The following is a 391449-nucleotide window of genomic DNA, read 5'->3' on the forward strand; positions in this document are numbered from 1 at the left end:
ACCTACGACCTCATCGTGAATGCATCGCCGGCGGGCATGCGTGCCGGCGATCCGCTGCCGATCGACGTCTCGCGCCTGCCCGCGACGACATTCGTCGGCGATGTGGTGACCAAGCCGCCGCTGACGCCGTTCATCGAAGCGGCCCGCGCGCGCGGCTGCACGACCGTCACCGGCACGCAAATGTTCGGCCGCGTGTGCGACGCGATTGTCGCGTATCTGCTGAAGGACTGACGGCGCAGGGCCTTTTGTCGCGGAATGAATCAGAGCAATCTGGTTCAAACCCGACGCGCGTTCATTCAAGATTCTGGCCGCGCATTTGCATCCCTCGTGAAGCGCGCCGGACCGCTGGCTTAAAACGCATCGCCGACAAACGCCGTCCTTTCCAGGGCGGCGTTTTTTTCGCGACGATGCCAGCCATGCCGGTGTGAGCGCGCGCTCGATCGATCGTCGCGCTCGCTTAGAGGGCCCATGAAACGCGTGCAGGCGCACGCAAGAGGCCTGGAATGAAATCGGATCGAAAAACAATTCAACGCGCGGCGCGAGCAAGCGTCGCGGCTATCGCACTGGCCATGCTCGCGGCATGCGCGACCGGACCGGGCGCATCGGCGCCATTGCCGGCGGACAGCACGCTCGCGACCGGGCGCATCGTCGGCAAGCAATATCTGACGACGGTGTCGACCCCGGCGGCGGCGTCGTCCGGACCGACCGTCGGCGTGGGCGGCGGCGGGATCGGCGGCAATGGCTGGAATGGCGGCGGCGCTGGCGTGGGCCTGGGTTTCGATCTGACGAGCCTGTTCCAGAAAAGCCCGGAGCAGATGACGAAGGTCTACCGCTACAGCGTGCTGATGAAAGACGGCTCGAAACGCGACGTCGACAGCCCGCTCGATCTCAGCGACGGCGCGTGCGTGACGACGATCGATTCGAGCCAGCCCGGCTATCCGAGACTGACGGGCGCCGACGCCTGCTGATGTTCCGGCGCGGCGCGTCCGATGAGCCATCCGGACAGCGCCGCGGCGACGCGGTCCACCACGGGCGTCCAGTCGCCCGGCGCGCGCTGGCGCACCAACCGCACCGAGTCGTACCACGGCTGCGTTTCATCTTCGCCCCAACACCAGTGCGACACGCGATCGATCATCGCGAGCACCGGCTTGCCGAGCGCGCCGCCCAGATGCAACGGCGAGCTGTCGACGGTCACCAGCACGTCGAGCGCACTCAGGAGCGCGGCCGAATCGTGGAAGTGTTCGCCGTATTCCGGAACACCGACGATGCGCGCGCCGGCCGAGCGCATTGCGGCGATATCGGCTTCGCGGCCCGGCGCAACCGGATAGAACGCGACGTTCGGCAAATGCCACAGCGGCGCGAGTGCATCGACGGGTATGCTGCGCTGTGAATCGCGACGATGCGTCGGGCTGCCCGCCCACACGAGGCCGACGCGCAGCGCATTTCCGCCGTCCGACGCGAGCATGCGCCGCCACATGTCGATACGTCCCGGCGCGGCGTCGAGGTATGCGCGACCCTCGACGTGATGCGGCAACAGCCCGATCCACAGCGGCATGCTCATCATGGCGACGGTGTAATCGACCATGCCGAAATCATGCCCCTCGATTGCGACACAATCCGGCACGAAACGCCGGATCAGCGGATACAGCTGCGGGCGCACCGCCAGCAGCGCTTCGCCTCCGCTGCTTCGCACGCCTTGCGCAAACTGCGGAAAATAGCGCACGAACTGGATATCGTCACCCATACCGAGTTCGCTGTAGACCACGACACGCTTGCCATCGAGCGGCTCACCGCGCCAGCGCGGCCCGATCCGCTCCATGCGCGCGACGACGCCTTTTTCGCCGTGCGCCGAGCCGCCCAGCCGGCGATCGAAACGTGTCCAGCCTGTGCGCCACATGCCCCGGCGCAGTTCGAGATCGGCGAGGTCGACGGCGAGCCATTTTTCATCGGGCGCCTGTGCGAGCGCCGCGCGATACATCGCGTCCGCTTCGTCGTAACGCGATTGCTCCAGCAGATACATCGCGATTGCGCCGGTCACGCGGCCATCGTCGGGATGATGCAGCGCGGCCTCGCGCATGACGGCTTCCGCCGCCACGCTGTCATGACGTCGCCAGAGGCAATGACTCAATTGCCAGCGAAGTTCGAAATCGCTCGGGAAGCGCGGCAAAGCCTCGCGACAGAAACGTTCGAGCGCGGACCAGTCGCTCGAGTGGCGAAGTTCGAGTGCGCTGGAGAGAGCCTGCTCCGCATCGGATGAAGACGTGTCCGCTTGCGCCGCCGGCCGCAATGCGGATGGTTCAAAAGGCGTGGATGATTCAAAAAACTCATATATGAAGTGCTCGCTGAGTTTATAGCAATCCAGCGCGTGCGAACGCTCAAAGTGCGCACGATAATTCCGAAAAAAGAATCGTGGCGCCAGATATGGCGCCGCCGGCGTCGTCAATCAATTATTTCGTATTCCATACTATTTGCGAGATGATCTGCTGAAACGCAGTAATTCGAATCCGCGATTGTGTCCGGCGCAGCGTCTTGCCATACTGATCTGGATTTCTCGTCTCCTCGAGCGTCCGCTCTCTTCATTGGAGAGCCCACAAGCGGATGCGCTCTCGCCGCCTTTTTCAGGCGGCTTTTTTTACGCGCGCGGCCTATTACCTCTGGCGTAATTGTCCCGCTCACGTCCTCCTGCGACGATGCAGTCACACTGTTCATCGACAAGGAGACGGACATGCCTGTAAATCGACATCGCGCCCACGCAGAGATCGCCCGGCCGGGTTTCATCGCGACCACCGACGGCGTCGAGCTGTTTTATCGCGACTGGCAACCCGAGCGCGCGGCAGGCAACGGCGGCACCATCGTGTTCGTCCCGAGCTATTCGCTGCCGGGCGACATGTGGGCGTATCAGATGTTGCCGCTCACGCACGCGGGCTTTCGTTGCGTCGCGTACGACCGGCGCGGCCACGGCCGGTCGAGCGATCCTGGCGGCGGCTACGACTACGACACCCTCGCCGACGATCTCGCCGCCCTCATCGACGCGCTCGATCTGTCGGACATTACGCTGGTCGGCTATTCGATGGGCGGCGCCGAAGCCGTGCGCTATCTGACGCGTCACGGCAGCACGCGCGTCGCGCGCCTCGTGCTGATCGCGTCGACCTTGCCGATGCTCGCGAAAACGCCTGACAATCCCGATGGCATCGACCGCGTGTATGCCGAAGCGTTCCAGCAGGATTTGCTGTCCGACTATCCGCAATGGCTCGCCGAAAATGCGCGGCCATTCGCCGGGCCGGGCGCGTCGCAGGCAATGATCGACTGGATCAGGGAAATGGCGTTGCGCACTTCGCATCAGGCGCTTTTCGCGTGCAACGAAACGGTGAATCATGGCGATTTCCGCAATGAACTACGCGATATCGAGGTGCCGACGCTCGTCGTGCAAGGCGACCGCGATGTGTCCAATCCGCTGGAGCTGACCTCGCGACGCACAGCGCGGCTGATTCCGAACGCGCGGCTTCTCGTCTACGAAGGCGCGCCGCACGGCATCTTTCTGAGCGATGCGGCGCGGCTGACGGCGGATATCGGCGCGTTCGCGTCGGATGTCTGTCGGATTAGCGCTGAGTCATGACGCGTTTGAAAACACTCATATCAATACACTCTGCAAGAATCCCGGCACACAAGCACTGCGAACCGACATCGACGCACCACCCTCCCACGCCCACCGGAGCATACAGCGATGATCTTCCACGCCTCCATCCCCGCCAACGATCCAAAGCACGTCGCGCATGTGCTGGCCGAACTGTGGGACGGCTTCGCCGCGCCCTTCTCGCCGTTCCCCGACGCGTGGATGGCGGTCGCGGGCGACGAGCGCGGCAGCATCATCGAGGTCTATCCGAGCGACCAGGTGATCACGCCGGGCGGCGGCCATGAAGACAGCGTGAGCTACGGCGCGGACACGTTCAAGCGCCCGCAGTACAGCGCGTTCCACATGGCCATCGCGACGAAGCTGAGCAGCGACGAAGTCATCGCGATCGGCGAACGCGAGGGCTGGCGCGCGGTGCGCTGCACACGCGGCGCAAACTTCTTTCACGTGATCGAGTTCTGGATCGAAAACTCGACCATGCTCGAATTCCTCACACCCGAAATGCAGGCCGAGTATCTCGCCTTCGCGACACCCGAAAACTTCAAGGCGATGGCGGCCGCCGCCGTGCCTCAGTGAGCGCTTTCGGTTGAGGACGGATCGCGTTTCAGCCCGAACATCAGCGCGGCGCCGCTCGCGAAGAGCAGCAACGCAAGCAGGTGCACGGCGAGATCCATGCTGCCGGTGGCTGTGCGAATCTGGCCGATCACCCACGGACTCACGATGCCGCTCGTGATCCCGATACTGCTGATGAACGCGATGCCCGCCGCCGCCGTGTTGCCCGGCAGGTGGCTCGCGGGCACGGCCCAGAAGATCGGCAGCGCGGCGAAAATCAGCGTTGCGGCAAGCGAGAGGATCGCGAGCATCATTGGGAAGCTGGGAAAATGCAGCGTAAGCGCCGCGAGCGCGATGCCGCCGCCGATCGTGCAGCACGCGAAGTGCTTGCGCCGCTCGGCGACGCGATCCGAGTGGCGCGCGATTACAATCAGCCCGACCGCGCCGATCGCGTTCGGCACGACGGTGTAGAGGCTGACGGACATCACGTCGGTGATGCCGAAGTCGCGGATCATCAGCGGCATCCAGAAGCTCAGCGTCAGCGATGCGCACGTCAGCGAAAAATAGATGAACGCGAAGAGATAGACGCGCGGGTTGCGCAGCGCGTCGAGCAGGCCGCGAGGATCGTGCGAAGCGGCGTTATCGCTCGTTTGCGCGCACAGCGCGACGAGCCGGTCCTGCTCGGCTTGCGTGAGCCAGCGGGCGTCGCGCGGCGCATCGACGAGCAGGCGCAACGCGATCAGGCCGAGCAGCACCGCCGGCGCGCCCTCGATCGCGAACATCCACTGCCAGCCGTAGAGGCCCATGACGCCCGCCATGTCGCGCATGATCCAGCCGGACACCAGTCCGCCGAACACGCCCGCCACGGCCACGCCCGCGAAGAACACCGACATCACCCCCGCGCGCCGCTGCGCCGGAAACCAGTAGGTCAGATACAGCACGATGCCGGGAAAGAAACCCGCCTCGAACACGCCGAGCAGAAAGCGCAGCAGATAGAAATGCCCCGGCGTCGATACGAACATCATGCCCACCGACGCCGCGCCCCACAGCAGCATGATGCGCGTGAAGGTGCGGCGCGCGCCGAACTTCGCCAGCAGCAGATTGCTCGGCACCTCGAACAGCACGTAACCGACATAGAACACAGCGGCGCCGAGACCGTACATGGCGTCGGAAAAGCCGAGATCGTGCTTCATCTGCAATTGCGCGAAGCCGATATTGATCCGGTCGAGAAACGACACCACGTAGCACAGAAACAGAAACGGAATAATGCGCCACGCGACTTTGCGCAGCAGCGCATCATCGGACAAGGCGTGCGCTTCCCCGGCGGCGCTCGGGCTGAGCGCCGCCGTGCTGATCGACTTCGACATGTCTCGCTCCAGATGGGCGTGAGAAGGCCGGCGTCTTGAGCGCGCCTTTTTGCCTGAAGAGATGAAGGAGCGGCGCGTTTCAGCACGCGCCGCGAGAGATGAGCGTCAGTCCTGCAATGCGGCCCACATGTCCTTGTCGCGCTCGGCCGTCCAGATGCGCGGATGGCTGATGCCGCTCGCTTCGTCGTAGGCGCGCGACACGTCGAACGGCAGGCAATGCTCGTAGATGAAGACGTGGCCGAACTTCGGGTCCATCGACTTGCGGGTGAGCGCCATCGAGCCCTTCAGATCGAGCTTTTCGGCGACGGCGTCCTTGCCGGCCTGAAGCAGCGTCGTGACGAAGTCCTTCGTGTAATCGAGACCCTTGTCCACTTCCTCAGGCGACAGCAGCGCCGGGCCGCGTCCCGGCACGAGCTTGTCGGCCTTCAGCGCGCGCAACGCTTCGAGCGTCGCGGGCCATTGCGCGAGTTGCGCATCGCCGCAGTAGCAGGCGGCGTCGTATTCGACGAGATCGCCCGAGAACAGCACCTTCTGCGACGGCAGCCACACGACCGTGTCGCCCTTCGTGTGACCCGCGCCGAGATGCGCGATCTTCACTTCGAGCTTGCCGAGAAAGAGCGTGATTTCCTTTTCGAAGACGAGCGTCGGCCACGTGAGGCCCGGCACCGTCTCGACGCCGGCGAACAGGCGCGGGAAGCGTTCGATCTCCGATTTCATGTCCTGCTCGCCGCGCTCGACGATCATTTCATACGTGCCGCGGCTCGCGATGACCTGCTGCGCGCCTTCCGCGAAATACGCCGACGCGCCGAGCACGCGCACCGCGTGGTAATGCGACAGCACGACGTATTTGATCGGCTTGTCGGTAACGCTGCGGATTTTCGCGATGAGATCCTGCGCCATCGCGGGCGTGGCGGTCGTATCGACGATCAGCACGCCGTCGTCGCCGATGATCACGCCGGAGTTCGGGTCGCCCTCCGCCGTGTACGCGTAGGCGTTTTCGGAGAGTTGCGTGAAAGTGATCTTCTTCTCTTCCAGATCGGCCTGCGATGCAAATGCCTTTGCCATGGTCGTGTCTCGCTTCCATTCTCGTGGGGATGGGTAGATGATCGGCGCGAGGCCGATTTTTGTCAACAGCAAGCGTGTTTGCTATTTACAAATTACGGGTAAATACTGAATCGCTACATCCGATGATTCCGGCTCGGCTAACATTTGCGCTTCGACCACATTCGCGGAGTCCTCTTGGCTCGTCCCGTCCCTGCCACGCCTGAAGAAAAAAAACAGCGCGGCATTCAGAGCGTCGAAGTCGGCGCGCGATTGCTCGATGCGCTCGCCGCACGCCGCGAGCCGCTCGCATTGAGCGCACTCGCCGATGCGGCCGGCTTGTCGAGCGCCCAGGCGCATACCTATCTCGTGAGCCTCACGCGTCTCGGGCTCGTCAAGCGCGACGCGCTCACCGGCAACTACGAGCCGGGTCCACTTTCGCTCAGGCTCGGTCTATTGAATCTAGAACATCAGCCCGCGTATCGTGCGGCCGCGCCGCGTGTTTCGGCGCTGGCGCTCGCGACGGGCATGAGCGTCGCGGTCAGCGTCGCCGGGCCGCAGGGGCCGACCATCGTGCGCTACGAGCGCGGCGGTCATCCGCTGCATGTGAATCTGCACGTCGGCACGGTGATGTCGCTCTCCGCGACATCGACGGGACGCGTGTTCCGCGCGTTCGACGACGCATCGCGCGTCGCCGCGATGCTCGCGCATCAGCAGGAAACTGATGCGCCCGGCATGGCCGCGCGCATCGACGAGATCCGTGCGCGCGGCATCGAACGCAGCGTCGATGCGCCGAGTCCCGGCGTCAGCAGCATGAGCGTGCCGGTGTTCGACGGCGCGCGGCGCATGCAGCTCGCGCTCACCGCCATCGGCCCGAGCGGCCTGTGCGCCGTGGACTGGGACGGGCCGCTCGCGCGCGCATTGCACGACGCCGCGCGCGACATCACCGGACTGCTTTCATGACGATGTTCGAGGAAGACGCCAAGCCGCAGCGCGGCATCAACGCGCTCGACGCGACCGGCGATCTGTTGCGCGCGCTCGTCGCGGCGGGCCGGCCGCTCACGCTGCGCGATCTCGCCGCCGCGGCCGGCATGCCGCCCGCGAAGGCGTTCGCGCATCTGGTGAGTCTCGTGAAGGTCGGGCTGCTCGCGCGCGACGACGCCGGACTGTTCCACGCGGGCACGCTCGCCCGCGAACTCGGGCTGATCGCCTTGCAGCGCCTTTCGCCGATCCGCGACGCCGAAGCGGAAATCGTCGCGCTGGCGGCGAGCACGTCGATGACGGTCGCCGCGGCCGCGCTCGGACCACTAGGCCCGACCGTGATCCGGCTGGAGGAATCGGCGCGGCCGCAGCACGTGAGCTTGCGCATCGGCACGGCGATGTCGCTCGTCAATACCGCCATCGGACGCGTGTACGCCGCGCATCTCCCCGCCGACATGCTGGCGAGCCTGATGGCGCAGGACGGCATCCGCCTCGCGGGCGCGCAGCCCGATGCGGCCGCCGACACCGCGTTTCGCGCCCGGCTCGATGAAATCAGGGCGCGCGGTCTCGATACGGCGCTCGACGCGCCAGTGCCCGGCATCCATACACTGGCCGCGCCAGTGTTCGATCACACCGGCAGCGTATGTCTCGTGATCGCGCTGATCGGCTCGGCGGGCGGCTTCGACAGCGCCGCCGATGGCCCGCTCGCCCGCGCACTGCTCGCGGCGACGCGGCGTCTATCCTGGCGTTTCGGGCTGATGGAAGCCGACGAGCGGACAGAAGCAGGCTAGCCGCCCCTGACGATCTCCGTGCCGGTGACGCGGATCGCGGGGAAACGATCGGTCGGCTTCGCGATTTCGTCCTGCGAAGCGACGATTTCCAGCTCGTAGCGCCCGGCGTCATAGGTCGCCTTGACGACGGCATTGACCGCCGCGAGCGTGTGTTCGAGCGCGTTGCGCATCGAGTCGCCCAGCAACGTGCGCGCGACGAACACGGCGCTCGTCAGGTCGCCGACGCCCACCGGCTGCCGCGCGAACGGATAGAGCGGACGTTGCGCGAACCATGCTTCATGGGGCGACACGGCGAGCATATTGAAGGTGTCGGCGCGGCTGTTGCGATCGAGCAGATGCTTCACGAGCACCATGCGCGGGCCGCGCCCGATCACTTCCCGGCACGCATCGACGGCTTCTTCCACCGTTTCGAGCGTGCGTCCGACGAGCTTTTCCAGTTCGACGTGATTGGGCATCAATGCGTCGGCGACTTCGGGCATGGTGGTGACGAGGAAATCCTCGATGCCGGGTGCGACCGTGCAGCCGCCCGTCTGACCCATGACCGGATCGCAGAAAAACAGCGCGCGCGGGTTCACGGCCTTCACCATCTTCACGATCTCGACCACCGCGCGGCCCTGCTCGGGCGCACCGAGATAACCCGAAAGCACCGCATTGCAGCGCCCGAGCACACCGATCGCGCCGATGCCCTCGATCACGTTCTGCAGCTCGTCGGCGTCGAACGCGCTGCCGGTCCAGCGGCCGTATTGCGTGTGATTGGAGAACTGCACCGTGTTGAGCGGCCAGACATTGACGCCGAGACGCCGCATCGGAAAGACCGCTGCGCTGTTGCCCGCATGGCCGAACACCACATGCGACTGAATGCTCAGGACGTTGTTCATGTTCTGATTCCCGATTGATCGTGTCCGGTCAGGTGAAACGTTTGTCGCGCGCTTGTCGTGCGAGACGGTCGTGCAGCGCAGCGCGACGGCCGCCCGGCGAAGAACGCCGGTGGACGCCGCCTGCGGGCGCGCGGGAGCCGCGCATGCCTCGTATTGTGCCGTGCCTCGACGCACTGCGGCATGGCCCGCCCGATATAAATTGCGCAGACGCGCTGAATCGCGGTGCGAGATCGACAGAAGTCCGAAAAGGTCGCGCGAGCGCAACACCCAAGATGCCATCGGGCTCACATGCAGCACGCTCGTGCGCGTTCGGCACGCGGCTTGCTCACGTTGTCATCCACAAAAAAACGGCCGACTTCAGCACACGGATTCGAATGCGCGCCGGATAATGCTCCAGTCACGCATACATGGAAGGCATACGAGGACGAATACACGGCAAGACACCAATAGTCGCAGGTCAAATCAGGAGGCTGACATGGAGACGCTTAAGAATCGCACCGATTTGCAGAAGTCGACCCTCGCAATCGTTCTTGCCGGCGGGCGCGGCACCCGTCTCGGCCCACTCACCGACAAGCGTGTGAAGCCGGCCGTCCACTTTGGCGGCAAGTACCGCATCATCGATTTCGCGCTGTCCAACTGCCTCAATTCCGGCATCCGCCGCATCGCCGTCGTCACGCAATACAAGGCGCATTCGCTCATCCGCCACCTGCAGCGCGGCTGGGGCTTCCTGCGCGGCGAGTTCAACGAGTTCATCGATATCTGGCCGGCGCAGCAGCGCGTGGATTCGAGCTGGTATCGCGGCACCGCCGACGCCGTGTATCAGAACCTCGACATCGTCCGCTCGATCGGCGCGGAGTTCGTCGTCGTGCTGGCGGGCGATCACATCTACAAGATGGACTACACGCGCATGGTGCTCGACCATGTCGAGAGCGGCGCGGACTGCACGGTCGGCTGCATCGAGGTGCCGCGCATGGACGCGGTCGCGTTCGGCGTCATGCACGTCGATGAAAACCGCCGCGTGACCGATTTCCTCGAAAAGCCCGCCGATCCTCCCGCGATGCCCGGCAAGCCGGACGTGGCGCTCGCAAGCATGGGCATCTACGTGTTCAGCGCGAAGTATCTCTACGAGATGCTGCAGGAGAACATCGAGACGTCGAACACGGACCATGACTTCGGCAAGGACATCATTCCGCGCGTCGTCACGACGGGCAAGGCCATCGCGCATCCGTTCGGCATGTCGTGCGTGACCTCGAGCAGCGATCCGGACGCGCCCGCGTACTGGCGCGATGTCGGCACCGTCGACGCGTACTGGTCCGCGAATCTCGATCTGGCATCGACGATTCCGGAACTCGATCTGTACGACCGCAAATGGCCGATCTGGACCAATCAGGAACAACTGCCGCCCGGCAAGTTCGTGCGCGACCTGAACGGCCAGCAAGGTGCGATCACCAATCTGCTGGTGTGCGGCGGCTGCGTGATTTCGGGATCGCAGGTGTCGAAGTCGGTGTTTTCTTCGGCGGTGCGGGTGCACTCGTTCTGTAACATCAATGAGGCAGTCTTGTTGCCTCAGGTGACCGTCGGGCCGAGTTGCCGTCTGCAGCGCGTCGTGATCGACCGGGGCTGCACGGTGCCCGAAGGACTCGTGGTGGGCGAGGACCCGGACGACGACGCCGCGCGCTTCTTCCGCACCGAGTCGGGCGTGACGCTCATCACGCGCGATGCCCTGGCGCGTCTGTCCCAGCGTTAGACGCGCCGCCGCACCGGACCCATAAACCAGTCGACAGGAACGCCGATGACCGTATGCGTGCTGCATGCCGCAGCAGAAATGTTTCCGCTGTTGAAAACCGGCGGCCTCGCCGATGTCGTCGGCGCGCTGCCGCTCGCGCAATCGCAACTGGGCACGGATGCGCGCGTCGTGCTGCCGGGCTTTCCCGCCGTGCTGGCGGGGCTCGCGGACCTCGAACCCGTCGCCGATCTGGGCGGCGCGTTCGGCGCGGGCAACGTGAGACTCGAACGCGGTGTGCTGCCGCCGCACGGCGTAGTGGTCTACGTGGTGCGCGCGGACGTGTTCTACGACCGTCCCGGCAATCCCTATCTCGATGCCGCGCATCGCCCTTATGCCGATAACGACCGTCGCTTCGCGCTGCTCGGCTGGGCAGCGGCGCGTATCGCCACGGGCGCCGATCCAACGTGGAAACCGCATATCGTGCACGCGCACGACTGGCACGCTGGACTCGCGCCGGCGTATCTGCGCGCGTTCGAACGCGGCGGCGCGCCACGCACCGCAAGCGTGATCACCGTGCACAACCTCGCGTATCAGGGCACGTTCGCAGCGTCGGAGTTCGGCGCGCTGCAATTGCCGGGCGACTTCTACGCGGTCGAAGGCGTGGAGTTCTATGGCCTCGTCTCGTTTCTCAAGGCGGGCCTTTATTACGCCGACCGCATCACGACCGTCAGTCCGACCTACGCGCGCGAAATCCAGACGCAGGCGCACGGCGCGGGGCTGCACGGCCTGCTGCAGACGCGCACGCACGACATCACCGGCATTCTGAACGGCGTCGATTATTCGATCTGGAGTCCGTCGGTCGATGACTCCATCGCGGCGAAATACACCGCGTCGAAAGTCGCGGGCAAGTCGAAGTGCAAGGCCGCGCTGCAGGAGCGCATGGGACTCGCGCGCGACGACGACGCCCTGCTCTTCGGCGTCGTCAGCCGGCTGACCGAGCAGAAGGGGCTCGATCTGCTGCTCTCGGCCGTGCCCGATATCGTGCAGCGCGGCGGACAGCTCGTCGTGCTCGGCACCGGCGACCCGGCGCTCGAAACCGGCATGAAGAACGCGGCGGCGGCGCATCCGGGGGCGGTCGCGGTCGAACTCGGTTTCGACGAGACGTTGTCTCATTTGATCATCGCCGGCAGCGATATCGTGATGGTGCCCTCGCGCTTCGAGCCGTGCGGGCTCACGCAGCTCTACGCGCTCGCGTACGGCGCGCCGCCGCTCGTGCATCGCGTGGGCGGGCTGGCCGATACCGTCGTCGACAGTTCACTCGAAAATCTCGCCGACGAACTCGCGACCGGCTTCGTGTTCGATACCTTCGACCGCGCGGGGATCGTCGGCGCGATCCGGCGGGCGTTCGCCCTGAAAGCGCGCCGCACCGACTGGAAGGCCGTCGTCAAGCGCGCGATGGGTCAGAGCTTCAGCTGGGAAGCGGCCGCGCTGAGGTACGCGGAGGTGTATCAAGGGCTGACGGGCCGCTGAGGCAACCGAATGAATGAACTCAGGGTGGATGTGGCCGTGATCGGCGCGGGCACGGCGGGCATGGCCGCGTTTCGCGCGGCGCGGCTCGCGGGCGCGAATGCGGTGCTGATCGAGAGCGGCGAACTGGGCACGACCTGCGCGCGCGTCGGCTGCATGCCGTCGAAGTTGCTGCTCGCGGCAGCCAATGGCTTGCACGACGCCGGTGCGCTCGCGCCGCGCGGCATCGAAGGCACGCACGCGCTGGAAGCGAATTACGCGCATGTGCTCGATTACGTGCGGCGCGAGCGCGATCACTTCGTCAGGGGCGTGCTCGAAGAAGTCGAAGCGCTGCCGGGCGGCCTGCTTGTGCGCGGACAGGCGCGCTTCGAGGCGCCGACGCGGCTCGTCGTCGGCGGCGACACGCGCATCGAAGTGAAGAGCGTCGTGATCGCGACGGGCGCCGCGCCGGCCGTGCCCGATCAACTAAGAGTGTTCGGCGACAGGCTCATCACGAGCGACGATCTGTTCGAGTTGCGCACGCTGCCGAGGCGCATCGCCGTGTTCGGCGCGGGACCGATCGCGCTGGAACTCGGGCAGGCGCTCGCGCGGCTCGATGTCGAAGTCTTCATGTTCGGCAAAGGCGGCCGCGTCGCGGGCCTCACCGACAAACCCGTGCGCGATGCGCTCGCCGCGGCGCTCGCCGACGAGTTCTATTTCGATCCCGACGCCAGGTTCGACGAACTGTCGCTCGAAGACGGCCAGCCGACGCTGCGCTTCACATCGCCGGATGGCATGAAGCATGTCGAACGCGTCGATCTCGTGCTCGCCGCGACGGGCCGCGCGCCGAATCTGAAGCCGCTCGCGCTCGACAAGGCCGGCATCGAACTGAACGAAAAAGGCGTGCCGCTCTTCGACGAAACCACGATGCAATGCGGCCAGAGCGCGGTTTTCATCGCCGGCGATTGCGACGGCACGCGTCCCTGGCTGCACGACGCAGCCGACGAAGGCAAGCTCGCCGGCGACAACGCCGCGCGCTTTCCGGACGTGCAGGCGGTCAGGCGCAAGGTACCCTTCGCGATCGTGTTCAGCGAACCGCAGGCGGTGATGGTGGGCGCCTCGTACGACGATCTCGACACGCAGATGACGGTGACCGGCGAGGCGTCATTCGAGAATCAGGGACGCAGCCGCGTGATGCGGCAGAATCGCGGCCTGCTGCATGTCTATGCCGATGCAAAAACCGGCAAGCTGCGCGGCGCGCAAGGCTGCGGCCCGGCAATGGAGCATATCGGCCATCTGCTCGCGTGGGCGGTGCAACTCGAACTCACGCTGGACGAAACGCTCAAGCTGCCTTTCTATCATCCGGTGGTGGAAGAAGGCTTGCGCAGCGCATTGAAGGATGCGGACAGAAAATGCTACGAAAAGCGCTCGGAGACGCCGCCCGCTCTGGCGAGCGCGGCAGGTTGCTAGAAGAAAAGAAAACGCCGGTTGAACAACCGGCGTTTCATCTTTCGAATCAGATAAGCAAACCGTTACTGATCAGCTTCCGCTCAGTCCATATTGCAGTGCGAGATCGAAACCCAGCACCACCATCGAACAGAACAGACCCAGCGACAGATTCGCCAGCCGGTGGCCGACGTCCTTGTGCTTCGTCAGTACAGCGCCCGCGAGGAATGCGATTTCCACGATGATCTGCATGCAGAAGACGGCGATCATCAACGCGAACTCATAACCCATCGCATTGAAGTTCATGAAGTTGAAGCCGTTCACCGCAACCCACGACCCCACTCGCCAGACTTCGTATGCCAATAGCAGCAACGGGAAGAAATAGCTGGCGATATAAGTCGGCACCGTGGCGTGCCGCAGTTCCATATTTAAGTGACGTGTTACTTGCATCGCGTACTCCTCATCTGATTGCCCGAAGACGACGGGCGTTCTACCAGCACGGTGGCGCAACCGGGAGCGTTCTTTTTTTGAACGGCAGACGGGCGTCGTGCTTTCAGAATAGGACAATTTTCGGGAAAGCGAATCATCGTATTCCCGATGATCACGCCCAATAAGGAGTTACGCGACGCGTTGTGCAGTGCAACTGAATAAAGCAGTTATTTCGACCCTCAATTCGGCACGCGCGTGCGTGCCGAGTGATTATGTTGTCTGACTCTTTATTGGCCGGTTTGTTGCTTGGCGTACAACTTGATAATGCCTGAAAAATCGAGTCCGCCGAGGCCTTGCTGGCTCATCGACTGATACAACTGCTGTGCCAGCGCGCCCATGAAAACCGGCTGTTTCGCGCCACGCGCGGCATCGACGGCGAGGCCCAGATCCTTCAGCATCAAGTCCGCGCCGAAGCCACCCGAATAACCCCGTGACGCAGGCGCGGTTTCGACAATACCCGGATAGGGATTACACGTATCCGAACTCCAGCAACGTCCGGTGGAGGTATTGACGATACTCGCGAGTTTCGTCGGATCGATGCCGAGCGTTTCGCCGAGTTTCATCGCTTCAGCGACGCCGATCATGGAAATCCCCAATAACAGGTTATTGCAGATCTTCGCGATTTGACCCGTGCCGGTTTCGCCGCATCGCACCATATTCTTGCCCATGCCGGAGAGCACCGGACGCAGTGTCTCGAATAACGTTTCGTCCGCGCCCACCATGAAGGTCAGCGTGCCTGCCTGCGCGCCGACGACGCCGCCCGAAACCGGCGCATCCGCGAACGGATTGCCCTGCTTTCCCGCCGTTTCGCCGATGAGCCTCGCCGTGGCGGGATCGATCGTGCTGCTGTCGACGAGCGGTACGCCCTTCGCGACGCCGGCGAGCACGCCGTCATCGTTCAGATAGACCGCCTTGACGTGTTGCGCCGCGGGCAGCATCGTGATGACGACTTCCGCGCCCTCCGCCGCCGCGCGCGGCGACGCGGCGAGCGTCGCGCCCGCCGCCTTCGCCGCGTCGAGCGCGGCGGGCACCAGATCGAACGCCGTGACCGCGTGCCCCGCCTTCAGCAGATTGGCGGCCATCGGACCGCCCATGTGACCCAGGCCGACAAAACCTATCTTCATCGCCGTCTCCTCGTTCTTATCTCAGCGAGATGGTCGTGTTCACGCCGTCGTTGACGGTGGCGTCGTCGAACCAGCGCGCGGTGACTGTTTTCGTCTGCGTGTAGAACTGTACGACCTGCTTGCCGTACGGCCCGAGATCGCCGAGCTTCGAGCCGCGCGACCCCGTGAAGCTGAACGCGGGCACCGGCACCGGAATCGGAATGTTGATGCCCACCTGACCGATATCGATCTCGCTCTGGAACTTGCGCGCCGCCGCGCCGCTTTGCGTGAAGAGGCCGACGCCGTTGCCCATCGGATTGCGGTTGACGAGCGCGATGGCGTCGTCGAGCGTGTCGACTTCGACCACGCACAGCACCGGGCCGAAGATTTCGGTCTTGTAGACCGACATGTCGGTATTCACATTCGTGAACACCGTCGGGCCGATGAAGTTGCCGCTCTCGTAGCCCTTCACGTCGATATCGCGGCCATCGAGCGCGAGCGTCGCGCCCTCTTCCACGCCGCGCCCGATCAGGCCGAGAATCCGCTCCTTCGCCGTCTTGGAGACGACCGGGCCGACATCCGTATTCGGTTCGACGCCCGCGTTGACCTTGAGCGTCTTCGCGCGTTCGACAAGCTCTGGCACCCAGTCCTTCGACGCGCCCACGAACACCGCCACCGAGGTCGCCATGCAGCGCTGTCCCGCCGCGCCGAAACCCGCGCCCGCGAGCGCGTTGAGCGTCTGCTCCTTGTTCGCGTCGGGCAGCACGACGGCGTGATTCTTCGCGCCCATCATCGACTGCACGCGCTTGCCGTGCTGGCTCGCGAGGTTGTAGACGTGCGTGCCGACCGCCGTCGAGCCGACGAACGAGATCGCCTTGATATCGGGATGCGTGCAGATCGCGTCGACGACTTCCTTGCCGCCGTGCACGACGTTCAGCACGCCCGGCGGCACGCCTGCTTCGATCGCGAGTTCGACGAGTTCCATCGTCGAAAGCGGGTCCTGTTCGGACGGCTTCAGCACGAAGGTGTTGCCGCAGACGATCGCCATCGGGAACATCCACAGCGGGATCATCGCGGGAAAGTTGAACGGCGTGATGCCCGCGCAGACGCCGATCGGCTGACGCAGCGTGTAGGTATCCACACCGCCCGCGACGTTCTCGGAGAATTCGCCTTGCTGCAAGGTGCTGATCGAGCACGCATGCTCGACGACTTCGAGGCCGCGAAAGATGTCGCCTTCGGCGTCGGCGAGGGTCTTGCCCTGCTCGGCCGTCAACGTCTGCGCGATGCGCTTCTGGTTCTGGCGCACCAGATCCTGGAATTTGAGCATCAGCCGCATGCGCGCGCCGAGCGGCGTCGTGCGCCAGGTCTGAAACGCCTTGTGCGCAGCGGCGACGGCGGCGTTCACTTCGTCGGTCGTCGCGAACGGCACACGGCCGACCACTTCCTGCGTCGCGGGATTGACGATGTCGCGCCATTCGGTCGTCTTCGAATCGACGAACTGGCCGTCGATGAGCAGTTTGGCCGTACGGACGGACGCACTCTGCGCCGGATGTTCAGCAGCGATATTCACGAGTCACTCCTTGTCTGAAAAATTGCAAACGCGAAGGTTGGGATGAGAGGCGAAGACGCGCGGACAGGACGCCGGTTCGGCGCCGTGGGGAAAGGGCATGTCGTCTCCGTTTATAAGAAATCGGCCTGCATTGCTGCACGCTCGTTTCCTTGAGTATAGTTATGCAAAAGTCCATCATGGCACTATAAAAACACCCGATCGATATGCAAAAAAACGCCATACCAACCGGAAAGTTCGATCTCGCCCGGCTCAACTGGGACGATTTGCGCTTCTTCCTCGAAGTCGCGCGCACACAGCGCGCGAGCGGCGCCGCCAAGCGCCTGGGCGTCGATTACACGACGGTCGCGCGGCGCGTGCGCGCGCTCGAGGACGCGCTCGGCACGCTTCTGTTCGACAAGTCGCGCAGCGGCGGATTCATTCTGACCGCCGAAGGCCAGCGCCTGCTCGGCTTCGTCGATTCGATCGAAACCACGGTGCAGTCCGCGACCGAACAGATCGCCAATACGGGACACGCGCTGTCGGGGCATGTTCGCGTTGGTTCGACGGAGGGTTTCGGCTGCTTCTTTCTCGCGCCACAGCTCGCGCGCTTTCAGGATGCGCACCCGAATATCTCCATCGACTTGTTGCCGGTGCCGCATTTCGTGAGCCTGTCGAAGCGTGAAGCGGATATCGCCGTGACGCTGGAGCGGCCCGAGCAAGGCCAGTATGTCTATACGAAGCTGTGCGAATACCGGCTCAAACTCTACGCGACCGCCGAATATCTCGACGCCCACGAACCGATCCGCACGAGCGACGATCTGCGGCATCATCGTTTCGCGAGCTATATCGACGATCTCGCGTTCAGCTACGAACTGCTGTATCTCGAACGCGCGGTGCCGGGCGCGGTGTCGCGCTGGCGCAGCACGAGCGCGATCGCGCAATACTTTGCGGCGCTGCAGGGCCGCGCGCTCGCGATCCTGCCGTGCTTCATGACGTCGCCCGATCCGCGCTTCGTGGCGGTGTTGCCGGATGAGATCGTCGTGACGCGCGCCTTTTATCTCTCCTGCCGCGAGGATCTGCGCAAGCTGAAGCGCATCACGGCGGTATGGGACTATCTGCGCGCGGCGGCCGAAGCGAACCGCGCCTTTCTGATGGGCGATGGCACGCAGATGGAATGGGTCCACGTCAAGCCATCCTGATTAATCAGCACCGATTTTGACAACACCGACAACGCAAACGTGTTAGGCGCGAATGCGTATCCACACAACACAAAATTTGACTCGAATAATTCGTGGAATTTTGCTTCGATGTCCTGCTGAAACGTCAACGGCGCGCCAAGCATCCGGCATAATCGCCGGCCAGTTTCATTGCTTTGCCGTGGAGAGCGCGGCGCACTCCATTCCCGTGATTTCTCTTATTATTTTTTCCGTCGGCCTGACAAGCCGCCGCGTGCGCTGATGGCTTTCGTCATCTGGTCACGGCGCACCATGTCGCGCCAGCGCATCCGTTTCGTCGAAGCGCGCACGGCGCGCGCGATCGCCATCATCTGCGCCATTACGTTGCTGGTGGCGGCGCTGGCGCTCGGCATCGCGATCGGCACGATGTTCGCCCGCAGTCATCTCGGCGAGGAACAGGCGCTGATGTCGCGCCGCTCGTACGAGATCGAGGAACTCGGGCGTCTGCGCGCCGCAGTGATCGAACTGACGCCGCGCGTCGAAGGGTTGTCCGCGCAGGTATACGAGCTGCACGATTTCGACGACCGTCTGAAGGCCGCGCGCGGCGTGGGCGGCAGCACCGGCGTGCACGACGTCCCGCCGCTGCCCGACACCGAGGAGCCAGCGGCGTCGCTCGACGGCGCGGGCGGCCCGGCGCTGCCGCCGCGGCTGTGCGACATCGAGCGCGCTGACCGCGGCACGCCCCGCCAGCGTCTGAAGGGCACGCAGCGCATCATCGACTGCCTGAACGACGAGGTGTCCCAGTTGCAGACGCAGACGCTCGCGCACTACGCCGCGTATATGGCGTTTCCCGGTCGCAATCCCGCGCCCGGTGCGCGTAGCGGCTCGCCCTATGGCAACCGTCTCGATCCGTTCACCGGGCATCTCAGCTTTCATCCCGGCCTCGATCTCGTCGCGCCGACCGGCACGCCGATTCTCGCCAGCGCGGGCGGACGCGTCATTCAGGCCGGCGAGCGCAACGGCTATGGCTTCGCGGTGGATGTCCGCCACAGCAACGGCATGGTGACGCGCTACGGACATGCATCGCGCATTCTCGTGAAGGCCGGCGACTACGTGATGCCCGGACAGGAGATCGCGGAAGTCGGCTCGACCGGGCGCTCCACGGGCCCGCATCTGCATTTCGAAGTGATCGTCGACGGCGCGCAGATCAATCCATCGTCCTATCTCGCGCTTTTCAAGCGCAAGCCCAATGCGCAAAGTTGACTCGAAGCGGCTGTCGCTGCAACTCACTCGCCAGTCCTATTCGCTCACGCCCAAACGCGGCGCGGGCATCTGGCTCGGCCTGATCGCGGCCGTATGCGCGATCGCCGCGCTCGGCGCCGCGGGCTTCGCGCTCAAGCGCTCGCATGAGGACGTGCGCAAGTTCGACGCGCTCTGCGCGCCGCCCGCCTCGGAACAGACGCTGCGCGACCAGCTCGCGCATGCGCAACTCGCACTCGAACAGGAAGCGGCAAGCCGCGCGTCGCTCGAACAGCGCGTGAAGGACAGCAGCGCCGAAATCCAGCGCCTGAAGACCGACCTCGCCTTTCTCACGAAACAGCACAAACCCGATTGAGCGCGCGCTCTTCGCGCAACCCTTTACCGCATCGCAAGGACTCGACATGTTTTCATCGAAGAAAGGAACATCCAACGGCGTCAAGATGGCGAAGCTCGCGACGCTCGTCGCGCATAACGTCCATATCTCGGGCGATCTCGAGTTCAGCGAGGGCTTGCGCATGGACGGACAGGTCACGGGCAACGTCACCGGCCGCCCCGGCGAAGAGACGCTGCTCGTCGTCAGCGATCAGGGCGCGATTCGCGGCAACGTGAACGCGTACAACGTCATCATCAACGGCTGCGTGACCGGGGATGTGACCGTCGCGCATTTCGTCGAACTTCAGTCCAACGCGCGCGTGCTCGGCAATATCTTTTATCAGCAGTTGCGCATGGATATCGGCGCGACGGTCGAAGGCAAGCTCACCCGGATCGATACGCAGTCCGCGCATATCCCGACGCTGCCCGCGCCGCCCGAATACAGCATCGATCTCGCCTCGAACTGACGGCGGTCAACGAGCGGCGCGTGATCGGCGCTCGTTGGCAACAGTGCGCCTATCCAGCTAAGATTCGATAGATGGAGGCCACGCGCTCGCGCCCCAAGCGAATCGCGACTTCGAGCGCCCATCGACGCGTGGCCGGTGACATCGAAAACATAACAAGGGCGCCCCCCATGCTGGTCAATTGCGCGGCTTATCAAAACGGCCGAAAGCTCGCGGACGTCGATATCGACGAGATCAACTCGTATCGCGACATGCCCGACTCTTTCATTTGGGTTGCACTGAAGGAGCCCGGTCCCGGCGAACTCGCGCACATGACGCAGCAGTTCGGTCTGCACGAGCTGGCCGTGGAGGATGCGCAGCACGGTCATCAGCGTCCGAAGATCGAGGAATACGGCGATTCGCTGTTCGCGGTCTTTCACACGGTAGAGTTCGATGAAGAGGGCGATGTGCTGGTCGGCGAGATGAACGTGTTCGTCGGCCGTAACTATGTGCTCTCGGTGCGCAACCGCACGACGCAAGGCTTTCAGGAAGTGCGCAAGCGCTGCGAACGCGAACCGCATCTGCTCAAGCACGGGCCGGCCTTCGTGATGTATGCGCTGCTCGATGCCGTCGTCGACCGATACTTCCCCGTGCTGGAGACGCTCGGCGCGGAAGTGGACGAAGTGGAAGAACGCATCTTCGAACAGAAGGGCTCGGTGGAGTCGCGCGAGATCATCGAGGATCTGTATTCGCTCAAGCGCCGCATGACGATCCTGCAGCACCACACGGCGCCGTTGCTCGAAGCTGTCAGCAAACTGTATGGCGGACGCTCGCCCGGCGTGTGCTCGGGCATGCAGGAATATTTCCGCGACGTGTATGACCATTTGCTGCGCATCGTGAAGACCATCGAGGGACGGCGCGAAATGATCGTCACGGCGATTCAGGTGAATCTCGGCCTGATCGCGCTCGCGGAAAGCGAAGTGACCAAGCGTCTCGGCTCGTTCGCCGCCCTCTTCGCCGTGCCGACGATGATCGCCGGCATCTACGGGATGAACTTCAAATCGATTCCGGAGCTCGACTGGGTCTACGGCTATCCGACCTGTCTCGCGGTGATGGTTGTCGTCGATCTGGTGCTTTACTGGCGTTTCAGGAAGGCGGGATGGCTGTAGTCCCGCCCGCTTTCGTGAAACTTAGGGCGAAATTAGTTGTCTAATCAATCGATTTGCGCGAGAATAGCGCTTTGGCCTTGCAAAATCGGCCATCGACCGCACATGACGTTAGCACGCCGAGTGCGCTCACTTCCGCAGTTTCAACGCAGAACACGTTTCAACCCGCACGTCGGCCTTGCTGCTCGCCGATGTCGCCGTCCCGGACATGCCGGCCACGGCGCGCCGCAACCGCGGTTCGCCCTGTCTTTCCGGCCTATGCCGTCAAGCTCACAGTGAGCCTGAAAGAGAGACGCGGCGCGCTCGCATCACGTTCAGTCGTGCAGGGCGCGTCAGGCCACGCAATACATCGCCTCTCGTGTAGCGCAGCGACGACGCCTTCGTGCAACGCTGCGCGGCCGCTCTCTGGCGCGAATGCGCGGCGGGACCCACTATCATTCATAACAGGAGCTCCATATGGCGAAAGAAGAACTGATCGAACTCGACGGTATCGTTGACGAAGTGCTTCCCGATAGCCGCTATCGCGTCACGCTGGACAACGGCGTCGTCGTGGGCGCGTACGCCTCGGGCCGCATGCGCAAGAACCACATCCGCATTCTCGCCGGCGATCGCGTCACGCTGGAACTGTCGGTGTATGACCTGACCAAAGGCCGTATCAATTTCCGTCACAAGGACGAGCGTGCAAGCGGCGGTGGCCCGCGCCCGCCGATGCGCCGCCGTTAAGCGCCGCGTAACACCCTGACGTCCTGACCGCAGCAACGAGCGTGAGCCCGATCCGCCGCACGCGCTTCTGAACCTCATCGCGGATCATCCTGCACTTCGACGCGACCGCCTGGCCATTCCGGCTGCGCCGCGCGTCGATGCCCCTCTCTCCTCAAGCCGCGCCGCGCGCCGCCAGCAGCGCATCGATACCGATCGCGAAACCGTCTTCGTCGTTGCTCTTCGAGACCAGGCTCGCGTGACGCTGCACGGTGTCAGACGCCTGTCCCATCGCGATCGACACGCCCGCGATCTCGAACATCGCCATGTCGTTGCCCATGTCGCCGAGCACGGCCACGCGTTCGAGCGGCACGCCCGCGAGCCGCGCGAGTTCGCGCACCGCCGTGCCCTTGTTGGCTTCGAGACTCGTGACATCGAGATAGTAAGTCTGCGAGCGCGCCGCGTGACCGCGCCCTTCCAGTTGCTTCTGCAAGCCGCTTTCGACCCGCGCGAGCAGCGCCGTATCGGCCGTCGAGCCGACGATCTTGTCGACCGCAGCGAGATCGATGTCGTCGAAGCGCGCGACGCGCACGCCTTCATAGCCGACGGTGCGCGTCTCCAGCGGCACGTAGGTCGCGTCGGGATTGGTCAGATACCAGTCATCGTCGATGAACACCCACGCGTCGACGCTCGCGGCGGCCAGCGCTTCGAGCGAGGTCTGCACGACCTCGCGCGGCAGCTTGTGCGACGACAGCACTTCCCACGTGCGCGGCCTGACCAGACTGCCGCCGTTGTACGACGCGTACGGCATATCGACCGAAAGCGCCTCGACGATGTGCCGCATGCCCTTGCCAGGCCGGCTGCTCGCCACCGTGAAGCGCACGCCCGCTTCCCGCAGCCGGCGCACGGCGTCCTTCGCGGGCTCGCCGAGCGCCTTGTCGGTATAGAGCAGCGTGCCGTCGCAATCGGTGACGACGAGTTCCACGTTGGCGAGCGCGTCGAAGGCCGCGGCGCCGTCGCCGGTCGCGCTGTGCAGGCCGTACTTGCCTTGCGCGTTCATCAGTTCGTCTCCTCACGGCGATTGAAGTGCGGCAACTGCCGCGTCTCGCGCACCGAGCGCGGATGCCACAGCCGCGCGCCGCCTTCGATGCCCGCCGCGTTCGACACGATCGCCACGTTGTCCGGCAGCTTGAACTTGATGTGCGCCGCGTTGCCGCCGCCGATCCACAGACGGTCATAGTTCACGAGCGTCGCCAGAATGCCGATGATCTTCTCCACGCGACGGCTCCAGCGCTTCTTGCCCGCCTTCTCGCGCGCCGCGTTGCCGATGTATTCGTCGTAGGTCTTGTCCTTCGCGACCGGATGATGCGCGAGTTCGAGATGCGGCATCAGTTCGCCATCGCGAAAGAGCGCCGTGCCCGCGCCAGTGCCGAGCGTCAACACCATCTCGATGCCGCGTCCTTCGATCGCCGCGAGCCCTTGCATTTCGGCATCGTTAATCATGCGCGCGGGCATGCCGCCCAGACGCGTGGAGATCAGTTGCGCGAGCGGCACGCCGCGCCAGGCCGGCGTGCCGAGATTCGGCGCGGTCAGCACGACGTTCTCGCGCACGACGCCCGGAAAGCCGATGGAAATATGCGTCGGCGGAACGGTGACGATCGGCGTCACCAGCTCGATCAGCGTCTCGACGACCACGTCGGGCTTCGCCGGATGCGGGGTCGCCACGCGCACACGGTCGCTCTTCATCTGGCCGTCCTCGGAAATGATCGCCGCTTTCAGCCCCGTCCCGCCGATATCGATCGCGAGAATGCGCTCGGCCTTGATGGCGAGTTTATCCGCCGTGACATGCGTCTTCTGCTTGGTTCTGGATTCTGTGCTCACGCTCGTTGTCCTGGTTGGATGAGTTCAGTCCTGCTTGCGCGCATCGGTCAGCGCGCGCCACGTGCGGCCGTCCTGCGCCAGCAGCGCATCGGCTTCGTCCGGTCCCGCGCTGCCCGCCGGATAGCCGTGGACGGCGAGCGGGCTGTCCGGATGCAGCACGCGATCCACCGCCGCCCATGCCGTCTCGATGCTGTCCGCGCGCTGAAACAGCGTGGCGTCGCCGAGCATGCAGTCGTACAGCAGCGTCTCATAGCCGACATTCGCGCGCTCCGCGAAGAAGTCGGCGTAGTTGAAGGCCGAGCGCACCTTGCCGATCTGCATCACCGGGCCGGGCACTTTCACGTTGAAATCGAAGGTGGTGCCGTGCGCGGGATCGATGCGCAGCGTGAACACGTTCGGCGTCAGCGCATCGACGGGCGTGTCGCGGAACATCAGGAACGGCACGGCCTTAAGTTGCACCGAAATTTCCGTGCGCCGTTCGGTCAGGCGCTTGCCGGTGCGCAGATAAAACGGCACGCCCGCCCAGCGCCAGTTCTCGACATACGCGCGCGCCGCCGCATACGTTTCGACGCGGCTGTCCTTCGCGACGCCCTCTTCTTCCCGGTAGCCCGGCCCCGCCGGTCCGGCTTCGTACTGGCCGAGCACGACATCGTTCGCCGTCAGCGGGCGGATCGCGTCGAAGACTTCGGCCTTGCGGTCGCGCACGGATTCGGCGTCGAACGAATTGGGCGGCTCCATCGCCACCATGCCGAGCAACTGGAAAAGATGGTTCGGCAGCATGTCGCGAAACGCGCCGGTCTGCTCGTAGAACTTGCCGCGCCCTTCCACGCCGATCGTCTCCGCCGCCGTGATCTGCACGTTGTCGATGTACTCGCGCCGCCAGACAGGTTCGAACATCGCGTTGGCGAAGCGCACGGCGAGAATGCTCTGCACCGTGTCCTTGCCGAGAAAATGGTCGATCCGATACACCTGCGACTCGTCCGCATACTTGAGGATGCAGCCGTTGAGTTCCCGCGCGGACGCGAGATCGGTTCCGAACGGCTTCTCGATGACGAGCCGCCTGAAGTTGCCGTCCTTCTCCTCCAGCATGCCCGCCGCGCCGAGATGCTCGATGATCGGCTGGAAAAAGCGCGCGCCCACCGCGAGGTAGAACATGACGTTGCCGGATTTCGCCTTCGCCAGCCGCGCCTTGAGCCGCGCGAAGGTTTCGTCTTCCTCGAACTCGCCCGGAAAGTATTCCAGCCTGCCGACGACCCAGTTCCACGCGTCTTCGTTCAGTTGCGACAAGTGGAACGTCGCGGCCTTGTCCGCGGCGAACTTGCGCAGCGACTGCGTGAGCTCGTCGCGCCATTCGGAGGTTTCGCGCTCGCCGTGATTGACGCCGATGATTTCCATGCCGTCGTCGAGCAGCTTGTCGGCGGACAGGTTGTAGAGCGACGGCATCAGCAGCCGCTTGGTGAGATCGCCGCCCGCGCCGAAGATCACGAGTGTGCACGGCGGCGCGGGATGCTTGCCGGCGCACGTCGCGCTCGCTGGCTTCGCTTCATTCGATTGGTTCGTTTCGTTCGCTTCGTTCGATTCTTTCGGCATGGCGTATCGCCCCTTGTCAGTTGCGCGTGAATCTGGAAAGACCTTCATCGATGCGGCACAGTTCATTCGGACGATGCTTCTCGGGCACCTGCATCGAAAAACGTATACGTTTTGTAATTTTTAACCTTTCGTGTCGTAAAATATGCGCGCTTGCGTCTGCGCTCGCGCACCCTGCGACATCGAACGAATCAAAGGCCGACACTCCGCATGAACGCACACGACACTTCCATCGACCTTACGGCGTACTTCGAACGCATCGGCTTCGGCGGACCCGCGCGGCCCGCGCCGACGCTCGACACCTTGCGGGCGCTGCATCTGCTGCATCCCCAGGCGATTCCCTTCGAAAACCTCGACGTGCTGCTCGGCCAGCCGGTCAGGCTCGATCTGGCGTCGGTCCAGCAGAAGCTCGTCGCGAGCCGGCGCGGCGGCTATTGCTACGAACACAACCTGCTGTTTCGCAGCGTACTGCAGACGCTGGGTTTTCGCGTGCGCAGCTTCGCGGGCCGCGTCCTGTGGGGCCGCGAAGCATCGGCGGACATGCCGCCGCGCACGCACATGCTGCTGCTCGCGGACCTCGACGAAGGCACCTTCCTCACCGATGTCGGCTTCGGCGGCATGACGCTCTCGGCGCCGCTGCCGCTTCAGACGGGCATCGAGCAGATCACGCCGCACGGCGCGTTCCGCCTGGACGATGCCGGCAGTGAGCCGCCCGCCTTCATCCTGCAGGCGCTCGTGAACGGCGCGTGGACGCCCGTCTATCGCTTCGACCTCGACGCGCAGTATGACGCCGACTACGAAATGGCGAACCATTTCGTGTCCACCTTCCCGCAGTCGGTTTTCGTGCACAACCTGCTTGCCGCGCGTCTTGCGCCGGGCAAACGTTTCGGCCTGTTCAACCGGCGCTTTTCCGCGCACGACGAACACGCCGGCAGCGAGCATCGCGAACTGGAGAGCGTGGCCGAGCTGCGCCGCGTGCTCGAAAGCGAAATCGGCATTCGTCTGCCCGCTAGCGACGGTCTCGACGCCGCGCTCGCACGGCTTCCCTGACCCACCAAGCTTAATCACAAGACCACGATGTTCAAGAAGAAGACGCGCGGCGGCAGCGATTTCCAGACGCATCACCGCAGCACGGTGCTCGTGAACCGGCTGCCCGCATGGCGCTCGCGCTTCGTGCTGATCGGCGTGACGGCGGCCTTTCTGACGCTCGCCGGACGCGCGCTGTGGGTGCAGGTGATCGATCACAAGTTCTACATCGGCGAAGGACAGAAGCGCTATCAGCGCACGCTGGCGCTTTCGGCGACGCGCGGGCGCATCGTCGATCGCAACGGCGCGATGCTCGCCGTGAGTCTCGCCACCTACGAAGTGTGGGCGACGCCGAAGCTCTTCGACGGCGACCACGGCAACGAGATCGCCCGCCTGCTCGACATGCCGCCGAAAGACCTGCAGCGGCGCATCGACGGGAGCCGCGCGTTCGTGTTGCTCAAGCGTCAGGTGGAAGCGGAAACGGCCGAACGCATCGCGCAGATCGGCCGCGCGGGCATCACGCTCGCGCCGGATACGAAGCGCTTTTATCCCGAAGGCGAATCGGCGGCGCACGTGGTCGGCTTCACCAACAACGAGGATCACGGGCAGGAAGGCGTTGAGCTCGCCGCCGATGCGCGCTTGACGGGCGAAGCCGGCCAGCGCGAAGTGATCCGCGACCGGCTCGGGCGCGTGATCTCGCAGATCGGCGAGCCGGCGTTGCCGCAGAACGGCGAGACCATTCAACTGACGATCGACCGGCGCATCCAGCAGCTCGCGCATACGCAGCTGAAGGCGGCGATCGTGAAGCACAAGGCGCGCGCGGGCAGCGTGGTCGTGCTCGATGCGAAGAACGGCGAAGTGCTCGCGCTCGCCAACTATCCGAGCTTCGACCCGAACGATCGCGCGCGGCTCACCGGCGAGCAGTTGCGCAACCGCGCGCTCACCGACACCTTCGAACCCGGCTCGACGATCAAGCCGCTCGTCGCCGCGCTGTCGATCGATCTCGGCAAGGTTCGCCCGGACACGCGCATCGATACAGGGCCGGGCACCTTCAAGCTCGGTCCGAACGTAATTCACGACACCTCGAATCACGGCGTCATCACCGTGGCCGAAGCGGTGCAGATGTCCAGCAACGTCGCGCTGACGAAGCTCGCGCTGCAGCTTCCCGCGCAGACGATCTGGGACAAGTACCGCGAATACGGCATCGGCCGCGCGCCCGAGCTGACCTTCCCGGGCGCCGCAACCGGCCGTCTGCGCTCGCCCGAGCGCTGGAAGCCGATCGAGCAGGCGACCATGGCCTACGGTTACGGCCTGTCGCTCTCGCTCGTGCAGATCGCGCAGATCTACACCGCCTACGCCGGCGACGGGCGCTTTCACCCGGCCACACTGATCCAAGGCGAAACGCGCCGCGACTCGCCGCAGGTGACCAAGCCCGCGACCGCGAAGGCCGTGCGCAGCATGCTCGAACTGGCGACGGGCGACCACGGCACAGGCCACGCGGCGGCGGTCGAAGGCTACCGCGTGGGCGGCAAGACCGGCACGGCGCGCAAGCAGGTCGGGCGCTCGTATGCGGCGAACAAATACCGCGCGTCCTTCGTCGGCATCGCGCCGATGAGCGATCCGCGCGTGATCGTCGCCGTCATGATCGACGAGCCGACGGGCGGCACCTACTACGGCGGCACGGTCGCCGGGCCGGTGTTCTCGGGCATCGTCGGCGCGGCGCTGCCGCTGCTCGGCGTGCCGCCCGACGCGTGATCGCGGGCAGACGGGCGCGGCCCTTGCTGCATCGAACCTGACCGGACCGTAAAGAGCCTGTGCTCTAATGTCGTGTTCGGCACCCAGCGATCAAACGGGATAGACCATGAATAAACTCGCCGCGGCGCTCGCGCTGCCAGTGCTCTTCGCCGCCTGCGCCCAGTTTCACAACGAAGATGCGGGACAGCCCGAAGTCGAAAAGTCGTCGACCGAGAACAAGGTGAACGGCATCGTGCAATGCATCGCCGGCGAAGCGAAGAAGCACGACGCCAAATATCAGCAGACCGCGATTCCGCAAGGCGTGATGCTCGAATTCGGCGATTCGAACGTGATCAAGGTCCGCTACGACAACGGCGAGACCACGTATCGCTTTTATCCGGGCCAGCGTCATCCTTCGAATCTGTGGATCGAGGGCGCGGGCAAGAAATGCGCGCCAGCCGATCCGACGAGCCAGGACGCCCCGCAGAAATAACCCACGCACATCGAAAGCAATCATGCGCTCGACCAAAGCGATCAGCGCCGTCGAACGGCTCAAGACGCGCACCGGCAACGCCAGCTACGCCGCCATCTCGATGCCCGGCGGCTACTTCTATCTCGTCGAACGCTCGGCCGAAGGCGCGAAGAAACTCTCCGAACCGATGCCGATGGACGATTTCGTCGCGTTCGTCAACGCGCGCGAGCCGGGCAAGCCGCGCAAGGTCAGCAAGCTCGATCTCGCGATGGAAGAGCAGATCGGCCGCAGCGGCAAACGCACGTCCGGCGCCGGCCAGTAATCCCTCTCTGCTCCGGCCGCGCCGCCCTTGGCGCGGCGCAATATCGGAAACCCCACAGTCCCCTCACATGAATGTGCGATGACAGACGGAGCCAGCAGGCTCGCGTTGCGTACATTTTTGTTAACGATCGAGTCCGCTGAGACGGGCAACGATCGGTCATCCGAAGAAAAGAGCAAAGGCCACCCGCAACGGTACAAAAAAATGCGCGGGTGAACGGGGTGCCTGAACGGCGCGCATATCCGATGTCGGGGATGGCGCGTCGCATGGCCGAGAGGAAGACCACAGATGAAAAAGAAGAATAGTGAGGCCAAGGGCAGCCTTTTGCCCTCGGCCATGGCTGATGTCGAGCTTCAGCATATCGAGCGCGCGCTCGCGCAGCTTCGCACGATGCACAAACAATCGTCGGGCACGCTCAACGTCGAATACTGGCGCGAGCGTCTCACCGCCGTGATGAAAGGCTATGCGCTCGTGCCCGCGCAGAAGCAGCGCATCGAAGCGCTGCGCATCGCACTCGATACGGTCGACAGCGGCCCCCGCGACGGCTCCGGCAGCCGCAGGAAGTCGACCAACAGGCTTTGGGCGAAAGCGGCCTGACGACCGCTTTCGCCACTCGCGCGTCAGCGCGATCCCTTCGTTCGCGCCCGCGTCTCGCATCGAGCCGGGCGCAACGCCAGTTGTACTTGCGAGTCATGCAGGCACCCTTCCTGCTCGAATGAAAGTCCTTCGATCATGCCGGGAGCCGCCATGTCCATTCATCGTCACGAGCACGCGCGCAGTCCGCGCCGGCCCTGGGGCGCGCTCGCGAATGCGCTCGTCGCCAGCCTCATCGCCACGTTCAGCACGTACGGCGTCGCGCAGATCACCAACGACGGCGGCTCCGGACGCAACGAAGGCCGCCAGTCCGATTCGACATCGCGCGCCGAGCCGTCCGGCGCCACGCTGCACGAATCGCACAAGCCGCAATCGAAGGATGCCGCGAAGGGCCGCGCCGCGACCGCCGGCAAGGGCCATAAGCCCGACGGCAGCGGAGGCTTCGGCGACGGCCTCTACGGCACGGGTGCGGGCAGCAACAAGTGAGGCCGCGCCCGCGGTTCAGTCGTCGCTTTTCTGCGGCAGGCTCATGATCTCCGGCGCGATCGCCGCATGATTGACGATTGCCACCAGCGACACGCCGCCGATCACGTTGCCGATGAAGGTCGGCACGAGGAACACGAGGAAGTAGTCGGAGAGGCTGGCGGCGTCGATCATCACCGCATACGCCGCCTCGACCGATCCTGCGACCACATGCGTGAGCTTGCTCACGGCGACGGTGTAAGTGACGATCAGGATCGTCAGCAGACGCCCCGAGCGCGCGCTCGGCAGCAGCCACACCATCAGCGCGATGAGCCAGCCGGAGAACACCCCGCGCACGACGGTCACGCCGAACTCGGCGGACAGCGGCGTCATCGCGAGTTTGGCGAGCGACTCGCTCACTTCCGGTGAGAACACGCCGCGAATCTGCAGAATGGCCGCGAAGATCGCCGTGCCGACCAGGTTGAAGAACAGCACGATCGCCCAGAGACGCAGCGCCTTCAACAAGGTCGCGACGTCGCGCCGCGTGAGTACGGGCAGCACCGCCGTCAACGTGCTTTCGGTGAAAAGCTGCTGGCGGGCAAGGATCGCGAACACGAAACCGACCGTGTAGCCGAGGCTCGATACCAGCCCGCGCCAGGGCGTTTCGGGCAACGAGCTTTCGAGGATCGACTGGACCAGAAAGGAGAAGCCCATCGAGAGGCCTGCCGCGAGCGCCGACCACATCAGCGCGGCGAAAGTGCGCGCCATGGCGACTTCGCCCTCCTCCCGCACGATTTCATGGATGACGAGCGGATGCGGCGCGGAATGTTCGGCGGCCTGTTCCTGTTCGGCGCTATCGAGGTGCGGAGAATCCGCTCCGGCGGAATTCCCCTTGTCGGGCGCCGCGGTGTGCGGCTCGTTCATGATCGTTCTCCCTGAACGCCGCTCGATTACGGAAGGTGGATGAGCGGCTGGCGCATCCACTAAGCAGGAAGAATGCCAGTGAAGCTACCGGGCGATGGTGCCGTCCAGCGCGTCGTAGCCGCGCCACTTGTAGATGAGCGCGGAAACGAGCCAGCAGGCAGCGAAAATCGCGACGATCCCATAGCCGAGCACGCCGAAATGCTCGGAAAGCGACGCGGCCCAATCCCACAGCCCGCCTTTCAGTTGCAGCCGGTCCGCGATCAGACCGAGCGCCTCGATGCCGCCGACCAGCACCGCGATCAGCACCGACACCAGCGTGATCGTGAGGTTGTAATACAGCTTGCGGATCGGCTTCATGAATGCCCAGCCGTAGGCGCCTGTCATCAGCATGCTGTCGGCGGTGTCGATGAGCGACATGCCCGCCGTGAACAGCACCGGGAACACGAGAATCGACCACACCGGCATGCCGCGCGCCGCTTCCGCCGCCGCGATACCCATCAGGCCGATTTCGGTGGCGGTGTCGAAGCCGAGGCCGAACAGGAAGCCGAGCGGATACATGTGCCAGCTCTTGCCGATCAGCCTGAACAGCGGCCGCGCGAGACGCGCGAGCGGACCGCCGCCGACCGCGAGCATGCCGACGTCCTCGTCGCGGCACGACTCGCCGCGCCGTACGCGCCGGAATGCGCGCCACACGCCGCGCAGCACGAACAGGTTCATCGCCGCGATGGCGAACAGAAAAAGTGCCGACACCGACGTGCCGATGATCCCGCCGATCTCGCGAAATTCGGCGAAACGGCCCTGCACGGCCATTGCCGTCGCGGCGATCAGCGCGGTGGCCGCGACGACGATCGTCGAATGCCCGAGCGAAAAGAAAAAGCCGGCGAAAATCGGCCGCTTGCCTTCCTGCATCAGCTTGCGCGTGACGTTGTCGATGGCGGCGATGTGATCGGCATCGACGGCATGGCGCAGCCCGAGCGAATACGCGAGCAGGGACGTGCCGAGCAGAAGCGGATAGTGCCGGAACGCGATCAGCGCCCACAGCCAGGAGAACACGTTGAAAGCGATCAGCCCGGCGATGAGATGCGCGGATTTGCGCGGCAGTGCGCGGCGCACCGGATTCGACGTGCAGGCGGGCTCGAGCGGTTCGGACATATGCGCGCAAGTGGGGTCGGAGGGAGCAAGGATACCGTGCCGGCCTCCGTAGCCAATATTCGCGCGCCTCGCAATGCTTATAGCGCCGGGCGCGAAATCGATAGCGGGATTCCTTGGTTGGGACGCGCGCACCGCGCCGCTAGGATGGCCCTTCGTCTTTTACGAAGTCCGCCATGCCCCGCTATCTCGACGACGCGCAACGCCAGGAACTCCAGAACGAACGCAACACATGGCGCTGGCGCTGCGAGTGGCCGACCTGGGCGGTCATCGTCGCGGTCTATGGCGGCTGGTTCGGCGTCGCGCTCAACGCGCGCACGCTCGGCCTCGCGCCGACCATCGCGCTGCTCGCGCTGCTGTCGTGCTGGTATATGTCGCTCCAGCACGAACTGATACACGGGCATCCGACGCGCTGGCCGCTCGTCAACATGCTCATCGGGCTCGCCCCGCTCGCCGTGTGGTTTCCGTACGCGGTGTATCGCGAGTCGCATCTGCGTCATCACGACGACGAACATCTGACCGAGCCCGGCCGCGATCCCGAAAGCTATTACGTGACGTCCGCACAGTGGGCGAGCGCGGGCCCCGTATTGCGCGCCGCGCTCGCCGCGCGCAATACGTTCGTCGGGCGCATGCTCATCGGTCCGTGGTTCTCGATCGCGGCGTCGTGGCGCGAGGCGGCGCAGGCTGTTGTCGAGCGGCGCTGGCGCATCGTCGCGAGCTGGGCGGTGCATCTCGCATCGCTCGTGCTGCTCGCAAACTGGCTCGAAGCGAAATGCGGCATTCCGTGGCGCGCGTTCGTGTTCGGCGTCGGTTACGCGTCGCTCGCGCTGGCTTCGGTGCGCTCGTTTCAGGAGCATCGCGCGGCGGGGCACGAGCGCGAACGCACGGTCGTCAACGAAGCCGGGTGGCCGTGGCGTCTGCTTTTTCTGAACAATAACTATCACGCGGTGCATCACGATCTGCCCGGCGTGCCGTGGTTCGCGCTCGGCCAGATCTATGCGCGCCGGCGCGACGCCTATCGCGCGAGCAACGGCGGCTTCGTCGTGCGCGGCTATGGCGAATGGGCGCGCCGCCATGCGTTCGCGCAGGCCGCGCAGCCCGTGCATCCGGCCGCCGCGGGCGAATCGTTCGCTCCGGCTGACCGCAGCCGGAACCCGCGCGGCGGCGATACCGCCAGTCTCGCGGGCTGACGCGGCGCGCTGTACGATTCGGCATCGTCCTTTTTGATCTCTCGCGATGCGCTGGCTCGCCGCCCTGCCGATGTACAACGTCACACCCGCGCTCGCCGCCGACTGGCGCACGCTGCTCGCGCACGTGAACGATCGTCTCGCGGACTGGGTGAACGCGCGCGGTGATACGCTCGAAATCGTCGATCCGGGTCCGGACCTCACCGCGTTCTGGCTGCGTGACGATGTCCTGCTCTCGCAGACCTGCGGCTATCCGCTCGTGCATGCGCTCTCGCAGCGCGTGCGATTGGTCGCCGCGCCCGATTTCGACGTGCCCGGCTGCGAAAGCGGCACGTATCGCAGCGTGATCGTCGCGCGAATGGACGTCGCGGCGCAGTCGATCGAAGGCTGCCGCAGCCTGCGCGCCGCCTATAACGACGACGACTCCAACAGCGGCATGAACCTCTTCCGGCACGCGGTGGCTCCGTTCGCGCAAAGCGGACGGTTTTTCGGCTCGGTGACGAAAACCGGCGCGCACCTCGCGTCGCTGCATGCGCTTGCCGAACAGCGCGCCGACGTCGCCGCGATCGATTGCGTCACGTTCTCGTTCGTGCAAACGCAGCTACCGGAACTCGCGGCGAGCGTACGCGTGATCGGCATGACCGCGAGCGCGGGCGCGCTGCCGTTCATCGCGTCGACACGCGTGCCGCAAGACGCGACCGATACAATTTTTCACGCACTCGCCGATGTACTTCATCACGACGACGCGCTCGCCCGGCGGCTCCGGCTCAAAGGCGTCGTGCGGCGCACCCCGGCGGACTACGCGCCGATCCTCGACTACGAACGCGACGCCATCGCGCGGGGTTATCCGCAGCTTGCCTGAGCGAAATCGAGCCAGCCCGATCCGGCAGATTTCCGGGAGTTTCGGCACAATCGGTTTTTTCAGCGCGTGAACCGCGACGCGCACGCAGCGCGAGCGGCCACGCTATCGGAACGCCGCAATGATCCCCTTCTCGCTACTCGACCTTTCCCCGGTTCCGCTCGGCTCGACGCCGGCCGCCGCCTTCGCCCATTCGCTCGATCTCGCCCGGCACGCCGAGCGCTGGGGTTATCAGCGCTACTGGCTCGCCGAGCATCACAACATGACGGGCATCGCCAGTGCGGCGACGGCCGTCGTGATCGGCCATATCGCGGCGGGCACCAGCACGATCCGCGTCGGCTCGGGCGGCATCATGCTGCCGAATCACGCGCCGCTCGTGATCGCGGAGCAGTTCGGCACGCTCGCCTCGCTGTTTCCGGGCCGGATCGATCTCGGCCTCGGACGCGCGCCCGGCACCGATCAGACCACGGCCCGCGCGCTGCGCCGGGACCTGCACGGCAGCGCCGAATCCTTTCCCGACGATGTCGTCGAGCTGCAGCGCTATTTCGCCGATCCCGTCGAAGGCCAGCGCGTGCGCGCGGTGCCCGGCGCGGGCCTCCATGTGCCGATCTGGCTGCTCGGCTCATCGCTCTTTTCCGCGCAGCTTGCGGCGGCGCTCGGGCTGCCGTTCGCGTTCGCGTCCCATTTCGCGCCGGATTATCTGCTGAGCGCGCTGGAGGTGTATCGCGCGCAGTTCCGTCCGTCGGCGACGCTGAAAAAACCCTACGCGATGGTCGGCGTCAATGTCTTCGCCGCCGATACCGCCGACGAAGCGCACTTTCTCTTCACGTCGCTGCAGCAGCAATTCATCAATCTGCGCCGCGGCACGCCCGGCCAGTTGCCGCCGCCGGTCGAATCGATCCCGTGGAACGACGCCGAACGCGCGGGCGTCGAGCACTCGCTCGCGTGCTCCGTCGTCGGCGCGCCCGCCGATGTCGAAGCCGGACTGCGCTCGGTGATCGCCCAGACCCAGGCCGATGAACTCATCGTCACGGCGCAGATCTTCGACCACCGGGCGCGCCTGCGTTCGTTCGAGATCGCGAGCCAGGCCCGCGACGCGATCGGCGGCGGTGTCTGAAAGGCCTTGCGCTGGACGCGCGCGCTTTTGACAGGCAATAATGAGATAACCGGAGGGCGGCGCAGGCCGCGGCGCCCTCCGCGTCCGCCTCATTCGCCAAACCTGACTCCCATGTAGCGCGCCCGAATTTCGTGCACGCGGGTGAACGGCGCGGCGAAACAACAACAATGACGTCGCAAGACGGGAGGAAGAATGTCGATGCCGAGAAGCGCCGCCACCGGCGCCATGACGCTCCTGACGGAATACGACGATGCCAGTGGACAGGAAGTCCGTTCGCTGCGCCTCGAACCCGCGGCGGATGGCAAAGCCGTACTGCTGATTGAAATCGACGAGCGCAAACCCGGCATTCACCGTGAAGTGCGTTATGAGATTACGCCCGCGGAACTGATTGCCGCCATTCGCGCGCACGGTGCGGAATTACCGGGAGAACAACATAGTCGTTAAAACGTTTTAACAGTTGCCATAAGCAGCATACAATAGAGACAGCGAGGTTCGGCCGCCATGCTGCATTGGCGGCCGTGGCCTGGTCCCGGTTCGCGGCTCCCCGACGTGACTCTCCGCGTGCATCCTTGGTGCGCGTCCGTCACTACGAGGACCGGCCGGGCGAACGTTCGCATTTGGGGCAAAGCAGGCATTAAAAGACGAAGGCGCTGGACAGTTAATAGTCGTGCGGTAAATACACTAATTGACGCGAGGCAAGCGCTGCGTCACGCTTCATAAAACACCTAAATTCAATTGATCGAACCGCTCCGGTCCGCGCGGGGTATCGGTTCGCCCTTTGAAAATCACAAAGCTGAATCAGGAAAGCCGTGGACGAAAGAAAGCGAGACAGCATCATTGCGTATTTGCGTAGCCGAATGGCTGAGTTCGGCATTACGGAGAGAGCGTTGGCCGAAGCATTGGCCGAAGCGCCGCCGGTGGTAGCACCACCGCCGTCCTTCACCAGGACCAACGGGGCTCATGGCGCGTCGAAGACCAAGCGGCCGATGCCGCAATTGCCGTTAGTGCCGCAATCGGCCGCCGGCGCAGCGCCGATATTCCGCAACGCCAGTGGCGACACGTGGGACGGCCTCGGCGACATGCCCGAGTGGCTCAAGCGCGCGGTGCACGCCGGACAGGACATCGAGTTCTATCGGGTCTGAGACGCCGTTGCCGGTGCGCCGGGCCAGCCGGCGGATCGCCATTGGCGCGCGAATACCTTGTCGTTCATGCTCGCGCGTCTGCGCGGGGGCGAGTCGCGCGCGTCGAAACGGACGCGTGCGGCATTGCGCGCCGCGTATCGCTTCGGGCCTCGCCATCCGCGCTTTCGCTGCTTTAAGGCAGCGTTCATAGGCAATTCACCGCGATTAATCAAGATCAAAAAATTTTCGCCGATGGTCGCCCATCGAGCCCGAAAACGTTTATTGATACTTCCCTGTAAGTCGGCTCGCACAGAAAGCCGCGCATCGACCAGACCTCAAGCCCGCCCGATCAAGTCCCGCCGTCTCCATTCGACAAGGGGGCATGCATGAACGCACACGGACGCCGCAACGTTGCACCCATCGCCCACGCACATCGACCGGCACACGGACGAGGACCGGACGCCGGTTCGGGTTCGCGAAGCCGCGCCTGACGCGCCGGGCGAATCGCACGCATTCCGAACGATCGAGCGGCGCACGCCATGCTTTCCCGCCCCGATACACTGCCGAGCGTCGTGCGACGCATGACGGCTGGCCGCATGCTGCTGGAGGGCGTGCCGGTCGAAACGGTCGCCGAGCAGTTGCATCTGTCCGTGCAGACCGTACGGCGCTACAAGGCGCTCGTCTCCGAAGGCGGTCTCGACGCCCTCGCGAAGATGGGTGTCGGCGGGCGCGCGTCGGTGCTCGATCGCGAGGCGCTCGACTGGATCGCCGCCGCGTTGCAGGGATCAGCGCGCGCGCACGGCTTCGAGAGCGACACGTGGACCAACGCGCGCCTGCGCGAGGTGATCGAGAGGCGCTACGGCGTGCGTTACTCGCGCGTCTATATCTGGCAGATCGCGACCAATCTCGGGCTCGGTCATCTGCTTTCGAAATCGCGTCGATGAGGACGCGGCCATCATCAATACAAAGGAGACAACCCATGATTTTTTCGACCAGCAAGCGGGTGCATCGCTCGATCAGCGTCGTGGCGACGTGCGCGGCGCTGTCAGTCGGTGCAATCGGCAGCGCGCGGGCTCAGGATGCCGCGTCGGCGCCGATGGCGCGCGGCGCGGCGGCCATCGCGGAAATCCAGGCGCGCGTGGTGGGCATCGATCCGGTGACCAACAGCGTGTCGCTGCAGGGGCCGCAGGGGCGTGTCGCCGAAGTGGCGGTCAATCCGGAAATCGGCGATGTCAAAAAGCTGCAGCTCGGCGATATCGTCAACATCCAGTATCGCGGCGCGCTGCTCCTGCGTGCGACGAAGGTCAAGTCGGACGGCATACGGCAGCGCATCGATACCGAAGTGGCGATCCCGGCGTCGGGCGGCGTGATGGCGCAGGCGCGCGTCGTCGAGGTGATCGCGACGATCGAGCGCGTCGATGCGAAGAACCGTCGCGTGACCTTGCGCGGGCCGAGCCGAACGGTGACGCTGGATGTCGCGCCGGATGTGCCGCTCGCGGGACTGAAGGCAGGCGATACAGTGCACGCGCAGTTCGAGTCGGCGACGGCGGTGCAGGTGTTGAGGGCGGGGCAGGCGGTGAAGTGACGGGGGTGGTGTCCACGGTTTTGTGGACACGCTTGCGAGGTCCGCCGACGCGAGGGCGTCGAAGCTTGTTTTTGCTCAGTGCCTCGATCCCTGTGATCGAGGTACGGTTCAAGCTCGTTTCACGAATCCATAGAAGGTTGTCAAATTTTGCACGTCATCTTCGAACATCAGCCATTTTTTGCGAAACTAATTTCGCATTTCTAACTAACTTTGCCGAAAAGCAGTTACGGGAAACGAAATGTCAAACATCTGGTTGAAGATGCCGGGCCTCACTGGCGATTCGATGGACCTCGGCCACGAAGGGGAAACCGACGTATTGAGTTATCGATGGGGCCTGTCAAAGAGCCAGCGAAACGCGACGTGTTATTCGTGGCGAAAGGTTTTTTTGGAAAGGATATGAAGCAGGTATGACTAAAAAAAGATTCGATCTCGCGTCCTTGGGGGCGGGCGTGTTTTTTCTCGTCGTTCAACTTCCCCTGCTTGTTCCCGAGGTGGCTTGGTATAGACATTCGACGCTTACAGCAGGCGTAGTGGTTGGACTGAACGCAGGAGGCAAACACCCTCAGATCGAGTTCACGGCGCGCAGTGGAGAACGTATCTCGGTTCCGGCAAGTAGCTTCTTTCACTTTACTCAAGTGGGAGAGCAGGTCCTCGTTCGCTACGACACGCGTTCGCCGGCTCAAGCTCGAATTAATGGTGTAGTCAACATATGGGGAGGCTTCATCGTTTTTACAGCGGTAGCTTTCGCATCCATTATCCGTGGACTCTTTCGAACATATCGAAACATTAAGACGAAGAATAAAGAATGAGCACATTGAATCGAAGCGAATGGTCCTACCAAAAATCATCAAGCGCAAACGTTAGCCTAGCCCGGTTGCTCGTGTCGGGAGGTATGTTTGTCCTCAAAGATCCTCAGAATAATCTGCACCGATTTTCGTATAAAGGATTTGGAGCCAGTCTTGGCGACACCAAGCTTTTGCCGAAAGGGTTTCGGCTCCCTGAAATTCCATTACCCAGGAGCGCCTTGAAGAATGGAAGCTTTTCTGCCGGAGGTGCGACACCGCGATTTGACGGCAGCGGCGCCATATTTTATTGAGGGAATAGCGAACCTAAGCCCGAAGATTTCGAGGGTTTCACGCTGTATGCCGAAGCAAGCATTGGCGTCCTTGTCGCAGGAGGTGCTTCACTGTTCATGACGGGCATGCGCGAAGAAATACTTGTTCCCTTTTTGTTTGCGCCTGCAATCTTCTCAAACTATCTTTTCACCAATTCGGCACCGATTGTACTTCTGTACGGCGTTAGCGAAGGTTTGATTGACAGTTTAGGTCGAGGGCTTATGTTCGGAAAAATATCGTACAACGGAGTCTATGACGGATAGCAAACTCCCTTGCCAGTCGTGAGCATCCGCGGTCCCAGGTAACGGACCTCAGACCACGGACCGCGCCATGAACACGAGAATAAGAGCGTCAACTTTCGCGCCGACGGAATTCCAAAGAACGAAACGCCCCTCAAGGCGTTTCGTTCTTCTCTCAGATTCTCACCGGACCCACCACCTCAAAAATTAAAGTTATCGATATTCGCCGAATCAAAAGTCGTCGGCGGCCCGAGAATGACTTCCCCGCTTTTCCCCACCGTCCGCTTGCCCAGTTTCCCCGCATCGAACGAATCGCCTTCCTTGCCCGTGATCGTGCCCGACGCGAGATTGGCCGCCGCGAACGCCGCGAGATAACCCAACTGACCCGGGTCCCACAACTGGAACGCCTTGACAGTACCGTTCTTCACGAACGCGCGCATCTGATTCGGCGTGCCGAGGCCCGTCACCACGACCTTGCCCTTCGCCGGCGAACTCGAGATATAGCGCGCCGCCGCCGCGATCCCGACCGATGTCGGCGCGACGATGCCCTTCAGGTTCGGATACGCCTGCAACAAGCCCTGCGTCTCGACGAACGACTTCTGATCATCGTCATTGCCGTAGGCGATCTTCACGAGCTTCATCTTCGAATACTCGGGCTTCTTCAGTTCCTCCAGCATCCATTTGATCCACGTGTTCTGATTGGTCGCGTTGGGCGTCGCCGAGAGAATCGCGAACTCGCCCTCGCCGCCGATCAGCTTCGACAACAACTGAATCTGCCCGCGCCCGATCGCCTCGGAATCGGCCTGATTCACGAAGATCTGCCGGCCATCCGGCGCCGTATCGGAGTCGAAGGTCACGACCTTGATGCCCTGCGACATCGCCTTCTTCAGATATGGCACGACCGCGTTCGCATCGTTGGCCGCGATCACGATCGCGTTCTGCCGCTGCGTGATGAGCGTGTTGATATAACTCACCTGCGACGACGCGCCCGCGTCCGACGGCCCCACGACCTTGCCGTCGCCCTTCATCTCCTTGATGGCGGCCATGCCGCCGTCGTCGGCGATCACCTCGTAGGGGTTGTTGATCTGCTTCGGCAGAAAGGCGATTTTCAGGCCGCTCTTGATGTCGGCGGCACTTGCGGAGAGCGCGACGGTGGCGGCGAGAAAGGCCGCCGCCAGCGCCGGGCCGCGCAGGAATCGAATGGGCTTGTTCATGTCGTAAAAGTCTCCTGTCATTGCGCATGAGTGCGCTGATTTGCAACGAATACCCGCAACGGACGCCAACTGGATCAAAGCGCCTGCGCCATCAGACGCTTTTCGCGCGCCGCCCGCCAGCGCGCGACGAGATTCGGAATCAACACCGACGAGAGCAGCAGCGCGCCCGTCACGATCGTGAGCGTTTCGCTCGATACGTCCGCGAGCGTCAGCGCATTGCGCAGCACGCCGATGATCACGAGCGACAGCAGCACGCCGATCATCGAGCCGCGCCCGCCGAAGATGCTCACGCCGCCGAACAGCACCGCCGCGATCACGGAAAGCTCGAAGCCCTCGCCGTTGTCGCCGCGCGCGCTCGTGAAGCGCAGCGTATAGACGATGCCCGCGAGCGCGGCCATCGCACCCGACATCATGAAGAGCTTCAGCTTCGTCTTCGCGACATCGATGCCCGAGAACTGCGCGGCGACCGGATTCGCGCCGATCGCAAAAAGGCTGCGCCCGAAAGGCGTCGCCTGCAACAGCACGGTGAAGATGATGGCGCCCGCAATCACCAGGACGAAGGGCATCGGCAGGAAGGTATTCGCGATCGTGTCGATGCCGAAGGCCGTGTACGACGCCGGAAAATCCGCGATCGCCTGATCGCCGAGCAGCACGTACGCGAGACCGCGAAAGAGCGCGAGCGTGCCGATCGTCACCGCGAGCGACGGCAGATTGAAGCGCACGATCACGAGGCCGTTGAGCAAGCCCGCGAGCGTGCCGAACAGAAGCACGAGGACGATCACGAGCGGCATCGGCAGGCCCATGTGCCACAGCACGCCCATCAGCGCGCTGGATGCCCCCAGCACCGACGCCACCGACAGATCGATCTCCGCCGCGACGATCACGAGCGTCATCGGCAGCGCGATCAGCGCGATCTCCGTGAAATCCGCGAGCATGTTCGACATATTCGCCGCCGACAAGAACAGCGGCGACAGCACGCGCCCCGCGACCAGCGAGACGACCAGCACGAGCGCGAGCATCGCTTCCCATTGCAGGTGGCGGCGTTTGGTGGTGGCGAGTGCGGAATCGGGTTTAGCCATGATCGCGTTTCCTCATCATGCGGCGCGCGACGGAACGCGCGAGCAACGTATCGAGCGCGATCGCCGCAACGATCAGCGCCCCTTGAATCGCCTGCTGCCAGAACGGCGACACGCGCAACACCACCAGGGCAATGTTGATGACGCCGAGCACGAGCGCGCCGAGCGTCGCACCCGCGATCGTGCCGACGCCGCCCGTGATCGCGACGCTGCCGACCACCGCCGCCGCGACCACCTGCAATTCGATGCCCTTCGCCGTGCTGGCGTCGACGGTGCCGAAGCGCGCGAGCCACAGCACGCCCGCGAGCCCCGCGATCGCGCCCGAGAGCAGAAAGCCGATCATCACGCGCCGGTCCACGCGGATGCCCGCGAGCCGCGCGGCCTCGGGATTCGAACCGATCGCATAATGCTCGCGCCCGCCGCGATACTGCTTCAGATACACCGACAACGCGATCAGCACCACCAGCGCGATCAACACGAGATTCGGCACGCCGAAGAGCGAGCCCGTCGCGATGGAGGCGAACGCATCGGGCAGACTCGTCGCGTTGATCTGGCCGCCGTGAACCCACGCGTAATCCGCGCCGCGCACGATATACAGCGTCGATAACGTGGCGACGAGCGAAGGCACGCGCCCGAACGTGACGAGCGCGCCGTTCACCGCGCCGATCGCGAGGCCAACGCCGATGCCCGCGAGCATCGCGACGAGCACCGGCATCTGCGGGAACATCACGAAGAGGCTGCCGACCGCATACGCCGACACGCCGACCACCGACGCGACGGACAGATCGATATGCCGCATCAGCATCACGATCGTCATGCCCGCCGTCAGCAGGCCGATGATCGACACGTTGAGCAGCACGTCGCGCAGGTTCTGCAGATTGAGGAAGTCCGGCTTGACCGCCGCCGTCGCGCCGATCAACACGAGCAGCACGATGAAGAGCGTCAGCTCGCGGCTCTTCGCGATCGAGACCGCGAGGCTTTCGCGTTTCGTTTCGGCAGGCGGCATCGCGGGTAGCGTGGGAGAGTGTCGTGTCATCATGCTGCGCGCCCTAGTGTTTGCGCAGACGCGCCCAGAGCTGCGCTCATCACACGTTCTTCGTTCGCATCGGCGCGGGCGATATCCGCGCTGAAGCGGCCTTCATGCATCACGAGCACGCGGTCCGCCATGCCGAGCACTTCGGGCAATTCGCTCGATATCATCAGCACCGCCATGCCCTCCTTCACGAGTTCCGCCAGCGTCCGATACACCTCCGCTTTCGCGCCCACGTCGATGCCGCGCGTCGGCTCGTCGATGATGAGCACCTTCGGATTCGTCGCGAGCCATTTGCCGAGCACGACCTTCTGCTGATTGCCGCCCGACAGCGTGCCGACGGGCGCGTCGAGATCGCCGGCCTTGAGGCGCAGACGCTTGCCCCAGTCGGCTGCGAGCGCCGATTCGCTCTTCGCCGTGATGAGTCCGTGCCGCATCAGCCGTCCGAGCACGGTCAGCGACGCATTGCGCGCGATACTCAGCTCCAGCGCGAGCCCTTGCGCGCGACGATCTTCCGGCACGAGCGCGAGGCCCGCGCGCACGGCGGCCGCCGGATGTCCCAGCGCGAGCTTTTTGCCCGCGATCTTCACTTCGCCGCCATCGACCGGATCGATACCGAAGATCGCGCGCGCGACCTCGCTTCTTCCCGCGCCGACCAGTCCGGCCAGCGCGACGATCTCGCCCGCCCGCACATCGAACGAGACGTTCCTGAACACGCCTTCGCGCGTGAGATTGCGCACCGAAAGACGCACGTCGCCGGGCGTCACGTCGGCTTTCGGATAGAACGTATCGAGATCGCGGCCGACCATCTTGCTCACGATCGCATCGATGTTCATGTCTTGCGTGAGCGCGTCGTAGACCTTCATGCCGTCGCGCATGATCGTCATGCGCTGGGTCAGCGCGAACACTTCATCGAGACGATGCGTGATGAAAAGAATCGCGACATCGCGCTCGCGCAAGGCGCGCACGATCGCGAAAAGCCGTTCCACTTCGGGCAGCGAGAGCGCTGCGGTCGGCTCGTCCATGATGAGCACGTTCGCATCGAGCGACAGCGCCTTGGCGATCTCGACAACCTGCTGATCCGCGATCGACAGTCCGCGCACGAGCCGTTGCGCGCGCAGATTCACGCCGAGCGACGACAGCAGCGCATCGACCTCGCGATGCATCTCGTCGTAGCGAATGCGGCCGAGGCGATCGCGCGGCTGCCGCCCCATATAGATGTTCTCCGCGATGGAAAGATCGGCGAAGAGCGTCGGCTCCTGATAGATCACGGCGATGCCCGCATCGCGCGCTTCGGCGGGATTCGCGAAGCGGCGCGCGACGCCATCGACGAGCAGCTCGCCCGCATCGGGCTGATAGACGCCCGCGAGCAGTTTCACGAGCGTCGACTTGCCCGCGCCGTTTTCGCCGAGCAACGCATGCACTTCGCCGGGAAAGAGTTGCAAACTGCCGTCGCCGAGCGCGCGCACGCGGCCGAACGATTTGCTTGCATGCCTGAGTTCGAGTCTTGGCGTCATGTTTCCCTCTAGATCCGATAGATACGTTCGGCGTTGCGCACGAACAGCGCGTCCTTCTCGCTCTCGCTCGCATCGCCGACGATCTGCGCGTAGGCGTTCCAGATCGCCGTGTACGAACCGAACAGGCGGTCCACCGGAAAGTTCGATGCGAACATCGCGCGGTCGCTGCCGAACGTATCGATGGTCTCGTGCACGTAAGGACGCAGGCTCTCGACGGTCCACGCGTGATCGAACATGGCGAAGCCGCTCAGCTTCACCGCGACGTTCGGGCAGGCGGCCAGCATCCGGATGCCGTTACGCCACGCGCGATAGCCCTGTGTCGAATTGCGGTCCACGAACATGCCCGCGTGATTGACGATGAATTGCGTATCCGCATGCTCGCGCGCGAGTTGCGCGGCCTCTTCCATCTGCGACGGATACAGTTGCAGATCGAACGACATGCCGAAGCGCCGCAGCAAGTCGAAATGCCTGCGCCATTGCGGCTCGCGCATGAAATGCCGTCCGACGTAGTCGTAGAGTTTGTTCTCATGCACGTTGAGAATCTGGCGGATGCCGCGCGTATTGGCGAACGCCGCGTGAGCTTCGAGCACTTGCTCTGCGTTATCCGCCGACAAGTCCGCGCCCGCGACGATACCGTTCGGCATGCCATCCGTATCCGCGATCGATTGCAGCCAGCGCGTCTCCTCGACAGGATCGGCGGGATCGTGGTTCGCATCGACATGCACGATCTTGAGTATTTCGATATCCTGTGCATCTCGCAGCAGATCCGCGAGCAGATAGTCGTGTTTCAAGTCACGCGCATCGCCGACGAACGACGTCTGCGGATTCGCGAGCCAGGGATAATGATGCGTGGACAACTCCCACAGATGAATATGCGGATCGACGACCTGCATGTTGCTTTCCTCGCGAGAGAGGCGAACGTTTCAGGGAAGATGAAACACCGGCACGAGCGGCACCGCGACAGGTGAATTGTCCGCGTGTGTCTCCATCAGCTCGGCCATGGTGTCCCACCACTTGCGCATGATGGGCAAGGTCGCCAGTGCATGCGTGGTATGCGTGTCGGTACGCTGCTGGATGGCGAACAGATGTCCGGTCGATTCGTCGAGAAAGATCCGGTAATCGCGGATGCCCGCGGCGCTCAACGCGTCGGCCAGTTCCGGCCAGATCTCGCGATGACGCTTCTCGTATTCCTCACGCATGCCCGGCTTCAGGGTCATGCGAAATGCCACTGTCTCCATGGCGGGCCGCCTTGTTTTGATTGGTGAATCCCTGTGTTCAGGACTCGTTGTGCTGCGACTATAATTCGCCGACCGATAACACGACAATCCGATTGCAGGATTGGCCGATCGCAAAAACGTATCGCTGCGCCGTATCATCGCGCGGTTCAAGGCGAGCTGTCGAATGAATCAGAACGTGTCCCAAAGTGTGTCGCCCGGCATTTCGACCAGTGCGCTGGTCAATCGGCTGAAGTTCAAGCATCTGGCGCTGCTCGTCGCGCTCGATGACGCGCGCAACCTCCATCAGGCCGCCGAGACGATCAACGTCGCGCAGCCGAGCGCGAGCCGCATGCTCGCGGATATCGAGGAGGCGTTCGGCTTTCTGCTGTTCGAGCGCAACGCGCGCGGCATGCAGCCGACGCCGCTCGGCACCGCCGCGCTGGCGTACGCGCGCCGCTCGCTCGCGGACCTGACGCGCTTCGCCGACGATCTCGACGCCAAGCGCCGTGGCGGGCACGGCCAGTTGACAGTGGGCGCGATCATGGGCGCGGCGCCCGACGTGCTCGCGATGGCCGTCACCGAACTGAAATCCGAGCGGCCGCTCCTGAACGTGCGCATCCTCGGCGAAACGAGTGATCAGGTCGTGCAGTTGCTGCATCGCCGCGAAGTCGATCTCGCGCTCGGGCGGCTGACCACGCCTTTGCAGCACAACGATTTCGACTTCGAGCCGCTCGCGCGCGAAGCGATGCGGCTCGTCGTGCGCGCGGGGCATCCGCTCGCCGGAAAGACCGAACTCGCGCTGGACACGCTGGTCGGCTGGCCGTGGATTCTGCAGCCGATCGCGAGCCCCGCGCGCGGCCTGTTCGAAGACGAACTCGCGCGCGCCGGACTGACGACGCCGGCGGATATCGTCGAATGTGCGTCGATCTTCGCGACGCTGCAATTGCTGCAGAACAGCGAAGCTGTCGCGATGCTGCCGGAGTCGGTGGTGCGCGACTATCTGCGGGCGCAGTTGCTGATCGAACTGCCGATCGAAATCGGCAAGAGCCTCTCAGGTTTCGGGCTGTTGCGTCGAAAGTTAGAAACCTTGAGCGAACCGGCCGAATACTTCATCGCGTTGCTGCGCAAGTACTCGGCCGTGTCACCTCACTAATTCACTGAAGATTGACGAACAGGCCGCCGTCCACAAGCAAAGAAGCGCCCGTCACATAGCGCGCGCGGTCCGAAGCGAGAAAGACGACGCATTGCGCGACGTCATCGGGTGCGCCGAGACGCCCGAGCGGAATGCGCTTTTCCATGTAGGCGCGCTTGTCCGTATCGGAAAGGTCATCGGCGTTGAGATCGGTCGCGATGGTGCCCGGCATCACCGAGTTGCAGCGGATGCCATATGGTCCGAGCGCGATCGCGCACGATTGCATCAGCGAATGGACGCCCGCCTTGGTCGGCGTGTAATGCGTCTGCATGCCGCCGCCGACGAGCGCGCTGATCGAACTCGTCGCGACGATCGCGCCGCCCGTGCCTTGCGCCTTCATCTGGTTCGCGGCGGCCTGCGTCACGTAGAACGCGCCATTCAGGTTCACCGCGACCGTGGTCTCGTAGACAGAAGCGGGCATGTCGAGGAACGCGTGAAACGGGCAGATGCCTGCGTTGCTCGACAGCACGTCGACGTGGCCGAACGCATCAACCGTGCGCGCGATGAGTTCGATGCCCGTGTCGCGCTCGGCCACGTTGCCTTCGACGGCGATCGCGCGCCGCCCGAGCGCTTCGATCTCGGCGACGATCGACTCCACCGCCGATGCCTTGCCGTACGACTTGTCGTTGTCGCCCCAGTAATTGATGGCGACATCCGCGCCTTCACGCGCGCTTGCCAGCGCGATCGCCCGGCCGATGCCACGCGATCCGCCCGTCACCACGACGACCTTGTTCTGCAAAAGCATGTGTGTCTCCCCTGTGTCGCATCGTTGAGGATGACGGCGCGTGCCGTCATCCACGTTACATCGCCTCTCGTCGACGGCTAACGGCGAAAGCCTCCGTGAAAGCCGCCGCCTCCGCGAAAACCGCCGCCCCACTGATTATCGAAGCGCTGCTGCCCGGTCTCGCGCGATTGCCGCATGGCGTCGAGGTTGTTGTTGACCGCGGCGTCGTTGTGCTGCACCGGCTGCCAGCCATCCGGCGTATGTTGCTGCCAGCCGCCGTCCTGCGTGTGCTGATAGACGTTGCCATCGTGCGCGGCGTAGACATCGCCGTTGTTCCACCCGACCGCGTTGCCGCGCGAGCGGTTCGTGACGACGCCCTTGTTCACGGCCTGCGCCGTGCCGTCCCGCACGTTGCCGGTCACGCCCCGCTCCGCAACGCCCGCGCGGCCGGTTTGCGCGTTGTATCCCGCAGCCTGACGCCCTGCCGCGTAGTTGCCGTTGTACCTGTTGCCGACGACACCGCCGCGCGCCGCGCCTTCGGTGCCGGTCGACGGGTTCTTGAACGCGCCCTGACGCCCCGCCGCGAAGTTGCCCGAATACGGATTGAACGCCGCGCCGCGGCTGCCTTGCCAGTGCGCGCCCGTCAATGAATTGAAGCCGGAGGCAGACGTGCCGCGCCATTCGTTGCCCGTCCACGCGTTGTAGCCGGCCGTATGCGTCACGGTGCCCTGGCCCCAGCGCCCATAGAAGTTCGCCTGGTTGATGTTGACGTTGGCCCAGCCGCCGCCCCAATACGGGCCCCAGTACGGCGAGCACGAACCCCAGATCGCGCCGACTGCAAAGCCGAACGCGAACCCTTCGGCGGCGGAGAGCGCGAAGCCCGCATCGTAGCCGTAGGTCGGCGGATAACCATAGTAGTAGGTCGCGCCGACATATGGCGCATACACGTAGCCCGTGCCGTAGACGACCGTGCCGTCGCTGCCGACGACCACGCCCATGTAACCCGGCGTATAGCCGACGACCACGGTTTCCGGCGTCACCGAATAGATGCGCACATAGGTCACGTAGTACAGCGGCGAGCTGGCGGGAATCGTGTAGATCGCAGCGGGCACTGCGGTCGCGACTTGCCACGGGCCGGTCGCGGCGGTCGCGCTGAACCACACGCCGTTTTCCACCGCGTAGAAGCGCGCGTCGGTCGCTTCGATCACGGGCGTCGCCGTGTTGACCGCGTATTGAAGCGACGTGCCGGAGATCGGCTCGAAACGGGGCGAGCCGTCGTAGGCGATCTTGATCGCAGCCTTGGTGCGCGAAACAGTCGCGGTTTGGGGAATGGCCGCCGCGATCGCCGCTTCCTTCGCCTGCGGCGTCCCGGGCACGGAAACGAGCACGTTGGCCTTCGGATCGTGCGGCGAGATCTTCGCGAACTCGGGCGGCAGATCCTTGCCCGCCACGTATTCCCACGGACCTTTCTCCGATGAGGCGCGGAACCATCGGCCGGATACGAGCACGTAAGTCTGGTTCGTTTGCGGCACGACGAACACCGCGTGATCAGTATTGGTCACCGTCAGCAAGTCGACGCCCGCGACCGGCTGGAGCTTGAGCGGGCCATCGGTGACGACGAGTTCGGTCGGCTTCGATGCGACCAGCAACGCTGGCGCGCGTGGCGCGGGCTTGCCGTTGTGCGGCAGCATCGGATCGGATTTCATCGCGGTGTCGGCTTGCTTTGCGGCCTGGACGAGCGTTTGCGGCGGCGCGGCCAGCACGCCCCACGGCCCACCGAGCGAAGCCGCCGCGTACCAGTACCCCGCCGCCCGCAGATACAGATGACCGCCGCCGTCCGCGAGCAGCATCGCGCGGCTGTTGAGCACGCGCCGATATGGCGCACCGCTCACGTCGCGCCATATGGGATCGCCGTCGACCGTTGCGAGAATCGTGGGCGTCGATACGAACACGATGTCCGGCACCGGGTTCTGCACCGCGACTTTCGCCGTATCGCCGATCTGCTTCGACACCGCGTAGCTCGTCTGCAATTCATCGAGCGAAACGGTCATGCCCTGCGCCGGCAGATGCGCAACGATCGCGCTCCTCACATCGCCCGCGATGCCGGGATGCGTCGGCACGCTCACATCGCCGATGCGGATATTCGTGAGCCGCGCGAGACCCGATGCCTTGTCGATGTCGGCATCGGCGCTGAACTGTGCCACGCCGTAGGTTGGCGCCGCATTGCCGCTCGCCGCGCCCACGGCGACCGCCGCGCGGCCCGCGATGCGGTTGCCATCCCATTGTTCGATCTGAGGTTGATACATTTCGATACGCTGCCTGGATGTATCGAGCTCACGCGGCCATTCGAGCTGCGCGGCGGCCGGCGCCGGCGGCGTCGCCGCTCGCGCCGACGGCAAACCGAACGCCAGACAGGAGGCCGTCAGAATAACGGTCCATTTTTCGCTGAACACAGACATACGAGCGCCTTCCTTTTATGACAGTTTTTTACTTAGCAAACCCAACTACTGCCGGTCAATCATAAATCCTGAGATTGCGGCATGGCTTGCGGTTTTCGTGTCAAACTGTCACGCGAAACGGATGTCGCTCGACGCGTATCAATGCGTGTAAGGCCGCGTCAGCGCGCACTCCGGATTCAGCCGCACGCCGAAGCCCGGCGTCTCCGGCACCTTCATGCGGCCGTTCACCGGCACGGGTTCGTCGAGCAACAAGGGCGTGAACATCGGCACGACCTGATCGGCCTTGGGCGCCATCATCAGGAATTCGGCGAACGGCGAGTTGTGGCGCGTCACCACGAAGTGATAGCTGTACACCGACGAGCCGTGCGGCACGACGAGCACGTTGTGCGCGTCCGCCAGCGCGGAAATCTTGATCAGTTCCGTGATGCCGCCGCACCAACCGACATCCGGCTGCACGAGATCCGCGCAGCCCATCTCGAACAGCATGCGAAAGCCCCAGCGCGTCGCTTCGTGCTCGCCGGTCGTGACCATCATTGCGTTCGGCACCGAGCGGCGCAGTTCGGCATAGCCCCAGTAGTCGTCGGGCGGCAGCGCTTCTTCGATCCACTTCAAACCGTACTCGCGCGCCGCGTTCGCGAGACGCTTCGCATAGTTGAGGTCGAGGCTCATCCAGCAGTCGAACATCAGCCAGAAATCGTCGCCCACTTTGGCGCGCATGTCCGCGAGCTTCGCAATGTTCTTCGCGAGCCCTTCCTCGCCTTCGGCCGGGCCGTGCTGCAAAGGCATCTTGCCGCCGATGAAGCCCATCTGCTTCGCGAGATCGGGGCGCGCGCCCGTCGCGTAGAACTGCAGTTCGTCGCGCACCGGACCGCCCAGAAGATGAAACACCGGCTCCTTGCGCACCTTCGCGAGCAGGTCCCACAGCGCGAGATCGACGCCCGAAATCGCGTTGAGCACGATGCCCTTGCGCCCGTAATAGAGCGTTGCGTTGTACATCTGATCCCACATCTTTTCGATGTCGGTGACGCGTTGTCCTTCGAGAAAGCGCGCGAGGTGCTTCTCGACGATGAACGCGCCGATCTCACCGCCCGTCGTCACCGCGAAGCCCACGGTGCCGTCGCTCGCCTCGATCTCCACGACGAGCGAGCCGAGCACGTTCAGCCCGAACGACTGGCGGCTCTTGCGGTATTCGGGATAGCGCGCCATCGGCGTGGCGATGTGATCGTCGATCCAGTGATCGGCGCCCTGGTCGTGATAATCGGCGCCGCCGCCGCGAACCGTGAAGGCGCGCACCTGGGCGATCGTGGGCATGGACATGATGTGGCTCCGTACGTGTGGTTTCGTTGTTCAGGACGCCTTGGCGGCGTCGGCAAGATGTCCGTGGTCGATGCGCCCCGGCACGCGCACCAGCACGACGATCACGAGCGCCGCGAGCACGCTCGCACCGGCGAGCACCATGAGCCCGGCGCTCGTGGAATCGAACGCGGCTTCGGCGGCGGTGCGGGCCATCGGCGCGAAGAAACCGCCGAGTCCGCCGAGCGAATTGACGAGCGCGATGCCGGCCGCGGCGGCGGCGCCGGTCAGATAGCGCGTCGGGAAGGTCCAGAAGAGCGGCTGCGCGGCGATGAAGCCGCTCGCCGCGCAGCACAGCGCGATCAGCGAGACGACGGGCGAACCCGCGACGCCCGATACCGCGATCGCAACGCCCGACATCACGAGCAGCGCCACCGCGCAGACGCGATGCCTGCCGGTTCGATCGGCATAGCGCGGCACGATCCACGTGACGATCACGGCGGCGATCCACGGCAGCGCCGTCACGAGCCCGACGCGCAGGCCCACCTTCGTCCCGAGCAGTGAAGACACCTGTTGCGGCAGATAGAAAACGACGCCGTACACCGCCGCCTGAATCAGGAAGTACACGCAGCAGAGCACCAGCACGCGCGGATCGACGAGCGCCGCGAGCACGCTGCGCGGACCGTGCGACGACGCGGCGCGCGCATCCTCGTCGAGGCGGGCGACCAGCAGCGCGCGTTGTTCCTGCGTGAGCCAGCGTGCCTTCGCGGGGTCGTCGTCGAGATACCAGAATGCCCACACGCCGACGATCGACGCGAGCAAGCCTTCCACGAGAAAGAGCCACTGCCAGCCCTTGAAGCCGAGCGCGCCGTGCAGGTCGAGGAGCAGGCCCGACAGCGGCGCGCCGAAGATGAACGCGAGCGGCGCGCCGAAATAGAACACGCCGAGCGCGCGCGCCCGCGACGATTGCGGAAACCAGCGCGTCAGGTAATAGACGATGCCCGGAAAGAAGCCCGCCTCCGCCACGCCGAGCAGAAAGCGCAGCACGTAGAACGTGGTCGCGTCATGCGCGAAGGCCATTCCTGCGGAGACGAGGCCCCACGTCACCATGATGCGGCACATCCACAGCTTCGCGCCGACGCGATGCAGCAGCAGATTGCTTGGCACTTCGAAGATTGCGTAGCCGACGAAGAACACGCCCGCGCCGAACGCGAACGCGGCGTTGGTCAGGCCGGTGTCCTGTTGCAACGCCTTCTGCGCGAAGCCGATGTTCGCGCGATCCAGAAACGCGAGCACATACATGAGCAGCAGAAACGGCAACAGGCGGCGCATCACGCGGGACGTGACGGCGCCTTCCGCTGAAGCGGAGTGATTCATCGCGATTCTCCCGAAAACGCAATCAGTACGTCGCGCGTCCGCCCGACAGATCGAACACCGCGCCGGTGCTGAACGCGCAGTCCTCGGACGAGAGCCACAGAATCAGCGACGCGGCTTCCTGCGGCATCAGGAAGCGGTTCATCGGAATCTTGGAGAGCATGTAGTCGATGTGCTGCTGCGACATCGAATCGAATATTTCGGTCTTGGCGGCGGCGGGCGTGACGGCGTTCACGAGGATGTTCTTGCCCGCGAGTTCCTTGCCGAGCGATTTCGTAAGCCCGATCAATCCGGCTTTGGATGCGCTGTAGTGCGATGCGTTGGGATTGCCTTCCTTGCCCGCGATCGACGCGACATTGACGATGCGCCCGTAGCCCGCCTTCAGCATGTGCGGCACGACGGCGCGGCAAGTCAGATACGGCCCGATGAGATTGACGTCGATCACGCGGCGCCACACGTCGGGCGCAAGTTCCCAGGTCGTGCCGTTGCCGCCGGTGATGCCCGCGTTGTTGACGAGCACGTCGATCCGGCCGTGCGCGGCGAAGGTTTTTTTCGCGGCGGCGTCGACGGAAGATTCATCGGTCAGTTCGACGACGGCTTCGCTGACCTTGCGGTCCTTGTGCTTTGCGGAGAGTTCGGCGCCGGTTCGTGCAAGGCGTTCGCCGTCGACGTCCCACAGCGAGACGTCGGCGCCCGATTCGAGCGCGCGCTCCGCCACCGCGAGGCCGATGCCGCGTGCGCCGCCGGTGACGATCACGACGCGGTTCGCCAGATCGATACGGTTCATGGGTTTGTCTCCTTTCGTTGTTCGTTGCTGTGGATTGGCATGCCGTGAGAGGCACTATAGTCCCGCGCCAATAGCGCAACAATTCGAAAGGGCGATCGTTCGATAGCAAAAGCGGATCGATGCAACTGGCCGCAAACCCAGTCGTCATAATTTCTCGAAGAACTTGTCAAAAACGCGCGTAAAGTTATGATTTCTCGATAAACGTTAAGAAATCTCGATGACGCCCATCGGTTATGCCCGCCTCATCGCCATAGGAGAACTGCGCGTGACGCCGCCGGCGCGGCTCGCCTACGCGAGTTCGTCGGTGAACCGGCGGATCGACAGTGAGAGCCAGATTCTGTTTCCCAACAGCGTCGCTTTCGACGATACGCCCGTCGGTCATCTGGAGTTCGCGCTCCGTCACGAAGGCGTCAATCTCGAAGTCATCGATGCCGCGTTCGAGCATATCGAGCCCGGCGAACTCATCGACCGGCTGCGCGCGACGCCGACCGGCGAGCAGATTCGCCGTGCGTGCTTTCTCTGGGAATGGCTGACCGGCAGGGAACTCGACGCCGGCGTGACCATCAAGGGCGGGTATGTCGACCTCTTTCCGGCTGAGCTCTATTACACAGCGCCGCAGCCGGTGCGCGCGCCGCGCTTTCGCGTGCGCAACAACGCGCTGGGCACGCCGTGGTTCTGTCCGATCGTCCATCGCGCTGCGATTCCCGATGATCCGCCCCTCTCCGACTTGCTTCTCGAAGCGCAAAGCGCGCTCGACGCAATGCAGGACCCGGATCTGTATAAACGCGCGCTGGCTTTTCTGTATTTGTCGGAGACGCGCGGCAGTTACGCGATCGAATCGGAAACGCCCAGTTCGGACAAGCAGGAACGCTTCGTTCAACTGCTGCGACGCGCGGGCGAACCGGTGAAAGTCGACGAAGCGTGGCTCGTGCAGCTGCAAAACGTGATCGTGCGCGATGTCTACAGCCAGGAAGCGTCATATCGGAACAAACAGAACTGGCTGGAAGATGCCGCCGGCCGCGTCGACTTCTTCCCCGTGCCGACCGGCGATCTGCGGCGCGTGATGGCCGACTGGGAGCGCTTCGTCAACGACCAGAAACATTGCCCCGACTTGCTGGTGAAGGCCGCGTGCGCCGCGTTCGGCTTCGTCTATCTGCACCCGTTTTTCGACGGCAACGGCCGTCTCCATCGCTTTCTGATTCAGCACGTGCTGGCGCGATCGGGATTGCTGGGCGCGGATACGGTGATCCCGGTCTCTGCGGTGATGGAGCGCAACATTCCGGCGTACCACGCCGTGCTGACGGCATTCTCCCGCCCGGTGACGAGACTATGGAATTACCGGCGCGTCGACACTGAGCCGCTCGTGCTGAGCGCGCCATCGAGCCGCGCCTATCGCTTCTTCAACGCCGACCGCGAAGTGGCGTTCCTCTACGCGATGATCAAGGAAGCGGTGCGAGAGGAGATTCCCCGCGAGATCGCATGGCTGCAAGGCTACGATCACGCGTTCGCGCTACTGAACGCCGAATTCGATTTGCCGCGTAAGGATCTTTCGGTGCTGATTCGCATGACGCAGTCGAACAAGGGCACGTTGTCCGCGCATCGCAGGAAGCAGTATCAGCATATTCCGCGAGCAGTGCTCGATCGCGTCGAGGAAGTCGTCCGCGACGCCTTTACCAACCACACAGGAGTTTCGAGAAATTAGGTTTTTTCGAGGTGAACGCGGAAATCACGTCGAAAATTAAAATTTCTCGATAAAAGTTAAAAAATTTCGAGCCGTTGGATGGCTCAGAAACGTAATTCGTCCGATGTGGCTTGGCGAGGGCGCACCATCGGCCGCCTGCTTTCAGGGAAATGCCCGTGGGCATCGACGGGTGAATCTTTGAAGTGTCTGTCGGCAACGAGCGCAAAGGCAAAAAGCGCGGCGACACCTATCGGGCAGATAAAGAGAACAGCGACCAGCACGGCGACCTCCGATCAATGATGCAACGCAGTGTATCCCGGTTAAAGGCGTCAATTGTCGTGAAAAAAGACAATACTCCGTTCAACAATCGCGAACTTTGATTTCGGAATACACTGATGCACAAGGTCGCCGATCGATTACGACCGTTCCAGAACCGGCTCCACCGCCGGCCGCAGCGCCAGCCAGTAGATCAGAAACCGTCCCGCGAAGATTCCCGCCACCGCGCCCGAAACGAGCCCGTTCAGCACGATGAAGGTCGAATCCACGCCGATATGCGGCGTCGTCGCCATCTCGAAGCCGATCCTGAACTTCATCGCGAAGGTCAGGAGAATCAGCACGAGCGGCACCGCCGAGCCGGGCAACGTGATCGTGCGCCGCACGCGGTCCACCGTCATGCCGCTGCGCTTCGCAAGCGCGACGCCGAGCCCCGCGCCCAGCACACCGCCCGCGACCCACATCAACGCCGTATCCCAGCCGGTCGCCGGGTCCGACAAAAGATGCAGCAAACCCCAGCCGACGAACAGCGCCGGCACGATGCCCAGCTTCGACAACGGCGCGGTGCCGCCCTTCATCGCCTTCATGCCGCGCGAGACCAACACGGCGAGCAGAACCCAAACCCAGGTGGGCGTACCCAGCAAAATATCTTGGAAGGACATGGTCGTTCTCCTGTGACTGTTGATCTTTACGATGGAAAGATTTTGACTTTCACGCCCGTTTGCGTCAACATAATTTTCCATTGTAAAGATTGATCGACCGACGAGTCTCCATTCCTATGCAGAACACCCCACCCATCAGAAAACGCGGTCGTCCGGCCAAAGCGCCCGAGGCCGCGCCGCATCCCTATCATCACGGCTCGCTGCCGGACGCCCTGCTGCATGCCGCCGAAACCGTGCTTCGCCGCGACGGGCTGCGCGGTCTGACACTGCGCGCGATCGCCCGCGAGGCAGGCGTGTCGCACACGGCGCCGCAACACCATTTCGGCGACACGGCGGGCGTGCTCGCCGAACTCGCGGCGAGCGGACATCGGCGGCTCGCGCAAGCGATGCAGAAGCGCGCCGCAGCCAGCGCCGGCGCGAATCGCGGCCGTGCGATCGCGCACGGTTACATCGACTTCGCGACCGCCAACCCCGACCTCTTCCGGCTGATGTCGCGCAACGAACTGCTCGACACCGAAAGGCCGTCGCTCGTAGAAGCGCGGCGCATGTCCGCCGCCGGCCTCGCCGACGTGTTCGATGCCGTGCCCGACATCGCGCCCGGCAGCACGAGCGCGTTCGGCGCAATGGGTTCGGAGCAGACCATCGCGATGGCATCGGCGTGGGCGCACGTGCACGGACTGGCGTCGCTGCTGATCGACAACCGGCTCAACGGGCTCGCCGCCGTGCCCGGCACGTTCCGCACGCCACGCGATCTGGTGGACGCCGTGATCGACAGCATGTGAAACCAGGTGCGGGCCAGCGAACGGCGACCTCGCCAGTTTTGCCCGTAGGATCAAGGCGTTGAGCGCGTTCCAGCGATCCATTTTGAGTACACCGACGCGCGCCCTTTACAATGTCGGATCGACTGCGCACGGCTTGCCCGGCCCACGCCGAACCACGCCTTCCGCAGTTCCACCCTTACGCATCCGACTGGCAGCATGGTCACTGAAACGTCTTCATCGGAATCGCTCGCCGTTGCGGAGCGCGTGCGCGAGCTGATGGGCCGTCACGGCATTGGCAAGCGGCAGCAGACCGCCGAGTTGTGCCGCATTCTCGACCTGAGTTTTTCGCAGGGCCATCGCAAGTTGCGCGGCAACAGTCCGTGGACCATCGCGCAGATCCGCCGCGTCGCCGATGCCTTCGACGAACCCGCGCTCAAGCTTTTCGATTCGATCAACACGCGCCCCGACGTAACCGAAGGCACCGCGCACGACGCCGTGCTCAAGCTCGGTTCGCTCGAGATTCCCTGCATGGCGTGGGTCGGCAATGCGCTCGAAGCCGGCAGCCGGCCGGATTTCATTGCGCAGAAGCTCAACAACCGCTGGATCGTCACGAAGCACGAAGGCGTGCTGCTGCAGGAAGCCTGCGACGTCCACAAGATCGAAATCCAGCCGCGCCGCCCCGATACCGACAAGCCGATCATCGCCGTGGTCGACGACGATCACGCGTCCGCCGACAATCTGCACGACTATCTCGAAGCCACCGGCTTCACCGCGATGGCCTTCTATGGTCTCGACGCGTTCCTCGAAGCGCTGCAGGCGCAGGTGTTCGACGCCGTCGTGATGGACTGGCTGTTCGGCGTGCATACGTCGGCGGATGCGATCCGCGCGGTGCGCGCGTCGGACAATCCGGACGCGCCGGTGTTCGTGCTCACCGGCGAACTGACTACAGGAAAGGCGAGCGAGTCGGAAATCAGCCAGGTCATCCGCGACTACAACGTGACGTGTTTCGAGAAGCCCGCGCGGCTGGGCATCCTCGTCGCGGATCTTTCCAAGCGGCTGATGCGAAGCTGAATCGCGAGATCTACGTGACTCGCCGGCGCACCGTCACCGCGCGGTGCACGGCGCCCTTCAGCACCTCGTAACGCACCGGCTTCAGCAGGTAATCGAAGAACAGCACGGCCGCGGCCGGGTCCACCAGTTCGGGCGCGTAAGCGCTCACCGCGATGATCGGCACGCTCGCGCCCGGCGCACTGCGCGCGCGGTATTCGTTCGCGAACGAGTAGCCGTCCTTGCCGGGCATGTGCAGGTCGGCGAGGATCACGTCGGCGTCGTTGGCGCGCAGCCACGCCAGCGCGCTGTCGACATCCGGCAGCGCCACGCCCGAATAGCCCAGATGCGTGAGCATCTCGGTCAGAGAATCGCGGATCGACTCGTGATCGTCGATCACGAGCACGCGCGATTTGCGCAGCTCGGGCGCATTGACTTCCTGCTCGCCGCGCTCAGGCATATGCTCGACCGACACCGCCGGCAGGCTCACGCGAAATGCGGCGCCCTGTCCCACTTCGCTCGATACTTCGATCTTCCCGTCGAGCAGATCGACGAGCCCGCGCACGACCGCGAGGCCCATTCCCGCGCCGTCGAAGCGCCGCGTGCTGGACGAGTCGAGCTGCGTGAATTCCTGAAAGATCAGCGGCAATTGCTCGCGAGGGATGCCCGGGCCCGTGTCGATCACCGAAATGTCGAGACGCTGCTCCGTGCGCGCGAAATGCACGTCGATGGAACCTGCGTCGGTGTACTTGATGGCATTGGTCACGAGATTCGTCACGATCTGCCGCACGCGATGCGGATCGGACTCGATCGGCCCGCGCTCGCCCGCGTAGTCGCCGCGCAAAGCCAGCCCCTTCGCGCTCGCGGCGGGCGTGTTTGCATCGACGATGGATTCGAGCAGGTCCGCCGGATCGAACACGGACATGCGCAGTTCCAGCTTGCCCGCGCCCAGACGCGCGTAGTCGGTCAGATCGCGCATCTGCGCTTCGAGATGGCGCGCGCCCGCTTCCAGCCGCTGCATGATCTTGCGGTCGGCATCGCCGCGCGCATTCAGCCCGAGCAATTCGACCGACGAGACGATCGCGTGCAGCGGCGTGCGCAATTCGTGGCTGATCATGCCGAGGAAGGTGTCTTTCGCGACGCCGGCCTCGCGCGCCGTGCGCGTCGCCTGATGCTCGGCCACGAGCGCCGCGCGCTGCTGCTCGATGAGACGCGTGCGCCGATAACCGTTCAGCAGCAGCAACGCCGTGGCGGCCGCGGACAGCAGCCCGAGCAGAATCCCGCCGTAGATCAGATAGCGGCGCTTCGCCTCGAAGTCGCGCACGATCGCCTCGCGCTCGGCGACGTCCATGAGGCGGCGCCCGCTCGCCAGTTCAGCCACGACCGGTGCGTTCTGACGCAGCACGCCGATCACGCGCAAGGTGTGCTGGCGCTCCGTCTCAATCCCTTCGACATTCGACTCGATGGAATCCAGCGCGGTCTGCAACTGCCGCAGAATTTCGCGTTGCCGGTTCAGCAGCGCTTCGTGACCGTCCGCCAGTCCCGTCGACTCCGACACCTGCGTGAGCCGCGCGCGCAGCAGGCGATAGCTCGCGCGCACGGCATCGGCGTCCTCGTCGATGCCGTTGCGGTACAGCAGCACGTGATTCTCGAAGCGCTCATAGGCGATCTGCAACTGGGCGGCGTCCCAGTAGACGTCGTAGGGCACGACGAGCCTGTGCGTCTCGCGCGCGAGCAGGCCCGAGTACAGCATGTAGCCGACCGCGCCGATCGGCGGAGCGACCGCGAGCGCGATCAGCGCCGCATACCAGAGCCGGCGAAACCAGGGGCGCGCGACGTGCGCGCGCAGGGAGGGCTCGGTGCTGATGACGGCCATCGGTCACTGCAGCGCTTCGATGGCCCGGGACGCGCGCGCCGACGCGACCACGATCAGCTTCATCGTCGCCCGCGTCGCGCCGACGAAGATCTTGCGCGCGGCCTGTTCGTCGAGCGCGTCGAAATCGACTTCCGTGAGAATCACGCACGGCGCGGATTGCCCCTTGAAGCGATAGATCGATTCGAGCAGCACATCGCCTTCGCGATACTCCGGGTTGCCGAACAGATCGTACGTGCCGGTGAAGGCGCGCAGCCGGTGCGGGCCGAGCTGATCGACCGCCGTGAGCGCCGAACCCTCGCGGCCCCGGAACGACAGCACCGCGATGTCCTGCTTGCGGAAACCCAGCGACAGCGCGTTCGTGATGGCGCGTTTGGTCGCCTCGATGATCTCTTCGGGATGACCGTCCTCGTAGGTCGAGATGCTGACATCCGAACCGTCGAACGGGCTGCCCGCGTCGAGCCGCACGTCGGGCCCGACGATCTTGCGGATGAAGCCGAGCAGATCGCGCGGGCTGCGATAGTTGGTGCTTTCGCGCAGGATGGTCCAGCCCGGCAGCGGCACGGGTTCGCGCAGATAGAGGTTCTGCATCGGATCTTCGAGCCACCACCACGCGCCGTCGGGGTTCAGCAGGCGTTCGAGCGCATCGACCCACGCAGCCTGAAAATCCTGACCTTCGTCGACGATCAGCACGTCGGTCTTCCAGTGCTCGGGCACGGGCACCGCGGCGAAGCGCTCTTCCAGCGTGGCGAACACATTGGGCTGACTGAAGTCGGGTGGGCTTCCCGCATCGCGCGCGACCGCCGCGCTCAGTTGATGATAGTTCGCGATCTTCGCCTCTTTCGGCGCGATCACGCGGATATGGTCGGCGAGCGGCCGGTTGAAGCACACGTAGAGCACGCTTTTGCCCTGCGCCAGCGCATCGCGCATCACGCGTACTGCGAGTTGCGTCTTGCCCGCGCCGGCGGTCGCGATCACGCGCAGCCGGAACGGCTCGAATTCCAGCCTGCGCGCCCAGGTCGCAAGTCCGCCCGACAGACGCGTGACCAGCGTGTTGGCCGCGCCGACGAGCGCGTTGGTATCGGGCGTAAGCGAGAGTTCGTCGGCGAGAAAGTGATGAATGCGCGCCGCCGCTTCGAAGCGCGGCTCGTCGGGCGGCAGGATGTCGAGCACGGCGCGCGCGAGTTGCGCCTTGCGGCTCGCATCGACGATACGCGCCGGCGCGACACCCGCGATGGCGGCATTCTTCACCGTGTAGTCGGGGCAATACAGCAGTTCCTCGATGCGGTACGTGCCCGCGCCGAACGCCGCTGTGAAGCGCCGATGCAGATTCTCCAGCGTGCGCGCGAGCTGAATCGCGACGTTGCGCTCCTTCTGCAGATAGACCTTCACGAGTCCCGTGTTCGTTTCGCGCAGGAAGCCCGCCTTCATCTCGATCATCAGCACGCGGCCCGACGGTGCGACCACCACGAAATCCGCTTCACCGAACACGGAGAAGCCTTCGTTGATGCGCGTCCAGTGCACGCCGTGATAGACCGTGTAGTCGTCAGGGAGCTTTTCGAGGAGCGCCAGCGTTTCGAGTTCGCGCGCCGCGGCGCCGGTCGCTTCGAGATTCTTCCAGTCGTCGGGAACGATTCGGGCCATGCGTCGCCTTTGGGCTGAGTGTTTGCGTGCGAGTCATTGTACGCAACACGCCGGACGTGCCGACAGCCGGCCGAATGGCTAGCTGGCGAAGTCGTAGCGCCCGCCGCGCTCCAGCGCGCGCTGATAGGCTGGCCTCGCATGGATGCGTTCAAGAAACGCCCGGATATGCGGCAGCGATTTCGCCCCCGCGCGCTGGCTGCCGGTTTCGAGCGGAAAGCTCATCTGCACATCGGCGGCGCTGAAGGTATCGCCCACGAACCAGGTCGATTTCGCAAGCTCGGCGTCGATATAACCGAGATGCAGCCGCAATTGCGGATCGATGAAACTGCTCTGCATCGTCTGCGCGATGCGCCGCGCGATCGGCCTGGCGAAGAACGGCATCTTCGCGCTCTCCAGCCGCCGCGCGACGAGCTTGAGCAGCAGCGGCGGCATCGCCGAACCTTCCGCGTAGTGCATCCAGTAGTTGTAGCGCACGCGTTCCGGCGACACACCGGGCGGCGGTGAAAAACGCCTTTCGCCGTAGCGATCCACGAGATATTCGATGACCGCGCCCGACTCCGCGAGCGTGAGATCGCCATCGGTGACGACTGGCGATTTGCCGAGCGGATGCACCGCGCGCAATTCGGGCGGCGCGAGCATCGTGCGCGGGTCGCGCTGATAGCGCTTGAGTTCGTATTCGACGCCGAGTTCTTCCAGCATCCAGAGCACGCGCTGCGAGCGGGAATTGTTGAGGTGGTGGACGGTCAGCATGGCTCAGCTCTTTTTTGTGTTCGACGATGCCGCCACGGTACACCGCTTGCATGAGGTGAACTTATCCGTGCGCGCGCGTCGAAAGGATAAGGCCCTTTCATGAAGGCCGCACAATGTTTACTCAACGAAATAAGGAGAATTCGATGACGCTGATCATCTACCTCGTCGGCTGGCTGATTCTGATCGGCGGCGTGTCGTGGGCGCTCGTTGCGATGCATGTCTCGCAGCACACGATCATGATCGTCGCCGTCATTATGCTGGGCGTCGCTGTCATCACGGGCGCCACGCGCGTGCGCAATCGCGACAGGTCGTAACGGTTTGGAGGCCGCCAATCATCGGCGGCCTCGAAACGCTTCATGTCAACTCACATCACCACGCGCGTCCCGACCGCATCCTGGATCAGCGTGACGAGTTCGTCGGGATGAACAGGCTTCACCATGAAATGCTGGAAACCCTCGCCGATACTGCGCAATCGATACTCTTCGCTGCCGTGCCCCGTCAGCGCGATTGCCACGGAAGGCGGCAGGTTGCCGCGAATTTCGTGATCCCGCAAACGTTGAATGAGATAGAAACCGTCCATCTCGGGTAAATCCAGATCGCAGATCACCGCGTCGGGAAGATGCTCGATCGCCGCCTGCGCGCCGTCTTCGGCGTCGGCCAGGGCGAACACTTCCGCACCCTCTTCTTCCAGCAACATCTGCAGCGATGCCCTGCTTTCCGGATCGTCTTCGATGAGCACGATCCGCATGTGCCCCAGTCTTGCTACTTCGTCCATGATGTTCTTTTCTGCTGCCAAAAACGGAATTCACGCGCGGGTTTCGATCTCTCGCCGCCGCGCGCACGGTTGCGCGCCTTGATTGACAGTAAAACGCGGCGGGAATTCCGAACGCACCGTTATTTACGCCGCGCGTGCGCCGGTGCGGAACGCCTCGCGGTTCTGGCGGCGCCGTCGTGCAGAGTTGCCCCGGGCGCAGCGAGCACTATCGAGCAAAAACCGGACCGAGACGCGTGCGCAGCCGCGAACGCCTTATTGTGCGGGCGTTTGCGCCGATCCGAGCCGCGCCGCTCCAATCCCCCGCGCACGACCGTGTAATTCCTGGATCAGCCGTACCCTGTTTTCCCGTCAGACGTTTGTATCGCGGGTGGAATCGGGGCGCGAGGCATTCGAGGTTCCCGCCTGCAGCAGCGCCCGGTATTCGCTCGGTGTGAGACCGACCGTCGCCTTGAACTGGCGCGTGAAGGCGCTGTGATCCGTATAGCCGCAGAGCGCGGCGACATCGGTGACCTTCTCGCGCGAGACGAGCAGCGCGGTGGCGGCGTCGAGCCGCGTCTTGAGCAGCACCTGACGCGGCGTCAGATGAAAGACCTTGTGAAAGTAGCGCTCCAGTTGCGCGATCGACATGTTCGCCATCTGCGCGAGCTGCCGCATGTTGAGCGGCTGCACGTAGTTTTCCTGGATGTGCTGCACCACAGCCGCAAGCCGGCTGTAGGCCGGATGCGTGCCTTCGGCCGCCTGCAGATCGCGCGAGATGCCCGCGAGCCCGACGATATGCCCCTGCGTGTCATGCAGCGGCTGCTTGCACGTCATGCACCAGCCGGGTTCGCGTCCCGGATAGAGATGCAGTTCGAGCTGATCGATGAGTTGATGCCCCTGCGCGATGATCGCCTGATCCTGCGCCGTGTAGATGCGCCCGAAGCGGCGCGGAAACACGTCCTCCGCCGTCTTGCCGATGAGCGCCGACTTGTCGTCCTTGTGGCCGCAGCGGCGCGCGAGCGTGCGATTGACCATCGCGTAGCGTGCGTCGCGGTCCTTGACGAAGAACACGATATCCGGCATTGCGTCGAACACGGGCGCGAGCAGCGCGAAATGCGCGAGCATGTCGGAAAGCGTCGACGCGGGAGGATGAACGATCGGCGTCGTGTTAGTCATGCGTGGAGATGTCGGTTGCGCTCGATTGAATCTGTCGCCCGATTATAGAAGCGTTGGCCTGGCTATGAACGGAACGTATCAGCGCGATCGCATGCACCGATCAGTGTGTCGATGCGCACCGGCGCGAACGGCGGACGCGCCGCCGCGCGCGGCCATCCGAAATACACCGACGCCGCCTCGCCGCACATACGCCCCTGACACGGTCCCATGCCGCAACGCGTCTGAAGCTTGGCGTCGCGCCAGTTCGCGTGCGCGGCGACGTCGCCGATCGACACGTCCTCGCAACGGCACAACAACGTATCGGGCGATGGCACCGCGCGCGCCTCGTCGCCGAGCGCGAACGCCTGCGCCACGCGCCCCGCGAAGGCGCGCCAGCGATCGCGTTCGCGCACGAGACGCGCATCGGCTGCGATGCCGAGCGCCGACTGCGCCGCAAGCGCGCCTTCGACGCTCGCCAGTTCCATCCCGCCGATGCCCGTGCATTCGCCCGCCGCAAAAACATCTTCCTGCGATGTGCGCTGCGCCTCGTCGACACGGATCGCGCCGTCGCTTTCGTCCACCGCGCAGCCGAGTGCGAGCGCCAGCGTCGCGTTGGGCACGAGGCCATAGCCGCACGCGATGCGATCCGCTTCGAACGTTTCGTCGCGGCCGCGCGTGCGAATCGTCACCGCCTCCACGCGCGTGCTCCCGTGCGCCTTCACGACGACACCGCCCGTGCGATAACGCGTCGTGCCGAGCGCGACGGCCTGCGCCAGCTTGCCCGGCGTCAACGCAAGCGACGCCACGAAGCGCGCGACCCGTGTGAGCGGCGCCTGTTCGACCACCGCGACGACGTGCGCGCCGCGACGCCGCGCGGTATCCGCGACGGCAAGCAACAACGGCCCGCTGCCCGCCACGACGATGCGTTCGCCGCGCACCGGCATTCCGCCCTTGATGAGCGCCTGCAAGCCGCCCGCGCCCGTCACGCCCGGCAGGGTCCAGCCGTCGAAGGGAAGAAGCCGCTCGCGCGCGCCGGTCGCGAGGATGAGCTTGGAATGTGCGAGCGCGAGCGGCGCGCCCTCGCGTTCGAGCAGAAGCAGTTTGTCGCCAGGCGCGGCAGCGACCTTCGTCGCGCTCATGACGACGAGATTCGGATGCGCGCACGTTTCATCGAGCCATTGGCGAAGCTGCGCGGCGGGCGGGAGCGTCGGACCTTGCCGCCAGATCTGGCCACCGGGGCGCGGATTGTCGTCGATGAGCGCGACGCGCGCGCCGGCCTGCGCCGCGATCCGCGCTGCCCTCAAACCCGCCGGCCCCGCGCCGACGATCGCGATATCGACCTGTTCGGCGTTCATCGCATCGTCTCGATCGAAAGGCCGTCGCGGCATAGCGTCTGACAGCCGAGGACATGCGCGCGGGCATCGACTGTCACGCGGCATTCCTGGCACACGCCCATGCCGCACCACGCGGCGCGCGGCTCGCCGGTGACGGAGCGCCGCGTGCCGCCGACGCCGCGCATCGCGATTGCGATCGCTGCCGCGACGGTCGTGAACGCGGGCACGGCGAGCGGCTCGCCATCGACGGTCACGGTGACGAGATCAGCCATCGGCGTGCTCCGTGGCGAATCGTTGCGGCGAAAAGGCGTGGCTGTCGGGCAGATCGAATGGAACCGGCTCGCCGAGCATCTGCGCGGCGATGAGCTTCGCGGTGCCGAGCGAGGTCGTCACGCCGAGTCCCTCGTGACCTGTCGCGAGCCACAGACGATTGCCCGCATGACGCGCCGGACCGATCAGCGGCAAGCCGTCGGGCGTGGCGGCGCGAAAGCCGGTCCACGCACGCACGGCGTTGAGCGCGCCGATTCCCGGCAGATAACGCGTCGCGCGCGCGAGCATCGCCGCGAGCACGTCGATTTCGACGGCCGGATCGGCGGTGCCGAACTGACGCGACGAACCGATCAGCACTTGCCCCGTCGGACGCGGCTGCGCGTTGAACGCCACCGACGTGCCGCGCGCGTGATGCGCGCTCTTGATGTAGCCGAGCTCCAGCACCTGATGATGCAGCGCGCCGGGATAGCGATCGGTGATCAGCAGGTGCCCTTTCTTCGCTTCGAGCCGCACGCCCGCGATCAGATCGGCCGCCGCCAGCCCGTTCGCGACGACGACATGCGCCGCCGCGCGCCGCTCGCCGTTCACGAGCGTGACGCTCGCGTGCGTGTCGTCGGCATCGACGGCGCGAACCGGGCAATCGGTCGATACGCGTATGCGTTCCGAGCACGTCAAAAGCCATTGCGCCGCGGCGGGCGCGTACACGATGGCGTCGTCGTCGATCAGCAGGCCGCCTTGCATCGCGTGGCTGACCGCCGGTTCCGCTTCGCGCAGCGCGGCGCGGTCGAGCAGTTGCGCGCGCACGCCTGCCGTCGCGAACGCGTCGCGCATCGTGCGGGCGGCGTCGAGTTCTGCGTCGTCTTCCGCGATCCAGAGCGTGCCGCAGCGCGAAAACGCATCGCGCTCGCGCAGTTGGGCGCCGAGCGCGAGCCACGCTTCGCGCGACGCCCGCGCCAGCGCGAATTCGGCCGGCGAATCGTTCATCACGACGATGTGGCCCATGCCCGCCGCCGTCGCGCCGCCGCCGATACCGCGCGCTTCCAGCACCTCGACGGTCAGGCCGCGCCGGGCGAGTTCCGCCGCGCACGCCGCGCCGACGATGCCCGCGCCGACGACGATCACATCCGCCGTCATGCGCGCGCGCCGGCTTCGATGCCTCGCATGAACGGATCGCGTTCGTCGAACACGAGCCGGCCTTCGCCCATGATGTGCGCGTAGCCCGTGATGGTCGGCACGAGCACGTCGCCGTCGAGCGCGTAGCTGCCCTCGAACACGCTGCCGATGATGCTTTCCTGACGCCATACCGCGCCCGCTTCGAGCGCGCCGTCCGCCGCGAGACACGCGAGCTTGGCGCTGGTGCCGGTGCCGCACGGCGAGCGATCGTAGGCGCTGCCCGGACACAGCACGAAATTGCGGCTGTCGACACCCGCGACGGGCGAATCCGCGAACAGCTCGATATGGTCGATATACGCGCCGTCCGCGCCGGTGATGCGCTGCGCGTGCAGGGCATCGCGGATTGCTTCGGTGAACGCCGTCAGTTCGCCGATGCGCGCGGGCGTCAGTTCGCGCCCGTGATCCGCGACGAGAAAGAACCAGTTGCCGCCCCACGCGACGTCGCCGGTGAGCGGGCCGTGACCGGGCACCTCGAGCGTCACCGCGCGCCGGTGCCGGTACGCCGGCACGTTGCGCACGCTGACGCTGCCGTTCGCGTTGAGCGTGGCATCGACGGGGCCGACCGGCGTATCGATGCGATGGCTTCCCGGCGCAATTCTGCCCGCATGCGCGAGCGACGCGACAAGCCCGATCGTGCCGTGCCCGCACATGCCCAGATAGCCGACGTTGTTGAAGAAGATGACGCCGGCCGCGGCGGCGGGATCGTCGGGCTCGCACAGCAGCGCGCCGACCATCACGTCCGAGCCGCGCGGCTCCGTGACGATCGCGCGGCGCCAGTCGTCGAAATGCGTCCGGAACGTGTCGAGACGTTGCGCGAGCGTGCCGTGGCCCAGATCGGGGCCGCCCGCGATCACGAGGCGCGTCGGTTCGCCGCCCGTATGCGAGTCGATGATGTCGATGGTTTTCATGCCGCCTATCCTAGAAATGCGCGCGGCGGGCGTCTTGAAGCGGCTGAATCGTTTTGATGACGATATCGGCACAATTCAGCATCGTCCCGGCGCGCCCGCGACGCGCCGCATTCGCGCCGAAACGGCTATGCCGAAATCGGCACGCGGCGCGCGCGAAATGCGCAAGACGCCCGATTTTTCGGTGCTTACACTGCCTACCGTTCAATCAATTTCGGAGCGCTGCCGTGACGCATATCTGGGAAGGCGTGATGCCCGCCGTGACCACCAAGTTCAACGCCGATTTCAGCATAGATCGTGCATGGACCGCGAAGAACGTCGACGCGCAGATCGAAGCCGGCGTCGATGGCATCATCGTGTGCGGATCGCTCGGCGAAGCCTCGACACTCTCGCTCGACGAAAAACTCGACGTGCTCGATATCGCCGTGGATGCCGCGCGCGGCCGCGTGCCGGTGCTGCTGACGATCGCGGAAAACAGCACGCTCGACGGCTGTCGCCAGGCCGAGCGCGCCGCGCGACACGGCGCGGCGGGCTACATGGTGCTGCCGGGCTTGCGCTATCTGTCGGACCGGCGCGAGACGCTGAATCACTTCCGCATGGTCGCCGATGCAAGCCCGCTGCCGCTGATGGTCTACAACAATCCGCTCGCGTATGGCGTCGATGTCACGCCGAAGATGTTCGCCGAACTCGCGGAAGATAAAAAATTCGCGGCGATCAAGGAATCGAGCGGCGACGTGCGCCGCATCACCGATCTCATCAACGAAACGGGCGACCGCTATGCGCTGTTCTGCGGCGTCGACAATCTGGCGATGGAAGCGATTCTGATGGGCGCGCACGGCTGGGTTGCGGGGCTCGTGTGCGCGTTTCCGCGTGAGACGGTGGCCATCTACAAGCTGATTCGCGCGGGCCGGGTCGAGGAAGCGCGCGCGATATACCGATGGTTCGCGCCACTGCTCGCGCTGGATGTGTCGCACAAGCTGGTGCAGAACATCAAGCTGGCCGAGACGATCGTGGGTCTGGGCACGGAACCGGTGCGCCCGCCGCGTCTGCCGCTCGCCGGCGACGAGCGCAACGAAGTGGAAACGTTGATTCGTCGCAGCATCGAGACGCGTCCGGCGCTGCCGACGGTTTAAGGACAAGCGAAAACAAAAATGCCGTCCTCGCGACGGCGTTTTCTTGTTTAGCGACTTCAGGCCGCGATCTGCGCAGGCGCAGGATCAGCGAGGCCGTCGCCGGTGTCTTCCGCGCCGTCATAGAGATGCAGCAGCCGGGAGCCGCTCTTGTACACCGGCTGCAAGCGGAAGTTGTTGACCGGCTCGATTTCGAGCGCGAGACGCAGACGCGAAACGTGGCTGTCGATGGTGCGCGTGGTTTCGCGGAATTCGCGGCCCCAGACCATCGCGAAAATGTGATCGCGCGACAGCACGCGACCGATATTCGAGAAGAACAGCTGCGCGAGACGGAATTGCGTGCCGCTCAGCTGCACCGGCTTGCCGCGCACGGTGACGGTCTGCTGGCGGGCGTCGAAGCGATACGGACCGACTTCGAGACACGCGCTGGACGTCGCCGGAAACGCGCGGCGCAAGAGCGCTTCGACGCGCGCGCCGAACTCGCCCGGGCGGATCGGATAAACGACGTAATCGTCCGCGCCGGCGGTGAGTGCGCAGACCACGTTATGCTCGGCGCCGTCCGGCGTCGCGAACATGACCGGCACGCGCTCGCCGAAGCTCGAACGCACGGATTTGAGCAGGTCGAGGCCGCACAGGCCCGAGGAATTCCAGTCGAGAATCAGCAGATCGACTGTCGAGCGGGACAGCGCTTTCGACAGCACGAGGCCATCGCCAAAGGTCACGCAGGTGTGGCCGAGCCGTTTGACGACATCGCTGATGAGATTTCGATAACTTGGGTCGGTTTGCAAAACGGCGACGCGCATAGTGTCTTACCTGATGAGTCCAAGGGACATGGGGCGGATGCCGTACTTCCGGCGCCCGCCGGGCGTCTCGTCGCGGGATGAGACGGGGATATTCAAGCTGCGCATTCTGGGCAGCCGGGCGACCCTTTCCCATCGGACTCATCCGAATTGTCAACGCATGTGACGACGCATCCCCCTCGCTTCGGTCCGTCTCATGCGCGCAAATCTCAAAAAAATAGAACGGCTTTTCTCTTTTGAGCCGGTTTTCATCCTGTAACATGCCGCGTCTGGCTCAAAAGTTCCCGCTTCCGCCGTTTTATCGAGACGTCGCGTAGCAAGCTGCGCCGCGACTGTCCGTCGCATCCCGCAGCGCGGACGACGGGCGGCGGCTCTCGAATCCGCGCCCGCCGCGACCGTCGATTCGCGTCCACCCGGCGCGTCTGTCGCTCCCGCAGGGCAAAGCCTCGTTCTACTGCGCGTCACGCGTGGTTCCTCCACTCACAGGTTCTCTTTTCGATGCAGGCAACACCTCTGTCCGACGCCCCGCGCGCGGCCAGCCGTGCGCTCACGCGCGGCGATTACAAGACGCTCACGCTCGCCGCGCTCGGCGGCGCGCTCGAGTTCTACGACTTCATCATTTTTGTATTCTTCGCGCCGGTCATCGGCCAATTGTTCTTTCCGCCGTCGATTCCTGACTGGCTGCGTCAATTGCAGACTTTCGGCATTTTTGCGGCGGGTTACCTCGCGCGTCCGCTCGGCGGGATCATCATGGCGCACTTCGGCGACCTGCTCGGCCGCAAGCGCATGTTCACGCTTTCCGTGCTGCTGATGTCCGTGCCGACGCTCCTGATGGGCCTCCTGCCCACCTACGCGTCGATCGGCCTGATGGCGCCCGTCTTGCTGCTGCTGTTCCGCGTGATGCAAGGCGCGGCGGTCGGCGGCGAAGTGCCGGGCGCGTGGGTGTTCGTGTCGGAACATGTGCCGGGCCGTCATGTCGGCTATGCGTGCGGCACGCTGACGGCCGGCCTGACGGCGGGCATTCTGCTCGGCTCGCTGATCGCGACCGCGATCAACAAGACCTTCGCGCCCGCCGAAGTCGCCGATTTCGCGTGGCGCCTGCCGTTCCTGCTCGGCGGTCTGTTCGGGCTGTGCTCGGTCTATCTGCGCCGCTGGCTGCACGAAACGCCGGTTTTCGCCGAACTGCAGAAGCGCAAATCGCTGGCGGCGGAACTTCCGCTCAAGGCGGTGCTGCGCGACCACGGCCGCGCCGTCGTCATTTCGATGCTGCTCACGTGGATGCTCTCGGCGGCGATCGTCGTCGTGATCCTGATGACGCCGACGCTCTTGCAGAAGCAGTTCCACATCGCGCCGGCGACAGTGCTGGTCGCGAACTGCGCGGCGACGCTGTGCCTCACGATCGGCTGCGTGCTGTCGGGCGCGATCGCGGGCCGGATCGGCGCGGGCAAGACCATCTTCATCGGCGGCGTGGCGCTCGGCGTGTCGTACTGGCTGATGTTCCGGCAAGTCTCGCTCGATGTCTCCGTGCTGCTGCCGTGGTATGCGCTGGCGGGCTTTTTCGTCGGCGTGATCGGCGCGATTCCGTTCGTGATGGTGAACGCCTTCCCGCCCGCCGTGCGCTTCTCGGGCATCTCGTTTTCGTACAACGTCGCGTATGCGGTGTTCGGCGGACTCACGCCGATCGTCGTCTCGCTGATGATGAAGTCGAGCCCGATGGCGCCCGCGCTCTACGTCGGCGCGCTGTGCGCGATCGGCGCGCTGACGACGCTGTTCATCAGGGAAAATCGCTGATTTCCTTGTTCCGACGACGGCGCGTCGCTTCATCGGCGCGCCGTTTTCATTCTGCTTTCACGTTTCAGTCCACGCCGAAACATCGAACGCGCGACGCGCCTACGATGAACGGCATGAACTCGAACCTTTCCTCATCCGAAACGCGTCTGTCCGCGCGGCAGATGCTCGTCGTGACGGCGACCAGCGTCGGTTTCGTCGTCTCTCAACTCGATGTCTCGATCGTCAATGTCGCGCTCGCGAGCATCGGTCACGATCTGCGCGCGAGCGTCGCGAGCCTGCAATGGACCATCGACAGTTACGCGCTCGCCTTCGCGGCGCTGATGCTGTCGGCGGGCTCGCTCGGCGACCGCTTCGGCGCGCGCCGCATGTTTCTCGGCGGCCTCGCGCTGTTCGCGCTAGCGTCGCTGGCCTGCGCCTTTTCGCGCGATGCGCCGCAACTGATCGCCGCGCGCGCCCTGCAAGGCGTCGGCGCCGCCGCGATGCTGCCGAACTCGCTCGCGCTCCTGAACGCCGCATGCGGCCACGACCGGCGCTTGCGCGCGCGTGCGGTCGGCTTGTGGACGGCGGCGGGCGCGGTGTCGATCGCGGCGGGGCCGATCGTCGGCGGCGTGCTGATCGCCGCGTTCGGCTGGCGCAGCATCTTCTGGGTGAACCTGCCGATCTGCGCGGCGGGCATCGTCGCGACGCTCGTGTGGGTCGGCAAGCCGTGCGCGAACGAAGCGCCGCCGTCCCACGGCATCGACCTGCCCGGCCAGGCGCTCGCGATCGTCGCGCTGGCGGCGCTGGTCGGTGCGGTGATCGAACTGCGTCCGCTCGGACCGGCGCATCCGCTCGTGGCCGGCGGCCTCGCTCTGGCGCTGGCGGCGGGCGGCGCGTTCATCGCGATCGAACGCAGAAGCCGCGCGCCGATGCTGCCGCTCACCCTTTTCTCCGAGCGCACCTTCAGCGCGGCGGTCGTCTTCGGTATCGGCGTGAATCTCACCTACTATGGAATGGTCTTCGTTCTGAGCCTGTATTTGCAGCGCGTGCTCGGGCATACGCCCCTGCAGACCGGCCTCGCGTTTCTGCCGCTCACGGGCGGCTTCCTGATCTCGAATCTGGCAAGCGGTCCCGTCGTCGCGCGCTTCGGCTCGCGTGGCCCGATGATTGTCGGCGCGCTGCTCGACGCCGCCGGTTTCGCCGCGCTCGCCTTCGTCGATGCGACCACGCCCACCGCCGCGTTGCTCGTGCCGTTCCTGCTGATTCCATCGGGCATGGGCCTCGCAGTCCCGGCGATGACAACCGCGTTGCTCGGCACCGTCGATCCGCAGCGGGCGGGCACGGCGTCGGCGGTGCTCAACACCGCGCGGCAGGCGGCGGGCGCGATCGGCGTCGCGGCGTTCGGCGCGCTCGCGGCTCACGGCGACGGTGCGGCGAGCGCGGAACATATCGTCGATGCGGTGCGCTGGTCGGCGGGCGTATCGGTCGCGCTGCTGCTGTGCGCGGCGCTGATCGCGCGCCAGGTGAGCAATCCGCCGGGCGCCAAGGCCGACGCGACGCGATGCCGGACAAAGCCGAATGAGGGATGACCGATAGCGGGAACGGCCGTTGCGAGCCTCAGGCGAAGCACCCTGACCATCGAACCGTTGAGGAGAACACCATGTCGACGATGCCCCGCTCCCCCGAGGAGCCGCTCGAACCGGACCCGGACAAGCTGCTCGACCCGGACGCCGCGCCCAACCCCGACGATCCGGACATGCCCGACGGCCCTGATTCCGCCACGCCGATGGTGCCCGCCGATCCGAAGAACGGCGAACCCCGCATGTAAGCCATCGAGCGACGCACAAAGCAATGCCCGCGCGGCCGTTCTGGCCGCGCGGGCATTTTTCGTGGTGAACCCTACAGGCTGGTCGTCTGAACCGTACCGGTTTCCAGCGCGCGCTCGATCAGCGCTTCCTGCTGCGCCTTGCGTACGGCATCGGCAACGAGCGTGCTGGGCGCTTCCACTTCCGCCTTGATCGCGCCGATGATGCCATCGGCCTCGACGATCACCAGCGACTCCGCCGAATCCGCGCGACTGATGATGACGCGCGCCGGACCGCCGCCTTCCGCGATACTCGCGCAGAACTGCATCTTTTGCCCGCCTATCACTTGCTCGAATGTTTGAATCATCGCTGTCTTCCGCGTTGGTTGGACAAAAGCTGACACAGGCCGATTCCGTTCGCGGCCTGCTGACTGATTGATTCACGCGCGTGCGCCAGGTTCAATTCTGTAAGCATGCGGGCAGCGACGCAAGCTCAATGTCTCGCATCGTCGAGCTGGCGAAGGATCGCGGCAGTGGCGTCGTCGGCGGGAAAAAATGCTTCGATCGCGAGTTCGGACAACGTGATATCGACGGGCGTGCCGAAAACCGTCGTCGTGCTGAAGAACGACAGCAGGCCGTGTTGCGTGCGCATGCGCAGAGGCACGACGACCGGATCGGTTTCCGCGCGCGACGCCTGCCCGGCGTGAGCAGGCGCGGGATACGCGTCGAGTTCCGCGAGCAGCGCGACGAGCGTCGCATCGCCCGAAACCTCGATCTGGCGACGCAGCCGCGCGAGCAGATGCGCGCGCCACTCGTGCCAGTTATCGATGGCGTTCGCGAGGCCCCGCGGATGCATCGACAGGCGCAGCACGTTCACCGGCGGCGCAAGCAGTTCCGCATCCGCCGATGCGACGAGCGGCGCGAAAGCCGCGTTGGCCGCGATCATCGTCCAGTGACGATCGACCGCGAGCGCGGGATACGGCTCGTGGCCCTTCAACACCAGGTCGACCGCACGCCGCGCCGCCGCGAGTTGTGGATCGGCAAGCCCACGCTCGCGATACAGCGGCGCATAACCCGCCGCGACGAGCAGCGTATTGCGCTCGCGCAGCGGCACGTCGAGTTGCTCGGCGAGGCGCATCAGCATCTCGCGGCTCGGCAGCGAGCGGCCCGATTCGACGAAGCTCAGATGGCGCGTGGAAACATCCGCGATGCCCGCGAGATCGAGCTGGCTCATGCGTCGGCGCTGGCGCCAATCGCGCAGAAGCGTGCCGACGGTGGATTGAGCGATGGTGTACGCAAGGGTCGAGTTCATGCCAGCGATGTTAGACGAAGCGCACGCGCGCAATCCATTACCTGCGACGTAACCGACTGGACCGACGAACGACCGTAAGATTTACTGCGCAAACATTTGCGCAGAAAAAGTTGCGCGCGTCACCCTAATGTCCGGGCATTAAAAGCCGATAAGCCACACAACAAGCGAACAATGCGTCGCGAGCCGTGCGCGACTCAATCCCGAGCACGCACGGCCCGCGACGCCCGGACCATTGGCGGAGAAATCATGTTTGTCATCATCGGATGGGTCTTGGTCATCGGCTCGGTGATCGGAAGCTTCATCGGCGTCGGCGGTCACCTTGCCGCCCTCGTGCAGCCGTTCGAGCTGCTGTGTATTTTCGGTGCGGCGATCGGCGCGTTCGTCGTGTCGAATCCGACCGCCACGCTGAAGAAAACCCTGCAATCCGTACCGAAGGCCTTCAAGGGCGGCGGCTATACGAAGGAAAAGTATGTCGCGCTGATCGCGCTGCTCTATGAGCTGCTGCAGAAGGCGCGCAAGGAAGGAATGATGGCGCTCGAAGCCGATGTCGACGCGCCCGAATCCAGCCCGCTCTTTCAGAAGTACGAGCACGTGATGGCCGATCATCATCTGCTCGATTTCATCGTCGATTATCTGCGCATGATGTCGGCGGGCAACGTCAACGCGCTCGAAATGCAGGATCTGATGGATGAAGAGCTGGAGACGCATCATGCCGAAAGCTCGGTGGCCGCGAACGCGATCCAGAAGATGGCCGATGGCCTGCCGGCGTTCGGTATCGTCGCGGCGGTGATGGGCGTGGTGCACACGATGGGCTCGGTCGGCGCCGCGCCCGCGGTGCTCGGCGAGATGATCGCGGGCGCGCTGGTCGGCACGTTCCTCGGCATTCTGCTGGCGTATGGCTTTATCGGCCCGCTCGCCGATCTGCTCAACGCCAAGGGTGTCGCTGAAGCGAAACCGTTCCAGTGCGTGAAGTCGGTGCTGCTCGCGTCGATGAACGGCTATGCGCCGACGGTGGCCGTCGAGTTCGGCCGCAAGGTGCTCTTCACGGCCGATCGTCCGAGCTTCAAGGAACTCGACGACGCGGTGCGCGCGACCAAGATGCCGAAGGCGGCTTCGTAACTTCACGACATAGACATCATGGCTGAGAAACCATCACGCGATCCGCTGCAGTCGGTGCTTGCGCCTACCGTCGTCGTGAAGCGCAAGAAGAAGGCGCACGGACACGGTCATCACGGCGGCGCATGGAAGATCGCGTACGCCGACTTCGTCACCGCGATGATGGCGTTCTTTCTGCTGATGTGGCTGCTCGGGTCGACGTCGAAGTACGACAAGGAAGGCATCGAGCAGTACTTCAACACGCCGCTCTCCGCGTTGTTCGGCAACGATGGCGGCGCGTCGGCGCATACCAGTGTCATCACGGGCGGCGGCAAGGATTTGTCGAGCACGCGTCCGGGGGAAGGCAACAAGAGTCAGACGCAGCCGGTACCGCAATCGATCGCGCGCGCGGCGGTGGCGATGGATGATCTGCAGAAGTTGCAGCAGCTCAAACAGAAGCTGATGGCGCTCATCGAGCAGATGCCTGCATTGCGCGCGTTCAAGGATCAGATTCGCATCGCGATCACCAGCGAGGGATTGCGCATCGAGATCGTCGATTCGCTCAAGCGGCCGATGTTCGCTTCGGGCAGCTCGAAGCTCGAAGGCTACGTGACGACGATTCTGACCAACATCGGCGCATCGCTGAATGATGTCGACAATCGCGTGTCCATTGCGGGGCATACGGATGCCGTGCCCTATTCCGGCAATCAGGCCGGATATTCGAACTGGGAACTGTCGAGTGAGCGCGCGAATGCGGCGCGGCGGGCGCTGGTTGCCGGCGGGATGAAGGAAAGCAAGGTGCTGCAGGTGCGGGGGCTTTCTGATGTGCTGCCGCTCAACAAGGATGTCGTCGACGAGCCGACCAATCGGCGTATCAGTATTCTCGTGCTCAATAAAGCCGCCGAGCAGGCGTTCTTTCGTGATGGCGGGCGTACTACGGTGGATCAGACGCAGCCTGTCGATAGTGCTATTCCTGCGGCCGTGGCGGCCAGGTCTAATGTGCCGGTTGCTGTCGTGAAGTAGGGGGTCTTGTTTGTCGCCGGATCCCAACAACGTGTCGGTCTATTTGCGTTGCCCCTGTGCGGGGCGGCACCTACTTTCTTTGCTGCTGCAAAGAAAGTAGGCAAAGAAAGTAGGCAAAGAAAGCAGCTTTCCCCATCCAAAGCACTTCATGCCGGCCGCGGCACAGGCGATCAGTCTTGGCACAACAGTAGCGAGTGCCCTCGTAGGCCACATCGGGCTTGGACCGCGCACGGTCTGCCGCTTCGCACCACACGCGTGGCTGGTTCAGCACCAAATAGATGCGGCCCGCTTCGCGGCCGATCGGTACATCGGGTCTGCGTGTGCATCTGCGCATCCTTTTTCTCGTCTGTTTCCCTTGCATACCCAACGGCAGCGCGCAGCGCTGTGCCGAAGCTATTTCGTGCTGAACCAGCACGCTTAAACAACTAGCTTGTCAGACCGTGCGCGGTCCACGCCCGAGATGGCCTATGAGGGCACTCGCTACTGAGCCCACGAACAACGAGAATAGTGGCCAAATTGCGTGTGACCGCGGGCGTTTCGAGCTGCTTTCTTTGGTTACTTTCTTTGCAGCAGCAAAGAAAGTGACTGCCGCCCCGCACAGGGGCAATGCCAATAGACCGACACGAATACGGGATCCAGCGACAACACCCGAGCGCCACGGCATTCACCCAAGCCATTCAGTAACCGTCTGCACCACCAGCCAGACATTCGCCGCACTGATCACCGCAAAGAGCGCCCAAACGACGATTCGCATAAACAGCGTGTTAGCAAACACCCCCATCAACCCACGATCATTCGTCATCCGAATCAGTGGATAGAGCGCGAACGGCAATTGCAGACTCAAAACCACCTGACTCGCAACCAGCAACTTGCCGACTGCCCCATTCCCCAACACATACACCCCGATCAACGCCGGCACGAGCGCGAGTCCTCGCGTAATGAACCGCCGCTGATAACACGGAATCTTCAACCGCAGAAAGCCTTCCATGATCACCTGCCCCGCGATGGTCCCGGTGAACGTCGAGCTTTGGCCTGACGCAAACAGCGTCACCGCGAAAAGGATCGCAGCCAATCCCGTCCCGACGATCGGCGCAAGCAGCTTATAGGCATCCTCGATCTCGGTGACTTGCGTATGCCCCGTCGCATGAAACGCGGACGCAGCAAGAATCAGAATCGCCGCATTGATCAACAGCGCCAGAACGAGCGAAACGATCGTATCGATCCGCGAAAGACTGATCGCCGACGCAAGGCTCTTCGCATCGCGATTCACGACCCGCGTCTGCACGATCGACGAATGCAGATACAGGTTATGCGGCATCACCGTCGCGCCGAGAATCCCGATCGCGAGATAAAGCGGTTCGCGATCGCTCAATGCATGAATCGACGGCACGAGTCCCGCCGCAACCGACGGCCAATGAGGCTTCACGAGCACGAGCTCGACGAAATACCCCACCCCGATCGTCGCGATGAGTCCAAGCATGATCGCTTCGAGATCGCGAAAATTCTTGCCTTTCAAGCCGAGCACGATCAGCGTATCGAACGCGGTGAGCACCACGCCCCAGATCAGCGACACGCCGAACAGCAAATGAAACGCAAGCGCGCCGCCCAATACTTCCGCAAGATCGCACGCGATGATCGATAACTCCGCGAGCATCCATTGCACATTCGCGACCGGCTTCGCATAACGCTCGCGCGATAGCTGCGCGAGATCCTTCCCCGTCACGATGCCGAGCCGCATCGACAGACATTGCAGCACCATCGCGGCAAGACTCGACAACACGACGACGAAGAGCAGGCCATAGCCATATCGCGATCCGGCTTCGATGTCCGTCGCCCAGTTGCCCGGGTCCATATAGCCGATGGAGATGAGCAAGCCAGGACCCGCAAACTGCAAAAGCTTCTTCCAGAACGGCGCGCCCGGCGCAACGGCGACGGAGCCCTTGACTTCGGATGGACAAAAAGGCGCGGTGGCGGTGGTCGGCAGTTTGAACGGCAATTTATCTGTTCCTGATTTTGAGTGGCTTACAAACCGTCTCACGCGGGCGAGTCTATCACCGGCTGTCCGCGATGACAGATGCCCGTCGACGAGCTTTCACGGCTCATTCAGCAGTTGCTCCAATCTGACCATAACGCCATCTCATCGCCAGCATCTCGTCACGGTCCGACGAATAGAATCCAGTGGTGGCTGTGGTAAGCGTGCCGACGCCTGCACATCGCGCAACCGCACGCCGCGTTCATCCTTCACTCGCTTGAGGAGTACGCCATGAAACTAGTCACACGCATTGCCGTCATCGCACTCGCCGCAGCCCCGCTGGCCGCCTTTGCACAATCCGAAGGCCTCACGCGCGCCCAGGTCAAAGCGGACCTCCAACGCGTCGAACAAGCCGGCTATAACCCGTCCGAGCGCGATGCGTTCTATCCGGACAACATCCAGGCTGCAGAAGCGAAGGTGCAATCATCGACCGCCTATGGCTCCTCGTCCGATGGCTCGTCCGCTTCCGGTCAACCGGCCACGCAGAACGCGCAATAACCGGTCTTTCGCTTCATCGAGATACGCGCGGCTACCGCCGACTGCAAACGATCCCGCGCCGTCTCGCTCACCCCTCTGCGCATGTCGCGTGATCATTTATAGATCGCGTCCCTTTTCAAGTACCCACCGCACAGAGTTACTTGCGCTGAAGCCGCGCTATTCCCGACTTCAATGACACAAGCGCGTAGTCCTGACCGCGTGCTTTCGCAAGCTTGCTTTCAAATCGCCTAATCTGACAGACACGCCATATTCAAGCCATATTGTCGTTGGTACCCGGCCACTACCATAGCGACACTGATGGCGAATTGCCCGCCTCGTTCCGTCATTGCGTCTCGCGCGCCGCACCCGCTTCTCTCGCAGCGCACTTCTCAAGCATCTTCCGAACGACTCAATGTGGATAGTCAACGTTGCGCTCAAGCGGCCTTATACGTTCATCGTGATGGCCATCATGATTCTGCTGGCGACGCCCTTCGTCCTCCTGACGACGCCAGTGGACGTGCTTCCCGAAATCGATATTCCGGTCGTCAGCATCATCTGGAATTACACCGGCCTTTCCGCTCAGGACATGGCCAATCGCATCACGTCGGTCAACGAGCGCAGCCTCACGACGACCGTGAACAACATCGCGCACATCGAGTCGCAGTCGCTGCCGGGCATCGCGATCATCAAGCTCTTCCTGCAACCGACGGCTAATATCCAGACCGCCATCGCGCAAACCGTCGCCGTCGAGCAGGCGCAGTTGAAGCAGATGCCGCCGGGCGCGACGCCGCCGCTCGTCATCAGCTATTCGGCGTCGAGCATTCCGGTGATCCAGCTCGGCCTGTCGAGCCCGAAGCAATCCGAACAGGATCTGAACGACACCGCGCTCAACTTCCTGCGTCCGCAACTCGTGACGATTCCCGGCGCGGCGGTACCCTACCCGTATGGCGGCAAGACGCGCCTCATCTCCGTCGATCTCGATACGCGCGCGCTGCTCGCCAAGGGCCTCACGCCGACCGATGTCGTGCAGGCCGTCAACGCGCAGAACCTGATCCTGCCGACCGGCACCGCGAAGATCGGCCCGAAGGAATACACGATCAACATGAACGGCTCGCCCGCGACGGTCGCGGGTCTGAACGACATCCCGGTACGCACGATCAACGGCGCGACCACTTACCTGCGCGAAGTGGCGCACGTGCGCGACGGCTTCTCGCCGCAGACCAACATCGTGCGACAGGACGGTCATCGCGGCGTGCTCATTTCCGTGCTGAAAAACGGCAACGCCTCGACGCTTTCCATCGTCAACACACTGCAGGACCTCTTGCCGCAGGCGCGCGCTTCGTTGCCGGCGGATCTGAAGATCAGCGCGCTGTTCGATCAGTCCGTGTTCGTGAAAGCCGCCGTGCAGGGCGTGGTGCGCGAAGCGCTGATTGCCGCCGCGCTCACCGCCGCGATGATCCTGCTCTTTCTCGGCAACTGGCGCAGCACCTGCATCATCGCGATATCGATTCCGCTCTCGATTCTGTCGTCATTGATCGTGCTGCATGCGCTCGGGCAGACCATCAACATCATGACGCTCGGCGGTCTCGCGCTGGCCGTCGGCATTCTCGTCGACGATGCGACGGTGACAATCGAGAACATCGAGCGTCATCTGCACATGGGCACGAATCTGCACGATGCGATTCTGGAAGGCGCGGGCGAAATCGCGGTGCCCGCGCTCGTCTCGACGCTGTGCATCTGTATCGTGTTCGTGCCGATGTTCTTTCTCACCGGCGTCGCCAAGTTCCTGTTCGTGCCGCTCGCGGAAGCCGTCGTGTTTGCGATGATCGCGTCGTACATTCTGTCGCGCACGCTCGTTCCGACGCTCGCGATGTTGTTGATGGGCCACGCGCACGCACCCAACGCGAAAACGAAGCCGAATCTTTTCATGCGGCTGCATCGCCGTTTCGATCGCGGTTTCGAGCGCATGCGCGGCGCGTATATCGTCATTCTTTCGACGCTGCTCGTGAGAAGACGTCTATTCGCGTCGCTCTTTCTCGGCTTCTGTGTGCTCTCGACCGCACTCGTGTTCGTGCTCGGCGAAGACTTCTTCCCGAGCGTCGATGCGGGCGATATCCGCATGCACATGCGTGCGCCGACCGGCACGCGCATCGAGGAAACCGCGCGCCTCGCGGATCAGGTCGAAAAGGTCGTGCGTCAGATCGTCCCGCAAGACGAACTCGCGACCATACTCGATAACCTCGGCCTTCCTTATAGCGGCATCAACCTGTCGTACAGCAACGCGGGCACCATCGGCACGCTCGACGGCGAAATACAGGTCGCGCTGAAACCCGATCACGCACCGACGCAGACCTATATCGATGAATTGCGCGCGCTGCTGCCGCACCGCTTTCCCGGCGTCGAGTTTTTCTTTCAGCCCGCGGACATCGTCACGCAGATTCTGAACTTCGGCCTGCCCGCCGCCATCGACGTGCAGATTCAAGGGCAGAACGCGCAGGCGAACTTCGAAGTCGCCAGCAAGCTGATGAAGCAGATTCGCATGATTCCCGGCAATGTCGATACGCACATCCAGCAAAAGCTCGATGAACCGGCCATCGACTTGCAGATGGACCGCACGCGCCTGCAGCAACTCAATCTTTCCGCGAGCAATGTCGCGCAGAACGTATTGGTTTCGCTATCCGGCAGCTCGCAAACCGCGCCGGGATTCTGGTTCAATCCGCGTAATGGCGTCGAATACAACCTCGCGGTGCAGACGCCGCAATACCAGGTCTCGTCGATCGACGAACTGCTGCGCACGCCAGTGTCCGCATCGCTCAACGGCCCCACGCAACTGCTCGGCAATCTCGTGCGCATCTCGCCGCAGACGCAGTTCGCGGTCGTCACGCACTACAACATCCGGCCGGTGATCGATCTCTTCGTGAGCGTCGAAGGACGCGATCTCGGCGGCGTCGCGCGGCAGGTGAATCATCTCGTCGATGACGCGCGCCGCGCGCTTCCGCGCGGCAGCCAGATCATCGTGCGCGGCCAGGTCGAAACGATGCGCACGTCGTTCGTCGGACTCGGCTTAGGCGTCGCGATGGCCATCGTGCTCGTGTATCTGCTGATCGTCGTGAACTTTCAGTCGTGGATCGATCCGCTCATCATCGTGAGCGCATTGCCCGCCGCGCTCGCGGGCATCGTCTGGATGCTCTTTCTCACCGGCACGCACCTGAGCGTGCCCGCGCTCACCGGCGCGATCATGACGATGGGCGTCGCGACCGCGAACAGCATCCTGATGGTCTCGTTCGCGCGGCAGCGCCTGAATGCCGGCATGCCGCCGCTCACCGCCGCGCTCGAAGCGGGCGCGAGCCGCATCAGGCCCGTGCTGATGACCGCGTTCGCGATGATCATCGGCATGATTCCGATGGCGCTCGGTCTCGGCGAAGGCGCGGAGCAGAACGCGCCGCTCGGCCGCGCGGTCATCGGCGGGTTGTTATTCGCCACGGTCTCCACGCTCTTTTTCGTGCCGCTCGTCTTTGCGGGCATTCATGCGCGTCTCGCGCGCCGCGCTGCCCACAAGGGTCGGGCGCAGCATGAAGACACCAGCGGCCAACACTGACATCACAGCACGTCCACGAACATGACCGAAAAGAACCACGCATCGCTTGCGATTCCCGCTCGCGACCCGAACGAAGGGCCCGCGCTGCCGCCGCGCAACGTCGAATGGAAGCGCGCGAAGATCGCGCTCGTCATCGTGCTCGCGCTGCTCGCGATCGGCGCGGCGCGCACTGTCGTCACCGACATGCTGCATAGCCGCTCGATTGCAACCCGCACGCAGCAGAACGCGCAGCAATACGTGAATGTCGTCACGCCGACGCACACCGACGGCGGCGGCGAAACGACCTTGCCGGGCACACTGCGCGGCTTCGTCGAATCGCCGATCTATGCGCGCGCGACGGGCTATCTGCTGCACTGGTATGTGGATATCGGCACGCGCGTGAAGCAGGGCCAGTTGCTCGCCGATCTCGACACGCCCGAGATCGATCAGGAACTCGCGCAAGCCGTCGCGCAGCGCGATCAGACCGCATCGAGTCTCGGTCTCGCGAAGAGTTCGCTCGAACGCTGGCAGCAATTGCGTCAACGCGATGCCGTGTCGCAACAGGAACTCGACGAACGTCAGAGCACCTTCAATCAGGATGTCGCGAATCTCGCCGCCGCCGATGCCAACGTGAAACGCCTGCGTCAACTCGAATCGTTCAAGCGCATCGTCGCGCCGTTCGCGGGCGTCGTCACGCAGCGCAATGTCGATGTCGGCGATCTCATCGATGCGGGCAGCGGCACGAGCCGCGCGCTGTTCGCGCTCGCGCAGTCCGATCCGTTGCGCGTGTTCGTGCAGCTGCCGCAGGCGTATGCGCAAAACGTGACGGTCGGACAGGATGTGACCGTCACGCAAGCGGAACTGCCGGGCCAGCAATTTCACGGCAAGATCACGCATGTCTCCGGCGCCATCGACGTGCCCACGCGCTCGCTGCAGGTCGAAGTGACGTTGCCGAATCCCGATGGACGTCTGCGTCCCGGCGCGTACGTGCAGGTCGCGCTGCCCGCGAACGCGCATGCGCGCATGCTGGTGCCCGGCAATACGCTGCTGTTTCGCGCCGAAGGCCCGCGTGTGGCTGTGGTCGATGCAAACGGCCACGTGCATCTGAACAAGATCGTGATCGCGCAGGATCTCGGGCAATCGCTCGAAATCGAGAGCGGCATCGAACCGAACGACAGGATCATCATCAACCCGAGCGATTCGGTCGCGGACGGCGATCATGTCGTGATCGCGCCGCAAGGGCCGCAACAGCCCGCGTCGGGCAGCCAGGCCGCATCATGAAAGCCGCGCTTTGCATCACGCTCGTGTCGATGCTCGCGGCATGCACCGTCGGGCCGGACTATCGACGGCCCGTCGCCGAAACGCCGCCGACATGGAAGACGGATTCGTACTGGCGCGTCGGCGAGCCGTCGCATGCGCCGCTCGCGCTCGACTGGTGGCAAGGCTTCGGCGACACAACGCTGAACGGCCTCGAAACCCAGGCGCTCGCGCAGAACCAGACGCTTGCCGCCGCGAGCGCGCATTACGCGCAGGCCCGCGCGACACTCGCGCAAACGTCCTCGCTCGCGCTGCCCGAAGTCGATCTCGGCGCGAATGCGTCACGCTCGCGCATCTCGCGCAATCGCCCCGTCACCAACTACGCGACGCCGAACAGCGCGACGGTGCAGAACGATCTGAAGCTCGCGCCGACCGTCAATTACGACGTCGATCTGTTCGGCCGCATTCGACGCGAAGTGGAAGGCGCGCGCGCATCAGCCGACGAATCGCGCGACGATCTCGCCAATGCGCGGCTCGTGCTCACGACTGATCTCGCGAGCGACTACTTCTCGATGCGCGAACTCGATGCGGAAATCGACGTGCTGAACCGCTCCGTCGTTCTGCAGAACAAAGCGCTCGATTACGTGAAAGCGCAACACGATCTGGGCGCGGTCTCCGGCCTCGACGTATTGCAGCAACAGGCGCTGCTCGATCAGACGCGCGTGCAGGCGCAGTTGCTGTTGAATCAGCGCGCGCAATTCGAACACGCGATCGCCGCGCTCGTCGGCACGCCTGCGCCGCAGTTCGCCATCGCGCCGGCGCTCGACGATCGCCCGCTGCCGCCGATCCCGCTCGGCATTCCGAGCGACGTGCTCCAGCGCAGGCCCGATGTTTCATCCGCCGAGCGCGCGATGGCCGCGGCCAATGCACAGATCGGCGTCGCGAAGGCGGCGTTCTTCCCGAGCCTCACGTTGAATGGCACTATCGGCTGGGAGAGCACGGCGCTCTCCAGCCTGATTTCCGCGCCGAGTCTGTTGTGGACCATCGGCACGATGGCGAGCCAGGTCGTGTTCGATGGAGGACGGCGCTCGGCCGCTGTCGATTTCGCGAACGAAGGTTATACCGCGGCCGTCGCGAACTATCGGCAGACGGTGCTCGGTGCGTTTCAGCAGGTTCAGGACGGCATCGTCGGATTGTCGGTGCTCGATGGCGCGGCGAAACAGTCGCACGCCGCCGTCGACGATGCGCAACGCCTGCTGTCGCTCGCGAACGATCGCTATTCGGGCGGCCTCGTCGCGTATCTGGACGTGATCACGGCGCAGCAGCAATTGCTGACGAGCCAACGTCAGGATGTACAGATTCGCGGCCAGCAGCGCAGCGTGTCGGTCGCGCTCGTGAAAGCATTGGGCGGCGGCTGGGATGCGAATGACGCGGCGCACGATGACGAAGCAGTTGCGAATGCAGCGCAGACAAAACATGAGCAGGATCACCGCGAGACTCGTATAGTGAGCGGTGAGACAATGCGTTAAACACACACTGAACGCGCACAGGTGCCAGGCATGAAAGTCCTGATAGTCGAAGACGAACACAAGGTGGTGGATTACCTGCGCTCGGGGTTGACCGAGCAAGGCTGGGTCGTCGATGTCGCGATGGACGGCGAGGAAGGCACGCATCTCGCCATCGAATACGACTACGATGTAATCGTGCTCGACGTGATGCTGCCGCGACGCGACGGCTTCGCCGTATTGAAGGCGCTGCGCATGCAGAAATCGACGCCCGTCATCATGCTCACCGCGCGCGATCACATCAACGATCGCGTGCGCGGTCTGCGCGAAGGCGCGGACGACTACCTGACGAAGCCTTTCTCCTTCCTCGAACTCGTCGAGCGTCTGCATGCGCTCGCGCGCCGCACGCGCGCGCAGGAATCGACGCTCATTTCCGTCGGCGATCTGTATGTCGATCTGATCGGCCGCCGCGCCACGCGCGACGGCGTGCGGCTCGACCTCACCGCGAAGGAGTTCCAGTTGCTCTCCGTGCTCGCGCGGCGTCACGGCGACATACTGTCGAAGACCGCGATCACCGAACTCGTCTGGGAAGTCGATTTCGAAAGTCACACGAATGTCGTCGAAACGGCCATCAAGCGCCTGCGCGCGAAACTCGACGGACCGTTCCGCACGAAACTGCTGCATACCGTGCGCGGCATGGGCTATGTGCTCGAGGTGCGCGAAGCCCGCGACATGCGCGAAACCAGGGAAGACGCGAGACCATCATGAACACGCCGTGGGCTGCATCGGCGCCGCACGAGTCATCCGAACCGCGCACGCAGCGCTCCATCTCGCGGCGTCTCGCCGTGATGTTCGCGCTCGTTGCGCTGTTCGTGTTTTCGCTCGTCGGCTCGGGACTGTTTCTCGTGTTGCGCGTGCAACTGGAGCAGCACTTGCGCGATTCGCTCGACAATCGCGCGGAGGTGGCGCGCCTCATCGTCACGCACGCGTCGAATCCGGACAAATGGAAGATCGCGAAAGAGAAGCTCGCGGATATCACGCCGCGCGACGGCTCCACGCGCTTCGCCGTATCCAGCAACGATCCGCGCTTCGAATACGGCTCGCCACCCCTGGGTAGCGTCACCAAGCGCCTGACGGGCGGTTACGCGCAGGTCCGCCCCGACGACCGCGCCTACGACATGCTGATGACCACGCTGACGATTCCGCCTAATGCGGACCGTCCGCCCTTGCAACTGTTCGTCGCGATCGACTGCTCGCCGAACGTCCACACGATGCGCGCGTTCGGTCTCGCGCTCGCGGCCTTCATGGCGCTCTCGACCATCGCGGTGCTGGTGCTGAGTTACTCGGTCGCGCGCCTCGGGCTCGCGCCGCTTGCGCGTCTCACGCGCGATGCATCGAAACTGAGTCCGACCAATCGCTCGCAACGCCTGAACACCCGCGCCTTGCCGATGGAACTCGACGAACTGGCGAAGTCCTTCAACGGCGCGCTCGAACGGCTCGATCACGCATACGGACGGCTCGAATCCTTCAACGCCGATGTCGCGCACGAATTGCGCACGCCGGTCACGATACTCATCGGTCAGACGGAAGTAGCCTTGACGCGCGATCGCTCGATCGACGAATTGCGTCACACACTGCAATCGAATCTCGAAGAGTTCGAGCGCGTGCGCGCGATCATCAACGACATGCTGTTTCTCGCGCGTGCGGATCAGGGCGAACGCGCGACGGGCCTCGTCGAAGTATCGCTCGCGGCCGAAGTCAATCGCACGCTCGAGTTTCTGGAGATTCCGCTGGAAGAAGCGCACGTCAGCGCAATGGCGAGCGGCGATGCGCGTGCTTACGTCAACACGTCGCTGTTCGGGCGCGCGATCTCCAATCTCGTGATGAACGCGATCCAGCACTGCACGCCCGGCGCGAAGATATCCGTGTCGATCACGCGCGAGCATGGGCGCGTGCGCATCGCGGTGGCGAACCCGGGCGAGCCGATACAGCCGCACGTGATGCAGCATCTGTTCGATCGCTTCTATCGCGCCGAAAGCTCACGCACCAATAGCCGCGAGAATCACGGCCTCGGGCTTGCCATCGTCAAGGCGGTGGCGGAGATGCATCGCGGCACGGTTTCCGCGACGAGTCACAACGGCATCAATACGTTCTCGTTCTCGGTCGCGCGTTTTGGCAGCGAGGGCCGGCCAGTCGAGGACGTCGCCTTGACCGTGCCGCCGGTCATCGAAAAAACCAGGTCTGCTGCGACCTGAAACACGCGCGTCACTGACAGAAGTATTCGTCCGATGCCGCCATCGGCGCGTCCGCCGTCGCCGGCTTGAAATGACTGTACTTGCGATACGTCTTGCCGTTCACCGTCACGGCCTCGGCGGCTTCGGTCTCGCCCGAACCCGATGCGATCGCGCTGCTGTGCGCTTCGACGCTGCCGTTGCTCCAGCTGCTCGCGCGCGCAAAGGTTCCACCCTTCGACGTGTCCGTCTTGCTTTGCTCCGAGATCGCGTTCGTCACGGGATTGCCGAAACCCTTCGTATCGATCGACGATTTCGGCGGCTCGTAGCCCCACTTCGACGTGAGCGTGCTCGCGTCGATTTCCTGTGGCTTCCAGCCGATGATCTTCGCGCCGATCGCAAGCGGCGTCAGTTCCACCGCGACGATCTGCGTGCCGCGCCGCGCCACGAGCAGACACTTGCCGCCCGAGCCTTGCAACGGTACATAGCCGCTCGAAGGCAACAGGGCGAGCGCTTGCGCATTGGGCATCGCCTGCACGCCGACCGGGTTCGCGGCCCAGATCACGCCGGCGCTCGCATCGGCCTGCGCACTCAGCGGCATCATCGCAACCATTGCACTCGCCGCGAGCGCGATGGCCGCCGTTTTCATCTGACTCTTCATCGCATGCCTCAGCGGGAAAACGAGGGTTGACTCTCCGGGACCAGTCTTTCCGAGCCAACCCTTGAAAGGGAGAGACGGCCCGATCGCTCAGGCGCGTCTCTGCTGCTCCATGGCGATACGCTGCCGCTGGATCTGCTGCCTCCTCACTTCACCAGCGAGACTTCGATCTTTTCGCCGATGGGCGTGCTCGCCACCTCGACGCCATGCGTGCTTTCGCTCTGATCGTACACGCGGGACGCGACCGGCGTCGGCTGCGCGACCTGCTTCGCGGGCGCCGGTTTCGCCTGTGCGGGCTCCGCGGCCTTCAGATTGACTTCCGGGTTGTTCGCCGCCGTCACCGGCAGGCCGAGACGCGCGCGCACCAGCGGATCGCGATACTTCTCGTCATCCGACAGCACCGCGTCCGCACCCGACTTCGCGAGCGGCGTGGTCGTGCCCGGGCACAGATGGCCCGTCGCTTCGACCGCGCGGCGATTCGCATCGCTCTGGCAGAGCAGCGCGAGCGCGACATCGGTCAGGCCCATTGCGCGGAATTCGCGTGCATCGAGACGGCGCACGCAAGCCTGGTCGACGAGCGTCGTGCCGCCGGTCGCGCCAAAGCCCGTGATCGACAGGCCGAAGCTCGCCGAGCCCATGCAGGTGTCGGAGAGCGTCGTCGTCAGCGCGGGCGCTGCGATCGACGGCGTCGTGCGCACCGAGTACGAGCTCTGGTTGTAGTCGACCGTCGTGCGCGTGTCGAAGGCGCTCGTGCCCGGGCCCGTCGATGCCTTGCCGGTTGCGTCGGTGCCGCTTGCGTCGTTGCCCGAGTTGGTGAGCGACGGCATCGACAGCGAGATGTTGACGTTCGACGAGCCGCCCTGCGCCGTCGACCGGCCGCCGCTGGCCGTCGCGACGCCGAGACCGCCCACCGACGAGGAATTGGAACTGGTGTTGGCCGTCGAGTTAGCCGACGTGCCGATGTTGTTCAGGCTCGAACCGCCGCCCTGACCGATGCCCGTGGACGTCGAACCCGAAACCGAGCCCGACGAGGAATTGGCGGTGGTGTCAGCATGGGCAAGTTGCGCGGCGCAAAACAGCACGGCGCATGCCAATTGCAAAGTGGTCTTGTTCATTATGGTTCTCCGGAATTAAAGGGGAACGCCACAGCGCATGACGGTCCCGGACGACCTGGATTCTTTTTATTTGGTTCGGCAAAGGCGGTGTCCCGCAAGCATACGGCTCGTCATGACGCCGCCTCTGCCTTGACTGACAGACTGGCTTAGCGCCAGCCGCCGCCCAGCTTGCTCCATGCGTTGGCCGCTGCGTCCGCGCCCGAGGTGCCGCCCGCTTGCGCGTTGCCGTGGCCGAAGCCGTTCACGTTCGACGTGTTGGTGTGGCTCGTCGTCGCGTTGGTGGCGTTGCCCGTCACGCCGAACAGGTTGCCCGCGACCGATTGCGCGTTGCCGTTCGCCGTGCCGTAGTTGGTGGCGCTGAAGTGGCCGAAGCCCGAGACGGAAGCCGACGTCGTGCCGCCCGAGGTCGAGGACGAGCTGGAGTTCGTGGTCGTGGCCATCGCGGCGACGGAGACGAACGAGAGCAGTGCGGCAGCGATCAGAGTGCGTTTCATGATTTGCATTCCTTATCGAAAAGGTAAGATTGGATTTCGTTTTTTGTTCTTCGAACTGCGGTCACATCGGTTGCGGGAAAGCGAACCCCGTTGCGGCGAAGTCCGCCGTCCGTCGCCGTGTGCTTAGCGCCAGCCGCCGCCGAGCTTGCTCCAGGCATTCGCGGCAGCGTCGGCGCCCGACACGCCCGTGGCCGTCGAACCGCCGAAGCCCTTGCCGCCGACCGACGACGTGTTGATGTGGCCGGTCGTCGCGTTGGTCGTGTTGCCCGTCGAACCGAAACCCTGACCTGCCGTCGACGAAGCGTGGCCATTGGAGATGCCGGCGTTGGTCGCCGTGAACGAGCCGAAGCCGTGCACGGCTGCAGCGGTGGTGCCGCCCGACGTCGAGCTCGAGCTGGAGTTCGTGCCCGTTGCAAAAGCAGCGGCGGAAACGAGCGAGAGAGCGGCGGCAGCTGCGATCAGTTTGCGTTGCATGGTGAAGTCTCCGAGAGTTGGCGCACATAAATTTCCAGCTACATCGACGCCGGTATGTAGCGTGGTACAACAGTTGATTCGTTAGTATTCCTGTTTTAAAGGCTTGCCCGAATTTTGTTTCGATGAACCGGCGAGCGTTTGAAACAGGAAGCGCGTGAGGCGCGGGTCTGTCAGATCAGCAAACGTGCGAGGCGCGAGCGTCGCGCACGTCGATCGGGCGAAGCCGTCGTTCGTGCATTGGTTCGATGCTGTCTTGTGACGGGTCAGAGGTTCCCGTCGAGCGGATCATGGCGCGCTGGCCCTCCACTCTGTCGATTTGTTTTATGTTCTTCTTCATCGCAATCCCCGTATGGCTTCTTGCTTTTTGCTTTCAGGCTGATTACTGCTTGCCTTGTTTTGATGTGACTTTACGGAAGAAGGATCGCGTCATTCGTGGGAGACCGAACACTACATTTCACGTGGTAATAATTCGTGAGAAAGTTTGGTTGGGAAGCGCTCATATGGTCGGGCAATAGACCGGAAACGCCCTGTTCATGCGGGTTTGCGGGGAATCGTGCTGGCGTCCCGGCGCGTCCGAAATGAAAAAAGCGGGCGACAAGCGCCCGCTTTCGTGCGTCAGACCACGCAGCGGTCAGACCGTGCTCAACCGCACCATTTCCGTCTCGACGATGAGCTTCTTCAACTCCGGCACACACGATCCGCAGTTGCCGCCCGCCTTCAGGCACGACGTGATTTCCGCCGCCGTTTTCAGCCCCTTGTCGCGGATCGCATCGCAGATCGTATTGCGTCCGACGCCGAAGCACGAGCACACGGTCGGCCCAGTGTCCTCGCCTTTGCCCATCGGCTGACCGAGCAGCAGACTCGCGCGGTCCTCGTCGTCGAGCCGGTCCTTTTCGAAGAGCGTCGCTAGCCACGCCCGCGCCGGCAGGTCGGGACGCTCGGAGATGAACACGCAACTCTCGATGCGATCGTCGACCACATGCGCCGCGCGATACACGCCCGCGCTCTTGTCCTCGTATTCGATCCAGTCCGCATGATGATCGTCGATGTGAAAGAGCGCGCGCGCCCAGTCGTGATGATCGCCATGCGCCGCATCGAAACGATTGCGGCCCGCCATCTCGTAGCGCACGAAACGCGCGCCATGCACGCGCGTCCAGTGCGTCACGCGCTCCAGATCGGGCACGCTGCGCGAGAGCGAAAAGCCATGCCACGTCACATGAAATTTCTCGATCGAAACGGGCGTGTGCTTGAATTCCGGCTCGCCCGACACCGGATCGACGACGGGATTCACCACCGCGCCCACGCGCGCATCGGAGGCCACCTGATCGTTCCAGTGAATCGGCACGAACACGCTGCCGCGCGGCATGCCCCCGCCGTGTTGCACGCGCGCGATCATCGAGCCCCAGCGGCTCGACACGCGCGCGAGCTCCCCTTCACGCACGCCGCATGCGAGCGCGTCCTGCGGATGCATGTCGATGAACGATTCGCTGATATGCCCCGCGAGTTTCGCCGAGCGGCCCGTGCGCGTCATCGTGTGCCATTGATCGCGTACGCGTCCCGTGTTGAGCACGAGCGGAAAGTCCTCGTCGGTTGCGTTGACCGGCGCGCGCGAGGCCGTCGCGACAAAGCGCGCGCGGCCATCCGCATGACTGAAGCGGCGCGCTTCGAACAGCCTCGCGACGCCGGTTTGCGCCGCCGCAGGCAAAGGCCATTGCACCGGTTTCAGCGCATCGTATTGCGCGCGGCTCATGCCGGACAGGCCGCCGATATCGAACGCGCGATACACGCCCGCCGATGCGTCGTTGCGATACGCAGAGAGTCGCGCGTGTTCGTCGAAGATCGCGTGCGGCCCCGCGAAATCGAAGCCATCGAAACCCATCCAGCGCGCGACATCGCAGATGATGCGCCAGTCCGCGCGCGCTTTGCCCGGCGCAGGAATGAACGCGCGCTGGCGCGAGATGCGCCGCTCCGAGTTCGTCACCGTGCCATCCTTCTCGCCCCAGCCGAGCGCGGGCAGCAGCACATCGGCGAAAGCGTTGGTATCGGTGCGCTCGATGATGTCGGAACTCACCACGAGTTCGCACTTGCCGAGCGCACGCTTCACGCGATCGCCATCGGGCATGCTCACGACCGGATTCGTGCCCATGATCCAGACGGCCTTCACGCGGCCGGCTTCGATCGCATCGAAGAGTTCGACGGCCTTCAGTCCGGCGCGTTCGGCGATCGCGGGCGAACGCCAGAACGTCTGCACGATCTCGCCATGCAACGGATCGCCGAACTCGAGATGCGCGGCCAGCGTATTCGCGAGACCGCCGACTTCGCGGCCGCCCATCGCGTTCGGCTGACCGGTGAACGAGAACGGCCCCATGCCCGGCTTGCCGATGCGCCCCGTCAGCAGATGGCAGTTGATGATGCTGTTGACCTTGTCCGTGCCCGCGCTCGACTGATTCACGCCTTGCGAATACACCGTCACCACGCGTTCGGTGCGCGCGAACAGGCGATAGAACGTCATCAGATCGTGCTGATCGAGCTTGCAGTCCTTCGCCGTCTGCGCGAGATCGGCGGGCCCCGCAGCGGCGAGCGCGGCATCGAAGCCGTTGGTGTGCGCATCGACGAACGGCGCGTCCGTTGCGCCGTGTTCGGCGAGAAACGCGAGCAGGCCGTTGAAGAGGCGCACGTCGCTGCCGGGCTTGAGCGGCAGATGCAGGTCCGCCATTTCGCACGTCGCGGTATGACGCGGATCGATCACGACGATCTTCGCCTCCGGCCGTGCCTCCTTCATCTTCACGATGCGCTGAAAGAGAATCGGATGACACCATGCCGTGTTCGAACCGACCAGCACGATGAGGTCTGCGAGTTCGAGGTCTTCGTAGTTCATCGGCACGAGATCTTCGCCGAATGCACGCTTGTGCCCCGCCACCGACGACGACATGCAAAGGCGCGAGTTCGTATCGATGTTCGCGCTGCCGATATAGCCCTTCATCAGCTTGTTCGCGACGTAGTAGTCCTCGGTGAGCAATTGGCCCGATACATAGAACGCGACCGCATCCGCTCCGTGCTGCGCGATGATGCGCGAGAAGCCGGTCGCGACCGTGCCGAGCGCGTCGTTCCATGACACGTCGGTCAGCGAGTTCGTCTGTCTGTCGCGCAGTTTCGGATTGAGCAGGCGGCCTTCGAGTCCCACCGTATCGCCGAGCGCCGAGCCTTTCACGCACAGTCGACCGAAGTTCGATGGATGCGCTTCATCGCCAGCGATCGTCACTTCGGTCGCGCTCTTCGGGCTCGCTTGCACCCCGCAGCCGACGCCGCAATACGGGCACGTCGTTTTGACGGAAGCGGTTTGAATCGGGATGATGGGCATGCTCACGTTCGGTTTCCTCGGCCTTGTCTCAGGCTTCACACAGCGTCTTGCCAAAAAGAAGCTTGCCGCGCAGATGCGCTACATCCGTGCGGCTCTGAATCAGATCGAAATACCAGCCGCCGTCTTTTACATCGCCATACAGCACCGCGCCGATCAGACGTCCCGCCTGCAACACGAGCCGCTTGTAGACACCCCGACGCGGATCGCGCAGCACGAGATCCTCGCTATCGCCACCGCCGATGAAATCACCCGCCGAATACAAATCGACGCCGGTCACCTTCAGCTTGGTCGCAGTCGCGCGCTGCACGTACCGCCGATGTCCCGCGCCCGCGAGATGCGCGCCCGCCACGCGCGCCTGATCCCAGATGGGCGCGACGAGGCCGAACGTCGCCGAGCGATGCTGCACGCATTCGCCGACCGCATAGACGCGGGGATCGAAGGTCTGCAGCGTGTCGTCCACCACGATGGCGCGCTCGCAATGCAGACCCGAACCCTGCGCCAGCGCGATGTTCGGCCGCACGCCAGCCGTCATCACGACGAGGTCCGCGTCGATCTGCGTGCCGTCCGCGAAACGCACGGCGCGCACGCGGTTCTCGCCGATGATCTCGGTAGTCTTCGCGGCCATCGCAAAACGCAGGCCCTTCGCTTCGAGTGAACGCTTGAGCAACGTCGATGCGCTTGCATCGAGCTGACGATCCATCAGGCTGTCGGTGGCATGCACGACCGTCACCGACATGCCTTGCCGCTGCAAGCCATTGGCCGCTTCGAGTCCGAGCAGGCCGCCGCCGATGATCACCGCATGGCGATGATCGCGCGACGCCTCCAGCATCGTTTCGACATCCTGAATGTCACGAAATGCGATCACGCCGGGCAGATCACAGCCGGGCACGGGAATGATGAAAGGCTTCGAGCCCGTCGCGATCAACAGGCGGTCGTAACGTGCTTCGACGCCCTTCTCCGAGCGCACGACGCGCCGCACGCGATCGATTTCGACGACCGCATCGCCCGCGTGCAGCGTGATGCCGTTCGCGTCATACCACTCGCGCGTATTGAGAATGATGTCATCGACGCTCTTCTCTCCCGCCAGCACCGGCGACAGCAGAATGCGGTTGTAGTTGCCGTAGGGTTCCGCGCCGAACACCGTGATGTCGTACAGTTCGGGCGCGATCTTCAGCAACTCCTCCACCGTGCGCATGCCCGCCATGCCGTTGCCGATCACGACGAGCCGCTGGCGCGGCGCGGCTGCCCTCAGCGATGCGATGCCCGCAACCGCATATTCGGTCTTCATGCAGCAACCCACACCTTGCCGCCCGCGACCTTCACGCGATACGCGCTCACCGAAAGCTCCGGCGTTTCGAGGCATTCGCCGGTGCGCAGATCGAAGTGCTGTTTATAGATCGGCGATGCGACGACAACGCGCTCTCCGAGACTCCCGACGATTCCGCGCGACAGCACCGCCGCCTGCGAATGCGGGTCGTAGTTGTCGATCGCATACACGGTCTCGTCTTCGCCCGCGAGATGAAACACCGCGACTTGCGTGCCCTTCACGAGCGCGCAGACGCCCGTATCCGGCACGATATCGTCGAGTTCACACACGGCGGTCCAGTCCTGTTCGATACGGTCGTTCATGATCTTTTCTCCAGGTTCAGACGGTTTCGACTACCACGGGAATGTCAGCGAGCTTCGACTTGCGTTCTTCGACCGTCGCGGGACGGATCTGGCCGCGCTCCTCGACGAAGGTCACGTTCGCATCGCCCACATCGCTGTTGACGAAGTGACGGAAGCGCTTGCGCGTGTGCGGATCGGTGACGGCCTTCTTCCATTCGTCTTCGTAGGTATCGACGACGAGTTGCATTTCCGCTTCGAGTTCGACGGCGATATCGAGCTTGTCGTTGATGACCACGTCGATCAGATAATCGAGGCCGCCTTCGAGGTTGTCGCGCCACACGCTCGTGCGTTGCAGGCGATCGGCCGTGCGCACGTAGAACATCAGAAAGCGGTCGATATAGCGCACCAGCGTGTCGTGATCGAGATCGGATGCGATCAGTTCGGCGTGGCGCGGCTTCATGCCGCCGTTGCCGCACACGTAGAGGTTCCAGCCCTTTTCCGTCGCGATCACGCCGACGTCCTTGCCTTGCGCTTCGGCGCATTCGCGCGTGCAGCCCGATACACCGAACTTGATCTTGTGCGGCGTGCGCAGGCCCTTGTAGCGGCTTTCCAGTTCGATCGCGAGACCGACCGAGTCGCCTACGCCATAGCGGCACCAAGTCGAGCCGACGCACGATTTGACCGTGCGGAGCGCCTTGCCATACGCATGACCCGATTCGAAGCCCGCCGCGATGAGCTCTTCCCAGATGAACGGCAATTGCTCGACGCGCGCGCCGAACATGTCGACACGCTGGCCGCCGGTGATCTTCGTATAGAGGCCGTACTTCTTCGCGACCTGGCCGACCGCGATCAGGCCATCGGGCGTGACTTCGCCGCCCGGCATGCGCGGCACGACGCTATACGTGCCGTCGCGCTGAATGTTCGCGAGGTAGTAATCGTTCGAGTCCTGCAGGCTCGCGTGCTCCTTTTTCAGCACGAACTCGTTCCAGCACGAAGCGAGAATGCTCGCGACCGCGGGCTTGCAGATATCGCAGCCGCGTCCCTTGCCGTGCTTCGCGAGCAGCGTGCCGAACGTGCGATGCCCTTCCACGCGCGCGATGTGATACAGCTCCTGACGCGAATACGGGAAGTGCTCGCACAGATGATTGTTCACCGCGAGACCTTGCCGCTTCATCTCCGACTTCATCACCTGCGTGACGAGCGGCACGCAGCCGCCGCACGACGCGCCCGCCTTGCACGACGACTTGATCGCGCCGATGCTCGTCGCGCCCGCGCACACGGCCGCGCAGATTTCCGCCTTGCTCACGTTGTTGCATGAGCAGATCTGCGCGCCATCGGGCAATGCCTCGACGCCGAGCGCGGGTTTGGCCTTGCCATCGCTCGAAGGCAGGATCAGAAACTCGGGCGCTTCCGGCAACTCGATCCTGTTGAGCATCATCTGCAGGAGCGTGCCGTATTCGGTCGCATCGCCGACCATCACGCTGCCCAGCAGAAACTTGCCGCAGTCGGACACGACGATCTTCTTGTAGACCTGCTTGCGCTCGTCGCTGTACTGATACGTGCGGCTGCCCGGCGTCTTGCCGTGCGCATCGCCGATACTCGCGACATCGACGCCCATCAGCTTGAGCTTCGTGCTCATGTCGGCGCCCGCGAAGGCGGCTTCCTCGCCGATGATCTGCTTCGCGACGATGCGCGCCATGTCGTAACCCGGCGCGACCAGACCGAACAACTGGCCCTTCCACAGCGCGCATTCGCCGATCGCGAAGATATCGGCATCGCTCGTGCGGCAGGTGTCGTCGATCACGATGCCGCCGCGCGCGCCGATCTCGAGTCCCGCGGCACGCGCGATGTCGTCGCGCGGACGGATGCCCGCGGAGAACACGATCATGTCGGTGTCGAGATGCGTGTCGTCGGCGAAATTCATGCGGTTGACCGCGCCTTCGCCGTCGACGATCGCAAGCGTGTTCTTGCCCGTATGCACCGTGACGCCGAGTTCCTCGATCTTGCCGCGCAGCACGCGCCCGCCGCCGTCATCGACCTGCACGGCCATCAGGCGCGGCGCGAACTCCACCACATGCGTTTCGAGGCCGAGATCGCGCAGCGCCTTCGCCGCTTCGAGACCGAGCAGACCGCCGCCGACCACCGTGCCCGTCTTCGCACGCGCACCGAACGACTGCATCGCTTCGAGGTCTTCGATCGTGCGATACACGAAGCAGCCGTCGCGATCCCGGCCCTCGACCGGCGGCACGAACGGATACGAACCTGTCGCGAGCACGAGCTTGTCGTACGCGAGCACATCGCCGTTCGATGCGCTCACCGTGCGCGCCGCGCGATCGATCGCCACCGCCCGCGCGTTCAGCTTCAGTGCATAGCCCGAACGTTCGAAAAAGCCCGTTTCGACGAGCGAAAGATCATCCGCGCTCTTGCCCGAGAAGAATTCGGTCAGATGCACGCGGTCGTATGCGGCGCGCGGTTCTTCGCACAGCACCGTCACTTCGAGCGTTGAATGGCCACGCTCGGCGAGACATTCGAGGAACTTGTGGCCGACCATGCCGTGGCCGATGACGACGATTTTCATGTCGGGGACCTTTTTAGTTTGCAACGACGTTGTTGGCTGCGAGCGCGCTTTCGCGCAGCGCGGCTTCGCGTGCCTTGTGTTCGGGCGAGAAGCGCACCGCGAGCGCGCACAGCGCCGTGCCCGCCACGACCACGCCGAGCATCGAGAGGGTTGCCTGCGCGTTGCCGAGACCTTTCATCAGGAAGCCCGCCGCGACCGCGCCGACGTTGCCGCCCGCACCGATCACACCGGCGACGCCGCCGAGCGCCTTGCGGTCGATGAACGGCACGAGCGCGTAGGTCGCGCCACACGCCATGTGCGTGAAGAGACCGAAGACGAGCATCGAAACGATCGCGAGCACGACGCTCGGCGCATGCGCGAACGCATAGAGGCCGATGCCTTCGCCCGCGATCAGCGCAAACAGCAGCGTCGCGCGGACATCGAGGCCTTTCTTCGCGGCGGCTTTGTCCGAGAGCCAGCCGCCGAGCGCGCGGGCGAACAGCGCGAGCAGGCCGAAGCTGCCCGCCGCCATGCCCGCCTGACCGAGCGTGAGACTGAAGTGATCGACGTAGTAGATCGCCGCCATGTTGTGGATGAACACCTCCACGCCGAAGCACGCGCCATACGTCACGAACAGCATCCACACGCGATAGTTCGAGCACGCGGTCACGAAGCTCTGCCAGCCGCCCTTCTTGCCGCCGTCGATCGCGATGCCCGCGCGGCGCAGCGTCGAGAAATCGCCTTGCGGGCAGTCCTGCGTGTAGCGCCAGTAGAAGAAGGCCATCACCGGCATCGCGAGGCCCGGCACGATCAGCGCGACGCGCCATGCCGATGCTTCGCCCGTGCCGAGCGCGATCGCCGCCGCGACCAGCAGCGGGATGATCGCCTGCGCCGCGCCCGCGCCCGCATTGCCCCAGCCGGCCGTCGTCGCATTCGCGGTGCCGACGACGTTCGGCGCGAACATCACCGAGGTGTGGTACTGCGTGATGACGAAACTCGCGCCGATCGCGCCGATCGCGAGACGGCACCACAGGAAGCTGTCGTAGCCCGTCGACAGCGCCGCGCCGAGGACCGGCACGGCGCCCGCGAGCAGCAGCGCGCTATACACCTTGCGCGGGCCGAAGCGATCGCACATCGGGCCGACGACGAGACGCACCAGAATCGTCACGGCCACGGCCGCGATGTTGATGTTGGCAACCTGATCCGCCGTGAGTCCGTATTCGCGCTTGATGAGCGGCATCAGCGGCGCGCAGGCGAACCACGCGAAGAAGCACACGAAGAACGCCATCCACGTGAGATGGAAGGCGCGCATCGGCGCGCTGCGCATGCTGAAGAGATCGATCCGGGTGGCTTTGTCCATCGTCTTTCCGCCAAAAAGAAAGGCGTCCCGCGCATTCGACCGGTTGGCCGAATGCGGGGGACGCCGTTGTCCGATGCCCGCATGGCTGCAACCTGCCGGGCGCTGTATTCAGGACGGATCGCCGTTGATCCGATGGCAAGTCATAAGGCAAGGGCTATGCCATGCGCGATGATTCAGCCGGAAAGGCTTGCTGGCAAAGGCTCGGCGGGATGCGTGCGGCGCGCGTGCACAGTCACGCGGCGGCGCGTTTCGATGCAGACGGGCACAGGGATGGTGCGACGCAGCACTGATGCCGTGCGAGCGCGCATCGACACTCAATGCGGGCAGGACGATTTTTGTACCATTCGGTTAGCCAGCAGGTTCACTCGAACGAAGCACATGCGCGCCGAAGCGGTGCCGCACGAGCGCCGCGCGCACAACGACAGTGCGATGAACGGCTGCACGGCCTCATTCCACGCAATGGCCCACTTATTGCATTGATGGAAGCGCTGCGGGCAACGGCGTTCGCGGCACATCGATACATAAGAGCAAGGACAAGGGCGTCCCCATCGTGCAACGACACGAGCGGACGCTATCGGCGTTTGCCGCGCCGATGCGCCTCACATACGCAAGTACGCACGGACTCAGGAAGCAACCATGAGCACCATCAAAGGCAAAGTCACTCTGTTGAGCGCAGGCCCCGGCGATCTGGATCTGCTGACCCTGCGCGCCGCGAAGGCGCTCGCCGCCGCGGACATCCTGCTCGTCGACGATCTCGCCAACGCCGATATCGTCACGCTTGCGCCGCATGCGCGCGTGATCCGCGTCGGCAAGCGCGGCGGCTGCAAGTCGACGCCGCAGGCGTTCATTCAGCGCCTCATGCAGCGTTACGCGAAGAAGGGGCTGCACGTCGTGCGCGTGAAGGGCGGCGATGCGCTGCTGTTCGGCCGCGCGGGCGAAGAGATCGCCGCATTGCGTGAAGCGCATATTACGGTCGACATCATCAATGGCGTGTCGTCGGGATTCGCGGCGGCGGCGGGACTCGGCATCTCGCTCACGCATCGCGATCATTGCCAGGGCGTGACCTTCGTCACCGCGCACATGCAGGATCACAGTCAGCCCGACTGGGCCGCGCTCGCCTCCACGGGCACCACGCTCGCGATCTATATGGGCATGAGCCGCATCGCGAGTCTCACGGCATCGTTGCTGGACGCGTTGCCCGCGAGCACGCCCGCGGCCGTCGTGCAGAACGCGGGTTCGGCGCAGGAAAAGCGGCTCGTCACGACGCTCGACAGGCTCGCCGGAGAAGCTATCGCAGCGGGCCTCGGCAGTCCCGCGGTGATTCTCATCGGCGGCGCGATCGGCGAAGCGGCAGAATTCACGGCGCACGCTGCACGCGCCGAAGGCCTGGCCCATGCAGCGTGAAGCAGGTTCTCAAACGGCAGGCGGCGCGCTAAAGTCGATAGAGTCGTATCAGCCGCTTGTGCCGTTCTTCGCATGACCTCTTCCGCTGCCCGCATGCTGCGCGTTCTCCTCGTTACCGACACCGACAAGCCCATCGGCGATTTGCGCGAGCAACTCGCGCGCATGGGCTATGAAATGCTCGCTGAAGTGGCCGCGCCTTCGGCGTTGCACGCAGCGGTCGAGAGCCAGAAACCCGATGTCGTCATCATCGATACCGAATCGCCCTCGCGCGATACGCTCGAACAACTCGCCGTGATGAACAAGGCCGCGCCGCGTCCCGTGCTGATGTTCAGCAACGACGCCGACCAGCAGTTCATCCGCGCGGCGGTCGGCGCGGGCGTGACCGCGTATTCCGTCGAAGGGCTCGCGCCGGCCCGTCTCGCGCCGATCATCGAAGTCGCGCTCGCGCGTTTCGCGCATGAAGCGCAGTTGCGTCAGCGTCTCGCGAAGGTCGAGGATGAACTGGAGCAGCGCAAGGTCATCGACCGCGCGAAACGCCTGTTGATGGACAAGCGCGGCATGTCCGAAAGCGATGCCTATGCGGCGCTTCGCAAACGCGCGATGGATCAGGGCGTGAAGGTCGCGGAGATCGCGCGTCAACTGCTCGCGCTGTCCGATCTGTTCTAGCGCCACGATACCCATGAACTCCCCAGACCCGACTCTTCCCGCACCCGAGCGCACGCATCTGCGGCTCGGCTTCGTCGCCCTGTCCGATGCCGCGCCGCTCGCCGTCGCCGCGCTGCGCGATCTCGGCGCACGGCACGGCATCACTATCGAACTGTGTCGACAGCCGTCGTGGGCGGCCGTGCGCGACAAGCTGCTGTCCGGCGAAATCGACGCCGCACACGCGCTCTATGGGCTCGTGTATGGCGTGCAACTGGGCATCGGCGGGCCGCAGGCGGACATGGGCGTGCTGATGGTGCTGAACCGCAACGGCCAGGCGATCACGCTGTCGTGTCCGCTCGCCGATGCGGTCGAACGCGGCGCGAGCGTGAAAGACGCGTTGCGTTCGCTCGGGCGGCCGCCGGTCATCGCGCAGACCTTTCCGACCGGCACGCACGCGATGTGGCTGTATTACTGGCTCGCGGCGCACGGCGTGCATCCATTGCGCGATGTGCAGAGCATCGTGATTCCGCCGCCGCGCATGGCCGATGCGCTCGTTGAAGGCGCGCTCGACGGCTTCTGCGCGGGTGAGCCGTGGCACGCGGTGGCTGAAGCGCGCGGCGCGGGCAGGACGGTCGCGTATACGAGCGAGATCTGGCCGGATCATCCCGAGAAGGTGCTCGCGTGCCGGCGCGAGTTCGCCGCGCTCTATCCGAACACGGCGCGCGCGCTCGTGCGCACGATGCTCGATGCATGCGCATGGCTCGATGCGAGCGCGCATCGTGCGGAAATCGCGGAGGCATTGGCTGCGCCGGAACTGCTCGGCGTGCCGCGCGGGCTGATCGAGCCGCGCCTTGCCGCGGCCAACGGCGGCGATGCGCGCGCGCTGCCGGTGCGTTTCTTCGATGGCGGCGCGGTCAACTATCCGCGCGTATCGGACGGGCTGTGGTTCATCACGCAGTATCGGCGCTGGGGCATGCTCGATGGTGATATCGATGACACGGCGATTGCGGCGAGCGTCAACCAGACCGCGCTTTATCGCGAAGCGGCGCAGGCGGCGGGCATCGCGCTGCCGGACGAACGGCAGGCCGCGACTTTCTGCGATGGCCACGTGTGGGATGGCGGCGATGCGGCGGGGTATCTCGCGGAGTTCGAAATACGCGCGTAGAAAAGCGCCTACCATGGAATCTCCAGGGCGCACCGGAGATCCACCATGGAACTGCTCGCCATCGCCATCGACAAGCCCGAGGACACCAACTTCATCCTCGGCCAGTCGCATTTCATCAAGACGGTCGAGGATCTGCACGAGGCGCTCGTCGGCGCGGTGCCGGGCATCCGCTTCGGGCTCGCGTTCTGCGAGGCGTCGGGCAAGCGGCTCGTGCGAACCTCGGGCACGGACGACGGGCTCGTCGAGCTGGCCGCGCGCAATGCGCAGAACATCGGCGCGGGGCACAGCTTCATCATCGTGCTCGGCGATGGCTTCTTTCCCGTGAACGTGCTCAATACCGTCAAGACCGTGCCGGAGGTCTGCCGCATCTTCTGCGCGACCGCCAATCCGACGCAGGTGCTCGTCGCGCAGACCGATCAGGGGCGCGGGATCGTCGGCGTGGTGGATGGCCTGCCGCCGCTCGGCATCGAAACGGCCGAGGACGTGCAATGGCGTCATGACCTGCTGCGCAAGATCGGCTACAAGGCCTGAATCGCGGAACGAAGCGCCGCCACGCCTTGACTTGCCGGCGCAAATCGCGAGAATGAGGCCCGCCCGACGCGCGCCCCGCCCGCGCTTTTTTCCGGCCGGGGCGCGACATCATGGAAAATATCGGGATGCGGTATAAAAGCCGCTAGCGTCTTTTTCGATCTTTCATGTCTTTCGGCGCGCCCGAGAGCCGCATGAACAGACGAATCCCGGCATCACACCCGCCGACACGGCACCGAACACCGGCCACCCGCGCCGCCCGAGGACAGGGTCGTCCTCGCGCGGCCAACAGGAGCATCACATGACCGACATGAATCCAGGCTTTTTCGGCAGGATAGGCATTGCCTTCGGCGCCTTTTTCGGCATTCTGGGCAATGCAGCGTTCGCGGGCCGCGTGCAGCGCCTGCGCGAAGCGCCCGAAGCGCCCGATTTCGCAACGGAAGCGCCCAGGCCCGCCGCCGCGCCCGTTCAACCTGCTCAGCCCGCGCCGTCCGTGCTGAAGGAAGCCAGTCCCATCGCGGCGCTGCAACTGCTCGGCCTTCTGCAGCGCGATGCGCGTTTCATCGATTTCGTCGAAGAGGACATCGCCAAATACAGCGATGCCGATATCGGTGCGGCCGCGCGTCTCGTGCACGACGGCTGCCGCGCCGTGCTGCGCGAGCATTTCTCGATCAAGCCGGTGCGCACCGAAGCCGAAGGCAGCCGCATCACGCTGCAGGAAGGCTTCGACGCCGCTGCGGTGCGCCTGACGGGCAATGTCGTCGGCAAGCCGCCTTTCAACGGCAGCATCAGCCATCGCGGCTGGAAGGTCGAGGACACGCGCCTGCCGAAGCTCGCGCCGTCCCATGATGCGAGCATCGTCGCACCGGCGGAGGTGGAACTGTGAGCGATCTCGACAACAACCAAAACCGCGCGCGCTATTCGATTGGCGTCGATCTCGGCACGACGCATTGCGCACTCTCCTACGTCGACATGAGCGCGAGCGACGGCGAAAAGACCGCGCAAGGCGTGCTGCCGGTCTCGCAACTGACCGCGCCCGGCGCCGCCGAAGAGCGCGAACTGCTGCCTTCGTTTCTCTATCTGCCGCACGAGAACGAACTCGCGCCCGGCGATCTCACGCTGCCGTGGACGCAGGAGCGCAAATTCATCGTCGGCGAACTGGCGAGAAGCCGCGGCGCGGGCACGCCCATTCGCCTCGTCTCCAGCGCGAAAAGCTGGCTGTGTCATCCGGGCGTCGATCGCCGCGCGGCGATCCTGCCGTCCGATGCGCCCGAGGAAGTCGAGCGCGTGTCGCCGCTGGAAAGCTCGGTGCGCTATCTGACGCACTTGCGCGAGGCGTGGAATCACGCGCATCCGGATGCGCCGTTCGATCAGCAGGACGTCACCGTGACGATTCCCGCTTCCTTCGATCCCGCCGCCCGCGAACTCACCGCCGAGGCGGCCGCGGCCGCCGGCTACACGCGCATGACGCTGCTCGAAGAGCCGCAAGCCGCGCTCTATAGCTGGATCCAGAAGTCGAGCGGCGGCTGGCGCAAGCAGGTCAAGGTGGGCGATGTGATTCTCGTCGTCGATGTCGGCGGCGGCACCACCGACCTGTCGCTGATCGCGGTCGTCGAACGCGAGGGGAATCTGGAATTGCATCGCGTGGCGGTCGGCGAGCATATCCTGCTCGGCGGCGACAACATGGACCTAGCGCTTGCGCATACCGTCGCGCGCAAGCTCGCTGCGGTTGGCACGCAGCCCGATCCGTGGCAGTTGCGCGCGCTCACCTACGCGTGCCGCGCGGCGAAGGAAACGCTGCTCTCCGATCCCTCGGTCGATGCCGTGCCGCTCGTCGTGCCGAGCCGCGGCTCGAAGCTGATCGGCGGGTCGCTGCGCACCGAACTCACGCGCGCCGAACTCACGCAGATCCTGCTCGAAGGCTTTTTCCCGCAAGTCGATGCAGCGGCGCGGCCGGTTTCGCGCGCGCGCGTCGGTCTTACGCAGCTCGGTCTGCCCTACGCGCAGGACGCCGCCGTCACGCGCCATCTCGCCGCGTTCCTCGGCCGTCAGGTCAATGCGCTCGCGGAAGTCGAAGGCCTTCAGCATCAGGCGCCGCAAGGCGCGACGCTGCTGCATCCGACCGTCGTGCTCTTCAACGGCGGCGTGTTCAAGTCGCCGTTGCTGGTCGAACGCGTGATGTCGACGCTGAACGCCTGGCTCGCCGCCGAGAGCGCGCCCGCCGCGCGCCTGCTCGAAGGCGCGGACCTCGATCTGGCGGTTGCGCGCGGCGCGGCCTATTACGGCTACGTGCGGCACGGCAAGGGCGTGCGCATCCGGGGCGGCACGGCGCGCGCGTACTACGTCGCGGTCGAATCGGCAATGCCCGCCGTGCCCGGACTGGAGCCGCCCGTGCAGGCGCTGTGCGTCGCGCCGTTCGGCATGGAGGAAGGCACCGACGCCGCATTGCCCGCGCAGGAATTCGGGCTCGTCGTCGGCGAGCCGGTGCATTTCCGCTTCTTTGGCTCGTCGGTGCGCCGTCAGGATCAGGTCGGCACGCTGCTCGATTACTGGCAGCCGGACGAATTGCAGGAGCTCGAAGAAATCGAGGCGTCGCTGCCGCCCGAAGGCCGCACGCCCGGCGAAGTCGTGCCCGTCAAGCTGCATGCGCGCGTGACCGAAGCGGGCACGCTCGAACTGGAGGCGATTCCGCGCGGCTCGTCCGAGCGCTGGAAAGTGGAGTTCGACGTGCGCGGCGGCGTCAGCGCGGATCAGGGCATGGGCCTGTAAGTGTCCACGCGCAAGCACAAGGCGGTGGACGCGCGGTACAGCGTCGGCATTGATCTGGGGACGAGCAATACCGTCGTCGCCTATGCGGAGGCCGGCTCGAACGATATCCGCGTGTTCGAGATCGAGCAGCTGGTCGGCGCGGGCGAAGTCGCAGCGCTCGCGCTCCTGCCGTCGCTGCGCTACCACTTCGCGCCGGGCGAACTCAAGTCCGACGATCTGCAACTGCCGTGGGGCGAGATGGAAGCGCCCGCCGTCATCGGTGCCTTCGCGCGCAAGCTCGGCGCGCAGGTGCCCGGACGGCTCGTGTCGAGCGCGAAAAGCTGGCTGTCGCATGCGGCGGTCGATCGTCTCGCGCCGATCCTCCCGTGGGGCGCGAGCGACGACGTCGAAAAAATCTCGCCCGTGATCGCCAGCGCGAGCTATCTGGCGCACGTGCACGCGGCGTGGAACGAGCGCTTTCCGGACGCGCCGCTCGACGCGCAGGACGTGGTGCTGACCGTGCCCGCCTCGTTCGATGAAGGCGCGCGCGCCCTCACGCTCGAAGCCGCGCGGATGGCGGGACTCGAAAAACTGCGGCTGCTGGAGGAACCGCAGGCCGCGTTCTACGACTGGCTGTTTCATCATCGCGAGACGCTCGCCGGCGAACTCGCGTCGACGCGGCTCGTGCTGATCGTCGACGTCGGCGGCGGCACCACCGACCTCACGCTCATCCAGGTCGCGATGGACAACGGCGAGCCGACGCTCACGCGTATCGGCGTCGGCAACCATCTGATGCTCGGCGGCGACAACATGGACCTCGCGCTCGCGCATCTCGTCGAGAGGCGCCTCGCAGGCGGCGATGCGCGGCTGTCGGCCGCGCGGCTCTCGCAACTCGTCGAGCGCTGCCGCGCCGCGAAGGAACGGCTGCTCGGCGAGAACGCGCCCGAGTCCACGTCGATCACGCTGCTCGGCGCGGGCGCGAAGCTCATCGGCGGCGCGCGCTCGACCGACGTCACGCGTGACGAGATCGGGCAGATCATCGTCGAAGGCTTTTTCCCGAAGGTGTCCGTGGGCGATCGGCCGGGTCGCTCGCGTGGCGGCATCGTCGAATTCGGGCTGCCGTATGCGAGCGATCCGGCCATCACGCGGCATATCGCGGCCTTTCTCGGCCAGCACGCGGGCGAGGCGCGCAAAGCGCTCGACGTGTCCGCCGACACGCTCGCCATTCCGGACACCTTGCTGCTGAATGGCGGCGTGTTCCGCGCCGATCCGCTCGCGCGACGCATCGCCGATACGCTTTCCGGCTGGCGCGGCGAAGCGCTCAACGTGCTCGCGAACGGCAATCCCGATGTCGCGGTCGCGCGCGGCGCGGTCGCCTATGCGCTCGCGCGCGCGGGCCATGCGCCGAAGATCGGCGGCGGCTCGGCGCGCAGCTTCTTCCTGCTGCTCGAAGACGAAGCCAGCGCGACGCGCGGCGTGTGCGTGCTGCCGCGCGGCACCGAGGAAGGTCAGGCGATCCATCTCGCCGAGCGCACCTTCGCGCTCACGCTCGGCGCGCCGGTGCGCTTTCATTTGGCGTCGTCGGTGGCGGAGACGGCGTACGAGCCGGGAGAACTCGCGGATCTCGCGGCTGGATCGGGCGATTTCGTGCGCCTGCCGCCGATCGCGACGGTCGTCGATCCACACGCCGCGAATCACGGCCGGGCGCGCGAAACGCCCGTGCATCTGACAACCTCGCTCACCGAAGTCGGCACGCTGGAGATGCACTGCATCGCCGTCGACGATCCCGCGAAACGCTGGCTGCTCGAATTCCAGCTTCGTCAGGAAGCGCCCCAAACCGACGATGCCGCGAGCGAATCTCATCCGGCGTTGCCGAAAGCCATCGAACTGATCGACCGTACCTTCGGCTCGCGCGCGCAGGATGTCGGCCCGAAGGAAATCAAACGCCTGCGCGCGCAACTCGAACAGACGCTCGGCGTGCGCGACACCTGGGATATCGCGCTGCTGCGTGAACTGTTCGGCGCGCTGTTCGAGCGCGCGAAGAAGCGCCGCCGCAGCGCCGATCACGAGCGCCTGTGGCTCAATCTCGCGGGCTACTGCATGCGGCCGGGCTTCGGCCATCCGCTCGACGAATGGCGCGCCGAGCAGTTGTGGACGCTGTTCGATCAGGGCATCCAGTACAGCAACGAAAGCCAGATCTGGTCGGAATGGTGGACGCTCTGGCGCCGCGCGGCGGGCGGGCTTCCCGAAGCAGCGCAGCTGCGGCTTCTCGATGACATGGCCTTCGTCCTCCAGCCGCCCGGCACGAGCCGCTATCGCCGCGCGGCGGGCGCGGCGCGCGCGGGCTACGAAGACATGGTGCGGCTCGCGGCATCGCTCGAGCATGTGCCTGTCGAACGCAAGATCGAGGTCGGCGAGTGGCTGCTCACGCGCCTGAAGAAGCCTTCGGAGAACGTGCAGAGCTGGTGGGCGCTGGGCCGTATCGGCGCGCGCGCACCGTTCTATGGCAGCGCGCACGGCGTCGTGCCGCCGGAGGTCGCGCTCGCGTGGCTCGATGCGATTCTCGCGCTCGACTGGAAGAAGATCGATCCGGCCGCGTTCGCCGCCGTGCAGATCGCGCGCATGACCGGCGACCGTTCCCGCGATCTGCCCGACGAGGCGCGCGCCGCCGTCGTGCAGCGCCTCGAAGCGATGAGCGCGGCGCACGCGTGGATCGCGATGGTCCGCGAGGCCGTCGAGCTGGATCGCGCGGACGTGGGCCGCGTGTTCGGCGAAACGCTGCCGGCCGGGCTGAAGCTGATCCGTTGATCGTCTGAAGCGCGTCGCGCATCGTGTCGAAATGCTTCGTCCTCAGAAGTTTTTTGGCCGATGCGTTGCGCGAGAAGCCCGCCGGCTCTTGAATACCGGCTGACCGCGTCCTATGGTTATCAGTGTGTCGATATGGACACACACTGAAGGAGGTCAGCATGCCATCCCCACGCAAGGCTCAGGCGAGCCAACCCGCTGAAACCGAAATGTCGAGCCGCAAGAAAACGGCCGGCAGCAAGGCGTCGCCCGCGAAGGCTGCCGGCGCGAAGGAAATGCAGGTCACGAAGCGCACCACGAAGGCCAAACCGAAAAGCTGAGCAACCCGAAGAACCGCCCTCGTCATCGTGCGGGGGGCATTCGATATGGCTGTCCTTCGAATCGGCGAGCGAAAAACCAGACGCTCGCCGTTCGGCTCCGTCCGATCTTCTCCCTCCCCCTCCGTCCGCTCCGCCTCCAGAACACGCCAAAAAAGCGCAATAATTTCCGGGTATAACGGCTGATTGCTAAAAAAAGGCGTATTTGTATGACCGCATTGGCCTAAAGTAGATAACCCCGATTCCGTTCCGTGAGCGAGCATGAAGATGGCCGTCCCCCAGCGCGCCGCCGGTGCGCGCAATCCAGGCATTCTCTTCGCGGCGGCCCGCGAAGCCGGCATGAGCCTGGTGCGCAATCTCTCGATTCCGGCGCCGTTCTCCGATCCCGCGCTCGAGGCGCAGTTTCTCGAAGACCACAGTCAGCGCTTCTGCGCGTTCCGGCGTGCGTCGACGCTGCTCGCGCTCGCCATCTGGACGTGCTTTCTCTGGTGGGATTTCAGCTTCGCGCGCGGCAATCAGGCGCTCGCCGCGCGCCTGCCGGACATCCTCGCGCTGCGCTTCGCGGGCATCGCGCTGCTGTTCTTCGTCGGCGTGCTGGTGCTGCGGCCGTCGTTCCGCTCGCACGCGACCGGCCAGCGCATCATTCTGACGGGGATCTACGGGCTGCTGTGCCTGATTCTCACGATGGTCGCGATCACGCCCGCGCCCTATAACTACACGCAGCATTTCATCGGCCTTTGTCTCGCGCTGTTCTTCCAGTTCAGCTTTTTCTATTTGCGCTCGCGCGTCGCGCTGACCGCCGGCATCATCACGATGGCGTCGATCGTCCTGCTGCAGATCACCCTGCATCTGCTCAACCCCGAGGACTTCTTCGCCGGGCTGTTCTATATGTTCAACGTCGTGGTCGTGGGGCACGGCGTCTGCACGCACGCCGAGCGCGTGTCGCGCGAGCGTTACAGCTCGGAGCGCGCGCTCGCGTCGCTCAACGACGAATTGCGCGCCGCGAACGTCTCGCTCGGCCGCAAGAATCGCGAACTCGAAGTCTCGAAGAAGGATCAGGAGAACAAGACTCACGCGCTGCTCGCGCTGCGCGAACAGCAGATGATCGCCGCGCAGACCGCGAGCCGCGATAAATCCAACTTCCTCGCCGCCGCGACGCACGACCTGCGCCAGCCGATGCACGCGCTCAACCTGTTCCTGCAGGCCGCCGCCGAGGCCATCCGCAACGGCGAGTTCGATCAGGCGGAGCGTCTCATCAACGAATGCGGGCGCTCGTCCGTGATCCTCGCGCGGCTTCTGAATGCGGTGCTCGATCTGTCGCGGCTGGAATCGGGGCGCGTCGTGCCGCGCTATCACGTGTTCGACGTGCGGCAGATCGTCGAGGAAGCCGCCGAGCAGTTGCGGCCCTTCGCGATGAGCCGCGGCGTCGAACTGCGCTTGAGGCTGCCGAAGGAAGATGTCGTCTGCGTGCGCAGCGATTCGCACTGGCTCGGGCGCGCGGTCGCCAATCTCGTGTCGAACGGCATCAAGTACGCGGACCAGAACAAATCGTCGAAGCCGACGGTGATCGTCGGCGTGGTGCGCTCCGCGACGCGCGCGCGCATCGACGTGCTGGATAACGGCATCGGCATTCCGGCCGATTATTTCGACGCGATTTTTCAGCCGTTCTTTCAGGTCGACAATCCCGAGCAGGATCGCGACAAAGGGCTGGGACTGGGGCTGTCGATCGTCAATGCCGTGATCTCGATGCTGGATCAGCATCGCATCGAGCTGAAATCGACCGAAGGCCGCGGCTCGCGTTTTTCGCTCGAAATGCCGTTGTGCGGGCCATCGGCCGACAAGCCTTCGGCGCGCGCGCCCGCTCGCTCGGAAGCGGCGGAAATGGCGCAGCTCAAGGGACGTTACGTGCTGCTCGTCGAGGACGATGGTCTCGTGCGCGCGTCGACCGAAGCGCTGCTTTCGCAATGGGGCGTGCTTTATGATTCGGCGGCGAGCTTCGAGGAGTTTCAGTCGATTCTCGGCGATATCGAGCGTTTTCCCGATTTGATCATCACGGACTTCCGGTTGCGCGACGCGAAGACCGCGCGTGAAGTCGCCATGCTCGGCGCGGCAAGGCTCGGACGGCCGTGCCCTTGTCTCGTCGTGACGGGGGAGCCGGCGGCGAGCATCGTGCCGCTCGCGTGTGAGCAGGATGTGCTTTCCAAGCCGGTCAGTCCAGCGGACTTGCGGCGAGGGATGCTGGCGCTGATTGATGGTTGCTCTTGCGAAACCGTTGGTGTTTGAAGAGCGTTCGCCAGATCCCGTCTGCGTGTCGGTTTGTTAGCGTTGCCCCTGTGCGGGGCGGCAGTCACTTTCTTTGCTGCTGCAAAGAAAGTAACCAAAGAAACAGCTTGTTCAATCCTGAACGCTTCACACCGGCCGCGGCACAGGCGAGCGGCTAGGGCACAGCAGTAGCGAGTGCCCTCGTAGGCCTAATCGGGCGTGGACCGCGCACGGTCTGACAAGCTATTAGTTTAAGCGCGCTGGTTCAGCACAAAATAGCTTCGGCACAGCGCTACGCGCTGCCGTTGGGTATGCAAGGGAAACCGACGAGAAAGTAGAAACGCAGAAGCCCACGCAAACCCGATTGACCCATCGGCCGCGAAGCGGGCCGGAGCCTTTTCGTGCTGAACCAGTTTGTTCTGTGGCGCGATGTGGCAGACCGTGCGCGGTCCACGCCCGATGGGGCCTATGGGGGCACTCGCTACTGCTGTGCCCTGGCCGTTCGCCTGTGCCGCGGCCGGCTTGAAGCGTTCCGGATGGAGAAAGCTGCTTTCTTTGGTTACTTTCTTTGCAGCAGCAAAGAAAGTGACTGCCGCCCCGCACAGGGGCAACGCCAATAAACCAACACGAACACGGGATCCGGCGAAAAGCCTAAGCAACCAACCGCGCACCAAGCCACCCCCGCAACGCCTCCACTTCTTCCATGCAGACCGAATGCGTCATCGGATACGCATGCCATTGCACCTCACACCCCTGCGCCCGCGCAAATTCACACGCCTGCTCACCAAGGCTCACATTGAGCACATCGTCGGAACTGCCGTGCGCGGCGAAGATCGAGATCGAGCGATTCGCGTCTGACAGCGATTCATCGATCAGCCCTTCCGACGGAATGTAGCCCGACAGCACGATCAACCCGGCGAGCTTCTCCGGATGCGTGAGGCCCGCGTGATACGTCATCGCCCCGCCCTGCGAAAATCCCGCGATGAAAATCCGCTCGCTCGGAATGCCCTTCGCGTTCTGCTCCGCGATCAGCGCGCGCACGCGTTCCACCGACTGCACGATGCCCGCCTCGTCCACGCGCCGGTTGATGCCCTCGAACGACAAAATGTCATACCACGCGCGCATCACATAGCCGCCATTGGCGGTAACGGCGATCTCGGGCGCGTTCGGAAACACGAAGCGGATGGCGGGCGCATCGGCGATGCGCAGTTCAGGCACGAGCGGCACGAAGTCGTTCGCATCGGCGCCGAGGCCGTGCATCAGGATCACGGCGAATTCGGGATTCGGCGCGGTGTCGATCTCGATGGTCGAAGCTTGATCGGTCATTGCCCTTCACTCCTCTCGTCAGATGATGGGAACGAGAATCTGCACGATGCCGACGACCGACATCAGCCACACCAGCGAGCGCACGAACGGCACGCCCGCCGCATAAAGCGGCACGTAGACGAGGCGCGCGACGAAATAGGTAAGCGCACCCGAATGCGTGAGCGCGTTCTCGCGCCCCGCCACATGCACGATCAGCACCGCGATGGCGAAGATCGGCAGCGTCTCGAACAGATTGGCCTGCGCGCGCATCAGGCGGCCGGACAGCTTGCCGGGCGGCGGCGTGGGGCCGTCACGCGGTCCGGCGTTGTACCTCAGGCCGACTTCCCGATTGCGCACCACTGCGGGGAGCAACACTTGCACCAGCGCCAGCACGAGCGTCCAGGCCAGCATCGTCAGTTCGAAACTCATGGCGTCTCCGGAAAGTGAACCCGCCGCGACGGGTCGCGCCAATCATGCCATCATGGCCTTCGGGCGTGTAGTCTTCCACTCATGCATACGATCACCCTGCGCCTCTCCCCCGGCGACGACCTGCGTGCCGCGCTCGACCACGCGTTTCACGCGCGCGGACTGTCGGCGGCGTTCGTGCTTCAGGGCATCGGCAGCCTGAGCGTCGCCCGATTGCGCTACGCGGGTCGTGACGACGCAGCCGAACTGCGCGGCGACCTCGAAATCCTGACGCTCGCCGGCACGCTATCGGCGCAAGGCCCGCACCTGCACATGAGCGTGTCCGATGCCGATGGCCGCGTCTTCGGCGGCCACGTCACGCCGGGCTGCATCGTGCGCACGACCGTCGAACTCGTCGTCGTGAATCTGCACGGCGAACGTTACACGCGTGAGCACGATGCCGCGACGGGCTTCGCGGAACTCGTCATCAGGAAAGCGTGACGGCGAGCGCGGGCTGCGCGCCGTCGAGCGCGAGTTCGTGGCGCGCGATCTGCTCGAATTCCTCGCTCGTTTCCGAGTAGTCCCAGCGCTCGACCGTCGTTTGCCGCGCGCCGCCGCCGCTGGCGTCGTGGCGAATCACGTTCACCGAATTGTCGATGGTGCCGCGCGTGCGCCACGACAGGGCCGTGCCCGCCTGCACCGCCCACATGCGGCGGCTCAGACCGGCGAAGGTATCGTGCAGCGGCAGCACGTACGGCAGATGGATATGCCCGCCGAGAATCAGGTCCGCGCCCGCGCGCGCCCAGCGCTGCACCGCGCGCTCACGTCCGTGCAGCAGGTTCTTTTCGTCCTGCGCGCGCGTGACGGCCACCGGCTGATGCGTCACCACGACGCGCAACTGCGCCGCGCTCGCCGCCTCCAGGCGCGCCGCGACGCGCCTGATCTGCTGCATCGACACCTCGCCGTCCTTGTGCCGGTATGCGCGCGTCGTGTTTACGCCGAGCACGAGCAATTCCGCCGACTCGAACGAAGGCTCCAGATCGGCGCCGAACGCGCGCTGATGATTCGCATACGGATAGCAGAGCCGCGCAAGCGGATTGAAGAGCGGAATATCGTGATTGCCGGGCACGACCAGCGTCGGCGTCGCGCCGAACGCATCGACGAACGCACGCGCTGCAGAGAACTGCCGCCTGCGGGCGCGCTGCGTGATGTCGCCCGACAGCACGACGAGATCGGGCGCGAGCGCCGCGACGAGACGCAACAGCGCCGCGACCACCTGCGGCCGCTCGGTGCCGAAATGCGTATCGGAAATCTGCAACAGCAAGGTCATGAGCGATTCGCTTCGGCCACCGTCGGTTCGGGCTTGAGCAGGAGAAGCGGCTGGTCGGAAACGCGGAATTCCAGCGGCATGCGCAGCTTCGCGATCTCACCATCGGTCGCGATCTTGACCGATTTGCGCTTCTTCGATGGATGCGTCACCGTGATGCGCTCGAACGTGAAACTCACGACGTGATCCGAATCCGACAGCCGTCCCGCCGCGCCATGCAGCGACAGCCACAGATGCATGAGCCGTCCCACCGGCCGCGGCGCTATCGCGACGAGCAAACCCTGTTCCAGCGCCTGCGCTTCGTCCGGCATGCCAATCTGCTCCATCTGCAGCCGGTTGTTGCCGACGAACAGCGTCGACGAGCGGATTTCCGTCGTGCTGCCATCGTGTTCGATATGCAATCGCAAATGGCGATGCGGCTTCAACATCGTCAAAAGCGCCGACCATAACGCGACGAGCCGGCTGCGGCCGAATTGCCGCTTGTAGATTTCGCGGTCTTCGAGCAGCCGGGGATAGAGCCCGAGGCTCGCGTTGACGAGAAACATCCGGCCGTTCACGAACCCCGCCTGCACCGGATAGGCGCGCGCGTCGAGCAACAGTCTGGTCGATTGTTCGAGGTCGGCGGGAATGCCGTGGTCGCGGCTGAAGTAGTTGAACGTGCCGCGCGGCAGCACCGCGAACGGGCAACCGGCATCGTACGCCGCGTGCGCGACGGTGCAGAGCGTGCCGTCGCCGCCCGCGCCGACGAGCACGCCGTCCTGCGCGCACGCGGCCGCGGCGGTTTCGCGCGCGACGCTCGCCAGGCGGCGCGGATCGTCGACGACGCGCAATTGGAAGCGCCGGCCCGCCGCGCCGAGTTCGCGTTCGAGTACCTCACGTGTCGCGTCGGCCTGCCGGCGGCCCGAGCCCGCGTTCATCACGATGAAGAACGGCGCGTCGGCGGCGAGCGCTTGTCCGGCAATTTCGGCGGATGCGGCGGATGGGACTGTCGGCGTCATCGGCGCTCCTTCTATTGCTCGCGAGCGGATGCACGTCGAGCGTGGCCCGCGCGCGTGCGCAGGCCTGCCGATTATAACGAAAGCCTTACAGCTCGGACCGCCGGTCCTTACGTGTGTTCGCCGCGAATGTAGTATTCGAGCTGCTGGATGGTGAACTGCTGCTCGGAGATGATGTTCTTCACCAGATCGCCGATGGAAATCATGCCGACCAGCTTGCCGTTGTCGATCACCGGCAAGTGGCGCATGCGCTTGTCGGTCATGAGCGCCATGCAGTCGTCGGTGCTTTGATCCGGGCGCACGTAGCGCACCTGCGAGGTCATGATGTCGCGCACGGGCGTCTGCTTCGACGCGCGATCCATCAGGACGACTTTGCGCGCGTAGTCGCGCTCGGTCATGATGCCCACGATTTCGTCGCCTTCGGTGACGATCACCGCGCCGATATGCTTGTCAGCCATCAGCTTGATTGCATCGAAGACCGACGTCGTTGCGGCAACCGTAAAGACCGTCTGGTCGGGTTTCGAATTCAGAACCTGTGCGACTGTTGCCATCGAGCGCCTCCGTTGTATGCGGGGAACGTTGTTGCGCCTGGGCGACGGGTTGAACTTGCGCCTGCTGCCAGCCTAAAGCCTTGCGCCCGATGCCTTCATAGGCATTAACCCGACCATTCGAAAAGTATAGGTGAACGGCGCTGCGCGCAAGTGCGGCACGCGGCGCATCTTGCACATCGTCAAACTCGCGCGTGCCTTCAGTTTCGTCGATTAATGCCGCTAATCAGGCATCCGGCGGAAAAGTCACCGCCATGGCTCAGAGGGGAGAACGAGGTGAGCAGTTCACAACAGGATATCGAGCAGCGCGTGCGGCTCGCCGGCAGCAACATGTTCGAGTTGCTTCTGTTCAGGCTCGGCGAGGCGCCGAACTCGGAACAGCGCGAGCTTTACGGCATCAACGTGTTCAAGGTGCGCGAAATTCTCGCGATGCCGACGATCACCGCGGTGGCCGGATCGAGCGAGGAGATTCTGGGCGTCGCGGATATTCGCGGACAGATCATTCCGGTGATCGATCTCGCGCGCATCACCGGCTGCCGGCCGAAGAACGGGCCGAAGATTCTGCTCGTCACGGAATTCGCACGCACGACGCAAGGCTTCGCGGTCGAGGAAGTCGACGACATCGTGCGGCTCGAATGGAATCAGGTGCTGTCTGCGGAATCGCATTCGGGCGGCACGACCGTGACGAGCTTCGCGCGCCTGGACGGCAACGTGGACGGCTCGCGGCTCGCGCAGGTGCTCGATGTCGAGCGCATCGTGCGCGACGTGCTGCCGTCGCGGGAAGCGGACATCACCGAGGCGAATACCGGGCGGCTCAATCTCAAGCCAGGCGCGCGCGTGCTCGCGGCGGACGATTCGGGTGTCGCGCGGGCGCTGATCGAACAGAGCCTCACGGCGATGGGCGTGCCCTTCGTGATGACCAAGACTGGTCAGGAAGCGTGGGACGTGCTGGAAGCAGCGCTGCACAAGGCGCAGAAGGACGGCACCGAGGTCGCGGATCATATCGCGCTCGTCCTGACCGATCTGGAAATGCCGGAAATGGATGGCTTCACGCTCACGCGCCGCATCAAGGCCGAAACCGGGCTGATGCATATTCCGGTGGTGATTCACTCGTCGCTGTCGGGGTCGGCAAACGAGCAGCACGTGCGCAAGGTCGGGGCGAATGCGTACGTATCGAAGTTCGAGGCGTCGGAACTCGCGAACGTGATGCGTGGCGCGCTTGCGCACGCGGCCTGAAAACGGTCGGCGCCCGGTCGACGCAGACCTTTTGAGTCTGTGTCGCCGGGCGCCTGAACGATGCTTCAGCCGGCGAACCCGGCGGATAAGCCGGGCCTGCCGGTTCGATCAGTGACCGAAGAAGACCGATTGCGGGTTGTTGCCCGATTGCGCCGCACGGTTGCCCGATTGAGCCAGCGTGTCACGCGAGCCGCCGAAAGCGGTCGAATTCACGCCGTTGGCGTTTTCCTGAGCGGCGATCGCTTGTGCGCTCGGGCCTTGTTGCGATGCCGGCGCGCCGACGGCCGGACGGTAGAACGGAGCCGGACCGTAGCCGCTTGCGAAAGCAGGCGCGGCGACGATGGCGGATGCGGCGATCAGGAGAGTAGCGAGAAGATTGCGTTTCATGGTGTGCTCCAAAGACGGTTGACGTTCATTCAGAAAGCGCCGCAGCGGTCTTGCGAGAAACTGTCTGCTACGTCGATGAAGCGCAGTGTATACCCCTACTATCGCTTTTTTATCTCCATAAATTTCAATTCACTTTTCGCTCAACGCCAACAATCGCGCGCTGCACGAGCGTGCAATTTTCTTGTGATGCCTTGGTGGATAAGCGATTGCGCGCACCGCGATGCGTGCGCGTCTATTCGTCCGTTTAGCAGGGGCGGAACAATTATTTAGCGAACGTGCGTTCGCATCAGTGAACCAGACGCTCGATCAGCCGCACGATCGCGCCGGGCGGATTGCCCTTCTGGCAATACCCGTCGAAACCGGAGTGGACGCCCTCGGAACGCACGGTTTCCTCGCCCAGCGCGGTAAACGCGATGATTACCGCGTCACGCGTGCGGGCGATGCGGCGCAGCACGCGCGCGGTGGCGTAGCCGTCGTGCTCCGGCATGGTGATATCGAGGATGACGACATGCGGCACCCAGCCATCGACCGCATGCAGCGCATCGACGCCAGACAACGCGAAGCGCGTCTCGAAGCCATCGGATGCGAGCGCGGCCGACAGGGCTTCGGCGCTGAAGACGTTGTCGTCGACAACGAGGATGCGCCAATGGTCGCGGTGCGCGTCGACGCTACGGTTGCTCCACAGCGCGCACTGAGGGGAACGATGCAAGGATAAGGACATGAGCATTGGCCGAAGACACACGCTTGCGTCGCAGCATGTTTCGCGCCCGGTGCTCGCTGTCGAATCAGGCGTCGCTGCCCTTTTCGCCGTCTTTCTTGCCCTTGCGACGCTTTCCCGCGCCGCCTTCGTTCTCGCGCAGGCGCGCATTCGCTTCGACGAGCGATGCCGCGTCGCGCTGGCGCAACGCGACATCGAGTTCGCCGAGCGCGCCGAACAGCGCGGTCTGCTCCGCCTCATCGAGCGGCACGGCGCCGCCCGTGGAGACGCGCCGCGCTTCCTTGTCGAGCCGTTTCGAGAGCTTCGCGGCGAAGCGCGTATCGATCGCGCCCTCGCGCGCGAGCCCCGCGATCAACGACGCGAGCCGCATGAGCCCGCTCGCCGTGCTTTGCGTCGCCCCGTCCAGATCATCATGGTCTTCCACTGCTGTTCCCCAGGTTGGCACGCGGCGCCGCCTTGGCTGCGGGCTCGATGCGGGCGCCGCGTGTGCGCCCGTCTTGCGTGGCGTGATGATACGCCGACAATATGACGGTCATATTCGCAGGCTCGCGAAACACGCGGGGCCATCGTTTCGTCCCCGTTGACGCGCTACCATCGCGATTCGGGGCGCGACCGATGGCACACTAGCGCGTGGCGGCGCGAACGCCCGAAGCGTCCTATCAGAATGCAACCGACTTTTCGCATGAATCCCGCTACCCTGCAAAGACCGCCCTACGGCTCCGATTTCTCCGGCCTCGTCTGCGGCTTCCGATTTCACGTCGATCACCCCGGCGAGCCGATCGATGCCGACGCCGCGAGTCAATGGCTCGCGCGCGACGACACCACGAAGGAATTCGTCTGGCTGCACTTCGATCTCGCCAACAGTGCGTGCGAACGCTGGATGCGCACGCGCCTCGGCTTGCCCGACGCATTCTTCGACACGCTCAACGAAGGCTCGCCGTCGACGCGCATCGAGCATCAGGAAGGCGCGCTCTTCGCCGTCATCAACGACGTGATGTTCAACTTCGAGCTGACGCCCTCCGAGATCGCGACGCTGTGGGTCTATACGCATCAGAAGCTGATCGTCACGGCGCGCCTGAAGCCCTTGCGTTCCGTCGATACGCTGCGCGAGTCGGTCAGGCGCGGCGAAATCTTCCGCTCGCCCGCCGAATTGCTTGCGCATCTGCTGCGCGATCAGGCAGATCTGCTCGTGCATATCGTGCGGCGCACGAGCGTCGAAGTCGACGGTATCGAGGATCGTTTTCTTTCGATGCGCGGCGCCGCGACCCGCACCGATCTCGGCGGCCTCAGGCGCGTGCTCGTGAGACTGCAGCGGCTGCTCGCGCCCGAGCCCGGCTCCGTGTTCCGCCTGCTCGCGCGGCCGCCGCGCTGGCTGCATTCGCAGGATGTGCAGGACCTGCGCGACGCGACCGAAGAGTTCTCGCTCGTGCTCAACGATCTCGCCGGCCTCGTCGAACGCATCAAGCTCTTGCAGGAAGAAGTCGCGACGCGCATGGACGAGCAAAGCAACCGCACGCTCTTCACGCTGACGCTCGTGACCGTGCTCGCGCTGCCGATCAATATCGTCGCGGGATTCTTCGGCATGAACGTGGGCGGCATTCCGCTCGCGGAAAACCACCACGGTTTCTGGCTGCTGGTGGCGATCGTCGCCACCTTCACCGCGCTCGCCGGATGGTGGGCGTTCCGGCGCCGCCGCGACATGTAGCGCAGCGCGCCTTCGCCGGCATTCAGAAGCCCAGGTCGCTCAGGCTCGGATGGTCATCGGGCCGGCGGCCGAGCGGCCAGTGATATTTGCGATCCGCTTCCTTGATCGGCAGATCGTTGATCGATGCATGGCGGTGCGTCATCAATCCTGCCTCGTTGAATTCCCAGTTCTCGTTGCCGAAGCTGCGATACCAGTTGTTGGCGTCGTCATGCCATTCGTAGGCAAAGCGCACGGCGATGCGATTTTCCTTGTAAGCCCACAGTTCCTTGATCAGCCGGTAGTCGAGTTCGCGCGCCCATTTGCGCCGCAGAAACGCAACCACTTCCTCGCGTCCGTTCGCAAACTCCGCGCGATTGCGCCAGCGCGTGTCGACGCTATAAGCAAGCGACACACGCTCGGGTTCGCGCGTATTCCACGCGTCTTCGGCGAGACGGACTTTCAGTTTGGCGGATTCTTCATCGAACGGCGGAAACGGCGGTTTGGATTCCATGGCGAGTCCTCTTTTTCAGCGATGAGATTGGTAGACAGGTCTGTCTACCCGATGCACTCTAGCGCAGGTAGACGAACCTGTCTACAATCGATTGCATGAATACCTCAGCTTTCACCACCGATGTCGCCGAGCTTGCGCCGGACGCGCGTATTCTGCTCACCGCGCACGATCTCTTCTATCGCGACGGCATTCGCGCAACGGGCATCGATCGCGTGATCGCCGAGTCGGGCGTCGCGAAGAAAACGTTCTATCGATACTTTCCGAGCAAGGACGATCTGATCGTCGCGTTTCTGGACTTTCGTCACGATAACTGGATGGCGTGGTTCCATGATGCGCTCGCGCGTCACGGCGGCACATTGAACGCGCTGGTGCCCGCGCTGGCGGAATGGTTCGGCAACGAAAGCTATCGCGGTTGCGCGTTCATCAATTCGGTCGTGGAAGTCGGCGCGACGCTGCCGCAGGCGGTCGATATCTCGCGGCGTCACAAGCGCGACATGACCGCGGCGATCCGCGCGCTCATGCCGGCATCGCGCACGGCCAAGGCCGACGCGCAGGCGCTCGCCCTGGCCGTGGATGGCGCGATCGTCGCCGCCCAGTTCGCGGACACGCCGGCGGATGCGTTGAAGGCGCTTGCACGCGTGGTGCGGGCGGTCAGGCGCGGCGCGGCCGAACATCGATAGACGCACACAAGAAAACACCGGCGCGAGGCCGGTGTGAAGGGTTGAGTCGGGGATTTGACACAACCCGAGAGAACTTCAAGAGTGCGATAGAAATGCCCGCAAGGGAAATCAAGTATTTCAATCAATGCGATTGATTTCAGAGGCAGGCTTCATGCGTGCGCGACCTGCAAGGGCATGAGCGCGCGCTCGATGACATCGGCGAGCTTCGCGAAATTGGGCGCGATATCGTCGTTCGGCACGCACGCGTAGCCGAGCATCAATCCACGCAGCGCGGTCTCGCGATCCATGAAGTAATTGACCAGCGGCCGCGTCACGACGCCCGCTGCAAGCGCGGCGGACGCGACCGCGCGATCATCGACGAAACGTGGCAATTCCAGTACGAAATGCAGCCCGGCTTCGTCGCCGCGCACCGCGAGCGTCTCGCCGAAGCGTGCCCGAATGGCGTTGATCAGCAATTCACGGCGTTCGCCGTAGAGTCCGCGCATGCGCCGCACGTGCGTCGTGAGATGCCCGTCGAGAATGAACTCGGTCAGCACGGCCTGCTGCATCAGTTGCCCTTCCCGATACAACTCCGCCACGCCCGTCCGGAATGTCTCCACGAGCGGCTCGGGCACGACCATGTAACCCATCCGCAAGCCCGGATACAGCATCTTGCCGAGACTGCCCACGTAGATCACCTGTCCGGCGTCGTCGAGCCCTTGCAGCGATGACAGCGGCCGGCTGCCGTAGCGGAATTCGCTGTCGTAATCGTCCTCGATGATCCACACCTTGTGCTGACGCGCGAACTCCAGCAGCGCGCGACGCCGCGCGAGGCTCATCACCATGCCGAGCGGATACTGATGCGATGGCGTCACGAGCGCGATGCGCGGCGGGTCGGCCATGTCGCGCGCGTTCGGATTGAGCCCTTCCTCGTCGACGGGAATCGGCACGAGCGTCAAACCGGAAGACTGCAGCACGCTGCGCACGCCCCAGTAGCACGGGTCCTCGACCCACGCGCGGTCGCCGAAATCGGTGAGCAGCCGCACGGCGAGATCGACCGACTGATGGATGCCCGTCGTGATGATGATCTGGTCCGGCTGACACTTCACCGAGCGCGCGACGCGCAGATAATCCGACAGCGCACGCCGCAGCGGCCGATAGCCGCCGCCAGGCGCATACGTGAGCAGATCGGGGCTCGCGCGCTTCCACAGACGCGCCTGCAGGCGGCTCCATGTCCGCGCCGGAAATTCGGCGACGTCCGGCACGCCGGGCATGAACGCGCCCCACTGTTTCGGCGACACGCCCGCCTGCGCGATCAGACGCTCGCCGCGCCGCGAAATCGCGCATTGCGGCTGCGTTTCCTCGACCTTCGCTTTCTTGACGCCGCCGCCAGCACGCGGCGCAGTATCGGCGACATAGGTGCCGCTGCCGGTCGTCGAAGTCACATAGCCTTCGGCCGTGAGCTGATCGTATACATGCAGCACGGTATTGCGCGCGATGCCGAGATCGGTCGCGAGCGTGCGCGAGCTCGGCAACTTTGTGCCGGGCGCGAGCTGGCTCGTCAGAATCGCCTCCTGCATGCCTTCCAGCATTTGCCGATACACCGGTTCGGCAGCCGTGCGATCGAGCCGCGCGCTCAGCCAGTCGGCGAGGATGATGGTATCCATGATGGTTTCCCGCGCACGGAGCCACTTCTCATTATCGCCGTAAGTGGTTCCATTTTGATTATTGAAATGGCTCCCCATTGTAGAACCGTAACGGGCTATAGTTATCCCAAGCAGTGGAAAAAATTTCCGGGCGCCGCCAAGGCGCGCGGCAAGTATCAGGAATTTCCGAAGGAGACACGGAAGATGAAATCCGATCAGGTGATCGTCAGCTTTCGCGGCGTTCGAAAGACGTATGACGGCGAGACGCTCGTCGTCAAATCGCTCGATCTCGATATTTACCAGGGCGAGTTCCTCACCCTGCTCGGGCCGTCCGGCTCCGGCAAGACGACTTGCCTGATGATGCTCGCCGGCTTCGAGTTCCCGACCGGCGGCGAAATCTGGCTCGACGGCAAGCTCCTCAACAAGGTGCCACCGCACAAGCGCGACATCGGCATGGTGTTTCAGAACTACGCGCTCTTTCCGCATCTGTCGGTACAGCAGAACGTCGAATATCCGCTGACGGTGCGCAAGATGTCCGCCGAAGAACGCGCGCATCGGGTGAACAACGCGCTCAAGATGGTGCGCATGGAAAGTTTCGCGAAGCGTTATCCGGCGCAGCTTTCCGGCGGCCAGCAACAACGTATCGCGCTGGCGCGCGCGCTCGTGTTCGAGCCCAAGCTCGTGCTGATGGACGAGCCCCTCGGCGCGCTCGACAAACAGTTGCGCGAGCACATGCAGATCGAGCTCAAGGCGCTGCACGAGAAGCTCGGCGTCACCTTCGTCTACGTCACGCACGATCAAGGCGAAGCGCTCACCATGTCCGATCGCGTCGCCGTGTTCGACAAGGGCATCGTGCAGCAGCTCGACACCGTCGATCATCTGTATGAAGCGCCGTGCAACGAGTTCGTCGCGAACTTCATCGGCGACAGCAACCGGCTGCGCGGCACCGTCGAGCAGATTCAGGGCGACTTCTGCGAGATCCGTCTCGCCGACGGCACACGCGTGTCCGGCCTCAATGTAGCGAAGGCGAAACCGGGCGCATCGGCGATCGCGTGCATCCGGCCCGAACGCATGAAACTCACGTCGGGCAACGGTCACACGAATGGCAACGGCATCAACGCGCTCGCGGGCGAAGCGAAGAGCCTGATCTATTTCGGCGATCACGTGCGGATGCGCTGCGGCGTGCGCGAGCAGGACGAATGCTTCGTCAAGGTGCCGCTCGGCACTGCGGCGCTCGACGGCTTTACGCCCGGCGCGCCCATCGCGCTCGAATTCGCCCCCGAGCATCTGCGCGTGTTCGCCTGAATCCCGACGAAGCGCCTCGCTTCCGACTCCCGTAGGTCCACTGATAAAACCAAGCAGACAGAGGAAACCATCATGAAGAAGTTCGCACTGTGTTCCATGGCGGCGGCGCTCGCTTGCGCGTCGGCGGTGTCAGGCGCGGCGGAAATCACCGTCGTCAATTTCGGCGGCGCGAACGGCGACGCGCAGAAGGTCGCGTTCAACCAACCGTTCGAGCAATCGACCAAGAACAAGGTCACCGCCGTCGAGTACAACGGCGAACAGGCCAAGGTCAAGGCGATGGTCGAAGCGAAGCACGTGAACTGGGACGTGGTCGAAGTCGAATCGGGCGATCTCGGCCGCGGCTGCGACGAAGGTCTGTACGAAAAGCTCGACTGGTCGAAGATCGGCAAGAAATCGGACCTCGTGCCCGAATCGCCGGCGACTTGCGGCGTCGGCTTCTTCGTGTGGTCGACGGCGCTCGCCTACAACGCCGACAAGCTCAAGACCGGCCCGGCAAGCTGGGCGGATTTCTGGGACACGAAGAAATTCCCCGGCAAGCGCGGCATGCGCAAGGGTGCGCGCTACAACCTCGAATTCGCGCTGATGGCCGATGGCGTCGCGCCGAAGGACGTCTACAAGGTGCTCGGCACGAAGGCCGGCGCGGACCGAGCGTTCAAGAAGCTCGACGAACTCAAGCCGTCGATTCAATGGTGGGAAGCCGGCGCGCAACCGCCGCAGTTCCTCGTCGCGGGCGATGTCGTGATGTCGACCGCGTATAACGGCCGGATCGACGCGGCGCGCAAGGAAGGCAAGAACCTGAAGGTCGTGTGGAACGGCAGCATCTACGACCTCGACTACTGGGCGATTCCGAAGGGCTCGCCGAACAAGGACGTCGCGCAACAGTTCATCGCGTATTCGGTGTCGCAGAAGCCGCAGGAAACCTACGCGAAGAACATCGCGTACGGCCCGGTGAACAAGGCCGCGATCTCCGCGCTCGACGCCAAGACCAAGGCCGACATGCCGAACTCGCCGGAAAACGCGAAGAACGCGGTGCTGCAGGACATGGCGTTCTGGACCGATCACGGCGACGAGCTGGAGCAGCGTTTCACCGCGTGGGCGTCCAAGTAACCGCGTCATAGGCAGCAAGACGGTCGCGCTTCCCGAAAGCGCGACCGCAAAGAAGGAGACACAAGCGTGAACACCATGACGATCCCCGCGGACGATTCGCGCGAATCGAGCGCGCGCCTGAAGCGCGAACTGAAGATCGCCGATGCGAAGAAGCGCGCCATGGCGCTCGCGCTCATCGCGCCGCTCGCCATTTTCCTGTTTCTGATTTTCGTGGTGCCGATCGGCGCGCTGCTCACGCGTGCGATCGAAAATCCCGAAGTGGCGAACGCGCTGCCGCACACCGGCGCCGCGCTCGCGAAATGGGACCGCAAGGCGCCGCCATCGGACGAAGCCTATGCCGCGCTCGCGCAGGATTTGACCACGATCTCGGAAGGCGAATCGATGGGCGCGCTCGCCCGCCGCCTGAATACCGAAATTCCGGGCTATCGCTCGCTGGTCGCGAAAACCGCCCGCGCGATGCCTTTGACCGGCGACGACGGCAAACCGCTGCCCGCCGCGCAAATCAAGTCGAAGTTTCTGGAAATCGACGAGCGCTGGAACGATCCCGCCTACTGGCAGGCGATCGCCAAGAACGCAGGCCGCTTTTCACCGTTCTACCTGCTCGCCTCGCTCGATCACAAGCAGGACGGTTTCGGCAACATCGTCCACGCCGATCCGGATCAGTCGATCTATCTGAACGTTTTCGGCCGCACGTTCGTGATCGGTGTCGGCGTGACGCTGTTCGCCCTGCTGCTCGGCTATCCCCTCGCCTACTGGATTTCGACGCTGCCCGAGCGCCGCGCCAATCTCGTGATGGTGCTCGTGCTGATTCCGTTCTGGACGTCGATTCTGGTGCGCGTCGCCGCGTGGATCGTGCTCTTGCAGAGCGAAGGGCTCGTGAATACTGCGCTGATCGGCAGCGGATTGATCGGCTCGCCGCTCGCGTTGCTGTTCAATCGCGTCGGCGTATATATCTCGATGACGCATATCCTGCTGCCTTTCATGATCCTGCCGCTATATAGCGTGATGAAATCCGTCCCGCCGACGTACCAGCGCGCGGCAGTGTCGCTCGGCAGCCATCCGTTCGCCGCGTTCTGGCGCGTGTACGTGCCGCAGACCTATCCGGGCATCGGCGCGGGCGTGCTGCTCGTGTTCATCCTCGCGATCGGCTACTACATCACGCCGGCGCTGCTCGGCGGGCCGAATGATCAGATGGTCAGCTATTACATCGCCTATTTCACCAACGTGACGATCAACTGGGGCATGGCGTGCGCGCTCGGCGCGCTGCTGCTCGCCGCGACGCTGCTGCTTTATGTCGTCTACGGACGCTTCACGCGCTCGAACGTGAGCCTGGGGTAAAGAAAGATGAAACTCGCCAAACCGATGTTCGCGCCGCATACGTCCGCCATCGAACGCATCTGGTATTTCGCGTTGCGGATCATTTGCGTGCTGACGCTGCTGTATCTGATTCTGCCGGTGCTCGCGATCGTGCCGCTGTCGTTCTCGTCGAGCACGTTCCTGGTCTACCCCATTCCCGGCTGGTCGATGCGCTGGTATCACAACCTCGTCATGTCGCAGGAATGGCGCATGGCTGCGAAAAACAGCTTCATCGTTGCGCCTTCCGCAACGGTCGTCGCGACGATTCTCGGGACGCTCGCGGCGGTCGGGCTGACCAAGGCGAACTTCCTCGGCAAAAGCGTGCTGATGGCCGTGCTCATCTCGCCGATGATCGTGCCGGTTATCGTCGTCGGCGTCGGGATGTATCTGTTTTTTGCGCCGCTTGGCATCGCGAATACGTATTTCGGGCTGATCCTGGCGCACGCGGCGCTTGGCGTGCCGTTCGTCGTGACGACTGTCGGCGCGACCTTGCAGAACTTCAATTACAACCTCGTGCGGGCGAGCCAGTCGCTCGGCGCGAGTCCGCTCAGGACGTTTTTCCGCGTGACGTTGCCGGTCATCGCGCCGGGTGTGATTTCGGGCGCGTTGTTCGCCTTCGCCACTTCGTTTGATGAAGTCGTGGTGACGCTCTTTCTCGCAGGCGCGGATCAGACGACGTTGCCGCGCCAGATGTTCACCGGCATCCGCGAGAACATCAGCCCGACGATCGCGGCACTGGCGACGATTCTCATCGTGTTCTCGACGAGTCTGTTGCTGGCGCTCGAGTGGCTGCGCGGGCGGGCGGCGGCGCGGGCGGTTGCGTAGTTCGGGTAGTCCTCGGTGGAGGCCGGGGACTGGTTCGAACGCTTGACCGCTAAGGCTCGGGGTGAGTCCTCGCAGTGCGCGTGTGGCCCGGATGCATATCGTGCAAGCGGCTCGCGCGACCGTTAGCGAAAGACGAACAATCGCCTGCATCGGCGCGTCGTCTATCGCGCTCGTCAATCGGTCTTTGGCGGAGACCAAGGACGGCCGGAAAGGCAGTACCGGCAAGGCTTCGATTGGGTCCACGCCTCGCGTGAAGCAGCCCTCGGCCGCCGTGGCCATACAAAAAGCGCGAATCCTGAATAAAACCCCTCTCAAATCCGGGCGATTGCGCCTGAAGGACCATCCGCACCGGTCCGAGCCTGACCTTACGAATCCCTTGAGCGCCCGTCAGTAAAGGCATGAGGCGGGACCTTGTCTTCGGCAGATCGATTATTCGTGACAACGGGATAGTGTATTCACTGATGCAGTATTTATCGGAATATGCTTAATGACGTACGTTCTAGGTCGAGTCAAAGCCTGGAACAATGCCATGACAGCTTTTTCGAAAAGAGCGGACCCGTGGTCACAGACGGTTCACCTGCTCGAGGCGATTCCGAAGGATATCGCCCGCACCGCCCCTTCTCAGAAAACCGCGCGCGCCGAGAGCGCGTTTCTGGAGCGCCTGACGCGCGACTGGAATCGCACGCATATGCATCATCCCGATGACCGCCTGCCGTTTCCGCAGGCGATCGTGCGCGTGATCGAGCGGCCGAGCAGCGCGACGGCGCTCGTGTACTGGTCGGACCCCGGCACGTGTCACTACGGCTATCAGGGCTGGCGCGCGACCACGGCGAACGCCGAGGGCGTGTGCTCGCTCTCGGGGATGCCGATTCATCGCGGAGATCAGGTCTATCGGCCGTCGCAGCGCGATCCGAAACCGCAGAACGCCGCCGCGATGATCCTCGCCGCCGCCATGCCGCAGAACAGCGAGGAAGTGGAAGTCGACTTCCACGGCTGACGACAGCGGCAAGAGAAAGCGGCAGGAGCGGCATCGCCGGACGATGCCGCTCCTGCCGTCGTGCGCCTTCAATATCCGACCGTGATGCGCTGCCTGATATGGGCGCCCTTCTGGAACTCGTCGAGGAAGGCGATCGCGTAATCGTCGAACGAAATCCAGCTTCGGCCGTTGTTGTCGACGAGCAGTTCGTCGACACCAAGCCGGAATTTCTGCGTGCGGGCGCCTGGTACGAACTCTGCCGAAGGCGAGATGAACGTCCATTCGACATCGCGTTCACGTCGCAACGCATCCAGGAAGGCCGCGCCCGCCGTGGCTTCCGGTTTGTACGCGGGCGGAAAACCCGGCAGATCCAGCACGCGCTGACCAGGCGCCGCGTACAGGCTCCCCGCGCCGCCCACCACCAGAAGGCGTCGCACGCTGGCGCGCTTTACCGGCTCCAGAATCGCGCTGGCGGATACGGTCGCGAAGCGCGTCGCGCCGAACACCGCGTCGTGTCCCGCGATGGCCGCCGCAAGTGCGTCCGCATCGAGCACATCGACGCTCTGCGCATCGACGCCGTCCCGCGTTTCGAGCCTGGACGTGTCGCGCGCGATGGCGGTGACCGTGTGTCCACGCCGCAACGCTTCCTCCAGCAGACGGCTGCCGACATTGCCCGTCGCGCCGATAATCGCGATTTTGCTCATTGCCGCTTTCTCCTTTCTTATTGGGGCGTCCGCACCGGCATCGTGCAACCGGTCGCTTCATGATAAGGGGAAACAAACGATGTCACAGTCGCCGCTTTCGATAGAATTTGTTTCCGTTCAGGACGGAATCGGAGAATCGATTGGCGCGACGTGGTCATTAAAAGCCTACGTAGCATGCTTATGGTCATGCAATTTCCGGGCCGATTCCAGCCCTCCGGCGCAATATCGACACGCCATCGTCATAATTGGATCGTGCATTCGGAACGGCACGCTGCCGTTACACTAGAAGCCCCGCACTCTCTCTAGATGCGCGACCGCGGCGATTACCGGCGCGCCGCGCGCAGCAGTTTCGGAGCGAGTTTTCAAATCGAAGTCGCCAAAATGTCATGACATTGGTTTATATTGCAGTTCCTCGCCGCTCCATTACCGGAAGGAGTTAATCGTGAAGAATCCGCAATTGCAGGGTGCCATCGAAGGACGCGACAATCCGGCAGGCGAAACCGCCTATGAAGCTATCCCGGTCCGTGCAGTCCCAAAGGAGTCCGCCGACGAACCCGGCTACTCCGATTCGCTGGACATCCCGCTCAATTACGGCATCGTGATGGACGCAGTTCGGGACGCGGTACGCGCGAATCCCTGAGCGTTCAGAATTTCATGCGAAGCGCCCCACTCGGGGCGCTTTTTTTCGTTAGGCCGGACGTTCTCGATGCGCGATTTACTTGCTTGTCGGCAATATTCTCTGCAACAGCTCAATCAGGCCACCCACTCCGCTGCCAACCCGCCGCTTAAGTTAGACAAATCATAGACTTAACGCAGCATCGGCACAGTTTTGCCATACAAGTCAATCCGGACGAATCAGAGCGCGCATCGATCGATCGACTGTATTAACGAGATGGTACACTTCCGCCTCCGCTTGGGGCGGCGGGTCGCGCGCAGCGATCGGACCACGCGCCTGAGTGTCGATATTTCGTCCATGCCGATGGCTCCCGAACGCCCGAATTGGACTGTCAGCCACCTCCTTTTCGCCCAATCCCATAAAACAATCCGCTGCTAGTCTTTCTACTGGCGAAAAAAATGACATTGAAGTAAGTTCAGACGTGTAATAGCGCCTGGACAGACGTCGGGATCAATGCTCGCGGGTTAAAGGGATTCCTGGCGAGGCCGTAAACAAGACCGATCAACCCCATGCTGTGGCTCGCGCCCTGCTGAACGAAAACATGGCCGCTATTTTCGATTACCTGTTGGACAGTCAGATTTCCAGGCAATGGCGTGGCCTTTTGGCCGCGCTTGCGGACGAATTCGAAGCGCAGATCGGGCGCAACGAACTGCGTCAGTTGATGCACCGCGTAGGCAGCCGTTTCGCCGACGCCCGGCCCTTGCCAGCCTGCGATTCCACCGCGGCGCTCGCCGACGCCCTCAATGCGCTCTGGCGCGACACCGACTGGGGCTTCGTCGAACTTTCCGATGAACGCGACTATTTGAGGATCGTGCATTTCTGCGCGCCGCTGCCCGCCTTCGGCGAACGCGCGCTCGCATGGACGCCCGCGTTTCTCGAAGGCGCGTATCAGCAGTGGCTCGCCGCGCTCGGCGCGCAGGGACTCGCGATCCGCCAGGCGAGCGAGTTCGGCGACGACGCCGGCATCGAATTCAGGCTTGCGCGCGTCGCGGGCTGAAGCTTGCAGCGTCATCCGACCGCCGCCCCGATGCGGCGGCATCGACCGCCCCGACGGGCGGCTCAAAACATGCAGCACCGGCCAGGCATCAAGAATAGGCACGACGAGGAAGCGGCATCATGAATACTTCGCGCGACATCGAGAAGCTGTTCGATCATTTCGGCGGCAATGCAGGCGAATACCAGGAAATCGGACGTGAGAACGAGGCCAAGACGGCCCGCACTCGCTGGCCGCTGCTTGCCACGCTCGACTTCGCACAGCCGGCGATTCCCGAGATCGCGCCACGCCGCGACGCGCAACTGAACACTGGGCGCACGCATCCGAACGAGCCGTCGATCGAACCGGCCGACAAGCCGACGCCGATCCATCGCGGCAAGCAGCAGCTTTTCACGCGGCCGCATCGCCGCACGATTCCGCCCGTCACGCCGCCCGCCGCAGAATCGCTGAGCGCCTTGCGCTTTTCGGTGCTGGGCGAATCGGCGTCGAAGGAAACAGGAACGATTCCGGATTCGGCCAGCGCCTCGGCGGTCGACGTGCCGCCGGTTCAGCCGTCCGCAGAGAAAGACGCCGGTACGGGCCACGCGGAAACGCCGCGCCCGGCCGCCACGTCCGGATCGGGCTTCCTCGCGCGCCGCGCGCCCGTACAGGTGCCGCCGGCAGCTCCCGCGCCGCGCGCGCCTGAACCTGCGCCCGCCGAGCCGCATTCGATCCTCGGCAAGCTCTTCAGGCCGCAGGCACAACACGCCCCGAGCGCGCCCGCGGATTCGCTCGGCGCCATGTTCGAGCGCCTGCGCCACGCCAACGAACCCACGAACACGCAAGCAAGCGCTGGCCTCGCCGCGCGCGCGAGCCGCCTCCCACGCTCATGAAAGTCATCACGGTAGTTTCAGCGAAGGGCGGCGTCGGCAAGACGACACTCGCCGCCAATCTCGCTTCGGTGCTCGCGGCGCGCAACCGTCGCGTGATCGTGCTCGATCTCGATCCGCAGAACGCGCTGCGCCTGCACTTCGGCATTCCGCTCGACAGCATCGACGGCATTTCGCGCGCGACGCTCGCGGGCGACCCGTGGCAGACCGTGATGTTCGACGGCGTCGACGGCGTCACCGTGCTGCCTTACGGCGCCGTGATCGAGGACGACCGCCGCCGCTTCGAGGCGCTCGTCGACAACGATCCCGCATGGCTCGCGCATGCGCTCGAATCGCTCGCGCTCGACGCCAACGACATCGTGATCGTCGATACGCCGCCCGGTTCCTCCGTCTACACGCGCACCGCGCTCACGGCGGCGAACTTCGCGTTGAATGTCGTGCTGGCGGACGCCGCGTCGTACGCCGCGATTCCCGGCATGGAGCGCATGATCGACGCCTACGCCGCGCCGCGCCAGAATTTCGCGGGCCAGGGCTACGTCGTGAATCAGGTCGATCAATCGCGTCAGTTGAGCAAGGACGTGCTGAAGGTGCTGCGCAACATGCTCGGCACGAAGCTCTTTCCGGGCGTGATCCATCAGGATGAAGGCGTCTCCGAATCGCTCGCGTGCGACACGACGCTCATCCACTACGACCCGCTTTCGCAAGCCGCCGCCGATCTGCGCGCGTGCGGCGAGTGGCTCCTTTCCGCGGTCGATGCGATGGCCGCCTCATCGAGGAAACTCGCATGAGCGCCGACAAGCCGTCGCCGGAAACGGAAGTGAGCGTCGCGACCTCGCGTCTCGAACGCTTCGTCGATGCGCGCCTCTGGGGCAGCCGGATCATGGTGATCCTGCTGACGATTTTCGCCGCCTTCGCGTTTTATTTCGTCGTGACCGTGCCGCTCGCGTTCGGCCAGCAGCTCGCGTTCGCGACCATCTGCTTCATCTGCGCGCTCGGCTTCCGGCGCCTGCAAGGCCAGTACGCGACGCTCGTGATGATCATGCTGTCGGTCGTCGCGTCGGGCCGCTACATGTTCTGGCGTCTCACTGAAACGACCTACTGGGAACGTCCGCTCGACGCCGCCTGGGGTCTTCTGCTCGTCGCCGCCGAAGTCTATGCGGCGCTGGTGCTGCTGCTCGGCTACTTCCAGACCGCGTGGCCGCTCAAGCGCAAGCCGCTGCCGCTGCCCGCCGACCGCAGCGACTGGCCGACCGTCGACGTCTTCATCCCGACCTACAACGAGCCGCTCTCGGTCGTGAAGCCGACGATCTACGCGGCGCTCGCGCTCGACTATCCCAGCGACAAGCTCGCGATCCACGTCCTCGACGACGGCCGCCGTCCCGAGTTCAAGACCTTCTGCGAGGAAGTCGGCGTCAACTGGACGATCCGCACGCACAACCGCCACGCGAAGGCGGGCAACATCAACGAGGCGCTGAAGATCACCAAGGGCGAATTTCTCGCGATCTTCGACTGCGACCACATTCCGACGCGCTCCTTCCTGCAGATCTGCCTCGGCTGGTTCCTGCGCGACAAGCTGCTGTCGATGCTGCAGACGCCGCACCATTTCTTCTCGCCCGATCCGTTCGAGCGCAATCTCGGCACCTTCCGCAAGGTGCCGAACGAGGGCGAACTGTTCTACGGTCTCGTGCAGGACGGCAACGATCTCTGGAACGCGACGTTCTTCTGCGGCTCGTGCGCGGTGCTGCGCCGCTCGATGGTCGAAGAAATCGGCGGCATCGCGGTCGAGACCGTGACGGAAGACGCGCATACGGCGCTCAAGCTGCATCGGCTCGGCTATACGACTGCGTATCTCGCGATTCCGCAGGCGGCGGGCCTCGCGACGGAGAGTCTCTCGGGGCATATCGGGCAGCGCATCCGCTGGGCGCGCGGCATGACGCAGATTTTCCGCATCGACAATCCGCTCACCGGCAAGGGCCTGAAGATCGGCCAGCGGCTGTGTTATCTCAACGGCATGCTGCACTTCTTCTATGGCGTGCCGCGTCTCGTGTTTCTCACCGCGCCGCTGTCGTACCTGTTCTTCGGCGCGCACGTGATCGAGGCGGCGGCGAGCACCATCGCGATCTTCGCGCTGCCGCACATGATGCACGCGAGCATCACCAATTCGCGCATGCAGCGCAGCTTCCGCCATTCGTTCTGGGCCGAAGTGTACGAGTCGGTGCTGGCGTCGTACATCACCGCGCCGACGCTGCTCGCGGTCATCAACCCGAAGCTCGGCAAGTTCAACGTGACGGCCAAGGGCGGCCAGATCGCGAAGGATTACTTCGACTGGTACATCTCGCGCCCGTATCTGTTCCTGCTGCTGCTGAACCTGCTCGGCTTCATCGCGGGCATCGTGCATATCGTCATGTACTGGCATGTCCGCAGCGAGGTGAACACGACCATCCTCAACCTCTGCTGGACCGTCTACAACATGCTGATTCTCGGCGCGTCGGTGGCGGCGGCGAGCGAGCGCAAGCAGGTGCGCGCGACGCATCGCGTGACCATGAAGATGCCCGTGATGCTCAAGTTCTCGACTGGCCGCACGCTCGCGTGCGAGACCATCGACTATTCGGAAGGCGGCGTCGGCGTCGCGCTGCCGAGCAAGATCGAAGTGCCGATGCACGAACGCGTGACCGTGTCGCTGTTTCGCGGCGACGAGGAATACGCGTTTCCGGCGACGGTCGGCTATACCGAGCCGGGGCGCGTCGGCCTGCGCTTCTCGCAGCTCACGCGCGAGCAGGAATACGACTTCGTGAAGACCACTTTCGCGCGCGCGGACGCCTGGACCGGCTGGTCGGAGGGACGCCGCCCGGATACGCCGCTGCGCGGCCTGTCGCACGTGCTGCTGGTGGGCACGCGCGGCATCGCAGGTTTGTTCGAGCATTTGTACAGCGACCTTCGTACCTGGATGAACAAGCGCCCAGTCGATGTGAAGAAGCTGAAAACCAAAGACCAATAATGGGCACGGGTATGTCGAAGTTGCGCGTTGAAAACGAAACGGGCGAGCGCGCGCCGCGTTTTTGCGAAAGACCCCTGGGCCGCGCGCTGGCCGCGTTGATGGCCTTGCAGACAGCATTGGCCGCGCCGGTCGCGTCGGCGGCGGCCGCAGTGAACGCAGCGAACGCCGCATCGGCGAGCGTCGCGGCGGCGCCGCAGCAGGCGACCGGCGTCGGCGCCGTGCCCGCGCCGAGTCCGGCGGCGGTCTTCAACCCCGCCACGCTCCCGCAACCCGCGCTCGCGATGCCCGTGCCCGCGTTCTCCGGCAAGCCGGACAAGCCGCTCACCTCGCGCATCCCGACTACCGCCGATCCCGGCACGCTGGTGCCCGGCGGACGCCGCCAGACGCTGACCTTCGCCGATTACGGCGCGCTCGATCCGCTGCAACTGCGCGGCACGGACGGTCAGAACGGCATCGCGTTCTCGGTGCGCGGCGACGAAGTCGTGACCGGCGCGATCCTGCATCTGATCTACAGCTATTCGCCGTCGCTGCTGCCGTCGATCTCGCAGCTCAAGGTGCTGATCAACGGCGAAGTGGCCGCGACGCTGCCGGTGCCGCGCGATCAGGCCGGCGTGCTGGTCGCGCGCGACGTCGCGATCGATCCGCGCTTCATCACCGAGTTCAATCACCTCAACGTTCAACTGATCGGCCATTACACGCAGCAGTGCGAGGACCCGTCGAACTCGACGCTGTGGGCGACCGTCAGCAACGCGAGCTCGCTCGATCTCACGTATGCGTCGATCGCGAACAAGCCCGATCTCGCCGCGCTGCCGCAGCCGTTCTTCGACCGCCGCGACGTGCGCCGCCTCGAACTGCCCTTCGTGTTCGCGGGCAAGCCGAGCCTCGGCGAACTGGAATCGGCCGGCATGGTGGCGTCGTACTTCGGCTCGCTCGCCGGCTATCGCGGCGCGATCTTCCCGGCGCAGACCGATAACGTGCCGCTGTCGGGCAATGCCGTGGTGTTCGCCGTCGGCGATGCGAAGATCGCGGGCGTCGACATTCCGCCGGTGTCCGGCCCGACCATCGCGCTCGTCGAACGCGACGCCAGCGCGCGCGGCCGCCTCCTGCTCGTGCTCGGCCGCGACGACGCCGAACTGAAGACCGCCGCGAAGGCGCTGGGCGTCGGCCAGAACACGCTGTCCGGCACCAGCGCGACGATCACGCAGTTCACCGACCTGCAACCGCGCCGCCCCTACGATGCGCCGAACTGGCTGCCGACGGATCGTCCGGTGCGTTTCGGCGAACTCGCGGAGGCACGCGACCTGACCGCCCACGGCTACGACGCCGACGCCGTGCGCGTGAACCTGCGCGTGCCGCCCGACCTCTTCATGTGGCAGACGAAGGGCGTGCCCGTCGACCTCGGCTATCGCTACACGGTGCGTCCCGCGCCGGACCGCTCGTCGCTCAATATCAGCGTGAACGACGGCTTCGTGCAATCGCTGCGCATTCCGGCCGTGTCGACCTCGACCTTCGATCTCGGCAGTTACTTCAGCCGCGTGCTGCCGGACAAGACCGTCGCCGCGCGCCGCGAAATCTATCTGCCGCCGCTGCTCATCACGCCGCGCGCGCAACTGCGCCTGCACTTCTACTACGACATCCCGAAGACCGGCGAATGCCAGGGCCGCGTGCTGGATAACGTCGTCGGCGCGGTGGATCCGAATTCGACCATCGATCTTTCCGGCTTCCCGCATTACATGGCGCTGCCCGATCTGGCCGCGTTCGCCAACGGCGGTTTTCCGTTCACGCGCATGGCCGATCTCTCGCAGACGGCGGTGGTGCTGCCGACCGAGCCGAATTCGGCGGACTACAGCCTGTATCTGCTGGAAATGGGCCGCATGGGCGCATCGACCGGCTATCCGGTGACGGGTGTCACGGTGACGAGCGCGAACGATGTCGACCGCTTCGCCGACAAAGACTTGCTGATTCTCGGCTCGCCGGGCCGCCAGCCGCTCCTGCAACGCTGGGCGAAGCAGATGCCCTTCTCCGGCGACGCCGACGCGCGCACCTTCCAGCTTTCCGATGTCGCGTTCAAGCTGGTCGACTGGTGGCATGGCGAGCAAGGCCCGGAACGCTCGCCGGCGCGCGCGGATCTCTCCCTCGTCAGCTCGAACGGCGACGCGCTCCTGACCGGCTTCGAATCGCCGCTGAAGAGCGGGCGCAGCGCGGTGGCGCTCATCAGCGCGGCGGGCCAGTCCGACGCCGATCTCTCCGCCGCCCTGCTCGACAACGACCTGCTGCCGTCCATCCAGGGCGCGATGGCCGTGATCCACGGCCGCACGGTGACGGTCACGTCGAACGGCGAGGCGTATTACGTCGGCCGTCTGTCGCCGATGCATTACATGCGCTGGGCGCTGTCGTCGCATCCGATTCTGCTGGTGCTCGGCGGCCTGTTCGCCGCGCTCATCATCGCCGCCCTGTTCTACCGTACGCTGCGCGCGATCGCCGCACGGCGCCTGAGGGATTGATATGCGGGTATCCACGCCCCACGTTTTTGCCGGTGCAATGATCGCCGTTTCGGCGGCAAGCGCCGCCGCCGCGCCGCAATGCGACTGGCCCGCTTACCGCATCTTCGTCGAACGCGCCGTGCAGGCCGATGGCCGCGTGATCGACCGTTCTACCGAGGCGCAGCAGACGACCTCCGAAGGCCAGTCCTACGGCATGTTCTTCGCGCTCGTCGCGAACGACCGCGTGACGTTCGACCGTCTGTTGCACTGGACGCGCGTGAATTTGTCGGCGAATCAGTTCGATGCGAACACGCTGCGCCTGCCCGCGTGGCAATGGGGCAAAAAGCCCGACGGCTCGTTCGGCGTGATGGACCCGAACCCGGCATCCGACGCCGATCTGTGGATCGCCTACGATCTGTTCCAGGCCGGCCGGCTGTGGAAGGAACCGATGTACACCAAGCTCGCCTATGCGCTCGCGACACAGATCGTGAAGCAGGAAATCGTCGATCTGCCTGGCCTCGGCGCGATGCTCCTGCCCGGCCCGCAAGGTTTTCGCAGCGGCGACGTGACGCGGCTGAACCCGAGCTATCTGCCGCTGCCGCTGTTGCGCGGCCTCGCGCACGAGATGCCCGACGGTCCGTGGACGTCGCTCGCGCAGAACGCCGCGAAGATGATCAAGGTCACGTCGCCGCGCGGCTATGCGCCGGACTGGGCCGCCTACCAGACAAACCCGAACGGCCAGTTCGTCGTCGATCCGAAGAACGGCGATGTCGGCAGCTACGATGCGATCCGCGTCTATCTGTGGGCCGGCATGGCGTCGAGCGCCGATCCGCTCGCGCGTCCGTGGCTCGATGCGCTCGGCGGCATGCGCCAGAGCGTCTCGCAGACGGGCTTTGCGCCGGAGAAGGTCTCGACCATCAGCGGCGCGACGAGCGGCGAAGGCCCGCTTTCCTACTGGGGCGCGCTCGCGCCCTACTTCAAGGCGCTGAACGACGAACGCGGACTGGGACTCGCGCGCACGCATCTCGAAGCGCTCGTCGCGCCGCCCGTCGCGGGACGCGAGCCGGTCTACTACGACCGCGTGCTCGGCCTGTTCGGCGGCGGTTTCGTCGACGGACGCTATCACTTCGACGAAAAAGGCCGGCTCGTGCCGAACTGGAGAAGCGCATGCTGATCCGGACCAGACAACGCGTGATCGCGGCGCTGATTTGCGCCACGCCCGTTCTGGCGTTCGCGCAGGCCGCCGCCGATCCGCTTTCGGTGCTCATCGATCAGGGCAAATACTGGCAGGCTCACCGGCGCGGCGACCTCGCGGAACAGGCGTGGCAGAAAGTGCTGCGCATCAATCCGAAGCAGCCCGACGCGCTGTTCGGCATGGGCATGGTGCTCGCCGACCGCAAGGACGGCAGCGGCGCGCAGCAGTATCTGGCGCAATTGCGTCAGGTCGCGCCGAGCTATCCGAACATCGACGAACTCGGCCGGCGTCTGGGCGAATCCAGTTCGCGCGACCAGACCGTGAACGACGCGCGTCGTCTCGCGCAAAGCGGCCAGAGCGCGTCGGCGGTGCAGGAATACCGTCGCGCGATCGAAGGCAAGCCCGCGACGCCGCAGCTTCAGCTCGAGTATTACCAGGCACTCGCGGCGACGCCGCAAGGCTGGGACGAAGCGCGCCGCGGACTCGACCAGCTCGCGCGCGAGAACCCCGACGAGCCGCGCTATCAGCTCGCCTACGCGCAGCATCTGACCTACCGCGATACGACGCGGCGCGACGGCATCGCGCGGCTCGCCAAGCTCGCGAACGACAGCGCCGTCGGCGCGGACGCGAAGAAGAGCTGGCGGCAGGCGTTGCTGTGGCTCGGCGCGCGCGCATCGGATGCGCCGCTTTATCAGGCGTATCTGCAGGTTTCGCCGGACGACGCCGCCGTGAAGGCGCGCTTCGATTCGATGGTGCAGCAGGACAAGAGCGCACGCGACCGCGCGCAGGCCGACGCCGTCGTCGATGCGCGCGGGCGCACCGTCGCGGAAGGCTTCACGGCGCTCGATCGCGGCGATCTCGCGACCGCGCGCGCACGCTTTTCTTCCGTGCTCGCGAGCAATCCGAACGACGCCGACGCGCTCGGCGGCATGGGCGTCGCGGCGCTGAAGCAGGAGCGTTTCTCGGAAGCGCGTAGCTACCTCGAACGCGCATCGCGGGCCGGCAATGCGGCGCGCTGGAAAGACGCGCTCACGAGCGCGACCTACTGGACCTATACGAGCGACGCCATCGGCGCGCGCAGCAACGGGCAGATCGCGCAGGCGAAGGCGCTGTTCGAACGCGCGATCGCCGTCGATCCGTCCGATGTCACCGCACAAGTGCTGCTCGGCGAAATGCTGCTCGCGAACGGCGATCCGCGCGGCGCGGAACAGGCGTATCGGATGGCGCTGCGTCGTCAGGCCGACAATCCCGATGCGATCCGCGGGCTGGTCGGCGCGCTGGCCGCGCAAGGCCGCGGCGACGAGGCGCTCGAATTCGCGAATCGCCTGAACACGGAGCAGCAAGCGAAGGCCGGCGGCATCAACAAGCTGCGCGGCGAGGCGCAGGCCGCGCAGGCGCGCGCCGCCGAAGCGCGCGGCGATCTGGGCGCGGCGCGCAGTCTCTTCGAAGACGCGCTGCTCAACAATCCCGACGATCCGTGGCTGCGGCTCGACCTTGCGCGCATCTACGTGCGTCAGGGCGCGGTCGGCAACGCGCGCAGCATGATGGACGGCCTGCTCGCCACGCATCCCGACATGACCGACGCGCTCTACGCGAGCGCGCTGCTCTCAGCGGAAACGCAGGACTGGTCGGCTGGCCTCGCGCAGCTCGACCGCATTCCCGCCGCCCAACGCACGCCTGCGATGACGGCCTTGCAGCATCGCCTGTGGGTGCAAGAGCAAGCCGAACTCGCGACGCGCACGGCCGCCTCGGGCCAGCGCCAGCAGGCTCTCGCGATTCTGCGCCGCGCCGAACCGGTCGCGGCGGGTAACGCGGAACTGACCGGCGCGGTGGCGTCGGCGTATGTCAAGGCGGGCGATCCCGCGCGGGCGCTGTCGCTCGTGCGCGGCGCGATCGCCAATGCGCCGAACGACACCGGCTTGTTGCTGCAATACGCGGGCATTCTGTCGGCGACGCAGCAGGACGCCGAACTCGGTTCCGTGATGCGCCGACTCCAGTCGATGCCGCTCACCACGCAACAGCGCACCGACTTCAACAATCTGAACGTTGGGATCGTGGTTGCGCGCGCGGATGTCGTGCGCAGGCAGGGCAATCTCGCGGGCGCCTACGACGTGATCGCGCCGTGGCTCGCCGCGATGCCCGACAACGCCGACCTGCAAGCGGCGCTCGGCCGCATGTACACGTCGGCGGGCGATGACCGCAACGCGCTCGTCAGCTATCAGAACGCGCTGTCGCGCCGTCCCGACGATATCGGCCTGCAGACGGCGGCGATGTCGGCGGCGAGCGGCGTACGCGATTTCAAGCTCGCCGAAACCTACGCGAATCAGGCCTACGAAGCCGCGCCGAACGATCCGGGCGTGCTCGCCGCGATCGGCCGGATGTATCGCGCGCAGGGCAAGCTCGATCTCGCCGCGCAGTTCCTGCAGCGCTCGCTCCTCGCGGCCAATACGCCGGCGCCGGTCGCGTCCGCGCAGGGGCGCGGCAATGTCCCGCCGGGCTGGGAAACCGCGATGAGCCGCATCGGCTCGAATCCGCTGCCCGGCACCAATCCGTTCGAAGGCAAGACGGCCGTCGATACGGCGTCGAATCCGGCGCTCGCATCCGGCGCATCTTATCGTCAGGTCCTTCCTCAGAGTTACTCGCAGCCCGTGCCGAACTATCTGCCGCCTCCCCAGCCCGCGCCCTATACGACGCCTTATGTGGCGCCGTCCGCGCCCGCGACGATGCCCAATCTCACGCCGCGTCCGGTTTCGAACGGCGGTTACGGACCCGACACCTACGGTTCCGGGCAATCGGGTGCGCCGTTGCAGGCTTATCCGGGACAGGATGCGGCTGCGTCGGGAGCGTATCCGCCGCCGCAGGCTTATCAACAGCAGCCCGTTTATCAGCCGTATCCGCAGCAGCAGCCGTATCCGCAGCAGGCTTACCAGCAGCAGGCGTATCCGCAACAGCCATATCCGCAGCAGCAGGACCCGTACGCCGCGCCCTGGCCGATGTCGCCCGGCGCGCGCGATGCGCAGTCGAACGCGTACACGCCGCCGCCGGCCGCCAGCACGCAGAAGAAGAAGCAGACGACATCGCGCAAGACCACGGCGACGCGGCCCGCCGATCCCTATGCGTATGGCGCGCCGCCGCAACAGCAGCAACAACAGTACGCACAGGCGCCGTATGGCCAGCAGCAGCCGTATTACGCGCCGCAGCCGCAGCAGTACGCGCCGCAGTACGCACAGCAGCCGTACATTCCGCAACCGCCCGCGGGTTATGCGCAGCCGTACTACCCGTCGCAGGCGCAACCGGCGCAGCGCGCCGCCACTGCCGCGACCATGAGCGCGGGCGGCGTGCCCGTCCCGGTGGCGAATTCGCAGACGGCAGGCGTCGCGGAAGAACTCGCGCAGATCAACCGCGAACAGTCGAGCACGGTCTCGGGCGGCCTCATCTTCCGCAGCCGCGACGGCGAGGACGGCCTGTCGAACCTGACCGATATCGAAGCACCCATCGAAGGCCGCATCAAGGCGGGCAACGGCCACGTGATCGTGCGCGCGACGCCCGTCACGCTCGATGCCGGCACGGCCGCCAGCACGCAGAACACGCTTGCGCGCTTCGGCTCGGGCCTCGGCGCGGTCGCCAATCCGCCGACCAACAACTACGGCTCGCAGACGGCGACGGGCGTCGGCCTGGCGATCGGCTACGAGAATCGCAACTTCAAGGGCGATATCGGCACGACGCCGCTCGGCTTCCGCGAGACCAACGTGGTCGGCGGCCTGCAGTATCAGAACGCGATCACCGACAAGGTTTCGTACTCGCTCGCCGTCGCGCGGCGCGCCGTGACCGACAGTCTGTTGTCCTATGCCGGCGCGCGCGATCAGGGCGCGGGCCTCGAATGGGGCGGCGTGACATCGACGGGCGCGCGCGCCGACTTCGGCTGGGACGACAGCACGAGCGGCGTCTACGTGAACGCGGCGTACCAGTTCCTCGACGGCAAGAATGTCGCGACCAACAACGCCGTGAAGGGCGGCGGCGGCATCTATACGCGCATCATCAAGGATGCGGACCAGACGCTGACGGTCGGCGCGAACACCACGCTGATGCACTACGACAAGAACCTGTCGTACTTCAACTTCGGGCAAGGCGGTTATTTCAGTCCGCAGCAGTACGTGATCCTCAACTTTCCGGTCGAATACGCGGGGCGTTCGGGACTCTTCACCTACGACCTGAAGGGGTCGATCGGCGTACAGCATTATCGTCAGGACGAGTCGAACTATTTCCCGACGAATGCGAGTTATCAGGCACGTGCCGCCAGTTCGGGCGCGACGCCGGATGCGGGCGCGGTCTATCCCGGCCAGAGCAAGACGGGCGTGTCGTACTCGCTCAGCGCGACGGGCGAATATCAACTCGCGCCGCAACTCGCTTTCGGCGCGACGGCATCGTTCGGCAACGCATATCAGTATCGCGAGTGGCTCGCTGCGGTGTATGTGCGTTACAGCTTCACGCGGCAGAGCGGCGCGCAGCCGGTGTTTCCGCCGCAGGCGTTCAGTTCGCCGTATCTGTCGTTGTCGAATTGATGAGCTTGCGTGTGCGCTTCGCTTGCGGCTAGGCTTGAGGCCACTTCAGCAAGCGGGCGCACCAGCAAGATCAGCCGCATGAAAACCCAAAGCGCACTCGTCGCGAACAACGACCAATTCCTCCGCGATCTGCAGTTGTTCTGCATCGTCGCGCGACGCTCGAGCTTCATCGCCGCCGCCACCGAAACCGGCATCTCCCCGGCGCACGTCAGCAAGCGCATCGCGATGCTGGAAACGAGCCTCGGCGTGAAGCTCTTCATGCGCACGACGCGCCGCGTCTCCATCACGAGCGACGGCGAAGCGGCGTACCAATGGGCGCAGAAAATTCTCGACGACGTGCAAGGCATGGCCGACGCCTTCGCTGCCCTCGACGATCCGCGCGGCGTGCTGCGCATCGGCACGAGTCTGCGGCTCGGGCGCGAGCATGTGTCGCCCGCGCTCGTGCTGTTGCGTCGCCGCCATCCGGGGCTCGACATCTGGCTCGAACTGCTCGATCGCCGCGTCGATCTCGTTGGTGAGAACTTCGATATCGACATTCGCGTCGGCGAAGTGCAGGAACCGCATCTGATCGCGCACAAGATCGTCGAAAGCTTTCGGGTGCTTGCCGCCGCGCCCGCGTATCTCGAACGGCGCGGCATGCCGAAAACGCTCGCCGAACTCGCGCAGCACGACTGCCTGCTGTTTCGCGGCCGCGATCAGCGCTTCGGCGTCTGGCGGCTCGCCGGTCCCAACGGCGAGGAAAGCGTGAAAGTGACCGGGCCGATCGCGTCGAACCACAGCGACATCGTGCGGCAATGGGCCGAGGCTGGCTTCGGCATCGTGATGGGCTCGATCTGGGACGTCGCGTCGAGTCTGCAAAATGGCACGCTCGTGCCGGTCCTGCCCGCGTATCGGCAACGCGCCGACGTATGGGCCGTGACATCGGCGCGTTCGTCGCATTCGGCGAAGATTCGGGTGTGCGTCGAGTTTCTCAGGCAGCAACTGACGATCGGTCCGTACGCCCTCGTGACCTCGGGTGTCGCCGGGTTCTAAAAGACGGGCGCGCGAAATTCTTACCGAACCATTACAGCGCAACGGCCCGAAAACAATCCGCCACTTTTTGTCCGCAATCCCTTCCGATTCTCTTCGCTAGCAGCTTCGCGCCGGCAGCAAAGTCTCGCCCCACGGGCCTGAGCGGCTGATCTCGCGCTGCGAAAATCTGCGTCCTTTACACATTTTTTCGTTGCGTCGGCGTCACGGAATTCGGAAAAAAGACCCGCACTCGACAGGACTTATTTCCAAATGTTTCTGAGACGTGTAATGATACTGATTCGCATTTAAGACGATTGCAGCGATAGCCGTGCTCAATCGCCCTCGCCGCGAACCTCCGGGCACTTTCAGGACGCCGCCGCCGGATTCCCGACGGCATTGCCCGCTCTTTTTTGATCGCAGGTCGATCGCGTCGGCAGACGAAAACCCGCTTCGCTGCCGATCTAACTAACAAGCATCGGGGAAACGACATGGTCAGAAAGAAGCCGCTTGCCGCGGCATTGGTTACTATTGCCGCGGTGCCTATGGCCGCGCCGCTTTACGCTCAAACCGCACCGCAGACCTCACCGCCCGCACAACAGGTCGCGCAGCAAGCGACTCCCGCCGACGGCGCACCCGCCGCCACCGCACCCGAAACCGCCGCCCTGCCCGCCGTCAACGTGACCGGCCAGGCCGACGCGCCCGACTTCCAGCCGGACGTATCGAGCGTGGGCGCGAAGGTGCCGACCGCACTGCGCGACATTCCGCAGGCCGTCGTCGTGGTGCCGAAGGCAGTGCTGAATTCGCAGGCGGTCAGCTCGTTCTCCGATGCGCTGCGTAACGTGCCCGGCGTCACGCTCGGCGCGGCAGAAGGCGGCCAGATCGGCAACAACATCAACCTGCGCGGCTTCTCGGCGCGCACCGACATCTACCTCGACGGTTTTCGCGATCGCGGCCAGTACTATCGCGACACGTTCAATCTGGAATCGATCGACGTGCTGTACGGCCCGTCGTCGCTGTATTTCGGACGCGGCTCGACGGGCGGCGTCATCAACCAGGTCAGCAAGCAGCCGAACATGAAACCGCGCGCCGATGTCTCGCTGCAGGCCGGCACGCACGACCGCTATCGCTCGACGGTCGACATCAATCAGCCGATGACGGATACCTCCGCGTTCCGCATCAACGCGTTCGGCCAGTCGCTCGGTTCGACGCGCGACGAGATGATCAACAAGGACTACGGCATCGCGCCTGAAGTGAAGTTCGGCATCGGCACGCCGACGCAGGTGACGCTGTCCGCGCTGATCCAGCACAACCGCGATCAGCCCGATTACGGCATTCCGCCGTTGAACGGCCATCCCGCGCCCGTCGATACGAAGACGTTCTACGGCTTCACCGACGACCGCACGATTCAGGATGTGCAGACCGTGAGCGCGCGCATCGAGCATCGCTTCGACGACATGTTCACGCTGCGCAACCAGACGCAGTTCAGCCACTACAGCACCGAAGCGCGCGCGACCAACGCGGCCGCCGTGCTGACGGGACCGCTCGGCACCTCGCCCGCGCTCTCGAACGGCAACTACACGACGCTGCCGCTGTCGTCGCTCTTCGTGCGTCTGCAGGGCAAGGACCGCAACATCAACGATCACTCGGTCTACAACACGACCGACGTGCAGGGCAAGTTCGCCACCGGCTTCCTGAAGCACGACATGCTCGCCGGCGTCGATCTGAGTCACGAAACGTACAGCAACCAGACCTTCACCGCGACCACGCCGGGCCTGCCGTCGAATACGCTCGCGATCGTGCCGCTGGTCGATCCGGCTTACGTGCCGCGTCCGGCGAACTATCGCGAAGTGGCGACCAATCTCGCGGAATCGAGCGCGAACGGCGTCGGTGTCTATTTGAACGACACGATCTCGATCGGCGAGCACTGGAAGTGGATCGGCGGCGTGCGCTGGGATCGCTATGAAGCGGCGATCAACAATTCGATCAACGCGCCGGGCTACGCGACGCAGACGAACTACTTCACGAGCGTGCGCACCGGCGTCGTGTGGCAGCCGGCGGACTGGCAGTCGTACTACGTGTCGTACGGCACGTCGTTCGATCCGTCGCTCGAAGCGCTCACGCTCACCAACGGCCAGCAGAACCTGCCGCCCGAGCACAACAAGTCGTATGAAATCGGCTCGAAGTGGGATCTGCTGAACGGTGGTTTGTCGATCACGCAGTCGCTCTTCAACATCGAGAAGACCAACGCGCGGACGCTGGCTTCGGACGGCAGCTACTCACTCGATGGCAACGTCCGCGTGCGCGGCTACCAGTTGGGCGTGGCGGGCCACATCACGAAGCAGTGGCAGATGTTCGGCGGCTACACCTACATGGACGGCACGATTCTGCAGGCCTTCGACGGCACGCAAGGCAACACGCCCGCCAACACGCCGAAACACATGCTCACGCTGTGGACGACCTACGACTTCACGCCGGTATGGCAGGTTGGCGGCGGGCCGTCGTATGTGTCGTCGCGCTATGCGGCGAACAACAATCTGGTCGAAGTGGGCGGTTACGTGCGCTGGGACGTGATGGCCGCGTATCATCAGAAGCGCTACGATATCCAGTTCAACGTGCAGAACCTGTTCGACAAGAAGTACTACGACGCCCTGATTCCGTCCGATGGCGGACGCGCGGTGCCGGGTCTTGGCCGCACGTTCATCGCGACGTTGAATTACCGCTTCCGTTGATGTAATGCGCGCGCGCCGTGTGATACGCGGCGCGCGTTCGAAGGCAATAACAATGATCCTCTCGATACCGAATGTGCTGAGCGTTGAAGACGCCGCCGCGATGCGCGCGCGACTCGACACCAGCGAATCATGGGTCGATGGCCGCGCGACCGCGGGCTATCAGGGCGCACCGGTCAAGCGCAACATGCAGATTGCGGAAGGCTCGCCGATCGCGCTCGAACTGGGCGATGCGATCGTCGGCGCGCTGGAGCGGCATCCGCTGTTCATCAGCGCGGTGCTGCCCAACCGCGTGTATCCGCCGCTGTTCAATCGCTATGAAGGCGGCATGCATTTCGGCAGTCATGTCGATGGCGCGATCCGCATCGTGCCCGGACATGGCGCGCGCGTGCGCACCGATGTATCGGTCACGCTCTTTCTCACGCCGCCCGAGGAGTATGACGGCGGCGAGCTGATCATCGAAGATACGTATGGCCTGCAGGAAGTGAAGCTGCCGGCGGGACATGCGATCGTCTATCCCGCGACCAGTCTGCATCAGGTGCGGCCCGTCACGCGTGGCGCGCGCGTATCGAGCTTCTTCTGGGCGCAAAGCCTCGTGCGCGACGATGCGCAACGCTCACTGCTGTTCGATCTCGACAACTCCATTCAACGCCTGAACGCGACCAACGGCGACGAAGCCGCGAAGCGCTCACTCGTCGGCTGCTATCACAACCTGTTGCGCATGTGGAGCGATACGTAAGTCAGGCCGCGCGCAGCACGTTCGCACGCGCCTGCCCGACTTCCGCGAGCAACGCTTCGTCGCGCGCGATGACATCGGGCAGATGCGCGCGCAGGAATTCCACCCACGTGCGCGTCTTCGCATCGACGAACTTGCGCGACGCATAGAGCGCATAGAGATTCGTGCGCTGCAACGTGTGATGCGGCAACACGCGCACGAGCGAGCCGTTGCGCAATCCTTCGATCGCCGCATAGAGCGGCAACATGCCGATGCCCATGCCTTCGCGAATCGCCACCGCGAGCGATTCCGCGATGTTCACCTGCACCGTGCCATTGATCTGCAAGGTCTCGCGGCCCTCGGGATTTTCGAGCGTCCATTCACGCGCGGAAAACGCGGGCGTCTGCAAGGTCAGGCAATCGTGCTGCGCGAGATCGGCGGGGGTTTCGGGCGCGGCGCGCGTGCGCAGATAATCAGGCGATGCGCACAGGATGCTGAAGGTCGCACCGAGCTTGTGCGAGATGATCTCCGAATCCGACAACGCGCCCGCCGACACCACGGCCACGTCGCTGCTGCCTTCGAAAAGATCGGGCATGCGCTGCGACAGCGTGAGCTCGACTTTCACATCGGGATAGAGCGCGCGATATCGGGCGATGGCCGGCAGGATGTAATGCTGTCCGACGCTCGCGAAGCTGAACATGCGCAAGGTGCCCGACGGATGTTCGTGCGCGCAGCTCGCTTCTTCTTCCGCGCCGTCGATGTCGGCGAGAATCTGCCGCACGCGCTTCAGATAGCGTTCGCCCGCCGATGTGAGCGCGAGACGCCGCGTGGAGCGGTTCATCAGGCGCGTGCGCAAATGGGCTTCGAGTTCGGAGACGGCGCGCGACATCGCGCCGGTGGTCGAGTTCATCGACTGAGCCGCAGCCGTGAAGCTGCCGGCTTCGATCACGCGGGTGAAGACCCGCATGTTCTGTAGGGTATCCATCAAACCGTCACAATCACTTCGGAAGCGCTATTGTCCGCTTTTCCGCGCGATCGATTGTTGTTGAATCCGGAAAGAATGTTCCCTGATTCCCACATTAATCCGCCAGGATGCTTTGCCTACAATCGGCGTCTTCATTCATGAGCATCGGTGTCCCGGCGGATAGCATGTCGTTTCTGGAAGCACGCTTGTCGACGCGCGACTGGCTCGCCACCGACGGCCACGTCTGGCTGCATCTCGCGAAGACGCTGCTTGCCGCGTTCCTCGCGATGGGCATCGCGATGCGTTTCGAACTGCCGCAGCCGCGCGTCGCGATGACGACCACCTTCGTGCTGATGCAGCCTTTCTCCGGCATGGTGCTCGCGAAAAGCGTCTATCGTTTCGCGGGCACCGCGCTCGGCATGCTGGCCGCGCTCGTGCTGGGCGCCGTGTTCGTGCAGCAGACTGAACTCTACGCGCTCGCGCTGACGATATGGGTCGCCGCATGCACCGCGCTTGCCGTGCGCTATCGCCAATTCCGCTGGTATGGGTTCGTGCTCGCGGGCTATACGGCTGCGCTGATCGGCATTCCCGCCGTCACCGATCCGAACAGCCTGCTGATCGCGACGCTCACGCGCGGTGCGGAAGTCATGCTCGGCATCGTGTGTTCGAGTATTGTCAGCGCCCTTGTTTTTCCGCGTCACGCGAGCGCAACGCTCATCTCTTCGCTCGATGCGCGTCAGACGCGTTTCGCCGCCTTCGCTGCCGACGTGTTGCGCGCCCGTCTTTCGCGCATCGCGCGTGAACGCCGGTTCGCCGATTTCGTCGATGAAATCGTCGGCTTCGAAGCGACACGCAGTTTCGCAGCGTATGAGTCGCCCGCGATGCGCGTCGGCAATGGCCAGCTCGCGCAACTCAACAGCGCGTTCATGGATGCGTGCGCACGCCTGCATGCGCTCGATCAGTCGATGAAACGTCTGCGTGCAAACGACAACACGCGATGCGCACACGACGCCCTCAAGCCGTTCCTCGAAGAAGTCGCGCGCATTTTCGAACACGCGTCGCTGAACGTGCATCTCGACCGCTACAAGGCGACACTGCCGAAACGCCTGCGCGACGCACAACGCAATCTCCCGAACAGCGATCACGGGACTCGACTCGACTTCACGACATCGGCTGAGCTTCTGCATCGCTTCATCGTCGATACGATTCGCTATGTGTCGATAGCGCATGGAGACGCTTCGAACGAACGCGCATCTACGCGATATGAAGCGAAAACTAATCGCTTCGTCGTCGCGGCGACCTTCATGCGCACGGGCATCGTCATTGCCGCGGCCGCGTGGTTCTGGATCGCCACGGCGTGGCCGAGCGGCGGCTACGCGGTGATCGGCGCGACACTCGCTTGCGGGTTGTCGTCGGCATCGGCACGGCCGTCGACGTTCATCGCGCAGATGGGCGCTGGCGCGGCGCTCGCCATCTTTACCGGCTATATGTTTCTGTGTCACGTCTACCCCGCGATCGATGGCTTCGCGCTCCTGTGCGCGATGCTCGCGGCGCCGCTCGCGGCAGGCGCATTCCTCGCGATGCGCCCCGCCAGCGCGGGATATGGCATCGGCTTTTGCGTGTTCTTCTGCCTGCTCGCCGCGCCGGATAACCGCATCGTCTACGATCCCGCGCTGCTGCTCAACAACGGGCTCGCCGTGCTCGTCGCGATGCTCGGCGCGGCCATCGCATGCGCTGTGGTCGTGCCGCCGCGCACGTCGTGGCTCGTCGGCAGGACGCTCGCGGAACTGCGTGCGCAGGCCGCGCTCGCGTGCGAAGGAAAACTCGCGGGACTCGGCGAGCGCTTTCATTCGGGCACGCACGATCTGATGTTCCAGTTGCGTGGATTGCTCGCGCGGCGTTCGCGCGAACATCGGCATGCGCTGTCATGGATGCTCGTCACGCTCGAAGTCGGACAGGCGATGATCGATCTTCGTCACGCAGCGCGCGTGTTGCCTGTGCAGCGTACGCCCGATGCATTGCGCATTGCATGGAACACGTCGCTCGCGCGCGTATTGCGCGATATCGCCGTGCTGTTTCGCACGCCAGACAGCACGACATTGCGCCGCGCGATCGGCTCGGTCGTCGCGTCGATCCTGATCGCGGAGAGCATGCTCGATCTCGCGCACGGCGATCGCGAAGCGCGCCACGACATGCAGCGCGTGCTCGCGTGTCTGCACTTCATCCGCACCGCGCTCGTCGATCCCGATGCGCCTTTCGTTCCTCCACATGGAAATGTGTCTTCCTGGCGCAGCGATTAATTCGCGGCATCGTGCGTCCTATAGTGAGGACGATTCATCGCCGGCGCGCTCATTTGTCGCAACTTCATGGCGGGTCCAAAGCATCGAATTGGACAAAGCTCAACGTCGCACCGCATTGAAACAATGTCTTTCAACGCTGCGACTTCGACAGCAGTGCGCGCTACCTATAATCGCCTTCGTTTTAACGAAGCCCTAGAAGATAGACGTCGATGCACGAAGACCGTATTCGCTGTGCCGCCTTGCGCGGAAAGATCACCTCGGCCGCCGACGCGGCGCAACTCGTTCGCGACGGCATGATCGTCGGCGCGAGCGGCTTCACGCGCGCAGGCGACGCGAAGGCCGTGCCACGAGAAATCGCACGGCGCGCTCGTGAGGAAAACGAACCATTGCGCATCACGCTCATGACGGGCGCGTCGCTCGGACATGACACAGATCGCATTCTGACCGAAGCAGGCGCCATCGCGCGCCGCCTGCCCTTTCAAGTCGATACGACCTTGCGCCGCGCGATCAATCGCGGCGACGTGATGTTCGTCGACCAGCACCTGTCCGAGACCGTGGAGTTGTTGCGCGCGAATCGTCTCGGCAAGCTCGATCTCGCGATCATCGAAGCGGCCGCGATCACCGAAACGGGCGGCATCGTGCCGACGACTTCGGTCGGCAACTCCGCGAGCTTCGCGATTCTCGCGGAACGCGTGATCGTCGAGATCAACCTGTCGCAGCCGGCCTCGCTCGAAGGCCTGCACGATATCTGGATTCCCGAGCGCCGCCCCGCGCGCGAGCCGCTGCCGATCATGCGTCCGCATGACAGGATCGGCGTCGCGGCCATCGATATTCCCATCGAGAAGATCGCCGCGATCGTCATCACGGATACGCCCGACAGCGCGTCCACCGTCCTGCCCGCCGACGAGGACACCGCACTGATCGCCGGCCATCTGATCGAGTTTTTTCAGCACGAAGTGTCGCGCGGACGCTTGCCAAAGAAATTGCCGCCGCTTCAGGCGGGCATCGGCACGATCGCCAATGCGGTGCTGTCGGGGTTCGCGTCATCGCCGTTCGAAGCGCTGACGATCTATTCCGAAGTGCTGCAGGACTCCACCTTCGATCTGCTCGATTCCGGCAAGGCCACGTTCGCTTCGGGCGCGTCGATCACGCTGTCGGCGCAGCGGCACGCGAAAGTGTTCAGCCAGATCGACCGCTATCGCGACCGGCTCGTGTTGCGTCCGCAGGAAGTGAGCAACCATCCTGAAGTGATCCGCCGTCTCGGGCTCATCGCGATCAACACGGCGCTCGAAGCCGACATCTACGGCAATGTGAATTCGACCCATGTCGGCGGCACGCACATGATGAACGGCATCGGCGGTTCCGGTGATTTCGCGCGCAATGCGGCCTATGCGATCTTCGCGACGAAATCCGTCGCGAAGGACGGACGCATTTCGAGCATCGTGCCGATGGTGCCCCATTGCGACCACAACGAGCACGATGTCGATATCGTCGTGACCGAGCGCGGGCTCGCCAACCTCACCGGCCTCGCGCCCCGCGAGCGCGCGATGAGCGTGATCCAGCACTGCGCGCACCCGCTTTACCGCGATCTGTTACGCGACTATTACCGCGATGCAGCAGCGCTCGGCGGACATACGCCACATCGTCTCGATCAGGTATTTTCGTTCCATACGCGCTTCGCGGCGAGCGGATCGATGTTGCCCTGAAGCGGCGTCGCGCGCATTATGCTGCGCCGCGAAAGCGAATGGCGCGCGACAACGAAGCCGTTACATGAAGATTAGGCGCACAATGGCGGGAGCCCGCTTGGGCTGGCGAACAGGAGGAGCACCATGAACGCCATCACCTGGGTTCTTGCCGCCGACGGCAGCCGCGCCCGCATCTTCGAGACGCAAGGATTGAAGGTGGAGTTGCGGCAGGTCGAGGACCTCAGGAATCCGGCGCCGCGCACGGCGGAAACAGCAGAGAAGGATCGCGAGAAGTTCGCGCGGACGGTGGCCGAATTTCTCGAAGAGTGTCGCCTGCATCAACGATTCGATCGCTTGCGTCTCGCGGTCGACCCAAAATTTCTCGGCCTGCTGCGCGATCATCTGAGCAGCGAAACGCGCAAGCTCGTCTATGAGGAAATCAGCAACGACGTGTCGAACATGGACACGCGAGATATCCGCCGTCATCTCGACCGGCCTTGATCATCGCTTGCGGCGCGCCGTTTCCCGTCACGCGAAACGGCGCGCCGCGCGTCACGCCGCGGGCGTGATGTTCTGATTGCTGCGGAACAGGTTGTCCGGATCGTAGCGCTGCTTCACTTTGGCGAGCCGCTCGTAGTTCGGTCCATATGCCGCCTTCACGCGATCGCCCTCTTCTCCCGTCATGAAGTTCACGTAGACGCTGCCGATCGCATGCGGCGTCATTGCGGCGAACATGTCGCGCGCCCACTTCGTGCACTTCTCGTCGTCGGCGGCATCGCTCCAGCGGCCGTGAATGTTGATCGTATAGATCGAATCGCGATTCGCGTAGGCCGTTGCATCCACGCTCACGCGGTTCGTCTGCCCGCCCATCGCGCCGATAAAGACCTCGCACTGATTCGACGGCAGCGTCCCCACGGCATTCGTCAGGATATCGAACGTTTCATCGTTGAGCTTCGAGAAGTTGTGCGATTTCCAGTAATTGCGCTCGCCGGGCGTGAGCAGCGGATCGAAGGCCTTTTGCCATGCGGCGAAAGGCATCGGACCAAGATGTTCGCCGTAGGGTGTGCCGAAGCTGCGTATCGGCGCGAGCGCACGTTCGCCGTTTTCAACCGGCCCGACATAACAGCTTGCAAGCACGACGACCGGTTTCCCATGCGCGTCTTCTGGCAGGAACGGCAGCGGCGGCGCGAGCCGCAACACGGCCCATACGGTCAGGTCGTCGGGACATTGCGCAACGAACTCGCGATACTTCGGCAGCACGTCATCCGCCTGTTCGAGCGGATAGACGACGAGACCGCCGTAGATCTCGGGACCGACCTCATGCAACTGATATTCGAATAGCGTGACGACGCCGAAATTGCCGCCGCCGCCGCGCAGCGCCCAGAAGAGTTCGGGCTCGCTTTCGGCGCTGACGCGTCGCCATTTGCCGTCGGCCGTGACGATTTCGGCTGCGACGAGATTGTCGACGGTCACGCCGAACTTGCGGCTGATCCAGCCGAAGCCGCCGCCGAGCGTGAGACCCGCGACGCCCGTCGTCGAGTTGATGCCGAGCGGTGTCGCGAGACCGAAGGCCTGCGCTTCGTGATCGAAGTCGGAGAGCAACGCACCGGGCTCGACATAGGCGCGCTTCGCCTGCGGATCGATCCGCACGGATTTCAGCGCGGAGAGATCGATCATCAATGCGTCGTCGCTGACTGCGCTGCCCGCGATGTTGTGCGATCCGCCGCGAATCGAGACCAGCACGCCATTGCTGCGCGCGAACGCGAGCGCGGCGATCACGTCCGCCGTGCCCGCGCAACGCACGATGAGCACGGGGCGCCGGTCGATGGTCGCGTTCCAGACCTTGCGTGCTTCGTCGTAGTCGGTATCCGACGGTGAGATGACCCTGCCTCTCACCGACGCCTTGAGGGTGTCGATCGCTTCGCCTGAGATGTTCGTCATTGTGAGACCTCGCTGCTATATGACGCGCTGCGACGTGCCCGACCCTGCCAGCTGGTACGGCGAAAGCGCAAGGAACCCGCTAAAGGATCACGCAGGGCATGTCGATCGGATGCACACCGGAGAGACCACGAAAGCGGGGAAGAATTGCGACGATCGGACGCTTCGGTCCGCTTGTTGATTTAATGCCGGGACCTACGCGATGTAAAGTGCCCGACCAGTTAAATCGTGCACGCGATCTAGCATGTATCGGACAAAGTTGCCGGTATGAGCGATTAGCGAATGCAGTGCTTCATGGGTTGCTGTGTATTCCTTATTTAATGATTTTTTTAAGGAAACCATGGTTTAACAGCATGAAAAAAGCGCGCCGATGAACTGGCGCGCTGCACCCGCTAGACATCGCCGAAAACGCGCGATGTCTGACTGAATCTTCTCCACTCAAGCCCGCTCCAGCACCGCCATCTCCCGCACCACCACCAGCAGCATCGAAAGACTCGCGCCGCCACTCGCGCGCAGCTCCGCCAGCAGCCGCGTATACCGCTCGAGCGCCGCTTCACGCTTCGCGCGCCAGCTTTCGACGATGACATCCGGCGTATCGATGCCGCGCGATTGCTCCAGCGCGCTCACCGTCAGCGCGCGCTTTAGCCGCGCGAGCTCTTCCATCGCCGCCGCGCGCGCGAGCAGATCCCAGTGCGTGGCGATCGGCAGCGCCATCGCCCGTTCGGCGATGCCGCGATAGTCGAGCAGCGTGCCGATGCCGAAGTACACGCTCGCGACGAGCTCCAGATTGCGCTCCGAGCACGCCGCCACTTCCGCGCTGTCGAGCACCGCCGTCGCAATCTCGCCGCTCGCGACGCGCGCCGCGAGCGTGCTTTCGACGCCCGCGTCTTCCAGATCACGCCGGCGCGCATACCACGCGTCGAGCTGCGTTGCAGGCAGCAGCGCGGGCAGTTGCGGCGCGAGCCGTTGCGCGGCCTCGCGGCAACGCGCGAGCACGCCCTTCGCCTCGTTCGCGCCCGCGCCGTTATGGTTCAGATGGCGCAGGAACCACAGCGACGTTTCATCGAGCAAACGCACGACATCGACGAACATGCGTGCCTGCACTTCATCCGCGACGATATTGTCCAGGCCGTCGATGCTGCGCCACAGATCGTCGAGATCGAAGACATCGCGCGCCATCAGCGCCGCGCGCACGATATCGCTCGGGCGCGCGTCGGTCTCTTCCATCAGCCGATGCACGAAAGTGCAGCCCACGCGATTCACGAGCGCATTGGTCAGATGCGTCGCGAGGATTTCGCGCTTCAGCGGATGGTGCTGCATCGTGGCGCTGTAGCGCTGTTGCAGAGGCTTCGGGAAATAGTCGGGCAGCATGTCGGCGACGAGCGCGTCTTCGGGCACGTCGGATTCGAGCAGTTCGTCGTAGAGCCACATCTTGCCGTACGCGAGCAGCACCGCGCGCTCAGGCGAAGTAAGCCCCGACTTCGCAGCCGCGCGCTCGGTGATTTCGTCATCGGACGGCAGAAATTCGATCCGGCGCTTCAGACGCCCCGCGCGCTCCAGAAAGCGCATCATGCGCGCTTCGGCATCGAGCGTCTCGGCTTCATGTCGCTTCGCGATCGACAGCGCCTGCGTCTGCGCGTAGTTGTCCTTCAGCACGAGCAGGCCGACTTCATCGGTCATCTCCGCGAGCAGCGCGTTACGTTGCTTCTCGGTCATCTCGCCATCGGCGACGACGAGGCCAAGCAGGATCTTTATATTAACTTCGTGATCCGAACAATCCACGCCTGCTGAATTATCAATCGCATCCGTATTCATGCGCCCGCCATGCTGCGCGAACTCGATACGCCCCAGTTGCGTGAAGCCCAGATTGCCGCCTTCCGCGACCACCTTCGCACGCAGTTCCGCGCCGTTCACGCGCACGGCGTCATTCGTGCGATCGCCGACCTGCAGATGCGTCTCCGCGCTCGACTTCACATACGTGCCCACGCCGCCGTTGTAGAGCAGATCCGCTTCGGCGAGCAGGATCGCGCGCATGAGTTCGTTCGGCGCGAGCACCGACGCGTTGATGCCGAGCGCCGTCTGCACTTGCGGCGAGATCGGAATCGACTTCGCCGTGCGCGGATAGACGCCGCCGCCCGTCGAGATCAGCGCGGTATCGTAATCGGCCCAACTGGAGCGCGGCAGCGCGAAAAGACGCGCGCGCTCCTCGAAGCTTTTTGCCGCATCGGGCGTCGGATCGAGAAATATGTGTCGATGATCGAACGCCGCGAGCAATCTGATATGGCGCGACAGCAGCATGCCGTTGCCGAACACGTCGCCGGACATGTCGCCGACGCCGACCACGGTGAAATCGGTCGTCTGCGTATCGAAGTTCATTTCGCGGAAATGGCGCTTCACCGATTCCCACGCGCCGCGAGCGGTGATGCCCATCTTCTTGTGGTCATAGCCGACCGAGCCGCCGGACGCGAATGCATCGTCGAGCCAGAAACCGTATTCATGCGCGATCGCGTTCGCGTAGTCCGAGAACGTGGCCGTGCCCTTGTCGGCGGCGACGACGAGATACGGATCATCCGGATCATGGCGCACGACATCGGGCGGCGGTACGATGCCATCGGGCGTTCGGTTGTCGGTCACATCGAGCAGGCCGCGCAGGAACATCTGATAGCACGCGACACCTTCGTTGAGAAACGCCTCGCGGTCCGTCACCGGCGGCGGATTCTTCACGACGAAGCCGCCCTTCGAACCCACCGGCACGATCACGGTGTTCTTCACCATCTGCGCCTTCATGAGGCCGAGCACTTCGGTGCGGAAATCCTCGCGCCTGTCCGACCAGCGCAGCCCGCCGCGCGCGACACGTCCGCCGCGCAAATGCACGCCTTCGACGCGCGGCGCATAGACCCAGATTTCGAACATCGGCTTGGGTTCGGGCAGGCCCGGCACTTTCGAAGGATCGAGCTTGAACGAGACATACGGACGCGGCTGGCCGCTTGCGTCGCGATGAAAATGGTTCGTGCGCACCGTCGCGGTGATAACGCCGAGGAACTGACGCAGGATGCGGTCTTCGTCGAGATTCGGCACTTTGTCGAGCGCCGCTTCGATATCGGCGAGCACGCGTTCCGCGGCCTTGTCGCGCTCGTCCATCGCGCCCCCGCGCGCGGGATCGAAACGCACCATGAAGAGTTGCAGCAGCTTCCGCGCGATCAGCGGATTGCCGATCAGCGCGCGCTCGATATATGCATCGCTGAAGGTCGAGCCGACCTGCCGCAGATACTTCGCATACGCGCGCATGATGGTCACGTCGCGCGCGCCGAATTCCGCGCGCAACACGAGGCGGTTGTAGTCGTCGTTCTCGATCTCGCCCGACCACACGCTCGCGAACGCGTTTTCGAAAAGCGGCTTCACGCGGTCGATATCGAATTCCACATCGTCTTGCAATTCGAGCCCGAAATCGTGGATCCACGCATTGGGCGCGCCGGTCGGCTCGATCAGATACGGACGTTCTTCATCGACGCGCACACCGAGATGTTCGAGCATCGGCAGGCTGTGCGACAGCGCGATCGGATCGCCGACGCGATACACCTTGAAGCGGAACGCGCGCTTGCCCGCTTCGATCGGCCGATACAGGCTCATCGAGAGACCGCCGGGGCGCGTGTGCGTCGCCTCGATCAGTTCGATGTCGCGCACCGCCGTGCGCGCCGGATAATCTTCGCGATAACCCGCCGGGAACGAATCGGCATAACGTTGCAGCAGCCGGTTGCCGGCTTCCTCGCCGTGGCTGTCGATGAGCGCATCGGCGAGATCGTCCTGCCAGCGGCGCGCGACCTGCACGATGCGCGCTTCGAGTTCGCGCGTATCGACTTCGGGCATCGCACCCCGGTCGGCACGCACGACAATGTGGATGCGCGCGAGCGGCGACTCCGACAGCAGCGGCGTGAACTCGATGCTCTTGCCGTTGAACGCCTCCATCAACACCTTGCTGATGCGGCGGCGCAAGTCGGTGTTGAACTTGTCGCGCGGCACGAACACAAGGCACGACACGAAGCGGTCGAAGCGGTCGCGCCGCACGAAAAGGCGCGTGCGCTGATGTTCCTGCAAGCGCAGCACGCCGAGCGCGATATCGAAGAGCACGTCTTCATCGGCCTGAAACAGCTCGTCGCGCGGATACTGCTCCAGCACTGAAATGAGCGACTTCGCCAGATGCCCTTTCTCCAGAAAGCCCGCGCGCCGCACGATGTTCGCGCACTTGCGCCGCACGATCGGGATTTCGGAAGTCGGCACGAGATACGCCGTGGACGTATAGAGGCCGAGAAAGCGCCGCTCGCCGGTCACCTTGCCATCGGGCGACGTGCGCTTCACGCCGACATAGTCGAGATAGCCCGGCCGATGCACCGTCGCGCGCGAATTGGCCTTCGTCAGAAAGATGGGCGCCGCGCCTTCGATGATCGCGGCCGCGCCCGGCGGCAGCGGCGTCACGTCGCCCGTCGACGAAGCACGCAAGGTCTCGCGCAGAATCCCCAGGCCCGATCCCGGCACGCCGCGCAACGCAAATCCGCCTTCGTGCCCGACGAGTTCGTAATCGCGGCAACCGAGGAAGGTGAAATGATCCGCGACCATCCATTCGAGGAACGCGCGGGACTCGATGCCATCGGGCGTGGTGTCGCGCGCCTTCAGTTCGCCGATCGCGACGCGCGCCGACTCGGTGACCTTCGGCCAGTCTTCGACCGCCGCGCGCACGTCGCCCAGCACGCGCGCGATGCTGTCGCGCACCTCCTCCAGACGCTCGCCGTCGCTGCAGCGGTCAACTTCGAAATGGATGAACGATTCGAGCTCGGAATGCGTGTCGCCCGCTTCGGCGTGGCCCTGCCCGATGCGCTCGATCTCGCCCGCATGCGCGCCCTTGCCGGCGCGCCACACGCGAAACACCGGGTGAATAGCCGAATGCAACGCGAGACCGAGCCGGTTGAGTTCCATCGTCACGGAATCGACGAGAAAGGGCATGTCGTCGTTGACGATTTCGACCACCGTGTGATCCGAATGCCAGCCGTGCTGCTCCAGATTCGGGTTGTACACGCGCAGCACCTCGCGCCCGCGCACGAACTTCTGCGCTGTCTGCCAGTGCGCCATCGCGGCGCCGTAGAGGTCGGCGACATCGCGGCTCGCGATGTCCTCGACGTCGACCTGCTCGTAGTAATAGCGAAGAAGCGGCTCGATGACCTTGAAGCTGGCTTCCGGCAATCGTGCTTTCGCAAACTCCAGAAGATCGTTGATGAGGTGTTCGACCCGCGCTTCGTTCTTGACCAGCATGGTGTCCTCCCGAGGCTTTCGGTTGCGATGCGGTTGCGGCACGCTCTTCGAATCAAGGAGATTATGCGCCGGCCCGAGGTTTTGTCCGCGAGTCGGCCATGTGCGGTTGCACAACGACGGTGCGCACCTTTACGTTACGTTAGCCGTGCAGCGTGACCTTTGCGCGACATCGGCTTTCGGCTATTGTCGAGAGCGACGCATCGAGCCGAGGGAGGCATTCCATGCAGAACAGCACGCAAGAGTCAGCGCAGCAAACGGTCGTCACGGTGCGGCCGCAGCAGGAAATCGCGACGGTTCAGCGCCTGCCGTATTTCATCGGGTTGTCGGCGGCGACGGCGGGCACGCGCGGCCTCGCGATGCACCTCGTCGTCGTGCCGCCGGGCGGGCATGGCGAGCCGCATGTCCATGTGGGCTACGAAACGGGCATCTACATACTGGAAGGGCGCATCGAGACGCGCTATGGGCCGGGACTGGCGGAATCGGTCATCAACGAGCCGGGCGACTTCGTGTTCATTCCCCCCGGCGTGCCGCATCAGCCGGTCAATCTGAGCGCAACCGAGCCGGCTCGCGCCGTGATCGCCCGCAACGACGCGAACGAAGCGGATCGCGTCGTGCCGTACGATCCGAAGGAAGTCCCGGCGCCTCAGTAGCCGGACGCGCCCATGCCCGGCAGATCGACATAGCCGGTGTCGGAGAAGCGCGCGCCGCCGAACGCGCCGCCCGCGAGCCTGCCGCGCACCGCATACGACACCTTGCTGACGGTGTCGCCGTTCGCGAAGCCGAATGCCTGGCGCGCGACCGAGAACGCCGACACTGTCACTGGCACCGACACGATCGTCTCGCCGAAACGCGGTACCGTGCCGCGCTGATCGCTCACGCCGCTCGCGAACGCGCGGCCGTTGAGGTCGAGATCGAGCGCGACGCCGTCGAAGTCGATCGGTGCGTCGTTCGGGTTCTGCACGCGCAGTTTCACCGCGAAGCGCATTTCGAGCCCCTGCCCTTCGAGCGGCTCGATGCCCGCGACGCTCACGCGCATCGCGTCGCGATTGAAGAAGCCTGCGCAGCCGTCGAGCGCGAGCATCGCGAGCAGCACGGCGAAGAAAAGGATGAAGCGATTGCGCGTGTGGTTCGTTTTCATGACGGCGGGTCTCCTCGCGTTATCGTTCAGAAATGCAGCGCGTTCAGCAGCATGCGCCCATACGCATGATGAAACCAGACATCGTCGATGACGAACAGCGCCGCGGCCCACGCAGCCATCACGATGATCAGATCGCAATGCCCGCTCGTCCACAGCCTGAGCGAATGACGTCCGACGATCCACGGCACGCCGAGCGGATTCGGCCAGTCCGCAAGCAGATGCATGATGCCGCCGCACGCGAAGCCGAACGCGACCGGCGCCGCCGGATGCCGCCCGAGAAAATGATACGAAAGCGCGAGCAGCGCCGCCCAGCCGATGCCCCAGTGCGTGAGCGTGCGATGCGTGATCCAGAGCCTGCGCGCACGCGTCCACCAGGCGACTTCGAGCCAGTCGGGCGCGGTTGCGCCCGCGACGCCGGCCAGCAGCGCAAGCACGCCGGACACCATGTCCGCGCTCGCTGCTGCCGGCGGATGCATCACGACCGCCGCCGCGATGATCCCAGCCGCCCATCCGGTCGCGTGATGCGCCTTGCTCGATGCCATGAATGACCTGCCCTTGTCGCCCTTGCCGAAAGAGCGCGCATGTTCGCACGGCGGACCCACCCGAAGCCGGGCTGAAACATAAACTTACGGAATTGCGCGCATCGAAACACGCTTGTGATCACAACGGCGGCGAGGCGGCGCGGCGTTGACTAGAATGGTTGCTAGATTGCTGCGCAATGCTCGCTGCGGACGCTGCCCGATGCGTCTCACGTCTGTCTGCGCAGCGCGCATTGAACGTATCCATTCGAATCCAGCCGTCATGCAACAACTGAAATACCTGAGCGCCTACCCGAACACGCTTCAGGACAAGGTGCGCCGACTGATCGCTCAGCAACAACTGGGCGCTTACCTCGAAGCACGCTATCCGAACAAGCACGCGGTCCAGTCCGACCGCGCGCTCTACGACTATTGCTCAGACCTGAAGCAGGAATTCCTGCGCGTCGCGCCCGCGATCGACAAGGTCTTCTACGACAGCAAGCTCGATGTGCTGCGTCACGCGCTCGGTCTGCATACCGCGATCTCGCGCGTGCAGGGCGCGAAGCTCAAGGCGAAGAAGGAAATACGCATCGCGTCGCTGTTCAAGGACACCGCGCCGGAGTTTCTTCGGATGATCGTCGTGCATGAGCTCGCGCATCTGAAGGAAAGCGATCACAACAAGGCGTTCTATCGGCTATGTGAGCTGATGCAACCGGGCTACCATCAGACCGAGTTCGATCTGCGGCTCTATCTCACGCATCGCGATCTCATCCGCACCAGGGCGGCGTGAAGTCTTGCTGCGCCGCATCAATATGACCACGCGAGCGCCGCGGCGTATCCTGAAGGCGCGTCGAGCGCGAGCGCGTCGAACGCGCTTGCTTCGCGCGTGAGCGCATAGCGAATGCCGGCGCGCGGCAGAACAGAAAAGCCGCTCATCGTGATGGCCCCGCCGCCGATGCCATCGCCGTGCGCCTTCAACACCGCTTCCTTCACTGTCCAGCAGTCGAAAAATGCGCGGCTTTGTGCGGCTTCGTCCGTCATTGCTTCGATTTCCTCGCGGTCGATGCCTGCGAGCACGGCGGGCGCCAGTTCGCGCCAATGGAACGTCGCGCGCGCTTCCTCGATATCGACGCCCACACGCCGCGCCAGCGATACCGCGATCAAGCCATGATCGCCCGAATGCGACACGTTGAAGTCCGGCGCGTTTGGATGCGCGAGGAACGGCCTGCCCCTTTCATCGGCGTCCAGCACGAGGCTCGCTGCATCGATGCCGGTCTCGGCCGCGAGCACGTAGCGCAGCGCGCAGCGCACGGAGCCGAAGCGGGCGGCGTCCGCGTGACGCAGAAAGCGCGCGGCGCGCGCGCGTTCGCTCGCGTTCATCACCGCATAAGCCGGGCTGTCGAGCGGCATGGCGAAATCGATATCGATCCGCCACACGCGCACGTCGCCGGGCGCATCGGCGGGAAGCGGGATTGGCCGGACGTCGAAGGGAATCGTCGCTTCGGTCATTTGGGTGCGTATTGCGCCTCGCCGTTGCCGAAGGACCAGTTCTCTTTCTTCACTTCGACGAGACTGATGAACACGTCCTCGCGCCGCAGCTTGAGGCGCTCGTGCAGACCATCGGCGATGGCCTTGTAGAACGCGCTCTTTTTGGCGAGATCGCGGCCTTCGTTGAGCGTGACCTGGATCACGACGCAATCGTCGGTGCGGCTAATGCCGAGATACGTGCGGTCGATGATGAAATCGGTCGCGCCATGTTCCGCGACGATCTGAAAGCGATCGTTCTCGGGCACGTCGAGCGTCGCGCGCATCGCCTGGTAGACCACGTCGCCGATGGTGGCGCGATACGCGCTGTCCTTGCCTTTCTGCAGATCGATTCGAACGAGCGGCATGAGCTTCTCCTCGTGGATGGTTTCAACGATATTCCGGATGCAGCAGCAATTGCGGCAAGCCCGCGCGATCGACGTACACGACGGCGTTCTGCCCGAATTCCTTCATCAGCGCATCGGCGCTCGCGTGCGTCGCGCCGGGCACGAACAGACTCGCTTCGGCGACCCAGATGTTCATCGGATCGATGCCCTCGCCGCGCAGCGCGCGCAGCCCCAATTGCCCGACGCGCTCGATCAGCTTGCGCTGCCGCGCCGCGTTTTCTTCGGGCGCGAGCACATGGCCGAAAGGATTGAACGCCGTGACGAACACCGCGCTCTCGGCGTCGTGTTCCGCGAGCAGCGACGCCACCGCGCCATTCTTCACGCCGATCCTCATGTCGATGGCCGGCTGCGCTTCGATCCGGTAGATCGCGGCATGATACGCATCGAGCGTGGCGGCGGGCAGGCCGTGCGTGTGGCCGAGTTCGATCGGCTGGCCGTGCGGCGTCGCGCGCGCGGCCTCGTCCCATTCGACGCGCCGTCGCGCGAGCGTTTCCGCGCTTACACAGCCCTTCTCGGTCGTGAGCCGTTCCAGCGCGCTCAGCCAGTGCGTGTAGTAAGTATCACCGTGATCGGGATCGCCGGACGCCTGCGCGCCCTTGATCGCCACGCTCAGCGCGTGCGCCCACTCCTTCCACGTGAACACGCCGCGCTCGTACAACGCGAGCGTCATCGCGAAAGCCTGCGCTTCCCACGGCGCGCGGAATACCGGGCCGTCATCGTCGAAAGGCAGTTCGGGCAAGGCGGCGCGCAGTTCGTGCAGCTTCGGCTTCGGGTCGTTCGGGGTCATGTCACGCTGCATCGAGATACGGTTCCCAGCAGTCCACGCACACCGACGACGCCGTCGTGTCCGGTCCCCAGAGTTCGGTCGCAGCGAAACGCACGGTATAGAGCCAGTGCGGATGTTCGCCATGGCCGAGCGCGTTTTCATCGGGAAACACATGCGTGCCGCGCACCGCGACGATGCGCCCCGCCTTGCCCCGGCAATAACGCGGCAGACGCGTGTGCGTCGGTGGATTCATCAGCTTCGTGCGAACTTCCTCGCCGACGGCAAAGCGCGCGGGCGATGTCGCCGGACGTTCGACCGGCGAGCCGCGCAACAACGCCGCGCTCACGTCCGCAGCCTTTATCACGCGCACGTCCGGCTTCGCGGCGGCTTGCGAATGGCCGCTCGCGATTTCATCGGCGCTGGCGAGCCCTTTCGTCATCAGGAGCTTCTTCAAGCCCTCGAACCAGATTTCGTAGTAGCTGCTGCCGAGATATTGCGCGGGCGGCAGGCTCTCGCGCGCCGCGCGCGAGGTGTCGATGTTCCATTGTCCCGTTGCGCCCATTGCGAGCGTGACGGCCAGCACGCGCCGCTCCCAGTCTGCATGAAAAGGCGATGCGCCCGGCGCGTCGCACGCGTCGATCTCGACGGGACCGAAGGCCTGCATGCCGCCCATGTCGTGCGCCGCGTTCATGCCGATGCTCCCATTGCCTGCGATGGCGAAAGCGCGAGGCCCGTGCCGATCATCGAATCGCGCGTGACGAGGTCGGCGAGCGCGTCTTCGTCGAGATGGTCGGTGCCGGCGGGACGCGTCGGCACGACGAGATAGCGGACCTCGGCAGTCGAATCCCACACACGCAATTCGACCTGCGCGGGCAACTCGACGCCGAAGTCCTTCAGCACGCCGCGCGGATCGATCACCGCGCGCGAGCGATACGGCGCCGACTTGTACCAGACGGGCGGCAGCCCGAGCACCGACCACGGATAGCACGAGCACAGCGTGCAGACGACCATGTTATGTACGCTCTCCGTGTTCTCCAGCGCGACCATGTGCTCGCCCTGCCGCCCGCTGAAACCGAGCGATGCGATCGCGGCGGTGGCGTCGTCGAGGAGCCACGCGCGAAACGCCGGATCGCGCCACGCCTTCGCCACGACGCGCGCGCCATTGCGCGGCCCGACCTTGTGCTCGTACGTTTCGACGAACACATCGAGCGCCTGGCGGTCGATATAGCCTTTCTCGATCAGCAGCGATTCGAGCGCGCGCACGCGCAGATCCATCTCCGGCAGCACGCTGCCGGCGTGTTCGTGTTCGTGTTCGTGTTCGTGATGATGGGGATGATCGTGGCTCATGGGCGGGCTCGCGAATGGCGCAGACGTCACACGTTACCGGAGTGTGCGCGCGCGTGCAAACGCCGTCACGGCCCGCTCGCGCGCCGCCTATACTTGGATCAGCGTCTCATGTGAGGAGGACGCCATGACACGCAAATATATCGATTGCCGCGAGTGCCCGAGCGACGTGAAGTGCAGCGTCGCGCTGTGCGCGGACAGCGACGACGAGCTGATGGAAGCGGCCGTGCAGCATGCGGTCGCCGTGCATCAGCACACCGACTCGCCCGAACTGCGCTCGCAACTGAAGACCTTCTTCCACGACGGCACGCCGCCGGCCTGATCGCGGCATTTGCGCGTTCAGCCGAGCTCGAAAGTCGTCACGCCGAAGACATTCGCAAGCGGCACGTCCGGCGCCGCTCGGGTGTACATGCGCGCCGTTTCGAAAACGCTCTGCATCGAATGCTCGACGGCGAGCGCGACCGCCGCGGGATTGCTTTCGGGCACGTCGAGAAACACGGTCTCGCCCGGCAGGACGGATACGAGCGCACGAAAGAGCGCGCGTGCGGTCGTTAGATCGTCGGCGAAGAGCGGACCGATCTTGTGGCCCGTGCCGCAGCGACGGATCACGGCGAATCCGCGCAGCGCGTCGCCATCGAACGCGACGAGTGCGCGCGCGTTCGCTTGCGGCTGCGCCAGCCACGCGCGCAGGAACGCGGCGCGCGCGCAGGCGAACATGCGCGTGTCGTAGTCGAGCAGACGTTCGAAGGGAATGTCGAGCGCATCGACGATCGTCACGCCGTCCACTGGGTCTTCGTCCGAAGACGCGACGCCTTCGTAGCGCACATTGCGATACGCCAGCACGAAACCCGATTTCCGATAATTGGGCTGCTGCGCCAGCACGCCGTCGAGCCCGATGTTGCGCGCGCCGAGATAAGCCATGCCGTGGTTCCACAAACGCATGCCGAAGCCCTTGCCGCGCCAGTCCGGACACATGATATAGAGCCCGATGAACCCGAACGCATCGCCATACGCGACCGCCGAGATGCAGCCGATCGGCGCGTCATCCCAGGTGCCGACGAAGAAGCCGTGCGGATCGGCGGCGAAGAATGCGCGGGCGTCATCGAGGCCGGGGTTCCATCCTTCGGTCGCGGCCCACGAAAGCGCGATGTCGACATCGCTCGGCATCATGCGGCGCACGGCGAAGCGAGGGTCATCGGGGATCGCGTGTGACGGACAGGGAACGGACGACATGGGAAGCGCCTTGTCGAATGCAGATGCGTTCAGTGTCGCGCGTTTCTGGTGCAGGGGAAAGATGCTGCGATGGGTGGGAACAACGAGGGGGAGAAGAACTGCGGAGGGGGATCGAGACGGATCTGCGCCGTCCCGATCAGGAATAGCCTTGACGCCGCTCGCCGCGGCTGAAGCTCTGGCGCGAGCGCCAGTCTTCCGAGCGCAACACCTGCTCGCCGTCCTCGCGCGCTTCTTCTTCGGAATCGAAGCCTTCGTCGCTATATGCGACGACCTTCATGCCGCCGCCCGCCGCGCGTTCGACAGTGATGCCCCAATGCCACCCGCCTTCCTGATGAAAGACGTGCAGCGTCGGTTTCGACGATGTGGTCAGTTCCATAAATGCGGCTCCTTCGAGCAGACGCCCGTCATGCTTACCGGCGCCGCCCGATGAAACGCTCCCTGCTACCGGCGCTTGAATATTTGTATGGATGCGCCGTTGCATGAATGCTCGGACGTACCCGCCACGAACAGCATACGCAATGCGATGCTGCGTTGCAACACGAGGTTTCCCTAGGCGTGGTGCGAATGGCACGGCGTCACAAGAATTAACAAGAAAGTCGCCGTTGTTACGTGCAATAGACGCGAGATGTCGGCAACGACCGCTACCTGACAGGTTGATGCCCGATTCACTCCCCGTCCCAGTAACCGAGCGAATCGCTTGCTCGAAAGACGGCGCGCAGGCCTTTGACACCGGGTTCATCGGCGACGAGCACGGCCTGACGGCCCGTATCGGGATACTCGACCACTTCGGGTGTCTGCATCGTGCTGACGGCAAGGTAGCGCAGCGACTGCGCACTCGTATTGACGATCTGATGCGCCGTTGCGGCATCGCCCGGCGGACAGGCGATGATATCGCCTGCGCGGATTGCATGCGTCTCCTCGCCGATGCGCACTTCGCCCTCGCCTTCGATGACGAAGAACATCTCCTCGTTCACGCGATGGTGATGAAACGGAAACGCCCGTTTGCCCGGTTCGAGCACGATCAGGCTGTAGCCCAGTTTCTTCGCGCCGAGCATGCCGCCGATACGCGCGATGCGTGGCGCATAGCGTTCGGCGGCGGGGCCTGTCGGCGCGAATTCGGGCGGCAGCGGTTGCGGATCGATTACATCGAGATTGATGATGGGCGGTTTCATGGCGGGTCTCGTTGTCGATGTCATGCGTTTGTCACTCGAATGTCACGCTCGCGTTCATTTTCCGCGAGCCATGATGCGATTGCGTTGCATGTCCAGTCGGCGTCGTCGTGCGGCAGATCGTGGCCGGCCCACGGATGCACCGCGTGCGCCGCACGCCATTGTTGCGCGATACGCACGGAACACACCGGATCGACCAGACGGTCAGCCGCCGAGGACAGCAGCAACACCGGACAGCGCGGCGCATCGCGCCCCGCGCGAAAACGCGCCGCCGCCGCGAGTTGCCGCAACGCGTTCGCCGCGCTCGCGCCATGCGTGCGCCGCAGCGCAGCCCATTGCGCGATATCCGCATCGCGCGTGTCATCGCGATTGCAGGTCAGGCGATGTATCAGCGCTTCGCATCGCTCCGGTTGCGTCCAGTTCATCGCGATCCGCGCGAGCATCGGCCATGCCGCGGGACGCAATCGTTCGTGCACGCGCGCGAACGGGCGCATGCTCGTGTTGATCAACACAAGGCGCTCGATCTCATCGGGATGACGCGTGGCCCACGCGGTCGCAACCATCGCGCCGAGCGACATCGCGAGCACGCGGCAAGGCAGGCGCAAATTCAGCGCGGCGGCGCGGGCACGCACAGAGTCCATCATCGCGATGACGGATTGCGGCGCAGCATCGGCACGTTCGACGCCATTGCCCGGCAGATCGATGCAGACGAGACGCTCACCCGCATCGATCAGTCCATGCGCGATGAACGATGCCTCGAACGCGCCCCAGTGGCGCGCTTCGCGCGTGAGGCCGCGTAACAGAACCCAATCGCTCACGATGTGCCCGCGCGACGCCACTGTTCGCGCGCGCGTCGCAGCAAGTCTTCGCGGAATTCTCCGGCCGGAAGCCAGCGGCGCGCCGAGAATGCGGCGCGCGTGAGGAAATCGAAGAAGTTCGGATGACGCCGCAGCACGCGCCGCGTGCGGTGCGCCTTGATCGGATTGAAGATGCCGAGGCGCGAGAACAGTTGCATCGGATTCTTGCGAATCCAGCGCCACGAACCGAGTTCGAGCGTCATCGGCAGAAAGATGTTCGGTGCGCGCGAGCGGTCATACGCGAAGTCCCACAAGTCGCCGTGCAGCAGATATTGATGGCTCTGCGGCTCGAATGCGTAGCCGTGATGCGGATACGACTCCTCGAACATCGTCTTCAGCAGAAACATTTCCGGCAGATGCGCCATCTCGCGTTCGGTGCGCGCATACGGAAACCAGATGCTGTCGTCCCAGCCGAAACCCGAGTGGCAGTCGAGCGCAAAGGCGAGCGGGCGCGACATCAATTGCTCCTCGACCACCGACAGCAGCGCCGCGCTCTCCGTTTCCATATGGCCGTCGACGGGCCCGCGATACCACGGCAGCCACGGGCCGATGCGCTGTCCGCCCGCGAGGAACGGCACGCGCCCCTCGGCGCTTTGGGGCGCGTTGCGCATCAGATCGACGCCGTTCGGATTGGCCCGGGTGCGCGCGAACATGCCACCGGGATTCACGATCGGCATGAAGATGAGACGGATCGCGCTCAGTTGCTGATGCAGCGTGTCGTCCCATTCGAGGCGACGCAACAGCGCGCGCATGTATTCGAGCACGAGCTGCGTGCCGATGCATTCGAGCCCATGTACGCCGCCGAAGAAGCCGATCGCGGGCGCTTGCGGATCGTCCGAACCGATCGACGCGGTCAGAAGCGGGAACGCATGCTGGCGCGCGCGCACTTCGCCGATCGTGCTCCACGCGAGACGCGCGCCGCCCGCGATGCGAATCGCGTTCAGCTCGTCCATCTCGGGAAAACTGCTGGTGATGGCAATGCTCGAAGGGCTCATGACCGCGGCCTGTTTTTGTCGTGTATTCGCTATCCCGGACGCCTCGCCGGAGACAGTCGAGTATAGGGCGCAACGTCAGTACACGGCACATGGCATGCACTATGCCCTTCGGCCAAAAACGTCTTCTGCCGTTTTGCGTTCTGTCACCTAGAATGAGATCACCGTGCTGCACGGTATGAGGCAATCGTCATGACATCCATTCCCCGTATCATTCTCGGCGCGCTGGCATTGTGCTGCGCGGCTTCCGCGTTCGCACAACCGCAGGCATCGACCAGCGATCCGAACGCGCCCAAAACCCGCGCGCAAGTCCGGCAGGAATTCCTGCTCTGGCGTTCGGTCGGCTACGACCCGAACGACTGGCTGAATTATCCGGACAACGCGATGCGCGCGAGCCGCATCATCGCGCAACGACAGGCTCGCGGCGAGATCACCGTGCAATGAGCCGGTAATCGAAGCATTCGTCAGGCGGATCGGGCGCGCGGCTTGTCCCCGCGCAGGATGCGTCGTGCGATGCTCCAGCGATGCACTTCCGACGGACCGTCGTAGATCCGGAATGCGCGCATGTCCGCAAAAATCCGCGCGACGACGGTTTCGTGCGTGACGCCCTGGCCGCCGAGCATCTGCACCGAGCGATCGAGCACGCGCCACAACGCCTCCGACGACACCACTTTCGCGATGCTCGATTCGTGCTTGCCGAGCACGCCCTGATCCAGCACCCACGCGCAATGCCAGATGGCGAGGCGCGTCACGTGCAGATCCATTTCATTGTCCGCGAGCATGAAGCCGACGCCTTCGTGCTCGCCCAATGCGCGGCCGAACGCCTGACGTTCCCGCGCATACGCGGCGGCGATATCGTGCGCGCGTCGCGCGGCGCCGAGCCAGCGCATGCAGTGCGTGAGACGCGCCGGCGATAGGCGCACTTGCGCATAGCGAAAGCCTTCGCCCGGCTCGCCGAGCACGTTTTCCTTCGGCACGCGCAAGCCGTCGAAGCGCACGACGCCGTGGCCGCCGGGAAAGCATGTGTCGAGCGAATCCATCGCGCGCTCGATGACGATGCCTGGGCTCGTCATGTCGGCGAGGAACATCGTTGCGGGGCCGTCGGCGAACTTCGCCATGATGATCGCGACCGCCGCGCCCTCCGCGCCCGTGATGAACCATTTGCGGCCATCGATCACATATTCGTCGCCGTCGGGCACGGCGGTGGTCTGCAGCATCGCGGGATCGGCGCCCGCGCCCGGCGGCGGTTCGGTCATGCAGAAGCACGAGCGGATTGCGCCCGCCGCGAGCGGACGCAGCCAGCGCTCCTTCTGCTGCGGCGTGGCGATCGCTTCGAGCAAATGCATGTTCCCTTCGTCGGGCGCGGCGATGTTCAGCGCAACCGGGCCGAGCGGCGAATAGCCCGCTTCCTCGAACAGAATCGCCTTCGCAACGTGATTCAGGCCGAGGCCGCCGAACTCCGGCGAAACGTGACTCGACAGCAAGCCCGCCTCGCGCCCTTTCGCGATCAGTTCGGCGCGCAGCGCCTCGTTCGGACCGTGCGGCGTACAACGCGGATCGCGCTCGAAAGGCACGATCTCCTCGGCGATGAAAGCGCGCACGCGCGCCTGCAGTTCGGTCAACTCCGGCGAAAGCGAAAAGTCCATCGGCAATCCTCCAAGGGGAACGGCTGGAAGCCAAGCTTAACCGCGCGGGCGCCTTACGCGCCAGTGGCTTTGCTTACTCGTCGTATTCGGTGTATTTGCGCGCATCGCCCTTCACCTTGTGCGCTGGATACTTCGACCGGTTCAGCGCCATCTTCTCGATCAGCGCGCGATGCAGATCGACATCGAGCGAATCCGCCAGCATCACGAGATACGCGAGCACGTCCGCCATTTCGTGACTGATGGCTCGCAGTCTGGTTTCGTCGAGTTCCGTCCTGTCGCCGGTTTCGAGCCACGTGAACGGCTCCAGCAGTTCGCTCGCCTCGACGGAAAGCGCCGCGGCCAGATTCTTCGGTGAATGAAAGCGGCTCCAGTCGCGCTCGCGCACGAACTCGCGCAGCATGTCGCGCATGTGGATCAGTTCGTTTGCGCCTTCCTGCTGATTCTGTTGCTCCATGAGCTTTCCTCTGACGGTTCGTTGCGTGCGTTGCGTAGCTTAACGCGATGTCCGGTTCGATTCCCCTCCCGATTCAAACTACGCCTCGCTTATCCCAGATGTCCAGAATTCGCATTGTTCGGTCCGGAATCCGCGAATTCGAGACATTCTGTAAAGCAGACCGTAAACCTCTTGCCCTTCTTAACTACGACTCATAGAATCGTAGTTAAGCAATGACGACGACGAACGTCCGTCGAGCGATCCCATATCGAATTCCAAGGAGCATCGAGATGTCCAAGCGTATTCTGGTAGTCGGAGCCGGTTTTGCCGGCATGTGGAGCGCCCTTTCCGCAGCGCGTCTCATCGATCAACACGGCAGGACGGATATCGAAGTCGTGCTGATCGCGCCGGAGCCGCATCTGCATGTGCGTCCGCGTCTTTACGAAGAAAACGCCGCGCGCATGAAGGCGCCGCTGCTGGACATCTTTGCATCTACGGGCGTGCGCTTCATTCAGGGTACGGTTGCGCGCATCCACGTCGAACGCAACGAGGTCGACGTGCTCGGCACGGACGGCACGCCGTCCACGCTGAACTACGACCGTCTCGTTCTGGCAACCGGCAGCCGGCTGTTCCGTCCGCAGATTCCGGGGCTTGCGCAACACGCGTTCAGCGTGGATCAGGTCGAAGAAGCCGCCGCGCTCGAAGCGCATATCAGGCACCTCGCGACCCGGCCCGATACACCGGCGCGCAACACGGTGGTTATCGCGGGCGGCGGTTTCACGGGTATCGAAACGGCGGCGGAAATGCCGGCGCGACTGCGCGCGGCGCTCGGTGAGAACGCGGAAGTGCGCGTCATCATCGTGGAGCGCAACAAGGAGATCGGGCCGGATCTGGGAGCCGGTCCGCGCCCGGTCATCGTCGAGGCGCTCGAATCGCTCGGCGTGCAATGGCGGCTCGGCGCGGCGGTGACGTCCGTCGATGCCAACGGCCTCACCACGTCCGACGGCGAGCGCATCGAAGCGAGCACGGTCATCTGGACCGCCGGCGTGCGCGCGAACGCGCTGACCGCGCAGATTCCCGCCGAGCGCGACGCGCTGGGCCGCCTGCACGTGGATCGCAATCTGCGCGTGCTGGACGTCGATACGGTCTACGCAACGGGCGATGTCGCCTACGCCGCCACCGACGACGAAGGCAATCACGCGATGATGTCCTGCCAGCACGCGATGAACCTCGGCCGCTCGGCAGGCCATAACGTTGCAGCGGATTTGCTGGGCGATGCGCAGATTCCGTATAGCCAGCCGAAATACGTGACGTGTCTCGATCTCGGCCCGTGGGGCGCGGTCTATACGGAAGGCTGGGAGCGCGAGGTGAAGATGTCGGGGGCGCAGGCGAAGGAACTGAAGACGCGCATCAACACCGAGTGGATCTATCCGCCCAGCGCGGCGCGGGCCGAAGCGTTCGCCGCTGCGGACCCGCTGCGGATTGTCGTTGCTTAAGGTAGATTCAGGCCGCCGGATAAAGGCCCAGCGTGCGGGCATGCAGGCGCGCGAGTCCAAGCAGGGCATCGGTGAACGGCGTCGGCACGCCGGTCATCGCGCCCAGCTCGCGCACCGACGCGACGAGCGCATCGAGCTCGACTGCCTTGCCCGCCTGAACGTCCTGCAGCATCGACGTTTTCATCGCGCCGAGCTTGAGCGTCACCGCGTGACGGTCTTCCGGCTGCTGGTCGATCGGAACGCCGAAACGCGCGCCGATGTCCTTCGCTTCCAGCATTACGTTCGTCACGAAACCACGCACGAGGTCATCGCTCAGAATGCGGTCGGTGGTTGCGCCGGTGATCGCGCTGATGGGGTTCATCGTCATGTTGCCCCATAGCTTGAACCATACGTCGCGTTGAATCTGCTGCGAAAGCGTGGCGTCGAAGCCCGCCTTCGCGAAAAGCGACACGAGCGATTCGGTGCGTGCGGTCGGCGCGCCCGTCGCCTCGCCGAGAATCAGGCCCTTACCCTGATGATGCCGGATGACGCCCGGCGCTTCGACGAAGCAGCTCGCGTGCACGACGCAGCCGACCGTCTGCGCGCCCGGAATCGCGGCCGCGATCGCGCCGTGCGGATCGACGGACGTGAGGCGCCTGCCCGTGAACGGCGCGCCGAGGCCGTCGCAGAACCACCAGGGTACGCCGTTCATCGCGGTCAGCACGGTGGTTTCACCGACAAGCAGCGGCGCGATGTGCGCGGCGACCGATTCCATCGCGGGCGCCTTTACGGCCACGACCACGAGATCCTGCGCGCCGAGATCAGCGGGTTCCGCACTTGCCGCAACCTTCACGGTGTGCGTCGCGTCCTTCTCGACGAGGCGCAGACCGTCTTGCTTCAACGCGTCGAGCGTCGCGCCGCGCGCGATCACGCTGACATCGCAGCCCGCCTGCGCGAGCTTCACGCCGATCCATCCGCCGATGGCGCCCGCCCCATATACGCATACTTTCATCGTCCCGAACCTCGCTGATGTCGATCATCCGGTCATCATTGTAAGAGCGGGACGCGACGCGCGCCGCAAAATCAGTGCGCGATGCCCGTGGCGAATTTCGCGACCGCCAGCAGCGTCAATCCGAACGCGCCCGCGAGCATCACCGCGATGACCGGCAAGAGCGGCAGCTTCACTTGCGCGAAGTCGGCGTTGTGCGACGCGCGCTTGCGCACGCCGAAAAAACTCCATAGCACGATGCGCATCATCTTCAAGAGTTCCATCAGCGGCTCCTTCGCATGGGTCTGAACGGTTCTTTCATGCGTTCATGATGAGCGCGGGGCCATGTGAAAAACAGCAGCAGTTGCGGTGTATTCGGCGGTAGCAGAAGGAGGCGTGGGGTGTGCTGCTACCGTCGAAATCATCGCAACTGCTGCTTGCCGGGGTGCCGTTCGCGCTCTATCGTTGGCCCTCTCTCCGCTACGTCGCCGCATCCATGTACCGATACACCGAGTTCGACAAGGCTTTCGTGAAGAGCCGCGCCGCGCAGTTTCGTGATCAGCTCGAGCGCTGGCAGGACGGCCGTCTAAGCGAAGATGCGTTCCGCCCGCTGCGCCTGCAAAACGGCTGGTACGTGCAGCGCCATGCGCCGATGCTGCGCGTGGCCGTGCCGTACGGCGAATTGTCGAGCGCGCAGTTGCGGGTGCTCGCGCGCATCGCGCGTGACTACGACGATCCCGATCCCGAGGTCTATCGCTCGGCGAGCGCGGCGCAAGGCAAGCTCGGCACGGAGCGCCTACCGACCCATTGCGCCCACTTCACGACGCGCACCAATGTCCAGTTCAACTGGATCCCACTCGATAGGTCCGCGGACGTGATGGACCTCCTCGCCACCGTCGACATGCACGGTATTCAGACGAGCGGTAATTGCATCCGCAACATTTCCTGCGATGAACGCGCGGGCGTCGCGCCCGATGAGGTGGCCGACCCGCGTCCATTCGCCGAGATCATGCGTCAATGGACGACGCTGCATCCAGAGTTCGCGTTCCTGCCGCGCAAGTTCAAGATCGCGATCACAGGCGCGAGCGAGGATCGCGCGGCGACCGCGTGGCATGACGTCGGCCTGCAACTCGTACGCGACGAAAGCGGCGCGCTCGGCTTTCGCGTGAGCGCGGGCGGCGGCATGGGACGCACGCCGGTGATCGCCACTCCGATGCGCGAATTCCTGCCCTGGCCGCACATCATGAACTACATCGAGGCGATCGTGCGCGTGTACAACCGCTACGGGCGCCGCGACAACAAGTACAAGGCACGCATCAAGATCCTGATGAAGGCAGAAGGCCAGCGTTATATCGATGACGTCAACGAGGAATTTCGTCAGATCGTCGAGCATGACGGTGCGCCGCATCTCATCTCGCAAGCAGAACTGGAGCGCGTGAGCGCGTCGTTCGTGCCGCCGGCATTGCATGCCTCACCCGCGACGTTCGATGACGTCGAACCGGACGCGCATCCGCTTTTCGCGCGCTGGATGCAACGCAACGTCGCACAGCACCGAGACCCCGCGTTGCGCATCGTGACGCTGTCGTTCAAGCGTCTGCTCCAGTCGCCGGGCGACGCGACCGCCGATCAACTCGACATCGTCGCGGATCTCGCCGATCGCTTCTCGGCGAGCGAAGCGCGCGTCACGCACACGCAGAACATCGTGTTGCCGTGGGTGCGCGCAAGCGAACTCTTCGCGCTGTGGCAGGCGGCGCGCGATGCGGGCCTCGCGAGCGCGAACGTGCATCTTCTCACCGACATGATCGCGTGCCCCGGCGGCGATTTCTGCGCGCTCGCCAATGCGCGTTCCCTGCCGGTCGCGCAGGGCATCGCAGAGCGCTATCGGGATCTCGACGAACTCGACGACATCGGTCCAATCGATCTGCATATCAGCGGCTGCATCAACTCGTGCGGGCATCATCACAGTGGACATATCGGCGTGCTGGGCGTCGACAAGGACGGGCGCGAGTGGTATCAGATCACGATGGGCGGATCGGACGGCAGCGCGGCGAGCGGTGCGGCGCAGCCGGGCAAGGTGATCGGGCCGTCGTTCAGCGCAGCCGAAGTGCCCGATGTGATCGAGGCGATCGTGACGACCTATCGCGACGCGCGCGAACATCGTGAGCGTTTTATCGATACGGTGCGGCGTGTGGGGATCGAACCGTTCAAGGTCGCCGCAAAAGCGGCCCGCGCGAATGATGAGGTGACGGCATGAACGGCATTCGACGCATGCGCATTCTCACGCAGAAGAATCACGACGCGGATACGAACGAACGCGTCGCGATCCTCACGAACGATGACGATCCGTACACGCTAAAGGATCGTCTGACAGCGCTCGATCGCATCGAATTGCGCTTTCCGCATTTCACCGATGGCCGCGCGTACAGCCAGGCCTATCTGCTGCGCAAACGTCTGGGTTTCACGGGAGACCTGCGCGCGACCGGCGACGTGCTGATCGATCAACTCGTGCAGATGGAGCGCACGGGTTTTTCGAGCGCGGTGCTGAAGGATGGGGCGGACGTCGCGGATGCCGAACGACAGTTCGCGCGTTTCGCAGGCTACTATCAAGGTGACCTGGCGTCCCACTAAGACGCGCCCATTCGAACCGATATAAGCCCTCTTCAACGTCTTTCAAGCCCCGCCCCGAGAAAATAAACCTCACTGGAAACATAGCGCTCCGGTATTGAAACGATAGCCTTCGCACCTACCTTGGATGCATAGGCAGCGACACCCGCGCTGTCGTTTCAACTTCCTGCTGCCGGCCTCGTTGGCCGCATTATCGGAGACTGGACCATGAGTGACTTTTATTTTGGCGGCGACGTTCTCTCGGAACTGGACCGCGTGCAGCGGCACGTGTCTTCGCTGTTCGGCAATCTTCCTTCCAGCATTCGTTCGAGCCGCGCAGATGCGTTCCCTCGCCTGAATATCGGCAGCACTGACGAAGCGATTCACGTCGTCGCGTTCGCGCCCGGCGTCGAGCCCTCTTCGCTCGATGTCACCGTCGACAAAGGCACGCTCACCATCAGCGGCGAGCGCAAGCCGCAAGCCGCCGCGCAAGGCACGCGAAGCTATGCGAAAGAGCGTTTCGCGGGCGGCTTCCGTCGCGTGATCGAGTTGCCGCAGAACGCGGATACCGACAAGGTCGAAGCACGTTACGAGAACGGCACGCTGTCCATCACCATCGGCAAGCGCGAAGCGTCGAAGCCGCGCGCGATCACCATTCAGTAAGAGAGAGCACATCATGACCGACACCACGCAAGTCGCAGCCAAGGACACGAACGAAGACACCGCGCGCCGCGCGACGGTGACGCCCGCAGTCGATATCGTCGAAGACAGCCACGGCATCACGCTGTGGGCCGACCTGCCCGGCGTGCCGCGCGAAAAGCTCGACGTAAAAGTGCACGACGCGCGCCTCATCATCGAAGCCGAAGCGCAATTGCCCGTGCAAGGCGCCGTGCGCGTGCATCACGCTGAACTGCGCGCGCCGCGTTTCGCACGCGCCTTCACGGTGAGCGACGACTTCGACACGACGAAGATCGATGCCAATCTCACCAACGGTGTGCTCAAGCTCACGATTCCGCGTCGCGAGGAAGCGCGTCCGCGTCGTGTCGACGTGCGAGCGGGCTAAGCGCCAGAAGTAATTCAATTCGGTTCTGTTCGAACGGCCGCGATTCTTTCGCGGCCGTTTTTTATTGCGCCGGATTCCCGCCTTCTATAATCTTCAACGGCGGCTCGTGCCGCACATATTCATAACTCATAGATTGAAGGGACTATCGTGAAGAGGCTGTTGACGGTGTTGTTGGGTTCGATGCTGACGGTATCGATTGGAGTGCATGCAAAGGAGTGGTCGACGATCCGCTTCGGTGTCGATGCAAGTTATCCGCCTTTCGAATCGAAAGCACCCGACGGCACGCTGGTCGGCTTCGACATCGACGTCGGCAACGAACTGTGCCGGCGTCTCAACGCGAAATGCGTGTGGGTGGAAAACGCATTCGACGGCATGATCCCAGGACTCAAGTCGCGCAAGTTCGACGGCGTGCTCTCCACGATGTCGATGACGCCCGCGCGCGTCAAGCAGATCGCCTTCTCGAGCAAGCTCTTCCACGTACCCACGCGCCTCGTCGCGAAGCGCGATTCGAGCATTCAGCCGACGGCGCAATCGCTCACGGGCAAGACAGTCGGCGTCGAACAGGGCTCGATGCAGGAAACCTATGCGAAGGTCCACTGGGGCGCGCAGGGCGTGAAGGTCGTATCGTATGCGGATCAGGATCAGGTCTATCAGGACTTGCTCGCTGGCCGGCTCGACGCCTCTCTGCAAAACGCCGTGCAGGCCGAGCGCGGCTTTCTCGACACGCCGCGCGGCAAGCCCTACGGCTTCGCGGGCGGCGCGCTGGAAGACAGCGCGATCTTCGGACCCGGCACGGCAATCGGCCTGCGCAAGGAAGACACCGACCTGAAGGAAAAACTCGACGGCGCCATCGCCGCGATGATCAAGGACGGTACGTACAAGCGCATCGAGCAGAAGTATTTCGATTTCGATATCTACGGCGAGTAACGAGCTATAGCCATGACCCAGCCCGCGAACGACGAATCCGTTGTGCATCGCGCAGCCGTGCAAGGCTACACGGCCAACGCCGACAGCTACGTGCGCGGGCGGCCCGATTATCCACCGCAACTCGCAGGCTGGCTCACCGATACGCTCGGGCTGAAGCCGGGTGCAAGCGTCGTCGATCTCGGCGCGGGTACCGGCAAGTTCACGCCGCGTCTCGTGCAGACGGGCGCGCGCGTGATCGCGGTCGAGCCAGTCGATTCGATGCGCGCAAAACTCGCCGCCGCCCTGCCCGATGTAGAGGCGCTCGCGGGCACGGCGCAATCGATACCGCTCGCGGACGCATCGGTCGACGCGGTCGTCTGCGCGCAATCGTTTCACTGGTTCGCGAGCCGCGCGGCGCTCGATGAGATTCATCGCGTGCTGAAGCCGGGCGGGCGGCTCGGTCTCGTATGGAATCTGCGCGATGCGCGCGTGCCGTGGGTCGCGCAGCTCGACGCCATCGTCAACCGTTACGAAGGCGATACGCCGCGCTATTACTCCGGCGCATGGCGCGATGCGTTTCCGCATCCGGGCTTCAGCCCGCTCGTCGAAACGCATTTTTCGCTCGGGCATACGGGCACGCCCGAAGACGTGATCGTGCATCGCGTGCGCTCGACGAGTTTCATCGCATCGTTGCCCGAAGCCGCGCGCGCCGCCATCGATGAAGACGTGCGCAAGCTGATCGATGCCGAACCCGAACTGAGCGGCAAACGCGAAGTGACCGTGCCTTACGAGACCGCGGCGTTCGTCGCGATCAAACAATGAAGTGAAGTTCGTCGACAAAAAAGGAGACGGCGATGGCGACGCTCAAACAGTTACAGGCCAGATTGAAGAAACTACGCGCACAGGCTGAAAGCCTGATCGCGGATCGCGCGCAATCCGTGCTCAACGATATCCGCGCGATGATGGAAAGGCACGGCCTCACGACTGACGATATCGAACGGCACGGCAAGAAGACCAAACGCGCCGCGAAGCCGCAGGTCGCCTATCCGGCGCCGGCGGGCCGCCGTGAAGCGATGACCAAGCTCGCGAAGAAAGGCAAGCTGCCCGCGAAATATCGCAATCCCAAGACGGGCGAGACGTGGAGCGGCTGGGCGCGGCCGCCCGCGTGGATCGCGAACGTGAAGGATCGCAGCAAGTTTCTGATCGATGCCGAGAGTGCGCCGAAAGCGGCCAAACCGAAATTAGCAGCCCGGAAAGCGACGGCCAAAAAGGCCGTGGCGAAGAAAGCGGCACCCGCGAAGAAGTCCGCGCCGGCCGCGAAGAAGAAAGCGGCGACACCTGCCGCGAAGAAAACCAGCGCCACGGCCAAGCCAGCAGCCAAGACGGCAGCGAAGCGCAGCGCACCGCGCAAACGCGCGACGAAAGCCGCAACCGTGTCCGCGCCGGAGCCCGCGTCGAATACATCGACGCCAACGACGACCGACGAAGCATCCACATAAACGCGCCGCCTTGCCGTTTTTGCATGAAAGCGCGAAAGAATCGACATGGGTGCGCGTGCGAAAGCCGCGCACCGGCGAGGCGCTTTCGCATCGGCACAATGCTTGCGTGGATACCTACGCACATGCCGAGAACGTCGAGGACATCATGCATCATTCGATCGAATCCCACGAACTGACTCATATCGATCTGGCGCGCTTCCAGGTCGTGCAGGTTTCCGACGGCACCTTTACCGTCGTGCTGTGGGAAGCGCCCGGACGCGACGAGCAAGCCTCCACGCTGACGATTCGTCTATGTGATCCACTCAATCCGGTGCGTCGAAAAGACGTCTGCGAACACTTGCGAGCGCATCTCGCGGCGTCGCGGGCAAAGCGGCGCGAAGCCGTGATCTGATCGCGCGCGGCGTCATCCCATTGTTTGAGATCGACGAAAACTCAATTGGCATTTGGTGGGATTAAAAATCGGCGAAGGACTTATAGACTGCGTTCACATGTCGGGGCCGTTTCGTAGCGAACGACGCGCTTTCCGATTGACGCATGTCCCTTAATCTTCGTCGGAGCATTCTCGTGAACAAGCGATTCGTCGTAGGCTTTGCCATTGCATTGAGTTCTGTTTTCGCCGGTTCGGCATTTGCAGGCGGATATGGTCCGGCGCCGCATTATCGTCCCGATGTCGGTGCGCCGGCTTCGCAGCACGGCGTGAGCGCGCAGACCTTCGCGGCGGAAGAAGCCGCGCAAGGACGCAGTGATTTCAACGCGACCCCGCGCACCGCGCAGACTCAGGACGGACAGGTTTCGGCGTCCGTCAATTCTCAGGTATCGCAATAGAGATCGATTTGAAGCGGACACGATGATCATTCATCGTGTCCGCTTTTAAATCGCCCTGATCGTTTTCTCCAGAAAATCCCAAAGCGCATCGTCCGCTGAATACGGGACGTTGAATCGAAAGCAGTTGCTTTCCGCGTCGTCCGGACGGAAATACGAACCCGGCGCAAGCCATATGCCGTGTTGCAGTGCGCGCGTGGCGACGGCACTCCCTTCTGCCGGATCGATCGGCAACGCGCCCCACACGAAAAGCCCGGCGCGCGGCCGTCTAAACAGTTCGACGCCGAGCGCGTCCATCCGCTCCTCGACGAGCGCATGTGCATCCTTCAGCTTCTCCACGACGAATTCGACGTGCCGCGCATAGCGCCCTTCCGTCAGCACTTTCTCGACGATGCGCTCGGTCGCTTCCGATGACGTGAGGCCCACGGCCATCTTCGTGCGCGCCAGCTCGCGCAACACATCGCGCTCCGCCACGACATAACCGCAACGCAGCGCGGGCGTGATGGTCTTCGCGAAGCCGCCGACATACAGCACGCGGCTTAAGCCCTCCATCGCCGCGAGCAAGGGCGCGCCGGGCGGCGCGAGTTCGCGGTTCACATCGTCCTCGACGACCCACAGGCCGTGACGCTCCGCAATCTGCATCAGACGGAATGCGGACGCCATGCCGAAGGTCGCGCCCGTCGGATTCTGCAAGGTCGTGTTGAGAAACACCGCTTTCGGCCGATGCTCGATCACGATGCGCTCGAACACATCCGTATCGATGCCCGCCGCGGTGCGCGGCACGCCATGCACCTGCAAGCCCGCGAGCCGCAGGATCTGCAGCAGATTGCAGTAACCCGGATCTTCGACGACGACCGCATCGCCCGGGCGCAGCAACGTCCGCACGATGAGATCGAGCGCCTGCGTCGCGCCCGCGGTCAGCAGCACATTGGTCGATGCATCGACCGGCAGGCCATGACGGTCGAGCTGCTCGGCGATCCGCTCGCGCAGCGGCGCGAAGCCATACGGATGTCCGTAATCCGCGATGCGCGCCGCCGGCACGCGGCTTACCGCGCGCAGCGCATGCTGCAGGCCGCTCTCGTTGATCCACTCGTTCGGTAGCCAGCCGCAGCCGGATTTGATCGGCACGGAGTGATCGGCGAATACATCCGATAAAAGCCAGGTCGCGGTGAGACTCGGCGGCTGCCACTCGACTGCGCGCACGCGTTCGCTGCGCCCCCGCAAGGCCACGCGATAACCCGAGCCGCGTCGCGCCGTGACGAGGCCCATCGACACGAGCCGGCCGTAGGCTTCCGTCACCGTGAAGGTGCTGAGACTTTCGGCTTCGGCGAGACGCCGCACCGACGGCAGCAGCGCGCCCGCGCGCAGCGTCTGCTCCTCGATTGCCGTGGAGAAGGCGTGCACCAGTTGTTCGACGAGCGTCGGCGCCTGTCGGGAGCCGCGCTCCAGCTTGAGTTCGATCATGGATTCGAGAATAACGCGCCAGCCACGCGCTGACCATCACAGTTGAGAGCATTTTGCCAGCACAGTTAGCAGCGCAGTGAAGCAACTGTCTATGCCGTGCAATTTTGCCGAGGAATACAGTGCAATGACCGTTCTTTCCGAGGAGGAGACCCGCCATGAATGCACGCCCCGTCATCGACGACCTTTCATCGTTCTGGATGCCGTTCACCGCCAATCGCCAGTTCAAGGCCGCACCGAGGCTGCTCGAGAGCGCGAAAGGCATGTACTACCGCTCGACCGATGGCCGCGAGGTGCTCGACGGCACGGCGGGTCTGTGGTGCGTGAATGCGGGCCATTGCCGGGAAGAAATCGTCGATGCGGTGACGAGGACGCTCGGCACGCTCGATTTCGCGCCGACCTTCCAGATGGGCCACCCGATTGCGTTCGAAGCCGCGACCAAGGTCGCCAGCCTGATGCCCGAAGGACTCGATCGCATCTTCTTCACCAACTCGGGCTCCGAGTCGGTCGATACGGCGCTGAAGATCGCGCTCGCCTATCATCGCGCACGCGGTGAAGGCCAGCGCACGCGTCTGATCGGCCGCGAGCGCGGCTATCACGGCGTCGGCTTCGGCGGGATTTCGGTCGGCGGGATCGCGCCGAATCGCAAGACGTTCTCGGGCGCGCTGTTGCCGGCGGTCGATCATCTGCCGCATACGCACGATCTCGCGCACAACGCGTTCACGAAGGGCCAGCCCGCGTGGGGCGATCATCTCGCCGATGACCTGGAGCGCATCGTCGCGCTGCATGATCCGTCGACGATCGCCGCCGTGATCGTCGAGCCGCTCGCCGGTTCCACGGGCGTGCTCGTGCCGCCGCAGGGCTATCTGCAGAAGCTGCGCGAGATCTGCACGAAGTACGGCATTCTGCTGATTTTCGATGAAGTCATCACCGGCTTCGGGCGTCTGGGCAAGGCAACGGCGAGCGAGTACTTCGGCGTCACGCCCGACCTCATCACGATGGCCAAGGCGATCAACAACGCAACCATTCCGCTGGGCGCGGTCGCCGCGCATCGCAACGTGCACGACACGGTCGTCAACGCGGGCGCGGCCAATGCGATCGAGCTGTTCCACGGCTACACGTATTCCGCGCACCCGGTCGCGACCGCCGCGGCAATCGCGACGCTCGATCTCTATCAGCGCGACAAGCTGTTCGAGCGCGCGGCCTCGAAAGCCGAAAAGTTCGAAAGCGCCGCCCACGCGCTGCGCGATGCGCCGTACGTGAAGGACATTCGCAATCTCGGTCTCGTCGCGGGCATCGAGCTCGATTCGCGCGACGGCGCGCCGGGCGCGCGTGCGTATGAGGTGTTCGTCAAGTGCTTCGAGGCGGGCGTGCTCGTGCGTTACACCGGCGATATCCTCGCGTTCTCGCCGCCGCTCATCATCGAAGATGATCAGATCGATCAGATCTTCGGCACGGTGAGGAAGGCGCTGGAAAGTGTGAAATAAGCGGTTTTCCCGTCGAACAGACAGCCCGGTTCCTCGCGATGAGGACCGGGCTTTTGTTCTTTAAATGGGAAATTTCGTATGGTCATCACGCCGCGACGATATTTATGCTCTGCGCGCCGCTCTTATTGCACGAGGAGCAGGACATCCAGAGACCATACAAGGAAGACCGCAATGAGCGACACGAATATCTTTATGAAAATCGACGGCGTGAAGGGGGAGGCGACTGTCATCGGCCACATCGGCGAGATCGACGTGCTTAGCTGGCAATGGGAGATGCACCAAGATGCTCGTGGCGAATCAAGCCACAAGCGCGCGACCATCGAAAATTTGCAGTTCGTGCAACGCGTCAACCTCGCATCAAGCAGTTTGCTGCAAATGCTTTTGCATAGCAAAGCGGCCTCAGAAGGTGTTCTGACCGTCCTTAGTCCCAATGCGCAGGCATCGACGACGCCACTAGGCAAAATCGTCCCGCCTAAGCCGACGCTCCAGATATTCATGAAACGGGTAATGGTGCATCGAATCGTTCCTTATGGAACCGCATACGGGCACTTCGAAAGCGTCGTGATTTCATTCGAAGAGTTCAAACGCGAATACACCCCACAGAGCATAGGGGGCGCTGCGTGTGGCGTCGCATCGGTTTTCTACCGGATGTGTGACGACTGATCATGTTCAAGATAGATCGAAGCAAGATCAATTGGGATGCCATATTCGTCGGCTGCTTCTGCTTTGTGCTTCAGTTGCCTTTCCTACCGTCCACGCTTGAATTTCGGCTTTATTCAGTGGTGACATATGGCACGGTCGTCAAGCTGAACGCCGGGGGTTTTCACCCTGAGATCGAATTCACTACGAGTGATGGAGAGCGAGTGTCGTTCGCCGGAAGCACCACCGTGCATACCGAAGTTGGTGATCGCGTTGAAATCCGGTATCGCTTGAAGGACCCATATGGAGCAGAGGTTAATAACGAATTGAGCGTGTGGGGCATCCACACGTTTCTGACTGCAATGGCAGCACTATTCATAATCGGCGGGCTTTACGGCATGCCGCTAAGTAGGAACTGGCGGGGCGGTAGCGATGATTGAAAGAAGCAAGTGGACATACGAGACTGCCGCCTCCGGCGGTGCCTCGATTGGCGAGTTGATGCTATCCGGCGGGAGTTTCATTTTGAAAGACCCAACTCAGACGCTTCACAGGTTTAGATATGCGGGCCTTGGGGCTGGCGTTGGTTGGGGTGCGCGTGTACCGAAAAGCATACGCTTACCCGATTTCAACCTACCCCGTTCCGGTACGTCTCTGAGCGCATCGGGTGCGACAACGGATTATCCCGGTCGGGGATGGGTCTATCGATGTAGAAAGCCCGAACTGAAACCTAGCGATTTCGCCGGAATGACGATATACGTGGATGCCGGCGCGGGCTTACTCGTTGCGGAAAGTTTCTCAGGCTTCATAGCAGGAATCGATCAACGAGCCATGATTCCGTGGATGTTCAATCCCGGCTTGTTCGCTAATGCGATTGGTGCAAGCGCGCGAGCACTGGTCGGACTGCGTGGAATGAGCGAGGGTCTAATTGATGGTGTGGGGCTTGGCTTCATGCTCGGCTCGATCACCTACACCGGGCCATCCTGACACGACTGATCGAGAGGAAGCGCAATTCCGATAAACCCCTTTGCGCGACAAGTCCAGCCCGCTCGTTGAGCGGGCTGCTTTTATCGCTCCATGACGAGCAACGTCGATGTCGCCGATGCAAACAGTCTACCGCTCGCATCCTTGAGCGTCGCTTCGGCGAACGCGGCGCGGCGTCCGATGGACAACACGCGCCCTTCCGCGCGCAGCAGGCCCGAATCGCGCGTGACCGCCTTGTGATACGCGACCTTCAGTTCGAGCGTCGTGTAGGCCTGCGTCGCGGTCAGGCATGAATGCACCGCGCATCCGCACGCGGAATCGAGCAGCGTCGCAGCATAGCCACCGTGCACGGTGCCGATCGGGTTATACGCGTGATCGCCTGGCACGCCCGCGAACACCGCCCTGCCCGCTTCGACCTCGATGAAGTCGAAATCGAGCGACACGAGAATGCCCGGTTTGCGCTTTGATGCGATCAGCTTGCGCAGTTGCGCGAGACCATCGAGGCCGGCTGCCGTTTCTTCGATCAGGCTCATCTTGTCGACTCCGTCTTCACGGTAGCGGTCTTGATCACATCGTCATCGCCGGTCACGCTCCAGCCGCCGCCGAGCGAGCGATACAGCGCCACCGCCGCGAGCGCATGTTCGCGCTTCGACTGATTCAGCGCATCGGCATCGCGCAGATAGGATTGCTGCGCGTCGAGCACATCGAGAAAGCTGGCCGCGCCGCCCTTGTACAACTGCGTCGAAAGCGTGAGCGACTGGTCCGATGCGGCGAGTGCATCGGTCAGACGCGCGGTCGATTCGGTCGTGCTGACGAGATCGCTGCGCGTATCCTCGACGTCCTTCAGCGCTTCGAGCATCGTCTGACGCAGATGCAGTTCCGACTCGCGCATCCGGCTCTCGTTCTGCTCGATCTCCGCCGTGATGCGGCCCGCGTTGAAGATCGGGCTCGTCGCGTTGAGCGCGGCGGAGAAGAGGTTATCGGTGAGCGTCGGCAAGCCGAGATACGACGACGCCAGCAAGCCATCCGACAATCGCAGCGAAAACTTCGGATAGCGCTCCGCCCGCGCGACGCCCACTTCCGCCGCCCGCTGCTGCACGGTCGCGTACGCAACGAGCACGTCGGGACGGCGCAGCAACGCTTCGGACGGCAACATCTGCGGCGCGCCGCTCGCCGGCACCGGAATGACGGGCGCCGCGCCCGCGTTCGCGAGCATCAGCTTGTCGATGGATTCCGGCGTGCGGCCCGAATACACCGCGATCAGGCTCAACTGATGCTGGATCGTCGCCTGCGTGCGCGGAATGCGCGACAGCAGATCGCTCAACTGATTCTGCGCGCGCGCGACATCGAGCTTCGTCGAAAGACCGTATTGCAGGCGGCGTTGCGTCAGCTTCAGCGCGCGCTCGCGAATTTCCTGGTTGTCTTGCAGGATCTTCAGTTCGGCTTGCGCCCAGCGCAGATCGACATACGCAGCAGCCGTGTCGGCGGCGAGCGCGAGCCTGATCTGATCGGCGGCGTGTTCGCGGCCGACGAGCTGTGCCTGCGATGCCAGCAACTCCAGACGCTCGCCGCCGAACACATCGGGCGTCCAGCTCAGCGTCAGACCGAAGCCACCCTGCTTCACATAACCGAGCGGCGGCGGCGTGTTCTGGCGCGAGTAGGAACCGCCCGCGCCCGCGTCCAGTTGCGGCAGCAGCGCGGCGCGGCGTTGCGTCGTCAGCGCCTGCGCCTGTTTCACGCGCTCGACGGCCGCCTGAAGATCGAGGTTGTCATCGAGCACCGACGCAACCAGTTCATGCATGACCGGATCGTTGAACTGCTTCCACCATGTCGTGGGATCGACGGCCTGCTTCGGCGCATCGACGCTCCAGTCGGCGGGCGCGCTCGCGTTCACGGTCGCGGGAAGATCGGCGTGCGTGGCGGGCTGCACCGCGCACGCGGCGAGCGTCATGCATGCAAGTATTTCGACGAGAAATTTTTTCATGGTGGTCAATGTGCATCGGACGAAGGCGGCGCGCTCGTGATGGGCTTCGCGAACATCACGGTCATCAAACCGAACAGGAAGCAGAGTGCGAGCACGTAGAAGCAATCGGCGAAGGTCAGCACGAGCGCTTCGCGCATCACGAGCGCGTGCAACGATGCGAGGCCCGCTTGCGACGCATTCAGCGCATCGCCAGCAGCCGACGCGAGATGCGCCGAGCTGCGCGCGAGCAGATCGTCGATGACGGGACGGCCGACCGTCACGTTCTCGTTCAGGCGCAGGTAGTGCAGGTTGAGTCGATCGTTGAGCATCGTCGCGCTCACCGCGATGCCGATCGCGCCGCCGAGATTGCGCATCAGATTGAACAGTCCGCTCGCCGATTTGAGGCGCGACGGCGGCAGTGAACCGAGCGCCATCGTGACGATGGGCGGCACCGCGAATTGCTGGCCGATGCCGCGCAACGCCTGCGGCAGGAGGAACTGTTGCCAGCCCCAGTCGTGCGTCAACGGCGTATAGAAATAACAGCCCGCGCCGAAGCAGATCAGACCGAACGCGAGCAGCACGCGCATGTCGATGAAGCGCGACGCGAACGCATACACGCCGATCGACAGCAACTGGAAGCAGCCGACGGAAAGCAGCACGAGACCCGTATCCAGCGAATCGAAGCCGCGCACGCGAGCGAGAAACACCGGCGTCAGAAACACCGACACGAAGATGCCGATGCCCGTCACGAACGACAGCAGACTGCCGATCGCGAAGTTGCGCACCGCGAGCGCGCGCAGATCGACGACCGGATCCTTCGCCGTGAACGCGTGCACGAAAAACAGAAAGCCGCAGATCGCCGAGATCCACGCACACACGATGATCGCGTCGTCGCCGAACCAGTTCTTGCGCGGCCCTTCTTCGAGCACGTATTCCAGGCAGCCGAGAAAGCCCGACATCAGCACGATGCCGAGATAATCGCCCTTCTTCAGCAGCGGCAGATTCGGCTCGTCTACGTGTACGTACTTCGGCACGAGCAGCGCGACGACGAGGCCCGGCACCACGTTCAGATAGAAGAGCCAGTGCCATGACCATTGATCGGTGATCCATCCGCCGATCACCGGCCCGACCGCCGGCGCGAGCGACGCCAGCGCGCCGATCGTCGTCGATGCAATCAGCCGCTGCTTGCCGGGGAACAGCACGAAGGCAGTCGTGAAGACAGTCGGGATCATCGCGGCGCCGAGCGCGCCTTGCAGGCCACGAAACAGAATCATCGAATTGATGTCCCACGCCATGCCGCACAGCATGCTCGTGATCGTGAAACCGATCGCCGACGCGACGAACAGCCAGCGCGTGGAGAACACTTTCGAAAGCCAGCCCGACATCGGAATGACGAGGATCTCGGCGATCAGATACGAGGTCTGCACCCAGGACAATTCGTCCTGGCTCGCGGAAAGGCCGCCGCCGATATCCTTCAGCGACGACGCCACGATCTGGATATCGAGCGTCGCCATGAAGAAGCCGAGGCACATCAGCGCGAAAGCGAACACGCGCTGTTTGATCGGCTGGCTCGTGGGATCGAGGGGAACGGTGTGGGTCATTTCGACTGCTCGGCGAGATGAACCTTGACCGTCGCGGAAAGCCCCGGGCGCAACACGGCTTCCATGCCCTTCGGCACATCGAGACGGATTCGCACGGGCACGCGCTGCACGATCTTCGTGAAGTTGCCGGTGGCGTTCTCCGCGGGCAGCACGCTGAAGGTCGCGCCGGTCGCGGGCGCGAGGCTCTCGACATGGCCGGTGAGCGGCACGTTCGATGCATCGAGTTCGACGTCGGCTTCGTCGCCCGCGCGCATCTTCTTCAGTTGATCTTCCTTGAAGTTCGCGTCGACCCACAGACCCGTGGACGGCACGATCGTCAAAAGCGACGTGCCGATATTCGCGAGCACGCCCACGCGCGCCGTGCGATTGCCGACGTAGCCATCGACGGGCGAGCGGATCGTCGTGTATTCGACATTCAGCTCCGCGACGCGGCGCGCGGCCTCGGCCGTCGCGACACGCGCCTGCGCATCCGCGATCTGGGCTTCGATCACGCTCGACTGCCGCTTCGCCGCAACCAGCGACGCGCCGCTGCGATCCACCGCCGCCTGCGCCTTCGTATAGTCCGCGTCCGCACGCTCGACGATCTGGTTCGATACCGCATCGTCCTTGACGAGTTCGCGATAGCGCACCCGGTCCTGCCCGCTGCGCGTCAACTCCGCCGACGACGCGCGCACTTCCGCCTGCTGCTGATTGATGACGGCCGCCTGCAACGCATCCTTTGCCTGCAACTCGACGACCGCCGCGCGGGCGCTCGACAGTTCGGCATCCGCTTGCGCGAGGCGCGCGTCGTAGTCGCGCGAATCGAGGCGGATCAGGACCTGACCGGCCTTCACGCGCTGGTTGTCCTGCACGAGCACATCGGCGACGAAGCCGTTCACCTTCGGCGCGAGCACGGTGACATCGCCACCGACGTAGGCATCGTCGGTCGTCTGAACGAAGCGCAGCACGAGCGCCCAGTATGTCGCCGCGGCAATCAACGCAATCCCGACCAGGCCGAGCGCGAGCAGCATCAAGGGAATCTTGCGCGCCGGCCGCGCAAGGGCGGGCGCGGCCACGGAGGGGAGATCCGTTACAGGAGTCGTCATTTGTGATTATAGTGCATATGCACAATTCAGATTGAAAGAAAGGGCAAATCCGCTGCCCGTCATAGCCCGGAAGACTAGTTGTGCATATGCACCAAGTCAACTGTCACGGAACGCACGAATGAATGACGCTGCCGGAAAGAATCGCGCAGCGCCTTATGGCGAAAGGCTTTGCACGTCGGACAGCAGGGTTTCGTCGGCACAAAACTGCACTGCATGTTCGACGAACGCGCGTACCTTGGCCGGCAACAGCGCGCGCGTGCTGTATGCGATGCGAATTTCGATGGCCGCATCGACGCGTTCGTAGGCATCGAGCAGCGTGACGAGCCTGCCCGCCGCCACCTCGCGCGCGACGAGCGCGGTCGGCAACACGCCGATGCCGAAACCCTGCAGCACCATCTCGCGATTGAAAACCGCGCTGTTCGACGCGATGTCGTGATTGAGCGGCACGCGCACTTCCTCACCGCCGATGCGAAACGTGAGCGCGGGCTTGCGGATCGACGGAGACATCGGCACGAACTGATGATCGACGAGTTCGGACGGATGGCGCGGCGCGGGACGCTGCGCGAGATACGCCGGGCTCGCGACGAGCACGAGCGGAATGGTTTCGAGCAGGCGCGTGACGGCCGTATCGGTGGAGAGCATGAAAGGCAGCACGATGGCGAGATCGTAGCCTTCGCCGACGAGATCGATGGGCCGCTCGGTCAGCGTGACGTCGAGGCGCACCTGCGGATGGGCGCGCCTGAAGCTGGCGACGAGCGGTGCGTAACGGCTCGTCATCACCGTCGTATGCGCGACGAGCCGCAATAGTCCGGTCGCTTCGCTTGCGCGGTTCGACGCGCGTTCTTCCATCGCCTGGAGTTCGTCGAGCAGACGCGAGCAGTCGATAAAAAAGCGCTCGGCGGTTTCGGTCAGCGAGATCTGCCGTGTCGTGCGATTGAAGAGCCGGCTGCCGAGCCGCTCTTCCAGGCCCGCGATCGCGCGCGATACGACCGGCGGCGACAAGCCGAGTATGTCGGCCGCACGCGCGAAGCTCTTCGCTTCGACCACCGTGCAAAACACCTTCAGGCTCGTCAGATGATCCATGTGCGTGATCGTGATGCGTGCAGGGAGCCTCGATCATGGCATGAAGCGGCGCGCCATGCCCGACACGATGAGACGATCGCGCGGTTTTACGAGCCGCGCGAGCATTCACGCGGGAGCGGCGCGCGCCTAAAGTTCACCCATGCCATCGAGATGGCCAACCACTGAACCAAGGAGCACACCATGTCACGCCTTTCCCAGATCAATGTCAACGAAGCCACGGGCGTCACCGCCGATCTGTTCGCCGCGATCAAGAAGGCAGCCGGCCGCGTGCCGAACGCTTATGCGACCATCGGCACGCACAGCCCTGCCGCGCTCGGCGCCACGCTCAACGGCGATGCGATTCTCGCGAAGAGCAGCCTGAGCAAGGCAGATGTCGAAGCGATCAAGCTCGCCGTCAGCGAACTCGCGGGCTGTGATTATTGTGCTGCCGCGCATACGGTCGTCGGAAAGATGGTCGGGCTGTCGCAACAGGAAACGCAACAGATCCGCGCGGGGGAAGCGACCGGCAATGCGAAGCGAGATGCGCTCGTACGGTTCGTGCGGCACGTTGCGGGTTCTACCGGCACGATCGACGCGGCACGGCTGAATGAAGTGCGCGAAGCCGGTTACTCGGAAGCGCAAGTGATCGATGCGTTGTTCGCGATGAGCGTCATCAACTTCACGAACCTCGTGAATCGAGTGAACGACACGACGATCGACTTCCCGGCGCTCGTCTAAGTCTGCGCGGTACCCTTGGCAAGCCGGTCGATCACGGAACTCACGAGATCGATCGGTATCGGAAAAACGATTGTCGAGTTCTTGTCGCCGGCGATCGTGGTCAGGGTTTGCAGATACCGCAACTGCATCGCCTGCGGCGCCTGCGCGAGCATCTGCGCCGCCTGCAAGAGCTTTTCGGAAGCCTGCAACTCGCCTTCCGCGTGAATGATCTTCGCGCGGCGCTCGCGCTCCGCTTCGGCCTGACGGGCGATCGCGCGAATCATCGTTTCGTTGATATCGACATCCTTGATCTCCACGTTCGACACCTTGATGCCCCACGCATCCGTCTGCGAATCGAGCACGCGCTGGATGTCGCTGTTGAGACGCTCGCGCTCGGACAGCAGTTCATCGAGCTCGTGCTTGCCTAGAATCGCGCGCAAGGTGGTCTGCGAGAGCTGGCTCGTCGCTTCGAGAAAGCGCGCGACCTGAATCACCGCCTTCTCCGGATCGACGACACGAAAGTACACGACCGCATTCACCTTCACCGAGACGTTGTCCCGCGTGATGACATCCTGCGGCGGCACGTCGAACACGACGGTGCGAAGGTCCATGCGCACCACCTGCTGCACGACCGGAATGATGAGCACGAGCCCCGGTCCCTTCACTTTCCAGAAGCGCCCGAGCATGAACACGACGCCGCGTTCGTACTCGCGAAAGATGCGCACCGCCGACGCCACGATGAAGATGACGAGCGCGATCAGAATTCCGCTGAAACCAAAAGTAAGCCCCATTTTTCAAGCCTCGTTGTCGATGTGTTCAGGAATGGCCGGCCTTGCGCTCGCCTTCGAGCGGCTCGACGGTCAGCGTGAGACCGTGACGCGAAATCACCCGCACGCGCGCGCCTTCGCCCGGCAATGCCGCCTGCGCGGCGGAGCGCACGCGCCAGCGTTCGCCATGCACCCGCGCCCAGCCGTTGCCGGCATCGGGCATCGTGCCTTCGTTCGTCAACATCACGCCGACGCTGCCGAGCATCGCTTCGGCGCCGCTCACGACGGGCCGCTTGCGCGCCTTCAACGCGACGCCCGACACGGTGAAGACGAACAGCGCCGTAAACAGCGCGAGCCCGATGACGACGCCGATCGGAACGCCGAAGCCGGGAACATCGGTATCGATCAGCATCAGCGCGCCGATCGCGAACGCGATGACCCCGCCGATGCCGAGCGAGCCGAACGTCGGCAGAAACATTTCCGCGACCAGGAAGCCCAGGCCGAGCACGATCAATCCCAGTCCAACGAAACTGATGGGCAATAGTTGCAGAGCGAACAATCCGACCAGCAGACAGATCGCGCCCGCGACGCCCGGCAGCACCATGCCCGGATTGGCGAACTCGAAGAAAAGCCCGTACATGCCGATCATCATCAGAATGAGCGCGACGCTCGGGTCCGTGATCGTCGCGAGGAAGCGGCTGCGCCAGTCGGGTTGCAGCACGGTCACGGAGGCCTGCTTCGTCGCGAGCAGATGCACGCCGCTCGCGGTGGTCACGCGCCGGCCGTCGAGTTTCGCGAGCAGATCGGGAACGTCGCTGGCGGTCAGGTCGATCACCTTCTGCTCCAGCGCTTCCGTCGCCGACAGCGCCACCGCTTCGCGCACCGCGCGCTCGGCCCATTGCACGTTGCGTCCGCGCAATTGCGCGAGGCCGCGTATGTAGGCGGCGGCATCCTGCATCTGCTTGCGGGTTTCGGTCGACTGCTCGGCCGCTGCCTTGCTCGCACCCGACGGCTCGCGCTCCGCTCCGCCCAGGCCGAGCTGAACCGGCGACGCCGCGCCGAGATTGGTGCCGGGCGCCATCGCGGCGATATGGCTCGCGTAGGTGATGTAGGTGCCCGCGCTCGCCGCGCGCGCCCCGCTCGGCGCAATGAACGCGGCGACCGGCACCGGCGACGCGAGAATGGCCTGAATGATCGAGCGCATCGAGAGATCGAGTCCGCCCGGCGTATCGAGTTCGAGGACGGCAAGCTGCGCGTGTTCGTCGGCCGCGCGGGCGAGCGCGCGCACGACGAAATCCGCGCTCGCCGGGCCAATCGCGCCTTTCAGCGGGATCACGACGACCGGCGCGGCGGTTGCACTCAATGACGTGCTCATTGGCGTGAAAAGGCAAGCAAACAGCAGCGCGCAGCACACGCGCCTCCACAGCCAGTCAGCGAGGTTCGTTCTCATCGGCGAAAACCGCGAGCGCGGGCGCGCCACGGTTCCTCGTGTTCGGTCTCCCTTTCAGCTTAGGCCAATTACGCGATCACGGCCGACGCGTCGTGCGGTCGATGACCTTTTCGACATCGGCCGTCTCGCCGAGCGCCGATACGAAGCGCGCCTTGTCGAAATCGCGCGACACGCAGCCGTCGAGATAGATGAAGCGGCGCTGCAGCGTGAGCCACAGGCTCGTTTTCTCGCGCCACTGCAGCGATGCGTTCAGTGAATTCAGACGCCGCGTCACGCTTTCGGCGATTTCCTTGTCGTAGTCGTAGCTGTTCGCGAGGCGGCAGCGGCCCGCGATCCAGCAGCTATTGCCCCGCTCGATGCGGTAATGCGCTTCGTCGAGCCATTCCTGCGCGGTCTCGAACGGGCCGGGCGGCGCGGCGCAATCCGCTATCGCGCTCGATACGTGCAGAAAGGGATCGTTGCCGCGATTCTCACGCGTGTCGTCGGCGCGGGATGCAAGCGATGACGCGGCCAGTATGGCGAGCGCGAAAACCGTTCTGCCTTTTGAAAGCCTCTTGTTCATCGTGCGCGCCTCTGAACGAGCCATCGTCCAGACAGCATAACGTTGCGCGGAGAAGCCGGTAAACTCACCGTGTGGCCACTCCTCGCAGCGAGACCGACATGAAACAGGCACTTCATCATCTGACGGTCGCGACAGGCTCGCGCGGCCTGCACGAAGTCACCCGCGACATCGATCACTGGATCGATCTTCAGGACGTCCGCACCGGCCTGCTCACGCTGTTTTGCCGCCATACGTCGGCGTCGCTGCTAATTCAGGAAAACGCCGATCCCGACGTGCGCGCCGACCTCGAGCGCTATTTCGAAATGGTGGCGCCCGAAGCGCCCGGCCGCTACGTGCACGACACCGAAGGCCCCGACGACATGCCCGCGCATCTGCGCACCGCGCTCACCACCGTGCAGCTTTCAATTCCGGTCGAAGCCGGCCGGATGGTGCTCGGTACGTGGCAAGGGATCTATGTATTCGAGCATCGGACGGCGCAGCGGGATCGCGAACTTGTCTTGCATCTGATCGGCGAGTGACCTAATATACGCACCGCGTATATTTTGGGAGCGGTGACGGTGACTCAGGATCTCCAGCAGCAAACGATTCTTCGCGACGCCATGCGGCGTCTGAACATGACCCGCGACGCGTTCGCTGCGCGCATCGGCGTGACGCGGCGGGCACTCGATACGTGGCTGCTGCCGGACGAGTCGCCGGAATCGCGCGCCATGCCGGAAATCGCGGCGCGCTATGTCGGCGAGATTCTGGGCGGTATGCCGGACGCGACGGCCAATACGCAAAGCGCATATCCGGCAATCGAATTCGAAGGCCGGCCGCAGTTGCTCTCGATCGACCAGTTTTCGCGCGAATCGGCCGAGGCGCTGTTCCGCACGGCGGACATGATGCAGCCCATCGCGCGCCGCAAGAAGATCACGCGCGTACTCGAAGGCGCGGTCCTCGCCAATCTGTTCTTCGAAGCCAGCACGCGCACTCGCGTGAGTTTCGGCTCGGCGTTCGCGCGGCTGGGCGGCTCGGTCTGCGACACGACCGGCTTCACTTTTTCGTCCATGGCGAAGGGCGAGTCGATCTACGACACGAGCCGCGTGATCAGCGGCTATGCGGACGCGATCGTCGTGCGGCATCCGGAGCAAGGCTCGGTCGCCGAATTCGCGCGCGCGACCAACATTCCCGTCATCAATGCCGGCGACGGTCCCGGCGAGCATCCGAGCCAGGCGCTGCTGGATCTGTACACGATCCAGCGCGAGTTCTCGCGGCTCGGAAAAATCGTGGATGGCGCGCATATCGCGATGGTCGGCGATCTCAAGTACGGCCGCACCGTGCATTCGCTCGCCAAGCTGCTCTCGCTCTACAAGGGGCTGAAGTTCACGCTCGTGTCGCCGCGCTCGCTGGAAATGCCGGCGCATATCATCGATCGCATTGCGCGTGGCGATCACGTGATCGAACAGACGAGCGACCTGCGTGCGGGGCTCGCGGGCGCGGACGTCGTATACGCGACGCGCATCCAGAAAGAGCGTTTCGCCGATGAGTCCATCGAAGGCTATACGCCGGATTTCCAGATCAATCAGGCGCTCGTCGACGATGCGTGTGGTCGCGACACGCTCATCATGCATCCGCTGCCGCGCGACAGCCGCCCCGGCGCGAACGATCTCGCCACCGATCTGAACCACGACTCGCGACTCGCGATCTTTCGCCAGACCGACAATGGCATCGCCGTGCGGATGGCGATTTTCGCGGTGCTGCTGGGCGTCGAGCATCAGGTGCGCCATTCGATGCGCGACGCGGCGTGGAGATCGCCCGCTTCCATCGGCCCGGACGATGCCGTGTTCCAGGGCTTCGATTGATACGTTTTTTACACGCCGCACCCATCTCTTGGCGTGACGTTTACTAAAGGCGGCCTATGCTTCTACACAAGGAATACGTGATGGAGCAACGGTCATGGATATGTCGCTTGCATGGGTTGCCAGCCGTGGAAAATTACACGCTGAAGGTTTCGGCGCGTGCCAGCGTGTTCGCATTCTGGCGCTGGCTCGATTCGCGGATAGTGAGGCCTCGCGAGAGCGTATACGCGCGCTGTTTCATTCTCCGCTCGGGATTTATGTGAGTCAGGCGCAGCGTGAAGGCTGTGAACTGCGGCTCGAATTCGATACGGCCAGCGAGGATCTCGCGTTCACGCTGCGTACGTTGAAACGGGTGCTGCCGGAAGCGCGTATAGAGGAAATCGCGCCGCGTGTGTTTGCGCATCGGGTCGGCACGCGCGGCGCGAGTTGACAGCTCATGCTTTCGATGACTCGATCAGATCCGGGTGATGCTCACGCATGAATTCGGCGTAGGGCTTCATCCGCGCGAATTCTTCATCGGAAAGCTCCCATGTGTCCGGATCCATCGCAATGCCTCGGTTGATCGCTTCATTCTCTTCGGGCGTGGGAAGGATGAAGCCATGTACGGTTCTTTGCATCTCGATTTACCTCTCTGTCGTTGGCGCGGCGCAGGCTGATGATGCGCCGCGTCTCGTTTCTCCACGTGAAGACCACGCAGAATATTCGGCCGCGGATAGGCGTGTAGCCCACCTCACGAACCTCTCCATAATCCCGACGATCGTCTACCTCCAACACGACACCGTCCCATGCGATCTCTCTCGCAAGGTCAAGCGACACGCCTTGCTGTATCCGATTGATCGCGTCCTTCAACGGGTCAAACGTGATGTCGAAGTGCATTCATTGTGGTTCCCAGAAGTAGAAGTGACAAGACACGAAAGTTCTGATTTGCGGATTGCGATTAATCCGAAGTCCGAACGATTTGCGTCACTTCATTTTTCTGAAAACCTCAAGGCTTCTCAATAGACCGATTGGCTACCGAGCACGTGTGATCCTGCAGTTCTTCCGACGACGTGGGGCCATGAGTTATCGCTCGAATTCGATACCGGCCAGCGAGGATCTCGCGTTCACGCTGCGTACGTTGAAACGGGTGCTGCCAGAAGCGCGTATAGAGGAGATCGCGCCGCGTGTGTTTGCGCATCGGGTCGGCACGCGCGGCGTGGGTTAAATGTCACGCTGCCGGAGGCTCGCAGACCATCGACCGTTGCTCATAAGCCGGGGATATCTTCAGTTGCAGGAAGTCATCGTAGGAAAGGTTCCAAGTATCCGGATCAAGTTCAATGCCCCGCTGAATCTCGGCCTCTTCTTCAGGCGTGGGAAGGATGAATCCTTTATACGTTTGGTGCATATCGGTTAATCTCTCTTTTGTTGGCACGGCGCAGACTGATGATGCGCCGCGTTTTGTTTCTTAGCGTGTACACCACACAGAAAATGTGGCCGCGAATCGGCGTGAATCCGACCTCGTGAACCTCTCCGTAATCGCGACGACCGTCTAACCGCGGCACGACACCGTCCCATGCGATCTCTCTCGCAAGGTCAAGCGACACGCCATGCTGTATCCGATTGATCGCGTCCTTCAACGGGTCAAACGTGATGTCGAAGTGCATTCATTGTGGTTCCCAGAAGTAGAAGTGACAAGACACGAAAGTTCTGATTTGCGGATTGCGATTAATCCGAAGTAAGAACGATTTGCGTCACTTCATTTTTCTGAAAACCTCACGGCTTTTCTATAGACCGATTGGCTACCGAGCACGTGTGATCCTGCAACTCTTCCGACGACGCCCAGTTGCCCGTCTGGACGTGATCGTTGAGCAGAAAGAACACAGGCGCGCCATCGCCGCGCACGGCGCCCGCGAGCAACAGCGTCTGTTCGCCCATCGTCTGGCCGCGACGGGCCGCATAGGGAGCGACAAGCTTGAAGGGATCGGTATGGGCGAGATCGGCGTCGTCGATGCGCATCGCGCTGTAGACATGACCGCGCAGCCGCACCGGCAGCGGCGCCCACTCGGTGCCGATGCCCGGCCCCACTTCGCGCAGCGTCTGCGCGACATCGGCCGCGAGGCAATCGATATGAATATGCAACTGGTTCTGCGTGCGTCCGCTCGCGGAATTGATCGCAAGCGAAACTTCATCGCGCGGCAATGTGCGACGCAGCGCGCGGTCCACATACACGCGCGCATGCCACGCATCGCGAAAGTAATTCGGCGCATTCGGTTGAAGCAACTCGGGACTTTCGATGCCGCTCACGCGCGCCGTCGGGATCAGCAGATATTGCGCGATGCCGACGATATCCTTCAACACCGCATAGCCGCCCCGAAGACTCACATCCGCGCATCTCTGCTGCACGTGCGCGCCCTCGGCGGCGGGCTCGCAGTAATCGTGGACGATCTCCCACAGCGCGTTCGGATTGGCCGCGCACGCGAGCGGCAGACAGAGGACGCCTAGCGCGGCGAGGAAGCGGAGTGTCGTTTTGCTTTTCATCGGCATGATCGGGCGGCGAAAGATAAACAGCCTGCCGGATTATGCTTGCAAGCGCGTGAAAGCGCTTCGAAACGCGACAAAGCCCCGCGCCACGAGGACGCGGGGCTTTGTCGGCAAACGCGACTCAGGCCGCTTCGGCGCGATTCACCGGATGCGGTTCCTTCAGCTTGTTCGCGACGCGCGCCGCCTCGAAGTACGACGCGTTCGGCGGACGCTTCAGATACTGCCCGGCGCCGCGCTCCGCGCGCAGATCGCCGTTCGCCCATGCGAGCGCGCCACGCGTGAGCGTGTGCGTCGCGACGCCTTGCACCGTCATGCCCTCGAAGACGTTGAAGTCCACCTTCTGATGATGCGTCTTCACGGAGATCGTGCGCGTCGCGGCCGGATCCCATACGACGAGGTCCGCGTCCGCGCCCACCTGCACTGCGCCCTTGCGCGGATAGAGATTGAAGATCTGTGCGGCATTGGTCGACGTCACGCGCACGAACTCGTTCGGCGTGAGACGTCCCATGTTGACGCCGTGATGCCACAGCACCGACATGCGATCCTCCACCCCGCCGCAGCCGTTGGGGATGCGCGTGAAGTCCTCGCGTCCCATCGCTTTCTGCGAAGCGCAGAACACGCAATGATCGGTCGCCGTCGTATGCAGTTGACCGGATTGCAGGCCGCGCCACAACGCCTCGCGATGCTCGCTCGTGCGAAACGGCGGGCTCATCACGTGCGCGGCGGCGCGCGTCCAGTCCGGATCGCGATATACCGATTCATCGATCACGAGATGGCCCGGCAGCACTTCGCCGAACACCCGCAGTCCGTCGTTGCGCGCTTTGGCGATGACATCGACGGCATCTTTCGCCGACACATGCACGATATACAGCGGCACGCCAAGCACCTGCGCGATGCGGATCGCGCGGTTGGCCGCCTCGCCCTCCACTTCGGGCGGACGCGAGAGCGGATGCGCTTCCGGCCCTGTGAAGCCCTTCGCGAGCAGTTGCTTCTGCAACTGGAAGACGAGCTCGCCGTTTTCCGCGTGCACCGTCGGCAGCGCGCCGAGTTCGAGCGAGCGCGTGAAGCTGTTCACGAGCACTTCGTCGTCGGCCATGATTGCGTTCTTGTAGGCCATGAAGTGCTTGAAGCTCGACACGCCGTGCTCGTGCACGAGCAGACCCATGTCGCGATGCACCGACTCGTCCCACCACGTCACGGCGACGTGAAAGCCGTAATCCGCCGATGCCTTTTCCGCCCAGCCACGCCATTCCTTGAACGCTTCCATGAGCGGCTGCTTCGGGCTCGGAATCACGAAGTCGATGATGCTGGTCGTGCCGCCGGACAGGCCTGCCGCCGTACCTGTATAGAAATCGTCGCTTGCGGTGGTGCCCATGAAGGGCAGTTCCATGTGAGTATGCGGATCGATACCGCCGGGCATGATGTACTGGCCACCGGCGTCGATGATCTGTGTAACGGCGGGGAGGTCGAAATCGGCGCCAATGGCGAGGATCGTTCCGCCTGCTTGCGGGTCTGCGCAGAGCACGTCGGCGCGGTAGGTGCGGTCGGCGTCGATGATCGTGCCGCCGCGGATCAGGATGGGCATGAGGGTCTCCTGGGGGTTGTTCGGTTGGTTCGTTCGGGCTTCTATGGAATCTAAAAAATTTCAGGCACTCAAAACGCCGGCCCGCGGGCTCCCCCGCAACTTCATCCACGACCCATAGACGATAGCAGCAAGTACGAGCCCCACGAACCACGCATACGTGTAGAGCGTATTGAAGAACCCCGGCACGCCCGGAAACGAAGCCGGAAACGCGGTATGCAAAAACCCCGGCAAATTCGGCAACACGCCGACCAGAAGCGCGACGACCGCGGCGATATTCCATCCGCCGCTATACGAATACTCCCCGTCTTCATCGAAGAGTTCGCGATGATCGAGCTCTGTGCCGCGAATGAAAAAGTAATCGACCATCATGATGCCCGCAACCGGCCCGAGCAGCGCCGAATACCCGACGAGCCAGGTAAAGATATATCCCTGCGTAGTCGCGAGAATCTTCCACGGCATCATGACGATGGCGATCGTCGCCGTGATCATGCCGCCCGCGCGATAGGAAATCCCCTTCGGCCAGAGACTCGAAAAATCATAAGCAGGCCCAACGAGATTGGCAGCAAGATTGCAGCACATCGTATCGAGCGTGAGAATGACGAGCGCGATCCCCACGCCGATGCCCGTCATGCGGCTCGTGAGATCGATCGGGTCCCAGATCGCCTTGCCATAGATCACGACCGTCGCCGAGGTCACGACGACCGAAATCACCGAGAGCAGCGCCATCGGAAAAGGCAGCCCGATCGATTGCCCGATCATCTGATCGCGCTGCGAACGGGCAAAGCGCGTGAAGTCGGGAATATTGAGCGCGAGCGTCGCCCAGAAGCCGACCATCGCCGTGAGGCCCGGCCAGAACGTCGCCCAGAAAAGCCCTTCCTTCTTGCCGCCAACAACGAATTGCGAAGGCGCCGAGAGCATCGAGCCGATGCCGCCCGCCTTCGTCGTCGCCCACCAGACGAGCGCGACGCACATCACGACCTTGATCGGCGCCGACCAGCTTTCGAGCCAGCGAATCGAATCCGTGCCGTGCCAGATGAAGTAGAGCTGCAGCGCCCAGAACACGAGAAAGCACGCGAGCTGACCGAGCGAAATATCGATCAGGGGCAGCGCCGCGCCGTGCATTGCGTTGCCGGTGAGGATATTCAGGAGCGTATAGATCGCACTGCCGCCCAGCCACGTTTGTATGCCGTACCATCCGCACGCGACGATCGCGCGCAACAATGCCGGCAGCTTCGCGCCCTGCGTGCCGAACGACGAGCGCACGAGCACCGCATACGGAATGCCGTGCTTCGCCCCCGCGTGGCCGATCAGTAACATCGGCACCAGCACGATCACGTTGCCGAGCAGCACCGTCGCGACCGCCTGCCACGGCGACATGCCCTGATCGGTGAGACCCGCGGCCAGCATGTACGACGCAATGTTCATCACCATGCCGACCCATAGCGCCGCGAAGTGATACCACTTCCAGGTGCGCTGCGCGGGGCCGGTGGGTGCGAGATCCTCGTTGTACAGACTGCTCGTCTCGACGTTATGCGCTGTCTGATTCATCGGATGCACTCCGGTTGAGTATGCGGTTGATCATGGATATTCAACGACGACGAGCGCTACGTCATGTTTATGCCGCTTTCACGGACTCCTCCGCCACGACGCGGGCCGGATTGTTCGGATGCGTGGTCCAGTTCGCGTATTCGCCCGCATCGACGCGTTCCATCGTGATGCACTGCTCGACCGGACACACGTGCATGCACAGATTGCAGCCGACGCATTCCGAGTCCACCACTTCGAAGTGCCGCTTGCCATCCTTCTCCTTCAGGATCGCCTGATGCGACGTGTCCTCGCAGGCGATATGACACAGCCCGCACTGAATGCACTTGTCCTGATCGATGCGCGCCTTGATGTCGTACTTGAGATTGAGATACTTCCAGTCCGTCACGTTCGCCACCGCGCGGCCGCGAATGTCGTCGAGCGTCGCGTAGCCTTTCTCGTCCATCCAGTTCGAAAGACCGTCGGCGAGATCGGAAACGATTCGAAAGCCGTAGTGCATCGCCGCTGTGCAGACCTGAACGCTACCCGCGCCGAGCACCATGAACTCGGCCGCATCGCGCCAGGATGAAATGCCGCCGATGCCCGAGATCGGCAGATTCGGCGTCTCGGTATCGCGCGCGATTTCCGCGACCATGTTGAGCGCGATCGGCTTCACGGCCGGACCGCAATAGCCGCCGTGCGTGCCCTTGCCATCGACGGTCGGCATCGGCGCCATCTGATCGAGATCGACCGCGACGATCGAATTGATCGTGTTGATCAGCGACACGCCATCCGCGCCACCCTTGAATGCCGCGCGCGAGCCCATGCGGATATCGCTGATGTTCGGCGTGAGCTTCACGAGGCACGGCAGCTTCGTGCCTTCCTTCACCCAGCGCGTGACCATCTCGATGTATTCGGGCACCTGTCCCACGGCCGCGCCCATGCCGCGCTCGCTCATTCCATGCGGGCAGCCGAAGTTCAATTCGACAGCGTCCGCGCCCGTATCCTCCACCTGCGTGAGGATCCACTTCCAGTCCTTTTCGTTGCACGGCACCATCAGCGAGACGATCAGCGCGCGGTCGGGCCAGTCACGCTTCACCTGTTCGATCTCGCGCAGGTTCACGTCCAGCGGACGGTCGGTGATCAGCTCGATGTTGTTCAGCCCCGCAATGCGTTGCCCGTTCCATTGCACCGCGCCGTAGCGCGAACTCACGTTGACGACGTGCGGATCGAGACCGAGCGTCTTCCACACGACGCCGCCCCAGCCCGCTTCGAACGCGCGGTTGACGTTGTAGGCCTTGTCGGTCGGCGGCGCGGACGCGAGCCAGAAAGGATTCGGCGACGTGATGCCGGCGATGTTGCAAGTCAGATCGGCCATGTTTTTTGTCTCCTTTATCGGTCAGGCGGCTTTGATCGCAGTCAGCTCGAACGAGGCGTCGATGGACGCCGCCGCGAGCTTGCCGTCCTGCACGGCCTGCACGGTGAGATCGAGTCCTTCATGGGTCGCGCAATCGCCGCCGGCCCACACTTTCGCGAGCGTCGTCTGACGGTTTTCATCGGTCACGATGCGCCCTTCGTCGAGCGTCAGCAGCGCCCGGTCGATGCCGATGGGCACGAGCGTCTGACCGATCGCCTTCAGCACCATGTCCGCTTCGATCACGAAGCGTTCCGTGTCACGCTCGAACTCGACGCCGGTCACGACACCGTTATCGCCGATCAAACGCACGGGCTTCGCGTGCGTGACGATACTCACGCCGTTGGTCTGCGCGAACTCGCGCTCGGCCCACGTCGCGCTCATGTTCTCGACGCCGCGCCGGTACGCCATCGTCACGTTCGTCGCGCCCAGCTTCCGGCTTTGCACGCAAGCATCGACCGCGGTATTGCCGCCGCCGATCACGACCACGCGCCGCCCGACCGGCACGCTCGCGAGGTCATCGGCCTGACGCACTTGTTCGATGAAATCGACCGCGTCCATCACGCCATCGAGCGATGCGCCTTCGAGCGCGAGCTCACGCACGCCCGCGAGACCGAACGCGATGAACACCGCGTCGTACTGCTTGCGCAACTCGTCGAGCGTGAAGTCGCGGCCGAGCGACTGCCCCGTTTTGATCTCGATGCCACCGATCGAATACAGCCATTCGATCTCGCGCTGCGCGTAGTCCTCGATCGTCTTGTACGCGGCGATGCCGTATTCGTTGAGGCCGCCGGGCTTTTCGCGCGCATCGAAAATCACTGCGCGATGTCCGGCCAATGCAAGCCGATACGCGCACGCGAGGCCCGCCGGTCCTGCGCCGACGATCGCGATGCGTCTGCCCGTCTCCGGGGCGCGCTTGAAAAGCGGCTCGCCTTTGGCGATCGCCCAATCGGTCGCGTGACGCTGCAATGCGCCGATTTTCACGGGTTCGTCGCCCGGATGATTGCGCACGCAACTACCTTCGCAAAGAATCTCGGTCGGGCACACGCGCGCGCACATGCCGCCGAGCGGATTCGCCGACAGAATATCGACCGCCGCGCCCTTCAGATTGCCGTTGCCGATCTTGCGGATGAAGCCGGGAATGTCGATGCTCGTCGGGCACGCCTGGATGCATGGCGCGTCATAGCAATAGTGGCAGCGGCTTGCAGCGGCCGCAGCAGCGGTGGCGTCGAGCAGCGGCGCGACGTCCGCGAATTCGCATGCGAGTTGCTCTTGCGTGAGGCGCTGGTTCGCGATATCGCCGGTCTGTTTCATGGTCATGCGCGTTCCTTGTGAAGACGGTCGACTACCCGCCGTCCGCGTGTCGTGACGCGGACGGTTCTGAACGTGAATGAGAAAAGCGCTGCCTACGAAGCCGGTTCCGACGCGCGCTCCAGCATTGCGTGCAGCAGCACATTCGCGCCCGCCTCGATCCACTCCTGCGACGCGTCTTCGATTTCGTTATGGCTGATGCCGTCGACGCACGGCACGAACACCATCGAGGTCGGCGCGACCTGCGAGAGATAGCACGCGTCATGGCCCGCGCCCGACACCATGTCGCGATGCGAATAGCCGAAGCGCTGCGCAGCGGCGCGCACGGAGGCCACGCAAGCGGCATCGAACTTCACGGGCTCGTAGTAGAAGATCTGTTCGAACTCGGTCGACAGGCCGATCGCACCCGCAATGCGCTCGACGCCTTCACGCAGCGCGGCGTCCATGCGCGCGAGCACGGCATCGTCGGGATGACGGAAATCGACGGTGAAGAACACGCGGCCCGGAATCACGTTGCGCGAGTTCGGATGCACCTGCATCATGCCGACCGTCGCGCACGCGAGCGGCGCATGATCGAGGCCGATGCGGTTCACGAGATCCACCACGCGCGACGCGCCGAGCAGCGCGTCCTTGCGGCGCGGCATCGGCGTGGGGCCTGCGTGCGCTTCCTGACCCGTCAGCGTGATCTCGTACCAGCGCTGGCCTTGCGCATCGGTCACGACGCCGATCGTCTTGTCCTCGGCTTCGAGAATCGGCCCTTGCTCGATATGCAGTTCGAACGCAGCATGCAGCTTGCGGCCGCCGCACGGCAGATCGCCCGCATAGCCGATGCGCTTCAGTTCCTCGCCGATCGTCTTGCCATCGACGTCCTTGCGCGACAGGCCATAATCGAGCGAGAACACGCCCGCGAACACGCCCGATGCGACCATCGCGGGCGCGAAGCGCGAACCTTCTTCGTTGGTCCAGATGACGACTTCGATCGGATGTTCGGTCTCGATGCCGCGATCGTTGAGCGTGCGGATCACTTCGAGCCCGCCGAGCACGCCGTAAATGCCATCGAAGCGCCCGCCGGTCGGTTGGGAATCGGCGTGCGAGCCGGTCATCACGGGCAGCGCGTCGAGGTTGCGCCCAGCGCGGCGCATGAACACATTGCCCATCTGATCGACGCTCACCGTGCAGCCCGCTTCCTTCGCCCAACTAACGATGAGGTCGCGTCCCTCCTTGTCGAGATCGGTCAGCGCGAGACGGCAGACGCCGCCTTTCGGCGTCGCGCCGATTCTGGCCATCGTCATCAGGCTGTCCCATAGACGTTGACCGTTGACCCTGATGGACGTATCGAGACCAGCCTCTCTGATTGCATCCGTTACAGCGTTCATTCGCCTCGCTCCTTACGATCGGACTTCGTATGTGAGTGACTTCGTTTCGTGCATGCCGGATGTTCGCGGTGCAATGCCGCACGCGCCCGGTGCACGGTTTCTGTTATGCGATGACTGTTGCCGGCGACCCTTTTCCTGCTACTTCGAGCGCTCTTCAAATCCTGTCCAGTTGGACAGGTTGTAGCCGATTAAAATAAGCAAATCAACGTCTTTCGTGCGCGGGCAAACACGAAGCGAAGTAAGCGATAAGCGTGCCATTGCAATGCAGCATCCGCTGGCAATGGTTCCGGCGAGGATTTCGTCGCGATGCAGCGCGGCGTGCACGAACGGCGCTATTCAGGCACGATGCGGCACACACGGCACAAGAATTCGACGATGAGACACGACGATACGGCTGACCACATCCGGGAAAACGCGGACACGGCGCCACCCTTGCGACGGCGCAAGGCGCAGATTCGCGAGAGCAACGAAGCGCAGCTTCTGGCGTGCGCCGAGGAAGTTTTCGCGGAGAAAGGGCTGGAAGGCGCGAGCACGGCGATGATCGCCGAACGTGCCGGCTTGCCGAAGGCCAACCTGCACTACTACTTTCCGACCAAGCTCGCGCTCTATCGTCGCGTGCTGGAAGACCTGTTCGAAGACTGGCACCGCGCGGCGGATACCTTCGAATGCAGCGACGATCCCGTCGAAGCGATCGGCGGCTATGTGCGCGCGAAGATGGAATTATCGAGAAGAAGGCCGCTCGGCTCGAAGGTGTGGGCGAGCGAGATCATTCACGGCGCGCATCACATGCAGGACATTCTGAACGAGCGTGTGAAGCCGTGGCTCGATACGCGCGTGATAGTGATCGAAAGCTGGATCGCGCGCGGCCTGCTCGCGCCGGTCGAGGCGGACACGTTCATGTTCATGATCTGGGCGATCACGCAGCACTACGCCGACTTCGACGCCCAGATTCGCGCGCTCAAAGGCAAGCGCGCACTCACGCGCAAGGCCTTCGATGAACAGACCGAAGAAGTCGTGCGCCTCGTGATTCGCGCGTGCGGCGCGGTGTCGCCGCGCGTCGAAGAAAAACACGACGCGCAATGAAAAACGCCGGTCGCTATAGCGGCCGGCGTTCGACTTGCTGCTTACTGCTGTACAGCTTCACTGCGGTACTGCTACTGCCTTTCTCGCAAGATATTGCTACTGCCAACGCTTGCTGCACCCTCTACCGCTACTGCTACTGCTTGCTGCTACTGCCTGTCTGAGCGCCGAGTGGCGCTCCGATCAGTGACCGAAGTAGACCGAATTGCGATCCGACATCGACACGTTGGCGCGCGCCACCGGAGCAACCGCACCCGATTGCGATGTGCCTGCCGTCGAAGGACCATAAGCCGAAGCGCCGTTTTCAGCGTTCACACGCGCTTGTGCAGCCTGAAGATTTTGCGGGTAATTCACGCGATCTTCCGACGGGTTGTAGCCGGCCTTTTCCAGTTGAACCAGTTCGGCGCGGACTTGAGCGCGGGTCACCGGCGCGTTGTCCTGTGCAAATGCGAACGTCGGAGCAGCCAGAGCGCTGGCGATGACGAGTGCGGGAACGAATGCCTTGATCATGATGAACCTCCAATAGTCTTGTTTTGAAATCGAAACCGAACCGGAAGCTTTTTAAGTAGTTTCTGATTTCGTTTCGCTTGAAAACAGTGTAGGAGGCATCAGCCTTAGGGGAAACCCCGATTTGCACGAAACATAATTGTCCGGATCGCAACAATACGTTTCGCGGGGCGATTCGCGCGACACGCCAATTCAGACCGGTTGTCGCGCCCTAAGTAACTGTTTTTATTAGATATCCTCGCCCTTAGAAGATATGCGCAACCGATTCCAGCGCGAACGGCAATTACGGCTTCGCCAGCCAATCGCCATTCACGCGCCAGCTACCGCTTTTGTCACATAAGCGAGCGCAGCCGTTACCAGCTCGTGCAACAGCGGCTGGACCTGGCTTGCTCGCGCTTCGTCGTAAGCAAACGGCGCCGTTTCTTCCATGTAGCTGACTTGCGTCAGTTCGAGCTGAAGCGCATGAACGCCCTCTCCGGGCCGGCCATAGCGCCGCGTGATGTAGCCGCCCTTGAAACGCCCGTTGGCCACCGTCGAATAGCGGCCGTCGCGCTCGACGATCCCCGCGAGATGCTCGGCCAGTCCCGGCGCCGCCGACGCGCCGTCCGCCGTGCCGAAGTTGAAATCGGGCAGGCGTCCGTCGAAGAAGCGCGGCACGACCGAGCGGATCGAATGCGCTTCCCAAAGCAGCACGCGGCCGTGCGCCTGCCGGAGGGCATCGAGTTCGCGAGCGAGCGCGTCGTGATACGGCTGCCAGTACATCGCGCGGCGCGCGTCGATCTGTTCGCGCGACGGCTCGTGGCCCGGCTTGTAGAGCGGCGCCTTGTCGAAGGTATCGAGCGGACACAGCCCCGTGGTGTCGCGGCCGGGATAGAGGTTGGCGTCGTCGGGCGGACGGTTCAGGTCGATCACGTAGCGCGAGTACGCCGGCGTCAGGATCGATGCGCCCAGATCGCGCGCGAACGCATACAGCCGTTCGAGATGCCAGTCGCAATCCTCGACGCGCTGCGCGATCGGCGTCATCTCGGCGGCGAGCGCGCAGGGAATCTGCGTGCCCCGATGCGGGATCGAAATCAGCAACGGCGCGTTGCCGCGTTCCAGCGTGAAGATCGAAGATTCGTTCATGAGATGACCTTTGGGTTCAACCCAGCAAGCCGCGCAACGCGGCGCGATAGCGCGTGAGCGCCTCGTCTTCCTGCGCGTGTCGGCGCGCGTCGATCACCTTGCGGCCCGACACGAAGACATCGCGGATCGGCGTCTCGCCATGCTCGCAGAACACCGCGCTCGACAGCCAGGTGTCGCGCGCATGCCCGCCGATGCCCGGATGCGCGTCGTCGAGCACGAGCCAGTCGGCGCGCTTTCCCTGCGCGAGCGCGCCGACGGGCCGCCCGGTCGCGTGCGCGCCGCCGTCGAGCGCGGCGTCGAAAAGACGGTCGGCGGGACGGCTCTGCGTCGGCGATGCCAGCACGTTGCGCTGGCGACGGCACAGGCGCTGCCCATATTCGAGCAGACGCAGTTCCGAGCGCCAGTCGACGCCGACATGACTATCCGAGCCGATGCCGATGCGCCCGCCCGCATCGAGATAATCGCGTGACGGAAACACGCCGTCGCCGAGATTCGCCTCGGTCGTGAGACACAGCCCCGCAACCGCGCCGCTCGCCGCGAGACGCGCGCATTCGTGCGCATCGACATGGGTTGCGTGCACGAGGCACCAGCGCTCGTCGAGGTTGAAGCGTTCGAGCAGCCATTCGACCGGACGATGCCCCGTCGCTGCGACGCACGCTTCCACTTCGGCGAGCTGTTCCGCCACGTGGATATGCACCGGCGCACGGCCGAATCGCGTATCGAGCCCTTCGAGGACCGCCGCGAGCGATTCGCCTCCGACGGCCCGCAATGAATGCGGCGCGACGCCGTAACGGCGCGCGCCGTTTTCGGGCCGCGCGCGGGCGAGCGCGTCGATCAGGGCGAGCAGCGTGTCGGGCGTGTTCAGAAAGCGCCGCTGATCCTCGCGCGGCGCGCTCTTGTTGAAGCCGCTGAATTCGTACAGCACCGGCAACATCGTGATGCCGATGCCCGCGCGCTCGGCCGCATCGACGACGCGCTCGGCGAGTTCCGCGCGGTTCGCGTAGGGCGCGCCATCGGGTGCGTGATGCACGTAGTGAAACTCGCACACCGACGTATAGCCCGCCTTGAGCATCTCGATGTACAGCCAGTGCGCGATATCCGCGAGCGATTCGGGCCCGATTCCCGCGGCGAAGCGATACATGAGATCGCGCCAGCTCCAGAAGGTATCGGCGACGCTCGCACGATATTCGGTGAGGCCAGCCATCGCGCGCTGGAACGCGTGCGAGTGCAGATTCGGCATGCCGGGCACGACCGGCCCTTTCGCCCGTTCGACGCCGGTAGGCGCCGCGCTGTCCGGCGCGACGCGCACGAGCGTGCCGGCGTCGTCCCATTCGAGCAGCACGTCGCGCCGCCAGCCGTCGGCGAGGCGCGCGTGGTCCGCGAAGAATGCGTTCATTCTGTCTCCTTCTTATGTCGATGCGCGGCTGCTCGCCGTCTCTACAACATGTCGATGCCGATGTGCAGCCACGATGCGCCCTTCTTCATCTCGCATTCCAGTGCGACCGCGCGTCCGACGCATAACGTGTCGCCTGCTTCGAGCGTATGGCGCGTGTCGGCGGCGGCTTTGATATCGATCCTTCCGCGCGCGCAGTGGATGAACCTCAGATCGTGATCGGGCGTGAGCGAGCACGAAGCGTGGTGGACATCGACCGTCGCGCGGGCGCGATCGCGCCGCACCATCACGTTGAAATCGCGCGTCGGGCCGTCGATGAGCGTCGCGTGAATCGGCGTTTCGCCGGCGAAGCGCGCGCTCGCGAGCGGCGTGTCGAGCGCATGCACTTGGCCATCGGCTTCGCTCAGACGCATGCCCGCGCCATCGAGCAGCACGAGCACGCGATCGACGCCCGCGAAGGTCGAGAACGCGCCGTCGGACGCCACGTCGGCGAGCGACAGACGCCACGCGAAGGCATCGAACGACGCGCCTTGCGGCCCTGTCGCGATCTCGCGCGTGACGCCGCCGCCGTTTTTCCACGGCGCGGGTGTGAGCGAATCAGCGCGAATGATCATCACGTTCAGAAATGCCCGGTGAATTGATAACGGTCGCCCGGATGCCAGAGGTTCGCGACCGATGCGACCGCATCGCGCGACCACGTGCGCCGATGCAGCAACAGACACGGCTCGTGCTCCGTCATCGCGAGCGCGGCGCGAATCTCCGCCGACGGCACCGACGCCTCGATCCGGTACTCCACGCGCTGCAGCGGCGCGGCGGACATCAGGTACTGATTTGGCGTGATCGTCGTGAAGTCCTGGCGCGCGTATTCGGGCGCGAGCGCGGGATTCACATAGCGCTCTTCCATCTGCACCGGCTCGTCGTTCTCGAAGTGCAGCACACGCGAATGAAACACCGGGCTGCCGAGCGCGAGATGCATTTCGTCGGCGAGCGCTTCATCGACGATCGACGCGCCCAGATGCAGCACCTGCGCGCGATACGCGTGGCCGCGCGCGACGATTTCATCGGAAATGCTGCGAATCTCGACGAGCGTCGACGCATATTTCGGCTGTGCGACGAAGGTGCCCGCGCCCTGCACACGCGTGAGCACCTGTTCCGAGGTCAGCTCGCGCAGCGCGCGGTTCACGGTCATGCGCGCGACCTTGAACTCGCGCGCAAGCTCGTTCTCGGAGGGCACCTGATCGCCCTCCTTCCACTCGCCGATGTGAATGCGCTGGAGAATGTAATCCTTGATCTCCTGATACGCGGGCGTGTTCATGCAGGCTGTTCCGACGCGAACGAGAACGGGCTGTGCCGCGCGATCGCGCCTTCCTGCACGAGTGTCGCGATCGCGGCGATATCCGGCGCGAAGTAATGATCGAGGTCGTAATGCGCCACCTGCGCGCGCAGCGTTTTCATGACTTCGGAGAGCGGCGCGCTGGTCTGATGCGGCGCGCGCAGATCGACGCCCTGCGCCGCCGCGAGCAGTTCGATCGCGAGGATGTTCGCGGTGTTGCTCGCGATGTCGCCGAGCTTGCGCGCGGCGAAGGTCGCCATCGACACATGGTCTTCCTGATTCGCCGACGTGGGCAGCGAATCCACCGACGCCGGATGCGCGAGCGTCTTGTTTTCGGATGCGAGCGCGGCCGCCGTGACGTGCGCGATCATGAAGCCCGAGTTGACGCCACCGTCGCGCACCAGGAAAGGCGGCAGGCCGGAGAGCGTCGCGTCGATCAGGAGCGCGATGCGGCGTTCCGCCAGCGCGCCGATTTCGGCGGCGGCGAGCGCGAGGTTGTCGGCGGCGAACGCGACCGGCTCCGCATGGAAATTGCCGCCGGACAGCACTTCGCCGGTGTCGGGGAAGATCAGCGGGTTATCGGAGACGGCGTTCGATTCGATCAGCAGGACTTCGGCCGCGTGGCGCATCTGGTCGAGGCACGCGCCCATGACCTGCGGCTGGCAGCGCAGGCTGTACGGGTCTTGCACTTTCTCGCAGTCCGCGTGCGACAGATTGATGCCCGAGCCCTTCAGCAGCGTGCGGTACGCCGCCGCGGCGTCCATCTGCCCGCGATGTCCGCGCAGTTCATGGATGCGCGCATCGAACGGAACGACCGAGCCGGCCGCCGCATCGACCGACAGCGCGCCGGCGACGAGCCCGGTGCGAAACAGATCCTCGATCGCGAACAAGTTGTAGAGCGCCAGCGCCGCCGACGCCTGCGTGCCGTTCAGCAACGCGAGGCCTTCCTTCGCCTGCAAATTGAGCGGCTTGAGGCCCGCGACCGCGAGACCGTCGAGCGCGCCGGCGCGTTCGCCGCGAATCATCACTTCGCCGATGCCGAGCAGCACCGTCGACATATGCGCGAGCGGCGCGAGATCGCCCGAGGCGCCGACCGAACCCTTGACCGGGATGATCGGCAGCACGTCGGCATTGAAAAGCGTGATGAGCGCGTCGATGACTTCGCGACGGATGCCCGAATGGCCGCGCCCGAGGCTCGACAGCTTGAGCGCCATCAGGAGACGCACGACCGGACGCGACATCGGCTCGCCGACGCCCACTGCATGCGACAGCACGAGATTCTTTTGCAGCAGTTCGAGTTGGTCGGCCGGAATGTGCGTATTGGCGAGCCGCCCGAAACCGGTATTGATGCCGTAAGCGGGATCGCCTTTCGCGGCGATGGCGGCGACGGCGCGCGCGCTCGCGTCGATCGCGCCGAAGCTCGCAGGATCGAGTTCGAGCGAATCCGAGCCTCGCGCGATGCGGCGCAGTTGCGGCAGAGTCAGTTTTCCGGGCGTGAGCGTGATCATGGTTCGTCCTGTCTATACAAGTTAGACTCAAGTCTAAACGGGCTAGAAGGACGAAACAAGGGGATATCCGGGATATCACTAGGATCATCCGGCGGATTTCTGCAATGCTTGTCTATACAGATTTGACGATTTACAACAGCACTTTTTCCATCACGAACTGGACAAAGCGCTGTTCGCGCACGATCACCGCCCGCGCGAGCAGCATTTCGAAGCCGCAGTATTCGAAGAAAGGCCGTCCGGTGACGCTCGAATACGTGTGCAGCGTGGTCAGGCCGGTTGTTTCGGCTTCGGCTTCAATGCGCGCGAGCAGCGACGTCGCCACGCTTTTGCGCTGATGCAGCGGATCGACGAACATCATGTCGATGAGACCGTTCTTTTCGAGATCGGCGAAACCCGCGAGTTCGCCGTCGACGAGCCCGACCCACGTCGGACGGCTGAGACGGGCGAGTTCCCATTCGTCGCGGTCGGTTTGCGCCCAGGCTTCGATTTGCGCCTGGTTGTAGTCGGCCGACGCCGTTTCGCGAACGGCGCGTTGGAACAGATCGATCACACCGTCGAGATCGCTTGCACGATACGGTCTGACATCGATGAGCGGCAGCCCTGACATTTCATCACCTTCGTTACTGTCAAAAAAAACAAAAAACCGCTGCAATAGCAGCGGGGGTCTGGCGTTGAAAACGCGGAAAAAAGAGTGTTTGGGGAACGGCCGGGCGCGCGCAAACGTTCAAATCGCGGGAAATGGGATGTTGGACGTGCGCTGCCGCCGGTTCTTCAGGAAGCCACCACCACCGTCGCGATACCGAGCGCCGTCATCAGAAGCGACGCGCAAACGTGGATCGCGATCTCCGCGAGCGCCCAGCCGAGCCGCCCTTGCTGAAGATGCGCGACCACTTCGGCCGAAAAGGTCGAAAAGGTGGAAAGTCCACCCATCAACCCGGTAATGATGAAAAGCCGCCACTCCACCGAAATATCGGGAAAGCGCGCGAAGAAGGCGACCGCGACGCCGATGATGTAGCCCGCGATGACGTTGGACGCGAACGTGCCGAGCGGCAAATTCGGAAAAATCGCATTCAGGCGCAGGCCGAGGACCCATCTGAGCAGCGATCCCAGTCCGCCACCGAGTCCCACGGCGATGATCGACAGATACATGAAAGTGTGCGTGATTCGAAATTAACTGCGTTATGTCTCGCGGGCGAGCCGGTCGATCAGCGCGCCGCGGCTCGCCTCGACGATCCAGCCTTGCTTGTGCCGCACATGCGCCGCCCAGGTCCCGTCGCGCCGCTGTTCCCAGCAGCCGGCGTCGTGCCCGTCGATGAAAAGCGAGCCGCGCACGACGAGTTGCGGATCGGCGGGGTCGAGCACTTCGTCATCGTTGTGTTCGAGCTTCACGGTGTGCATGAGCATCGTCTGCAAAAACACGTCAAGACCAGAGCCGGTCTTGCCACTGGCTCCATTCTAACGATACTCAAAGCGCCTGGTTCAAACACTCACCGTATCATGAAGGACATTGCCGAAAGGCAATTGAGTATGCGCACGACATGTTCGACCGAAGGGGCATCGAAAGCGAGCGATACAGCATCGATGCGTTCGAGCGTCGGCCACTGGCAGAAGAGATCGGCGAATGCCGTGGTCTGCGTGCGTAGTTCGCAGCGGTGACCAGACAGCGCGGCACGTCCGCGATGCCCCGCGGAAGCCGCCTCGATCGTCTCGCGCGCGGCGAGCTGGATCGCTTCGCAGGCGGCGGCGGGCGTTTCGGTCACGCCGCTCGAATAGCCGTGCGCCGTCTTCACGCACAGAAAGCGCGCGCCGGGAAAGGCGGGCAGCGTCTCGGCGCCGAATACATCGTCGCCCGTCAGCAGCGCGACATGCGCGCCGTGCTCCCCGGCGAGCCGCCCATAGAGGCCGGCCTCGCCGACTTCCTCGCCGTCCAGCGTGACGCGCGCGAAGGCCGCGCTGTTGATGGTGTGCGCGAGAATGCCGCGGCTTTGCGCGCGCGCGTGATAGCCGATCATGAACACCACATCGGGCGCTGCTTCCAGCCCCGCCATCATGCCGAGCGTGCGCGGCTTGCCGAGCACGAGGCGCGCGCGCTGATCGAGCAAGTCGGGCAGCAGATTGCGAAAGCCGCCATGCGAATCGTTGATCCACACCTGCGACGCGCCGCCATCGAATGCGCCCTGCGCCGCCGCGTTCGCCTCGCGCGTCATCCAGCGGCGCGCCTGCTCGTATTCGGCGTTGCCGGCGCGTGTCTGCTCCGGATGGAACACGCCCGCGATGCCTTCGATATCCACCGAGATCAGCACTTTCATGATCGTGTCTTCAATGCGTCGTTGAGCGAAATGCGCCGATGACCATCGCGTCCGGCAACCGTTTCGGCGCTGAGGAGCGCATCGAGGATCGCCTGTTCGACGCTGTCGGCCGCCGCCTGGAATAGCGGGTCGAGCCGTGCGTCGCTGATGAGCGGCGGCATCGTGATGAAGTCCGCATCGTGCGATACGGTGTAAGCGGTCGTGAAAGCCAGCGCGATGTCGCCGCTGCCGTGGCCGTAGACCGACCCCGTACGCGCGAGTCCGGCGGCGGCGCGCATCGCGAGACGGCGCAACTGACGCGCATCGAGCGGCGCATCGGTTGCGATCGCGATGATGATCGAGCCTTGCTCGGGCGTGACCTTCGATGCGTCCGCCGACACCAGCGCGCGGCCGACCGCCTCGCCCGCGATCGTGAGTTGCGGCAAACGGCCGAAGTTCGCGAGCACGAGCGCGCCTGTCGTGTACCCGCGCCCGTTGATTTGCACGATGCGCGACGCCGAGCCGATTCCGCCTTTCAGCTCGAAGCACGACATGCCGCGCCCCGCGCCCACCGCGCCGCGCGCGAAGTCGTCGTTGCAGGCATCGAGCGCGCTCCGGTAATGCGCTTCATCGATCGCAAGCGCCTGCATGTCGTTGAGATAGCCATCGTTGCATTCGAACACCAGCGGATTCACGCTCGGGTCTTCGCGTCCGATGCGCGGGTTCGCAGCGATAGCCGCGCGAATCTGCGCATTCGCGATGGTCCCCACGCCGAACGTATTGGTCAACGCGATGGGCGTTTCGATCACGCCGAGTTCTTCGAGCTGCACGAGCCCGACGCTCTTGCCGAAGCCGTTGATCACGCACGCCGCGGCCGGCACTTTGCCGCGATACACATCGCCGGCGTGCGGGCGGACCACGGTGACGCCCGTTTGCACCGCGCCCTGCGCAAGCGTGCAGTGCCCGACGGTCACGCCCGCGACATCGGCGATCGTGCCGCGCAACCCCGCTTCGAGCAGACCGATATGCATCATGGCCGGTCGAGCTTGGGATCGAGCGCGTCGCGCAGGCCGTCGCCGAGCAGGTTGAACGCGAGCACGGTGAAGAAGATCGCGAGGCTCGGGAAGATGGCGACGTGCGGCGCCATCGCCATGTCGGCGCGCGCTTCGTTGAGCATCGCGCCCCACTCCGGCGTGGGCGGCTGCGCGCCCAGACCGAGAAACGAAAGGCTCGCGGCCGTGATGATCGACGTGCCGATGCGCATCGTGAAGTACACGACCACCGACGAGATCGTGCCCGGCAGGATATGCCGCGCGAGTATCGTCCAGTCCGATGCGCCGATGCTTCGCGCCGCCTCGATATACGTGAGATGCTTCAACGCGAGCGTATTGCCGCGCACGAGCCGCGCGAACGCGGGAATGCTGAAGATCGCGACCGCGCACACGACATTCACCATGCCGTTGCCGAGAATCGCGACCACGCCGATCGCGAGCAGAATGCCGGGAAACGCGAACAGCACGTCCGCGATGCGCATTACGATGCGGTCCCACCAGCCTTCGTAATAGCCCGCGAGCAGGCCGAAGAACGTGCCGATCACCGCACCGAGCACGACCGACACCAGCCCCGCCGTCAACGAGATGCGGCTGCCGACGAGTATGCGGCTCAGAATGTCGCGCCCGAGCGCATCGACACCGAACCAGTGCGCAGCCGATGGACCCGCGTTGAGCGCGTCGTAGTCGAAGTAGTTCTCCGGATCATAAGGCGCGATATACGGCGCGATGATCGCGATCACGATCAGCAGCAACACGAACACGGCCGCGATCATCGCGATGTGCTGCTGCCTGAACTTGCGCCAGAACTCCGTCCACGGCGTGCGGATCTCTTGCGGCGCCTGCACCGCGCTTTCGGCTGCCACGCTCATGCGGTCCTCACTTGAAGCGGATGGTCGGGTTGATGATCGCGTACAGCACATCCACGATCAGGTTGATCACGATGAACTCAAGCGAGAACAGCAGCACTTCCGCCTGAATCACCGGATAGTCGCGCATCTCGACCGCATCGACCAGCAGACGCCCGAGGCCCGGCCAGTTGAACACCTTCTCCACGACGATCGAGCCGCCGAGCAGAAAGCCGAATTGCAGGCCCATCATCGTGACGACGGGAATCATCGCGTTGCGCAGGCAGTGCTTCACGATGACCATCGGTTCGTGCACGCCTTTCGCGCGCGCGGTGCGCACGAAGTCCTCGCCGAGCACTTCGACGAACGACGCGCGCGTGAAGCGCGCCATCACCGCCGCGACCGCCGCGCCCAGCGTGATCGAGGGCAACACGTAGCCCTTCCACGTGCCGTCGTCGACGATCGGCAGCCAGCCGAGCTTCACCGAGAAGATTTCCATCAGCAGCATGCCGAGCGCGAACGCCGGAAACGAGATGCCCGACACCGCGAGCGTCATGCCCAGCCGGTCCGGCCAGCGATTGCGCCATACCGCCGACACGATGCCGATGCCCATGCCGAAGATCACCGCCCATACCATGCTCGCGAGCGTGAGCCACAACGTGGGCATGAAGCGCTCGGCGATTTCCGTCGCCACGGGCCGCTTGCTGCGCGTCGACATGCCGAAGTCGAAATGCACGATCTTGCCGAAGAAGCCCACCAGTTGCTGCGGCAGCGGCTTGTCGAGACCGAGGTCGGCACGCACGAGCGCGACGGTCGCTTCGTCGGCTTCCGCGCCCGCTGCGAGCCGCGCGGGATCGCCCGGCAGCATGTGCACGAAGAAGAACACGAGCACCGCGACGATGAAGAGCGTCGGCAGAAGGCCTAACAGTCGTTTGGCGATGAAGTTGAGCATCGTTTCCGGTCAGTTGCGGCCGGGCGATCGCGCCCGGCCGAAAGCGATTACTTGATGGCGATCTCTTCGAAGCTGAACGAGCCGTCCGGCATCACGTACGCGCCCGACAGACGCTTGCTGCGCGCATACACGACCTTCTCCGTGACGAGGAAGATCCACGGTGCATCGGCCCAGATACGCTTCTGCGCGTCCGCGTAGAGCTTGGCTTTCTCGCTGCGATCCGTGGTGGCGAGCGCTTTCGAGAGATCGTCATCGACCTGATCGTTCTTGTAGTACGCGGTGTTGAAGAGCTTCGGCGGGAACGACGTGCCGCCGAGCAGCGGCGAGAGCGCCCAGTCCGCTTCACCCGTCGACGACGACCAGCCGATATAGAGCATCCGCACCGGCGCCGTCTTCGGATCAGGCGCGCTCTCGATGCGCTGCACGCGCTGCCCCGCTTCGAGTGCTTCGACCGACGCCTTCACGCCCACTTGCGCCAATTGCTGCTGCACGAACTGGATGATCTTCTGCGCGGTCGTATGGTTATAGCCCGACCACAGCACGGTTTCGAAGCCGTTCGGATAGCCTGCTTCCTTCAGCAGTTCGCGCGCCTTTGCGGGATCGTATTTCCACGGCCCGAGTTTGGTCGCGTATTCGACGCCCGGCGGCACCACGCCTTCGGCCGGCACGGCATAACCCGCGAACGCCACCTTCACGAGCGCTTCCTTGTTGATCGCATAGTTCATCGCCTCGCGCACCTTCGGATTGTCGAAGGGCTTTTGCAGCACGTTCATGCTGACGTAGCGCTGAATGATCGACGGCGCCGCGATCAGATCGACCTTCGGGTTCGCCTTGAGCGTCGCGGCCTGCTCGAACGGCACCGAGAACGCGAAATCCGCCTCGCCCGTCTGCATGAGCGCGGAGCGCGTGTTGTTATCGACCACGGGCTTCCAGTCGATCATGTCGATCTTCGGCAAACCCTTCTTCCAGTAGCCGGCGAACTTCTTCACCTTCAGGTCGTCGGTCTGCTTCCATTCGACGAACTCGAACGGCCCCGTGCCGACCGGATGAAACGCGATGTCCTTGCCGTACTTCTGCAGCGCGGCCGGCGAAATCATCACCGCCGACGGATGCGCGAGCACGTTGATGAACGCCGAGAACGGAATCTTCAGCGTGATCTTCACCGTGTAGGGATCGACCACTTCGGTCTTCTCGATCTTGTTGAAGAGGTTGTAGCGCTTGAGCTTGTTGTCCGGATTGGTCACGCGATCGAACACGGCCTTCACGGCATCGGCGTTGAAGTCGGTGCCGTCGTGGAACTTGACGTCACGGCGCAGATGGATCGTGTAGACCTTCGCGTCGGGGCTCGCCTCGTAACTCGTCGCGAGCACGTTCTGGATCTTCATGTCCTTGTCGAAGCCGAACAGACCCTGATAGAACGACTTCGCCACCGCTTGCGAGAGCGTGTCGTTGGCGTCGTACGGGTCCATCGTCGTGAAGGTCGAGGCCACGGCCATCACGGCGGTGCCTTGCGCATGCGCCGCCATCGGCGCGAGTGAGGTCAGCGCGGCGAATGCACTTGCAGCGAGTATCGAGCGCAAATTCGAGCGCAGTTTGAAGGACGGCATCGTTGGACTCCTTTGACGTTATGGTGTTATCAATACGCGCCGCCAACGTGATGCTCGGCAACGTAATGGTCTGGTCCTACGGCTACGAGTTTCGCGACGATGGGCTCATCGCCGAGCTTGCGGATCGGGCTTGGAATCTCGTCGGCGGCGAGCATGCGTTGCGCGTGCCGGCGTGACGGATCGGCGACCGGGACCGCGCTCATCAGCTCGCGCGTGTACGGATGACGCGGCGCTTCGAACACGGCCGCGCGCGGCCCGATCTCGACGATCTGGCCGAGATACATCACCGCCACGCGATGACTCACGCGCTCCACGACCGCCATGTCGTGCGAGATGAACAGATACGCGACGCCGAGTTCGCGCTGCAGATCGAGCATCAGATTGACGATCTGCGCGCGCACGGAGACATCGAGCGCGGAGACGGATTCATCGGCGATGACGACTTTCGGGTTCAACGCGAGCGCCCTTGCAATCGCGATGCGCTGTCGCTGGCCGCCCGAGAATTCATGCGGATAACGCTGCGCCGCTTCGGGCGGCAAGCCGACTTTTTCGAGCAGCCAGTCGACCCGCGCCTGCGCTTGCTTGCCGCTCGCGACGCCATGCACGAGCAGCGGCTCCATCACCGAGAAGCCGACCGTCAGACGCGGATTGAGCGACGCGAACGGGTCCTGAAAGATGAACTGGATATTGCGCCGCAGGGTCTGCAGTTCGTGGCCTGCGAGCTTGCTGATGTCGCGTCCGTCGAATTCGATGGAGCCGCTCTGGCTTTCAACGAGCCGCAGCAGCGAGCGCCCCGTCGTCGATTTGCCGCAGCCCGATTCGCCGACGAGCGCGAGCGTCTCGCCCGGACGCAAGTCGAAACTCACGCGCTCGACCGCATGCACCGCCGCCGTGATGCGGCCGAACAAGCCGCTTTTCACCGGAAAGCGCGTGACGAGATCGCGCACGCGCAGAATCGGCCTGATGGTTTCGTCGACGGCAGGCTGCCGTTCCTTCTCGACCGCCTCGGATGGACGCAACGCGCTCGCATCGTCGGGCGCGAGGTCGACCGGTGCCACTTCGAGGATCGGGAATTTCGCGGGACGATCGGTGCCGCGCATCGCGCCGAGCGTCGGCACGGCGGCGAGCAGCGCCTTCGTGTACGGATGCTTCGGCGCGTGAAACAGCGCGTCCGATTGCGCCTCTTCCACTTTCTCGCCGCGATACATCACGAGCACGCGATCTGCCACTTCCGCGACCACGCCCATGTCGTGCGTGATGAAGATCACGCCCATGTTCATTTTGTTCTGCAGGCCGCGCACGAGTTGCAGGATCTGCGCCTGGATCGTGACATCGAGCGCGGTGGTCGGCTCGTCGGCGATCAGGAGCGCGGGCTTGCACGACAGCGCCATTGCGATCATCACGCGCTGGCGCATGCCGCCCGACAACTGATGCGGATAACGCGCGAACACGCGTTTCGATTCGGGAATGCGTACGAGATCGAGCAGACGCAGCGCTTCGGCGCGCGCCTCCGATCCGCTCTTGTTCTGATGCAGGGCGATCGCTTCCGCGATCTGATCGCCGACCGTGAAGACCGGATTGAGCGAGGTCATCGGCTCCTGGAAGATCATCGCGATGTCTGCGCCGCGCACGCCGCGCATCGTCGCCGATGACGCCTTCGCCAGATCGAGCACCTGCCCGTTGCGCCGGCGAAACGCGATGCTGCCGGACACGATGCGGCCGCCGCCATGTTCGACGAGCCGCATCAACGCGAGCGACGTCACCGATTTGCCCGAGCCCGATTCGCCGACAATCGCGAGCGTCTCGCCCCGATCCACCGTGAACGAGATGTTGCGCACGGCTTCGATGGTGCGCGCGCGCGAGCGAAACGCGACCGACAGATCGCGCACGTCGATCACGCGGGCATCGGGCAAGGTCGCGCTCATCATCGATAGATCGCCGTGACGGGCGCTTCGCCCACGCGCGCAAAGCCGCGATACATGCCTTCCGTGTTGAACGGCAGCACGACGTTGCCCTTCGCATCGACAGCGACGAGACCGCCGCGCCCTTCTATGCGTGGCAGCTTCATCATCACGACATCGTTCGATGCGTCTTCCAGCGACGCACCGCGATATTCCATTTGCGCCGATACGTCATACGCCGCGAGCATGCGGATGAACATTTCGCCCGTGCCGGTGGTCGACACCGCGCAGGTCGCGTCGTTCGCGTAGCAGCCCGCGCCGATCAACGGCGCATCGCCGACGCGGCCGGCCTGCTTGTTGGTGATGCCGCCCGTCGACGTCGCGGCGGCGAGATGGCCGTTGGCATCGAGCGCGACCGCGCCGACCGTGCCGAACTTCCTGTCGGGATCGATGGGATCGATGGGATCGCGCGGATCATTCGAGAAGGCGAACTTCGTCATCGCGTCGTGATCGAGCATCGTGCCTGAGGTGCCACGCGCGTTGAGCCATTGCTGATGGCGCGCTTCCGTGTAGAAGTACGACGGATCGACGAATTCGAGACCTTGCGCGGCCGCGAACGCTTCCGCGCCCGGTCCCGTGAACATGACGTGATCGCTCACGTCGAGCACGCGGCGCGCGGCGAGCACGGGATTCTTCACGCGCGTCACGCAACTGATCGCGCCGGCTTCGAGCGTCGCGCCGTCCATCACGGACGCGTCCAGTTCGTGCGTGCCCGCCGCCGTGAACACCGCGCCGTGGCCCGCGTTGAAGAGCGGACAGTCTTCGAGCAGGCGCACGGCTTCGGTGACGGCATCCAGCGCGCTGCCGCCATCGGCGAGCACGCGTTGAGCCGCGCTCAGGATGTCGGTAAGCGCCGCGTGATAGCGCGCTTCCGCTTCGGCGTTCATCGCGTGGCGCACGATCGTGCCCGCGCCGCCGTGAATGGCGATGACTGGTGTGGCGTTCATGACTTGCGCGATTCCGTATGAGTGTGTCGTTTCGCAGTGGTGCGGCGCGTGGCCTGAACCGCGTGCGCTTCTTTCGGCAAAGAAGGCGCGACGAGCCAGGGCAACACGAACCCGGTCAATCCCGATGCCGCCTCGACCGAGCGCTTGGCCCGGTGCGCGACCGCATCGCACAGTGCTTCGATGACGGCCAGCACGGCCGTGTCGCAATTCGCCGCGAGCCTGCGTTCGGCGCGGATCGCGAGCACGAGATCCGCGACCTGCGCGAGCGGCGAAGCGGCGCTGTCCGTGAGCGCGACGACGCGCAGGCCGTGATCGCGCGCGAGCTGCGCGAGCGTGATGGTGTCGTCGACATAACGCGGGAACGCGATCGCGATCAGCACATCGCCGCGCGCCGCCGTGAAGAGCCGCCGCGCGGCGTGCGACGGTCCGCCCGTCAACGCGAGCGACTGCACGTTCGCGCAATACGGCGTGAGCCCGTGCTCAAGCAGGCCGGCCAGAAACGCGCTCGCGCCGTAACCGATCGTGAAGACGCGCGGCGCGGCGAGAATCGTATCGACGATCGCCTCGGCCTTCGCGCCGTCGACGGAGGTTTGAGCAAGCCGCAGATTCGCCGCCGCCTGCGCAAGCGATGCATCGAACACTTCGGCCCCGCTCGCCGGCGATTCGAGCGCGGTGCGCAAGCGCTCGACCGGCGCGATGGTCGCCTCGAAACCGCGCACGAGCGCCTCGCGAAACGACGGATAGCCGGAGAAGCCGAGCGCGCGCGCGAAACGGTTCGCCGTCGCCACCGACGCGCCCACCGCGCCCGCCAGTTCGTCGATGCGCATGGTCGCCGAGCGAAACAGGTTCGCCAGCACGAACGCTCCCATGCGCCGATGAATGGGCGTGAGCGTCGGCATGGCCGCGGCGATGCGCGCGGCGATCAGATCGTCTGCGCTCGCCGGCGCACGAACCGATAGGGAACGGGACATGGAATGCGCTGCGCTCTCGTTGCGATGAAACGCGATGAAAGTATATTTACTCGAAACGCCGCTCAAAAAAAATTCATTTTCATCGACCTCGGGTTTTCGATAAGACGCCCAAGTGAGCCCCGTCCGATACCTCGGAGCTGCACGATCATGCACAATACGGGACGCATCGCGATATGAACGCGCGTCCTGAGTGCTCCCCAGTCCCTATGAATTTCGACTTCCTTCCCGATCCGTTGCCGCATCAACTCGCTGCTCATCCGTGGGCACAACTGATCGCGGGCCTCGTCGCGCTCGCGCTGATCGCGCTCTTCGTGCAATGGGTGGTCGCGCGCATCGTGCTGTATGTCGCGCATCGGCTGCTCGTGCTCGCCGGGCATCAGAAGTGGGATCGGGCGTTCATCAAGCATCGGGCGTATCACCGGCTCTGGTACGCGGTGCCGTTCGCCACCGTCGCGATCGGCATCGACGAAGTGCCGCGCATCGGTCACTGGGCCACGGTCATCGGCCGCATCGCGCACGGCGGCGCGTGGGTCTGCATTTTCTTCGCCGCGGGCAGCGCGCTGTCGGCGTGGCAGGACGTCTATGCGGAAAGCAAGGAAGCCCAGACGCGCTCCATCAAAGGCTATATCCAGATCGGCAAGCTGGGGCTCGCGCTCGTGTGCGGCGTGCTCGTGCTGTCGATTCTCATCGACCGTTCGCCGCTCTGGATGCTGTCCGGTCTCGGCGCGCTGTCCGCCGTGCTGCTGCTCGTGTTCAAGGACACCTTGCTGTCGCTGGTCGCGAGCACGCAACTGACATCGAACGACATGCTGCGCATCGGCGACTGGATCGAAATGCCGCAAGCCGCCGCCGATGGCTTCGTGAAGGACATCGCACTGCACACGGTCAAGGTGCAGAACTGGGACAACACCGTGACCACCGTGCCGACCTACAAGCTCTTTTCCGAGAGTTACCGCAATTATCGGCACATGTTCGAGTCGGGCGGGCGGCGCATCAAGCGCACCTTGCGCATCGACGCACAATGCGTACGCTTTCTCTCCGACGAGGAAACCGCGCGTCTGAAGCGCTTTCGCCTGCTGCACGATTATCTGGAACAGAAGCAGACGGAAGTCGAGCAGGCGAACCGCAATCTCGGCGAGCTGGCCAACGAGCCCGCGAACCGGCGGCGGCTCACGAATATCGGCACGTTTCGCGCGTATGGGCTCGCCTATCTGCAACGTCATCCGGAGATCCGCCAGGACATGGCGATCATGGTGCGCATGATGGAACCGGAATCGCAGGGCATTCCGGTCGAGGTGTACTGCTTCACCGCGACGACCGCGTGGACGCAATACGAACGCATTCAGGGCGATGTCTTCGATCATCTGCTGTCGATTCTTCCCGAAATGGGCCTGAGGCTGTATCAGGCGCCTTCGGGCGCGGACATGACCGGTTTCGTGGGCCGCCTACGTGGCGAAATGCCCACGCTGTGATTCTTTCCGTCAAAAAGAATCAGGCAAGAATCCTCCACTTTTGTGTATTCACGTTGACGCTTCCCGTCCGTACGATCTAACCATCGCCGATGCGCCCTTTTTCCGCAGCTTCATAGCCGCGGTGGAATCGCTTTTTCCGCGCATCGCCATTCAATCGTCATAAAGGGAAAACACAACGTGATCGATCGCGTCCATGCCATGCGTGTCTTCACGCGTGTCGTCGATACGAACAGCTTCACGCGTGCGGCCGAGTCGCTTGGCATGCCGCGCGCGAGTGTTTCGACGACCGTGCAACAACTCGAAGCGCTAGTCGGCGTGCAATTGCTCGCACGCACGACACGGCGCCTGAATCTCACCGTCGATGGCGCCGCCTATTACGAGCGTTGCGCGCAGATCCTCGCCGACATCGACGAACTCGAATCCGGTTTCGGCGCGGGCGAGGAGCGCCTGCGCGGACGGCTGCGCGTGGAAATGCCGGATACCGTCGCGACCTCGATCGTCGTGCCCGCGCTGCCGGAGTTTCATGCGCGCTACCCGCAGATCGAGCTGTCGATCGGCATCGGCAATCGCAATGTCGATCTGGTCGGCGAAGGGGTCGATTGCAGCGTGCAGCTCGGCGAACTGCCCGATTCGGGTCTGATCGCGCGCCGTCTCGGCATGCTCGAACAGGTCACGTGCGCGAGTCCCGCGTATCTGGACAAGCACGGCATGCCGCAAACGCTCGACGAGCTCGCGCAGCACGTCGCGGTCAATTGCATCTCGGAGAAAAGCGGCCGCCCCGCCGACTTCGATTTCGATGTCGATGGCGAGCCCGTCACGATGAAGATGCGCGGTTTCGTGCAGGTCGCCGACGAGCACGCATACCTCGCGTGCGGCGTCGAAGGGCTCGGGCTGATCCAGCCGCTGCGCATCGCGGCGCAGTCTTATCTGCGCTCGGGACAACTGCGCGAAGTGCTGCCGCAATGGAAGTCGCCACCGCTGAAGGTGTCGGTGGCGTTTCTGAAGAGCCGACAGGCGACGCCGCGCGTGTCGCTGTTCGTCGACTGGCTCGCGGCGCTGTTCGAACGTTCGCAACAGATGGACGACACGCTGACGAGTCTGTATCGGTCGGCGCAGCGTCGCGGGCCCTCGCGCCGGGACCGTCCCGAGGAAGAAACCGCCGGCGCGTGATTGTTTCGATTTCTGTTTCGCTATCGCACGGGCGTGGCCGCATTCGCGCCCACGACCGTGTTCCACTTGCGCACTTCCCAACGGTCCACCAGCCCGTTCGTCACGTACGGATCGCTCTTCGCGAAGTCTTCCGCGGCGGCGGGCGAATCGCTGTGAAACAACAGCATCGCGCGATCGGCGGGAGCGTCGAGCGCGCCCGCGAGCACGATATCGCCGCGCTCGACCGCCGCCCACGCCATAGCCAGATGCGCGTCGCGAAACTGTCCGCGGCGTTCCAGATAGTCCGCACAGAGGTCATATATCAACAGGTAATGCATTGCTGTCTCCTTTCAGTGAATGATGGATGGCCGCCAGCTAGTCTGTCCTATTTTCGAGATCGATAAATCAAGAGTTCAATCGGAACCGTCTGATCGCCTTACGAAAGCGTATCGCCCATGATGTGCGGATACTCGCAAAGGGCTCCGCCATGAACCGCAAGCAACCTCCCTGCAACACGTGCACGAAGCACGATTGCCGCACCTGCGCGTGGACGTCGCCGCTCGACGCATCGTACCGCACGCTCATCCGCCCCCACTCCATGTTGTCGCTCGTCGCGCTATCCGTGAACGAGAGCGAACCCGCGCCTGCGGAAGCTTCGTGGCTCGCCATGGCTGGCAAACGCATCCGCAAATTTTTCTCGGATCTGAGTCTTCGCGCGCGCTGAAAGCGCACCGCCGGTTGCATCGACACACCGTTTTCGTAAAGAATTTTGCACATATCTTTTTAGGATAACTGTGCAAGTAGAATCCGCTACACACTCGCGCTTGCGTTAAGCGTCCATGTAGAAAGGAAAGTCAGTCGATGAGCATCAATCTGGTTCAGGCGGTCAATGCCGCGATCTCGGAAAACATCGCGGAACAGTTGTCGCAACAGTTCGGCATCCCGGGGCAAATCGTCCGGCAACTGGCAGCACGCATCGCGCCAGGGCTCGTTGCATCGCTGATGGACCGGGCGACGCTCGTGCCTGGCTCGCAGTCGGTGTATTCCGTCATCATGCAGCCGGAGACCAACGCGTATATCGTCGACCAGTTCGCGAAGCTGATCGCGACCACCGCCGGGCTCAAGCAACTCGAAGTCAACGGTCATTCGCTCGCCGCGCTCGCGACGGGCCATCGCGTCGATGCATTGAGCGACGCGGTTTCGGCCGAAACCGGCGTTCCCACGCAGGCCACTTCCTCGCTCGCCGGCATTGTCGCCGCCGTGCTCTTCGGCGTCATGAAACGGCACTTCCTGCTCGCGCAATGGGGCTTGCCGCAAGTGCCCAGGCTATTGCGCGATCAGGTCGGCGAGATCAATGGATCGATGTCGAACGCGGTCGCGGCGGCCATCGGCGTCGGCAATACCGAAGGCTTCACCAGTTGCATCACGCCGCGCCTCGACACGGTCGCGTCCAGCCTGGAACCGCGCATGGATGCCGATGTCGCCGTGGCGGTCGCGCCGCCCGAACCCGTCGTGGAGGCCGCCGCGCAAAGCGCGCCGGCATCCAGGCCCGCGCCGCCTGCGCCGCCGCCTCCGATGCGCGCACCGCTACGCAAACCCGCGCCGGCACGTTCGAACAAGTGGATCTGGCTGCTCTTCGCCGTGTTGGCGATCATTCTCGCGCTGGTCTACTACCGCGGCTTCACGCACAGCGAAAGCGTCGATCTGAGCGCCGCGTCGGCCACGCAACCCGTCACGGACGTGTCGACGCCGGCCTCCTCCGCCGCTTCGCTGACCGCGCAAGCCCCCGACAACGCGCCGGTGGCCGCATCCGCCACCATCGATACGCCGGTCGCAACAGCCACGGCGGCGCAAGCGCCCCCTGCACCGTCGGTCGATCCCGCCGCCTGGAAAGACGCCCAGTTGCTGCTCAACGTCAACGCGACGGGCATTCCGGCCATCGAGGCGACGGTCGGAACGGAAGCGGAGAAGAAGCATCTGCTCGACGCCATGACGGCACGCTTCGGCAAAGCGTTTACCGCGGACGTTTCCGTCGTCCCGCAAACGCGGCCGGCCACCTGGCTTTCGCGCCTGAACGATTTCTTCCCGCTCATGGCCGTACCCGGCGCTGAAGCCAAGATCACCGGCTCGAAAGTGGAACTGAGCGGCACGGCGGCGAATGCAAAGCTCGGCTGGACCGATCGCCTCAAGAACGCGCTCGGTGGCATGTTTCAGGTTGCGGCGTTCGACGTGGACGGCGCGGTCGCCAGCGCAACGCAATCCTTTCGCAGCGCGATGAAGAGCCTGCTCGCCACGGATACGCCCTGCTCCGGCGACAAGCTGACCCGCGTGCTCGACCTTCAGGTGGTCAACTTCGCGCGTTCGAGCGCGCAGGTGCCGGAAAGCGCATTCGCCACGCTCGGCGAGACGGCGCAATTGCTCAAGAGCTGCGCGGCCAAGGGTTCGATGGTGAAGCTGGAAGTCGCTGGTTATTCGGACGCGCAAGGCACGGCCGCAGCGAAAATGGAAGTGTCGAAGGAACGTGCTCAGGCGGTCCGAGGGTACCTGGTGCGCAACGGCGTGCCGCCGCAGTCTCTTACCGCAGCCGGTTACGGCGACGCCAACCCGATCGCCGACAACGAAACCGCCAGCGGTCGTTTCGCGAATCGACGAATTGCGTTCGTCGTCAAAAAAGGCTGAACGCCAGTCCGGTTACCGTCATTCGCACGCCGTCGCGCCCAAACGCGACGGCGTTTTCATTTTTGCGCGCGCGGTATGAGCGCGACTCAGCCGCCCGAACTCGGCTTCGCGAAATCGTTCTCGGCCCAGCGCTCCGCGCTCGCTTTGGAGAGCTTGAACGCTGGCGAAACGCGCACGTGCGCGAGTTGGGTGCCGTATGCGTCGAAGGCTTTGAGGTTGGCGTAAGGATCGTCCTCATCAGGAACGATCTCAAGCGTCACGGTCATGTCCTCGCCTTGCACGTCGATGGTCACGTTCTTGTGCAGCATCGCGTGACGCTGCTGCTCGTGACGGCGCAACACTTCCGACGCCGTCTTGACGAGCGTGCGGAATGCGTTTGCATCGAGCGGTTTCGGGTTTTTCTTGTCGCGGCCCATCGTCCACGGGCCGACGAGCGCGGGCTCGGCTTCACCCGCCTGGATCATCTCGACGGCCCAGCCGTCGTCGTCCTCGTTCTTGATCACGCGGGCGGTCCAGCCGTCGTCGCGCCAGAGGCGGTCTTCATGGATCGCGTCGTCGTCGGTGGAGGGAATGTCGGAATCGGTCATATCGTAGCAATGCAGAAAATGAGGCAATGCGACGAATTTTACCTTGGGCGTGCTCGCGGCACGGTTCGTGCCCCCAGGATTGGCCGAACGGCCAGTGTCATACCCAAACGCTGTGCGCCGTGCTACTTTGAATATACCGGGACCCTCCGGAATCCATCTGCATCGCAGTCAAGAAGCCGTAAAACTCTGATAAGGAGCAACCGCATGCTTGCATTCATCGGTACTTTGATCGTCGGACTCGTTGTTGGTCTCATCGCCCGGGCGGTCAAGCCGGGCGACGACAACATGGGCTGGATCATGACCATCGTGCTCGGCATCGCCGGCTCGCTGATCGCCGGTTACGTCGGCCGCGCGCTCGGCTGGTATCAACCGGGGCAACCGGCCGGGTGGATCGCCTCGGTGATCGGCGCGATCATCCTGCTCGTCGTCTGGGGAATGATCCGCAAGCGCAGTTAGTAACGCAACGCCTGAATATTTCCGGTTCGGGTTCAGCCAGACGCCTCGCCCACGCTGGACGAGGCGTCTTTCCATCAGGCGATGCGCGCGACATCGATCTCCACGCCGCCGCGCACCACGCGATTCGGCAACGCGCCGCCGAGCCAGTACGAAAGCTCAGCAGGCCTGCCGATTCTCCACGCGACGAAATCCGCTGCCTTTCCTGCTTCGAGCGAACCGTGCGTGGATTGCAGACCCAGCGCTTTCGCCGCATGAATCGTGACGCCGGCGAGCGCTTCTTCCGGCGTCATCCGAAACAGCGTGCAGCCCATGTTGAGCATCATGCGCAGCGAAAGCGCCGGCGATGTGCCCGGGTTCAGATCGCTCGCGAGCGCGATCGGCACGTGATGCCGGCGCAGCGCGTCGATGGGCGGCAACTGCGTTTCCCGCAGCATGTAAAACGCGCCCGGCAGCAGCACCGCGACGGTGCCGGCTTGCGCCATCGCGATGGCATCGTCCTCGGTCATGTATTCGAGATGATCCGCCGACAACGCCCGATAGCGCGCCGCGAGCGTCGACCCATGCAAGGACGACAACTGCTCGGCATGCAACTTCACGGGCACGCCGAGATCGCGCGCGCATCGGAACACACGTTCGACCTGTTGCGTGGAGAACGCGATGTGCTCGCAGAACGCATCGACGGCATCGACGAGACCGTCCGCGACGAGCGCCGGCAGCATCTCGTCGCAGACGTAGGCAATGTAGTCATCCGCGCGATTCGCGTACTCGGGCGGCAACGCGTGCGCGGCGAGGCAGGTCGCGCGCACGGTCAGCGGCAGCGCCTCGCCGAGACGGCGCGCTACCGCGAGCATCTTGCGCTCGTTGGCGAGATCCAGCCCGTAGCCGGACTTCACTTCGAGCGCAGTCACGCCTTCGCGCATCAGACCGAGCGCGCGCGCCTTCGCGGTGTCGAACAACGCGTCCTCGCTGGCTTCGCGCGTCGCGCGCACCGTGCTCGCGATGCCGCCGCCGCGCGCCGCGATCTCCGCGTAGCTCACGCCCTGCAACCGCTCTTCGAACTCGCCGCTGCGATCGCCGCCGAATACGAGATGCGTATGGCAGTCGATCAGGCCCGGCGTCACCCACGCGCCGTCGAGATCGACGCGTTCGCAATCGCCGCTCTCCGGCGCCGCCGCGCGCGGCCCGATCCATTCGATGCGCGCGCCATCGGTCAGGATCACGGCGTCTTCGATGACCGAATACTTGCCGCCGGCCATCGTCGCGGCATGGCAGTGCTGCCAGCGTTTTTTCATCGCTTGCCTTGCGCGCCTTCGATCATCGGCAGGTCGAGGCCCTGCTCGCGCGCGCATTGAACAGCGATGTCGTAGCCCGCGTCCGCGTGGCGCATGACGCCCGTCGCCGGATCGTTGTGCAGCACGCGCGCGATGCGCGCATCGGCTTCCGCGCTGCCATCGCACACGATGACGACGCCCGAATGCTGCGAAAAGCCCATGCCGACACCGCCGCCGTGGTGAATCGACACCCACGTCGCGCCGCTCGCCGTGTTCAGCAGCGCATTGAGCAGCGGCCAGTCGGACACGGCATCGGAGCCATCGCGCATCGCCTCGGTCTCGCGGTTCGGGCTCGCGACCGAGCCGGAATCGAGATGATCGCGGCCGATCACGACCGGCGCCGACAGCTCGCCATTGCGCACCATCTCGTTGAACGCGAGGCCGAGCTTCGCGCGCAGGCCGAGCCCGACCCAGCAGATGCGCGCCGGCAGCCCCTGGAAGCTGATGCGCTCGCGCGCCATGTCGAGCCAGCGATGCAGATGCGCATCGTCGGCGATGAGTTCCTTCACTTTCGCGTCGGTCTTGTAGATGTCCTCCGGATTGCCCGACAGCGCGGCCCAGCGGAACGGCCCGACGCCGCGGCAAAACAGCGGCCGGATGTAGGCCGGCACGAAGCCCGGAAAGTCGAACGCGTTTTCGACGCCCTCTTCCTTGGCCATCTGTCGAATATTGTTGCCGTAGTCGAAGGTCGGCACGCCCTGTTCGCGGAACGCGAGCATCGCGCGCACGTGCTCGGCCATCGATTGCTTCGCGGCTTTGACGGTCCCGGCTGCATCGCTTTGCGCGCGGTCGCGGTACTGCGCCCAGGTCCAGCCTTTCGGCAGATAGCCGTTGAGCGGATCGTGCGCGCTGGTCTGATCGGTGACCATGTCCGGGCGCACGCCGCGTCGCACGAGTTCGGGCAGCACATCGGCGGCGTTGGCGCACAGCGCGACGGAAACCGCGCGTCCCTCCGACGTATGGCGCTGAATGCGCGCGAGGGCGTCGTCGAGATCGGTCGCCTGTTCGTCGACGTAACGCGTCTTCAGACGGAAATCGATGCGGCTCTGCTGGCATTCGATGTTCAGCGAGCACGCGCCCGCGAGCGTCGCCGCGAGCGGCTGCGCGCCGCCCATGCCGCCGAGCCCGGCGGTCAGCACCCAGCGCCCTGTCAGATCGCCGCCGTAATGCTGGCGTCCGGCTTCGACGAAAGTCTCGTACGTGCCCTGCACGATGCCCTGACTGCCGATATAGATCCAGCTCCCGGCGGTCATTTGCCCGTACATCGCCAGGCCTTTCGCGTCGAGCTCGTTGAAATGCTCCCAGTTCGCCCAGTGCGGCACGAGATTCGAGTTCGCGATCAGTACGCGCGGCGCGTTCTCATGCGTCTTGAAGACGCCGACCGGCTTGCCCGACTGCACGAGCAGCGTCTCGTCCGCTTCGAGGCGCTTGAGCGTCTCGACGATCTTGTCGTAGCACGCCCAATCGCGCGCCGCCCGACCGATGCCGCCATACACGACGAGTTCGTTCGGATTCTCGGCCACGTCCGGGTCGAGATTGTTCATCAGCATGCGCAGCGGCGCTTCTGTCAGCCAGCTTTTGGCGTTGAGTTGCGTGCCGCGCGGTGCGCGGATCTCGGTGTCGCGAAAACGGGAAGATGAAGTCACGGATTGCTCCTGCGCATCAAGAAGTGAGAGTCGACGAGCGCGGACAACGACCCGCGCCGAATTGCAGTCATGTTCTTGTATATACAACTTGGATTGTATTAGGGGAATCCCGAGGCCCGTAGCGCTGTATTCGCGTGATTCTTGTATAGACAATCGTCACGGCACCGGCAAACCGCCGTCGCGCTTGAGTTCGCGCAGCGAGAGCATCGATTCGACGGCGGTCACGCCCGGCAAGGTGCGCAGCACGTCGCGCATGAAGACGCCGTATTCGTCGAGATCGCGCGCGACGATCTGCAGCAGATAATCCGCCGTCCCCGAAATGTTGTGACACGACACAATCCGCGCGATGCCCTGAATCTCGCGCTCGAAGCGGTCGGACAGCGCGCGATCGTGGACGCTGAAGCGCACCTGCGCGAATGCGACGACGCCCAGTTCCAGCGCCTTGCGCGACAGTACCGCGCGATAGCCATCGATATAACCATCGCTTTCCAGACGCTTGAGTCTGCGCGCGCACGGCGTCTCGCTCAGGCCCACGCGCTCGGCGAGCTTCGCGATCGGCATGCGGCCGTCCTGCTGAAGCGCGACGAGCATCGCGCGGTCGATACGGTCAAGTTCACTCATGGCGCCTTCCTCTTTTAGCATCAAAAATTGTAGTGGAAAGCCGCGCCATACTCCGAATTATCGATGCAAAAGGCCAGAAAACACCCCGCGCGTAATGGCACGATGAAGCCTTCATAACAGGAGTTTCATCATGGTTTCGGCACACTTGCTCTGGGTTTTCATCGGTGCGCTGGCGGTTGTCTACGCGCTGCCCGGACCGGACATGGCGCTCATGCTTCAGACCAGCGGCACGCGGGGTTTCCGGCACGGACTTGCCGTAGCCGCGGGTCTCGCCACGGCGCGCGCGACGCATGTGACGCTCTCGGCGCTCGGCGTCGCCGCGCTCCTGCGCAGCGCGCCGTGGCTCTACGATGGCGTGCGTATCGCGGGCGGATTGTATCTGTCGTATGTCGCGATTCAGATTTTCCGCTCGCCCGCGTTCGGGCTCGAAGCGGCGCCCGGTCAGGCCGCCGCGCCGACGCTGCGGTCGGCATACGCGAAAGGCATTCTGAGCAGCATCCTCAATCCGAAGGCGCTGCTGTTCTGCTCCGTGCTGCTGCCGCAGTTCGTGCGGCCGGAAACCGGCCCGGTCTGGTCGCAGGTGCTGGAACTGGGCGTCGTGCTAATCGTGGTCGGCGTCGCGTTCGACCTGACGCTCGCGGCGGGCGCGGTGAGAATTTCCGGCTGGCTGCGCCGTCACCCGAAAGCGCAGACCGTGCAGCGCTGGACGTTCTCCGCCGCGCTGCTCGCGTTCGCCGCGCGGCTGTCGCTGGACTGAGCGCGCGCCGTCGCGTTCAGTCCAGCGGCTTCAGAAAAAGCTCATGCTTCGGCGCGAAGTGCGCGTAGAGCGGCAGGATCGCGCCGCCCATCGCGCGTGCGTCAGGACCGATCTGCCCTTCGACGAGCCGTGGCCGCGTCATGCCCTGCCAGTCGAACGCGGCGAGCGCGTCATCGGTGCGGCGGATCACGTCGTGCAGCAAGGCGCGGTCGATTTCCCCATCGATCACCACGGCTTCCAGATCGAGCAGCGCAGCCGATGATGCGATGCCCGTCGCGATCGCGGGACACGTCTCGCGCATCCACGCCTGAGCCAACCCGCGCAATTCCGGCGACAACGCGCGCTCGTCGTGCGCGGCGGCGGCCGGCGCGCCCGCGGCTGCGAACGCCTTTTCCAGCACGTAGACCGACGCCGTGTTGAGCAATTGCCCCGGGCGCTGCCGCTTGCCGCCGGAGATCAGCGGCAACGAACCGATCGCGCCCGCGTTGCCGCCCGGCCCGGCGTGCAGCCGGCCGTCGATCACGAGTCCGCCGCCGATGAACGTGCCGATGAAGACGTACAGGAAATTGCGCAGCCCGCGCCCCTGACCCATGACGAGCTCGGCGGCGCACGCGGCCGTCGTGTCCTTGGCGAACTCGACGGGCAACGCCGTCATCGACTGAATGCGCGCGCGGATGTCGATGTCGTCCCACGCCGCGAGCACGTCGGGCGGCGTGTCGAAGAAATCGCGCCAGCCGCCGAGCCACAGCGGCGCCGCGACGCCGATGCCCGCGATCTTGCGCGCGTCATCGCCGAGCGCGCCGATCACGCGCGCGAGCCGCTCTTGCAGCGCGGGAAAGAGCGTGTGCGGATCGGGGTACGGATATTCCAGCGTTTCGCGCGCGCGCACGCTGCCGGCGAAATCCATCGACAGCACGTCGAGACTGCGCCGCCCCACTTTCACGCCGATGGAAAACGCGCCGTCCGCGCGCAGCGAGATCGGCACCGACGGCTGGCCGATGCGGCCGCGCACGCGCGAGCGCGGTTCCTTCGCGAGCAGGCCGTCCTCGATCAGATGATCGATGATCAGCGAGACCGTCTGCATCGACAGACGCGTCAGGCGCGCGACGTCCGCCTTGGGCAGCGCGCCGTGGAGGCGGATCGCCTGCAGGACGATGCGCTCGTTGAACTGGCGCATGCCCAACTGGTTCGAGCCGACGGAATGCATCGAGGCTTTGCGCGCGGGCCGCTCAGACATCGGCCGCGGCCTCGCGGCGCGGGCGCGCGCGGCGGATATCGTTCATGTGTTCGTCCCCGTTCGATTAAATCCAGCGTTTTTATTTAGTAAAGACTTCCGCGCCGATTTTATCAAGCAGCTTTCATTCGCCGTCCACGCGCAGGCCGTCAATTTTTTTCGCGATTTTTAGTCGGTTATGTTCGACGGAGATCAACTCCTCCGTCCAGACAATGAGCACGCTCGAAGCCCTCCACGCGATCGTCAGCGACGAAAGCGCGCCGCAGATCATCCGCGATCACATCGTCGATTCGCTGCAGTTCGCGCTGCGCAATCAACCCGGCTATTTCACGCTCAAGGAGATTCAATGGCTCGCGCAATGGGACGACACGCGCATTCCCATCGCGGCGGCAAAGGTATTGAACGAGATGAAGATGGTCTGAAGAGCGCCGTGCTCAGTGCGTCCCCGAGGCGCGCGCGTGCCAGTCGTAATCGAACACGGTCGCTTGAGCCGGTTCCGCCAGGCACTCGACGAAACTGATCACTTCCGGATCTTTCAGGAAACTCGCGGCCGAACTCGCCGCGAGAATCGCCGAACTTTCCTGCGGCCGCGCGACGAGAAAACCCTGCACGTAGTCGACGCCGATTTCCTGCAACGCGCGCAAGGTATCGACGTCTTCGACCCATTCCGCCACGCTGCGCATGCCGAGATTGCGCGCGAGCGCAACGATCGCCTCGACGATCGCGATATCCGCCGGATGGGCGCACATCGAGCGCACGAATTCGCCGTCGATCTTGAGGGCATCGGCGGACAGCGCCTTCAGATACTTGAACGACGTGTAGCCCGCGCCGAAGTCGTCGAGCGCGATCTTGCCGCCCATGTCGTGCACGCGCGCGATGAAACGCTGCGTGTTTTCCAGATCGTGCAGCGCGACGCTTTCGGTGATCTCCAGACACAGGTACTGCACGATGGACTGATAGCGCGCGAAGAGCGCGAAGATGTCCTCCATGAACTGCTCGTCGTTGAGCGATCCGCCGGAGAGATTCACGCAGATGAACTGCGTGTTGGCGAGCTGATGCTGATGCTTCTCGATCCATTCGAGCAGCGTCGAGATGACCCAGCGGTCGATCGCCGCGATGTTGCCCGATTCCTCCGCCGCGACGATCACCTTGCCCGCGGGCAGCGTCGCGCCATCCGGCGCGCGCATGCGCAGCAGCACTTCGAAGTTGAGCGATTCGGTCGGCGCGGACAGCGACATGATCGGCTGCATCACGAGGAAAAGTCCTGGCGGCAGGCGGTTGCGCCCGAGCGTTTCGACGAGCTTCAGTTCTTCCGCGCGCTCCTCGAACGCGGCCGCGCCCTTGCGATACGTGACGAGATGCGTATGCGCGACTTTCTTCGCCTCGCGACACGCGCGGTCCGCGTGCGACAGCGCGTCCTGCACGCGCACGCCCCGCGAGCATTCGACCAGACCGATCGACGCCTTCACCTGAAACGCGCGATTGCCGACCTGATACGGCGCGTCGGAGAGAATGGAGATGAGTTCGCGGCATTGCGCGATGGCATCTTCGATCGACGTATCGTTCATCACGCAGACGAACTCGTCGCCGCCGATGCGCCCGACCGGATAGTTGCGCGCGAAATGCGCCCGCGTGCGCGCCGCGACCTGACGCAGCACTTCGTCGCCGCTGCGATGGCCGAAGAGATCGTTGACGAGCTTGAAGCGGTCGAGATCGACGTACGCCAATGCCCACGGCAGCGTTTCCTCGCTCTGCGCGGAAATGGCCTTCTCGATGCCGCGCCGATTCAGCGAGCCGGTGAGCGGATCATGCTCCGCCAGAAAGCGCAGGCGCTCGACCGCCTTCGACCGTTCGGTCGTATCCTGCAGCGAACCTTCGATCCAGCCGTTCGAGCGGATCGCCTTCAGCAGATAACGGCGCTCGCTCGTGCCGCGTTCCGGCGAGCCGCCCATTTCCAGTTCGCCGTCGCTGCCCTTCGACGCCAGCGCCTGCAGCGCGCCCCACGCGCCCGCCTCGAAGTAGTCGTTCCAGTGCCGCAGCTTGTAGTCGGCCTTTTGCAGATCGAGCATCGCGCGCAGTGCGGGATTGGCGCGCACGAAGTGACCGTCGGCGTCGAGCGTGAAGAGGCCGATCGGCGTGACTTCGTAAGTGTTGCGCAATTCCATCTGCGCCTGGCGGCGGAAATCGCGTTCGGCGCGCATCTGCTCGGCGATCGCGAAAGCCGCCATCATGCTCGACGACAGCGCGGCCATCACGGTATTGACGCCGCCGACCAGCACCTTCAGGCCGAACGCCGCGCCCAGCACTTCGGAGAAGGTCGCGAACAGCACGACCGCGAGCGAGGCCACGTACCAGAGCACAGTGCGCGAGCGCGCCATCCACACGAGCCGCGCGAGGAAGAACAGCAGCACGCAGATGCCGAACCCTGCGATGATCCACAGCGTCGGAATGAAAAGCGCGTACGGCAGCGCGAGCGCGGCCGCGAGCAGCACGATGCCGACATATTGAATGACGCGCAGCAGCCAGCGATAGCCGACCACGCGCAATTCGCGCCGGAACAGCTGCTGAAACAGTGCGGCGGTCAATAAGTAATAGGCAGCGAACGTGAACTGCCGCAACGGCTGCATGAAATCCGACGGCAGTAAGCGGCCGAGCCATTGCATGTCCCAGCCCATCGCGTTCGCGCACAGGCGCAGATTGCCGACGAGCCACACCGCGAAAATCACGTAGGTCCACTCGTGATTGATCAGCGCCGTGACGAAAACGAACACCGCGAGCGTCAGCAGCCCGCCGGCGATGAGGCCCGAGCTTTCCTGAAAGTCGAGCGCGGAGTTGCGCAGGCCCTGCCATTCCCACGCATAGGCGTTGATCTGCGCGGGACCGGAGAACGTGCCTCGGCAAAGAATGGTGGCAGCCTGCTTCAGGCGGCCGACCTGAATCGAGAAACCCGCCTTCACCGTGCGCATTTCGCCGCTCACGCCTTCGCGATCCGCACGTCCGAGCGGCGCGAGCGTAGCCGCATTCCAGCAGGCAAGCGTTTGCGCATGGCGCGACGGCAATTCGACGACCGTCGACGAGTCGGCACTCATGCTCGGCGTCGTCAGACTGAACCAGATGGGTTTTTCGGAGAGACGGGTGCTATAGCGCGAAACGGGCGCGACGCCTTGCAGCGCTTCGAGCGCATCCGCGGGCGTCATGATGTCGCCTTTATCGGCGACGATACGCAATGAAAGAGGAATCGCGCCGCGCGTTTCATATTGGCGCGGCAGAAAATAAAGCGTCGCGATCGTACCGAGCAAAATCAGGAACGGCACGGCGTATACGGCGACCGCGTACAGCGCGTCGTCGATCCACGAGCCCGTGCGTCTGAATCTCGATAAGGAAGCTGGAATAACCGACGCCATACCTGGAAAAACCCCCGTTTGCGCCCAGCGCGACATACGCCGGCGCAGACAGCGGCGGAGCCCGAAAATCGCCGCGCGCCGCCGCTTTTGGCCAACCGGACCGCTCGGCGATCCGGTTTATCGCTATTACCTTCCTGGATACGTTCGTGCTTTTTTTACCTTCCGTAGGCCATCAAAGGAGCCTCCGGGCATCGTACCGGTTCCCAGTCAAAAGATAAATCTACAGAATGCAAATCGATATCCGGATGGTGCGTGTTGACCATGTAATTGAAGAGCGGGTGACGTGCTTCTTCCCAGCGCTGGCGCGCCGCCGCGACATCCTTCGCCAGCACGCGATGCGGCAGGCCGCCCACGTGCGACATCGGGAGGAACTCGTTTAAGCCGAACACATCCTTGAAGAGCATCGCCTCATACTCCCGATCCAGCGGCGTACGCGCCGTGATCACCATATAGTCGATCTCGTGCAGTTCGCAGAACATCCAGAGCGCCTTGCACAGCGCCACTTTCACCACCCGTCCGACCATGCCGCCCGCCACGCCGAGACGCGTCGCTTCCGCGAGGCGGCTCGTGCCCAGATGATCGGGCAGACGCACTGACTGCTCGACCGCGAGCGGGCCATACGCATTGGTCTGGATGCGCATGGTGCCGAGCGGCGCGCCGTCGAGCTTCGATTCCGCCAGCAACACGGCGGTGCCGCGATCGCGATCGGAAGTTTCGATGTTCATCGTTTCGGCAAATTCGGGCAGATGACGCCCATAGGCCGAACGTCTGATGCTCACGGCTTTCTGCAGCCCCGCGTCGTCGCGGACGATACGGATAGTAAACGGCATCCGCTCCGATTTCTGAAGTGCCGGCACGACCGTGAGAGTTGGGCGAACCGCCGATTCGGTTTGGTTAGCGGCGGTGCTGTTGGCAAGGTTCAGACGTTCCATTTTGTAAACCCCATTTTTTCTTGGCGATTGGAAAAGTGCCGCGCGTTAAGGACGTTTATTGGTTGGTTCCCTTACGCGGGCGAATCGAGCCTCTCACGAAGTCAAAACACGGGGTGCGCGCTTGCCACTGTTTCCGAGCAACTTTCAGGCTAAAAAAGTGGAAGAAAGCTTCTAATCGACGAACCAATCGCCGGTTAATCGCCGCAAACCATATATGCATATGCCGTACACGAATATGCGAGCCTGAGCACGGAGAGAAGAAACGAGGGCGAGCAACCACCAGTTGACGGGAGAGGCAATCAGGAGAATAGCGTTCGCCGAACCGTCGCGGAGCATCGCGTAAACGCTGGAAAACACGAGAAAAACGGGGCGCGGTAACGTTTGCTTACACTTTTGTTTCGCACAATCTGCGAAACGGCCAGAACGCGGAGTCTGGGATTTTTGGCGACCTGTAAAGACAAAGAAAAAGCGGGCGTTCCTCGAAAAGGAACGCCCGCCCTATCACGACATAATCGTGTCGACTGTATGAATTCCGCTAAAGCGGATTAGAAAATCAGTCGTCTTCGTCGAGCCATGGGATGTCGACGTCGGTAATGAAAGCGACCATCGCGAGGGGCCGGCCTTCCTGTCGCCCGATATTGCCGTCGGCGCGCTGCCACTCGCAGCGGAAAATCGTCGCCGGCGTATCCGCGAGCAAGGTGATCGTGCGGATTTCGTCGGGATCGTTGTCCTCGACCGGCCCGTCGAGCGAGACGAGCAATTGCTGCGGCCAGACGCCGTCGGCGGGATCGTAGATCTTGTCGCCATCATGGATGACGACGTGCGCCTCGACGCCGATGGTCGCCGAAGCCTCCACGATCATCTTGCCGAGCGCGCGCAGCACCGCCGTGGCGCGGCCCGAGTTGGCCTGGCGGATCGCAAGATCGCCGCGTGTCAGGGCCTGCTCGAGTTTGGGATTGGTTTTCTGTTGCGCCATTGATCTCTCTCAAGTTGTTCGTTGCAACTTTCGACGAGCGAGGCCCGGCTTAAGTTGCAGGCGGATCGTAGCATCGCACCAACAAAGATAGGTCGCGCGGGCGCTGGCGGCAAACCGCGCGCGGCTTCGGCGACGCTAATGCACGCATGCGCCCGGCGCTCAAGTTTGCGTACGACCGGCCGATATTGCGCTCATCCCCACCGAAACGCGTGACTGCCGTGCCGTTCATCGACCTGAGTGCTCCTTCGTGCGTTCGTCCGCCGGCGCCCGCTTTCCGTACGCCGTCTCCGGGAGCCGCACGGCCGGCGCCGGCCACCGTCGCCTGAACGTGCTGACCGGACGCACGGAGATCGTCGACGGCATCACGCTGCGCACGCATCTGCAACCGATCTACAGCCTGCCGCATCAGCGCGAAGTGGGCTACGAGGCGCTGTTGCGCGGCGACGCGGGCAACGGCGCGCTCGTCGGTCCGTTCGATCTGTTCGGGCGGGCGATCGTTGCGGGCACGCTGACCGAGCTCGACCGCATGAGCCATCTCACGCATCTGCGCAATGCCGCGGCCGCGCTGCCCGCCGCGCAGTGGCTCTTTCTGAACATCAATCCCGCCACCTTCACCGATCCCGGCTATGCCGCGCGGCTCGCCTCGGCCACGCGCGAGGCGGGCCTCGCGCCCGAGCGGCTCGTGATCGAAGTGCTCGAATCCGGCGGCACGGACGTCGACGAAATTTCGCGCGCGACGCACGCGTTTCGCGCGCAGGGCTTTCTCGTCGCGGTGGACGATTTCGGCGCGGGCCATTCCAACATCGACCGGTTGCTCACGCTGAAGCCCGACATCGTCAAGCTCGATCGCAGTCTCGTGCGCGCCCGCGGCGCTCACATGCGCGACGCGCTGATGCCGAAGCTCGTCGACCTGCTGCACGAATCGGGCATGTTCGTGGTCGCGGAAGGCATCGAGACGAGCGAAGACCTCATGCTGGCCGCGCGCTCGAATGTCGACTTCGTGCAGGGCTATCTGTTCGGTATGCCGTCGGCGCGGCTCGCGGAGTGCGGCGTCGCCACTCCGCTGTTCGAAAGCGTATTCGACGCCCTCGCACGGATGCGCCGCACCGAGCGGCTCGCGGGCGACCTGCTTCTGCTGCCGTATCGCGCCGGACTCACGCACGCGGCGCGGCGCTTCGCCTCGGGCGCGACGACCGAGTCGGCGTGCGCCGAATTGCTCGCGCTGCAGTGCACGCTCAGTTGCTTCTTTCTCGATGAAGGCGGCCGCGAGTTCCTGCCCGGCCTGGCGGGCGCCGCCGCGAAAGCGCCGAGCGCGCGTTTCGCGCCGATCGCCGATCCGTCGACCGGGCGCTGGGACAATCGCCCGTATTTCGTCGATGCGCACGCCAGGCCGCAGCAGGTGATCACGAGCGCGCCGTACCTATCGGTGACGGGCACATCGCTGTGCGTGACGCTCACGATCGCGACGCAACGCGCCGGCAAGCCTGTCGTGGTCGGCGCGGATCTCGACTGGCGCAGGCTGATCGAAGCGGCGCCCGCGATTTTCTGAGCGTCAGGCGGCGGCGTTCGCCTGCGCGATCGCTTCGCCGAGTGCCGCCGCGCCCGAGCGCAACGCCGCGAGATTGCCGGGCTCGAAGGTCCAGTGCCCCGACGCATCCGCGACGGTCAGTTGCGCGCCAGGCCAGCACGCCGCGAGTTCCAGCGCCTGATCGGCGGGACATACCATGTCGAAGCGTCCGTGCACGATCCGGCAAGGCAGATGCGCGATGCGCGCGACGAGCGGCAAAAGCGGCGTCGGCGGCAACTCGTTGGCCATGTAGTGACGTTCGAGCAGCGCCATCGAGATGGCGGCTGCGTTGGCTTGCGCGCTCGGGCGCTTCTCTTCCTCGGTGGGTTCCTTCGGCGGCTTGTTGACGACGGAAAGCGTCGTCTCGTATTGCGTCCACGCCCGCGCGAGCCGCGTGCCCGCTTCGTCGAAGCGCGCGAGCGGCGCCTCGGTCATGTGCAGAATCTCCTGCGCGTTCGCCGGGCGCTTGCCGCAGGCCGCCTCGATCGCATCGAGAAACGCGCGATGCGCCTCGGGAAACACGCGGCGCACGTCCCACAGGAACCAGTCGATGTCCTCGCGCCGCGCGAGAAAGATGCCGCGCAGCAAAAAGCCCGTGCAACGCTCCGGATGCGCGACGCCGTACGCGAGACCGAGCGTCGTGCCCCACGAACCGCCGAAAATCGCCCATTGCCCGATGTCCAGCGCGACGCGCAGTTTCTCCATGTCGCCGATCAGCGCGGCGATGCCGTTGTGTTCGAGCTTGCCGAACGGAGTCGACTTGCCGCAGCCGCGCTGATCGAAGAACACGACGCGCCACTTGTCCTGTTCGAGCACGTCGGCCCATTTCACGTTCATCGCGCCGCCGGGGCCGCCGTGCACGACGAGCATGACGGGCGCCTCGCGCGGTCCCTGCGCGCGCCAGTAGATCGAGTGACCGTCGCCCACGTCGAGCATGCCTTCGTCGAATTGCACCGGCGGCTGGTTATCCATGCGCTTCATCCTTGCTGAATATGTTTCGTCGGGGTCCATTGTTGCATCGCTTCGAGCGTGCCGCACGGCGCGCGTCCTGCCCGATACGCTATGCTTGCGGGTTCCGCCTTCCGACATCCAGCGAATCACGATGCGCCGCACCCTCGTCAAGTGGCTCTTTGCAACCTATCTGCTCGGCAGCGGCACCGTCTGGTCGATCCTGATCCTGCCGCTCTTTCCGTTCGTCGGCCGCAACGGGCGCTACGCGCTCGCGAAGCTCTGGTGCCGCGCGATGGTCGCGATGATGCGCGTGATCACCGGCGTGACGTGCTCGATCGAAGGGCTGGAGCATCTGCCGAACGGGCCGTGCATCATCCTGTCGCGGCACGAATCGACGTGGGAAACGCTCGCTTTCATGGCGCTCTTTCCGCGCCGCATCAGCTTCGTGTTCAAGCACGAACTGATGAATATTCCGTTCTTCGGCTGGGTCCTGCGCGGTCTCGACATGGTGAGCCTCGATCGCGGCTCGATCCGTCAGGCGCATACCGCCGTGACCCGCGAGTCCGCGATCCGGCTGAAGAAAGGCGACTCGGTGGTGATCTTTCCGGAAGGCACGCGCGTCGCGCACGATGCGCCGCTCAAGCTCGCGTCGGGCGGCGTGCGCCTCGCGTGCGCGACGAAGGTGCCGGTCGTGCCGGTGGTGCATGATGCGGGCAAGGTCTGGCCCGCGAAGGGCTGGCCGGATCGCGGCGGGCATATCCGCGTGATCGTCACGCCGTGTCTGCCGCTCGATTGCGTCATTCCGCAGGAACTGAACCGGCTCGCGCAGGCGCAGATGGATGAGGCGCTGGCGGAGTTGCGGTAAGCGCCGCTTAATACAGCGGCCGCTTCTTCGCGGCGCACAACCGGTTCACCGCCGAAATCAGCGTCTCCATATCGACGGGCTTGCGCAAATAGCCGTCGTAGCTGACGAAAGCCGGCGGATTCGGGTGCCCCGAAATCATCAGGAAAGGGATGTGCGCGAGCGCCGTGTCGTTCTTCATCGTCTGGCACAGCAGCGCGCCGCCCAGCCCGGGCATCATCCAGTCGGACACGACGATGTCCACCCGCTGTTCGCCGAGTATCGATAACGCGCCGTTGCCGTCGAAGGCGCACAGGACATTGCAATCCTCGCCCTGCATGCAAAGGGTCCAGGCTTCGATGGTGGCGGGGTCGTCGTCGACGAGCAGTACGGTCTTCATCTTGCGAACATGGTCGGTGAGTGCGGTGCGTGCTGCGGAGAGTCTGCGCCGAGCGCGGTGAAGAACGTCGTATGTGACCGCCGCAGCGCGCGATTGTTTCGGTCACTTCGTTCAACACTGCATTTCGTCATAGTATTTCTTTCGCGCGAAATCTGCGCGGTAAATGCTCCTTTAGCAACTTGCGCGCCGCTCTCGCGCACCGGTCATTTGCTCCCGGCGCGCGAACGCCCGGCTTCGCGCAAGGCATCGACGAGCGTTTCCTCCACCGGCGTGCGCGCCGAGTCGTTGCGGCGGATCAGGCCGATGGGCTCATCGGTGCCGGCGAACGGCATCGGCAGCGCGGCGAGCAGCCCGAGCGCGATGTCCTGCTCGACCGCGCCGGCGGGCACGAACCACACGGCGTCGTTGTTCATCGCGAGCGAGCGCCCGAGCGACACCGACAAGGTTTCGACGAGCGCCGTCAGCGCGTGCGCGCCGAACGCCGTCAGCACGCTTTCAGCCGATTGACGGATCAGCGTGCCGAACGGCGGCACGACGATCACGAAGCGCGCGAGCAGAGCGGGCGTGAGTGGCGTCTCCAGCGTCAGCGGATGCTCGCGGCGCACGACCACCGCCAGCGGCTCGCGATAGATCTGCTCGAACGACAGCCCGTGCATCGCCTGCGGTTCCGACAGCCGCCCGACGACGAGATCGACATCGCCGGCTTTCAGCTTCTCCAGCAGCAGCGCGTTCGAATCCGTCCACACCGACAGCGACACCGCCGGCCATTGCTGCCGAAACGATGTGAGCGCGGGCGAAAGCAGCACGGGCGCGACCGTCGGCAAAATGCCGATCGCGATGGAGCCCGGCATGTCGCCGCGCTCGCGCAGCAGCATGTCCACGCCTTCGCGCAAGGACGCGACGCACGCGCTCGCATGCGGCGCAAAAAGCCGCCCCTCGCGCGTGGGTACCGCGCCGCGCCGCCCTCGCTCGAACAAACGCACGCCTAGAATGGATTCGAGCTCGCCGATTGTTTTCGAAACCGCGGGCTGCGTGATCGACAGGCTATCGGCTGCGCGCTGCACGCTGCCAAGCTGGGTGACGGCCAGAAAACACTGCAGATGCCGGAACTTGACGCGGGTGTTGGTGAAGTCGTTATCCATGACGTTCCGTTATGCAAGATGGCACAAAACATCATTTTCCATAACTTGCGGCGTTATATAAAGTAGCCGTCAGAAACATCCTATTCAACTTCAACAAATACAGGAGACAGTCGACATGACCTCCCCCATCCTCACGCCGCGCGACTGGGAATCCCATCCCGCGTATCTGTCGCCGGGTTACAAGTCGTCGATTCTGCGCAGCCCGGGCTTGCCGCTGATTCCGCTGAAGGAAAACCTGCGCAACCGCCGCGTGCCGGTCTACGGTGCTGACGATCTGGGCGTGCTCGACGCCGACCTCACCCGCAATGCCGCGAAAAACGGCGAGCCGCTGGGCGAACGCATCATCGTGACGGGCCGGGTGCTCGACGAAGGCGGCCGTCCGGTGCGCAACACGCTCGTGGAAGTGTGGCAGGCGAACGCCGCGGGCCGCTACGTTCACAAGGCGGACCAGCACGACGCGCCGCTCGACCCGAACTTCCTCGGCGCGGGCCGCTGCCTGACCGACGACGAAGGCCGCTATCGCTTCATGACGATCAAGCCGGGCGCGTATCCGTGGGGCAATCACCCGAACGCGTGGCGTCCGCAGCACATCCACTTCTCGCTCTTCGGCGAATACTTCGGCTCGCGCCTCGTCACGCAGATGTACTTCCCCGGCGATCCGCTGCTCGACCTCGATCCGATCTATCAGGGCATTCCCGAACACGCGCGCAAGCGTCTGGTTTCGGCCTTCTCGATCGACACGACGCAGGAAAACTACGCGCTCGGCTACGAATTCGACATCGTGCTGCGCGGCCCGGACCAAACGCCGACGGAGTAACAGAACATGACCACGCTGAAACAGACCCCTTCGCAAACCGTCGGACCGTACTTTGCTTACGGCCTCGTTCCCGAGCAATACAACTTCGATCTGAAGAGCCTGTTCACCGCCTCGGCGGCGGATCGTGAAGTGCCGGGCGAGCACATCGCCGTCGTCGGCAACGTGTTCGACGCCGAAGGCAAAGCCGTCAACGACGCGCTGATCGAAGTCGCCCAGGCCGATGCGAACGGCCGCTACGTGCAGAGCGCGCAGGAAGCGCGCGAATCGGGCTTTCGCGGCTTCGCCCGCGTGGGCACGGGCACGGACCCGAAACTTCGCTTCATCGTCGATACGGTGAAGCCGGGCGCGACCGCCGACGATTCCGCGCCGCACCTCGATGTCATCGTGCTGATGCGCGGCATGCTGCTGCACAGCTACACGCGCATCTACTTCGAGGACGAAACCGAAGCCAACGCGAAGGACGCCGTGCTGCAAAGCGTGCCGGCCGAGCGCCGTCATACGCTGATCGCGAAGCGCGAGGCGGGCGCATCGGCCAAGCCGGATTCGTCGGGCACGATCTATCGCTTCGACATCCATCTGCGCGGGCCGAACGAGACGGTTTTCTTCGACCTGTAAAGCTTCTCGCGGCAGTTGTTTGAAACGAAAGGCGTCCGGCACTGCGCTATAGTGTCGGACGCCTTTCGTCATTCATTCCGCTTTCTCCCATGTCCGACGCTCCCACGCCAAGCCCCCTCTATGTCAAGCTCCTCAGTGAAACCGCCCAGATCGGCTGGTCCGAACTGGAGCGCTTTTTCGCGCAGGGCAAGCTCATCTGGGTAAAGGGTGACCTCGATCTCGTGAGCGTCGCGGAAGCCGTCGCCAACGATGACACGCAACAAGTCGCGCAGTGGCTCTCGGCGGGACTCGTCGAACGCATGCAGGCCGAAACCGCCGCCGATCTCGCCGCGCGCGACCCCGAACTGTGGGCGGTCGTCACCTCGCCGTGGGTATGCGTGCAGGAACGCGGGTGATTCGCGAGTCTGAATCGCGCTAGCGCCGCTCGACGACATAATCGGTCCACAGCACGACGAGAATCGTCATCAGCGCCGGGCCGATGAACAGTCCGATCAGCCCGAAGGTTTCCGCGCCACCGAGAATCCCGAACAGCACGAGCAGAAACGGCAGCCGTGCCGAGCCGCCGATCAGCACCGGCCGGACGAAGTGCTCGGCCACGAACACCACGATCATCCCGAACACGGCGACGCACACGGCCGCGATCATCGAGCCCTGTGCGAGGAGCCACAGCGCCGAGCCGAGAAACACGATCGGCGCGCAGAACGGCAGCATCGCCGCGACGGCCGTCAGCATGCCGAGCAAGGTGGCGTGCGGCACGCCCGTCACCGCATAGGCGATGCCGAGCAGCGCGCCCTCGCCCAGCCCGACCACGACGAGCCCCACCACCGTGCTGCGCACCGATTCCGCCATGCGCCGCACGATCGCCGCGCCGTCCGAGCCGAATGCGCGCCGCGAGCCCGCGAGCAGTTGTTCGCCGAGCCGAGAACCCGCCAGGAACACGAAGAAGAGCGTCATCAGCATGAAGCCGAAGATGACGACGCCATGCACCACGCGCCCGCCGAAGTGACGCGTCATCGCGACGACCGTCGAACTGTGCAGGTTCTTCACCGCGGGCGACGCTTCGAGCGGGGTCGCGAGATTCTCCTGCCACCAGCGCGCGACCTGTTGCGAGCCCATCGGCAGATGCTCGATGAACGCGGGCATTGGAATCCCGGTGCGCAGGCTTTCGTGGAACCAGTGGAGCATGTCGTGCGCTTCGGTCACTGTCTGCGCCGCGACGATGAAGAAGGGCACCACGAAGAGCAGGCCGATCGCCGCCGTCAGCACGACCGCGAGCACATTGTGATGCCGCTTGAACATCGGCCGCCGTTCGAGCCAGCCGAACGCGGGCCAAAGCGCGATCGCGATCACGCTCGCCCATACGACCGCCGGGATGAACGTGCGCGCCGTGTAGAGCGCGACCAGCACGAGCACCGCATAGAGCGCCGCGGAAGCCGTGCGCTGCATCCTGCGCGTGCGCTCGGCGGGGTCCGGTGACGTATGGTCGGGCGGTTGAATCGGCATGAGTGCGTGAACCTTGTAATCGAAGAGTCGGAAGCGTGAACGTTCGCCTGCATTGTAATCACGCACGAATCATTCCACTCGATGCGCGCAGTCAGACAATGTTCTTTACAACGATATGTTTCGCGCTCCCTATAATCGAGCATCGGCATCAACGCAGGGATTTTCAATGAAGGACAAAGGTTTGCGGGCGACGAGCGTCGCGTGTCTGTCGCTCGCGCTGCTTGCGGGGTGTTCGACCGGACTCAACCGCGCGAAGGAAGATCAACTGAACGCGCAGTACGGCATCACGATGCTGCCGGTCAAAGGTGGCGTGGAGATGCGGCTGCCCGAGTCGCCGCTTTTCGATAGCGATGAATCGACGATCCGCACAGGCCATTCGCCGCTGCTCGATCGCACGGCGCAGGTGTTGAAGCGCAGCATGCGGCCCATTCTGATCGAAGGGCACACCGACAACGAAGGGTCGCTCGCCTATAACCGCGCGTTGTCGTCGGCGCGCGCCGAGTCGGTCGCGCATGCGCTGATCGCGCGCGGCGTGCCCGCCGAGCGCATCACGACCAAAGGCATGGCCTACCTGCGGCCGATCGCCGGCAACGACACGCGCGCGGGGCGCGCAGCGAACCGGCGCGTGGAGATTCTGGTGCGCGCCGAAAGCGAAGAAACGCTGCTCGGCGCGCCCGCGAAGGTCAGGCGCTAGCCGCCTGCTGGACTTCCAGCACGAGCAACTGCGAGCCGTCGGCAACCTGATCGCCGACCTCGAACAGAATCTCGCCGATCGTGCCCGTGGCCGGCGCCACGATCGTGTGCTCCATCTTCATCGCCTCCATCACCATCAGCGGCGCGCCCTTCTCGACCGATGCGCCCGTCTGCACGAGCACCGCGATCACCTTGCCGGGCATCGGCGCGGTGAGACGCCCTTCGTGCTCGGCATCGCCCGCGTGGGCCATCAGGTTCTGCCACTCGAACTGGAACGCCGCGCCTTCGTGAAAGACGTGGAAGACGTCGCCATCGGTGAAGACATGGCCTTTGATCAGCGCGTCGTCGAGCTGGACCGCGAAGGACGTCTCGCCGCTGTGCGACCAGTCGAAGCGCGCGCTTTCGTCATCGAGCCGCAAGCGCTTTTCGCCGTTTTTCGTGAACACGACCTTCAGCGTTTCGTCGGTGTCGAGCGCGCGCCAGTTCAGATCCTGGCTATAACCGCCCGCCATGCGCCAGTGCGACAACGCATCCCACGGCGAATGGCCATGCGCCTCACCGCCCTCGCGCGTGAGTAACGCCGCGCACGCAAGCGCGAGCGCCTTCTTGCGCGACACGTGGGTCGGCGCGAACAGCGCGTCGTGATGACGCTCGATCAGGCCGGTGTCGAGATCGCCCGCGCTGAACGGCTCGCTCTTCACAATCCGTTGCAGGAACTCGACATTCGTAGACAGCCCGACGATCTCGCATTCCGCCAGCGCCCGCGCCATGCGCGCCAGCGCATCGCGGCGATCGCTGCCGTGCACGTTCAGCTTCGCGATCATCGGATCGTAGAATGGCGTGATCGCGTCGCCCTGCCGCACGCCGCTGTCCACGCGCACGTCGCCGTCGATCGAAAACTCCACCGCGTGTGGCATGCGTACGTGCTTGAGCGTGCCTGTCGACGGCAGGAAACCGCGCGACGGGTTCTCCGCATAGATGCGCGCTTCGATCGCGTGGCCGTTGACCTTCAGCTCGTCCTGCTTCAGCGGCAAGGGTTCGCCCGCCGCCACGCGCAATTGCCATTCGACGAGATCGAGTCCCGTGACCATCTCCGTCACCGGATGCTCGACCTGCAGGCGCGTGTTCATCTCCATGAAGTAGAACTGGCCGTCCTGCGTCATGATGAATTCGACCGTGCCTGCACCGACGTAATTCACCGCGCGCGCGGCGGCTACGGCGGCTTCGCCCATCGCGCGGCGGGTTTCATCGTGAAGGCCGGGCGCGGGCGCTTCTTCCAGCACCTTCTGATGGCGACGCTGCACCGAGCAGTCGCGATCGAACAGATAGACCGCGTTGCCGTGTTTGTCGGCGAAAACCTGCACTTCGACGTGACGCGGGCGCAACAGATACTTCTCGATCAGCACGCGATCATTGCCGAAACTCGACGCCGCCTCGCGCTTGCACGACGCGAGCGCCGCCGCGAAATCCTCGCTCTTCTCGACGACGCGCATGCCCTTGCCACCGCCGCCCGCGCTCGCCTTCAGCAGCACCGGATAGCCGATGCGATCCGCCTCGCGATGCAGCAGCGAAGGGTCCTGATCGTCGCCGTGATAACCCGGCACGAGCGGCACGGACGCGGACTGCATCAACGCCTTGGCGGCAGCCTTGGAGCCCATCGCGCTGATCGCCTCGACCGGCGGGCCGATGAAGACCAGCCCCGCCTTCTCGCAAGCATTCGCAAATGCTTCGTTCTCCGACAGAAATCCGTAACCTGGATGAATAGCCTGCGCGCCGGTCTTCTTCGCCGCGTCGACGATGCGCTCGATGCGCAGATAACTCTCCGATGCCGCCGAGCCGCCGACATGCACCGCTTCATCGCAGACATCGACGTGCTTGGCTTTCGCATCGGCGTCGGAATACACGGCGACGCTGCCGACATTCAGGCGCTTCGCCGTCGCCGCGACGCGGCACGCGATCTCGCCGCGGTTCGCTATGAGTATTTTGTTGAACATGGCATTTACATCCGGAATACGCCGAAGCGCGTGTCTTCGATGGGTGCGTTCATCGTCGCGGCGAGGCCGAGACCGAGCACGTCGCGTGTCTGAGCGGGATCGATCACGCCGTCATCCCACAGACGCGCACTCGCGTAGTACGGATGCCCTTGCGCCTCGTATTGATCGCGAATCGGCGCTTTGAACGCTTCCTCTTCTTCCTTCGACCACGTGCCGCCCTTCTTCTCGATGCCATCGCGCCGCACCGTCGCGAGCACGGATGCGGCCTGCTCGCCGCCCATCACCGAGATGCGCGCGTTCGGCCACATCCACAGGAAGCGCGGCGAATACGCGCGGCCGCACATGCCGTAATTGCCCGCGCCGAACGAGCCGCCGATGATCACCGTGAACTTCGGCACCTTCGCGGTCGCAACCGCCGTCACCATCTTCGCGCCGTTACGCGCGATGCCTTCGTTTTCGTACTTGCGGCCGACCATGAAGCCCGTGATGTTCTGCAGGAACACCAGCGGAATCTTGCGTTGCGCGCACAGTTCGATAAAATGCGCGCCCTTGAGCGCCGACTCGCTGAACAGAATGCCGTTGTTCGCGACGATGCCGACCGGATGCCCCCAGATATGAGCGAAGCCGCAAACGAGCGTGGTGCCGTAGCGCGCCTTGAACTCGTCGAAAGCGGAATCGTCGACGATGCGCGCGATCACTTCGCGCACGTCGAAGGGCTTGCGCGTATCGACGGGAATCACGCCGTAGACGCTCTGCGGGTCGTAGCGCGGCGGCAGCGGCTCTTTCAATGCGAGCGTCGGCGTCTTCACGCGATTCAGATTGCCGACGATGCTGCGCGCAATACCGAGCGCGTGCGCGTCGTTCTGCGCGAGATGATCGACGACGCCGGACAGACGCGTATGCACGTCGCCGCCGCCGAGATCCTCGGCGCTGACTTCTTCGCCCGTCGCCGCCTTGACCAGCGGCGGGCCGCCCAGAAAGATCGTGCCTTGATTCTTCACGATAATCGATTCATCGCTCATCGCGGGCACGTATGCGCCGCCCGCGGTGCACGAGCCCATCACCACCGCGATCTGCGCGATGCCCTGCGCCGAAAGATTCGCCTGGTTGTAGAAGATGCGGCCGAAGTGATCGCGGTCGGGAAACACGTCGTCCTGATTCGGCAGGTTCGCGCCGCCCGAATCGACGAGATACACGCACGGCAGGCGGTTCTGCTCGGCGATTTCCTGCGCGCGCAAATGCTTCTTCACAGTGACGGGATAGTACGTGCCGCCCTTTACGGTCGCGTCGTTGCACACGACGACGCACTCCTGCCCGGCGATGCGCCCGATGCCCGTGATGATGCCCGCGCCCGGCGCGTCGTCGTTGTACATGCCGTACGCCGCGAGTTGCGACAGTTCGAGAAACGGCGTGCCCGGATCGAGCAGTTGCGCGATGCGATCACGCGGCAACAGCTTGTTGCGCGACACGTGCCGATCGCGCGCGGCCTGTCCGCCGCCTTCCGCGATCTTCGCGATTTTCTCTTTGAGGTCCGCGACGAGCGCGTCGAGCGCTTGCACGTTGGTGCGGAATTCTTCGCCGCGCGGATTCAGTTTCGATTCGATGATCGCCATGTCGCGCGCCCTCAAGCCGTCTCGGCAAACAGTTCGCGGCCGATCAGCATGCGGCGGATCTCGCTCGTGCCCGCGCCGATCTCATAGAGCTTCGCGTCGCGCCACAGACGGCCGACCGGATACTCGTTGATGTAGCCATTGCCGCCGAGAACCTGAATCGCTTCGCCGGCCATCCACGTCGCCTTTTCGGCGGTGTAGAGAATGACGCCCGCGCAATCCTTGCGCACCTGACGCACGTGGCCCGAGCCGAGCGTGTCGAGCTGGCGGCCGACCGCGTAGAGATACGCGCGGCAGGCTTGCAGCGTCGAGTACATGTCGGCGACCTTGCCTTGAATCAACTGGAATTCGCCGATCGCCTGGCCGAACTGCTTGCGGTCGTGGATGTACGGCACGATCGCATCCATGCACGCGAGCATGATGCCGGTCGGGCCGCCCGCGAGCACCGCGCGCTCGTAGTCGAGGCCGCTCATCAGCACCTTCGTGCCGCCGTTCAGTTGACCGAGAATGTTCTCCTTCGGCACTTCGACGTTCTCGAACACCAGCTCGCCGGTATGCGAGCCGCGCATGCCGAGCTTGTCGAGCTTCTGCGCGACGGAAAAGCCCTTCATGCCCTTCTCGACGATGAACGCCGTGATGCCGCGCGGACCGGCTTCGATGTCCGTCTTCGCGTACACGACGAGCGTGTCGCAGTCCGGGCCGTTGGTGATCCACATCTTCGTGCCGTTGAGCACGTAGTGATCGCCCTTTTCCTCGGCGCGCAGCTTCATGCTGACGACATCGGAACCCGCGTTCGGCTCGCTCATCGCGAGCGCGCCGATATGCTCGCCCGACACCAGTTTCGGCAGATACTTCTGCTTTTGCGCTTCCGTGCCGTTGCGATGAATCTGATTCACGCACAGATTCGAATGCGCGCCATACGACAGTCCCACCGAGGCCGACGCGCGCGAGATCTCTTCCATCGCGACCATGTGCGCGGTGTAGCCCATGTTCGCGCCGCCGTATTCCTCGGAGACGGTCATGCCGAGCACGCCGAGGTCGCCGAACTTTTTCCAGAGGTCCATCGGGAACTGGTCGGAGTGGTCGATTTCGCCCGCGCGCGGCGCGATTTCCTTCGCCGCGAAATTGGCGAGCGAATCGCGCAGCATGTCGATATCTTCGCCCAATGCGAAATTCAGGCCGGGTACGTTGCTCATGGGGTCGTCTCCTCCAAATGCGATGTTTTCGGTGCGCCCTGAAATTTGAGTTTCACTCACACAGGGCAACAAACCATGGGATGGGGCAATTTCACGCTCAAATCGCCTAGCCGTCAACAGATTTTTGAGCTACGCTCACATTTAGTTCAAACGCTCATCGCCACGCCTTCGCCCATGTCGACGCAAACCACCGCCACCGGCCGCCGCGCGCCCGCCGGGATCAAATCGCAGCAGCGCGTGAAAGACATCCTGCAGGCGGGCCGCGACGTCTTCGCCGAAAAGGGCTACGACGCCGCGACGAGCGCCGAGATCGCGCAGCGCGCGGGCATTTCGGAAGCGACTGTATTCAGCTATTTCAGCGGCAAGCGCGAGTTGTGCGCGCGCGTGATCGCAGATTGGTACGACGAAATTATCAATGCGTTCGAGACGGGTCTCCCGCGCGACGGCTCGGTCCGGCAGCAGTTCGCGTTCATCGTCAGGACGCATATGCGGCTGATGCTGATGAACGGCACCGGGCTTTGCGCGCTCGTGCTGTCGGAGGGGCGCACGAAGCAGCACGATCTGTCGGATACGTTGACGGAACTGCAGCGCCGCTATACCGCCCCGCTGATGGACGTGCTCGCGCGCGGCCAGGCGCTCGGACACGTGCGCAACGATGTGCCGCTGCGCCTCTTGCGTTCGCTCGTTTTCGGTCCGATGGAACACGTGCTGTGGGATGCCACGCTCGCGAAACGCCGCCTGAGTCAGACTCAGATCGAGACGACGGCGAACGAACTGGTGGAAGTGCTGTGGGCGGCGCTGCAACCGCCGAACGCCCAACTGGCGGCGCTCGCGCAGTTCCGGCAGGACGTCGAGGAAGCGTCGCGGCGCTTCGAAACGAGCGTCGCGCGCGAGAAACCTACTTCTTGATGAAGCGCAGCGCGAGGCGCGCGAGTTTCGGCACGGTGACCGGACGCAAAAGCCGCGCATCGTAGCCGCTCATGCGGCGGTCGTTTTCGGTGAGACACAGTTCGATCAACGAGCGAACCGACACCTCGCCCGCCACCGAATCGCTGACATTCGCGGGAAAATTCGCGTCCTGAGCGGCGCCGCTTTTGTCGAAACCGCGCGCGAGCGAGATGCGATCGCGGATCAGCGAAAACCACACGCTCGCGGTCTTCGCCAGAAACCATGGCTTGCGATACCACGGCAAATTGCGCCGATACCACGCGACCCAGTTCGCGAAGAAAAGAATATGGCGCGCCTCTTCCTGAATGACCGGCTCGAAGGTTTCGACGAGCGCCTCGGGAAAGTATCCGGACTGCCGCGCCGCCTCGAACAGACCGAATGCAAAGAAACTGTCGATGCACTCGCTGTAGCCCGTGAGCATCCACGCGCGCAGCGGATCGGCGGGCGCGGGGTATGGCGGCTCGGGCGCAAGCGCGATCCCGTACGCTTCCACGAGCTTCGACAGCACCAGCTTGTGACGCGCCTCCTCGCCGCCGTTCATGCGCAGCGCTTCGCGCAATTGCGCATCGTCGACGGTGCCCGCGTAGGTCGCCACGCGAATCGACGCACGCCCTTCCGTCTGCACGGCGATGTCCCAGATCGGCAGCGAGATCACGCGCTTCAACGCGGCCGGATCGAGCTTCGGCCAGTCGATGACGGCGGGCTTGTACGGGTTATGCGTCGTCAGCAGCATCTCGCAGAACATCCGCTTGTGCAGGTCCGAACCGACCGGAATTTTCCCCGTTGACCGGTACGTCCAGTTGCGCATCGCATGATCTGCTTCGACTGTGTTGAGCGTATCGGACATATTCGAAGATTGGCCGCCGAATGGGTATGTCCTGCGGATTCTGGCACAGGAAGCGCTGATTGGCAGCATCGGCGTACGGGATAACGCTCTCCGCCCTCAATACGGCTGAATCCCGTTCATCAACAACGCGACCACGTGCCGTGCGAGCTGCTCCGCGCCGATCGCGTGCTCGCCTTCGCCGCGCCAGCGCGAGGTCGCGAGCGGAAACACGGCCAGGCCGAACAGCGATGCGAACACGAGCGACGGCTCCAGCGCCGCGTTCAGCTTGCCTTCCTTCTGCCAGCCTGCGATGCGCTCGACCGCGCGCTCCCGGTGCGCGTCGCCGAAGCGCTCGGCCATGCGCTGGCGCAGCAGGCCGCCTTCGCTGATCATTTCGCGGACCCATAGCGCCGCGAACCACGGATACTTTTCGACCGTCGCGACGAGCGTCTCCACGAAGGCGCGCAGCGTTTCGACCGGCTCGGAATGCGGGTCGTTGAACACGCGCGCGAGTTCCGCGCGCAACGGCACGAACCGCTCGTCGATCAGCATGTCGAGCAACTGATCGCGCGTCTTGAAGTAGTAATGGACCATCGCCGGTGTGACGCCCGCCTCGCGCGCGATCGCGCCGAGCGTCGTCTCGCCGATGCCCTGCCGCGCAAACAGTTCAAGCGCGATATCCAGCAGTTGCGTGCGCGCCTGTTCGCCGTGCGCCCCGCTCGGCCGCCCGGGCCGGCGGCCGGGCCGCTTCTGCGGCATCGCGCTCCCCGACGCATCCGCGTCCGTGTCCATCACTTCGTTTGCCATATAAGAATTTGACGAGGTCTGCTGACTCGTCTATATTAACTTTCACGTTAATTAATTACAATCCGCGTGCCGAGCCGGGCCAGTCGCCCGGTCGTCGTGGATTCGACCGCTCCAACACTCGACATGACATCTTTGCATCAAACCGCCGTCGCGGGCGAGCAAGCGCCCGACGAAACCGGCATCGCATCGAAACCGCCCATCCGGCTGCTGTTCACGGCGCTTCTGCTCGTGATGCTGCTCGGCGCGCTCGATCAGACCATCGTGTCCACCGCGTTGCCGACCATCGTCGGCGATCTCGGCGGGCTCGAAAACCTCTCGTGGGTCGTCACGTCCTATCTGCTCAGCTCGACCATCGTCGTGCCGCTCTACGGCAAGTTCGGCGACCAGTTCGGCCGCAAGGTCGTGCTTCAGGCGTCGATCCTGATCTTTCTCGCCGGCTCGATTCTCTGCGGCATCGCGCAGAACATGACGCAGCTGATCGCGTTGCGCGCGCTGCAAGGTCTGGGCGGCGGCGGGCTCATGGTCATCACGATGGCCGCCATCGCCGATGTCATCCCGCCCGCCGAACGCGGCCGCTTCCAGGGTCTCTTCGGCGGCGTGTACGGGCTGGCCACGGTCGTCGGTCCGCTGCTCGGCGGCTTTCTCGTCGAGCATCTTTCGTGGCGCTGGATCTTCTACATCAACCTGCCGCTCGGCGTGATCGCGCTTGCGGTAATCCAGCTCGTCTTCAAGCCGCACACCGCGCATGTGAATCATCGCGTGGACTATATGGGCGCGGGCTTTCTCGCGGCGGCGCTCACCTGCATCATCCTGTTCACGAGCGAGGGCGGCACGCTGCTGCCGTGGAGCTCGCCGCAACTGTGGGGCACGCTGCTGCTCGGACTCGTGTGCCTCGGCGGCTTCGTCTACGAGGAACGCATCGCCGCCGAGCCGATCATGCCGCTCTCGCTCTTCAAGGAGCGCACTTTCGTGCTCGCGGGTCTGATCGGCTTCATCGTAGGCTGCGCGCTGTTCGGCGCGGTCACGTTCCTGCCGCTCTATCTGCAGGTCGTGAAAGGCTCGACGCCATCGCAGGCGGGCCTGCAGATCACGCCGATGATGGGCGGCGTGCTGCTTTCGTCGATCGTGAGCGGGCGCGTCATCAGCAAGATCGGCAAGTATCGCTTTTTCCCGATCGCGGGCACCGCGTGCGTCAGCATCGCGATGCTGCTGCTCTCGACGCTCAGCCTCGACACGCCGCTCTCCATCATGAACATCTACATGGCGCTGCTCGGTCTCGGGCTCGGCATGGTGATGCAGGTGCTCGTGCTCGCGGTGCAGAACGTCGTCGAATTCCGGCTGATGGGCGTGGCCACGTCGAGCGCGACGCTGTTCCGTTCGATCGGCGGCTCGGTCGGCGTGGCGGCGTTCGGCGCGATCTTTTCGAATAGCCTGCACTCGCGCCTCGAAAAGCTCATGCCGCCGGGCACGGAGTTGCCGCAGTCGCTCGGGCCGCAGGCGGTCGCGCACCTGCCGCCCGCCTTGCACGACGACTATCTGCATGCGTTCGCGGGCTCGATGCACACGGTCTATCTCGTCGCCGCGTGCATCGCGCTCATCGCGTTCGGGCTGTCGTGGTTCCTGAAGGATCATCCGTTGCGAAAGCGCTGAAGGGCCGCGCGAAGAGAGGAAAAGCTCTAAAGCCCTTGCTATCGGGGCTTTTACTAGCTCCCGAACTATTTTGTCTTGGTAACCTTCTGCCGATTCTGCGCGGACACGATCCGCCGAATGACATGCGCCGGCTCAACGACGCGCCGGACGCCCGGACACGAGACCTTCCGGGCTGAACTGACCACCTTCTGGAGTTAAAACAGTGAAGAAACTGCTCGCGGCACTGACGATGTCCCTTCTCGCCGCCACGTCGCTCACCGCCGTCACGGCCGCTCAGGCGAAGGACTATTCGACGATCCGCTTCGGTGTCGACGCAAGCTATCCGCCGTTCGAATCGAAAGGTTCCGACGGCAAGCTGGTCGGTTTCGACATCGATCTCGGCAACGAGATCTGCTCGCGCCTGAAGGCGAAATGCGTGTGGGTGGAGAACGATTTCGACGGCATGATCCCGGCGCTCAAAGCGAAGAAGTTCGACGGCGTGCTCTCGTCGATGTCGATGACCCCGCAACGCGCCGAGCAGATCGCTTTCTCGAGCAAGCTGTTCAACACGCCGACGCGTCTCGTCGCCAAGAAAGGCAGCAACATCCTGCCGACGGCTGACAGCCTGAAAGGCAAGAACGTCGGCGTCGAACAGGGCACGATCCAGGAAACCTACGCGAAGACCTACTGGGCGCCGAAGGGCGTGACGGTCACGCCGTACCAGAACCAGGATCAGGTCTATGCCGATCTGACCTCGGGCCGCCTCGACGCCGCCCTGCAGGACGCCGTGCAGGCTGAAATCGGCTTCCTGAAGACGCCGCGCGGCGCTGGCTACGACTTCGCCGGCAAGAACATCGACGATCCGAAGACGCTCGGCAACGGCGCGGGCATCGGTCTGCGCAAGGAAGACACCGACCTGAAGGCGAAGATCGACAAGGCGATCGCCGACATCATCAAGGACGGCACGTACAAGAAGATCGAGAAGAAGTACTTCGACTTCGACGTGTACGGCGGCTGAGCCGACCACTAGCCCTGACCGGCTGACGGACGGGCTCCGCGCTCAAGGGCGCGGAGCCCGTTTTGCTTTTGGGCGCCCGGCGCGCCGATTTCGGCTAAGATCGAACGTCCGGTAGGACGCTGACGGACGGAGACACCGCGGCGCCCGGCAATTCCCAGAGGCAAGACACGCGCATCGCGCGCGCGACCAACATGCAAACCAGAATCCATCCCCTGATCTCGCCGACGCTCGGCACTTCCCGCAACATCACGAGCTTTCACTACGGCCCCGGCGGCGGCCAGAAAATCTATATCCAGTCCTCGCTGCACGCGGACGAGCTGCCCGGCATGCTCGTCGCGTGGCGTCTGCGCCGTCAGCTTGCCGAACTCGAAGCGGCCGGCAAGCTGCGTGGCGAAGTGGTGATCGTGCCCGTGCCGAATCCGATCGGCCTCTCGCAGCATCTGCACGGCACGCTGATGGGCCGTTTCGAGACCAACAGCGGCCACAATTTCAACCGCAATTTCTACGATCTCGCCGCGCTGATCGCGCCGCGCATCGAGGCGCGCCTCGGCAAGGACGCCGACGCGAACAAGCTCGCCGTGCGCGCCGCGATGAAAGAAGCGCTCGACGAGCAGACCCCGCACACCGAACTCGAGTCGCAACGCCTCGCGTTGCAGAAGCTCTCCTTCGACGCCGATGTCGTGCTCGACCTGCACTGCGATCTCGATGCCGCGCTGCATCTCTACACGAACCCGGAAATCTGGGCGGAAGTGGAGCCGCTCGCGCGCTACCTCGACGCGAAGGCGTCGCTGCTCGCGCTGAATTCGGTCGGCAATCCGTTCGACGAAATTCACAGCTTCTGCTGGTCGGATTTGCGCCAGCGTTACGGCGAGCGTTTCCCGCTTCCCAATGGCGGCATCTCGGTGACGGTCGAGCTGCGCAGCCAGCACGACGTGTCGTATGAACTCGCGGAGAAGGACGCGCAGGCGATCGTCAACTACATGATCCATCGCGGCGTGATCGATGCGCCCGTGCCGGAGCAGCCGCCGCTCGCCTTCCCCGCGACGCCGCTCGCGGGCGCCGAACCGATCGTCGCGCCGGCGTCCGGCGTGCTCGTGTTCCGCGCGCAGGTCGGGGCGTTCGTCGAAGCGGGCGAAGCCATCGCCGATATCGTCGATCCGCTCACCGATACCGTCACCACGCTCAAATGCACGACCTCGGGCGTAATGTACGCGCGGCACATCACGCGCTTCGCGACGGCCGGGCTGGAAGTGGCGCGTATCGCGGGTGCGAAGGCTTATCGGACCGGCTCGCTGCTGTCGGCCTGAAAACGATCTGTCAGAACGGCGCGAGGCCGCACTGCGCGGCCACGACGCGCCATGTCCCGCCTACCTCTCCCCACGTTCGCGTGTAGCGCAAGCTGCCCGCGAACGGCGCGCCCGCGAACGTTCCGGAAAGCGCCACACGCGTCACGGTGACGGCGAAACTGCCGTACACGCGCACGCTCTGATCTTCCACGTCCAGTTTCTCGATGCGCTGCATGCCGTAGCGATGCCCGTTCAGATCGTCGGCCTTCGACCACACTTTGCCGGTCGCGTCGACGAAGCTGAGGTCGTCGGCCAATAGCGCATCGAGCGCGTCGACATCCGACGCCACCATCGCCTGCTTCAGGCGCGCTTCCAGTTCGCGGATTCCTTGCTCGTCCATGATTTCGCTCGCGTGTCATCGAACCGCAAGCATACCGTGCGCGTTCGGCCGTGTTGTACGCGCGACACACGGCAAGCCCTTTGAAAGCCCTGTCACATTTCTTTCTTCAGCGATCGCTACATTTGCGCCCGTCGCCGCCACGCGCCGTCAGAGCGCGACGCACTGCAGACACCGTCAACAACCACACCGCGAACCAACTCACGGAGCATGTTTTGAAGAAGAATCTCTTGGCGACCGCCGCGCTCGCCGCCTTTGCCGCCCTCGCCGCCACCTCCGCTCACGCGCAAAGCAGCGTCACGCTATACGGCATCATCGACGCCGGCATCAGCTACGCCAACAACGCCGCGCGCACCGGCGGCAGCGATTCCCTCTGGAAGTACGACGATGGCGTCGCGCAAGGCAGCCGTTGGGGCCTCAAGGGTTCGGAAGACCTCGGCGGCGGACTGAAGGCGATCTTCACCCTTGAAAACGGCTTCAACAGCGGCAACGGCACGCTCGGCCAGGGCGGCGCGATGTTCGGCCGTCAGGCGTACGTCGGTCTCACCAAGAACGACGTCGGCTCGCTGACCTTCGGCCGTCAATACTCGTTCTCGACCGATTACCTCGGCAGCAACTACTCGATCGGCGGCCAAACGGTCGCGGGCAACTACGGCTATCACATCAACGATGTCGACCAGTTGACGTCGAGCCGTATCAACAACGCGGTCAAGTTCAGCAGCGCGAGCTTCTACGGCGTGACCTTCGGCGCGATGTACGGCTTCTCGAACCAGGCCGGCGCATTCGCGGGCGCGCCGAACACGACCGTCGGCACCACCACGGTCGCGGGTTCGTCGCGCGCGTACAGCTTCGGCCTGAACTACAAGGCGGGTCCGTTCGGCATCGGCGCGGCATACACCGACATCCACTATCCGGGCGCGGCGACGCCGTCGTTCAGCACGAACGTTGCGAACATCACGACGGGCGGCACGAAGGATCTGCGCACGTTCGGCGTCGGTGCGAACTATGCGCTCGGCTCGGCGACGGTCTTCGGCCTGTGGACCAACACGCTGTTCACGCCGATCACGGGCGCGAGCTCCAAGCTGAACGCGTTCGATATCGGCGGCAAGTACGCGTTCACGTCCGCGCTGACGGCGGGTCTCGGCTACACGTACATGAACATGTCGGGCAACTTCGGCGGCCACTGGCATCAGCTCGACGCGAGCGTCGACTACGCGCTCTCGAAGCGCACCGACGTCTACGTGCTCGGCATCTATCAGAAGGCTTCGGGCTCGAACCGCGGCGTGGAAAACCAGGCGCAGATCGGCTCGTCGACGAGCTACTTCGGCACCTCCGGCGTGGGCGAGGACGATCAGCTCGCGTTCCGCGTCGGCATCCGCCACAAGTTCTGATTCGGCATCCGAAACGTTACGCATCGGGCCGTGTTTGGCGGCCCGATGCGTTTTTCAGCACTTGGCCGGGGAAAGCTTGTGCGGCTGCGCGTGCAGCTTCGGGGCCGTCGCCGTGCCGCCGTGCTCCTCCAGATACCTGCACGCCGCGATGATGTCGCGCGCGAGATTCATCGCGACGTTGTGGTTGATGTGCGGCCGCACGACCACGCGCAGACTTCTCACTTCTTCCGCATCGGCCGGCATCGAATAGGCCGACAGCACCCAGCCCTTCTCGCGAACCTTGTTCGAGACGTCGAACTCGTTGAAGCGTGTGATCCTCGGATCGAGCGTTACCGCAACGACGGGAATGCGCTGCGTCTCGTTCATGATCCTGAAGTAGCCGCTCTGCACGAGCGCTTCACGCAGCGCCACGGCGTTCGCCAGCGTGTGCGTCATCACGCGCTTGTAGCCGTCGAAACCGAGCCGCAGGAACTGGTAGTACTGGACCGCGACCGGCGCGGCGTTGCGGCTGAAGTTGAGCGTCGCCGTCGGCATCTCGCCGCCCAGATAGTTCACGTAGAAGATCAGCTCTTCGTTGAACACCTTGCGCTCGCGAAACACCACCCAGCCCAGGCCCGGCGGCGTGAGTCCGAACTTGTGGCCCGACGCGTTGATCGACTGCACGCGCGGCAAGCGAAAATCCCACTCGTAGTCGGGATAAAGAAACGGATTCACGAAGCCGCCTGATGCGCCGTCGATGTGCATCGGAATCGAGACGCCCGTTTTCTTCTCGTACGCGTCGAGCCAGTCGTGGATCGCCTGGATGTCGTCGTCCTCGCCGGTGAAAGTCTGACCCGCGATCGCGACCACCGCGATGGTGTTTTCGTCGACGTACTGATCGAGATGCTCGGCCGTGAGCCGGTAATTGCCCGGCTTGAGCGGCACGATGCGCGGCTCGACATCGAAATAGCGCAGAAACTTCTTCCACACGATCTGCACGTTGCCGCCCGTGACCATGTTCGGGTGTGACGCGTCCTTACCTGATTTCTCGCGATTCCGGCGCCAGTTCCACTTGTGCGCGAGACCCGCGAGCATGCACGCCTCCGACGACCCGATGGTCGCCGCGCCGTACGGTTCGACATCCTTCGGTCCGTTCCACAATTCGTGCAGCCAGCGCACCATGCGGCGTTCCATCGCGAAGAGCTGCGGGTACATGTCGTGATCGATATAGTTCTTGAACATGTTGCGCCGCCCGGTCTCGACCGCTTCCGGCTCGGCGAAGGTCGTCACGAACGACGACATGTTCAGCATCGGATTCGTATCCGTCCATTCGTCGCTCGCGACCAGTGCGCTTGCGGCGCGCGCCGAAAGCCCATGGCGCGGAAATGCGTTCTCCGGAACTTCGATGTTGAACTCGTCGTACATCGACGTCATTTCGGATTGCGTATCTATTTCATTGTTGAGTCGGTTCATCAATGCTCCTTGCCATTCGCTTTTTGATAGCGTGCGATGTATTCGTCCATCAGCCTGCGGATCGCGCGGCCTATCTGCACGTAGTCGCTCTCGTTCAGATTGGCGAGCGACACGCGCCCCGAAGGATGCGGCGTACCGAAACCGCGTCCCGGCAACAGCACCACGCGCGCTTCCTTCGCGAGTTTGAAGAGAATCTCCGAAGGCTCGGTGTTCTCGATGATCCAGTCCACCAGTTCGCGGCCATGCCCGCGCTCGCCGAGATATTCCATGTCGAGGATCGTGTAGTAGTCGACCTCGTTTTCATCGATGGCTTCGGGCGCAATGCCGATCTCGCGATAGAGCACCTGTTTGCGGCTGCGGATCAGGCGCTTGAGCGCGTTCTTGTACGCGTCGGGTGTGTCCATCAGCGAGAAAAGCGAGAACAGCACCATCTGCACCTGCTGCGGCGTCGACAGGCCCGCCGTATGATTCAGCGCGACCGTCCGGCTGTCCGCCACCAGGCGATCGATGAACTTGAGCTTGTCCGGCGCTGTCGTGATCGATTCGTAGCGCTCGTGAAGCCGCGCTCTCTGCGCTTGCGACAGCGCGGCGAGTTGCGTGTCCAGCACATTCTCGCGATGCGTCGCGATCACGCCCAGCCGCCAGCCGGTCGCGCCGAAGTACTTCGAATAGGAGTAGACGAGGATCGTGTTCTTCGGGCACAGCGCGAACAGCGATACGAAATCGTCGGCGAAGGTGCCGTACACGTCATCGGTGAGGATGATCAGATCGGGCCGTTCCTTCACGATGCTCGCGATGTATTCGAGACTCTCCGTGTTCATCTTCACGGAAGGCGGATTGCTCGGGTTGACCAGGAAGAACGCCTTCACCTTCGGGTCGCGCAGCTTGTCGAGTTCCTGCTTCGAGTACTGCCAGCCGTTCGCGACATCCGCTTCCAGATTGACGACGTTCAGCTGATAATCGTTCAGGCGCGGAATCTCGATATACGGCGTGAAGATCGGCGTGCCGAGCGCGATGGTGTCGCCCGGACCGATAAGGAAGTTCTCGCGTAGCGTATTGAAGATGTAGGTCATCGCGGCCGTGCCGCCTTCGACCGCGAAGATGTCGAAATCGCCGACGAACGGATGCTTGCCGATCATCTCGCGCCGCACATATTGCGCGACGATCTGCTCCGAAAGCTTCAGCATGCGGTCCGGAACCGGATAGTTCGAACCGAGAATGCCCTCGCACATCTCATAGAGAAAGTCGCCGGCGTTCACGCCGAGTTGATCGCGCACATAGGAGAGCGCACCGAGCAGGAAGGATATGCCCGGCACACCCTTGTTCTCACGCGCGAAAATCTCGAAGCGCTCCTCGAGCCCTTCGCGCTTCGGAAATCCGCCCACGCCTTCCGGCATGTACGCGAACGAGCGCTCGGACTCACGCATCGCGAAGAGGCCGAGCTGCCAGAAGCCGTGCCGCGGAATCGTCGCGAGGAAGTTCGGATTGCCGCGCCCCGCATTGAGCATCGCAAGATTCGCCGGACGCTCGACCGCGCCGCCGCCCGCCGCCTTGATGAGTTCGTCTTTCAGCTCGAATGGGCTGAGCGCTGCCAGGCCGGCGCGATCATCAGCACGTGATTTATCGGTATTTGCCATTCAACATCTCCAGAAACGTGCATCGAAACAATGGAATCCAAAGATCACGTGAGCAACATCACCATGACCATTCCCCATATCGTGAGCAGCGTGTTGCCGACCGCATACGTGACCGTGTAGCCGAGGCCTGGCACCCGGCTCTTCGCGGCGTCGCAGATCATGCCGAGCGCGGCCGTCGTCGTGCGTGCGCCCGCGCAGATGCCGAGCAGGATCGCGGGATGAAAGCGGAACACGTACTTCGCGATGAACATGCCGATGATGAGCGGCGCCGCCGTCGCGACGATGCCCCAGAGGAAGAGGCTGACGCCGAGCCTCTGCAGCCCCGCGACGAAACCCGGCCCGGCCGAGATGCCCACCACCGCGATGAACACGTTGAGGCCCACTGAGTTCATGAACCAGATGGTCGGCGCGGGAACACGGCCGAAAGTGGGATGAATCGCGCGCAGCCAGCCGAACACGATGCCCGCGATCAGCGCGCCGCCCGCCGTCGAAAGCGTGAGCGGAATCGCGCCGACGTGCAGTACGAGCGCACCGATCAACGCACCGAGCGTAATCGCCAGACCGACGAAGGCCATGTCGGCGGCATCGGCGGGGCGATCGAGCACGCCGAGGCTCTTTGCGGCGGCCGTCGTGTCCTGCGTGCGGCCGACGAGCGTGAGCGTGTCGCCTCGATAAAGCTTCGTGCTGGGCAGCACCGGAATCTGCGTCTCGGTTGCGCCGCGCTTGATCTTGCGCAGGAAGACGCCGCGCGCGGCGGGCGCGTGCGCGAGTTCCGCGAGCGTCTTGCCGTGGACTGCCTTGCTCGTCACGTACACGTCGACGCCTTCCACCGGCACGGCGAGCAGTTCGGCATCGTCGACTTCAATCGCGGACGCGCCGAGCAGATCGACGAGCGACGCGCGCCGCCCGGAAACCGCGACGATATCGCCGGATTGCAGCACGTCGTCGATTTTCGCGTCCTGAATGACGCCGTCACGCCGGATGCGCTCGATGAAAAGCCGCGCGCCGGACGGCTCGTGCGCCTCGATCTGCGCCACCGACACGCCCGCCGCACGCCCGTGCTCCGCCACGCGATACGCGCGCAGTTCGAACTCGTGCCAGGCCTGGCCCGCGCCGCCCCGCTCGCTTCCACCTCCGAGCGTTGCCTCGTATTCCTTGCAGGCCGCGACGAGATCGATCCCGAGCAGGCGCGGCCCGAGCGCCGCGAGAATCAGCGCCGAGCCGATCGTCCCGAAGATGTAGGTCACCGCGTAGGCGGTCGGCATGGCGTCGAGCAGCGCCTTGCCTTGCGCGGGCGGCAGGCCGATGCGATTAATCGCGTCGGTCGCGAGGCCCATCGATGCTGAGATCGTCTGCGAGCCCGCGAACAGACCCGCCGCCGAGCCGACGTCGTAACCCGCGATCTTCGCCGCGGCATAAGGCGCCGCGAGACAAAGCGCGCACTGGATGACCGCAAAGAGCGCCTGCGGCAAACCGTCCTTCGCGATGCCGCGCACGAACTGCGGGCCGACGCCGTAACCGACCGCGAAGAGGAACATCAGGAAGAAGACCGATTTGACGTTCGCCGAAATCGCGATGCCCAACTGCCCGATGACGATGGCCACGAGCAGTGTCGCAGTGACGGCGCCGAGACTGAAGCCTCGAAAGCTCTTTCCCCCGACCCAGTAACCAATGCCGAGCGACAGGAAAATGGCGATTTCAGGGTAACTTCGCAATGTTGCTGTTAGCCATGTCATAGGTACTCCTTTGCAATAATCTGCTGTTACCGTGAAGGATGGCATTACGATTCGTGATCCTAATCGATTAATGAAATGGTTTATTTCACCAGTCGAATCACTTTCCTTCGTTTACCGAATCAGATGAACCAAATCCTACGATACCTCAGCACACTCGCTCAGCACCACGATTCGCGCGAAATTTGACGAAAGGACAGATGGCGTAACTTGCGTTGCTCCGGCAATGACTGCTCTTTCGCATACAGCGATAAAAGTTCCGCGTACCTCAAACAAAAACAGCGGCCGAAGCCGCTGTTTTCATGTCGAAGCGCAAGCTTCGAAGTGCGTCATTCCGCCGTTTCGAGCAGCGGATAATCCGTGTAGCCCTGCGCGCCGGGCGCGTAGAACGTCGATGTATCCCAGTCATTGAGACCGGCATCGAGTTCGAAGCGGCGCACGAGATCCGCATTCGCGATGAACGGCTTGCCCCACGCGACCGCGTCGGCATCGCCGCGGGCGATGATCGCTTCGGCGCTCCCCTTCGAGAAGCCTTCGTTCACGATATACACGCCACCGAACGCCTTCTTCAGTTGCGGGCCGAGGCTGTCGGCGGCCTCATGTTCGCGCGCTGCGATGAACGCGATCTTGCGACGGCCGAGTTCGCGCGCCACATAGCCGAAAGTCGCGGCGCGATCGCTGTCGCCCATCGTGTGCGAATCCGCGCGCGGCGCGAGATGCACGCCGACACGATCCGCGCCCCACACGTCGATACACTGGTCGACGATTTCGAGCAGCAGACGCGCGCGGCTTTCGATCGGGCCGCCGTAGGCATCGGTGCGCTTGTTGGTGCTGTCCTGCAGGAACTGGTCGAGCAGATAGCCGTTCGCGCCGTGCACTTCGACGCCGTCGAAGCCCGCGCGCTTCGCATTCTCCGCGCCCTTGCGGAACGCCGCGACCACGCCGGCGATTTCATCGAGTTCGAGTGCGCGCGGCGTCACGAACGGACGCTGCGGGCGCACGAGACTCACGTGACCGCCTGCTGCGATCGCGCTCGGCGCCACCGGCACTTCGCCGTTCAGAAACAGCGGGTCCGAAATGCGGCCCACGTGCCACAGTTGCAGGAAGATCTTGCCGCCGGCTTCGTGCACGGCCTTCGTCACGACCTTCCAGCCTTCCACTTGCTCGTCGGACCAGATGCCCGGCGTGTCCGCATAGCCGACGCCTTGCGGCGTGACCGAGGTCGCCTCGCTCAGAATGAGACCGGCCGATGCGCGGTCCGCATAGTACTGCGCCATCAGCGCATTGGGCACGCGTTCGACGCCCGCGCGCTGACGCGTGAGCGGCGCCATGATGATGCGGTTCTTGAGCGTGAGTGCGCCAACCTTGAGCGGATCGAAGAGTGTCGACATGAATTGGTGTCCTAATGATATTGAAAGCAGCCCATCACCGAAAGGAAAGTCATGCGCTCAGAGATTGTTCATTGAATCTCGGAACGCCTGAATGACCGCTTCGTCGCGCTTGAAGAACACCCATTGTCCAACGCGCTTCGTGGTGACGAGTCCGGCTTTGTGCAAGGTCGCGAGATGCGCGGAAACGGTCGACTGCGACATGCCGCAGCGTCCATCGATCTGGCCCGCGCAGACGCCATGCAGCAACGGCAATTCCTGACTCGGGAAATGTCGTTCCGGCTCCTTCAGCCATTCGAGAATCTCACGGCGAAGGGGGTTGGCGAGGGCCTTGTGAATTGCGTCGATGTCCATTTCGTTGCTCATGCGTCTGACGAATGGAAAGCGTGGGCCTTCCGAATCGTCTTGAAGCGAAGTATATATCGGAAATTTCCGATATGCAAATCGCCGCGCATGTCCCGCAAAAGCCTCAACCGGTGCTTTCCAGCTCAGCGTCGACGACCGCCCTGCCGCGCGGCCCTTCTACGTCGAAATGCTTCGCCAACGCATCGACGACGTTTTCCGCCATCGCGCGACGGGTCTCTTCCGTTCCTGAACCGATGTGCGGCGTGAGCACCAGCCTGCGATCGCGGATGAGCGCCTCGGGAACCTCGGGTTCGTGCTCGAATACATCCAGCGCGGCGCCGGCCAGTTTGTCCGCTGCAAGCGCCGCGATGAGCGCGCGTTCATCGACGACCGGGCCGCGCGCGATGTTCACGAGAAATCCGTCGGGCCCGAGCGCATCGATGACGTTCGCATCGATCAGATGATGCGTCGCGGGCGAAAGCGGACACGTGAGGATCAGCATGTCGCTGTCTCGCGCGAGCCGCACGACGTCGTCGAAATACGGAATGTCGATAGCCTTGCGGCTCGGACCGAAGTACGCGAGCTTCGAACCGAACGCGCTCAGCCGCTGCGCAATGGCCGACCCGATGGTGCCCAGTCCGACGATGCCCACCTTCATGCGCGAGATGGACCGGCCCAGCCGGTAATGCCCTTGCACGGGCCATTGTCCCGAGCGAACGTAGGCGTCCGCATTGACGAAGTCGCGCGTGACCGCGAGCGCCAGTCCGACCGCCGCATTCGCCACGTCTTCGGCCAGAATGTGCGAGGTATTCTCGATGCGGATACCGCGCGCACGCGTCGCCTGAATGTCCACGTTATCCAGTCCCGCGCTGTAGCTCGAAATGATTTCGAGCGCGGGCAGCGCATCGAGGAATGCCGCGTCGATCTTCGTCTTGCGCAGTGCGATGCCGCGAACCTTGCTGCCGTGTTCGTGCAGAAATGCGCCGATGGCGGAAGGGTCTCGCGGAAGATCGAGCACGGTAAACAGCGCTCTGAGTTCGGCGTGCGTCCATTCGGGCAACTCTGCCGCATTGAGGATGATCGGCTTGGTCATGGTTCGGATTCGATGATGACGTTATGCAAAAACACCGGGCAAAGCGTGGAACAGCGACTCAACTCATCTTGACGCGCTCGATCTTGCCCATGAAAAACAGATAGACGATGGCCGCCACCAGGCAATGCGCGGCGACGAAGTAGAGTCCGACAGTGTAGCCGCCCGTCGCCTGCACGATATAGCCGAAGGCGATCGGCGTCACGATGCCGCCGATATTCCCGATGCAGTTGAAGATCGCGCCGGCCAGTCCGACGGCTTCGCGCGGAGCCGTGTCGCTGACCACGGCCCACGTGCCCGCGCCGGCCGCCGCGCCCTTGCCGAAGAAGGCCAGCGTCATCAGCAGAACGATCGCGGTATTGCTTTCGGTGACGGCAGACAGAACGAGGCTGCAACCCATCGTCATGCCGACGATATACGGCGTCTTGCGGGCCCACGACACGCTCCATCCGCGACGAATCAGCCAGTCGGAAATCGTGCCGCCCGCAATGCCGCCGAGGAAGCCCGCCACGGCTGGCACCATCGTCGCGAAACCGGCCTGCATCACGTTCATGCCGCGTGCCTGAACGAGGTAGATCGGAAACCAGGTGATGAAGAAATAGCTCAGCGCGATGGTGCAATACTGCCCGATATACGCGCACCACAGCATGCGATTGCCGAGCAGCATGCGCATCAAGCCGGACGAGATCGGCGGCCGCGACTTCAGCGCGTGCTTCGAGTCGATATCGACCATCGCGCCACCCGCGATGATGTGATCGAGTTCGCTGCTGGACACGCGCGGATGATTGCGCGGTTCATACATGACGACGGCCCACACGCCCGCCGCCGCGATACCGATCACGCCCAGCGCGATGAACGGAGCGGGCCAGCCGAAGCGCGACGTCAGCCATCCCGCGAACGGCGAAAAGATCGCCACGGCGAAATACGACGCCGATGCGAACAGCGACGTGGCAAGGCCGCGCTCTTCCTTGGGAAACCACATGACCGCGACGCGGCCGTTGGCGGGGAAGCTCGGCGCTTCGATCAGCCCGAGCGCGAAGCGCAGCGCGAACAGAAGCCCGAGCGCCACCGAAAGATCCGACGTGACGTTGCCGATGAAGCCGACCGCCATCGTCGCGATGGACCACAGGACCAGCGTCGCGCCGTACATGGTCTTGGTGCCGAGACGGTCGAGCAGCAAGCCGCCCGGTATCTGGCCGACGACATACGCCCAGCTGAAGGCCGACAGCACATAGCCCAGTTGCACGTGATTCAGGCCGAACTGTTTCGATATGCCGGGACCCGCAATCGACAGAATGGCGCGATCCGCATAGGCCACCGTGGCCAGCAACAGGATCATCGCGAGGATCGAATAACGCGTGCGCGTCGTGCGGGTTGTCGTGCTCGCTATATACTGGGTCGTTCGCTCTGTAGCCACCGATATCTCCTGTTTCATGCCCCTGAACGCGTCGGAAGACGCGCGCTGCGAAAGCCTTTCGACCTGCCGGCCGGACTTCTCTCGGGCTGATTTATGTTCCGCATTAAACCGACGCCATGGACGACCGTCAATCTTGATTGATTCGATCAACGTGAAGAACTGGATGACTCAGGAGGAAGCCTGCGAAGCCCTGAGCGTGCGCAAGCAGACGCTGTATGCCTATGTCAGCCGCGGTCAGATCGAAGTCCAGGGCGACCCGCAGCACGCGAATCGCAATCTGTATCGCGCGGCGGATATCGCCGCGCTCGTGAAGAAGCGCAGCCTCGGGCGGGCGCGCAAGAACATCGCGGCCAGCACGATGGCCTGGGGCGAGCCGATCATCGATACGAGCCTCTCCACGATCGTGCGCGGGCGGCTTTACTATCGCGGCCAGGATGCGGTGCGGCTGGCTGCATCGGCGACGCTGGAACAGATCGCCCAGTTGCTATGGAACATGGACGCACCGCCGCGCTTTCCTTCTTTCGAACCGATGCCGTTCGATGGGCCGGTCAGCGCGCGTGTCTATGCCGCCCTGGCCCATGCGGCGACGAGCGATCGGATGGAGTCCGCATGCGATGACGTGGACCGCGTGGCGCGGGCCGCCGCGCTCGTCGGCCGCCTCGCGAGCAATTTCGTCGAACTGCGCCCGGATGACGGTCCGTTGCATGTGCGGATCGCGGATGCATGGGGCATCCCGCATCATGCGGATCTGCTGCGTCGCGTGCTGGTTCTGCTGGCCGATCAGGAACTCACGAGTTCGTCATTCGCGGCGCGCGTGGCCGCATCGACAGGCGCGTCGCTCGGGGCGAGCATGATCGCGGGGCTTGCCGCCTTCTCCGGCCCGATGCATGGCAATGCGATCGTGCGCGTGCGAGAGTTCCTGAATGATGCAAAGCGCTCGGGCATCGCAACCGTGGTGCAGCGACGCATCGCGGCTGGCGACACGCTGCCAGGCTTCGGACACGAACTGTATCCGCAGGGCGATCCGCGCGCGGCCGATCTCCTGTCCGCTTTCGATGCGCCCGATGCGGCGCGCGAGCTGATCGACTGCGTCGAACGGGCGACGGGCAAGTTGCCCGCCATCGACATGGCGCTCGCCGCGCTGGTCGAGCGTTGCGATCTTCCCGAGGGCGCGGCCTTCGCGCTGTTCGCCATCGCGCGAAGTGTCGGCTGGATGGCTCATTCGATCGAACAGATCACGGAGGGAACCTTGCTGCGGCCGCGAGCAAACTATGTCGGGCCGGCTGTCATCGAATGAGCAATCAAGCGAGTTTGCCGCGAACGAACTGCAGGGAGCGACGAGCGCGCTCGTCCATCTGCTCGTCCGTCGCGCCATTCGACATGTCGCGCCAGACGCCGACCGCCCGGCTTACCGCGCCGCCCTTGCGCATGAAGGGTTCCATCACGATGGTTCCGTCATAGTCGATTTCCTTCAGCGCGCCGAAGATTTCGTCCCACGGCAGACGGCCTTCACCAGGCGGCAGGCGGTTCGCTTCTCCGAGATGAAAGTGCCCGAGCTTACCCTTGCACGCGAGGATCGCATCGCGGAAGGAACTCTCCTCGATGTTCATGTGGAATGTGTCGAGCTGCACCTTGCAAGCCGGGCTGTCCACTGCGTCGGCGAACGCAAGCGCTTCCTTTGCGTCGTTGCATAGCCATTGCTCGAAGCGGTTCACCACTTCCAGCGCGTAGATGATGCCGTAATCTTCGGCAACCTTGACGACGCGGCGCACGCTGTCGATCGCACGATCGACGTACGGACGCTTGTCTTTCATATCGAGCGGCGGCGACTGCGGCCATGCGCAGAACGTGAGGCCAGCGAAGACCGGTGCGCCGAGCATGTGGCAATCATCGAGCAGACGCTTCACGTACTCGGTGCCGGCGTCGCGCACGCTTTGTTCCGGCGACGCGAAGTCGTACTCGGACTTGAGCCCGATGCAGCACATCACGGTGAGGCCCAGATCGTCGGCGACCGTTTTCAGCTCGCGCTTCTTTGCATCCGAAAGGTTGTGGAACTCGCCTAGCGAGATTTCCATCATGTCGAAGCCGAGTCCGGCGATGCGCTTCGCCGTCGCCGGAAAGTCGACCATCCACTCGGTCGACCAGTAGGTGTAGAACATGCCAACTTTATTCACGGTGAAATCCTTTAGGAGACCATCACGAAGTTAGTTCAGGAAACGAATCCTGTCGGCTTGACCTCCGGATGCGCCGGGTCGGCATGTTCGAGCGCGGCCAGGGACATGATTCGCTCCTCCGACGCTTCGTCGAAACCAACCTCACCCACCAGTTGCCCCGCTCGCATGACCAGAATACGGTCCGAGATGGTGAGAATCTCGGGCAGATCGCTCGAGATCACGAGAATTGCGAGTCCGTCGTGCGCGAGTTCGCGCATCAGCGCATAGATTTCTGCTTTCGTTGTGACGTCGACGCCCCGCGTAGGCTCATCCACGATGAGCACACGCGGTTTCGACGCCAGCCATTTCGCCAGCACGACCTTCTGCTGATTGCCGCCGCTCAGGAGCCGCACCAACTGTTCGACTGTCGGCGTTTTGATCTTGAACCGTCCGACATAGGTATCGATCAGGCGGGCCTCCTGCATGGGCCGCACGACAGGTCCTTTCGACAGTCTTCCGAGTCCAAGTGCGGCGAGTGAAAGATTGCTGCCGACCGACATGCCCAAGACCAACCCCTGGTCCTTGCGATCTTCGGGCGCGAGCGCAATACCGAGCCGCATCGCATCGCGCGGTCTGGAAATCTTCACGGGCTTGCCTTCGACGGAGACGGTCCCGTGCTTCGGCGGCGGGGCCCCGAAAATCCCCATCGCCACTTCCGAGCGACCCGCTCCGATCAGACCCGCGAGCCCGACGATTTCGCCCTGGCGAAGCGAGAACGAGACGTCGCGATAGCGATGGTCATCGCCGAGGCCTTGCACCGATAGCACGACAGGCTTGCCGGCGTGCTCTGGCCGTACGCGCTTCACCTCCGCGAGGTCGCGGCCGACCATGAGGCGGACCACTTCATCCGGCGAGGTATCGGCAAGCCGCGCGGTTCGCACGTGCTTGCCGTCTCGCAGGACGGTCACGGCGTCGCAATTGTCGAACACCTCCCGCATCCGGTGCGAGATGTACAGAATGGTCACGCCGCGGTCGCGCAACTCGTGCACGACCTTGAAGAGCGTCAGAGAGTCCGCTTCGGACAAGCTCGATGTCGGCTCGTCCAGAATGAGCAGGCGCGGCTCATGAATCAGCGCCTTGCAGATTTCGATGAGCTGTTGCTGCGCGATGGTCAAATCGCCCAGACGCGTATCGGGGTCGAGCGAGATGCCCAGACGCTTCATGGCACCCCTCGCCTTTTCCAGCAGCGTGCCGCGGTCGACCAGCACGCGGGCCATGCGCGGCTCCGTGCCGAGGAATATGTTCTCGGCGATGGTCATGTTCGAAGCCAGCATCAGCTCCTGAAACACGATGGAAATACCTTGCTTCGCTGCGTCGCGCGTATTGGTGAACTCGACTTCCTGTCCGTCGAAGATGAGCCGGCCCGAAGTCGGCGAATGGGCCCCGGCGATGACCTGCATCAACGTCGACTTTCCGGCGCCGTTCTCGCCCATGATGGCGTGCACGGTCCCTGCCTCGACGCTGAAGGAGACCTCTTGCAGCGCCTTGACACCTGGATAGGTCTTGGTGATCTGCTCAACGCTCAATAGAACGGTCATGGCGGCACTCTTCGCAAGGAAAGCATGGGACCGGGAACATCCCGGTCCCGCACGGACGGATTACTTGCCGCCGACGAACTTGTCCACGTTGGACGAATTCACGATATCGACGCCGGTATCCGTGATCGGCGGAATCTTTCCGCCCTTCGAAAGCTCATCGAGCTGTTTCACCGACTCGATACCCATCGCGAGCGGTCGCTGACCGATCAGCGTGGTCGCGTAACCTTCCTTGAGCAGCTTGACCTGCGACGGCAACGTGTCGAACGAGACGATCACGAACTTGCCCGACTTGATATCGGCTGCCTTGTTCTTGACGGCGCGAATGTAGGCCTCAGGCGCGAACATCGGCCAGCCGCCTGCGAAGAAGATACCGTCGAGCTTGGGGTTCTTCGCGAGAATGTCCTGAATCAGCTGCACCGCCGTGCTGGAGTCGTCGTTGCATGCGAAGGGCGAACCCGAAACCTCCTTGAAGCTGCCGTCGAGCTTGGACTTGAAGCCCTTGATGCGCTCATTCAGATTCGCGGCGGACAGGCCACCGGTCAGAATCGCGTAGGTGCCGCCCTTCGGCAGCGCCTTCGCGAATGCTTCGCCGGCGGCCACTCCGCCCGCTTCATTGTTCGTGCCGATGAAAGCGGCCCGCTTGGACTTCGGCGCATCGGAATCGAAGGTGACGATCGGGATGTTCTTCGCCACGGCCGCACTGATGACGTTACTGATGGAGTCGGCATTATTCGGCGCAATCGCGATACCCGCGACCTTCTTGGTAATCAGGTCTCTGACGATCCGGCCTTGCTCGGCGTCATCGAGTTGCGCCGGGCCGGTGAACAGGCACTCCGCGCCGAGTTTCGCGGCCTCCTCCTTGCAGCCTTTCTCCGCGTCGGCGTAGAAAGCGACGCCGAGCGCCTTCGGCACGACAGCGAAAACCTTCTTGTCGGCTGCGTGCGCTTGCGTGACGCCGAGCCCGAACAGGACGGCGGCGGCTACTGCACTGATCATGGTGCGTGTCATGGTCTTCTCCAAGGATTGTTATGGCTACAGCGCTCATCGACGTCGCCAGACGCCTTTTCTGAGTTGATCGATAAAGACGGCAAGCACGATGACAGAACCGACGAACACCCCTTGCCAATAAGCGTCCGTTCCCAGCAAGACGAGACCATTGCGCAGCACTTCGAGGATGACCGTACCGACGAACACGCCGATCACCGTGCCTTCGCCGCCGGACAGGGCCGTGCCGCCGATCACCGCCGCCGCGATGACGCTCAGCTCCTTGCCCAGACCCTGATTGGAAATCGCGGACGACAGGTAGCTCACTTCGATGATGCCCGCGACACCCGCGAGGACTGAGGACATGATGTAGACGCTCATCTTCAGCCGGTCCACGTTCAGGCCGGTGAGCATCGCCGCGCGTTCATTGCCGCCGACCGCATAGAGCTGGCGGCCGTAGACCGTTCGCTTGAGCACGATCGCCGCGATGATCGCCAGCACCACGAAGATGATGAAGGGCACCGGCAAGTCGAGGAAGTCGCCGCCGCCGAGTGCGAAGAACGCGTCGCCGTCGGGCCGGAATCCGTCGATTGCCTTGCCGCGCGTGATGATGAGAGCGAGCGCGCGTGCGATGCTCATGGTGGCGAGCGTCGGGACGAACGGCAGCATGCGCAGTTTCGTCACGCAGAAGCCGTTGAAGAAGCCAACCGCGGCGCAAATGAGCAGCGTCAGCGCGCACGCCGGAACGACACCCATGCCCGATTGCATCATCGCGGCAGACGCCACCGCTGCAAGCCCCCAGACGCTACCGACCGAAAGGTCGATCCCGCCAGTAATCATTACCGCAGCCTGACCCAGCACCACGATGCCGATGAATGACAGGTTGCGCGCGTCGTTGAGCAGATTGCCTTTACTGGCGAAGTCCGGCGCGAAAATCGATAGCAGCACCACCATGATGACCAGCGCACCAACGATGCCGGTCTCACGCGAGTGCATGAGCTGTGCCGCGAAACCCTTGCGAGGCTTCGGCTGCTCACTTTTGTCCACGGTCACCTTGCTCATGTCGCCTCCAAGTAAGCCTCTGAGCTCGCCATGGAAGGGCAAGCCTCTTTTACCGTGCAAAATTCTAGTTTCGAGTCGAAAGCCCAACAAAGCGGGTTTTCCCTGCACAGGTATGAAGGACGTCGAAAGGTAGGGTTGCCATGACGTCGTTCATCGAACTCGATGCTTACGTTCTACAAGCGGCCGCATACATGCCGATGACCTCCCGGACCTTGCTGAAGATCAGGCTCATCGGCGAACCGTCGATCGATCCGCGGCGGAGTTGCCAGTACTGGTTCGGGAGATATCGACTGATGAGGTTTTCGCGTATATCGACGCGTTCGAGATTGGACACCAGCTTTTGCGTCGCGTCCGCAACTTTCGCATCGGTCCAGTAGTAGCGAATCCGGTCGCTGTAGCTGAAAGTGCGCAGAAGCCGTTTTTCCTGATCGCTGCCGTGGTAGTACTTCTCCCAATTTATGGGTTTCTCAAGCATCACACGTTCGACCACCGCTCGCAGATTGGAGCGTGCGCCTGCTGCGACCAGTTCGTCTTCGATGTCAGCAAGCGCATAAAGCGCTTCCCGCAGCGCGAAGGTCGCGCCAGGCCCGACTTTGAGAATGGCGAAGCCATCGCGAACCAGAGCCGAAAGCGCCTCAGGCCTCTGATAGTCCGTGGAATGCGCTTCGAAGACCATGCCGGGCAAGTCATCGAGGATTTGCGAGAGTGCGCCTGCGGATGACGCGTCGTAGTCCACCACCTTCGTGTGGTCGAACTCCACACCTGGCTGGACCACGAGACCGACGACGCGCTCCCACACGGCGTCCAGTCCACGGGCCTGCCATGCCGCACGATGCACCGCAACAGTATCGAGCGCCGCACGGGGGTTCGTCACCTCGACCGCGGCAAGCGCTTCCGATGCACCGCCGGGCACGGGAACTTCCGTACCCACTATGTAGACCGGGCGCTCGCGCAGCCCTGCGCGCCCGGCTGCTTGCTCCGCGACTGCGCACAATCGAGCCGCACGCTCGGCGACCACTTCGTCCGAAAGACGCGAAGGGTCATCGGCGCAACGCATGCTCGTGTCGAGGTGAATCTTTTTGAATCCTGCCGCGGCGTAGGCTTCGATCAGTGCCTCCGCGCGTTGCATCGCATCATCGGCCGGAAGATTGCGCCACGCGTTCGGGCCGAGATGGTCGCCGCCGAGAAGCAAGGTGTCTCGGGGAAAACCGACTCGGTCGGCGATTCCGTGGACGAACCGCACGAAGTCCGCTGGCCGCATGCCGGTGTAGCCGCCATACTGGTCGACCTGATTCGAGGTCGACTCGAGCAGCAATGGCGTGCCGTCATCGAGCGCCTGCCTCATGCCTGCTTCGATCACCCATGGGTGGGCCGAGCAGATCGAATAGATTCCCTTCAGCCGGGACTCGAATCGTGCGTCGCCTGTGAGCCGTGTGACGATTTCAGCCATGGCTCACCCCGGCTCTCTCCTTGATGAACGCATCCAGTTCCGCGAGCGTGGCTGTTCCTTCCATCGGACCGCGATACGTGACCGCGCGCGCGCCCGCAGCGCCGGCATACGCCAACGCCCGCTCGACAGTCATTCCTTGTGCGCGGCAGGCGATATAAGTGCCACCGAAGCAATCTCCGGCGCCCGTCGGATCCACTTCAGTCACCGGCAATGCCTGCACATGCCGCTCGTCCTTTCCATCGTAGTAGCTGCAACCATCCTTGCCGCGTTTCACCACGACCTCGCGCACGCCTCTATTCAGCAGTTCATCGATTGCTGCCTTTTCGGTGCTCGCGCTCGCGAGCAACATCACTTCGTGTCCGCTCGGCAGGAATACATCGGTGTAGTCGAGAATGAAGTCGAGCGCCTCACGCATTTCCGGAATGCGCAACATCTCCTTGCGGATGTTCGGGTCGAAGCTGACCGTGCCACCGTTCGCCTTCACCGTTTCGATGACGCTCTTCATCGCCTCGATGATGCGAAACGAGAAGAGCGAAGAGCCCATCACATGAAAATGCCTGCAATCCTTCAGCAAGTGCTCGCGAATCTCGCTGACGGAAAGATGGCCCGACGCGCTGTTGGTGATGTTGTAGATGAAGTCCCTGTCGCCGTCCTTGCGATACGTGACGAACGCGCTGCCGGTGGTCGCGGCCTTGATGACGGATATGCCGGAGACATCCACGCCGTCCTCGCGCAGGCGCTCGACATTGAGCGCGCCGAAGTCGTCATCGCCGACGCATCCGATGATCGCGCACGGGCTGCCGCACTTCGCGACCTGATCGATGAAAATTGCCGGCGCGCCGCTCGCGAACGGTCCAATCAACGTTCCTGCCTGCCGAAACGACTGCCCGATTTCCGTAGCGAGAATCTCGACGAGTATCTCGCCCATCGTAAGGATGCAGCCGGGACGAACGTCCGGCTTCGCTTCAGTTTTAGCCATGGCAGATTTCGTTAGGATTACGATACACGAGGCGCAAAATACGATGCGCCCTCCGGGCTTTGCCTCGCAATACATCTGTCAGGAAGCGCGAAACTCCAGGATTCCTGTATCTCGCCTTTGTAGTTGAAGACCCTTGTGCATCACCGTCTCCATCGTGGGCGGATCGATTCCATCGTCGATGAGCAGCGTGTCGATCTCTTTCGCGCTCGCGAACACGATGCCGCTACGTTCGTCGAGTACCGGCTGGAACGCCACGACGATCGTTCGCCTGGCGGCCCGCCGGGCTGCCTGCGCCACACGCGCCAAGGCGGAATCCGCAGTCAAAAGGTTGCCATCTCGGTCGACACCGGAGGCTTGCAGCACACACAGATCGATCGGGCGTCGGCTAACCGCGGCTTCGGCGTCGGGGCCGGTCATCACGGTCGAGCCGTGTTCCAGTTGGCCGCCGGTCAGCAACACCTCGCAGTGCAAAAACCGCTGGACCGTCTGGGCAACGGAAACGTCCTGAACCAGCAATGAAAGGTTGGTTCGGTCCGCGAGGAAGGGAATCATCTTATGAACGATCTCTCCCGCGCCCAACATGACTGCTTCGCTATCCACCACCTGCTCTGCGGCAAAGCGGGCGAGAACCGTTTCGGAGGCCTTGCGTATGGCGGCGTCCGACGCCGGCACGAGAATATCGTCGCCTGACTTCTGCGCGAGATAGCGGGCCTTGCCGAACGAGCGCAGAAGGTAGCGCTGCTGCTCCAGATAAGTCAGGTCGCTGCGGATGGTCACGCTCGAAACATCGAAAGCCTGACTGAGTTCATCGACGGAAACTTCGCCGCGCTTGCGAACAAGTTCGACAATTTGAAGCCTTCGCTTCAATGAACTCTTGTTGTTCAGCATCAGGTCCGCTTCCCGACGATCTTTCGTTACGGAAGATACTAGTTTCGAAACGAAAGAAGATCAAAGCGAATTTCGTAATGGTTTTCCCGTGAGATTCAGTTTCGCGTCGCGAGGTCGCCCGCCAAAGGAAGCGCGACCCGCGCGATCAGTCCCGAAGGCTTTCGGTTGATCAGCGTGAGCGTGCCGCCATGCGCGCGAACGATATCGTCGACGATCGATAAACCGAGGCCGACGCTGCCCGGCCGTTTCGAACGCGCCGGGTCCAGCCGCACGAATGGCTCGACGACATCCTGCAAGCGATCGGCGGGAATGCCCGGTCCGTTGTCGATGACTTCGACCAACACTGTCCGTTCGATCGCGCCGGCCGTGACGAGCGTCTGCGTGCCGTAATGAATGGCATTTTCGAGGAGATTGGTCAGCAGCCGCTGGATGCTTTCCGGCCTGCAAAAAAACGGCAGATAATCGGGTCCTTCGTAGCGAATCTCAACGCCTGATTCCGCATATTCATCGCATAGCGTTTCGAGCAGCGCGCCGAGATCCAGCCATTCCTTCGCTTCCGCGCCTGCATCGCTCGTCAGGAAAGCAAGCGCCGAACTCACCATTTTCTGCATGAGGTCGACGTCGCGTAGCAGCTTGGCGCGCTCGATCTCCTTTTTCTCTACATCGAGTTGCAGGCGCATGCGAGTGAGCGGCGTGCGCAGATCGTGACTGATCGCGGCAAGCATTCGCGTGCGGCTTTGCATCGATCTTGCAATGCGCTCCTGCATGCGATTGAACGCATGCGCGGCGCGCCTGATTTCGAGCGGGCCTTCCTCGACGATCGGCGCAACGGTGATGTCGCGGCCGAACGCATCGGCGTTTTCCGACAATCGTCGCAATGGACCGATCACACGTGACACCGCCCATGCCGAGAGCGCCGCCACGCCCACGCATAGGAACGCGAGCGCGGCGAAAAACGGAACGGTAAAGCGATCGGGCTCGCGCTCGTTACGATCGGTGCGAATCTCCAGCGTGCGATCGTCGAGCGGAATCAGCACCTGCAGATCATGCGTCGGGTCACGCGCATCGCACGTGCGCACCGTCAGGCCCGCGTCGATGCGCAAGATCGACCTCAGCGCCGACTCCAGATCATGCGTATCGAGCGTGGAGCCGACGCATATCGAAGGCTTCCCGGTCAGCTTCGCCATCAGATTCGAGCGCTGCCCCGCGCTCAGCACATGAGCACGTTCCGCATCCGGCATGGCCTTGAGCATGTCGACGAGCGCCACGATGCGGTACGACGTCTGCCACGGCCACGGCGGATTCGGCGGCGCGCCCGGATAAAAGAGCAGCGCGATGAACAGCAACAGCGTCGCCGCCGACGAACACGCGACGATCGCAAGGATTTGGCCGAGCGTCGTCGAGAAGACGCGCGGCATCAGACGAGGTCTCATCGAACCGTGACCTCGGGCGGGAACGCATAGCCGCCCGCGCGCATCGTGCGAATGGGATCGTCGAGCGGATCATCGCTTGCGAGCTTGCGGCGCAGCCTGCTGACGAGCAGATCGATCGAACGCGCCGCGATCGGGAAGTCCTTGCCGCGCGTGAGGCGGATGAGTTCCTCGCGTGACAGCACTTGCCGTGAATGCTGACACAGCGCGAGCAACAGATCGGTTTCCGCACCGGTCAGCGGGATGCGCAAGTTCGCAGGCGAGCGTAGATATCGCCGGTACGGAAAGAACGTGAAGCCCGAAAACGCCAGGACGAGTTCGGAAGCCGATGCGCTCGTATCCGGCTCCGTAGCCTGCCCGCGCCGCAGCACGGTGCGGATGCGCGCAAGCAGCTCGCGCAGGTCGAAGGGCTTCGACACGTAGTCTTCCGCGCCGAGTTCGAGTCCCACGACTGCATCGGTCGGCTCGGACAATGCCGTCAGCATGATGATCGGCGGCCCGTTCGATGCGCGCACGCGCCGGCAGAAGCTGAGTCCGTCTTCGCCGGGCAGCATCACGTCGAGCAGGATGAGATCGAAGCGGCCGTTTTCGAGCACTTCGCGTCCCACTTCGGCGTCTTCGGCGACCTGAACGACGAACCCTTTGTCGCGCAGAAACTCCGCCAGCGATTCACTGATCTCCGGGTCGTCTTCGACAAGCAGCAGATGGGATACGCTCAATTTTTTGCCTGCTCTCCAATTCGACGGGACGCGTTCGCGCCGATTCCCAGCGCGACTTCGATGCGCTAGATTCTCCAACAAAAACCGCCCGCTGAATCATGTCAATTTAGACACAATGTGTGAATATGGCTATAAATCAATGACTTAGTTGATTTAAGCGCGGCCTGCGCTTATCGTTGGGGCTCTCGGCAATTCTTCGCGCTGCTTCCGTCGAGCGACGCTTTCGGTTCGCGTCGCGACATACTCTTCCTCGTTTCTGAACCGCCCTCGGCTCGTCCGATGCACGGCGGCGGGGATCGCATTCCTCGATGAAACGAGGAACGCCGGCGCGATGCCAGCCCTTCCACGTTCGACATGCCAGACAACGATTACGCTTTCAACCCGCCGTTTGCCTATCCCCCGCTCGCACGACTGCTCGCGTTCGTCACCGTCGCCGCTTTCACGCTGTCCGCGTGCGGCGAAAAATCCGCCGCTGCCGACGCGCCGCCCGCAGCGAAGCCGCCCGAAGTCAGCGTGATGACCTTGCAGGCGCAGCGCATCGACATCCTGGACGATCTGTCCGGCCGCCTCTCGTCGGTCGAAGTCGCCGACGTGCGTCCGCAAGTGGACGGCATCGTGACGAAGCGGCTCTTCGTCGAAGGCTCGTCCGTCACGGCCGGCCAGCCGCTCTATCAACTCGATGCGGCCAGCTACCAGGCCGCCTGCGACACCGCGCTCGGCACGCTGCAAAAAGCGATCGCCACCTCGAAGGCCGCGGATGTCACCGCGAAGCGCTATCAGGAACTGTTCAAGATCAAGAGCGTGAGCGCGCAGGACGTGGAGAACTACGCCGCCGCCGCCGACGAAGCCCGCGCCGATATCGTCACGGATCGCGGCGCGCTGGAAACCGCGCGCGTGAATCTCGCGCGCACGCGTATCGTTGCGCCGATCAGCGGCAAGATCGGCAAGTCGGCGGTGACGGTCGGCGCGCTCGTCACGTCGGGGCAATCCACGGCGCTCACGACCATCCAGTCGATGGACACGCTCTATCTCGACGTCACGCGTTCCAGCACCGAGGCGCTGCGGCTTTCGAAGGCCATCGCGTCCGGCGTGCTGCAACCCGGCGCGAGCAAGGTCACGGTGCGGACCGAAGACGGCGCGACCTACGCGCATGCGGGCACGCTGCTGTTCTCCGACGTCACGGTCGATCAGACCACCGGCTCGATCACGCTGCGCGCGTCGATTCCCAATCCCGAGCACCAGCTTTTGCCCGGCATGTTCGTGCAGGCGCAACTCGACGAAGGCGAGCAGGACGCCATTCTGGTGCCGCAGACGCTCGTCAGTCGCGGCGCGGGCGGCGTCTCCACGGTGCTCGTGGTGAACGCGCAGAACGTCATCGAAAGCCGCAAGGTCAGCGCCGACACCGCGCACGGCGACAACTGGATCGTCACGAGCGGCCTGCGCGCGGGCGAGCGCATCGCCGCCGACAATCTGCAAACGGTCAGCGCGGGCATGAAGGTCTCGCCCGTCGCGCGTGATGCGGACGCAAAGCTCGCCAAGGGAGACTGACCGCCGATGCTCTCCCGCTTCTTCATCCACCGGCCCGTGCTCGCATGGGTCATCGCCATCGTCGTGATGCTGGTCGGCGCGCTGTCGATCCGCACGCTCGCCGTCGAGCAATATCCGAGCGTCGCGCCGCCGTCGATCCGCATCACCGCGACCTATCCGGGCGCCTCCGCCGATACCCTCGCCACCACGGTCACGCAGGTGATCGAGCAGGACATGACGGGGATCGACAATCTGATGTACATGTCCTCGACCAGCAGTTCGGCGGGCACCGCGACCATCACGCTCACCTTCAAGTCGGGCACCAACGCGGATGTCGCCGCGATGCAGGTGCAGAACAAGGTGCAGGAAGCGAATGCGTCGCTGCCGAGCGCCGTTCAGCAACAGGGCATTCAGGTCAGCAAGACCTCGGGCAACATCCTGATGGTCGTGTCGGTGACGTCCACCGATGGCCGTTTGAACACCGTCGATCTGGGCAACCTGCTGGCGACGCGCGTGCAGGATTCGCTCACGCAGATCAGCGGCGTCGGCCAGGTGACGCTCTTCAGCGCCCAGCACTCGATGCGCGTCTGGCTCGACCCCGTCAAGCTGCGCAGCGTCGGGTTGATGCCGAGCGACGTCACCACCGCCATCGACAATCAGAACGCGCAGCTCTCGGTCGGACAGATCGGCGGCGCGCCGCAGACGAAGACGCAAGCCATCAACGCGACCATCGTCACGCGCGGCTTCCTCAAGACTTCCGATGAGTTCGCCAATATTCTTTTGCGCGTGAATCAGGACGGTTCGCGCGTGTATCTGAAGGACGTCGGCACGGTCGAAGTCGGCGGCGACTCCTACGACATGACTTCGCGTCTGAACGGCAAGCCCGCCGCGGCAATGGGCATCATGCTCGCGAGCGGCGCGAACGCGCTATCGGTCGCCAAGGCGGTGCGCGCGCAACTCGCCGTATTGCAGAAGCAGATGCCGGGCGGCGTGGAGCTCAGCGTGCCGCACGACACGACGCCGTTCGTTTCCGCATCCATCTCCGAGGTCATCACGACGCTGTTCGAAGCCGTCGTGCTGGTATTCCTCGTGATGTATCTGTTCCTCGGCAATCTGCGCGCGACGCTCATTCCAACCATCGTCGTGCCGGTCGCGCTGCTCGGCACCTTCGCGCTGATCGCCGCGGCCGGCTTCACGATCAACGTGTTGTCGCTGTTCGCGCTGGTGCTGGCCATCGGTCTTTTGGTGGATGACGCCATCGTCGTGGTCGAGAACGTCGAGCGTCTGCTGAGCGAGGGCATGAGTCCGCTCGATGCCACCATCAAGGCGATGGGCGAGATCGGCGGCGCGCTGATCGGCGTCACCGCCGTGCTGACCGCCGTGTTCATTCCGATGGCGTTCATGTCGGGCTCGACGGGCGAAATCTATCGCCAGTTCTCGCTCACGATCACATCGGCGATGGTGCTTTCGGTGCTGCTCGCGCTGACGCTCACGCCCGCCCTGTGCGCGACGCTGCTGCGTCCGGTCGATCCGCAACATCAGCGACGCGGTTTCTTCGCGTGGTTCGAGCGCAAGTTCGAAGGCGGCACGCGCCGTTACGAGCGCGTGGTGACGCGTCTGGTCGCGCGTCCGCTGCGCTGGATGGCCGCGTATGTCGCGATCTGCGGCGTGGCCGCGTTGCTGTACTGGCAGCTTCCTTCGTCGTTCCTGCCGGACGAGGATCAGGGCACGCTGATGACCATCATCAATCTGCCGGCCGGCAGTTCGAGCGTGCAGGCGAACGTGGTCGAGAAGCAGGTCGAGTCCTGGTTCATGGGGCTATCCGATGTCGAAAACGTCGTCATGCTGGACGGCTTCAGCGTGTCGGGCAGCGGCCAGAACATGGCGATGGCCATGGTCAAACTCAAGGACTGGAAGCAACGCACGAAGAAGGGACAGTCGGCGGCCGAGATCGTCGCTGCCGCGAATGCGCACTTTCGCACCTTGCGCGCCGGGCAGGTCTTCGTGATGAATCCGCCCGCGGTTCAGGGCCTCGGCAGTTACAGCGGTGTCGATTTCGAACTCAAGGACATGGCGGGCCTCGGTCACGACCAGCTTCTCGCCGCGAGGAACAAGTTGTTGGGTCTCGCCTCGAAGGACGCGAAGATCGCCGGCATGCGCCCCGCCGGCATGGCCGACGTGCCTCAGTATGCGGTCGATATCGATTATCTGAAGGCATCGGCGCTCGGCGTGAGCGCATCCAGTATCAACGGCACGCTCCAGACCGCGTTCGGTTCGACTTACGTGAACAACTACGTCGACACGGGACGCATTCAGAAAGTCTACGTGCAGGCGCTGCCGCAGTACCGCATGATGCCATCCGATATCGGCAAGTGGTTCGTCACGTCGAGCAACAGCACTTCGAGCACGACCAGCTACGACGGTCAGATGGTGCCGTTCTCCGCCTTCGCGTCGGGCCGCTGGACGACCGGCTCACCACAGGTCGAACGGTACAACCGCAGCCTTGCCATGGAGATGACGGCGCAGAGTCCTGCAGGCGTCAGCAGCGGCGACACGATGAACGCGATCGAATCGCTCGTCGCCCAGTTGCCGCAGGGCATTTCGATGGAATGGACCGGTCAGTCCTATCAGGAAAAACTCGCCGGCTCACAAGCGACGTATCTCTATGCGTTGTCGCTGATCGTCGTGTTTCTCTGTCTCGCCGGCCTGTACGAAAGCTGGTCCGTGCCTTTCTCCGTGATTCTCGTCGTGCCGCTCGGTATCGTGGGCGCGCTGGTCGCGGCGCATCTGCGCGGCTTCACCGACGACATCTATTTCAAGGTCGGCTTGCTCACGACCATCGGGCTTGCGACCAAGAACGCGATTCTGATCGTCGAGTATGCGAAGTCGCTGCACGAACGCGGTCATGGCGTGCGTCAGGCGGCCATCGAAGCGGCGCACTTGCGCTTGCGCCCGATCGTGATGACATCGCTTGCGTTCGGCTTCGGCGTGCTGCCGATGGCGTTCGCGAGCGGCGCCGGCGCGTCCAGTCGCGAGAGCCTCGGCAACGGCGTGCTGGGCGGCGTGATCGCCGCGACCTTGCTCGCCATCGTCTTCGTGCCCGTATTTTTCGTGCTGATTCGGGGCATCGGACAAAAGAAGAAAAAAGGGGCCGCTCATGAATAAGCGCTTCGCTATCGGCCGCATCGTCGCGGCGACGGTCACTGTTTTCGCGCTCGGCGCGTGCACGCTGGAACCTCACTACGAGCGCCCCGCCGCACCGATGCCCGCGTCCTATCCGCAGTATGAGTCGACGAGTGCGCAGGCACCGGTTGCCGACTTGCTCGCCGATTGGCGCTCGTTCGTACAGGACTCGTATTTGCGGCAGTTGATCGAGCTTGCGCTGAATAACAATCGCGACTTGCGGCAAGCTGCGCTGAAGGTCGCGCAATATGAGGCGGAATATCGGATCGTCCGCGCCGGGCTGGGGCCGTCGATCACGGCGAGCGGGACGCATAGCGTCTCGCACCAGTCTGGCACGACCACGAAGTCCAGCAGTCTCGAACTCGGCACGAGCGCGTGGGAAATCGACTTCTTCGGCCGCATCCGCAGTCTGAAGGATCAGGCGCTGGAGCAATATCTGTCGACGGACGCCGCACGCCGCAGCACGCAGATCAGCCTGATCTCGACCACGGCGAGCGAGTATCTGACGTGGCTGTCGGATCGCGCCCTGCTCGGCGTGACCGAACGCACGGTGGCTTCGTATCGCGATACGTACGAGACGACACTGCGCGCCGCGAACCTCGGCAGCGGCTCGATGGAAGACGTGCAGTCCGCGCGCACATCGCTGACGAGCGCGATGTCGAGTCTCGCCGCGTATCGGCGCGCGGTCGAGCAGGACCGCAACAATCTGATCGCGGTGATCGGCTGTCCGCTGCCGGACGGCTTCCCCGACGATCGCGCCTTGCCCGACGAGCCGCTCTTCGCCACGGTGCCCGAGGGTCTTCCTTCGACGCTGCTGACCGAGCGGCCCGACATCATCGAGGCCGAGCACACGCTGAAGTCGGCCAATGCGTACGTGGGCGCGGCGCGCGCGGCATTCTTTCCGAGCGTCTCGCTGACGGCGACGGGCGGCGTCGCGAGCAGCGGACTGTCTTCCCTGTTCAAGGCGGGTTCCGGCGCATGGGCGTTCGCCCCGTCGATCAGCGTGCCGGTGTTCGAATTCGGCAGCCTGCGCGCCACGCTCGACGCGGCGGAGATCTCGAAGAACATCTACATCGCGGCGTACGAGGGCACGATCCAGACGGCCTTCAAGGAAGTGTCCAACGCGCTCGTGGCACGCGCCACGTACGTCGATCAAACCGCCGCCGATGCGCAGTACGTCGACGCCGCGCAGCAGTACTACGACATCGCCAATTCGCGCTTTCGCGGCGGTCTGGACAGCTTTCTGACCTTGCTGACTGCGCAACGCACGCTCTTCAGCGCGCAGACGCAGCTCGTGTCGGACCGGGCAGCGCAACAGACCAACATGGTGACGCTGTACACCGCGCTGGGCGGCGGCTGGCGCAAGGATGCGGAAGTGGAGGAGACGGCTGCGAAGTAATGATCATTTGTACGCAAGGAGTCGCCCCAGCGTGCCGGCTATCGGCCACAACATCAGCGAAAGAAACGCCTGCACACGCCCGGATAGCGGCGGACGCCGGTCCCAGTCGGCGAGCCGATGCGCCCAGATTCGCCGGAACGCCAGCGCGTTCGCCAGACCGAGCAGAATGCAGCCCAGCTTCACCTGAAGCAGTGGATTGCGATGCAGCGGCGATGCGTCCGCGCTGAAGAGCAGCACGCCGCTGCCGATCAGCATCACGAGCCCCGCGACCGCGTAGGGCGTCAGCACGCTGGAAACATCGGCGATGGAGAACCGGCGGCCGAAGCCCAGCAAGCGCAGATCGAGCAGGCCGATGGGTCCGATCAGGAGCGTCAGCCCAAGCAGATGAATGAGATTGACGAGCGGATAGCCCCAAGCCGAGCCGCGCAGCCACATCGCGAGCGCCGACGCTTCGACCGACGCAGCGAGCGCCGCGGCGTAACTCGCCAGCTCCATCGCTAACGCAGCTCGACGGTCTTGCTGTCGACCGTGATGCGTTCCGCGCGCAACTCGTGCGTACCGTCGCTGCGCGGATAGCCTTCGATCGTGACGACTTTGCCAGTCGACAGCGCGCCCGCCGGCAGCCCGCGCGATTCCATCCGGCTGATCGGCGCGAGGATGACATGCCAGCGCGCGCCCTGATAGTCCACCGCCACTTCGGCGTGCGGATTTCGGTACTGCACCTCGACGAGCGGCGCTTCGATCTCCACGACCTTGCCGGCATCGTATGAACTCCAGCCGTGATGCGCCCACGCACTGACTGCAAACAAGGCGGCGCCGGCACTCAAGAGGCATGATTGGATGCGCATGTGATCCCCTGTTTTCCCCGCGACGCAGCGAAATGCCGGTCGCATCGGGTTCACTATAGGAAGGCCGTGCGCACCTGCGCAAGCAAAATGAAAGAAAATCACCATCGCGCTGCTGCAAAGCGCACGGTTTTTGACCGGGTCGACATCGCGCATCTGCCTGCGTCGCGCGCGGTCTGGTACGCTCCCCGGTTTCATCGGCCGCAACGAGACTGCGAAACTCTCATGGATACTCCTTTCAACGAACGCGGCGTCACGCTCTCGCGCGCCGGCCTGTCGGCATCGGGCCAGATGATTCCGTTGCGCGATCTGCGCACCGCGCGCGTCGTGATGATTCCGCGCCAGAAGCCGCTGCCGGTCATCATTGCGCTGCTCGGGCTTGTCGCGTTCGGCGCGGGCATCATCACCGGCTCGGGCGCGGCGCTCGTGCTCGGCGTGATGACCATCGTGGTGGGCTACCTGACCTGGATCACGCAGGACGTGATCTTCCAATTGATGGTCGCGACACCCGACGGCGAGCGCGAAGTGCTCATCACGAAAGATCAGGAATTCGCGGACAAAGTGGCCGCGCTCGTCGGCGATGCGGTCGCGAAACATGCGGCCAGCGCAGCCGCCAAACCGCAGGCGTGATTTTGATGCGGCGTTAACATCGCCGCCCGGGACTTTATCGCCGCCTTTAGGTGCGCGGCGCTAGAGTGAATGCGTTGTCACTTCGAGCCGCCATCGGGCGGCTGTCATCGATGTATCGCACTTCCGATCTGCCTGTTCTTCCCCACGCGTCCAACGGCGGCTCGCCGCGCCGTCGCGAAACGCGTCACTGCCTTGCCTTCGATCTGACCGTTCCCGGACTGAACTCCGCGCCCGCGCGCGAGTTGCTCACGCACGCTTTCGGTGCGAACGTGCGCGCGCACGTTGTCGCGACGAGCCGTCGGCACGACTGCACGACGCTCTACGTCGAAACGGACGAGGTGGACGCGAACGCGGCGATCGCCAGGATCACGCGATGGTTCCCCAACGCGACGCTCGGCCGCGTGATTCGCATCACGCGGCGCTGACGCCGAAACGCGCGCTTCAGGTCACCTGCAACGGCTCGACGTGCCAGATGTCGCGCGCATATTCCGCGATCGTGCGATCCGACGAGAAGATGCCCATGCCCGCGACATTCTCGATCGCGCTCTTGGTCCACGCGTCCTTGTCGCGGAACTTGAGATCGACTTCGGTCTGCGTCTTGTCGAAGCTGTCGAAATCGGCGAGCACCATGTAGTGATCGCCCCAGTCCACGAGCGTGTGGAAGATGTCGTAGAAGCGATGCGGCTCTTCCGGCGAGAAATGCCCGAGGCGAATCTGGTCGAGCGCGAGCTTAAGCTCCGGATTCTCCTCGTAGATCTGCCGCGGCCGATACCCCGCCGCGCGCAGCGATTCGATCTCGTCGGTCGTATTGCCGAAGATGAAGATGTTCTCGCGCCCCACGGCATCGCAGATTTCTATGTTCGCGCCATCCAGCGTGCCGATGGTCAGCGCGCCGTTCAACGCGAGCTTCATGTTGCCGGTGCCCGATGCTTCCGTGCCGGCCATCGAAATCTGTTCCGACAGATCCGCCGCCGGAATGATGAGCTCGGCCACCGAGACGCCGTAGTTCGGAATGAAGCCCACCTTCAACCGGTCGCCGACGAGCGGGTCCGCGTTGATCCGCTTCGCGACATCGTTGATGAGCTTGATGATGTTCTTCGCCATCTTGTACGCCGATGCCGCCTTGCCCGCGAACATCACCACCCGCGGCGTCCAGTCCTGCTCCGGATTCTCGCGGATGCGGTTGTAGCGCACGATCACGTACAGGATGTTGAGCAATTGCCGCTTGTACTCGTGGATGCGCTTGACCTGCAGATCGAACAGCGCTTCCGGATTGATGATCGCGTTGGCGTCGCGCTTGGCGCGCTCGACGAGCCTGAGCTTGTTGGCGAACTTCGCTTCGTGGAAGGCCTTGCAGAACTCCGGATCGTCGCGCCATTCGCGCAGGCGGCCGAGTTCGAACAGATCGGTGCGCCAGCGCGGCCCGAGGCGCTTGTCGATCAGCGACGAAAGCGACGGACTCGCCTGCGCGAGCCAGCGGCGCGGCGTAATGCCGTTGGTCACGTTGGTGAAGCGCTCCGGATACATGCGCGCGAAATCGGAGAAGATGTTCTGCACCATCAGTTGCGAATGCAGCTTCGATACGCCATTCACCTTGTGGCTCGCGACGATCGCGAGATGCGCCATGCGCACGCGCCGCTGACCGTATTCGTCGACGAGCGAGATGCGGCGGATCAGTTCGACATCGCGGCCGAACTTTTCGGTCACCTGCTTCAGGAACTGCGCGTTGATCTCGAAGATGATCTCCAGATGCCGCGGCAGCAAGCGCGCGAGCATCTCGACGTCCCACGTTTCGAGCGCTTCGGGCATCAGCGTGTGGTTGGTGTAGGAGAACATCTGCTGGATGAGCTTCCACGCCTTGTCCCACGGCACGTGATGCCGGTCCACCAGCAGCCGCATCAGTTCGGGAATGGCCAGCACCGGATGCGTGTCGTTCAGATGCACCGCGACCTTCTCCGCGAGCCGCCCGAAATGCGTATGCGTGCGCTGATAGCGGCGGATCAGGTCCTGCATCGTCGCGGAGACGAAGAAGTATTCCTGACGCAGACGCAACTCGCGGCCGGCTTGCGTCGAGTCGTCTGGATACAGCAGACGCGAGACATGTTCCGAGGTGTTCTTCGCCTCCACCGCGCGCCGATAGTCGCCCTGATTGAACGCGGAGAGATCGAACTCGTCGGTCGCGCGCGCGGACCACAGGCGCAGCGTGTTGGTCGCCGTCGTGGCGAAGCCAGGGATGACCGTGTCGTAGGCCATCGCGTTGACGTGCTCGGTGTCGATCCAGTCGGTGCGATCCTCGTGCTGCACGGTGCGGCCGCCGAAATGCACGGTGTACACGACCTCGGGACGCGGGAACTCCCAAGGATTGCCCGCGCGCAGCCAGTAATCGGGCATTTCGACCTGATTGCCGTCGACCACCGTCTGGCGGAACATGCCGTATTCGTAACGGATGCCGTAGCCGAAGCCTGGCACGCCGACGGTCGCCATCGAATCGAGGAAGCAGGCCGCGAGCCGCCCGAGGCCGCCATTGCCGAGCGCGGCGTCCGGCTCCAGTTCCTCCAGCGCCGCGAGATCGACGCCGAGGCCGGCCAGCGCATCGCGCACCTCGTCATAGATGCCGAGCGCGAGCAGCGCGTTGCTGAAGGTTCTGCCGATGAGAAACTCCATCGACAAGTAATAGACGCGCTTCACGTCCTGTTCGTATTGCAGCCGCGTGGTGCGCATCCAGCGTGCGACGAGGCGATCGCGCACCGCCAGTTCGGCGGCGTGCAGCCAGTCGCGCGGCTGCGCCGTGACGGCGTCCTTGCCGACGCCGTACATCAGGCGGTTCGAGATGGAGCGCCTGAGCGCATCGACGGTGCTGTTGAGCTGGTCGAATTCCAGGTCGACGGATGTCATCGGAACCTCCGGTGTTGGCAACATATGCAACGACCGCGAAAGCGCGACGGGAGTTCAATCGGACGCCCCAAAATGGCGCCCTGCCCTGATTGTTCCCGAGGGAGAATTCCTCCGGTCATGCGGGTGCGGCCGTGCCTGAATGTGCAGGTTACGCCAGTTTTATTTTTTTTGGTATGACATGGCCAAAACGCGAACGCGGCCCGGGAATTGCTCGCGGCCGCGTTCCGGGCACGATCCCGGTCTGGAATTTTAGTTCGGATTCCCGATATTCAGCGTGCGATTCCGCTGCGCGGGGCACGCGCGGCGATCATCAACAGCGCGGCGAGCGAGACCGCCAGCAGGATCAGCGACAACGCCGACGCGGGCAGATAGTAACCGCGATTGACCTGCCCCACGACGACGATCGGCACGGTCGCGAAGCCCGGCGGATAGACGGTCAGCGTCGCGCCGAGCTCGCCGAGCGAGAGCGCGAAGCCGAGCGCGAGGCTCGCGCGGATCGCGGGCACGAGTTGCGGCAATACCACGCGCGCGAGCACCATGCGCGGCGGCGCGCCGAGACTCGCGGCGGCCTCGCGCAAGATCATGAGTTCGGGGCGCAATGCGGCGGCCGCGCAGCGATAGCAGAACGGCAGCACGAGCGCGAGTTGCACGAGCACGACGATCGCAGCGGAGCCGGACAGATCCAGCGGACGCTTGTGATACGCGATCAGCACCGCGAGCCCGAGCACGACGCTCGGCACGCCGCTGCCCATCATCGCGACGGCGTCGACGAGCGCGCCGAGGCCACGCCGGTCGCGCCCTTCCAGCGCGAGTGCGAGCCAGAGACCCAGTGCGGTGCCGAGCAACGCGACGCCCATCCCGACTTCGAGACTCGTCATGACGGCGTCGAGATCGCTCGAACCGAGACGCGCGAACCAGCGCGTGCTGAAGCCATCGGGCAGCATCGTCCCCGACCAGTGCGACGCGACGCTCGACAGCGCGACGACGACCACCGGCAGCACGAAGAGCCAGAAGCACAGCAACGCGACGAAGCCCGTGAACGCGATGCGCAGCAACGCGCCGGGCGTGAAGCGTGACGAAATCGAAAGCTGCATGTCAGCGGCCTCCCGCACGCCGGTCGACGCGTCGATACAACGCGTACAACGACAGCGACATCAGCAGCATCACGACCGAGCCCGCCGCCGCGGTGGGCAGATCGAGATCGACGGTCGCGGCGCTGTAGATGGCGATCGGCAGCGTGATCAGATGTGCGCTGCCGAGCACGAGCAGAATGCCGAACTCGTTCAGCGTGAGCAGGAAACACAGGATCGTTCCTGCCGCGATACCCGGCCACGCGAGCGGCAACACGATCTTCATCGCGACCATCCAGCCATCGGCGCCGAGGCTTTTCGCGGCTTCGACCAGACGCATGTCGAGCGTCGCGTACGATGCGAGCGTCGGGCGCACGACGAACGGCGCATAGAACACCACTTCCGCGAGGATCACGCCGCCGATGCCGAAGAGAAAATCGAGCGGCGGCGCATCGAGCGAAAAGAGCCGCTGCAGGCCGATGCTCACCGAACCTTGCGAGCCATAAAGAAAGATCAGCGTGAACGCCACGAGAAACGACGGAAACTCGACGAACAATTCCAGAAAGCGCGTAAGCAGGCGCGCGCCCGCGAACGGCCTGAAGAACAGCATCGACGCGAGCGCGACGCCCAGCAACGACGCGATGCTCGCGCTCGCGACGAGAATGCCGAACGTCGTGCCGATCATGCCGCGCGTTTCCGGATTGCCGAAGAAAGCGCTGTACGCGTGCAGCGTGAAGCCGTCGCGGCCGGTCACGCTCAACATGATGAGCCGCGCGAGCGGATAGACGACGAGCGGTCCGAGCACGCACACGAGAATGAACAGCAGATGCCACTGGCCCTTGCGATGTCGGCGCTGCGCCTGTGCGGCGTGGGCTGCGAATTGCGCGGAGAGATCGGCGTCGCTGATGCGGCCTTCGTCGCGCGCGACGCTGTCAGGAACGAACAAGGACGACATCGTCAGCCTCGAAGCGAAGTGAAACGCGCGCGCCCTTTTCCGGCATGCGTGAATGGCCGCGCTGCGTCGTCACGTGCACGGGCTCGCCGGGCAACGCATCGAGCGCGACCGAAATCGACAGCGCCGCGCCATACCATTCGACGGACGCGATCGTGCCATGCAACGGGCCATCGCCCAGCGGCACGATCGTGAAGCGCTCGGGACGAATGCACGCGAGACGTTCGCGCTCGTCGTGCCGCGCATCGCCGACGGGATACACCACGCGCGGCGGCAGCAGATTCGCCGCACCGAGATAGCGCGCGACGAACGCATCGTTGGGTGCGTCGTACAACTCGCGCGGCGCGCCGAGCTGCGCGATGCGGCCATCGCGCATCAGGAGTGTGCGATCGGAGAGCACGAGCGCATCGTCCTGATCGTGCGTCACGCACACGATCGTCAGATTCGGCAGGCGCTCATGCAGTGCCTTCAGTTCGCTGCGTACGGAGGCGCGCAGATTGGCATCGAGCGCGGAAAGCGGTTCGTCGAGCAGCAATACGTCCGGTTCGATGACGAGCGCACGCGCCAGCGCGACGCGTTGCTGCATGCCGCCGGACAGTTGCGCGGGCATCACGTGACCGGCATCGGAAAGCTGCACGAGCTTGAGCGCATCCGCGACGCGGCGTGTGATTTCGCCCGTACTCAACTTGCGCGCGCGCAGTCCGAACGCAACGTTGTCGAACACCGACAGATGCGGAAAGAGCGCATAGCTCTGAAACAGCAAGCCGAGATTGCGTCGATGCGGCGGTGTGTGCGTGAGATCGCGGCCCGCGATCGACAGCGTGCCGGCGAGCGCATCGGCCTGGACGAAGCCCGCGATGAAACGCAGCAGCGTGGTCTTGCCGCAACCGCTGCGGCCGAGCACGGTGAGGAACTCGCCGCGCTCGATGCGCAGCGTGAGATCGTCGAGCACGGTGCGCTGACCGAAGCGCACCGTCAGGCGATCGATGTGCACGCCCGGCGTCTGCTCGACGCCGAATGCTTCCTTGGGAACGGCGCTCACGTTACGACTTCGGCTTTGCGACTTCCGTCTGCTTGCCCGAATTGCCGATCACTTCGGTCTTCCAGCGCTCGGTCCAGCCGGCCTTCTTCTGCATGACTTCGTTCCAGTCGACCGGAATCAGCTTCACGCCCGAGATCGCCTGCTTGACGGCTTCGCCGTTCTTGCCCGCGAGCGGCACGTCGGTGCGGCCCGGAATGCCGTAGATGTCCGGCACTTTGGATTGCACATCCGACGACATCAGATAGTCGATCAGCTTCTTGCCGGCAGCCTGATTCGGTCCGCCCTTGATGAGGCCGATCGCGTACGGAAGCTGGAACGTGGTCGGCGCTTCGCCGGTCTTGTGCGAGAGGAACAGCGGCTTGATCGAGAGGCCGCCGTTCGCGGCGTCGTCGAGGTCCATTTGAAGGTCGCCGTTGGCGAAGGCGATCTCGTTGCGCGAGAGCAGCACGTCGAGATAGCCCGTGCCTTTCGTGTGGAACTTCGCGCTTTGTTCGAGCGACTTGAGGTAATCGAAGGCCTTGTCCTCGCCCATCAGCGCGGAGGTCAGGATGATGACGGCCATGCCGTCGCCCGCCGTCGCCGGATTCGAATACGCGATCTTGCCCGAGTAGTTCGGATGCAGCAGATCGGCGAAGGTCTTCGGCGCGTTCTTCGTGACTTCGGGGTTGATCGCGAACGAGAAGTAGTTGTTCACGAAGGTGGCCCATGCGCCGTCCTGCGCTTTCGCGATCGCGGGCACGTTCTTGTAGTTCACGCTCTGGTAGGGCTGCAGCAGACTGCCTTGCTGCGCTTGCTGGATGAACGGCGGCAGCGTGACGAGCACGTCGGCTTTGGGCGAATCCTTTTCGATGGTTGCGCGGTTGACCACTTCGCCGCTGCCCGCCGTGACGATGTTGACCTTCACGCCTTCCTTCTTCTCGAAGGCGGGGAGCACGTCCTTGTACAGGTTTTCGAGGCCATCGGCGGTGTAGAGGACGACAGCGTCGGCGGCGTGGGCGGGCATCGCGGCAAGCATCGTGAATGCGGCGGTGAACGCCGGCAGGATGTTGCGCGCGAGGCGGGAAGTGCGGGTCATTTTTTGGGTGTCTCTTCGTCGGGGTGGATGGTCGGGGGCGACCTTCAGCCCTTAAGAATTGCAGAGGTCTGTGACATCGATGTGAATTGGGGTTGTTGTCAGCAAGCGCCATGACCCCAAACCGGCGCAACATATTCTTTCCGCAGCGTAGGCAATCCACGCCAGCTCGTCCGCTAGACTAGAGCGCTTTGCACGAGGCACAGCGATGTACAAAAAAGGCGTGGTAATCGAAATCCAGTTCCCACCCGAGCGGCTGAACGACGCCGCTGGCGACCCTTACTGGATCGATCTCACGCTCGAAGAAGCGAAGCGCCTGCACGCGCAACTATCGCGCCGCTTCGAGGGCGAGGTACGCGCCAATCAACCACTCGACACCTTCACGATCGACTGAGTGCACGGTTAGACAAGACGAGCAAGCACCATCGGCCCGATACTGCGGCATTCCGACTTGCCGCACGCTCCACATGGTTTCGCTTCTCGCCGCGCCCGTATTCGTGTTTCTCGGGTCGACGGGTTTCATCGTCGCGCGGGCGATCACGCCTTACGTCGACCCGAATCTGTATCTGCTCGCGCGCTTCGCCGGCACGACACTGCTGTTTCTCGCGATCGCCGCAATCACGCGCGCGCCCTGGCCGAAAGGCCGCGACATAGCCCGCCATCTGTTCGCCGGCGCGCTGCTGCAAGGCGTCTATCTCGGCGCGGGTTACTGGGCCGTCGCGCAGGGTCTCGGCGCGGGCATCATGGCGCTGCTCGGCGCGCTCCAGCCGCTTCTGACCGCCGCCGTCGCCGCGCGGCTCTTCGGCGAGCGGCTCTCGCCACGCGCGTGGGGCGGCCTCGTGCTCGGCCTCGCCGGCGTGGCGCTCGTGCTCGCGCCGAAAATCGCGGCGAGCGGCGCGCATGCCGGATCGGCATCGGCTGGACATGCGCCGCAATGGATCGTCGTGACGATCGCCGTGCTCGCGGTATTCGCCATCACGGCGGGCACGCTGTATCAGAAGACCTCGCTCGCACGCGCCGATATCCGCAGCGCCAGCGCGTTGCAGAACGCAGGTGCCGCGATCGTCGCACTCGTGCTCGTCTTCGCACTCGGCGAGCATCGCTTCATCGCGTCGACGACGACATGGCTCTCGCTCGCATGGGGCATCGTGATGCTCTCGGGCGTCGCGACGACGCTGCTCGTGTGGATGGTCAGGCGCGGCGACGCATCGCGCGCCACCGCCCTGCTCTTTCTCGCGCCGCCGCTCGCCGCGCTCGAAAGCTATCTCGCGTTCGGTGAGACGCTGGGCGCGGTGCAGCTCGCGGGCTTCGGCGTGGCGCTCGCGGGCGTGCTGCTCGCGCGCTCGAAATAGCGCGTCGGCCGCCAAGGTCAATCGACCGAATCCGCACCCGCCGGAATATGCGCCCGTACTGCCTTGCCCGGACCGGGCGACCACGCGGGCCGCGTCTTTCTATCCGTATCGACGACGACGAGATAGTGGCCCGCCCACGGCGTCGCCTTGCGCGTGGCCTTCAGAATCCACATCGACTGACCTTCGGCTGCGCGCGCCTCGTATTGCGCATCGATGATGCCGTGGTGATCGAAGAACGCGTTGAGCGTCGACGGGATGCGCACGCAGCCCTTCGAATGCCGCATGCCGAGCAACGGCTCCAGCTTCTCGGGATCGGTGGCGTGCATCTGGAAGCGCATCGGCGATTTGCCGCCCTTGCCCCAGCCGCGCTCGCCGTCGGCCCAGCCGAAATCGTAGATGCGCATGTCGCGCGCGCCATAGCCACGAATCTTGAACTCGTTCAAGGTGCCTTCCGCGCGGAAATCCATGTTGCCGGGCACGTGCTGGAACACGCCGAGCGGCGTTACGAAGTGGTCGTAGGTGCCGGGGCGGCCCGTCGATACCGGCGACGCGCCGATCATCGACCACGCATCGCCCGGCTTCGCGCGGAAGTACACGAAGATGGCCTGCACGTTCGCACTGCGATCGACCAGCACGACGAACTCATTGGCGAGATCGCCGTGACCGTCTTCATCGAGCGTATGTTGCAGGAGACGGCCGTAGACCTGCTGATCCGCGGCGGAAACGCCGAGCCGCCGGTCGACCTCCTTCGCAAAGGTCTGCCGCATCGCAAACGCGCCCGCCGGCGCCATATCGGCGCGCTGCGCGAGATTGGGCTCGGGCGACTCCGGCGGCAAGGGCACTTCGGGCGCCTCCGCCTCCGATGCCGCGCTCGCCTCCGACGCCGCACTCGCGGCACTCGCGGCACTCGCGGCACTCGCGGCACTCGCCGCGCTCGCCGCCGATGCTGCGGAAGCCGCCGTCGCTTCCGACGTCGGTGGCGCGGGCATCGGCACCGGCATCGCGGGCAATGCGCGTTCGGGAACCGCGGGCGCGACGGGCATCGCCGTCACGTGGCCCTGCGCGACCGTTGCCGCCTGCTGCGCGTGCACCGCTGCCGTGATCGAAAATAGCGCGCCCGCTGCTGCGCCGACGAGAAACCTTGCGCCAAACGGCGTCTTGTTCGTTCTGTTCTTTCCTGCCTGATGCATCGATTCGATTGATCCGCTTGTGCCTTGTGTCCGGTTCGAACGGCCCGACGCGCGCCTGAATCAGGTGCGCATCGACAAAAAAGCCGGTGCGCACGAGGCACCGGCTTCGCCGCTACATGACGTTCGTCAGAAAAGGATCAGCAAGGTTCGTTCCGGGCAGTCGCGCCACGCGGCGCACACACGCGAAAACGTCAATGCAGGCGGATCGACGCGTCGCCGGAAGCCGAGGCTCGGGCGCGCAGGGGTTCGTCGAGAAAGCGCTGATGACACAGCTTCTGCGCGATCGCCTCGCCGATGTAAGGCGCATCGATCGCGAGCTTCGCGATGGCGTAGGCGTGCGCCGTGCCCGCGCCATGCACTTCGATATCGCTCGCGTACTGGCCGAGCTCGTGCTCGAGAAACCGCCGCACGTCGCGCGCGGCGCAGCGTTGGGGAAAGTTCCAGACGAGCAGGTTCATCGCCGTCACCTTCTTGCGCGCACGCGCGCGGGCTGTGCGCGCTGCTTCACGATGAGGCGCGCCGCAAGCGTGCCGACGACGAAAAGGGACACATAGGCGAACATCATGGCGGCTCCACGGCTAATTTCGAGATAGCTCCATACTAATCCCGTAGACCGCGCGCGTGCTGCGACATTCCGTCTTTTTCAATAGATGTTCTAAATCGGATAGATGCGCTCAGGCAATCGTCAGAAACCGCTGCACGACATGCTGGACAGATTCGGGTAGCGATTGGACCAGTCACCCGCCATCGCGGACTGCGCGTCCTTCAGCGTGATGTCGCCGGTGCAGACGCAGCGCTTCAGATAGACCGCGAGCCGTTCCTTGCGGCGCTGACCCGAGCGCCCTTCCCAGCGGCGCAGATCGAGATTCGCCGGCGAATTGGGCGAGCCGCCGAGCAGCACCGGCATGCGGTGATCGAGCGCATATTCCGACGCGAACGATGCATCGATGCTGCGCTGTTTGAGAAGCCGCTCCTTCTGGCGCATCTGGATCTCGAACGACGGCAGCACGCGATCGACATAGCCCGGCACGCAGATCGTATCGACGATGGTCGTCTGCGTGACCCGCGAATCGAGCCATTCGGCGCGCTGCGCATGCGGCGGCGGCCCTGGCACGAACGCGAGCGTCGCGCAGCAATACGCCAGCATCGCGCGTGCGATCCGGCCGGGGCGGCCCGCGCCTGGCTTCGGTTCCTCGTCGAATCCGTTATCCCTTCGAGTCATGCCTCTGAGTGTTATTCATTGCGGCCGCGGATCGCCGCATGTTTTTGAGATGATCGGAGGTTCAATTAAAACACACGAAACGCGCGATGTACGCAAAGCCCTGCTCGCGAAGCCCGAAGCGCATCATGCCGATGCATCGGATGCCGGCGAAACACACGCGAGCGGCCCGGCGAGCGCGGCGTCGAGCGCTTCGGCCTGCGCGACGAATGCCGCGAACGAGGCCGCGATGTGCGCGTCGTCCTCGCCGTTGCGGTCTTCGTCGACGGCACGCTCGCAGTCGCGCTGCAACGAGACGCACGCGCGCATGAACGGCGCTGCGCCGATCACCGCCGCCGCGCCTTTCATGCGGTGCGCGATATCGCGCAGCTGCGCGTGGTCGCACGCGTCGAAGGCGGCGCGCGCGTCGGCCAGATCCTGCGCATTGGCGGCTTTCAGTGTGTCGACGAGCGTGCCGGCCTGATCCCCGAATCCAGCCAGCAACGCGCGATCGAACACCGGCGCGTCCGGATCGGGAGCGGGTGTGAACACCTGCGCAGGCGCCGTCGACGGGCTTGACACGCGGCCGTCGCGCGTCGCGTCGAGCAAGGCCGCGCGCAGACCGTCGAGATCGAGCGGCTTCACGAGACACGCATTCATGCCCGATGCGACCGCGCGCATCGCCGCGTCGGGTTGCGCGTTCGCCGTCAGGCCGACGATCGGCACGGCGCGCCGCCCCGGCGCGTCCTTCGCCTCGTCTTCGCGGATCGTGCGCGCCAGTTCCTCGCCGCTCATTTCAGGCATCGAGCAGTCGGTGAGAATCACGTCGAACGCGTGCCGCGCGCCGCGCCAGCGCGCAAGTGCGCTCTTGCCGTCGACGGCCAGTTGCGCGCTGCCGCCGAGCAGCCTGATCTGGCCGTCGAGCACGATGCGGTTGGCGGGATGATCGTCGACGACGAGCACGCGCAGCCCCGCGAGCGACCCCGCAAACGCGCCCGCCGGCACGGGCAGCGCATCGTCCGCCATCGCCTCCGCCTCCGGAAAATCGATGCGCACGGTAAAGCGCGTGCCGCGTTCCGGCTCGCTCGACAGCTCGATCGTGCCGCCCATCATCGTGGTGAGCCGCTTGCTGATGGTGAGGCCAAGCCCGGTGCCGCCGACGCTGCGCGCGCGGCCATCGTGCGCCTGCACGAACGGCGTGAACAGCAGCGCCTGCTTCTCCGGCGAGATGCCGATGCCCGTATCGCTCACCGTGAGCGTCACCGCGCGCTTGCCGTCCTGTGGCGGCGCGACCTGACAGGCAAGCGTGACCGCGCCGACATCAGTGAACTTGATTGCGTTCGAGAGCAGATTGCCGACGATCTGCCGCAGGCGCTGGCCATCGGCGAGCAGCCAGGCCGGGCCTTCGTCCGAGCGGCGCTTCACGATCAGCGCGAGGCCCTTCGCGCGCGCGGCCGGCTCGTAGATCGCCGCCACGCCCGCGACCCACGCGTCGATCTCGAGCGGCGCGGGCGCGAGCACGAGACGCTCGGCCTCGATCTTCGCGACATCCAGCAGATCGTCGATCATGCCGAGCAGGTCGCGCGCGGCGCGATGCGCGATGGACAGCGCGCGCTCGGTCGCGACGCGCTCGCCCGGCGCGCGCAGTTCCATTTCGAGCAGACCGAGCACGGCGTTCATCGGCGTGCGGATTTCGTGGCTCATCGTCGCGAGGAAGGTGGATTTCGCGCGGTTTGCCGTTTCCGCCTCTTCCTTCGCGGCGCGCATCGCCCTCTCGGCAGCCATCCGGCGCGTGACCTGCACGCGCATCGTCAGCGCCCAGCCCGCGAGGACGAGCACGAGCGCCGCGCCAAACAGCGCGCCGAGCGCGACTTGCGGACGATGACGCTCCCACAGCATCTCGGGATGCTCGGAGAGCTTCCAGCGCGCGCGGATCGTCTCCAGCTCGGGCGGGGGCAGACTCTCGATCGCGCGATTGAGGATGCCGAGCAGCACCGGTTCGCTCGCCGCGACAGTCAGACTGTGCGGGACCGGCTGCGTCGACAGCACGCCGCTCAGTACGAGCGAGCCGCGATACGCATTGCCCACCGCGTAATTGGCGAGGGCCAGATCGGCGATGGTCGCATCGGCTTCGCCTCTCGCCACGGCCCGGAACTGGCCGTCGAGCGGTCGCGTATGGACGATCCGCACACCGGACGCGTTCTGCTGCAAGAGCTTCTCCAGCAACGAAGAGGGTGGCAGCGCGACGCGCTTGCCCGCGAGCGCGCCGGCGTCGCGCAGCGGCGGCTGATTGGCCGCCGTCACGATCATGAAGATGCCGTCGCCGGTCGGCGCGGAGAGCACGGCGCCGGGCAGCGCCGAGGTCTCGCCCACGCCGTACGGCAAGATGGATGACGCGCCGCTGCGCATGTCGGCCAGGAGTTGCTCGGGCGTGTCGCGCACGCGGGGCTCGAAGCGCAGGCCGGTCACGCGCGCGATCGCATCGAGGATATCGACGGCGATGCCCACCGGCTGACCGCGCGAATCGCGAAAGGTCAACGGCGCGGCTTGTGCGAGCATCGAATAGTGCACCACCGGATGCGTGCGCACCCACGCGAGCTCTTGCGCCGTGAGTTCGATCGGCCGCTCCAGCGTGACGGCGTAGGCGCCCGGATTCCAGCGCGCTCGCGCAAGGAGAACGAAGACCGGCGGCAGCGCCGCGAGCGCGCCGTCGACCCGCTGCCGCAGCGCGTCCGCGCCCGGACGATGCGCCGGGAAGGCGAAGCGGTAGCCCTCGCCGTCGAAGGCCGCGAAATCGGTAACGGTCAGATTCGGCAGGTAGTAGTGGGTGATCGCGAAGGCCGACGTCGTCATGTCGCCGACGAACGCGTCGGCGTCGCCGAGCGACACGGCGAGCAGCGCGGCGATCAGGTCCGGATACACGACCGGCAGCATCGACGGATAAGCGGACTGCAGGCGCGCCGGCGAAGTCTGCGCGTCGATATACGCGAGCCGGTGCGTCGGTGGACGCTTCACGAGCGGCTCGATGTAGATCTGCTTGCTGGGCAGATACTGGTGGCTGTATATGAGCGCGCCGCTGCCGTCTTTTTCATCCCCGCTGTCCGCGCCAGTCGCGCCCGTCGCCATGTCGATGTCGCCGCGCGCGAGCGCCGCCATCAGCGCGGTCCGGTTCGGATAGATACGCCATTGCGTATCGGCGTCGAGCGCGCGAGCCAGCTCATCCACGTAATCGACCGAGATCCCGCGCGGCTTGCTGTCACGCGGGTACGCCATGTCGAGCGGCGGAGCGACGCCCGGCGCCGCGCCGACGACGATGCGCTCCTTCGCGCCCGCCGCCGTCGCACACAGCGCCCAGGTCAGAACGATGACGACGATGCCCATGCACGCGCGCCATTGCACGCGTGCGGCCCGCGCGGCGTCGCCACGATGTCTCGCACGATCGAACAAGCCGCACCCCCGGAGTGAGCGGTACGACTAGTGTCTCAAAAAAGACGGGGGTGCGTATATCGCCTGCGACAGCATGGTCGCGCGCATCGTTGCGGGCTACGAAACGCCGCGCCGTCAGGCGACATCAGGCCGGCACGGACTCCGCCTGCTGCGCGCGCGACCAGACGCGATGCTGGCTCATCGCCTCGATGAAGCTCTTCAGCACCGCTTTCGCGTCGCTACCCACCGCGACGCCTTCCTCGCCGCTCGGCAGATGCGCCGCCGCGAGCACGTCCTCGCCTTCGCCGATCGCGCCGATCGCCTTCAGATGCTTGAAGGATTCGAGCACGAAGTGGCGCGCGTCGCCGGACTCGGAGAGTGCCTTCGCGCTCTCCTTGCCGCCGGCGACGATCACGCCGTCGAACATGATCGAGGGCATGCCGAGAATGGTCGCGTCGGCCTCGATGCCGGGCGCGGGCGAACCGAGCGTCGGCGAGATGACCTTTGCGTGCGCGCCTTCGGCCTTGAGCGCAGCCTGCACGGCCTTGATGCTGGCGGCATCGGCGCCCTTCGCGGCGAGGATCGCGACCTTGCGCGTCTTGATCGAAGGCTTCGTCTTCGCAACGATCGACAAGGCCGGCGACTCCGTCACCGACGACTTGCCGAGTTCCTCGGCGCTCGCGCTTTTCTTCGGCGCGGGCAGCCCGAGGTTATCGGCGACGCGCGCGGCGAGCGTTTCATCGATATTGGCGAGGATGCCGAGCTGACGCTCGCGGATATTCTTGCGCTCGACCTTGGACAGCTCGAACGAATACGCGCCGACGATGTGATCCTGCTCCGGCTCCGTCATGCTGTTCCAGAAGAGCGTCGCCTGCGAGTAGTGATCGGCGAAGGACGGGCTGCGCACGCGGATCTTCGCGCCATCGACGCGCTGCGTGTAGCTTTCGAAGCCGCCGCCCGCCGCGGCCGGCGCGGTTTCCTTCGGCCAGCCGCCGTCGATGGAATTCGGCTCGTAGGACGCCTGCCCCTTGTTGATCGTCTGGCGATGCATCGCGTCGCGCTGGCCGTTGTGCAACGGTGCGAGCGGACGGTTGATCGGAATCTCGTGGAAATTCGGGCCGCCGAGACGGCTGATCTGCGTATCGGTGTACGAAAACAGACGGCCTTGCAACAGCGGATCGTTCGTGAAGTCGATGCCCGGCACGATATGTCCCGGACAGAACGCGACCTGCTCGGTTTCGGCGAAGAAATTGTCCGGATTGCGATTCAGCGTGAGCTTGCCGATCATCTTCAGCGGCACCAGTTCTTCGGGGATGATCTTGGTGGCGTCGAGCAGATCGAAGTCGAACTTGTGTTCGTCTTCTTCCTCGACGATCTGCACGCCGAGTTCCCACTCGGGATAGTCGCCGTTGTCGATCGCTTCCCACAGGTCACGTCGATGATAATCCGCGTCCTTGCCCGCCAGCTTCTGCGCTTCGTCCCACAGCAGGGATGCGGAGCCGATCGTCGGGCGCCAGTGGAATTTCACGAAGCGGCCTTTGCCCTGCGCGTTGATGAAGCGGAAGGTATGGATGCCGAAGCCTTCCATCGTGCGCAGGCTCTTCGGGATGGCGCGGTCGGACATCGCCCATAGCACCATGTGCGCGGATTCGGGCACGAGCGAGACGAAATCCCAGAAGGTGTCGTGCGCGGAGCCGCCTTGCGGCATTTCGTTGTGCGGCTCCGGTTTCACGGCGTGGACGAAGTCGGGGAATTTGATCGCATCCTGAATGAAGAACACGGGCATGTTGTTGCCGACGAGATCGAAGTTGCCTTCTTCCGTGTAGAACTTGACGGCGAAGCCGCGTACGTCGCGGACCGTATCGGCGGAGCCGCGCGAGCCTTGCACGGTCGAGAATCGCACGTAGACGGGTGTTTCCTTCGACGGGTCCTGCAGGAAACCGGCCTTGGTCAGTTCGGCCTGCGATTCGTAGACCTTGAAGACGCCGTGCGCGGCCGAACCGCGCGCGTGGACGATGCGTTCCGGAATGCGCTCGTGGTCGAAGTGCGTGATTTTTTCACGCATGATGAAGTCTTCGAGCAACGACGGACCGCGTTCGCCGGCGCGCAAGCTGTTCTGGTTGTCCGCAATTTTGACGCCGTGATTGGTCGTCAGGGCCTGATTCGTGGCGTCGGTGCGGAAGGTTTCGAGGGCTTCGACTTTCTCGTTCGTATTGCTCTGCGAGGGGGTGCGGGCGACGCCGCTCGACGGCGGTTGCTTCTTCGTTGGCATTTGGGGCTCCGGGGTGGGTTGCGACTTTGCGGTCTTTTGCCGCAATCGATGTACCCGGAGGAAATTTGCTTGGCGTCTGGCGTTGTCGTCGCCCAGGCGCCAAGCAAAAAAACCCTACGCGCCATTCACCGGCGACAACGCTCCCAACTTGTCCGCAGTGACTTTCTGCAACGCAATAATCCGCCCCAACGCCGCATGATTCGCCGTTGCAGCGTCATACATCTTCGCAAGGTCGGCCTTGAGTTGCGTCCTCGACCCGCCGTCGAGATAAACCATATGCCCCGACGGATAAAACGTCGCCGACAGATTCTGCCGCACGGTCTTGTCGATCAGCGGCATTTGCTGCAAGTCGATGATCGTCTGATAGAACGGCGTCACGAAGTCGTACATGCCGTTCGCGGAAAGCACTTTCAGATCGATATTCAACGCCATCACGGCGGCGAGATCGCCCGCCGTATAGAGAATGATGTTGCCCTTCGAATCGACACCCTTCTGCGCGCCCGTCGGGTCCGTATGCTTGAAGTCCCAGTTGAGAAACGCCTGATCGTTCAGATCGGTAAACGACGACGTCGACGTGAACTTCAGCTGCTCGTTGAGATAGCTGTTCCACATCGTCGTGTAGACGCCACTCACCGCCGTCATGGTCGGATCGTTGCCGCCCGAATTCGGATCGATCTTGCCCGCGATGCCCGTCGAAATCGCCGTGACCCGGCCATCATAGGAACCGAGCGATTCGCCCTTCGACTTCAGCAAGGTCGTGAGAAAGAGCGAATTGCCGCGGCTGTCGTAAGCCGCGATGTCGAGGCTCCACGCGAGCAGCGTCGCGCGATCGATGCCCGTGTAGTCGGACAGTTTCTCGACCACTTCGTCGTCCGTTTGTGGAAACTTGCGCAGCGCATTCAGATAGTCGGTGCGCGAAAATTCCGCCACTTCCTCCGCGAAAGTCAAAAGACTGGTTGGCGTCGGATGCACGCCGAGCTTCTTGTGATACCACGCGTCCGCAGCCGCAGTCGGCAATGCGCCGACCGGATTGCCCGCCTGCGCGTAATCGAGGATGGACGACTGCAACGTGACGCCATTCAGGTCGATGCCGTCCTCGTGCAGTTTGTACGCGAGCACGCAACTGCGCGCCGTGCCGTACGATTCGCCAAACAGGAACTTCGGCGAATTCCAGCGGTTGTTCTTCGTCAGATAGCGCTTGATGAACTGCGCGATCGAACCCGCGTCCTGATCGACGCCCCAGAAATCACGGTTCTTGTTCGGCGCGATCGCGGCGGAATAGCCCGTGCCGACCGGATTGATGAAGATCAGGTCGCTGCGATCGAGCAGGCTGTCCGGGTTGTCCTCCATCTGGTACGGCGCGGGCGGCGTGAAGCTCGGCATCGCGGTCTTGATGCGTCGGGGAGCAAAGGAGCCGAGCAACACGAACACCGACGAAGACCCCGGCCCGCCGTTATAGAAGAACGTGAGCGGGCGCGCTTCCTCCTTCGCGCCATCTTTCGTGAACGCGACGTAGAACATCTTCGCGTCCGGCTTCGAACTGCTCGGATCGACCGTCACGAGATGGCCGACCGTCGCCGTATAGGCGATCTTCGCGCCGCCGATCGTCACGCTGTGATGCGTGATGGCCGCGTTCTCGTCGGCCTCGTTCGCGGCGACCGAATCGTCGGGCCCATTGCCGTAGGCGACCGGATCGAAGTATGGCTGGTCCTTCTTCGCCGTCGTGGTCTTCTTCGGCGCTTTCTTCGCGGCGGCCGCCATCGCCGTTTCTTCCGCGTTCTCGGGTTTGCCGCTCGCTGCCAGTGGATCGGAGTTCATCGTCATCGCTCCAGAATCGTCGTCGTGGTTGTTGTTCACTGTTTTACGTCTTGCTGCATCGCTTCAACTCTTCGCGGGCGCGAGCGCGGCCGCGATCTTCGCGCCGTCCGGGCTGCCCATGCCGGTGCACGCATCCCAGCCGGCCGCCGCCGAGAAGCTGCCGTTGTTGCCCTCGGTGATGTCGCGAAACGACGCCTTCGCCTTATAGAGCTTCGGATTGACGAAGCCCGCCGGCGACGCGTTGAGCGCGTTGATACGGGCGATCAGCGCCGCCCACAGCGGCGCGACCGCGCTCGTACCGCCGACTACCGTATCCTCGCCGTCGATCAGCACTTCGTAGCCGGTTTGCGGCGATGCGTCGCCCGCCACATCCGGCACGCCGCGCTTCGCGAGCGCCGCGGTCCTGCCGTTGCGCGTGACCGACAAGCCCTTCTGCCAGACCGGCAACGCGAACGCGCCGGACACGCCGCCACCGCCCGAGCCGCCCTGATCGCCGTCGTTCCACACGACTTCCTTCGCGATGCCCTGCGCCGATGCCGCCAGGCTCGTGCCGCCGCAGCCGAGCACGTACGGACTCGACGCCGGGAAGTCGACATGATCCGCGCCGTCGCCGACGCCATCGGACGAGCCGCTGTCGCCCGATGCCGCGCAGACCGTCACGCCGAGCGCGGCCGCGCTTTGCAGCACGTCGTTGAAGGCGCTCATCGACTGCGCGGACCAGTTCGACTCGGGGCCGCCCCAGCTGATGGATATCACGGAAGGCTTGTTGGTGGAATCGTGCAGCGCGCGATTGACCGCATCGACGAAACCGGCGTCGCTGTTCGGCGCGAAGTACACGGCGATGCGCGCGCCCGGCGCAATGGCGCCCGCGATTTCGATGTCGAGCGTCACCTCGCCGTCCGGGCCGTTCGGATTGCCTGTCGGCGCGTTCTTCGCGTTGTCGACGCCGACCGCCACGACTTGCGGCGCCTTCACGCCGAGCTTCGAGAAATACGCGGAGAGATCGCTGGCGCGATAGCCGCCGCCCAGCTCGATGATCGCGATGCATTGGCCGGCGCCGTCGCCATCGGGGAAATCGTAGAGGCGCGCGAGATCGACCGGCGTGAACGACGCGGGCGTCATGCCGCGCGCGGGCTTGAAGGGCGGACGAAAACGGAAATGCGGACGCGCCTGCGGCTTGCTGTCGAGGCCGAGCACGGCGGTGACGGCGTCGTGCATGTCGTCGGGCACGCTGACCGGCCCCGTGCGCCCGCGATATTCGCCGACGTTGTGATGTTGAAAGCGTTCGAGCTTGACGTCGAAAGCTTTCTGGAATTGTTCGATGGTGCCTTTGAGCACGACGCTGCGCGTCTCGGTTTCGGCGCGCACGACCGTCAGCCCGTACTGTGCGGCGAAGGCCTTGACCTTCGCGACGTCTTCGTCTGATGCGGTATAGCGCTTGTCGAAGTCCGCGCGGGACACGGCTTGCGCGGGCGCGTCACCCGCGTCGACACGCGCCATCAACTGTTTGAAGCCAGCTTCGTCCTTGCGCCGCAGCATCACGATCACTTCGATCTGCTCGGCGGGATCGCAGGCGCCGATGCATTGCGCGCCCTCGGGATGAATCTTGTCGCTGCCGCTGACCGGTTGCTTCGTCATGGTATCGATGCTCCTCGTTGGCCGTGAAGTTCAAAGGTTCTTTGCAGCTTGCACGGCGCACGTCGCTTATCGTCTTATTTTCTGCGCGCGAATGCAATTGCTCGGACCGTTGACGAGAGGATGCAGTTCCGGCGAGACAAAAGCTGTCCCGGTCGTCAAGGCGTCTTCGATGGCGCGGCCTCGTGCGGGCGCTCTTCCTCGTACGACGGACGCACGCCCTGCGGCAGCCACGGCTCGCGATGCTTGACCCAGAGTTCGTAGTCCGGCTCGAAGAGGCCGGTTTCGTCGAAGCCGCCGAGCGGCAGGTCGACTTCATCGCGCGTCGTGAACTCCATGTACGCGACCGATCCGCACACCGGGCAGAAGTGCCTGCGCCCGTCGTCGGAGCTGCGCCAGGTCGAGAGGCTGCCGCTCATCATCACGTCGCCGCGCGCGTACATCGCATAAGCTCCAAAGGCGGAGCCGTGCACTTGCCGGCATGTCATGCAATGACACATGCCGACGCGCTTCGGCTTGCCCGTTGCGCGAAAGCGGAACGCGCCGCAGGCGCATCCGCCTTCATGCACGGTCGTCGCCCCTTCATCGTTCGTTTGAACGTTCATCGATCTCTCCCGTAAATACGGCGGTTTGTTACGATAGCCCTTCACGATCGGAGATGGCACTCATGAGCACATCGAGCAAGGCCGGCACCACGAACACCACGCGTACCTTGTCCCTCCTGAAGCTGCTCCCTGGCGCCGGATCGGAGTTCGGTCCCGCCGCGTCCGACCTGCTCGCCCATGTGCTGTCCCACGATCGCTTCGATGCGGCGGCCAACGTGAGCGCGCTGCGCGAAACCTTTCGCGGCGTCACCGTCGATGACGCCATGAACGACGAATACGTGTTTCCGCTCGGGCGCACCGGCCAGTCGATCGTGCTGACGGGCTATCGCATCGCGGCGGGGTTCATCGCCGAGCGCGCCGCCGACGAGTGGCTCGAACTCGCGCACAAGGAACGTCTCGCAAGAGGCTTGCCCGCAGTTCCTCAGGGCAGCGAGCCGCACCTCGCGCCCGATCCCGCCGAAGCCGATCAGCTGCTCGACCGCGCCTACGAATGCGCCCAGCGCATCCTCGATCCGGTCGCGGGCGAGCCGGTGCTCTCGCTCTTCGAGACGCACTATCGCGGCGGACGCGAATTCCTGCGCCTCACATGGGAAGGCTTGCCGGAAGATCTCGTGCCGGAATCGCGCCGTCCGCTCGCGGCGCTCGCCGCGGCCGTGCAGAACGGCGAACGGCGTGAAAAACGCGATTACGATCCCTACGGCCTCGATGGCGTCGATGTTTACGATGTCGACCGGCCGCTCGCCTATCGCGAGAAGATCGGGCCGTTTCTTTTCACGATGACCTACCGCCACGAATATCCGCAGGTCGACGACGAACGTCTCGGCACCGCGTTCGCCGTGTTTCACGAGGCGGGCAGCGACATCGTCGCGGCGGCGGTGCGGCTGCAACTCGTCAAGGTGCCGCCGCTCACCAGCAGCGCCGATCTCGTCTATACGCTCGACACTTACTCGGGCGAAATGCTCTCGCTCGCGCTGGCGGCCACCGAAGCGCTCGGGCCCGAGCGGCTGTGCGAGGTCTTCAACGCGCATCGCGTGATCTACATCAGCCTGTGGGAAGTGCGCAAGCCGTGGCGCGGCGAAGGTCTGGGCGTCGCGCTGCTGCATCAGGCGCTGGAGCGTCTGCCGCTCGATGTCGATGGCCGGCCCAACGCGCTGTGCGTCGCGCCCGAGCCGTATCAGACGGACATGCGCCACTTCGAAAAGCTGCCCGGCGTGCTGCGCGAGGAATTGAAAACGCCGGCGAAGCGTCTCGGCGCGCATCTGACCAGCTGGCTCGAGCGCTCGAAACTGCCGATCGCGACGCACTTCTTCGTGCCGATGGCCAAGCACGCGGGCATCGGCTCGGCGGGAGAGAACGCGCGCCTGATCGACCGGATCATGGAAAGCGAGGCGTAAGCGATGCTCGTGATCGTCGACATGCAGGCGCGGCTGCTGCCGCATCTCGACGGCGGCGAGCGTCTGAGCGAGCGCGTCGGCACGTTGCTGCGCGCGGCGAATCTGCTCGACGTGCCGGTGGTCGTCACGGAGCAGAATCCGCGAGGGCTCGGCGGGACTGTCGATGCGTTGCTGGAAGAGCTTTGGTCGGCGAAGGTCGTCGAGAAACACACGTTCGATGCGACGCTCGCGCCCGCCTTCGTCGATGCACTGCCGCCCGCACCCGCCACGCTGTGGGTGGCCGGCGCGGAAGCGCATGTGTGCGTGCTGCTGACCGTGCTCGGGCTGCTGCGGCTCGGCTATCGCGTGGAGTATGTCGCGGACGCGGTCGCATCGCGACGCGCGCAAGACCGCGCCGTCGCGCTCGAACGGGCGCAGCAGGACGGCGCGCGGCTCACGACCGTGGAGACGGCGATCTTCGGCTGGCTCGGGAGTTTCAGGCATTCGCGCTTCAGGGACGTGCTCGCGCTTTTGAAGTAGATGTGTACGTCGGTCGTGATTGAAGACAGTTAGTTGCGGACTAAATGCGGCGCTTCATCCGTTTTCTATTCGAGGGCGTATACGTCGATAGACGATTACGGGAGAGCGAGCATGAAGACGACAATCTGGCTGGCGGCATGCGCGGCTTGCGTGCTGAGCGCGAACGCAGCGGCGCAAGTGAATGCGGGCGGCGCGCCGCAGCCGATGATGCAGCAGCCGATAACCGCGCAAATGGCGATGACGTCGAACGCGCCGCGCACGCGCGCCGAAGTACGCGCCGACCTCGCCCGCGCGCGCATCGACGGCACGATCCCGCGCTTCGGCAATCCCGATCCCTACGGTCCCGCACGTTCGACACGCAATGCGCCGGCGATGTATCCGGGACGTTGAGCGTCGCGGCAATATGGCAATTTCGCCATGTTCTCCTTGACGTGAAAGCGCAGGATTTACCTGCGCATGCAGCATTTACGTGCAACGGTCGTGCGCGATTCCATATGAACGCGTTGCCGCGCCTTTCGTTCGGGCGCATGGCATCGGACTTGCTGAATGTTCGCCGTCGCGGGGTCGAACGTTCGATCGGCTTACAGATCGCCGTAGGCGCGCGCCCGCGCATCCCACACACCGTGCATAGGACCCGAGCATCGGCGCTCGACCACCGACGTCGCAGTCGGTCGCGAGCGAATGCCCACGAAGATTCGAGCCAGCGCGGCGCCCTTCCGAACGAGCGAGGAGCAACCGATCGCCATGTCCCCAGCCGATACCGATCCCCATCCCCACGACGCCAGCGACGCGGCGCAAAAGCCGTCGCGCCGACGTTTCCTGCAATCGGCCGCGGCCGCCGCCGCCGTCAGCGCCGCGCCGCTCGCGCACGCGCAGCAACAAGCCGCGACGCCAGCAACCGCGCCGCCGCCCGCCGCCGTGCCGATGATGCCCGTCAAGCTCACCATCAACGGCCATCCGTACGAACTGCAGGTGGAAGCGCGCACCACGCTGCTCGACGCCCTGCGCGAATACGCGAACCTCACCGGCACGAAGAAAGGCTGCGACCGCGGCCAGTGCGGAGCGTGCACAGTGATCGTGTCGGGCCGGCGCATCAATTCGTGTCTCACGCTCGCCGTGATGCACGACGGCGAAGCCGTCACGACCGTCGAAGGCCTCGCGCCCGACGGCGACACGCTCGCGCCGATCCAGCGCGCGTTCATCGAGAAGGACGCCTTTCAGTGCGGCTACTGTACGCCCGGGCAATTGTGCTCGGCGACCGCGCTCATCGACGAATACCGCGCCGGCGACGCCAGCGCAGTCACCGCCGACGTGCGCTTTCGCCCCGCGCAACTGTCCGACGATGAAATCCGCGAGCGCATGAGCGGCAACATCTGCCGCTGCGGCGCGTATCCGAACATCGTCGCGGCGGTGAAAGCCGTCGCATCGGGCAACGCCTGAAGGAGACCCACATGGACGCGATCTCCTATCAGCGCGCCGCCGACATCGGCGCCGCGCTGGCCGCGGCGAGCCAGCCGGGCGCGATGTTCATCGGCGGCGGCACGAATCTGCTCGATCTCATGAAAGGCGGCGTAATGCGGCCGATGAGACTCGTCGACATCACGCACATCGATGCGCTCAACGGCATCACCGCGCTGCCCGACGGCGGCCTGCGGCTCGGCGCGCTCGTGCGCAACAGCGACGCGGCGAATCACGCGTGGGTGCGGGAGCGTTATCCGCTCTTGTCGCAGGCGCTGCTCGCGGGTGCATCGGCGCAATTGCGCAACATGGCGACCGTCGGCGGCAATCTGATGCAACGCACGCGCTGCGCCTATTTCTACGATACCGGCTTCCCTCAATGCAACAAGCGCGCGCCGGGCAGCGGCTGCGCGGCGATCGACGGCCACAACCGCATGCACGCGATTCTCGGCGCGAGCCGTCAATGCATCGCGACGAATCCCTCGGACATGAACGTCGCGCTCGCGGCGCTCGATGCCGTCGTGCGCGTGACGGGGCCGAACGGCGAGCGGACCATCGCGTTCGCGGAGTTTCATCGGCTGCCGGGCGACCGGCCGGATCTCGATACGACCTTGCAGGCGGGCGAACTGATTACATCGGTCGATCTGCCGCCGCCGCTTTTCGCGCAGCATTCGAAATATCTGAAGGTGCGCGACCGGGCGAGTTATGCGTTCGCGCTCGTGTCGGTCGCGGCGGCTTTGCAGATGGAGGGCAACACCGTGACGAACGCGCGCATCGCGCTCGGCGGCGTCGCGCACAAGCCGTGGCGCGCGAACGCGACGGAACGCGCGCTCATCGGCAAAACGCTCGACAAGCCGACGCTGCAAAGCGCCGCCGCGCTCGCCGTACAGGGCGCAGAGCCGCAGCGCGACAACGCGTTCAAGGTCGCGCTCGCGCAGCGCGCGATCGTGCGCGCGGTTCAACAGGCCGGAGGTGTCGCATGACTGTCATCGGAAAACCGCTCGATCGCACCGATGGCGTGCTGAAGGTCACGGGCCAGGCGCGCTATTCGGCCGACAACACCGACGCCAAGCTCGCGCATGCGGTCATCGTGACGAGCACGGTCGCGAAAGGCCGCATCGCGTCGATCGACACGAGCCGCGCGCAGCCAATGCCCGGCGTGCTGCTCGTGATGACGTATCAGAACGCGATGCGCCTGCCCAACAACGGCGTCCCCGACGCGCAGCCGCCCGCCGTGCGCAAGCTCACGCTCCTGCAGACCAGCGAGGTGCGTTACAGCAACGAGCCGGTCGCGGTGGTCGTCGCGGATTCGCTGGAACATGCACAGGGCGCGGCGCGTTATATCGACGTGCGCTACGAAGCCGCGATGCCCACCGCGGATTTCGAACGCGCGAAGGCGCAGGCCTATCAGCCGGAAAAGATGATGGGCCGCGCGATCACGACGAAGCGCGGCGACGTCGACGCCGGTTTGCGACAAGGCCCGACGCGCCTCGACGCCGTCTACACGACGCCCTACGAGCATCACAATCCGATGGAGCCGCACGCAACGCTCGCCCGCTGGGACGGCCCCAACCTCACGCTCTACGACGCGACCCAAGGCGTGTCCGGCGCGCGCAGCGCGGTGGCGAAGTTCTTCGGCATTCCGGATGACAACGTGCGCGTGATCTGCCCGTTCGTCGGCGGCGGCTTCGGCTGCAAGGGCTCGGCATGGTCGCACGTCGTGCTGGCGGCGATGGCGGCGAAGCAGACCGGCCGGCCCGTCAAGCTCGTGCTCGAACGTCCGCAGATGTTCGGCATGATCGGCAACCGGCCTTACACGGAGCAGCGCATCCAGGTGAGCGCGCGCGACGACGGCATCATGACCGGCATGCGCCACGACGTGATCTCGACGACCTCGACCTTCGAGGACTGGACCGAGAGTTCCGCGATCGTCACGCGCATGCTCTACGCGGTGCCGAATCAGTCGACATCGCACAAACTCGTGAAGCTCGACATCGGCACGCCGACCTTCATGCGCGCGCCCGGCGAGACGAGCGGCTCGTTCGCGCTCGAAACCGCGATGGACGAAATGGCGTATCAATTGAAGATGGACCCGCTCGCGTTTCGCATCCGCAATCACGCGAACATGGAGCCGCAGGAAAAGAAACCGTGGTCTGAGAAATCGCTGCTCGAGTGCTACCAGCAGGGCGCGGAGAAATTCGGCTGGTCGCGCCGCAGCGCCGCGCCGAAGTCGATGCGCGAGGGCAACACGCTGATCGGCTGGGGGATGGGCACGGCGACTTATCCGGCGAACCGCAGCGAGGCGTCGGCGCTCGCGCGCATCCTGCCCGACGGTACCGCGATGGTCGCTTCCGGCACGCAGGATCTCGGTACCGGCACTTACACGATCATGACGCAGATCGCCGCCGATGCGCTCGGCTTTCCGCTCGATTACGTGCGCTTCGCGCTCGGCGATTCGTCGCTGCCGAAGGCGCCGGTGTCGGGCGGCTCGCAATCGGCGGCGAGCGTGTCGCCGGCGGTCCGGGCGGCGTCCATGCAGGCACGCGACCAGCTCATCGCGATGGCGCTCGCCGATCGCGGCTCGCCCGTCGCCGGTCTCGCGCGCGAGGACGTGACGGTGTCCAACGGTTGGGTCGTGAGCCTGTCGAATCCGGACAGGCGCGATCCGGCCGCCGCGGTGATCGCGCGCAACGGCGGCCGCGCGATCGAAGCGGTCGCCACGACGCGTCCCGGCGACGAGAAAAAACAGTACGCGTTCCACTCGTTCGGCGCGGTGTTCGCGGAAGTGCATGTCGATGCGGATCTCGGGATCGTTCGCGTGCCACGCGTCATCGGGGTGTACGACGTCGGCACGCTGTTCAACGAGAAGACTGCGCACAGTCAGTTGATGGGCGGCATCGTGTGGGGCGTCGGCTCGGCGCTGTTCGAGAAGAGCGAACTCGATGCGCGCTATGGCCGCTACACCAACGCGAATCTCGCGGAGTATCACGTGCCGGTGAACGCGGATATCGGCATGCTGGATATCTCGTTCGTCGGCCGGCCCGATCCGCATATCAATCCGCACGGCGCGCGGGGAATCGGCGAGATCGGCATCACGGGCGTGGCGGGCGCGCTCGGCAACGCGGTGTATCACGCGACGGGCGTGCGCGTGCGAGATTTGCCGATCACGCTCGACAAGCTATTGCCGCCGATCGTGACGTAATGTGACGTGAAACGGTGCACGCGGCGGTCGACCTGACCGTCGCGTGATTTTTTGTGCTTGCGGCGCGCTTCGATGCGCCGCACAATTCCCGATTCAATCCCCATGCGAGCAGCCGCGATGAGCTATTCGTCGAACGCAACCGGCATTCTGCTGGCGGCAGGTCTGGGCACTCGCTTCGATCCGTCCGGACGCCACAACAAACTGCTCGCCACCCTGCCCGACGGCACGCCTGTCGTGTTTCAGTCGGCGCGCAGGCTGCTCGCGGTCGTCGCCGAAGTCGTCGCGGTCGTGCGTCCCGGCGCCGAAAAGCTCGCCGATGTGCTCAACGAAGCGGGCTGCAACGTCATCTTCAGCATCGATGCCGAGCGCGGCATGGGCGCGACGCTCGCCGCCGCCGTGCGGGCGACGTCCGAAGCCGATGGCTGGCTCGTCGCGCTGGGCGACATGCCGTGGATCGAGCCCGCGACGATTGAAGCCGTTGCGCGGCCGCTCGATCAGGGCGCCGGGCTCGTCGCGCCGTTCTATCGCGGCAAGCGTGGGCATCCTGCGGGGTTCGGCCTGGTGCATCGCGACGCGCTCGCCGCGCTCGACGGCGATGCGGGCGCACGCGGGATCTTTTCGACGCATGCGCCGCTCGTCGTCGAGGTCGATGATCCGAACGTGTTGCGCGACGTCGATCTGCCGAGCGATCTAGTGCAGGGTTGAAGGTCGTACGCTCGCTCTCTGTGTGATTGTCTGAAAAGTGCGTTGGCCATTCGGCCGATTGATTCGGATCATTAAGTAAATGGTAGGATCAATTCCACTCGCGATCGGCCCGGTCGCGCGGCGGACAAACTTTTCACGGGAGCATCACATGACATTCTGGAGCGAAATGCGGCGCATCGCGGATGCGCTGGCGCGCACGTTTGCGATCAACCCGCCAACGAATTACCGGGCGGCATATCCGCGAAGATCCGCCGAGGAAATGATGGACCGCGCGTGGGCGAGAACCATGTCGGAACTGCACGGCACGATCGAAGGGTATGGTCAGAATGAGCGGCGCCGTTGAGGAGCGCACGGTCCGGTACATTGCCGAACCCGTTCGAGACGAAGTAGCAGAGCCTGCCATAACACCCGGCAAGGCGTCGGTCACCGTGGCGGTGCAGGCGCACTCGTTCCGCGGACCGATGCCGCCGCCCGACCATCTCGCCCAATACGACTGCATCGTGCCGGACGCCGGGCGGCTGATCGTCGAGGAGTTTCAGATAAACGGCGAGCACGCGCGGAAAATCGAAAGCCTGAGTCTGCACGGGTCGATCCGCAAGGATATCCGCGCGCAGTTCATCGCCGGCTTTCTCGTATTGATCGGCTTCGGGCTCGTTTATGAACTCGCCGAACACGGTCACGATGGCGTCGCCATCGCGGTTGCGGTCACGCTGCTCGTCAGCGTGCTCACCGCGTTTCTGACCGGCACCGTAATGCGCGCAAACGGCGACATCGGCATTAAAGAAGCGCTCGGCGATTGATCCGCTTCAGGCGGCGATCGCCACGGTATCGCCTGGATCGGCTGCAGCAACAATCGGCAGATAACGCCTGCTGACATCGAGCAGCGTCGCACCGAATCCCTTCCTGGCCCGAAAATCCGTCCGCGCACTCGTCACCACGCGCGGCGACGCGCTCCATTCGATCCGCGCGCCGATTGCAATGAGCGCCTCGACGAGCGCCACATCCTCGCTCGACTCCAGCGGAGGAAAACCACCCGCCTGCAAATACGCCTTCGCCGCCACGCCCAGGTTCGCGCCATGAATATGCCGATGCCCGTCGGCGTCGGTATAGGTGCGGCCGAAGTGCTCGCGCACCGCACCGATATGCGGCGACCAGTCATGCACGCCGATCACGCCGCACACCGCGTCCGCGCAGCAGTCGAGCTGGCGCACGAGCCAGTCTTCCGCGACGGTCGTGTCGGCATCGGTGAACGCGAGCCAGCGCGCGCCCAGCGCCAGCGCCCGCTGGGCGCCGTGCGCACGCGCCATGCCGACATTGCGCGCCTCGATGCACGCCACGTCCGCGCCGAGCGAGCGCGCGATGTCGCCGGTCTGGTCGGTGCAGATGTCGGCCACGACGATCACGCGCGCCGCCTCGCCTAGCAGTTGATGATGATCCGCGGCGCGCCGTGCGGCCGCCACGCACGCGCCGATATGCGCGGCTTCGTTGTGAGCAGGAATGACGATCGCAAGCATTTCGGCTCCGGTTTTCGATTGTTCGGCCGCCAACGACAAGCAATCGATAGCGGCAATGGATCGTTTTCAGCAATGGCCGTTCCCATGTTTCATAACCCGAAACGCCGCCCAAATAGTTGCCGCAAAGCAGAAGATATCGATAGAATTACTGTATGGATATACAGTACTTTTCTGATTCCGCTCGCCGATGAAAAGCGTCACCATCGATCCATCGTTTGCGGCCTGGCGTACCGAAGCGCGCAATCTCCTGACGGAGGGCGTACGGCCGGAGGACGTGCTGTGGCGCGAGTCGGATGCATCGGCGACGGTGTTCGGCTGCGTCGATCCGCCCCCGCCCGGTTCGGTGGATCCGAACGCGAAGAAGCCGGTCAGGGTCGCGCGCGAATTTCTCGCCATGCTGGAGACAGCGGCGTGCTATCGCGCGCCGGATCGCTGGCCGTTTCTGTACAAGGCGCTGTGGCGCTGGACGCAGGGCGACCGCGCGATCGCGTCGCCGGATGACGCGGACGGGCATCGGCTGCGCCAGATGATCGAAACGGTCGAAGCCGAGGAGCGCGAAATGCGCAAGGTGCTGCGTTTCAGGCATCGCGATTCGTCGCTCGGGCCGCCCGAGTTCATCAGCTGGTTCGAGCCGGTGCACGACCTGCTGGAGCACGCCGCGCTGCACTTCGCCACGCGCATGGGCAGCGCCACGTGGATGATCGCCACGCCGCACGGCGCCGCCTTCTGGGATGGCGCGCTGCTGCGCGTGGATCGCACGAGCGAGCCGGAGGAAAAGCCGATGGATTTCGGCGATACCTCGATGAGCGGCGAAGCGGTGAGCGGCGACGCCATCGAGGCGCTCTGGCTCGCGTATTACGAGAGCACGTTCGCGCCGGCGCAGGCGAACGCCGCCGAAATGGCATCGCATATGCCGGTGCGCTACTGGAAAAGCCCGGCGAACGCGCGCACCGACCCCGCGCTCATTTCCCGCGCCGATCCCTATTCGCGGCGCGAGCGCCATCCGCGCAATGTGCCGCCCGAGATGGAAGTGGCCATCAATACGGATCTGGAGCCGATCAAGGGCACGCTGCTCACCGAACCGCCGTCGCTCGACGCGTGCCGGCGCTGCGCGCTTTGGCGCAACGCGACGCAGGCCGTGCCGGGCGTCGGTCCCGCCGATGCGCGCGTGATGCTCGTCGGCGAGCAGCCCGGCGATCAGGAAGATCGCGCGGGCCAGCCGTTCGTCGGCCCGGCGGGCAAGCTGCTCGACGATGCGCTCGCCGAAGCGCAGATCGCGCGCGCATCGCTGTATCTGACCAACGCGGTGAAGCACTTCAAGTGGGAAGCGCACGGCGAGGAACGCGCACATCTCGCACCCGCGCAGCGCGAGCGCGAAGCCTGCCGCTACTGGCTCGACGAAGAACTGAAACGCGTCGCGCCGAAAGTCGTCGTCGCGCTCGGAGCGACGGCGCTGAAGGCGCTCACGGGGCATCGCACGGCGCTGTCCGAGTATCTCGGCAAGACCATCGAGCACAAGGGACACATCATCGTGCCGACTTATCACCCGTCGTATCTGTTGCGTCTCGCCGACGACAACGTACGCGCGGAAGTCTTCGGAACGATCGTCGAGGCGCTGGTTTTCGCGCAGCAGATCGCGGACGGCACCGCGACCATCCGCACGCCTGTCACGGACCGCGCGCGCTAAATGCAACAGGACGAAACGAGTCGCAACAAGACGAAAGCGCCGTCAACGTTCCTGTAAGCCGCGCGTTATACCGGTGTCGCGCCGCTTTGGCGCTCACCGAAGGTCCCGACCACACCTCCATGGCCGCTCTCCCGCTCGAAGAACTCCGCCGTCAACAATCCCTCGTTGCGCTCGTGCCGAAATCGGCGGGGCAGCTGAAGACCGAACGCGAGCGCATCGTCGCGCGTCTGCAAATCCTGCTCAACGCCACGATCGCGCTGGCGCTGGCGGGCGCGGCGGTGATCGCCTGGCTGCCGTTTTCGCCGGTGCCGCACGAATTTCGCTTCGGTTTGCAGGAAGTGCTCGCCGTCGCGGTGTTCGCGTCGTGCCTGTTCATCCTCCACGAGCGCGCCGAACTCGAACTCGGACTCTACAATTTCGAGCCGGTCGAGCAGACGACGCAAGGCGAGCTGCGCGCGCTGCTGCATCGCGTGCCGGAAGGCATGTCCTATCAGCAGGCGCTTGCTGCCGACAGCCGCACCTTCGTGACCGGCGAAGTCGATGACATTCGCCGCCGCGCCGAAGCGTTCACGCCGAAGACGCTGCCCGCCGACGACGGCAACGGGGAAACCTGAGCGCCGCCGTCCGCCGCAATAAGCCGTACATCGAGCCGCCGCCTCGCCATCGCGAGGCGGCGGTTTTTTCATCGGCGCGCCAGACCGCCTGGCTTGACGTGTGCCCCCGCGACTCCTTCAATACGTGACAGATGCCGCAACCTGCGCTCAAACTGTCACGGTCCAGGACGCAATCTGTGTCTGCGCCATGCACTTTCCGGGCAAGATGCGCCCAAAGCGCCCGGGCATGGCGGGTGCTTGCCAAACCCGAGCCCCGCGCGAATTCGCGGACCATCGAAACCAGGCCACGTCACTTGCAGGAGCCAGGATGCGAGCCACTCCCCTTTCCACGTTGCGCGACGACCTCGCGACCGCGCTCGTTCCCGACGAGCCGAGCGCCCCGCCGCCATCCGCGGAAGCTGCCACACCGTCCGACGCCGATTACGCCGAGCTCGCCGCGTTCCACGGCATCGAGCGCGAGCGTCTGGTGCTGATCCATCCGGGCAGCCACCATGCCGCGCCGGCGTGGCCCGCCGAGCGTTACGCCGATGTCGCCGACCAGCTCGCCGCCGACGGCTGGCAGATCGCCATCGTCGGCGACGCGCCCGAACCCGAGCGCACCGCCGGCGTGCTCGGCGCGATGCAGACGGCCGCGCTCTTTCTCGCGGGCGCCGTCGCGCCGGCGATTTTGCCGCGCCTGATCGCGAACGCGCGCCTGCTCCTGTCCGACGATGCCGCCGCGTCCTCGCCCGTCGCCGCGGCCCGTGCGCTCGGCACGCCGCATATCGTGCTCGCCGAGCATCCGCGCGATATCGGCAGCGACGCGATCATCGCGCGCGCCCGGGCCGCGCTCTCGAACACCGGCGACGCGCATCCTGGCCAGCCGTTCACGCTGCACATGCCGGCGGCGCACGAGTCCGCGTAGCATCGATCCACCCATCGGGGGACACCATGAAATTCGACATGCAGACCAATCCCGTTCCGGATCCCGTCGCGGACCCGAACCGCGATCCGGAAGCCGATCCGCTCACGCCGCCCTCGCCGGGTCATCGTCCGGACGAGCCGCAGCATCCCGACGCGCCGCCCGACAAGGACCCGATCCGCCGCCTCTGATCCTACGGGAATTCCCGCCCTACATTCCGCCGCAGCGCCTGCCGTAAAGCGGGCATGCGGCGGCGTGCGCCGTCGCAACGGACAACGCAAAGAGGCGACGGGCGCAACATGAACAGAATGACGTTGAACAGAAAGCTCGGCTCGATGATCGCCGTGCTGTGGATCGGCTTGATCGCGATCGGGATCATCGGCGCGTGGCAGAACCGGACGTCGATGATCGACGACCGCAAGGAACAATTGAAGACCCTCGTCAACGAGGCGCACGCCATCACCGCGCACTACGCGGCGCTCGCGGCCAACAAGACGCTCACCGAAGACGAAGCGAAGAAGCGCGCGCTCGAAGTGGTCGGCGCGATCCGTTACGGCACGGATGGCTATCTCTCCATCAACGATTCGCGTCCGACGATGGTGATGCACCCGATCAAGCCGGCCATGAACGGGAAGGATCTGTCGGCCTATACCGATCCGGCGGGCAATCGCCTGTTCGTCGATATCGTCAAGGCGGGCGATCAGCCGGGCGGCGGCTACATCAGCTATCTGTGGCCGAAGCCGGGCAGCGACAAGCCGGTTTCGAAGCTCTCGTACGCGCAGCGCTTCGGGCAGTGGGACTGGTACCTCGTCACGGGCATGTACATGGACGACGTGCAGAGCGCGTTCTACGCGAGCGCGTTGCGCTGGCTCGCGATCACGGCGCTGCTTGGCGGCATCGCGACGGCGGCGATGCTCGTGGTTCTGCGCAGCATCAGAAGAAATCTCGGCGGCGAACTGGAACTTGCGGTCGGCGCGGCGCATCGCATCGCGCGCGGCGACCTGACGAGCGCCGTCGACGTCCATCCGAACGACACGACCAGCCTCCTGCACGCGCTCAGCGTGATGCAGCGCGGGCTCGTCGAGACCGTTTCGCGCGTGCGCAACGGCACCGAGAACATCAACGTGGGCGCGTCGGAAATCGCGGCGGGCAATACCGATCTCTCGCAGCGCACCGAGGAGCAGGCCGCCGCGCTCGTGCAGACCGCGTCGAGCATGGATCAGATGACCGCCAACGTGAAGAACAACGCGGACAGCGCCACGCAGGCCGCGCGGCTCGCGGAACAGGCGGCGGATGTGGCGACGCGCGGCAGCGGCGTCGTCGACGACGTGATCGACACGATGACGCGCATCACCGCGAGTTCGCAGCAGATCGGCGACATCATCGGCGTGATCGACGGCATCGCGTTCCAGACCAACATCCTCGCGCTCAACGCGGCTGTCGAAGCGGCGCGCGCGGGCGAACAGGGACGCGGCTTCGCGGTCGTCGCGGCCGAAGTGCGCAGCCTCGCGCAGCGCTCCGCGACGGCGGCGAAGGAGATCAAGGCGCTCATCGAGACCTCGACGCAGACGGTGCAGCAAGGCGCGTCGCTCGTGACGAACGCGGGCTCGACGATGACCGAGATCGTGCAATCGGTGCGCCGCGTGAACGAGATTCTCGACGAGATCAGCCACGCGTCGCGCGAGCAGAGCGCGGGCATCGAGCAGGTGAACCGCGCGGTCGTCGAGATGGATCAGGTGACGCAGCAAAACGCCGCGCTCGTCGAAGAGGCGGCGGCGGCCGCGCATTCGCTGAAGGATCAGGTGGATGTGCTGCGCGAGGCGATCGGGAGTTTCAGGCTGCCGGCGTGAGGCTTTCGATCACGTGAGTCAGGCGAGGAATCGTTCGACGAGCCTCGCCCAGTACGCTGCGCCGATCGGCAGATTCTTGTCGTTGAAATCGTAATGCGGGTTGTGGACCATGCAGCCGTCCTCACCCGCGCCGTTGCCGAGACGCAGGAACGAGCCCGGCCGCTCTTGCAGCATGAACGCGAAATCCTCGCTGCCCATCAGCAAATCCGCGTGCGCGACGACATTCTCTTCGCCGACCAGCTCGCGCGCCACCTGAATCGCGAACTCCGTTTCCGCGTCCGAATTGACGACCACCGGATAGCCTTCCAGATACTTTACGGTCGCCGTGGCGCCGTAGCTCGCGGCCTGCGCTTCGACGAGTTCCTTGATGCGGCGCTTGAGCAGCACGCGCACCTGCGGGTCGAACGAACGCACCGACAGTTCGAGCGTCGCGCGATTCGGAATGACGTTGTTGACCGTGCCCGCGTGCATCGAACCGACGGTGACCACGGCCGGCTGCGCCGGATCGACATTGCGCGCGACGATCGTCTGCAGCGCCATCACGATGCTCGCCGTCACGACGACCGGATCGACCGACAGATGCGGACGCGCCGCGTGGCCGCCGACGCCTTCGATCACGATCGACACCTGATCGCCCGCCGCCATGAACGGCCCCTTGCGGAACAGGAACGTGCCCGGCTGCGCGCCGGGATGGTTGTGCACGCCGAACACGGCATCGCAATGAAAGCGCTCGAACAGGCCTTCCGCGATCATTTTCTGCGCGCCGCTCGGCACGCCGTGCTCTTCCGCCGGCTGAAAGTACAGATTCACCGTGCCGTTGAAACGCCGCGTGCGCGCGAGATGGCGCGCGGCGCCGAGCAGCATCGTCGTGTGGCCGTCGTGGCCGCACGCGTGCATCTTGCCGTGCGTCTCGCTTGCATAGGGCTTGCCGGTCTGCTCGATGATCGGCAGCGCGTCCATGTCGGCGCGCAGGCCGATGCTCTTCGCGCCATCGCCCGCTTTCAAGGTGCCGACGACGCCCGTGCCGCCGACCCCGCGTGTCACCTGCCAGCCCCACTCTTCCAGCCGCTCGGCGACGAGCGCCGCGGTGCGCGTCTCCTCGTAGGAGAGCTCGGGATGACGGTGGATATCGTGGCGGATCGCGCGCAGCGACGGGGCGTCGTCGGAGAGATCGGCGATGACGGTGAGGTTTGCGTTGGACGGAGTTGGCATGGAGAAGGCCTTGCAGATACGTGGAAAACGGCGGACATGATCCTCCAGATGGGCGGAGGTTTCCAGTTCTGTGTGGGATTTTTTTGGGCTGTTCGGAGATTTTAGGGGAAAGCGCTTGGGGTTAGGCTGTAGTCGGCCAGTAGACGCTCAACCACGCATATCGGTCTTGCCAACGTTCGCCAGGAATGAACAGTATCGCGGACGTTGGCGGCGTCGAGTCGAAAGAGGCGAACAGTCGCTTACAAGGAAAGACGTTCGGATAACTTGCGTCCGGAAGTTCTTTGACAAACATTCAAGATTGCGGACCAAACCAGTTGATTGCGAAGACCTCCGCAACTAGCGTTGCCGACGCTCGATTTGTTCTGAAGAAAATGACGACTTTCAGATGCTCGCGGCCTGAAAATCATCGCGCGACCGCAGTAATCACGCATTCTCGCTTCTGATGTTCCTCTTCGTACGAAAAATCTCCGTTTGGCGTATACCATGTTTTACGCATCCATCCGCTTCGAAGCGTACCCACAACCTTGAGCGAACTTCTCGCCAGCTGCAAAGAAGCCGCCTTTTCAATGACGTTGCCATTTGCCGAACATTGCATGCGCTGCAAATTATTGCAGCCCGCCGGCCTACCACCCCAAAGGGGCCAAGGATCCTGATTGCCAAAGTCATTCTGTATCAACGGGACCGGATCAACGTTGATTTGTTCGACTAGGTAGCGCAGTAGTTCGGCTAGTCGCTCCCCGCACAGCGAACTGGGAGTTCCGCCTTTCGTATCGGTATATCGCGGCGTGACTACTTTCTCCCACGTCTCTCTGAGCGTCCATTTAATTCCCGCAAGTTTGTCGCTTGGACTCATCCACATAACAACTTCAGCGGGCTCGTCGTTAAGGGTTGTTTTGAAGCTTACAAACCTTGTTCCATTCTCGTCCTGGTGCCATACGTGCGTTCGTTGTCCTAGGTACGAGATGATCTGCGAACTACTTGCTCCGCGTGACGGATAACCAAACTCGGCAAAGTTGATAGTCTTTTGCAATGGCGGCGAAATATTTGTGACGGCGCCACCCGGATTAGGCGTTGCTTTATCAGCTGGGTTCGAAGTAACAGGTGGAAACATTATCCTGATTAAAGTGGAGAATACCATCATGCTGCATTGCGTTTTGTCAGCAATTACTTTAGGTAGGTCCGCCTCCAAAACGGCTCTCTTTCCTTCGGCATTTTTTATACTTCCACCGAGCGAAACTTTCGGATCCGCCAGCTTTTTGAATAGCTCGCTCAATTCCGCTTTGCCTTCAGCTTTCAACTGATATTCGCTGGAGCTGTATTCGATCGGTGCTGTCTTACACAATCGGTCTGCCGTGTCCGTTACGATCTTCATCTGAGCTTCGGTGACTTCGGCCGCACTCCCGCCTCGTAAAAACGAGAAAAAAAAGAAAAACAGAAAGAGTTTTGATTTCGGCGAGCGCATACCCTCTCCTATGTTACGAGTGTCTTACAAAGCAAGCTTTGTAAGTATAGGCAACGATCTCGACTGTTAGAAGCGGCCGAAATGGGTTGGGACCGGCCGCAGCGATAGCTCGAGTTCGAGCGGCGGCTCAGGGGTCGATGTGCGCACTTCTCCGGAATTGATCGGTTAAGCCCAATCGCGCACGATCGACCGCTTCACCCCAAAAACCGATCAATCACTCCCGCAAGCTTCTCAAACGCCGGTGCAATCTCCTCATCCGGCACACACGCATAGCCGATCAGCAAGCCCGATTCCGCATCCGGCCGATGCGCGTAATACCCTGACAACGGCCGCACCACGATGTCCTGTTCCAGCGCCGCAGCAGCGAGCGCGCGATCGTCTACGCCTTCGGGCAGCTTAAGCACGAGATGCAGTCCCGCATCACCCCCGGCGATCGCGAGCGTGTCGCCATACCGCCCGGCGATGGTCGCGAGCAACGTGTCACGGCGCTGACCATAAAGCGCGCGCATACGCCGGATATGCGACGTGAAATGCCCCTGCTCGATGAATTCCGCGAGCACCGCCTGCTGCAGCAGTTGCCCCTCGCGGTACAACTCGGCACTCGCCGTGGCAAAACTCTCCGCGAGCGCCTCCGGCACGACGATATAGCCGATGCGCAACCCCGGAAACAGCGTCTTCCCGAAACTCCCGACGTAAATCACCTGCCCCGCCGTATCCATGCCCTGCAGCGACGCGAGCGGCCGGCTGCCATAGCGAAACTCACTGTCGTAATCATCCTCGACGATCCAACAGCGATGCTGACGCGCATATTCGAGCAGCATGCGGCGGCGCGCGAGGCTCATCACCATGCCGAGCGGATATTGATGCGACGGCGTGACCAGCATCAGCTTCGGCGGCGCTGCGAGATCGGCGGGCGTCGGCGCGATGCCTTCCGCGTCGGCGGGAATCGCCTTGAGATCGAGTCCCGAAACCTGCAGCACGCTGCGCACGCCCCAGTAGCACGGATCTTCGGTCCAGATCGTGTCGCCGGCATCCGCGAGCAGGCGCGCGGCGAGATCGATCGACTGATGGATGCCCGTCGTCACGATGATCTGTTCCGGCATGCAACGCACCGATCGCGACGTGCGCAAATAGTGCGCGAGCGCATCACGCAAGCCCGCGTGGCCGCCGCCGGGCGCGTAAGTGAGCAGATCGGGCAGCGGCCTGCGCCAGTATTTCGCCTGCAGACGGTTCCACACGCGCGACGGAAAGCGCGACACATCCGGCACGCCCGGCATGAACGCGCCGCCCTGGCGCTTCGAGACGCCCGCGCCGGAAATCAGCCGCGCGCCGCGCGCGGAGAGCGTCGAATGCGTGTCCGGTTGTGTAGCGGCGGCGGGCGGCGCGTCGTCGAACAGGATGTCGTCGGGCGTGCTGTCCGCGACGAAGGTGCCGCGCCCCGTCGCCGACGACACGTAACCTTCGAGCGCGAGCTGCTCGTAAACCTGCGTCACCGTATTGCGCCCGACGCCCAGCTCCGTCGCCAGCAGCCGCGACGACGGCACTTTCGCGCCCGCCGCAAGCTCGCGCGTGAGGATCGCCTGCTGCAATAGCCGATGCAGCTGACGGTAGATCGGCTGGCCGTTCGCGCGGTCGATGCGTTGCGCGAGCCAGTCGGAAAGCACGCTTGCGCGCGTGGTCATCGGATTGGCTCCTATAGATTTATTGAAATGGCTCTGAACTTGAGGGCCAAATCTTACTATAGTCGTCTTTAAATTCAGTCGGCCGACATGGCCACCCATCGACATGCGCTCTCGCGCGAAGGAGATTCCTGTGAGCACCCCCCTCAAGAACGCCGATCTGCACGCCCGCAAAAATGCCGCGACCCCGCGTGGCGTCGGCGTGATGTGCGATTTCTACGCAGCGCGCGCCGAAAATGCGGAGCTGTGGGACGTCGAGGGCCGCCGCTTCATCGACTTCGCGGCGGGCATCGCGGTGTGCAACACGGGACATCGTCATCCGAAGATCGTCGAGGCGATCCGCGCGCAACTCGACTGCTTCACGCACACCGCGTATCAGATCGTGCCGTACGAGTCGTATGTGTCGCTTGCCGAGAAGATCAGCGCCCGCGCGCCGGGCTCGCACGCGAAGAAGGCCGCGTTTTTCACGACCGGCGCGGAAGCCGTCGAGAACGCAGTGAAAATTGCGCGCGTGGCGACGGGCCGTCCGGGCGTGATCGCGTTCACGGGCGGCTTCCACGGCCGCACGCTGATGGGCATGGCGCTCACCGGCAAGGTCGCGCCGTACAAGATCGGCTTCGGGCCGTTCCCGTCGGACGTCTATCACGCGCCGTTCCCGAATGCGCTGCATGGCGTGTCGGTGGAGGATTCGCTGCGCGCGATCGAGCATCTGTTCAAGGCGGATATCGAGGCGACACGCGTCGCGGCGATCATCTTCGAGCCGGTTCAGGGCGAAGGCGGCTTCAATCCGGCGCCGGCCGAATTCGTGCGCGGACTGCGCAAAATCTGCGACACGCACGGCATTCTGCTCATCGCCGATGAAGTGCAGACCGGCTTCGCGCGCACCGGCAAGCTTTTTGCGATGGAGCATTACGACGTCGCACCCGATCTCATGACGATCGCGAAGTCACTTGCGGGCGGGATGCCGCTGTCGGGCGTCGTCGGCCGCGCGGAAGTCATGGACGCGGCGGCGCCGGGCGGTCTGGGCGGTACGTATGCGGGCAATCCGCTCGCGGTGGCGGCGGCGCACGCGGTGCTCGACATCATCGACGACGAAAAGCTCTGCGAGCGCGCGACGGTGTTCGGCGACAAGCTCAAGGCAAAGCTCGAAGCGCTCAAGGGCGAGGTGCCGCAGATCGCCGATGTGCGCGGGCCCGGCGCGATGATTGCTGTGGAGTTCTGCAAGCCCGGTTCGCGTGATGCGGATGCGGCCTTCGCCAAACTCGTGCAGACGCGTGCGCTGGAGCGTGGGTTGTTGCTGCTCGTGTGCGGTGTCTATTCGAACGTCGTGCGGTTTCTGTTTCCGCTCACCATTCAGGAGCAGGTTTTCGAGGAAGCTGTCGGCATTCTCGAAGAAGTGTTGACGGAAACGGTTGGTGTCGGGGTTTGAGTTTTTCTCACCGACAAAACCCGAAGGATACGAGCAAACACACCATGAGCATAAAGAACCAACTGAAGGACCCGACGCTCCTGCGTCACGAAGCCTACATCGACGGTGAATGGCAACAGGCCGACGACGGCGCGACCTTCCCCGTCGTGAACCCCGCAACGGGCGAATCCCTCGGCACCGTGCCCAAGATGGGCGCGACCGAAACCCGCCGCGCCATCGACGCCGCAAACGCCGCCTGGCCAGCGTGGCGCAACAAAACCGCCAAAGACCGCGCGATCATCCTGCGCCGCTGGTTTGACCTGATGACCGCCAACGCCGACGATCTGGCGCTCATCCTCACGACTGAACAAGGCAAGCCGCTCGCCGAGGCAAAAGGCGAAATCGCCTACGCCGCCTCGTTCATCGAATGGTTCGCGGAAGAAGGCAAGCGTGTCGCCGGCGATACCCTCGCCTCCCCCGCCGCCGACAAGCGCATCGTCGTGACGAAGGAGCCGATCGGCGTGTGCGCCGCGATCACGCCGTGGAACTTCCCCGCCGCGATGATCACGCGCAAGGTCGGACCGGCGCTCGCCGCAGGCTGCCTGATCGTCGTGAAGCCCGCTGAAGCGACGCCGTTCTCCGCACTCGCGATGGCCGTCCTCGCCGAACGCGCAGGCATACCGAAGGGCGTGCTGTCGATCGTGACGGGCGATCCGAAAGCCATCGGCGAAGAGATGACGGGCAACCCGATCGTGCGCAAGCTGTCGTTCACCGGCTCGACCGCCGTGGGCCGTCTGCTGATGGCGCAGAGCGCGCCGACCGTCAAGAAGGTATCGCTCGAACTCGGCGGCAACGCACCGTTCATCGTATTCGACGACGCCGATCTGGACGCCGCAGTCGAAGGCGCGATCGCATCGAAATATCGCAACAGCGGACAAACCTGCGTCTGTACGAACCGCTTCTACGTGCACGAGCGCGTCTACGATGCCTTCGCGCAAAAGCTCGCCGCAGCGGTCGGCAAGATGAAAGTCGGGCACGGCACGGAAAGCGGCGTGGCGCTCGGGCCACTGATCAACGAAGCGGCCGTGAAGAAGGTCGAATCGCATATCGAGGACGCGCTCTCGAAAGGCGCGACGCTCGTCGCCGGCGGCAAGCGTCACGCGCTCGGTCACGGCTTCTTCGAGCCGACCGTGCTCGCCAACGTCACGCCCGACATGAAAGTGGCGAAGGAAGAAACCTTCGGCCCGCTCGCGCCGATCTTCAGATTTTCGTCCGACGACGAAGTCGTGCGCCTCGCCAACGACACCGAGTTCGGCCTCGCCGCGTACTTCTACAGCCGCGACATCGGCCGCATCTGGCGCGTGGCCGAAGCGCTCGAGTACGGCATGGTCGGCATCAACACCGGGCTGATCTCCAACGAAGTCGCGCCGTTCGGCGGCGTGAAGCAATCGGGCCTGGGACGCGAAGGCTCGCATTACGGCATCGATGATTACGTCGTCATCAAGTATCTCTGCATGGCCGTCTGATCGCGCGATCAGCCATGTGGAACTCAAAAGCCTCGACACGCACGTGCCGAGGCTTTTTTCGAGGTCTTGCCGACTCAGTTCCCAGCGCTTGCCGGGGTCACTTGCACCGCCGTCGCCGAAACGAAAACCGCGTGGATCGTGTCGCCCTTCTTCAACTTCTCCGAGGCGAAATCCGGCGTGAGATCGAACGTCTCGGTGCGCCACGGGCCGCGCAGCGTGATCGTGCGCTTCTTGTTATTGACGCTCTCCACCGTCGCGATGACTTCGACCTGACGCGTCGCATCGAAGCCCGTCGTGCCGCTCGCACCCGAGGTCGGCTGATAGGTGGTCGTATCCGTGCGCGCGCGCGTGCCGTTGCTCTTCACCTTCTCCGCGCTCACGAGCAACGCATTCTTGTAGAGCACGTCGACACGATCGCCGATGTGCAGCTTGTCGAAGTTCGTGACTTCCTTGTTCACGAGCACAACCGCGTCGCCGCGCGGGCTACGCACGGTCAGCGTGCGACTGGCGGCGTCGATGCCCACGATCGTCGCCTGGACGTGAATCGGCTCGGCCTGACCGACGACCTCCTGAGCCGACTTCGCGAGCGTCGCGTTCTGGGCCACGGCGGAGCCCATCGACGCAACGATTGCCGATGCGCAAAGAATCGAAATCGCAGACAATTTCAGGTTCATTGAATCATTCCTCGAACTAAATTTGTTGTGCAAATTATTTACTTTCTTGACCATTCGCAAGCGCGATGAGGCCGAGATATTTATACCGCGCACGCCTGCACGATTCCAACTGATCACACGATATGTTACGACTCGTCCCGCTCTCCCCGAAACGGTGGAAAGCGCGCCCCGCGTCGAACCGGTAAAATCAGCGCCATATCCGGCCCGGGCGCACACCGCTCCCTCTTCTCGCCGCTTCTTCGATCCTCTCCAGGGGCGCTATGCGACGCTCGGCTTTCTTTCTGCGCTTCATCGGCATCGGCGTTCTGTTTCATCTCTATGTCGGCGTGCGGCTCATTCCGGACGCGCCGGTCGGCCTGCCCCTCAAGGTGCTGGCGGTGATTCTGCTCGCGGCATCGGTCATCGTGATTCCGCTCGGCATGGCGGCGCGCCAGATCGAGCCGCAGTCGCTCGCGGACCGCCTCGCCTGGCTCGGACTGACCGCGCTCGGCTTTTTCTCGTCGCTGCTGCTGCTCACCTTCGCACGCGATGTGATGCTGTTTTTCGTGCATCTCGTCGACTGGCTGCGCGGCGTCCCGATCGGCTCGCCAGCGCTCGTCGCGTATAGCGCGCTCGCCGTGCCGCTGCTCGCCGTGCTGCTCTCCGCGATCGGCTTCTACAACGCGCGGCGGCGCGCGCCGGTCGTGAGCGTGGACGTGCCCATCGCCGATCTGCCGGCCGCGCTCGATGGCTTCACGATCGTGCAGATCAGCGACATCCACGTCGGACCGACGATCAAACGCCACTATGTGGAACGCATCGTCGCGGCGGTGAACGGGCTCGAACCGGATCTGATCGCCGTGACGGGTGATGTCGTCGATGGCACGGTGCCGAACCTCGCCGACCACACACGCCCGCTCGCGGGTCTCACCGCGCGGCACGGCGCGTTTCTCGTCACCGGGAATCACGAGTATTACTCCGGCGCGGACAAGTGGATCGCCGAATTTCGCCGCCTCGGCCTGACCGTGCTGCTCAATCAGCATGTCGTGCTGGATCACGACGGCGCGCGGGCTGTGATTGCGGGCGTCACGGATTTCAGCGCGGGCAGTTTCGATCCCGCGCATCGCAGCGATCCCGCCAAGGCGATCAGCGGCGCGCCCGACGACGCCACCGTGCGCGTGCTGCTCGCCCACCAGCCCCGTAGCGCGACGGCGGCAGCCGAAGCGGGCTTCACATTGCAACTCTCGGGACACACGCACGGCGGCCAGTTCCTGCCGTGGAATTTCTTCGTGCGCCTGCAGCAGCCGTTCGTCGCGGGATTGGAAAAAGTGGGTGGGCTGTGGGTTTATACGAGCCGGGGCACCGGCTATTGGGGACCACCGAAACGGCTGGGCGCGCCGTCCGAGATCACGCGGGTTCGTCTGGTTCCTTCGATCCCTGCATGACGGCATGAAAAAAAGGGACGCGCGGCGCGAGGCACCGCGCGTCCAGCGCTCGGGGATAAGCGCGGCGTCCGGACACGGGGATGAACGGACGCTCTCGGACTGGCAGGCGGGGTCCCGCCAGCGAGTCATTCAAAAATAGGGGATCGCCGAAGCCCGCACTACCAGAATATTCCTAAACGATAAAACATTCGCTCAACTATATCGGACTGCGAATCTTTCCTCATCCTTTCTCCGATACTGCGGCCGGCGTCGTCGCATAGACGCTCTTGTGCGGGGCCGTGCCTTCCCTCGGCCAGTCGGAGCGCGCGTCGAAGAACCATTCCGCGCGCTCGCGCCCCTTGCGGATCAGCGCATGGATCAGCGCCGGATTGCGATCCAGCTTCGATGCGTAATCGAGCGGCCCCGGATAATCCTTCGCATCGAGATGCATCTGCACGACGCGCACCTTGATCGGCTTGTAGCGCGTTGCGAGCGATTCGTCGGCCTTCAGCATCTCGTTCACGCGCGTCGTGAAATAAAGCTCCTGCCCGAGCGCAAGATTGCCGGACAGCTCGTTGCGCCGGTCGATGATCTCGTTCATCGATTCAGGCAACTCGCGCCGATACTGCGGATTGATCTGCACGACCCAGATTTCGTCGGGCCGCATGTCGATTGCGAAATCGGTGAACTCGCGCACCGGGGGATTGCTGCTGAAGAGGCCGTCCCAGCACATGCGGCCGTCGGCCGCGACCGCGCGATACAGCGGCGGCACCGCAGCCGATGCGACCAGCCGGTCCTGATCGAGCGTGTCGCCGGGGAAGATCACGCGGTCGCCAGTGTTCACGTCGGTCGCGCCGACGAGCAGCGTGGGCCGCGCGCGCCGCGCCGGTTCCGCCGGCAGCGACGCGAACGGCAGATGCTTGTCGAGCAGTTCGCGCAGGCGCTCCTCGGCGACCGGCGGATACAGATACGGGCTGATTTCCGCGTTGACGGGCAGCCGCGCGTACCACGTCCCGAGCGCATTGGCGAAGATATCCGGGCCGTCGCGCGCCTCCAGATCCTTCCAGAAACCGGCGAGGCGCCGCCGGGCGTCGGCGGGGCCGTCGAGCAACAGGCCCGCCCACGCGAGCGCACTGCACATCGCGCCGCCCGAGGTCCCGGACAGCGCCACGAGTTCGAAGCGGTTGAAGCACTCGTCGCTGAGCAGCCTTTCGAGCACGCCCGCGGCGAACGCCGCATGGCTGCCGCCGCCCTGGCACGCGATCGCTACTTTCGGAATGGCCGCCATCACAGAACCTCTCGCGTCCGTCGATATCGGACGTACGGTACAGGATAGGCGACGCGCGCCGCTATGCCAGCGCCGCCAGCACCTGCTCCGTCGAACGGATGCGCCCGATGCGCGGAAAGATGCTTCGGCAGGCCGATTCGTGCGTGTCGGCGTGCAGATCGCTCATCGCGTCCTCGACGAAGATCTGCTGATAGCCACGCTCGTGCGCGCCGCGCGCGGTCGAATCCACGCCGATGGCCGTCGCGATGCCGCCCAGCACGATCGTGTCGATGCCGCGGCGGCGCAAGTGCGAGTCGAGGTCGGTGTTGTAGAACGCGCCCCATTGCCGCTTGGTGACGACGATATCCGACGCCTGCACATCCAGTTCCGCGCACAGTTCGCTCCAGCCAGCGGGCTCAGGCGCTTCCTGCGCCTGCCCCGCGTCGGTGATCGGGCGCAGTCCGCCCGGGCCGTTCGGAAACGCCACCTTGACGAGCACGACGGGTGCGCCGAGCGCGCGGAAGCGATCGGCGAGCGCGCGCGCGTTGGCGAGCACGCTCGCGGCATCGTGAGGTTGCACGGGCAAGGCGGCGATACCCGCCTGCAGATCGATCAGCACGAGCGCCGTCTTCGCGCGATCGAGCTTGAGTTCGGGTGCGTTCATGAGAAAGTCGGGAGAAAGGTGGATGGATGCGCGATGTCAGGCTTCATCGTGAAGAAACTCGAGCGCCGCGCCGTTCATGCAGTAGCGCAGGCCCGTGGGCTTCGGCCCGTCGTCGAAGACATGGCCGAGATGCCCGCCGCAGCGCCGGCAATGCACCTCGTTGCGCATGTGGCCGGTTGCGTCGGCGTGCATCGCGACGGCGCCGTCGAGCGGTTTCCAGAAGCTCGGCCAGCCGGTGCCGCTGTCGAACTTCGCCGCCGATGAGAATAGCGCGAGCCCGCACCCGGCGCATCCATACGTGCCGTCACGGTGTTCCTTGAGCAGCGCACTCGCGAACGGCCGCTCGGTGCCGCCGCGCCTGAGCACGCGGTATTGCTCGGTGGACAGACGGCGGCGCCAGTCGGCGCTGCTGTGATCGATCTCGTACGTTCTGGCGGGCGCCGAGCGCGCGCCAGCGCCCGCGAACGCGGCCGCCATCACACCGAGAAAATTCCGCTTCGTGCGTCTCATGATTTTCATCCGATGAACGCCCTCGCGCCGCGCCGCGTCCGGCCGGCGCGCCGTTCTACGTTTTGAGCCGGTAACCCGTCTTGAAGATCCACGCGACGATCGCGATGAACACCGCAAGAAAGACCAGCGTCATGCCGAAACTCACGCCGACCTGGACATCGGCGAGTCCGTAAAAGCTCCAGCGAAAGCCGCTGATCAGATAGACGACCGGATTGAACAGCGCGACGGTCTTCCAGAACGGCGGCAGGATGTTGATCGAATAGAAGCTGCCGCCGAGAAACGTGAGCGGCGTGACGATCAGAAGCGGAATGATCTGCAGCTTCTCGAAGCCGTCCGCCCATACGCCGATGATGAACCCGAGCAGGCTGAACGTCACCGACGTGAGCAGCAGAAACACGATCATCCAGACAGGATGATCGATTCTGAGCGGCACGAATAATCGTGCGGTCAGAAGAATGATCAGGCCGAGGATCACGGATTTGGTCGCCGCCGCGCCCACGTAGCTCAGGACGAGCTCGAAGTACGAGACCGGCGCGGACAACAGTTCGTAGATCGTCCCGGTGAATTTCGGAAAATAAATGCCGAAAGACGCGTTGGCGATGCTTTGCGTCAACAGCGACAACATCACGAGGCCCGGCACGATGAACGCGCCATAGCTGATGCCATCGACTTCCGGAATGCGCGAGCCGATGGCCGCCCCGAAGACGACGAAGTAAAGCGATGTGGAAATGACCGGCGACACGATGCTCTGCATCAGCGTGCGTCCGGCGCGCGCCATCTCGAAACGGTAGATCGCGCGAACGGCGTATAGATTCATTTGGTTTCCCTGACGAGGCTCACGAAAATGTCTTCGAGCGAGCTTTGCGTCGTTTGCAGATCCTTGAAACGCACGCCGGCTTCGTCGACGTGGCGCAGCAGCGCGATGATGCGGCCCGGCTCGTCGTGCGCGTCATACGTGTACGTGAGCTCGCCGCCGTCCGCTGAACGCGTGAGGCCGTAGGGCTCGAGCGCGCCGGGGATTTCCGCGAGCGGATGTTCGAGCTGCAGCGTGAGCTTCTTCTGCCCGAGCTTGCGCATCAGTTCGCGCTTCTCCTCGACGAGCACGATCTCCCCGCGATTGATGACGCCGATGCGGTCGGCCATCTCCTCCGCTTCCTCGATGTAATGCGTCGTCAGGATGATGGTCACACCGTTGCTCTGCAACTCGCGCACGAGGCCCCACATGTCGCGGCGCAGCTCGACGTCGACGCCCGCGGTGGGCTCGTCGAGAAAGAGGATTTCGGGTTCGTGCGCGAGCGCCTTCGCAATCAGGACGCGCCGCTTCATGCCGCCCGACAGCGTCATGATCTTGTTGTCCTTCTTGCTCCAGAGCGAGAGCGACTTCAGCACCTTCTCGATATGCGCCGGATTCTTCGGCCGTCCGAACAGGCCGCGGCTGAACGACACGGTCGCCCAAACGGTTTCGAAGGCGTCGGTGGTGAGTTCCTGCGGCACGAGTCCGATCATCGCGCGCGCGGCGCGATAATCCGTGAGGATATCGTGCCCGGCAACGATGACCTTGCCCGCGCTCGGATTCACGATGCCGCATACGGTGCTGATGAGCGTCGTCTTGCCCGCCCCGTTCGGGCCGAGCAGCGCGAAAATCTCGCCGCGCCGGATCTCCAGGTTCACGTCCCGGAGCGCGCGGAATCCCGACCCGTAGGTCTTGGACAGATTGGATACGGTGATGATGGTTGGCATGGCGGGACGATAGCAGATACCGGACGATCCGGCTCGGACGAAGGGGTCGTCCGTTCGGCCGATGTTCGGCACGCGCCGCGCTGCCTACAATGCACTGCTGAATGCCAGGAGCCACACGATGCTTTTCGAACAGATCCAGACCACTTGCCTCAACGACGCGGACCTGCCGTGGGTGCCGTTCACGCCGTACAGCGCGCGCGTGCTCGTCAAGTATTTCAAACTCGACCCGATCCGCGGCGAGGTCATCGCGCTGATGAAAGCGCCTGCCAAAGGGCAGATGCCCCGGCATCGTCATACGGGAACGGTGATCGTCTATACGGTCGAAGGACGCTGGAAGTATCGCGAGCATGACTGGATCGCGGAGCCGGGAAGCATCGTGTACGAAACGGCCGGATCGAGCCACACGCCCGAGGCGCTGCCAGCTGTTTCGGGCAGCGCGGATATCGTTACGCTCAACATCATCCAGGGCGAACTGCTCTTCGTGAACGACGCAGGCCAGGTGCTCGCCGCCGAAAACTGGCGGAGCGGCTGGGACCGTTACGTTGCCTTCTGTCATGCAAACGGCATCGCGACGCGAGATTTGACGGCTTTCGGGTAACGTCGCGGCCCGCGTCGCTGGTTAGAATCTTCCCTGGACGCGCCGTGCGCGCTTTCGACCATTTCCGTTTTGCCGGCCGCTCGCGCCGGCGCAGATCAAGGAGGAGCAGGACATGACCATTCAGACCGTCGGCATCGTCGGCGCGGGAACCATGGGCAACGGCATCGCGCAGGTCGCGGCCGTCGCAGGCTTCAAAGTGGTGCTGATCGACGTCACCGACGCCGCGCTCGCCAAGGGCGTCGCCGCGCTCACGGGCAGCCTGGAGCGGCTCGTATCGAAAGACAAGCTGGAGGCGTCGGCGCGCGACGCGGCGTTGAAGCGCATCGAGACCTCGACCGATTACGCGCGTCTTTCCGAAGCCGACATCGTGATCGAAGCCGCGACGGAGAACGTCGAACTGAAGAATCGTATCCTGAAGCAGATCGAAGGCGCCGCGCGCGCCGATGCGATCATCGCGTCGAACACGTCGTCGATCTCGATCACCGCGCTCGCCGCGACGCTCGCCACGCCCGAGCGCTTCATCGGCATGCACTTCTTCAATCCGGTGCCGCTGCTGCAACTCGTCGAAGTGATTCGCGGCGTGCAGACCAGCGACGAAACCGCGTCCGCGGTGCGCGAACTTACCGAGAAGCTCGACAAATCGCCGATCGGCGTGCGCAACTCGCCGGGCTTCGTCGTCAACCGCATTCTCGTGCCGATGATCAACGAAGCGTTCTACGTGCTCTACGAGGGCGTCGCGAGCGCGGAGGAAATCGACGCGGGCATGAAGCTCGGCGCGAATCATCCGATCGGCCCGCTCGCGCTCGCGGACCTGATCGGCCTCGACGTGTGCCTCTCGGTGATGGACGTGTTCCTCAAGGACTTCGGCGATTCGAAATACCGCGCGTGCCCGCTCTTGCGCGAACTCGTCTCGGCGGGACGCCTCGGGCGCAAGACGAAGCGCGGCGTGTACCGGTACGACTAAGCCGCGTCGAAATCGAGCACCGGTCCGGCGGGCACGATGCCCGTCGGATTGATCGTCCGATGGCTTTCGTAGTAATGCCGCTTGATGTGCTCGAAGTTCACGGTCGCGGCGACGCCCGGCATCCGGCAGATCTCGCGCACGTACGTCGAAAGATGCGGATAGTCCGCGATGCGCCGCAGATTGCACTTGAAGTGGCCGACATACACCGCGTCGAAGCGCACGAGCGTCGTGAAGAGACGAATGTCCGCTTCGGTAAAGCGCTCGCCTGTCAGATAGCGGCGCGTGCTCAGGCGCTCTTCGAGTAAATCGAGCGTCTCGAATAGCGGCGTCACTGCTTCTTCATACGCAGTCTGCGTCGTCGCGAAGCCCGCTTTGTAGACGCCGTTGTTGACCGTGTCGTAGATGCGCGCATTGAGGGCGTCGATCTCGTCGCGCAACTCGCGCGGATAATAATCGCCCGGTTTCGCGCCGATGCCGTCGAACGCGGAATTCAGCATCCGAATGATTTCCGACGACTCGTTGTTGACGATCGTCCCGCGCGTCTTGTCCCAGAGAATCGGCACAGTCACGCGCCCGGAATAACGCGGATCGGCGGCGGTGTAGACCTGATGCAGAAAGCGCGCCGCGTTGATCGGGTCCGGCACGACACCCGGCGCGTCATCGAAGGTCCAGCCGTTTTCCAGCATCAGCCAGTTCACGACCGATACGTCGATCATCCCTTCCAGCCCCTTCAACGCGCGCATGATGAGCGTGCGATGCGCCCACGGGCACGCGAGACTCACATAAAGGTGGTAGCGCCCCGCCTCGGCCTTGAAGCCGGTATCGCCGTCAGCCGTCACCCAGTTGCGGAACGCGGCGTCCTTGCGCACGAAGCGTCCGCCCGTGGACGACGTGTCGTACCACTTGTCCTGCCATCGTCCGTCGACGAGAAGTCCCATTTCGATGCTCCCTGTTTGCCGTGGCGCACGACACGCGCCACGGCATCGCTATGTATCAGTTGGATGAAGGCGCGCCGATGAAGCGCACGAGTTGCGCCATGGTCGCATCCGGCGCTTCTTCCATCAGCCAGTGGCCCGCGCCCGGCACGACCACGCCCTGCACGTTGGTCGCGACGAGCTTCGCCTGATCGATCAGGAACGTGCCCGATGCGCGTTCGCCGGTAAGGACGAGCATCGGCATGGCGAGCGGCGTTTTCGCGAAAGCGGCGAAGTCCGCCGCGTCTTGCGGGAACGCGTGAAAATATTCGAAGCCCGCGCGCATGCGGCCGTTGCGCGCATATTGCGCCGAATAATAGCGGCGATCGGCTTCGCTCACCGAACGCGCGGGATCGGCGGCGAAGTCGTTCCAGAAATGCTCGAAGAAGGTGCGTTCGCGTCCGCGCACGAGCTTTTCCGGCGTGTCGCCGTAGAAGTTGAAGTGCCATTTGTCGCGCAGGAGCCAGACTTTCTGCCAGTCGCCGACGCCGGGCAGAAACGCATCCATCAGCACGATGCTTTCCACTTCGTCGGGATACTGCGCCGCGTACGCATACGCGACCATCAGCCCGATGTCATGTCCAACGAGCTTCACCTTGCGAAACCCGAGCGCCCGCACCATCGCGTGGATGTCTTGCGCGAGCGTTTTCTTGTCGTAGCCGGAAGCGGGCATCGCCGAGCCGCCGGCGCCCGGCAGATCGGGCGCGATCACCACGCGCTCGCTCGCGAGACGCGTCATCAGCGGCTGCCACATGTGGCTCGTTTCCGTGTAGCCGTGCAGGAGCACGACGGGTGTCGCATCGCCCTGCCCGGCTTGCAGATAGTGCAGTTCGACGCCGTTCGCGTCGATCGTGCGCGACTGGATCGCGCTCGCGGCGGCGGACGGTTGCGGCGCGCGCGGCGTGTTCGCGGCATGCGCGAGCGGTTGCAGGGCGGCGGCGGCCAGCAGCACGCCGGCGGCGCGGCGCATCGTGTGAAGGAAGGCTTTCATCGTTCAGCTCCATCGAAGGTTGGTTGGTTCGATGAAGCTCATGTTGGACCGCCGCGCCGGTTTTGCCGTACGATCCGGACGATGAACTCGTTCGATGGAGTCGAACATGTTGTCAGAGGACGAACTCTCGCTGCTCGACGCGATCCGCGAAACCGGCAGCCTGTCGCGCGCGGCGGCGCGGCTCGGCAAGGCCCCGTCGACGGTCTCGCATGCCGCACGTCAACTGGAAACGCGCTTCGACGCGCTGCTGTTCGACCGGCGCCGCTATCGCCTGCAGTTGACGCCCGCCGGTCATCTGCTCGCCGACGAAGCGTCGCGCCTGATGCTCGATGTGTCGCGGCTCGCGCAGCGCGTGAAGCAGATCGCGAGCGGCTGGGAAGACCGGCTATGGATCGTCTGCGATGAAATCCTCGAATTCGAGACGCTGCTGCCGGTCGTGCAGGCGTTCGATGCGCTCGACTCCGGCGTCGCGCTGCGCATCACGCACGAAGTGCTGAGCGGCACGTGGGAAGCCCTGCGCGACGGCCGCGCGGATCTGATCGTCGGCGCGACCAACGAGCCGCCCGCGATTCCTGGCCTGCGCTGGTTCGAACTCGGCGTGATGCAATGGGTGTTCGCGGTGTCGTCGCGGCATCCGCTCGCGAAGGTGGACGGGCCGCTCAGGCGCGAGCAGATCGCGGCGCATCGGGCGGTCGTCGTCGCGGATTCGTCGCGCTCGGCGGGCCGCGCGTACGGCGTGCTCGGCGGCCAGGCCGCGTTCGCCGTGCCGACCATGCGCGCGAAAATCCTCGCGCAGCGGCACGGGCTCGGTACGGGCTGGGTGCCGCGGCATCGCGTGGAAACGTTGCTCGCGCGCGGCGAACTCGTCGAAAAGGAAACCGCCGATCCGCGCGAGCCGAACGTTCTGTATGTCGCGTGGCGCGGCGATCACGAAGGCCGCGCGCTGCAATGGTGGACCGAGCAACTGCGCCAGCCGCGCCTCGCGAAACGTCTCGTCGACGGACTGGACGCGTTTGCGTAAAACCCGGTTACAAATTCGCCGCCCGCCAGGCGACGGGAATCGCCGCGCCACTGCGTTCAATGTCTCGTCGCAACCTGAACCGACGGGACACATCATGAGAAAAACACCTTCGCCGCTGCGCGCGGCGCTTTCGGCCGCCATGCTCGCGCCGGTCATCGCGGTTTCATTCGCCGCCCTGCACAGCGCCCCCGCGCACGCGCAGGCCATCATCATCGCGCCGTCCGCACCACCGCCGGCCCGCGTCGAAGCGCCTCCGCCCGCGCGCGCCGGTTACGCATGGGACCCCGGCCACTGGCGCTGGGCGCATGGCGGCTACGTCTGGGCGCCGGGACACTGGCGGCCGGTGCGCGCGGGGTATCGCTGGATTCCGGGACACTGGGTGCAGCGCGGGCCGAACTGGCGCTGGGTCGAAGGGCACTGGGCGTGACCGCATCGAACCGGAGTGGCTCATCATGCTGAAGACATTGCTCGCCGCCGCGCTGGTCGCGGCGACACTGGCCGGCTGCGTCGTGTATCCGGCTCGGCCTGTCTACTATCGCGGGCCGGTCGTCGTTTACTGAGGATGCGGGCGAAGGCGTCGATCCGCCTCGCCCGCGAGCAGTCCGACATGCGCAACGAGACCCGACACCACATTGAACGAAGAAGAAGATCCGGACACCGCGCTCATTGCCCGCGTCGGCAATCGGGAGGCGGGAGCCGTGCGCGAGATGGTCGCGCGCAAGCTCCCGCGCATCGTCGCGCTCGCGGCGCGCATGCTCGGCGACCGTGACGAGGCCGACGACGTGGCCCAGGAAGCGTTCCTGCGCATCTGGAAGATCGCTCCGAAGTGGCGGTCCGGGTCGGCGCGCTTCGATACGTGGCTGCATCGCGTGACGCTCAATCTTTGTTATGACCGTCTGCGGCGTCACCGGGAGACCAGTGTGTCCGATGAATGGCCGGAGCAGGCCGATCTCGCGCCCTTGCCCGACGAGCGCCTTGATACGGCGCATGCAAACGCGCGTATCCGACGAGCGCTCGCCACGTTGCCCACGCGTCAGCGCGAAGCGCTCGTGCTGCAGTACTACCAGGAACTCCCGAACGCGGAAGCGGCGGCGGCGATGGGCGTGAGCGTCGAGGCGCTCGAAAGCCTGCTCGCCCGCGCGCGGCGCAATCTCAGGACCGCGCTCGCGAATACCGGCGGCGACGCTCCGAAGGAACATCGATGACCCCCGAACGATTCCGCCAACTCACCGAGACTTACGGCGCATCGCCGGAACGTTGGCCCGCGGGCGAACGCGACGCAGCGCTCGCGCTCGTGCATGCGGGCGACGCGCAAACGCTCGCCGCGCTCGCCGAAGCGCGCGCGCTCGACAGCATGCTCGATGCACACGCCGTCGCCGCGCCGAGTCCGGCGCTCGCGCGGCGCATCGTCGCGTCGGCGCCGGCGCAACCCGCGCGCGCGTTCTGGCGGCGTCCGCGCATCTGGTTCTCGGGCGTGGGGTTCGTCGGCGTTGGCGCGGCGGGCGTCGTGGCGGGCGCACTGCTGGTTTCGCTGCTCGCGTCCGCGCCGGGCGACAGTGCGCACGGCGGCTGGTTCGAGCAATCCTATTCGGGCACGGCCTTCGGCGGCGCCCCTTCCGACTGGAGCGATCAATGAGTCCACGCACGCTGAAGACGCTCGCGGCGGTGTCGCTCGTGCTGAATGTGTTTCTGATCGGATCGATCGCGGGCGGCGCGTATCGATGGTTCGCGCAGCAGCGCACCGAAGCGGCGCAGCAACGCGGTATCCGCTTCGCCGCCGCCGATCTCTCCGCCGAGCGCCAGCGCCAGTTGCGCGACGCGTTGCGCGAGACGCGCCGCTCGAGCCTGCCGCTGATCCGCGATGCACGCGACGGACGTATCGATCTCGCGCAGAGCCTCGCGGCGCGCGATTTCGACCGCAAAGCGCTCGACGATGCCCTCGCCCGCACGCGCCAGGCCGATGCCGCTTTGCGCGCGCGCATCGAAGGCGCGGTCGCGGACTTCGCGTCGACGCTCACGCCCGACGAACGGCTGAAGCTGGTCGCGGCGATGGAACGTTACGGTCCGCTGCGCGCCCTGCCACCCGACGCACGGCCCAGGCCATGAATCGCGCGACGGATTTTCCGCCCACCCGCGTTTAACCGGCATCGAGCACTTCGGAGCACGTCATGGCCATCGCGCCGTCACTCTCGCCTGCCGCCATCGCGGTGAACCGCTTCGGACTCGGCGCGCGTCCGGGCGAGCCGCTGCCCGCCGATCCGCGCGGTTGGCTCGCGAACCAGGCCGATCCACGCGCGAGCACATATCAGCCGATGCCGCCCGCGCTGAGCGGCCAGCCATCGAGCGCAGCGCTCGCCGTGCGTTTCGCCGAGCGCCAGCGCGCACTGCGCGACGCGAGCGACGCCGACAAGCCCGCCGTGCGCAAGCAATACAGCGAGCAGATTCGCGACGCCTACCGCGATGCCGTCGATGCGCGCGTGACAAGCGCGCTCACGACGACCACGCCTTTCATCGAACGCCTGGTGCATTTCTGGGCGAATCACTTCGCCGTGTCGATCGAAAAGCCGCCCGTCGCGATGCTCGCCGGATCGTTCGAGAACGAAGCGATCCGCCCGCATGTGCTCGGGCGCTTCGAGGACATGCTCGTCGCGGCCGAGCGGCATCCGGCGATGCAGATCTTTCTGGATCAGGCGCGTTCTATCGGACCCGACAGTCCCGCCGTGATGCGCAATCCCGACAAGAGACGCGGGCTCAACGAAAACCTCGCGCGCGAGATCATGGAACTTCATACGCTCGGCGTGCGCAGCGGCTACACGCAGGCCGACGTGACCGAGTTCGCCCGCGCGCTCACCGGCTGGAGCCTCGGCGCGATGACGGCGACAGCCGCGAACAAGCCCAATGATCCGACGCCGCCCGGACAGTTCGTGTTTCGTCCGCGTCTGCACGAACCGGGCGTGCGCACCGTGATGGGCACGCAATACGCGCAGGCGAACGAAGCGCAGCCGCTCGCCGTGCTGCACGATCTGGCCAACGCGCGCGCGACCGCGCATCACGTCGCGGAGAAGCTCGCGCGCCATTTCGTCGCCGATACGCCGCCGCCCGCGCTCGTCGACCGGCTCGCGAACGTCTTCAACGATACGGGCGGCGATCTGCCTTCGGTTTATCGCGCGCTGATCGATGCGCCCGAAGCGTGGCCGCCCGCGCCCGCCAAGTTCAAGACGCCGTGGGACTGGACAGTCTCATCGCTGCGCGGGCTCGGCCGTACCGATCTGCAAGGTGTGCGCGCCGCGCCGCTGCTCACGCAACTGGGCCAGCAGGTCTGGCGTCCCGGCTCGCCCGCCGGTTACGACGATATCGCCGCGAGCTGGGCCGCGCCCGATGCGCTCGTGCGCCGCGTCGAGCTCGCGCAGCGCTTCGCGGCGCGCGCGGGCGACCGGCTCGACGCTCGAACGCTCGGCCCGCAACTGCTTCCCGGTGCGCTGTCCGATGCGACCGCGAATGCCGTGTCACGCGCCGAAAGCGCGCCGACCGCGCTCGCGCTGCTGCTCGTGTCGCCCGACTTTCTGAGGAGATGAACCCATGCTGACGCGCCGCCAATTCCTCTGGTGCGCGGGCGCGAGCGCCGGCGCGATGCTCGTCGCGCCGCGGCTCGTGCTCGCTTCCGCCGACACCGAACGGCGCTTCGTGTTCGTGATCCAGCGCGGCGCGGCCGATGGGCTGAACATCGTCGTCCCTTACGGCGATCCGGCTTACGCGACGCTGCGCGGACCGCTCGCGATCGACGCATCGGGCGCGACGAAGCTCGACGGCATGTTCGCGCTGCATCCGTCGCTTGCGCAGCTCGCGCAGATGTATCGCGACAGGCAGGCGCTGTTCGTGCACGCGGTCGCGTCGCCGTATCGCGAGCGCTCGCACTTCGACGGCCAGAACGTGCTCGAAACCGGCGGCAACGCGCCGTATCGCCTGAAGGACGGCTGGATGAACCGCCTTCTTTCGATGCTGCCCGCGCTGCATGCAAACGGCAGCACCGATGCCGTCGCGTTCGCGCCGACCGTGCCGCTCGCCTTGCGTGGCCGCGCGGACGTGACGTCGTACGCGCCGTCGTCGCTGCCGCAGGCGCCGGACGATCTCATCACGCGTGTCTCGCAACTCTATGCGGGCGATGCGCAGCTCCATCCGCTCTGGGATGCCGCGATGCAGGCGCGCGGCCTCGCCGCCGATGCGGGTGCGCGTCAGGACCCGGCGAGCCTCGGCAAGCTGGCGGCGGGCTTTCTGAGCAAGCCGGACGGCCCGCGCATCGCGATGATCGAAACCGGCGGCTGGGACACGCACAGCGCGCAGAATCCGCGTCTCGCCGCGCAGCTCAAGGCGCTCGATACCATGCTCGCCGCCCTGCGCGACGGACTCGCCGAACATTGGGCGAACACGACCGTGCTCGTCGCGACGGAGTTCGGCCGCACGGCGGCGGCGAACGGCACGGGCGGTACGGATCACGGCACGGCATCGGCGGCGATGATCGTCGGCGGCGCGGTGGCGGGCGGGCGTGTGATCGGGGACTGGCCGGGGCTTGCCAATGCATCGCTCTATCAGGGGCGCGATCTCTCGCCGACGATCGGGCTCGATGCCGTCATCGCGAGTGCGGCGGGCGAGAGCTTTGGCATCGATCCGGAGCGCGTCGGTGCGACGCTGTTTCCCGATTCTGGCAGCCAGCGGTTGGGGCAACGTATTCTGATCGGCTGAAGCGTAAGCCAGGGTTTTCGCCGGTCCCGTGTTCGTGTCGGTTTGTTAGCGTTGCCCCTGTGCGGGGCGGCAGTCACTTTCTTTGCTGCTGCAAAGAAAGTGACCAAAGAAACAGCTTGTCCCAGCCGGAACGCTTCATACCGGCCGCGGCACAGGCGCACATTTAGGGCACAGCAGTAGCGAGTGCCCTCGTAGGTCCAATCGGGCTTGGACCGCGCACGGTCTGACAAGCTATTCGTTTTAGGGCGCGGGTTCAGCACCAAAGAGTTCCGGCACAGCGCTGCGCGCTGCCGTGAGGTCTGCAACGGAAACCAACGAGAAAAGAGAAACGCCGAAGCACGCGCAGACCCTATGTACCCATCGGCCGCGAAGCGGGCCGGAGCTATTTGGTGCTGAACCAGTCTGTTCTGTGGCGCGATGTGACAGACCGTGCGCGATCCAAGCCCGATTAGGCCTATGAGGGCACTCGCTACTGCGGTGCCCAAAACGATCGCCTGTGCCGCGGCCGGCATGAAGCGCTTTGGATGGGGAAAGCTGCTTTCTTTGCCTACTTTCTTTGCAGCAGCAAAGAAAGTAGGTGCCGCCCCGCACAGGGGCAACACTAATAGACCAACACGAATACGGGATCCGGCGACAAACCCAAAGCGCACCACCCGCCCTCAACCCTTCGACAACAACACCGCGACATGCGTTGATCCAGTCTGCTCGGCGATATCCTTCGCGGTCATCCCACGATCATCGCGCAAATCGCGTTGCGCCCCGCGCGCAAGCAGCATCGACGCGGTCTCTTCCTGATCGTATCCCGCAGCCCACATCAACACCGTCAGGTGATTACGATACGCCGCGTTCACATCCACGCCCGCATCGAGCAGGCGCTGCACGACCGCCGTGTGCCCGCGCCCGGCCGCATACTCGATCGCAGTCTTGCCAACGCGGTCCGTCGCCGCGGCATCGGCATGATGCGCAAGCAGCAGCGCGGCGATTTCATCGTTGCCGGTGAAGGCCGCGGCCATCAGCGGCGTGATGCCCTGCACGTCCGCCTGACTCACCTTCGCGCCGCGCTCGATCAGCATGCGCGCCATCGGCGCCTGGCCCTTCTTGCACGCGCTGATGAGCGGCGTGTCGCCGATGCGGTTGCGCGAATCGATCGCCGCGCCGTCATCGAGCAAACGCGTGACGGCCGCCTGATCGCCCTCGCGCGCGGCGGATAGCAGGCGTTCGTTGAGCGCGTACGCATCGGTCTGCGCGTGCGCGGTCATCGAAAGCGTCAGTGCGAACAGCACGCAACGGAGTGTGTTCACGCTCATTGCAGATTCGCGATGTAATTCGCGAGATTTTCGATGTCGGCGTCGGTCAGATTCTTCGACACGCTCGTCATGTTGCCCGCGTCGTTGGTGCGCTTTCTGTCGCGGAAATCCTGCAACTGCTTGACGATGTACGGATACTGCTGCCCGGCCACGCGCGGAATTTCGTTTTGCCCCGCGAAGCCGCCGAGATGGCACATCGTGCAAAGAATCTCTTCGGACTTCTTTCTGCCCGCTTCCACTTTCACCGGATCGGCCTTGAAGTCGGTGGCGATGGGCTTCTGCGCGGCGAAGTAATCGGCGAGGTCATGCATGTCGGCGGGCGTGAGCGTCTCCACCATCGGCGACATGCGCGGGTCACTGCGGCGGCCCGCCTTGAAATCGCGCAATTGCAGATAAAGATAGCGCGACGTCTGTCCGGCGAGCGATGGATAGTCGCCCGTCGTCGAGTTGCCGCCGAGACCGTGACAGGTCGTGCAGATCGCCGCCTTCGCCGCGACCGCCGGCGAAGCGGCGCGGGAGAAGGACGGCAGCGACAACAGCGCGCACGCGACGATCCACAGCACGTACACGAGCCAGACGCGCAGACGTTTCGAGCGCACCGTCATCAGGGCAGCGCGAACACGAGCAGGCTGTTGCCGCGCTTGAAGTCGAGCTGCGTGTTGCCGCCCGCCGCGACCGCGATGTACTGCTTGCCGTTCACCATGTACGACACCGCCGGCGCATTGACGCCCGCGCCGCACTGGAACTCCCAGAGCTTGCGCCCGGTTGCGGCGTCGAAGGCGCGGAACAGCCCGTTGCCTTCGCCGTTGAACACGAGCCCGCCCGCCGTGGCGAGCACGCCGCCGATCAGCGGCTGGTCCGTCTTGAAGCCCCACGCGATCTTGCCGGTATCGACATTCACCGCGACGAGCCGGCCCCATTGCTGCTCGGACGGAATCGTCTTGAACGCGCCGCCGAGCCACAGCTTGCCGCCGGGATACGCCGCTTCCTCGACCTGATACGTCATCGGCTGATGCAGGTTCGCGGCGTAGGCCATGCGCGTCTTCGGGCTGAAGGCCATCGGCGACCATTCGACGCCGCCGTTCGCGCCCGGCAGCATGCGCGCGCCGGTCGGCGTCGGCAGGGTCCAGACGCCTTCCTGCGGAATCATCGCGTCGGAAATGCGGATGATCTTGCCGTCGCGGCGGTCATGCACATAGACGAAGCCGGTCTTGCCGCCGTGGATGATGCCCGGGATCATCTGTCCGTTCTTGTCCTTCACGTCGATGAGAATCGGCGGGCTCACCGCGTCGAGATCCCACACGTCGTGCGCGATGTACTGGGAATGCCACTTGTACTTGCCGGTATCGAGCTCGATGGCGACGAGCGAATCCGTATAGAGATTGTCGCCGGGACGAATCGCGCCATACAGGTCCGGCGATGGGTTGCCGACCACGAAATACACCGTGCGCGTCTTGCGATCGACCGCGGGCGCCATCCACACGCCACCGCCGAGCGTCTTGTTGAAGTCCGTGCCCTTGTCCGCGAGCGTCTTCTTTTCGGCGGCGATATCGCGTTTCATGTTGCGGCCGACAGCATCGTTCTCGGCCCACACGCCTTCGCTGCCCGTGTCCGGGATCGTGTAGAAGGTCCACAGCAACTGGCCGGAATTCGCATCGAACGCCTTCACGAAGCCGCGTATGCCGTATTCGCCGCCGTTCGTGCCGATCAGCACCTTGTCGTCGACGACAACCGGCGCCATCGTCTCCGAATAGCCTTCTTCGGGATCGGCGATCTGCGTCGACCACAGCACGTTGCCGGTCTTCGCGTCGAGCGCGACGAGCTTCGCGTCGAGCGTGCCCATGAAGAGCCGGTTGCCCGAGATCGCCACGCCGCGATTGTTCGGGCCGCAGCAGAAGGTCGTGACCGGACCCATCTTGTGCTTGTAATGCCAGAATTCCTTGCCCGTCACCGCATCGATCGCGTAGACGTGGTTGTACGACGTGGTGAGGAACATCACGCCGTTCGAGACGATCGGCGCGGTTTCCATCGACTCCATCACCGCCGTCTGGAAGATGAACGCGGGCTTGAGCTTCGCCACATTCGATGTGTTGATCTGCGTCGCGGGCGCATAGCGCGTTTCGGCATACGATCCGTTCGAATGCAGCCAGGACGCGCTGTCGCCCGCGGCGCCGTCGAGCTGTTGCTGCGAGATGGGCCGCAGCGAACTCGGGACTGGCGAAGCCTGCGTCGTGTTGGCGTTCTGGATTTCTTCGGCGGCTTCGATTCCGGGCGATGTCACGATCCCGAAAGCACCGATGGCAACAATGAGCGGAACGAGCGAGGTACGGGAAAAACCGGCCATGTCAGTCTCCCAAATCGTTCTTGTGTCGGCCTCGTGGTGCGCGGCGGAACATTGGCTGCTCTCTTCTGCGCCCGCAAAAAAGCATAGGCAATTTAAAAACGCATTTCCAGAAACATCGAAAGGTTGGGATGAAGGGTATGTCAGGGGCAGGCGTGCGACGATTTTTAGTAGTATGGATTGGAGTGCCGTTATGATTGCGCCCGTCATGCCGATAGCAGCTTGCCGTATCGCCGGCTTTCGCTTATCGCTTCTTCATCTTCCGTTGCGCGCCATGTGTTGACGTTTTCCTTTCGCGTCGCATCGATATTCACTTTCATCCGGACGCACCATGCCAATCCCATCCAACGGGCAGCCGAATCCGAATCCCCGCCAGCCGGTGGATATCGCCCGCATCCTGCTGATCATCACCATCCTGACCGCGCTCACGGTCGGCAGCCTCTACATCCTGCGCCCGTTCCTGCCGGGCCTCATCTGGGCGACGACGATCGTCGTCGCGACCTGGCCGCTGATGCGCGGCGTGCAGCGCCGCTGCGGCAACCGCCGCTGGATCGCGACGACCGTGATGCTGCTCTTGCTGCTGATCGTGATCGTGCTGCCGCTGTATCAGGCGATCTCGACGCTCGCCCTGCATGGCGGCGAGATCATGGCGGCCGTCAAGAGCCTGCCGAGCTACGCATTGCCGCCGCCGCCGGGCTGGATACACGATATCCCGCTCGTCGGCCAGCGCATGTCGACGGAATGGCAGACGCTCTCGGATGCGGGCCCCGGCGGCATGCTCGCCAAGCTCGAACCTTACGTGACGATCGCCGCGCGCTGGATGCTCGCGCATGCCGCCGTCGTCGGCGTGTTCGTGATGCACATGGTCATCACCATCATCATCTCCGGCATTCTGTACATGAACGGCGAAGCGGCGGGACGCTTCGTCGTGCGCTTCGCGACGCGCATCGCCGCGCAGCGCGGCGCGGAAGCCGTGAAGCTCGCCGGCCTCGCAATCCGCGCGGTGGCGCTCGGGATCGTCGTGACGGCGGTGACGCAGTCGGCCTTGGGCGGCATCGGGCTCGCGCTCGCGGGCGTGCCGGCAGCGGGCATCATCACGGCCATCATGCTGATGCTGTGCCTCGCGCAGATCGGCCCGCTGCTGCCGCTCCTGGGCGGCGTGGCGTGGCTCTTCTGGCACGGCGCGCATATCACCGGTTCGCTGCTGCTCGTATGGTCGATCATGATCGCGATGCTCGACAACTTTCTGCGGCCCATTCTGATCAAGCGCGGCGTGAATCTCTCGATGCTGCTGATTCTTTCCGGCGTGCTCGGCGGCATGTTCGCGTTCGGAATAGTCGGATTGTTCATCGGACCCGTTATTCTCGCGGTGACGTCGACGATTTTGAATGCGTGGATCAACGAGCAGCCGCCGCTGCCGCAAGTCGAAGCGATAAGCACCGACGAAGCCGCCAAAGCCGCGTCCACACAGGGTCTTGCAGATGCATCGCGACGCCGGACTTAACTGATAAATATATTCATGTTTTGTCGCATTTGATTGCGACAATCAGATTGGACTTAAATTGAGAATTCGGATTCTTACGAAAATGAGATTTTCTCCGAGTAAATGCCGCGTTTCATAGGAATTCGAAGATGGCTATCCGTTACAATGCAATCCTTTGTTATTTGCCCGATTGAGGGCGTAGGGGATTGACCATGTCTCTGCGCGACGTGGACGCCATCGATTACATCGGAGTGAACATTCTCTTCAGGCGCGTATATGTCGGGCTCTTCGACGAGCTCGACTGGCGCGATGAACGAGAACATCAGGATTTGCTCACGAAGAAAATCGACCGCTACATCCGGTATATCCGCTCAGGTAAATTGCTGTTGAATTACCCGAAAGTGCGCGGCTATGAGATCGTGGTGGAATACGTGTCGCACCATCCCATGACGCCCTCGGCAGTCGAGTTCTGGAAGTCGCGCGAGCGCTTGCTGCATGAAGCCGGCTACGCGGTGCACATTCGCGGCGTGGATGTGCGCCATGCGCTCGGCATCAGCGTCGACGAACCGGAGCACGTCAATGCCGAGCCGGTCGAGCCGCCCGCGCTCGAAGTGCTCGATCCGGACCCGCTCACACAGCAACTGGCGGATGTCTCCGATATCTCGTATCTTCCGCCCTTGACGCCCGAGCGCCGGCCGCACGCGCTGCCCGTGCTCAGGCGTCTTGCGATGCGACACGCGACCGGTTAGCGGACGGAATCGCTCCTTAAAAAAGCGGCGAGGCTCATGTGAGCCTCGCCGCTTTTTCTTTGCGCATTACATCACTTCGCGCCGCTCAACGCCGATGTCGCGACCGACGGCACCGAGATGCCGTTGGCGTTCGCATACTGCACCGCCTGCGTGAGCGTCTGCACCAGCGACTGCAACTGTCCCGGCGCGGATTGCGCGATGTAAGTCGCCGCCTGCGCCGTCGCCGGATTGGAGCCGGCCTGCAGAAGCGAGGACATGTTCATCGAATTCGTCACCGCGCCCAGATTCGATTGCAGGCCGGCGTACTGCTTCACGCCCTGGCCCAGCGACGCGAGGCCATCGCTGAAGGTCTGCTTGCTCGTGGCGGTCGGCGGCGTTGTCGAGCCATTCGACAATGCCTGCAACAGCGATTGCGAGACGCTCTGCTGCGTGCCGCCGAGTTGCGACAGCACGCTCGTGCTCGGCACGCCGCTGCCACCCGATGCACCCGACAACAGTCCCGCCGCCGATTGCGCCTGACTCGCGACGCTCGACATGCCCATCGCCGAAGCGAGGCTCGATTGTCCGGACAGCACCTGCTGATTGGCGCCGAGATAGCCCTGCACGAGCGAGCTCATGGCCGAAGGCTGCGCCGCGCCGTTCGCGCCAGTCGCCACATCTGACTTGCCGCTGCCGAAGCCGAATTGCTGAAGATTGATCTGTGCATACGATGCGGCCGGCGCGATCAACGCGAATGCGATGCCGGCCGACAGAAGCGCGCGCCGTGACGTGCGGTTCGGCATGGTGTTTCCTCCTCTTGAATTGTCCGATGATCAGTGAGCCCTTTCGACCATCGGCCATTTCGACGGTTCGCCGCAGAAACATTTGCTTGCGAATTCCGTCAGGAGAATCAGGCGCCCAGCGCCGCGAGCGGATGCATCTCCCTGCGCCACGGCGACGAGAGAAAGTGCTGCACGCGCTCGGCGCGCACTTGCGAAAGTGTCGTCGGTGCGAAACGCGGGCGCTCGTCCTTGTCGATGATGAGCGCGCGCACGCCTTCGACGAAATCGCCATCGTCGATCGCGCGATACACGACGCCCAGTTCCATGCGGAAGCAGTCCGCCAGCGTCATCTGACGGCCGCGCAGTAGCGCGTGATATGTGACTTCGAGCATCGTCGGCGAGTGGCTGGCGAGGGTGGCGAGCGTCGCGCGCGCCCAGTCCGATTCGTCCGCCGCCAGCGACGCCGCGATGCGCTCCGCGCCGCCCGTCGCGCACGCGGAGAAATGACGCCTGATCTGCGCGCGGATATCGTCGAGTGGCGCGTGGCGTTCGATATTCGCGCCCGGCACGAACACGCGTTGCAGTTGCGTCATTGCGTCGCGCGCATCGTCCCAGCGCAGCGCTTCGAGGCGCTGGACGAAGCCGCGCAGCCACGTCGACGGCACGCACGCGTCCGCGAGCCCGACGCGTTTCGCATCCGCGCCCGAAAGACGCGTGCCCGTCAGTCCGACGTAAAGCGCGAGATCGCGCGGCAACACGCGCAGGAAGTGCGTCGCGCCGACATCGGGCAACAGGCCGATACGCGTCTCGGGCATCGCCATGCGCGTGCGCTCGGTCGCGATGCGCAGCGCGGCGCCTTGCGCGAGCCCCATGCCGCCGCCCATCACGATGCCGTCCATCAGCGCGATGACCGGCTTCGCAAACCGATGCACGGTGTAGTCGAGCCGATATTCGTCGATGAAGAATTTCAGCCACGGCGTGTCGTGATGCGGATCGTTGCGCGCGGCGTGATACAGATTGCGCACGTCGCCGCCCGCGCAAAATGCCTTGTCGCCCGCGCCGCGCAGTACGACCGCGGCGATCGAATCGTCCTCGGCGCAGCGGGCGAAAATATCCGTGAGGAGCGCGATCATGTCGTGCGACAGCGCGTTCAACGCGTGCGGACGGTCGAGCGTGACGATCGCCACACGGTTGATTATCGCGAAGCCGACTTCAGGCGCGTCGCGCAGCAAACCTTGCGTGCTCATCATCAGGATTCCTTTGCTAGTCGGCCTTACTGGTCTGCCGCAGCTCCGGAAAATCCTCTTCCCAGAACTCGAACTCGCCGCGCGCGCCGTCCTGCGTGCGCGCGATTTCCTGTCGGCGCAGATCGACGCGGCGGATCTTGCCCGAGATCGTCTTCGGCAACTCCGCGAATTCGAGGCGGCGAATGCGCTTGTACGGCGCGAGCCGCTCGCGCGAGAACGCGAACACGCTCTTCGCGAGTTCAGGGCCGATCGAATAGCCGTGGCGCAGCGTGACGAACGCCTTCGGCACCGAAAGACGCAGCGGATCGGGGCTCGGCACGACGGCTGCTTCCGCGATCGCTTCGTGCTCGATCAGCACGCTCTCCAGCTCGAACGGGCTCAACCGGTAATCCGACGACTTGAACACGTCGTCCGCCCGGCCCACATAGACGAAATAGCCATCCGCGCCGCACGCCGCGACATCCGAGGTGCGATAGAAGCCGCCGCGCATCGCGTTCTCGGTGGCCTTCGGGTTGTCGGCGTAACCGGTCATCAGGCCGAGCGGCGGCGGATCGAGCGCGAGCGCGATCTCGCCCTCCTCCGCCGGATTGCCGTCCGGATCGAGCAGCGCCACGCGATAACCCGGCAGCGGACGGCCCATCGAGCCCGGCACGAGCCGCTGGCCCGGCGTGTTGGCGATCTGCGCGGTGGTTTCGGTCTGGCCGTAGCCATCGCGGATCGGCACGCCCCACGCGGCCTGCACGCGCTCGACGACTTCGGGATTGAGCGGCTCGCCCGCGCCGACGATCTCGCGCAGCTTCACCTCGTACGATGCCAGCGGCTCCTGCACGAGCATGCGCCACACGGTCGGCGGCGCGCAGAGCGTCGTGACGTCGTGCTTCACGAGCACATCGAGCGTGCGGGCGGCATCGAAACGGCTGAAGTTGTAGATGAACACGCATGCCTGCGCGTTCCACGGCGCGAAGAAACAGCTCCACGCGTGTTTCGCCCAGCCAGGCGAGCTGATGTTCCAGTGCACGTCGCCGGGCTGCAGGCCGATCCAGTACATCGTCGACAAATGGCCGACCGGATAGCTCTGATGCGTATGCGCGACGAGCTTCGGCTTCGACGTCGTCCCCGACGTGAAGTAGAGCAGATACGGATCGTTCGCATTCGTTTCGGCATCCGGAGCGAAATCGGATGATGCATCGTAAGCGGTCTCGTACGCGAGCCAGTCGCCCTGCGCGCCGCCCACGGCGATGCGCAATCCCGGCATGTCGATGCCGTCGAACTTCTGTGTCTCCGCCGCATCGACGATCACATGCTGCACGCCGCCGAGCGCGATACGGTCGCGCAGGTCGGCGGGTGCGAGTTGCGTCGTCGCGGGCAGGACGATCGCGCCGAGCTTCATCGCGGCGAGCATCGTTTCCCATAGCTCGACGCGGTTCGGCAGCATCAGCAGAATGCGCTCGCCGCGCTTCACATTCAGGCCGCGCAAATGATTCGCGACGCGCGCCGAACGCTCGCTCATCTGCGCGAACGACAGGCGCGTCTCGCCGCCGCCTTCGTTGACGATATGCAGCGCGGGTGCATCGTTGCCGCGCGCCATCGGATCGAAATAATCGAGCGCCCAGTTGAAGCGGTCGAGCGACGGCCACTTGAACTCGCGATACGCGGTGTCGTAATCCGTGCGATGCGCAAACAGAAAGTCTCGCGCTTCGATGAAGCTGCTGGCGTCGTTCATTGCGTCTCCGTGTATTTTTTTAGCGCTGTCAAACGTTGCGCGCGATCACCATGCGCTGCACTTCGCTCGTGCCTTCATAAATCTGCGTGATGCGCGCATCGCGATAATGACGCTCCACCGGATAATCCTGCAAATAACCGTAGCCGCCGTGAATCTGGATCGCATCCGAACATACGCGTTCGGCCATTTCCGACGCATACAGCTTCGCCTGCGACGCCTCCGACAGACACGCGATGCCTTCCGTGCGCATGCGCGCCGCGTGATGAATCAGGAGGCGCGCGGCGTTGATCTGCGTCTGCATGTCGGCGAGCATGTTCGCGACCGACTGATGCTCGTGGATCGGCTTGCCGAACTGCACGCGCTCTCTTGCATACGCGCGTGCCGCATCGAAGGCCGCGCGCGCGATGCCGAGCGCCTGCGCCGCGATGCCGATGCGCCCGCCTTCCAGATTCGACAACGCGATCTTCAGACCCTCGCCGCGCTTGCCGAGCAGATTCGCAGCGGGGATCGCGCAATCGTCGAAGGTGATCGGGCAGGTGTCGGAGGCGCGGATGCCGAGTTTGTGCTCCGGCGCGCCGACATTGAAGCCGGGCGTATCCGTCGGCACGATGAACGCCGAAATGCCGCGCTTGCCGAGATCGGGATCGGTGACGGCGAAGACGATCGCCACGCCCGCGCGCTTGCCGTTCGTGACGAACTGCTTGCTGCCGGAGAGAACCCACTGACCGTCCTTCTCGACGGCGCGCACGCGCAGATTGTTCGCCTCCGAGCCCGCCTGCGGCTCGGTCAGGCAGAACGCCCCGATGATCTCGCCACTCGCGAGCCGCGGCAGCCATTCGGCTTTCTGCGCGTCGGTGCCGTACGCGAGGATCGGCCCGCAGCCGACGGAGTTGTGCACGCTCATCAGCGTCGCGCACGAGGCGCAGCCGGCGGCGATTTCTTCCATCGCGAGCGCGTAGGCGGTGTAGTCGCTGAACGTGCCGCCGAGTTCGGCAGGCACGATCATGCCGAGCAGGCCGAGCTCGCCCAGTTGCCGCACGACGGCGTCGGGGATCGCGCCGTCCTTGTCCCACTGGCCTGCGCCTGGCGCGAGCACTTCGGTTGCGAACTGGCGAGCCGCGTCGCGGATCATGCGCTGCTCTTCGGTGAGAAATGCGTCGATCATGTTTCGATTTCGGTGATTAGGGCTGGGCGGCGAGCCTCGCGGCATCGATCGTTTAAACTTTCTGGCCGCCGCATGCCCGGTCGATGAGGCGCGCGTGGGCCGGCTCAGCACGAGTCTAGGCAATCGCCGGACGTTAGCCGATGCCCAAAACGATCACGCTAACTGAGCGCTTTGGCCACCTAGTGACAACCCCAAGTCCGAAAAAGAAGATCGAGCGCGACTCGATTTCCGTCAGTCTCGTCGAGGCAGCGTTGCATTGCGCCGAGGCGCGCGGCGTCGCGCGCGAGAGCTTGCTGGCCGCGGCGGGCATCGCGCCGGCGACGCTCGAATCGCCGCGCGCGCGCGTGTCGCCGGTGCAGTACGGCAAGCTGTGGAACGCCACCGCCGATGCCCTCGACGACGAATTCTTCGGCCAGGACGCCCACCCGATGCGGCGTGGCAGCTTCGTGCTGCTGTGCCACGCCGCGCTGTCCTCGCGCGACGGCGGGCAGGCGCTGGCGCGCATCGCGGGCTTCATGCGGCTCGTGCTCGACGAACTGAGCTTCGAGCCCGACATCGACGAAAAGCGCGTGCGCATCTGGCTCGATGACAAGGGCGCGCAGAAGTCCATGTTCGCCTACGCGACGGGTTTCATTCTTGTGTATGGGCTGCTGTGCTGGCTGGTCGGGCGGCGCATTCCAGTGCTCGCCGCGCATCTGCGCTGCGCCGAGCCCGCTGCCCGCGACGAATATCGGCTAATGTTCTGCGATGACCTGCGTTTCGACGCGCCGCGTTCGTTCGTCGACTTGTCCGCGGACTGCGCGACGCTGCCGGTCGTGCAGACGCCCGCGACGCTCAGGCGCTTCCTGAAGGACGCACCGGCGAATTTCATCGTGAAATATCGCAATCCGGACTCGCTCGCGGCGCGTATCCGGACGCGTCTGCGGCAGACCGCGCCGACCGACTGGCCCGAAGCCGAGAGCATCGCGGCGGCGCTGAACATGGCGGAAGCGACTTTGAGGCGGCGGCTGAAGCAGGAAGGGCTGACCTATCAGACGATCAAGGACGCGCTCAGACGCGATCTCGCGATCGCCCGTCTCGCCCACACGCAGCAGACCATTCCGCAGATCGCCGATGCGCTCGGCTTCGCGGAACCGAGCGCGTTTCGCCGCGCGTTCCGAAAGTGGACGGGCGTGCGCCCCGCGGACTACCGCCGGGAGGGCTGACTGCGCGGGCGCATCGACGCTGCTATATTGAATTGACCATGACTTTGCATCACGGAGTGCATCATGACGAAAGCCAGCCGGGATGAACGTCCGAAGCAGGATCAGCCGAAACCGGATAGCGAAGAGGACTTGCTCGACGAAGCGCTGGAAGAAACCTTTCCCGCGAGCGATCCGATCGCCGTGCATCCGGAGCCGGACCTCCCGAAGGACGGCAAGAAAAAGTAGTTATTCGCCCGCCTCGGGCTCGTCCGGGCTCGACAGCAGCACCACCAGCTTCTCGACATGCTGATGTAAAAGCTTCACGTGCTTGTCGATCTGTTCGAGACGGCCGGTCAGGTCGGCCTTCGCCGCCTCGCTCATCCGATCAGAAGCGATCAGATCGTCCACCTTCGGCTGCATCGCGTCGACCTGCAGCAGGCCGAGCTGGCGCTCCAGCCGGCGCAAATCCTGTGAAAGCAGTTCGCGATTCTTGCGGAAAAGCAGATCGCGGCGATTGACCTCGGCCTGTTGCTGGGCGAGATCGGCGACACGGCGCGTCGCTTCCGTCTGCGACAACAGCGGCTCCGGGCCGCGCAGCACCGAGCGCTTCGGCGCAGGATGCGCCGTGCCGCGAAATACCGCCATCGGCGTTTCCTCGTCGATGGCGCGCTGCACGTCGCGCGGGACTTCGCTCGCGGCGCGGCGCTCGTCCATCCAGTGCGGCGGCAGGCCGGTCACGAGTTCGATGCCGCGCACGAATTCCTCATTGAAATCGCGTTGGCCCGCGACGATCAGCTTCATGAACGTCGGCGAGAAATTCATCATGCGCGCGAGGCGTCCGGCGCCTCCAGGCGTTCCGACCAGAACATTCAGGTTGGACCGCCAGACAACGAACAGCGTTTCGTCGAAATCTTCCATGAACAGGCTCCAGGCAGACCGGCGCGCCCGATTGTGCGCGCCGGCGTTGCGCGCGCGAAATCCGCGCGCATGCATATCCGGTTCCCGAATATCGCTGCGCACCTCGACCGGTGCGCCGTCCACATACCGCATAAAACACCATACTAACGTCGTCGGCAAGCCTGGCGGACAACAGCGTGTCCGCCGATGGCGCGCGCGCGACAGAACGCCTGCGTCGACACGGCGCGCGCGCGGCCAGCCGGCTTACGGCTCGTTGCGCAGATACCCTTCCTTGGAAGGATCGAGCATCCGCCACGAAACGATGAGCGAGATCGCGCACATCGCCGTCACGTACCAGAAAAACGTCGACTCGCTGCCGACTGACTTCAGCTTCAGCGCGACGAATTCCGCCGAGCCGCCGAACACCGCGTTGGCGACCGCATACGACAGGCCGACGCCCAGCGCGCGCACTTCCGGCGGGAACATTTCCGCCTTGATGAGGCCGCTGATCGACGTATAGAAGCTGACGATCGCGAGCGCGATCACCACCAGCACGAACGCCATGACCGGGCTCGTCACGCTGGAGAGCGCGTGCAGCAGCGGCACCGTGCAGAGGGTGGCGAGCGCGCCGAACCACAGCATCGATGCGCGGCGGCCGATGCGGTCCGACAGCGCGCCGAACAGCGGCTGCAGCAGCATGTAGACGAACAGCGCGGCGGTCATCACGTTGCTGGCGGTCTTCGCGTGCATGCCCGCCGTGTTGACCAGATACTTCTGCATGTAGGTCGTGAACGTGTAGAAAATCAGCGAGCCGCCCGCCGTGAAGCCCACCACGGTCATGAACGCGCCCTTGTGCTGCATCAGGCCGGCGAGCGTGCCCGCTTCCTTGCGATCGCGCGTTGCGGCGGTCGACGTTTCCTCGAGCGAGCGTCGCAGATACAGCGAAACCAGCGCCGCGCACGCGCCGATGAAAAACGGAATGCGCCAGCCCCACGCCTTCAGTTCTTCCGTCGACAGGAACATTTGCAGGATCACGAGCACGAGCAGCGCGGCGAGCTGGCCGCCGATCAGCGTCACGTACTGGAACGACGCGAAAAAGCCGCGCCGGCCGCGCAGCGCCACTTCACTCATGTAGGTGGCGCTGGTGCCGTACTCGCCGCCCACCGACAAGCCCTGGAACAGGCGCGCGATCAGCAGCAGGAACGGCGCCCACGCGCCGATCGACGAATAAGTCGGCAGGAACGTGATGACGAGCGAGCCGCCGCACATCATCAGCACGGAGATCATCATCGCGTTACGGCGGCCGTGCTTGTCGGCGATACGGCCGAACAGCCAGCCGCCGATCGGGCGCATCAGGAAGCCCGCCGCGAACACGCCCGCGGTGTTCAGCAACTGAACCGTCGGGTCGCCGCCCGGGAAGAACGCCGCCGAGAAATACAGCGCGAGGAACGAGTAGATATAGAAATCGAACCACTCGACGAGATTGCCCGACGAGGCGCCGACGATCGCGAAAACGCGGCGCCGGGTGTCCTCGGGGGTATAAGCGGGAATGTCGGTCATATTGTTCTGAGCTCTTTGGTCACGGGCTGGGTGGCATGTGCCGGGGCGCGTGACCCCGGCTCGGGCGCTCTTGGCGGCGTTCGGGCGCAAGTTTATACGAGGGTTCGGACGAAAGCGCGCGATCGTGGCGTGCGAAAGACGGCGCGCCGCAGTCGGGAAAACCGCGTTGCCGCGCGCTCGCGCCGCCTGCGCCGAAGCGCACGAACGCGTGCTCAGGCTTGTCGCAGAAGCGTTCGCCGGCCTTGCTGCCGGGCTGTGAAAGTGTCCGACGCGATCGCTCGATTAGTCTGTCCGTGTTGCGTAGGTAATTACCCTTAAGAGGGATTTTGTCGACTATTTATCGATAAAGTCTCATGACCACGATTCGTATCGACGAGAACCGCATGAATTCGCATCAACCGATCATCCTTGACGCCGCGCTCGCGTCGAAGTTCGCGCGGGTCGCGCTCGGCCACCTGACGCGCGAATATCCGAACAAGCTCGATCACGTCATGGCGGCCGAGGCCGATGTGCAGAGCCCGCGCGCGCTGCATCCGATCTTCTATGGCAGCTTCGACTGGCATTCGTGCGTGCACGGCTACTGGCTCATCGCGCGGCTTTATGATCGCTTTCCCGATTTGCCGAAAGCGCCGCGCATTCGCGCCGTGATCGACGCGCATTTCACCGACGCGAACGTCGCGGCCGAAGTCGCATATCTGCGGCGCCCCGCCGCGCGCGGCTTCGAACGCCCGTACGGCTGGGCGTGGCTGCTCGCGCTCGCGGGTCAGTTGCACTCGATGCAATCCGCCGACGGCGCACGCTGGGCCCGCACGCTCCAGCCGCTCGCCGACGCGTTCGTCGCGCGCTTCGAGGAATTCCTGCCGAAGTCGACCTATCCGCTCAGGGTCGGCACGCATTTCAACATGGCGTTCGCGCTGACGCTGGCGACCGGCTACGCGCGCGTCGTGCGGAATGCGGCGTTCGAGCGCCTGCTCGCGGAGACGGCGTTGCGCTGGTTCGAGAAGGACGAAGGCTGTCAGGCGTGGGAGCCGGCGGGCGACGAGTTCCTGTCGCCATCGCTGATGGAAGCCGTGCTGATGCGCCACGTGCTGCCGGGCGAGCGCTTCGTCGGCTGGTTCGACCGGTTTCTGCCGCGCATCGCCGCGCGTGAGCCCGCGACGCTCTTCGCACCCGCCACGGTCACCGACCGCAGCGACGGCAAGCTCGCGCACCTCGACGGCCTGAACCTGAGCCGCGCGTGGTGCCAGCGCACGATCGCGCGGGCGCTGCCGGCGGGCGATGCGCGCATCGCGGTGCTCGAAGCGGCCGCGCACGAACATCTGGCGTCGGGCATCGCGCATGTCGCGGGCGATTACATGGGCGAGCACTGGCTCGCGACCTTCGCGCTGCTGGCGCTGGAAGCCTGAAACGTCTCACACGCGCGGCTGAAACGCGATCACGCTCATGCCGATGAGCGCGATCACCGCGCCCGCGAGATCCCACGCCGTCGGCCTGATGCGGTCGACGGCCCAGAGCCACGCGATCGCCACGCCGATATACACGCCGCCATACGCCGCATAGATTCGCCCCGCTGCGGTGTCGTGCAGCGTCAGCAGCCACGCGAACAGCGCGAGCGACAGCGCGCCCGGCACGACGAGCCACGGCGAGCCGCCCTCCTTGAGCCATCGATAGGGGAAGTAACAGCCGGCGATCTCGGCGACCGCCGTAATGACGTAGAGCGCGAATGTTTTCATGACGCGCATTATCGACGCTGGTCTGGAGTTGCGTGGACAATGACGCCCTTGTCACGAACCATCGGCCCGAACACCTTGCAGACGCCCCCACCCAACGATTCGACCGATCACACCGCGCTGCCCGTGCACTGGCACAAGCGCGTACTGACGCTCGCCTTCCCGATCGTCCTCGCGAACCTCACGCAACCGATTCTCGGCGCCGTCGACACGGCCGTCGCCGGGCATCTCGACGGACCGCAGTATCTCGGCGGCGTCGCGCTCGGCGGGCTCGTGTTCAGCTTCGTGTTCTGGGGCTTCGGCTTCCTGCGCATGGGCACGACGGGCCTCGTCGCGCAGGCGTTCGGCGCACGTGACGGCGGCGCCTTGCGCGCCAGCCTGCTGCGCGCGCTGCTGCTCGCGCTCGCGATCGGCGCGGCCGTGCTGGCGCTGCAAGTGCCGATCATCCGCTATGCGCTCGTCGCGCTGGGCGGCAGCGCCGCCGTGCAGGACACCGCGAGCGCGTATTGTCATGCGCGCATCTGGGCCGCGCCGTTCGCGCTCGGCAATTACGTCGTGCTCGGCTATCTGCTCGGCTGCCAGCGCGTGCGGCTCGCGCTCGTCACGCAGATCGTCATCAATCTGGTGAACATCGTCGCGGTGCTGCTTTTCGTGTATCGCTTCGGCTGGGGTATCGCCGGGATCGGCGCGGCGACCGCGTTCGCCGATTTCTGCGGCTTCGTGCTCGGCCTCGCGATCCTGTGGCATCAGCGGCCGCGCGGACTCGGGCCGCTCGCGCCGCGTTCGCTGCTCGATGCGCGCGCGCTCAGGCGGCTGGTCGCGATCAACCGCGACATCTTCATTCGCACGATCTGCCTGCTCGGCTCGTACGGCTGGTTCGCGCATCTCGGCGCGCGCGAGGGCGATGCGGTGCTCGCCGCGAACGCCGTGCTCCTGAACTTCCAGACCTTCATGGCGTTCGGGCTCGACGGCTTCGCGCACGCCGCCGAGGCGCTCGTGGGCGCGGCAGCCGGCGCGCGCGACCGTTACGCGTTCCGTCAGGCCGTGAAGATCACGATGTTCTGGTCGGCGATCGGTGCGGCCGGCTTTTCGATCGTCTACTGGATCGGCGGCGAATGGATCATCGGCGGACTGACCGATCAGGCCGTCGTGCACGCGACGGCGATGCGTTATCTGCCGTGGGCCGCGATCCTGCCGCTGGCGTCCGTCGCAGGCTTTTTGCTCGATGGCGTGTTCATCGGCGCGACGCGCACGCACGAGCTGATGAAGGCGATGGCCGTCTCGCTCGCGGTGTTTCTGCTTGCCGCGTGGGCGCTTGCGGGATCGCTCGGCAATCACGGATTGTGGCTGGCGTTGACTCTTTTCATGGTCGCGCGCGGCGTCACGCTGGCGGTGCAGGTGCCGGCGATCGAGCGCGCGGCGTGCGCGCCCGACGCGCGCTGATTCACTGCGTGTTCGGTTTCAGGGCGGCGAGGCCATCGAGCAGCGCCTTGTGGAATGCGGCCGGGTCCTGCATCTGCGGCGCGTGGCCGAGTTCCGGAAACTCGACGAGCTTCGCGCCTTCGATACGCTCCTTCGCGAGTTTCGCGAGATCGGGATAGCGGCCGAGCGTCGGACGAATCTCCGGCGGCGCGAAGTCCTTGCCGATCGCGGTGTTGTCCTTGTCGCCGATGAGCAGCAGCGTCGGCGTTTTCAGTTGATCGAACTCGTAGACGACTGGCTGCGTGTAGATCATGTCGTACAGCAGCGCCGAATTCCACGCCACGATGTCCTTGCCCGGCCCGCGATACATGCCCGCCAGCATCTGCACCCACGGTTCATAGTCGGCGCGCCACTGCCCCGCGTAATACGTGTTCGTCTCGTAGCGGCGAATGCCGTCGGCGCTCGTTTTCAGTTCGCGCGCGTACCAGTCGTCGATCGAGATCGACGGCACGCCCTTCGCCTTCCAGTCTTCGAGACCGATCGGATTGACGAGCACGAGTTGCTCCGTCTCGCGCGGGTACATGAGCGCGTAGCGCACGGCGAGCATGCCGCCCGTCGAATGCGCGATGAGCGTCGCGCGCGATACGCCGAGCGCGGCGAGCAACGCATGCGTGTTGCGCGCGAGCTGCTGGAAGCTGTACTGGTAGCGCGCGGGCTTTGTCGACATGCAAAAGCCGATCTGATCCGGCGCGATCACGCGATAGCCCGCATCGGTCAAGGTCTCGATGGTCTGCTTCCACGTCGCCGAACAGAAGTTCTTGCCGTGCAGGAGCACTGCGGTGCGGCCGTTCGGGTGCGGCGGATGCACATCCATATAAGCCATCCGCACCACCTGCCGCTGCGACGTGAGCGCGAAACGCGCGACCGGATACGGATACTCGAAACCCTGCAACTCGGGACCGTAGGCGGGACCATCGCTGGCGGGTTGCGTGGCGTCCTCGGCTTGCGCATGACAGGCGAAAAACATCGCGAACGACAACGCCAGGGATCGAACGACGGATGGCTTGCTACGCACAAGGTTCATATGAGATTTCGAGATGACGTCGGCCGACGCATTCTAGCGCGCCTGAATTTCACGCGTGTCCGGGCGCTCGCAGCGCTTATACTTTGCGCCCCGATCGTCTCGAGGACTTTCCACAGCATGTCATTTCGCATCAAGGCTTTCGCCGCCGCGCTTCTCGGCTTCGTGTGCATCAGCGCATCCGCGAGCGACTGTCCGCAGTTCAGCCCGAACGGCCGCGCGCCGGTCGTCGTCAATTCGAAGATGCGCGCGGCGACGCAGGAAGTCTGCTACACCGACTTCGCGCTGCTTCATTCCGGGCTCACCAAAGGGCCGCTCTGGTCGGCGGAGCATCTGACGGCGCGCAGCGTCGAGGACGCGAAGGACAACACGCGCACCAATCGCTTCTTCGTCGAAAAACGTCTGCCGCCCGGCGAGAGCGCGCAGCTTTCCGATTACAAGAAGAGCGGTTATGACCGCGGCCACATGAGCCCCGCTGGCGATCGCGCGAGCAAGAAAGGCATGGCCGAATCGTTCTCGCTCGCGAACATCGTGCCGCAGGACCCGTCGAACAATCGGCGCATCTGGTCGCGGATCGAACAGGCGGTGCGCCGGCTGACGGAAGAATCGGGCGAAGCGTATGTCGTGACCGGGCCGCTCTTCTCCGGACGACAGTTGCAGACGATCGGCGAATCGCGCGTGTTCGTGCCGACGCAGTTGTACAAGGTAGTCTATTTGCCGCAGCGTGATGTCGCGTTCGCGGTGGTGGTCGAAAACACGCCGACGAACACGTACACGATGAAAACCGTGCGCGAACTGGAATCGATGAGCGGTCTCGCGTTTCCCGGCATCCCGGACGGACTGAAGGACAAGCGACCTGGAGGATTACGAGGTGTTTAAGCCATTTGCGAACGATACTGATGTGCTGAACATCGCGGGCGACGCGGTCAGCATCGAAAACGGCATGAAGCGTCTGACGATCAGCGGCGATCTGACGATTGCCCGCGACAAGGCCGGACTCGCGAACGCGCTTGCGCTGCACAAGGCGCTCGGCGCGATCGTCGAAGCCTTGCAGAGCGATGCGTCGCTGCCCGCGAAGCTGCCTGACGAACCGAACGCGCCGTCCGGCACCGCCGACAATCCGTTCATCTGAAGCGGCGGCCGTAACAGAGCCCTGCGGAGAAGCGAAGTGATCGAATGCCATGTGGGACCGAGTCCGCTCGGACACATTCTGTATCGCGCCGACAATGACTGTCTGACGGGACTCTTTTTCGTCGGACAGAAGCATTTTCCTGCCGGTCTCCCGGAAGCGGTGCTGTCCGACACGCCGCCCCGCGCGCGCGTGATCGCGCAGGCGCAAGAGCAGATCGGCGAGTACTTCGCCGGGGCGCGTCAGGAATTTTCGGTCGCGCTGCAACTCGACGGCACAACGTTTCAGCGCCAGGTCTGGGATGCGCTGCGGCAGATTCCTTTCGGCGACGCCTGGACCTACGGCGATCTCGCGCGACGGCTGGGTTTGCCCGCGGGCGCGTCGCGTGCCGTTGGCGGCGCGAACGGGCGCAATCCCGTCGCGATCATCGTGCCGTGTCATCGCGTGATCGGCGTCGATGGTGAACTGACGGGTTACGCGGGCGGCGTCGAGCGCAAGCGCCATTTGCTCACGCTGGAAGGCGGGCCGGGGCGCGAGCAGCTCGCGCTCTTTTGACAGGTCGCGTTCGACGCAATACGTAAAAAAGCCCGCGAACCGGAATGGTTCGCGGGCTTTTTTGTCGATGCCGTGCTTCGGCGTATTACGGCGCGAGCGTCACTTCCACGCGACGATTTTCCGCACGGCCTGCAATCGTTGCGTTCGACGCGATCGGATTCGCCTTGCCGAATCCCTTCATCGCGTAATTGTCGGCATTCAGGCCGTGACCCTTGAGGTAGTCGAGCACAGACTGCGCGCGACGCTGGGACAGACCGACGTTATACGCATCCGGGCCGGTCGAATCCGTGAAGCCTTCGACCGTGACGGACGCAAACTTCGCGCCCTTCGAGTCAACGACGAGCTTGTCCAGAATACGCTTGGCGTTCGGCGTCAGGGCAGCGCTGTCGAACGCGAAGTTGGTCTTCTCGTCCAGCGTGATCTTGCGCGGTGCCGGGGCCGGGACCGCCGGCGCGGGAGCCGGCTGCGGTTCCGCCACCGGCGCGGCGGGCGCCGGCTGCGCCGGCGTCGCGCAGTTGAAAATTACGCTGCGCGGATCATTGGCGGCCTGCGTGCCAGCGAGCGTCTGGAGCAGATTCACGTTTTGATTGCCGCACATCTTCTGGGCGGCAGCCATACAGGCGCTGCCACTCCCGAACACGCCGTAGCATTCGGCGCGATACGCCTTCTGGCCATCCGCCGTTTGAATCGTACTGATATTGAAAGCCGGTCCCGTGGTGGACGAGCAACCCGCCAGTGCAGCAGCGGCGATAAGACTAACGGCAAGGGTTTTCGTGAGCATCTTGGTGTTCATGCGAGTCAATGTGAAAGCGCGAAGCCGCTGAAAGCGCGCCTCATTCCAGGCCCGGGCTCATGCCCAAAGGCTGCGGGCAGATTCATGGTTCGATTTCGGACGGTCTTATCCTTCGATAAGCAATCCGAAAGCCGCCGGATTGTAGCCCGACGATTTGCGCAACTTAAGCGGACAACTCCCAAATCGAAGATGCATTTGCCCAACGGTGCGCAATTCGCGGATCGCGTTCTGCTGCTCCAATTGATAGGTCGTCGTCTGGGTTTGCTGCGCGCGAGCAAATACATTGCGCGTTTTGAATAAGCGCCTGATATTACGTTGCTGAAACAGCGCAACGTAATAAGTCATCTGCTCGACGAATTACGAAGACTCGCAACCGTAACGACCCATTGCACACGATCGATACTGCTTATTCACGCGCAATAAAACGCGCGGATTCAAATCATGGGCTTGCGCTTTGAACGGTCTTGCAGAGGCGATTCGCTCGCGCTGCGCATCGGGTCGATCGGCTTGAGGATGCGCGAATCGCCCGGCTCGGCGGGCATGCGCGAGAAAATGTCGCGGTCGGCGCGGAATTCGAAGGGCACAGCCGACAGAATGCGCGCGTCGGCCAAAGGTTCGAGCGCATGAACCGGCGCGGCGGCCGTGGCAAAAAGGACAAAAAAGCTGGCGGCGAGCGCGAGGGCGCCCGGCATCGAGTGCGAACGTTGCATGACGAGGAGAAGGCAAAGTGGGCGCGCGAGCGCCGGGATGGATCAGCCGAAGGAGACACACGGCGTCCGTGTACAGCATGAAGCGTCATTTCAACAGCACGCGCGCCGCTTGCCCATGAGAGTGTTCTCAAAGATTTCCTGTTCGCGAGCAGCGACTCTCATTCGTCGCGACGACCGGGCGTGAAAAATGCTCGGAAGATACGTTCATTCGCGCACGAGAAAGCGCGCGACGGCTCTGCGGCAGCATCGACCGGCACGGCGGGCAGCCCAAGCCTGCCAAGAGTCAGCCATAATGCGCGTTCGCAAAAACGCCCGAACGCCCAAGTAAAAACGAAAATGCCATGAATCAAGACGATAACCACTCGACCGGTCAACCGAGGCCGCCCGCGGCCAACGACGGCAACGTCACGACCGGCGTCGCGGGCCTGGATGACATCCTGGGCGGCGGCCTCGTCGAAGGCGGCCTGTATCTGATCGAAGGGATGGCGGGCGCGGGCAAGACGATTCTCTCGTCGCAGATCGGCTTTCACCGCGTGGCGCAGGGCGACATGGTGCTGTACATCACGCTGATCGCCGAATCGCACACCAAGCTCCTGTCGCATCTGCGAGGACTTTCGTTCTACAACGCCGACGCCATCTCCGACCGGATGCTGTTCGTCTCCGGCTATCACGAACTGATGCGCGACGGCCTGTCAGGCTTTCTCGCGCTGATCGCGTCGACCATCAAGACGAGCCGGCCGCGCTTCATGGTCATCGACGGCTTTCGCAGCGCGCGCGAATTCAGCTCGACGGAACTCGAGCTCTCGCAATTCATCCACGAACTTTCGGCCTTCGTGAGCGCGGCGCGCTGCACGACGCTGATCCTCGCGCCGCTGTCGGGCAACGAACCGCATCCGGAACACACGCTCGTCGACGGGCTCATCGAACTGAACCGCTACAACACGGGCATGCGGCGCGCCCGCGAGATCGAAGTCCACAAGCTGCGCGCCCGCGATCATCTGCTCGGCAAGCACTTCTTCAAGATCACGGAAGCCGGCCTCGTGACGTTTCCGCGCATCGAGGCGTCGCCTGCCAACGAGCAAAGCGCGCCACCCGATTTCAAGAACAAGCTCGCCTTCGCGTTCCCCGATTTCGACCAGATGCTCGGCGGCGGCGTCGTGCGCGGCTCGACGACCACGCTCATCGGGCCATCGGGGATCGGCAAGACACTGCTGTCGCTCAAGTTTCTGCAGGCGGGCGTCGATCGCGGCGAGCGCTGCGTCTATTTCGGCCTCTACGAATCGCCCCAGCGGCTGCTCGCCAAGGCGCAGTCGGTCGGCACCGATCTCACGCCGGCCGTGCAGGACGGACGTCTCAAGATCCACTGGCATCCGGCCGTCGAACTGGCGATCGACGAACTCGCCGTCGAACTGGTGAACGCGGTCAAAAACGCGCAGGCGTCGCGGCTCGTGGTCGACGGCATCGACGGACTGCTTCAGTCCGCGAACCGCACCGAGCGCGTCGGGCTCTTTGTCAACGCGCTCACGCACCGGCTGCGCGACGCGGGCGTGACCACGCTCCTCACCGAAGAACTACCGCTCTACGGCGATTCGACCCTGCCCGCGACGCTGCGCGCGTCCGCGATGACGGAGAACATCGTGCTGATGCGCTATGTTGAGGCGAACTCCGCGCTCTATCGCATGGTGTCGGTGGTCAAGCAGCGCGAAGGTCCGCACGATTCGGCCATCCGCCGGCTCACGATCGATTCGCGCGGCCTGCATCTCAGCGAAGGCTTCATCGGCCCGACGGGTCTGCTGTCCGGACACCCGTCGGCTGCGCCCGCGCTCTCTGTGTCGGACCCCGGCGCGCGCGCATGAAAAAAATCCTCGTCGTCGACGATGAATTCGACATTCTGACCACGTGGCGGCTCGTCCTCGAAATGGAGGGCTACGAGGTTTCGACCGCGTCCAACGGACGCAGCGCGCTCGACGCGGTGCGCGCGAATCCGCCCGCGCTCGTCATCACCGACTGGATGATGCCGCACATGGACGGCGTCGAGCTGATCCGCAATCTGGCCAAGAGCGACGGGCTCGCGAACGTGCCCGTGATTCTGATGAGCGCCGCCGCCAATGCGCCCGCGCTCGAGCATCCGCACGCGCAGTTCCGCCGCAAGCCGCTGTCCATCGACGATCTGATCGCCACGGTCAAAAGCCTGATCGGACCGGCGTAACACGCGCTGGGCACGCGACGTGCTGCACAGGTGCGCTCCGGCGCAACCGGACTTACGAGAAACCGCTCAACCGAAAGGGAGGCACCATGGTGCAGGATCAAGTGGAAGGCGCGGCGCAAAAGGTCGTCGGCAAGGTGCAGGATGCGGTCGGCGCACTGACGGGCGATGAAGCCACGCAAGCCGAAGGCAAGGTACGGCAGGCGTATGGCACCTTTCAGCAGAGCTACGGGCAGACCGTCGACAACGTGCGCCTGGCGGTCGCGAGCCAGCCGATTCAGGGCGTGCTGATCGCGGCGGCGGTCGGTTTCGTGCTCGGCGCGTTGTGGAATCGCGATCGCTGATGTCGATGCGCGGCTCGCCGCACGTTTGACGAATCGACGCAAGGCCGGCTCGGGAAACCGCGCCGGCCTTGTCGTTTCATGGCGTCTCGCGCGCGACGCCCAAAATTGCCGCGGTCCGCGCGCAACCGATGGCGAGCGCGACGGCCGCGACAGCAAGCGCGCCGTGCGTGCCATTGAACGCCGCCGTGGCCGCGAGGCCGCATGACGCCAGGCCGCTCAGCAGGCTCGCGACGGGCACGCCGGCACGGCCGCCCATTGCGAGCGACAAGTGCGCGCCGATGAGCGCCACCATCGCGACGACCGACACCACGGCCAGCGACCCCGATTGCACCCCGAGCACATAGGCGAGCGCCGCGCACGCGCCGGCGCACACGAGATGCAGTGGCTGAAGGTTGACGCTTTCACGACGACGCGCCCACGCGCCTGCAAGATGAACCAGCGCGGCAACGGCGCCGCCCGCGAGCACCGCGTACGCGCTGTTCGAGCTGGGCAACACCCACGCGACGAACGCGACCGTTGCGAACAGCGTCTGCGTCGACGTGTTCGCCGCGCTCCGGCCGAAGCGAAAGCCGACGCATCCCGCGACGAACGCAAGCAACAGCGCGATCGCACCCGACGCGCCGCTCGCGCCACACGCCACGATGAGCACGGCGCCGGCCGCCCACAATCCGCGCGAACGCGCCGCGTCCGCGCGCATCGAAGCGCCCGCCGACAGCGCCGCGAGCACGCAGAGCGCGCCGGCCAGAGCATCGGACATAGGTTGCTCCCTCAGACGGCCAGCACGTTCGACAGCGTGCCGATGCCCGCGATCGACACATCCACGCGCGCGCCGTCCTTGATCGAGCCGACGCCAATCGAGGTGCCGCACGCGATCACGTCGCCGGGCACGAGCGTCATGTCCTGCGACAGCAGGCTCACCTGCTCGGCGGGCGAGAAGATCATGTCGTCGAGCGGATAGTTCTGGCGCTCGACGCCTTCGAGCGTCGTCACGACGTTCGCTGTGCGCCAGTCGAACCCGGTCGCGATGGAAGGCCCGAGACACGTGAACGTATCGAAGCCCTTCGAGCGGCACCATTGCGCGAAGTTGGGATCTTCCTGCAACAGCTCGATCGCGGTGACGTCGTTCACGCATGTATAGCCGAAGATCGCCGCTTCGGCCTCTTCCACCGACGCGCCGCTCACCGTCTTGCCGATCACGATGCCGAGTTCGCCCTCATACGCGATCTTGCCTTGATAGCTCTTCGGCCGGCGGATCGACTCGTGCGGCCCGATCACCGACATCGGCGGCTTGATCAGGAAAAGCGGATGCTGCGGCGGCGCCTTGTCGAGCTTCTGCGACAGCGCGTAGTAGTTGTTCCACAGCGCGATGACCTTGCTCGGCTGGCACGGCGCGAGCAAGGTGAGATCGTCGGCGGCGTAGGAGATGTCGGTCGGGCGCGGGTTGTCGAACATCGTGCCGTCGTGCTGCACGACGCGGCCCGAATGCTGATCGAGCGTGCCGAAGCCGATGCTGCCGGCGCCATCGCGAAAACGAATCCAGTGTGTCAAGTGTGGCTCCATGTTTAAAGGAGCGCGGGCGTACATGGCCCGCGCTCTCGTCCCCTCCTCCTGAAACTCAGATCAGGCCCGCGCCGCGCGCTCACTGGTACTGCGTTCCTCGCGCGCCCGTCTCCTGAACGTGACGGTCCACGCCGCCTCCTTTCGAGGCGGCGGACGTGTGCGCGTTTCAGACGGCTTTCAGATGGCGCCGAGGCTTCTCAGCGTGGCGACCTGTTCGGGCGTGTAGCCAAGTTCGGCCATGACTTCGTCGGTATGCTCACCGAGCAGCGGCGAGCGCTCGACCTCGGTGGGGCTGTCGGACAGCTTGATCGGATTGCCGACCGTGAGATATTTGCCGCGCACCGGATGATCCACTTCGACGACCGTGCCGGTCTTGCGCAACGACGGCTCTTCTGCGATTTCCTTCATCGAGAGAATCGGGCCGCACGGAATGTCGTGCTTGTTGAGGATTTCCATCGCCTGGAACTTGGTTTTCGACATCGTCCAGCGCTCGATCTCGGCGAAGATGTCCTTCAGATGCGGCAGGCGCGCGTTCGGCGTCTTGTAGTCCGGATGATCGATCCAGTCCTCCTTGCCGATCACCTTGCAGATTTCGCCCCACACCGGCGCCTGCGTGATGAAGTAGATGTACGCATTCGGATCGGTTTCCCAGCCTTTGCACTTGAGAATCCAGCCCGGCTGACCGCCGCCCGATGCGTTGCCCGCGCGCGGCACCGCTTCGCTGAACGAGCCGTTCGGGTATTGCGGATATTCCTTCATCACGCCGGTGCGTTCGAGCCGCTGCTGGTCGCGCAGCTTCACGCGGCAGAGATTGAGCACGCCGTCCTGCATCGCGGCGAGCACTTTCTGGCCGCGCCCGCTCGTGTTGCGCTGATACAGCGCCGTGACGATGCCGAGCGCCAGATGCAGACCCGTGCCCGAATCGCCGATCTGCGCGCCGGAGACGACCGGCGGGCCGTCGTCGAAGCCGGTGGTCGAGGCCGCGCCGCCCGCGCATTGCGCGACGTTTTCGTAGACTTTGCAATCCTCGTACGGCCCCGGCCCGAAGCCCTTCACGGAGGCGACGATCATGCGCGGATTCAACTCCTGGATACGCTCCCACGTGAAGCCCATGCGATCGAGCGCGCCCGGCGCGAAGTTCTCGACGAGCACGTCGCATTTCTTCACGAGCGTCTCGAGCACCTTCTTGCCCTCGGGATTCTTTGTGTCGATGGTGATCGAGCGCTTGTTGTGGTTCAGCATCGTGAAGTAGAGGCTGTCGGCGTCGGGAATGTCACGCAGTTGTTCCCGCGTGATGTCGCCCGCGCCCGCGCGCTCCACCTTGATGACGTCCGCGCCGAACCACGCGAGCAATTGCGTGCAGGTCGGGCCCGACTGAACGTGCGTGAAATCCAGGATACGCACGCCGTCCAGCGCCTTGCCAGAAGTCTTCAGCGTCATGGTTTTGTCTCCCAAGTCTTACGTTCAACGTTTATAGGTTCACATTTATTTGTACATCGTATGCGCGATCGCGCCAGGCGAGTCGTGTCGCTTCACGTGATATACAATATTCCAGACACAATATTAGTCAACTGTATCCCGCTCGGCGAAAACCCTGTGACGCGCCGCACGATCGGCTGAAACGCTTACTCTTGAACGATCTCGGTCGAAATTGCGCTGCACCGCGTCAAATTTCGTAATTCTCTGACTAATTCCCGAACAGTCGTCGGGATTTTTTTTGCGCTCCGTGAAATGTGATATACAGTATTTCATCGCGCCACTCGACGCGTTTTTTGTCTTGCGCGCATTCCCATCAGAGGACACAGGAGACGCAATGAACATCCACGAATATCAGGCGAAGGCGCTGCTGCGAAAGTACGGCGTCGCGGTTCCAGAGGGCCGCGTCGCCTTTTCCGCGCAGGAAGCCGCCGATGCGGCGCGCGCGATCGGCGGGCCGGTCTGGGTCGTGAAATCGCAGATTCACGCGGGCGGCCGTGGCGCCGGCCGCTTCGCCAACGATCCGGACGGCAAGGGCGGCGTGCGAGTCGTGAAATCGGTGGACGACGTGCGTGAGAACGCGCAAAAAATGTTGTCGTCGGTGCTCGTGACCAAGCAGACCGGCGCGGCGGGCAAGGAAGTGAAGCGTCTCTATATCGAGGAAGGCTGCGACATCGCGCGCGAGCTGTATCTCGGCATGCTGGTCGATCGCGCCACGTCGCGCATCACGATCATGGCGTCGACCGAAGGCGGCATGGAGATCGAGGAAGTCGCGCATCGCACGCCGGAGAAAATCCTCAAGGTCGCGATCGATCCCGCCACCGGGCTGCAGCCCTTTCATACGCGGCAGATCGCGTTCGGGCTGGGCCTCACCGGCAAGCAAGTCGGCGCGGCGTCGAAATTCATTACCGCGCTGTATCAGGCCTTCATCGATCTGGATGCGTCGATCGTCGAAGTGAATCCGCTCGTCGTGACCGGTTCGGGCGACGTGATGGCGCTCGACGCCAAGCTCAATTTCGACGACAACGCGCTCTATCGCCATCCGGATATCGAAAAGCTGCGCGACGAAGACGAGGAAGATCCCGCCGAAATCGAAGCGGCGAAGCACGGCCTCAACTACGTGAAGCTCGACGGCAACATCGGCTGCATGGTGAACGGCGCCGGTCTCGCGATGGCCACGATGGACATCATCAAGCTCTACGGCGGCGAGCCCGCGAACTTTCTCGACGTCGGCGGCGGAGCGACGCAGGAGCGCGTCGCGACCGCGTTCAAGCTGATCCTGCGCGACCCGAAGGTGCAAGGGATTCTCGTCAATATCTTCGGCGGCATCATGCGTTGCGACGTGATCGCGCAAGGCGTCGTCGCGGCCGCGCGCGAGATCGATCTGAGCGTCCCGCTCGTCGTGCGCCTCGCCGGAACGAACGTCGATGCGGGCCGCGAGATTCTGCGCAGCTCCGGCCTCACCATCATTGCCGCCGACAATCTCGCCGATGCCGCCGACAAGATCGTCAGCGCCGTCTATCATTGAGAGGAAGCCCGACATGAGCGTCTTGATCAACAAAGATACGAAAGTGATTTGCCAGGGCTTCACTGGCGCGCAGGGCACGTTTCATTCGGAACAGGCGATTGCCTACGGCACGCGCATGGTCGGCGGCGTGACGCCCGGCAAAGGCGGCACGACGCATCTGGATCTGCCCGTGTTCGACACCGTCGCCGATGCGGTCGACAGAACCGGCGCGGACGCGTCCGTGATTTACGTGCCGCCGCCCTTCGCCGCCGACGCGATTCTCGAAGCCATCGACGCGGAAGTGCCGTTCATCGTCTGCATCACGGAAGGCATTCCGGTGCTCGATATGCTGCGCGTGAAGCGCGCCCTGAGCGGCTCGAACAGCCGGCTCGTCGGGCCGAACTGTCCGGGCGTCATCACGCCGGGACAATGCAAGATCGGCATCATGCCGGGGCATATCCATCAGCCGGGGAAGATCGGCGTGGTGTCGCGCTCAGGCACGCTCACTTATGAAGCCGTCGCGCAGACGACCGCGGCCGGGCTCGGCCAGACCACGTGCATCGGCATCGGCGGCGATCCGGTGAACGGGACGAATTTCATCGACTGTCTCTCGCTCTTTCTGGAGGACGACGCGACCGAAGGCATCATCATGATCGGCGAGATCGGCGGTTCGGCCGAGGAAGAGGCCGCGCAATTCCTGAAGGATGCGAAGACGAAGAAGCCCGTCGTGGGCTTCATCGCCGGAACGACCGCGCCGCCGGGACGCCGCATGGGTCACGCGGGCGCGATCATCTCGGGCGGCTCGGGCACCGCGAGCGCGAAGATCGACGCGATGAAGTCCGCGGGCATTCACGTCGCGGATTCGCCCGCCGCGCTCGGCGAAACGATGCTGCGCGCCATGCGCTAATCGTCACGGATGCGGCACGATTCGACCTGCCGCATCATTCTTTACATTTTCATTACGCAACTGAAGTAGAATCGCAGGTTGATCTCAACCTCGTTCGACGGAGTCGCCGTGATCGGCCTGTTCTACACTTCTGTCGCCGCGCTGTTGCTTTCCATGACGATCGAGCAAGCGTTGGCAATCCCGGTTCTGTAACTCAACACGCAAAAAAGGCCGCGCGGCACATGCCACGCGGCCTTTTTTCATTTCTGACACTTCAATCCGGCATCAATCCAGAAAGTCGCAATTCGCCTCGACGAACGCCGCCAGATCGAGCGAATGCTGCTTCACGAGCCGCTCGACCAGTTCCGTATCGCGCTTCTCCAGCGCCTCGATGATGCGCATGTGATCGACGATCGAGCGCGACGCCCGGTCGCTCTGCGAGATGGTCATCTTACGGATCGCGCGCACGTGCACGAAGATGTTCTTGATCGTGTCGAAGATGATCTCCGACTTCGCCAGCCGCACGATCGCGGAATGGAACGCGATGTTCGCTTCCGAATATTCGTCGATATGCTCGGCCGGGGTCGAATCGCGGAAATTGTCGAACATGTGGCGCAACTGCGCGATTTCCGCGTCGGTCGCGCGCTGCGTCGCGAGGCGCGCCGCCATGCTCTCGAGCGCCGCCCACATATGAATCATTTCGACGATCTCGCGCTTGGTCTTGCGCAGGATATAGACGCCGCGCCTTGGCACCGTGCGCAGAAAGCCTTCCTGCTCAAGCAGCGTCATGGCCTCGCGGATAGGCGTGCGCGAGACGCCGAGCGCTTCGGTCAGCTCTTTTTCATCGAGACGGATTTCTTCCCGCGAACGGTAGATGTCCGCTTCGGCGATCGCCTGCCGCAGTTTCGCGTACGCCTGATCGCGCAGCGAAACCGTGGCATTGATCGGTTCCAGCGAAAGCGTGAGTCCCGTGGGCCGAACGTCCGGCCTGTCTACCGATTGAGTATCAGATGGCATTGATGGCTTGATTTCCCAAGTGCGGACGGCGAGCGTCGACACGCTTGCCCGAACCGCCGTTCTGATCCTCCGCCGCGAGACCGGCGAAGCGACCGTGATTCTGTGCGCGCTGCAGCATGCTCTGCGGCACCGACGACGCAATCATAAACGTAACACCCACACCAACGGCAACCAGCGCGAATCCGACAACTACCAACAGGGCGATGCTCATTTCAGGCTCCGGTTAAATCACTCAAGAGCCCTCAGTATATGCTGCGTCGCAGCAGAACGCAACGTATTTTGCATCTTGTATATCAGAAACAACGCTGGCGCCTTTGTCTGCAGTTTAGGCGGCTTTTTGGGATTGCGGGAGCGGCAATGCCTTCGCCGTGCCTTGGTTGACGCCCTCGCGCAGCTTGATCAATGCGAGCACCGCATCGAGCATCGGCGTCTCGACGTGCACCAGGCGGCCGATCTCCTGCACGACGGTCATCAAGGGATCGATTTCCATCGGCCGACCTGCTTCGCAGTCCATCAGCATCGACGTTTTGTGCGCGCCGACCGCGCCCGCGCCGTTGATGCGCCGCTCCACATCGACGCGGAAGTTGACGCCGATCCGGTCGCCGATGGCCTTCGCCTCCAGCATCATCGCCTTCGAGAGCGCGCGCGTGCCGGGATCGCTCGTCAGAACGTCGAGCGTCGCGCCGGTCAGCGCGCTGATCGGGTTGAAGCACAGGTTGCCCCACAGCTTCAGCCAGATTTCGTCGCGGATGTTGTCGCGCATCGGCGCTTCCATGTCCGCTTTGGCCATCAGGTCGTGAAATGCCTGCAGACGCGGCGTGATTTCCCCGCTCGGCTCGCCGATCGGAAATTTCTTGCCGTAGTGATGCTCGATGACGCCCGGCTCCGCGATCTCCGCCGCCGGCAGCAGCACGCAGCCGATGGCCCGCTGCGGTCCGAACACGTCCCATTGCCGGCCGCCCGGGTCGACGCTTTGCAGTTTCGTGCCTTCGAGTTCGCCGCCGTGCTTGTAGAAGTACCAGTAAGGCAATCCGTTCACGGCCGTGACGATCGCCGTCTCCGGACCGAGCAGCGGCGGAATCAGGTCGACGACTGCTGGAATCGAATGCGCCTTCAACGCAATGATCACGAAATCCTGCGGCCCCAGTTCGGCGGGATTGTTCGTGCAGCGCACCTTGACGACGTGTTCCTCACCGTCGATACGAAGCTTGACGCCGTTCGCCTGCATGGCCGCCAGATGCGGTCCGCGCGCGACGAAACTGACGTCCGCACCCGCGCGCGCCAGTTGCGCACCCATATAGCCGCCGATCGCGCCGGCGCCGTACACGCAGATTTTCATGATTGTCTCCTGAGGGTTGTAGCCTTTTAGCCTTCTGATATACAAGATACTACATTCCGTATCGAGCAAGGACAAGGCGAATCGTGCATATGCGGACGAGCGAAAACCCGCATGCGCGAGGCGTGCCGCGGGTGTGCGATGCGGGAAGGAAACGCGTCGGTCAGGCCTCGACGGCCTGGCCCGTGATGTGAGTATGCGACGAGGATGCGATGAAGTGTGACCAGACGTTCGCCGCGCTGGCACGCAGCGCGCGGTTCCTGCGCCGCACGAGCATGATGGTGCGCGAGGCATCCGGCACGAGCGGGATAAAGCGCGACCGCGCGCTGTCGCATGCGGCGCGCGCGTGCATCGGCAGAATGCCGACGCCGAGACCGGCTTCGGCCATGCGCGCAACCGCCGTCGCCTGCGTGAGCTTCTGACGCACCGCGCCGGTCACGCCGTGCAGCGCGAGCGCCGCTTCGATGGCGGCGAGGCTGCCGGTGTCGTCATCGAGAAGCAGAATCGGCGTGCCGCGCAGTTGCTGCCAGTCGATGCGCGCAGCCGCGTTCAGCCGATGCGACGCGCCGACGACGGCGGCAAAGCCATCGGCGAACAGCGGCTCGGCGGCGAGTTCGTCGAGATTGTCCGGCGCAATGACCACGCCCATTTCCGCCTCGCCCGAACGCACGAGCTGCAAGACGGCGTTCTGCGGACGATCCATCACGACGACCGTAATATCCGGCAGGCGCTCGCGACATGAACCGAGCAGCGCGGGCAGGACGCTCGCCGTCAGACCGCAACTGCTCGCGAGATTCACCACGCCCGGCTCGCCACCTTCCTGCGGGCGCGGCCTGAGGGTCGCTTCCAGTTCCTCGACGAGCGGCGCGATGCGCGCAAGCAGGCGCCGGCCGGTATCGGTGAGCGCGACCTGGCGCGTGGTGCGATCGAAGAGCCGCAGCGCGATTTCGTCTTCGAGTTCGCGGATGCTGCGGCTGACCGCCGACTGCGTGATGCCGAATTCATCGCCGGCGCGCGTGAAGCTGCGATGCCGCGCGAGCGTGACGAACAGCCTCAGTTGATGCAGCGAGACGCTGAGTGACGGAAGCTGTTCGCGCGCCATGCCGCGGCCGCCTTACTGAACCGTCTTCGACGCGTCCCAGCCCGTCTGGAACGACGCATTGACCGGCGACTCCGCCGACGTCTCGGCGACCGTGTTTTCGATCCAGCGGCGGCGCATCGGCGCGAGCACGAACTTGGCGCACAGGCCCGCCGCGATCGACGTGATCGCGGTAGCGATGAACACCGCGTTCCACGAGCCGATCGACGCGAGCACCGAGGCGAGCGGCACCAGCATCGACGCTGTGCCCTTTGCCGTGTACAGCGTGCCCGCGTTGGCGGCGGCGTACTTGCTGCCGAAGGTGTCGGCGCAGGTCGCCGGGAAGATCGAGAAGATTTCGCCCCAGCACAGGAACGTCATCGCCGCGAACAGCATGAACAGATACGGATTGTGACCGAACTCCATCAACCCGAGCAGCGCGACGCCTTCACCAAGGAAAATGAAGAACATCGTGTTCTCGCGGCCGATCTTGTCGGAGATGAAGCCGCACAGCGGACGCGTGAAGCCGTTGCAGAGGTTATCGATGGAAAGCGTCATCGCGAGCAGCGGCAGCGTAACGCCGAGCAGGTTCACCGGCATCTTCGCGAAGCCGTATTCCTTCGCGATCGGCCCGAACTGCGCGGTGGCGATCACCCCGCCCGCCGCGACGAACACGAACATCAGATACAGCACCCAGAAGAGCGGCGTGCGCACCATCTGTCCGGTCGTGTAGTCGATTTTCGTCGACACAACGCGTTTCGCCGGCACGATGCCTTTGGGCGGATTCGGACGCACCAGCATCAGCGCGAGCAGGAAGATGCACACGCCCTGGAAGATGCCGAAGAACATGAAGGCCTGCTCGTAGCCCGAGCTCTGGATCATGTTCGAAATCGGGATGACCGTGACGGCCGCGCCCGCGCCGAAGCCCGCCGCGGTCAGGCCCGCTGCGAGACCGCGCTTGTCCGGAAACCATTTGAGCGCCGTGCCGACGCAGGTGCCATATACGCAACCGGCGCCAATGCCCGCGACCACCGCGCCGATATACAAATGGATGAGGCTGGTTGCATGCGCGTCGATGACCCAGCCGAGCGCCGCGCAGATCGATCCGCCAATGACGACCGGCCGCGGCCCGAACTTGTCGACGAGCCAGCCCTCGACGGGCACGAGCCAGGTTTCAGTGACGATGAAGATGGTGAAAGCCGTTTGAATCGCCGCTTGCCCCCAGTGATGCTTCGCATCCATGGGTACGACGAAGAGTGTCCACGCGTACTGAAGATTGGCGACCAGCCCCATGCATATGATGCCGATCGTTAGCTGGAACCATCGGTTGGTGTGACGCCCGTGCGATTGCCCGGACACAATCGTGTCTGCGCTTGCCATGTCTGTCTCCGTTATCTGTCTCAGCGCTCGTGTGGCGCTTGATGTGCTGCGAGAAGCCGGCGCGTTGCGTCGGCGGCGAGCGGTCGGTCAGGGAAAATGCTCGGTCCAGGCGGCGTGGGCGTGAGGCCGTCTGTCCCGTATGTCGCGCGTCGTGCGCGTGGTGAATTGGGCGATCGATTCGCACATCTGGCAGGCTTCCGCGTCAGGCGATCGACGAATCATTTGAAGCGATTCCCAATAAAGTCCGGATGGTTGATGTGGCCCTTTTCGGGCTTCGTCTGATGCAGGGCCTTGCTTTTGGTGCCGTGCAGCACGATGACCAGCGCTCGGGGTTCAGCATGGCCGTTCGTGCTAACCGCGACTGTCCGCCTTACAACGATCCAAGGCGTGAAAGCATCGTGGAGGAGAAAAACGATTAAGGAAAGTTAGAAAAAATTATTGTATAAATTAGCTATCGTTAATGGATGAAGGATTGCCGTGCTGCGCAACGCTACCCTGCGTCAACTGAAGATCTTCGAAACCGTTGCCCGACGACTCAGTTTTTCTCGCGCCGCCGAGGAGCTCTACCTGACGCAGCCGGCAGTATCGACGCAGGTCAAGCAGCTGGAGGAGCATGCCGGCTTGCCGCTGTTTGAGCAATTAGGGAAAAAAATCTACCTGACGCCCGCCGGGAATGAAATGCTTCATTACAGCCGGTCGATACTGGAGCAGTTCCGCGAAGCCGATGACGCGATGGCGCGGCTCAAGGGAATTTCGGGCGGCACGCTCAACGTCGCGGTGATCAGCGCGGGCGACTATTTTTTCCCCCGATTACTGGCTGCTTTCACCCGGCGCAACACCGATGTCCGCCTCAATCTCGCAGTGCACAACCGCGAGGAACTGCTGCACCAGCTTTCCGACAACCTGACCGATCTCGCCGTAATGGTGCGACCGCCGCGCGACATGGATACTGTCAACGTGTCCTTCGCGCCGCATCCTTATGTGATCGTTGCGCCGCCGGATCATCCGCTGGTCGGGCGCAAGAACGTCCCGCTCGAAGCGCTCGCCGACGAGCCGTTCATCGTCCGGGAGCGCGGTTCGGATACGTGGAATTCGATGGAGGAAGGTTTCGCCGGCCGGCTTTCGAACCTGAATGTCGCGATGGAGATCACCAGCACCGAGACGATCAAGCAGGCCGTCATCGCGGGGATGGGCGTGAGCTTTCTGTCCGCGCACACGATCAGCATGGAATTGCAGGTCGGCAAGCTGGCGGTACTCGATATCGAGGGTTTTCCCGTGATGCTCAACTGGTTCGTCGTGCATCGGAACAACAAGCGTTTGCCGCCGGTGGCGCTCGCGTTCAAGCAGTTCTTGATCGAAGAAGGCGCCGCGCAGATCGAAGCGATAACCCAAATCGTCGCGAAGACGGGTAAGCCGAACTCATAACGCTTACTGAATAGATAAGCAAAAAATGTTTAACTATCGTATATGGATCGTGTTCCCTATTCTCCATTCATGCCCCACGGCCATAAAGGAGACGATCATGATCCATGCAACGTACCACGATGACCGCGAAGTTCAGGCGCAAGTCTGCGCGTTCAACACCGCTTTCGAAGAACTCGACCTGATGTTCCGTTGGGATGCGCATACCTATCGCTCGCTCGCATCGGCAGACAGCGACTACGGCAAGATCGCGCAGTTCATCGAAGCGCATTGCCCGCATCTGTTGAAGGCGTACAGCGCGGAGTTTCTCTGCCAGGCGATCGTCGAGCGCAAGAATTCGACGATCGAAGCGTGCCGGCAAAACACGGTTCAATACGAAGACAGCACGCAACGGGCGCGGCTTTGGCGGGCGCGCAATGAGGAAACGGCGCGCGTCTGACGGTTCTCACGTATCAAAAAGGGCGGTCCGGAATATTCGGACCGCCCTTTTGCGTTTCGCGGTCGCCCGCGGCGACCGCTCGATTCAGGGCGTCAGCGCGACCCAGACCGCCTTCGGCTCGGTGAAGTTCTCGATGGCGACATCGCCATGTTCGCGGCCGAAGCCCGAATCGCCGCTGCCACCCCAAGGCAGGCGCACGTCCGTGAAGCCGTAGGTATTCACCCAGACCGTGCCCGCCTTCAGTTCCGCCGCCATCCGATGCACGCGGCCGATATCCGCGCTCCACACGCCTGCGGCGAGACTGTAGGCGGTTCCGTTGGCGATGCGCAGCGCATCGGCTTCGTCGTCGAAGGGAATCACGCTCGCGACCGGCCCGAAGATCTCTTCCTGTGAAATGCGCATCTCGTGCTCGACGTTCGCGAACACGGTAGGCTCGACGAAATAGCCGCGCTCGCCCACGCGCTTGCCGCCCGCGACGAGCGATGCGCCCTCTTCCTTGCCGATATCCACATAGTCCAGCACGCTCTTCATCTGCTTGGCCGAAATGAGCGGGCCCATGTTGGTTTCGCGTTTGGACGGATCACCGAGCTTGATCGTCTGCGCGCGCTCGGCGAGGCGCTCCACGACTTCATCGTAGACGGCGCGCTGGGCAAGGATGCGCGAGCCCGCCGAACAGACCTGACCGGCATTGAAGAAGATGCCCGACGCGGCGGCGCGCACGGCGCTATCGACGTTCCCGTCCGCGAAAATCACGTTGGCGGACTTGCCGCCGAGCTCCAGCGTGACGCGCTTGAAATTGCCCGCCGCGCCTTGCAGAATGCCGCGCCCGACGGACGGCGAACCGGTGAACGTCACCTTGTCGACACCCGGATGCGCGACGAGCGAATCCCCGACGACCGAGCCCTTGCCCGTCACGATGTTGAGCACGCCCGGCGGCACGCCCGCTTCCAGCGCGAGCCGTCCGACCATCAGTGCGGAAAGGGGCGTGATTTCGGCTGGCTTCACGATCAACGTGCAGCCGCATGCGAGCGCGGGCGCGATCTTCCACATGCCGATCATCAGCGGAAAATTCCATGGGACGATCGCCGCAACGACGCCGACGGGCTCGCGCACGGTGTAGGTGAGCGCGTCGGGGCGCGCGGGCACGACCTGTCCGTTGATCTTGTCGCACCAGCCGGCGTAGTAGGCGAGCGTATCGATGGCGGCGGGCACGTCCTGTCGCTGCACACCGGAGATCGGCTTGCCTGCGTCGAGACTTTCGAGCGCCGCCAGTTCTTCCTGATTCTCGCGGAGCAGGTCGGCGAGCTTCATCAGGATGCGGCCGCGCTCGGCGGCGCGGATCGCGTTCCAGGGCTTGAGCGCGGCGCGCGCCGCCTGCACCGCTCGATCGACATCGGCCGATGTGCCTTGTGCCACGTACGCGATAGGGTTCTCGGTCGCCGGGTCCAGGTTGGTCGAGTAGTCGCCGCCACTCGGCGGGACGAACTCGCCGTTGATCAGCAATTCATAGCGCTTCAAATCCGCGGTGCTTTCCATGTCTCGCTCCATGTGCTTTTAAGAACTGGTTCATGTTGGAGCAGAAACACCATTCACGAAAGCAAAACATTTTTATCGTTTGCATAGAGCGGGATGTATGAGGGAATATAGCGATGCGTCAAACCGTCTGTCGCATCGCCTCGGTGTCAGACGGCGCTATACTTCCCGCCTTCGACTTCGCCGTGAGGCATCAAGCAATACGTATGAGCGCACTACCTCCCTGTCCGCAATGTCATTCGGAATTCGTTTATGAAGACGCGGGCATGTACATCTGCCCCGAATGCGCGCACGAATGGTCCGCGCAGACGAGCGCCGCGTCCGAGCCCGTCGCAAAGGTTTATCGCGATTCCGCCGGGAACGTTCTTCATGATGGTGACACGGTCACTGTGATAAAGGATCTCAAACTCAAGGGCGGTGGCGGAGTGGTCAAGATGGGCACTAAAGTCAAGAACATTCGCCTCGTCGATGCCGATCACGACATCGACTGCAAGATCGACGGCTTTGGCGCCATGAGTCTCAAGACGGAGTTTGTCAAGAAGGCCTGAGCTATCTTCCATTCGCGCGTGCCCGATCAACTATTTCAAGTAAAGCGCAGGCGCGAACGCTCCCTCCCGCGAAGAGAACACCACGGTCATGCCCGAGCTATTTCGCACGCAAATGCCGATCATGGGTGTGCCGGCAGCTATCGCGCTTTTTACATAGTTCGTGACATCATTCAGGCGCACCTGATTCACGTTGTCCAGATAAATGCCGCCGACATATTGCTTCGTGCAATCCGTGGTTTTCGGCGGCGTATCACGGTCGTTCCAGGTCGTCGATGCGCCGTACAGATCGAGCATGACCGCACTGGAACTCGAAGTGTTCTGTGCCATCGTTTGCAGGCTCGCGGACTGCCAAGGGTAGTCAGTTGTGTTTAACGGAGTCGGGAACTTCATCAGAATGATATCCCCGGGCCCGACCTGAAGTTTCGGGTCGCTCGTCGAGACTGTTCCCGCCGCGCTGATCCACGCGTCCGCCGTCGCCGCAGAATAGTAGACAGGGATCGCGTTATCGCAATCCATGTTGCCGTTGCTGCACTTGTCAACCGCATATTTCATGCTGTCGATCTTCCACGCGTTGATGAAATCGGCGTGTGCGGTATAGAGCGAACCCCACTGCGGCACCGATACACCGTCGACGAGAATCGGATCCATCGACAATTGCGCGGTTGTCAGATCCGGATCGTTTCCAAGCATGTACGAGATATTCACCTGCAACTCCGGAATTTTCACGGGAAATCCCGCGGGACAAGTGCCGTCGGAATTGCGATAAGCCATGTAGTCGATCATGCCCGCGTAGTTCATTATGTGCGCGTCGTTGCCGATGCTTCGGCTACCGGGCTTGAGCTTGGCTCCATTCCAGCAATCCGGGAAATGCACCGAGATGTTCAGTTGCGAATAGGTCCCGGTGGAATCGGTCACGACCGGGCATGTGGTGGGCGCGACTGTCGTGTATCCACTGCCGCGACAGAGATAATTGACCTGTGGCTTCGGCCCGGTTCCATTGTGGTCGCCCGCCAGCATTTGTAATCCGGCGGGAATGGGGTTTTCGGGCACGACGGGCTGATCGTTCTTGTAGTACGTCTTCACCGAATCCGGCACGACGATTCCAGACGCGCGTTTGAGTTGTGGAAGCCAGTACGCGGACACGTCGGCCTTGTCGTCACACGTCGTGACCTTATTTGCGTTCAGCGTCGTGTAGTCGCTGTAAGCGTCGGTGCCAGTGTTACCGAAAAAATCGTGGACCATCGCGCGTCCCGGCTGGCCGGGGTAGACGATAGAGTCGTCTGGCTTAGTGTGCGAATACGCACAGGTGACAGCGAATCCGGCTGCGAACGACGATTGAGAATAGCTAAGCACAACGAATACAAAAACATAGACGAAGCCTTTGATATTTCCATTTTTCATCTCGACACCTTGTTGTGGTCAGGCGCAAACGCTATTGTCCATAAGTAATACAGTTTTCGACGATTTTCAACAACGTCAGAGGAAATAGAGCGGGTCATTGTGGTTGACGGTCTTGCTTCGTTATCGCATGGTTACAAGGGCGTCGTGGCGAGCGTTCTGCGAAACATGACGCCGCCTTCATGCGGGCGCTTTACGCGACTCTCATCAAGGACCAACGCCCGCCGATGAAAGAGGTTGGTGGAGACCGACTCATCACTGCGCGTCGATATGGAATGCAGATCATCGTCTTGTAACAACGACGTCCAAAAATTCGTAATACTTTGACGCATCGTCGCTGCGAGCAATAGTGATCCATCGTATGTAATCAAGGAAGAGGCACCACCGAACGAAGCGTCCGCGCCGACGGCGCAAGCCAAGCCGGCGTTCCGCGACAATCGAATGAGCGGTGCGGCACGCCTGCCACCGACGGAACATCGGAAAGCGGGATCATCGGCACGACGTTTCGACGGCAACAGTGGCGGTTGATATAGTGAGGGCCCGCCAACTATCCAACCGGAGATTTCCCGCTCATGTTCAAGGTAGCTTTCTGGCTCGCTGCACTTTCTTCGTTGGCCGCTTGCACACAGTCGCTGTCGCCGCCGCCGAGTGCATCGGTGAATCAAACCGCATCACCGTCCACCGCGCGGGTAGGCCTTGCCAATCCTGCGTCCGTGAACTGCGCTCGCCAAGGCGGGACGTTGCAAATCGTCGATTCTGGCAAGGGCCAACTCGGTATGTGCCGCTTCCCAGATGGTCAGTCATGCGAAGAATGGGCGTTACTTCGCGGCGAATGCTCAGCGGGCCAGAAGTAGTGCGGCGATAACCAAATCGCAGGGCGGAATATTTTGAGATACGTCCGATGGAGTCTCAAGCCACGTCGTCTCAAAATTAATCCTGTCCGAAACGCAACCGAGGTGAAACAGTCATGAGCCCCTTCTTCCTGATCGATGTCGCAGCGCTGTCCCGTCAAGCTGGTCTGCCGCGCAATCCCCTTCAAGAAGCAGTCCCGACGACGATGATCGAAACGCTGGTACGTCTGCTCACTTCGCTGTTCCACTGATCGATGTGCGCGTGACACGGCCACCTAAACGGCGGCATGGCAATTGAATCTGGGCCGTGCCCTGCGCGATCAACTCGCTCCGGAGACCACGGCGATGCAACGTGACGGATGTTTAAGACTTGTCTGATGGGACGCAGTTGCCGGGTTGCTCAGAATTTTTAGTTCGAACGCGAGTTTGTGTACGGCGATAGCGCTAGCGCTGATCGCGTCGTCGCAATCCTCTGGGCCCACGTCCCGAACAACGGGAAGGAACTAATGTGTTTCTGACATCCGCTCAACGCAAGTCCCTGATGGAAACAACGATGCCGCGCAAGGGTGCCGGCAGCCGAATCGCCGCCATCGATGCGGTCGTCGCAAGGCTGCGCCACGAAAATCCCAACGCGTTTCACTCAGCCCAGTCGCTCGAACAACGGGTGTTCTTTCACGCACCAGACAGCGACATTCCGCACCTCGCCGCGATCAAACTCCAACCTGATATCCCGCCGCGTCAAGACGGCTCCGTCGACTGAACTGCCGCCAGCGCGGCGTCCGGGCTCCTGTTCGAACACCGCGCAATCAGCAGCGCGAAGGCATGCGGGTCAGCAGTCAAATCCGCATTCCAGATGCGCTGCGAGCGCGCCGGCCCCACGGTCGGCTTTTCGCCGGGCAATCGCGGGTCTACGCGCACTTGTCTTAAATTTATCTGATTTGTCCGATAGAGCAGCATCGGACACGCTCTTACCATCTCAAAATCCGCACTAATAGCTGGGAGGTAAGGGTGGTTTCAGTCGTCTCGCGCTCGAAAAACGATCTGTACATCGTGATGCGGCGCGGCGCGCTGCGCGCTATCGTGGGTGCCGCCTGCATGATGATCGTGCTCGCGCTAGCTGCAGGCCTTGCGCTAGGGCACTACGGCGCACGAACTCTCCGTGCCCGCAGTGAACCCCCGAGGCTCGCCGTCTTCCGCTCCACCGCCTCTCCTTACACAACAGCCGAATTCGCGCGTCTGCGAGCCGCAAACGCCTCGCTCGACGGGCGTGTCGAGCAACTCGCTGCGCGGTTGGACACGCTCACCGCGTTTGACCAACGCCTGCGCGCACAGTCGTCGCGCGCTTCCGCCATCAACGCAGCGGCGGTGACATCGGCGCGCACGCCCAATAGCAACGCGGCAGCGGGTGGCCCCGAGTTGCCGCCTCGGCCTTGTCGAGCAGCCGAGACAGGCACAAATCCACAAGCAACCCGCGGCGAACTCGACTGTCTAGCGGCAACACTTGCCACCCTCGAACAGGGCGTGGCACAGCACGAAGCGGCGTGGGAGGCCTTCCCGGGTCGTCGTCCGCTCGCGTTCGGGCGCACCAGTTCACCGTTCGGCAACCGCCTCGACCCGTTCTCACGTCACCTGAGTTTCCATCCAGGCCTGGACCTGGTCGCGCCGACAGGCACCCCTATTCTCGCAGCTGCCGGCGGCCGCGTGATCCACGCCGGACCCATGCCGGGCTACGGCAATACCGTTGAGATCGATCATGGCAACGGCTTTATCACGCGCTACGCGCACGCCTCGAAGATCGAAGTGCGCGTCGGGCAAGTGGTGCAGCCGCGCGAGCCGATCGCCGAAGTCGGCTCGACCGGTCGGTCGACAGGTCCGCACCTGCATTTCGAAGTACGCGTGGGTGGCCGACCGGTCAACCCGGCCGACTATCTGGCGCTGTTTGCTGGCGATTCTGACGCGTGAGGCGGCAGACTGTTGTGCGCTCGCTTTAGTTTTGGATAGCGAAGCGTCTGGGATGGGGTATGACGCTCCTGCATATCCAGAATTGGCTCTCGGTACTACATAGAAATCACGATTACCAACCGTAACAGGGCTAATCTGATCTACCTGCGCGATACGCCATGCGTCCTCGATTGTTCCGATTGGTGACCCATAAAAAGCACCTTGATTTGGCTTAGTAAAACTGAGCGTTCCGTGATTCATTACCACATGCTCTGCCGCATCGTCACCGGTGCTCGCACTGATACGAGTCCAATCCAGGCTGCTTACTGCGCTGCTTGCACTTGGGCCGCTGCTTTCGACCGCATAGGACAACCCGCCGGTCTTCGCGAGATAGTTTTCCATCACGCCGGCGTTGCCGCCATCGTCGAACGCCTCTGTGTACTCAGATAGCCGTTTTCGTCATAGGTGTACCGTTCAGTTCGACCGTCCTTCGCATACACCGCCATCACACGCTCGCCCGCCGCGTTGTACCCAAGTTGCACGCCCTCGCCACCTGCGCGACCCACCACGACATGCACGCTCGCGTCGTTCTCATCGCTCGCCCGCTCGCCCGACAGCGTGCCCATCGTCACCGTGAAACGGTTCAGCGCGTCGTATTCGTACCAGTAGTCCTGGGTCTTCTTTTCGTGATTCCCCACCATGTCCGTGTACGTCGCAGTCGTGTGGCGGCGATTGCCCACCGCGTCGTACTCGTAGCTTACCTGGTAGCTGTTGTCGCTGATCGATATCACACGGTTGAGCGCGTCGTACTCCACTCGCGACTGCGCAAACACATACGAATCGCCAAAGTTCGTGAAGAACTCCGACGTGCGATTTCCGTCGCCGTCGTATTCATAGAGCGACTGTGTTTTGGTGGCGTTATCCACGATCGAGCGCACCAGGCCATGCGAGTAGTACGTGTAGTCCACGTCCTGCCCCGTGCTGCCCGTCTGCTTCGTCACCAGCCCCGCCCAGTTGTACTGATAGCGGAACACGTGACCGCCCAGATCCGTGTGCTTGGTCGTGCG

General features: G+C 64.1%; 374 protein-coding genes and 2 pseudogenes. 178 read left to right on the plus strand and 198 right to left on the minus strand.

From position 1 onward, the window contains the following. Positions 1-231, plus strand: a pseudogene (locus tag AWB80_RS09155) (shikimate dehydrogenase); the annotation flags it as partial. 272 nt (positions 232-503) lie between these two features. Further along, complete coding sequence (locus AWB80_RS09160; RefSeq protein WP_061174340.1) at positions 504-968, plus strand: hypothetical protein; 465 nt, start codon at positions 504-506, stop codon at positions 966-968. Here the strand turns inward: AWB80_RS09160 and AWB80_RS09165 are convergent. After that, complete coding sequence (locus AWB80_RS09165) at positions 935-2077, minus strand: glycosyltransferase family 9 protein (protein ID WP_244206454.1); 1143 nt, start codon at positions 2075-2077, stop codon at positions 935-937. The genes AWB80_RS09160 and AWB80_RS09165 overlap by 34 nt on opposite strands. A gap of 648 nt (positions 2078-2725) precedes the next feature. Here AWB80_RS09165 and AWB80_RS09170 point away from each other — a divergent pair. Next, positions 2726-3616, plus strand: a complete 891-nt coding sequence (locus tag AWB80_RS09170; RefSeq protein ID WP_061174342.1) for an alpha/beta fold hydrolase — start codon at positions 2726-2728, stop codon at positions 3614-3616. A 108-nt stretch (positions 3617-3724) separates the two neighbouring features. Beyond that, the gene (locus AWB80_RS09175) at positions 3725-4207 is read left to right on the plus strand and encodes a hypothetical protein (protein WP_061174343.1); all 483 of its coding nucleotides are present in this window, start codon (positions 3725-3727) and stop codon (positions 4205-4207) included. Here the strand turns inward: AWB80_RS09175 and AWB80_RS09180 are convergent. After that, the gene (locus AWB80_RS09180; RefSeq protein WP_061174344.1) at positions 4201-5550 is read right to left on the minus strand and encodes an MFS transporter; all 1350 of its coding nucleotides are present in this window, start codon (positions 5548-5550) and stop codon (positions 4201-4203) included. The genes AWB80_RS09175 and AWB80_RS09180 overlap by 7 nt on opposite strands. 105 nt (positions 5551-5655) lie before the next feature. Further along, positions 5656-6615 carry an MBL fold metallo-hydrolase gene (locus AWB80_RS09185; RefSeq protein WP_061174345.1) on the minus strand — a complete coding sequence of 320 codons (960 nt, stop codon included), beginning with the start codon at positions 6613-6615 and terminating at the stop codon, positions 5656-5658. Positions 6616-6789: 174 nt separating this feature from the next. Here AWB80_RS09185 and AWB80_RS45545 point away from each other — a divergent pair, with 174 nt between their 5' ends. Beyond that, on the plus strand, positions 6790-7554 hold the full coding sequence (locus tag AWB80_RS45545) for an IclR family transcriptional regulator (RefSeq protein ID WP_061174346.1): 765 nt from the start codon (positions 6790-6792) through the stop codon (positions 7552-7554). Further along, on the plus strand, positions 7551-8363 hold the full coding sequence (locus AWB80_RS45550; protein WP_061174347.1) for an IclR family transcriptional regulator: 813 nt from the start codon (positions 7551-7553) through the stop codon (positions 8361-8363). Before AWB80_RS45545 ends, AWB80_RS45550 begins: the two co-directional genes overlap by 4 nt. On the opposite strand, the gene pdxY is transcribed toward AWB80_RS45550, so the two are convergent. After that, positions 8360-9241 carry a pyridoxal kinase PdxY gene (gene pdxY, locus AWB80_RS09200; protein WP_061174642.1) on the minus strand — a complete coding sequence of 294 codons (882 nt, stop codon included), beginning with the start codon at positions 9239-9241 and terminating at the stop codon, positions 8360-8362. The genes AWB80_RS45550 and pdxY overlap by 4 nt on opposite strands. Before the next feature lie 475 nt (positions 9242-9716). Here pdxY and glgC point away from each other — a divergent pair, with 475 nt between their 5' ends. Genes glgC through AWB80_RS09215 form a run of 3 tightly spaced genes read left to right on the plus strand, consistent with a single transcriptional unit; the run spans position 9717 to position 13943 of the window. Beyond that, positions 9717-10988, plus strand: coding sequence for a glucose-1-phosphate adenylyltransferase (glgC, locus tag AWB80_RS09205; protein ID WP_061174348.1), 1272 nt, complete (start codon positions 9717-9719; stop codon positions 10986-10988). A gap of 45 nt (positions 10989-11033) precedes the next feature. After that, positions 11034-12497: a glycogen synthase GlgA gene (glgA, locus tag AWB80_RS09210; protein ID WP_061174349.1), complete on the plus strand. Its 1464-nt coding sequence runs from the start codon at positions 11034-11036 to the stop codon at positions 12495-12497. A 9-nt stretch (positions 12498-12506) separates the two neighbouring features. After that, positions 12507-13943 (plus strand): dihydrolipoyl dehydrogenase, encoded by a 1437-nt coding sequence (locus tag AWB80_RS09215; protein WP_061174350.1) that lies wholly within the window; start codon positions 12507-12509, stop codon positions 13941-13943. Between the two features lie 69 nt (positions 13944-14012). Here AWB80_RS09215 and AWB80_RS09220 read toward each other — a convergent pair whose 3' ends face one another. The 3 genes from AWB80_RS09220 to AWB80_RS09230 all read right to left on the minus strand — a co-directional run bounded on the left by AWB80_RS09220 (position 14013) and on the right by AWB80_RS09230 (position 17081). After that, positions 14013-14369, minus strand: a complete 357-nt coding sequence (locus tag AWB80_RS09220; RefSeq protein ID WP_061174351.1) for a hypothetical protein — start codon at positions 14367-14369, stop codon at positions 14013-14015. A gap of 266 nt (positions 14370-14635) precedes the next feature. Next, complete coding sequence (gene mmsB, locus AWB80_RS09225; RefSeq protein ID WP_061174352.1) at positions 14636-15532, minus strand: 3-hydroxyisobutyrate dehydrogenase; 897 nt, start codon at positions 15530-15532, stop codon at positions 14636-14638. Between the two features lie 16 nt (positions 15533-15548). Then, positions 15549-17081, minus strand: a complete 1533-nt coding sequence (locus AWB80_RS09230) for a CoA-acylating methylmalonate-semialdehyde dehydrogenase (RefSeq protein ID WP_061174353.1) — start codon at positions 17079-17081, stop codon at positions 15549-15551. Positions 17082-17284: 203 nt separating this feature from the next. Between AWB80_RS09230 and AWB80_RS09235 the strand changes: the two genes are divergently transcribed. From AWB80_RS09235 to infA, 6 genes are all read left to right on the plus strand, one after another. Continuing rightward, positions 17285-18259, plus strand: coding sequence for a LysR family transcriptional regulator (locus AWB80_RS09235; protein ID WP_061174354.1), 975 nt, complete (start codon positions 17285-17287; stop codon positions 18257-18259). Positions 18260-18517: 258 nt separating this feature from the next. Continuing rightward, on the plus strand, positions 18518-19498 hold the full coding sequence (locus AWB80_RS09240; protein ID WP_061174355.1) for a M23 family metallopeptidase: 981 nt from the start codon (positions 18518-18520) through the stop codon (positions 19496-19498). Further along, positions 19485-19850 (plus strand): hypothetical protein, encoded by a 366-nt coding sequence (locus AWB80_RS09245; RefSeq protein ID WP_061174356.1) that lies wholly within the window; start codon positions 19485-19487, stop codon positions 19848-19850. Before AWB80_RS09240 ends, AWB80_RS09245 begins: the two co-directional genes overlap by 14 nt. 46 nt (positions 19851-19896) lie before the next feature. Continuing rightward, positions 19897-20334, plus strand: coding sequence for a bactofilin family protein (locus AWB80_RS09250; RefSeq protein WP_061174357.1), 438 nt, complete (start codon positions 19897-19899; stop codon positions 20332-20334). A gap of 167 nt (positions 20335-20501) precedes the next feature. Continuing rightward, a complete protein-coding gene (corA, locus tag AWB80_RS09255; protein ID WP_061174358.1) occupies positions 20502-21479 on the plus strand; it encodes a magnesium/cobalt transporter CorA in 978 nt (325 codons plus the stop codon). 453 nt (positions 21480-21932) lie between these two features. Further along, on the plus strand, positions 21933-22199 hold the full coding sequence (gene infA, locus AWB80_RS09260; RefSeq protein ID WP_061174359.1) for a translation initiation factor IF-1: 267 nt from the start codon (positions 21933-21935) through the stop codon (positions 22197-22199). Between the two features lie 151 nt (positions 22200-22350). Here the strand turns inward: infA and AWB80_RS09265 are convergent, their stop codons facing one another. From AWB80_RS09265 to zwf, 3 genes are read right to left on the minus strand one after another with little or no spacing between them, the layout of a single operon-like run. Beyond that, positions 22351-23235, minus strand: coding sequence for a Cof-type HAD-IIB family hydrolase (locus tag AWB80_RS09265; protein WP_061174360.1), 885 nt, complete (start codon positions 23233-23235; stop codon positions 22351-22353). Then, positions 23235-24056, minus strand: coding sequence for an ROK family protein (locus AWB80_RS09270; RefSeq protein ID WP_061174361.1), 822 nt, complete (start codon positions 24054-24056; stop codon positions 23235-23237). Before AWB80_RS09270 ends, AWB80_RS09265 begins: the two co-directional genes overlap by 1 nt. Before the next feature lie 24 nt (positions 24057-24080). Beyond that, entirely contained in the window at positions 24081-25646 is a 1566-nt protein-coding gene (gene zwf, locus AWB80_RS09275) for a glucose-6-phosphate dehydrogenase (protein WP_061174362.1), read from the minus strand. 207 nt (positions 25647-25853) lie between these two features. Here zwf and AWB80_RS09280 point away from each other — a divergent pair, with 207 nt between their 5' ends. The 6 genes from AWB80_RS09280 to AWB80_RS09305 all read left to right on the plus strand — a co-directional run bounded on the left by AWB80_RS09280 (position 25854) and on the right by AWB80_RS09305 (position 30274). Then, on the plus strand, positions 25854-26693 hold the full coding sequence (locus AWB80_RS09280) for an arylamine N-acetyltransferase family protein (RefSeq protein WP_061174363.1): 840 nt from the start codon (positions 25854-25856) through the stop codon (positions 26691-26693). 27 nt (positions 26694-26720) lie between these two features. Further along, positions 26721-28424, plus strand: a complete 1704-nt coding sequence (locus AWB80_RS09285; RefSeq protein WP_061174364.1) for a peptidoglycan D,D-transpeptidase FtsI family protein — start codon at positions 26721-26723, stop codon at positions 28422-28424. A 106-nt stretch (positions 28425-28530) separates the two neighbouring features. Then, entirely contained in the window at positions 28531-28896 is a 366-nt protein-coding gene (locus tag AWB80_RS09290) for a hypothetical protein (RefSeq protein ID WP_061174365.1), read from the plus strand. A gap of 22 nt (positions 28897-28918) precedes the next feature. After that, positions 28919-29197, plus strand: coding sequence for a hypothetical protein (locus tag AWB80_RS09295; RefSeq protein ID WP_061174366.1), 279 nt, complete (start codon positions 28919-28921; stop codon positions 29195-29197). Positions 29198-29482: 285 nt separating this feature from the next. After that, a complete protein-coding gene (locus AWB80_RS09300) occupies positions 29483-29791 on the plus strand; it encodes a hypothetical protein (protein ID WP_061174367.1) in 309 nt (102 codons plus the stop codon). Positions 29792-29941: 150 nt separating this feature from the next. Then, positions 29942-30274: a hypothetical protein gene (locus tag AWB80_RS09305; RefSeq protein WP_061174368.1), complete on the plus strand. Its 333-nt coding sequence runs from the start codon at positions 29942-29944 to the stop codon at positions 30272-30274. Positions 30275-30289: 15 nt separating this feature from the next. On the opposite strand, the gene AWB80_RS09310 is transcribed toward AWB80_RS09305, so the two are convergent. Both AWB80_RS09310 and AWB80_RS09315 read right to left on the minus strand, forming a co-directional pair. Next, the gene (locus AWB80_RS09310; protein ID WP_061174369.1) at positions 30290-31174 is read right to left on the minus strand and encodes a formate/nitrite transporter family protein; all 885 of its coding nucleotides are present in this window, start codon (positions 31172-31174) and stop codon (positions 30290-30292) included. A gap of 84 nt (positions 31175-31258) precedes the next feature. After that, positions 31259-32326 carry a HoxN/HupN/NixA family nickel/cobalt transporter gene (locus tag AWB80_RS09315; RefSeq protein ID WP_061174370.1) on the minus strand — a complete coding sequence of 356 codons (1068 nt, stop codon included), beginning with the start codon at positions 32324-32326 and terminating at the stop codon, positions 31259-31261. Positions 32327-32499: 173 nt separating this feature from the next. On the opposite strand from AWB80_RS09315, the gene AWB80_RS09320 reads away from it, so the two are divergent. From AWB80_RS09320 to AWB80_RS09355, 9 genes are all read left to right on the plus strand, one after another. Then, complete coding sequence (locus tag AWB80_RS09320) at positions 32500-33513, plus strand: fatty acid desaturase (protein ID WP_061174371.1); 1014 nt, start codon at positions 32500-32502, stop codon at positions 33511-33513. A gap of 46 nt (positions 33514-33559) precedes the next feature. Then, a complete protein-coding gene (locus tag AWB80_RS09325) occupies positions 33560-34372 on the plus strand; it encodes a phosphate/phosphite/phosphonate ABC transporter substrate-binding protein (RefSeq protein ID WP_061174372.1) in 813 nt (270 codons plus the stop codon). 118 nt (positions 34373-34490) lie between these two features. Continuing rightward, entirely contained in the window at positions 34491-35486 is a 996-nt protein-coding gene (locus AWB80_RS09330; protein WP_061174373.1) for an LLM class flavin-dependent oxidoreductase, read from the plus strand. A gap of 198 nt (positions 35487-35684) precedes the next feature. Beyond that, entirely contained in the window at positions 35685-35930 is a 246-nt protein-coding gene (locus AWB80_RS09335; protein WP_008353523.1) for a hypothetical protein, read from the plus strand. A gap of 443 nt (positions 35931-36373) precedes the next feature. Further along, positions 36374-36628, plus strand: a complete 255-nt coding sequence (locus tag AWB80_RS09340; protein ID WP_425266837.1) for a hypothetical protein — start codon at positions 36374-36376, stop codon at positions 36626-36628. A gap of 518 nt (positions 36629-37146) precedes the next feature. Continuing rightward, entirely contained in the window at positions 37147-37551 is a 405-nt protein-coding gene (locus AWB80_RS09345; RefSeq protein ID WP_061174375.1) for a helix-turn-helix domain-containing protein, read from the plus strand. 35 nt (positions 37552-37586) lie between these two features. Further along, complete coding sequence (locus AWB80_RS09350) at positions 37587-38192, plus strand: copper-binding protein (protein ID WP_061174376.1); 606 nt, start codon at positions 37587-37589, stop codon at positions 38190-38192. A 259-nt stretch (positions 38193-38451) separates the two neighbouring features. After that, a complete protein-coding gene (locus AWB80_RS45750; protein ID WP_482764097.1) occupies positions 38452-38592 on the plus strand; it encodes a hypothetical protein in 141 nt (46 codons plus the stop codon). A 7-nt stretch (positions 38593-38599) separates the two neighbouring features. Beyond that, the gene (locus AWB80_RS09355; RefSeq protein WP_087131152.1) at positions 38600-39001 is read left to right on the plus strand and encodes a DUF3592 domain-containing protein; all 402 of its coding nucleotides are present in this window, start codon (positions 38600-38602) and stop codon (positions 38999-39001) included. A gap of 745 nt (positions 39002-39746) precedes the next feature. Here AWB80_RS09355 and rhaS read toward each other — a convergent pair. From rhaS to rhaM, 6 genes are all read right to left on the minus strand, one after another. After that, a complete protein-coding gene (gene rhaS, locus AWB80_RS09360; protein ID WP_061174643.1) occupies positions 39747-40760 on the minus strand; it encodes a rhamnose ABC transporter substrate-binding protein in 1014 nt (337 codons plus the stop codon). A gap of 74 nt (positions 40761-40834) precedes the next feature. Beyond that, the gene (locus AWB80_RS09365) at positions 40835-41839 is read right to left on the minus strand and encodes an ABC transporter permease (protein WP_061174377.1); all 1005 of its coding nucleotides are present in this window, start codon (positions 41837-41839) and stop codon (positions 40835-40837) included. Beyond that, complete coding sequence (locus AWB80_RS09370) at positions 41832-42872, minus strand: ABC transporter permease (protein ID WP_061174644.1); 1041 nt, start codon at positions 42870-42872, stop codon at positions 41832-41834. Before AWB80_RS09370 ends, AWB80_RS09365 begins: the two co-directional genes overlap by 8 nt. Next, positions 42872-44383 (minus strand): sugar ABC transporter ATP-binding protein, encoded by a 1512-nt coding sequence (locus tag AWB80_RS09375; RefSeq protein ID WP_061174378.1) that lies wholly within the window; start codon positions 44381-44383, stop codon positions 42872-42874. Before AWB80_RS09375 ends, AWB80_RS09370 begins: the two co-directional genes overlap by 1 nt. A gap of 8 nt (positions 44384-44391) precedes the next feature. Beyond that, on the minus strand, positions 44392-45276 hold the full coding sequence (locus AWB80_RS09380) for an amidohydrolase family protein (protein ID WP_061174379.1): 885 nt from the start codon (positions 45274-45276) through the stop codon (positions 44392-44394). Between the two features lie 30 nt (positions 45277-45306). Further along, entirely contained in the window at positions 45307-45621 is a 315-nt protein-coding gene (gene rhaM, locus AWB80_RS09385) for an L-rhamnose mutarotase (protein WP_061174380.1), read from the minus strand. 163 nt (positions 45622-45784) lie between these two features. On the opposite strand from rhaM, the gene AWB80_RS09390 reads away from it, so the two are divergent. After that, positions 45785-46753, plus strand: coding sequence for a LysR family transcriptional regulator (locus AWB80_RS09390; RefSeq protein WP_087131184.1), 969 nt, complete (start codon positions 45785-45787; stop codon positions 46751-46753). 1 nt (position 46754) lies between these two features. Here AWB80_RS09390 and lra1 read toward each other — a convergent pair whose 3' ends face one another. From lra1 to AWB80_RS09415, 5 genes are all read right to left on the minus strand, one after another. Next, on the minus strand, positions 46755-47537 hold the full coding sequence (gene lra1 / locus AWB80_RS09395; protein WP_061174381.1) for an L-rhamnose 1-dehydrogenase Lra1: 783 nt from the start codon (positions 47535-47537) through the stop codon (positions 46755-46757). Between the two features lie 77 nt (positions 47538-47614). Next, the gene (locus AWB80_RS09400; protein ID WP_061174382.1) at positions 47615-49975 is read right to left on the minus strand and encodes a hypothetical protein; all 2361 of its coding nucleotides are present in this window, start codon (positions 49973-49975) and stop codon (positions 47615-47617) included. Between the two features lie 138 nt (positions 49976-50113). After that, positions 50114-51292, minus strand: a complete 1179-nt coding sequence (gene rhmD / locus AWB80_RS09405; protein WP_061174383.1) for an L-rhamnonate dehydratase — start codon at positions 51290-51292, stop codon at positions 50114-50116. 30 nt (positions 51293-51322) lie between these two features. Then, complete coding sequence (locus tag AWB80_RS09410; protein ID WP_061174384.1) at positions 51323-52645, minus strand: MFS transporter; 1323 nt, start codon at positions 52643-52645, stop codon at positions 51323-51325. A 22-nt stretch (positions 52646-52667) separates the two neighbouring features. Further along, complete coding sequence (locus tag AWB80_RS09415) at positions 52668-53429, minus strand: SDR family oxidoreductase (protein WP_061174385.1); 762 nt, start codon at positions 53427-53429, stop codon at positions 52668-52670. 217 nt (positions 53430-53646) lie between these two features. Between AWB80_RS09415 and AWB80_RS09420 the strand changes: the two genes are divergently transcribed. Further along, complete coding sequence (locus AWB80_RS09420) at positions 53647-55131, plus strand: Fic family protein (RefSeq protein WP_061174386.1); 1485 nt, start codon at positions 53647-53649, stop codon at positions 55129-55131. A gap of 83 nt (positions 55132-55214) precedes the next feature. Here the strand turns inward: AWB80_RS09420 and AWB80_RS43895 are convergent, their stop codons facing one another. Both AWB80_RS43895 and AWB80_RS09425 read right to left on the minus strand, forming a co-directional pair. Continuing rightward, entirely contained in the window at positions 55215-55391 is a 177-nt protein-coding gene (locus AWB80_RS43895; RefSeq protein WP_160147427.1) for a hypothetical protein, read from the minus strand. Between the two features lie 135 nt (positions 55392-55526). Beyond that, positions 55527-56045, minus strand: coding sequence for a DUF6622 family protein (locus AWB80_RS09425; protein ID WP_061174387.1), 519 nt, complete (start codon positions 56043-56045; stop codon positions 55527-55529). 116 nt (positions 56046-56161) lie between these two features. Between AWB80_RS09425 and AWB80_RS09430 the strand changes: the two genes are divergently transcribed. Continuing rightward, positions 56162-56827 carry a TetR/AcrR family transcriptional regulator gene (locus tag AWB80_RS09430; RefSeq protein ID WP_167390440.1) on the plus strand — a complete coding sequence of 222 codons (666 nt, stop codon included), beginning with the start codon at positions 56162-56164 and terminating at the stop codon, positions 56825-56827. Between the two features lie 195 nt (positions 56828-57022). Further along, on the plus strand, positions 57023-57877 hold the full coding sequence (locus AWB80_RS09435) for a helix-turn-helix domain-containing protein (RefSeq protein WP_061174389.1): 855 nt from the start codon (positions 57023-57025) through the stop codon (positions 57875-57877). A 10-nt stretch (positions 57878-57887) separates the two neighbouring features. Here AWB80_RS09435 and AWB80_RS09440 read toward each other — a convergent pair whose 3' ends face one another. The 3 genes from AWB80_RS09440 to AWB80_RS09450 form a co-directional block, all read right to left on the minus strand. Next, on the minus strand, positions 57888-59729 hold the full coding sequence (locus AWB80_RS09440) for an ATP-binding response regulator (protein ID WP_061174390.1): 1842 nt from the start codon (positions 59727-59729) through the stop codon (positions 57888-57890). Positions 59730-59732: 3 nt separating this feature from the next. Further along, a complete protein-coding gene (locus AWB80_RS09445; RefSeq protein ID WP_061174391.1) occupies positions 59733-61370 on the minus strand; it encodes an ATP-binding domain-containing protein in 1638 nt (545 codons plus the stop codon). 78 nt (positions 61371-61448) lie between these two features. After that, positions 61449-62120, minus strand: a complete 672-nt coding sequence (locus tag AWB80_RS09450) for a glutathione S-transferase (protein ID WP_061174392.1) — start codon at positions 62118-62120, stop codon at positions 61449-61451. 143 nt (positions 62121-62263) lie between these two features. Between AWB80_RS09450 and AWB80_RS44340 the strand changes: the two genes are divergently transcribed. Then, positions 62264-62434 carry a hypothetical protein gene (locus tag AWB80_RS44340; RefSeq protein WP_167390441.1) on the plus strand — a complete coding sequence of 57 codons (171 nt, stop codon included), beginning with the start codon at positions 62264-62266 and terminating at the stop codon, positions 62432-62434. A gap of 50 nt (positions 62435-62484) precedes the next feature. Here the strand turns inward: AWB80_RS44340 and AWB80_RS09455 are convergent, their stop codons facing one another. The 6 genes from AWB80_RS09455 to AWB80_RS09480 all read right to left on the minus strand — a co-directional run bounded on the left by AWB80_RS09455 (position 62485) and on the right by AWB80_RS09480 (position 67723). Then, the gene (locus AWB80_RS09455) at positions 62485-62895 is read right to left on the minus strand and encodes a response regulator (RefSeq protein WP_061174393.1); all 411 of its coding nucleotides are present in this window, start codon (positions 62893-62895) and stop codon (positions 62485-62487) included. Between the two features lie 348 nt (positions 62896-63243). Further along, positions 63244-64050, minus strand: a complete 807-nt coding sequence (locus AWB80_RS09460) for an AraC family transcriptional regulator (RefSeq protein WP_061174394.1) — start codon at positions 64048-64050, stop codon at positions 63244-63246. A 62-nt stretch (positions 64051-64112) separates the two neighbouring features. After that, on the minus strand, positions 64113-65384 hold the full coding sequence (locus tag AWB80_RS09465) for an NAD(P)/FAD-dependent oxidoreductase (protein WP_061174395.1): 1272 nt from the start codon (positions 65382-65384) through the stop codon (positions 64113-64115). Further along, a complete protein-coding gene (locus AWB80_RS09470; RefSeq protein WP_061174396.1) occupies positions 65381-65635 on the minus strand; it encodes a 2Fe-2S iron-sulfur cluster-binding protein in 255 nt (84 codons plus the stop codon). Before AWB80_RS09470 ends, AWB80_RS09465 begins: the two co-directional genes overlap by 4 nt. Next, positions 65628-66767 carry an NAD(P)/FAD-dependent oxidoreductase gene (locus AWB80_RS09475; RefSeq protein ID WP_061174397.1) on the minus strand — a complete coding sequence of 380 codons (1140 nt, stop codon included), beginning with the start codon at positions 66765-66767 and terminating at the stop codon, positions 65628-65630. Before AWB80_RS09475 ends, AWB80_RS09470 begins: the two co-directional genes overlap by 8 nt. Further along, complete coding sequence (locus AWB80_RS09480) at positions 66764-67723, minus strand: 4-hydroxyproline epimerase (protein WP_087131185.1); 960 nt, start codon at positions 67721-67723, stop codon at positions 66764-66766. Before AWB80_RS09480 ends, AWB80_RS09475 begins: the two co-directional genes overlap by 4 nt. A 215-nt stretch (positions 67724-67938) precedes the next feature. Here AWB80_RS09480 and AWB80_RS09485 point away from each other — a divergent pair, with 215 nt between their 5' ends. Further along, positions 67939-68844 carry a dihydrodipicolinate synthase family protein gene (locus AWB80_RS09485; RefSeq protein WP_061174399.1) on the plus strand — a complete coding sequence of 302 codons (906 nt, stop codon included), beginning with the start codon at positions 67939-67941 and terminating at the stop codon, positions 68842-68844. Positions 68845-68900: 56 nt separating this feature from the next. Here the strand turns inward: AWB80_RS09485 and AWB80_RS09490 are convergent, their stop codons facing one another. Then, positions 68901-69644: a response regulator transcription factor gene (locus AWB80_RS09490; protein ID WP_061174400.1), complete on the minus strand. Its 744-nt coding sequence runs from the start codon at positions 69642-69644 to the stop codon at positions 68901-68903. A gap of 495 nt (positions 69645-70139) precedes the next feature. Here AWB80_RS09490 and AWB80_RS09495 point away from each other — a divergent pair, with 495 nt between their 5' ends. From AWB80_RS09495 to AWB80_RS43900, 3 genes are all read left to right on the plus strand, one after another. Continuing rightward, positions 70140-71432, plus strand: coding sequence for an MFS transporter (locus AWB80_RS09495; protein ID WP_061174401.1), 1293 nt, complete (start codon positions 70140-70142; stop codon positions 71430-71432). A 104-nt stretch (positions 71433-71536) separates the two neighbouring features. After that, positions 71537-73000 carry an MFS transporter gene (locus AWB80_RS09500; protein WP_061174402.1) on the plus strand — a complete coding sequence of 488 codons (1464 nt, stop codon included), beginning with the start codon at positions 71537-71539 and terminating at the stop codon, positions 72998-73000. Between the two features lie 80 nt (positions 73001-73080). Further along, complete coding sequence (locus AWB80_RS43900) at positions 73081-73239, plus strand: hypothetical protein (protein WP_160147428.1); 159 nt, start codon at positions 73081-73083, stop codon at positions 73237-73239. A 71-nt stretch (positions 73240-73310) separates the two neighbouring features. On the opposite strand, the gene AWB80_RS09505 is transcribed toward AWB80_RS43900, so the two are convergent. Both AWB80_RS09505 and AWB80_RS09510 read right to left on the minus strand, forming a co-directional pair. After that, positions 73311-73583 (minus strand): hypothetical protein, encoded by a 273-nt coding sequence (locus tag AWB80_RS09505; protein ID WP_061174403.1) that lies wholly within the window; start codon positions 73581-73583, stop codon positions 73311-73313. Positions 73584-73708: 125 nt separating this feature from the next. After that, positions 73709-74527 carry a helix-turn-helix domain-containing protein gene (locus AWB80_RS09510; RefSeq protein ID WP_061174404.1) on the minus strand — a complete coding sequence of 273 codons (819 nt, stop codon included), beginning with the start codon at positions 74525-74527 and terminating at the stop codon, positions 73709-73711. A gap of 246 nt (positions 74528-74773) precedes the next feature. Here AWB80_RS09510 and motA point away from each other — a divergent pair, with 246 nt between their 5' ends. Together motA and motB are read left to right on the plus strand one after the other, a co-directional pair. Continuing rightward, on the plus strand, positions 74774-75646 hold the full coding sequence (gene motA, locus AWB80_RS09515; RefSeq protein ID WP_061174405.1) for a flagellar motor stator protein MotA: 873 nt from the start codon (positions 74774-74776) through the stop codon (positions 75644-75646). 18 nt (positions 75647-75664) lie between these two features. Then, positions 75665-76645, plus strand: coding sequence for a flagellar motor protein MotB (motB, locus tag AWB80_RS09520; protein ID WP_061174406.1), 981 nt, complete (start codon positions 75665-75667; stop codon positions 76643-76645). 664 nt (positions 76646-77309) lie between these two features. Here the strand turns inward: motB and AWB80_RS09530 are convergent. Beyond that, positions 77310-78641 (minus strand): Nramp family divalent metal transporter, encoded by a 1332-nt coding sequence (locus AWB80_RS09530; RefSeq protein ID WP_061174407.1) that lies wholly within the window; start codon positions 78639-78641, stop codon positions 77310-77312. A gap of 267 nt (positions 78642-78908) precedes the next feature. On the opposite strand from AWB80_RS09530, the gene AWB80_RS09535 reads away from it, so the two are divergent. From AWB80_RS09535 to AWB80_RS09560, 6 genes are all read left to right on the plus strand, one after another. Then, entirely contained in the window at positions 78909-79175 is a 267-nt protein-coding gene (locus tag AWB80_RS09535; protein ID WP_061174408.1) for a DUF4148 domain-containing protein, read from the plus strand. Between the two features lie 391 nt (positions 79176-79566). Beyond that, complete coding sequence (locus AWB80_RS09540; RefSeq protein WP_061174409.1) at positions 79567-82752, plus strand: efflux RND transporter permease subunit; 3186 nt, start codon at positions 79567-79569, stop codon at positions 82750-82752. Between the two features lie 21 nt (positions 82753-82773). Then, complete coding sequence (locus tag AWB80_RS09545) at positions 82774-84012, plus strand: efflux RND transporter periplasmic adaptor subunit (RefSeq protein ID WP_061174410.1); 1239 nt, start codon at positions 82774-82776, stop codon at positions 84010-84012. Then, on the plus strand, positions 84009-85517 hold the full coding sequence (locus AWB80_RS09550; protein ID WP_244206455.1) for an efflux transporter outer membrane subunit: 1509 nt from the start codon (positions 84009-84011) through the stop codon (positions 85515-85517). The genes AWB80_RS09545 and AWB80_RS09550 overlap by 4 nt, the downstream gene beginning before the upstream one ends. A 30-nt stretch (positions 85518-85547) precedes the next feature. Next, the gene (locus AWB80_RS09555) at positions 85548-86261 is read left to right on the plus strand and encodes a heavy metal response regulator transcription factor (protein WP_061137261.1); all 714 of its coding nucleotides are present in this window, start codon (positions 85548-85550) and stop codon (positions 86259-86261) included. Next, on the plus strand, positions 86258-87748 hold the full coding sequence (locus tag AWB80_RS09560; protein ID WP_061174411.1) for a heavy metal sensor histidine kinase: 1491 nt from the start codon (positions 86258-86260) through the stop codon (positions 87746-87748). Before AWB80_RS09555 ends, AWB80_RS09560 begins: the two co-directional genes overlap by 4 nt. A gap of 10 nt (positions 87749-87758) precedes the next feature. Here the strand turns inward: AWB80_RS09560 and AWB80_RS09565 are convergent, their stop codons facing one another. From AWB80_RS09565 to AWB80_RS09605, 10 genes are all read right to left on the minus strand, one after another. Next, positions 87759-88385: a hypothetical protein gene (locus tag AWB80_RS09565; RefSeq protein ID WP_061174412.1), complete on the minus strand. Its 627-nt coding sequence runs from the start codon at positions 88383-88385 to the stop codon at positions 87759-87761. Between the two features lie 143 nt (positions 88386-88528). Further along, positions 88529-89497 carry a hypothetical protein gene (locus AWB80_RS09570; RefSeq protein WP_061174413.1) on the minus strand — a complete coding sequence of 323 codons (969 nt, stop codon included), beginning with the start codon at positions 89495-89497 and terminating at the stop codon, positions 88529-88531. A gap of 146 nt (positions 89498-89643) precedes the next feature. Further along, a complete protein-coding gene (locus AWB80_RS09575) occupies positions 89644-89991 on the minus strand; it encodes a hypothetical protein (RefSeq protein WP_061174646.1) in 348 nt (115 codons plus the stop codon). 123 nt (positions 89992-90114) lie between these two features. Next, positions 90115-90465: a hypothetical protein gene (locus AWB80_RS09580; RefSeq protein WP_061174414.1), complete on the minus strand. Its 351-nt coding sequence runs from the start codon at positions 90463-90465 to the stop codon at positions 90115-90117. Between the two features lie 175 nt (positions 90466-90640). Continuing rightward, on the minus strand, positions 90641-90802 hold the full coding sequence (locus AWB80_RS43905) for a hypothetical protein (RefSeq protein ID WP_160147429.1): 162 nt from the start codon (positions 90800-90802) through the stop codon (positions 90641-90643). Positions 90803-91096: 294 nt separating this feature from the next. Continuing rightward, positions 91097-93826 (minus strand): molybdopterin-dependent oxidoreductase, encoded by a 2730-nt coding sequence (locus AWB80_RS09585; RefSeq protein ID WP_425266840.1) that lies wholly within the window; start codon positions 93824-93826, stop codon positions 91097-91099. A 28-nt stretch (positions 93827-93854) separates the two neighbouring features. Then, positions 93855-95114, minus strand: coding sequence for an NAD(P)/FAD-dependent oxidoreductase (locus AWB80_RS09590; protein WP_061174416.1), 1260 nt, complete (start codon positions 95112-95114; stop codon positions 93855-93857). Further along, positions 95111-95455 carry a nitrite reductase small subunit NirD gene (nirD, locus tag AWB80_RS09595; RefSeq protein ID WP_061174417.1) on the minus strand — a complete coding sequence of 115 codons (345 nt, stop codon included), beginning with the start codon at positions 95453-95455 and terminating at the stop codon, positions 95111-95113. The genes AWB80_RS09590 and nirD overlap by 4 nt, the downstream gene beginning before the upstream one ends. Positions 95456-95471: 16 nt before the next feature. Further along, positions 95472-98012, minus strand: a complete 2541-nt coding sequence (gene nirB, locus AWB80_RS09600) for a nitrite reductase large subunit NirB (RefSeq protein WP_061174418.1) — start codon at positions 98010-98012, stop codon at positions 95472-95474. A gap of 13 nt (positions 98013-98025) precedes the next feature. After that, positions 98026-99351: an MFS transporter gene (locus tag AWB80_RS09605; protein ID WP_061174419.1), complete on the minus strand. Its 1326-nt coding sequence runs from the start codon at positions 99349-99351 to the stop codon at positions 98026-98028. A gap of 636 nt (positions 99352-99987) precedes the next feature. On the opposite strand from AWB80_RS09605, the gene cobA reads away from it, so the two are divergent. From cobA to AWB80_RS09650, 9 genes are all read left to right on the plus strand, one after another. Continuing rightward, positions 99988-100755 carry a uroporphyrinogen-III C-methyltransferase gene (cobA, locus tag AWB80_RS09615; RefSeq protein WP_061174421.1) on the plus strand — a complete coding sequence of 256 codons (768 nt, stop codon included), beginning with the start codon at positions 99988-99990 and terminating at the stop codon, positions 100753-100755. Between the two features lie 93 nt (positions 100756-100848). After that, positions 100849-101421, plus strand: coding sequence for an ANTAR domain-containing response regulator (locus AWB80_RS09620; RefSeq protein ID WP_061174422.1), 573 nt, complete (start codon positions 100849-100851; stop codon positions 101419-101421). A gap of 13 nt (positions 101422-101434) precedes the next feature. Next, entirely contained in the window at positions 101435-102565 is a 1131-nt protein-coding gene (locus tag AWB80_RS09625; RefSeq protein WP_061174423.1) for a CmpA/NrtA family ABC transporter substrate-binding protein, read from the plus strand. A gap of 45 nt (positions 102566-102610) precedes the next feature. Then, positions 102611-103096, plus strand: a complete 486-nt coding sequence (locus AWB80_RS09630) for an adenosine-specific kinase (protein WP_061174424.1) — start codon at positions 102611-102613, stop codon at positions 103094-103096. Between the two features lie 298 nt (positions 103097-103394). Continuing rightward, positions 103395-103979, plus strand: a complete 585-nt coding sequence (locus AWB80_RS09635) for a DUF2760 domain-containing protein (protein ID WP_061174425.1) — start codon at positions 103395-103397, stop codon at positions 103977-103979. Next, positions 103976-105862 (plus strand): Hsp70 family protein, encoded by a 1887-nt coding sequence (locus tag AWB80_RS09640; protein ID WP_061174426.1) that lies wholly within the window; start codon positions 103976-103978, stop codon positions 105860-105862. Before AWB80_RS09635 ends, AWB80_RS09640 begins: the two co-directional genes overlap by 4 nt. Beyond that, on the plus strand, positions 105863-108649 hold the full coding sequence (locus AWB80_RS09645; protein WP_061174427.1) for an Hsp70 family protein: 2787 nt from the start codon (positions 105863-105865) through the stop codon (positions 108647-108649). Positions 108650-108807: 158 nt separating this feature from the next. Beyond that, a complete protein-coding gene (locus AWB80_RS43910; RefSeq protein WP_157696177.1) occupies positions 108808-108966 on the plus strand; it encodes a hypothetical protein in 159 nt (52 codons plus the stop codon). A 258-nt stretch (positions 108967-109224) separates the two neighbouring features. Further along, positions 109225-111246 (plus strand): hybrid sensor histidine kinase/response regulator, encoded by a 2022-nt coding sequence (locus AWB80_RS09650; RefSeq protein ID WP_244206456.1) that lies wholly within the window; start codon positions 109225-109227, stop codon positions 111244-111246. A 630-nt stretch (positions 111247-111876) separates the two neighbouring features. On the opposite strand, the gene AWB80_RS09660 is transcribed toward AWB80_RS09650, so the two are convergent. Beyond that, positions 111877-112551, minus strand: coding sequence for an alpha/beta hydrolase (locus tag AWB80_RS09660; protein WP_061174428.1), 675 nt, complete (start codon positions 112549-112551; stop codon positions 111877-111879). 18 nt (positions 112552-112569) lie between these two features. Then, positions 112570-112959 (minus strand): MAPEG family protein, encoded by a 390-nt coding sequence (locus AWB80_RS09665; protein WP_061174429.1) that lies wholly within the window; start codon positions 112957-112959, stop codon positions 112570-112572. 81 nt (positions 112960-113040) lie between these two features. Here AWB80_RS09665 and AWB80_RS09670 point away from each other — a divergent pair, with 81 nt between their 5' ends. Further along, on the plus strand, positions 113041-113436 hold the full coding sequence (locus AWB80_RS09670; protein WP_061174430.1) for a PPC domain-containing DNA-binding protein: 396 nt from the start codon (positions 113041-113043) through the stop codon (positions 113434-113436). Here AWB80_RS09670 and AWB80_RS09675 read toward each other — a convergent pair. From AWB80_RS09675 to AWB80_RS09685, 3 genes are all read right to left on the minus strand, one after another. Further along, complete coding sequence (locus AWB80_RS09675; protein WP_061174431.1) at positions 113423-114265, minus strand: metallophosphoesterase family protein; 843 nt, start codon at positions 114263-114265, stop codon at positions 113423-113425. The genes AWB80_RS09670 and AWB80_RS09675 overlap by 14 nt on opposite strands. Further along, positions 114262-115260 carry a diacylglycerol/lipid kinase family protein gene (locus tag AWB80_RS09680; RefSeq protein ID WP_061174432.1) on the minus strand — a complete coding sequence of 333 codons (999 nt, stop codon included), beginning with the start codon at positions 115258-115260 and terminating at the stop codon, positions 114262-114264. The genes AWB80_RS09675 and AWB80_RS09680 overlap by 4 nt, the downstream gene beginning before the upstream one ends. 107 nt (positions 115261-115367) lie before the next feature. Next, positions 115368-115808 (minus strand): CBS domain-containing protein, encoded by a 441-nt coding sequence (locus AWB80_RS09685; protein ID WP_061174433.1) that lies wholly within the window; start codon positions 115806-115808, stop codon positions 115368-115370. Positions 115809-116081: 273 nt separating this feature from the next. Here AWB80_RS09685 and AWB80_RS09690 point away from each other — a divergent pair, with 273 nt between their 5' ends. Beyond that, on the plus strand, positions 116082-117041 hold the full coding sequence (locus AWB80_RS09690) for a chemotaxis protein (protein WP_061174648.1): 960 nt from the start codon (positions 116082-116084) through the stop codon (positions 117039-117041). A 108-nt stretch (positions 117042-117149) separates the two neighbouring features. Here the strand turns inward: AWB80_RS09690 and AWB80_RS09695 are convergent, their stop codons facing one another. The 3 genes from AWB80_RS09695 to AWB80_RS09705 all read right to left on the minus strand — a co-directional run bounded on the left by AWB80_RS09695 (position 117150) and on the right by AWB80_RS09705 (position 118570). Next, positions 117150-117428 carry a hypothetical protein gene (locus tag AWB80_RS09695; protein ID WP_061174434.1) on the minus strand — a complete coding sequence of 93 codons (279 nt, stop codon included), beginning with the start codon at positions 117426-117428 and terminating at the stop codon, positions 117150-117152. Between the two features lie 286 nt (positions 117429-117714). Beyond that, positions 117715-118149: a response regulator gene (locus AWB80_RS09700; RefSeq protein ID WP_061174649.1), complete on the minus strand. Its 435-nt coding sequence runs from the start codon at positions 118147-118149 to the stop codon at positions 117715-117717. Between the two features lie 64 nt (positions 118150-118213). Then, complete coding sequence (locus AWB80_RS09705; RefSeq protein ID WP_061174435.1) at positions 118214-118570, minus strand: hypothetical protein; 357 nt, start codon at positions 118568-118570, stop codon at positions 118214-118216. A 258-nt stretch (positions 118571-118828) separates the two neighbouring features. On the opposite strand from AWB80_RS09705, the gene AWB80_RS09710 reads away from it, so the two are divergent. Then, positions 118829-119851, plus strand: a complete 1023-nt coding sequence (locus AWB80_RS09710; RefSeq protein ID WP_096031970.1) for a transporter — start codon at positions 118829-118831, stop codon at positions 119849-119851. Between the two features lie 22 nt (positions 119852-119873). Here the strand turns inward: AWB80_RS09710 and AWB80_RS09715 are convergent, their stop codons facing one another. Next, entirely contained in the window at positions 119874-120341 is a 468-nt protein-coding gene (locus tag AWB80_RS09715) for a nuclear transport factor 2 family protein (RefSeq protein ID WP_061174437.1), read from the minus strand. Between the two features lie 95 nt (positions 120342-120436). Between AWB80_RS09715 and AWB80_RS09720 the strand changes: the two genes are divergently transcribed. Next, positions 120437-121021 (plus strand): TetR/AcrR family transcriptional regulator, encoded by a 585-nt coding sequence (locus AWB80_RS09720; protein ID WP_061174438.1) that lies wholly within the window; start codon positions 120437-120439, stop codon positions 121019-121021. Positions 121022-121170: 149 nt separating this feature from the next. Here the strand turns inward: AWB80_RS09720 and pdxR (AWB80_RS09725) are convergent, their stop codons facing one another. Beyond that, the gene (gene pdxR / locus AWB80_RS09725; protein WP_061174650.1) at positions 121171-122667 is read right to left on the minus strand and encodes a MocR-like pyridoxine biosynthesis transcription factor PdxR; all 1497 of its coding nucleotides are present in this window, start codon (positions 122665-122667) and stop codon (positions 121171-121173) included. Between the two features lie 183 nt (positions 122668-122850). Here pdxR (AWB80_RS09725) and AWB80_RS09730 point away from each other — a divergent pair, with 183 nt between their 5' ends. The 5 genes from AWB80_RS09730 (at position 122851) to AWB80_RS09750 (ending at position 128236) form a co-directional block, all read left to right on the plus strand. Then, positions 122851-123951, plus strand: coding sequence for an ABC transporter ATP-binding protein (locus AWB80_RS09730; RefSeq protein ID WP_061174651.1), 1101 nt, complete (start codon positions 122851-122853; stop codon positions 123949-123951). 72 nt (positions 123952-124023) lie between these two features. After that, positions 124024-125058, plus strand: a complete 1035-nt coding sequence (locus tag AWB80_RS09735; protein ID WP_061174439.1) for an ABC transporter substrate-binding protein — start codon at positions 124024-124026, stop codon at positions 125056-125058. Positions 125059-125124: 66 nt separating this feature from the next. Continuing rightward, on the plus strand, positions 125125-126396 hold the full coding sequence (locus tag AWB80_RS09740) for an ABC transporter permease (RefSeq protein WP_061174440.1): 1272 nt from the start codon (positions 125125-125127) through the stop codon (positions 126394-126396). Positions 126397-126402: 6 nt separating this feature from the next. After that, positions 126403-127239 (plus strand): ABC transporter permease, encoded by an 837-nt coding sequence (locus tag AWB80_RS09745; protein WP_061174441.1) that lies wholly within the window; start codon positions 126403-126405, stop codon positions 127237-127239. A 529-nt stretch (positions 127240-127768) separates the two neighbouring features. Then, positions 127769-128236 carry a DUF3331 domain-containing protein gene (locus AWB80_RS09750; protein ID WP_087131162.1) on the plus strand — a complete coding sequence of 156 codons (468 nt, stop codon included), beginning with the start codon at positions 127769-127771 and terminating at the stop codon, positions 128234-128236. Positions 128237-128304: 68 nt separating this feature from the next. On the opposite strand, the gene AWB80_RS09755 is transcribed toward AWB80_RS09750, so the two are convergent. After that, positions 128305-128919: an NAD(P)-dependent oxidoreductase gene (locus AWB80_RS09755; RefSeq protein ID WP_061174442.1), complete on the minus strand. Its 615-nt coding sequence runs from the start codon at positions 128917-128919 to the stop codon at positions 128305-128307. Between the two features lie 442 nt (positions 128920-129361). Between AWB80_RS09755 and AWB80_RS09760 the strand changes: the two genes are divergently transcribed. The 11 genes from AWB80_RS09760 (at position 129362) to AWB80_RS09810 (ending at position 147172) form a co-directional block, all read left to right on the plus strand. Next, positions 129362-129559 carry a hypothetical protein gene (locus AWB80_RS09760; RefSeq protein WP_061174443.1) on the plus strand — a complete coding sequence of 66 codons (198 nt, stop codon included), beginning with the start codon at positions 129362-129364 and terminating at the stop codon, positions 129557-129559. Between the two features lie 577 nt (positions 129560-130136). Next, positions 130137-130592: a cellulose biosynthesis protein BcsD gene (gene bcsD / locus AWB80_RS09765; RefSeq protein ID WP_061174653.1), complete on the plus strand. Its 456-nt coding sequence runs from the start codon at positions 130137-130139 to the stop codon at positions 130590-130592. 119 nt (positions 130593-130711) lie between these two features. Beyond that, positions 130712-131461 carry a cellulose biosynthesis protein BcsP gene (gene bcsP, locus AWB80_RS09770; protein ID WP_061174444.1) on the plus strand — a complete coding sequence of 250 codons (750 nt, stop codon included), beginning with the start codon at positions 130712-130714 and terminating at the stop codon, positions 131459-131461. Then, positions 131458-132246 carry a cellulose biosynthesis protein BcsQ gene (gene bcsQ / locus AWB80_RS09775; RefSeq protein WP_061174445.1) on the plus strand — a complete coding sequence of 263 codons (789 nt, stop codon included), beginning with the start codon at positions 131458-131460 and terminating at the stop codon, positions 132244-132246. Before bcsP ends, bcsQ begins: the two co-directional genes overlap by 4 nt. Continuing rightward, complete coding sequence (bcsA, locus tag AWB80_RS09780; protein WP_061174446.1) at positions 132243-134456, plus strand: UDP-forming cellulose synthase catalytic subunit; 2214 nt, start codon at positions 132243-132245, stop codon at positions 134454-134456. The genes bcsQ and bcsA overlap by 4 nt, the downstream gene beginning before the upstream one ends. Then, a complete protein-coding gene (bcsB, locus tag AWB80_RS09785) occupies positions 134456-136960 on the plus strand; it encodes a cellulose biosynthesis cyclic di-GMP-binding regulatory protein BcsB (protein ID WP_096031971.1) in 2505 nt (834 codons plus the stop codon). The genes bcsA and bcsB overlap by 1 nt, the downstream gene beginning before the upstream one ends. Before the next feature lie 37 nt (positions 136961-136997). Beyond that, positions 136998-138113 (plus strand): cellulose synthase complex periplasmic endoglucanase BcsZ, encoded by a 1116-nt coding sequence (gene bcsZ, locus AWB80_RS09790; protein ID WP_425266838.1) that lies wholly within the window; start codon positions 136998-137000, stop codon positions 138111-138113. Next, positions 138107-142696, plus strand: a complete 4590-nt coding sequence (locus tag AWB80_RS09795; RefSeq protein ID WP_061174448.1) for a cellulose synthase subunit BcsC-related outer membrane protein — start codon at positions 138107-138109, stop codon at positions 142694-142696. The genes bcsZ and AWB80_RS09795 overlap by 7 nt, the downstream gene beginning before the upstream one ends. 78 nt (positions 142697-142774) lie before the next feature. After that, positions 142775-143728 carry a LysR family transcriptional regulator gene (locus tag AWB80_RS09800; protein WP_061174449.1) on the plus strand — a complete coding sequence of 318 codons (954 nt, stop codon included), beginning with the start codon at positions 142775-142777 and terminating at the stop codon, positions 143726-143728. Between the two features lie 467 nt (positions 143729-144195). Further along, positions 144196-146436, plus strand: a complete 2241-nt coding sequence (locus AWB80_RS09805) for a TonB-dependent receptor (RefSeq protein WP_061174450.1) — start codon at positions 144196-144198, stop codon at positions 146434-146436. A 52-nt stretch (positions 146437-146488) separates the two neighbouring features. Continuing rightward, a complete protein-coding gene (locus AWB80_RS09810; protein ID WP_061174655.1) occupies positions 146489-147172 on the plus strand; it encodes a Fe2+-dependent dioxygenase in 684 nt (227 codons plus the stop codon). A gap of 1 nt (position 147173) precedes the next feature. Here AWB80_RS09810 and AWB80_RS09815 read toward each other — a convergent pair whose 3' ends face one another. Further along, the gene (locus AWB80_RS09815; RefSeq protein ID WP_061174451.1) at positions 147174-148133 is read right to left on the minus strand and encodes a LysR family transcriptional regulator; all 960 of its coding nucleotides are present in this window, start codon (positions 148131-148133) and stop codon (positions 147174-147176) included. Between the two features lie 137 nt (positions 148134-148270). On the opposite strand from AWB80_RS09815, the gene AWB80_RS09820 reads away from it, so the two are divergent. The 3 genes from AWB80_RS09820 (at position 148271) to AWB80_RS09830 (ending at position 152598) form a co-directional block, all read left to right on the plus strand. Continuing rightward, positions 148271-150412 carry an FUSC family protein gene (locus tag AWB80_RS09820; protein ID WP_244206457.1) on the plus strand — a complete coding sequence of 714 codons (2142 nt, stop codon included), beginning with the start codon at positions 148271-148273 and terminating at the stop codon, positions 150410-150412. Between the two features lie 209 nt (positions 150413-150621). Further along, positions 150622-152118 carry a succinate CoA transferase gene (locus tag AWB80_RS09825; RefSeq protein WP_061174453.1) on the plus strand — a complete coding sequence of 499 codons (1497 nt, stop codon included), beginning with the start codon at positions 150622-150624 and terminating at the stop codon, positions 152116-152118. Positions 152119-152241: 123 nt separating this feature from the next. Then, complete coding sequence (locus AWB80_RS09830) at positions 152242-152598, plus strand: host attachment protein (protein ID WP_061174454.1); 357 nt, start codon at positions 152242-152244, stop codon at positions 152596-152598. Between the two features lie 51 nt (positions 152599-152649). On the opposite strand, the gene AWB80_RS09835 is transcribed toward AWB80_RS09830, so the two are convergent. Together AWB80_RS09835 and AWB80_RS09840 are read right to left on the minus strand one after the other, a co-directional pair. Beyond that, positions 152650-154038, minus strand: coding sequence for an FAD-binding oxidoreductase (locus AWB80_RS09835; protein WP_061174455.1), 1389 nt, complete (start codon positions 154036-154038; stop codon positions 152650-152652). Positions 154039-154473: 435 nt separating this feature from the next. Next, positions 154474-159339 carry an NAD-glutamate dehydrogenase gene (locus AWB80_RS09840; RefSeq protein ID WP_061174456.1) on the minus strand — a complete coding sequence of 1622 codons (4866 nt, stop codon included), beginning with the start codon at positions 159337-159339 and terminating at the stop codon, positions 154474-154476. Between the two features lie 221 nt (positions 159340-159560). Here AWB80_RS09840 and AWB80_RS09845 point away from each other — a divergent pair, with 221 nt between their 5' ends. Further along, positions 159561-159989 carry a cupin domain-containing protein gene (locus AWB80_RS09845; protein WP_061174457.1) on the plus strand — a complete coding sequence of 143 codons (429 nt, stop codon included), beginning with the start codon at positions 159561-159563 and terminating at the stop codon, positions 159987-159989. Here the strand turns inward: AWB80_RS09845 and AWB80_RS09850 are convergent. After that, the gene (locus tag AWB80_RS09850; protein ID WP_061174458.1) at positions 159983-160477 is read right to left on the minus strand and encodes an LEA/WHy family protein; all 495 of its coding nucleotides are present in this window, start codon (positions 160475-160477) and stop codon (positions 159983-159985) included. The genes AWB80_RS09845 and AWB80_RS09850 overlap by 7 nt on opposite strands. Before the next feature lie 26 nt (positions 160478-160503). Continuing rightward, on the minus strand, positions 160504-161019 hold the full coding sequence (locus AWB80_RS09855) for a metal-dependent hydrolase (protein WP_061174656.1): 516 nt from the start codon (positions 161017-161019) through the stop codon (positions 160504-160506). A gap of 259 nt (positions 161020-161278) precedes the next feature. Between AWB80_RS09855 and AWB80_RS09860 the strand changes: the two genes are divergently transcribed. Continuing rightward, a complete protein-coding gene (locus AWB80_RS09860) occupies positions 161279-161785 on the plus strand; it encodes a M48 metallopeptidase family protein (protein WP_061174459.1) in 507 nt (168 codons plus the stop codon). A 17-nt stretch (positions 161786-161802) separates the two neighbouring features. On the opposite strand, the gene AWB80_RS09865 is transcribed toward AWB80_RS09860, so the two are convergent. Genes AWB80_RS09865 through nthA form a run of 5 tightly spaced genes read right to left on the minus strand, consistent with a single transcriptional unit; the run spans position 161803 to position 165039 of the window. Next, a complete protein-coding gene (locus tag AWB80_RS09865) occupies positions 161803-162504 on the minus strand; it encodes a 4'-phosphopantetheinyl transferase family protein (protein WP_061174460.1) in 702 nt (233 codons plus the stop codon). Then, the gene (locus tag AWB80_RS09870) at positions 162501-162887 is read right to left on the minus strand and encodes a tautomerase family protein (RefSeq protein ID WP_061174461.1); all 387 of its coding nucleotides are present in this window, start codon (positions 162885-162887) and stop codon (positions 162501-162503) included. Before AWB80_RS09870 ends, AWB80_RS09865 begins: the two co-directional genes overlap by 4 nt. Positions 162888-162909: 22 nt before the next feature. Continuing rightward, positions 162910-163713, minus strand: a complete 804-nt coding sequence (locus tag AWB80_RS09875; protein WP_061174462.1) for a nitrile hydratase accessory protein — start codon at positions 163711-163713, stop codon at positions 162910-162912. Between the two features lies 1 nt (position 163714). Further along, entirely contained in the window at positions 163715-164383 is a 669-nt protein-coding gene (gene nthB / locus AWB80_RS09880; RefSeq protein WP_061174463.1) for a nitrile hydratase subunit beta, read from the minus strand. Then, a complete protein-coding gene (gene nthA / locus AWB80_RS09885; RefSeq protein ID WP_061174464.1) occupies positions 164380-165039 on the minus strand; it encodes a nitrile hydratase subunit alpha in 660 nt (219 codons plus the stop codon). The genes nthB and nthA overlap by 4 nt, the downstream gene beginning before the upstream one ends. A 124-nt stretch (positions 165040-165163) precedes the next feature. On the opposite strand from nthA, the gene AWB80_RS09890 reads away from it, so the two are divergent. Continuing rightward, positions 165164-165358 (plus strand): DUF1059 domain-containing protein, encoded by a 195-nt coding sequence (locus AWB80_RS09890; protein WP_061174657.1) that lies wholly within the window; start codon positions 165164-165166, stop codon positions 165356-165358. Between the two features lie 17 nt (positions 165359-165375). Here AWB80_RS09890 and AWB80_RS09895 read toward each other — a convergent pair whose 3' ends face one another. The 5 genes from AWB80_RS09895 to AWB80_RS09915 all read right to left on the minus strand — a co-directional run bounded on the left by AWB80_RS09895 (position 165376) and on the right by AWB80_RS09915 (position 169290). Continuing rightward, positions 165376-166269 carry a GNAT family N-acetyltransferase gene (locus AWB80_RS09895; protein WP_061174465.1) on the minus strand — a complete coding sequence of 298 codons (894 nt, stop codon included), beginning with the start codon at positions 166267-166269 and terminating at the stop codon, positions 165376-165378. 136 nt (positions 166270-166405) lie between these two features. Beyond that, the gene (locus AWB80_RS09900) at positions 166406-166645 is read right to left on the minus strand and encodes a hypothetical protein (RefSeq protein WP_061174466.1); all 240 of its coding nucleotides are present in this window, start codon (positions 166643-166645) and stop codon (positions 166406-166408) included. A 289-nt stretch (positions 166646-166934) separates the two neighbouring features. Then, a complete protein-coding gene (locus AWB80_RS09905; protein ID WP_061174467.1) occupies positions 166935-167441 on the minus strand; it encodes a cupin domain-containing protein in 507 nt (168 codons plus the stop codon). Positions 167442-167461: 20 nt separating this feature from the next. Further along, the gene (locus tag AWB80_RS09910) at positions 167462-168256 is read right to left on the minus strand and encodes an alpha/beta fold hydrolase (RefSeq protein ID WP_061174658.1); all 795 of its coding nucleotides are present in this window, start codon (positions 168254-168256) and stop codon (positions 167462-167464) included. Then, positions 168253-169290 (minus strand): M14 family zinc carboxypeptidase, encoded by a 1038-nt coding sequence (locus AWB80_RS09915; RefSeq protein ID WP_061174468.1) that lies wholly within the window; start codon positions 169288-169290, stop codon positions 168253-168255. Before AWB80_RS09915 ends, AWB80_RS09910 begins: the two co-directional genes overlap by 4 nt. 189 nt (positions 169291-169479) lie before the next feature. Here AWB80_RS09915 and AWB80_RS09920 point away from each other — a divergent pair, with 189 nt between their 5' ends. Further along, positions 169480-169731: a DUF4148 domain-containing protein gene (locus tag AWB80_RS09920; RefSeq protein ID WP_061174469.1), complete on the plus strand. Its 252-nt coding sequence runs from the start codon at positions 169480-169482 to the stop codon at positions 169729-169731. Positions 169732-169751: 20 nt separating this feature from the next. Here the strand turns inward: AWB80_RS09920 and AWB80_RS09925 are convergent, their stop codons facing one another. Next, a complete protein-coding gene (locus AWB80_RS09925; protein ID WP_061174470.1) occupies positions 169752-170933 on the minus strand; it encodes an acyl-CoA dehydrogenase family protein in 1182 nt (393 codons plus the stop codon). Positions 170934-171006: 73 nt separating this feature from the next. Then, a complete protein-coding gene (locus AWB80_RS09930) occupies positions 171007-171387 on the minus strand; it encodes a nucleotide pyrophosphohydrolase (RefSeq protein WP_061174471.1) in 381 nt (126 codons plus the stop codon). 269 nt (positions 171388-171656) lie between these two features. On the opposite strand from AWB80_RS09930, the gene AWB80_RS09935 reads away from it, so the two are divergent. Continuing rightward, positions 171657-172862 carry an NAD(P)/FAD-dependent oxidoreductase gene (locus tag AWB80_RS09935; RefSeq protein ID WP_061174472.1) on the plus strand — a complete coding sequence of 402 codons (1206 nt, stop codon included), beginning with the start codon at positions 171657-171659 and terminating at the stop codon, positions 172860-172862. A gap of 7 nt (positions 172863-172869) precedes the next feature. On the opposite strand, the gene AWB80_RS09940 is transcribed toward AWB80_RS09935, so the two are convergent. Both AWB80_RS09940 and AWB80_RS09945 read right to left on the minus strand, forming a co-directional pair. After that, entirely contained in the window at positions 172870-173853 is a 984-nt protein-coding gene (locus AWB80_RS09940) for a 2-dehydropantoate 2-reductase (RefSeq protein ID WP_061174473.1), read from the minus strand. Positions 173854-173924: 71 nt separating this feature from the next. Then, positions 173925-174113 (minus strand): DUF2970 domain-containing protein, encoded by a 189-nt coding sequence (locus AWB80_RS09945; protein ID WP_061174474.1) that lies wholly within the window; start codon positions 174111-174113, stop codon positions 173925-173927. Positions 174114-174325: 212 nt separating this feature from the next. Here AWB80_RS09945 and AWB80_RS09950 point away from each other — a divergent pair, with 212 nt between their 5' ends. The 9 genes from AWB80_RS09950 to AWB80_RS09990 all read left to right on the plus strand — a co-directional run bounded on the left by AWB80_RS09950 (position 174326) and on the right by AWB80_RS09990 (position 180726). After that, positions 174326-176083 (plus strand): nitrite/sulfite reductase, encoded by a 1758-nt coding sequence (locus AWB80_RS09950; RefSeq protein ID WP_061174659.1) that lies wholly within the window; start codon positions 174326-174328, stop codon positions 176081-176083. Then, a complete protein-coding gene (locus tag AWB80_RS09955; RefSeq protein ID WP_061174475.1) occupies positions 176080-176457 on the plus strand; it encodes a DUF934 domain-containing protein in 378 nt (125 codons plus the stop codon). Before AWB80_RS09950 ends, AWB80_RS09955 begins: the two co-directional genes overlap by 4 nt. Before the next feature lie 204 nt (positions 176458-176661). After that, a complete protein-coding gene (locus tag AWB80_RS09960; protein WP_061174476.1) occupies positions 176662-177096 on the plus strand; it encodes an Hsp20/alpha crystallin family protein in 435 nt (144 codons plus the stop codon). A gap of 13 nt (positions 177097-177109) precedes the next feature. After that, positions 177110-177496 carry an Hsp20/alpha crystallin family protein gene (locus tag AWB80_RS09965; RefSeq protein ID WP_061174477.1) on the plus strand — a complete coding sequence of 129 codons (387 nt, stop codon included), beginning with the start codon at positions 177110-177112 and terminating at the stop codon, positions 177494-177496. 147 nt (positions 177497-177643) lie between these two features. Beyond that, on the plus strand, positions 177644-178423 hold the full coding sequence (locus AWB80_RS09970) for an ABC transporter substrate-binding protein (RefSeq protein ID WP_061174478.1): 780 nt from the start codon (positions 177644-177646) through the stop codon (positions 178421-178423). A gap of 12 nt (positions 178424-178435) precedes the next feature. Further along, entirely contained in the window at positions 178436-179224 is a 789-nt protein-coding gene (locus AWB80_RS09975) for a class I SAM-dependent methyltransferase (RefSeq protein WP_061174479.1), read from the plus strand. Positions 179225-179256: 32 nt separating this feature from the next. After that, a complete protein-coding gene (locus AWB80_RS09980; protein WP_061174480.1) occupies positions 179257-179901 on the plus strand; it encodes an H-NS histone family protein in 645 nt (214 codons plus the stop codon). Positions 179902-180007: 106 nt separating this feature from the next. Next, positions 180008-180292 carry a hypothetical protein gene (locus tag AWB80_RS09985; protein WP_143328000.1) on the plus strand — a complete coding sequence of 95 codons (285 nt, stop codon included), beginning with the start codon at positions 180008-180010 and terminating at the stop codon, positions 180290-180292. Between the two features lie 173 nt (positions 180293-180465). Further along, positions 180466-180726 (plus strand): hypothetical protein, encoded by a 261-nt coding sequence (locus AWB80_RS09990; RefSeq protein WP_061174482.1) that lies wholly within the window; start codon positions 180466-180468, stop codon positions 180724-180726. Between the two features lie 45 nt (positions 180727-180771). On the opposite strand, the gene AWB80_RS09995 is transcribed toward AWB80_RS09990, so the two are convergent. After that, positions 180772-182187 carry an aminotransferase-like domain-containing protein gene (locus tag AWB80_RS09995; RefSeq protein ID WP_061174483.1) on the minus strand — a complete coding sequence of 472 codons (1416 nt, stop codon included), beginning with the start codon at positions 182185-182187 and terminating at the stop codon, positions 180772-180774. A 155-nt stretch (positions 182188-182342) separates the two neighbouring features. Between AWB80_RS09995 and aptA the strand changes: the two genes are divergently transcribed. The 4 genes from aptA to AWB80_RS43175 all read left to right on the plus strand — a co-directional run bounded on the left by aptA (position 182343) and on the right by AWB80_RS43175 (position 185294). Further along, a complete protein-coding gene (gene aptA, locus AWB80_RS10000) occupies positions 182343-183671 on the plus strand; it encodes an omega-aminotransferase AptA (protein WP_061174484.1) in 1329 nt (442 codons plus the stop codon). A 171-nt stretch (positions 183672-183842) separates the two neighbouring features. Beyond that, entirely contained in the window at positions 183843-184334 is a 492-nt protein-coding gene (locus tag AWB80_RS10005; protein WP_061174485.1) for a type VI secretion system tube protein Hcp, read from the plus strand. Positions 184335-184336: 2 nt separating this feature from the next. Further along, positions 184337-184750 carry a DUF3592 domain-containing protein gene (locus AWB80_RS10010; RefSeq protein ID WP_061174486.1) on the plus strand — a complete coding sequence of 138 codons (414 nt, stop codon included), beginning with the start codon at positions 184337-184339 and terminating at the stop codon, positions 184748-184750. Then, a complete protein-coding gene (locus AWB80_RS43175; protein ID WP_143328001.1) occupies positions 184743-185294 on the plus strand; it encodes a hypothetical protein in 552 nt (183 codons plus the stop codon). Before AWB80_RS10010 ends, AWB80_RS43175 begins: the two co-directional genes overlap by 8 nt. Before the next feature lie 80 nt (positions 185295-185374). On the opposite strand, the gene AWB80_RS10020 is transcribed toward AWB80_RS43175, so the two are convergent. The 5 genes from AWB80_RS10020 to AWB80_RS10040 all read right to left on the minus strand — a co-directional run bounded on the left by AWB80_RS10020 (position 185375) and on the right by AWB80_RS10040 (position 191023). Beyond that, positions 185375-185824 carry a PaaI family thioesterase gene (locus tag AWB80_RS10020; RefSeq protein ID WP_061174488.1) on the minus strand — a complete coding sequence of 150 codons (450 nt, stop codon included), beginning with the start codon at positions 185822-185824 and terminating at the stop codon, positions 185375-185377. After that, on the minus strand, positions 185821-187275 hold the full coding sequence (locus tag AWB80_RS10025; RefSeq protein ID WP_061174489.1) for an efflux transporter outer membrane subunit: 1455 nt from the start codon (positions 187273-187275) through the stop codon (positions 185821-185823). Before AWB80_RS10025 ends, AWB80_RS10020 begins: the two co-directional genes overlap by 4 nt. A gap of 5 nt (positions 187276-187280) precedes the next feature. After that, a complete protein-coding gene (locus AWB80_RS10030; RefSeq protein ID WP_061174490.1) occupies positions 187281-188855 on the minus strand; it encodes a DHA2 family efflux MFS transporter permease subunit in 1575 nt (524 codons plus the stop codon). After that, entirely contained in the window at positions 188852-189940 is a 1089-nt protein-coding gene (locus AWB80_RS10035; RefSeq protein WP_061174491.1) for an HlyD family secretion protein, read from the minus strand. The genes AWB80_RS10030 and AWB80_RS10035 overlap by 4 nt, the downstream gene beginning before the upstream one ends. A gap of 153 nt (positions 189941-190093) precedes the next feature. Beyond that, on the minus strand, positions 190094-191023 hold the full coding sequence (locus tag AWB80_RS10040) for a LysR family transcriptional regulator (protein WP_061174492.1): 930 nt from the start codon (positions 191021-191023) through the stop codon (positions 190094-190096). A 180-nt stretch (positions 191024-191203) separates the two neighbouring features. Between AWB80_RS10040 and AWB80_RS10045 the strand changes: the two genes are divergently transcribed. Continuing rightward, a complete protein-coding gene (locus AWB80_RS10045) occupies positions 191204-191740 on the plus strand; it encodes a carboxymuconolactone decarboxylase family protein (protein WP_061174493.1) in 537 nt (178 codons plus the stop codon). On the opposite strand, the gene AWB80_RS10050 is transcribed toward AWB80_RS10045, so the two are convergent. The 3 genes from AWB80_RS10050 to AWB80_RS10060 all read right to left on the minus strand — a co-directional run bounded on the left by AWB80_RS10050 (position 191737) and on the right by AWB80_RS10060 (position 194498). Beyond that, positions 191737-192510, minus strand: coding sequence for a slipin family protein (locus tag AWB80_RS10050; RefSeq protein ID WP_061174494.1), 774 nt, complete (start codon positions 192508-192510; stop codon positions 191737-191739). The genes AWB80_RS10045 and AWB80_RS10050 overlap by 4 nt on opposite strands. A 25-nt stretch (positions 192511-192535) precedes the next feature. Beyond that, complete coding sequence (locus AWB80_RS10055) at positions 192536-193936, minus strand: NfeD family protein (RefSeq protein WP_061174495.1); 1401 nt, start codon at positions 193934-193936, stop codon at positions 192536-192538. A 76-nt stretch (positions 193937-194012) separates the two neighbouring features. After that, positions 194013-194498 (minus strand): hypothetical protein, encoded by a 486-nt coding sequence (locus AWB80_RS10060; RefSeq protein WP_061174660.1) that lies wholly within the window; start codon positions 194496-194498, stop codon positions 194013-194015. Between the two features lie 98 nt (positions 194499-194596). Here AWB80_RS10060 and AWB80_RS10065 point away from each other — a divergent pair, with 98 nt between their 5' ends. The 5 genes from AWB80_RS10065 (at position 194597) to AWB80_RS43915 (ending at position 197540) form a co-directional block, all read left to right on the plus strand. Next, positions 194597-195016, plus strand: coding sequence for a secondary thiamine-phosphate synthase enzyme YjbQ (locus AWB80_RS10065; RefSeq protein ID WP_061174496.1), 420 nt, complete (start codon positions 194597-194599; stop codon positions 195014-195016). Between the two features lie 81 nt (positions 195017-195097). Continuing rightward, positions 195098-196339 (plus strand): aspartate carbamoyltransferase, encoded by a 1242-nt coding sequence (locus AWB80_RS10070; RefSeq protein ID WP_061174661.1) that lies wholly within the window; start codon positions 195098-195100, stop codon positions 196337-196339. Between the two features lie 256 nt (positions 196340-196595). Continuing rightward, positions 196596-196766, plus strand: coding sequence for a hypothetical protein (locus tag AWB80_RS44865; protein WP_244206458.1), 171 nt, complete (start codon positions 196596-196598; stop codon positions 196764-196766). A 119-nt stretch (positions 196767-196885) separates the two neighbouring features. Next, the gene (locus AWB80_RS45555; RefSeq protein WP_425266839.1) at positions 196886-197338 is read left to right on the plus strand and encodes a hypothetical protein; all 453 of its coding nucleotides are present in this window, start codon (positions 196886-196888) and stop codon (positions 197336-197338) included. A gap of 55 nt (positions 197339-197393) precedes the next feature. Beyond that, a complete protein-coding gene (locus AWB80_RS43915; protein ID WP_160147430.1) occupies positions 197394-197540 on the plus strand; it encodes a hypothetical protein in 147 nt (48 codons plus the stop codon). A gap of 163 nt (positions 197541-197703) precedes the next feature. On the opposite strand, the gene AWB80_RS10090 is transcribed toward AWB80_RS43915, so the two are convergent. The 7 genes from AWB80_RS10090 to AWB80_RS10120 all read right to left on the minus strand — a co-directional run bounded on the left by AWB80_RS10090 (position 197704) and on the right by AWB80_RS10120 (position 206066). Further along, on the minus strand, positions 197704-197979 hold the full coding sequence (locus AWB80_RS10090) for a BrnT family toxin (protein ID WP_061174499.1): 276 nt from the start codon (positions 197977-197979) through the stop codon (positions 197704-197706). A gap of 109 nt (positions 197980-198088) precedes the next feature. Then, on the minus strand, positions 198089-198853 hold the full coding sequence (locus tag AWB80_RS10095; RefSeq protein ID WP_244206459.1) for a CDP-diacylglycerol diphosphatase: 765 nt from the start codon (positions 198851-198853) through the stop codon (positions 198089-198091). A gap of 124 nt (positions 198854-198977) precedes the next feature. Beyond that, positions 198978-200441, minus strand: a complete 1464-nt coding sequence (hydA, locus tag AWB80_RS10100; RefSeq protein WP_061174501.1) for a dihydropyrimidinase — start codon at positions 200439-200441, stop codon at positions 198978-198980. Between the two features lie 60 nt (positions 200442-200501). After that, positions 200502-201989 (minus strand): NCS1 family nucleobase:cation symporter-1, encoded by a 1488-nt coding sequence (locus tag AWB80_RS10105; RefSeq protein ID WP_061174502.1) that lies wholly within the window; start codon positions 201987-201989, stop codon positions 200502-200504. 67 nt (positions 201990-202056) lie between these two features. Further along, complete coding sequence (preA, locus tag AWB80_RS10110; RefSeq protein ID WP_061174503.1) at positions 202057-203343, minus strand: NAD-dependent dihydropyrimidine dehydrogenase subunit PreA; 1287 nt, start codon at positions 203341-203343, stop codon at positions 202057-202059. Positions 203344-203364: 21 nt separating this feature from the next. Further along, positions 203365-204699, minus strand: a complete 1335-nt coding sequence (locus tag AWB80_RS10115; protein ID WP_061174504.1) for an NAD(P)-dependent oxidoreductase — start codon at positions 204697-204699, stop codon at positions 203365-203367. 86 nt (positions 204700-204785) lie between these two features. Continuing rightward, positions 204786-206066: a Zn-dependent hydrolase gene (locus AWB80_RS10120; protein WP_061174505.1), complete on the minus strand. Its 1281-nt coding sequence runs from the start codon at positions 206064-206066 to the stop codon at positions 204786-204788. A gap of 375 nt (positions 206067-206441) precedes the next feature. On the opposite strand from AWB80_RS10120, the gene AWB80_RS10125 reads away from it, so the two are divergent. Next, positions 206442-207149, plus strand: a complete 708-nt coding sequence (locus AWB80_RS10125) for a TetR/AcrR family transcriptional regulator (RefSeq protein WP_096031974.1) — start codon at positions 206442-206444, stop codon at positions 207147-207149. 180 nt (positions 207150-207329) lie between these two features. Here the strand turns inward: AWB80_RS10125 and AWB80_RS10130 are convergent, their stop codons facing one another. The 17 genes from AWB80_RS10130 to AWB80_RS10210 all read right to left on the minus strand — a co-directional run bounded on the left by AWB80_RS10130 (position 207330) and on the right by AWB80_RS10210 (position 223635). Beyond that, a complete protein-coding gene (locus AWB80_RS10130; protein ID WP_061174663.1) occupies positions 207330-207653 on the minus strand; it encodes a DUF4148 domain-containing protein in 324 nt (107 codons plus the stop codon). 309 nt (positions 207654-207962) lie between these two features. Then, entirely contained in the window at positions 207963-208778 is an 816-nt protein-coding gene (hutG, locus tag AWB80_RS10135; protein ID WP_061174506.1) for an N-formylglutamate deformylase, read from the minus strand. A 16-nt stretch (positions 208779-208794) separates the two neighbouring features. Then, positions 208795-210174 (minus strand): formimidoylglutamate deiminase, encoded by a 1380-nt coding sequence (locus tag AWB80_RS10140; protein WP_061174507.1) that lies wholly within the window; start codon positions 210172-210174, stop codon positions 208795-208797. 41 nt (positions 210175-210215) lie between these two features. Next, positions 210216-210785, minus strand: coding sequence for a HutD/Ves family protein (locus tag AWB80_RS10145; protein ID WP_087131169.1), 570 nt, complete (start codon positions 210783-210785; stop codon positions 210216-210218). Between the two features lie 5 nt (positions 210786-210790). Then, on the minus strand, positions 210791-211486 hold the full coding sequence (hutC, locus tag AWB80_RS10150; RefSeq protein WP_061174509.1) for a histidine utilization repressor: 696 nt from the start codon (positions 211484-211486) through the stop codon (positions 210791-210793). Next, a complete protein-coding gene (hutH, locus tag AWB80_RS10155) occupies positions 211483-213012 on the minus strand; it encodes a histidine ammonia-lyase (RefSeq protein WP_061174510.1) in 1530 nt (509 codons plus the stop codon). Before hutH ends, hutC begins: the two co-directional genes overlap by 4 nt. Positions 213013-213142: 130 nt before the next feature. After that, positions 213143-213619, minus strand: coding sequence for a GNAT family N-acetyltransferase (locus tag AWB80_RS10160; RefSeq protein WP_061174511.1), 477 nt, complete (start codon positions 213617-213619; stop codon positions 213143-213145). A 164-nt stretch (positions 213620-213783) separates the two neighbouring features. Then, positions 213784-214161, minus strand: coding sequence for a fluoride efflux transporter CrcB (gene crcB / locus AWB80_RS10165; protein WP_061174512.1), 378 nt, complete (start codon positions 214159-214161; stop codon positions 213784-213786). Positions 214162-214191: 30 nt separating this feature from the next. Further along, positions 214192-214410, minus strand: coding sequence for a hypothetical protein (locus AWB80_RS10170; protein WP_244206460.1), 219 nt, complete (start codon positions 214408-214410; stop codon positions 214192-214194). 89 nt (positions 214411-214499) lie between these two features. Continuing rightward, positions 214500-215321 carry a M55 family metallopeptidase gene (locus AWB80_RS10175; RefSeq protein WP_061174514.1) on the minus strand — a complete coding sequence of 274 codons (822 nt, stop codon included), beginning with the start codon at positions 215319-215321 and terminating at the stop codon, positions 214500-214502. Beyond that, entirely contained in the window at positions 215318-216334 is a 1017-nt protein-coding gene (locus tag AWB80_RS10180; protein WP_061174515.1) for a DmpA family aminopeptidase, read from the minus strand. Before AWB80_RS10180 ends, AWB80_RS10175 begins: the two co-directional genes overlap by 4 nt. After that, entirely contained in the window at positions 216331-217221 is an 891-nt protein-coding gene (gene gsiD, locus AWB80_RS10185) for a glutathione ABC transporter permease GsiD (RefSeq protein WP_061174516.1), read from the minus strand. The genes AWB80_RS10180 and gsiD overlap by 4 nt, the downstream gene beginning before the upstream one ends. A gap of 7 nt (positions 217222-217228) precedes the next feature. After that, positions 217229-218149, minus strand: coding sequence for a glutathione ABC transporter permease GsiC (gene gsiC, locus AWB80_RS10190; RefSeq protein ID WP_061174517.1), 921 nt, complete (start codon positions 218147-218149; stop codon positions 217229-217231). 47 nt (positions 218150-218196) lie between these two features. Continuing rightward, positions 218197-219756, minus strand: coding sequence for a glutathione ABC transporter substrate-binding protein GsiB (gene gsiB / locus AWB80_RS10195; RefSeq protein ID WP_061174518.1), 1560 nt, complete (start codon positions 219754-219756; stop codon positions 218197-218199). 29 nt (positions 219757-219785) lie between these two features. Next, positions 219786-221684 (minus strand): dipeptide ABC transporter ATP-binding protein, encoded by a 1899-nt coding sequence (locus tag AWB80_RS10200; protein ID WP_061174519.1) that lies wholly within the window; start codon positions 221682-221684, stop codon positions 219786-219788. Continuing rightward, on the minus strand, positions 221681-222664 hold the full coding sequence (locus AWB80_RS10205; RefSeq protein ID WP_061174520.1) for an isoaspartyl peptidase/L-asparaginase family protein: 984 nt from the start codon (positions 222662-222664) through the stop codon (positions 221681-221683). The genes AWB80_RS10200 and AWB80_RS10205 overlap by 4 nt, the downstream gene beginning before the upstream one ends. Further along, the gene (locus AWB80_RS10210) at positions 222661-223635 is read right to left on the minus strand and encodes a MurR/RpiR family transcriptional regulator (RefSeq protein ID WP_061174664.1); all 975 of its coding nucleotides are present in this window, start codon (positions 223633-223635) and stop codon (positions 222661-222663) included. Before AWB80_RS10210 ends, AWB80_RS10205 begins: the two co-directional genes overlap by 4 nt. 206 nt (positions 223636-223841) lie before the next feature. Between AWB80_RS10210 and AWB80_RS10215 the strand changes: the two genes are divergently transcribed. Next, on the plus strand, positions 223842-225107 hold the full coding sequence (locus AWB80_RS10215; RefSeq protein WP_061174521.1) for a mechanosensitive ion channel family protein: 1266 nt from the start codon (positions 223842-223844) through the stop codon (positions 225105-225107). 177 nt (positions 225108-225284) lie between these two features. Beyond that, positions 225285-226277 carry a LysR family transcriptional regulator gene (locus tag AWB80_RS10220; RefSeq protein WP_061174522.1) on the plus strand — a complete coding sequence of 331 codons (993 nt, stop codon included), beginning with the start codon at positions 225285-225287 and terminating at the stop codon, positions 226275-226277. A 20-nt stretch (positions 226278-226297) separates the two neighbouring features. Here AWB80_RS10220 and AWB80_RS10225 read toward each other — a convergent pair whose 3' ends face one another. Beyond that, positions 226298-226594, minus strand: a complete 297-nt coding sequence (locus AWB80_RS10225) for a YciI-like protein (RefSeq protein WP_061174523.1) — start codon at positions 226592-226594, stop codon at positions 226298-226300. A gap of 149 nt (positions 226595-226743) precedes the next feature. On the opposite strand from AWB80_RS10225, the gene AWB80_RS10230 reads away from it, so the two are divergent. Both AWB80_RS10230 and AWB80_RS10235 read left to right on the plus strand, forming a co-directional pair. After that, positions 226744-226980, plus strand: a complete 237-nt coding sequence (locus AWB80_RS10230; RefSeq protein ID WP_061174524.1) for a hypothetical protein — start codon at positions 226744-226746, stop codon at positions 226978-226980. 137 nt (positions 226981-227117) lie between these two features. Further along, positions 227118-228935, plus strand: a complete 1818-nt coding sequence (locus AWB80_RS10235; protein ID WP_061174525.1) for an OmpA family protein — start codon at positions 227118-227120, stop codon at positions 228933-228935. Positions 228936-229021: 86 nt separating this feature from the next. On the opposite strand, the gene AWB80_RS10240 is transcribed toward AWB80_RS10235, so the two are convergent. Further along, entirely contained in the window at positions 229022-229522 is a 501-nt protein-coding gene (locus AWB80_RS10240) for a hypothetical protein (protein ID WP_061174526.1), read from the minus strand. Between the two features lie 204 nt (positions 229523-229726). Between AWB80_RS10240 and AWB80_RS10245 the strand changes: the two genes are divergently transcribed. Then, entirely contained in the window at positions 229727-229978 is a 252-nt protein-coding gene (locus AWB80_RS10245) for a GlsB/YeaQ/YmgE family stress response membrane protein (protein ID WP_061174527.1), read from the plus strand. A gap of 74 nt (positions 229979-230052) precedes the next feature. Here AWB80_RS10245 and hutI read toward each other — a convergent pair whose 3' ends face one another. The 3 genes from hutI to AWB80_RS10260 all read right to left on the minus strand — a co-directional run bounded on the left by hutI (position 230053) and on the right by AWB80_RS10260 (position 233576). After that, positions 230053-231270 carry an imidazolonepropionase gene (hutI, locus tag AWB80_RS10250; protein ID WP_061174528.1) on the minus strand — a complete coding sequence of 406 codons (1218 nt, stop codon included), beginning with the start codon at positions 231268-231270 and terminating at the stop codon, positions 230053-230055. Then, positions 231267-232955 carry a urocanate hydratase gene (hutU, locus tag AWB80_RS10255; RefSeq protein ID WP_061174529.1) on the minus strand — a complete coding sequence of 563 codons (1689 nt, stop codon included), beginning with the start codon at positions 232953-232955 and terminating at the stop codon, positions 231267-231269. The genes hutI and hutU overlap by 4 nt, the downstream gene beginning before the upstream one ends. A gap of 156 nt (positions 232956-233111) precedes the next feature. Beyond that, entirely contained in the window at positions 233112-233576 is a 465-nt protein-coding gene (locus AWB80_RS10260) for an Lrp/AsnC family transcriptional regulator (RefSeq protein WP_061174530.1), read from the minus strand. A 130-nt stretch (positions 233577-233706) separates the two neighbouring features. Between AWB80_RS10260 and AWB80_RS10265 the strand changes: the two genes are divergently transcribed. Then, entirely contained in the window at positions 233707-234333 is a 627-nt protein-coding gene (locus AWB80_RS10265; RefSeq protein WP_061174531.1) for a LysE family translocator, read from the plus strand. A gap of 16 nt (positions 234334-234349) precedes the next feature. On the opposite strand, the gene AWB80_RS10270 is transcribed toward AWB80_RS10265, so the two are convergent. After that, positions 234350-235570, minus strand: coding sequence for an ROK family transcriptional regulator (locus AWB80_RS10270; protein WP_061174532.1), 1221 nt, complete (start codon positions 235568-235570; stop codon positions 234350-234352). Between AWB80_RS10270 and AWB80_RS44345 the strand changes: the two genes are divergently transcribed. After that, positions 235509-235739 (plus strand): hypothetical protein, encoded by a 231-nt coding sequence (locus AWB80_RS44345; RefSeq protein WP_167390439.1) that lies wholly within the window; start codon positions 235509-235511, stop codon positions 235737-235739. The two genes, AWB80_RS10270 and AWB80_RS44345, sit on opposite strands and share 62 nt — an antisense overlap. Before the next feature lie 40 nt (positions 235740-235779). Then, the gene (locus AWB80_RS10275; protein WP_061174533.1) at positions 235780-235989 is read left to right on the plus strand and encodes a hypothetical protein; all 210 of its coding nucleotides are present in this window, start codon (positions 235780-235782) and stop codon (positions 235987-235989) included. A gap of 12 nt (positions 235990-236001) precedes the next feature. Here AWB80_RS10275 and AWB80_RS10280 read toward each other — a convergent pair whose 3' ends face one another. The 3 genes from AWB80_RS10280 to AWB80_RS10290 all read right to left on the minus strand — a co-directional run bounded on the left by AWB80_RS10280 (position 236002) and on the right by AWB80_RS10290 (position 240879). After that, complete coding sequence (locus AWB80_RS10280) at positions 236002-238971, minus strand: putative bifunctional diguanylate cyclase/phosphodiesterase (protein WP_061174534.1); 2970 nt, start codon at positions 238969-238971, stop codon at positions 236002-236004. Between the two features lie 155 nt (positions 238972-239126). Next, positions 239127-239903, minus strand: coding sequence for a hypothetical protein (locus tag AWB80_RS10285; RefSeq protein ID WP_061174535.1), 777 nt, complete (start codon positions 239901-239903; stop codon positions 239127-239129). Positions 239904-240456: 553 nt separating this feature from the next. Then, positions 240457-240879: a hypothetical protein gene (locus AWB80_RS10290; RefSeq protein ID WP_035501438.1), complete on the minus strand. Its 423-nt coding sequence runs from the start codon at positions 240877-240879 to the stop codon at positions 240457-240459. 247 nt (positions 240880-241126) lie between these two features. Between AWB80_RS10290 and AWB80_RS10295 the strand changes: the two genes are divergently transcribed. Continuing rightward, positions 241127-242428, plus strand: a complete 1302-nt coding sequence (locus AWB80_RS10295) for an EAL domain-containing protein (protein WP_061174536.1) — start codon at positions 241127-241129, stop codon at positions 242426-242428. A 3-nt stretch (positions 242429-242431) separates the two neighbouring features. Here AWB80_RS10295 and pip read toward each other — a convergent pair whose 3' ends face one another. Continuing rightward, on the minus strand, positions 242432-243418 hold the full coding sequence (pip, locus tag AWB80_RS10300; protein WP_061174665.1) for a prolyl aminopeptidase: 987 nt from the start codon (positions 243416-243418) through the stop codon (positions 242432-242434). Positions 243419-243548: 130 nt separating this feature from the next. Here pip and AWB80_RS10305 point away from each other — a divergent pair, with 130 nt between their 5' ends. Beyond that, on the plus strand, positions 243549-244262 hold the full coding sequence (locus tag AWB80_RS10305; RefSeq protein ID WP_061174537.1) for a lysophospholipid acyltransferase family protein: 714 nt from the start codon (positions 243549-243551) through the stop codon (positions 244260-244262). Between the two features lie 7 nt (positions 244263-244269). On the opposite strand, the gene AWB80_RS10310 is transcribed toward AWB80_RS10305, so the two are convergent. Both AWB80_RS10310 and pcaQ read right to left on the minus strand, forming a co-directional pair. After that, positions 244270-244638 carry a response regulator gene (locus AWB80_RS10310; protein ID WP_061174538.1) on the minus strand — a complete coding sequence of 123 codons (369 nt, stop codon included), beginning with the start codon at positions 244636-244638 and terminating at the stop codon, positions 244270-244272. 203 nt (positions 244639-244841) lie between these two features. Further along, on the minus strand, positions 244842-245780 hold the full coding sequence (pcaQ, locus tag AWB80_RS10315; protein ID WP_061174539.1) for a pca operon transcription factor PcaQ: 939 nt from the start codon (positions 245778-245780) through the stop codon (positions 244842-244844). Positions 245781-245895: 115 nt separating this feature from the next. Here pcaQ and pcaH point away from each other — a divergent pair, with 115 nt between their 5' ends. The 3 genes from pcaH (at position 245896) to AWB80_RS10330 (ending at position 247607) form a co-directional block, all read left to right on the plus strand. Then, on the plus strand, positions 245896-246597 hold the full coding sequence (gene pcaH / locus AWB80_RS10320) for a protocatechuate 3,4-dioxygenase subunit beta (protein WP_061174540.1): 702 nt from the start codon (positions 245896-245898) through the stop codon (positions 246595-246597). A gap of 6 nt (positions 246598-246603) precedes the next feature. Then, entirely contained in the window at positions 246604-247212 is a 609-nt protein-coding gene (gene pcaG / locus AWB80_RS10325; protein ID WP_061174541.1) for a protocatechuate 3,4-dioxygenase subunit alpha, read from the plus strand. Positions 247213-247301: 89 nt separating this feature from the next. Beyond that, positions 247302-247607, plus strand: a complete 306-nt coding sequence (locus AWB80_RS10330; RefSeq protein ID WP_061174542.1) for a DUF2288 domain-containing protein — start codon at positions 247302-247304, stop codon at positions 247605-247607. A 19-nt stretch (positions 247608-247626) separates the two neighbouring features. Here AWB80_RS10330 and AWB80_RS10335 read toward each other — a convergent pair whose 3' ends face one another. Next, positions 247627-248715 carry an AI-2E family transporter gene (locus AWB80_RS10335; protein WP_061174666.1) on the minus strand — a complete coding sequence of 363 codons (1089 nt, stop codon included), beginning with the start codon at positions 248713-248715 and terminating at the stop codon, positions 247627-247629. Positions 248716-248881: 166 nt separating this feature from the next. Between AWB80_RS10335 and AWB80_RS10340 the strand changes: the two genes are divergently transcribed. Next, complete coding sequence (locus tag AWB80_RS10340; RefSeq protein ID WP_061174543.1) at positions 248882-249409, plus strand: OmpA family protein; 528 nt, start codon at positions 248882-248884, stop codon at positions 249407-249409. On the opposite strand, the gene AWB80_RS10345 is transcribed toward AWB80_RS10340, so the two are convergent. The 3 genes from AWB80_RS10345 to AWB80_RS10355 are packed head-to-tail and all read right to left on the minus strand — an operon-like array spanning position 249399 to position 254208. Then, a complete protein-coding gene (locus tag AWB80_RS10345; RefSeq protein ID WP_061174544.1) occupies positions 249399-251402 on the minus strand; it encodes an acetyl/propionyl/methylcrotonyl-CoA carboxylase subunit alpha in 2004 nt (667 codons plus the stop codon). The genes AWB80_RS10340 and AWB80_RS10345 overlap by 11 nt on opposite strands. Before the next feature lie 5 nt (positions 251403-251407). Beyond that, positions 251408-253015 carry a carboxyl transferase domain-containing protein gene (locus AWB80_RS10350; protein ID WP_061174545.1) on the minus strand — a complete coding sequence of 536 codons (1608 nt, stop codon included), beginning with the start codon at positions 253013-253015 and terminating at the stop codon, positions 251408-251410. 11 nt (positions 253016-253026) lie between these two features. Next, entirely contained in the window at positions 253027-254208 is a 1182-nt protein-coding gene (locus tag AWB80_RS10355) for an isovaleryl-CoA dehydrogenase (RefSeq protein ID WP_061174546.1), read from the minus strand. Positions 254209-254382: 174 nt separating this feature from the next. Here AWB80_RS10355 and AWB80_RS10360 point away from each other — a divergent pair, with 174 nt between their 5' ends. Further along, entirely contained in the window at positions 254383-255117 is a 735-nt protein-coding gene (locus AWB80_RS10360; protein WP_061174547.1) for a TetR/AcrR family transcriptional regulator, read from the plus strand. Here AWB80_RS10360 and AWB80_RS10365 read toward each other — a convergent pair. Together AWB80_RS10365 and AWB80_RS10370 are read right to left on the minus strand one after the other, a co-directional pair. Then, on the minus strand, positions 255107-256003 hold the full coding sequence (locus tag AWB80_RS10365; RefSeq protein WP_061174548.1) for a hypothetical protein: 897 nt from the start codon (positions 256001-256003) through the stop codon (positions 255107-255109). The two genes, AWB80_RS10360 and AWB80_RS10365, sit on opposite strands and share 11 nt — an antisense overlap. 96 nt (positions 256004-256099) lie before the next feature. Beyond that, positions 256100-256789, minus strand: coding sequence for a TetR/AcrR family transcriptional regulator (locus AWB80_RS10370; protein WP_061174549.1), 690 nt, complete (start codon positions 256787-256789; stop codon positions 256100-256102). A gap of 123 nt (positions 256790-256912) precedes the next feature. Between AWB80_RS10370 and AWB80_RS10375 the strand changes: the two genes are divergently transcribed. The 3 genes from AWB80_RS10375 (at position 256913) to AWB80_RS10385 (ending at position 260743) form a co-directional block, all read left to right on the plus strand. Then, positions 256913-258439 (plus strand): MDR family MFS transporter, encoded by a 1527-nt coding sequence (locus AWB80_RS10375; protein ID WP_096031972.1) that lies wholly within the window; start codon positions 256913-256915, stop codon positions 258437-258439. A 202-nt stretch (positions 258440-258641) separates the two neighbouring features. After that, positions 258642-259436, plus strand: coding sequence for an ABC transporter substrate-binding protein (locus AWB80_RS10380; protein ID WP_061174550.1), 795 nt, complete (start codon positions 258642-258644; stop codon positions 259434-259436). Between the two features lie 191 nt (positions 259437-259627). Beyond that, positions 259628-260743, plus strand: a complete 1116-nt coding sequence (locus AWB80_RS10385) for a succinylglutamate desuccinylase/aspartoacylase family protein (protein ID WP_061174551.1) — start codon at positions 259628-259630, stop codon at positions 260741-260743. A 10-nt stretch (positions 260744-260753) separates the two neighbouring features. Here the strand turns inward: AWB80_RS10385 and AWB80_RS10390 are convergent, their stop codons facing one another. After that, the gene (locus AWB80_RS10390; protein WP_061174552.1) at positions 260754-261122 is read right to left on the minus strand and encodes a nuclear transport factor 2 family protein; all 369 of its coding nucleotides are present in this window, start codon (positions 261120-261122) and stop codon (positions 260754-260756) included. A 212-nt stretch (positions 261123-261334) separates the two neighbouring features. Here AWB80_RS10390 and AWB80_RS10395 point away from each other — a divergent pair, with 212 nt between their 5' ends. After that, positions 261335-262510, plus strand: coding sequence for a porin (locus AWB80_RS10395; protein ID WP_061174668.1), 1176 nt, complete (start codon positions 261335-261337; stop codon positions 262508-262510). Positions 262511-262564: 54 nt separating this feature from the next. Here AWB80_RS10395 and gad read toward each other — a convergent pair whose 3' ends face one another. From gad to AWB80_RS10430, 7 genes are all read right to left on the minus strand, one after another. After that, positions 262565-263962, minus strand: coding sequence for a glutamate decarboxylase (gad, locus tag AWB80_RS10400; protein ID WP_244206461.1), 1398 nt, complete (start codon positions 263960-263962; stop codon positions 262565-262567). Beyond that, entirely contained in the window at positions 263962-265599 is a 1638-nt protein-coding gene (locus AWB80_RS10405) for a bifunctional aspartate transaminase/aspartate 4-decarboxylase (RefSeq protein ID WP_061174553.1), read from the minus strand. The genes gad and AWB80_RS10405 overlap by 1 nt, the downstream gene beginning before the upstream one ends. Positions 265600-265643: 44 nt before the next feature. Further along, on the minus strand, positions 265644-267335 hold the full coding sequence (aspT, locus tag AWB80_RS10410; protein ID WP_061174554.1) for an aspartate-alanine antiporter: 1692 nt from the start codon (positions 267333-267335) through the stop codon (positions 265644-265646). A gap of 326 nt (positions 267336-267661) precedes the next feature. Then, positions 267662-268723 carry an alkene reductase gene (locus AWB80_RS10415; RefSeq protein ID WP_061174555.1) on the minus strand — a complete coding sequence of 354 codons (1062 nt, stop codon included), beginning with the start codon at positions 268721-268723 and terminating at the stop codon, positions 267662-267664. A gap of 57 nt (positions 268724-268780) precedes the next feature. Then, positions 268781-269086, minus strand: coding sequence for an ArsR/SmtB family transcription factor (locus tag AWB80_RS10420; protein ID WP_208635631.1), 306 nt, complete (start codon positions 269084-269086; stop codon positions 268781-268783). 103 nt (positions 269087-269189) lie between these two features. After that, a complete protein-coding gene (locus AWB80_RS10425; RefSeq protein ID WP_061174556.1) occupies positions 269190-270158 on the minus strand; it encodes a 2-hydroxyacid dehydrogenase in 969 nt (322 codons plus the stop codon). 58 nt (positions 270159-270216) lie between these two features. Then, a complete protein-coding gene (locus tag AWB80_RS10430; RefSeq protein WP_061174671.1) occupies positions 270217-271572 on the minus strand; it encodes an MFS transporter in 1356 nt (451 codons plus the stop codon). 133 nt (positions 271573-271705) lie between these two features. Between AWB80_RS10430 and AWB80_RS10435 the strand changes: the two genes are divergently transcribed. Continuing rightward, the gene (locus AWB80_RS10435) at positions 271706-272869 is read left to right on the plus strand and encodes a citrate synthase family protein (protein ID WP_244206462.1); all 1164 of its coding nucleotides are present in this window, start codon (positions 271706-271708) and stop codon (positions 272867-272869) included. A 4-nt stretch (positions 272870-272873) separates the two neighbouring features. Here AWB80_RS10435 and AWB80_RS10440 read toward each other — a convergent pair whose 3' ends face one another. From AWB80_RS10440 to AWB80_RS10480, 9 genes are all read right to left on the minus strand, one after another. Beyond that, on the minus strand, positions 272874-273746 hold the full coding sequence (locus AWB80_RS10440; protein WP_143328003.1) for a D-psicose 3-epimerase: 873 nt from the start codon (positions 273744-273746) through the stop codon (positions 272874-272876). A gap of 35 nt (positions 273747-273781) precedes the next feature. After that, entirely contained in the window at positions 273782-275323 is a 1542-nt protein-coding gene (locus tag AWB80_RS10445) for a sugar ABC transporter ATP-binding protein (RefSeq protein ID WP_061174558.1), read from the minus strand. A 60-nt stretch (positions 275324-275383) separates the two neighbouring features. Then, a complete protein-coding gene (locus AWB80_RS10450) occupies positions 275384-276331 on the minus strand; it encodes a sugar-binding protein (RefSeq protein ID WP_061174559.1) in 948 nt (315 codons plus the stop codon). A 33-nt stretch (positions 276332-276364) separates the two neighbouring features. Then, on the minus strand, positions 276365-277411 hold the full coding sequence (locus tag AWB80_RS10455) for an ABC transporter permease (RefSeq protein ID WP_143328004.1): 1047 nt from the start codon (positions 277409-277411) through the stop codon (positions 276365-276367). A 124-nt stretch (positions 277412-277535) separates the two neighbouring features. Then, on the minus strand, positions 277536-278819 hold the full coding sequence (locus tag AWB80_RS10460) for a D-tagatose-bisphosphate aldolase, class II, non-catalytic subunit (RefSeq protein WP_061174561.1): 1284 nt from the start codon (positions 278817-278819) through the stop codon (positions 277536-277538). Then, positions 278812-279798, minus strand: a complete 987-nt coding sequence (locus AWB80_RS10465; RefSeq protein ID WP_061174562.1) for a tagatose kinase — start codon at positions 279796-279798, stop codon at positions 278812-278814. The genes AWB80_RS10460 and AWB80_RS10465 overlap by 8 nt, the downstream gene beginning before the upstream one ends. Positions 279799-279876: 78 nt before the next feature. After that, complete coding sequence (locus AWB80_RS10470; protein WP_061174563.1) at positions 279877-280686, minus strand: DeoR/GlpR family DNA-binding transcription regulator; 810 nt, start codon at positions 280684-280686, stop codon at positions 279877-279879. 95 nt (positions 280687-280781) lie between these two features. Then, positions 280782-282119 (minus strand): ATP-binding protein, encoded by a 1338-nt coding sequence (locus tag AWB80_RS10475; RefSeq protein ID WP_087131170.1) that lies wholly within the window; start codon positions 282117-282119, stop codon positions 280782-280784. Then, positions 282116-282835 carry a response regulator gene (locus AWB80_RS10480; RefSeq protein ID WP_061174565.1) on the minus strand — a complete coding sequence of 240 codons (720 nt, stop codon included), beginning with the start codon at positions 282833-282835 and terminating at the stop codon, positions 282116-282118. Before AWB80_RS10480 ends, AWB80_RS10475 begins: the two co-directional genes overlap by 4 nt. 354 nt (positions 282836-283189) lie before the next feature. On the opposite strand from AWB80_RS10480, the gene AWB80_RS10485 reads away from it, so the two are divergent. From AWB80_RS10485 to AWB80_RS10495, 3 genes are read left to right on the plus strand one after another with little or no spacing between them, the layout of a single operon-like run. Beyond that, entirely contained in the window at positions 283190-284383 is a 1194-nt protein-coding gene (locus AWB80_RS10485; protein ID WP_244206463.1) for an efflux RND transporter periplasmic adaptor subunit, read from the plus strand. A 6-nt stretch (positions 284384-284389) separates the two neighbouring features. After that, entirely contained in the window at positions 284390-287527 is a 3138-nt protein-coding gene (locus tag AWB80_RS10490; protein ID WP_061174566.1) for an efflux RND transporter permease subunit, read from the plus strand. Continuing rightward, positions 287520-288944, plus strand: coding sequence for an efflux transporter outer membrane subunit (locus tag AWB80_RS10495; RefSeq protein ID WP_087131172.1), 1425 nt, complete (start codon positions 287520-287522; stop codon positions 288942-288944). The genes AWB80_RS10490 and AWB80_RS10495 overlap by 8 nt, the downstream gene beginning before the upstream one ends. Positions 288945-288947: 3 nt before the next feature. Here AWB80_RS10495 and AWB80_RS10500 read toward each other — a convergent pair whose 3' ends face one another. Continuing rightward, positions 288948-289439: a hypothetical protein gene (locus AWB80_RS10500; protein WP_061174567.1), complete on the minus strand. Its 492-nt coding sequence runs from the start codon at positions 289437-289439 to the stop codon at positions 288948-288950. A 2-nt stretch (positions 289440-289441) separates the two neighbouring features. After that, positions 289442-289753, minus strand: coding sequence for a DUF6152 family protein (locus AWB80_RS10505; protein ID WP_244206464.1), 312 nt, complete (start codon positions 289751-289753; stop codon positions 289442-289444). A gap of 261 nt (positions 289754-290014) precedes the next feature. Between AWB80_RS10505 and AWB80_RS10510 the strand changes: the two genes are divergently transcribed. Then, the gene (locus tag AWB80_RS10510) at positions 290015-290419 is read left to right on the plus strand and encodes a DUF6232 family protein (RefSeq protein ID WP_061174569.1); all 405 of its coding nucleotides are present in this window, start codon (positions 290015-290017) and stop codon (positions 290417-290419) included. Between the two features lie 110 nt (positions 290420-290529). Then, positions 290530-290844, plus strand: coding sequence for a hypothetical protein (locus AWB80_RS10515; RefSeq protein ID WP_061174570.1), 315 nt, complete (start codon positions 290530-290532; stop codon positions 290842-290844). 16 nt (positions 290845-290860) lie between these two features. Here the strand turns inward: AWB80_RS10515 and AWB80_RS10520 are convergent, their stop codons facing one another. The 5 genes from AWB80_RS10520 to phnS form a co-directional block, all read right to left on the minus strand. Beyond that, a complete protein-coding gene (locus AWB80_RS10520) occupies positions 290861-293314 on the minus strand; it encodes a glycogen/starch/alpha-glucan phosphorylase (RefSeq protein WP_061174675.1) in 2454 nt (817 codons plus the stop codon). Between the two features lie 269 nt (positions 293315-293583). Beyond that, on the minus strand, positions 293584-294408 hold the full coding sequence (phnV, locus tag AWB80_RS10525) for a 2-aminoethylphosphonate ABC transport system, membrane component PhnV (RefSeq protein WP_061174571.1): 825 nt from the start codon (positions 294406-294408) through the stop codon (positions 293584-293586). A 1-nt stretch (position 294409) separates the two neighbouring features. Then, positions 294410-295339 carry a 2-aminoethylphosphonate ABC transporter permease subunit gene (locus AWB80_RS10530; RefSeq protein WP_061174572.1) on the minus strand — a complete coding sequence of 310 codons (930 nt, stop codon included), beginning with the start codon at positions 295337-295339 and terminating at the stop codon, positions 294410-294412. Beyond that, positions 295317-296378, minus strand: coding sequence for a 2-aminoethylphosphonate ABC transport system ATP-binding subunit PhnT (phnT, locus tag AWB80_RS10535; RefSeq protein ID WP_087131173.1), 1062 nt, complete (start codon positions 296376-296378; stop codon positions 295317-295319). Before phnT ends, AWB80_RS10530 begins: the two co-directional genes overlap by 23 nt. Before the next feature lies 1 nt (position 296379). Next, positions 296380-297453: a 2-aminoethylphosphonate ABC transporter substrate-binding protein gene (phnS, locus tag AWB80_RS10540; protein WP_061174574.1), complete on the minus strand. Its 1074-nt coding sequence runs from the start codon at positions 297451-297453 to the stop codon at positions 296380-296382. A gap of 205 nt (positions 297454-297658) precedes the next feature. On the opposite strand from phnS, the gene AWB80_RS10545 reads away from it, so the two are divergent. Both AWB80_RS10545 and AWB80_RS10550 read left to right on the plus strand, forming a co-directional pair. Then, positions 297659-297844 (plus strand): hypothetical protein, encoded by a 186-nt coding sequence (locus AWB80_RS10545; RefSeq protein ID WP_061174575.1) that lies wholly within the window; start codon positions 297659-297661, stop codon positions 297842-297844. A gap of 73 nt (positions 297845-297917) precedes the next feature. Further along, entirely contained in the window at positions 297918-298802 is an 885-nt protein-coding gene (locus AWB80_RS10550) for a DMT family transporter (protein WP_061174576.1), read from the plus strand. A 17-nt stretch (positions 298803-298819) separates the two neighbouring features. Here the strand turns inward: AWB80_RS10550 and AWB80_RS10555 are convergent, their stop codons facing one another. The 8 genes from AWB80_RS10555 to AWB80_RS10590 all read right to left on the minus strand — a co-directional run bounded on the left by AWB80_RS10555 (position 298820) and on the right by AWB80_RS10590 (position 310946). Beyond that, positions 298820-299992, minus strand: a complete 1173-nt coding sequence (locus AWB80_RS10555; protein ID WP_061174577.1) for a L,D-transpeptidase — start codon at positions 299990-299992, stop codon at positions 298820-298822. Between the two features lie 191 nt (positions 299993-300183). Beyond that, on the minus strand, positions 300184-300450 hold the full coding sequence (locus AWB80_RS10560; RefSeq protein ID WP_061174676.1) for a hypothetical protein: 267 nt from the start codon (positions 300448-300450) through the stop codon (positions 300184-300186). Between the two features lie 227 nt (positions 300451-300677). Continuing rightward, positions 300678-301214, minus strand: a complete 537-nt coding sequence (locus tag AWB80_RS10565) for a hypothetical protein (RefSeq protein WP_061174578.1) — start codon at positions 301212-301214, stop codon at positions 300678-300680. Between the two features lie 123 nt (positions 301215-301337). Continuing rightward, complete coding sequence (locus AWB80_RS10570) at positions 301338-304571, minus strand: ATP-binding protein (protein WP_061174677.1); 3234 nt, start codon at positions 304569-304571, stop codon at positions 301338-301340. Positions 304572-304761: 190 nt separating this feature from the next. Beyond that, the gene (gene katE, locus AWB80_RS10575; RefSeq protein WP_087131175.1) at positions 304762-306933 is read right to left on the minus strand and encodes a catalase HPII; all 2172 of its coding nucleotides are present in this window, start codon (positions 306931-306933) and stop codon (positions 304762-304764) included. Positions 306934-307002: 69 nt separating this feature from the next. Next, a complete protein-coding gene (locus AWB80_RS10580; protein WP_061174580.1) occupies positions 307003-308712 on the minus strand; it encodes a S10 family peptidase in 1710 nt (569 codons plus the stop codon). A gap of 57 nt (positions 308713-308769) precedes the next feature. Then, the gene (locus AWB80_RS10585) at positions 308770-310344 is read right to left on the minus strand and encodes a S53 family peptidase (protein WP_061174581.1); all 1575 of its coding nucleotides are present in this window, start codon (positions 310342-310344) and stop codon (positions 308770-308772) included. Between the two features lie 155 nt (positions 310345-310499). After that, positions 310500-310946: a GFA family protein gene (locus AWB80_RS10590; RefSeq protein ID WP_061174582.1), complete on the minus strand. Its 447-nt coding sequence runs from the start codon at positions 310944-310946 to the stop codon at positions 310500-310502. A gap of 62 nt (positions 310947-311008) precedes the next feature. Between AWB80_RS10590 and AWB80_RS10595 the strand changes: the two genes are divergently transcribed. From AWB80_RS10595 to AWB80_RS10635, 9 genes are all read left to right on the plus strand, one after another. After that, the gene (locus tag AWB80_RS10595) at positions 311009-312340 is read left to right on the plus strand and encodes a hypothetical protein (protein WP_061174678.1); all 1332 of its coding nucleotides are present in this window, start codon (positions 311009-311011) and stop codon (positions 312338-312340) included. Between the two features lie 3 nt (positions 312341-312343). Next, complete coding sequence (locus AWB80_RS10600; protein ID WP_061174583.1) at positions 312344-312859, plus strand: isochorismatase family protein; 516 nt, start codon at positions 312344-312346, stop codon at positions 312857-312859. Positions 312860-312970: 111 nt separating this feature from the next. Then, the gene (locus tag AWB80_RS10605; protein WP_061174584.1) at positions 312971-313249 is read left to right on the plus strand and encodes a DUF4148 domain-containing protein; all 279 of its coding nucleotides are present in this window, start codon (positions 312971-312973) and stop codon (positions 313247-313249) included. Positions 313250-313603: 354 nt separating this feature from the next. Continuing rightward, positions 313604-314299, plus strand: coding sequence for a 2Fe-2S iron-sulfur cluster-binding protein (locus AWB80_RS10610; protein ID WP_061174585.1), 696 nt, complete (start codon positions 313604-313606; stop codon positions 314297-314299). 11 nt (positions 314300-314310) lie between these two features. Further along, positions 314311-315300: an FAD binding domain-containing protein gene (locus AWB80_RS10615; RefSeq protein ID WP_061174586.1), complete on the plus strand. Its 990-nt coding sequence runs from the start codon at positions 314311-314313 to the stop codon at positions 315298-315300. Next, the gene (locus AWB80_RS10620; RefSeq protein WP_061174587.1) at positions 315297-317519 is read left to right on the plus strand and encodes a xanthine dehydrogenase family protein molybdopterin-binding subunit; all 2223 of its coding nucleotides are present in this window, start codon (positions 315297-315299) and stop codon (positions 317517-317519) included. The genes AWB80_RS10615 and AWB80_RS10620 overlap by 4 nt, the downstream gene beginning before the upstream one ends. Before the next feature lie 117 nt (positions 317520-317636). Continuing rightward, entirely contained in the window at positions 317637-318224 is a 588-nt protein-coding gene (locus tag AWB80_RS10625; protein ID WP_061174588.1) for a nucleotidyltransferase family protein, read from the plus strand. A gap of 166 nt (positions 318225-318390) precedes the next feature. Then, positions 318391-318567, plus strand: coding sequence for a hypothetical protein (locus AWB80_RS43920; RefSeq protein ID WP_208635632.1), 177 nt, complete (start codon positions 318391-318393; stop codon positions 318565-318567). Further along, positions 318551-319024 (plus strand): DUF2335 domain-containing protein, encoded by a 474-nt coding sequence (locus AWB80_RS10635; RefSeq protein ID WP_244206465.1) that lies wholly within the window; start codon positions 318551-318553, stop codon positions 319022-319024. The genes AWB80_RS43920 and AWB80_RS10635 overlap by 17 nt, the downstream gene beginning before the upstream one ends. Before the next feature lie 6 nt (positions 319025-319030). Here AWB80_RS10635 and AWB80_RS10640 read toward each other — a convergent pair whose 3' ends face one another. Continuing rightward, the gene (locus tag AWB80_RS10640) at positions 319031-319738 is read right to left on the minus strand and encodes a glycosyltransferase family 2 protein (protein ID WP_061174680.1); all 708 of its coding nucleotides are present in this window, start codon (positions 319736-319738) and stop codon (positions 319031-319033) included. 187 nt (positions 319739-319925) lie between these two features. Here AWB80_RS10640 and AWB80_RS10645 point away from each other — a divergent pair, with 187 nt between their 5' ends. From AWB80_RS10645 to AWB80_RS10660, 5 genes are all read left to right on the plus strand, one after another. Further along, complete coding sequence (locus AWB80_RS10645) at positions 319926-321425, plus strand: UdgX family uracil-DNA binding protein (protein ID WP_061174590.1); 1500 nt, start codon at positions 319926-319928, stop codon at positions 321423-321425. 119 nt (positions 321426-321544) lie between these two features. Beyond that, entirely contained in the window at positions 321545-322039 is a 495-nt protein-coding gene (locus tag AWB80_RS10650; RefSeq protein ID WP_061174591.1) for a hypothetical protein, read from the plus strand. Between the two features lie 307 nt (positions 322040-322346). Next, positions 322347-322943: a glycosyltransferase family 9 protein gene (locus tag AWB80_RS10655; RefSeq protein ID WP_061174592.1), complete on the plus strand. Its 597-nt coding sequence runs from the start codon at positions 322347-322349 to the stop codon at positions 322941-322943. A 26-nt stretch (positions 322944-322969) separates the two neighbouring features. After that, positions 322970-323131, plus strand: coding sequence for a hypothetical protein (locus AWB80_RS44350; protein ID WP_167390443.1), 162 nt, complete (start codon positions 322970-322972; stop codon positions 323129-323131). A 117-nt stretch (positions 323132-323248) separates the two neighbouring features. Then, a complete protein-coding gene (locus tag AWB80_RS10660) occupies positions 323249-324790 on the plus strand; it encodes a methyl-accepting chemotaxis protein (RefSeq protein WP_061174681.1) in 1542 nt (513 codons plus the stop codon). A gap of 18 nt (positions 324791-324808) precedes the next feature. Here the strand turns inward: AWB80_RS10660 and AWB80_RS10665 are convergent, their stop codons facing one another. The 3 genes from AWB80_RS10665 to pdxR (AWB80_RS10670) form a co-directional block, all read right to left on the minus strand. After that, the gene (locus AWB80_RS10665) at positions 324809-326002 is read right to left on the minus strand and encodes a M20 aminoacylase family protein (RefSeq protein ID WP_061174593.1); all 1194 of its coding nucleotides are present in this window, start codon (positions 326000-326002) and stop codon (positions 324809-324811) included. Positions 326003-326405: 403 nt separating this feature from the next. Beyond that, positions 326406-327464, minus strand: a complete 1059-nt coding sequence (locus tag AWB80_RS43180) for a hypothetical protein (protein ID WP_143328005.1) — start codon at positions 327462-327464, stop codon at positions 326406-326408. 194 nt (positions 327465-327658) lie between these two features. Beyond that, positions 327659-329146, minus strand: coding sequence for a MocR-like pyridoxine biosynthesis transcription factor PdxR (gene pdxR, locus AWB80_RS10670; RefSeq protein WP_061174594.1), 1488 nt, complete (start codon positions 329144-329146; stop codon positions 327659-327661). Between the two features lie 103 nt (positions 329147-329249). Here pdxR (AWB80_RS10670) and gabT point away from each other — a divergent pair, with 103 nt between their 5' ends. Both gabT and gabD read left to right on the plus strand, forming a co-directional pair. Continuing rightward, positions 329250-330572 (plus strand): 4-aminobutyrate--2-oxoglutarate transaminase, encoded by a 1323-nt coding sequence (gene gabT, locus AWB80_RS10675; protein ID WP_061174595.1) that lies wholly within the window; start codon positions 329250-329252, stop codon positions 330570-330572. 44 nt (positions 330573-330616) lie between these two features. Next, positions 330617-332077 carry an NADP-dependent succinate-semialdehyde dehydrogenase gene (gene gabD / locus AWB80_RS10680; RefSeq protein WP_061174596.1) on the plus strand — a complete coding sequence of 487 codons (1461 nt, stop codon included), beginning with the start codon at positions 330617-330619 and terminating at the stop codon, positions 332075-332077. 74 nt (positions 332078-332151) lie between these two features. Here the strand turns inward: gabD and AWB80_RS10685 are convergent, their stop codons facing one another. Further along, positions 332152-332751 carry a hypothetical protein gene (locus AWB80_RS10685; protein WP_061174597.1) on the minus strand — a complete coding sequence of 200 codons (600 nt, stop codon included), beginning with the start codon at positions 332749-332751 and terminating at the stop codon, positions 332152-332154. A 260-nt stretch (positions 332752-333011) separates the two neighbouring features. On the opposite strand from AWB80_RS10685, the gene AWB80_RS10690 reads away from it, so the two are divergent. Continuing rightward, positions 333012-334175: a metallophosphoesterase gene (locus AWB80_RS10690; RefSeq protein ID WP_061174598.1), complete on the plus strand. Its 1164-nt coding sequence runs from the start codon at positions 333012-333014 to the stop codon at positions 334173-334175. 220 nt (positions 334176-334395) lie between these two features. Here AWB80_RS10690 and AWB80_RS10695 read toward each other — a convergent pair whose 3' ends face one another. From AWB80_RS10695 to AWB80_RS10715, 5 genes are all read right to left on the minus strand, one after another. After that, positions 334396-335442 (minus strand): patatin-like phospholipase family protein, encoded by a 1047-nt coding sequence (locus AWB80_RS10695; protein WP_061174599.1) that lies wholly within the window; start codon positions 335440-335442, stop codon positions 334396-334398. A 61-nt stretch (positions 335443-335503) separates the two neighbouring features. Beyond that, entirely contained in the window at positions 335504-336085 is a 582-nt protein-coding gene (locus tag AWB80_RS10700; protein ID WP_061174600.1) for a hydrolase, read from the minus strand. Positions 336086-336121: 36 nt separating this feature from the next. Beyond that, positions 336122-336604: a peptide-methionine (R)-S-oxide reductase MsrB gene (gene msrB, locus AWB80_RS10705; RefSeq protein ID WP_061174601.1), complete on the minus strand. Its 483-nt coding sequence runs from the start codon at positions 336602-336604 to the stop codon at positions 336122-336124. A 46-nt stretch (positions 336605-336650) separates the two neighbouring features. Then, positions 336651-337412: an ABC transporter permease gene (locus AWB80_RS10710; RefSeq protein WP_061174602.1), complete on the minus strand. Its 762-nt coding sequence runs from the start codon at positions 337410-337412 to the stop codon at positions 336651-336653. Then, on the minus strand, positions 337409-338335 hold the full coding sequence (locus AWB80_RS10715) for an ABC transporter ATP-binding protein (RefSeq protein ID WP_061174603.1): 927 nt from the start codon (positions 338333-338335) through the stop codon (positions 337409-337411). Before AWB80_RS10715 ends, AWB80_RS10710 begins: the two co-directional genes overlap by 4 nt. Positions 338336-338453: 118 nt before the next feature. On the opposite strand from AWB80_RS10715, the gene AWB80_RS10720 reads away from it, so the two are divergent. Both AWB80_RS10720 and AWB80_RS10725 read left to right on the plus strand, forming a co-directional pair. Continuing rightward, positions 338454-338933: a 2,4'-dihydroxyacetophenone dioxygenase family protein gene (locus AWB80_RS10720; RefSeq protein ID WP_061174682.1), complete on the plus strand. Its 480-nt coding sequence runs from the start codon at positions 338454-338456 to the stop codon at positions 338931-338933. A gap of 112 nt (positions 338934-339045) precedes the next feature. Beyond that, a complete protein-coding gene (locus tag AWB80_RS10725) occupies positions 339046-339897 on the plus strand; it encodes a 3-hydroxybutyryl-CoA dehydrogenase (protein WP_061174604.1) in 852 nt (283 codons plus the stop codon). On the opposite strand, the gene AWB80_RS10730 is transcribed toward AWB80_RS10725, so the two are convergent. Further along, entirely contained in the window at positions 339894-340835 is a 942-nt protein-coding gene (locus tag AWB80_RS10730; protein ID WP_061174605.1) for a glutathione S-transferase family protein, read from the minus strand. The genes AWB80_RS10725 and AWB80_RS10730 overlap by 4 nt on opposite strands. Before the next feature lie 55 nt (positions 340836-340890). Further along, complete coding sequence (locus AWB80_RS10735) at positions 340891-341862, minus strand: alpha/beta fold hydrolase (RefSeq protein ID WP_061174606.1); 972 nt, start codon at positions 341860-341862, stop codon at positions 340891-340893. Positions 341863-341968: 106 nt separating this feature from the next. Here AWB80_RS10735 and AWB80_RS10740 point away from each other — a divergent pair, with 106 nt between their 5' ends. The 7 genes and pseudogenes from AWB80_RS10740 (at position 341969) to AWB80_RS10770 (ending at position 347623) form a co-directional block, all read left to right on the plus strand. Next, the gene (locus AWB80_RS10740) at positions 341969-342883 is read left to right on the plus strand and encodes a LysR family transcriptional regulator (protein WP_061174683.1); all 915 of its coding nucleotides are present in this window, start codon (positions 341969-341971) and stop codon (positions 342881-342883) included. Between the two features lie 139 nt (positions 342884-343022). Then, on the plus strand, positions 343023-343310 hold the full coding sequence (locus tag AWB80_RS10745) for a YXWGXW repeat-containing protein (protein ID WP_061174684.1): 288 nt from the start codon (positions 343023-343025) through the stop codon (positions 343308-343310). Positions 343311-343461: 151 nt separating this feature from the next. Next, positions 343462-344088: pseudogene (locus AWB80_RS10750) on the plus strand (RNA polymerase sigma factor); the annotation flags it as partial. Further along, complete coding sequence (locus AWB80_RS10755; RefSeq protein ID WP_061174608.1) at positions 344085-344519, plus strand: hypothetical protein; 435 nt, start codon at positions 344085-344087, stop codon at positions 344517-344519. The pseudogene AWB80_RS10750 and the gene AWB80_RS10755, both read left to right, overlap by 4 nt. Then, complete coding sequence (locus AWB80_RS10760; RefSeq protein ID WP_061174609.1) at positions 344516-344989, plus strand: periplasmic heavy metal sensor; 474 nt, start codon at positions 344516-344518, stop codon at positions 344987-344989. The genes AWB80_RS10755 and AWB80_RS10760 overlap by 4 nt, the downstream gene beginning before the upstream one ends. A 62-nt stretch (positions 344990-345051) precedes the next feature. Further along, positions 345052-346458, plus strand: coding sequence for a DUF1800 domain-containing protein (locus tag AWB80_RS10765; RefSeq protein ID WP_061174610.1), 1407 nt, complete (start codon positions 345052-345054; stop codon positions 346456-346458). 4 nt (positions 346459-346462) lie between these two features. Then, on the plus strand, positions 346463-347623 hold the full coding sequence (locus AWB80_RS10770; RefSeq protein WP_061174611.1) for a DUF1501 domain-containing protein: 1161 nt from the start codon (positions 346463-346465) through the stop codon (positions 347621-347623). Between the two features lie 659 nt (positions 347624-348282). On the opposite strand, the gene AWB80_RS10775 is transcribed toward AWB80_RS10770, so the two are convergent. The 3 genes from AWB80_RS10775 to AWB80_RS10785 are packed head-to-tail and all read right to left on the minus strand — an operon-like array spanning position 348283 to position 351274. Next, entirely contained in the window at positions 348283-348930 is a 648-nt protein-coding gene (locus AWB80_RS10775; RefSeq protein ID WP_061174612.1) for an ankyrin repeat domain-containing protein, read from the minus strand. Beyond that, positions 348927-349535 (minus strand): c-type cytochrome, encoded by a 609-nt coding sequence (locus AWB80_RS10780; RefSeq protein ID WP_061174613.1) that lies wholly within the window; start codon positions 349533-349535, stop codon positions 348927-348929. The genes AWB80_RS10775 and AWB80_RS10780 overlap by 4 nt, the downstream gene beginning before the upstream one ends. Next, positions 349535-351274 (minus strand): pyrroloquinoline quinone-dependent dehydrogenase, encoded by a 1740-nt coding sequence (locus AWB80_RS10785; protein WP_061174614.1) that lies wholly within the window; start codon positions 351272-351274, stop codon positions 349535-349537. The genes AWB80_RS10780 and AWB80_RS10785 overlap by 1 nt, the downstream gene beginning before the upstream one ends. 328 nt (positions 351275-351602) lie before the next feature. On the opposite strand from AWB80_RS10785, the gene ydiK reads away from it, so the two are divergent. Both ydiK and AWB80_RS10795 read left to right on the plus strand, forming a co-directional pair. Next, the gene (gene ydiK / locus AWB80_RS10790; RefSeq protein WP_143328006.1) at positions 351603-352775 is read left to right on the plus strand and encodes an AI-2E family transporter YdiK; all 1173 of its coding nucleotides are present in this window, start codon (positions 351603-351605) and stop codon (positions 352773-352775) included. 191 nt (positions 352776-352966) lie between these two features. Then, a complete protein-coding gene (locus AWB80_RS10795; protein ID WP_061174616.1) occupies positions 352967-353503 on the plus strand; it encodes a DUF6572 domain-containing protein in 537 nt (178 codons plus the stop codon). A 71-nt stretch (positions 353504-353574) separates the two neighbouring features. On the opposite strand, the gene AWB80_RS10800 is transcribed toward AWB80_RS10795, so the two are convergent. The 4 genes from AWB80_RS10800 to AWB80_RS10815 form a co-directional block, all read right to left on the minus strand. After that, a complete protein-coding gene (locus tag AWB80_RS10800; RefSeq protein ID WP_061174617.1) occupies positions 353575-354285 on the minus strand; it encodes a hypothetical protein in 711 nt (236 codons plus the stop codon). A gap of 107 nt (positions 354286-354392) precedes the next feature. Then, positions 354393-355511, minus strand: a complete 1119-nt coding sequence (locus tag AWB80_RS10805; RefSeq protein WP_061174685.1) for an enoyl-CoA hydratase/isomerase family protein — start codon at positions 355509-355511, stop codon at positions 354393-354395. Between the two features lie 16 nt (positions 355512-355527). Beyond that, on the minus strand, positions 355528-357234 hold the full coding sequence (locus AWB80_RS10810) for an AMP-binding protein (RefSeq protein WP_061174618.1): 1707 nt from the start codon (positions 357232-357234) through the stop codon (positions 355528-355530). Between the two features lie 28 nt (positions 357235-357262). Next, positions 357263-358396, minus strand: a complete 1134-nt coding sequence (locus tag AWB80_RS10815) for an acyl-CoA dehydrogenase family protein (RefSeq protein ID WP_061174686.1) — start codon at positions 358394-358396, stop codon at positions 357263-357265. 185 nt (positions 358397-358581) lie between these two features. Between AWB80_RS10815 and AWB80_RS10820 the strand changes: the two genes are divergently transcribed. Continuing rightward, complete coding sequence (locus tag AWB80_RS10820; RefSeq protein WP_061174619.1) at positions 358582-359604, plus strand: AraC family transcriptional regulator; 1023 nt, start codon at positions 358582-358584, stop codon at positions 359602-359604. Positions 359605-359667: 63 nt separating this feature from the next. After that, positions 359668-359829 carry a hypothetical protein gene (locus tag AWB80_RS44355; RefSeq protein WP_167390445.1) on the plus strand — a complete coding sequence of 54 codons (162 nt, stop codon included), beginning with the start codon at positions 359668-359670 and terminating at the stop codon, positions 359827-359829. Here the strand turns inward: AWB80_RS44355 and AWB80_RS10825 are convergent, their stop codons facing one another. Together AWB80_RS10825 and AWB80_RS10830 are read right to left on the minus strand one after the other, a co-directional pair. Next, complete coding sequence (locus AWB80_RS10825) at positions 359830-360501, minus strand: hypothetical protein (protein ID WP_061174687.1); 672 nt, start codon at positions 360499-360501, stop codon at positions 359830-359832. 243 nt (positions 360502-360744) lie between these two features. Continuing rightward, on the minus strand, positions 360745-362040 hold the full coding sequence (locus tag AWB80_RS10830) for an MFS family transporter (protein WP_061174620.1): 1296 nt from the start codon (positions 362038-362040) through the stop codon (positions 360745-360747). Positions 362041-362423: 383 nt separating this feature from the next. Here AWB80_RS10830 and AWB80_RS10835 point away from each other — a divergent pair, with 383 nt between their 5' ends. Next, entirely contained in the window at positions 362424-363446 is a 1023-nt protein-coding gene (locus AWB80_RS10835) for a DUF2891 domain-containing protein (protein ID WP_061174688.1), read from the plus strand. 6 nt (positions 363447-363452) lie between these two features. Here the strand turns inward: AWB80_RS10835 and AWB80_RS10840 are convergent, their stop codons facing one another. After that, entirely contained in the window at positions 363453-363773 is a 321-nt protein-coding gene (locus tag AWB80_RS10840; protein WP_061174690.1) for a YnfA family protein, read from the minus strand. A 39-nt stretch (positions 363774-363812) separates the two neighbouring features. On the opposite strand from AWB80_RS10840, the gene AWB80_RS10845 reads away from it, so the two are divergent. Next, positions 363813-365213 (plus strand): MATE family efflux transporter, encoded by a 1401-nt coding sequence (locus tag AWB80_RS10845; RefSeq protein WP_244206466.1) that lies wholly within the window; start codon positions 363813-363815, stop codon positions 365211-365213. 1 nt (position 365214) lies between these two features. Here the strand turns inward: AWB80_RS10845 and AWB80_RS10850 are convergent, their stop codons facing one another. Then, positions 365215-366276, minus strand: coding sequence for an alpha/beta fold hydrolase (locus tag AWB80_RS10850; protein WP_087131178.1), 1062 nt, complete (start codon positions 366274-366276; stop codon positions 365215-365217). A gap of 117 nt (positions 366277-366393) precedes the next feature. On the opposite strand from AWB80_RS10850, the gene AWB80_RS10855 reads away from it, so the two are divergent. From AWB80_RS10855 to AWB80_RS10865, 3 genes are read left to right on the plus strand one after another with little or no spacing between them, the layout of a single operon-like run. Continuing rightward, on the plus strand, positions 366394-367152 hold the full coding sequence (locus AWB80_RS10855; protein ID WP_061174621.1) for a DNA/RNA non-specific endonuclease: 759 nt from the start codon (positions 366394-366396) through the stop codon (positions 367150-367152). After that, positions 367145-367405, plus strand: a complete 261-nt coding sequence (locus AWB80_RS10860) for a hypothetical protein (protein ID WP_061174622.1) — start codon at positions 367145-367147, stop codon at positions 367403-367405. Before AWB80_RS10855 ends, AWB80_RS10860 begins: the two co-directional genes overlap by 8 nt. A 36-nt stretch (positions 367406-367441) precedes the next feature. Then, entirely contained in the window at positions 367442-367957 is a 516-nt protein-coding gene (locus AWB80_RS10865) for a methylated-DNA--[protein]-cysteine S-methyltransferase (RefSeq protein WP_061174623.1), read from the plus strand. Between the two features lie 85 nt (positions 367958-368042). On the opposite strand, the gene AWB80_RS10870 is transcribed toward AWB80_RS10865, so the two are convergent. From AWB80_RS10870 to AWB80_RS10875, 3 genes are all read right to left on the minus strand, one after another. Then, a complete protein-coding gene (locus tag AWB80_RS10870; RefSeq protein WP_143328007.1) occupies positions 368043-368738 on the minus strand; it encodes an OmpA family protein in 696 nt (231 codons plus the stop codon). 117 nt (positions 368739-368855) lie between these two features. Beyond that, positions 368856-369095 carry a DUF2968 domain-containing protein gene (locus AWB80_RS43185; protein WP_143328008.1) on the minus strand — a complete coding sequence of 80 codons (240 nt, stop codon included), beginning with the start codon at positions 369093-369095 and terminating at the stop codon, positions 368856-368858. 89 nt (positions 369096-369184) lie between these two features. Next, positions 369185-369460, minus strand: a complete 276-nt coding sequence (locus AWB80_RS10875; protein WP_061174625.1) for a hypothetical protein — start codon at positions 369458-369460, stop codon at positions 369185-369187. Between the two features lie 341 nt (positions 369461-369801). Here AWB80_RS10875 and AWB80_RS10880 point away from each other — a divergent pair, with 341 nt between their 5' ends. The 3 genes from AWB80_RS10880 (at position 369802) to AWB80_RS10890 (ending at position 372010) form a co-directional block, all read left to right on the plus strand. Then, on the plus strand, positions 369802-371316 hold the full coding sequence (locus tag AWB80_RS10880; protein ID WP_061174626.1) for an ATPase domain-containing protein: 1515 nt from the start codon (positions 369802-369804) through the stop codon (positions 371314-371316). After that, entirely contained in the window at positions 371313-371669 is a 357-nt protein-coding gene (locus tag AWB80_RS10885; RefSeq protein WP_061174627.1) for a response regulator, read from the plus strand. Before AWB80_RS10880 ends, AWB80_RS10885 begins: the two co-directional genes overlap by 4 nt. 86 nt (positions 371670-371755) lie before the next feature. Then, a complete protein-coding gene (locus AWB80_RS10890; RefSeq protein WP_061174628.1) occupies positions 371756-372010 on the plus strand; it encodes a CsbD family protein in 255 nt (84 codons plus the stop codon). Positions 372011-372086: 76 nt separating this feature from the next. On the opposite strand, the gene AWB80_RS10895 is transcribed toward AWB80_RS10890, so the two are convergent. The 3 genes from AWB80_RS10895 to frc all read right to left on the minus strand — a co-directional run bounded on the left by AWB80_RS10895 (position 372087) and on the right by frc (position 375010). Then, positions 372087-372767, minus strand: coding sequence for a hypothetical protein (locus AWB80_RS10895; RefSeq protein WP_061174629.1), 681 nt, complete (start codon positions 372765-372767; stop codon positions 372087-372089). 11 nt (positions 372768-372778) lie between these two features. Further along, on the minus strand, positions 372779-373558 hold the full coding sequence (locus AWB80_RS10900; RefSeq protein ID WP_061174630.1) for a fumarylacetoacetate hydrolase family protein: 780 nt from the start codon (positions 373556-373558) through the stop codon (positions 372779-372781). A 189-nt stretch (positions 373559-373747) separates the two neighbouring features. Next, positions 373748-375010: a formyl-CoA transferase gene (gene frc, locus AWB80_RS10905; RefSeq protein WP_061174631.1), complete on the minus strand. Its 1263-nt coding sequence runs from the start codon at positions 375008-375010 to the stop codon at positions 373748-373750. A 373-nt stretch (positions 375011-375383) separates the two neighbouring features. Between frc and sucC the strand changes: the two genes are divergently transcribed. Together sucC and sucD are read left to right on the plus strand one after the other, a co-directional pair. After that, on the plus strand, positions 375384-376574 hold the full coding sequence (gene sucC / locus AWB80_RS10910; RefSeq protein ID WP_061174632.1) for an ADP-forming succinate--CoA ligase subunit beta: 1191 nt from the start codon (positions 375384-375386) through the stop codon (positions 376572-376574). Positions 376575-376587: 13 nt separating this feature from the next. Continuing rightward, positions 376588-377460: a succinate--CoA ligase subunit alpha gene (sucD, locus tag AWB80_RS10915; RefSeq protein ID WP_061174633.1), complete on the plus strand. Its 873-nt coding sequence runs from the start codon at positions 376588-376590 to the stop codon at positions 377458-377460. 264 nt (positions 377461-377724) lie between these two features. Here sucD and AWB80_RS10920 read toward each other — a convergent pair whose 3' ends face one another. The 5 genes from AWB80_RS10920 to oxlT form a co-directional block, all read right to left on the minus strand. After that, positions 377725-378456, minus strand: a complete 732-nt coding sequence (locus AWB80_RS10920) for a GntR family transcriptional regulator (protein WP_061174634.1) — start codon at positions 378454-378456, stop codon at positions 377725-377727. After that, positions 378446-378667 carry a hypothetical protein gene (locus AWB80_RS43190; RefSeq protein ID WP_143328009.1) on the minus strand — a complete coding sequence of 74 codons (222 nt, stop codon included), beginning with the start codon at positions 378665-378667 and terminating at the stop codon, positions 378446-378448. Before AWB80_RS43190 ends, AWB80_RS10920 begins: the two co-directional genes overlap by 11 nt. Positions 378668-378781: 114 nt before the next feature. Then, a complete protein-coding gene (locus AWB80_RS10925; RefSeq protein WP_061174635.1) occupies positions 378782-379795 on the minus strand; it encodes a 2-dehydropantoate 2-reductase in 1014 nt (337 codons plus the stop codon). Between the two features lie 160 nt (positions 379796-379955). Further along, positions 379956-380894, minus strand: coding sequence for a LysR family transcriptional regulator (locus tag AWB80_RS10930; protein WP_061174636.1), 939 nt, complete (start codon positions 380892-380894; stop codon positions 379956-379958). A gap of 12 nt (positions 380895-380906) precedes the next feature. Further along, positions 380907-382250 (minus strand): oxalate/formate MFS antiporter, encoded by a 1344-nt coding sequence (oxlT, locus tag AWB80_RS10935; protein ID WP_061174637.1) that lies wholly within the window; start codon positions 382248-382250, stop codon positions 380907-380909. A gap of 480 nt (positions 382251-382730) precedes the next feature. On the opposite strand from oxlT, the gene AWB80_RS10940 reads away from it, so the two are divergent. Then, positions 382731-383675, plus strand: a complete 945-nt coding sequence (locus AWB80_RS10940; protein WP_061174692.1) for a LysR family transcriptional regulator — start codon at positions 382731-382733, stop codon at positions 383673-383675. A 97-nt stretch (positions 383676-383772) separates the two neighbouring features. After that, a complete protein-coding gene (locus AWB80_RS10945) occupies positions 383773-384111 on the plus strand; it encodes a hypothetical protein (protein ID WP_061174638.1) in 339 nt (112 codons plus the stop codon). 84 nt (positions 384112-384195) lie between these two features. Here AWB80_RS10945 and AWB80_RS10950 read toward each other — a convergent pair whose 3' ends face one another. Next, complete coding sequence (locus AWB80_RS10950; RefSeq protein ID WP_061174639.1) at positions 384196-385647, minus strand: aldehyde dehydrogenase family protein; 1452 nt, start codon at positions 385645-385647, stop codon at positions 384196-384198. Positions 385648-385850: 203 nt separating this feature from the next. Here AWB80_RS10950 and AWB80_RS10955 point away from each other — a divergent pair, with 203 nt between their 5' ends. Further along, the gene (locus tag AWB80_RS10955) at positions 385851-386192 is read left to right on the plus strand and encodes a zinc ribbon domain-containing protein YjdM (RefSeq protein ID WP_061174640.1); all 342 of its coding nucleotides are present in this window, start codon (positions 385851-385853) and stop codon (positions 386190-386192) included. Positions 386193-386222: 30 nt separating this feature from the next. Here the strand turns inward: AWB80_RS10955 and AWB80_RS10960 are convergent, their stop codons facing one another. Further along, a complete protein-coding gene (locus AWB80_RS10960) occupies positions 386223-387593 on the minus strand; it encodes a DUF1996 domain-containing protein (RefSeq protein ID WP_087131179.1) in 1371 nt (456 codons plus the stop codon). A gap of 569 nt (positions 387594-388162) precedes the next feature. Between AWB80_RS10960 and AWB80_RS10965 the strand changes: the two genes are divergently transcribed. The 4 genes from AWB80_RS10965 (at position 388163) to AWB80_RS10975 (ending at position 390403) form a co-directional block, all read left to right on the plus strand. Then, on the plus strand, positions 388163-388444 hold the full coding sequence (locus AWB80_RS10965) for a putative hemolysin (RefSeq protein WP_087131181.1): 282 nt from the start codon (positions 388163-388165) through the stop codon (positions 388442-388444). A 113-nt stretch (positions 388445-388557) separates the two neighbouring features. After that, the gene (locus AWB80_RS45290) at positions 388558-388692 is read left to right on the plus strand and encodes a hypothetical protein (RefSeq protein ID WP_279628646.1); all 135 of its coding nucleotides are present in this window, start codon (positions 388558-388560) and stop codon (positions 388690-388692) included. Between the two features lie 257 nt (positions 388693-388949). Next, the gene (locus AWB80_RS10970) at positions 388950-389201 is read left to right on the plus strand and encodes a hypothetical protein (protein ID WP_244206467.1); all 252 of its coding nucleotides are present in this window, start codon (positions 388950-388952) and stop codon (positions 389199-389201) included. Between the two features lie 248 nt (positions 389202-389449). After that, on the plus strand, positions 389450-390403 hold the full coding sequence (locus AWB80_RS10975) for a M23 family metallopeptidase (RefSeq protein ID WP_143328010.1): 954 nt from the start codon (positions 389450-389452) through the stop codon (positions 390401-390403). A 380-nt stretch (positions 390404-390783) separates the two neighbouring features. Here AWB80_RS10975 and AWB80_RS10980 read toward each other — a convergent pair. Continuing rightward, the coding region (locus AWB80_RS10980; protein WP_208635635.1) for a hypothetical protein at positions 390784-391449 on the minus strand (666 nt) is incomplete at its 5' end.

This window comes from Caballeronia pedi (assembly GCF_001544915.2).
In the GTDB taxonomy this organism is placed as follows: domain Bacteria; phylum Pseudomonadota; class Gammaproteobacteria; order Burkholderiales; family Burkholderiaceae; genus Caballeronia; species Caballeronia pedi.

What these genes read in the sequence shown, in the direction of transcription:
- AWB80_RS09160 (WP_061174340.1), top strand. Translation starts at nt 504, where the DNA reads ATGAAATCGGATCGAAAAACAATTCAACGCGCGGCGCGAGCAAGCGTC.
- AWB80_RS09165 (WP_244206454.1), bottom strand. Translation starts at nt 2,077, where the DNA reads ATGCGCGAGGCCGCGCTGCATCATCCCGACGATGGCCGCGTGACCGGC.
- AWB80_RS09170 (WP_061174342.1), top strand. Translation starts at nt 2,726, where the DNA reads ATGCCTGTAAATCGACATCGCGCCCACGCAGAGATCGCCCGGCCGGGT.
- AWB80_RS09175 (WP_061174343.1), top strand. Translation starts at nt 3,725, where the DNA reads ATGATCTTCCACGCCTCCATCCCCGCCAACGATCCAAAGCACGTCGCG.
- AWB80_RS09180 (WP_061174344.1), bottom strand. Translation starts at nt 5,550, where the DNA reads ATGTCGAAGTCGATCAGCACGGCGGCGCTCAGCCCGAGCGCCGCCGGG.
- AWB80_RS09185 (WP_061174345.1), bottom strand. Translation starts at nt 6,615, where the DNA reads ATGGCAAAGGCATTTGCATCGCAGGCCGATCTGGAAGAGAAGAAGATC.
- AWB80_RS45550 (WP_061174347.1), top strand. Translation starts at nt 7,551, where the DNA reads ATGACGATGTTCGAGGAAGACGCCAAGCCGCAGCGCGGCATCAACGCG.
- pdxY (WP_061174642.1), bottom strand. Translation starts at nt 9,241, where the DNA reads ATGAACAACGTCCTGAGCATTCAGTCGCATGTGGTGTTCGGCCATGCG.
- glgC (WP_061174348.1), top strand. Translation starts at nt 9,717, where the DNA reads ATGGAGACGCTTAAGAATCGCACCGATTTGCAGAAGTCGACCCTCGCA.
- glgA (WP_061174349.1), top strand. Translation starts at nt 11,034, where the DNA reads ATGACCGTATGCGTGCTGCATGCCGCAGCAGAAATGTTTCCGCTGTTG.
- AWB80_RS09215 (WP_061174350.1), top strand. Translation starts at nt 12,507, where the DNA reads ATGAATGAACTCAGGGTGGATGTGGCCGTGATCGGCGCGGGCACGGCG.
- AWB80_RS09220 (WP_061174351.1), bottom strand. Translation starts at nt 14,369, where the DNA reads ATGCAAGTAACACGTCACTTAAATATGGAACTGCGGCACGCCACGGTG.
- mmsB (WP_061174352.1), bottom strand. Translation starts at nt 15,532, where the DNA reads ATGAAGATAGGTTTTGTCGGCCTGGGTCACATGGGCGGTCCGATGGCC.
- AWB80_RS09235 (WP_061174354.1), top strand. Translation starts at nt 17,285, where the DNA reads ATGCAAAAAAACGCCATACCAACCGGAAAGTTCGATCTCGCCCGGCTC.
- AWB80_RS09240 (WP_061174355.1), top strand. Translation starts at nt 18,518, where the DNA reads ATGGCTTTCGTCATCTGGTCACGGCGCACCATGTCGCGCCAGCGCATC.
- AWB80_RS09245 (WP_061174356.1), top strand. Translation starts at nt 19,485, where the DNA reads ATGCGCAAAGTTGACTCGAAGCGGCTGTCGCTGCAACTCACTCGCCAG.
- AWB80_RS09250 (WP_061174357.1), top strand. Translation starts at nt 19,897, where the DNA reads ATGTTTTCATCGAAGAAAGGAACATCCAACGGCGTCAAGATGGCGAAG.
- corA (WP_061174358.1), top strand. Translation starts at nt 20,502, where the DNA reads ATGCTGGTCAATTGCGCGGCTTATCAAAACGGCCGAAAGCTCGCGGAC.
- infA (WP_061174359.1), top strand. Translation starts at nt 21,933, where the DNA reads ATGGCGAAAGAAGAACTGATCGAACTCGACGGTATCGTTGACGAAGTG.
- AWB80_RS09265 (WP_061174360.1), bottom strand. Translation starts at nt 23,235, where the DNA reads ATGAACGCGCAAGGCAAGTACGGCCTGCACAGCGCGACCGGCGACGGC.
- zwf (WP_061174362.1), bottom strand. Translation starts at nt 25,646, where the DNA reads ATGCCGAAAGAATCGAACGAAGCGAACGAAACGAACCAATCGAATGAA.
- AWB80_RS09280 (WP_061174363.1), top strand. Translation starts at nt 25,854, where the DNA reads ATGAACGCACACGACACTTCCATCGACCTTACGGCGTACTTCGAACGC.
- AWB80_RS09285 (WP_061174364.1), top strand. Translation starts at nt 26,721, where the DNA reads ATGTTCAAGAAGAAGACGCGCGGCGGCAGCGATTTCCAGACGCATCAC.
- AWB80_RS09290 (WP_061174365.1), top strand. Translation starts at nt 28,531, where the DNA reads ATGAATAAACTCGCCGCGGCGCTCGCGCTGCCAGTGCTCTTCGCCGCC.
- AWB80_RS09295 (WP_061174366.1), top strand. Translation starts at nt 28,919, where the DNA reads ATGCGCTCGACCAAAGCGATCAGCGCCGTCGAACGGCTCAAGACGCGC.
- AWB80_RS09300 (WP_061174367.1), top strand. Translation starts at nt 29,483, where the DNA reads ATGAAAAAGAAGAATAGTGAGGCCAAGGGCAGCCTTTTGCCCTCGGCC.
- AWB80_RS09305 (WP_061174368.1), top strand. Translation starts at nt 29,942, where the DNA reads ATGTCCATTCATCGTCACGAGCACGCGCGCAGTCCGCGCCGGCCCTGG.
- AWB80_RS09310 (WP_061174369.1), bottom strand. Translation starts at nt 31,174, where the DNA reads ATGAACGAGCCGCACACCGCGGCGCCCGACAAGGGGAATTCCGCCGGA.
- AWB80_RS09315 (WP_061174370.1), bottom strand. Translation starts at nt 32,326, where the DNA reads ATGTCCGAACCGCTCGAGCCCGCCTGCACGTCGAATCCGGTGCGCCGC.
- AWB80_RS09320 (WP_061174371.1), top strand. Translation starts at nt 32,500, where the DNA reads ATGCCCCGCTATCTCGACGACGCGCAACGCCAGGAACTCCAGAACGAA.
- AWB80_RS09325 (WP_061174372.1), top strand. Translation starts at nt 33,560, where the DNA reads ATGCGCTGGCTCGCCGCCCTGCCGATGTACAACGTCACACCCGCGCTC.
- AWB80_RS09330 (WP_061174373.1), top strand. Translation starts at nt 34,491, where the DNA reads ATGATCCCCTTCTCGCTACTCGACCTTTCCCCGGTTCCGCTCGGCTCG.
- AWB80_RS09335 (WP_008353523.1), top strand. Translation starts at nt 35,685, where the DNA reads ATGCCGAGAAGCGCCGCCACCGGCGCCATGACGCTCCTGACGGAATAC.
- AWB80_RS09345 (WP_061174375.1), top strand. Translation starts at nt 37,147, where the DNA reads ATGCTTTCCCGCCCCGATACACTGCCGAGCGTCGTGCGACGCATGACG.
- AWB80_RS09350 (WP_061174376.1), top strand. Translation starts at nt 37,587, where the DNA reads ATGATTTTTTCGACCAGCAAGCGGGTGCATCGCTCGATCAGCGTCGTG.
- AWB80_RS45750 (WP_482764097.1), top strand. Translation starts at nt 38,452, where the DNA reads ATGCCGGGCCTCACTGGCGATTCGATGGACCTCGGCCACGAAGGGGAA.
- AWB80_RS09355 (WP_087131152.1), top strand. Translation starts at nt 38,600, where the DNA reads ATGACTAAAAAAAGATTCGATCTCGCGTCCTTGGGGGCGGGCGTGTTT.
- rhaS (WP_061174643.1), bottom strand. Translation starts at nt 40,760, where the DNA reads ATGAACAAGCCCATTCGATTCCTGCGCGGCCCGGCGCTGGCGGCGGCC.
- AWB80_RS09365 (WP_061174377.1), bottom strand. Translation starts at nt 41,839, where the DNA reads ATGGCTAAACCCGATTCCGCACTCGCCACCACCAAACGCCGCCACCTG.
- AWB80_RS09370 (WP_061174644.1), bottom strand. Translation starts at nt 42,872, where the DNA reads ATGACACGACACTCTCCCACGCTACCCGCGATGCCGCCTGCCGAAACG.
- AWB80_RS09375 (WP_061174378.1), bottom strand. Translation starts at nt 44,383, where the DNA reads ATGACGCCAAGACTCGAACTCAGGCATGCAAGCAAATCGTTCGGCCGC.
- AWB80_RS09380 (WP_061174379.1), bottom strand. Translation starts at nt 45,276, where the DNA reads ATGCAGGTCGTCGATCCGCATATTCATCTGTGGGAGTTGTCCACGCAT.
- rhaM (WP_061174380.1), bottom strand. Translation starts at nt 45,621, where the DNA reads ATGGAGACAGTGGCATTTCGCATGACCCTGAAGCCGGGCATGCGTGAG.
- AWB80_RS09390 (WP_087131184.1), top strand. Translation starts at nt 45,785, where the DNA reads ATGAATCAGAACGTGTCCCAAAGTGTGTCGCCCGGCATTTCGACCAGT.
- lra1 (WP_061174381.1), bottom strand. Translation starts at nt 47,537, where the DNA reads ATGCTTTTGCAGAACAAGGTCGTCGTGGTGACGGGCGGATCGCGTGGC.
- AWB80_RS09400 (WP_061174382.1), bottom strand. Translation starts at nt 49,975, where the DNA reads ATGTCTGTGTTCAGCGAAAAATGGACCGTTATTCTGACGGCCTCCTGT.
- rhmD (WP_061174383.1), bottom strand. Translation starts at nt 51,292, where the DNA reads ATGTCCATGCCCACGATCGCCCAGGTGCGCGCCTTCACGGTTCGCGGC.
- AWB80_RS09410 (WP_061174384.1), bottom strand. Translation starts at nt 52,645, where the DNA reads ATGAATCACTCCGCTTCAGCGGAAGGCGCCGTCACGTCCCGCGTGATG.
- AWB80_RS09415 (WP_061174385.1), bottom strand. Translation starts at nt 53,429, where the DNA reads ATGAACCGTATCGATCTGGCGAACCGCGTCGTGATCGTCACCGGCGGC.
- AWB80_RS09420 (WP_061174386.1), top strand. Translation starts at nt 53,647, where the DNA reads ATGACGCCCATCGGTTATGCCCGCCTCATCGCCATAGGAGAACTGCGC.
- AWB80_RS09425 (WP_061174387.1), bottom strand. Translation starts at nt 56,045, where the DNA reads ATGTCCTTCCAAGATATTTTGCTGGGTACGCCCACCTGGGTTTGGGTT.
- AWB80_RS09430 (WP_167390440.1), top strand. Translation starts at nt 56,162, where the DNA reads ATGCAGAACACCCCACCCATCAGAAAACGCGGTCGTCCGGCCAAAGCG.
- AWB80_RS09435 (WP_061174389.1), top strand. Translation starts at nt 57,023, where the DNA reads ATGGTCACTGAAACGTCTTCATCGGAATCGCTCGCCGTTGCGGAGCGC.
- AWB80_RS09440 (WP_061174390.1), bottom strand. Translation starts at nt 59,729, where the DNA reads ATGGCCGTCATCAGCACCGAGCCCTCCCTGCGCGCGCACGTCGCGCGC.
- AWB80_RS09445 (WP_061174391.1), bottom strand. Translation starts at nt 61,370, where the DNA reads ATGGCCCGAATCGTTCCCGACGACTGGAAGAATCTCGAAGCGACCGGC.
- AWB80_RS09450 (WP_061174392.1), bottom strand. Translation starts at nt 62,120, where the DNA reads ATGCTGACCGTCCACCACCTCAACAATTCCCGCTCGCAGCGCGTGCTC.
- AWB80_RS44340 (WP_167390441.1), top strand. Translation starts at nt 62,264, where the DNA reads ATGACGCTGATCATCTACCTCGTCGGCTGGCTGATTCTGATCGGCGGC.
- AWB80_RS09455 (WP_061174393.1), bottom strand. Translation starts at nt 62,895, where the DNA reads ATGGACGAAGTAGCAAGACTGGGGCACATGCGGATCGTGCTCATCGAA.
- AWB80_RS09460 (WP_061174394.1), bottom strand. Translation starts at nt 64,050, where the DNA reads ATGACTAACACGACGCCGATCGTTCATCCTCCCGCGTCGACGCTTTCC.
- AWB80_RS09465 (WP_061174395.1), bottom strand. Translation starts at nt 65,384, where the DNA reads ATGAACGCCGAACAGGTCGATATCGCGATCGTCGGCGCGGGGCCGGCG.
- AWB80_RS09470 (WP_061174396.1), bottom strand. Translation starts at nt 65,635, where the DNA reads ATGGCTGATCTCGTCACCGTGACCGTCGATGGCGAGCCGCTCGCCGTG.
- AWB80_RS09475 (WP_061174397.1), bottom strand. Translation starts at nt 66,767, where the DNA reads ATGACGGCGGATGTGATCGTCGTCGGCGCGGGCATCGTCGGCGCGGCG.
- AWB80_RS09490 (WP_061174400.1), bottom strand. Translation starts at nt 69,644, where the DNA reads ATGCGCGTCGCCGTTTTGCAAACCGACCCAAGTTATCGAAATCTCATC.
- AWB80_RS09495 (WP_061174401.1), top strand. Translation starts at nt 70,140, where the DNA reads ATGCAGGCAACACCTCTGTCCGACGCCCCGCGCGCGGCCAGCCGTGCG.
- AWB80_RS09500 (WP_061174402.1), top strand. Translation starts at nt 71,537, where the DNA reads ATGAACGGCATGAACTCGAACCTTTCCTCATCCGAAACGCGTCTGTCC.
- AWB80_RS43900 (WP_160147428.1), top strand. Translation starts at nt 73,081, where the DNA reads ATGCCCCGCTCCCCCGAGGAGCCGCTCGAACCGGACCCGGACAAGCTG.
- AWB80_RS09505 (WP_061174403.1), bottom strand. Translation starts at nt 73,583, where the DNA reads ATGATTCAAACATTCGAGCAAGTGATAGGCGGGCAAAAGATGCAGTTC.
- AWB80_RS09510 (WP_061174404.1), bottom strand. Translation starts at nt 74,527, where the DNA reads ATGAACTCGACCCTTGCGTACACCATCGCTCAATCCACCGTCGGCACG.
- motA (WP_061174405.1), top strand. Translation starts at nt 74,774, where the DNA reads ATGTTTGTCATCATCGGATGGGTCTTGGTCATCGGCTCGGTGATCGGA.
- motB (WP_061174406.1), top strand. Translation starts at nt 75,665, where the DNA reads ATGGCTGAGAAACCATCACGCGATCCGCTGCAGTCGGTGCTTGCGCCT.
- AWB80_RS09535 (WP_061174408.1), top strand. Translation starts at nt 78,909, where the DNA reads ATGAAACTAGTCACACGCATTGCCGTCATCGCACTCGCCGCAGCCCCG.
- AWB80_RS09540 (WP_061174409.1), top strand. Translation starts at nt 79,567, where the DNA reads ATGTGGATAGTCAACGTTGCGCTCAAGCGGCCTTATACGTTCATCGTG.
- AWB80_RS09545 (WP_061174410.1), top strand. Translation starts at nt 82,774, where the DNA reads ATGACCGAAAAGAACCACGCATCGCTTGCGATTCCCGCTCGCGACCCG.
- AWB80_RS09550 (WP_244206455.1), top strand. Translation starts at nt 84,009, where the DNA reads ATGAAAGCCGCGCTTTGCATCACGCTCGTGTCGATGCTCGCGGCATGC.
- AWB80_RS09555 (WP_061137261.1), top strand. Translation starts at nt 85,548, where the DNA reads ATGAAAGTCCTGATAGTCGAAGACGAACACAAGGTGGTGGATTACCTG.
- AWB80_RS09560 (WP_061174411.1), top strand. Translation starts at nt 86,258, where the DNA reads ATGAACACGCCGTGGGCTGCATCGGCGCCGCACGAGTCATCCGAACCG.
- AWB80_RS09565 (WP_061174412.1), bottom strand. Translation starts at nt 88,385, where the DNA reads ATGAAGAGTCAGATGAAAACGGCGGCCATCGCGCTCGCGGCGAGTGCA.
- AWB80_RS09570 (WP_061174413.1), bottom strand. Translation starts at nt 89,497, where the DNA reads ATGAACAAGACCACTTTGCAATTGGCATGCGCCGTGCTGTTTTGCGCC.
- AWB80_RS09575 (WP_061174646.1), bottom strand. Translation starts at nt 89,991, where the DNA reads ATGAAACGCACTCTGATCGCTGCCGCACTGCTCTCGTTCGTCTCCGTC.
- AWB80_RS09580 (WP_061174414.1), bottom strand. Translation starts at nt 90,465, where the DNA reads ATGCAACGCAAACTGATCGCAGCTGCCGCCGCTCTCTCGCTCGTTTCC.
- AWB80_RS43905 (WP_160147429.1), bottom strand. Translation starts at nt 90,802, where the DNA reads ATGAAGAAGAACATAAAACAAATCGACAGAGTGGAGGGCCAGCGCGCC.
- AWB80_RS09585 (WP_425266840.1), bottom strand. Translation starts at nt 93,826, where the DNA reads ATGCCCATCATCCCGATTCAAACCGCTTCCGTCAAAACGACGTGCCCG.
- AWB80_RS09590 (WP_061174416.1), bottom strand. Translation starts at nt 95,114, where the DNA reads ATGAAGACCGAATATGCGGTTGCGGGCATCGCATCGCTGAGGGCAGCC.
- nirD (WP_061174417.1), bottom strand. Translation starts at nt 95,455, where the DNA reads ATGAACGACCGTATCGAACAGGACTGGACCGCCGTGTGTGAACTCGAC.
- nirB (WP_061174418.1), bottom strand. Translation starts at nt 98,012, where the DNA reads ATGAAAATCGTCGTCATCGGCCACGGCATGGTCGGCCACAAGTTCCTC.
- AWB80_RS09605 (WP_061174419.1), bottom strand. Translation starts at nt 99,351, where the DNA reads ATGGACAAAGCCACCCGGATCGATCTCTTCAGCATGCGCAGCGCGCCG.
- cobA (WP_061174421.1), top strand. Translation starts at nt 99,988, where the DNA reads ATGAGCACCATCAAAGGCAAAGTCACTCTGTTGAGCGCAGGCCCCGGC.
- AWB80_RS09620 (WP_061174422.1), top strand. Translation starts at nt 100,849, where the DNA reads ATGCTGCGCGTTCTCCTCGTTACCGACACCGACAAGCCCATCGGCGAT.
- AWB80_RS09625 (WP_061174423.1), top strand. Translation starts at nt 101,435, where the DNA reads ATGAACTCCCCAGACCCGACTCTTCCCGCACCCGAGCGCACGCATCTG.
- AWB80_RS09630 (WP_061174424.1), top strand. Translation starts at nt 102,611, where the DNA reads ATGGAACTGCTCGCCATCGCCATCGACAAGCCCGAGGACACCAACTTC.
- AWB80_RS09635 (WP_061174425.1), top strand. Translation starts at nt 103,395, where the DNA reads ATGACCGACATGAATCCAGGCTTTTTCGGCAGGATAGGCATTGCCTTC.
- AWB80_RS43910 (WP_157696177.1), top strand. Translation starts at nt 108,808, where the DNA reads ATGCCATCCCCACGCAAGGCTCAGGCGAGCCAACCCGCTGAAACCGAA.
- AWB80_RS09650 (WP_244206456.1), top strand. Translation starts at nt 109,225, where the DNA reads ATGAAGATGGCCGTCCCCCAGCGCGCCGCCGGTGCGCGCAATCCAGGC.
- AWB80_RS09660 (WP_061174428.1), bottom strand. Translation starts at nt 112,551, where the DNA reads ATGACCGATCAAGCTTCGACCATCGAGATCGACACCGCGCCGAATCCC.
- AWB80_RS09665 (WP_061174429.1), bottom strand. Translation starts at nt 112,959, where the DNA reads ATGAGTTTCGAACTGACGATGCTGGCCTGGACGCTCGTGCTGGCGCTG.
- AWB80_RS09670 (WP_061174430.1), top strand. Translation starts at nt 113,041, where the DNA reads ATGCATACGATCACCCTGCGCCTCTCCCCCGGCGACGACCTGCGTGCC.
- AWB80_RS09675 (WP_061174431.1), bottom strand. Translation starts at nt 114,265, where the DNA reads ATGACCTTGCTGTTGCAGATTTCCGATACGCATTTCGGCACCGAGCGG.
- AWB80_RS09680 (WP_061174432.1), bottom strand. Translation starts at nt 115,260, where the DNA reads ATGACGCCGACAGTCCCATCCGCCGCATCCGCCGAAATTGCCGGACAA.
- AWB80_RS09685 (WP_061174433.1), bottom strand. Translation starts at nt 115,808, where the DNA reads ATGGCAACAGTCGCACAGGTTCTGAATTCGAAACCCGACCAGACGGTC.
- AWB80_RS09695 (WP_061174434.1), bottom strand. Translation starts at nt 117,428, where the DNA reads ATGAAACGCAATCTTCTCGCTACTCTCCTGATCGCCGCATCCGCCATC.
- AWB80_RS09700 (WP_061174649.1), bottom strand. Translation starts at nt 118,149, where the DNA reads ATGTCCTTATCCTTGCATCGTTCCCCTCAGTGCGCGCTGTGGAGCAAC.
- AWB80_RS09710 (WP_096031970.1), top strand. Translation starts at nt 118,829, where the DNA reads ATGAATCCCGCTACCCTGCAAAGACCGCCCTACGGCTCCGATTTCTCC.
- AWB80_RS09715 (WP_061174437.1), bottom strand. Translation starts at nt 120,341, where the DNA reads ATGGAATCCAAACCGCCGTTTCCGCCGTTCGATGAAGAATCCGCCAAA.
- AWB80_RS09720 (WP_061174438.1), top strand. Translation starts at nt 120,437, where the DNA reads ATGAATACCTCAGCTTTCACCACCGATGTCGCCGAGCTTGCGCCGGAC.
- pdxR (WP_061174650.1), bottom strand. Translation starts at nt 122,667, where the DNA reads ATGGATACCATCATCCTCGCCGACTGGCTGAGCGCGCGGCTCGATCGC.
- AWB80_RS09730 (WP_061174651.1), top strand. Translation starts at nt 122,851, where the DNA reads ATGAAATCCGATCAGGTGATCGTCAGCTTTCGCGGCGTTCGAAAGACG.
- AWB80_RS09735 (WP_061174439.1), top strand. Translation starts at nt 124,024, where the DNA reads ATGAAGAAGTTCGCACTGTGTTCCATGGCGGCGGCGCTCGCTTGCGCG.
- AWB80_RS09745 (WP_061174441.1), top strand. Translation starts at nt 126,403, where the DNA reads ATGAAACTCGCCAAACCGATGTTCGCGCCGCATACGTCCGCCATCGAA.
- AWB80_RS09750 (WP_087131162.1), top strand. Translation starts at nt 127,769, where the DNA reads ATGACAGCTTTTTCGAAAAGAGCGGACCCGTGGTCACAGACGGTTCAC.
- AWB80_RS09755 (WP_061174442.1), bottom strand. Translation starts at nt 128,919, where the DNA reads ATGAGCAAAATCGCGATTATCGGCGCGACGGGCAATGTCGGCAGCCGT.
- bcsD (WP_061174653.1), top strand. Translation starts at nt 130,137, where the DNA reads ATGGCCGCTATTTTCGATTACCTGTTGGACAGTCAGATTTCCAGGCAA.
- bcsP (WP_061174444.1), top strand. Translation starts at nt 130,712, where the DNA reads ATGAATACTTCGCGCGACATCGAGAAGCTGTTCGATCATTTCGGCGGC.
- bcsQ (WP_061174445.1), top strand. Translation starts at nt 131,458, where the DNA reads ATGAAAGTCATCACGGTAGTTTCAGCGAAGGGCGGCGTCGGCAAGACG.
- bcsA (WP_061174446.1), top strand. Translation starts at nt 132,243, where the DNA reads ATGAGCGCCGACAAGCCGTCGCCGGAAACGGAAGTGAGCGTCGCGACC.
- bcsB (WP_096031971.1), top strand. Translation starts at nt 134,456, where the DNA reads ATGGGCACGGGTATGTCGAAGTTGCGCGTTGAAAACGAAACGGGCGAG.
- bcsZ (WP_425266838.1), top strand. Translation starts at nt 136,998, where the DNA reads ATGATCGCCGTTTCGGCGGCAAGCGCCGCCGCCGCGCCGCAATGCGAC.
- AWB80_RS09795 (WP_061174448.1), top strand. Translation starts at nt 138,107, where the DNA reads ATGCTGATCCGGACCAGACAACGCGTGATCGCGGCGCTGATTTGCGCC.
- AWB80_RS09800 (WP_061174449.1), top strand. Translation starts at nt 142,775, where the DNA reads ATGAAAACCCAAAGCGCACTCGTCGCGAACAACGACCAATTCCTCCGC.
- AWB80_RS09805 (WP_061174450.1), top strand. Translation starts at nt 144,196, where the DNA reads ATGGTCAGAAAGAAGCCGCTTGCCGCGGCATTGGTTACTATTGCCGCG.
- AWB80_RS09810 (WP_061174655.1), top strand. Translation starts at nt 146,489, where the DNA reads ATGATCCTCTCGATACCGAATGTGCTGAGCGTTGAAGACGCCGCCGCG.
- AWB80_RS09815 (WP_061174451.1), bottom strand. Translation starts at nt 148,133, where the DNA reads ATGGATACCCTACAGAACATGCGGGTCTTCACCCGCGTGATCGAAGCC.
- AWB80_RS09820 (WP_244206457.1), top strand. Translation starts at nt 148,271, where the DNA reads ATGAGCATCGGTGTCCCGGCGGATAGCATGTCGTTTCTGGAAGCACGC.
- AWB80_RS09825 (WP_061174453.1), top strand. Translation starts at nt 150,622, where the DNA reads ATGCACGAAGACCGTATTCGCTGTGCCGCCTTGCGCGGAAAGATCACC.
- AWB80_RS09830 (WP_061174454.1), top strand. Translation starts at nt 152,242, where the DNA reads ATGAACGCCATCACCTGGGTTCTTGCCGCCGACGGCAGCCGCGCCCGC.
- AWB80_RS09835 (WP_061174455.1), bottom strand. Translation starts at nt 154,038, where the DNA reads ATGACGAACATCTCAGGCGAAGCGATCGACACCCTCAAGGCGTCGGTG.
- AWB80_RS09840 (WP_061174456.1), bottom strand. Translation starts at nt 159,339, where the DNA reads ATGCTGGTCAAGAACGAAGCGCGGGTCGAACACCTCATCAACGATCTT.
- AWB80_RS09845 (WP_061174457.1), top strand. Translation starts at nt 159,561, where the DNA reads ATGCAGAACAGCACGCAAGAGTCAGCGCAGCAAACGGTCGTCACGGTG.
- AWB80_RS09850 (WP_061174458.1), bottom strand. Translation starts at nt 160,477, where the DNA reads ATGAAAACGAACCACACGCGCAATCGCTTCATCCTTTTCTTCGCCGTG.
- AWB80_RS09855 (WP_061174656.1), bottom strand. Translation starts at nt 161,019, where the DNA reads ATGGCATCGAGCAAGGCGCATCACGCGACCGGATGGGCGGCTGGGATC.
- AWB80_RS09860 (WP_061174459.1), top strand. Translation starts at nt 161,279, where the DNA reads ATGCAACAACTGAAATACCTGAGCGCCTACCCGAACACGCTTCAGGAC.
- AWB80_RS09865 (WP_061174460.1), bottom strand. Translation starts at nt 162,504, where the DNA reads ATGACCGAAGCGACGATTCCCTTCGACGTCCGGCCAATCCCGCTTCCC.
- AWB80_RS09870 (WP_061174461.1), bottom strand. Translation starts at nt 162,887, where the DNA reads ATGCCGCTCGTTCGAATCGATCTGCAGAAAGGCAAGGACAGCGCGTAT.
- AWB80_RS09875 (WP_061174462.1), bottom strand. Translation starts at nt 163,713, where the DNA reads ATGACCCCGAACGACCCGAAGCCGAAGCTGCACGAACTGCGCGCCGCC.
- nthB (WP_061174463.1), bottom strand. Translation starts at nt 164,383, where the DNA reads ATGAACGCGGCGCACGACATGGGCGGCATGCAGGCCTTCGGTCCCGTC.
- nthA (WP_061174464.1), bottom strand. Translation starts at nt 165,039, where the DNA reads ATGAGCCACGATCATCCCCATCATCACGAACACGAACACGAACACGAA.
- AWB80_RS09890 (WP_061174657.1), top strand. Translation starts at nt 165,164, where the DNA reads ATGACACGCAAATATATCGATTGCCGCGAGTGCCCGAGCGACGTGAAG.
- AWB80_RS09895 (WP_061174465.1), bottom strand. Translation starts at nt 166,269, where the DNA reads ATGTCGTCCGTTCCCTGTCCGTCACACGCGATCCCCGATGACCCTCGC.
- AWB80_RS09900 (WP_061174466.1), bottom strand. Translation starts at nt 166,645, where the DNA reads ATGGAACTGACCACATCGTCGAAACCGACGCTGCACGTCTTTCATCAG.
- AWB80_RS09905 (WP_061174467.1), bottom strand. Translation starts at nt 167,441, where the DNA reads ATGAAACCGCCCATCATCAATCTCGATGTAATCGATCCGCAACCGCTG.
- AWB80_RS09915 (WP_061174468.1), bottom strand. Translation starts at nt 169,290, where the DNA reads ATGAGCCCTTCGAGCATTGCCATCACCAGCAGTTTTCCCGAGATGGAC.
- AWB80_RS09920 (WP_061174469.1), top strand. Translation starts at nt 169,480, where the DNA reads ATGACATCCATTCCCCGTATCATTCTCGGCGCGCTGGCATTGTGCTGC.
- AWB80_RS09925 (WP_061174470.1), bottom strand. Translation starts at nt 170,933, where the DNA reads ATGGACTTTTCGCTTTCGCCGGAGTTGACCGAACTGCAGGCGCGCGTG.
- AWB80_RS09930 (WP_061174471.1), bottom strand. Translation starts at nt 171,387, where the DNA reads ATGGAGCAACAGAATCAGCAGGAAGGCGCAAACGAACTGATCCACATG.
- AWB80_RS09935 (WP_061174472.1), top strand. Translation starts at nt 171,657, where the DNA reads ATGTCCAAGCGTATTCTGGTAGTCGGAGCCGGTTTTGCCGGCATGTGG.
- AWB80_RS09940 (WP_061174473.1), bottom strand. Translation starts at nt 173,853, where the DNA reads ATGAAAGTATGCGTATATGGGGCGGGCGCCATCGGCGGATGGATCGGC.
- AWB80_RS09945 (WP_061174474.1), bottom strand. Translation starts at nt 174,113, where the DNA reads ATGGAACTCTTGAAGATGATGCGCATCGTGCTATGGAGTTTTTTCGGC.
- AWB80_RS09950 (WP_061174659.1), top strand. Translation starts at nt 174,326, where the DNA reads ATGTACCGATACACCGAGTTCGACAAGGCTTTCGTGAAGAGCCGCGCC.
- AWB80_RS09955 (WP_061174475.1), top strand. Translation starts at nt 176,080, where the DNA reads ATGAACGGCATTCGACGCATGCGCATTCTCACGCAGAAGAATCACGAC.
- AWB80_RS09960 (WP_061174476.1), top strand. Translation starts at nt 176,662, where the DNA reads ATGAGTGACTTTTATTTTGGCGGCGACGTTCTCTCGGAACTGGACCGC.
- AWB80_RS09965 (WP_061174477.1), top strand. Translation starts at nt 177,110, where the DNA reads ATGACCGACACCACGCAAGTCGCAGCCAAGGACACGAACGAAGACACC.
- AWB80_RS09975 (WP_061174479.1), top strand. Translation starts at nt 178,436, where the DNA reads ATGACCCAGCCCGCGAACGACGAATCCGTTGTGCATCGCGCAGCCGTG.
- AWB80_RS09980 (WP_061174480.1), top strand. Translation starts at nt 179,257, where the DNA reads ATGGCGACGCTCAAACAGTTACAGGCCAGATTGAAGAAACTACGCGCA.
- AWB80_RS09995 (WP_061174483.1), bottom strand. Translation starts at nt 182,187, where the DNA reads ATGATCGAACTCAAGCTGGAGCGCGGCTCCCGACAGGCGCCGACGCTC.
- aptA (WP_061174484.1), top strand. Translation starts at nt 182,343, where the DNA reads ATGAATGCACGCCCCGTCATCGACGACCTTTCATCGTTCTGGATGCCG.
- AWB80_RS10005 (WP_061174485.1), top strand. Translation starts at nt 183,843, where the DNA reads ATGAGCGACACGAATATCTTTATGAAAATCGACGGCGTGAAGGGGGAG.
- AWB80_RS10010 (WP_061174486.1), top strand. Translation starts at nt 184,337, where the DNA reads ATGTTCAAGATAGATCGAAGCAAGATCAATTGGGATGCCATATTCGTC.
- AWB80_RS43175 (WP_143328001.1), top strand. Translation starts at nt 184,743, where the DNA reads ATGATTGAAAGAAGCAAGTGGACATACGAGACTGCCGCCTCCGGCGGT.
- AWB80_RS10020 (WP_061174488.1), bottom strand. Translation starts at nt 185,824, where the DNA reads ATGAGCCTGATCGAAGAAACGGCAGCCGGCCTCGATGGTCTCGCGCAA.
- AWB80_RS10025 (WP_061174489.1), bottom strand. Translation starts at nt 187,275, where the DNA reads ATGAAAAAATTTCTCGTCGAAATACTTGCATGCATGACGCTCGCCGCG.
- AWB80_RS10030 (WP_061174490.1), bottom strand. Translation starts at nt 188,855, where the DNA reads ATGACCCACACCGTTCCCCTCGATCCCACGAGCCAGCCGATCAAACAG.
- AWB80_RS10035 (WP_061174491.1), bottom strand. Translation starts at nt 189,940, where the DNA reads ATGACGACTCCTGTAACGGATCTCCCCTCCGTGGCCGCGCCCGCCCTT.
- AWB80_RS10040 (WP_061174492.1), bottom strand. Translation starts at nt 191,023, where the DNA reads ATGGATCATCTGACGAGCCTGAAGGTGTTTTGCACGGTGGTCGAAGCG.
- AWB80_RS10045 (WP_061174493.1), top strand. Translation starts at nt 191,204, where the DNA reads ATGTCACGCCTTTCCCAGATCAATGTCAACGAAGCCACGGGCGTCACC.
- AWB80_RS10050 (WP_061174494.1), bottom strand. Translation starts at nt 192,510, where the DNA reads ATGGGGCTTACTTTTGGTTTCAGCGGAATTCTGATCGCGCTCGTCATC.
- AWB80_RS10055 (WP_061174495.1), bottom strand. Translation starts at nt 193,936, where the DNA reads ATGAGAACGAACCTCGCTGACTGGCTGTGGAGGCGCGTGTGCTGCGCG.
- AWB80_RS10060 (WP_061174660.1), bottom strand. Translation starts at nt 194,498, where the DNA reads ATGAACAAGAGGCTTTCAAAAGGCAGAACGGTTTTCGCGCTCGCCATA.
- AWB80_RS10065 (WP_061174496.1), top strand. Translation starts at nt 194,597, where the DNA reads ATGAAACAGGCACTTCATCATCTGACGGTCGCGACAGGCTCGCGCGGC.
- AWB80_RS10070 (WP_061174661.1), top strand. Translation starts at nt 195,098, where the DNA reads ATGCGGCGTCTGAACATGACCCGCGACGCGTTCGCTGCGCGCATCGGC.
- AWB80_RS45555 (WP_425266839.1), top strand. Translation starts at nt 196,886, where the DNA reads ATGCCTCGGTTGATCGCTTCATTCTCTTCGGGCGTGGGAAGGATGAAG.
- AWB80_RS43915 (WP_160147430.1), top strand. Translation starts at nt 197,394, where the DNA reads ATGAGTTATCGCTCGAATTCGATACCGGCCAGCGAGGATCTCGCGTTC.
- AWB80_RS10090 (WP_061174499.1), bottom strand. Translation starts at nt 197,979, where the DNA reads ATGCACTTCGACATCACGTTTGACCCGTTGAAGGACGCGATCAATCGG.
- AWB80_RS10095 (WP_244206459.1), bottom strand. Translation starts at nt 198,853, where the DNA reads ATGAAAAGCAAAACGACACTCCGCTTCCTCGCCGCGCTAGGCGTCCTC.
- hydA (WP_061174501.1), bottom strand. Translation starts at nt 200,441, where the DNA reads ATGCCCATCCTGATCCGCGGCGGCACGATCATCGACGCCGACCGCACC.
- AWB80_RS10105 (WP_061174502.1), bottom strand. Translation starts at nt 201,989, where the DNA reads ATGAATCAGACAGCGCATAACGTCGAGACGAGCAGTCTGTACAACGAG.
- preA (WP_061174503.1), bottom strand. Translation starts at nt 203,343, where the DNA reads ATGGCCGATCTGACTTGCAACATCGCCGGCATCACGTCGCCGAATCCT.
- AWB80_RS10115 (WP_061174504.1), bottom strand. Translation starts at nt 204,699, where the DNA reads ATGACCATGAAACAGACCGGCGATATCGCGAACCAGCGCCTCACGCAA.
- AWB80_RS10120 (WP_061174505.1), bottom strand. Translation starts at nt 206,066, where the DNA reads ATGAACGCTGTAACGGATGCAATCAGAGAGGCTGGTCTCGATACGTCC.
- AWB80_RS10125 (WP_096031974.1), top strand. Translation starts at nt 206,442, where the DNA reads ATGAGACACGACGATACGGCTGACCACATCCGGGAAAACGCGGACACG.
- hutG (WP_061174506.1), bottom strand. Translation starts at nt 208,778, where the DNA reads ATGAACGAATCTTCGATCTTCACGCTGGAACGCGGCAACGCGCCGTTG.
- AWB80_RS10140 (WP_061174507.1), bottom strand. Translation starts at nt 210,174, where the DNA reads ATGAACGCATTCTTCGCGGACCACGCGCGCCTCGCCGACGGCTGGCGG.
- AWB80_RS10145 (WP_087131169.1), bottom strand. Translation starts at nt 210,785, where the DNA reads ATGATCATTCGCGCTGATTCGCTCACACCCGCGCCGTGGAAAAACGGC.
- hutC (WP_061174509.1), bottom strand. Translation starts at nt 211,486, where the DNA reads ATGAACACGCCCGCGTATCAGGAGATCAAGGATTACATTCTCCAGCGC.
- hutH (WP_061174510.1), bottom strand. Translation starts at nt 213,012, where the DNA reads ATGATCACGCTCACGCCCGGAAAACTGACTCTGCCGCAACTGCGCCGC.
- AWB80_RS10160 (WP_061174511.1), bottom strand. Translation starts at nt 213,619, where the DNA reads ATGTCAGGGCTGCCGCTCATCGATGTCAGACCGTATCGTGCAAGCGAT.
- crcB (WP_061174512.1), bottom strand. Translation starts at nt 214,161, where the DNA reads ATGTATCTGTCGATCATCGCCGTGGGACTCGGTGGCGGACTGGGATCG.
- AWB80_RS10170 (WP_244206460.1), bottom strand. Translation starts at nt 214,410, where the DNA reads ATGCACACCGTGAAGCTCGAACACAACGATGACGAAGTGCTCGACCCC.
- AWB80_RS10175 (WP_061174514.1), bottom strand. Translation starts at nt 215,321, where the DNA reads ATGAAAGTGCTGATCTCGGTGGATATCGAAGGCATCGCGGGCGTGTTC.
- AWB80_RS10180 (WP_061174515.1), bottom strand. Translation starts at nt 216,334, where the DNA reads ATGATGCATATCGGTCTGCTCGAAGCGGGGTTGCGCGGCACGATCGCC.
- gsiD (WP_061174516.1), bottom strand. Translation starts at nt 217,221, where the DNA reads ATGAGCGTGGCAGCCGAAAGCGCGGTGCAGGCGCCGCAAGAGATCCGC.
- gsiC (WP_061174517.1), bottom strand. Translation starts at nt 218,149, where the DNA reads ATGCTCAACTTCATCGCCAAACGACTGTTAGGCCTTCTGCCGACGCTC.
- gsiB (WP_061174518.1), bottom strand. Translation starts at nt 219,756, where the DNA reads ATGCCGTCCTTCAAACTGCGCTCGAATTTGCGCTCGATACTCGCTGCA.
- AWB80_RS10200 (WP_061174519.1), bottom strand. Translation starts at nt 221,684, where the DNA reads ATGATGAGCGCGACCTTGCCCGATGCCCGCGTGATCGACGTGCGCGAT.
- AWB80_RS10205 (WP_061174520.1), bottom strand. Translation starts at nt 222,664, where the DNA reads ATGAACGCCACACCAGTCATCGCCATTCACGGCGGCGCGGGCACGATC.
- AWB80_RS10210 (WP_061174664.1), bottom strand. Translation starts at nt 223,635, where the DNA reads ATGTCCCGTTCCCTATCGGTTCGTGCGCCGGCGAGCGCAGACGATCTG.
- AWB80_RS10215 (WP_061174521.1), top strand. Translation starts at nt 223,842, where the DNA reads ATGAATTTCGACTTCCTTCCCGATCCGTTGCCGCATCAACTCGCTGCT.
- AWB80_RS10225 (WP_061174523.1), bottom strand. Translation starts at nt 226,594, where the DNA reads ATGCATTACCTGTTGATATATGACCTCTGTGCGGACTATCTGGAACGC.
- AWB80_RS10230 (WP_061174524.1), top strand. Translation starts at nt 226,744, where the DNA reads ATGAACCGCAAGCAACCTCCCTGCAACACGTGCACGAAGCACGATTGC.
- AWB80_RS10235 (WP_061174525.1), top strand. Translation starts at nt 227,118, where the DNA reads ATGAGCATCAATCTGGTTCAGGCGGTCAATGCCGCGATCTCGGAAAAC.
- AWB80_RS10240 (WP_061174526.1), bottom strand. Translation starts at nt 229,522, where the DNA reads ATGACCGATTCCGACATTCCCTCCACCGACGACGACGCGATCCATGAA.
- AWB80_RS10245 (WP_061174527.1), top strand. Translation starts at nt 229,727, where the DNA reads ATGCTTGCATTCATCGGTACTTTGATCGTCGGACTCGTTGTTGGTCTC.
- hutI (WP_061174528.1), bottom strand. Translation starts at nt 231,270, where the DNA reads ATGAAAAAACGCTGGCAGCACTGCCATGCCGCGACGATGGCCGGCGGC.
- AWB80_RS10260 (WP_061174530.1), bottom strand. Translation starts at nt 233,576, where the DNA reads ATGAGTGAACTTGACCGTATCGACCGCGCGATGCTCGTCGCGCTTCAG.
- AWB80_RS10265 (WP_061174531.1), top strand. Translation starts at nt 233,707, where the DNA reads ATGGTTTCGGCACACTTGCTCTGGGTTTTCATCGGTGCGCTGGCGGTT.
- AWB80_RS44345 (WP_167390439.1), top strand. Translation starts at nt 235,509, where the DNA reads ATGCCCAACTGGTTCGAGCCGACGGAATGCATCGAGGCTTTGCGCGCG.
- AWB80_RS10270 (WP_061174532.1), bottom strand. Translation starts at nt 235,570, where the DNA reads ATGTCTGAGCGGCCCGCGCGCAAAGCCTCGATGCATTCCGTCGGCTCG.
- AWB80_RS10275 (WP_061174533.1), top strand. Translation starts at nt 235,780, where the DNA reads ATGAGCACGCTCGAAGCCCTCCACGCGATCGTCAGCGACGAAAGCGCG.
- AWB80_RS10280 (WP_061174534.1), bottom strand. Translation starts at nt 238,971, where the DNA reads ATGGCGTCGGTTATTCCAGCTTCCTTATCGAGATTCAGACGCACGGGC.
- AWB80_RS10285 (WP_061174535.1), bottom strand. Translation starts at nt 239,903, where the DNA reads ATGGAACGTCTGAACCTTGCCAACAGCACCGCCGCTAACCAAACCGAA.
- AWB80_RS10290 (WP_035501438.1), bottom strand. Translation starts at nt 240,879, where the DNA reads ATGGCGCAACAGAAAACCAATCCCAAACTCGAGCAGGCCCTGACACGC.
- pip (WP_061174665.1), bottom strand. Translation starts at nt 243,418, where the DNA reads ATGGATAACCAGCCGCCGGTGCAATTCGACGAAGGCATGCTCGACGTG.
- AWB80_RS10305 (WP_061174537.1), top strand. Translation starts at nt 243,549, where the DNA reads ATGCGCCGCACCCTCGTCAAGTGGCTCTTTGCAACCTATCTGCTCGGC.
- AWB80_RS10310 (WP_061174538.1), bottom strand. Translation starts at nt 244,638, where the DNA reads ATGAAGACCGTACTGCTCGTCGACGACGACCCCGCCACCATCGAAGCC.
- pcaQ (WP_061174539.1), bottom strand. Translation starts at nt 245,780, where the DNA reads ATGGATAACGACTTCACCAACACCCGCGTCAAGTTCCGGCATCTGCAG.
- pcaH (WP_061174540.1), top strand. Translation starts at nt 245,896, where the DNA reads ATGACCTCCCCCATCCTCACGCCGCGCGACTGGGAATCCCATCCCGCG.
- pcaG (WP_061174541.1), top strand. Translation starts at nt 246,604, where the DNA reads ATGACCACGCTGAAACAGACCCCTTCGCAAACCGTCGGACCGTACTTT.
- AWB80_RS10330 (WP_061174542.1), top strand. Translation starts at nt 247,302, where the DNA reads ATGTCCGACGCTCCCACGCCAAGCCCCCTCTATGTCAAGCTCCTCAGT.
- AWB80_RS10335 (WP_061174666.1), bottom strand. Translation starts at nt 248,715, where the DNA reads ATGCCGATTCAACCGCCCGACCATACGTCACCGGACCCCGCCGAGCGC.
- AWB80_RS10340 (WP_061174543.1), top strand. Translation starts at nt 248,882, where the DNA reads ATGAAGGACAAAGGTTTGCGGGCGACGAGCGTCGCGTGTCTGTCGCTC.
- AWB80_RS10345 (WP_061174544.1), bottom strand. Translation starts at nt 251,402, where the DNA reads ATGTTCAACAAAATACTCATAGCGAACCGCGGCGAGATCGCGTGCCGC.
- AWB80_RS10350 (WP_061174545.1), bottom strand. Translation starts at nt 253,015, where the DNA reads ATGGCGATCATCGAATCGAAACTGAATCCGCGCGGCGAAGAATTCCGC.
- AWB80_RS10355 (WP_061174546.1), bottom strand. Translation starts at nt 254,208, where the DNA reads ATGAGCAACGTACCCGGCCTGAATTTCGCATTGGGCGAAGATATCGAC.
- AWB80_RS10360 (WP_061174547.1), top strand. Translation starts at nt 254,383, where the DNA reads ATGTCGACGCAAACCACCGCCACCGGCCGCCGCGCGCCCGCCGGGATC.
- AWB80_RS10365 (WP_061174548.1), bottom strand. Translation starts at nt 256,003, where the DNA reads ATGTCCGATACGCTCAACACAGTCGAAGCAGATCATGCGATGCGCAAC.
- AWB80_RS10370 (WP_061174549.1), bottom strand. Translation starts at nt 256,789, where the DNA reads ATGGCAAACGAAGTGATGGACACGGACGCGGATGCGTCGGGGAGCGCG.
- AWB80_RS10375 (WP_096031972.1), top strand. Translation starts at nt 256,913, where the DNA reads ATGACATCTTTGCATCAAACCGCCGTCGCGGGCGAGCAAGCGCCCGAC.
- AWB80_RS10385 (WP_061174551.1), top strand. Translation starts at nt 259,628, where the DNA reads ATGCAAACCAGAATCCATCCCCTGATCTCGCCGACGCTCGGCACTTCC.
- AWB80_RS10390 (WP_061174552.1), bottom strand. Translation starts at nt 261,122, where the DNA reads ATGGACGAGCAAGGAATCCGCGAACTGGAAGCGCGCCTGAAGCAGGCG.
- gad (WP_244206461.1), bottom strand. Translation starts at nt 263,962, where the DNA reads ATGAACCGACTCAACAATGAAATAGATACGCAATCCGAAATGACGTCG.
- AWB80_RS10405 (WP_061174553.1), bottom strand. Translation starts at nt 265,599, where the DNA reads ATGGCAAATACCGATAAATCACGTGCTGATGATCGCGCCGGCCTGGCA.
- aspT (WP_061174554.1), bottom strand. Translation starts at nt 267,335, where the DNA reads ATGACATGGCTAACAGCAACATTGCGAAGTTACCCTGAAATCGCCATT.
- AWB80_RS10415 (WP_061174555.1), bottom strand. Translation starts at nt 268,723, where the DNA reads ATGTCGACACTCTTCGATCCGCTCAAGGTTGGCGCACTCACGCTCAAG.
- AWB80_RS10420 (WP_208635631.1), bottom strand. Translation starts at nt 269,086, where the DNA reads ATGAGCAACGAAATGGACATCGACGCAATTCACAAGGCCCTCGCCAAC.
- AWB80_RS10425 (WP_061174556.1), bottom strand. Translation starts at nt 270,158, where the DNA reads ATGACCAAGCCGATCATCCTCAATGCGGCAGAGTTGCCCGAATGGACG.
- AWB80_RS10445 (WP_061174558.1), bottom strand. Translation starts at nt 275,323, where the DNA reads ATGACCGTTCTATTGAGCGTTGAGCAGATCACCAAGACCTATCCAGGT.
- AWB80_RS10450 (WP_061174559.1), bottom strand. Translation starts at nt 276,331, where the DNA reads ATGACACGCACCATGATCAGTGCAGTAGCCGCCGCCGTCCTGTTCGGG.
- AWB80_RS10460 (WP_061174561.1), bottom strand. Translation starts at nt 278,819, where the DNA reads ATGGCTGAAATCGTCACACGGCTCACAGGCGACGCACGATTCGAGTCC.
- AWB80_RS10465 (WP_061174562.1), bottom strand. Translation starts at nt 279,798, where the DNA reads ATGGCTAAAACTGAAGCGAAGCCGGACGTTCGTCCCGGCTGCATCCTT.
- AWB80_RS10470 (WP_061174563.1), bottom strand. Translation starts at nt 280,686, where the DNA reads ATGCTGAACAACAAGAGTTCATTGAAGCGAAGGCTTCAAATTGTCGAA.
- AWB80_RS10475 (WP_087131170.1), bottom strand. Translation starts at nt 282,119, where the DNA reads ATGAGACCTCGTCTGATGCCGCGCGTCTTCTCGACGACGCTCGGCCAA.
- AWB80_RS10485 (WP_244206463.1), top strand. Translation starts at nt 283,190, where the DNA reads ATGCCAGACAACGATTACGCTTTCAACCCGCCGTTTGCCTATCCCCCG.
- AWB80_RS10490 (WP_061174566.1), top strand. Translation starts at nt 284,390, where the DNA reads ATGCTCTCCCGCTTCTTCATCCACCGGCCCGTGCTCGCATGGGTCATC.
- AWB80_RS10495 (WP_087131172.1), top strand. Translation starts at nt 287,520, where the DNA reads ATGAATAAGCGCTTCGCTATCGGCCGCATCGTCGCGGCGACGGTCACT.
- AWB80_RS10500 (WP_061174567.1), bottom strand. Translation starts at nt 289,439, where the DNA reads ATGGAGCTGGCGAGTTACGCCGCGGCGCTCGCTGCGTCGGTCGAAGCG.
- AWB80_RS10510 (WP_061174569.1), top strand. Translation starts at nt 290,015, where the DNA reads ATGGATACTCCTTTCAACGAACGCGGCGTCACGCTCTCGCGCGCCGGC.
- AWB80_RS10515 (WP_061174570.1), top strand. Translation starts at nt 290,530, where the DNA reads ATGTATCGCACTTCCGATCTGCCTGTTCTTCCCCACGCGTCCAACGGC.
- AWB80_RS10520 (WP_061174675.1), bottom strand. Translation starts at nt 293,314, where the DNA reads ATGACATCCGTCGACCTGGAATTCGACCAGCTCAACAGCACCGTCGAT.
- phnV (WP_061174571.1), bottom strand. Translation starts at nt 294,408, where the DNA reads ATGCAGCTTTCGATTTCGTCACGCTTCACGCCCGGCGCGTTGCTGCGC.
- AWB80_RS10530 (WP_061174572.1), bottom strand. Translation starts at nt 295,339, where the DNA reads ATGTCGTCCTTGTTCGTTCCTGACAGCGTCGCGCGCGACGAAGGCCGC.
- phnS (WP_061174574.1), bottom strand. Translation starts at nt 297,453, where the DNA reads ATGACCCGCACTTCCCGCCTCGCGCGCAACATCCTGCCGGCGTTCACC.
- AWB80_RS10545 (WP_061174575.1), top strand. Translation starts at nt 297,659, where the DNA reads ATGTACAAAAAAGGCGTGGTAATCGAAATCCAGTTCCCACCCGAGCGG.
- AWB80_RS10550 (WP_061174576.1), top strand. Translation starts at nt 297,918, where the DNA reads ATGGTTTCGCTTCTCGCCGCGCCCGTATTCGTGTTTCTCGGGTCGACG.
- AWB80_RS10555 (WP_061174577.1), bottom strand. Translation starts at nt 299,992, where the DNA reads ATGCATCAGGCAGGAAAGAACAGAACGAACAAGACGCCGTTTGGCGCA.
- AWB80_RS10560 (WP_061174676.1), bottom strand. Translation starts at nt 300,450, where the DNA reads ATGAACCTGCTCGTCTGGAACTTTCCCCAACGCTGCGCCGCGCGCGAC.
- AWB80_RS10565 (WP_061174578.1), bottom strand. Translation starts at nt 301,214, where the DNA reads ATGACTCGAAGGGATAACGGATTCGACGAGGAACCGAAGCCAGGCGCG.
- AWB80_RS10570 (WP_061174677.1), bottom strand. Translation starts at nt 304,571, where the DNA reads ATGGGCATCGTCGTCATCGTTCTGACCTGGGCGCTGTGTGCGACGGCG.
- AWB80_RS10580 (WP_061174580.1), bottom strand. Translation starts at nt 308,712, where the DNA reads ATGACGATGAACTCCGATCCACTGGCAGCGAGCGGCAAACCCGAGAAC.
- AWB80_RS10585 (WP_061174581.1), bottom strand. Translation starts at nt 310,344, where the DNA reads ATGACGAAGCAACCGGTCAGCGGCAGCGACAAGATTCATCCCGAGGGC.
- AWB80_RS10590 (WP_061174582.1), bottom strand. Translation starts at nt 310,946, where the DNA reads ATGAACGTTCAAACGAACGATGAAGGGGCGACGACCGTGCATGAAGGC.
- AWB80_RS10595 (WP_061174678.1), top strand. Translation starts at nt 311,009, where the DNA reads ATGAGCACATCGAGCAAGGCCGGCACCACGAACACCACGCGTACCTTG.
- AWB80_RS10600 (WP_061174583.1), top strand. Translation starts at nt 312,344, where the DNA reads ATGCTCGTGATCGTCGACATGCAGGCGCGGCTGCTGCCGCATCTCGAC.
- AWB80_RS10605 (WP_061174584.1), top strand. Translation starts at nt 312,971, where the DNA reads ATGAAGACGACAATCTGGCTGGCGGCATGCGCGGCTTGCGTGCTGAGC.
- AWB80_RS10610 (WP_061174585.1), top strand. Translation starts at nt 313,604, where the DNA reads ATGTCCCCAGCCGATACCGATCCCCATCCCCACGACGCCAGCGACGCG.
- AWB80_RS10615 (WP_061174586.1), top strand. Translation starts at nt 314,311, where the DNA reads ATGGACGCGATCTCCTATCAGCGCGCCGCCGACATCGGCGCCGCGCTG.
- AWB80_RS10620 (WP_061174587.1), top strand. Translation starts at nt 315,297, where the DNA reads ATGACTGTCATCGGAAAACCGCTCGATCGCACCGATGGCGTGCTGAAG.
- AWB80_RS10625 (WP_061174588.1), top strand. Translation starts at nt 317,637, where the DNA reads ATGAGCTATTCGTCGAACGCAACCGGCATTCTGCTGGCGGCAGGTCTG.
- AWB80_RS43920 (WP_208635632.1), top strand. Translation starts at nt 318,391, where the DNA reads ATGCGGCGCATCGCGGATGCGCTGGCGCGCACGTTTGCGATCAACCCG.
- AWB80_RS10635 (WP_244206465.1), top strand. Translation starts at nt 318,551, where the DNA reads ATGAGCGGCGCCGTTGAGGAGCGCACGGTCCGGTACATTGCCGAACCC.
- AWB80_RS10640 (WP_061174680.1), bottom strand. Translation starts at nt 319,738, where the DNA reads ATGCTTGCGATCGTCATTCCTGCTCACAACGAAGCCGCGCATATCGGC.
- AWB80_RS10645 (WP_061174590.1), top strand. Translation starts at nt 319,926, where the DNA reads ATGAAAAGCGTCACCATCGATCCATCGTTTGCGGCCTGGCGTACCGAA.
- AWB80_RS10650 (WP_061174591.1), top strand. Translation starts at nt 321,545, where the DNA reads ATGGCCGCTCTCCCGCTCGAAGAACTCCGCCGTCAACAATCCCTCGTT.
- AWB80_RS10655 (WP_061174592.1), top strand. Translation starts at nt 322,347, where the DNA reads ATGCGAGCCACTCCCCTTTCCACGTTGCGCGACGACCTCGCGACCGCG.
- AWB80_RS44350 (WP_167390443.1), top strand. Translation starts at nt 322,970, where the DNA reads ATGAAATTCGACATGCAGACCAATCCCGTTCCGGATCCCGTCGCGGAC.
- AWB80_RS10660 (WP_061174681.1), top strand. Translation starts at nt 323,249, where the DNA reads ATGACGTTGAACAGAAAGCTCGGCTCGATGATCGCCGTGCTGTGGATC.
- AWB80_RS10665 (WP_061174593.1), bottom strand. Translation starts at nt 326,002, where the DNA reads ATGCCAACTCCGTCCAACGCAAACCTCACCGTCATCGCCGATCTCTCC.
- AWB80_RS43180 (WP_143328005.1), bottom strand. Translation starts at nt 327,464, where the DNA reads ATGCGCTCGCCGAAATCAAAACTCTTTCTGTTTTTCTTTTTTTTCTCG.
- pdxR (WP_061174594.1), bottom strand. Translation starts at nt 329,146, where the DNA reads ATGACCACGCGCGCAAGCGTGCTTTCCGACTGGCTCGCGCAACGCATC.
- gabT (WP_061174595.1), top strand. Translation starts at nt 329,250, where the DNA reads ATGCGCTCTCGCGCGAAGGAGATTCCTGTGAGCACCCCCCTCAAGAAC.
- gabD (WP_061174596.1), top strand. Translation starts at nt 330,617, where the DNA reads ATGAGCATAAAGAACCAACTGAAGGACCCGACGCTCCTGCGTCACGAA.
- AWB80_RS10685 (WP_061174597.1), bottom strand. Translation starts at nt 332,751, where the DNA reads ATGAACCTGAAATTGTCTGCGATTTCGATTCTTTGCGCATCGGCAATC.
- AWB80_RS10690 (WP_061174598.1), top strand. Translation starts at nt 333,012, where the DNA reads ATGCGACGCTCGGCTTTCTTTCTGCGCTTCATCGGCATCGGCGTTCTG.
- AWB80_RS10695 (WP_061174599.1), bottom strand. Translation starts at nt 335,442, where the DNA reads ATGGCGGCCATTCCGAAAGTAGCGATCGCGTGCCAGGGCGGCGGCAGC.
- AWB80_RS10700 (WP_061174600.1), bottom strand. Translation starts at nt 336,085, where the DNA reads ATGAACGCACCCGAACTCAAGCTCGATCGCGCGAAGACGGCGCTCGTG.
- msrB (WP_061174601.1), bottom strand. Translation starts at nt 336,604, where the DNA reads ATGAAAATCATGAGACGCACGAAGCGGAATTTTCTCGGTGTGATGGCG.
- AWB80_RS10710 (WP_061174602.1), bottom strand. Translation starts at nt 337,412, where the DNA reads ATGAATCTATACGCCGTTCGCGCGATCTACCGTTTCGAGATGGCGCGC.
- AWB80_RS10715 (WP_061174603.1), bottom strand. Translation starts at nt 338,335, where the DNA reads ATGCCAACCATCATCACCGTATCCAATCTGTCCAAGACCTACGGGTCG.
- AWB80_RS10720 (WP_061174682.1), top strand. Translation starts at nt 338,454, where the DNA reads ATGCTTTTCGAACAGATCCAGACCACTTGCCTCAACGACGCGGACCTG.
- AWB80_RS10725 (WP_061174604.1), top strand. Translation starts at nt 339,046, where the DNA reads ATGACCATTCAGACCGTCGGCATCGTCGGCGCGGGAACCATGGGCAAC.
- AWB80_RS10730 (WP_061174605.1), bottom strand. Translation starts at nt 340,835, where the DNA reads ATGGGACTTCTCGTCGACGGACGATGGCAGGACAAGTGGTACGACACG.
- AWB80_RS10735 (WP_061174606.1), bottom strand. Translation starts at nt 341,862, where the DNA reads ATGAAAGCCTTCCTTCACACGATGCGCCGCGCCGCCGGCGTGCTGCTG.
- AWB80_RS10740 (WP_061174683.1), top strand. Translation starts at nt 341,969, where the DNA reads ATGTTGTCAGAGGACGAACTCTCGCTGCTCGACGCGATCCGCGAAACC.
- AWB80_RS10745 (WP_061174684.1), top strand. Translation starts at nt 343,023, where the DNA reads ATGCTCGCGCCGGTCATCGCGGTTTCATTCGCCGCCCTGCACAGCGCC.
- AWB80_RS10755 (WP_061174608.1), top strand. Translation starts at nt 344,085, where the DNA reads ATGACCCCCGAACGATTCCGCCAACTCACCGAGACTTACGGCGCATCG.
- AWB80_RS10760 (WP_061174609.1), top strand. Translation starts at nt 344,516, where the DNA reads ATGAGTCCACGCACGCTGAAGACGCTCGCGGCGGTGTCGCTCGTGCTG.
- AWB80_RS10765 (WP_061174610.1), top strand. Translation starts at nt 345,052, where the DNA reads ATGGCCATCGCGCCGTCACTCTCGCCTGCCGCCATCGCGGTGAACCGC.
- AWB80_RS10770 (WP_061174611.1), top strand. Translation starts at nt 346,463, where the DNA reads ATGCTGACGCGCCGCCAATTCCTCTGGTGCGCGGGCGCGAGCGCCGGC.
- AWB80_RS10775 (WP_061174612.1), bottom strand. Translation starts at nt 348,930, where the DNA reads ATGAGCGTGAACACACTCCGTTGCGTGCTGTTCGCACTGACGCTTTCG.
- AWB80_RS10780 (WP_061174613.1), bottom strand. Translation starts at nt 349,535, where the DNA reads ATGACGGTGCGCTCGAAACGTCTGCGCGTCTGGCTCGTGTACGTGCTG.
- AWB80_RS10785 (WP_061174614.1), bottom strand. Translation starts at nt 351,274, where the DNA reads ATGGCCGGTTTTTCCCGTACCTCGCTCGTTCCGCTCATTGTTGCCATC.
- ydiK (WP_143328006.1), top strand. Translation starts at nt 351,603, where the DNA reads ATGCCAATCCCATCCAACGGGCAGCCGAATCCGAATCCCCGCCAGCCG.
- AWB80_RS10795 (WP_061174616.1), top strand. Translation starts at nt 352,967, where the DNA reads ATGTCTCTGCGCGACGTGGACGCCATCGATTACATCGGAGTGAACATT.
- AWB80_RS10800 (WP_061174617.1), bottom strand. Translation starts at nt 354,285, where the DNA reads ATGCCGAACCGCACGTCACGGCGCGCGCTTCTGTCGGCCGGCATCGCA.
- AWB80_RS10805 (WP_061174685.1), bottom strand. Translation starts at nt 355,511, where the DNA reads ATGAGCACGCAAGGTTTGCTGCGCGACGCGCCTGAAGTCGGCTTCGCG.
- AWB80_RS10810 (WP_061174618.1), bottom strand. Translation starts at nt 357,234, where the DNA reads ATGAACGACGCCAGCAGCTTCATCGAAGCGCGAGACTTTCTGTTTGCG.
- AWB80_RS44355 (WP_167390445.1), top strand. Translation starts at nt 359,668, where the DNA reads ATGACGAAAGCCAGCCGGGATGAACGTCCGAAGCAGGATCAGCCGAAA.
- AWB80_RS10825 (WP_061174687.1), bottom strand. Translation starts at nt 360,501, where the DNA reads ATGGAAGATTTCGACGAAACGCTGTTCGTTGTCTGGCGGTCCAACCTG.
- AWB80_RS10830 (WP_061174620.1), bottom strand. Translation starts at nt 362,040, where the DNA reads ATGACCGACATTCCCGCTTATACCCCCGAGGACACCCGGCGCCGCGTT.
- AWB80_RS10835 (WP_061174688.1), top strand. Translation starts at nt 362,424, where the DNA reads ATGAATTCGCATCAACCGATCATCCTTGACGCCGCGCTCGCGTCGAAG.
- AWB80_RS10840 (WP_061174690.1), bottom strand. Translation starts at nt 363,773, where the DNA reads ATGAAAACATTCGCGCTCTACGTCATTACGGCGGTCGCCGAGATCGCC.
- AWB80_RS10845 (WP_244206466.1), top strand. Translation starts at nt 363,813, where the DNA reads ATGACGCCCTTGTCACGAACCATCGGCCCGAACACCTTGCAGACGCCC.
- AWB80_RS10850 (WP_087131178.1), bottom strand. Translation starts at nt 366,276, where the DNA reads ATGAACCTTGTGCGTAGCAAGCCATCCGTCGTTCGATCCCTGGCGTTG.
- AWB80_RS10855 (WP_061174621.1), top strand. Translation starts at nt 366,394, where the DNA reads ATGTCATTTCGCATCAAGGCTTTCGCCGCCGCGCTTCTCGGCTTCGTG.
- AWB80_RS10870 (WP_143328007.1), bottom strand. Translation starts at nt 368,738, where the DNA reads ATGCTCACGAAAACCCTTGCCGTTAGTCTTATCGCCGCTGCTGCACTG.
- AWB80_RS43185 (WP_143328008.1), bottom strand. Translation starts at nt 369,095, where the DNA reads ATGACTTATTACGTTGCGCTGTTTCAGCAACGTAATATCAGGCGCTTA.
- AWB80_RS10875 (WP_061174625.1), bottom strand. Translation starts at nt 369,460, where the DNA reads ATGCAACGTTCGCACTCGATGCCGGGCGCCCTCGCGCTCGCCGCCAGC.
- AWB80_RS10880 (WP_061174626.1), top strand. Translation starts at nt 369,802, where the DNA reads ATGAATCAAGACGATAACCACTCGACCGGTCAACCGAGGCCGCCCGCG.
- AWB80_RS10885 (WP_061174627.1), top strand. Translation starts at nt 371,313, where the DNA reads ATGAAAAAAATCCTCGTCGTCGACGATGAATTCGACATTCTGACCACG.
- AWB80_RS10890 (WP_061174628.1), top strand. Translation starts at nt 371,756, where the DNA reads ATGGTGCAGGATCAAGTGGAAGGCGCGGCGCAAAAGGTCGTCGGCAAG.
- AWB80_RS10895 (WP_061174629.1), bottom strand. Translation starts at nt 372,767, where the DNA reads ATGTCCGATGCTCTGGCCGGCGCGCTCTGCGTGCTCGCGGCGCTGTCG.
- frc (WP_061174631.1), bottom strand. Translation starts at nt 375,010, where the DNA reads ATGACGCTGAAGACTTCTGGCAAGGCGCTGGACGGCGTGCGTATCCTG.
- sucC (WP_061174632.1), top strand. Translation starts at nt 375,384, where the DNA reads ATGAACATCCACGAATATCAGGCGAAGGCGCTGCTGCGAAAGTACGGC.
- sucD (WP_061174633.1), top strand. Translation starts at nt 376,588, where the DNA reads ATGAGCGTCTTGATCAACAAAGATACGAAAGTGATTTGCCAGGGCTTC.
- AWB80_RS10920 (WP_061174634.1), bottom strand. Translation starts at nt 378,456, where the DNA reads ATGCCATCTGATACTCAATCGGTAGACAGGCCGGACGTTCGGCCCACG.
- AWB80_RS43190 (WP_143328009.1), bottom strand. Translation starts at nt 378,667, where the DNA reads ATGAGCATCGCCCTGTTGGTAGTTGTCGGATTCGCGCTGGTTGCCGTT.
- AWB80_RS10925 (WP_061174635.1), bottom strand. Translation starts at nt 379,795, where the DNA reads ATGAAAATCTGCGTGTACGGCGCCGGCGCGATCGGCGGCTATATGGGT.
- AWB80_RS10930 (WP_061174636.1), bottom strand. Translation starts at nt 380,894, where the DNA reads ATGGCGCGCGAACAGCTTCCGTCACTCAGCGTCTCGCTGCATCAACTG.
- oxlT (WP_061174637.1), bottom strand. Translation starts at nt 382,250, where the DNA reads ATGGCAAGCGCAGACACGATTGTGTCCGGGCAATCGCACGGGCGTCAC.
- AWB80_RS10945 (WP_061174638.1), top strand. Translation starts at nt 383,773, where the DNA reads ATGATCCATGCAACGTACCACGATGACCGCGAAGTTCAGGCGCAAGTC.
- AWB80_RS10950 (WP_061174639.1), bottom strand. Translation starts at nt 385,647, where the DNA reads ATGGAAAGCACCGCGGATTTGAAGCGCTATGAATTGCTGATCAACGGC.
- AWB80_RS10955 (WP_061174640.1), top strand. Translation starts at nt 385,851, where the DNA reads ATGAGCGCACTACCTCCCTGTCCGCAATGTCATTCGGAATTCGTTTAT.
- AWB80_RS10960 (WP_087131179.1), bottom strand. Translation starts at nt 387,593, where the DNA reads ATGAAAAATGGAAATATCAAAGGCTTCGTCTATGTTTTTGTATTCGTT.
- AWB80_RS10965 (WP_087131181.1), top strand. Translation starts at nt 388,163, where the DNA reads ATGTTCAAGGTAGCTTTCTGGCTCGCTGCACTTTCTTCGTTGGCCGCT.
- AWB80_RS45290 (WP_279628646.1), top strand. Translation starts at nt 388,558, where the DNA reads ATGAGCCCCTTCTTCCTGATCGATGTCGCAGCGCTGTCCCGTCAAGCT.